Origin of the sequence: Chryseobacterium sp. C-71, assembly GCF_020911865.1 — a bacterium.
Taxonomy (GTDB): Bacteria; Bacteroidota; Bacteroidia; order Flavobacteriales; family Weeksellaceae; genus Chryseobacterium.
Genome location: NZ_CP087131.1, coordinates 2,191,514 through 2,652,886, shown reverse-complemented (window position 1 = coordinate 2,652,886; position 461,373 = coordinate 2,191,514). Strand labels below are relative to the sequence as shown.

The 461,373-nt window shown below is 34.7% G+C and carries 449 protein-coding genes, 7 tRNA genes and 1 pseudogene (2 of these 457 only partly in view); 254 read left to right on the top strand and 203 right to left on the bottom strand.

Annotation, left to right across the window (positions count from 1 at the left end):
• A protein-coding gene (locus LNP04_RS12230) for a nucleoside deaminase (RefSeq protein WP_229983242.1) crosses the window boundary here: on the top strand, positions 1-255 show its 3' portion. It extends 177 nt beyond the left edge of the window; the window shows 255 of its 432 coding nt (coding positions 178-432); its start codon lies beyond the left edge, outside the window; its stop codon occupies positions 253-255.
• Positions 256-380: 125 nt separating this feature from the next.
• On the opposite strand, the gene LNP04_RS12225 is transcribed toward LNP04_RS12230, so the two are convergent.
• The gene (locus tag LNP04_RS12225) at positions 381-1,142 is read right to left on the bottom strand and encodes a type III pantothenate kinase (RefSeq protein WP_229983241.1); all 762 of its coding nucleotides are present in this window, start codon (positions 1,140-1,142) and stop codon (positions 381-383) included.
• 108 nt (positions 1,143-1,250) lie between these two features.
• Between LNP04_RS12225 and LNP04_RS12220 the strand changes: the two genes are divergently transcribed.
• Positions 1,251-2,084, top strand: a complete 834-nt coding sequence (locus LNP04_RS12220; protein WP_229983240.1) for a M23 family metallopeptidase — start codon at positions 1,251-1,253, stop codon at positions 2,082-2,084.
• Here the strand turns inward: LNP04_RS12220 and LNP04_RS12215 are convergent.
• Positions 2,081-2,644: an alkaline shock response membrane anchor protein AmaP gene (locus LNP04_RS12215; protein WP_229983239.1), complete on the bottom strand. Its 564-nt coding sequence runs from the start codon at positions 2,642-2,644 to the stop codon at positions 2,081-2,083. The genes LNP04_RS12220 and LNP04_RS12215 overlap by 4 nt on opposite strands.
• A 185-nt stretch (positions 2,645-2,829) precedes the next feature.
• Here LNP04_RS12215 and LNP04_RS12210 point away from each other — a divergent pair, with 185 nt between their 5' ends.
• Positions 2,830-3,435, top strand: coding sequence for a hypothetical protein (locus LNP04_RS12210; protein ID WP_229983238.1), 606 nt, complete (start codon positions 2,830-2,832; stop codon positions 3,433-3,435).
• A gap of 8 nt (positions 3,436-3,443) precedes the next feature.
• Here the strand turns inward: LNP04_RS12210 and LNP04_RS12205 are convergent, their stop codons facing one another.
• The 6 genes from LNP04_RS12205 to LNP04_RS12180 all read right to left on the bottom strand — a co-directional run bounded on the left by LNP04_RS12205 (position 3,444) and on the right by LNP04_RS12180 (position 11,744).
• On the bottom strand, positions 3,444-3,965 hold the full coding sequence (locus LNP04_RS12205) for a hypothetical protein (RefSeq protein WP_229983237.1): 522 nt from the start codon (positions 3,963-3,965) through the stop codon (positions 3,444-3,446).
• The gene (locus LNP04_RS12200; protein ID WP_229983236.1) at positions 3,943-4,173 is read right to left on the bottom strand and encodes a hypothetical protein; all 231 of its coding nucleotides are present in this window, start codon (positions 4,171-4,173) and stop codon (positions 3,943-3,945) included. The genes LNP04_RS12205 and LNP04_RS12200 overlap by 23 nt, the downstream gene beginning before the upstream one ends.
• A 359-nt stretch (positions 4,174-4,532) precedes the next feature.
• Positions 4,533-6,374 carry a M1 family metallopeptidase gene (locus tag LNP04_RS12195; RefSeq protein ID WP_229983235.1) on the bottom strand — a complete coding sequence of 614 codons (1,842 nt, stop codon included), beginning with the start codon at positions 6,372-6,374 and terminating at the stop codon, positions 4,533-4,535.
• A 262-nt stretch (positions 6,375-6,636) separates the two neighbouring features.
• On the bottom strand, positions 6,637-7,119 hold the full coding sequence (locus LNP04_RS12190; RefSeq protein WP_229983234.1) for a DinB family protein: 483 nt from the start codon (positions 7,117-7,119) through the stop codon (positions 6,637-6,639).
• 250 nt (positions 7,120-7,369) lie between these two features.
• Complete coding sequence (locus LNP04_RS12185; protein ID WP_229983233.1) at positions 7,370-9,061, bottom strand: DUF6909 family protein; 1,692 nt, start codon at positions 9,059-9,061, stop codon at positions 7,370-7,372.
• A 178-nt stretch (positions 9,062-9,239) separates the two neighbouring features.
• Positions 9,240-11,744, bottom strand: a complete 2,505-nt coding sequence (locus LNP04_RS12180; RefSeq protein ID WP_229983232.1) for a toxin-antitoxin system YwqK family antitoxin — start codon at positions 11,742-11,744, stop codon at positions 9,240-9,242.
• 313 nt (positions 11,745-12,057) lie between these two features.
• Here LNP04_RS12180 and LNP04_RS12175 point away from each other — a divergent pair, with 313 nt between their 5' ends.
• The 3 genes from LNP04_RS12175 (at position 12,058) to LNP04_RS12165 (ending at position 15,816) form a co-directional block, all read left to right on the top strand.
• Positions 12,058-14,253: a glutamine synthetase III gene (locus tag LNP04_RS12175; RefSeq protein ID WP_229983231.1), complete on the top strand. Its 2,196-nt coding sequence runs from the start codon at positions 12,058-12,060 to the stop codon at positions 14,251-14,253.
• 340 nt (positions 14,254-14,593) lie between these two features.
• On the top strand, positions 14,594-15,283 hold the full coding sequence (locus LNP04_RS12170; protein ID WP_229983230.1) for a C40 family peptidase: 690 nt from the start codon (positions 14,594-14,596) through the stop codon (positions 15,281-15,283).
• A gap of 176 nt (positions 15,284-15,459) precedes the next feature.
• Entirely contained in the window at positions 15,460-15,816 is a 357-nt protein-coding gene (locus tag LNP04_RS12165) for a hypothetical protein (RefSeq protein ID WP_229983229.1), read from the top strand.
• Between the two features lie 23 nt (positions 15,817-15,839).
• On the opposite strand, the gene LNP04_RS12160 is transcribed toward LNP04_RS12165, so the two are convergent.
• The 6 genes from LNP04_RS12160 to LNP04_RS12135 all read right to left on the bottom strand — a co-directional run bounded on the left by LNP04_RS12160 (position 15,840) and on the right by LNP04_RS12135 (position 22,232).
• On the bottom strand, positions 15,840-16,421 hold the full coding sequence (locus tag LNP04_RS12160) for a pentapeptide repeat-containing protein (protein WP_229983228.1): 582 nt from the start codon (positions 16,419-16,421) through the stop codon (positions 15,840-15,842).
• A 138-nt stretch (positions 16,422-16,559) separates the two neighbouring features.
• Positions 16,560-17,807: a rod shape-determining protein RodA gene (rodA, locus tag LNP04_RS12155; RefSeq protein WP_229983227.1), complete on the bottom strand. Its 1,248-nt coding sequence runs from the start codon at positions 17,805-17,807 to the stop codon at positions 16,560-16,562.
• Entirely contained in the window at positions 17,804-19,828 is a 2,025-nt protein-coding gene (locus tag LNP04_RS12150; RefSeq protein ID WP_229983226.1) for a penicillin-binding protein 2, read from the bottom strand. The genes rodA and LNP04_RS12150 overlap by 4 nt, the downstream gene beginning before the upstream one ends.
• Positions 19,825-20,331: a rod shape-determining protein MreD gene (locus tag LNP04_RS12145; protein WP_229983225.1), complete on the bottom strand. Its 507-nt coding sequence runs from the start codon at positions 20,329-20,331 to the stop codon at positions 19,825-19,827. Before LNP04_RS12145 ends, LNP04_RS12150 begins: the two co-directional genes overlap by 4 nt.
• A complete protein-coding gene (mreC, locus tag LNP04_RS12140; RefSeq protein ID WP_229983224.1) occupies positions 20,324-21,178 on the bottom strand; it encodes a rod shape-determining protein MreC in 855 nt (284 codons plus the stop codon). The genes LNP04_RS12145 and mreC overlap by 8 nt, the downstream gene beginning before the upstream one ends.
• Positions 21,179-21,206: 28 nt before the next feature.
• Entirely contained in the window at positions 21,207-22,232 is a 1,026-nt protein-coding gene (locus LNP04_RS12135) for a rod shape-determining protein (RefSeq protein WP_129535330.1), read from the bottom strand.
• 226 nt (positions 22,233-22,458) lie between these two features.
• On the opposite strand from LNP04_RS12135, the gene hemA reads away from it, so the two are divergent.
• The 12 genes from hemA to LNP04_RS12075 all read left to right on the top strand — a co-directional run bounded on the left by hemA (position 22,459) and on the right by LNP04_RS12075 (position 34,043).
• Positions 22,459-23,733, top strand: a complete 1,275-nt coding sequence (gene hemA, locus LNP04_RS12130; protein WP_229983223.1) for a glutamyl-tRNA reductase — start codon at positions 22,459-22,461, stop codon at positions 23,731-23,733.
• Positions 23,720-24,628, top strand: a complete 909-nt coding sequence (gene hemC / locus LNP04_RS12125) for a hydroxymethylbilane synthase (protein WP_229983222.1) — start codon at positions 23,720-23,722, stop codon at positions 24,626-24,628. The genes hemA and hemC overlap by 14 nt, the downstream gene beginning before the upstream one ends.
• 209 nt (positions 24,629-24,837) lie before the next feature.
• Complete coding sequence (locus tag LNP04_RS12120; RefSeq protein WP_229983221.1) at positions 24,838-25,419, top strand: DUF1287 domain-containing protein; 582 nt, start codon at positions 24,838-24,840, stop codon at positions 25,417-25,419.
• 6 nt (positions 25,420-25,425) lie between these two features.
• Positions 25,426-26,088: a peptidoglycan recognition family protein gene (locus LNP04_RS12115; protein WP_229983220.1), complete on the top strand. Its 663-nt coding sequence runs from the start codon at positions 25,426-25,428 to the stop codon at positions 26,086-26,088.
• A 131-nt stretch (positions 26,089-26,219) separates the two neighbouring features.
• The gene (locus LNP04_RS12110) at positions 26,220-26,894 is read left to right on the top strand and encodes a uroporphyrinogen-III synthase (RefSeq protein ID WP_229983219.1); all 675 of its coding nucleotides are present in this window, start codon (positions 26,220-26,222) and stop codon (positions 26,892-26,894) included.
• 23 nt (positions 26,895-26,917) lie between these two features.
• Entirely contained in the window at positions 26,918-27,490 is a 573-nt protein-coding gene (locus LNP04_RS12105; protein WP_229983218.1) for a Crp/Fnr family transcriptional regulator, read from the top strand.
• Between the two features lie 99 nt (positions 27,491-27,589).
• Positions 27,590-28,804 carry a hypothetical protein gene (locus LNP04_RS12100; RefSeq protein ID WP_229983217.1) on the top strand — a complete coding sequence of 405 codons (1,215 nt, stop codon included), beginning with the start codon at positions 27,590-27,592 and terminating at the stop codon, positions 28,802-28,804.
• Positions 28,805-28,868: 64 nt separating this feature from the next.
• Entirely contained in the window at positions 28,869-29,441 is a 573-nt protein-coding gene (locus LNP04_RS12095) for a TMEM175 family protein (protein WP_229983216.1), read from the top strand.
• 18 nt (positions 29,442-29,459) lie between these two features.
• The gene (locus tag LNP04_RS12090; protein WP_229983215.1) at positions 29,460-30,254 is read left to right on the top strand and encodes a hypothetical protein; all 795 of its coding nucleotides are present in this window, start codon (positions 29,460-29,462) and stop codon (positions 30,252-30,254) included.
• Positions 30,251-31,633, top strand: coding sequence for an alginate export family protein (locus tag LNP04_RS12085; RefSeq protein WP_229983214.1), 1,383 nt, complete (start codon positions 30,251-30,253; stop codon positions 31,631-31,633). Before LNP04_RS12090 ends, LNP04_RS12085 begins: the two co-directional genes overlap by 4 nt.
• Positions 31,634-31,757: 124 nt before the next feature.
• Positions 31,758-32,789, top strand: a complete 1,032-nt coding sequence (gene hemE, locus LNP04_RS12080) for a uroporphyrinogen decarboxylase (RefSeq protein ID WP_229983213.1) — start codon at positions 31,758-31,760, stop codon at positions 32,787-32,789.
• Between the two features lie 252 nt (positions 32,790-33,041).
• Positions 33,042-34,043 carry an IS110 family transposase gene (locus LNP04_RS12075; protein ID WP_229983212.1) on the top strand — a complete coding sequence of 334 codons (1,002 nt, stop codon included), beginning with the start codon at positions 33,042-33,044 and terminating at the stop codon, positions 34,041-34,043.
• 97 nt (positions 34,044-34,140) lie between these two features.
• Here the strand turns inward: LNP04_RS12075 and LNP04_RS12070 are convergent, their stop codons facing one another.
• From LNP04_RS12070 to LNP04_RS12050, 5 genes are all read right to left on the bottom strand, one after another.
• The gene (locus tag LNP04_RS12070; RefSeq protein WP_229983211.1) at positions 34,141-35,361 is read right to left on the bottom strand and encodes an aminotransferase class V-fold PLP-dependent enzyme; all 1,221 of its coding nucleotides are present in this window, start codon (positions 35,359-35,361) and stop codon (positions 34,141-34,143) included.
• A 159-nt stretch (positions 35,362-35,520) separates the two neighbouring features.
• Positions 35,521-36,165 (bottom strand): 50S ribosomal protein L25/general stress protein Ctc, encoded by a 645-nt coding sequence (locus LNP04_RS12065; protein ID WP_229983210.1) that lies wholly within the window; start codon positions 36,163-36,165, stop codon positions 35,521-35,523.
• A gap of 54 nt (positions 36,166-36,219) precedes the next feature.
• Positions 36,220-37,158 (bottom strand): ribose-phosphate pyrophosphokinase, encoded by a 939-nt coding sequence (locus LNP04_RS12060; protein ID WP_129535336.1) that lies wholly within the window; start codon positions 37,156-37,158, stop codon positions 36,220-36,222.
• 84 nt (positions 37,159-37,242) lie between these two features.
• The gene (locus LNP04_RS12055) at positions 37,243-38,808 is read right to left on the bottom strand and encodes a G-D-S-L family lipolytic protein (protein ID WP_229983209.1); all 1,566 of its coding nucleotides are present in this window, start codon (positions 38,806-38,808) and stop codon (positions 37,243-37,245) included.
• 10 nt (positions 38,809-38,818) lie between these two features.
• On the bottom strand, positions 38,819-40,057 hold the full coding sequence (locus LNP04_RS12050; protein ID WP_229983208.1) for an OmpP1/FadL family transporter: 1,239 nt from the start codon (positions 40,055-40,057) through the stop codon (positions 38,819-38,821).
• Between the two features lie 279 nt (positions 40,058-40,336).
• Between LNP04_RS12050 and LNP04_RS12045 the strand changes: the two genes are divergently transcribed.
• The 6 genes from LNP04_RS12045 to LNP04_RS12020 all read left to right on the top strand — a co-directional run bounded on the left by LNP04_RS12045 (position 40,337) and on the right by LNP04_RS12020 (position 48,615).
• Positions 40,337-41,797: a regulatory iron-sulfur-containing complex subunit RicT gene (locus LNP04_RS12045; protein WP_229983207.1), complete on the top strand. Its 1,461-nt coding sequence runs from the start codon at positions 40,337-40,339 to the stop codon at positions 41,795-41,797.
• Entirely contained in the window at positions 41,790-42,251 is a 462-nt protein-coding gene (locus LNP04_RS12040; protein ID WP_229983206.1) for a gliding motility lipoprotein GldH, read from the top strand. The genes LNP04_RS12045 and LNP04_RS12040 overlap by 8 nt, the downstream gene beginning before the upstream one ends.
• A 6-nt stretch (positions 42,252-42,257) precedes the next feature.
• Positions 42,258-44,642 carry a penicillin-binding protein 1A gene (locus tag LNP04_RS12035; RefSeq protein ID WP_229983205.1) on the top strand — a complete coding sequence of 795 codons (2,385 nt, stop codon included), beginning with the start codon at positions 42,258-42,260 and terminating at the stop codon, positions 44,640-44,642.
• A 76-nt stretch (positions 44,643-44,718) separates the two neighbouring features.
• Positions 44,719-46,260 carry a YdiU family protein gene (locus LNP04_RS12030; protein ID WP_229983204.1) on the top strand — a complete coding sequence of 514 codons (1,542 nt, stop codon included), beginning with the start codon at positions 44,719-44,721 and terminating at the stop codon, positions 46,258-46,260.
• Positions 46,261-46,322: 62 nt separating this feature from the next.
• Positions 46,323-47,261, top strand: a complete 939-nt coding sequence (locus LNP04_RS12025) for a T9SS-dependent choice-of-anchor J family protein (RefSeq protein WP_229983203.1) — start codon at positions 46,323-46,325, stop codon at positions 47,259-47,261.
• A gap of 79 nt (positions 47,262-47,340) precedes the next feature.
• Entirely contained in the window at positions 47,341-48,615 is a 1,275-nt protein-coding gene (locus LNP04_RS12020) for a DUF6080 domain-containing protein (RefSeq protein WP_229983202.1), read from the top strand.
• Between the two features lie 53 nt (positions 48,616-48,668).
• On the opposite strand, the gene LNP04_RS12015 is transcribed toward LNP04_RS12020, so the two are convergent.
• A complete protein-coding gene (locus tag LNP04_RS12015) occupies positions 48,669-49,202 on the bottom strand; it encodes an SPOR domain-containing protein (RefSeq protein WP_229983201.1) in 534 nt (177 codons plus the stop codon).
• 183 nt (positions 49,203-49,385) lie between these two features.
• On the opposite strand from LNP04_RS12015, the gene LNP04_RS12010 reads away from it, so the two are divergent.
• The 11 genes from LNP04_RS12010 (at position 49,386) to ribH (ending at position 62,055) form a co-directional block, all read left to right on the top strand.
• Positions 49,386-50,738 (top strand): c-type cytochrome, encoded by a 1,353-nt coding sequence (locus LNP04_RS12010; RefSeq protein ID WP_229983200.1) that lies wholly within the window; start codon positions 49,386-49,388, stop codon positions 50,736-50,738.
• Between the two features lie 23 nt (positions 50,739-50,761).
• Positions 50,762-53,806 carry a TAT-variant-translocated molybdopterin oxidoreductase gene (locus LNP04_RS12005; protein ID WP_229983199.1) on the top strand — a complete coding sequence of 1,015 codons (3,045 nt, stop codon included), beginning with the start codon at positions 50,762-50,764 and terminating at the stop codon, positions 53,804-53,806.
• Positions 53,807-53,831: 25 nt separating this feature from the next.
• Entirely contained in the window at positions 53,832-55,229 is a 1,398-nt protein-coding gene (gene nrfD, locus LNP04_RS12000; protein ID WP_229983198.1) for an NrfD/PsrC family molybdoenzyme membrane anchor subunit, read from the top strand.
• Positions 55,216-55,737: a DUF3341 domain-containing protein gene (locus LNP04_RS11995; RefSeq protein ID WP_047443227.1), complete on the top strand. Its 522-nt coding sequence runs from the start codon at positions 55,216-55,218 to the stop codon at positions 55,735-55,737. The genes nrfD and LNP04_RS11995 overlap by 14 nt, the downstream gene beginning before the upstream one ends.
• Positions 55,730-56,416, top strand: a complete 687-nt coding sequence (locus LNP04_RS11990) for a cytochrome c (protein ID WP_229983197.1) — start codon at positions 55,730-55,732, stop codon at positions 56,414-56,416. Before LNP04_RS11995 ends, LNP04_RS11990 begins: the two co-directional genes overlap by 8 nt.
• Positions 56,417-56,424: 8 nt before the next feature.
• Positions 56,425-57,756, top strand: coding sequence for a quinol:cytochrome C oxidoreductase (locus LNP04_RS11985; protein WP_229983196.1), 1,332 nt, complete (start codon positions 56,425-56,427; stop codon positions 57,754-57,756).
• Between the two features lie 124 nt (positions 57,757-57,880).
• Positions 57,881-58,897, top strand: coding sequence for a hypothetical protein (locus LNP04_RS11980; RefSeq protein ID WP_229983195.1), 1,017 nt, complete (start codon positions 57,881-57,883; stop codon positions 58,895-58,897).
• A 52-nt stretch (positions 58,898-58,949) separates the two neighbouring features.
• Entirely contained in the window at positions 58,950-60,140 is a 1,191-nt protein-coding gene (locus LNP04_RS11975) for a hypothetical protein (protein ID WP_229983194.1), read from the top strand.
• 3 nt (positions 60,141-60,143) lie between these two features.
• Positions 60,144-60,680 carry an adenine phosphoribosyltransferase gene (locus LNP04_RS11970; protein WP_229983193.1) on the top strand — a complete coding sequence of 179 codons (537 nt, stop codon included), beginning with the start codon at positions 60,144-60,146 and terminating at the stop codon, positions 60,678-60,680.
• A 147-nt stretch (positions 60,681-60,827) separates the two neighbouring features.
• Positions 60,828-61,535 carry a tetratricopeptide repeat protein gene (locus tag LNP04_RS11965; RefSeq protein ID WP_129535354.1) on the top strand — a complete coding sequence of 236 codons (708 nt, stop codon included), beginning with the start codon at positions 60,828-60,830 and terminating at the stop codon, positions 61,533-61,535.
• 4 nt (positions 61,536-61,539) lie between these two features.
• Positions 61,540-62,055, top strand: coding sequence for a 6,7-dimethyl-8-ribityllumazine synthase (gene ribH, locus LNP04_RS11960; protein ID WP_229983192.1), 516 nt, complete (start codon positions 61,540-61,542; stop codon positions 62,053-62,055).
• A gap of 36 nt (positions 62,056-62,091) precedes the next feature.
• On the opposite strand, the gene LNP04_RS11955 is transcribed toward ribH, so the two are convergent.
• From LNP04_RS11955 to LNP04_RS11945, 3 genes are read right to left on the bottom strand one after another with little or no spacing between them, the layout of a single operon-like run.
• Entirely contained in the window at positions 62,092-63,252 is a 1,161-nt protein-coding gene (locus LNP04_RS11955) for a glutathionylspermidine synthase family protein (RefSeq protein ID WP_229983191.1), read from the bottom strand.
• A gap of 2 nt (positions 63,253-63,254) precedes the next feature.
• On the bottom strand, positions 63,255-63,587 hold the full coding sequence (locus tag LNP04_RS11950; RefSeq protein ID WP_229983190.1) for a hypothetical protein: 333 nt from the start codon (positions 63,585-63,587) through the stop codon (positions 63,255-63,257).
• Entirely contained in the window at positions 63,587-63,934 is a 348-nt protein-coding gene (locus LNP04_RS11945; protein WP_229983189.1) for a hypothetical protein, read from the bottom strand. The genes LNP04_RS11950 and LNP04_RS11945 overlap by 1 nt, the downstream gene beginning before the upstream one ends.
• A gap of 46 nt (positions 63,935-63,980) precedes the next feature.
• Between LNP04_RS11945 and LNP04_RS11940 the strand changes: the two genes are divergently transcribed.
• A complete protein-coding gene (locus LNP04_RS11940) occupies positions 63,981-64,835 on the top strand; it encodes a neutral zinc metallopeptidase (protein ID WP_229983188.1) in 855 nt (284 codons plus the stop codon).
• A gap of 38 nt (positions 64,836-64,873) precedes the next feature.
• On the opposite strand, the gene LNP04_RS11935 is transcribed toward LNP04_RS11940, so the two are convergent.
• Entirely contained in the window at positions 64,874-65,698 is an 825-nt protein-coding gene (locus LNP04_RS11935; protein WP_229983187.1) for a GLPGLI family protein, read from the bottom strand.
• A 145-nt stretch (positions 65,699-65,843) separates the two neighbouring features.
• Between LNP04_RS11935 and LNP04_RS11930 the strand changes: the two genes are divergently transcribed.
• The 5 genes from LNP04_RS11930 to sufD all read left to right on the top strand — a co-directional run bounded on the left by LNP04_RS11930 (position 65,844) and on the right by sufD (position 70,469).
• A complete protein-coding gene (locus LNP04_RS11930) occupies positions 65,844-66,173 on the top strand; it encodes an iron-sulfur cluster assembly accessory protein (RefSeq protein WP_162087737.1) in 330 nt (109 codons plus the stop codon).
• A gap of 66 nt (positions 66,174-66,239) precedes the next feature.
• A complete protein-coding gene (gene sufB / locus LNP04_RS11925) occupies positions 66,240-67,688 on the top strand; it encodes a Fe-S cluster assembly protein SufB (RefSeq protein ID WP_229983186.1) in 1,449 nt (482 codons plus the stop codon).
• 137 nt (positions 67,689-67,825) lie between these two features.
• Positions 67,826-68,206 (top strand): GxxExxY protein, encoded by a 381-nt coding sequence (locus LNP04_RS11920; RefSeq protein WP_229983185.1) that lies wholly within the window; start codon positions 67,826-67,828, stop codon positions 68,204-68,206.
• Positions 68,207-68,303: 97 nt separating this feature from the next.
• Positions 68,304-69,047 carry a Fe-S cluster assembly ATPase SufC gene (gene sufC / locus LNP04_RS11915; RefSeq protein WP_047443242.1) on the top strand — a complete coding sequence of 248 codons (744 nt, stop codon included), beginning with the start codon at positions 68,304-68,306 and terminating at the stop codon, positions 69,045-69,047.
• Between the two features lie 114 nt (positions 69,048-69,161).
• Complete coding sequence (sufD, locus tag LNP04_RS11910) at positions 69,162-70,469, top strand: Fe-S cluster assembly protein SufD (RefSeq protein WP_229986300.1); 1,308 nt, start codon at positions 69,162-69,164, stop codon at positions 70,467-70,469.
• A gap of 72 nt (positions 70,470-70,541) precedes the next feature.
• Here the strand turns inward: sufD and LNP04_RS11905 are convergent, their stop codons facing one another.
• The gene (locus LNP04_RS11905; protein ID WP_229983184.1) at positions 70,542-71,474 is read right to left on the bottom strand and encodes a DUF3078 domain-containing protein; all 933 of its coding nucleotides are present in this window, start codon (positions 71,472-71,474) and stop codon (positions 70,542-70,544) included.
• A gap of 217 nt (positions 71,475-71,691) precedes the next feature.
• Between LNP04_RS11905 and LNP04_RS11900 the strand changes: the two genes are divergently transcribed.
• From LNP04_RS11900 to LNP04_RS11885, 4 genes are all read left to right on the top strand, one after another.
• On the top strand, positions 71,692-72,459 hold the full coding sequence (locus tag LNP04_RS11900; RefSeq protein WP_229983183.1) for a rhomboid family intramembrane serine protease: 768 nt from the start codon (positions 71,692-71,694) through the stop codon (positions 72,457-72,459).
• A gap of 39 nt (positions 72,460-72,498) precedes the next feature.
• Positions 72,499-73,608 (top strand): DNA-processing protein DprA, encoded by a 1,110-nt coding sequence (gene dprA, locus LNP04_RS11895; protein WP_229983182.1) that lies wholly within the window; start codon positions 72,499-72,501, stop codon positions 73,606-73,608.
• A gap of 191 nt (positions 73,609-73,799) precedes the next feature.
• Entirely contained in the window at positions 73,800-75,158 is a 1,359-nt protein-coding gene (gene gdhA / locus LNP04_RS11890; protein ID WP_129535367.1) for an NADP-specific glutamate dehydrogenase, read from the top strand.
• Between the two features lie 131 nt (positions 75,159-75,289).
• Positions 75,290-75,658: an iron chaperone gene (locus LNP04_RS11885; protein WP_229983181.1), complete on the top strand. Its 369-nt coding sequence runs from the start codon at positions 75,290-75,292 to the stop codon at positions 75,656-75,658.
• Between the two features lie 244 nt (positions 75,659-75,902).
• Here LNP04_RS11885 and LNP04_RS11880 read toward each other — a convergent pair whose 3' ends face one another.
• The 3 genes from LNP04_RS11880 to LNP04_RS11870 form a co-directional block, all read right to left on the bottom strand.
• On the bottom strand, positions 75,903-76,478 hold the full coding sequence (locus LNP04_RS11880) for a hypothetical protein (protein WP_229983180.1): 576 nt from the start codon (positions 76,476-76,478) through the stop codon (positions 75,903-75,905).
• Positions 76,479-76,585: 107 nt separating this feature from the next.
• Positions 76,586-77,074, bottom strand: coding sequence for a YkgJ family cysteine cluster protein (locus LNP04_RS11875; protein ID WP_229983179.1), 489 nt, complete (start codon positions 77,072-77,074; stop codon positions 76,586-76,588).
• Complete coding sequence (locus LNP04_RS11870) at positions 77,074-78,045, bottom strand: ion channel (RefSeq protein ID WP_229983178.1); 972 nt, start codon at positions 78,043-78,045, stop codon at positions 77,074-77,076. The genes LNP04_RS11875 and LNP04_RS11870 overlap by 1 nt, the downstream gene beginning before the upstream one ends.
• Before the next feature lie 169 nt (positions 78,046-78,214).
• On the opposite strand from LNP04_RS11870, the gene LNP04_RS11865 reads away from it, so the two are divergent.
• A complete protein-coding gene (locus tag LNP04_RS11865; protein ID WP_229983177.1) occupies positions 78,215-78,595 on the top strand; it encodes a group III truncated hemoglobin in 381 nt (126 codons plus the stop codon).
• A 25-nt stretch (positions 78,596-78,620) separates the two neighbouring features.
• Here the strand turns inward: LNP04_RS11865 and LNP04_RS11860 are convergent, their stop codons facing one another.
• The 9 genes from LNP04_RS11860 to hflX form a co-directional block, all read right to left on the bottom strand.
• Positions 78,621-79,691, bottom strand: a complete 1,071-nt coding sequence (locus LNP04_RS11860) for a calcium:proton antiporter (protein WP_229983176.1) — start codon at positions 79,689-79,691, stop codon at positions 78,621-78,623.
• 65 nt (positions 79,692-79,756) lie between these two features.
• Positions 79,757-80,095, bottom strand: a complete 339-nt coding sequence (locus tag LNP04_RS11855; protein ID WP_229983175.1) for a DUF6122 family protein — start codon at positions 80,093-80,095, stop codon at positions 79,757-79,759.
• Positions 80,096-80,101: 6 nt separating this feature from the next.
• Complete coding sequence (locus LNP04_RS11850) at positions 80,102-81,328, bottom strand: hypothetical protein (RefSeq protein WP_229983174.1); 1,227 nt, start codon at positions 81,326-81,328, stop codon at positions 80,102-80,104.
• Between the two features lie 129 nt (positions 81,329-81,457).
• The gene (locus LNP04_RS11845; protein WP_229983173.1) at positions 81,458-83,512 is read right to left on the bottom strand and encodes a hypothetical protein; all 2,055 of its coding nucleotides are present in this window, start codon (positions 83,510-83,512) and stop codon (positions 81,458-81,460) included.
• Between the two features lie 15 nt (positions 83,513-83,527).
• Positions 83,528-84,196, bottom strand: a complete 669-nt coding sequence (locus tag LNP04_RS11840) for a hypothetical protein (protein ID WP_229983172.1) — start codon at positions 84,194-84,196, stop codon at positions 83,528-83,530.
• Between the two features lie 13 nt (positions 84,197-84,209).
• Positions 84,210-84,929, bottom strand: coding sequence for a DNA alkylation repair protein (locus tag LNP04_RS11835; protein ID WP_229983171.1), 720 nt, complete (start codon positions 84,927-84,929; stop codon positions 84,210-84,212).
• 14 nt (positions 84,930-84,943) lie between these two features.
• Positions 84,944-86,230, bottom strand: a complete 1,287-nt coding sequence (locus LNP04_RS11830) for a sodium:proton antiporter (RefSeq protein ID WP_229983170.1) — start codon at positions 86,228-86,230, stop codon at positions 84,944-84,946.
• A gap of 10 nt (positions 86,231-86,240) precedes the next feature.
• Positions 86,241-86,876 (bottom strand): DUF4919 domain-containing protein, encoded by a 636-nt coding sequence (locus LNP04_RS11825; RefSeq protein ID WP_229983169.1) that lies wholly within the window; start codon positions 86,874-86,876, stop codon positions 86,241-86,243.
• Positions 86,876-88,108 (bottom strand): GTPase HflX, encoded by a 1,233-nt coding sequence (gene hflX / locus LNP04_RS11820; protein WP_229983168.1) that lies wholly within the window; start codon positions 88,106-88,108, stop codon positions 86,876-86,878. The genes LNP04_RS11825 and hflX overlap by 1 nt, the downstream gene beginning before the upstream one ends.
• A gap of 210 nt (positions 88,109-88,318) precedes the next feature.
• Here hflX and LNP04_RS11815 point away from each other — a divergent pair, with 210 nt between their 5' ends.
• The 3 genes from LNP04_RS11815 to LNP04_RS11805 are packed head-to-tail and all read left to right on the top strand — an operon-like array spanning position 88,319 to position 91,768.
• Entirely contained in the window at positions 88,319-88,798 is a 480-nt protein-coding gene (locus tag LNP04_RS11815; RefSeq protein WP_229983167.1) for a T9SS type A sorting domain-containing protein, read from the top strand.
• Positions 88,799-88,803: 5 nt separating this feature from the next.
• Positions 88,804-91,350, top strand: a complete 2,547-nt coding sequence (locus LNP04_RS11810; RefSeq protein WP_229983166.1) for a collagen-like protein — start codon at positions 88,804-88,806, stop codon at positions 91,348-91,350.
• A 7-nt stretch (positions 91,351-91,357) separates the two neighbouring features.
• The gene (locus tag LNP04_RS11805) at positions 91,358-91,768 is read left to right on the top strand and encodes a hypothetical protein (RefSeq protein WP_229983165.1); all 411 of its coding nucleotides are present in this window, start codon (positions 91,358-91,360) and stop codon (positions 91,766-91,768) included.
• A gap of 65 nt (positions 91,769-91,833) precedes the next feature.
• Here the strand turns inward: LNP04_RS11805 and LNP04_RS11800 are convergent, their stop codons facing one another.
• Positions 91,834-92,268, bottom strand: a complete 435-nt coding sequence (locus tag LNP04_RS11800; RefSeq protein ID WP_229983164.1) for an META domain-containing protein — start codon at positions 92,266-92,268, stop codon at positions 91,834-91,836.
• A gap of 86 nt (positions 92,269-92,354) precedes the next feature.
• On the opposite strand from LNP04_RS11800, the gene LNP04_RS11795 reads away from it, so the two are divergent.
• Positions 92,355-94,553 carry a S46 family peptidase gene (locus LNP04_RS11795; RefSeq protein WP_229983163.1) on the top strand — a complete coding sequence of 733 codons (2,199 nt, stop codon included), beginning with the start codon at positions 92,355-92,357 and terminating at the stop codon, positions 94,551-94,553.
• Between the two features lie 128 nt (positions 94,554-94,681).
• Here the strand turns inward: LNP04_RS11795 and LNP04_RS11790 are convergent.
• The 8 genes and pseudogenes from LNP04_RS11790 to LNP04_RS11755 form a co-directional block, all read right to left on the bottom strand.
• Positions 94,682-94,873: pseudogene (locus LNP04_RS11790) on the bottom strand (T9SS type A sorting domain-containing protein); the annotation flags it as partial.
• Positions 94,874-95,082: 209 nt separating this feature from the next.
• Positions 95,083-100,113, bottom strand: a complete 5,031-nt coding sequence (locus tag LNP04_RS11785) for a PKD domain-containing protein (protein WP_229983162.1) — start codon at positions 100,111-100,113, stop codon at positions 95,083-95,085.
• Positions 100,114-100,273: 160 nt separating this feature from the next.
• A complete protein-coding gene (locus LNP04_RS11780) occupies positions 100,274-101,806 on the bottom strand; it encodes a helix-turn-helix domain-containing protein (RefSeq protein ID WP_229983161.1) in 1,533 nt (510 codons plus the stop codon).
• A 251-nt stretch (positions 101,807-102,057) separates the two neighbouring features.
• Complete coding sequence (locus LNP04_RS11775; protein ID WP_229983160.1) at positions 102,058-103,593, bottom strand: YifB family Mg chelatase-like AAA ATPase; 1,536 nt, start codon at positions 103,591-103,593, stop codon at positions 102,058-102,060.
• A 123-nt stretch (positions 103,594-103,716) separates the two neighbouring features.
• A complete protein-coding gene (locus LNP04_RS11770) occupies positions 103,717-104,682 on the bottom strand; it encodes a T9SS type A sorting domain-containing protein (protein ID WP_229983159.1) in 966 nt (321 codons plus the stop codon).
• 30 nt (positions 104,683-104,712) lie between these two features.
• Positions 104,713-106,044, bottom strand: a complete 1,332-nt coding sequence (locus tag LNP04_RS11765) for an outer membrane beta-barrel protein (RefSeq protein WP_229983158.1) — start codon at positions 106,042-106,044, stop codon at positions 104,713-104,715.
• Positions 106,037-106,603 (bottom strand): RNA polymerase sigma factor, encoded by a 567-nt coding sequence (locus LNP04_RS11760; protein ID WP_229983157.1) that lies wholly within the window; start codon positions 106,601-106,603, stop codon positions 106,037-106,039. The genes LNP04_RS11765 and LNP04_RS11760 overlap by 8 nt, the downstream gene beginning before the upstream one ends.
• Positions 106,604-106,880: 277 nt before the next feature.
• The gene (locus LNP04_RS11755) at positions 106,881-107,453 is read right to left on the bottom strand and encodes a DUF4840 domain-containing protein (RefSeq protein WP_229983156.1); all 573 of its coding nucleotides are present in this window, start codon (positions 107,451-107,453) and stop codon (positions 106,881-106,883) included.
• A gap of 256 nt (positions 107,454-107,709) precedes the next feature.
• Between LNP04_RS11755 and LNP04_RS11750 the strand changes: the two genes are divergently transcribed.
• From LNP04_RS11750 to LNP04_RS11740, 3 genes are read left to right on the top strand one after another with little or no spacing between them, the layout of a single operon-like run.
• Positions 107,710-108,057 carry a tRNA-binding protein gene (locus LNP04_RS11750; RefSeq protein WP_229983155.1) on the top strand — a complete coding sequence of 116 codons (348 nt, stop codon included), beginning with the start codon at positions 107,710-107,712 and terminating at the stop codon, positions 108,055-108,057.
• Positions 108,058-108,104: 47 nt separating this feature from the next.
• Positions 108,105-108,806, top strand: a complete 702-nt coding sequence (locus LNP04_RS11745; protein WP_229983154.1) for a 3'-5' exonuclease — start codon at positions 108,105-108,107, stop codon at positions 108,804-108,806.
• A 3-nt stretch (positions 108,807-108,809) separates the two neighbouring features.
• Positions 108,810-109,136: an iron-sulfur cluster assembly protein gene (locus tag LNP04_RS11740; RefSeq protein WP_129535402.1), complete on the top strand. Its 327-nt coding sequence runs from the start codon at positions 108,810-108,812 to the stop codon at positions 109,134-109,136.
• Between the two features lie 172 nt (positions 109,137-109,308).
• On the opposite strand, the gene LNP04_RS11735 is transcribed toward LNP04_RS11740, so the two are convergent.
• From LNP04_RS11735 to LNP04_RS11725, 3 genes are all read right to left on the bottom strand, one after another.
• A complete protein-coding gene (locus tag LNP04_RS11735) occupies positions 109,309-110,154 on the bottom strand; it encodes a sulfurtransferase (RefSeq protein ID WP_229983153.1) in 846 nt (281 codons plus the stop codon).
• Positions 110,155-110,205: 51 nt separating this feature from the next.
• Positions 110,206-110,607, bottom strand: a complete 402-nt coding sequence (locus LNP04_RS11730; protein WP_229983152.1) for an OsmC family protein — start codon at positions 110,605-110,607, stop codon at positions 110,206-110,208.
• A gap of 113 nt (positions 110,608-110,720) precedes the next feature.
• Positions 110,721-111,569 carry a hydroxymethylglutaryl-CoA lyase gene (locus LNP04_RS11725; RefSeq protein WP_229983151.1) on the bottom strand — a complete coding sequence of 283 codons (849 nt, stop codon included), beginning with the start codon at positions 111,567-111,569 and terminating at the stop codon, positions 110,721-110,723.
• A 187-nt stretch (positions 111,570-111,756) separates the two neighbouring features.
• Here LNP04_RS11725 and pepT point away from each other — a divergent pair, with 187 nt between their 5' ends.
• Together pepT and LNP04_RS11715 are read left to right on the top strand one after the other, a co-directional pair.
• Positions 111,757-113,004, top strand: coding sequence for a peptidase T (gene pepT / locus LNP04_RS11720; protein ID WP_229983150.1), 1,248 nt, complete (start codon positions 111,757-111,759; stop codon positions 113,002-113,004).
• 116 nt (positions 113,005-113,120) lie between these two features.
• A complete protein-coding gene (locus LNP04_RS11715) occupies positions 113,121-114,038 on the top strand; it encodes an IS982 family transposase (protein ID WP_407928597.1) in 918 nt (305 codons plus the stop codon).
• Positions 114,039-114,092: 54 nt separating this feature from the next.
• Here the strand turns inward: LNP04_RS11715 and LNP04_RS11710 are convergent, their stop codons facing one another.
• The 3 genes from LNP04_RS11710 to LNP04_RS11700 all read right to left on the bottom strand — a co-directional run bounded on the left by LNP04_RS11710 (position 114,093) and on the right by LNP04_RS11700 (position 116,353).
• Positions 114,093-114,608 carry a hypothetical protein gene (locus LNP04_RS11710; protein ID WP_229983149.1) on the bottom strand — a complete coding sequence of 172 codons (516 nt, stop codon included), beginning with the start codon at positions 114,606-114,608 and terminating at the stop codon, positions 114,093-114,095.
• 110 nt (positions 114,609-114,718) lie between these two features.
• The gene (gene thiL / locus LNP04_RS11705) at positions 114,719-115,783 is read right to left on the bottom strand and encodes a thiamine-phosphate kinase (RefSeq protein WP_229983148.1); all 1,065 of its coding nucleotides are present in this window, start codon (positions 115,781-115,783) and stop codon (positions 114,719-114,721) included.
• A gap of 75 nt (positions 115,784-115,858) precedes the next feature.
• A complete protein-coding gene (locus tag LNP04_RS11700; protein WP_229983147.1) occupies positions 115,859-116,353 on the bottom strand; it encodes a thioesterase family protein in 495 nt (164 codons plus the stop codon).
• Between the two features lie 360 nt (positions 116,354-116,713).
• On the opposite strand from LNP04_RS11700, the gene LNP04_RS11695 reads away from it, so the two are divergent.
• From LNP04_RS11695 to LNP04_RS11680, 4 genes are all read left to right on the top strand, one after another.
• Positions 116,714-117,916, top strand: a complete 1,203-nt coding sequence (locus tag LNP04_RS11695) for an NAD(P)/FAD-dependent oxidoreductase (RefSeq protein WP_229983146.1) — start codon at positions 116,714-116,716, stop codon at positions 117,914-117,916.
• 10 nt (positions 117,917-117,926) lie between these two features.
• Complete coding sequence (locus LNP04_RS11690) at positions 117,927-118,154, top strand: hypothetical protein (protein WP_229983145.1); 228 nt, start codon at positions 117,927-117,929, stop codon at positions 118,152-118,154.
• Positions 118,155-118,323: 169 nt separating this feature from the next.
• On the top strand, positions 118,324-118,959 hold the full coding sequence (locus tag LNP04_RS11685) for a DUF2306 domain-containing protein (RefSeq protein ID WP_229983144.1): 636 nt from the start codon (positions 118,324-118,326) through the stop codon (positions 118,957-118,959).
• A 5-nt stretch (positions 118,960-118,964) separates the two neighbouring features.
• The gene (locus tag LNP04_RS11680; RefSeq protein WP_229983143.1) at positions 118,965-119,885 is read left to right on the top strand and encodes a YARHG domain-containing protein; all 921 of its coding nucleotides are present in this window, start codon (positions 118,965-118,967) and stop codon (positions 119,883-119,885) included.
• A 12-nt stretch (positions 119,886-119,897) separates the two neighbouring features.
• On the opposite strand, the gene LNP04_RS11675 is transcribed toward LNP04_RS11680, so the two are convergent.
• The 3 genes from LNP04_RS11675 to LNP04_RS11665 all read right to left on the bottom strand — a co-directional run bounded on the left by LNP04_RS11675 (position 119,898) and on the right by LNP04_RS11665 (position 121,564).
• On the bottom strand, positions 119,898-120,296 hold the full coding sequence (locus LNP04_RS11675; protein ID WP_229983142.1) for a DUF2809 domain-containing protein: 399 nt from the start codon (positions 120,294-120,296) through the stop codon (positions 119,898-119,900).
• Positions 120,297-120,390: 94 nt separating this feature from the next.
• Complete coding sequence (locus tag LNP04_RS11670; protein WP_229983141.1) at positions 120,391-121,047, bottom strand: thioredoxin family protein; 657 nt, start codon at positions 121,045-121,047, stop codon at positions 120,391-120,393.
• 16 nt (positions 121,048-121,063) lie between these two features.
• Positions 121,064-121,564, bottom strand: a complete 501-nt coding sequence (locus LNP04_RS11665) for a TlpA disulfide reductase family protein (protein WP_229983140.1) — start codon at positions 121,562-121,564, stop codon at positions 121,064-121,066.
• A gap of 246 nt (positions 121,565-121,810) precedes the next feature.
• Here LNP04_RS11665 and LNP04_RS11660 point away from each other — a divergent pair, with 246 nt between their 5' ends.
• The 4 genes from LNP04_RS11660 (at position 121,811) to LNP04_RS11645 (ending at position 124,117) form a co-directional block, all read left to right on the top strand.
• On the top strand, positions 121,811-122,689 hold the full coding sequence (locus tag LNP04_RS11660) for an energy transducer TonB (RefSeq protein ID WP_229983139.1): 879 nt from the start codon (positions 121,811-121,813) through the stop codon (positions 122,687-122,689).
• 33 nt (positions 122,690-122,722) lie between these two features.
• Positions 122,723-123,148, top strand: coding sequence for an energy transducer TonB (locus tag LNP04_RS11655; protein ID WP_229983138.1), 426 nt, complete (start codon positions 122,723-122,725; stop codon positions 123,146-123,148).
• Positions 123,149-123,216: 68 nt separating this feature from the next.
• Positions 123,217-123,669 (top strand): energy transducer TonB, encoded by a 453-nt coding sequence (locus LNP04_RS11650; protein WP_229983137.1) that lies wholly within the window; start codon positions 123,217-123,219, stop codon positions 123,667-123,669.
• Between the two features lie 7 nt (positions 123,670-123,676).
• A complete protein-coding gene (locus LNP04_RS11645; RefSeq protein ID WP_229983136.1) occupies positions 123,677-124,117 on the top strand; it encodes an energy transducer TonB in 441 nt (146 codons plus the stop codon).
• A gap of 31 nt (positions 124,118-124,148) precedes the next feature.
• Here LNP04_RS11645 and mutS read toward each other — a convergent pair whose 3' ends face one another.
• Positions 124,149-126,737 (bottom strand): DNA mismatch repair protein MutS, encoded by a 2,589-nt coding sequence (gene mutS, locus LNP04_RS11640; protein ID WP_229983135.1) that lies wholly within the window; start codon positions 126,735-126,737, stop codon positions 124,149-124,151.
• Positions 126,738-127,164: 427 nt separating this feature from the next.
• Between mutS and LNP04_RS11635 the strand changes: the two genes are divergently transcribed.
• The 10 genes from LNP04_RS11635 (at position 127,165) to LNP04_RS11590 (ending at position 135,740) form a co-directional block, all read left to right on the top strand.
• Positions 127,165-127,983 (top strand): bestrophin family protein, encoded by an 819-nt coding sequence (locus LNP04_RS11635; RefSeq protein WP_229983134.1) that lies wholly within the window; start codon positions 127,165-127,167, stop codon positions 127,981-127,983.
• A 69-nt stretch (positions 127,984-128,052) separates the two neighbouring features.
• Complete coding sequence (locus tag LNP04_RS11630; protein WP_229983133.1) at positions 128,053-128,589, top strand: RNA methyltransferase; 537 nt, start codon at positions 128,053-128,055, stop codon at positions 128,587-128,589.
• Between the two features lie 344 nt (positions 128,590-128,933).
• A complete protein-coding gene (locus LNP04_RS11625; protein ID WP_056083255.1) occupies positions 128,934-129,584 on the top strand; it encodes a CBS domain-containing protein in 651 nt (216 codons plus the stop codon).
• Position 129,585: 1 nt separating this feature from the next.
• On the top strand, positions 129,586-130,452 hold the full coding sequence (locus LNP04_RS11620; protein WP_056028055.1) for an NAD kinase: 867 nt from the start codon (positions 129,586-129,588) through the stop codon (positions 130,450-130,452).
• A 71-nt stretch (positions 130,453-130,523) separates the two neighbouring features.
• Entirely contained in the window at positions 130,524-131,594 is a 1,071-nt protein-coding gene (gene fbaA / locus LNP04_RS11615) for a class II fructose-bisphosphate aldolase (RefSeq protein ID WP_229983132.1), read from the top strand.
• Between the two features lie 87 nt (positions 131,595-131,681).
• Entirely contained in the window at positions 131,682-132,536 is an 855-nt protein-coding gene (gene accD, locus LNP04_RS11610) for an acetyl-CoA carboxylase, carboxyltransferase subunit beta (RefSeq protein ID WP_229983131.1), read from the top strand.
• Between the two features lie 142 nt (positions 132,537-132,678).
• Complete coding sequence (locus LNP04_RS11605) at positions 132,679-133,191, top strand: DUF6973 domain-containing protein (RefSeq protein WP_229983130.1); 513 nt, start codon at positions 132,679-132,681, stop codon at positions 133,189-133,191.
• Between the two features lie 195 nt (positions 133,192-133,386).
• On the top strand, positions 133,387-134,790 hold the full coding sequence (locus tag LNP04_RS11600; RefSeq protein ID WP_229983129.1) for a nucleoside recognition domain-containing protein: 1,404 nt from the start codon (positions 133,387-133,389) through the stop codon (positions 134,788-134,790).
• Complete coding sequence (locus LNP04_RS11595) at positions 134,791-135,339, top strand: hypothetical protein (RefSeq protein ID WP_229983128.1); 549 nt, start codon at positions 134,791-134,793, stop codon at positions 135,337-135,339.
• 14 nt (positions 135,340-135,353) lie between these two features.
• On the top strand, positions 135,354-135,740 hold the full coding sequence (locus LNP04_RS11590; RefSeq protein ID WP_229983127.1) for a hypothetical protein: 387 nt from the start codon (positions 135,354-135,356) through the stop codon (positions 135,738-135,740).
• Between the two features lie 108 nt (positions 135,741-135,848).
• Here LNP04_RS11590 and LNP04_RS11585 read toward each other — a convergent pair whose 3' ends face one another.
• The 4 genes from LNP04_RS11585 to LNP04_RS11570 form a co-directional block, all read right to left on the bottom strand.
• Complete coding sequence (locus tag LNP04_RS11585) at positions 135,849-136,730, bottom strand: ferric siderophore ABC transporter substrate-binding protein (RefSeq protein WP_229983126.1); 882 nt, start codon at positions 136,728-136,730, stop codon at positions 135,849-135,851.
• 6 nt (positions 136,731-136,736) lie between these two features.
• Positions 136,737-137,132: a biopolymer transporter ExbD gene (locus tag LNP04_RS11580; protein WP_229983125.1), complete on the bottom strand. Its 396-nt coding sequence runs from the start codon at positions 137,130-137,132 to the stop codon at positions 136,737-136,739.
• Between the two features lie 9 nt (positions 137,133-137,141).
• A complete protein-coding gene (locus tag LNP04_RS11575; RefSeq protein WP_229983124.1) occupies positions 137,142-137,846 on the bottom strand; it encodes a MotA/TolQ/ExbB proton channel family protein in 705 nt (234 codons plus the stop codon).
• A gap of 170 nt (positions 137,847-138,016) precedes the next feature.
• On the bottom strand, positions 138,017-138,478 hold the full coding sequence (locus LNP04_RS11570) for a hypothetical protein (RefSeq protein WP_229983123.1): 462 nt from the start codon (positions 138,476-138,478) through the stop codon (positions 138,017-138,019).
• A gap of 168 nt (positions 138,479-138,646) precedes the next feature.
• Between LNP04_RS11570 and LNP04_RS11565 the strand changes: the two genes are divergently transcribed.
• The 3 genes from LNP04_RS11565 to LNP04_RS11555 are packed head-to-tail and all read left to right on the top strand — an operon-like array spanning position 138,647 to position 141,451.
• Positions 138,647-140,443, top strand: coding sequence for a DUF885 family protein (locus LNP04_RS11565; RefSeq protein WP_229983122.1), 1,797 nt, complete (start codon positions 138,647-138,649; stop codon positions 140,441-140,443).
• A gap of 4 nt (positions 140,444-140,447) precedes the next feature.
• The gene (locus LNP04_RS11560) at positions 140,448-141,005 is read left to right on the top strand and encodes a hypothetical protein (protein ID WP_229983121.1); all 558 of its coding nucleotides are present in this window, start codon (positions 140,448-140,450) and stop codon (positions 141,003-141,005) included.
• Positions 141,002-141,451 (top strand): DinB family protein, encoded by a 450-nt coding sequence (locus LNP04_RS11555; protein WP_229983120.1) that lies wholly within the window; start codon positions 141,002-141,004, stop codon positions 141,449-141,451. Before LNP04_RS11560 ends, LNP04_RS11555 begins: the two co-directional genes overlap by 4 nt.
• A 94-nt stretch (positions 141,452-141,545) precedes the next feature.
• Here the strand turns inward: LNP04_RS11555 and LNP04_RS11550 are convergent, their stop codons facing one another.
• Complete coding sequence (locus LNP04_RS11550; protein ID WP_229983119.1) at positions 141,546-142,283, bottom strand: SDR family NAD(P)-dependent oxidoreductase; 738 nt, start codon at positions 142,281-142,283, stop codon at positions 141,546-141,548.
• Between the two features lie 20 nt (positions 142,284-142,303).
• Entirely contained in the window at positions 142,304-143,284 is a 981-nt protein-coding gene (locus LNP04_RS11545; protein WP_229983118.1) for a quinone oxidoreductase, read from the bottom strand.
• Positions 143,285-143,440: 156 nt separating this feature from the next.
• On the opposite strand from LNP04_RS11545, the gene LNP04_RS11540 reads away from it, so the two are divergent.
• Together LNP04_RS11540 and LNP04_RS11535 are read left to right on the top strand one after the other, a co-directional pair.
• Entirely contained in the window at positions 143,441-144,037 is a 597-nt protein-coding gene (locus tag LNP04_RS11540; RefSeq protein ID WP_229983117.1) for a Crp/Fnr family transcriptional regulator, read from the top strand.
• Positions 144,038-144,152: 115 nt separating this feature from the next.
• Positions 144,153-144,515: a hypothetical protein gene (locus LNP04_RS11535; RefSeq protein ID WP_229983116.1), complete on the top strand. Its 363-nt coding sequence runs from the start codon at positions 144,153-144,155 to the stop codon at positions 144,513-144,515.
• 110 nt (positions 144,516-144,625) lie between these two features.
• Here LNP04_RS11535 and nth read toward each other — a convergent pair whose 3' ends face one another.
• Positions 144,626-145,246, bottom strand: a complete 621-nt coding sequence (gene nth, locus LNP04_RS11530) for an endonuclease III (RefSeq protein WP_229983115.1) — start codon at positions 145,244-145,246, stop codon at positions 144,626-144,628.
• Between the two features lie 33 nt (positions 145,247-145,279).
• Here nth and bcp point away from each other — a divergent pair, with 33 nt between their 5' ends.
• Positions 145,280-145,729 carry a thioredoxin-dependent thiol peroxidase gene (gene bcp / locus LNP04_RS11525; RefSeq protein WP_229983114.1) on the top strand — a complete coding sequence of 150 codons (450 nt, stop codon included), beginning with the start codon at positions 145,280-145,282 and terminating at the stop codon, positions 145,727-145,729.
• 89 nt (positions 145,730-145,818) lie between these two features.
• On the opposite strand, the gene LNP04_RS11520 is transcribed toward bcp, so the two are convergent.
• From LNP04_RS11520 to LNP04_RS11500, 5 genes are read right to left on the bottom strand one after another with little or no spacing between them, the layout of a single operon-like run.
• Positions 145,819-146,358 (bottom strand): GNAT family N-acetyltransferase, encoded by a 540-nt coding sequence (locus tag LNP04_RS11520; protein ID WP_229983113.1) that lies wholly within the window; start codon positions 146,356-146,358, stop codon positions 145,819-145,821.
• Positions 146,321-146,989: a hypothetical protein gene (locus tag LNP04_RS11515; protein ID WP_229983112.1), complete on the bottom strand. Its 669-nt coding sequence runs from the start codon at positions 146,987-146,989 to the stop codon at positions 146,321-146,323. Before LNP04_RS11515 ends, LNP04_RS11520 begins: the two co-directional genes overlap by 38 nt.
• A gap of 33 nt (positions 146,990-147,022) precedes the next feature.
• On the bottom strand, positions 147,023-148,102 hold the full coding sequence (locus LNP04_RS11510) for a mannose-1-phosphate guanylyltransferase (protein WP_229983111.1): 1,080 nt from the start codon (positions 148,100-148,102) through the stop codon (positions 147,023-147,025).
• Positions 148,103-148,104: 2 nt separating this feature from the next.
• Positions 148,105-148,695: a SprT-like domain-containing protein gene (locus LNP04_RS11505; protein ID WP_229983110.1), complete on the bottom strand. Its 591-nt coding sequence runs from the start codon at positions 148,693-148,695 to the stop codon at positions 148,105-148,107.
• Between the two features lies 1 nt (position 148,696).
• Positions 148,697-150,037, bottom strand: coding sequence for a TolC family protein (locus LNP04_RS11500; RefSeq protein ID WP_229983109.1), 1,341 nt, complete (start codon positions 150,035-150,037; stop codon positions 148,697-148,699).
• Between the two features lie 108 nt (positions 150,038-150,145).
• On the opposite strand from LNP04_RS11500, the gene LNP04_RS11495 reads away from it, so the two are divergent.
• The 3 genes from LNP04_RS11495 to LNP04_RS11485 all read left to right on the top strand — a co-directional run bounded on the left by LNP04_RS11495 (position 150,146) and on the right by LNP04_RS11485 (position 151,612).
• The gene (locus LNP04_RS11495; RefSeq protein WP_229983108.1) at positions 150,146-151,390 is read left to right on the top strand and encodes a folylpolyglutamate synthase/dihydrofolate synthase family protein; all 1,245 of its coding nucleotides are present in this window, start codon (positions 150,146-150,148) and stop codon (positions 151,388-151,390) included.
• 39 nt (positions 151,391-151,429) lie between these two features.
• A tRNA-Val gene (locus tag LNP04_RS11490) sits at positions 151,430-151,504 on the top strand.
• 33 nt (positions 151,505-151,537) lie between these two features.
• Positions 151,538-151,612: transfer RNA gene (locus tag LNP04_RS11485), tRNA-Val, on the top strand.
• Between the two features lie 87 nt (positions 151,613-151,699).
• On the opposite strand, the gene LNP04_RS11480 is transcribed toward LNP04_RS11485, so the two are convergent.
• The 5 genes from LNP04_RS11480 to LNP04_RS11460 all read right to left on the bottom strand — a co-directional run bounded on the left by LNP04_RS11480 (position 151,700) and on the right by LNP04_RS11460 (position 155,556).
• On the bottom strand, positions 151,700-152,584 hold the full coding sequence (locus LNP04_RS11480; RefSeq protein ID WP_229983107.1) for a glycosyltransferase: 885 nt from the start codon (positions 152,582-152,584) through the stop codon (positions 151,700-151,702).
• Between the two features lie 5 nt (positions 152,585-152,589).
• A complete protein-coding gene (locus LNP04_RS11475; protein ID WP_229986297.1) occupies positions 152,590-153,552 on the bottom strand; it encodes a glycosyltransferase family 9 protein in 963 nt (320 codons plus the stop codon).
• Between the two features lie 5 nt (positions 153,553-153,557).
• Entirely contained in the window at positions 153,558-153,977 is a 420-nt protein-coding gene (locus LNP04_RS11470; protein WP_229986296.1) for a SufE family protein, read from the bottom strand.
• 257 nt (positions 153,978-154,234) lie between these two features.
• Positions 154,235-155,332: a glycosyltransferase gene (locus LNP04_RS11465; protein ID WP_229983106.1), complete on the bottom strand. Its 1,098-nt coding sequence runs from the start codon at positions 155,330-155,332 to the stop codon at positions 154,235-154,237.
• Positions 155,332-155,556: a uroporphyrinogen decarboxylase gene (locus tag LNP04_RS11460; RefSeq protein ID WP_229983105.1), complete on the bottom strand. Its 225-nt coding sequence runs from the start codon at positions 155,554-155,556 to the stop codon at positions 155,332-155,334. Before LNP04_RS11460 ends, LNP04_RS11465 begins: the two co-directional genes overlap by 1 nt.
• A 157-nt stretch (positions 155,557-155,713) precedes the next feature.
• On the opposite strand from LNP04_RS11460, the gene LNP04_RS11455 reads away from it, so the two are divergent.
• A complete protein-coding gene (locus LNP04_RS11455) occupies positions 155,714-158,242 on the top strand; it encodes an ATP-dependent Clp protease ATP-binding subunit (protein WP_229983104.1) in 2,529 nt (842 codons plus the stop codon).
• Between the two features lie 192 nt (positions 158,243-158,434).
• On the opposite strand, the gene LNP04_RS11450 is transcribed toward LNP04_RS11455, so the two are convergent.
• The gene (locus LNP04_RS11450; RefSeq protein ID WP_229983103.1) at positions 158,435-158,962 is read right to left on the bottom strand and encodes a hypothetical protein; all 528 of its coding nucleotides are present in this window, start codon (positions 158,960-158,962) and stop codon (positions 158,435-158,437) included.
• Between the two features lie 153 nt (positions 158,963-159,115).
• Here LNP04_RS11450 and mnmA point away from each other — a divergent pair, with 153 nt between their 5' ends.
• Positions 159,116-160,303, top strand: coding sequence for a tRNA 2-thiouridine(34) synthase MnmA (mnmA, locus tag LNP04_RS11445; protein ID WP_229983102.1), 1,188 nt, complete (start codon positions 159,116-159,118; stop codon positions 160,301-160,303).
• Positions 160,304-160,511: 208 nt separating this feature from the next.
• Here mnmA and LNP04_RS11440 read toward each other — a convergent pair whose 3' ends face one another.
• Positions 160,512-160,922: a helix-turn-helix domain-containing protein gene (locus tag LNP04_RS11440; protein WP_229983101.1), complete on the bottom strand. Its 411-nt coding sequence runs from the start codon at positions 160,920-160,922 to the stop codon at positions 160,512-160,514.
• 117 nt (positions 160,923-161,039) lie between these two features.
• Between LNP04_RS11440 and LNP04_RS11435 the strand changes: the two genes are divergently transcribed.
• The 3 genes from LNP04_RS11435 to LNP04_RS11425 all read left to right on the top strand — a co-directional run bounded on the left by LNP04_RS11435 (position 161,040) and on the right by LNP04_RS11425 (position 162,946).
• Entirely contained in the window at positions 161,040-161,795 is a 756-nt protein-coding gene (locus LNP04_RS11435) for an SDR family NAD(P)-dependent oxidoreductase (RefSeq protein ID WP_229983100.1), read from the top strand.
• A gap of 18 nt (positions 161,796-161,813) precedes the next feature.
• The gene (locus LNP04_RS11430) at positions 161,814-162,584 is read left to right on the top strand and encodes a glucose 1-dehydrogenase (RefSeq protein WP_229983099.1); all 771 of its coding nucleotides are present in this window, start codon (positions 161,814-161,816) and stop codon (positions 162,582-162,584) included.
• Between the two features lie 134 nt (positions 162,585-162,718).
• The gene (locus tag LNP04_RS11425; protein WP_229983098.1) at positions 162,719-162,946 is read left to right on the top strand and encodes a hypothetical protein; all 228 of its coding nucleotides are present in this window, start codon (positions 162,719-162,721) and stop codon (positions 162,944-162,946) included.
• A gap of 414 nt (positions 162,947-163,360) precedes the next feature.
• On the opposite strand, the gene LNP04_RS11420 is transcribed toward LNP04_RS11425, so the two are convergent.
• Complete coding sequence (locus tag LNP04_RS11420) at positions 163,361-164,098, bottom strand: hypothetical protein (RefSeq protein WP_229983097.1); 738 nt, start codon at positions 164,096-164,098, stop codon at positions 163,361-163,363.
• A gap of 116 nt (positions 164,099-164,214) precedes the next feature.
• On the opposite strand from LNP04_RS11420, the gene LNP04_RS11415 reads away from it, so the two are divergent.
• The gene (locus tag LNP04_RS11415; protein ID WP_229983096.1) at positions 164,215-165,111 is read left to right on the top strand and encodes a hypothetical protein; all 897 of its coding nucleotides are present in this window, start codon (positions 164,215-164,217) and stop codon (positions 165,109-165,111) included.
• Between the two features lie 40 nt (positions 165,112-165,151).
• On the opposite strand, the gene LNP04_RS11410 is transcribed toward LNP04_RS11415, so the two are convergent.
• The 4 genes from LNP04_RS11410 to LNP04_RS11395 form a co-directional block, all read right to left on the bottom strand.
• Positions 165,152-165,895 carry a LytTR family DNA-binding domain-containing protein gene (locus LNP04_RS11410; protein ID WP_229983095.1) on the bottom strand — a complete coding sequence of 248 codons (744 nt, stop codon included), beginning with the start codon at positions 165,893-165,895 and terminating at the stop codon, positions 165,152-165,154.
• A gap of 213 nt (positions 165,896-166,108) precedes the next feature.
• Positions 166,109-166,384 (bottom strand): 2TM domain-containing protein, encoded by a 276-nt coding sequence (locus LNP04_RS11405; RefSeq protein WP_229983094.1) that lies wholly within the window; start codon positions 166,382-166,384, stop codon positions 166,109-166,111.
• A 26-nt stretch (positions 166,385-166,410) separates the two neighbouring features.
• Positions 166,411-166,695, bottom strand: a complete 285-nt coding sequence (locus tag LNP04_RS11400) for a 2TM domain-containing protein (protein WP_229983093.1) — start codon at positions 166,693-166,695, stop codon at positions 166,411-166,413.
• 6 nt (positions 166,696-166,701) lie between these two features.
• Positions 166,702-166,995 (bottom strand): 2TM domain-containing protein, encoded by a 294-nt coding sequence (locus LNP04_RS11395; RefSeq protein WP_229983092.1) that lies wholly within the window; start codon positions 166,993-166,995, stop codon positions 166,702-166,704.
• Positions 166,996-167,233: 238 nt separating this feature from the next.
• Between LNP04_RS11395 and LNP04_RS11390 the strand changes: the two genes are divergently transcribed.
• Entirely contained in the window at positions 167,234-169,051 is a 1,818-nt protein-coding gene (locus LNP04_RS11390; protein ID WP_229983091.1) for a T9SS type A sorting domain-containing protein, read from the top strand.
• 215 nt (positions 169,052-169,266) lie between these two features.
• Here the strand turns inward: LNP04_RS11390 and LNP04_RS11385 are convergent, their stop codons facing one another.
• From LNP04_RS11385 to LNP04_RS11370, 4 genes are all read right to left on the bottom strand, one after another.
• The gene (locus LNP04_RS11385) at positions 169,267-169,566 is read right to left on the bottom strand and encodes a 2TM domain-containing protein (protein ID WP_229983090.1); all 300 of its coding nucleotides are present in this window, start codon (positions 169,564-169,566) and stop codon (positions 169,267-169,269) included.
• Positions 169,553-170,878 carry a 2TM domain-containing protein gene (locus LNP04_RS11380; protein WP_229983089.1) on the bottom strand — a complete coding sequence of 442 codons (1,326 nt, stop codon included), beginning with the start codon at positions 170,876-170,878 and terminating at the stop codon, positions 169,553-169,555. Before LNP04_RS11380 ends, LNP04_RS11385 begins: the two co-directional genes overlap by 14 nt.
• 132 nt (positions 170,879-171,010) lie before the next feature.
• On the bottom strand, positions 171,011-171,667 hold the full coding sequence (locus tag LNP04_RS11375; protein ID WP_229983088.1) for a hypothetical protein: 657 nt from the start codon (positions 171,665-171,667) through the stop codon (positions 171,011-171,013).
• 46 nt (positions 171,668-171,713) lie between these two features.
• Positions 171,714-173,936 (bottom strand): TonB-dependent receptor, encoded by a 2,223-nt coding sequence (locus LNP04_RS11370; protein WP_229983087.1) that lies wholly within the window; start codon positions 173,934-173,936, stop codon positions 171,714-171,716.
• Between the two features lie 289 nt (positions 173,937-174,225).
• Here LNP04_RS11370 and LNP04_RS11365 point away from each other — a divergent pair, with 289 nt between their 5' ends.
• The gene (locus LNP04_RS11365; protein ID WP_229983086.1) at positions 174,226-174,729 is read left to right on the top strand and encodes a superoxide dismutase family protein; all 504 of its coding nucleotides are present in this window, start codon (positions 174,226-174,228) and stop codon (positions 174,727-174,729) included.
• Between the two features lie 69 nt (positions 174,730-174,798).
• Here LNP04_RS11365 and LNP04_RS11360 read toward each other — a convergent pair whose 3' ends face one another.
• On the bottom strand, positions 174,799-176,928 hold the full coding sequence (locus LNP04_RS11360; protein ID WP_229983085.1) for a carboxy terminal-processing peptidase: 2,130 nt from the start codon (positions 176,926-176,928) through the stop codon (positions 174,799-174,801).
• A 144-nt stretch (positions 176,929-177,072) separates the two neighbouring features.
• Here LNP04_RS11360 and surE point away from each other — a divergent pair, with 144 nt between their 5' ends.
• Positions 177,073-177,843: a 5'/3'-nucleotidase SurE gene (surE, locus tag LNP04_RS11355; protein ID WP_229983084.1), complete on the top strand. Its 771-nt coding sequence runs from the start codon at positions 177,073-177,075 to the stop codon at positions 177,841-177,843.
• Positions 177,844-178,019: 176 nt separating this feature from the next.
• On the opposite strand, the gene LNP04_RS11350 is transcribed toward surE, so the two are convergent.
• Genes LNP04_RS11350 through LNP04_RS11340 form a run of 3 tightly spaced genes read right to left on the bottom strand, consistent with a single transcriptional unit; the run spans position 178,020 to position 180,429 of the window.
• On the bottom strand, positions 178,020-179,423 hold the full coding sequence (locus LNP04_RS11350; RefSeq protein ID WP_229983083.1) for a radical SAM protein: 1,404 nt from the start codon (positions 179,421-179,423) through the stop codon (positions 178,020-178,022).
• 11 nt (positions 179,424-179,434) lie between these two features.
• Positions 179,435-179,668 carry a hypothetical protein gene (locus LNP04_RS11345; protein ID WP_229983082.1) on the bottom strand — a complete coding sequence of 78 codons (234 nt, stop codon included), beginning with the start codon at positions 179,666-179,668 and terminating at the stop codon, positions 179,435-179,437.
• Positions 179,665-180,429: a prolipoprotein diacylglyceryl transferase gene (locus LNP04_RS11340; RefSeq protein ID WP_229983081.1), complete on the bottom strand. Its 765-nt coding sequence runs from the start codon at positions 180,427-180,429 to the stop codon at positions 179,665-179,667. Before LNP04_RS11340 ends, LNP04_RS11345 begins: the two co-directional genes overlap by 4 nt.
• 70 nt (positions 180,430-180,499) lie before the next feature.
• Between LNP04_RS11340 and LNP04_RS11335 the strand changes: the two genes are divergently transcribed.
• The 3 genes from LNP04_RS11335 (at position 180,500) to LNP04_RS11325 (ending at position 185,245) form a co-directional block, all read left to right on the top strand.
• Positions 180,500-181,540 (top strand): GMP reductase, encoded by a 1,041-nt coding sequence (locus LNP04_RS11335; RefSeq protein ID WP_229983080.1) that lies wholly within the window; start codon positions 180,500-180,502, stop codon positions 181,538-181,540.
• Positions 181,541-182,148: 608 nt separating this feature from the next.
• Positions 182,149-183,657, top strand: coding sequence for a hypothetical protein (locus LNP04_RS11330; RefSeq protein ID WP_229983079.1), 1,509 nt, complete (start codon positions 182,149-182,151; stop codon positions 183,655-183,657).
• An 85-nt stretch (positions 183,658-183,742) separates the two neighbouring features.
• Positions 183,743-185,245, top strand: coding sequence for a tetratricopeptide repeat protein (locus LNP04_RS11325; RefSeq protein WP_229983078.1), 1,503 nt, complete (start codon positions 183,743-183,745; stop codon positions 185,243-185,245).
• A 57-nt stretch (positions 185,246-185,302) separates the two neighbouring features.
• Here LNP04_RS11325 and fabG read toward each other — a convergent pair whose 3' ends face one another.
• Genes fabG through LNP04_RS11310 form a run of 3 tightly spaced genes read right to left on the bottom strand, consistent with a single transcriptional unit; the run spans position 185,303 to position 188,311 of the window.
• Positions 185,303-186,046: a 3-oxoacyl-[acyl-carrier-protein] reductase gene (fabG, locus tag LNP04_RS11320; protein WP_229983077.1), complete on the bottom strand. Its 744-nt coding sequence runs from the start codon at positions 186,044-186,046 to the stop codon at positions 185,303-185,305.
• Positions 186,047-186,056: 10 nt separating this feature from the next.
• Positions 186,057-186,791: a 16S rRNA (cytidine(1402)-2'-O)-methyltransferase gene (gene rsmI / locus LNP04_RS11315; protein WP_229983076.1), complete on the bottom strand. Its 735-nt coding sequence runs from the start codon at positions 186,789-186,791 to the stop codon at positions 186,057-186,059.
• A 2-nt stretch (positions 186,792-186,793) separates the two neighbouring features.
• The gene (locus tag LNP04_RS11310; RefSeq protein WP_229983075.1) at positions 186,794-188,311 is read right to left on the bottom strand and encodes a hypothetical protein; all 1,518 of its coding nucleotides are present in this window, start codon (positions 188,309-188,311) and stop codon (positions 186,794-186,796) included.
• A 60-nt stretch (positions 188,312-188,371) separates the two neighbouring features.
• Between LNP04_RS11310 and LNP04_RS11305 the strand changes: the two genes are divergently transcribed.
• The 7 genes from LNP04_RS11305 to LNP04_RS11275 all read left to right on the top strand — a co-directional run bounded on the left by LNP04_RS11305 (position 188,372) and on the right by LNP04_RS11275 (position 199,184).
• Entirely contained in the window at positions 188,372-188,959 is a 588-nt protein-coding gene (locus LNP04_RS11305; protein WP_229983074.1) for a thymidine kinase, read from the top strand.
• A gap of 213 nt (positions 188,960-189,172) precedes the next feature.
• Positions 189,173-191,620: a bifunctional UDP-N-acetylmuramoyl-tripeptide:D-alanyl-D-alanine ligase/alanine racemase gene (locus LNP04_RS11300; protein ID WP_229983073.1), complete on the top strand. Its 2,448-nt coding sequence runs from the start codon at positions 189,173-189,175 to the stop codon at positions 191,618-191,620.
• Positions 191,621-191,622: 2 nt separating this feature from the next.
• Positions 191,623-193,779, top strand: coding sequence for a patatin-like phospholipase family protein (locus LNP04_RS11295; RefSeq protein ID WP_229983072.1), 2,157 nt, complete (start codon positions 191,623-191,625; stop codon positions 193,777-193,779).
• A 4-nt stretch (positions 193,780-193,783) separates the two neighbouring features.
• Positions 193,784-194,191: an rRNA maturation RNase YbeY gene (gene ybeY, locus LNP04_RS11290; RefSeq protein WP_229983071.1), complete on the top strand. Its 408-nt coding sequence runs from the start codon at positions 193,784-193,786 to the stop codon at positions 194,189-194,191.
• Positions 194,192-194,376: 185 nt separating this feature from the next.
• Positions 194,377-196,239: a tRNA uridine-5-carboxymethylaminomethyl(34) synthesis enzyme MnmG gene (gene mnmG, locus LNP04_RS11285; protein ID WP_229983070.1), complete on the top strand. Its 1,863-nt coding sequence runs from the start codon at positions 194,377-194,379 to the stop codon at positions 196,237-196,239.
• 99 nt (positions 196,240-196,338) lie between these two features.
• Positions 196,339-197,160, top strand: a complete 822-nt coding sequence (locus tag LNP04_RS11280) for a class I SAM-dependent methyltransferase (RefSeq protein WP_229983069.1) — start codon at positions 196,339-196,341, stop codon at positions 197,158-197,160.
• Positions 197,161-197,432: 272 nt separating this feature from the next.
• A complete protein-coding gene (locus LNP04_RS11275) occupies positions 197,433-199,184 on the top strand; it encodes a hypothetical protein (protein WP_229983068.1) in 1,752 nt (583 codons plus the stop codon).
• A 50-nt stretch (positions 199,185-199,234) separates the two neighbouring features.
• Here LNP04_RS11275 and LNP04_RS11270 read toward each other — a convergent pair whose 3' ends face one another.
• The gene (locus LNP04_RS11270) at positions 199,235-200,425 is read right to left on the bottom strand and encodes a phosphoglycerate kinase (protein ID WP_229983067.1); all 1,191 of its coding nucleotides are present in this window, start codon (positions 200,423-200,425) and stop codon (positions 199,235-199,237) included.
• A gap of 619 nt (positions 200,426-201,044) precedes the next feature.
• Between LNP04_RS11270 and LNP04_RS11265 the strand changes: the two genes are divergently transcribed.
• The 12 genes from LNP04_RS11265 to tsaB all read left to right on the top strand — a co-directional run bounded on the left by LNP04_RS11265 (position 201,045) and on the right by tsaB (position 211,682).
• Positions 201,045-202,610: a DUF4139 domain-containing protein gene (locus LNP04_RS11265; RefSeq protein WP_229983066.1), complete on the top strand. Its 1,566-nt coding sequence runs from the start codon at positions 201,045-201,047 to the stop codon at positions 202,608-202,610.
• A 2-nt stretch (positions 202,611-202,612) separates the two neighbouring features.
• Positions 202,613-203,047, top strand: a complete 435-nt coding sequence (gene rpiB / locus LNP04_RS11260; protein WP_229983065.1) for a ribose 5-phosphate isomerase B — start codon at positions 202,613-202,615, stop codon at positions 203,045-203,047.
• A gap of 321 nt (positions 203,048-203,368) precedes the next feature.
• Positions 203,369-205,519 (top strand): ribonuclease R, encoded by a 2,151-nt coding sequence (rnr, locus tag LNP04_RS11255; protein WP_229983064.1) that lies wholly within the window; start codon positions 203,369-203,371, stop codon positions 205,517-205,519.
• A 146-nt stretch (positions 205,520-205,665) separates the two neighbouring features.
• Positions 205,666-206,352: a LysE family translocator gene (locus LNP04_RS11250; protein ID WP_229983063.1), complete on the top strand. Its 687-nt coding sequence runs from the start codon at positions 205,666-205,668 to the stop codon at positions 206,350-206,352.
• Positions 206,353-206,387: 35 nt separating this feature from the next.
• A complete protein-coding gene (locus LNP04_RS11245; RefSeq protein WP_229983062.1) occupies positions 206,388-207,317 on the top strand; it encodes an LD-carboxypeptidase in 930 nt (309 codons plus the stop codon).
• 4 nt (positions 207,318-207,321) lie between these two features.
• Positions 207,322-207,672 (top strand): DoxX family protein, encoded by a 351-nt coding sequence (locus LNP04_RS11240; RefSeq protein ID WP_229983061.1) that lies wholly within the window; start codon positions 207,322-207,324, stop codon positions 207,670-207,672.
• Between the two features lie 11 nt (positions 207,673-207,683).
• A complete protein-coding gene (locus tag LNP04_RS11235) occupies positions 207,684-208,178 on the top strand; it encodes a hypothetical protein (RefSeq protein WP_229983060.1) in 495 nt (164 codons plus the stop codon).
• Positions 208,179-208,550 carry a YraN family protein gene (locus LNP04_RS11230; protein WP_229983059.1) on the top strand — a complete coding sequence of 124 codons (372 nt, stop codon included), beginning with the start codon at positions 208,179-208,181 and terminating at the stop codon, positions 208,548-208,550.
• A gap of 59 nt (positions 208,551-208,609) precedes the next feature.
• Complete coding sequence (locus LNP04_RS11225; protein ID WP_229983058.1) at positions 208,610-209,362, top strand: SDR family NAD(P)-dependent oxidoreductase; 753 nt, start codon at positions 208,610-208,612, stop codon at positions 209,360-209,362.
• A 22-nt stretch (positions 209,363-209,384) separates the two neighbouring features.
• Positions 209,385-209,816 carry a nuclear transport factor 2 family protein gene (locus LNP04_RS11220; RefSeq protein WP_229983057.1) on the top strand — a complete coding sequence of 144 codons (432 nt, stop codon included), beginning with the start codon at positions 209,385-209,387 and terminating at the stop codon, positions 209,814-209,816.
• Between the two features lie 23 nt (positions 209,817-209,839).
• On the top strand, positions 209,840-210,844 hold the full coding sequence (locus tag LNP04_RS11215; RefSeq protein WP_229983056.1) for a virulence RhuM family protein: 1,005 nt from the start codon (positions 209,840-209,842) through the stop codon (positions 210,842-210,844).
• Positions 210,845-211,001: 157 nt separating this feature from the next.
• Complete coding sequence (gene tsaB / locus LNP04_RS11210) at positions 211,002-211,682, top strand: tRNA (adenosine(37)-N6)-threonylcarbamoyltransferase complex dimerization subunit type 1 TsaB (protein WP_229983055.1); 681 nt, start codon at positions 211,002-211,004, stop codon at positions 211,680-211,682.
• Between the two features lie 15 nt (positions 211,683-211,697).
• Here tsaB and LNP04_RS11205 read toward each other — a convergent pair whose 3' ends face one another.
• The 5 genes from LNP04_RS11205 to LNP04_RS11185 all read right to left on the bottom strand — a co-directional run bounded on the left by LNP04_RS11205 (position 211,698) and on the right by LNP04_RS11185 (position 217,040).
• Positions 211,698-214,307 carry a lipopolysaccharide assembly protein LapB gene (locus LNP04_RS11205; RefSeq protein ID WP_229983054.1) on the bottom strand — a complete coding sequence of 870 codons (2,610 nt, stop codon included), beginning with the start codon at positions 214,305-214,307 and terminating at the stop codon, positions 211,698-211,700.
• 87 nt (positions 214,308-214,394) lie between these two features.
• Positions 214,395-214,949 carry a nucleoside triphosphate pyrophosphatase gene (locus LNP04_RS11200; RefSeq protein ID WP_229983053.1) on the bottom strand — a complete coding sequence of 185 codons (555 nt, stop codon included), beginning with the start codon at positions 214,947-214,949 and terminating at the stop codon, positions 214,395-214,397.
• Positions 214,950-214,956: 7 nt separating this feature from the next.
• Positions 214,957-215,475: an HAD family hydrolase gene (locus tag LNP04_RS11195; RefSeq protein ID WP_229983052.1), complete on the bottom strand. Its 519-nt coding sequence runs from the start codon at positions 215,473-215,475 to the stop codon at positions 214,957-214,959.
• Between the two features lie 14 nt (positions 215,476-215,489).
• A complete protein-coding gene (locus LNP04_RS11190) occupies positions 215,490-216,245 on the bottom strand; it encodes an SIMPL domain-containing protein (protein ID WP_229983051.1) in 756 nt (251 codons plus the stop codon).
• A 42-nt stretch (positions 216,246-216,287) separates the two neighbouring features.
• A complete protein-coding gene (locus LNP04_RS11185) occupies positions 216,288-217,040 on the bottom strand; it encodes a Rossmann-like and DUF2520 domain-containing protein (protein WP_229983050.1) in 753 nt (250 codons plus the stop codon).
• A 352-nt stretch (positions 217,041-217,392) separates the two neighbouring features.
• On the opposite strand from LNP04_RS11185, the gene LNP04_RS11180 reads away from it, so the two are divergent.
• From LNP04_RS11180 to LNP04_RS11160, 5 genes are all read left to right on the top strand, one after another.
• A complete protein-coding gene (locus tag LNP04_RS11180; protein ID WP_229983049.1) occupies positions 217,393-217,944 on the top strand; it encodes an RNA polymerase sigma factor in 552 nt (183 codons plus the stop codon).
• A gap of 17 nt (positions 217,945-217,961) precedes the next feature.
• Complete coding sequence (locus LNP04_RS11175; RefSeq protein ID WP_229983048.1) at positions 217,962-218,687, top strand: hypothetical protein; 726 nt, start codon at positions 217,962-217,964, stop codon at positions 218,685-218,687.
• A gap of 7 nt (positions 218,688-218,694) precedes the next feature.
• Positions 218,695-219,207, top strand: coding sequence for a hypothetical protein (locus LNP04_RS11170; RefSeq protein WP_229983047.1), 513 nt, complete (start codon positions 218,695-218,697; stop codon positions 219,205-219,207).
• 123 nt (positions 219,208-219,330) lie between these two features.
• Positions 219,331-220,350 carry a hypothetical protein gene (locus LNP04_RS11165; protein ID WP_229983046.1) on the top strand — a complete coding sequence of 340 codons (1,020 nt, stop codon included), beginning with the start codon at positions 219,331-219,333 and terminating at the stop codon, positions 220,348-220,350.
• 28 nt (positions 220,351-220,378) lie between these two features.
• On the top strand, positions 220,379-221,410 hold the full coding sequence (locus LNP04_RS11160) for a glycine zipper family protein (protein ID WP_229983045.1): 1,032 nt from the start codon (positions 220,379-220,381) through the stop codon (positions 221,408-221,410).
• Between the two features lie 38 nt (positions 221,411-221,448).
• On the opposite strand, the gene LNP04_RS11155 is transcribed toward LNP04_RS11160, so the two are convergent.
• Positions 221,449-223,737 (bottom strand): GH92 family glycosyl hydrolase, encoded by a 2,289-nt coding sequence (locus LNP04_RS11155; RefSeq protein WP_229983044.1) that lies wholly within the window; start codon positions 223,735-223,737, stop codon positions 221,449-221,451.
• A gap of 631 nt (positions 223,738-224,368) precedes the next feature.
• Between LNP04_RS11155 and lepA the strand changes: the two genes are divergently transcribed.
• The gene (gene lepA / locus LNP04_RS11150) at positions 224,369-226,165 is read left to right on the top strand and encodes a translation elongation factor 4 (protein ID WP_229983043.1); all 1,797 of its coding nucleotides are present in this window, start codon (positions 224,369-224,371) and stop codon (positions 226,163-226,165) included.
• 101 nt (positions 226,166-226,266) lie between these two features.
• Here lepA and LNP04_RS11145 read toward each other — a convergent pair whose 3' ends face one another.
• Positions 226,267-226,905: a DUF1579 domain-containing protein gene (locus LNP04_RS11145; protein WP_229983042.1), complete on the bottom strand. Its 639-nt coding sequence runs from the start codon at positions 226,903-226,905 to the stop codon at positions 226,267-226,269.
• Between the two features lie 123 nt (positions 226,906-227,028).
• Here LNP04_RS11145 and LNP04_RS11140 point away from each other — a divergent pair, with 123 nt between their 5' ends.
• The 16 genes from LNP04_RS11140 to LNP04_RS11065 all read left to right on the top strand — a co-directional run bounded on the left by LNP04_RS11140 (position 227,029) and on the right by LNP04_RS11065 (position 238,240).
• A complete protein-coding gene (locus LNP04_RS11140) occupies positions 227,029-227,724 on the top strand; it encodes an NrtR DNA-binding winged helix domain-containing protein (protein ID WP_229983041.1) in 696 nt (231 codons plus the stop codon).
• A 338-nt stretch (positions 227,725-228,062) separates the two neighbouring features.
• Complete coding sequence (locus tag LNP04_RS11135) at positions 228,063-228,605, top strand: NADAR family protein (protein ID WP_229983040.1); 543 nt, start codon at positions 228,063-228,065, stop codon at positions 228,603-228,605.
• 78 nt (positions 228,606-228,683) lie between these two features.
• Positions 228,684-229,019 carry a hypothetical protein gene (locus tag LNP04_RS11130; RefSeq protein ID WP_229983039.1) on the top strand — a complete coding sequence of 112 codons (336 nt, stop codon included), beginning with the start codon at positions 228,684-228,686 and terminating at the stop codon, positions 229,017-229,019.
• 2 nt (positions 229,020-229,021) lie between these two features.
• On the top strand, positions 229,022-229,876 hold the full coding sequence (locus tag LNP04_RS11125) for a hypothetical protein (RefSeq protein WP_229983038.1): 855 nt from the start codon (positions 229,022-229,024) through the stop codon (positions 229,874-229,876).
• Between the two features lie 4 nt (positions 229,877-229,880).
• Entirely contained in the window at positions 229,881-230,951 is a 1,071-nt protein-coding gene (locus LNP04_RS11120; protein ID WP_229983037.1) for an adenylosuccinate synthetase, read from the top strand.
• A gap of 118 nt (positions 230,952-231,069) precedes the next feature.
• Positions 231,070-231,495, top strand: a complete 426-nt coding sequence (locus LNP04_RS11115; RefSeq protein WP_229983036.1) for an ADP-ribosylation/crystallin J1 — start codon at positions 231,070-231,072, stop codon at positions 231,493-231,495.
• Positions 231,485-232,300: a TIGR02452 family protein gene (locus tag LNP04_RS11110; RefSeq protein ID WP_229983035.1), complete on the top strand. Its 816-nt coding sequence runs from the start codon at positions 231,485-231,487 to the stop codon at positions 232,298-232,300. The genes LNP04_RS11115 and LNP04_RS11110 overlap by 11 nt, the downstream gene beginning before the upstream one ends.
• The gene (locus LNP04_RS11105; protein ID WP_229983034.1) at positions 232,297-232,923 is read left to right on the top strand and encodes a hypothetical protein; all 627 of its coding nucleotides are present in this window, start codon (positions 232,297-232,299) and stop codon (positions 232,921-232,923) included. Before LNP04_RS11110 ends, LNP04_RS11105 begins: the two co-directional genes overlap by 4 nt.
• Complete coding sequence (locus LNP04_RS11100) at positions 232,910-233,551, top strand: DUF4291 domain-containing protein (RefSeq protein ID WP_229983033.1); 642 nt, start codon at positions 232,910-232,912, stop codon at positions 233,549-233,551. The genes LNP04_RS11105 and LNP04_RS11100 overlap by 14 nt, the downstream gene beginning before the upstream one ends.
• Positions 233,545-234,456 (top strand): ADP-ribosylglycohydrolase family protein, encoded by a 912-nt coding sequence (locus LNP04_RS11095; protein ID WP_229983032.1) that lies wholly within the window; start codon positions 233,545-233,547, stop codon positions 234,454-234,456. Before LNP04_RS11100 ends, LNP04_RS11095 begins: the two co-directional genes overlap by 7 nt.
• Positions 234,446-234,952, top strand: a complete 507-nt coding sequence (locus LNP04_RS11090) for an O-acetyl-ADP-ribose deacetylase (protein ID WP_229983031.1) — start codon at positions 234,446-234,448, stop codon at positions 234,950-234,952. The genes LNP04_RS11095 and LNP04_RS11090 overlap by 11 nt, the downstream gene beginning before the upstream one ends.
• A gap of 112 nt (positions 234,953-235,064) precedes the next feature.
• Positions 235,065-235,751 carry an NAD-dependent deacylase gene (locus LNP04_RS11085; RefSeq protein ID WP_229983030.1) on the top strand — a complete coding sequence of 229 codons (687 nt, stop codon included), beginning with the start codon at positions 235,065-235,067 and terminating at the stop codon, positions 235,749-235,751.
• On the top strand, positions 235,751-236,716 hold the full coding sequence (locus LNP04_RS11080; protein ID WP_229983029.1) for an ADP-ribosylglycohydrolase family protein: 966 nt from the start codon (positions 235,751-235,753) through the stop codon (positions 236,714-236,716). Before LNP04_RS11085 ends, LNP04_RS11080 begins: the two co-directional genes overlap by 1 nt.
• A 23-nt stretch (positions 236,717-236,739) precedes the next feature.
• A complete protein-coding gene (locus LNP04_RS11075; protein ID WP_229986295.1) occupies positions 236,740-237,273 on the top strand; it encodes an RNA 2'-phosphotransferase in 534 nt (177 codons plus the stop codon).
• Positions 237,270-237,491 carry a hypothetical protein gene (locus LNP04_RS11070; RefSeq protein WP_229983028.1) on the top strand — a complete coding sequence of 74 codons (222 nt, stop codon included), beginning with the start codon at positions 237,270-237,272 and terminating at the stop codon, positions 237,489-237,491. Before LNP04_RS11075 ends, LNP04_RS11070 begins: the two co-directional genes overlap by 4 nt.
• Positions 237,488-238,240, top strand: a complete 753-nt coding sequence (locus LNP04_RS11065; RefSeq protein ID WP_229983027.1) for a metallophosphoesterase — start codon at positions 237,488-237,490, stop codon at positions 238,238-238,240. The genes LNP04_RS11070 and LNP04_RS11065 overlap by 4 nt, the downstream gene beginning before the upstream one ends.
• A 26-nt stretch (positions 238,241-238,266) precedes the next feature.
• Here the strand turns inward: LNP04_RS11065 and LNP04_RS11060 are convergent, their stop codons facing one another.
• Positions 238,267-239,151 carry a cupin-like domain-containing protein gene (locus tag LNP04_RS11060; protein ID WP_229983026.1) on the bottom strand — a complete coding sequence of 295 codons (885 nt, stop codon included), beginning with the start codon at positions 239,149-239,151 and terminating at the stop codon, positions 238,267-238,269.
• Between the two features lie 458 nt (positions 239,152-239,609).
• On the opposite strand from LNP04_RS11060, the gene LNP04_RS11055 reads away from it, so the two are divergent.
• Positions 239,610-239,828 carry a hypothetical protein gene (locus tag LNP04_RS11055; protein WP_229983025.1) on the top strand — a complete coding sequence of 73 codons (219 nt, stop codon included), beginning with the start codon at positions 239,610-239,612 and terminating at the stop codon, positions 239,826-239,828.
• A 49-nt stretch (positions 239,829-239,877) separates the two neighbouring features.
• Entirely contained in the window at positions 239,878-240,645 is a 768-nt protein-coding gene (locus tag LNP04_RS11050) for a GLPGLI family protein (protein WP_229983024.1), read from the top strand.
• A gap of 282 nt (positions 240,646-240,927) precedes the next feature.
• On the opposite strand, the gene LNP04_RS11045 is transcribed toward LNP04_RS11050, so the two are convergent.
• Entirely contained in the window at positions 240,928-241,245 is a 318-nt protein-coding gene (locus LNP04_RS11045) for a GIY-YIG nuclease family protein (protein WP_229983023.1), read from the bottom strand.
• A 230-nt stretch (positions 241,246-241,475) separates the two neighbouring features.
• Complete coding sequence (locus tag LNP04_RS11040; protein WP_229983022.1) at positions 241,476-241,811, bottom strand: helix-turn-helix transcriptional regulator; 336 nt, start codon at positions 241,809-241,811, stop codon at positions 241,476-241,478.
• 218 nt (positions 241,812-242,029) lie between these two features.
• Here LNP04_RS11040 and LNP04_RS11035 point away from each other — a divergent pair, with 218 nt between their 5' ends.
• A complete protein-coding gene (locus LNP04_RS11035) occupies positions 242,030-244,792 on the top strand; it encodes a TonB-dependent receptor (protein WP_229983021.1) in 2,763 nt (920 codons plus the stop codon).
• A gap of 44 nt (positions 244,793-244,836) precedes the next feature.
• Here the strand turns inward: LNP04_RS11035 and LNP04_RS11030 are convergent, their stop codons facing one another.
• Positions 244,837-245,334 carry a DinB family protein gene (locus LNP04_RS11030; protein WP_229983020.1) on the bottom strand — a complete coding sequence of 166 codons (498 nt, stop codon included), beginning with the start codon at positions 245,332-245,334 and terminating at the stop codon, positions 244,837-244,839.
• Positions 245,335-245,461: 127 nt separating this feature from the next.
• On the opposite strand from LNP04_RS11030, the gene LNP04_RS11025 reads away from it, so the two are divergent.
• From LNP04_RS11025 to LNP04_RS10990, 8 genes are all read left to right on the top strand, one after another.
• A complete protein-coding gene (locus LNP04_RS11025; RefSeq protein ID WP_229983019.1) occupies positions 245,462-246,355 on the top strand; it encodes a GLPGLI family protein in 894 nt (297 codons plus the stop codon).
• 155 nt (positions 246,356-246,510) lie between these two features.
• Positions 246,511-246,765 (top strand): FeoA family protein, encoded by a 255-nt coding sequence (locus tag LNP04_RS11020; RefSeq protein WP_229983018.1) that lies wholly within the window; start codon positions 246,511-246,513, stop codon positions 246,763-246,765.
• Complete coding sequence (feoB, locus tag LNP04_RS11015; protein WP_229983017.1) at positions 246,765-248,798, top strand: ferrous iron transport protein B; 2,034 nt, start codon at positions 246,765-246,767, stop codon at positions 248,796-248,798. The genes LNP04_RS11020 and feoB overlap by 1 nt, the downstream gene beginning before the upstream one ends.
• Positions 248,799-249,146: 348 nt before the next feature.
• On the top strand, positions 249,147-250,529 hold the full coding sequence (gene glmM, locus LNP04_RS11010) for a phosphoglucosamine mutase (RefSeq protein WP_229983016.1): 1,383 nt from the start codon (positions 249,147-249,149) through the stop codon (positions 250,527-250,529).
• 39 nt (positions 250,530-250,568) lie between these two features.
• The gene (locus LNP04_RS11005; protein ID WP_229983015.1) at positions 250,569-250,787 is read left to right on the top strand and encodes a DUF2683 family protein; all 219 of its coding nucleotides are present in this window, start codon (positions 250,569-250,571) and stop codon (positions 250,785-250,787) included.
• Positions 250,784-251,077 (top strand): type II toxin-antitoxin system RelE/ParE family toxin, encoded by a 294-nt coding sequence (locus LNP04_RS11000; protein WP_229983014.1) that lies wholly within the window; start codon positions 250,784-250,786, stop codon positions 251,075-251,077. Before LNP04_RS11005 ends, LNP04_RS11000 begins: the two co-directional genes overlap by 4 nt.
• A gap of 67 nt (positions 251,078-251,144) precedes the next feature.
• Positions 251,145-252,527, top strand: coding sequence for a lipopolysaccharide assembly protein LapB (locus tag LNP04_RS10995; RefSeq protein ID WP_229983013.1), 1,383 nt, complete (start codon positions 251,145-251,147; stop codon positions 252,525-252,527).
• Positions 252,528-253,068: 541 nt separating this feature from the next.
• Positions 253,069-254,103: an IS110 family transposase gene (locus LNP04_RS10990; RefSeq protein ID WP_229983012.1), complete on the top strand. Its 1,035-nt coding sequence runs from the start codon at positions 253,069-253,071 to the stop codon at positions 254,101-254,103.
• A gap of 56 nt (positions 254,104-254,159) precedes the next feature.
• On the opposite strand, the gene LNP04_RS10985 is transcribed toward LNP04_RS10990, so the two are convergent.
• The 3 genes from LNP04_RS10985 to LNP04_RS10975 are packed head-to-tail and all read right to left on the bottom strand — an operon-like array spanning position 254,160 to position 256,122.
• Positions 254,160-255,044 (bottom strand): DMT family transporter, encoded by an 885-nt coding sequence (locus LNP04_RS10985; protein WP_229983011.1) that lies wholly within the window; start codon positions 255,042-255,044, stop codon positions 254,160-254,162.
• Positions 255,031-255,684 (bottom strand): leucyl/phenylalanyl-tRNA--protein transferase, encoded by a 654-nt coding sequence (aat, locus tag LNP04_RS10980; protein WP_229983010.1) that lies wholly within the window; start codon positions 255,682-255,684, stop codon positions 255,031-255,033. The genes LNP04_RS10985 and aat overlap by 14 nt, the downstream gene beginning before the upstream one ends.
• Positions 255,685-255,738: 54 nt before the next feature.
• Positions 255,739-256,122 carry a DUF3127 domain-containing protein gene (locus LNP04_RS10975; protein ID WP_229983009.1) on the bottom strand — a complete coding sequence of 128 codons (384 nt, stop codon included), beginning with the start codon at positions 256,120-256,122 and terminating at the stop codon, positions 255,739-255,741.
• Between the two features lie 174 nt (positions 256,123-256,296).
• Between LNP04_RS10975 and LNP04_RS10970 the strand changes: the two genes are divergently transcribed.
• From LNP04_RS10970 to LNP04_RS10935, 8 genes are all read left to right on the top strand, one after another.
• A tRNA-Leu gene (locus LNP04_RS10970) sits at positions 256,297-256,378 on the top strand.
• A gap of 9 nt (positions 256,379-256,387) precedes the next feature.
• Positions 256,388-256,460, top strand: a tRNA-Gly gene (locus tag LNP04_RS10965).
• Between the two features lie 8 nt (positions 256,461-256,468).
• Positions 256,469-256,552: transfer RNA gene (locus tag LNP04_RS10960), tRNA-Leu, on the top strand.
• Positions 256,553-256,806: 254 nt separating this feature from the next.
• Positions 256,807-257,370, top strand: coding sequence for a hypothetical protein (locus LNP04_RS10955; protein WP_229983008.1), 564 nt, complete (start codon positions 256,807-256,809; stop codon positions 257,368-257,370).
• Positions 257,371-258,031: 661 nt separating this feature from the next.
• The gene (locus LNP04_RS10950) at positions 258,032-258,808 is read left to right on the top strand and encodes a sensor histidine kinase (protein ID WP_229983007.1); all 777 of its coding nucleotides are present in this window, start codon (positions 258,032-258,034) and stop codon (positions 258,806-258,808) included.
• A complete protein-coding gene (locus tag LNP04_RS10945; protein ID WP_229983006.1) occupies positions 258,805-259,449 on the top strand; it encodes a response regulator transcription factor in 645 nt (214 codons plus the stop codon). The genes LNP04_RS10950 and LNP04_RS10945 overlap by 4 nt, the downstream gene beginning before the upstream one ends.
• A gap of 339 nt (positions 259,450-259,788) precedes the next feature.
• Positions 259,789-260,634: a caspase family protein gene (locus LNP04_RS10940; protein WP_229983005.1), complete on the top strand. Its 846-nt coding sequence runs from the start codon at positions 259,789-259,791 to the stop codon at positions 260,632-260,634.
• A 69-nt stretch (positions 260,635-260,703) separates the two neighbouring features.
• A complete protein-coding gene (locus tag LNP04_RS10935) occupies positions 260,704-261,711 on the top strand; it encodes a serine protease (RefSeq protein WP_229983004.1) in 1,008 nt (335 codons plus the stop codon).
• Positions 261,712-262,068: 357 nt separating this feature from the next.
• Here the strand turns inward: LNP04_RS10935 and LNP04_RS10930 are convergent, their stop codons facing one another.
• The 3 genes from LNP04_RS10930 to LNP04_RS10920 all read right to left on the bottom strand — a co-directional run bounded on the left by LNP04_RS10930 (position 262,069) and on the right by LNP04_RS10920 (position 263,958).
• Positions 262,069-262,518 carry a GNAT family N-acetyltransferase gene (locus LNP04_RS10930; RefSeq protein WP_229983003.1) on the bottom strand — a complete coding sequence of 150 codons (450 nt, stop codon included), beginning with the start codon at positions 262,516-262,518 and terminating at the stop codon, positions 262,069-262,071.
• On the bottom strand, positions 262,511-263,134 hold the full coding sequence (yihA, locus tag LNP04_RS10925; protein WP_129535558.1) for a ribosome biogenesis GTP-binding protein YihA/YsxC: 624 nt from the start codon (positions 263,132-263,134) through the stop codon (positions 262,511-262,513). The genes LNP04_RS10930 and yihA overlap by 8 nt, the downstream gene beginning before the upstream one ends.
• Positions 263,135-263,196: 62 nt before the next feature.
• Positions 263,197-263,958: an alpha/beta fold hydrolase gene (locus tag LNP04_RS10920; RefSeq protein ID WP_129535559.1), complete on the bottom strand. Its 762-nt coding sequence runs from the start codon at positions 263,956-263,958 to the stop codon at positions 263,197-263,199.
• Between the two features lie 273 nt (positions 263,959-264,231).
• Between LNP04_RS10920 and mraZ the strand changes: the two genes are divergently transcribed.
• From mraZ to LNP04_RS10820, 20 genes are all read left to right on the top strand, one after another.
• A complete protein-coding gene (mraZ, locus tag LNP04_RS10915) occupies positions 264,232-264,690 on the top strand; it encodes a division/cell wall cluster transcriptional repressor MraZ (RefSeq protein WP_229983002.1) in 459 nt (152 codons plus the stop codon).
• A gap of 21 nt (positions 264,691-264,711) precedes the next feature.
• Positions 264,712-265,605, top strand: coding sequence for a 16S rRNA (cytosine(1402)-N(4))-methyltransferase RsmH (rsmH, locus tag LNP04_RS10910; RefSeq protein WP_229986294.1), 894 nt, complete (start codon positions 264,712-264,714; stop codon positions 265,603-265,605).
• 115 nt (positions 265,606-265,720) lie between these two features.
• Positions 265,721-266,086, top strand: a complete 366-nt coding sequence (locus LNP04_RS10905) for an FtsL-like putative cell division protein (protein WP_229983001.1) — start codon at positions 265,721-265,723, stop codon at positions 266,084-266,086.
• Positions 266,070-268,061, top strand: a complete 1,992-nt coding sequence (locus LNP04_RS10900; protein WP_229983000.1) for a penicillin-binding transpeptidase domain-containing protein — start codon at positions 266,070-266,072, stop codon at positions 268,059-268,061. The genes LNP04_RS10905 and LNP04_RS10900 overlap by 17 nt, the downstream gene beginning before the upstream one ends.
• Before the next feature lie 92 nt (positions 268,062-268,153).
• Positions 268,154-269,614, top strand: a complete 1,461-nt coding sequence (locus LNP04_RS10895; protein WP_229982999.1) for a UDP-N-acetylmuramoyl-L-alanyl-D-glutamate--2,6-diaminopimelate ligase — start codon at positions 268,154-268,156, stop codon at positions 269,612-269,614.
• Between the two features lie 40 nt (positions 269,615-269,654).
• Positions 269,655-270,896: a phospho-N-acetylmuramoyl-pentapeptide-transferase gene (mraY, locus tag LNP04_RS10890; RefSeq protein WP_229982998.1), complete on the top strand. Its 1,242-nt coding sequence runs from the start codon at positions 269,655-269,657 to the stop codon at positions 270,894-270,896.
• Positions 270,897-270,959: 63 nt separating this feature from the next.
• Positions 270,960-272,306 carry a UDP-N-acetylmuramoyl-L-alanine--D-glutamate ligase gene (gene murD / locus LNP04_RS10885; RefSeq protein WP_229982997.1) on the top strand — a complete coding sequence of 449 codons (1,347 nt, stop codon included), beginning with the start codon at positions 270,960-270,962 and terminating at the stop codon, positions 272,304-272,306.
• A gap of 11 nt (positions 272,307-272,317) precedes the next feature.
• The gene (locus LNP04_RS10880; RefSeq protein ID WP_229982996.1) at positions 272,318-273,559 is read left to right on the top strand and encodes an FtsW/RodA/SpoVE family cell cycle protein; all 1,242 of its coding nucleotides are present in this window, start codon (positions 272,318-272,320) and stop codon (positions 273,557-273,559) included.
• 11 nt (positions 273,560-273,570) lie between these two features.
• Positions 273,571-273,813, top strand: a complete 243-nt coding sequence (locus tag LNP04_RS10875; protein WP_229982995.1) for a hypothetical protein — start codon at positions 273,571-273,573, stop codon at positions 273,811-273,813.
• Positions 273,814-273,823: 10 nt separating this feature from the next.
• Positions 273,824-274,957, top strand: coding sequence for an undecaprenyldiphospho-muramoylpentapeptide beta-N-acetylglucosaminyltransferase (gene murG, locus LNP04_RS10870; RefSeq protein ID WP_229982994.1), 1,134 nt, complete (start codon positions 273,824-273,826; stop codon positions 274,955-274,957).
• A complete protein-coding gene (locus tag LNP04_RS10865) occupies positions 274,957-275,607 on the top strand; it encodes a hypothetical protein (RefSeq protein ID WP_229982993.1) in 651 nt (216 codons plus the stop codon). The genes murG and LNP04_RS10865 overlap by 1 nt, the downstream gene beginning before the upstream one ends.
• Before the next feature lie 12 nt (positions 275,608-275,619).
• Positions 275,620-276,984, top strand: a complete 1,365-nt coding sequence (gene murC, locus LNP04_RS10860) for a UDP-N-acetylmuramate--L-alanine ligase (RefSeq protein ID WP_229982992.1) — start codon at positions 275,620-275,622, stop codon at positions 276,982-276,984.
• A gap of 197 nt (positions 276,985-277,181) precedes the next feature.
• Positions 277,182-277,328 (top strand): hypothetical protein, encoded by a 147-nt coding sequence (locus LNP04_RS10855; RefSeq protein ID WP_229982991.1) that lies wholly within the window; start codon positions 277,182-277,184, stop codon positions 277,326-277,328.
• A gap of 198 nt (positions 277,329-277,526) precedes the next feature.
• Complete coding sequence (locus tag LNP04_RS10850) at positions 277,527-277,904, top strand: GxxExxY protein (protein ID WP_229982990.1); 378 nt, start codon at positions 277,527-277,529, stop codon at positions 277,902-277,904.
• Between the two features lie 109 nt (positions 277,905-278,013).
• On the top strand, positions 278,014-278,970 hold the full coding sequence (locus tag LNP04_RS10845; RefSeq protein WP_229982989.1) for a cell division protein FtsQ/DivIB: 957 nt from the start codon (positions 278,014-278,016) through the stop codon (positions 278,968-278,970).
• An 86-nt stretch (positions 278,971-279,056) separates the two neighbouring features.
• Positions 279,057-280,442: a cell division protein FtsA gene (gene ftsA / locus LNP04_RS10840; protein WP_229982988.1), complete on the top strand. Its 1,386-nt coding sequence runs from the start codon at positions 279,057-279,059 to the stop codon at positions 280,440-280,442.
• A gap of 85 nt (positions 280,443-280,527) precedes the next feature.
• Entirely contained in the window at positions 280,528-282,435 is a 1,908-nt protein-coding gene (gene ftsZ / locus LNP04_RS10835) for a cell division protein FtsZ (RefSeq protein WP_229982987.1), read from the top strand.
• 289 nt (positions 282,436-282,724) lie between these two features.
• Positions 282,725-283,171, top strand: a complete 447-nt coding sequence (locus LNP04_RS10830; protein WP_229982986.1) for a GatB/YqeY domain-containing protein — start codon at positions 282,725-282,727, stop codon at positions 283,169-283,171.
• A gap of 486 nt (positions 283,172-283,657) precedes the next feature.
• Positions 283,658-284,068 (top strand): BrxA/BrxB family bacilliredoxin, encoded by a 411-nt coding sequence (locus LNP04_RS10825; RefSeq protein ID WP_129535570.1) that lies wholly within the window; start codon positions 283,658-283,660, stop codon positions 284,066-284,068.
• A gap of 103 nt (positions 284,069-284,171) precedes the next feature.
• Positions 284,172-285,689, top strand: coding sequence for a GH3 auxin-responsive promoter family protein (locus LNP04_RS10820; protein ID WP_229986293.1), 1,518 nt, complete (start codon positions 284,172-284,174; stop codon positions 285,687-285,689).
• Positions 285,690-285,719: 30 nt separating this feature from the next.
• On the opposite strand, the gene LNP04_RS10815 is transcribed toward LNP04_RS10820, so the two are convergent.
• From LNP04_RS10815 to LNP04_RS10715, 21 genes are all read right to left on the bottom strand, one after another.
• On the bottom strand, positions 285,720-286,127 hold the full coding sequence (locus LNP04_RS10815) for a hypothetical protein (RefSeq protein WP_229982985.1): 408 nt from the start codon (positions 286,125-286,127) through the stop codon (positions 285,720-285,722).
• A 24-nt stretch (positions 286,128-286,151) separates the two neighbouring features.
• Positions 286,152-286,493: a hypothetical protein gene (locus tag LNP04_RS10810; RefSeq protein WP_229982984.1), complete on the bottom strand. Its 342-nt coding sequence runs from the start codon at positions 286,491-286,493 to the stop codon at positions 286,152-286,154.
• 4 nt (positions 286,494-286,497) lie between these two features.
• Positions 286,498-287,481, bottom strand: coding sequence for an endonuclease/exonuclease/phosphatase family protein (locus tag LNP04_RS10805; RefSeq protein ID WP_229982983.1), 984 nt, complete (start codon positions 287,479-287,481; stop codon positions 286,498-286,500).
• Positions 287,482-287,555: 74 nt separating this feature from the next.
• Complete coding sequence (locus tag LNP04_RS10800; protein ID WP_229982982.1) at positions 287,556-288,548, bottom strand: endonuclease/exonuclease/phosphatase family protein; 993 nt, start codon at positions 288,546-288,548, stop codon at positions 287,556-287,558.
• Between the two features lie 4 nt (positions 288,549-288,552).
• The gene (locus LNP04_RS10795; protein ID WP_229982981.1) at positions 288,553-289,317 is read right to left on the bottom strand and encodes a rhomboid family intramembrane serine protease; all 765 of its coding nucleotides are present in this window, start codon (positions 289,315-289,317) and stop codon (positions 288,553-288,555) included.
• A gap of 3 nt (positions 289,318-289,320) precedes the next feature.
• The gene (gene mutL, locus LNP04_RS10790) at positions 289,321-291,102 is read right to left on the bottom strand and encodes a DNA mismatch repair endonuclease MutL (RefSeq protein ID WP_229982980.1); all 1,782 of its coding nucleotides are present in this window, start codon (positions 291,100-291,102) and stop codon (positions 289,321-289,323) included.
• Positions 291,103-291,426: 324 nt separating this feature from the next.
• Positions 291,427-292,275, bottom strand: a complete 849-nt coding sequence (locus LNP04_RS10785) for a YoaK family protein (protein ID WP_229982979.1) — start codon at positions 292,273-292,275, stop codon at positions 291,427-291,429.
• Positions 292,276-292,305: 30 nt separating this feature from the next.
• The gene (locus LNP04_RS10780; protein WP_229982978.1) at positions 292,306-292,803 is read right to left on the bottom strand and encodes a hypothetical protein; all 498 of its coding nucleotides are present in this window, start codon (positions 292,801-292,803) and stop codon (positions 292,306-292,308) included.
• A gap of 143 nt (positions 292,804-292,946) precedes the next feature.
• Complete coding sequence (locus LNP04_RS10775; RefSeq protein ID WP_229982977.1) at positions 292,947-294,344, bottom strand: HAMP domain-containing sensor histidine kinase; 1,398 nt, start codon at positions 294,342-294,344, stop codon at positions 292,947-292,949.
• 15 nt (positions 294,345-294,359) lie between these two features.
• Positions 294,360-295,067: a response regulator transcription factor gene (locus tag LNP04_RS10770; RefSeq protein ID WP_129535581.1), complete on the bottom strand. Its 708-nt coding sequence runs from the start codon at positions 295,065-295,067 to the stop codon at positions 294,360-294,362.
• Between the two features lie 185 nt (positions 295,068-295,252).
• Entirely contained in the window at positions 295,253-296,137 is an 885-nt protein-coding gene (locus LNP04_RS10765) for a hypothetical protein (RefSeq protein ID WP_229982976.1), read from the bottom strand.
• A 9-nt stretch (positions 296,138-296,146) separates the two neighbouring features.
• A complete protein-coding gene (locus LNP04_RS10760; protein WP_229982975.1) occupies positions 296,147-297,490 on the bottom strand; it encodes a beta-carotene 15,15'-monooxygenase in 1,344 nt (447 codons plus the stop codon).
• A 5-nt stretch (positions 297,491-297,495) separates the two neighbouring features.
• Positions 297,496-297,903 (bottom strand): hypothetical protein, encoded by a 408-nt coding sequence (locus tag LNP04_RS10755; protein WP_229982974.1) that lies wholly within the window; start codon positions 297,901-297,903, stop codon positions 297,496-297,498.
• A gap of 4 nt (positions 297,904-297,907) precedes the next feature.
• Entirely contained in the window at positions 297,908-298,261 is a 354-nt protein-coding gene (locus tag LNP04_RS10750; RefSeq protein WP_229982973.1) for a DUF6804 family protein, read from the bottom strand.
• A 39-nt stretch (positions 298,262-298,300) separates the two neighbouring features.
• Positions 298,301-298,576, bottom strand: a complete 276-nt coding sequence (locus LNP04_RS10745; RefSeq protein WP_229982972.1) for a hypothetical protein — start codon at positions 298,574-298,576, stop codon at positions 298,301-298,303.
• Between the two features lie 17 nt (positions 298,577-298,593).
• Positions 298,594-299,664, bottom strand: a complete 1,071-nt coding sequence (locus tag LNP04_RS10740; protein WP_229982971.1) for a type I restriction endonuclease — start codon at positions 299,662-299,664, stop codon at positions 298,594-298,596.
• 11 nt (positions 299,665-299,675) lie between these two features.
• Positions 299,676-300,008, bottom strand: coding sequence for a YegP family protein (locus LNP04_RS10735; RefSeq protein ID WP_229982970.1), 333 nt, complete (start codon positions 300,006-300,008; stop codon positions 299,676-299,678).
• A gap of 4 nt (positions 300,009-300,012) precedes the next feature.
• On the bottom strand, positions 300,013-300,162 hold the full coding sequence (locus LNP04_RS10730; protein ID WP_164998560.1) for a hypothetical protein: 150 nt from the start codon (positions 300,160-300,162) through the stop codon (positions 300,013-300,015).
• 131 nt (positions 300,163-300,293) lie between these two features.
• Positions 300,294-300,959: a response regulator gene (locus LNP04_RS10725; protein ID WP_229982969.1), complete on the bottom strand. Its 666-nt coding sequence runs from the start codon at positions 300,957-300,959 to the stop codon at positions 300,294-300,296.
• A 4-nt stretch (positions 300,960-300,963) separates the two neighbouring features.
• A complete protein-coding gene (locus tag LNP04_RS10720) occupies positions 300,964-302,604 on the bottom strand; it encodes a hypothetical protein (protein ID WP_229982968.1) in 1,641 nt (546 codons plus the stop codon).
• Between the two features lie 73 nt (positions 302,605-302,677).
• Entirely contained in the window at positions 302,678-302,878 is a 201-nt protein-coding gene (locus tag LNP04_RS10715; RefSeq protein ID WP_229982967.1) for a hypothetical protein, read from the bottom strand.
• A gap of 382 nt (positions 302,879-303,260) precedes the next feature.
• Here LNP04_RS10715 and LNP04_RS10710 point away from each other — a divergent pair, with 382 nt between their 5' ends.
• The gene (locus LNP04_RS10710) at positions 303,261-304,094 is read left to right on the top strand and encodes a hypothetical protein (RefSeq protein ID WP_229982966.1); all 834 of its coding nucleotides are present in this window, start codon (positions 303,261-303,263) and stop codon (positions 304,092-304,094) included.
• Positions 304,095-304,126: 32 nt separating this feature from the next.
• Here LNP04_RS10710 and msrA read toward each other — a convergent pair whose 3' ends face one another.
• The 9 genes from msrA to LNP04_RS10665 form a co-directional block, all read right to left on the bottom strand.
• The gene (msrA, locus tag LNP04_RS10705; RefSeq protein ID WP_229982965.1) at positions 304,127-304,684 is read right to left on the bottom strand and encodes a peptide-methionine (S)-S-oxide reductase MsrA; all 558 of its coding nucleotides are present in this window, start codon (positions 304,682-304,684) and stop codon (positions 304,127-304,129) included.
• A 226-nt stretch (positions 304,685-304,910) separates the two neighbouring features.
• Positions 304,911-305,879, bottom strand: coding sequence for an ROK family protein (locus tag LNP04_RS10700; RefSeq protein ID WP_229982964.1), 969 nt, complete (start codon positions 305,877-305,879; stop codon positions 304,911-304,913).
• 82 nt (positions 305,880-305,961) lie between these two features.
• The gene (locus LNP04_RS10695) at positions 305,962-307,173 is read right to left on the bottom strand and encodes a PepSY domain-containing protein (protein ID WP_229982963.1); all 1,212 of its coding nucleotides are present in this window, start codon (positions 307,171-307,173) and stop codon (positions 305,962-305,964) included.
• Between the two features lie 51 nt (positions 307,174-307,224).
• Positions 307,225-309,342 carry a TonB-dependent receptor gene (locus tag LNP04_RS10690; RefSeq protein ID WP_229982962.1) on the bottom strand — a complete coding sequence of 706 codons (2,118 nt, stop codon included), beginning with the start codon at positions 309,340-309,342 and terminating at the stop codon, positions 307,225-307,227.
• Between the two features lie 2 nt (positions 309,343-309,344).
• Positions 309,345-310,565 (bottom strand): PepSY domain-containing protein, encoded by a 1,221-nt coding sequence (locus LNP04_RS10685; protein WP_229982961.1) that lies wholly within the window; start codon positions 310,563-310,565, stop codon positions 309,345-309,347.
• 18 nt (positions 310,566-310,583) lie between these two features.
• Positions 310,584-312,713 (bottom strand): TonB-dependent siderophore receptor, encoded by a 2,130-nt coding sequence (locus tag LNP04_RS10680; protein WP_229982960.1) that lies wholly within the window; start codon positions 312,711-312,713, stop codon positions 310,584-310,586.
• Positions 312,714-312,860: 147 nt separating this feature from the next.
• A complete protein-coding gene (gene secA / locus LNP04_RS10675; RefSeq protein ID WP_229982959.1) occupies positions 312,861-315,932 on the bottom strand; it encodes a preprotein translocase subunit SecA in 3,072 nt (1,023 codons plus the stop codon).
• A 114-nt stretch (positions 315,933-316,046) separates the two neighbouring features.
• Positions 316,047-316,268 (bottom strand): DUF2795 domain-containing protein, encoded by a 222-nt coding sequence (locus tag LNP04_RS10670; RefSeq protein WP_129535597.1) that lies wholly within the window; start codon positions 316,266-316,268, stop codon positions 316,047-316,049.
• 137 nt (positions 316,269-316,405) lie between these two features.
• Positions 316,406-317,428 carry a GDP-mannose 4,6-dehydratase gene (locus LNP04_RS10665; protein WP_229982958.1) on the bottom strand — a complete coding sequence of 341 codons (1,023 nt, stop codon included), beginning with the start codon at positions 317,426-317,428 and terminating at the stop codon, positions 316,406-316,408.
• A gap of 77 nt (positions 317,429-317,505) precedes the next feature.
• On the opposite strand from LNP04_RS10665, the gene LNP04_RS10660 reads away from it, so the two are divergent.
• The 3 genes from LNP04_RS10660 to LNP04_RS10650 are packed head-to-tail and all read left to right on the top strand — an operon-like array spanning position 317,506 to position 322,098.
• Positions 317,506-318,564 (top strand): DUF389 domain-containing protein, encoded by a 1,059-nt coding sequence (locus LNP04_RS10660; protein WP_229982957.1) that lies wholly within the window; start codon positions 317,506-317,508, stop codon positions 318,562-318,564.
• A gap of 36 nt (positions 318,565-318,600) precedes the next feature.
• Complete coding sequence (locus LNP04_RS10655) at positions 318,601-319,398, top strand: DUF2797 domain-containing protein (protein WP_229982956.1); 798 nt, start codon at positions 318,601-318,603, stop codon at positions 319,396-319,398.
• Positions 319,399-319,413: 15 nt separating this feature from the next.
• Positions 319,414-322,098 carry a hypothetical protein gene (locus tag LNP04_RS10650; RefSeq protein WP_229982955.1) on the top strand — a complete coding sequence of 895 codons (2,685 nt, stop codon included), beginning with the start codon at positions 319,414-319,416 and terminating at the stop codon, positions 322,096-322,098.
• Positions 322,099-322,131: 33 nt separating this feature from the next.
• Here the strand turns inward: LNP04_RS10650 and LNP04_RS10645 are convergent, their stop codons facing one another.
• Positions 322,132-322,482 carry a hypothetical protein gene (locus tag LNP04_RS10645; RefSeq protein ID WP_229982954.1) on the bottom strand — a complete coding sequence of 117 codons (351 nt, stop codon included), beginning with the start codon at positions 322,480-322,482 and terminating at the stop codon, positions 322,132-322,134.
• Between the two features lie 180 nt (positions 322,483-322,662).
• Here LNP04_RS10645 and LNP04_RS10640 point away from each other — a divergent pair, with 180 nt between their 5' ends.
• Together LNP04_RS10640 and LNP04_RS10635 are read left to right on the top strand one after the other, a co-directional pair.
• Positions 322,663-322,854 (top strand): hypothetical protein, encoded by a 192-nt coding sequence (locus LNP04_RS10640; protein WP_129535604.1) that lies wholly within the window; start codon positions 322,663-322,665, stop codon positions 322,852-322,854.
• A gap of 138 nt (positions 322,855-322,992) precedes the next feature.
• Positions 322,993-324,036, top strand: coding sequence for a PA0069 family radical SAM protein (locus tag LNP04_RS10635; protein ID WP_229982953.1), 1,044 nt, complete (start codon positions 322,993-322,995; stop codon positions 324,034-324,036).
• Between the two features lie 53 nt (positions 324,037-324,089).
• Here the strand turns inward: LNP04_RS10635 and LNP04_RS10630 are convergent, their stop codons facing one another.
• The gene (locus LNP04_RS10630) at positions 324,090-324,254 is read right to left on the bottom strand and encodes a bacteriocin-like protein (RefSeq protein ID WP_229982952.1); all 165 of its coding nucleotides are present in this window, start codon (positions 324,252-324,254) and stop codon (positions 324,090-324,092) included.
• A 128-nt stretch (positions 324,255-324,382) separates the two neighbouring features.
• Here LNP04_RS10630 and LNP04_RS10625 point away from each other — a divergent pair, with 128 nt between their 5' ends.
• Positions 324,383-326,050, top strand: a complete 1,668-nt coding sequence (locus tag LNP04_RS10625) for a helix-turn-helix domain-containing protein (protein WP_229982951.1) — start codon at positions 324,383-324,385, stop codon at positions 326,048-326,050.
• On the opposite strand, the gene LNP04_RS10620 is transcribed toward LNP04_RS10625, so the two are convergent.
• A complete protein-coding gene (locus LNP04_RS10620; protein WP_229982950.1) occupies positions 326,031-326,273 on the bottom strand; it encodes a hypothetical protein in 243 nt (80 codons plus the stop codon). The genes LNP04_RS10625 and LNP04_RS10620 overlap by 20 nt on opposite strands.
• Positions 326,274-326,487: 214 nt before the next feature.
• On the opposite strand from LNP04_RS10620, the gene LNP04_RS10615 reads away from it, so the two are divergent.
• The 9 genes from LNP04_RS10615 to LNP04_RS10580 all read left to right on the top strand — a co-directional run bounded on the left by LNP04_RS10615 (position 326,488) and on the right by LNP04_RS10580 (position 334,752).
• Positions 326,488-326,802 carry a bacteriocin-like protein gene (locus tag LNP04_RS10615; RefSeq protein WP_229982949.1) on the top strand — a complete coding sequence of 105 codons (315 nt, stop codon included), beginning with the start codon at positions 326,488-326,490 and terminating at the stop codon, positions 326,800-326,802.
• A gap of 308 nt (positions 326,803-327,110) precedes the next feature.
• Entirely contained in the window at positions 327,111-328,619 is a 1,509-nt protein-coding gene (locus tag LNP04_RS10610) for a vitamin K epoxide reductase family protein (protein ID WP_229982948.1), read from the top strand.
• Between the two features lie 95 nt (positions 328,620-328,714).
• The gene (locus LNP04_RS10605; RefSeq protein WP_229982947.1) at positions 328,715-328,858 is read left to right on the top strand and encodes a bacteriocin-like protein; all 144 of its coding nucleotides are present in this window, start codon (positions 328,715-328,717) and stop codon (positions 328,856-328,858) included.
• A 33-nt stretch (positions 328,859-328,891) separates the two neighbouring features.
• Positions 328,892-329,038 carry a bacteriocin-like protein gene (locus tag LNP04_RS19590; RefSeq protein WP_407928592.1) on the top strand — a complete coding sequence of 49 codons (147 nt, stop codon included), beginning with the start codon at positions 328,892-328,894 and terminating at the stop codon, positions 329,036-329,038.
• Positions 329,039-329,050: 12 nt separating this feature from the next.
• Positions 329,051-329,209 carry a bacteriocin-like protein gene (locus LNP04_RS10600; protein ID WP_229982946.1) on the top strand — a complete coding sequence of 53 codons (159 nt, stop codon included), beginning with the start codon at positions 329,051-329,053 and terminating at the stop codon, positions 329,207-329,209.
• Between the two features lie 109 nt (positions 329,210-329,318).
• Positions 329,319-329,594, top strand: a complete 276-nt coding sequence (locus tag LNP04_RS10595; RefSeq protein WP_229982945.1) for a bacteriocin-like protein — start codon at positions 329,319-329,321, stop codon at positions 329,592-329,594.
• Positions 329,595-329,735: 141 nt separating this feature from the next.
• Positions 329,736-331,931 carry a peptidase domain-containing ABC transporter gene (locus LNP04_RS10590; protein WP_229982944.1) on the top strand — a complete coding sequence of 732 codons (2,196 nt, stop codon included), beginning with the start codon at positions 329,736-329,738 and terminating at the stop codon, positions 331,929-331,931.
• On the top strand, positions 331,921-333,225 hold the full coding sequence (locus tag LNP04_RS10585; RefSeq protein WP_229982943.1) for an HlyD family secretion protein: 1,305 nt from the start codon (positions 331,921-331,923) through the stop codon (positions 333,223-333,225). Before LNP04_RS10590 ends, LNP04_RS10585 begins: the two co-directional genes overlap by 11 nt.
• Before the next feature lie 225 nt (positions 333,226-333,450).
• A complete protein-coding gene (locus LNP04_RS10580) occupies positions 333,451-334,752 on the top strand; it encodes an amidohydrolase family protein (RefSeq protein ID WP_229982942.1) in 1,302 nt (433 codons plus the stop codon).
• A gap of 141 nt (positions 334,753-334,893) precedes the next feature.
• Here the strand turns inward: LNP04_RS10580 and LNP04_RS10575 are convergent, their stop codons facing one another.
• Positions 334,894-335,844, bottom strand: a complete 951-nt coding sequence (locus LNP04_RS10575; protein WP_229982941.1) for an isopenicillin N synthase family oxygenase — start codon at positions 335,842-335,844, stop codon at positions 334,894-334,896.
• Positions 335,845-335,931: 87 nt separating this feature from the next.
• Here LNP04_RS10575 and menD point away from each other — a divergent pair, with 87 nt between their 5' ends.
• Positions 335,932-337,608, top strand: a complete 1,677-nt coding sequence (gene menD / locus LNP04_RS10570; protein WP_229982940.1) for a 2-succinyl-5-enolpyruvyl-6-hydroxy-3-cyclohexene-1-carboxylic-acid synthase — start codon at positions 335,932-335,934, stop codon at positions 337,606-337,608.
• A gap of 268 nt (positions 337,609-337,876) precedes the next feature.
• Here the strand turns inward: menD and LNP04_RS10565 are convergent, their stop codons facing one another.
• Together LNP04_RS10565 and LNP04_RS10560 are read right to left on the bottom strand one after the other, a co-directional pair.
• Entirely contained in the window at positions 337,877-338,503 is a 627-nt protein-coding gene (locus LNP04_RS10565; RefSeq protein WP_229982939.1) for an aminotransferase class IV, read from the bottom strand.
• Entirely contained in the window at positions 338,487-339,464 is a 978-nt protein-coding gene (locus LNP04_RS10560; RefSeq protein WP_229986292.1) for an aminodeoxychorismate synthase component I, read from the bottom strand. Before LNP04_RS10560 ends, LNP04_RS10565 begins: the two co-directional genes overlap by 17 nt.
• A 47-nt stretch (positions 339,465-339,511) precedes the next feature.
• Here LNP04_RS10560 and LNP04_RS10555 point away from each other — a divergent pair, with 47 nt between their 5' ends.
• From LNP04_RS10555 to LNP04_RS10540, 4 genes are all read left to right on the top strand, one after another.
• Positions 339,512-340,246, top strand: a complete 735-nt coding sequence (locus LNP04_RS10555; RefSeq protein ID WP_229982938.1) for a hypothetical protein — start codon at positions 339,512-339,514, stop codon at positions 340,244-340,246.
• Between the two features lie 68 nt (positions 340,247-340,314).
• On the top strand, positions 340,315-341,049 hold the full coding sequence (locus LNP04_RS10550; protein WP_229982937.1) for a beta-carotene 15,15'-monooxygenase: 735 nt from the start codon (positions 340,315-340,317) through the stop codon (positions 341,047-341,049).
• Positions 341,049-342,143, top strand: a complete 1,095-nt coding sequence (locus LNP04_RS10545) for an AI-2E family transporter (RefSeq protein ID WP_229982936.1) — start codon at positions 341,049-341,051, stop codon at positions 342,141-342,143. Before LNP04_RS10550 ends, LNP04_RS10545 begins: the two co-directional genes overlap by 1 nt.
• A 15-nt stretch (positions 342,144-342,158) precedes the next feature.
• Positions 342,159-342,413, top strand: coding sequence for a DUF3820 family protein (locus tag LNP04_RS10540; RefSeq protein WP_229986291.1), 255 nt, complete (start codon positions 342,159-342,161; stop codon positions 342,411-342,413).
• Between the two features lie 73 nt (positions 342,414-342,486).
• On the opposite strand, the gene uvrB is transcribed toward LNP04_RS10540, so the two are convergent.
• From uvrB to LNP04_RS10520, 4 genes are all read right to left on the bottom strand, one after another.
• Positions 342,487-344,478 carry an excinuclease ABC subunit UvrB gene (uvrB, locus tag LNP04_RS10535; RefSeq protein ID WP_229982935.1) on the bottom strand — a complete coding sequence of 664 codons (1,992 nt, stop codon included), beginning with the start codon at positions 344,476-344,478 and terminating at the stop codon, positions 342,487-342,489.
• 104 nt (positions 344,479-344,582) lie between these two features.
• Entirely contained in the window at positions 344,583-344,990 is a 408-nt protein-coding gene (locus LNP04_RS10530; RefSeq protein WP_229982934.1) for a hypothetical protein, read from the bottom strand.
• Positions 344,991-345,155: 165 nt separating this feature from the next.
• Positions 345,156-346,973, bottom strand: a complete 1,818-nt coding sequence (locus LNP04_RS10525) for a M56 family metallopeptidase (protein WP_229982933.1) — start codon at positions 346,971-346,973, stop codon at positions 345,156-345,158.
• Positions 346,974-346,975: 2 nt separating this feature from the next.
• Positions 346,976-347,347: a BlaI/MecI/CopY family transcriptional regulator gene (locus tag LNP04_RS10520; protein ID WP_047443457.1), complete on the bottom strand. Its 372-nt coding sequence runs from the start codon at positions 347,345-347,347 to the stop codon at positions 346,976-346,978.
• Between the two features lie 189 nt (positions 347,348-347,536).
• Here LNP04_RS10520 and LNP04_RS10515 point away from each other — a divergent pair, with 189 nt between their 5' ends.
• Positions 347,537-348,736 (top strand): PQQ-dependent sugar dehydrogenase, encoded by a 1,200-nt coding sequence (locus LNP04_RS10515; RefSeq protein ID WP_229982932.1) that lies wholly within the window; start codon positions 347,537-347,539, stop codon positions 348,734-348,736.
• 125 nt (positions 348,737-348,861) lie between these two features.
• Here the strand turns inward: LNP04_RS10515 and LNP04_RS10510 are convergent, their stop codons facing one another.
• Positions 348,862-350,019, bottom strand: a complete 1,158-nt coding sequence (locus tag LNP04_RS10510; protein WP_229982931.1) for a pyridoxal phosphate-dependent aminotransferase — start codon at positions 350,017-350,019, stop codon at positions 348,862-348,864.
• A gap of 1 nt (position 350,020) precedes the next feature.
• Complete coding sequence (locus tag LNP04_RS10505) at positions 350,021-351,106, bottom strand: NAD(P)/FAD-dependent oxidoreductase (protein WP_229982930.1); 1,086 nt, start codon at positions 351,104-351,106, stop codon at positions 350,021-350,023.
• 379 nt (positions 351,107-351,485) lie between these two features.
• Between LNP04_RS10505 and LNP04_RS10500 the strand changes: the two genes are divergently transcribed.
• Positions 351,486-352,727, top strand: a complete 1,242-nt coding sequence (locus LNP04_RS10500; RefSeq protein WP_229982929.1) for a pyridoxal-dependent decarboxylase — start codon at positions 351,486-351,488, stop codon at positions 352,725-352,727.
• Between the two features lie 206 nt (positions 352,728-352,933).
• Here LNP04_RS10500 and LNP04_RS10495 read toward each other — a convergent pair whose 3' ends face one another.
• The 3 genes from LNP04_RS10495 to LNP04_RS10485 form a co-directional block, all read right to left on the bottom strand.
• Entirely contained in the window at positions 352,934-353,863 is a 930-nt protein-coding gene (locus tag LNP04_RS10495; protein ID WP_229982928.1) for a DsbA family protein, read from the bottom strand.
• 144 nt (positions 353,864-354,007) lie between these two features.
• A complete protein-coding gene (locus LNP04_RS10490) occupies positions 354,008-354,625 on the bottom strand; it encodes a DUF502 domain-containing protein (RefSeq protein ID WP_229982927.1) in 618 nt (205 codons plus the stop codon).
• Positions 354,626-354,634: 9 nt separating this feature from the next.
• Positions 354,635-355,216, bottom strand: a complete 582-nt coding sequence (locus tag LNP04_RS10485) for a tRNA-(ms[2]io[6]A)-hydroxylase (protein ID WP_229982926.1) — start codon at positions 355,214-355,216, stop codon at positions 354,635-354,637.
• 138 nt (positions 355,217-355,354) lie between these two features.
• On the opposite strand from LNP04_RS10485, the gene LNP04_RS10480 reads away from it, so the two are divergent.
• Complete coding sequence (locus LNP04_RS10480) at positions 355,355-355,597, top strand: hypothetical protein (RefSeq protein ID WP_229982925.1); 243 nt, start codon at positions 355,355-355,357, stop codon at positions 355,595-355,597.
• A gap of 38 nt (positions 355,598-355,635) precedes the next feature.
• On the opposite strand, the gene LNP04_RS10475 is transcribed toward LNP04_RS10480, so the two are convergent.
• Positions 355,636-356,724 (bottom strand): acyltransferase family protein, encoded by a 1,089-nt coding sequence (locus LNP04_RS10475; RefSeq protein ID WP_229982924.1) that lies wholly within the window; start codon positions 356,722-356,724, stop codon positions 355,636-355,638.
• Between the two features lie 81 nt (positions 356,725-356,805).
• On the opposite strand from LNP04_RS10475, the gene LNP04_RS10470 reads away from it, so the two are divergent.
• From LNP04_RS10470 to rpmA, 3 genes are all read left to right on the top strand, one after another.
• The gene (locus LNP04_RS10470; protein ID WP_229982923.1) at positions 356,806-357,699 is read left to right on the top strand and encodes a GLPGLI family protein; all 894 of its coding nucleotides are present in this window, start codon (positions 356,806-356,808) and stop codon (positions 357,697-357,699) included.
• 79 nt (positions 357,700-357,778) lie between these two features.
• Positions 357,779-358,156 carry a 50S ribosomal protein L21 gene (gene rplU / locus LNP04_RS10465; RefSeq protein ID WP_229982922.1) on the top strand — a complete coding sequence of 126 codons (378 nt, stop codon included), beginning with the start codon at positions 357,779-357,781 and terminating at the stop codon, positions 358,154-358,156.
• Positions 358,157-358,184: 28 nt separating this feature from the next.
• Complete coding sequence (rpmA, locus tag LNP04_RS10460) at positions 358,185-358,442, top strand: 50S ribosomal protein L27 (RefSeq protein ID WP_129535640.1); 258 nt, start codon at positions 358,185-358,187, stop codon at positions 358,440-358,442.
• A gap of 420 nt (positions 358,443-358,862) precedes the next feature.
• Here rpmA and LNP04_RS10455 read toward each other — a convergent pair whose 3' ends face one another.
• The 11 genes from LNP04_RS10455 to LNP04_RS19505 form a co-directional block, all read right to left on the bottom strand.
• Positions 358,863-361,391: a DUF5686 family protein gene (locus LNP04_RS10455; protein WP_229982921.1), complete on the bottom strand. Its 2,529-nt coding sequence runs from the start codon at positions 361,389-361,391 to the stop codon at positions 358,863-358,865.
• A 408-nt stretch (positions 361,392-361,799) separates the two neighbouring features.
• Entirely contained in the window at positions 361,800-362,213 is a 414-nt protein-coding gene (locus tag LNP04_RS10450; protein ID WP_229982920.1) for a hypothetical protein, read from the bottom strand.
• 51 nt (positions 362,214-362,264) lie between these two features.
• Entirely contained in the window at positions 362,265-363,353 is a 1,089-nt protein-coding gene (locus tag LNP04_RS10445) for a hypothetical protein (protein ID WP_229982918.1), read from the bottom strand.
• On the bottom strand, positions 363,319-365,736 hold the full coding sequence (locus tag LNP04_RS10440) for a hypothetical protein (RefSeq protein ID WP_229982917.1): 2,418 nt from the start codon (positions 365,734-365,736) through the stop codon (positions 363,319-363,321). The genes LNP04_RS10445 and LNP04_RS10440 overlap by 35 nt, the downstream gene beginning before the upstream one ends.
• Before the next feature lie 21 nt (positions 365,737-365,757).
• Positions 365,758-366,849 carry a hypothetical protein gene (locus tag LNP04_RS10435; RefSeq protein ID WP_229982916.1) on the bottom strand — a complete coding sequence of 364 codons (1,092 nt, stop codon included), beginning with the start codon at positions 366,847-366,849 and terminating at the stop codon, positions 365,758-365,760.
• The gene (locus LNP04_RS10430; RefSeq protein ID WP_229982915.1) at positions 366,846-367,256 is read right to left on the bottom strand and encodes a hypothetical protein; all 411 of its coding nucleotides are present in this window, start codon (positions 367,254-367,256) and stop codon (positions 366,846-366,848) included. Before LNP04_RS10430 ends, LNP04_RS10435 begins: the two co-directional genes overlap by 4 nt.
• A 40-nt stretch (positions 367,257-367,296) precedes the next feature.
• The gene (locus LNP04_RS10425; RefSeq protein ID WP_229982914.1) at positions 367,297-367,644 is read right to left on the bottom strand and encodes a hypothetical protein; all 348 of its coding nucleotides are present in this window, start codon (positions 367,642-367,644) and stop codon (positions 367,297-367,299) included.
• 868 nt (positions 367,645-368,512) lie between these two features.
• A complete protein-coding gene (locus tag LNP04_RS19585) occupies positions 368,513-368,635 on the bottom strand; it encodes a DNA adenine methylase (protein ID WP_407928659.1) in 123 nt (40 codons plus the stop codon).
• 84 nt (positions 368,636-368,719) lie between these two features.
• Positions 368,720-368,923: a hypothetical protein gene (locus LNP04_RS10420; RefSeq protein WP_229982912.1), complete on the bottom strand. Its 204-nt coding sequence runs from the start codon at positions 368,921-368,923 to the stop codon at positions 368,720-368,722.
• A 2-nt stretch (positions 368,924-368,925) separates the two neighbouring features.
• Entirely contained in the window at positions 368,926-369,048 is a 123-nt protein-coding gene (locus LNP04_RS19580) for a DNA adenine methylase (protein ID WP_407928589.1), read from the bottom strand.
• Positions 369,049-369,060: 12 nt separating this feature from the next.
• The gene (locus LNP04_RS19505; protein WP_262907404.1) at positions 369,061-369,189 is read right to left on the bottom strand and encodes a hypothetical protein; all 129 of its coding nucleotides are present in this window, start codon (positions 369,187-369,189) and stop codon (positions 369,061-369,063) included.
• Positions 369,190-369,287: 98 nt separating this feature from the next.
• On the opposite strand from LNP04_RS19505, the gene LNP04_RS10415 reads away from it, so the two are divergent.
• Both LNP04_RS10415 and LNP04_RS10410 read left to right on the top strand, forming a co-directional pair.
• Positions 369,288-369,557 (top strand): transposase, encoded by a 270-nt coding sequence (locus LNP04_RS10415; protein ID WP_229982911.1) that lies wholly within the window; start codon positions 369,288-369,290, stop codon positions 369,555-369,557.
• Positions 369,551-370,444, top strand: a complete 894-nt coding sequence (locus tag LNP04_RS10410) for an IS3 family transposase (RefSeq protein ID WP_229982910.1) — start codon at positions 369,551-369,553, stop codon at positions 370,442-370,444. The genes LNP04_RS10415 and LNP04_RS10410 overlap by 7 nt, the downstream gene beginning before the upstream one ends.
• 97 nt (positions 370,445-370,541) lie before the next feature.
• Here the strand turns inward: LNP04_RS10410 and LNP04_RS10405 are convergent, their stop codons facing one another.
• The 7 genes from LNP04_RS10405 to LNP04_RS10375 all read right to left on the bottom strand — a co-directional run bounded on the left by LNP04_RS10405 (position 370,542) and on the right by LNP04_RS10375 (position 376,985).
• Positions 370,542-371,657, bottom strand: coding sequence for a hypothetical protein (locus LNP04_RS10405; RefSeq protein ID WP_229982909.1), 1,116 nt, complete (start codon positions 371,655-371,657; stop codon positions 370,542-370,544).
• A 10-nt stretch (positions 371,658-371,667) separates the two neighbouring features.
• On the bottom strand, positions 371,668-373,305 hold the full coding sequence (locus LNP04_RS10400; RefSeq protein ID WP_229982908.1) for a hypothetical protein: 1,638 nt from the start codon (positions 373,303-373,305) through the stop codon (positions 371,668-371,670).
• A gap of 1,033 nt (positions 373,306-374,338) precedes the next feature.
• Entirely contained in the window at positions 374,339-374,647 is a 309-nt protein-coding gene (locus tag LNP04_RS10395) for a GIY-YIG nuclease family protein (RefSeq protein ID WP_229982907.1), read from the bottom strand.
• A gap of 35 nt (positions 374,648-374,682) precedes the next feature.
• Positions 374,683-374,756, bottom strand: a tRNA-Asn gene (locus LNP04_RS10390).
• Positions 374,757-374,938: 182 nt separating this feature from the next.
• Positions 374,939-375,012 (bottom strand) — tRNA-Asn (locus LNP04_RS10385).
• 80 nt (positions 375,013-375,092) lie between these two features.
• Complete coding sequence (rseP, locus tag LNP04_RS10380) at positions 375,093-376,439, bottom strand: RIP metalloprotease RseP (protein WP_229982906.1); 1,347 nt, start codon at positions 376,437-376,439, stop codon at positions 375,093-375,095.
• A gap of 105 nt (positions 376,440-376,544) precedes the next feature.
• Positions 376,545-376,985 carry a DUF6646 family protein gene (locus tag LNP04_RS10375; protein WP_229982905.1) on the bottom strand — a complete coding sequence of 147 codons (441 nt, stop codon included), beginning with the start codon at positions 376,983-376,985 and terminating at the stop codon, positions 376,545-376,547.
• A 185-nt stretch (positions 376,986-377,170) separates the two neighbouring features.
• Here LNP04_RS10375 and LNP04_RS10370 point away from each other — a divergent pair, with 185 nt between their 5' ends.
• A complete protein-coding gene (locus LNP04_RS10370) occupies positions 377,171-377,923 on the top strand; it encodes a nitrilase-related carbon-nitrogen hydrolase (protein ID WP_229982904.1) in 753 nt (250 codons plus the stop codon).
• A gap of 204 nt (positions 377,924-378,127) precedes the next feature.
• Here the strand turns inward: LNP04_RS10370 and LNP04_RS10365 are convergent, their stop codons facing one another.
• The 4 genes from LNP04_RS10365 to LNP04_RS10350 all read right to left on the bottom strand — a co-directional run bounded on the left by LNP04_RS10365 (position 378,128) and on the right by LNP04_RS10350 (position 381,386).
• The gene (locus LNP04_RS10365; protein WP_056027470.1) at positions 378,128-378,427 is read right to left on the bottom strand and encodes a co-chaperone YbbN; all 300 of its coding nucleotides are present in this window, start codon (positions 378,425-378,427) and stop codon (positions 378,128-378,130) included.
• Between the two features lie 18 nt (positions 378,428-378,445).
• The gene (locus tag LNP04_RS10360; RefSeq protein ID WP_229982903.1) at positions 378,446-378,811 is read right to left on the bottom strand and encodes a rhodanese-like domain-containing protein; all 366 of its coding nucleotides are present in this window, start codon (positions 378,809-378,811) and stop codon (positions 378,446-378,448) included.
• Complete coding sequence (locus LNP04_RS10355) at positions 378,812-380,221, bottom strand: rhodanese-like domain-containing protein (RefSeq protein ID WP_229982902.1); 1,410 nt, start codon at positions 380,219-380,221, stop codon at positions 378,812-378,814.
• A 112-nt stretch (positions 380,222-380,333) separates the two neighbouring features.
• Positions 380,334-381,386 carry a hypothetical protein gene (locus tag LNP04_RS10350; RefSeq protein WP_229982901.1) on the bottom strand — a complete coding sequence of 351 codons (1,053 nt, stop codon included), beginning with the start codon at positions 381,384-381,386 and terminating at the stop codon, positions 380,334-380,336.
• 164 nt (positions 381,387-381,550) lie between these two features.
• Between LNP04_RS10350 and LNP04_RS10345 the strand changes: the two genes are divergently transcribed.
• The 14 genes from LNP04_RS10345 to LNP04_RS10280 all read left to right on the top strand — a co-directional run bounded on the left by LNP04_RS10345 (position 381,551) and on the right by LNP04_RS10280 (position 397,891).
• The gene (locus tag LNP04_RS10345; protein ID WP_229982900.1) at positions 381,551-383,077 is read left to right on the top strand and encodes a helicase HerA-like domain-containing protein; all 1,527 of its coding nucleotides are present in this window, start codon (positions 381,551-381,553) and stop codon (positions 383,075-383,077) included.
• A 114-nt stretch (positions 383,078-383,191) separates the two neighbouring features.
• Entirely contained in the window at positions 383,192-384,415 is a 1,224-nt protein-coding gene (locus LNP04_RS10340; RefSeq protein WP_229982899.1) for a PolC-type DNA polymerase III, read from the top strand.
• 255 nt (positions 384,416-384,670) lie between these two features.
• Complete coding sequence (gene lysA / locus LNP04_RS10335) at positions 384,671-385,870, top strand: diaminopimelate decarboxylase (protein WP_229982898.1); 1,200 nt, start codon at positions 384,671-384,673, stop codon at positions 385,868-385,870.
• A gap of 285 nt (positions 385,871-386,155) precedes the next feature.
• Complete coding sequence (locus LNP04_RS10330) at positions 386,156-387,400, top strand: MFS transporter (protein WP_229982897.1); 1,245 nt, start codon at positions 386,156-386,158, stop codon at positions 387,398-387,400.
• 101 nt (positions 387,401-387,501) lie between these two features.
• Positions 387,502-387,996, top strand: a complete 495-nt coding sequence (locus LNP04_RS10325; RefSeq protein ID WP_229982896.1) for a hypothetical protein — start codon at positions 387,502-387,504, stop codon at positions 387,994-387,996.
• Positions 387,997-388,186: 190 nt separating this feature from the next.
• On the top strand, positions 388,187-388,912 hold the full coding sequence (locus LNP04_RS10320; protein ID WP_229982895.1) for a hypothetical protein: 726 nt from the start codon (positions 388,187-388,189) through the stop codon (positions 388,910-388,912).
• 164 nt (positions 388,913-389,076) lie between these two features.
• Positions 389,077-390,513 (top strand): tRNA (N6-isopentenyl adenosine(37)-C2)-methylthiotransferase MiaB, encoded by a 1,437-nt coding sequence (gene miaB / locus LNP04_RS10315; RefSeq protein ID WP_229982894.1) that lies wholly within the window; start codon positions 389,077-389,079, stop codon positions 390,511-390,513.
• 45 nt (positions 390,514-390,558) lie between these two features.
• On the top strand, positions 390,559-391,653 hold the full coding sequence (locus LNP04_RS10310) for a YhcG family protein (RefSeq protein ID WP_229982893.1): 1,095 nt from the start codon (positions 390,559-390,561) through the stop codon (positions 391,651-391,653).
• A gap of 72 nt (positions 391,654-391,725) precedes the next feature.
• Positions 391,726-392,193 (top strand): hypothetical protein, encoded by a 468-nt coding sequence (locus LNP04_RS10305; RefSeq protein WP_229982892.1) that lies wholly within the window; start codon positions 391,726-391,728, stop codon positions 392,191-392,193.
• The gene (locus LNP04_RS10300) at positions 392,165-392,965 is read left to right on the top strand and encodes a tetratricopeptide repeat protein (RefSeq protein WP_229982891.1); all 801 of its coding nucleotides are present in this window, start codon (positions 392,165-392,167) and stop codon (positions 392,963-392,965) included. The genes LNP04_RS10305 and LNP04_RS10300 overlap by 29 nt, the downstream gene beginning before the upstream one ends.
• A 41-nt stretch (positions 392,966-393,006) precedes the next feature.
• Complete coding sequence (locus LNP04_RS10295; RefSeq protein ID WP_229982890.1) at positions 393,007-394,290, top strand: sigma-54-dependent Fis family transcriptional regulator; 1,284 nt, start codon at positions 393,007-393,009, stop codon at positions 394,288-394,290.
• A gap of 25 nt (positions 394,291-394,315) precedes the next feature.
• Positions 394,316-395,017, top strand: a complete 702-nt coding sequence (locus LNP04_RS10290) for a hypothetical protein (RefSeq protein WP_229982889.1) — start codon at positions 394,316-394,318, stop codon at positions 395,015-395,017.
• Positions 395,018-395,034: 17 nt separating this feature from the next.
• Positions 395,035-395,556: an LPS assembly lipoprotein LptE gene (lptE, locus tag LNP04_RS10285; RefSeq protein WP_229982888.1), complete on the top strand. Its 522-nt coding sequence runs from the start codon at positions 395,035-395,037 to the stop codon at positions 395,554-395,556.
• A 1-nt stretch (position 395,557) separates the two neighbouring features.
• Entirely contained in the window at positions 395,558-397,891 is a 2,334-nt protein-coding gene (locus LNP04_RS10280) for a hypothetical protein (protein WP_229982887.1), read from the top strand.
• Positions 397,892-397,934: 43 nt separating this feature from the next.
• On the opposite strand, the gene LNP04_RS10275 is transcribed toward LNP04_RS10280, so the two are convergent.
• The 4 genes from LNP04_RS10275 to LNP04_RS10260 all read right to left on the bottom strand — a co-directional run bounded on the left by LNP04_RS10275 (position 397,935) and on the right by LNP04_RS10260 (position 400,448).
• Positions 397,935-398,546, bottom strand: coding sequence for a DUF4126 domain-containing protein (locus LNP04_RS10275; RefSeq protein WP_229982886.1), 612 nt, complete (start codon positions 398,544-398,546; stop codon positions 397,935-397,937).
• Between the two features lie 184 nt (positions 398,547-398,730).
• Positions 398,731-399,105, bottom strand: a complete 375-nt coding sequence (rnpA, locus tag LNP04_RS10270) for a ribonuclease P protein component (RefSeq protein ID WP_229982885.1) — start codon at positions 399,103-399,105, stop codon at positions 398,731-398,733.
• On the bottom strand, positions 399,092-399,829 hold the full coding sequence (locus tag LNP04_RS10265; RefSeq protein WP_229982884.1) for a ThiF family adenylyltransferase: 738 nt from the start codon (positions 399,827-399,829) through the stop codon (positions 399,092-399,094). The genes rnpA and LNP04_RS10265 overlap by 14 nt, the downstream gene beginning before the upstream one ends.
• The gene (locus LNP04_RS10260) at positions 399,822-400,448 is read right to left on the bottom strand and encodes a TatD family hydrolase (protein WP_229982883.1); all 627 of its coding nucleotides are present in this window, start codon (positions 400,446-400,448) and stop codon (positions 399,822-399,824) included. Before LNP04_RS10260 ends, LNP04_RS10265 begins: the two co-directional genes overlap by 8 nt.
• 94 nt (positions 400,449-400,542) lie before the next feature.
• Here LNP04_RS10260 and LNP04_RS10255 point away from each other — a divergent pair, with 94 nt between their 5' ends.
• The 11 genes from LNP04_RS10255 (at position 400,543) to LNP04_RS10205 (ending at position 411,486) form a co-directional block, all read left to right on the top strand.
• Positions 400,543-401,172, top strand: a complete 630-nt coding sequence (locus LNP04_RS10255; protein ID WP_229982882.1) for a TetR/AcrR family transcriptional regulator — start codon at positions 400,543-400,545, stop codon at positions 401,170-401,172.
• A 97-nt stretch (positions 401,173-401,269) separates the two neighbouring features.
• Positions 401,270-402,265 (top strand): outer membrane protein assembly factor BamD, encoded by a 996-nt coding sequence (locus LNP04_RS10250; RefSeq protein ID WP_229982881.1) that lies wholly within the window; start codon positions 401,270-401,272, stop codon positions 402,263-402,265.
• Positions 402,266-402,306: 41 nt separating this feature from the next.
• Positions 402,307-402,630, top strand: coding sequence for a DNA-directed RNA polymerase subunit omega (locus LNP04_RS10245; RefSeq protein ID WP_129535667.1), 324 nt, complete (start codon positions 402,307-402,309; stop codon positions 402,628-402,630).
• A gap of 124 nt (positions 402,631-402,754) precedes the next feature.
• The gene (gene coaBC, locus LNP04_RS10240; protein ID WP_229982880.1) at positions 402,755-403,957 is read left to right on the top strand and encodes a bifunctional phosphopantothenoylcysteine decarboxylase/phosphopantothenate--cysteine ligase CoaBC; all 1,203 of its coding nucleotides are present in this window, start codon (positions 402,755-402,757) and stop codon (positions 403,955-403,957) included.
• Between the two features lie 36 nt (positions 403,958-403,993).
• A complete protein-coding gene (locus LNP04_RS10235) occupies positions 403,994-404,896 on the top strand; it encodes a DUF4835 family protein (RefSeq protein WP_229982879.1) in 903 nt (300 codons plus the stop codon).
• Positions 404,897-404,965: 69 nt separating this feature from the next.
• Entirely contained in the window at positions 404,966-406,615 is a 1,650-nt protein-coding gene (locus LNP04_RS10230) for a DNA repair protein RecN (RefSeq protein WP_229982878.1), read from the top strand.
• A gap of 288 nt (positions 406,616-406,903) precedes the next feature.
• Positions 406,904-408,370, top strand: a complete 1,467-nt coding sequence (locus LNP04_RS10225) for a DUF5687 family protein (RefSeq protein ID WP_229982877.1) — start codon at positions 406,904-406,906, stop codon at positions 408,368-408,370.
• 4 nt (positions 408,371-408,374) lie between these two features.
• A complete protein-coding gene (locus tag LNP04_RS10220; RefSeq protein WP_229982876.1) occupies positions 408,375-409,088 on the top strand; it encodes an ABC transporter ATP-binding protein in 714 nt (237 codons plus the stop codon).
• Positions 409,089-409,259: 171 nt separating this feature from the next.
• The gene (locus LNP04_RS10215) at positions 409,260-409,820 is read left to right on the top strand and encodes an RNA polymerase sigma factor (RefSeq protein ID WP_229982875.1); all 561 of its coding nucleotides are present in this window, start codon (positions 409,260-409,262) and stop codon (positions 409,818-409,820) included.
• Positions 409,807-410,418, top strand: a complete 612-nt coding sequence (locus LNP04_RS10210; protein ID WP_229982874.1) for a hypothetical protein — start codon at positions 409,807-409,809, stop codon at positions 410,416-410,418. Before LNP04_RS10215 ends, LNP04_RS10210 begins: the two co-directional genes overlap by 14 nt.
• Positions 410,419-410,448: 30 nt before the next feature.
• Positions 410,449-411,486, top strand: coding sequence for an outer membrane beta-barrel protein (locus tag LNP04_RS10205; RefSeq protein WP_229982873.1), 1,038 nt, complete (start codon positions 410,449-410,451; stop codon positions 411,484-411,486).
• Between the two features lie 78 nt (positions 411,487-411,564).
• On the opposite strand, the gene fumC is transcribed toward LNP04_RS10205, so the two are convergent.
• A complete protein-coding gene (fumC, locus tag LNP04_RS10200; RefSeq protein WP_229982872.1) occupies positions 411,565-412,959 on the bottom strand; it encodes a class II fumarate hydratase in 1,395 nt (464 codons plus the stop codon).
• A 288-nt stretch (positions 412,960-413,247) separates the two neighbouring features.
• Between fumC and LNP04_RS10195 the strand changes: the two genes are divergently transcribed.
• Entirely contained in the window at positions 413,248-414,855 is a 1,608-nt protein-coding gene (locus LNP04_RS10195) for a fumarate hydratase (protein WP_229982871.1), read from the top strand.
• A gap of 182 nt (positions 414,856-415,037) precedes the next feature.
• Positions 415,038-415,328, top strand: a complete 291-nt coding sequence (locus LNP04_RS10190) for a hypothetical protein (RefSeq protein WP_229982870.1) — start codon at positions 415,038-415,040, stop codon at positions 415,326-415,328.
• A 93-nt stretch (positions 415,329-415,421) separates the two neighbouring features.
• On the opposite strand, the gene LNP04_RS10185 is transcribed toward LNP04_RS10190, so the two are convergent.
• Positions 415,422-416,294, bottom strand: a complete 873-nt coding sequence (locus tag LNP04_RS10185) for a helix-turn-helix transcriptional regulator (RefSeq protein ID WP_229982869.1) — start codon at positions 416,292-416,294, stop codon at positions 415,422-415,424.
• 142 nt (positions 416,295-416,436) lie between these two features.
• Here LNP04_RS10185 and LNP04_RS10180 point away from each other — a divergent pair, with 142 nt between their 5' ends.
• From LNP04_RS10180 to LNP04_RS10160, 5 genes are all read left to right on the top strand, one after another.
• A complete protein-coding gene (locus LNP04_RS10180) occupies positions 416,437-418,506 on the top strand; it encodes a T9SS type A sorting domain-containing protein (protein ID WP_229982868.1) in 2,070 nt (689 codons plus the stop codon).
• A gap of 181 nt (positions 418,507-418,687) precedes the next feature.
• Positions 418,688-419,773, top strand: a complete 1,086-nt coding sequence (prfA, locus tag LNP04_RS10175) for a peptide chain release factor 1 (RefSeq protein ID WP_229982867.1) — start codon at positions 418,688-418,690, stop codon at positions 419,771-419,773.
• 159 nt (positions 419,774-419,932) lie between these two features.
• Complete coding sequence (locus LNP04_RS10170) at positions 419,933-421,978, top strand: prolyl oligopeptidase family protein (RefSeq protein ID WP_229986290.1); 2,046 nt, start codon at positions 419,933-419,935, stop codon at positions 421,976-421,978.
• 122 nt (positions 421,979-422,100) lie between these two features.
• Positions 422,101-424,227, top strand: coding sequence for a methylmalonyl-CoA mutase (scpA, locus tag LNP04_RS10165; RefSeq protein ID WP_229982866.1), 2,127 nt, complete (start codon positions 422,101-422,103; stop codon positions 424,225-424,227).
• Between the two features lie 119 nt (positions 424,228-424,346).
• Positions 424,347-424,850, top strand: a complete 504-nt coding sequence (locus LNP04_RS10160) for a hypothetical protein (RefSeq protein WP_229982865.1) — start codon at positions 424,347-424,349, stop codon at positions 424,848-424,850.
• Between the two features lie 55 nt (positions 424,851-424,905).
• Here LNP04_RS10160 and LNP04_RS10155 read toward each other — a convergent pair whose 3' ends face one another.
• From LNP04_RS10155 to LNP04_RS10145, 3 genes are read right to left on the bottom strand one after another with little or no spacing between them, the layout of a single operon-like run.
• Positions 424,906-426,066 carry an FtsX-like permease family protein gene (locus LNP04_RS10155; RefSeq protein ID WP_229982864.1) on the bottom strand — a complete coding sequence of 387 codons (1,161 nt, stop codon included), beginning with the start codon at positions 426,064-426,066 and terminating at the stop codon, positions 424,906-424,908.
• Positions 426,067-426,071: 5 nt separating this feature from the next.
• Entirely contained in the window at positions 426,072-426,719 is a 648-nt protein-coding gene (locus LNP04_RS10150) for an ATP-binding cassette domain-containing protein (protein WP_229982863.1), read from the bottom strand.
• Positions 426,712-428,154, bottom strand: a complete 1,443-nt coding sequence (locus tag LNP04_RS10145) for a DUF4836 family protein (protein ID WP_229982862.1) — start codon at positions 428,152-428,154, stop codon at positions 426,712-426,714. The genes LNP04_RS10150 and LNP04_RS10145 overlap by 8 nt, the downstream gene beginning before the upstream one ends.
• A gap of 125 nt (positions 428,155-428,279) precedes the next feature.
• Between LNP04_RS10145 and LNP04_RS19500 the strand changes: the two genes are divergently transcribed.
• From LNP04_RS19500 to LNP04_RS10125, 5 genes are all read left to right on the top strand, one after another.
• Positions 428,280-428,411 carry a hypothetical protein gene (locus LNP04_RS19500; protein ID WP_262907398.1) on the top strand — a complete coding sequence of 44 codons (132 nt, stop codon included), beginning with the start codon at positions 428,280-428,282 and terminating at the stop codon, positions 428,409-428,411.
• A gap of 419 nt (positions 428,412-428,830) precedes the next feature.
• Entirely contained in the window at positions 428,831-430,222 is a 1,392-nt protein-coding gene (locus LNP04_RS10140) for an RtcB family protein (RefSeq protein ID WP_229982861.1), read from the top strand.
• A 90-nt stretch (positions 430,223-430,312) separates the two neighbouring features.
• Positions 430,313-431,011, top strand: a complete 699-nt coding sequence (gene prfH, locus LNP04_RS10135; RefSeq protein WP_229982860.1) for a peptide chain release factor H — start codon at positions 430,313-430,315, stop codon at positions 431,009-431,011.
• Positions 430,998-431,507, top strand: coding sequence for a hypothetical protein (locus tag LNP04_RS10130; protein ID WP_229982859.1), 510 nt, complete (start codon positions 430,998-431,000; stop codon positions 431,505-431,507). The genes prfH and LNP04_RS10130 overlap by 14 nt, the downstream gene beginning before the upstream one ends.
• A 22-nt stretch (positions 431,508-431,529) precedes the next feature.
• On the top strand, positions 431,530-432,531 hold the full coding sequence (locus LNP04_RS10125; protein WP_229982858.1) for an enolase C-terminal domain-like protein: 1,002 nt from the start codon (positions 431,530-431,532) through the stop codon (positions 432,529-432,531).
• Positions 432,532-432,557: 26 nt separating this feature from the next.
• On the opposite strand, the gene LNP04_RS10120 is transcribed toward LNP04_RS10125, so the two are convergent.
• Positions 432,558-432,845, bottom strand: coding sequence for a cytochrome C (locus LNP04_RS10120; protein ID WP_229982857.1), 288 nt, complete (start codon positions 432,843-432,845; stop codon positions 432,558-432,560).
• 28 nt (positions 432,846-432,873) lie between these two features.
• On the bottom strand, positions 432,874-433,167 hold the full coding sequence (locus LNP04_RS10115) for a cytochrome C (RefSeq protein WP_229982856.1): 294 nt from the start codon (positions 433,165-433,167) through the stop codon (positions 432,874-432,876).
• 180 nt (positions 433,168-433,347) lie between these two features.
• On the opposite strand from LNP04_RS10115, the gene meaB reads away from it, so the two are divergent.
• Entirely contained in the window at positions 433,348-434,331 is a 984-nt protein-coding gene (gene meaB / locus LNP04_RS10110) for a methylmalonyl Co-A mutase-associated GTPase MeaB (protein WP_229982855.1), read from the top strand.
• On the opposite strand, the gene LNP04_RS10105 is transcribed toward meaB, so the two are convergent.
• On the bottom strand, positions 434,328-434,873 hold the full coding sequence (locus LNP04_RS10105; protein WP_229982853.1) for a DUF4251 domain-containing protein: 546 nt from the start codon (positions 434,871-434,873) through the stop codon (positions 434,328-434,330). The genes meaB and LNP04_RS10105 overlap by 4 nt on opposite strands.
• Positions 434,874-434,980: 107 nt before the next feature.
• Between LNP04_RS10105 and LNP04_RS10100 the strand changes: the two genes are divergently transcribed.
• Together LNP04_RS10100 and LNP04_RS10095 are read left to right on the top strand one after the other, a co-directional pair.
• Positions 434,981-435,784 carry a M48 family metallopeptidase gene (locus LNP04_RS10100; RefSeq protein ID WP_229982851.1) on the top strand — a complete coding sequence of 268 codons (804 nt, stop codon included), beginning with the start codon at positions 434,981-434,983 and terminating at the stop codon, positions 435,782-435,784.
• 50 nt (positions 435,785-435,834) lie between these two features.
• Positions 435,835-436,146, top strand: a complete 312-nt coding sequence (locus LNP04_RS10095; RefSeq protein ID WP_229982850.1) for a hypothetical protein — start codon at positions 435,835-435,837, stop codon at positions 436,144-436,146.
• Between the two features lie 38 nt (positions 436,147-436,184).
• Here the strand turns inward: LNP04_RS10095 and LNP04_RS10090 are convergent, their stop codons facing one another.
• The 10 genes from LNP04_RS10090 to LNP04_RS10045 all read right to left on the bottom strand — a co-directional run bounded on the left by LNP04_RS10090 (position 436,185) and on the right by LNP04_RS10045 (position 444,667).
• The gene (locus LNP04_RS10090) at positions 436,185-436,823 is read right to left on the bottom strand and encodes an outer membrane beta-barrel protein (RefSeq protein ID WP_129535702.1); all 639 of its coding nucleotides are present in this window, start codon (positions 436,821-436,823) and stop codon (positions 436,185-436,187) included.
• Positions 436,807-437,622 carry an ABC transporter ATP-binding protein gene (locus LNP04_RS10085; protein WP_229982849.1) on the bottom strand — a complete coding sequence of 272 codons (816 nt, stop codon included), beginning with the start codon at positions 437,620-437,622 and terminating at the stop codon, positions 436,807-436,809. Before LNP04_RS10085 ends, LNP04_RS10090 begins: the two co-directional genes overlap by 17 nt.
• The gene (locus tag LNP04_RS10080) at positions 437,622-438,374 is read right to left on the bottom strand and encodes an ABC transporter permease (protein ID WP_229982848.1); all 753 of its coding nucleotides are present in this window, start codon (positions 438,372-438,374) and stop codon (positions 437,622-437,624) included. Before LNP04_RS10080 ends, LNP04_RS10085 begins: the two co-directional genes overlap by 1 nt.
• 27 nt (positions 438,375-438,401) lie before the next feature.
• The gene (locus LNP04_RS10075) at positions 438,402-439,772 is read right to left on the bottom strand and encodes an exopolysaccharide biosynthesis polyprenyl glycosylphosphotransferase (RefSeq protein WP_229982847.1); all 1,371 of its coding nucleotides are present in this window, start codon (positions 439,770-439,772) and stop codon (positions 438,402-438,404) included.
• Between the two features lie 40 nt (positions 439,773-439,812).
• Positions 439,813-440,442 (bottom strand): 7-carboxy-7-deazaguanine synthase QueE, encoded by a 630-nt coding sequence (locus LNP04_RS10070; protein ID WP_229982846.1) that lies wholly within the window; start codon positions 440,440-440,442, stop codon positions 439,813-439,815.
• A gap of 6 nt (positions 440,443-440,448) precedes the next feature.
• Complete coding sequence (locus LNP04_RS10065) at positions 440,449-441,333, bottom strand: bifunctional 5,10-methylenetetrahydrofolate dehydrogenase/5,10-methenyltetrahydrofolate cyclohydrolase (protein ID WP_229982845.1); 885 nt, start codon at positions 441,331-441,333, stop codon at positions 440,449-440,451.
• A gap of 32 nt (positions 441,334-441,365) precedes the next feature.
• A complete protein-coding gene (locus LNP04_RS10060; protein ID WP_229982843.1) occupies positions 441,366-441,656 on the bottom strand; it encodes a type II toxin-antitoxin system RelE/ParE family toxin in 291 nt (96 codons plus the stop codon).
• On the bottom strand, positions 441,646-441,864 hold the full coding sequence (locus LNP04_RS10055; RefSeq protein WP_229982842.1) for a hypothetical protein: 219 nt from the start codon (positions 441,862-441,864) through the stop codon (positions 441,646-441,648). The genes LNP04_RS10060 and LNP04_RS10055 overlap by 11 nt, the downstream gene beginning before the upstream one ends.
• A gap of 41 nt (positions 441,865-441,905) precedes the next feature.
• On the bottom strand, positions 441,906-443,546 hold the full coding sequence (gene pgi, locus LNP04_RS10050; RefSeq protein ID WP_229982841.1) for a glucose-6-phosphate isomerase: 1,641 nt from the start codon (positions 443,544-443,546) through the stop codon (positions 441,906-441,908).
• 179 nt (positions 443,547-443,725) lie between these two features.
• Positions 443,726-444,667 (bottom strand): hypothetical protein, encoded by a 942-nt coding sequence (locus LNP04_RS10045; RefSeq protein ID WP_229982840.1) that lies wholly within the window; start codon positions 444,665-444,667, stop codon positions 443,726-443,728.
• Positions 444,668-444,774: 107 nt separating this feature from the next.
• On the opposite strand from LNP04_RS10045, the gene LNP04_RS10040 reads away from it, so the two are divergent.
• Positions 444,775-446,205 carry a glycoside hydrolase family 125 protein gene (locus LNP04_RS10040; RefSeq protein ID WP_229982839.1) on the top strand — a complete coding sequence of 477 codons (1,431 nt, stop codon included), beginning with the start codon at positions 444,775-444,777 and terminating at the stop codon, positions 446,203-446,205.
• 60 nt (positions 446,206-446,265) lie between these two features.
• Here LNP04_RS10040 and LNP04_RS10035 read toward each other — a convergent pair whose 3' ends face one another.
• On the bottom strand, positions 446,266-447,189 hold the full coding sequence (locus tag LNP04_RS10035) for a DUF4349 domain-containing protein (protein WP_229982838.1): 924 nt from the start codon (positions 447,187-447,189) through the stop codon (positions 446,266-446,268).
• A 202-nt stretch (positions 447,190-447,391) separates the two neighbouring features.
• Here LNP04_RS10035 and LNP04_RS10030 point away from each other — a divergent pair, with 202 nt between their 5' ends.
• On the top strand, positions 447,392-448,750 hold the full coding sequence (locus LNP04_RS10030; protein WP_229982837.1) for an acyl-CoA dehydrogenase family protein: 1,359 nt from the start codon (positions 447,392-447,394) through the stop codon (positions 448,748-448,750).
• A gap of 89 nt (positions 448,751-448,839) precedes the next feature.
• Here the strand turns inward: LNP04_RS10030 and LNP04_RS10025 are convergent, their stop codons facing one another.
• The 3 genes from LNP04_RS10025 to lon form a co-directional block, all read right to left on the bottom strand.
• Positions 448,840-449,217 (bottom strand): MauE/DoxX family redox-associated membrane protein, encoded by a 378-nt coding sequence (locus LNP04_RS10025; protein WP_229982836.1) that lies wholly within the window; start codon positions 449,215-449,217, stop codon positions 448,840-448,842.
• Between the two features lie 90 nt (positions 449,218-449,307).
• The gene (locus LNP04_RS10020; protein WP_229982834.1) at positions 449,308-450,420 is read right to left on the bottom strand and encodes an AI-2E family transporter; all 1,113 of its coding nucleotides are present in this window, start codon (positions 450,418-450,420) and stop codon (positions 449,308-449,310) included.
• A 71-nt stretch (positions 450,421-450,491) separates the two neighbouring features.
• Complete coding sequence (gene lon, locus LNP04_RS10015) at positions 450,492-452,897, bottom strand: endopeptidase La (RefSeq protein WP_229982833.1); 2,406 nt, start codon at positions 452,895-452,897, stop codon at positions 450,492-450,494.
• A 258-nt stretch (positions 452,898-453,155) separates the two neighbouring features.
• On the opposite strand from lon, the gene LNP04_RS10010 reads away from it, so the two are divergent.
• The 8 genes from LNP04_RS10010 to LNP04_RS09975 form a co-directional block, all read left to right on the top strand.
• On the top strand, positions 453,156-455,297 hold the full coding sequence (locus tag LNP04_RS10010) for a peptidylprolyl isomerase (protein WP_229982832.1): 2,142 nt from the start codon (positions 453,156-453,158) through the stop codon (positions 455,295-455,297).
• Between the two features lie 127 nt (positions 455,298-455,424).
• On the top strand, positions 455,425-456,375 hold the full coding sequence (locus tag LNP04_RS10005; protein ID WP_229982830.1) for an MlaD family protein: 951 nt from the start codon (positions 455,425-455,427) through the stop codon (positions 456,373-456,375).
• Between the two features lie 10 nt (positions 456,376-456,385).
• Complete coding sequence (locus LNP04_RS10000) at positions 456,386-457,720, top strand: (Fe-S)-binding protein (protein WP_229982829.1); 1,335 nt, start codon at positions 456,386-456,388, stop codon at positions 457,718-457,720.
• A 77-nt stretch (positions 457,721-457,797) separates the two neighbouring features.
• Positions 457,798-458,583, top strand: coding sequence for a (Fe-S)-binding protein (locus tag LNP04_RS09995; protein WP_229982827.1), 786 nt, complete (start codon positions 457,798-457,800; stop codon positions 458,581-458,583).
• A 108-nt stretch (positions 458,584-458,691) separates the two neighbouring features.
• Complete coding sequence (locus tag LNP04_RS09990) at positions 458,692-459,180, top strand: hypothetical protein (protein ID WP_229982826.1); 489 nt, start codon at positions 458,692-458,694, stop codon at positions 459,178-459,180.
• A gap of 58 nt (positions 459,181-459,238) precedes the next feature.
• Positions 459,239-459,961, top strand: coding sequence for a bifunctional 2-polyprenyl-6-hydroxyphenol methylase/3-demethylubiquinol 3-O-methyltransferase UbiG (locus tag LNP04_RS09985; RefSeq protein WP_229982825.1), 723 nt, complete (start codon positions 459,239-459,241; stop codon positions 459,959-459,961).
• Positions 459,962-460,019: 58 nt separating this feature from the next.
• Positions 460,020-461,141 (top strand): glycosyltransferase family 4 protein, encoded by a 1,122-nt coding sequence (locus LNP04_RS09980; protein WP_229982823.1) that lies wholly within the window; start codon positions 460,020-460,022, stop codon positions 461,139-461,141.
• A protein-coding gene (locus tag LNP04_RS09975) for a hypothetical protein (RefSeq protein ID WP_229982822.1) crosses the window boundary here: on the top strand, positions 461,138-461,373 show its 5' end (the start). The gene runs 1,414 nt beyond the window's last position; only the first 236 of its 1,650 coding nucleotides appear in the window; the start codon lies at positions 461,138-461,140; the stop codon falls past the right edge of the window. Before LNP04_RS09980 ends, LNP04_RS09975 begins: the two co-directional genes overlap by 4 nt.

Sequence of the window (461,373 nt, the reverse complement as noted above, 5' to 3'; positions counted from 1 at the left end):
ACCTCTGCTGCTAATTTTTTAGGTGGAAAATATTTGATCAACTGTACTTTGTATGTGACTTTAGAACCTTGCGTGATGTGTTCGGGAGCTTTGTCTTGGTCTCAGATTTCAAAAGTGGTCATCGGCGCAAGAGACGAGCAGCGAGGTTTTATCAATAAAAATTTAGCCCTTCATCCCAAAACAGAAATCATCACCGGAATTATGGAAAATGAATGCTCTTCTATTGTGAAAGAGTTTTTTAAATCTAAGAGATAAATTAATACAAAATCATATTCAAGTTTGTCATTCCGTAGGAATCTCAACTGTTTTTACTCACTTTATTGAGATTCCTACGGAATGACAAAAATGCCGTTAAATTATTATTGTTTTTGTAATTAAAATTAATCTAAATCTTTGCCTAAGAAATACAAACCTTTCAAAGTATGTAGTCGGTCTGCAATATGTATTTTATCGGTCAACGGTTTGTAAACGTGAGAAACTCCACCTGTAGCTATCACAAAACACTCGTCGTTCACCTCATCATTGATACGGTCGATAAAACCTTCCACCATTCCGAGGAAACCGTAAACCATCCCGCTTTGCATGCAACTGATGGTATCTAAACCTAAAACAGATTTTGGTTTTATGAGTTCAATTTCCGGAAGCTGAGCAGTTTGGCTAATCAAAGAATTTAATGATGTCACGATGCCCGGAGCAATGATCACGCCTAAAGTTTCGCCATTTTCTGCGACACAGCTTGCAGTAAGCGCAGTGCCGAAATCAAGCACAATTTTTTTTCTGTCGGGATACATATTATGCGCAGCTACGAGATTGGCATAAATATCCGTTCCCATCTGCTTAGATTTTGCGATAACCTCCGACGGTGTATTGCGGTCTACCATAATTGGAACAATTCCGTGAATTTTTCTTATCGCAGACGTAATTTCCCTTGTTAATTGCGGAACTACAGAGCCAATAATAATTTTCTCGATTTTTTTAGGATCAACTTTATAGGTTTGATATAAGATCAACATCTGACCATGCAACTCATCTGCAGTTCTGTACGGTTTTGTATTGATGACCCAAGAGATGTCACAATTGTCATCATCAAAAAGACCAAATCTGATATTGCTGTTTCCAACATTGATTATGATAGAATTCATTGAATAGCTTTTCGGTGGTAAATTTAACAATTTTCATAAAAAGAGCCTTTTAATATCTATAAAAATGATTTATAATTGTAAAAACAATTGATTAAGCTCGAAACACCAATGAAAAAACTTACAATCCTCATATTCATCAGTCAATTTGCAATTCTTTTCTCTCAGAAAAACGTCAAAATGTACAACGAGAGAAAAGGCGACACTATCACATTCTATGTTGACAATCAGGAGATTTATCCTGTGTCGTTGGTTTTCAATGGTCAGCCGGAGATCAACAATTTAAAGAAACCTGAATTATTTAGAACCGCGCAGGTCATTCCTGCAAAAACAATGAGGCAAAAAGTGACTTTCTTTGTCGTGAACGATAAAAAGAAAGGCTGGGGAATCAAAAAAATGCCCGGATACAAAAGCTACATCGGTGACATCACGATAAAAAATTACGATACTCAATATGTCTACGATTTACCTTTCGGAAAAGGAAAAGCATTCTGGATTCATCAGGGATATAACGGAAATTTTTCTCACCAAAATGAAAATTCTTTAGACTTCATTATGCCTGAAGGCACAGAAGTTTTAGCATCAAGAGAAGGCTTGGTCATAGAGATTGTACAGAGTAATAACAAAAGCTGCCCTACCCAAAGTTGTGCACCTTTCGGGAATTATGTATCTATCTTGCATCCCGATGGTACGATTGCTCAATATTATCATTTACAGCAAAACGGTGTTCAGGTAAAACTCGGAGACAGCGTGACAAAAGGACAATTCATTGCTTACAGTGGAAATACCGGCTGGAGCAGCGGACCGCATCTTCATTTTAACGTATATCTCTCAAGTGCGACGGCAGAGAAAAACAGAGTTACGGTGAAAACGCTTTTCAGAACCGGAGATAGAAAAAAAGTAGAGTTTTTAGAGGAAAAGAAATCGTATTCGAGGGCGTATTAATTATTCTTAAATTGATTCACATTATCAACCAGCAATGTATAAAGTTCATCAAATTTTATCTGTAATGAATTAGCCGAAATACAGATTGGCGTTTCATAATACCTGAAATTTAACTTGAGCCCTCTAAGTTTCAACCATCGAGTTGTCTTATTAAGATAATCTATTGGATTCCGCACTATGATAAGGATAAATTTGTTTTGATTGACAGTCACCATTTTAACTTCTTTAATGTCTTTCCAAGGTATAAAACCTAATGCAAGAGCACTGGAATTATCATTAATCCCTTTTTCGTTAATAATTAGTCCCGGTTTTTTATTAAACAATCTAAACAACATTGTTATTGCTGCAAGACCAAAAAAAACAACACAGACAAAACCCGCCAGAAAACGAGGAAAAGGTTTCATTATCCAAGCATATCTGTTTGAATGATTGATAGATTCCGGTTCATGTATTATTAAAATTAACCCAAGAACAACAAATAGTACTGCCCCAATAAAAAGCAACATCATTTTCATTTTACTTAAAGGAATTACTACCGGAACAATCTTTTTACTCATCATTATTAATTCTTTTTTTAGGTTGTCAAAAATAAATCAAAGAATCGAAAGAAAAACTAACTTTTAATTATTTTCAATCTATAAGAATTCTAACATTAAATTAAATAGTTTTAATTTGCGACATATAATTTTTAAGGCTAATTAAGTCTCGAAATATATCTTTGAAGGTCTAAATTATTTAATATACTATGAAATATTCTTTCACCGTACTTCTCCTTCTTCTCATTAACCTAAGTTGCATCAGTAGAAAAAAAGCAACAACTTCAAACTGTACTGACTACTCATTTTACTATAATTATACAGGTAGTGAAGCCTTAAAACAGATAAAAGACATCCCAAATCTTAAAGAGATTGACGAACATTCACTCAATTCTTATCTTGAAATGGGTAATAATTTTGAAGAAATTAACAAGAATCAAATAGTATTTGTCCCAAGAAGTGAGTTTTTTCAAATTCCTGATCGAAAAGGAGATATTCCACTGTATGTTTTAGGATATATTCAGAATAATCATATCAAACAGTACTTAGCATTTGAGCTTCATGTTGGTCAGAACTCTTCATTATATATCATCAATCAGATAAATGATAAAGTCACTTCAATGTTTTTAGCTCATTCTAATTATAACTCCGGTTATGGTGGTGAAAATGTGGGAACAAAAAAAATATCTGATTCTATTTTTAATGTTAAAGTTTTTCATTCTTATGATACAATTGACCGCAATGGCAACTCTTCAGAAACGTGCAATTATCAGCTTACATTATCTGATGAAGGATATCTAAATTTGGTTCAATAAGGCACACTCTAAATATTTAAAGAATAAGAGAAACAATCAATTCGATATACTTGTATCTGAAAACTAAATTTTCCGCTTAGATGAGATGTATTGATTAGCTTATAAACTCTTCCGTTTTCCGAGTCAAGAAAGTATTTCTCATACCGCCATGTTTTTTGTGAATCTTTTTTTATCTCTTCAAAAATTCTTTTAGTTCTTGCAATACATACTTCAGACTCTTCAATTTTATATTTGTCCACCCTTTCTGTACTGTAAACAAAATTTTCTAAAATTTTCGGCTTAAAATGCAAGTTTGTCTCTGTATGTAGAATACTCAGCATTAATTCATCAAAAAGTAATCTGAATTCATCAGGTTTTAATTTTAATTCTCTAATGACATCTTTAAATTGCTGCTCAAACGTTGTATTGGTTTTTGCATATAACTGCAATTGTGTTTCATTTCGAAATCCCCAATAATCAAAATACATGTTTGAAAGAAATGGAATAGCGTAAAAGTGCTTGTTTTTTTCAAAAACAAGCACTTTCATCATAATCATTTTTTTGAGGATTTCTAAATAAAGTAATTGAGAGAGAATCTAAGTTTACCTGTCGAACTTGCATTAGATCTCTATCAATCATGGGGAACTTTTTCAAAACGTATTCAATGCTTTTCTCTTCAGTTTTAAAACCATTATTTTTTTCCTCTTCACAAGCAACAATCACGAAAATAATTAGAAATACCAAAATAAAATTTTTCATTTGTCTAAACTAATATTTAAATATACAAAAGTTCTATTCTCTTAAGTCTGGTATCTAATACAATTGCTTTAATAAAATCTAATTTACTTCAATCTGCAACATAGCCGTTTTAAACAAAATACAACTTACAAACATTACAAACAGACCTGTTTGTAACAACATGCAAAATACATAGATTTAAAACAGATCTGTTTTAAAGAAAATGCAACTGCATTTAGTCTCCCGCAAGTTGTGGGAAACAAAATGCAACTTACAGAAGACCAAACACTCTTGTTTGTAACCAAATGCAGTTTTCATTGATACAAAACAAAATCCCCAAAGAAAAACTCTTCGGGGATTATTTATGTATTTAAATTCAACTATTTCACTTCAACAAAATTGTTTTCAGGATTTACATCCGCCATTCTCTGGCTGAAATCTATGCCTAAAAGCGACAATTGAGATTTTGTGTAAGGAATCGTAAGGGTATATTCTTTCTGCGTCCACGGCCAGTATTTTTCTGTGGTAAAATCACCGTAGCCGTCTGTCTGTTTCCAGGTATGGGTCATGTTCATCGGAATGTAGTAGGTAATGATTTTCTTATCTGTCGTCATTACAGAAAAATCAATAGGCATAGGAACCTGACCGTTGTTCAGCAACGTTATCGTAGTCGATTTTGTGTCGTATTGTATGTCTTTAATTCCGTAATCGATGGTTTTTGTGGTGTTGATCCAGTAATGATGAAACCACTTCAGATCCATCCCCGAAACTTTCTGTGCAATATGCAGGAAATCTCTGTCGGTAGGATGTTTCATGCTCCACTCTTTGAAATATTCGGTCATGATTTTTTCTAAATTCTGCTCACCAACGATGTAGCCTAACTGCACCAGATACAATTCACCTTTCACATAACTTGCAAAACTGTACGCAGTGCCATTGTCGTGGTGGTCACCGAGCCAAACTGCAGGCTCTTCAATTCCTTTTTGTACAATTCCTCTGTATGCATTTATTTTATCAACAAAAGGATTCGGTCTTTCATCTTTTGGTGGGAAAAGCTGATGCATCACAATGCTTTCTGCATAGCTTGTAAAGCCTTCATCCATCCATGGTCTCAGAGGTTCATTGGTTGCCAGCATCTGCTGATACCAAGAGTGCGAACCTTCGTGAACCATTAGCCCCATTAAATCTTCAAGATTTTTTGCTTCACCTAAAATCATCGTACACATTCCGTATTCCATACCGCCGTCACCACCTTGAATGAAAGCATAAGAAGGATAAGCATATTTCCCAAAACGGGAATTCATAATCTGGAAATACTTCGTCACGTAAGGCTGCGCTTCACCCCATGCTTTGGTTTTGTCATTTTTCTGATATACAAAAAACACTTTCGGACCTTGCGGAACATCAAAACTTTCTACCGAATAATCTTTGTCTGCCGCCCAAGCAAAGTCGAGCATATTTTTGGCAGTCCATTTCCAGCTCGCTTTATTTTTATCGGCTTTAATTTTTGCTGAGGTATCGTAGCCTTTTACTTCGGTAGGATTCAAAAGCGTTCCGCCCGCTCCTATTACATAATCTTTGTTGATTTTAATGGTTACATCAAAATCTGCAAACGGAGCATGAAATTCTCTTCCTACATAATCGAAAGTTGCCCATCCGTCATAATCGTATTCTGCAATTTTCGGATACCATTGAGACATCGTCATATCAACGCCTTCACGGTTGTTTCTTCCGCTTCTTCTAATTTGTTGAGGAATTACGGCATCCCACTCCATTGTGAAAGTGGTTTTTGAATTGGGTTTTAAAGATTCATTTAAATAAACCTTCATCACTGTTTCCTGAATTTCAAACTTCAGATTCTTTCCGTTTTGTTTGATCCAGTGGATATTTTGAGCGCCTTCCTGATCTTTCGGAATCGATGCCAATCTTGAAACGCCGTCTTTCTGCAATCTTGAATCTCCATTTTTTCCCTGTCCGGCAACTCTCTGATCCATCATTGAATTGGGTTTAAAAGCGTTCCAGTACAAATGGAAATACACGACATTAAGTTCGTCGGGAGAGTTATTGGAATAATTAAGAGTCTGATTTCCTTCGTAGGTAAATTTTTCTGCATTGACATCAATATCCATCTTATATTGGGCAGCCTGCTGATAATAGGCATTCTGCTGCGCCTGAAATTGTGAAAGGATCAAAGCAAAGAGTATTGCAAACGATTTTTTCATTGAAGATTTATTTTTTTTTAAAGGTAAGTAAATTTTGAAAGAGGCTCAAATGTGATATTCAAGCTTGGTTGTATCTTTTGATTGTTTAATAGGGATGAGGTTAAATTTTCTATTAAAGATTTGGTGAATTTTTTTTTCCGCAGATCACACGGATTAGCACAGATGATTACGCATAAAAATCTGTGAACATCTGCGAGATCTGTGGGAGATTTCTTAACCACGGACAACACCAATAGTTAGTGATCCGTGAAAAACCTTAGTTTTATTCGTGTTTAAATTTAAACAAAATCATTTTTTTAATCAAAGCAATCTGCCCCAAATGATAATAAGCGTGTTCAATCATTCCGTCAATATTCCTTAGATACGTTCCGTATTTTTCATCTACGAAAACTTCATTCATTTTAGAATCGGGCATCTCTTCTAATAATGTTGCAAACTTTTCAGAATCGTTCAACAATTTATTTAAAAGCACTTCCCATTGCTCCTGAGATCCAATCGGAGGAAGATCGAAGCTGAATTGATCTTTAATTTCCAGATCACCACCTTCAAAAACATTGAGAATTCCTGCGATGTAATAATCAATGTGAAATGTGAGCATTGCGATAGTGTTTACATCAGCAATTTTCGTTGTTGCTTGCTCCCAAGTGACATCTGAAAGCTGATCTTTAAAATTGGTATTGGCAATCCATCTTCCATCCAATAAAACTTCACGGAATCTTTTGGCTAACTGTGAGGGTGTGCTCATTTCTTTAGTTTTAATAAGTTTAAAGATAATATTTTTTGAGTTTCCCACAGACCACGCAGATTTTCGCAGATTTTTTTTTAAATAACCAAAAATGTAATGCCACGAATTCACGAATGAAACGATATCATCTATTCTAAGTAACCTTGTCAAGGTTTAAAACCTTGACAAGGTTGATACGACTAAAATCTAAAAAAAATCCTCCAAGGTTTCCAAAACCTTGAAGAATTAAATGTATTCTGAGTAATCAGAATTATTTCTTAGAAGAAATTTCTTTCTTTCCGCTTTGTAAGATTTTTTCAAGAATTCTTAAAGTAATCAGATAGGTCGGTTTCACACCTGTCAATCCTAAACCGCCAGAAGATAGTGTAGCTCCCGTTTCCAAAGGATTATCTGAAGCATAATAGGCATAACTTACAAAAAGATCGGGCGCAATATGATGCCTGATTTTTGATGCGACCTGAATTGCTTTTTGGTAATGCGCACCTTCCATTTCAAGTCCAATAGCCTTCCATGAAGTATTCATAAAATATTGAAGAATGTCTCTGTTCTGAAGTGAAGTTCCTAAAACTGTAATCATCGGTCCTTCGAAAGCTTTCAATTCATCATCTTTAAAATCATCAAGCTTTAAAGCGTTTTCAAAAGGATAATTATCTGCCGTTCCTTCAAAGATGTGGGAAGTTGGGATCATAATGTCACCTTTCCCACCGGCAAGAATTCCTGCTTTACCCATAATGGAAACAGATTTTACCTTCATCATATAAACTTCACCTTTCTGCTCAAAAGGTCTTAGTAATTCGTCCATTACCTCAAAAGCCTGTTCGCCAAATGCATAATCGAAAACCATAATGACATCGTCTCCGTCATATTTTAAGTGACCGAAAGGAGTGTTTTTAAGATTTGTCTTGCTTAAATCGATAATCTGAACGTCTATATTACTTCCGCTTTTGTCATTGATGTAAACTAAACCTTCTTCCAAAGCGTATTTTGAAACTTTGTCACGAAGATCTTTTTTATCTGAAATCTCGCCATAGAGCTTGTAATCAACGTCTTTGGTGTCTTTTTTCTTTAAAGCATCATTTCCGTACAGCATATTTTTCACAGAATGCATATTTGCCGAAATAATGTGTAACGGACGCATGTGAAGATCATTTTCAAATAAAACTTCTTTCACTTTGTGAGCCCATTTTTCACCGAAGTAATGATGACCAACTCTTTCCTTTAAAATTGCACTGAAATAAATTTCGCGCTCACGGCTTTGTTTAGCGTCTTCGAGACTCACTTTTCCTAAATGGTAAATGATCTTGAATAATCTGTCCGGATTTTCATCGTCACCGAAAGTATTGTATGCATTTAAAGTTTCATCGAAAGTTCTTCCTATTAAAGAAGAAAGGTGAATCAATGCGACTTCTTTTTCTCTTCTGCTGAATTTTTTTTCGCCTTTCACCACTTCTTCGATGATTTTGAAAGCTCTTGTCGGCTTCCAGTTTTCATCCTGAATAAATGCGAGATTACGGATTTTATCGGCTTCTATAAATAAGAACGTTAAATGCGTAAGAATATCATAGATTTCTGAACGTCCCAAAAGAACCTCGATATTCATCTGATGTTCGTCTATTCGGTAACAGTTTCTTCTTCTCTTTTTCGGAACGATCGGCTCAAAACTCCCTTTATCAAAACCTTCGTCTGATGTAAGATGAATGAAAGCGCATTCTTCTATTCCTTCCGGAAGTCTGTCTAAAACATACATCAAACCATCAAGCTCCAACTTGCTTGGAACGCTCATGGTACCGTAAATTTCGGGATTGATCGTTTTTAACAAACTTCTAATGCTCTCTCCGGAAACTCCGCTTGGCTTGAAAAAACCTCTATAAAACAGATGTCTCATAGAAATGTATAGTCTTTCAATTGCCTCGGTGGTTTCTCTTGCTCTAGAATTTGTCATATATTAAATTTTTATAAAAAGTCTGCTAAGTTACGAAAAATATATTTAATATTTTAAATCGCTTTAAACCAAACGATTATCTTTTAAATTGAATTTTTAAACTTTTTAAAATTAATATTTACGACCATAATTAAAAAGAAAACTGGAATAAGTTTTATTCATATTTAAAAATCACATCTCAATCCAACTTTTCCAGCTTTTTTATTTCATCTTCTATTTTGCTGAAACTAACTTTCTCTATCGTTTTAATCAACTTTCGACTTACATATAATTGCAAAGTATAAGTATTGTTTTGAGCAGGAGTAATGAGAATTCCATCTTTTGGTTTTCCTTCAGAATCAATTTGAATTCCAGTAACAATGCGGTTTTCGTCGGTTTCTTCAATCAATTTGTCGCCCGAAATTTTTTCTGCCAGCATACTGAAATTTTCTTGAAGACCTGAAGTCTCTTTGACCATCATATAAACTTTATAAAACAATTCAGTTCCTTCAGTTGGCTTCATCGATTCATCCATTGGGTTTACAGTAGTTGAAATAATTTTGCCTTCTTTCTCGTGATAAATAATGATACCTTCTTTATATTTTGACTCTAAATGATCTTTTCTCGTACCGTCAACTATTTTCCCATCGATAGAAAGCTGTTTATTAAACGTATTTTTAGATTGGTCAATTTTAATTTCAGCCCTTCTGTTTGCCTGCATATCGCTGATTTCAATCGTATTATTTTTCAGTTCAAAATGAATTCTGTTGAAATAATGCATCGCAAACAAATCCCAGTCGAAACTTTTCAAGACTCCATTTTTCCAATATCTTGAGATGAATTGTTTTTCTTTTAAAACATACTCAACGCCATCGTATATTTTTCCGTCTTTGTAGGTGGATTTGATATTGTAATTCTGATGTCTGAAATTGTCCATGTTTTTCAGATAATCATTTGAATATTGAAATTTTAGAATTCCGTTTTCAAAATAATTAACATGCTTAAATTCACGATCATCTTCAGTTTCAAAATATCCGGAAAAAGGTTTTCCGTTCTTTAAAATGCCTTCGTAAAAATTTTGGGGTTTTTCTGAAATCGCAAAAGAATAATCTTTGATTTTTGCTAAAATTCCGTTTTCGTAGATTTTTTGTTTTTGAATTCTATCCTTATTATATTGTTCTTCAAAAAAAGTTTCTTCAGTGATTTTTCCATTTTTGTAAACTGTTATTTTTTCTTCATCAACCAAAGTCCCGTTATAAGGTTCGTCGCTTTTATATTCTAAAGTTCCTGCCACTTTACCATCATCATAGAAAGTTGTTAATCCATCCAACTTTCCATCTTTAGAAGTATAAGTTTTTTCTAAATTTTCCAATTTATAACCGAAAACTTTCTGCAAACCGTTTTTCATGAAGTTTTCAACATTGATCAATTCGTAATCATCAGAATTGTCTTGTATTTTTTCAATAAAAGTTCCGTTAAAAGGTTTTCCGTTTTTGTAAACACCTTTAGCAACAATTTGTTTTCCTTCATCTACAGCAATCGCTTCACCTTCTTTTACACCATTTACATAATTTAAATTCACCACAAACGCAGCTACATTTTCATCAAAATTCCCTTGGAAAGGCTCATCTTTTTTATAAATTCTTTTGCTTTTTATTTTTCCATCTTCGGTGTAAGCAATTTCTTCTCCATCTTTCCAGCCTTCTTTATACAAAGTTTCTGTTGCTATTTTTCCGTTTGGAAAATATAACAAATTCTTCCCTGATCTTAATTTACCAACATATTTTATAATGGTTTTAACTTCCGTTGCAAAATTATTTTGGAGATAATACTCATAATCCAATCCATATGTAATATCACTTCCGTAATCATAAAAGTTGGCTTCATTCAAAAATTGAATTAATTTTCCTGACTTGTCGTAATTTTTCCGTTCGATAGATTTAAAATAACCTCTATCAATGGCAAAAACTGTTTCCTGAGCGAGTTGTTTAGAGTTTACCCAAAATATTTTTTCAGTAACTGTTTTTCTGTTTTTTATTTTTTTTGAAACATTTTCTTCATCCATAGGCTCCAAAAGCTCAACGGTTTGCGGAGCTGCTTCAGCTGTTTTTAATGGAACCGGAGGCGGTGGTGGAACTTCAACACCCTCTTCATGATGGTGATTTCCGGTTTCAGACATAGAAATTTCTTCAACCTTTTCATTATAATCATAGTCTTCATTGTTTTTCACTTTTTCAAAACTTCCGTTTTCAGGTTTTCCTTTTGCGTAAATTCCTTTCATTAAAACAGCTCCGTCTGTACTATAGATTATAGCTTCACCATCTTTTACCCCATTTTTATACTGAACCTTTTTTCTGACTTTCCCATTCGGATGATAATATAATAAGGTAAGGTTTTTTGTATCGTTTCGATATTGTTTAAAATTTTCATCATTTCCATTTTCGTCGTACCAAATAATATCGCCAACGTATGCATTTTCATTAGTCTTCAAAGTGTAGCCTTCAAACTGTTGAGTTCCGTTGATATAAAAATCCTGAAGCAAAACCAATTCACCAATTTGTTTCAAAGGCATTAGTCGATAAAAAGAAGCATTTGCTTTTGTTGTGACTTCCCAATCTTTATCATAATATATAGGATCTGATTTTTGAGAAAAAAGCATCTGCAAGAACAGGCAAGAAATAATTAGGGTGATTTTTTTTATCATCGGGTTTTGATTTATTCAAAAATAAGAATTCTTTAGCATCATAAGCTTGTTTTTAGAGGAGTTCAGGAAAATTGTTACTCTCAAAATGTTTAAACTTAATATTAAATCCTATTTCAAGAGAAAAAATATCTATCTGCACTCATATTAATTCTATTTAAACTAAAAATTAATTTCATTTAAAACACCCCCATATTAAAACAGGGGTCAATTGAGATTTAAATCAAAACAAACAATAAAATAGTCTAAAAAAATTAGGGTAATTTATTTTCAATTCATTTTTTTTGTAAATTTGCCACATAAAATTCAACACTATATGTCAACTTTAAGATTTAAAGCTTTAGAAACTTTACCATTCAAGGACTTTAGAAAAGATAATTCGGTAGAAATTCCTGCTAAATTATCAGAATTATTTTGTGAAAATGTATTCTCTGAAAACACCATGAGAGAATATTTAACAAAAGAAGCATTCCAATCTATTATGGATGCTATTAAGAAAGGAAGTAAAATCCAGAGATTAATTGCAGATCAGGTAGCAGTAGCTATGAAAGATTGGGCAATGAGCAAAGGTGTTACCCACTACACGCACTGGTTTCAGCCATTAACTGGAAGTACTGCAGAAAAGCACGATTCATTCTTCACACCTATCGAAGGTGGTAGAGCAATTGAAAGATTCAGCGGAAACTTATTGATTCAGCAAGAACCAGATGCATCTTCTTTCCCTAACGGCGGTATCAGAAACACGTTTGAAGCAAGAGGTTACACGGCTTGGGATCCTACATCTCCTGCATTCATTATGGGAACTACTTTATGTATCCCTTCAATTTTTATCTCTTACACAGGAGAAACTTTAGATTACAAAGCACCTTTATTGAGAGCTTTGCACGCCGTAGACGAAGCTGCAACCAACGTAATGCAGTATTTCGACAAAAATGTAACAAAAGTAACTCCTACTTTAGGGTGGGAGCAAGAATATTTTCTGGTTGATTCAGCATTATATCAATCTCGTCCGGATTTGGTTTTAACAGGTAAAACTTTATTGGGACATTCTCCTGCAAAAGGGCAACAATTAGACGACCATTATTTCGGTTCAATTCCTACAAGAGTAATGAATTTCATGAAAGAATTGGAAGTTGAATGTATGAAATTGGGTATCCCAGTAACAACAAGACACAACGAGGTGGCTCCAAACCAATTTGAGCTTGCACCAATGTTTGAAGAAGTAAACGTTGCGGTTGATCACAACTCATTGTTGATGGACGTAATGGCAAGAATTGCTCACAGACACCATTTCCATATTTTATTCCACGAAAAACCATTCGCAGGAGTAAACGGAAGCGGAAAGCATAACAACTGGTCTTTAGCAACTGATACAGGTGAAAACCTTTTAAGCCCAGGAAAAAACCCTAAGAAAAACTTACAGTTCTTAACATTCTTCGTGAATACCATTAAAGCAGTTCACGAATATGCAGATCTTTTAAGAGCAAGTATCGCGTCTGCAAGCAACGATCACAGATTGGGGGCAAACGAAGCTCCACCGGCAATTATTTCTGTATTTATCGGAAGCCAGTTGTTCAGAGTTTTGGAAGAACTTGAAAAAGTAACCGAAGGAAAACTTTCACCAGACGAAAAAACTGATTTAAAACTAAATGTTGTTGGAAAAATTCCTGAAATCTTGTTGGATAATACTGACAGAAACAGAACTTCTCCTTTTGCATTTACAGGAAATAAATTTGAGATCAGAGCGGTAGGTTCTTCTGCAAACTGCGCAGAATCTATGACGGTAATGAACACTATTGCAGCAAAGCAATTAAGCGATTTTAAAAAAGAAGTTGATGCTTTAATTGAAACAGGTCTTAAGAAAGACGAAGCGATCTTCAACGTTTTGAGAGAATACATCAAGCAGTGTAAAAACATTATGTTTGAAGGAGATGGATATTCTGATGACTGGGCTGTAGAAGCTGAAAAAAGAGGATTAAACAACTGGAAAACCACTCCTGAAGCATTGAAGCAGGAAATGAACCAAAAGTTTCTTGATCTATATGAAGAAATCGGAATTTTCAACCATAGAGAAGTTGAAGCTAGAAACGAAATCAAATTAGAAAAATATTCAACAGTTATTGATATCGAAGCAAGAGTTTTGAGTGACATTGCAAGAAACCACATCATTCCTTCCGCTTTAAATTATCAGAACAGATTAATTGAAAACGTAAGAGGTCTTAAAGATATTTTCGGAGAAAAAGAATTCAAAACATTGGCAAAAGAGCAAATAAGTTTGATTACCAATATTTCAGAAAATATCTCAACAATCAAATTGGGTGTTGAACAGCTTCTTGAAGCAAGAGCGAACGCAAAAGCAGTATCTGAAAGCCAAACTCAGGCAGAACATTACTGTAATAAAGTAAAGCCATTATTTGACGCAATCAGAGATGCATCAGACGATCTTGAAATGATGGTTGATGATGAACTTTGGCCAATGACGAAATATAGAGAAATGTTATTTACAAGATAACATCTGTAAAGTTCCATATTAGTGAAGGTTCTCCGATTATTCGGGGAACTTTTTTTATGCCTTTTTAACAGCAGATTTCTTAATGTTTGATTTTAAAGAACTCCGATCAACAAAGAACTGTGTATTTATTATGTTAAAAAATCTTAATGAAAAATTTGGCGAATTCACCAAAACAAGCGATTAACAGCAGTTTTTTCTTTAACAAATTTCTCCGATATGTTAAATAGTGTTAAAACAAGAACATGACAATAATCATATCGAGGCTGTCTTAGATGGAATCTCTACTTTTGTAGGGCTTTAGAGAAATAAATATTTCTTTTTCAACCGGAAATTAAAAAATATGAAGAAAAGAGTTTTGTTTTATTTAGTTGCTTTCGTTTCAACAATATCACTACAATCATGCGTTACGAATTACGTAGTTTCAAAACCGGCAACCTACACTAAAGAGTACAAAACAGATGCCAAACTAGTTGCTTTAGACACTAAGATAGAGAATGATAAGAAGTTGTTAATCAACTCTTTTATATCTGAAAAAGCAGTAGCCATCTCAAACGCAAAAAATTCTTTAAAAAATTCTGAAATCGCAAAAGCGATTAAACACAATAAGACTATTGATAATATCCTAACGGAAGCTTCAACATACTTAGGAACTCCTTACAGATACGGAGGAACTACAAGAAACGGAATCGACTGTTCAGCATTTGTGTTATCAGTATTCGGAGCAGCAGCAGGACTTACTTTACCAAGAGTTGCAGCATCTCAGTCTCAGGAAGGAGAAGCTATCGATAAAGAAAACCTTCAGAAAGGTGATCTAATCTTCTTTTCTCACGGTAGAAGAATTTCTCACGTAGGAATTGTGGAAGATGTAACAGAAGAAGGTGAAGTGAAATTTATTCATGCAGCGACTTCAAAAGGAGTAATGATCTCTTCATTGAACGATTCTTATTGGGGACCAAAATTCAGGTTTGCCAAAAGAGTAATCAATGAGAACGGAGAAAGCTACAACAACTTAGCCTCTACTAGTTTTTAGTTTTAAATAATTGATTTATATAAACGAAGCCATCAAAATTTGATGGCTTTAATTTTTTTATAAGTAAAAGGTATAAAGCCTAAATTAACAGTAATTTCATCAATACAATCAGTATTCAGATAGATGTAGTATTTTTAGCGGGAACTTCATCATCCTTCATTTTAAATAGAAATATCATGAACGTTGCTTTGTTAAATAAATATAATTTAAAGTTTTTAAAAAATTTTGATGCACATAATAGGATTACGCTCGGTGCTTCAGGTGGAGGTATTTCAGAAATGCTGGATGATTGTTTTGATACCAACACAATAGATGAGTTTTTACAAAAAATAGACTTATATGCAAATGGCGGACTTGATCCTGAAGGAGACAACATGCTACATACTGAAATATATACAGCATATATAGATCATCAAAGTGCAGATATATATTTGAATATTGGTGATTCAAAGCTTTTACAGATAATTCCACTAGTTGATTTAAAAAATATTTTAATAATGTGGAAAGATTTCCTGATTCAAAATGGGCATTAATTAAGGATGATATACTTTTTTAATCAGTTGTTTTTATCGATTTCTATATCGAGTTGACGTAAGAGCCCGTGAATTTCAGAAAGTGAAAATTTGGTCTTCTTTAGCTTGTTTGAATCAGGATTGATGGTGTAATTGAAAGATGTTCTAAAATCTGTTTTTTCTAAATTAGTTCTTTCGAATGTGGCGCCGTTGAAATCACAGTTTGAAAATACTGAATTTGACAGATCAGCTTCAGCAAAATCAACTTCAATCAGCTTACAATTTTTAAATAATGTTCTTTTTATGGAAGTTTTATAGAAAACAGAATTATTCAACGCGCATCCTTCAAATTTAAAAGACATTCCAAACTCGTTACAGTCGTCAAAATGCATCCCGAACATTTTGCAGTCTTTGAAAAACACATCACGAAAGGCTGCTCCACTAAGTTTGGTCATGCTTAAATTACAGTCTGTGAATTCGCAGTTGGTAAATTTAAATTGGGAAAGATCAACGTATTCAAAATTGCAATTCTGAAACGTGCAGTTTTCGTATTCGCCAATCTGCAATGGTGATTCAGCAAAATTTAACTGAGTATAATTTTGATCTAAAACGTAAGCTTCGTTCATTGACTTTAAGATTTATTTAAAAAAAGGAAGGTGATAGAAATTTCATCTCACTGACTGAGAGCAAACTGTACAGATTTATTTTCGAAAAATTCGCAACATGAATGTAAACTTCAATCATCCCGCTTCTAACTCCCAGCCTTACACCAAACTGTTTTTATCAGCATAATTCAATTTAAAGAAAATAAAAGTCATCATCGAAAAGGCTAGTAATGAACTTCCACCATAACTGAAGTATGGCAACGGAATACCAACGGTCGGAAACAAACCCATAACCATGCCTAAATTGATCGAAAAGTGCATCAACAGGATTGAGGCAAATGAATACCCAAAAACCCTGTTAAAGGTCGATTTCTGCTTTTCTGCGAGATAATAGATTCGTCCGATATATACCATATACGCAAGAACCAAAATGGTACTTCCAAGAAAACCCCATTCTTCACCAACTGTACAAAATATATAATCGGTTTCCTGCTCCGGAACAAATTTTCCTTGCGTTACAGAACCTTCGCGGAAGCCTTTTCCAAAAAATCCACCAGAACCGATTGCTGTTTTTGAATACAATAAGTTATACCCTGAAGTATCACGGAATTCACGCTCTCCTTTATACAAAACCTCTACCCTTTCTTGTTGGTGTTTAGGCAATTTTTCAAAAATGACAGGCGAAATAAATGATAATGCTGCCAAAAGAAGAACAATTCCGACACCCGGTAAAAGTGTGTATATATTTTTACGGAGAAAAGCTGCGTTAAACGCAAACCATAATCCGCCAATGAAAATAATAAATCCGGTAAAATACCATAAACTCCATTGCAGAGGATCGTTGAGATAATTAGCTAAAAGAAAAACAACTCCGAAAAGCCCTCCAATCAGAAAAAGTTTTCCGCTAAGACCTTCACGATACAAAGCAATAAAAAATGCCGTAAAAACCAACAAGGAACCAACATCAGGAATTGAAAGTACTACAATCGCAGGAATACCTATGATTGCTAAAACTGCTATTAATGAGGTTCTATTTTTTAAATTAAATTCTGATCCTGAAACATAATTAGCAAGCATCAAAGCCACCCCAATCTTGGAAAATTCAACTGGTTGCATGGTAAAACTCCCGAATTTATACCAATTCTTCTGACCCAGAATTTCTGTTCCGAAAATATGAAGACCAACAAGCATCAGAACTCCTCCTACATAAATAATCCCGGACATATTTTCAAAAAACTTGCTTCTGCTGAAGAAAATAATCAATCCAACAAACAGAGAAATACCGAAAAACAAAAGTTGTTTTTTACCTAAACCTTCATCTACGCTGTAAATGTTGGCAATAGCAAAAATACAAAGCAAGAGATACAAGCCAATCCCCAATTTATCTATTCCTTCTGTCCACTTCATGGTTTGGCGGTTTTTTTAGGTTCAACTTTCTTAGCGTTCAGTTTTTCTTTTGCTTTTTTGACAAGATTTAAGCTGTCTTGTATTCTCTTAAGTTTAAGAGAATCGGGCTTAGGCTCTTTGTAAAGGCCTTTTCTTTTGAGATCAGCAATCCACTGTCTTTTATATTCGGGCATGAAGCTCGAAGTAATCATTTTTTTGTAGAGATGTTCACGTTTAAGATCTCCGGTAATATATTTTTCGGCAATTACCGTACAAGCTGGCCCCGCCCAAGTAGCACCAAATCCTGCATGTTCCATTACAGCAACTACTACAATTTTTGGTTTATCTGCAGGAGCAATCAAAACAAAAATCGAATTATCTTTTCCCTGAGGAACCTGCGCTGTTCCGGTTTTGGCCAATTGAGTAAAATCTTTAGACATTAAGCCTCTCGCCGTTCCTCGCAAAACTACTGCTTCCATACCTTTAAGGACAGGTTCAAAATGTTTTGGATCAACTAAAGTCTGGTGTCTTTTTTTAAATCGAGGATCAGGATTTGGTTTCCCATCGATTGATTTTACGATATGAGGCGTGTAATACCAGCCGCGATTGGCAATTGCAGAAACATAGTTTGCCAACTGAAGAGGCGTTACCATTACATCACCTTGCCCCATTCCGTTATAGATGGCTCCGGTAGACATTTCGTCCCAATTTTTATAATCGTCTTTCTTAGAACCGTTTGCTTTAATAATGGCTTTAAATCTTCTTTCATAAAAATCCCCTGAAGGAATTCTGCCTTTTGCACCTACCGCAAAATCATTATTTAAAAACTCTCCAACGCCAAAGCTGCTCATGATTTTTTTCCACTCGTCAACACCTTTTGAAGGATTTCCAGGATATTTTTTAATAATTGCAATAAATGCATAGGTAAAGAAACAGTTACTTGAAACCTGAATTGAAGGAATCAACGGATCTGCTCCGCCGTGACCTTTTATTCTTTTTCCTTTATAATAAAACCCACCACCACAAGGGAAAATAGTTTTCTCATCCATCACGCCCATTTGCATTGCCGCTAAAGCTGTCAGCAATTTAAAAGTTGAACCTGGTGGATAACCCGCCTGCAACGACCTATCGAATGTAGGCTTGTTTTCGTAAATGGTATCTTTTGAAAGTGCGTAAAGATTTTTAGACTTATTCGGACCAGTGAAGAGATTAGGATCAATATCAGGACCAGTTGCAGCAACCAAAACTTCCCCGTTATTAGGATCAATTGCAACTACAGCACCATGTTTATCTACCAGCATTTCCTCTGCCATTCTTTGCAAATCGTAATCGATTGTCAGCGTAATATCTTTTCCCGTTATAACGTCCCGATCTAAAGAACCATTTTTGTAAGGACCAACGTTTCTAAGCTTGATATCTTTCTGAATATATTTAATCCCTTTTACTCCTCGAAGTTCTTTTTCATAAGATTTTTCGATTCCTGTTTTTCCGATGAGGTCGCCTGGAAGATAATAAGTAGAATCTTTTTTGATTTCTCTGTCGTTGACTTCACTGGTATATCCCAAAAGGTTTCCAGAAGTAGAAACTTCATACTGTCTTTGCGGACGCTGAACGATACTGAAAGCGGGATATTTAAATATAATCTCCTGAACTCTCGCAATTTCCTCTCTGCTGAGGTCTTTGATGAAAGTCATCGGAGTCAGTTTAGAATAATATTTTTCTTTTTTGATGACATTAATTCTTTTAATAAAATCTCTTTTATCAATTTTCATTAAACTGCAGAAAGACAGGGTATCAAAATCTGGCTTCATCAATGCCTGAGTGAAAGAAATCTCGTAAGCAGGCTGATTCCCCACCATGATCTTACCGTTTCGGTCAAAAATAACTCCACGTTGAGGAATAATATATTCGGTTTTGATGGAAGTGTTGGCAGCATTTAATGCATACCGATCTGTAAACAACTGTAAATAAGAAAGTCTTGCCACAAAAATGAGAGCAAGAACAATGAGAACAGTTAAGATTTTTATATGGCGTGTGTTCAAACTTTCTGTTTGATTTTAAAGATTAATGCGTAAATAATGATAAATATAAAAGAAATTACACTAGTTACCAACACATTAAGTAAGATTTCAAAAATTCTGGTGAATTTAAAAAACTCAATATACTGTACCAAAAGCTGATGTAAAAATATACTTGAAAAAAGGAACAGCAAAAACTGAGTCCATTGCAAAGACTGAAATGAGAAGAAATCGGTAGAAGTATCTGTAGAAGTTCTGAAGATTAAAGTTCTGAAATAAGCTACAACAGTCATCGCCAAAGCATTGATTCCCCAAGAATAGAGGAAAGCATCAATCGCCAACCCAATTAAAAAACTTAAAGCTAAAAACTGAAATTTATTTCTAAAAAAAGGATAAAACATCACAAAAACCGGATACAAAACCGGCGTGTACTTTCCGAACAGCGTAATCCTGTTCAAAACAAATATCTGTAATGCAACCAGAAAAATCATGATCAAAAGATCTGTAAATAACGTTCTGCTAATCATTTTCTTTTTTTATTACGGCCTGCATCGTGTCGCTGATTTTCTGAACCTCAGCTTTCTTAAGGTTTTTAACAACGAAAACTTTATTCAAAGCACCCATTTTTTCGCTCAACTCCACAGAAATATCCCAAAATCCTGTTTGATTATCTACTGTATATCCTGCGACAGTACCAATCATAATTCCTTTAGGGAAAATTGCTGATTTACCGTCTGTTACAATGGTATCGCCAATTTTCAGGGAAACGTATTTAGGAACATCAGATAAGTGCATCACTCTTGAATTGTCTCCTCTCCAGGTCAAGGTACCGAAATACCCGGATTTTTTAAGAGCCGCATTGATTCTGATTTTATTGACACTTAATACAGACTGCACCAAAGCATAACTGTCTGTAGAATTGATGACAATTCCGGCAATTCCTTTTGGCGCCATGACGCCCATCTGAGGAAGAACTCCATCACGTCTACCACGGTTGATGGTAAAGTAGTTGTTTCGTCGGTTGATACTGTTGAAAACAATTTCACCGTCAACGAAAGTATAGATTTGTCCGCCACCCAAAGTATCATGTACTTTTCTGAATAGAGGATTTTTCGCTCCTTGTTTTCCGTAAAGCTCAAGCATCAAGGCTTTGTTTTGAGCAACAAGATCTTCGTTGGTTTGTTTTAGTTTTAAATAAGAAACTCCTTCATCGATATATCCCGAAACCCATGAATTGAACGCAGCCGTCTGACCCGCAAGCCAGGATTGTTGCATCGCGTTTTTAGAGAATATCAGAACAAGAGCAATGATTTGCAGGAAAATAAAGAAGACAAGAAGAGCATTCTTTGAAAATAATCTCAGCAAAAATCCCATTCAGATAAAGAGTCGTAAAAAGTTAAAATTATTTAATTAAGAAATTGAATTTATCCATATTCTTAAGTGCGATACCTGTACCACGTACAACGGCTCTCAAAGGATCTTCAGCTACAAAAACCGGAAGACCTGTTTTCTTGTGAAGTCTGTCTGCCAAGCCTCTCAACAAAGCACCACCACCAGCAAGATAAATACCTGTTTTGTAAATATCAGCTGACAATTCCGGAGGTGTAAGAGAAAGTGTTTCCATTACTGCATCTTCAATTCTGATGATCGATTTATCCAAAGCACGAGCGATTTCTTTGTAGCCAACCATAATTTCTTTTGGTTTACCAGTAATCAAGTCTCTACCTTGTACTGGAATATCTTCAATATCCACATCAAGATCTTCAACAGCAGAACCTACTTCAATTTTAACTCTTTCAGCAGTTCTCTCACCAATGTAAAGGTTATGGTGTGTTCTCAGGAAATAAGCAATATCATTTGTAAATACATCACCTGCAATTTTAACAGATTTATCACAAACAATACCTCCCAAAGCAACGACAGCAATTTCTGTAGTACCACCACCTATGTCGATGATCATATTTCCTTCAGGTTTCTGAACATCAATACCAACTCCTATTGCAGCTGCCATTGGCTCATAGATTAACCTTACATCTTTAGCGTTTACTTTTTGAGCAGAATCTCTTACCGCTCTCTTTTCAACTTCTGTAATTCCTGATGGAATACAGATTACAATTCTTAAAGCAGGCTGAATAAATCTTCCTTTAATCCCAGGAATTTTCTTGATAAACTCCTTGATCATGTGCTCAGAAGCATGGAAATCTGCAATGACACCATCTTTCAACGGACGAATTGTTTTGATATCCTCATGAGTTTTACCCTGCATATGTTTCGCCTGCTCACCTACTGCGATTGGCTTACCTGTAGAACGCTCAATTGCAACAATTGATGGCTGATCTATAACAATCTTGTTATTGTGGATGATAAGCGTGTTGGCAGTTCCAAGGTCTATCGCAATGTCTTGCGTAAACATATCGAATATACTCATAATTTTGTCCTGATTTAAGTTTACAAAGATATAAATTAATGACTACTTATGAATAATATCATGAATATAATTTGGTTAAAATTTTATTAAATTTTAAATTTTTCATTAATCTTTCGTTTATCTAATTTTTACAGATTTTTCAACATAATTTATAGCTTTTTACGATATTTATCATACATAATATCAGCAGACGTTTAATTTAAAAATCCTTAAATTTGCAATGCTTATGATACAGTATTCTAACATACATCAGACGACAAATTTCGCTGTACTTTCAGTGAGTTATGAGAAGGCAGATGTAGAAACAAGGGGCAAATTTGCATTCTTCGACGAAAATATAAAAAACTTTGTCACCCGTATTCACGACGAAAATCTCGGCGACGCTTTTGTGGTATCCACCTGCAACAGAACCGAGATCTATACTACGACATCCAACTATCTTTTTGTAGCTGAAGAGTATTGCAAAACGATTGGCGTCAACCTTTCAGACTTCCTGCCTTTTGCCAATATTTTAACAAAAGAAGAAGCGCTGAAACATTTGTTCAGAGTGGCAGCCGGTTTGGAGAGTCAAATCATTGGTGATTTTGAAATTATCGGACAAATCAAGAAGGCATACGCCCGTTTTAAGAAAGAAAGACAGAACTCGAATCCTTATTTGGAACGATCGATCAACTCTGCGATTCAGATTTCTAAAAGAATTAAAAACGAGACGGCAATTTCCAACGGTGCGGCTTCGGTTTCATACGCCGCAGTACATTATATTTTAAACAATCAAAAAAAACTGAACGAAAAAAACATCTTGCTTCTCGGAGTGGGTGAAATCGGACAGAACACGGTTGAAAATTTGGTAAAACATATTTATCAGCCTAAAATTAAAATAGCCAACAGAACTCAGGAAACTGCGGCAAAAATTTCCGAGAAATACAATATTCCTAATATTGATTACACTGATTTTGATAAAGAAATTGAGAATACCGATATTTTGATTGTAGCCACTGGTGCAAAAACCCCCATCATCAACAAATCTCATTTTCAAAACGGAAGAGAAACTTTGGTGATTGATCTTTCGATCCCGCATAATGTTGATAAAAGCGTTTCAGAACTCAGTCATGTTACTTTGATTGACGTTGATGAGCTCTCGAAACAAATTCAGGAAACTATACAGCAGAGAGAAAAAGAAATCCCAAAAGCTGAAAAAATCATCAAGGAAATGACTAAAGACTTCCTGGAATGGGAGAAAAAGAGAAAACTGGCACCAAACATTCATCATTTCAAAGCGGTCTTGAAAAACATGGAGCGCAACGAAATGCACAATTTCTACAGAAAAAATAAGTACATCAATATCAACGACATGGAGCTTTCTGAGAAAATGATTCAGAAAATTACCAACCGTTTTGCAAAATATATCATCGATAACCCTCTTAAAGCCGAAGAAATTAGTAAATTAATGCACGAAATATTAGTTGAACAACCCAATAACGAATTCAATGAAAAGCATTAGGATAGGAACCAGAAATTCGGCACTTGCTCTTTGGCAGGCAAGAGAAGTAGCCAGGCATTTACAAAACAATAATTACCTTACGGAGATCACTCCCATCGTTTCTTCGGGAGATAAAAACCTGAATCAACCCCTATATTCTTTAGGAATAACAGGCGTTTTTACAAGAGATTTGGATGTTGCTTTGTTAAATGACGAAATTGACATTGCCGTACACTCCCTGAAAGATGTACCCACGCAACTTCCACACAACATTGAACTGATTGCCCATCTTGAAAGAGATTACCCACAGGACGTTTTAATCAGAAGAAAATCTTCGCAAGACAAAGAATTTCACGAGCTGAAACTGGCGACAAGTAGCTTGAGAAGACGTGCTTTTTGGTCAAAACATTATCCCGACACTCAGTTTTTTGATATCAGAGGAAATATCCAGACGAGATTACAAAAACTGGAAGAACAGGATTTCGACGCCACCATTTTATCTCTAGCCGGAATCAAAAGAATGAAAATGGACATCAATTACGAGATGCTTCCAGTAATGATTCCTGCCGCTTCGCAAGGTGTGATTACAATTGCCGGACATTCTGAAAAACCGGAAATCAACGAGATTTTAAAATCAATCAATCACAAGCAAACCCAAATCTGTGTAGAAATGGAAAGAAATTTCCTGAGTACACTTGAAGGCGGTTGTACCGCTCCAATTGGTGCTTTTGCGGAAAAAATTGGAAATCAAATTCGTTTTAAAGGAGCGCTTTGTTCGCTTGACGGAAAAAACTATATCGCCATTGACGAAAGTTTTGAATATAATGAAGAAGAAAATTTCGGTGAAAAATTTGCTAACATCGTATTAGAAAACGGCGGAAGAGAATTGATGGCAGAGATTAAAAGTCAGCTGTAATGATTCGAACCTTAACATTAATTTTTTTGAACCATTAAGATTTATTAAGGGGTCAAGTTTGGTTAAGGGAATTTCTAAAGAAATTTTTAGCAAACTTCTTAGTTCGGGTTTATCTAAATCTTAACATTTCTTTATATCTAAAACATCTTAATGTTTGAATTAAATTTTTGAACTTTACAGAACTGTTTTTAATTTAAAGTTTCAAATCGATGAAAAAGTACTTTTCCATAATCTTATTCCTGTTTTTTGTTTTTACAGCGAATGCTCAGAATCAGTTTGCTCAAAAATTATCTGATGCAGCCTTGAGTTTAACAAAAAACCGAGTTACTTACGATCCCGCTTATTACTCAATCAAATATCCAAATGGTGATGTCGCTGCTGATAAAGGAGTGTGTACGGATGTTATCATCAGAGCGTACAGAAAACTCGGAATTGATCTACAGAAAGAAGTGCATGAAGATATGAAGATGAATTTTTCTAAATATCCTAAAAAGTTCGGCTTGAAAAAGCCTGACACCAATATTGACCACAGAAGAGTTCCAAACCTGATGGTTTTCTTTGCCAAATTCGGGAAGTCAAAATCTATCGAAACCAATCCTGTACTGTATGTTCCCGGCGATATTGTAACATGGCTTCTACCCGGAAATTTGACACACATCGGAATTGTAGTCAATAAAAAATCGGCGGATGGAAAAAGGTATCTAATTGTTCACAACATCGGTGGCGGACAGGTTATTGAGGATTGTTTGTTTAAATTTACTATTACAGGACATTATCAATATCAGAAATAAATATTCATGAAAAACCTGATTTGCTTTCTATTTTTATTGATATTAAATTTCTCTCCTGCACAACAAAGTGAGTTTAAAATAGTCAATAAACCTATCAATTATTCTGAGGAGAGAATTCGGCTCAGTTTAGAATATTTGAAAGATCATCACGGCTTGACTCAAAAAACACCAACGATTATTCCTAAAATGATTGTTTTGCACTACACGGCTGGCGGAACAGTGGAAAGTAATTTTAAATACTTCAACAATACCCATCTCGAAAGCGCTAGAAACACTTTAAAAAAACAAAGTACATTAAATGTTTCTTCACAATACATTGTTGACCGAGACGGAGTAATTTATCAGCTGATGGAACCGAATATATTTGCCAGACACACCATTGGTTTAAATTATTGCGCCATCGGAGTTGAAAATATAGGAAGTAAAAAACAGCCGCTCACAGAAAAGCAAGTTTCTGCAAATGCTCAGCTAGTAAGATATTTAACTAAAAAATATAAGATCGAATATTTAATCGGTCATTCGGAGTACGGAGTTTTCAGAAACTCTAAGCTCTGGAAAGAATCTGATCCTAAATATTTCACCGGAAAAGAAGATCCTGGAAAAGATTTCATGAGCAAAGTAAGACTTCAGGTTGCAGATTTAAAACTAAAAGACAAACCAAGTAATTAATAAGACAAAAACTTTGCGTGCTTGGCTAAGTGAAACGCCTCAGCGAACTTAAAAACAGTTAGTAGTAAAAAAAAATCTTAGCATCCTTTGCGTTAAAAATTATATTCTTATTTAAATGTAAGATTTAGAAAATGAACATTTTATTTACCAAAAACATCGATTCCGAATTGCTTTCGAAAGAATTAGGAAACGACATTTCGGCTGAATGTGTTGAGGTCATTCGGATAGAAAATTTAAATGTTGAAGTATTTGATTTAAAAAATTACTCGCTGATTTTCACAAGTTCAAATGGTGTGAAATCTTTTTTTGAGAATCAATTTAAACCAAACGAAGATTTTGCCGCAAAAAACTACAATAAAATCTACTGCGTCGGCGAGAAAACAAAAAGAGAAATCAGAAAAAACGGCTTCGGGACTTTTAAAGTTTTAAAAAATGCTGAAACGCTTTCCAAATTTATTATTGACAACTGCGTTCACGAAAAATTTATTCATTTTTGTGGAAACCTGGCCATTGATGTGCTCGACAAAAAGCTTCCGCTGCAAAATATTAACTACAAAAAAGTCACTGTTTATAAGACAGAAGAACTCCATCCCAAAATTTCGGAAAAGTATGATGCAATTGTGTTTTTCAGTCCGAGTGGAGTCCGTAGTTTTTTGAAAAATAATCCTTTAAATCATTCAAAAATTTTCTCAATTGGAAATACAACTTCCAAAGAATTGAAAAAAAACACTCAACAAAAAATTTTCACAAGCAATAAAAATAATCTTGCAGATTTGCTTTCTGTTATAAAAGAAAATTTACATTAAAAACACAAATTCTCGCCTTTAAAATGAATACAGATATCATTCTTAAAAATATCGCCAGACACATTTCGCTTACCAAAAAAGAAGAGGCCTATTTTATATCGTTATTGACAGAGAAAAAACTTAAACCTAAACAATATCTGGTAAAAGAAGGGGAAACCTCAAGATATTTAACTTTCATAAATTCTGGCTGTTGCAGAGCTTTCACCATTGACCAAAATGGATTTGAGCATATTTTATATTTTGCATCACAAGACTATTGGTTAGCAGATACTTACAGCTTTCTTTCACAAAAAACCGGATTACTAGACATTCAAACAATGGAAGAAACAGATTGTCTTCAGATAAGTAAAAAAAATCTGGATCTTTTATATCTTAAAGTTCCGAAGTTTGAAAGACTTTTTCGCATTCTTACAGAAAACGCTTATATAGAAGGACAAAACAGAGTCCTTGAAGGTTTAAGTTTATCGGCTGACAAGCGATATGATATTTTCAAAAGAAAATACTCAAAAATAAAACACTTGCTTCCTCAGAAGCAGATTGCCCTTTATCTCGGTGTAACTCCGGAATTTTTCAGCAAAATGAAGAAAAAAAAATAAATAAAAACTCTTAATCTAGGTTATTAATTTTAATTTAGAATTATCCAATTTTTGCATTCTAAAATAGAATCATTGGATATGAAATTAAATTTAAAATCAATGGCATCAATAGTTTTGATGTCAATCTCTGTACAAACTTTCGCAAGTACACCACAATCTGTAAATGTTATTAAATTCGGAGATGCAAATACCTTATTTTTAGGAGATAGCAAATCTGCAACGCTTTACGCTTACACCATCGAAGCAGGCAAAAATCCTGAAGCCCAAAAGGCTTACAACATTCACGATTTGAGCAGTAAAATTGCAACTTTTGCAAAAGTAAATGCAACGGATATTATTGTTCGTGATATGGCGATAAATCCTTTATCAAAAGAGGCTTACATTGCTTTCGACACCAAATCTAAAACGGGTTATACTTCCCAAATAATTATTGTAAACCAATCGGGAACAATCCGAAAATTTGATTTGGCTGGCACAAAACATACGGAAGTAAAACTAAATGACGCTCCTACAAATGATGTGAAATTTTGGGACAAAACACCGATGCGTTCAATGACTTTTACCGATATTGATTTTTATAAAGGCAAAGTTTACATCAGCGGAATGTCTAATGCAGAATTTTCTTCAGCATTGAGAATTGTTGATTTTCCTTTTAATAATACCAAAGTAGCAACCTCATCTGTCGAAATTTTTCACGGTGTTCACGGACAAAACGAAACCAGAGCACCTATCCAAACCTTGCAGTTTGTAACCTTAAATAATGAAGATTATATTCTGGCAGCTTATACTTGTACGCCTTTGGTTTTAATCCCGGTAAAGGAAATCAAAGACGGAGCTCACATTAAAGGCAAAACGATTGCCGAAATGGGTTATGGAAATACGCCTATCGACATCATCAAATTCAAATCGGAAGGATTCGATAAAAAACCTTACGAAGGCATCATCTTAGCCAACAGAAACAGAACAGCGCAATTTGTCAAAATTAACGATATTGCCGCTAGTTCTAAATTGGAAGACATCGGTTATGCTGGAATGGTAGAACATTCGGGAACGCCAGTAAATAATCTTCCAATGACGGGATTACTTCAAATGGACGACCAAGACGGTTACCACATTGCAACGATGAGAAGAAATGACGAAACCGGAAGCTTAGAACTTATTTCTTTCCTGAAAAATCTGTACTTGAGATTAGATGAATTTGTATCGGAGTATGACCAGCCATCTTATAAATATGAAGGTCAACAATTGCAAATGAAAGGGTATCAGAATATGATGATTCAGGATTTGGGAAAAGATAAGTTTTTGAAAAATTAAATTAAGATTTTTTGATTGCAGTTACACACTATAATTGTGTAACTGCATTAATCATTTATTTATCATGAAAACATCAAGATTAGAAGCATTCAGTGATGGAGTTATCGCCATCATTATTACCATCATGGTATTGGAATTAAAAGCTCCCGAAGAAACTAATTTGAAAGGTTTAATTTCAATTGCACCCATTTTTATAAGTTATTTGAGCTTTATATATGTCGGGATTTATTGGAACAGCCATCATCATCTCTTCCAAATTACCGAAAAGGTAAACGGAAAAATACTTTGGGCCAATCTGCATCTTCTATTTTGGCTTTCGTTAATCCCTTTTACCACTTCGTGGATAGGTGAAAATCATATAGAAGCGATGTCTGTTTCACTTTATGGATTTGTATTTCTGATGAGTGCCATCGCATTTTTAATACTAAAAATTCAAATTCTTAAAAGCAGTGAAAAAACGGCAACCATCCACCAAATGATTGGCTCCCATAAAAAAGAATACCTCTCTTTTGCCATTTATATCGTGGGGATTTGCTTGGCATTTATCAATACTTACATCGCAATTATCGGTTTCATGTTTGTTGGTGTGGTTTGGTTTTTACCAGACGCTAAAATTGAAAGAGAAATAAGTAATTAATAACCAATTCAATTATTGATGTTAAGAGTTTTCTTTATCCTTTTATTTACTTTTTCAGCAGCTCTCGCTCTTGGTCAAAACAATAGTCCAAAAGTAGTTGCAATCTATCCAACAACAGATTTTATTCCCGTGAATATTCTTCGGTTTTATATTCAATTTTCTAAGCCGGTGCAGGAAATGGATATCCTGAAACACATAAAACTAACCAATGAAGAAGGCAAAAATATTACAGGTGTATTTTTTGAAAATCAGTATGAACTCTGGAATGAAAACCGAACTAAAGTTACATTAATTGTTGACCCGGGAAGAGTAAAATTGGGACTTTTTGCAAACAATACGATGGGACGTGCCTTTGATGTTGGTAAAAAATACACTTTGACTGTTGATAAGGATTTGATGGATTTTGATGACCAAAAATTAGCACAAAATTTTACAAAAACATTTGTTGCCATAGATGAAGATATGCTGCCTCCAAAAACAAGTGAATGGAAAATTACAGTGCCAAAAGCGAGAAGCAACGATGTTCTTTCTATCGATTTTAATGATAAAATAGACCATATTTCTGCACAGACGTTGATTAAATTTTTCTTTAATAATGGAGAAATCAAAGGGAAAACAGAACTCGAAAATCAGGAGCGAAAATTAGTTTTCAAACCTACAAAAAAATGGAAAAAAGGAAATTATCAAATCATTGTGAACCAGCGGCTAGAAGACATTGCCACAAATTCTGTAAATCAAATATTTGACCACAAACCTTCTGATTTCAATCAAAATAATAATGAAAATTTCGTTATAAACTTTACAATTCAATGAAAAAATATATAGTTCCCTTTTTTGTGATTTTGGTAAGTTCGCTTTTTGTAAAAGCACAAACATTACCTCCGATAAAAGCATTACGAGCCGACGAAAATTACGATATACTGCTGCAAAACGACAGTCTTCGTAATGCTTCTTTTCTCAATCAACTCAAAGCAATTCCGCTTAACAATAGTAAATCTGTTTACCTAAATATCGGTGGCGAATACCGTCCAAGATGGGAACATACCGACAATAAAAACTGGAGCAGTAAAGAAACCGCAGATGAAGATTTTTATTCTCAAAGATTGATGTTTCATACTGATTTGCATTTGGGAAAATATGTTCGTGTTTTTGGACAGCTTACGCACGGTTTAATTTCTTTGGAAGAGCCGGTTTATACACAGTCTGACAAATTAGATTTGCATCAGGCATTTGCGGAATTTACCGTTCCTATAAAAAACTCAACATTAAAATTACGGGCAGGAAGACAGGAATTATTGTTAGGTTCTGGACGTTTGATGGCGTTTCGTGATGGGCTCAACAGTCGCAGAAGTTTTGATATGGCCCGATTTATTTTTGATAATAAAATGCTTAATGCCAATTTATTTCTTGGAAGAGAAGTAAAAGTTCCCAATGGTTTTTTTGATAATAATTCCGGCAACGCTCCTTACACTTGGGGAGGCGGAATAAATGCCAAAACAGAGAAAATTCTGGGAAATTCTTCATTATATTACATCGGGTTTGATACCAAATTGATAAAATATAATGACGGTGCCAATCCCGAAACAAGACATACCATTGGTTTAAGAAGATGGGGGAATGTTGGAAAACGGTTTAAATACAATACTGAAATCAATTATCAGTTCGGGAAATTTGGAGACAAAACAATCAGTGCCTATTCTATCGAAGGAGATTGGCATTTTACATTAATCAACACAAAATTCAAACCTGATTTCGGGATAAAATTAGATTACATCTCGGGAGACAAGAATATAGGAGATAATAAAATGGGAACTTTCAACCCTTATTTTAATAATCCTGCCTATTTCGGTTTAATCACACAAGTTGCCGCTATGAATATGTTTGACATTCATCCATCAATAAAATTGCAATTGAACAAAAAACTCACTGCAACAGCAGAAACCAACTTTTATTGGCGTGCACAATTGAATGACGGCTTATACAGCGGATCTAAAGCTTTATTAAGAGCATCAAACAACAACAAAAGCCGATGGATTGGTTGGCAAGGCGGATTAAAATTTGAATATGAAATCAGCAGATATATTAAATTATCTAACGAAACTTACTATTTTGCAGCAGGCGATTTCATCAAAAACACAGGAGAAAGCAAAAACACTTTTTATAATGGATTGACAATGTGGATTGGGTTTTAGTTCTGTTTTGAAGAATGGCATAAAAGCAGTAAATTTGTGCAGTTGTAATTTATTCGGATTTAACGTTTAAACCTTAAAAATTCCTGAAAATTACATCAGCTAAATTTCTATTCATATAAAAATAATGATTAAAAACGACCTATATTTAAAAGCACTTCGTGGCGAAACCGTAGAAAGACCACCGGTTTGGATGATGAGACAGGCAGGAAGATATTTACCTGAATTCATCGCATTACGTGATAAATACGACTTTTTCACAAGATGTCAAACTCCGGAACTAGCTTCTGAAATTACCGTTCAGCCGATCAGAAGATATCCTTTGGATGCTGCGATTTTATTTTCTGACATTTTAGTCGTTCCTCAGGCAATGGGAATTGATTTTAAAATGAAAGAAAATGTAGGCCCATGGTTGGATAATCCTATCAGAACGATGGAAGATGTGCAGAATGTGATCGTTCCGGACGTGAATGATACTTTAGGCTACGTTTTTGATGCGATTGAACTGACTTTAATTAAACTAGACAACGAAATTCCGTTGATTGGCTTTGCAGGTTCGCCTTGGACGCTTCTTTGCTACTGCGTGGAAGGAAAAGGAAGTAAAGCTTTTGATATTGCGAAATCTTTCTGCTTCCAGCAGCCTGAAGCTGCACACTTACTACTTCAGAAAATCACAGATACTACGATTGCTTATTTGAAAAGAAAAGTGGAAAAAGGAGTATCTGCAGTTCAGGTTTTTGATTCTTGGGGCGGAATGCTTTCTCCACAAGATTATCAGGAATTTTCTTGGCAGTACATCAGTCAGATTGTTGAAGCTTTGGCTCCTTTAACGCACGTTGTGGTGTTCGGAAAAGGATGCTGGTTTGCTTTGGAAGATATGACAATGTCGCCAGTTTCTGCATTGGGTGTTGACTGGACGATTAAACCTGAACTGGCGAGAACACTGACGAATCACACAATGACACTTCAGGGAAATTTTGACCCTGCGAGATTACACTCAACTCCGGAAACCATCAAGAAAATGGTGAACGAAATGATCAATCGTTTCGGAAAAGACCGATATATTGCCAACTTGGGTCATGGAATTTTACCTAATATTCCTTTGGAAAATGCGGAAGCGTTTATCAGAGCGGTGGTAGATTGGAAGCCGAATAATTAATTGCTCTCTCCCACAGATTTCCTTTAGATTTGCCAAAGGATTTAGCATTAACTTAGATAATAATTATAATTCTGAAGAACCAGAGAAAATAAAGTGAACTAAACAGATTGCCAGAACAGAACTATTCTGTGTATCAGACTTTATTTTCTCTTTTGAATTACTGCCATTTAGAATGTTAAGCATTGAGGCTTATTAAAGGTTTTAGCATCATTCAAGGTTGGTTCATTCAGGCTTATTCCTAAATCCAAAATTATGAAAAATTATTTTGTCGGAATAGACATTTCTAAAGATACATTGGATGTCTGTGTAATGAGTGAGAATGACGAAAAAGAGATTTTCTTTAAGGTAGAAAACTCGGTTGAAGGAGTTGAAAAGATGATTTCAACTAACGTAAGAAAGGATTCCCAGTTACGGTATTGCTTTGAAAACACCGGTAACTACGGGCTTCTTCTTGCTAAAATATTAGAAAACCATAATCTGCCTTATTATCAGATTCCTGCCTTGGAAATAAAGTTGAGTCAGGGAATTCAGAGAGGGAAAAATGATAAAGTAGATTCGTGGAGAATAGCAAGGTATGCAAAAGTTCACTGTAATGAACTCAAACTCCATGCTCTTCCGGAGAAAGAAATTCTTATGATAAAAAACCTTCTGACCTACAGAAACCATTTGATAAAGATAAGAACGCAGTTTAAAAATGAGAAACAATCTTTTCATCAAATAAATAAAATTGCCGATGTTAGCTATCAAATAGATGAGATTGCAGAACACATCAAACGATTGGACAACAATATTGATTTGGTAGAAAAAAGAATACAGCAGGAAATTGATAAACAACAGCAAATAAGCACGAATTATAAGAAAATAACCAAAGTAAAAGGAGTAGGTATGCTGACCGCTGCTTATATGATTGTTTTGACTAATAATTTTACAGCGTTTCAGAATCCCAGAAAATTCAATTGCTATGCAGGTTTAGCTCCCTTTGAGCATTCCTCGGGAACGAGTATTAAAGGAAAGACCAAAACCAGCAAGCTTAGAAATAAGAGGATTAAAACGGTACTCTTTAATGGTGCAAATTCGGCAGTTATTTACGATGAGGAGCTAAAATCTTATTACAAGAGAAAAAAAGAAGAGGGAAAAGCCCATAATTCCATTATTAATGCTGTTTGCTGTAAACTTGTTTACAGAATGTTTGCCGTTATAAAAAGAGAAGAACCTTTCGTAAATTTAGTGAGATATAATTTGCATATGTCTTAGAATACACAGATTTTATTTAGCAAAAACTATAAAAGCAAACTCCCTTTCAACAAAAGCTGAAAGGGAGTTTTTATGTTTAAATTAAATTTCTGAAAAATTACGCCAGCATTCTCTGTGCTTTTTTCACACCTTCAACTAAAAGATCAATCTCTTCAAATGTATTGTACACTGCAAAACTTGCTCTCACCGTTCCTGCAATATTAAAGAAATCCATGATCGGCTGTGTACAATGATGTCCGGTTCTTACGGCAACGCCCATTTTATCGAGAATCATTCCGACATCTGAGGAAATTCCCATTCCAATTAAGTTAAAAGAAACAACTCCAGTTCTGTTGGCATTTTCACCATAAACTTTTAAACCTTCAATTTCTAAAAGATGTTTTTGAGCGTATTCAAGTAGCGCATTTTCATGATTTTGTATATTTTCATGACCGACTTTATTGATAAAGTCAACCGCTGCACCTAAAGCTATATTACCACCTACGTTTGGAGTTCCGGCTTCATATTTAAAAGGTAATCCTGCGTAAGTAGTCTGATCAAACGAACAAACCGCAATCATCTCTCCTCCACCGTGGAATGGCGGCAGATCTTCAAGAACAGCCTGTTTTCCGTACAGAATACCGGTTCCCATCGGAGCGTACATTTTATGACCCGAAAACACAAAGAAATCACAATCTAAAGACTGAACATCAATTTTGAAATGCGGAGCAGATTGTGCACCGTCTATAACAATATATGCATCTGAATTCGCTCTTGTTTTCGCAATAATTTCTTCAATCGGATTAACAATTCCTAAAGCATTAGAAACCTGATTCACAGAAACGACTTTTGTTTTTTCATTTAAAAATTCATCTAAATAATCCAACTGCAGAATTCCGTTTTCATCGATTGGTATGACACGAAGTTTTGCGCCGGTTCTTTCACACAACAATTGCCAAGGAACGATATTCGAATGATGTTCTAGGTATGAAATGATAATCTCATCGTCTTTTTTTAATTTCCCTGTGAGAATATAAGCGATGAGGTTGATTCCTTCTGTGGTTCCTTTCGTGAAAATAACTTCAAAATCATGTTGAGCATTAATGAATTTCTGGATTTTTCTTCTCGAAAGCTCCATTTCTTCTGTTGCCAACTGACTCAACGTATGAATTCCTCTGTGTACGTTAGCATTGATTTCTGTATAATATTGATTCCAAATTTCAAGTACTGAATTTGGCTTCTGTGATGTTGCTGCATTATCTAAGTAAACCAACGGTTTACCATTCACTTGCTGGTTTAATATAGAAAACTGACTTCTTATTTCCTGAATGTCAAACATTTATTACAATTTTTATGATTAAACGTTCTTATTTAGAACACCTCAAATTTACGACATTTTATTCAAAAGTCTGCCAGATCAATAGAGTGATAGATTTCATCTAAAACAAAAAAACCTGCCAATAAATTGACAGGTCTTGTATTTTGATTAAGAAATTTCTTATTCAGCTGCTGCTTCTTCAGTTGCTGGAGCTTCTCCTTCAACTTCAGTTGCAACTTCTTCTTCATCGTCATCATCTGCCATAGCACCACCTTTCGCTGCATTTCTAGACATTTTAACAGCTACAACAACTGCATTGTCTGGGTGTACGAAAGAGAATCCTTCAGTTTTAATGCTACCTACATAAAGTTTGTTTCCAATCTTCAATGAAGTAATGTCTACAACTACCTCGTCTGGCAAGTTTGCAGGAATAGCTTTTACTTTCAACTTTCTGAAAGACTGACGTAAAACACCACCAGCTACAACACCTTTAGAACGACCTGTTAATCTTACAGGAACTTCCATTACTACTGGCTTATCGTCAGATAATCTGTAGAAGTCTGCATGAATAATTTTGTCTGTAATTGGGTGGAACTGAATATCCTGAAGAACAGCAGGAATTACCTGTCCGTCAACTTCAATAGATACCGTGTGTGCTTCAGGAGTATACACTAAACCTTTGAACGCTTTCTCTAATGCAGAGAAGTTCAATGGCTCGCCACCTCCGTAAACAACACAAGGAACTAATTCAGCATCACGTAAAGCTTTTGTCGACTTTTTGCCCACGCTTTCTCTTTTTGTACCTTGAATTGTAATAGATTTCATTTATAAAAATTTAAAAATTGTTTTGATTTTAATTTGCAACCTGCTAATTATCAATTAAATAACAAACTTACTGCTAATTGATTGATGCTCGTGCACCATCTTCATAACGTCAGCAAATAATGGGGCGCAAGATAGCACTTTTATTTTAGATGACAAATTAGTTTTCACAGGAATTGAGTCAGTTACAATAACTTCCAGCAATTGTGAGTTCTCAATATTCTCATAAGCCTTTCCTGAAAGCACACCGTGAGTCGCCATTGCTCTTACAGATTTTGCACCTTTTTCCATTAAAATACCTGCAGCTTTACAAAGTGTTCCTGCGGTATCAATCATATCATCGATAAGGATCACGTTTTTACCCTCCACATCCCCGATAAGGAACATTTCTTCGATTACGTTTGCTTTTTTTCTTTCTTTGTAAGCAATTACAACGTCTGCACCTAGGTGACCTGCATAGTTTTTCGCTCTTTTTGCACCACCCATATCCGGAGAAGCGATAGTCAAATTATCAAGATTCATATCTCTGATGTAATCTACAAAAATTGTAGAAGCATACAAATGATCAACAGGGATTTCAAAGAATCCTTGAATTTGGTCTGCGTGCAGATCCATAGTCATGATTCTGGTTGCTCCGGCAGCAGTTAAAAGGTTTGCTACCAATTTTGCTCCGATAGGTGCTCTTGGCTTGTCTTTTCTGTCTTGTCTTGCCAGCCCGAAATATGGAAGCACAACGGTAATGCTTTTAGCAGAAGCTCTTTTTGATGCGTCAATCATTAGAAGAAGCTCTAAAAGATTATCTGCCGGTGGAAATGTAGAAGCAATTAGGAAAACCCTTCCTCCTCTTACAGATTCGTCTAGCACAGGTTCAAATTCACCATCACTGAACTCCTGGATGATGATTTTCCCTAATTCTTTCCCATAGTGATGGGCAATTTTTTCTGCTAGCTCCTTACTAGTTCTTGTCGAAAATAGATAACTTTGTTGCTCGGCCATTTTTACTTTTTAAAAGATTTTGCAAATTTAAAAAAAAACCACAAGAATCAATCCTGTGGTTTCGTTTTTATTTTTTATTAAATTTTACGGAAATGTGACTCCCGAATATTTATTTGGATCTACCTGTGGCAATGTAGACTTATACTTTGCGTTGATAGATTTTATAAATTCGTTAGCAACGATGGCATAACCTCTACCTGTAAGATGTACTCCATCTAGAGAGAATGCTCCTCCGGTAACAAATGTTGCAGTATATTTCACGCCATTCCAAGAAATTCCTGATTTTGAATTTAATTCTGACATTTTCGCATTCATATCAACAAATGCAAGACCATAAGAATCTGCCATTGCCTTAATTGAAGTATTGTAAGCTTTAACGGCTGTTCCAATATTATTTACTTCATCTATTGTTAAAGAATACTGATCTCCGATTGGGAAACTCCCACCATAAATAAACACTGAACTAGGTGTTGCAGGTTGATTAGTCGTCGCGTCTAAACCTAATAAACTACTAGATGTAAGAAGCATTAATTCTCCCGGTTTAGCTTGACGTGCTCTTCCGAAAGCATTTCCTATAAATGCAGCCTGAGCAGCAGGAACACCTCCTGCAGTTAATGCACCCGTAAGCTGAGCTGAAAGGTTTGTCAATTTATTATCAATAATGAGAACAGGATTATTTCCTGCTACAACAGGGTTAATTCTGTCTCCTTGTCCAAATGCTGTAAGAGCAGCCTTCAACGGTCCATAAAGCTGTGTATTTAAAGCCTGAGCCTTTGCAGCGTCTAAAGGAATAGCATTATAAGGAACTCTTGTGAAAAACGGAATATTGGTCACATCAGGAATATTCCCAATAATTCCTTTTGTAGATCCTACACTTTTTAAACCATCGAGAACAGCCTTTATAGAACCCGCCACAACATTAGCGTCTGAAATATCATTTGATTTATAAGTTGCAGGATTAGTATTTCCAGTTTGAACTGTTGCAGCTGTATAAGTAGTTACACCTCCTGTTGTTTGTGAATTGGTTCCTCCGTTTGTCGCATAAGATAGTACGTCGTTATTTCCTATCCAAAGAGAGAAGAATGTTGGCTTTTGTACCATCGCATCTGCCAAAACACTTGTTGTTGCAGAAGAAGCAAATCGTACAAAATATGGATTTGCCGTACCTGTGCCTAAACCTGCGAGACTACCATAATTTGGAGCAACTAAATGAAAAGATTTTGCACCAGGAACACCCAAATTATTATAAGGTCTTCCAGCCGACACATTATCCAGAGCTGCAGCTGCAGGAGAAGCACTTGGAGCCAACGCTCCGTTAGTCATTTTCAAAACAAGCTTTCCGGGAAAACCAGGTAAATTTGTAAAACCTCCAACATTATTTGGCATCATAGGTTGCTTAAACCCACCACCGCCTGCAAGTTTCATCTGCATAGCAATCATGCTCGGATAAGATTCATTTTGGCCGTCACTGTAAAGTGTTCCGTCTCTATATCCTGAAGTTAATGAGTTTCCTAACGAAACATAGTTTGAGAAATCTGCTTCACCTCTGGTAACTGCGATATCTTGTACATCTGTATCAAAATCTGTTTCGCAACTTGTTGTAAAGAAAAGTGCAGAAACAGCAAGTGTAGATATTATTATTTTTTTCATATTAATTCAATTAAAAAGGGTTGTAAGATAAACCTAGACCAAAATAGAATGCTTTTGCCTTAGCCTGACCGTAGAAACCAAGATAATCATTTTTCACGTCTCTGCTTTGTGGCATTACATATCCACCGGCAACATCAACTCCGAATTGTTTAAATTTAAATCCTAAACCACCTGTCAATACAAAAGAATCGAAAGAAGGTGTTTCAGGGATAAAGTTTTCGTCATCATAAGGAGACTCGTCATAGTAAGCACCTAAACGCCCGAAGACCATATTGCTGAACATATATTGTGTTCCCAATCTAACGGTTTTAGAATTCTTAAAGTTTTTAGGAGCCACAAGAACTGTTGGGTCTGCCTGATTTCCGATTGGCGCATTTGCAAAGTCTAATGTCAACTTGCTATATCTAGACCATCCGTGATAATTGAAATCTGCCGAAACCAACCATTTAGGAGTTACTTTATAGGTCATACCAATCGTATATTCATCCACTAAAGGTAATGTAGCGGTAAAACCATCTTGTCCGGCACCGTTTAATCCTAATAACGTATTCACAGTATTCTGTGCAGGAACGGTAAATGTTGCAGTTCCTTTTTTAGCTTTCATATCAACTGGTGAGCGATAAGCAATACTCATGTCAAATTTTGGGTCGGGTCTGAAATAAAAACCAAAACCATAACCATGCCCGCTTGCTTTCTCATCATTAATATTGACTGTACCGCCAAACTGTGTAACAGCTTTATCCCAATTTACCTGCCCTCTAGCATAAATATAACTTGCACCAAAAGACAACCAATCTGCCATTTTCACAGAAACCATTGGCTGAAAATAGAAACTTTTCAACTCAAGTTTTTGTACCATTTCTCTACCTTCCCAATCATAAGGATACTGAATGGTACTACCGAAAGGTGTCGAAAAACTGAAACCAATAGATAATTTGTCGATCGGCTTGTACGCAATCGCAGCATAAATTGGTGTCCCCAATGGGTTATCTGTTTCTGTACTCTGTAAAGTATTTAAATTTTGAAAAGTAACTTTATTACTCGCTCCAAAACCTCCTGCAACAATACTTAGTTTCGAAGGGATGAATGACATACCTGCAGGGTTAAAGAATGCAACACTCGCATCTTCAGCATGAGCACTGGTGTGTGCCATTGCCAATTGCTTTACCCCTTGCAGAGAAACTCTGAAGCCCCCCGCATAAGACAGAACCCCAGCCAACAAAGCAGTTGATACTAATATTTTTTTCATAGACATTATTATATATTCCAAATATAAAATTATTTTGACTACGCTTGTTAAATAATCTTAATATTTTAAACAAAGTCACAAAAGAAAACTATGTTTAAAATAACACTTTATATAAATCACCCACTAAGTGACTATTTTTAAACACATTACAAAAAAAAACAAGCATATATTATTCACAATGTTTAAGCTTAAACATTTTACAAAATAAAGATTTACTATTTTTGGAATTTTGTAAAGATAAAAATCAATAAATTTGCAAGATTAAATAAATTATAATATATGAGTTGTGGATGCAAAACATCCGGCGATTCTGCACATTCTTGCGGAACGAAATCCGCGAATGGCTGTGAAAGTGTAAATACCTGTGGTAATAGTTATAAATTAAATGTTTTCGATTGGTTATCTAACGTACAAAATCCGGCATCTAACCGATTTGATTTTGTGGAAGTTAGGTTTAAAAATGACAGAAAATCGTTTTATAAAAATGTAAATAATATCCCTTTACATATAGGTAGCGTAGTAACAGTAGAATCTAGCCCCGGACACGATGTAGGAGTGGTAAGTCTCTCAGGAGAATTGGTAAAAATTCAGATGAAAAAGAAAAGATTTTCAACTGAAGACCCTCTTAAAATATACAGACTGGCTAACCAAAAAGACATCGAAGTCTGGCAGGAGGCGAGAAAAAAAGAAGAAACCGTAAAGGTCGACGCAAGAAAAATATCTCACAGATTAGGTCTTGAAATGAAGATCACTGACGTGGAATATCAGGGTGATGCCTCAAAAGTCACATTTTATTACACAGCAGATAACCGTGTAGATTTTAGAATGTTGATTAAAGAGTTTGCAGGTACTTTCAGAACCAAAATCGATATGAAACAGATAGGTTTCAGACAGGAAGCCGCAAAAATCGGTGGAATTGGTTCATGTGGAAGAGAATTATGTTGTTCTACTTGGTTAACAGATTTCAGATCGGTAAATACCAATGTAGCAAGATATCAGCAATTAAGCATCAATCCTCAGAAATTAGCAGGACAATGCGGAAAACTGAAATGTTGCTTGAATTATGAATTAGATAGTTATCTGGATGCATTAAGTCATTTCCCATCTTCATCTACAATGTTGGATACGGAAAAAGGAAGAGCTTTTTGTATAAAAATTGACGTTTTCAAAAAGAAAATGTGGTTTGCTTACGTTGATAGCTCAATGGCTTGGTACGATTTCGATATCGATTTAGTGAAAAAACTGATTGCTCAAAATAAAAAAGGCGAAAGAATTCTTCCGCTTGAAGAATTGAAAGTTCCGGATATTGCTTTACCAAGTGTAGATCTTATTCAGGAGAATAGTGTTGACAGATTTGAAAAGAAAAACAGAGGAGGTTTCAATAAAAACAGAAATCCTAATCAGAATCAAAACCCAAATCAGAGCAGACCGAATAACAATCAGGGACCAAGAAAAGACCGCCCGGAAAGGACTGACAGAAATGACAGACCCCAAAAAACGGATCGTCCTTCCAATGAGAGACCAGCAAATTCTGACAGACCAAAGAATACAAACCCGAATGCGAAATCTAACCCGAACCAAAATACTAACCAAAGACCGTCAAAGCAACAACAACCGCAGCAGCCAAAGGTTCAGTTAGTAAAAGCAGATGCGAGTGTAAATACTGAGCAGAAACCACAACAACCTCCAAAAAAGAAATTTAAAAAGAAATTTCCGCCCAAAAAAGATAACAATGCATAGAGTTTTAGGGGTTATAATGCTTATTTTTTTAGTAGGATGCAGCACTTCGGGTGAAGATGTCATCATGAATCCTATTGATAATAAATGGAGTAAAAAAGCCGAACAGAAATTTAAACTTGAAATTACGGATCCGCAAAATCCTAAAAATATTATATTTGTTGTAAGGAATAATAATGATTATCCTTACAGCAATATTAGATTTATTGTTAATTTTAAAAACCCAAAAAGCAAAATCGCAGAGGTTGACACGCTGAATTATATTTTGGCAAAACCAAACGGCGAGTGGCTGGGAACGGGATTTGGAGAAACAAAGGAAACTTTATTTCAGTACAAAACAAATTATAAATTCCCTGAAAAAGGAACATACGAAATTGGCGTTGCGCAGGCAATGCGAAACGATGCACTTCCGGGAATTGAAGACTTAGGTATAAAAGTAGAAACGGCTAAACCGTAATTATACATGGAAGAAAACAAACAAAATACAGGAAACAGAGGAAAAACATTCCCGCTTCCTCCTAAAAAGAATGCTAAAAGTACTGCTTGGAAAAGGTGGGTCAAATTCATTTGGGTTGGCTTTATCGCAGTAGTTTTAGGAATTTCAGGACTTTTCTTTGCGGTATCCCAAGGTTTTCTTGGTGAAATGCCTGATGTAAAAGAACTTGAAAATCCAGACATCTATGTTGCGTCACAGATTTTTTCTGCAGACGGAGTGCTTTTAGGCAAATTTGAGAAAGAAAAAACTCAGCCCGTTACTTATCAGGATTTACCACCACATCTTATTTATGCGCTGCAAGCTAAAGAAGATGAGCGTTTTAAAGAACATTCAGGTATTGACTTGAAATCTATTTTAAGAGCTGTAAGATTTGGAGGTGAAAGAGGTGGAGGTTCTACAATTACCCAGCAGTTAGCAAAACTTCTTTTTACAAAAGAACCGTCTAAAAACCCCGTAAAAAGAGCCATCCAAAAGCTTAAAGAATGGGTTGTTGCAGTAAGTCTGGAGAAAAGATACACCAAAGAAGAAATAATCACTCTTTACTTTAATAAATTTGACTTCACTTACAATGCCAATGGTATTGAAATGGCTTCAAAAATTTACTTCAACAAATCTGCAAAACAGCTAACATTACCCGAAGCTGCAGTTTTCGTATCAATGTTGGAGGCACCGATTGCAAATAATCCTTTGAGAAATCCGGATAGAGCAAAAAGAAGAAGAGACGTTGTACTTTCTCAAATGCTTGAAACAGGTTATGTTGACCAAGCAACCTATGACAAAGCAATCGCAACTCCAATCAATACAGATTATACTCCTATTAAAAACATCAACGATAATCATTCTGCTTACTTTAAGTTTTATTTAAAGAAAGAAATTGATAAATATCTTGAAGATTACGAGAAAGCAAAAGGTAAAAAACTGAATCTTTATAAAGACGGTTTGAAAATTTACGTGACGCTTGATTCTAAAATGCAGAAATACGCTGAAGAATCAATTAAAGAACACTTAACTGACCTTCAGAAAAGATTCGATGCTGAGCAGAGAGGAAGAAAAAACAGACCATTCTATTACTTAAATGACAAACAGGCGAATGCAGTAATGATGCAGGCCGTAAAAAGAACCGGACGTTATAAGCAACTTGCAAGAGCTGGTATATCGGAAGATTCTATTATGTTGGAATTTCAAAAACCGATAAAAACTTCAAGATTCACTTGGGCTGGAGAGGAAGAAGTTGAAATGTCACCTTGGGACTCTATCAGATATCATAAGCAAATTGCACAGGCAGGTTTGATGTCAATGGTTCCGGGAACGGGCGAAATCAAAGCATGGGTAGGTGGTATCGATTGGGAACATTTTCAATATGATCACATCAAACAAGGAAAAAGACAGGTAGGATCTACATTTAAGCCTTTCGTTTACGCTACGGCAATTATGAAATTAGGCTTAACACCTTGTTCTACAATTTCAAATGCTCCATACAGTCACAATGGCTGGAACGTTGGTGGAGGTCGAGGTGGAATGATTACTTTAAAAGATGCATTAGCCCACTCTCAAAACCCCGTGGCAGCACGTTTGATTGAAATGACGGGTGCCGATGCCGTAATTCAAACCGCAAGAGATTTAGGTGTTACAGAAGAAATCCCAAGAAACAATACAATTGCGTTAGGTTCTTCCGATATTACCATTTACGAAATGTTAGGAGCTTATAGTACTTTCGCCAATTACGGAAACTACAATAAGCCAGAGATGATCTGGAGAATTGAAGATGCCAACAATAGAGTGATAAAAGAAATTAATTCTGAGCCAAAAGAAGTAATGAATCCTAACTACGCATACACCATGATTGAATTGATGAAAGGTGTTGCTCAATATGGAACTGCCTCTGGGGAGCTTAGCAGACGAGGAATTTCTAAAGATGTGGAAATAGCAGGTAAAACTGGTACTACACAAAACAACTCTGATGGTTGGTTTATGGGAATTACTCCAAAACTGGCAACAGGAGCTTGGGTAGGCTGGGAAGACAGAGCAACCCATTTCTGGGGGACCGGTGAAGGTCAGGGTGCAAAAATGGCATTACCAATCTGGGCGATTTTCATGAAAAAGGTCTGGGCAGACAAATCGCTTAAGATTTCTCAGGAAGATAAATTTGTAAAGCCTGGTGAATGGAAAGATGGATGTAGCAATCTTCAGGGACTGAGCGGTGGTTATGGTGATGATGGCGGATTGCAAACCATTGATCAAATTAAAAATCCAAAACAGGCAGATCCTACACCGAAAAACAATTCGGGTAAAAAAGAGGACAATGTCAATGAAAATCTCAATACCGGAGAAGATATCGATTTTAATAAATAAAATTTTTAATAATTATTATAAGACCTTTCAATCACTGGAAGGTCTTTTTTTGGCCTTGTTTTCATAAATTTGAGCCATGAATCTTCAAAATATCAAACAACCATTTCTTAAACATTTCCCGGGTGATTTTTCTAAAAATCCAATCCAGAGAAATACGCCTAAAGTTTTATTTTCCACCATAGATCCTGTGGGATTTGACAAGCCTAAACTGATTGCTTTTAACGAAAAACTTTCAGAAGAAATCGGTTTAGGAAAATTGAATGATAACGACCTTGATTTTCTTGTCGGAAACAATTTACCTGAAAATATAAAAACCTACGCCACCGCCTACGCCGGACATCAATTTGGAAACTGGGCAGGACAATTGGGTGACGGAAGAGCAATTCTTGCCGGAGAAATAGAAAACAATGAAGGTCTGAAAACTGAAATCCAATGGAAAGGTGCGGGAGCAACGCCCTACTCCAGACACGCTGACGGAAGAGCTGTTTTAAGATCATCTGTTAGAGAATACTTAATGAGCGAAGCGATGCATCATTTAGGAATTCCTACTACAAGAGGATTAAGTTTGTGCTTCACCGGAGAAAATGTAGTACGTGACATGATGTACAGTGGAAATCCGCAGGAGGAGAAAGGTGCAGTGGTGGTAAGAACAGCAGAAAGCTTCCTTCGTTTTGGTCATTTTGAATTGATGTCTGCTCAAAAAGAAATCGATACTTTACAGAAATTGGCAGATTTCACAATCAAAAATTACTTCCCCGAAATCACTTCCGAAGGCGAACAAAAATATAAAGACTTTTTCCAATCCGTTTGTACTAAAACTGCAGACTTAATGGTTGAATGGTTCAGAGTTGGTTTCGTACATGGTGTGATGAATACCGACAACATGTCGATTCTAGGTTTAACCATTGACTTCGGACCGTTTTCTATGATGGATGAATATGATTTAAATTTCACTCCAAACACAACCGATCTTCCCGGAAGAAGATACGCTTTCGGGAAACAAGGTCAAATTTCTCAATGGAATCTATGGCAATTGGCCAATGCCCTTTTTGCTTTAATTAAGGATGAAAAATTCCTTGAAGAAACGTTGAATTCTTACGGAAGCTATTTTTGGGAAACTCACGATAAAATGCTTTGCAGGAAATTTGGTTTTGATGAATTAAAAGAAACCGACGAAGAATTTTTCACCAATTGGCAAGGCTTGATGCAGGAACTTCAACTCGACTATACATTATTTTTCAATTTATGGGGAAAAATTGATTTTATTACTGATTTTAAAACAGATTTTCAGAAAATTTCTTACACTATTTTGGATGAGGTTAAAATCAGAAAGATTGAAAATTTCATTGAACAATATCAGTCACGATTAGAAAGTAACTCAATTTCAAAAGAAGATTCATTAAATTTAATGAAGAGAGCAAACCCGAAATTTCTTTTGAGAAACTATCTTTTATTTGAATGCATCCAAGAAATCAACGAAGGAAAAATAGAAATGCTTGAAAAATTAACAAAGGCTTTAGAAAATCCTTATGAAGAAATTTTTCCGGAGTTCTCTGTGAAAAGACCACCAAATTATGATGATATATCTGGGTGTTCAATGCTTTCTTGTAGCTCTTAGACAAAAAAAATCAATTATTTGTGATAATTATATAATTTTTTGTAGTTTTATAAAAAAATTATATGAAAAAACTTATACTTTCTTTAGCAATGCTTTTCGCCGCCACATTTGCTTATTCGCAAACCCTTTTAGATGAGAGTTTCGAATCCTATGCTGATTTTTCAATTAGTGGTTTTGGAAGTTGGCAAACTCTAGATCTTGATGGTTTAGGCACATATACTGGAGGAGGCCCTGTTGTTAATGGAGCAACAACATGGGCAGCATCATGGGCAAACGCAAGTAGCCCAATGGCTTTTCAGATATTTAATCTTTCTACTAGTAATGCTACCAATAATGCTACTGCTACTCCCGGTGTTGATGAAGAGGTGAGAAATTTCTCAGCACACACAGGACAAAAAGTAGCTGTATCTTGGGCTGGTGTACCTGGAGCTACATCTGCAAATAATGACTGGCTTATTTCACCCGCTATTACTTTAGGAGCAAGCAATAACATTTTAACTTTGTGGGTAAAAGCATTATCACCAGCATATGTAGAAAGTTACAAAATAGGTGTATATGTTGGTACCGGAACTCCAACAAGTGCTGCAAATTTCACAATTATTTCTGGAGCATCAGCTTCTACAGCTCCTTTTACTTGGCAACAAGTTACCCAATCTTTAAATGCATATTCCGGACAGACTATAAGAATCGGAATTCAGTATATGTCTTCTGATAAATATATGTTTATGGTTGATGATGTTAAAATTACAACAGGAGTTCTATCAACAGACGAAGTTTCAAAATCTAAAACAACCATTTATCCTAACCCTACAAAAGGAGAAATAACAATCAAGACAGACAAAAAGATAAAATCTTCTACAGTAGTTGATCTTTCAGGAAAAGTATTATTACAAACAAGTTCAGAAAAAGTGGATATGAGTTCTTTCACAAAAGGAACTTACTTATTAAAAGTTGAATTTGCAGATGGAAGTACAAAAACAGAAAAAGTAATTAAAAATTAATTTAATTTATTCTTTTAATATATCAAACTCACCCCAATCGGTGAGTTTTTTTATTTTATTTTTGCAGAAATTTAAATACGTGTCTATTACATCAAAATTTTTAAACTTTTTTAAAATTGTTTTTCCTTCCACATTCGCAGAGTTGGGAATTTTCATCTTCTTTTTAACTGCCTACGGAATTTTGGGTTCTTACATTGCGCTGAACTACCGAATTATTTTTGACAGCAGAATTCCTTGGGATGCCTATTTCAGTTTCGACAATAAAGCTATCATCATGACTGGCGGAAGCTTTGAAAGACACCCTCTTTCCTATTACTTTTTTAATTGGATGCGAGATTCTGTTTTGTTTTTTACAAATGGAAAAATGGATGTAAATTTTAGATTAATTTTGGCTTGGCTAAGCAATTTCATCATCAGTTTAAGCTTGGTTCAGGTGTATAAATATCTTAAAAACATAATCAGACTTCCAATACTGATCAATTTACTGATTGTTTTCTTTTTCAGTTTATTTTCTACAAACATTCTTCTTTCTTTCACTCCGGAAACCTATACTTACACGCTGTTTCTATTGGTTTTATTTAATTATTACACCGCTATAAAATTTAAAAAAGACGGAAAAATTGCAGGTTCAGCATTGGTACTTGCCGGAGTAACAATCGGTGGACTGACCGTAACAAATATTGTTAAAATATTCATCCCAATCATTTTTGAAAAAGGCTTATTTAAGAGCTGGAAAAAATTTGGGAATGCAGCTTTCCGAGTGATTCTTTCTTGTGGAGTTTTTATTCTTTTATATCTGAATCGGATTGATTTTAAGTATCAAAACATTCTTTCGAAATCTGGGGAACAGTACGAGAAGTTTTCGAATGTAAAGTCGACACCAATTTGGGATATGATTTATTCTTATTTTTTTGGAGGAAATATCCTTTTCCCGAGTTTTTTCATCAGAGAAAAGCACAATATGAAAGGTTTTTACTTTAAAGCTATTTTCATGGAGACTTACTCTACCGCATTTGCCTACATTTTCATCGGATTGATTTTAGGCTTTGTTTTATGGAGTTATTTTAAAAATTTTAGAAATAAATTGGTTCAGATTCTTATGATTTCATTTTTGGTAGACATCATAATTCACTGCATATTCAGATTTGGACTTCACACTTCATACATCTACGGCGGACATTTTGTTTTTGTCTATCCACTACTGATAGGATGGCTATTTTTCGCATACGGCAATTCACCAAAAACACTTTCCCTTTTAACAGTAATCATTGGTATTTCTACCATTTATTTACTACTCAATAATTACCACCGAATGATTGATTTCTTTGAATTTTTGAACAAATACTACCAATAAAAAAGGGCGGAGAAAATTAATTTTTCTCCGCCCTTTTTATAATATTTTTAAATCTATTTTGCTTCAGCACAAAAAATTCTGTATTGTACAGCAACCGCAGATTTGAAGTATTCTCTTACTCTTGAAAGATCCGCTGCAGCACTTTGTTTTGTAAAATAACTTCCTGCTAAAATCTTGTAATTGGGTCTTAAGGAAGCATCCGTTTCAACTTTCAGATTTGGAAATCTCTTTCTGAAATATGCCTTCACCTCATTGGCTTCCTCATTGCTTTTCACTGTCGTAATCTGAATTTTGAATCCTAAAATTCTTGGGTTTTTTCTACAAACTTCAGCGTTTGTCAATTCTCTGTTAGGAACAAAAATCTTTGGCGGTTTTGCAGGAGCGTCATAATCTGTAGACGTAGAAGTATTCACCGCAACTTTTGCACATTTCTCTTCAAGACCGCTCATCGCATCATTAACTCGCGAATCCATCGTCATTACTAATTCAGTTCCGGACAATGTATCTCTCTTTACAACCTGTTGGGCATCAAAGGTATAAAAACTAAAGAATGAAAGTACCGAAAATATTTTTATGAAATTTCTCATTTAAACTTGTTTCTGCAAATTTAGAATAATTTGAAAATACAGCAACCATAGTTATTTAGAATAGTTACAAATTAAACCATAATGACATTTTCCCCTTTGTATATGCCGTTAAATTCATGTTAAAAATATTATTTTTGCGGGATTGATTACACATTCAATATTTACTAACATAAGACAATTTAAATGATTAGTTGGAGAAAGCATTATAAAAAAGGGCTGATTGCGATAGGTTTATTGCTATCAACAAGTGCTTCAATTTACGGGCAAGGCGATCCTGCAAACGGTGAGAAACTTTTTAAGGCAAACTGTACGGCATGTCACGCTTTAGACAAACAAGTTGTAGGACCAGCATTGAAAGGTGTGGTAGAAAGACTTAAGTCTGAGCAGGGACTAGACACAGAATGGCTTCACAAGTGGATTAAAGACAACAAAGCACTCAGAGCTTCTGGCGACAAGTATGCCAACGAAGTTTTTGAAAAGTACAACAAGACTGAAATGCAGGTCTTTCCTAATCTTACAGATAAGGATATTGACGACATTTTAGAGTACACAACTAATCCTCCTGCACCTGTAGCTGCTGTGGCAGAAACTCCTGCACAGGGAGCACCTGCAGCAGGAACACCGGCAAATAACACGACTTCAAGTATTGTCATTATTTCACTTTTAGCAATTGCTGCTTTATTGGTTTGGATCTTAGTCAAACTGAGACAGTTAGTAAAATTAGGTCAGTCTGATGATTTAGCCGGACTTAATGAAACAAGAGTTAAATCTTTCAGTGAAATCTACGAAAAATACCACTACATCGGTAAAGGTCTTTTAGCTGTTTTGGCTATACTAGCAACTTATGGTGTATGGAACTGGATCATGTGGATCGGTGTTTACAAAGGTTATAAGCCTGAACAACCTATCTACTTCTCTCACAAAATTCACGCTGGAGAAAATAAAATCGACTGTCAATTGTGTCACTCAAGTGCTAAATACGGTAAGGTTTCTGAAATTCCTTCTATGAACGTTTGTATGAACTGTCACAGAACAATTTCCGAGTATAACGGTAAGTATCTTGAGCCAGGAAAAGATAAAGCTTTCTATGACGGCGAAATCAAGAAGATCTATGAAGCAACAGGCTGGGATTCTGAAAAACAACAGTACACGGGTAAAACAACTCCTGTAGAATGGACAAGAATTCACAACATGCCAGATTTCGTTTACTTCAACCACTCTCAGCACGTAGTAGCAGGTGAGCAAGCGATTATCAACTCATTCAACAAGAAAAATCCTGACAACAAGATTGATGTTGTATGTAAAGCATGTCACGGAAAAATTGATACAATGAATGTGGTACAAATGGCAAACGACTTCACTATGGGATGGTGTATCGAATGTCACAGAACAACAGAAGTTGATATGAACAACGGTTATAATAAAGAATACTTCAAAAATCTACACGAAAAGCTTAAAAAACAATACCCTCAAGATGGTGGTAAGATTACTGTAGATGCGATTGGAGGTCTTGAGTGTGGTAAATGTCATTATTAATAACTAAAAAATCAGAAGTATAAATGGCTTCAAACAAAATACAATTTAGAAGTATTCACGAACTTAAAGACCCTTCCCTAAACGGAAAGCTGGCTCTTAAAGAGTTCCAAGAAGAAATTCCGGTAGAAGATTTCTTAGGAGATGCTGAGAAAAGTGATGCTAGTACAACAAGAAGAGATTTCTTGAAGTTATTAGGTTTCTCTACTGCAGCAGTTACTTTAGCAGCTTGTGAGGCACCGGTAATCAAGACAATTCCTTATGTGGTAAAACCGCATGATATTATTCCGGGAGTTCCTAATTATTACGCTTCAACATATTTTGACGGTTTCGATTTCGCAAGTGTTTTAGTAAAAACCAGAGAAGGAAGACCTATCAAAATTGATCCGAACCCGGCAGCAGGTGATTTAGGTAAAACTAACGCAAGAGCTCAGGCAAGTGTACTTTCTCTTTATGATAACGATAAAGTAAAGCAGCCTAAGTTTGAAGGGAAAGACGAAACTTTTGATAAAGTAGATGACTTTGTAATCAAAGGTTTGGAAGAAGCGAAAGCTTCAGGTAAAAGAATTGTTTTATTATCTCACTCTTTTGCTTCACCTACATTCAAAAAACTATTTGCTGAATTTAAAGCTAAATATCCTACCGCTGAACTGGTAACTTATGATGCAATTCCTTACGCTGCTTCTTTGGATGCTGCACAGGAAGTATTCGGACAGAGAGCTTTGCCTGTTTATGACCTTAAAGGTTCTGAATTGGTGGTTGCTTTCCAGGCAGATTTTTTAGGAGAATACAACGCAGCAAGTTTAGAAACTTCTTACGCTGCAGCAAGAAAGCCAGGAGCAAACATGTTGAGACACATTCAAGTGGAATCAAACATGTCTTTAACTGGAGCTAATGCAGATTCAAGATACAGATTAAAGCCAAGTGCTGTAAACAAAACTTTGGTTGAAGTTTACAACGCAATCGTTGGAGGTGGCTCTTCAGATAAATTAGCGAATGAGCTTGCTAAAGAATTATCAGCAAAAGGCAGCAAAGCTGTAGTTTTCGCTGACGGTTCTAAAGGTGCTCAGGTTTTAGCTCACTTAATCAACCAAAAACTAGGTTCAGTAGCTTTCACTGGTAAAGCAAACTTCCTAAAAGAGTTTGATAAAGCAAGATTCAACGAATTTTTAGGATGGATAAATGGTGGACAAGTTGGTGTTTTAATCACGAACAACGTTGACCCAATCTATTCTCACCACAAAGGACAGGACTTCAAAAAATCATTGGCTAAAGTTCCTTACGTTATTGCTGTTGCAGACAAGAAAAATGAAATGTATAAAGCAGCGAAAGCTGTAATTCCTGTAGCTAACTGGCTAGAATCTTGGGGTGATATTGAGCCTCAGTCTGGAGTTTATTCATTAATGCAGCCAACAATCCAGAAAATTTACAAATCAAGACAGATTGAAGAATCTCTATTGGTTTGGAAAAACGGAAAGAATAACGCAGCAAACAACTATTACGATTATTTAAAAGCGAATTCTGCTTCTGTTTTAGGGGGAACTTCTTTCAACAAAGCTCTATATAACGGTATCGTTGCTTCTAATAATGCAACTACTTTATCTTATGCTGGCGGAAACGCTGCACAGGCTGTTGCTGAATTAGGAAACTTTAAAGCATCAGATTTAGAATTAGTTTTATATACGAAGACTTCAATAGGTGACGGAACTCAGGCAAACAACCCTTGGTTACAGGAATTACCGGATCCATTGACAAGAATGTCTTGGGATAACTACTTGACAATTTCTCCGAAAGATGCGAAAGATTTAGGTATAGAAAATGATCTAAATGCAAGAATGCAGTTAGATGGTTCTATTGTAAATCTAACGGTAAACGGAGTAACAATAAAAGACGTTCCTGTATTTATTCAGCCGGGACAAGCAGACGGATCAGTAGGTCTTGCGCTTGGTTATGGTAAAAAAGATTCAGGAGCAACTGCAGATACTGGGGTAAATGCTTATCCTTTATTTGATGGTTCTAACCTTGTTATTTCTAATGTTAAAATAGAAAAAACAGGTGAAAGCCATGAATTTGCAGGTATTCAGCTTCAAAACACTCTAATGGGGCGTTATGATATTGCTAAAGAAGTTCCGTTAAAGGAATATTTAAATGTAGCATTTGATGACGAACACCACGGATGGAACAAGCCATTGGAATATCATACGATCAGCGGTGCGTTACCAGCAGGTAAAATTGACCTTTGGGATGCATTTGATGATACAGATGGTCCTCACTTCAACCTATCAGTTGACTTGAACTCTTGTACTGGTTGTGGAGCATGTATCATTGCTTGTCAGGCAGAAAACAACGTTCCTGTTGTAGGAAAAGAAGAAATCAGAATGTCTAGAGATATGTATTGGTTAAGAATTGACCGTTACTATTCTGCAAAAGAAAAAATCGAGACTAAAGAAGGTGTTGAAAGAGGCTTAAATGTTCCTCAATTGTACGACATCTTGATTGAACCAAATGAAAGTCCAGATGTGATCTTCCAGCCGGTGATGTGTCAGCACTGTAACCACGCTCCTTGTGAAACTGTATGTCCGGTAGCGGCTACTTCACACGGTAAGCAAGGTCAAAACCACATGGCTTACAACAGATGTATCGGTACTAGATATTGTGCAAACAACTGTCCGTACAAAGTAAGACGTTTCAACTGGTTTACATATAACCTGAATGACCGTTTTGATTTTAATCAAAATAACGATTTAGGAAGAATGGTACTTAACCCGGATGTTGTTGTAAGAACAAGAGGGGTAATGGAAAAATGTTCAATGTGTATCCAACAGACTCAGGCAACCATCTTAAATGCTAAGAAGGAAAACAGAAAAGTAACAGATAATGAATTTAAAAATTCAGTAGCTTGTGCTTCGGCTTGTTCAACAGGATCACTGATGTTTGGAGACATGAATGACAAAGAATCTGAAGTGAGAGAGTTATATTCTAGCAACAGAAGATATCATTTACTTGAAGAGATAGGAACAAAACCAAACGTGTTCTATCACACTAAAGTAAGAAACAGAGCAGAAAATTAAAGTTTAAATAATAAATAGGTAAAAAATGTCAGGACATTACGAAGCTCCGATAAGGGAACCTCTGATTATTGGTCACAAAACTTATCACGATATCACAGAAGATATTGCACGACCTATCGAAGAAAGAGCAGGAAAATTATGGTGGGTATCACTATATGCAGCCTTAGTTCTATTCATCTACGGATTCGGCTGTATCGCCTACACTATCGGGACAGGTATTGGAGCATGGGGGCTTAACAGAACTATTAACTGGGGTTGGGATATTACCAACTTCGTATGGTGGGTAGGTATCGGTCACGCCGGAACACTTATCTCCGCAGTATTATTATTATTTAGACAGCGTTGGAGAATGTCTGTAAACCGTTCTGCAGAAGCGATGACGATCTTCGCAGTTGTACAGGCGGCAATCTTTCCTGTAATCCACATGGGTAGAGTTTGGGTAGGATACTGGGTATTCCCTCTTCCTAACCAGTTTGGTTCTCTTTGGGGGAACTTCAACTCTCCTCTACTTTGGGACGTATTTGCAATCTCAACGTATTTCTCAGTATCAACAGTATTCTGGTTTATGGGATTGATTCCTGACTTTGCAATGATCAGAGACAGAGCAAAAACTCCTTGGACAAGAAAAATTTATACATTCCTTGCATTCGGATGGGGTGGTAAAGCAAAACACTGGCAGAGATTCGAAGAATTATCTTTGGTATTGGCAGGTTTGGCTACTCCATTAGTATTCTCGGTACACACTACGGTATCTTTTGACTTTGCTACGTCAGTAATTAAAGGATGGCACTCTACGATCTATCCTCCTTACTTCGTTGCAGGAGCTATCTTCTCAGGATTTGCAATGGTACAAACACTATTGTTAATCGCTAGAAAAGTTTGTCACCTTGAAGATTACATCACAATGTATCATATTGAAATTATGAACATCGTCATCATCTTAACAGGTGGTATGGTAACAGTAGCTTATGCAACTGAATATTTCATCGGATGGTACTCTGGTTCTAGATACGAAGACTTTACTTATCTTTCTCCGGGTGCTGCTACAGGACCTTACTGGTGGGCATTCTGGGCATTGATATCTTGTAACTTAATTATTCCGGCTGCATTCTGGTTTAAAAGAGTAAGAACAAATATTCTTGCAACATTTATTATTGCATTGATTATCAACATCGGGATGTGGTTTGAGCGTTTTGACATCATCGTTATCAACCTTTCAAGAGATTACTTGCCAGGATCTTGGACGATGTTTAAACCAACCATCATCGACGTAGGTGTATACTTAGGAACTATCGGATTCTTCTCTGTATTATTCTTATTGTACGCAAGAACATTCCCTGTAATCGCACAGGCAGAATTAAAATCGATTTTGAAAATCTCAGGTGAAACTTATAAAGCAAAAGAAGGAGATGAGCACCACTAAAATTGTATACGGACTTTATGCTGATGACGACGATCTAATGAACGGAGTTAAGGCATTCAACGATAAAGGAATCGCAATCAACGAAGTTTATACTCCATTCCCGGTTCACGGGCTAGATAAAGCTTTAGGTTTAAAGAAAACAAGAATTTCTGATGCTGCATTTATCTACGCTTTATATGGTGTGAGTATTGGCGCAACAGTTACTTGGTACGTAATGAATCATGACTGGCCTCAGAATATCGGTGGTAAACCAGCTTTTGACTGGGCACACAACATGCCGGCATTCGTAGTTCCAATGTTTGAATTAATGGTATTCTGTGCAGCACACATGATGTCTTTGACTTTCTTGGTTAGAAACAAAATGTATCCTGGTGCTCCGGCTCAGAACCCAGATCCAAGAACTACAGATGATAAATTCATGATGGAATTTATTACTGAAGATGTAGAATCTATTAAGCAGCTGCTTGTTGATACGGGAGTTGAAGAAATAACTGTTAAAGATGCTTAAAATGAAAAAGAATGTACTAAAAATTACAGCAGTTTTAGGTTTAACAGCAGTTTTACTTAATTCTTGCGGACCGAAAGAAAATACACCATTGGTATATTTCCCAGACATGTACTTTCCGGTAGCTTACGATCCATTAATGAAAGCTGAGCTTGCCTATTCAGACCATGAAAATGAGATCCCTGCATTTGTTAAAAATAATGGTGCTACAGGTCTTGGTCCAGTGGAAGGTTCTGTTGCTCAAAATAAAGATGGTGTTTTTGAAGAAGGCAAACTTCCAAAAAATCCGGATGAGTATAACGCAGGTTATGATGCTTCAAAATCATTAACTTCTTCTCCTTTGAATCCGGCTAATGCTGCGAAAGATATCGAAAGAGGTAAAATGTTATTTGATCGTACTTGTTCAGCTTGCCACGGAACTGGTGGTGACGGACAAGGGCCAATCGTTCAAAGCGGAGCATACTCAGGTGTACCAAATTATGCAGACAGAGAAATCACTGTAGGTTCTGTTCATTATGTATTAACTAACGGTAGAAATGCAATGGGTTCTTACGCTGGTCAGCTAAACCCTGGCGACAGATGGAGAGTAGCAATGTACGTGATGAATGCTTTCAAAAAAGGCGCACCGGCAGCAGCTTCAGCTACAGCAGCAAAAACAGATTCTACCGCAACTAAAAAATAAGAAAAGAAATGTATAGTTTTTCACCAAAATTAAAATCAACTTCTATCATACTTCTTGTTGTAGGTTTAGTTCTATTTGGAATTGGCTTTTTCCTAAATAACGGAATCACCGAAGAAAGAATTAAAGACATGATGCATGCGGTACATTCTGCTGGTCATGATGCTCCTACACACTCAAGCGAGATGGTGGGTCCTCAAGATGAGGCTTCTCATTTAGAGCATGCAGCAATGCAAATTCACAATCAGCCTTTGGCTTCATTACATTTTGTTGCAGTATTTTTCTTCGGAGTAAGTTGTGCGGTATTGTTCTTCTACTGTATTCAGCACGCAGCTCATGCAGGATGGCCAATTATTATCACAAGAGTAATGGAAGCGATTGCTTCTTACATCCCTTGGGGTGGTGCTATTTTAGTTATCTTGATGATTCTGAATATCACTCACAACGGTCACCTTTTTCATTGGATGGATCCGGATTTGACAGATCCAACCTCTGCACACTTTGATGTGATCTTATTTGAAAAGAAAGTATTTTTAAATATTCCTTTCTATGCTGTCAGAACTTTGATCTACGTAATCGGAGCTTCATTCTTCGCATGGAAACTGAAAGCACAATCTAAAAAAGTAGATGATACAAAATCTTTGATTGAGTATCAGTTCCTTTACAGATGGGCAGTAGGATATATCGCATTCTTCGGGTTTGCTTCTGCAGCTTGGGCTTGGGATTGGTTGATGTCTATTGACCCTCACTGGTATTCTACAATGTATATCTGGTATTCTATGGTTAGCTGTCTTTCTAGTGGTATCGCAGTAATTATTTTACTAAGTGTTTACCTTAAGAAAAACGGATTCTTGCCACAGTTCAATGACAATCACTTGCACGATTTAGGAGTTTTCCTTTTTGCTACAAGTATGCTTTGGACGTACACATGGTTTGCTCAGTTTATGCTATATTGGTATGCAAACGTACCGGAAGAGGTAAATTACTTCTTTGGAAGATTCCAACACTACGGAGTTACTTTCTTGCCAATGCTGATCATCAACTTCTTATTACCACTATTGGTATTGGTAAGTTCAAGCATTAAGAGAAACTACAAAGTGGTAACTATCATGGCAGTAGTTGTAATCTTAGGTCACCTTTTAGATTACTTTAATATGGTAATGCCGGGAACAGTTGGTCCTTACTGGAAAACTCCTGAAGTACTTCTATTAGTTTTAGGTGCAGTATTATTTATTGTAGGATTATTTATCTTCACAGTAATGTCTGCATTAGCTAAATTAAAATTAATTCCGACGGGTAACCCTTACCTTCACGAATCTGAAATTTACGAGTATCCTTTCTAAGAACTTGTAACAAAATAATAATTTTAAAGACTGATTTATCTTAAATCAGTCTTTTTTTTGTAATATAAGGCAACCATTTATAAAAATGAATGTCTTATTAATAAATAAACTTAAATAATAAACCATGAAAAAAACTCATCTACTCTCTTTACTACTAATATTGTTTATCAATATTTTCAATGCACAAACAACAACTTTCATTTCTGAAAAAACAAACCAGCCACTACCAAAAGTTTCTGTCTTTGGAAAAGACGGAAGCATTGTTGCTTATTCTGACATTGACGGAAAAATAGAGCGAGAGAAATTGACGCCATCTCAGGAAAAATTTCAACTGGTGTATGATAATTTGTTATTAGGAACATTTTCTTTTACTGAATTAGATCAAGATGTGGTTAAATTAAACGACAGAGTAAAAGATATTGAGGCTGTTGTTATCAAAAACAATAAACCCGCAAAATATGTTTTAATTAAAGGAAATTTCAATGCTTACGTTACCCTAAACAATAAGTTAAATTGCTACGTTGATGGAATTGTTACTTATGTTTTTGATAACAAAACCAAAAAAGTGAAAAGCACAAATATTGAGCAATACAGAATTTTCAGACTAGAAAATGCAAAAAATGAGAAAAAAGAAATGGGATCTTGGGACTATAACGCATTTCTTGATCTTCCGGCTCTGAAAAATGTTGGTAACATAGCTGAATATAAAAATAAAAAAGCAACGATAAAAGAATTGAAAGGAAATACCAAAGATGAGATAGAAATCACAGGAAGTGCACTTCAAGAAAAAGAGCTGGCACTTTTTGGTTACAGACTTTACGATATTAAAGGAATTATGAATCATTCTTATGATAAAGGTTCACAAAAAACACTGAGAGATTTTCTTGAGTCAAATGAGATTTCTTTCATTAAACTTAAACACAAAAGTGAACCAAATTACAATCAGGTGATCGTCTATAAAAACTTCCATCCTACAGAATTAGATTTCAGTGATAATAATGATGTTGAAAAATTAAAATTCAATAAAAACATCAGTCAGTATAAAACAAACTATTGGGAAGATGCCTCTTTTCCAAATATGCAAACCATCTTCAGTTCTTTTTTCAAAGAAGATTTAAAGGAAAAAGAAAACAAAAAATAAAAAATCAGTATTCATAAAGGTTTTACTAAATTTGCCATAAACCATAATTAAAATGAAAAAGTTTTCTTTGTTACTCATGTTCAGCCTGTTACTTTTTACCTCATGTAAAAAAGACAGCGTAGATGCAACTACAACCCAGACTTTACAGTCGAGTATCAACGATATGGCATCGAGTCTTACCACAATTAAGCAGATAAAGTTCAACGAAGCGCTTTATATTCTAAAAACTTTCGGTGTAGAAGCTGAAGGCGATGTGAATGAACTGAAAGCTTTAGGTCAATTGATTAACGGAAAAAAAGTTCCTGAAATTTTGTCAATGGCAGATGATGTTGCTCAAAAAAATGGTATTGAGTGGGCAAGCACTGCCCCACCTTCATTAGGAGAAATGAATATCTTCGGTGACGAAACCGCAAAAGAAAGCGATCCGAATGATGTAAAAGCAAACTCTTTAAATCTCGCAACTACGTTGACCGGAGATGCAGGAAACGGACCGACAGCAATGCAAATTGTTCCTAGGTTGGTAGACAACGCAGGAAGACCCATCGTTTTCACCGGAGCAGCTTTAGAAACGATTTTGGAGGTTTTCAGCAATGGTGTGAAACTTTCGACTGCAAAAAACCTGATGCTTGATAATAATTTCAGAGGATTTAATCTTAAATTTTCATCTTTATTGGCATCTAAAATAGTCGACAATAAAATCGACATCACTGTTTCTGTAAAAACAACAGCAAAGACTTTCAAAATGTCAAAAATCGGATTAGATGTAAATCCTAATGCATTGAAAGTTCCTGAAGTTCCGAAAACAGATTCAACAATGGTGGTACAAGACCCGAATGCAGTAATTGATCCGGCGAATCCAACAAGAACAACTGGTACTGTCACAGATCCAAACGCTACTACACCGACTCAACCGAAACAGCCAACAGCTGATCCGAAAAGTACAGTAAGCAAATTTTTAAATAATGTAAGCTCACAAAATCTAAAAGCGGCATTCGATTCATCAAGCAACCCAAGCTGGGGAAGCTATGAGTCTTTCTCAAACCCTACTTCAGGTTTTGGAGCTGTGAAAAATGTGAGTGTGAAAAATATTACAACAAATGCTTCAAATCCTAACGCTGCAAGTGTAAACGCAACGTATGATGTGACTGATAAAAATGGAAGAACAACTTCTCTAAAAGCGACTTTTGGACTGAAAAGCGTGAACGGAGAATGGAAAATTTCAAGTTATAAAATCAATCCATAAAAAATGGCATCACAAGAACTGATACAAAAATTGGAAAACACGATTGAAAATATTGCAGACTTTCCAATTCCCGGAATTCAGTTCAAAGATATTTCGCCTATTTTTTTGGATCCAAAACTTTACCAAGAAGTTATTGAAGATTTGGTAAAATTCAGCAAAGGAAAAGTAGATGCAGTTTGCGGAATTGAAAGCCGAGGCTATCTTTTTGGGATTGCGATTGCAGTAGCTTTGGATGTTCCTTTTATTTTAATCAGAAAAAGGGGCAAGCTTCCACCACCGATCATTTCAGAAAAATATGATCTGGAATATGGAAGTGCAGAAATTGAAACCCGTGAAGGTCAAATCAAAAAAGGTCAGAGAATTTTAATTCATGATGATCTTTTAGCAACCGGAGGAACAACAGAAGCTGCAGCAAAACTGGTTGAAAAGCAAGGAGCAAAAGTAGTTCAGTTCAGTTTTTTGATTGGCTTAAAAGATTTGAAAGGTGATGAAAAGCTCAGGAAATTTGATGCAGAAATTTATCACACTTTAGAATATTAAAGATTTAAAATCATTAATTCTTTTATTTAAATCATAGAAAAATTAATGGAAAAATAAAGAAATTACAATTCATTTAATAATACCTGCAAAGTATTTTGTAAATCACTCAGAAACAATTAAATTTGCAGTTCAATTTTTTAAGAATTTATGGCAAAATTGGGAAAAAATGCTCCAAATGAGCAAGAAGGTAAAGAAACAGTAGAATTTTTTAAAGACCTTGACAGAGAGGCTTTAAACACAGAAAGATTCTTAGAAAAATATCAAAAACCATTAAGTGCTGCTTTTATTGGTTTAGTTGTAGGAGTTTTAGCTTATTTTGGGTACCAGCAATTTGTGGTAGCTCCAAAGAATGCTGAAGCGGTAAAAACGTATTTAGCTGCACAGAAAAATCTTACAGAAGGTAAAGATAAAGAAGCTTTAGGTGGAAAATCTGCTGCTAACCCTGGTTATTTAGGAACGTACAACGAATATTCTTCAACTAAAATCGGTAAACTTTCTGCTTACAATGCAGGTTTATTAAAATTTAAAGAAGGTAAGTTCCAAGAGGCTTTTGATCTTTTAGATAAATTTTCTTCTGACAACAAAACATTGATGGCGATGAAGTATGGCGCAATGGCAGATGCAAAATCTGGTCTTAACAAAAATGACGAAGCGTTATCTTTATTAGACAAAGCTGCTTCAGCTTCAGATGATCCTTATACTTCTTACTTCTTTACAAGAAAAGCAGGTATCGTTGCTTTAGGAATGAAGAAAAATGCAGAAGCTAAAAAATATTTCGCAGCAATTGACGAAAAATATCAAGACTACGACAACGGAATGTCTGATTCTTATATTGAAATGACTAAATATTACTAAACACATGGCAACAGTTAATCTTTCAGATTACAAGCCACTACATATAAATAATGCCGAGGATTTTTCTATCGGCATTGTTTTTTCTGAGTGGAATGACTTTGTAACTTATAATCTACGTGATGCGGCTTTAGAAATTCTTGAGAAAGAAGGTGTAAAGTCTGAAAACATCAAATTATTTTCCGTTCCGGGAGCTTTTGAATTGAACTATGCAAGCATGCAGCTTTGCAAAGAGCGAAAATTTGATGCGGTAATCGCCATCGGATGTGTGATCAGAGGTGAAACTCCACATTTTGATTTTGTGTGTGACGCAGTCGCTCAGGGAATTAAGGACTGTAATATCCTGACAGATACTCCAACTATTTTCTGCGTTCTGACAGATGACACCAAAGAACAATCGATCGCAAGAAGTGGCGGTGATTTGGGAAACAAAGGTGTAGAAGCGGCAGTAACAGCTTTAAGCATGATCCAATTTAAAAGAAATCTTTCTGATAAAAAAGGAAACATCGGTTTTGGAAAATAAACCTAAAATCTATTGAAATAAAAAAGGAGCTGATTTTTACAGCTCCTTTTCTTTTATGTGAATTTTGTTTGAATCGATCAAATGAGGAATAAATCTACTCTGATTATTGGTAATCAAATGTACGCTTTCTCTGATCCCGATTCCTGCAGATTCCTGACCAATCACCCAACTTCCGATGACAGGATAATTTCCGTCGAAATTTGGGAGCTCAAATAGCTGCTGATAAATAAAACCTTCTTTTCCGTAGTCGCCATCATTCTCTTCAATCGCAACGTTATCTTTAAATAAACTCACGTTGGCTCCTTCTCTTGAATAGATTGGTTTTTTAACGAAATCTTTCAAATGTTTTGGTTCAAAATAACATTCCAATAAATATGGATGATTCGGGAACATTTCCCAAAGAATCGGCAAAATAGATTTTGAGGAAAGAAGAATTTTCCACGCCGGCTCCATCCATTGAGATCTGAAATTATTACTGATTAACTTTTCGCCAAAACCATCTTGCAGAATCCATTCGTAAGGATATAATTTAAAAATATATTCCATAATCGTTCTGTCTCCTGCAATGAATTCTTCAATATCTTCTGCCCAGCCAATATCTTGGATGGGAATAAATTCGGTTTCGAAACCTGCCTGTGTAGCACAATCCCGCAAATATTCCACATTGGTTACATCTTCAATATTGGTTAATGAAGCAAAATAAATATAATGCGGATTCATGTATTTTTTAAGATACTTCCAATAATCAACTAGTTTTTCATGAATTGAATTGAACTGATCTTTATAAGGAAACATCTCCTGTAGCCAATACCACTGAATGACCGAAGCTTCATATAAAGAGGTCGGCGTGTCTGCATTAAATTCAAGCAGTTTTAAATTTTCACCGTCAAAACCAAAATCAAATCTCCCGTAAATCGATGGATGATCTTCTTCCCAGCTTGTAATAATATAATTTCTAAACCATTCAGGAATATTGAATTTGTCCCAAAGATTTTTTTCAATAATATAATCAACAGCCTGAAGACACATCTGCCACAATTCTGTAGTTGCGTTTTCAATTTTGTTGACTTCATCCATCGAAAACTCATAATAATGACTTTCATCCCAGTAAAGTCCTTCCAGCGAATGATAGCCAAAGCCTAAGTTTTCAAGCTTATGTTCCCAGTTTTTCCGAAATTGTGATTGTATTCTTTTCATAATTACGACGATGCTCTGAAACCACTTCTACCCAATCCTCCTCTTACAACATTTCCTTTGTAAGAACTTCTGCCGATATTCGATTTGGTGCTGATGGCATCACTATAATATCCCGCTCTCTGATAAGCACCGTTGCTGTAAGCACCATAAGGACGGAATGCATGATATAACAGTAAACCAGCCATAAAACCATGTGATCTTGAATATGATGCTGTAGAATCTGATCTCATGTAAACCTTTTTTTCTTTTCCCCACTCTTCTTTCGGTTTTTCCTGAGAACAAGCTGCAAGAATTCCTGTGACAAAAAGCAATTTTATAGAACTTGATTTTTTCATTACTGCACGGTTATATAAAATTCGTAATCTTTTTTCACCTTAGCATTGTGCTCATCACCACTTTCGTCTTCTACAATCTGCAAAGTATCTCCCAAACTCGGAATGGTATCTCTTTTTATAATTTCTTTAAAGAGTTTATTATTTTTCCAGATTTTGTGCTTTGTAACCAAAACATCTGCCGTATCAATATGCTGCACAGAAAGTTCGGTTTCGATGGCTGATTTTTTATCAACGTTTTCCACTGTATCCTCTTTAGATTCACTGTCGTTACAAGCCGTAACAGTGATTAAGCTTAAAAACAAAAGAGCAATTTGAATTTTTCTCACTTTAATTGTAATTTTTGACAAAAATATTATTTAATATTTTAAATTTACACATAAAAATAACAAACAAATGAAATGGACAGACGACAGAAGTGGTAACGTAGATGACAGACGAGGATCCGGCGGTGGTGGAGGCGCTATTGTAGGTGGAGGTTTAGGCACAATCATCATTGCTGCAATCGTATTTTTTCTTGGCGGAGATCCCTCAGCAATTCTTTCTTCAGGCGGAAGTTCATCTCCTCAAACTGAACAGCGGGAACTGAGTCAGGGTGACCTGCAAGTGGGAGAATTCGTTAAAATGATTACTGCTGAAAACGAAGAAACCTGGACTAAAATTTTTGCCGAAAACGGTATGCAATACAAACCGGCCAGAGTGGTCTTGTTTAGAGAAGGTACAAATTCCGGTTGTGGACAAGCACAGTCCGCAATGGGACCATTTTATTGCCCAACCGATCAATCTGTTTATATGGATATGAGTTTCTTCCAAGAACTTCAGGAAAAATTCGGAGCAAAAGTCACAGAGTTTACAATTGCCTACGTAATGGCTCACGAAATGGGACATCATGTGCAGAATCTTTTAGGTACTTTATCGAAAACCGACCAACTGAGAAGAAGCGGTAGATATTCTGAAACCCAGCTTAATCAGGTTTCTGTAGCAACAGAGCTTCAGGCAGATTTCTATGCCGGGCTTTGGGCAAGATATTCTAACGAGAGAGAAAAATTTCTTGAACCAGGTGATTTAGAATCTGCGGTTGAGGCAGCAGAAGCTGTAGGTGATGATAATATTCAGAAAAGATCACAAGGCTATGTGAATCAGGAAAGCTTTACTCACGGTTCATCAGCACAACGTAAAGAATGGTTTATGAAGGGTTACAACTCCGGAGATATCAAACAAGGAGATACCTTTAATCAACTTTTAAGATAACAAAAATGTCTGAAGAAAATTTCTTCAGACATTTTGTTTTATTTCAGCTCAATCGGATTGCTGTTTCTTTTTGCTTCTTCTTTAGCTCTTTCTTCCATTCGCTTTCTCATATCTGCAGGATTTTGGTTTCCTCCTCCACGATTTCCCATTCTTATTCCACCGCCACCTTGGCCCATAAATGACATCGGATCGGTTTTATATTTCTCCTGCTGCTTTATGTAATCGGTTCTCTTAACCTTTATAACATTTCCGAATGCAGTCATTTCAGGAAAATCAGCAATTTTATAGTTTTTCATTAAATCAAATGAATAATCTCCGTCAGCATCTTCTGCTTTTACAACCAAACCTGGAAGTCCGCTGAATTTATATGGTCCATCTTGGTAAGGCAAATCTGTTGTAAACCAAGCCGTCCATTTTCTTCCGCCAAACTCAGTTTCTGCTTTCTGTACTTTATATTCACCAATTTTAGTGGTTTCAGATAAAATTTTCCAATTCACAGGTCGATCTTCTTCGTATGAATATTGATCTCTTCCCAAACGATCTTTATATAAGGTTTTCTGATTTTTTTTATCTTTTTCAATAGAATAATTCATATTCGTTCTCAAACCTTCCATTTGTTCTCTGTTAAAACCTCTCGCACCACCACTTTGAAAATTGGCTTTCATCACAGAATCTCTTTTAATTCTGTTTTCAGAATAAAACATCGACTTTTCTGCGGATATATCTAAATATGCATTTTCTGTTTTAATATCAGCTTTATTATTGATATCCGGCTTTGAAGTTACCTGATAAACAAATCTGTTGGTCTGTGCGAAAGTAGCCTGTGCAAGCAAGACTACAGCAAGAATGCCTAATTTTTTCATTATTTTCCTGATTTATAGTTTTGATTTTAAATATGCATCAAAGTTAAACCATCGATGATAAAAATCGATAAAATAAAAACGACGATTTTTATTTACTAATTAAAGTTCGTATTTTTGCAAGATTAAATCATTCTAAATAAATACAATGATAAAAGTTTCAGATCATGCTAAGGAAAAAGCCATTCAACTGATGACAGAAGATGGTTTTAATCCGGCAGAAGATTATATAAGAGTTGGAGTAAAGAGTGGAGGTTGTTCTGGTTTGGAATATGTTTTGGGGTTTGACAACAAAAAAACAGATACCGATCAGATTTTCGAAGACAATAACATCAAAATTGTGGTAGAAAAAAAATCTATTCTTTACTTAGCAGGTACTATCCTCGAATACTCAGGTGGATTGAATGGAAAAGGATTTGTTTTTAACAATCCTAATGCAGCCAGAACGTGTGGTTGTGGTGAGAGTTTTAGCTTATAATTAGACATTGGAAGTACTGATTTAGAATACTCTAAATCTTAAATCTAATTTCTAAAATCTATTAAAATGAGTAAATATACTGAAGACGACTTAAGAGTCGATTTAGAAAACAAAAAATACGAATTCGGCTGGGAAACGATACTCGATTACGAAGATTTCCCAACTGGTTTAAACGAAGACATCGTCCGTGCTATTTCTGCTAAAAAAGAAGAACCGGAATGGATGACAGAATGGCGTTTGGAATCTTTCAAAATCTGGCTGAAAATGACGGAGCCTGAATGGGCAAACATCAAGTATGAAAAACCGGATTTTCAGGCGATAAAATATTACGCTGCACCGAAAGCTAAACCAGAATTGGCAAGCTTAGATGAAGTGGATCCTGAATTATTGGCAACTTTTGCTAAATTAGGAATCAACATCGAAGAACAGAAAAGACTTTCAAATGTTGCTGTAGATATCGTGATAGATTCTGTATCAGTAAAAACAACTTTTCAAGACACTTTAGCAGAAAAAGGAATTATTTTCTGTTCAATTTCCGAAGCGATTAAAAATCATCCGGATTTGGTGAGAAAATACCTTGGAAAAGTAGTTCCTAGAGGAGATAACTTCTATGCAGCATTAAATTCCGCAGTATTTTCTGACGGCAGTTTCTGCTATATTCCAAAAGGGGTAAGATGTCCGATGGAATTATCCACTTATTTCCGTATTAATCAGTCAGGTACAGGTCAGTTTGAAAGAACACTTGTGATTGCTGATGAAGGAAGTTATGTTTCTTACCTTGAAGGTTGCACAGCTCCATCAAGAGATGAAAATCAGCTTCACGCAGCAGTTGTTGAATTGATTGCCTTAGACAATGCTGAAATTAAATATTCAACTGTTCAGAATTGGTATCCAGGAAATGAAGAAGGTAAAGGTGGTGTTTTCAATTTTGTAACCAAAAGAGGGCTTTGCGAAACCAAAGCCAAAATCTCATGGACTCAGGTTGAAACAGGTTCTGCCGTAACATGGAAATATCCTTCTTGTATCTTAAAAGGTGACGGTTCTATCGGTGAGTTCTACTCTATCGCTGTAACCAACAATCATCAGTATGCCGATACAGGTACAAAGATGATTCACATCGGAAAGAATACAAAATCAACGATTATCTCTAAAGGAATTTCTGCAGGAAAATCTCAAAACTCATACAGAGGTTTGGTAAAAGTAATGCCTTCTGCGAAAGGAGCGAGAAACTTCTCACAATGTGACTCACTTTTAATGGGTAACGAATGTGGAGCGCATACTTTCCCATATATTGAAATTAAAGATCCTACTGCACAGCTAGAACACGAAGCTACCACTTCAAAAATCGGTGAAGATCAGATTTTCTACTGTAATCAGAGAGGTATTGATACCGAAAGAGCAATTGCTTTGATCGTGAATGGTTTCAGTAAAGAAGTTTTAAATAAATTACCAATGGAATTTGCTATTGAAGCTCAGAAATTACTAGAGATTTCATTAGAAGGTTCTGTGGGGTAATTTGATTTTATCGCAAAGTAAAACAAAGATTTTTTAAAGCGATTCGCTTATTTTAAGATAAACTAAGCCGCTAACGCTTAGGAAAGAAATACAATCAAAATTAATTTTCAACTTGTATCTTTGCGAAAAACAAACAAATGACAGAAAATGAGATTTCAAAGATTGTATTTGAAAGCGGATTAAAAATTCACAGACAAATTGGAGTTGGATTATTTGAGAGCGTTTATGAAGAATGCTTACATTATGAAATTCAAAAATCTGGTTTGAAAGTAGAAAGACAAAAGTTTTTAGATATTAATTATGATAAATTACTAATACCAAAAGCTTTTAAAATGGACTTACTTATTGAAAATAAAGTAGTCTTGGAAATAAAATCCGTAGAAAGCCTAAATAGCTTTCACGCTTCTCAATTGAAAAATTATTTGAGATTGGGAAATTATAGACTGGGAATGTTATTGAATTTCAATTCTCAGTTATTTAAAGATGGTGTGAAAAGAATTGCAAATGGTCTTAGCTAATTGTATTTCGAAAATAAGTGAAACGCCTTTGTATAACTTAAAAAATATTCGCAATTAAATTAACTTGTTTAACCTTGCGATAAATTATAACAACAGAATGTTAAATATTAAAAACTTACATGCCAGAATTGAAGATGGCGCACAAATATTAAAAGGTATCAATCTTGAAATCAAGCCTGGCGAAGTTCATGCGATCATGGGACCCAACGGAGCGGGAAAATCTACTCTTTCATCTGTTATTGCAGGAAAAGAAGATTACGAAGTGACTGAAGGAGAAATCCTTTTTCAAGGTGAAAACATTATTGAAGATGCTCCTGAAGAGAGAGCGCACAAAGGAATTTTCCTTTCGTTTCAGTATCCGGTAGAAATTCCGGGAGTTTCTGTGACCAATTTCATTAAAGCTGCTTTAAACGAAAACAGAAAAGCAAACGGATTTGAAGATATGCCTGCGAAAGAAATGCTGGCAATGATTCGTGAGAAATCTGAAAAATTAGGAATTAAAAAAGATTTCCTTTCAAGATCATTGAACGAAGGTTTTTCGGGAGGTGAAAAGAAAAGAAATGAAATTTTCCAGATGATGATGTTGAATCCTAAATTGGCAATTCTTGACGAAACCGATTCTGGATTGGATATTGACGCTTTGCGAATCGTTGCAGATGGTGTAAACCAGTTTAAAAACGAAGGAAATGCAGTTCTTTTGATTACGCATTATCAGAGATTGCTGAATTATATTGAGCCTGATTATGTTCACGTTTTAGCGAACGGAAAAATCATTAAAACAGGTGATAAATCTTTAGCTTTAGAATTGGAAAGCAAAGGTTACGATTGGTTGCTTAACTAATAAAATATTTTTGGTTAAGTTTTTTATCAATCCTTAGTCGAAAAGGCAGTGAAAAACTGCGATATTGATACAAATTAAATTTATAATAAAGGTGTGATGGCCGAAATATCAGTAATGGCTTTATACGATCAAACAATAGAAAATCACAGTGAATTTTTGGAGAGTCTACGTCATAGATTTTTAGATGACGACAGAAAAACGGCGCTTCAGAAATTTGCAATCAAAGGTTTTCCTACCAAGAAAGACGAAGAATACAAGTATACCAACATCAAAGAAATCACGGAAAAAGATTATAATTTTTTCCCGAAAGAAAGTCACAACATCACCAAAGAACAGCTTGATGAGTTGCATTTGGGAGAAGAAAATTTTGACTGGATTGTTTTTGTAAACGGTCAGCTTCGAAAAGAGCTTTCAAACATTTCTATCGAAAATGCAGAATTTTTATCTTTCAATTATGCTTTGAATGATGAGAATCATAAAGAGGTTTTCGATAAATATTTTAATACGATTGCCGCAAAAGATTTAGCTTTTACGAACTTAAATCAAGCATATTGCAAATACGGATTTTTTCTGAAAGTTCCGAAAAATGTGATTATCGAAAAACCGATTCACATTTTTTATCTTTCTCAAAATCAGGAAGAAAACACTTTTTACAATACGAGAAATTTACTGATTGTAGAAGAAGGAGCAAAAGTTGAAATCATCGAAAGTCACCATAATTTTGACGAAAGTTTTGTGTTTACCAATTCAGTAACTGAAATTTTCACGTATCAGAACGCAAAAGCAGACTGGCACAAAATTCAGAATGACAGCGATACTTCTTATTTGGTGGATCATACTTTCGCAAAACAGGAAAGAGACAGCTTAACAACGGTTAATACGTTTACATTCGGAGGAAAGATCATCAGAAACAATCTTGATTTTATTCATAACGGAGAAAATATCAACTCTTTCATGAACGGAATCACGATTATCGGGAAAGATCAGTTGGTAGATCACCACACGGCGGTTCATCACAATACTCCAAACTGTCAGAGTTATCAGAATTACAAAGGTATTTACAAAGATAAATCTCATGGAGTTTTCAACGGGAAGGTTTTTGTAAATAAGATTGCTCAGAAAACCAATGCTTATCAACAAAACAACAACGTTTTATTAAGCGAAGGAGCTACGATTGACACCAAGCCTCAGTTGGAGATTTTCGCAGACGATGTGAAGTGTTCTCACGGTTGTACAGTTGGTCAGTTGAACAAAGATGCTTTATTCTATTTGAGAGCAAGAGGAATTTCTAAAAAAGAAGCTCAGGCTTTATTGCTTTACGCTTTCGCCAATGACGCAATGCAGAATATCGACATTGAGCCATTAAAAGTAAAAATCGAGCAACTTTTAGCCGAAAAACTTGAAGTTACTATGGAATTTTAAATTTCCTTTTAAGACATATACAAAAAGCACTTCGATTGAAGTGCTTTTGTTTTTATAATGTCTAATTAAAATCTATTTTTTCATCCACCACTGACTGTCTTTTCTGTCAGAACGCTTCACGCCATTATCAATATTATAGGCAAAACCAATTCCTAAAGTCTGCTTCAACTGAGTTTTCTGAATCTGATTGTGATCGTACATCAAGTCTAATGTAACAATTGAAGAAACAAACCTGTTGATTTTCATATTTAGAAGCATATTATACGACAATACCATGTGATCAGGATTTTCAAGATAATTTGAGAATACAGATCCAGTATTTGTCATTTCAATATTCTCCATCAATTTCACTTTGTAAATCGCTGAAGCCAGGGAACCCATCTGCATCAGGAAAAAATCACCATCAGATTTTAAACCATAACTTCCTGCAAACTGTAATTCTTTATCTAAAACAAACGTAAATCTTCCGTTGGCAGGTCTGAAAGTTACCGTTAAATTGTCATTGGGTCTATAAGTAACCCCAATACCGGCATTCACGTATCCGGGAGCCATAAAGTTGGAAATTTTCTTTGCTTCAGGATTATTTCCATCCTCAAAACCACCTGAGAATTGCGAAAGCAAACTTGCACCTGTAGAAACATACCAGCTCTTTGAAAACTGTCGTCCATAGTTAGTAGAAATGTTCAGAACATCCTGCGTTTTTCTTGTACCTACACCCTTAGTTGTGTTTTGTCCATAATTAAGGATAATAATATTTTCCCAGAGATGACGCCCATTTTCATAAACAAGGTTATAATTTGCGCTCGCAAGCCATCCAACGTTATTAGCTCCACCGCCAACCCAATTAGAGAATGCTGCCTGGTTAAACATGACGCTGTTTTTTGCAAGCACAGACCAGTGTCTCGGTTTTTTTATCGTATCAACCGCCGCAGAATCGCTGATGACCACCTGCGCAAAAGAATGTACGCTCAGATACATAAAAAGTAAAACGAAAATCTTTTTCATAAATCTCAATTTTTCCAAATGCAAAAATAGGAATATAATGTGAAACACCAAGTTTACACGTTTTCAGAGGTTTATAAACAAAACATCTTTACGTCATCATTTTGAAACATTATAATCCTAAATCCTTACTTTTTGTCTCATATATTTTTAAAAAATTAAAATCATCGACAAATTTTCCGAAATTTATACTTGGCTTTTGATTTGACACCTAATCAACATGATTAAAAATATAATTCACAAAAAAGCAATCTTTGCACCCTTACTTATGCTGTCTGCAATGTGGCTGGGATACTTTTTACAGGCACAGGGCTTTTTTGCAAGTTGCTTTGGAGCGATTATTCCTTTGTTGCCAGAAGGTTTGCTTGGGATTATCACCTCGCCTTTACTCCACGGCAGTATTGATCATATAGTCAGCAACTCTATTCCTATCGCAGTTTTAATGTGCCTTCTATATCAGTTTTATCCTTTGGTCGCCAATAAAGTTTTTATCATTGGCTGGCTTGCGACAGGACTTTTACTTTGGGCGCTTCCACCAATTGATATTATAACTGGTCAATACACTTACACCTGTACCATCGGAGCGAGCGGAGTTGTTTATGTACTTGCATTTTTTCTTTTTTTCAGTGGTGTTTTTAAATGGAATATGACATTACTAACGATTTCTCTCCTTGTTGTTTTATACTATGGAAGTTTGATTTGGGGGATGTTTCCGGAAGAGCTTTTTTACAATATGCAGGAGCCAAGTAAAATATCCTGGCAGGCTCACTTATCAGGCGCCTTGGTCGGGAGTATTTTAGCTTTTGTATTTAAAAATATCGGCGATAAAAAGAAAAGATTTATCTGGGAATTTCCTAATTATTACAGCGAAAAAGATGACAAACTTTGGCAGGAATACAAAGAAAACCATCCCGATGACTTTTTAGAATTACCTTACAAAAAAAATGAAGATCTTTGGGATCATTTAGAAGAAATAAGAAAAAAATAATTCTCAAATTTTATTACATTTGAATAAAATAACACACAAATGTATTCTGAAGAACATCTCTACTCTATTGCTCTCCGTGAGTGTAATTTTATAGGTGACATCAATTTTTTCAAACTTGTTCGAAGTTTCGGAAGCGCAAAAAAAGTTTGGGAATCAACTAAAAAAGAACTCAGCAAAACCGACGGAATCGGTACAAAAACAGTTTCTGACATTGGAAATCCTGAGCATTTAAAATTTGCAGAAAAAGAGCTTTTGTTTTGCGAAAAAAATTCCATAAAAATCAATTTAAGACATCAAGATGAGCTTCCTTTTTTGCTCAAAGAATGCGATGATGCACCTGCAATTCTCTACCAGAAAGGAAATTTTGATATCAATTTAAAACCCATAAGCTTAGTCGGGACAAGAAATATTTCAGCTTACGGTAAAAAATTCATTGAAGATTTTTTTGAAGAGGTTAAATCACATCAATTTATCTCCATTAGCGGCTTGGCTTTAGGTGTAGACAAAGAAGTACATGAGCAATCTTTAAAACATCAAATTCCTACGATTGGAGTTTTGGCGCATGGTTTTCACACTTTATATCCTTCAAAAAATAAAAAACTTTCAGAAAAAATCATTGAAGAAAACGGTGGATTGCTTTCAGAATTTAATTCATCAAGAAAGCCGGATCGGGAAAATTTTATTCAAAGAAACAGAATTGTTGCCGGAATTTCTCCATCTACGATTGTGGTAGAAACAGCTTTCGGAGGTGGCTCCATCAGCACTGCAACATTTGCCAACACCTACAATAGGGATGTTTTTGCTTTACCCGGAAAGATTACTGACAAATACAGCCAAGGCTGTAACCATCTTATTTTTCAGAATAAAGCGACAGCCATTTCTACGATCAAAGACTTACTCGATTTGATTGGTTTTAATGACCCGAAAGAGAAAATTGAAGAACTTTTTCCACGCAGTGAGATTTCAGTTCAATTATCTGAAAGTCAAGAATTAATATATCAAAATATTGCAGCAAATCCACACGTTTCTCTGGATGATTTAGCAGAAAAAATTTCAGTGGCTTCACACAAAATACTGCCAGTGATATTAGAATTGGAGCTTTTGGGAAAAGTAAAATCATTTTCCGGGAGACAATTTTTAGCAATATAAGAATTAACGATTTCTTAATATTTCATTATTTCACATATAACATTTAATTTTTAACAAACTTTAGTTTAAAATTATCAATTTAATAATATTCCATCTCATTATTATTGAATTATCAGCAAATATTAAATAAGCTATTGTGAATCTTGAAAAAAAAATTAAATTTGTTGACATAATATTCAACCCTATCTAATATGGAACAATATAATATTGACCAGAAAATCCAGGAATTTATCTCCAAAATTGAGGCGAAAAATCCCAACGAACCGGAATTCTTACAGGCAGTTAAAGAAGTTGCTGTAACTGTAATTCCGTTTATCCTAACCAGAAAAGAATATACCGGCATGAAGCTTCTTGAGAGAATGGCTGAAGCTGAAAGAATTATTATTTTCAGAGTTCCATGGGTTGATGATAAAGGTGAAATTCAGGTAAACAGAGGTTTCAGAATTCAGATGAACTCTGCCATCGGGCCTTACAAAGGAGGAATTCGTTTCCATCCTACAGTAAACCTTTCTGTACTTAAATTCTTAGCTTTTGAGCAGGTATTTAAAAACTCATTGACTACGCTTCCAATGGGAGGTGGAAAAGGAGGTTCAGATTTTGACCCACAAGGAAAAACTGACATGGAAGTGATGCGTTTCTGCCAGGCTTTCATGACAGAATTATGTAAGCACATTGGTCCTGAAACTGACGTTCCTGCGGGAGACATCGGTGTTGGAGCAAGAGAAATCGGATATTTATTCGGTCAGTACAAAAAGATCAGAAACGAATTTACAGGAGTTCTTACAGGAAAAGGTCTTGCTTACGGAGGTTCATTAATCCGTCCTGAAGCTACAGGTTACGGTGTTGTTTACTTCGCTGAGCAGATGCTGAAGACTATCGGACAAACCTTTAAAGATAAAACAGTAACGGTTTCAGGTTTCGGAAACGTAGCTTGGGGTGTTATCAAAAAAATATCAGAACTTGGTGGTAAAGTAGTTACCCTTTCTGGTCCGGACGGTTATGTTTATGATAAAGACGGTATCGACGGAGAAAAAATTGATTATTTATTAGAATTGAGATCTTCAGGAAACAACAGAGCTGAAGATTATGCTAAAAAATATCCTTCTGCAGTATTCCACGCCGGAAAACGTCCTTGGGAAGTGAAGTGTGATGTAGCCATCCCTTCTGCAACTCAAAACGAATTGCACTTAGAAGATGCAAGAATGTTGGTAGAAAACGGCTGCCTTTGTGTAACCGAAGCTGCGAATATGCCTTCTACATTAGACGCAATCAATTATTTCCTTGAAAACAAAGTATTGTTCTCTCCTGGGAAAGCTTCTAACGCAGGTGGTGTTGCCACTTCAGGTCTTGAAATGACTCAAAACTCAATCAGATTGAACTGGACGTCAGAAGAAGTTGATGCAAGACTGAAAGAGATCATGATCGGAATCCACAAAGCTTGTAGAGACTACGGTAAAGAGGAAGATGGCTATGTGAACTACGTAAAAGGTGCCAACATCGCCGGATTCGTAAAAGTAGCAGAAGCAATGCTTGCTCAAGGAGTAGTATAAAATATAAAGGTCGGGAGGTTTTCCCGACCTTTTTTCTTACAACCTGTCCCGGGACTATAAATGGGAAAAAAGTAATAGTGAAAGTGAAAGCATTGAATGTCCAGTTCAATGCTTTTTTTTATTTTTATCTGATGAAAAACACATTTAAAAATTTTGAAGAATATTTTCTTCTTTTTCCTGAAGAAACCCAGCAAAAACTTGAACAATTGCGGGAGTTCATTCACTCTTTAATTCCTGATTTGGAGGAATATATTGGTTATCAGATGCCGGCTTTTAAGCATAATGAGAAGCCCTTAATCTATTTTGCTGCTTATAAAAATCACATCGGATTTTATCCGCTTCCCGATGCCATTAAACATTTTGAAAATGATTTTGAGAAAAGAAAATATAAATTTTCAAAAGGTGCGGTTCAGTTTCCGATGAAAGAAGACTTGCCTTTAGATCTGATTGAAAAAATGGTGCAATTCAGAGTGATGGAGATTGATCAGAAAAAATCCTGAAACATTACATTTCAGGATTCCATTTTTACTTATATAAAAAACTACTTCTAATAGCAAATCAATTGGGGATTGACTTAATTATGAAACGAAGTTGTTTAGATAAAATTATTATTCTCACTTGTTTTAACTAAAATTTATAAGACTTTAGAAATTTTTAAGATTGTGTTCAATCCTCTATTTGAGATCACCTTGGAATCAGTAATGTATATTGGAATGCAGATTGACGGAAATTAAACTCTGGTCATTAATCCTTACGGCAAGTTCTAAACACAAATGCGTCTCGTTTATTCAATTTATCAATCTCTGAATTTAGTAAACGATCAATTTTATAAAATAGTAAATTTTTATTGTAGGGATAGTTAACATTCTTTTCTCCAAAGCCTTCTTTTTGAAAATCTTCTTCGTAAAAGTTAATCGTAATGGGCTTATCTTGCTCAACTATCAATATATATTGTTTGAAGGTTCTATGAAATGCAAATATATTATCTCGTTGCATTGTTCTAAATTTTTTAACCCTTTCATTTTTTAGATTAGAAAATGAATCTACATATAAATCTATAATATCATTTGATTTTAGTTTTTTGGGATAATATACAGCCTTTCCTGCAATTTTTTGTATGTAGGATGTATTATTAACTTTAAATAAAATATATTTTTCTTCTAATTCTGTACAGTCACAAACCTTATTCATTTTTCGGCTTCCAGAATTCCTTTGAATATAGATAATGTAATCTTTCCCTATTTTTGCAACATCTTCTTCTTTTTCCAACACAAATGAATTTTCAGAGATTTCACTAGCTTGAATCTTAAAATTAGGCATCTGCGTCTTTATTTTACAGCTTAGGAGTGGGATACAAATTGTGCACAGAATCAGTAATGATTTCATTAGAAATTTATATGATAACTATTGAAATATTATTTTATTATTCACTTATTCAAATTATTCATCATCCTTTCAACAAACTCAAACGCAGCCGGGCAAATGACCGTATTTTTTATCATTAAATCATTAATCTGATAGATTTTTTTTCGGTCTGTATGAGGATATTCTCTGCACGCTTTCGGACGAACTTCGTAGATTGAGCAGGTATTATCTTCATTTAAAAAATAGCAAGGTAGGTTTTGTAAAACTTTGTCATTATCTTCATCAACACGCAAAAATTTTGATTCAAAATCTGCTTGTTTCATGCGAAGATGCTTTGAAATCCGCTCGATATCTTTCTCCGTATAAAGTGGTCCGGTCGTTTTACAGCAATTGGCACATTGAAGACAATCTATTTTTTCAAAAACTTCTTCATGTGTTTCCTGAACAATGTAATCAAGATTTTTAGGAGGCTTTTTTTTCAAACCTTCTAAGAATTTTTTATGCTCTTTCTGCTTTTCTAAAGCCTGTTTTTTGTATAATTCTAAATTCATTATGATTTTTCCGCCTCAAAAGCCGGAAGTTCTACTTTTTGATATTCATTTATTTTATCGAGATCCAGAACCGTTGAATCTTTTTCTTCGTCAGGATAATACATTGGCGAAAATTTAGCTCCATAAATGATTTCCCTCGACACATAGGATGATCTCTGAACAACTGTATTTGAAAACACTTCATCAAATGCTCGTACATGTACGATGATCTCAATATTTGTATTTTTAAAATCTTCAGCAGTAAATCCGGCAAATGGAGAATTTTCGTCTATTTTATGTACTATCGTCCAGTTCAGAGACAAAGTATTGATCTTACTCAATTGAGTTTCGAGTCGGTAGAAATTACTTTTCGTCGTTCCATTTTCATTAATCTCAATGGCTGTCGAAAGGGTAACATCAGCATCTGTCAAAGCATTATTTTTGTAAGGTGCCAACCTGAACATCAACGCTGTAACATCCTGAAACGGAGCAATCACTGCAATATCTGAAAATCTGAGATAAGCTCTCGGTCTTGAAAATCTTCCGTAAAACAAACCCGTTGCAATGGCAAAGGTAAGCAATCCTAAAAATGCCTCAAAAGTTGCAACCAAGCTTGCCAAAAATCCAATCGGAGCAATTCTGCCGTAACCAACCGTAGTAAAAGTTTGTGAACTGAAGAAAAACACATCAATAAATTCATCCAAAGGATTACTCTTATCTATCCCTGTAAGATGCTCTACACCAATCAAATAATAAATACATGCAAAAACCAGATTGATCAGAATATACATCATCACCAAATAAGTAATGAACCGAAATGACGATAAATTCAGCATCGTATGATACCAACTCAGCCTGTTGAAGACGTTGACTCCTCTTCTTCTTACATTCGGAAGCCCGTCTTTATTGATAAATCTTCCCGAAGCCCGACTTCCAAAGCCACTGTTTTCAGCGTTTTCCTGTTTGATTCTTTTTCTGAAACCTTTTGCCATATTTAGTAAATCATTTGTGTGGTTTAATTTTTAACTTTAAAAAAGATAAAATAATTTACAAAGATAAAATATTGTTTTCATGAATCTTATCAAGCGTACGATCTTCTTTTTGATTTAGAATTAAACTAAATTTGATGTAAATTTTTAGTTCCAATTAAATACATCTGAAATGAAAAATTTAGAATCGAGAGAAGATATAGAGTTGCTTGTGAATTCATTTTATGATAAAGTGGTAAAGGATGAAACGATCGGTTTCTTCTTTAAAGACATTATAAAAGTTGATTTTCAAAAACATTTACCGAAAATGTATTCTTTTTGGGAGACGATTTTATTCGGACAAATGAGCTACAAAGGAAATCCGATGGCGGTACATTTCCCGATCAATCAATTGGAGGCGATGGAAAAGCATCATTTTGCACAATGGTTAAAACTTTGGAAACAAACTATTGAAGAAAATTTCACAGGTATGAATGCTGATATGGCGATTACAAAGTCAGAAAACATTGCCAATCTGATGGCTTACAAAATGGAAATGGCGAGAAAACTTTAAGCAATTCGGAATTTTGGGTTAAAAATTAAGGTACGATTACCGTAAAGATATAGGCTGCTAAATTCACTAAAAGAACTGTCCCGTACAAGACATTCGTTTTTCCTCGACTTAAAGATAACATCACGATAAATACAGATAAGGTAAGAAGAATAATATCTTTCTTATCAAGCCCCAAAACCAAAGGGATATCATACATAATACTCACCGCAGAGATAGCCGGAATACTTAATCCGATACTTGCTAAAGCTGATCCTAAAGCTAAATTTAAACTCGACTGTATCTGATTATTTCTCGCTGCGCGGATGGCCGCAAGACCTTCCGGAAGCAATACAACTCCCGCAATAATAACTCCTACCAAAGACTTAGGCGCTCCCATACTCTGTACCACATCTTCGATTGTTTTTGAAAGACCTTTTGCCAATAAGACGACAATCACAAGGCAAATTACCAAAAATACAAAGCTGATAATAGTCTGCATTCTATTCGGAATAAAATACTCTTCTGCATTACCATCAGCGGGCACAAAATAACTTCTGTGTCTTACCGTCTGAACCATCAGAAAAACTCCGTAAATCACAAGACAGGCAATCGATACAAAAACCAATTGTGCATTATTATAATAAGGTCCGTTGACGCTTGAAGTAAAATTCGGGAGAACTAAGGTAATTACAAGAATTGAAACAATACTCACAAGATAAGTCGTCGCTGAAGTACGGGCAAAATACTGCTCAAAATACTTAACACCACCTACCAAAATACAAATACCGATAATACCATTCAGAATAATCATTACTGCCGCAAAAACCGTATCCCGAGCTAAAGTAATTGCTTGATCACCACCCGCAACCATCAGCGATACAATCAACGCAACTTCTATAATCGTGATACAAAGTGCCAGAATAATTGTACCATAAGGTTCTCCTACTTTATGTGCTACAACTTCAGCATGATGTACAGCAGAAAGCACACTTCCGGTTAACAAAATACCCGCAACAATGTCTGAAATTGTGCCAGTTCCCATCAATCCGGTAAAGTAATAGATTACCGCTAAGACAGGAAAAATATACGTGTAGTGTAAGAATTCTTTTAGCTTCATAAGTGTCTCTAAAATACAAAAAATCTATGAAAACTCAATTATTAAAAGAAAATATTAATAATATTTTAATGACACCAAAGCGCAAAATCCTGAAAATCGGTCAACATATGAAACAGCAATCCGATGCCAATTATTCTTAAATTTCCTTTAAAAAACAACAGCAAAAAATACACCGCAATAGCATAATAAGAATGTAAAAAATGAAACCCAACGCTCATTCTGTTCGGATCAAAAATAGGATCTGCAAATAAATGATCGAGATCAACCAGCATTGTCGCCAAAAGAATGAAATACGTTTTTTTCCATTGATTACGATAAAAAACAAGCGCAATAACTGCAGGAAAAGCCAAATGCAGAAAATAATGCGTACATGTTTTTAATAAAGCAATTTCTGGAGGACACATTTTGTTTTATCTTAGAATTAATGGATATTTTTCTTTTTTAAATTTAATTTTCACTGTGTAATCAAGATTTTTATTTCCGTAAAAAAGATATTCAACGTCTTTAAAAATTGGATTACTTAAATTTTTAAATGAAGAAAAAAGCAAGGGACTGTTTTTGATGAAAATGTAGTTTTGATTTTTGGTTTCACTTAATTTCCCAGCTTTTTGCGTAGATTTTATAGAAAGCTGATTTTTGCTTTTGCTAATCAAATTGGGCTGAAATGGAATTGCTATAAACTGATTTTGTGCATTAATCCACTTTTTTTGTTGGAAATAATTCCAGGTTTTATCAGGATTTGAAGTTTGAAGCAAAATTTCATAATTGGGCTGAACGATTTTCTGATAACTGATTTTTTCAATTTCATTAAAGTTATCATCGTAACCATAACTGATTATTTTATCGTTAACTTCCGAAAGATTCGCACTCATTTTCAAATGACTAACCGATGCAGAATCTGTAATATTTTCTTTAAAGATCGAACTTATTTTTTTAATATTTTCTGAGTTTAATTCTACATTCAAAAACTGTGTTTCCTTATTTAAATCTGAAATCAATGATTCGAAATCGGCAGAATTCTGTTCATTTTTTATTTCAATTTCATCGTCTTTTAAATAAATTGAAAAGTTCTGGGTTCGCAATTCTGAAATAAAAGAAACACTTCCCAGACCATCATTCATAAAAGAATCTGCATTCAAAACTTTATTTCTGAAATTTTGAGAAAATGGTTTTCCTATGTTTTTAAAATTTAAATCAGATGTTCCGACGATACATTTTCCACCTTCAATTTTTATAAAAAGCTGGTTATTTTTAAATAAATCTTTTCCATCAGAGATGAATTTTCGTTCCTTTAAAAATGTCGAAAACTTTGCTTTATTGTTGATTTCAAAAATAGTATACCACTCAGAAATTTTAGTGTTTTTTAAATGAAAAATCTGAAGAAAGTCCGGAATTTTCAAACCCGAATCTGAAATGGAAATTTTCATATCATTTTTTTCACCCTCTTCAAACCATTTTGAAGGATGCATCAAAAAGCTGGAAATATATTGTCTTGTCGCTTTTTTAACATCGACCATAACCACAACATCTGCATTTTTGGGAATATATTTTAAGCTTTTATCTTTATGGAAAAACATAAAATAAACTCCAACTGAAAGCAGAATTGTGATTATAAGAGCAATATATTTTTTCTTCATAAATTCTAAGTTTTGGCTAAAGCCTAATATGCTTACAAATTTTGAAAACGGGCTAAAGCCCGTTCCTATTGATACTTTAGAAATCGAGACAGCTCGAGCAATTAGCTAGAATCAAAATGCCAATAGCCTTTAAAGTGTCTGTGGCTTTTTATCCGCTTCCATATTTTTGAAAATTGCGTCAAACATATCGAAGAAATACATTAAGCTGTTTTCCGAAGAATTCTTAATGTTATAATCCATCTCTGTCTGAATGCTTTCCCCTTTCACTTCAGTTTTAAAATACACTTCACCCACATTTTTTCTTATCAAATTCAACGTTTTTTTCTCAGAAACGGTTTTAAATTCCTGCTCCAGACCAACCAATAGTTTCTGAATATCCAATCTTCCTGACAAAGGATATTTCGCGGAATCTTTCATCCATTTTGTTGAATTCGATGACTGATTTTTTGAAGTCAGATTCTCTGTAGAACTTGTCAGATAAACAATCCCGTCTTTTACTGTAAAATATAATTGATCAAGATATCCGTTGCTTTTACCTTCTTTGAAAGTGTAGACATCTCCGTTTTTTGTAAACTTTTTAGCAAAATCTTTATTGGTCGTCAAAACGTCAAAAACACGTTTCCAATAGCCCTCATTTTCTGTTGCAAAAGCAAATGTAAAGTCAGGAACCATCACGTCTTTGGTCTTTTTCACCTCCTTTTCGTTATAATCATCATCGTAATCGTAGTCGGTGTAATCTACTTTTTTAGATTTCAGTTCATTCAAAACAAAAATACCGTTTCCTGGTGCAATTTTAGCAATAGCTTCTTCATCCAGAACGATTTTCATGGTTTCCATCATCAACTGTAGTTCTTTCTGATATTCCTTCTCTCCGGCGTCTTGGAAAAAGCTGTACATCATATCAAAAGTTTTGTATCCATTGACGTTTATTGCATAATATCCTACACTTTTATCGCTAATTAAAGCGGTCAGTTTTTTGTTTTTCTTGCCTCTGTAAACATCAGAAATACTTTTCTGAATGTCTGAATTTCTATGCTGAAGATTGTTGACCAACCTTACTTTATCTTTGTCGAAATAAAGATTGTATGCAGAATTTGAATTGTACATTTTCTCAAGAAACTTTGTATACCCAACACCTCTGAACATCTTTCCGTATATCCCTTCGTTCATGATTTTTCCGTAATCTGTGTACACAAAAACATCAGAATTAGCATCTCTGAAGTTCAACATTTCCTTCGGAACATCAAGCTCGTAATTTGAACTGAAATATCTATCAAAATTATTTTCTGCAAATTTCTTAACGATTTTAAATTTTTCCGACTGCAGTGAATCCAATTCTTTTTGATAATCTGTATCTAAAGGATAAGCTTCTGCTTCTGCATAATCATCCTGAGAGGCAGGTGGCGCAATTTCATCATAATCTTTCTGATCATCTACCTTAGTTTCTACCTTTTCCGCAGGATATTTGTGATGTTTTTCTAGATATTTAATGTCTTTTTGATATTTCAGAATATCGGCATTGTTTGATTTGATGTTTTCTTTTAAATATTTGATCTCATCTTTCAAATACTGAATTTCTTCTTTATAATCGAAAGGCTTTTCTTCTTCTTCATAAACTGCCGCAGCACTGTCAACAACCGCAACGGCGCTATCAATAACAACAGTAGTGCTGTCTACTGCATTATAATCTGCCCAGGTATCTTTTGACGGTTTGTTATAATTGATCATCGTAAGATAGGCGCGATTTCCGTTCCAGGCTACGAATGTATTGTCGTCAATATCGATGTATGAATAGTTGCTTTTCTTAGAAACCTCCAGCCCTTTTTTCTTGGTTGAATTAATGAATTCCTGAAACTTTTCCTGATTATCGATAATAAAATGCGCATTATAGCTTTGAACAGAATCATTAAAGGTTCCGTAATGATATTGGGTTGCGTCATATTTTATTCCTGTTTTAGAGTAGTCGTTCCATGACGGTTTTTTGTCTTTCCCTTTATCTTTGGTGATTTCCTGCAAAAATGGGTTGAATCTTTCCCAATCGATTTTTTTATTGAGCTGTTTGCCGTTGATTTCCATGTAAAATGCAGTATTCTGCGGAATTTTCATGCTGTTTTGTGCAAAAACAGCAACGAAACCTAAAAGCAAATAAGCTAAAGTCTGTGTTTTTAAAAATAGAGATTTCATATATAATTTGTGGAATTATTGGAATAAAATAGTGTTTTGAATCTGCTTTTTCTGAAGGATAAAATCTAAAATATTGCCCTCAAGCTTCATCGCTTTTTTGTTGGGTGAAAGTTGGTAGGCGTTATTAGACTGAGATTTCACCGTATTTTCAAACTGCAGAACAGAAGTGTATTTAGCATTATTAAAAACTTCTTTGTCGGCAGCGCTCAGTTTATCGTAATCACTTTTGAAGGTGTTGATTTTGTTTCTGGTAAAAGATTTTTTTTGTGGATTGTGATTATAAATATTGGTCGGAATCATTTTGCCTAAAATATTCTTGGCTTTAAGTTGTTCTAAACCTGCGTTGACATTTTCAATTTTCTTGAAATTACAGCTCAGTTTAATGATGTAATTATCAAAATCCATCGAAGTTTTCACGTTGGAAATTCCCGGAACGGTTTTAAAAATTCTCGCCGCTTCATTGATTTTAGCTTCAATTTCAGATTTTTTCGGAACTTTTTTGCCATTGATCGTTTCCATTTTTGAGATGGATGCCAATCGGGTTTTGCTTTTACTGGCATTAAGGATAAGAGAGTACTCACCGCTTCCGTCAGCTTTCACATTGACTTTATCTAAAATATCAAAACAGCTTGTCAGCAATAAAATTGGAAGCAAAAACAGCAACCGTTTGAGGAAAATTTTCATGATTTAGTTTATTTTAAATTCTGCCTTTCAAATAATCTTGCCTTACCTCTTCATCCAATTTTTCAATTGCATATCTGAGGCAGGTTCTTGGCATTTCTTTGTAATATTTGTTTAGATAATCGATTAGCACAGCTTCATTTTTATTTCCCATTTCTCTCAAAAGCCATCCGTTTGCTTTGTGCATCAAGTCGTGTGGATGATGTAAATTTTGGGTTACAAATTCTTTAGTTAATTCAAAAGAACCCTTTTTCACATAATACATCGTTCCTACAACCGCAATTCTTTTATGCCACATTTGATCAGATTTTGAAAGCTCTCTTAATAAGTTTTCTTTCTGATTTTCAAAAGCATACCGACCTAAAATCTTATAACAACTCGTATCCACCAGATCCCAATTGTTGATATGCTGAAGATGATTTAAATAAAATTTAATAACCTCGTCTTTTACAGCTTGGTCTTTTGTTTTTTCAAATTTAGAAATCAGCATCAGCAGAGCCGTCAATCTGTGTTCGTGATAAGGTGAAGAAAGCAATTCGCTTAATTCTTTTAAATTAATTTTTGAATAAAATTCTTTGGCGACAGACCTTTGATCAGGAACTGTTACACCTAAAAATAAATCTCCTTCACCATATTCTCCTTTTCCTGTCTTAAAAAACTTAGGAAAAAAAGCCGCTTTCTCCGGAATGGATAAAACAGCTAGTGATTCTTTGATTTCTTTAAGTATTTTACTCATTGATTAACAGCTAATTAACGACCTTCTTCTAAAGCAATACTTTCCAACTCTTTTTCTTCATCAGCAATCCTTTTTGGATTGGCAACTTTTGCAATCGTAAGTCCTTGAACAATAATAGAAAATACAACCACACAATAAGTAATACTTAAAATAGCATTACTGTATTCGTTTTTCGGGATAGACATAGCCAAAGCAATGGAAACACCACCACGGATTCCTCCCCAAAAAAGAACTTTTATGGTTTGAGGACTAAACCTCGTTCTGAATGACATGAATTTTGTAGGTCCCCAAATCGAAATAAATCTTGCAATCAAAACCACAGCAATCGCCAGTAATCCCGGAATGACGTAATGGTTTAAATCTTTAATCATCAATAATTCGAAACCGATAAAAAGAAATAAGACAGCATTGAGAATTTCATCAATAAGTTCCCAAAATTTAATCAGATAATCCTGAGTGACCGATTTCATTTTAAATTTAACATTGAAATTACCCATGAATAATCCTGCCGCAACCATCGTCAACGGACCAGAAACGTGCATCTGTCTTGCTACGAGATAACCGCCCATTACAACAGCCAATGTCACCAAAACTGAAATTATATAATCATCCACTTCACGCATCAATCTTGAAGTTATCCAACCCAAAAGAACACCCAAAAGCAATCCTCCGCCGGCTTCTTTCATCAATAATATCATAATATTTTCTACGCCCAAATCAACTTCTCTCCCAATTGCAAGCTGTAATACCACTGTGAAAACCACAACCGCCATACCGTCGTTGAACAATGATTCTCCTGCAATTTTTGTTTCTAATGATTTAGAAATATTAGCCTGTTTTAAAACACTTAAAACCGCAACCGGATCTGTAGGAGAAATCAATGCTCCAAAAACCAAACAGTAAATAAAAGGAATCTTTAAACCAACTAAAGGCAACAAATAGAACATTCCAAAACCTACGATAAAGGTGGAAATGATGACACCTGCCGTAGAAAATATGAGGACGGGACGGAACTGTTCCTTTAAATCATTAATATTAATATGAATTCCTCCTGCGAAAAGAAGGAAATTCAGCATTGCTCCCATTAGAACTTCGGTGAAGTCTATACTGTTCATCAAACTACTCAAATGTCCGAATGTTTTTGGAAAAGAATTTTCACCAAATAAAACCAGAATGATAGATATCACGATGGCAATGACCATAATCCCGATGGTGCTAGGAAGTTTTAAAAATCTGTAGTTGATATATGCAAAAATAGATGCTAATACGATGAGCGCTGAAAATGAATAATATAATTCCAATGAATTTTTTTTAAAAAATTAAGTCTAAATAAAGTACCTTGATATAAATTTTGATGTCTCCTTTTTCCCAAACGTCAACCACGCCATCTTGCAAAGTTTTAGAACCTCTTGTGTAATCCTGACCAATATTCATCACATTGAGGAAGATATATTCGTCCCCCACACTGTTCACTTTAAATGCGGTTTTCTCAGATTTTCCGTCTCCGGAACTTTTGATAGCATCGGTAAGAAGCCTTAACTGGGAAATATGATGCGAAAAATTGCTTACATCTTTCTTCTGGTCATAAGAACGAAGCAGAATGAGAATGATATCGAGATTGGTAGGATCTTTTGCATAAAGAATTTTCCCAAGCCTGATGCATTCTTCAAAATTACCGCTTTTAAAAGCTTCCGCTAAACCTTTGAACTCGTCTCCCATCTGGGAAACTTTATCTTTTCTGAAATTTCTGCCGTAATATAAATGCTGTGCTTCTATACTGTCGAGAGATTTCGGAAGACCTTTAAATTTAAAAATAAGCCTTTCGTAATTATAAGGCGACTTTGAATTATTGAGATTCTTCTCAATAATTTTCATATCGAGTTTTGTCTTTTGGCTAAACCCAAAAAACGGAAGAACAAGGAGAAAGAATATGATTCTGTAATTCATTAATCTTCTTTTTCTGATGCTTCGTCTTCGTCGTTATCAAAATATTCGAAAAGGAAATCGTTGTATGGGAATCTTGAAATATGAATTTTCATCACCTCATCATAGATTAGTCTTTTCATTTCCGGGAAATTTTCTTTCGTCAAAGCGGAAATAAAAACTGCAGGATGCTTAGATTTATTCATCCACGTTCTTTTCCATTCTTCCAAAGAAACATTTTTGTTTGAACCCGGTGTAAGATCGTCCTCGTCTTTTTTCTCATAACTGAAATCATCAATTTTGTTGAAAACCATGATCATTGGTTTCTGATGTGCATTGATTTCCATTAAAATCTGATTCACAGATTCTATATGATCTTCAAAACTTTCGTGAGAAATATCAACCACATGAATCAACAAGTCAGCTTCTCTTACCTCATCCAAAGTAGATTTAAACGATTCTACCAATTGAGTCGGTAATTTTCTGATGAAACCTACGGTATCTGTCAAAAGGAAAGGTAAATTTCCGATAACCACTTTTCTTACCGTAGTATCAAGCGTTGCAAAAAGTTTATTTTCAGCAAAAACATCAGATTTAGAAATCGCATTCATCAAAGTAGATTTTCCGACGTTGGTATAACCCACTAAAGCTGCACGAACCACTTTCCCTCTGTTGTTACGCTGAGTTGCCATTTGTTTGTCAATGACTTTCAGTTTATCTTTTAATAATGATATTCTGTCACGAATGATCCTTCTATCGGTTTCAATCTCTGTTTCACCGGGACCACGCATCCCGATCCCCCCTTTTTGTTTATCTAAGTGAGACCACATTTTGCTTAATCTAGGTAGCAAATATTGGTATTGCGCCAATTCAACCTGAGTTCTTGCATAAGAAGTCTGGGCTCTCTGTGCAAAAATATCAAGGATAAGATTGGTTCTGTCGAGGATTTTTACTTCAATTTCTTTTTCAAGATTTTTAAGCTGAGAAGGTGACAATTCATCATCAAAAATGATGGTTCCTATCTCGTTTTCTTTTACATATTCTTTTATTTCCTGAGCTTTTCCGCTTCCTACAAAAGTTTTGGGATCTGGCTGAGTTAAATTCTGAGTAAAGCGTCTGTCTATCGTAGCGCCTGCCGTTAGAGCCAAAAACTCCAGCTCATCCATATATTCCTGTAACTTATCAGCATCTTGATTCTGTGTGACAACGCCCACCAAAACTGCCTTTTCGTAATTATGTTGTTTCTTTTCTAACATTAAATTCTGTATAATTTATAAGATTTACAAGATAACATTTTTAATTAATAAATGCAAACTAAGTATTTAAACACGGTGTTTTTCCCTTTTAAATTTTAGTTCTTTTCCTCTGGTTTACAGATATCACCTGCACCTACCTTTACACCGTAAAAAATTCAAATACAGACAATAACCTCAAACAAATTATTAATCTGAAAATTTTATATTAACATGAAAAGAACTTCTATTTATGGCTTCTTTTTGATTCTCTGTACAACATTACCATTCAATGCGCAAAAGGCAATTCTCGCAACAGGATCAAATGCAACCGGGAGCAACGGCTCAGCTTCTTACAGTGTCGGACAGATTGATTATTCCAATAAGGGAACTAATAATCAAATCATGGAAGGCGTACAGCAAGCGTACGAAATTACAACTCTTTCTACTACAGAAACTGTCGGCACAGACCAGAAAGAAATTCTATTATACCCAAATCCTTTTAAAGATTTTATTTTCCTGGATTTCGCTACAAATGACTACCGAAATTCTGATTATGAATTATTCGATTCTTCAGGAAAACTTGTGAAAAAAGACAAAATAAAAGAATCAAAATCAGAATTTAATTTTTCAGACATTCCTTCTGCGATGTACATTATCAGAATCAATCAGAATGGGAAAAACATTAAAACATTCAAAATCATTAAAAAATAACCACCATGAAAAGAATTTTACTAACAGTCGGAATTTTACTAGGCTGTCATTTAGTTTCAGCCCAAGCTCCGGAAAAAATGAGTTATCAGGCCGTAATGAGAAACACAACAGGACAATTATTGACCAATCAAAACATCGGAGTAAAAGTTAGCGTTTTGCAAGGCTCCCCAGCAGGAACAGTTGTCTACTCTGAAAGATTAACTGGAACAACAAACGTTAATGGACTTATAAGTCTGGAAATCGGAACAGGAACTGTACTTTCGGGAACTTTTGCCGGAATCAACTGGCCGTCTGGTAATTATTATTTAAAAACAGAAACAGACCCTACAGGCGGAACATCTTATACAATTACAGGAACAAGTCAGTTATTAAGCGTGCCTTACGCAATGTATGCAAAAACGTCAGGAAGCTCAGGAGGAAGTTTTGCGATACCTTTCGCAGCAACAGCCAATAATGCGGCCAACTTATTTGCAATTACCAACGACGGTGACGGAACTTCAATTGATGGAACCAGCAACAGCGTGACATCAAGTATAGCCGCCGTGAGAGGAACTATAAATAATGTAGCACCAGGAGGATTTTCATCTGCCGTTCGAGGAATCAATAATGGAACAGGAGGTTTAGGAATTGGTGTTTGGGGCTCACAGGCAGGAAGCGGATGGGGAGTTTACGGCAATACTCCTGGTGGAATAGGAGTTTATGGAAATGCTTCAGGCTCTGGATATGGTGTCTATGCTAACAGCAACACAGGAACAGGTCTTAACGCAACCAGTACTACAGGACCAGCTGCCAATCTTTCAATTACAAACAATGCCAACAACAGTACAGTGCTTACTGCAAACACTTCAGGAAGCGGAACAGTAATTGACGTTACAACATCAGGATCCGGAGTTGGTGTAAAAAGTACTACAGGAAACGGTTTTGCCATTCATGGGATTACAAGCCAACAAAGTTCTGCAGGAGTAATTGCAGACAATAACGGAAGCGGAGAAGCCGTAGTCGGGAGAAACACCAGTGATATTGCAGGAGCTGTAGTAGGAAGAAATGACGGCGGAGCCTATGGCGTTCATGGTTTTATTGCCAACAACACTACAGGAACAGGAATTGGTGTTTATGGAAGAGTTGGTGTAAGCGGAAGTACAGGGAGAGCTGGAAGATTCCAAAATTTTAATACAGCAAACGACAAAAATACTCTTGAAGTTGAATCTAACAGCACAGGAAACATTCCTGATAATACTTTAGGAAATGTTTCATCTTTTCTTGCCAGTAACACAAACAGTGTAAGTGCAGCAGTACGTGGCGAAGTAAAAACCATCTTCGGAAACTTTGGAGCAGCAGGTATTTTTGGAGTATCATCTGGAACAGGAGGTTTTGGCGGATTATTTTATTCTTCAAACATCAACGGAAATGGTCGTGCTTTAGTTGCCTTAAATGATGGAAATGGCGACGCAATCGTTGCAAACGTGGGTAAAGACGGCGACGCAATCGAAGCAAATGTTGACGGAACCGGACGTGCAATTTACGGTTGGGTTCCTACGTTCAGTACGGGTAAAGCGGCAGAATTTAAAAATTTTAATACTGCGAATACTTCAACAGCACTTAGTGCTACAACAGTGGGAAATGGTATCGCAGGAGATTTCTTCGTAGATAATACAAACGGAACTTCTCCGGCAGTGAAAGGAAAAGTAAATTCTCAGTTCGCCAACTTCGGAACAGCAGGGGTTTATGGTGAATCTGCAGGAACAGGTGGTTTCGCAGGTTTATTTTATGCAAGTAACGCTTCTGGAAACGGACCCGCACTAATTGCTCTTGCCAACGGAAACGGAAACGGTATCACAGCGAATGCCAAAAATTCCGGTGACGGTGTAGAAGCAACAGTAGACGGTACCGGTTCGGCTATTTATGGATGGGTTCCGAATTTTGGAACAGGTAGAGCCGGATATTTCAGAAACTTCAATACAGCAAACTCTCAGGCAGTTTTATCTGTTACCAATGCAGGAACAGGAACAGGAGTTTTTGTGAATCACACCGGAGCATCCGGAAACATTGCCGTTCTCCAAAGCGCAGGTGCAAATGTTGCCAGAATAAACAAAACTGGCACAGCTTTCTTTAATGGAGGAACTCAAAACAGTGGTGCAGATTTAGCAGAAGCATTCGATGTAGAAGGAAATACTTCAGATTATGAGCCAGGAGATATTCTTGTAATTTCAACAGACACAGACAGAACTGTAGAAAAATCTTCAAAACCATATTCCACTTTGGTTGCTGGAGTATATGCTACAAAACCTGGTGTTCTTTTAACAGAAGAAAATATTGATTCTGAACTGATCGGCAAAGTTCCGATGGGGGTTGTAGGGGTAATTCCTACTAAAGTTTGCCTTGAAGGAGGAAAAATAAAAAGAGGTGATCTTTTGGTAACCTCATCAAAATCCGGAGTTGCCATGAAAGCCAATCCTAAAAAAGTAAGAATAGGACAGGTCATCGGAAAAGCACTTCAGGACTATGCCCAAAACTCAATCGGAAAAATAAAAGTATTAGTTAACATCAAATAAAACGACCATGAAATCATTATATATCATTCCATTTTTACTGCTGAGCGTAACTTTTTATGCACAAGAAAATAAATCCTTAGAACCTCAGGATCAGGAAAAAGTTCTAAAAGATGCAAAAGCATTTGAGCAGAAAATGCAAAAAGAAAGCGAGCTTACTTCTCCTAAAAAAGACAAGCAAACGACTTTAGCTTCAGAACAAGGTCTTGAAGTAAAAGAACAAAGCGAAAAAGTTCAAAGCCAAAACAATAATCAAGGGAAATTATTACCCAATACTGCAAGTTTTGAAGAGATTTTAGCATCAATCCCGGGTAGACAAGATACCCACAAGGCAAAAGTTTCTACAAATAATTCTAAAGTTCAGGGGTTACAAAACACCTCAACTTTAGAAGAAATCAAAAAAACGATTCCAAAAAACTAAACTAATAACTATTGATACCAAAAGAAGTCCGCATTCATGTGGGCTTCTTTATTTTTATCTAAAATTTAATCCCAATCTGCTGCGATAAATTTCATCTCATTGCCGTTTTTATCAGAAAGCGTTAATCGATGTCCTTCAATTTTATAATGGGCCATTTTTCCGAATTTCTTCAGAAAAGCATTTTCAAGATTCATATTTTGACAAGCCATTTCGGTACTGCCAAGATTTGAGATTTTCAGCTTTCCATTATTTTTAAATTCAGTTGTGAAAAATATTTTATTGCAACCCATTGTGGCACTTCCCTTCACTTCAGTATTTATTTTTTCACCTGTTAAATTAATTCCAGCCTTATTTTCAATCAACTCCTGTTTGGGAAACTGATCGAATGCAACCAACATCCATTCTCTTTGGTAATGGGAATTATTTGACTTCGCAGCTGAGCAATTTAAGACTAAACTGAAAAGAAAAAGGGCAAAAAGAACTAACAAAATGTTTTTCATACCACCCTCGAACCCATTTTCGTACCAATTACGGATAGGTTATCGTAAAAATTAGTAAATTAGCCCCAAATAAATTATTTTATAAAATGAAAAGAATATTTTTACTATTCACTTTCTTACTTGGTTTTGTTCAAATGAGAGCAGACGAAGGGATGTGGCTGTTGATGCTCATCAAAAGACTAAACGGTGTTGATATGCAGAAAGAAGGTCTGCACCTTACTCCTGAAGAGATTTATTCTGTGAACAATTCGAGCCTTAAAGATGCTATCGTAAGCTTTGGTGGGTTTTGTACAGGAGAAATTGTTTCAGACAAAGGTCTAATTTTTACTAATCACCACTGTGGTTACGGGGCAGTTGCAGCAGCTTCTACTCCATCAAAAGATTATCTGAAGAATGGTTTCTGGGCAATGAACCAGAAAGACGAGTTCAACTCTAAAGATCTTTATGTAAGATTTTTGGTAAGAATGGATGATGCTACACAGAGAATCAATTCTAAATTGAATAACGGCATGACTGCAGCTGAAAGAAAGGCTGTAATTGATGCTGAAACAAAAGCAATTCAGACAGAAAATTCTGAAAACGGAAAATACACTGTTGTCGTAAGAGATTTCTTCAACGGAAACGAATTTTATTTCTTCGTTTATCAGGATTATAAAGATATCAGATTAGTAGGTGCACCGCCATCTGCAATCGGAAAATATGGTGGAGATACAGACAACTGGGAATGGCCAAGACACACAGGAGATTTTACAGTTTTCAGAGTGTATGCTGATGCTGCAGGAAATCCTTCAGAATTTAAACCAACCAACGTTCCTTTGAAGCCTAAGCATTTTTTACCGGTTTCTCTTAAAGGAATTAAGCCTGGAGATTTCTCAATGATCCTAGGTTACCCGGGAAGAACAAACCGTTATTTGACTTCTTACGGAATCAATCAAATGGTATCTAAAGACTATCCAGCTTGGGTAGAAACTTCAAAATTGGCAATGGATGTCATGAAGAAGTACATGGATAAAGATAAAACAACTCAGTTGGGTTATGCTTCTCAGTATGCTTCTGTAGCCAACTATTGGAAAAACAGACAAGGAACCATCGATGCCGTTATCAAAAACGGAACTATTTCTGACAAACAGAACATCGAAAAAACCTTCAGAGAATGGTCTGTACAGCCAGGTAATGAAATGTACGATGGCGTTTTAGACCAAATTGCTACTTACTATAAGCAAGTTACTGACAGAAACGTAGAAAGAAATTACGCTTCTCTTTTAACAAGAAATGCTAAATATATTGCTCTTGCTTACCAAATGGCACCTACTTTAGATGCTTACGCAAAACAAGATATGGCTGGAAGACTGGCTATGAAACCTAAGGTTGAAGCAGCTATTAAAGATGCTTATGACAACATCAATACTGAGTTGGAAGGCGAAATGCTAAACTCATTGGTCAACCTTTACAAAACAAAAGTAAAAGCTGATGTTGCATCGCCGACGATTATGGCTTTAGATGCTAACACATTGTCGAATGTTGCATTCTCTTCAATATTTGCCAACAAAACGTCTGTAACGAATTTTGTTTTGAACCCGGATCGTTTGAAATTAGATGCAGATCCTCTTTTGAAAATTGCAAAAGGTATCGCTGATGACCAAAGGATTTCTGGTGAAAGATTTGTAAAAGTTGATGACAATTTTGCTAAAAACAACCGTCTATTCTTAGCTGGTTTGATGAAAGCAATGCCTGAGAAAAAATTCTATCCGGATGCTAACTCTACCATGAGATTAACCTACGGAACGATTGATACATTACCAATCAGAGACGACAGAAACTATTTCGGAGTTACTGATAACTACTATACAACAATGGAAGGTTTAGTAGGTAAATACAAAGCTGGTGACGAAGAATTTGATCTTCCACAGAGAGTGATTGCACTTCAAAATGCTAAAGATTACGGTCAATATGCTGATAAAGCAGGTTACCTTCCGGTAAACTTCTTGTCAAACAATGATATTACAGGGGGTAACTCTGGTTCTCCGGTAATTGATGGTGACGGAAACCTTATCGGTATCGCATTCGACGGAAACAGCGAAGCACTAAGTGGTGACATTGTTTTTGAAGACAAATGGCAGAAAACAATCAGTGTAGACATCCGTTTTGTTCTTTGGACAATCGACAAATATGCTGGTGCAAGAAGAATTGTAGATGAGTTGAAATTGGTAAGAGATGAAAATACTCCAGCTGATACTGGTGCATCTAAAATCAAGAATGTTCCTGCAAAAAAGAAAAAGAAATAGTTTTTTCTAAATGATATTTAAAAGCCGTGGAATTTATTTCACGGCTTTTTTTATTATAAAATGCCCCTGAATTATAATTCAGGGGCATAATTACAATGATTTTTTTTGTCCTAGTATAGCTTTATATGTTATTGTTTAATAATTTTAACAACAGCTTCAGAATCATTAACTCTGACTAAATAAGCTCCAGAAACTAAAGAAGAAACATTAGTCTGCTTATTTTCAAACTTACCTGTTTTCACAAGCTGTCCTGACATATTATAAATTTGATAGTAATAGTCTTTATCGCTATTTGCACCGATAAATAATGTATTATTTACAGGATTTGGGGAAAAAAAGTTTTATCATTCTTCACTTTTTGTTCAATTCTATTTTGGCAAAAACATTGATTGCTTGTTTGCCAGAAGCATCGGGAATCAATCAATTTTTAATCTGTACGATACGTATTTTGATTAACAATTGTTTTGGAATAGCAAAAAATAATCCGCCTCAATAATCAATTGAGACGGATTAAAATCATTGTAAAAAATTAGTTTTTAATAATTTTTTTGGTAGTGGTTTTTTTTTCAGATATATCTATCAATTTAATAATATACACACCTTGCAGAAGATGGGAAAGATTCACTTTTTTATTGATAAACTTACCCGAGCCAATTAAAGCCCCCCTCATATCATAAAGTAAATAGCTAATTTCTTTATTGGCTGTAATATGTAATTCATCTTTAAAAGGGATTGGGAAAAGTTTTTCTTCTGATTCTACAGTTGGTCCTGCAACTTCTCTTAATAGCTCTGTATTTGGTGAATGTTGTTTTGCAATAACCGTACTTGCTGTAGGATCTATTTTTACGCAACGCACGTTCATGGCAATATATGGATCGTTTGCTACTTTTGTCTGTAATTGCAAGGTTCTATTCATAAACAAAGCATTAGCCCCACCTAGGTATGTTTCATTTAAACTAGAAGTCCAAAGCCCAGCATAACCATATGCTAATGCAAAGTTGCCCAAATCTGTTTCAAAAGCACCTCTAATACCAGTATAAGGTATATTTCCAATTTTAAAATCTTCTGACGGAACACCAAAGGAAATTCCATACCTTATATAATTTCCATTAATAGGAATGGCATCTTTTATAGCAACTCCTGGATAAGGTCCACCATTTTGTTTTATACTTTGTTTATTAGATTCAAAAATGCCATAGCTATAATACTTATAGATACTCTCAGAGCCTGTATTATAACCACCAAAATACCATGGAGAGTCTCCTTTGATTCCATTTCCATCATATCGTGCATTAGGAACTCCGCTATCAGGCACTCTCCATCCGCAAGGGCACGGATCGAAAGGAGATTTAGAATCGGCATGTCCCCATCTGTTTGGCATCGCATTGGGTTCATCTAAAAGCCAATCCTGAAATACCCCAGCGTTTTTTATATTTTGATGAAAAAAAGTAAAGGGCTTTTCTATTGATTTTCTAAGATGGTTTCGAATCTTTGTTTGTTTAGTATCAGAAGGGGAATCATATGTTGTGATACCAGCACTTGCATCATTATACAACTTTGCATACGTACTTTTATAAGAGTTTCCAGTAACGGGTGTTGTATTAAAAGACGAAGCAGATAAATTACCTTGAGCATCTGGCCCCAAAGATGATATATAAACATTCTGAGCAACGCCAGGAGATACATTTATATTTCCAATATTATAGCCTGGCGATACAAAGGTAGGAATCGGGTCTTTTCGCCCCCATTGGTATTGTAACCCTCCAGAATTTTTCACAAGTTCTAATTCTGAAGATGATGGAAAATAATTACCATTACTATCTGGTGTAGGAGTTGGCAAAGCATCAATAGCTCCTAGATTTCTATCCATAAAGATATTGGTTTGTGCTCTTCCCCCAGAATTGGTAAAGCCAACATAATTTATTACATCCCCTTGTAGTATGCCATCTGTTTCTAATATATCATCTTTTTCGGTTTTGTAAGTGATTGCATTAGCAGTAGGATCACTGTTAGAAACCCAAACATGCCAACTCCACAAAACAGGATTATTGATGCTACCATTATGTAAAGAGATAATGGCATTTCCAGATTTTCCTCCACCTACTGTCACATTAATCATAGTATTATCAAGATCTGCAACACTCAATGGTTGGTTGCTTAATTTAACATTGGTGATTAAGCCTGGATCTGTTGTCCAGTACACATTCACTTTTAAATTATCAAATGCTGGTAATTGATGATCCGACAAGTAATTATTATATACAGCAAAGGCTTTATTAATAGGAATACCATCAACAAAATTATTCGGAGATATTTCTGTTTTTACAATTTGCTCTGATGTAGATTTCACTAATACATAAGAGTTGGGATTTGATAATCCGTTAGAATAAATACCTGGTGTGCTGGGAGAGATAGGGAGATATTCTGTAGGGAAATCAAAAGACGAAGAAGTTGAAGGATTAATTGTATTATCCGCATAGGGATCCTGCATGCATCTACAAGCATTCATAGCTTGTGATTCGTTAACTTCACTTGTAGTAAAATTAATACTATAATTACCTATCATATTAGAATAGTTGGCAGCATCTGGACGTGCTGGGTTTCCAGGATCTGGGGTAAACACCATTTGATTTGGCATGAAATTCATATTACCTGTGCTGCCACTATCATTGCCTATTGTGGCTGTCCATAGAAAAGTTTGATGTGTATCTGAAAAATAAGGTATAAATCCAACAGTACCTCTTACTCCGTATCTCCCGGTTCCCACCATAAAACCCATATTAGAAGAACCTCCATCGTTAGGATTACCAATATTTGATAAATCAAAGCCAATATGCGGATATGCTTTAATACCATTATATATTTTATCATTACCTCCATTCAGAGTCGAAAGTCCTTTTGGTTTAAAATTAATAGCTTTAATGGCGCCAGCAGTCAGTATTGTACTACCAGTGGCCGTAATATTCTGCCCAAAAGGATAAAAGTTGATAGGTAAAACTGTTCTACTGGAAAGTACAGACGGGATTCTCCATTTATTAGGACATGGATCAAAGGAAGACTTTGGAAGATAGCCTTTAACACGAGAATATAAATCACCATTTGGATCATATTCTCCTTTTGAGTTATCAGACCATAGATTATCGTACGAATTGCCTGCAAACCAAGTTTTTATACTACTACTTCCATTATAGATAGGCTTCAATGGATTGTTAACAGATTGGCTGATATTATTTTTAACTCCAGCAACCGTAGGGATAAAATATCCTGCTCCATTAGCATACTCGAAAATTTTTAAACTGGTAGGAGAAGTCTTATTTTGTTTGTAACTAGCATCTTTTGATCTTACTACGCCCACCTCTCCTATTACGTCATAAAAGGTTCCATCTTTATAAACCAGCGGTGGCATCGGATCTTTTCTGCCCCATTGGTACATTAAACCTCCTGATTTATTACCTTTAAGACTTGGGGTATAAACTCCGTTTTTTAAAACAAAACCAGTATCGGTTGCACCCATATTTCTATCCATATATTTAGGGGTAAATATTTTACTAGTCGTAGCATTATAATAATTATTTACGCTGTCCCCATTAATGAACTCTAATCCTCTACCAGCAGAATGACCAAAAGAAGGGCCATTACTTGGGTCGTCTGTTACCCAGACATGCCCACTCCAAACAATAGGATCGGTGGTGTTACCATTTGACCCCATGTGCAAAGCCACTACAGCATTACCATAGCCTTTAGATTTATCAATTGGGACTTGTATTTTTGTTTCCTCGTTATTGTTGGCATCCGATAAAACCAAAGAATAATTTGCACCAGTACTTTTTATCAATCCTGGTACATCTTGCCAATACACAGTGGCTGACATTATCCCGCTAAGCGTTTGGTTATTAAGCTTGGAATTATTTTTCCACATGACAAAAGCCTTTTTTACGGGAATATAAAGACCGTCTACCTCAGTATTATTTTGGTCTTTCCCTGTAAAAATATAAGAGTTAGGTGCTAAAGTCCAATCTCTGCAGTCTACGGAATTAATAACTGCTGATGCAGAAGATGTACAACCATTTGTATTCTTTACCATAATGGTATAAGTCCCAGTTGCAAGACCCGCTTTAACATTAGAAGCCTGGTAAGTCACTCCTCCATCAAAACTGTACTCTACTTCTGAAGCAGGAGAAGTTATGGTAATGCTGCCTGTATTGACAGGGCATGCGGGTTGTGCAATGGTAAATACAGGTGTATTTAGAACAGCAGGAGCTTGATTTATAGTAACACTTGTTGCATCTGAAACAGCACCCTGTATACTTTTCACTCTCACCAAATAAGTTCCCGAAATAAGACCTGAAACAGAATTAGTTGATTGGAAAGTTACTCCATTATCAAAACTGTAAGTTACTCCTGTAATTGGAGAAGTAACGGTGATAGAACCAGTAGAAAGATTACAAGTGGGCTGTGTGACAGCAGCTATTGGAGCATTAAGCTGAGTTGTCTGGATATAACTATTTATCTTTAGTGAAGATAATAATTCGCTACCGTAATCTGCTAAAAGCTCTGTGTAATGATTTCCTGCGGTAGAAAAGGTAACACTTGGGTTGTTTTGTGTAGACGTCAAAATATTTGAACCATCCTCAAAACCCCATAAAACAGAAGAAGGTGTTCCTTGCGAAAGATTAGTAAATTGAACCGCACTTCCCACATTAGTGGTAGTAGGAGTTGCATAGAACTCTGCAATAGGAGATATAATAATTGTATTCCCAAAATTAACATTTGCGTTTACATCTGTAGCCTCTGTTACCGAGCTATTATTATCATAAACCTTTACCTTCAAACGATAACTCCCCGGCTCAAGATGCAAGTCGCTCACTAAAGCATTTCCAGAATTGTACCAGCCTGTCCCAGTTGTTTGAGTAATTAGGGTTTCATTTTCTGTACCATCTGTATTTTCTTTCAATAAATATGTCCATCCTTTAACAAAGGATAAACTTCTTAAATTAAGTTTAGCGTCTAAAACATTTGCTGGAACAACAAATGTTTTACTTGTATAAGTGTAATATCCCGTTCCAATGTCGTTACCTGTAATCCAAACACTATTTTTAACACCAGTAATTATTTGGGCATAGCTCCATTGTCCATACGTACTTCTTGTGAAAGGTATAACAATAGTTCCATTAGGAAGTTCACATTTCCAGTCATAATCTGTAGTCCCAATTGCCATAAGAGTTCCGTCATCATTCCTTCCTGTACTAAGGTCAATAATATTGCCTTGGGTTACTTTAATTGTTCTAGTAGAAACTGAGCTTCCAGAAGCATTGCTTACCGTTAATTTTACAGTAAAAACTCCAGTTCCGGTGTATGAAACACTAGGATTAGGACTAGTAGACGTAGCAGGACTCCCACCAACAAATTCCCAATTAAAAGAAGTCGGATTTCCCGTACTTTCGCTTGAGAAATTTACCGTATTTGATCCAGAAACGGCAGCGGCAAATTTCGATAACGGACTTTGCGCATTGACAAGCATTGCACAAAATAAAATAAAAAGTAAAGTGATTTTTTTCATCTGTAAAAAGATATAAGTAATCTCCTACTCTATTGAAGGCTTTTCGGATAACGCCTTTTTATTGTTTTCAAGAAACAAAAATAAGACGGCCATCATTTTTTAAGAAGGTATAGATGCGCTTTTTTATAAAAAAGAGTAGGTTACAAGAAGTGTAAGATCATCATTTTAAACTACTTATATTAAAATTCTCTAAATAGTTTGAAAAATTCATACCCATGTGTTTTTTGAAAACTTTTGTGAAAGATGATGCACTTTTATATCCTATATGTTCTGAAATTGCCTGTACGGTATATTTATGATATATTTTCTCGTTATCTAAAAGTTTCAGCAAATACTCTATTCTTTTTTCTTGTAGATATGTACTAAATCCCTTCTCTAGATAATCATTAAAAAAAGCTGAAAGGTATGCTGTGTTTGTTCCTAATTTTTTTGCCAGATAGGAAAGCTTAAAATTAGGGTTGAGAAATTCTTTATTTCTTTCTATTTTTAACAGTTTTTCTTGTATCTCCTCAAAACCCTCAATATCTGTCAAATATTTTGATTTTTGTTGGGGTTCTTCTACTATTTTCAAATTGAATTCAATCTTTCTGATCTCAATCTGTTCTTCAAGAGATTTTATAATTTTTTTATTAGAAACTAATTTTTTTATTAGATCTAAATTATAAATTCGGATAATAGCATATATGATAAAAATTAAAACGAGACCTGCTATGAAAAGAAAAACCATCCAATTCTTCCTCGAATTGATGATCTGTTGAGCTTTTTCATTTGATTCCTCAATATTAAAAAGACTCATCACTTCATGAGCTTTTTCTTTGTTGGATTCTAATTTTTGTATTTCATTCAAATATAGCCTTGCATAATACAATGCTTTTTTATCTTCGCCTTTCTGTTGATAGGCATCCATATAAGCACTCAAACCTGCTATGTAAAACTGTTCGGTTCCTGATTTTACAGTATATGCAGAATCTAATTTGATCAAATATTTTAATGACAGATTGGTTTTTTTAAGCTTCAGATAATTTTCTGCCAATCCAATACAATATGATTGATAAGTAAATGAATTCTCTCGCACGATAGGATGATCAAAATATGCTCTATAATATGATACAGCCTTAGAATAGTTTTTTTTGTAATATTCAGTTTTAGCCAATCTCGAATTGTATAATGCAGAATTATATGAATTATTTTTATTAAACTTATTCCCATTAACAAACGCCATTCTATAATGCTTATTGGCAGAATCTAACAAGTTTTTGTTTTGTATCTTCTTGTACTTCTGTACAAAAGCATCTCCAATAAAGGTGTAAATATTTGCAGTTCTACTTAAATAATCCGGATGATCTGGTCGAGTTTTTCGTAAACTCAGTTCAAAATTCTCTATTGCACTGCTATAGTGTTGCATGTCATATTGATTAATAGCAAAAAACGAAAGAAATTCAGAATATTCAATTTCTTTTTTATGAGTTAATACAATTTTAAGGGCTTTATCGTATTCTGCTTTTCTTCTGTAAATATAAAATAACCTCGTTGCAGACATTTTCACAATACTTCTATAGCAGTCAGGATCCATTTTAGATTTATTGGTTTCTGCTTTTTCTATACATTCTAAGGATTTATTTTCAGCTTTATTGAGATCATTTTTTAATAAATAATAGATTGATGCATCATAATGTACTGCTAATGTTTGCATACATATATTATTCGATTGTTTTAGAATCGTATTAAGAGAATCTATTTTTATCATTTGTTTCTAAATGCAGTGTTTTCAGAATTTGATTCACAGTTTTATTATATTCTGAATGATATTTTTGAGAATATAAAGTTGTGATGAAAAGAAAGAAAAACAGGCAAGAAAATTTAAACACCCAATTTTGAGGAATATTCATGCTATTAGGTTTTGAGTTTTGAGGATTATGTTATTTAAAACCATTGAGTTTAATTTCATACATTCCAAAACTCCCGATCCAGACTTCTGTACTGTATCGCTTCAGAAATATGATGCGACAAAATATTTTCAGATTCTTCCAAATCGGCGATTGTTCTTGCTACTTTTAAAATTCTGTCGTAGGCTCTTGCGGAAAGATTCAGTTTTTCCATCGCCATTTTGATGAGGTTAAAAGACGCATCATCCAATTCACAAAATTTCTCCAATTCACGAGAGCCAATTTGAGCGTTATAACTGATTGACAAATCTTTATACCTTTCATTCTGAATCTCACGGGCAATCAAAACACGTTTTCTGATGTCTTCACTTTTCTCGCCTTTTCTTTTTGCTGCCAATTGTTCAAATTCAACTTTCTGAACCTCAACATGGATATCAATACGGTCTAAAAGCGGCCCCGAAAGCTTATTCATATACCTTTGCATTTCAAAAACCGAAGACGTATTATTTGGGTCATCGGGAAAATATCCGCTCGGACTTGGATTCATCGATGCCACCAACATAAAACTTGAAGGATAATTGATCGTAAATTTTGCTCTGGAGATAGTTACTTCCCTATCTTCCAAAGGCTGGCGCATGACTTCCAAAACAGTTCGTTTGAATTCAGGCATTTCATCCAAAAATAAAACACCATTGTGAGCGAGTGAAATTTCTCCAGGTTGAGGATAACTTCCACCCCCAACGAGCGCAACATCCGAGATTGTGTGGTGTGGACTGCGGAATGGCCGAACTGTCATCAAAGACGTTTCCGTTCCCATTTTTCCGGCTACAGAATGAATTTTTGTAGTTTCTAAAGCTTCCTTTAAAGTAAGTGGCGGCAAAATGCTCGGAACTCTTTTCGCCAACATCGTTTTTCCGCTTCCCGGCGGCCCAATGAGAATAATATTATGACCACCGGCAGCGGCTACTTCCATTGCTCTTTTGGCAGTTTCATGACCTTTCACTTCAGAAAAATCAAATGGGAAACTGTTTATTTTATCCTGAAATTCTTTTCGGGTATCTAAAAGTACTTTTTCCAAAGGCTTTCCTTCATTAAAAAAATCAATGACTTCTTTGATATTTTCAACGCCATACACATCCAAATTATTGACGATGGCTGCTTCTCTGGTATTCTGTTTTGGTAAAATAATCCCTTTAAAACCTTCTTCCCGCGCCTGAATGGCGATCGGCAGAACACCTTTTATGGGTTGCAGACTTCCATCGAGTGAAAGCTCACCCATGATGACGTAATCCTGAACATTTTCACCCAAAATCTGATCAGAGGCAATTAAAATTCCGATGGCAATACTTAAATCATAAGCAGCACCTTCTTTCCGCAAATCTGCGGGTGCCATATTAATCGTAATTTTCTTTCCTGGAATTTTATATCCTACGTTTTTCAGTGCAGCAGAAATCCTGTAACTGCTTTCTTTTATAGCATTATCGGGTAAACCAACAAGGTGATAACCCACTCCACCCGTATCAATGTTTACTTCTATTGTGATGGTCTGTGCAGAGACTCCGAAGATGGAACTTCCATAAATTTTAATCAGCATTGCAATGTGTTTTGAGTAAAATTAATATTTTTTTCTGATCAAACAATAAAAAATCGGCACAAAATAATTTGCGCCGACTCCACATTAAAAGCATAAAAAAACTAACTATGATTATCTAATCTTCTATTTCTTAATCATCTTATTTTTATAAATTCTACCATCGGCAGTTTTTGAAACAATCATGTACGTTGCAGGAACCAATGCACTTACATCGATGGCTTTACCTGCCTGATGATCTCGTTTTTGAAGAATCAATTTTCCGGACATATCAATTATTGAAATTTCGCTGTATTTTTTATCCGATTCTTTTCCGATATATAAAAGCTGCGCTGTAGGATTTGGGTAAATACTTAAACTATTTTCTTTCGTTTTAGTTTCTCCGGTAGCCAAGTTACAGAAGCTGTACTCTCCAAAATTTAATTTAATGAAAGCAAAAGAAGCAAGCATTTCACATTGATCAGGGCAATATTCTGTACAGGCATAAAAACCGTACTCCCCAGTTGTTGTTGCAATGTAAGTATCACCCGTTGCTCCTGGTATCGTGCAAGGTTCATTGGGTGACGGAGGATTACTTCCGGGAAGACATCTAAACCACGTATGCGTTCCATATACACCTGGAAATCCGTTATCTAGCTGCACCGATGCACCTGCGCAGACATTGTATTCCCCCGGATTGGTTTCTTCATAAGTTCCCGGCGTGAAATTGGCCATTAAATACGGAAGACCGTAAGCATATCCGTCTGCAAGAATTGGTGTGCTTTCAGCAGTACAGTCATTCTCTGAAACGGCAACTTTAAAGTAATGAAGCATATCCGCAGTTCCATTAATCGTTAATGTCTGAGATGTCGCCCCGGGTATAGCCACCCAAGGATTGGTATTGGGAGTCTGCCAATCCCACTCCTGCCTGTACCATTGGTAACTTTGGAAGGATTGCGTTACAGATAACGTTTCCGACTCTGAGTTACAGAATACGATACTGCCCTGGAACATTGCGTCTAATCTCGGGCTGGTAACGGTAGGGTTGCATTGTGCTTTAAGATTAAAAAAACTTAAAAGTAAAAATGCTAAAAAAGTGATTTTTGTTTTCATAAAAAATTGATTTGGTTGATAATTTTGTATTTAGTCGAGTGCCAACCTTAATCCGAATTTCAGATTAAAATTGAGCGGTTTTTCTTTATAAATGGTGTTTAATGTACTGTTGTCTTTAAAGTGATAACCTAACCCTGGTTCTGCGTAGATTCCCAGCCTATTGGTAACGTTAAGCTGTACTCCGGCGGCGGCATTGACGGAAATTTGTGTAGGCTTGGAGCTTAATTTCTCTTCGGTTTCATCTTTAAATGCATTTTCTACGACGTACTTGGTTTTTAAACTTCCCGAAACTGATTTTTCTATTAAAGTTCCTGCCGTAAGATATCCCGTGAAAGCAGGTTTTTTAATGACATTGTAATTTACCTGCACCGGCACTCCTACATAATGGATGGTCTGATCGCTTTGTATATAATTCGCATCGCTTCCGGAATGCAAATCAGAGGAAAGTTTGGTGTACGTAATTCCGGTACCAATTCCCCATCGTTTTCCAATGTTGTAATACACAGAAACACCGAAAGTCACGGGCATTTTATGTTTTATTTTGGCATCAACTTGTTGATCTTGATTAGCTAAAAGTACCTGAGTGAGCGGATCCAGCTCTGTGCTTGAACTGTGAAAAACATCACTAATGCTCATGTTGCTTCCGTTGAAAGTAGCATATCCCGGAACTTGGCCTGCAGAACCCGAAGAGGCATTTCCTGTAAGAACACTTACCATCCAGGATTTATTTGTTTTAATTTTAGGTAAATCTGGTTTTTTGTCTAACTCGTTTATTGCTAAAAGATGTTCATTTTCTCTAAATTCGTCACTGTTACTTTTTGTGTTATTTTCTTGAGATAAAATTTGATTTTGATTATTGAAATCTAAACTCTTTTTCTGCTCGTCAGCATTAAAAACATGAGCAATATCTCCTTTTAACAAGTCTTTGATGGTTTCTGAAGACCTATTCCCAACCAATTTATCCTTGAAAATTTTGCTAATATGATCATTTTTAAAAATATAATCCTGATTATAAGTATTGCTATTATTAGTTTCTTCAGAAGAAGATTGAGCAATCACCGATTCAGTTTTGGAATCGCCTGAACGCACAATTTTCTTTTCATTCGAATTTTCAAAAAAATGATTGATTCCAAAAAACACAAATGCAAGTACGGCAGCCACACTTACTGCTCTGTAAACAATAGTATTAAGTTTAGGAGCATTATTTTTAATTTGACCTTTAACGTCAGTAGGAACTGCACCAAGAATATGCTCATCTTCATCGAACAATTCAGATCGAATATCATCCCACAACCCTTCCGGAACATTTTCTGTGTGATCTTCCATTTTTCTGCGCAGATCATTTAGCCAATCTTTACTCATAATGCGCTTTTTTTATCATTTTATGTTCATTCACTTTCTGCACAAGCATTGCCTTCGCTCTATGAAATTGGGAAGCCGAAGAATTTTCTGCTATTCCTAACATTTTGGCAATTTCCTTATGGCTTTTTTCTTCAAACACATAAAGATTAAATACAGTTCTGTAACCATCCGGAAGCGATCTGATCATTTCCATCAGGCTTTCTTTTGAAATACATTCAAGATCAGGCTCATCATCATTAGAAAAATCCGGAATGGTATCGAGATCTGTATCCGTTTTCAGACTAAGATTCTGCTTGAGATACCTTAAAGATTCATTAATGACGATGCGTGTTATCCATGCTTTAAGAGATCCATTTCCACGATACTGAAAAGAATCTATGGAACGGAACATCTTAATAAAGCTGTTTTGCAGCACATCATGCACATCATCTTTCTCAATAATGTAACGTGAGCAGACATAGGAAAGATTTCCGGAATGAGCTCCGAAAAGCTCTTTCCAGGCAGCTTCTTCTTTTGCAAGAAGGCGTTTTGCCAAAATCTGTTCCTTATTTTCTTCCATGTACTGCCTCAGTTACACTTATTTTTTTATTAATATTTTTGAATGTCCGCTTTTAATAATAACACCTTTTTTAGCGCAAAGTCCGCAAAGATTTTTATCACTGACTGCTTTTAAAGTTCGCAAGGGCGTTTGACTTCGTCGAATCTTCGATTTCACTCAGCAAAGAGCACAAAGCTTTTTAAATTCTGATAGATTACGGACAATCAGAAAACATTCAAATTCGAATGCAAAAATAGATTGCCCTTTACTAAAGCGCAATCTATTTCAGATAATATTCTTAGTTCTTCACACAATACGGAAAATCATATTTTATGATTTCATAAGGAGTTAAATCAACACCATCAACAGTTATTTTTTCTGCAACAATACCAAATCTTAATGACCAGTCTTGCCCTACATAAAATCCTTTTTGTGGTGCCGCCATTTTCACAATCGCATTTTTTGTAACTCCGTCCACCGGAATCTGCAGTACTAAAGTTTTTGGAGCAAAGTTCAATTCAACTACATTGTTGGTGGTATTTAATGATGAGGTATAATTAAGTTTATACTTCACCTTTCCGATAGCCGTCAATGCTGCTTCTGCTTTCACAGGGTCAGTAACTATCGTTTTTACAATTTCTTTCACAGGAAAATCATTGAATATCACCGTGTCTTTTTTTACACTTAGATCAACTGTTTTTTCATTTTTAATATTTCCTTGTGTTGTAAAAAGTCTGGCTTTATAATTCCCATTCACATCTTCTAATTTTACAGGAATCGGCTCATAATCATCCACACATGAGATCAAAGAAAAACCAACAAGTGCACAAAAACCAACTACAAAAGCCTTAAAGGCATTTAAATTCTTCATTTTTTTTAAAATTTATCGTTAAACATCTATTTTTTGAGCACTCAATAACATAAACCCATCATTTTAAAAATCTTGCATCCTTTTTTATTAAAAAGATATAACTGACTGATTATTAAATCAAAAAAAATATAGATTTAAATCACATTTTAGATTTCTTATTATTTTAATACATTTGTTATAAAGGTGGATTCAATACAACTTCATTTTACTACAATACTTGATGACTATTGGAAACACCATTTAATAATAATTGATAATGAACATAAAACCTGAAATATCCTGGGCAGATTTTGAAAAATTAGACATCAGATGCGGAACGATTATTTCTGTTAATGATTTTGAAAAAGCAAGAAATCCTTCGTATCAGCTTGAAATCGATTTTGGAGATTTAGGAATCAGAAAATCAGCCGCACAAATCACTACACTTTACAGCAAAGAAGACTTAGTTGGAAAACAGATTTTGGCAGTGGTTAATTTTCCTAAAAAACAAATTGCCAATTTCTTCAGCGAATGTCTGGTTTTAGGCGTTTACGGTGAAGATGCGAAAGATGTTACGCTTTTATCACCTTCTCTTCCAACAAAAAATGGGTTGCAGGTTGGGTAGATTCCAAATAAAATTTAGTTTTTAAAATCAATTAATCAAACACAAATATGATACAGAACATTCCTCTAGAAAAAGTTTTATTCCTTGATATTGAAACAGTTCCGCTCTACGGAGACTGGAACGAAATTCCGGAAACTGAGCAAAAACTTTGGGATAAAAAAACAAGATATCAGCGCAAAGATGAAATTTCACCAGAAGACTTTTACGAAAGAGCAGGAATTATGGCAGAATTCGGAAAAATCATCTGCATCAGTATTGGTATGCTCGAGAAAAACGAAACTTTAAGAATAAAAAGTTTTGCCAATGATGATGAAAGAAAGCTATTACAGGAATTTGGTGAACTCTTCAACAGTCCAAGGCTTCGGGATGTCATTCTCTGTGCTCACAACGGAAAAGAATTTGACTTTCCTTGGATTGCGAGACGCTTTTTAATTAATGGAATGCAGCCTCCTACTCCATTTCAGATGTTTGGGAAAAAACCGTGGGAAATCCCGCATCTTGACACGATGGAACTTTGGAAATTCGGAGACTACAAAAGCTATATTTCTCTGGAACTTTTAGCCCATGTTTTCGGAATTCCGACCCCGAAAGACGACATCGACGGCTCAATGGTTTCATCAATCTACTACATAGAAAAAGACTTGCAGCGAATAGTCGACTATTGTGAAAAAGATGTCTTAACTTTGGCAAATATTTTCCGGCGTATGCGTCAGGAAGATTTATTGCAGAGAAATATCAATTTAGATTAACAAATGAACTTTACAGACGATCAGATTGCCGACATCGGTGAAGAAATTATAAGAGTACTAAAAACCGTTTATGACCCCGAAATTCCGGTGGATATTTACGAATTGGGATTGATTTATGACGTTCAGATTTCGGAAGAAGCCGATGTGAAAATCATCATGACCTTAACGAGCCCTAACTGTCCCGTTGCAGAAAGTCTGCCGCAAGAAGTAAAAGACAAAACTGCCGAAGTAGAAAATGTAAAAAGCGTAGATTTGGAACTTACTTTCGAGCCCACCTGGAACAAAGATATGATGAGTGAAGAGGCGAAATTTGAGCTGGGAATGCTTTAAATTTTGATTAAAAATAAATGGGCTGTCAATTTTTTGGCAGCTTTTTTTGCTTCTGACAAATCCTGATTTTTTTATTCTTTAAATATATGTTTGTCATTCCGTAGGAATCTCGGCAATGTTTTAATTATAATAGCTTAGATTCCTAATCGGAATGACAAAAGTATAGTTTAATCTAAATCTCCTTTGCAACTTCTTTTCCTTCTCTTCTGCTCCATTCGCTCCACGAACCCACGTACAGATTCGGAATTTCAAAACCAGTATAATCAAGAGCCAGAATTGTATGACAAGCAGTAACTCCGGAACCACAGTGAATGATTAATCTTTTAGGTTTGTTTTGTAGTAATTTTAAATATTTCTCTCTTAAAATTTCAGGTTTCAGGAAAAATCCGTTCTCATCTAAATTTTCAGAAAAAGGAATATTGATCGCTCCAGGAATATGCCCGGCAACTAAATCAATTGGTTCTGATTCTCCTTTGTATCGGTAAGAATCTCTTACATCAATAACGGTTGCAGAATCGCTTGTCAATTCATTTTCAACATCTTCCAAGGTTGAAATTGGCAGAAGCCAATCTTGTCTTTTGATGATTTCTGCTTTCTCAAAAGTTTCTTCTTTTGAAGAAAATTCTAGACCTTCTCTTTCAGCTTCCTGAATTCCACCATCTAAAACCTGTACATTTTGAAATCCAAAAGATCTAAGCATCCACCATGTTCTTGCTGCTGCATTTGCACCATTTTTATCATCATAAATTATAATGTGAGAATCTTCAGCAATTCCAAGATTTGAACATGTTTCTCTAAACTTTTCAATACTTGGAAGCGGATGTCTTCCTCCGAAAGCAACATCTTCTCCAATTTCAGCCAAATCTTTATCTAAATCTACAAACCTTGCTCCTTGGATGTGTTTATTTAAATAGCTTTGACAAGCATCTTTTCCGACTCGTGCGTCAAGAATAATTAAATTTTCGTTAGGAATATTTTTTAACTCAGAAGCTGAAATTATTGGTGATATTTTGTTCATATAAGTTTTATAGTCGTAAAAAACAAAACCGCAGAAATTTCTGCGGCTATATTATTGATAAATGAAAATCATAGTTTGTACCAATTCCGGATGAAGGCTTCTCGCTACCGGACAATTGTGAGCGGTTTCTTCGATGAACGCTTTTTCCTTATCTGAATAGGAATCTGGAAAAACAAAATTACAAACGATTTCACCAATTCTTCTTGGCTCGGTTTTCATAATTTTCTGAAGTGTACAGTACGCTCCGTCAATATTGATTTTTTTGTCTTTGCCCAAAATTGCAATAGTCGTTAATGCGCATTCTGCTAATGAAGTTGCGCAAAGATCGGTTGGTGAAAACTTTTCTCCTTTCCCGTGGTTGTCGGTTGGCGCATCACTTTCGATGATAGTTCCTGACTGTAAATGTTCAGCTGAACATCTTAGTCCACCGAGGTATGTTATTTTTGATGTCATAAATATGCATTTAATAATTTTGAACACTAAGTTCACAGTGTTTTTTGTTTGGCTCTTTAAAGTTTCACAAAGTCGTTTCACTTTTAAAAGCCCACAAAGACTTAATTAAAGTATCAAAAATGAAAAATATCCTTTGCTCTATTATAAGAACTTTCGAAATTCAATAAGTTCAACTTGTGTTCCGCTTTTTCTAAACTCATGAAGTTGATCACTTGCTCGGTCGGCATATTTCCCACCAAATCATCTTTTGCCATTGGGCAACCACCAATTCCTTTGATGGCAGAATCAAATCTTCGGCAACCTTTATCATAAGCAGATTTTAATTTAGAATAAGAATCTTCATATCGGTTATGAAAATGTGCTCCAAAATCAATATCTGGATATTTTGAAGGGATTTTTTCAAATAAAACAGAGATCGTTTCCGTTGTTGCAACTCCTGTAGTATCAGACAATAAGATGTTTTTAATTCCAATTTCCGAAAATCTTTTTGCCCAAAAATCTACATCTTCCCATTTCCACATTTCACCGTAAGGATTTCCGAATGCCATTGAAAAATAAAGATTCAGTTCTTTGCCGGTGCTATTGGTAAGTTCCAGCATTTTTACCACTTCATCAAAAGCTTCCTCCTGGCTTTTATTTGTATTTCTGTGCTGAAAAGTCTCAGAAATAGAAAAAGGAAACCCTAAAATATCCACAGACTGATGCGCCAGTGCTTTTTCTGCACCTCTATAATTTCCAATAATCGCAGAAACTTTAGTATCGGATAAAGATTTATCTATGTTTTCTGCAACTTCAGCAGAATCAGCCATTTGTGGAATTGCTTTTGGAGACACAAAACTCAGGCAATCCAGAACATCAAAACCCACTTCCATTAATGAGTTGATATAATCGATTTTTTTGGCAGTCGGGATAAATTCTCCCCAACCTTGCATGGCATCTCTAGGACATTCTGTAAGAAACATTTTCACTTTTGATTTTCTCAAATATAATAAAACTAAAACAATTCGTTCTTTGCACAAAACAAAGCTAAGATTCTTTTGATAACCAATAATTTATATCTGATTTATAATTTCAATATCTCATATTCAAATACAAAAAACGTGTTCTCAGCATCAAATTTGTTAACTTTGTTAAAATTTTAGACATCTAATGAGTACTATCGAATTCAACGAAATGTGGAGAGAAAAATTACTAAACCGTTTTCTCAGTTATGTAAAAATATATTCAACCAGTGACGCAGAAAGCGAAACAACACCTTCTACAGAAAGACAGTGGGACATCGCCAATTACATCGTTGAAGAACTGAAAACAATCGGGCTGGAAGATATTTCTATTGATGATCATGGGTATATTATGGCATATGTTCCTTCTAATTTGGAGAATGATAATCAGCCAACCATCGGATTTATTTCTCATTATGATACTTCACCGGATTTCAGTGGTGAAAACGTAAAACCTCAGGTTTGGGAAAATTATCAGGGAGAAGATTTAATTTTAAATAAAGAAAGCAATTTTACCCTATCTCCTTCAAAATTTGAAAGTTTAAAAAAACATATCGGTCAAACTTTAATTACAACTGACGGAAATACACTTCTCGGAGCTGATGACAAAGCAGGTTGTGCAGAAATTGTAACGGCAGCAGAATATCTGATTGCACATCCTGAAATCAAACATGGAAGAATGGCAATTGGTTTCACTCCGGATGAAGAAATCGGAAGAGGTGCACATAAATTTGATGTTACAAAATTCGGGGCAGAATTCGCTTATACAATGGACGGAAGTGAAGTTGGAGAACTGGAATATGAAAACTTCAACGCAGCCGGAGCAGTGGTAAAAATCCACGGATTAAGTGTACATCCTGGTTATGCTTTCGGAAAAATGGTGAATGCAAGTCTTTTGGCGGCTGAATTTATCCAATCTTTACCTTCGAACGAAACTCCTTCTACCACAAAAGGTTTTGACGGTTTTTATCATTTGATGGATGTGACTTCTGATGTTTCGGAGTGTAAACTTCAATACATCATTCGTGATCATGACGATGAAAAATTTGAGGCTAGAAAAAAATTCATGGAAGAAAAAGTTGCAGAATTTAATCAAAAACACGGAGAAAAAACCGCTGAAGTGGAGATTAAAGAACAATACCGCAACATGAAACAGCAGTTTGAAGGCAAAATGTACATCATTGATCTTGCTGCAAAAGCGATGAAAGAAGCGGGAATTGAACCTAAAATTAAGGCAATCAGAGGCGGAACAGACGGAGCACAGCTATCTTACATGGGATTGCCTTGTCCAAATATCTTCGCTGGTGGAATGAATTTCCATGGACCTTATGAATATGTAGCATTGGAAAGTATGGAGAAAGCTGTTGAGGTGATTGTGAATATTGTGAAGGCGTAAGAATTTACATAAATAACCTGAGTTCGGGATAAGAATACAAAATAAATTTGCAATAAAAAGCAATAATTCGTATATTTAAGTATCTAACATTCAAATATTTAAACGAACTATTGCTTATGATTTTGAAAGACCAAATTACAAATATTTTTGTACAAGTTGATGATTTCTGTAAAGAATTTGATTTCCAAATCAAACACATGAAATTTCAGGCGCTCGGCGACCAAAAGAAGAGAAGAAACAGAAGATCTATGATGTCGGATTCTGAAATTATTACGATTATGATTGGTTTTCATCTGGGTGCACACAAAACATTTAAGCATTATTATCAGGAAATAGTTTGTGGTTATTGGAATAATTTTTTTCCCAAAGCCCTTTCCTACAATAGATTTATAGAACTTCAGCAAAGAAGCTTTGTGGTTTTTGCCTTATTTTTGAAAGAAAAATGTCTGGGTAAATGTACTGGAATCAGCTTTATGGACAGCACAACTTTAAAAGTTTGCAGAAACCAAAGGATTCACAATCACAAAGTTTTCAAAGGTTTGGCAGAGCGAGGAAAATCTTCGATGGGTTGGTTTTATGGGTTTAAACTGCATTTGGTTTGTAATGAAAAGGGAGAACTTTTATCCTTTTATATAACGAAAGGAAATATTGATGACAGAAACCCAAAGCATATCAAAAAAATGACGCAGCAGCTTTTTGGAAAACTATTTGCCGATAAAGGATATCTTTCCAAGGCTCTTTGGGAAATGCTTTTTGCTGATGGAATCCAGCTTTTTACTAAACTTCGTAAGAATATGAAGAATCATATTATGAAAATGGAAGACAAAATTTTGCTCCGAAAAAGAGCCATCATTGAAACGATCAATGATGAATTAAAGAACCATTGTCAAGTGGAACATACTCGCCACAGAAGTGTTAGTAATTTTATGATGAATATTTTGGGGAGCTTAACTGCTTATTGTTTCTTCCCCAAAAAACCATCATTAAACTTAAAAAAAGTAAATGATGGTCAATTGTTTTTAAATTTTGCTTAAACCGAACTCAGGTTAAATATAGAGAAACCCACTACGATTATAGTGGGTTTTGTATTATTGAGTAGCTCCTAATGAATCCAAGTAAAAACCTAGGTTTTCATCATTGCTACTCATGCTTTTTGCCAATCTGTATTTTTCATCAGTTGATAATTTAATAATATTGGCTTCACCAATTTTTATAAGATTATTTAAAAATATCTCAGCAGATTCACAGCAAAATAAAATCTGCTCAAAGTAACCATCCAATAAGTAAATTTTATCTGTGCTTTTTTGAATTGAAATAAATTCTCCAGCTCCATCGCTGCCTACAATTATGTAATCTTCATATGACTGAAGTTTTTTATCATCATAAAAATGAATCATTCCAATATCAAATGTTTCAGTATGATAATTTTTTATGAGATCTAAAATAGGATTTTCATTATATAAATACTCCGATTCTTTAGGTTTTATAATTAAAGCTTCTTTTAAAACTTCCTCAGCAATTTCATCATTAGGATTCAATTCAATTCCTAAGTTATAAAGTTGCTTAGTTTGCATTACAAAATTTTCAGCAATACTATTTTTCATCATTTTTATTTTATCTAATTTAAAAAATTAATTTTATAAATTAGATAATTGATAGTAACAAAAAACCACCTCAAAAAATGCAGTGGCTTCACAATATTTAAAATTAAATTTTAATCATTCTGTTGATTTCCTAAGAAAGCATCCCAACCTTGCGCCGTCAACGCAACCAATTGATTAGATCCTCTTGCTACCATGAAATTCCCTTCTTCCTTTTCAACGGCATGACCGATAATAGTAAAATCCGGGTGATTTCTCATCTTTTCAAAATCATTTGGTGAAATCGTGAACAATAATTCATAATCTTCTCCCCCACTTAAAGCCGTCATCACGGGATTTAAATTTAAATCGTCTGCTGTAGTAATCGTCAGATTATCCATCGGGATTTTCTCCTCATACAATCTGAAACCAACTTTTGATTGGTCTGAAAGATGCAGAATTTCTGAAGCCAAACCGTCAGAAATATCAATCATAGAGGTTGGTTTGATATCTAACTGTTCTAACATTCCTCTTACATCCGTTCTTGCTTCAGGTTTTAATTGTCTTTCCAAAATATAATCGAAACCTTCCATTTCAGGCTGCATATTGGGATCTGCTAAGAAAATAGCATGTTCTCTTTCCAAAATCTGAAGTCCCATATAAGCTCCACCCAAATCTCCTGAAACTACAAGCAAATCATTTGGTTTTGCGCCACTTCTTTTGACAATATTTTCTTTGTCTTCAATTCCGATAGCAGTAATACTCATGACCAAACCGGCGTTTGAACTCGTTGTATCTCCGCCAATTAAATCAACTTTATATCTTCCGCAAGCCGCCTGAATCCCGGAATACAATTCTTCCAGAGCTTCTACCGGAAAACGGTTCGAAACTGCAAGAGAAACCAAAATCTGCGTTGGTGTTGCATTCATTGCCGCAATATCACTAAGATTCACAACAACCGCTTTGTAGCCTAAATGCTTCAATGGAACATATCCCAAATTGAAATGAACGCCCTCCGCCAAAACATCTGTCGTTAACACAACTCTTTTGTTTCCTGGATTGATTACTGCAGCATCATCTCCTACTCCAACTTCCGAAGACTCGTTGGATAAAGGAAAAAATTGAGTTAGGTGTTTTATAAGTCCGAATTCTCCTAATTTAGAGATGGGCGTTAATTCTGGTTCTTTATCTTCAAACATAAATTCTTATATAATTGATGGTTGATAATTGATAAATGATGACAAAAAATCAATCAACATTTAATCGATTATCATTTATTTAGTAAAAATTGCCGGATCTATATTTTCCGGACGGAAAGGAAGCTTTTTAAAATCTTCTCTCGTCATTAAAATCGTTTCAGCAGTTTTATATTTATTCATTGCTTCAACAACATCATCTGGTGGAGAAGTCATTTTTCTGAGCATCGTATCGATCCAAACGCCTGTTGCTTCAGAAGTAGCACAATGTGAGCCGTCTGGAAGATAAAACTTGTGCAAAAAACGGTAGATCGCTGCATCTTCGGCACATCCGTCGATTTCAAGGCTCACAATAACTTTCTGGTCAGCAAAGATTTCTTTAAAGAAAGAAAATCTTTCATGCATAATTACAGGGCCAATTCCCCATCGGCTCATTTGGGTAACTCCCATTTTTTCTTTTTTCATAAAAGCCATTCTAGTCTGCGCACAATATTGTACATAAGACGAGTTGGCAAGATGTTTATTGGCGTCTAGGTCGCTCCAGCGAACTTCAAATGTATGGTAAAAAATCATTTTTAATAATAGTTTTAAAATTGAACTTATTACTTAATCACAGAAACGTATCTCAGTTTTAAGACACCTTAGAACACTTAAGAAAGTTTACAACTTTGAAAATATTAAGTTCACATAAGCAAAAATCAAAGATTTTTTTTAAAAACTAATGTGTTCTTCTATAAATTGTTGAAAGGCAACTTAAATAAACTAATGTGTTTCAAAAGCTTTTGTGACTTTTGACTACGTCTAATCTTCGATTTGTGATTATAATTTTAGGTTGAAAGTTCAAAAATTACAATCCTCAAAATTACTCAAATAAGATGGTTTATAAAAATTGTAGTTTTGCAAAAATAATCTTCAGCATAAGATTACATAGTTATGAAGCAAATTATCATTATCGGAGGTGGTGCCGCAGGATTTTTCTGTGCAGCAAATCTTGACGAAAAGAAATATAAAATTACTATTCTCGAACAAAACTCAGATGTACTTCAAAAAGTGAAAATTTCGGGAGGCGGAAGATGCAATGTTACTCATGCCTGTTTTGATCCAAAAGAATTGGTTCAGTTCTATCCCCGTGGGAACAAAGAATTGTTGAGTGTTTTCACAAAATTCCAGCCAGGAGATACAATGGACTGGTTTGAAAAACGAAACATTTCGTTGAAGATTGAAAATGATAACAGAGTTTTCCCGGAAAGCAATTCTTCACAAACGATTATCAATACTTTTCAGAATGAAATTCAGCAGAAAAACGTTGAAGTAAAAACAAAATGTTCTGTAAAAGAAATTGAGCAACAAGACGAAAAATATCTTGTAAAAACAAGTTTAGGTAATTTTGAAGCTGATTTTGTGATTTACACGACTGGAAGTTCTCCAAAGTCTTTAAAAATGATTGAAAATTTAGGACATAAAATCATTGATTTGGTTCCTTCTTTATTTACATTTAATATAAAAGATGATTTGCTAAAAGATCTTTTGGGAACAAGCTTCGAAATGGCAGAAACGTCTATTCCAAAGTTAAAAACTGAAGAAAGCGGCCCTTTGTTGATTACGCATTGGGGACTTTCTGGACCAGCGATTTTGAAAATTTCTGCCTGGGAAGCGATTAATCTGGCGAAAGTAAAATATAACTTTGAAGTTCAGGTAAATTTTATTTCTAAAGATATTGATGAAGCTGAAGAATTATTTCAGAATTTTAAAATTTCCAACCCTAAAAAGCTAATTGGATCGTCGAAGATTTTTGATGTGACCAATCGTTTCTGGCAGAGAATTTTAGAAGTTTCGAAAGTTGATCCGAACAAACAAATTGCCAACATTTCCGGAAAAGAAATGCAGACGATTTTGGAAAATTTATGCAGAAAGAAATTTCAGGTTACAGGAAAATCGACTTTTAAAGATGAATTTGTCACCGCAGGAGGAGTAGATTTAAAGGAAATTAATTTTAAAAATATGTCTTCGAAAATTTTGCCTAACTTTTACGTTGCCGGAGAAGTATTGAATATTGATGCCGTAACCGGTGGATTTAATTTTCAGGCATGCTGGAGTGAAGCGTGGCTGATTGCTCAGGATTTGAATAATTTATAAAAAATTTCAAATGAAAAAATTACTTCTTTTTATTGTACTTATGAGTTGTGGAAAAATTTTCTCGCAAGAAGAAAGCCTTTCAAAAAGCGAGAAAGTTCATAAAATTTATGACACTCCTCATCTTAAAGAAATGTATAGTTTCAGACAAAGGTTTTCTGAAGTTTTTGACATGGATAAAGTCAACGGAAAAGGAACAGTAAAGTCCGAAGTCACATTCATTGTCACGTCAGAAGGCTAAATCACTAATATAAAAACAACAGGAACGAATGTTTCCATGAATAGAGAGATGGAAAGAGCAATCAACGAAATGAACAAATTCGAATTGATTCCGAAGAAGCTAAACGGTAAACCGATTGATTCTACATATAGCTTACCTGTTGAAATTACTTTTGCTAAAGATTAAATAAATGCTTTCAGTCAAAAAAATTTTGTCCGTTTTAAAAATTCTTCTTATCATAGGATTCGGGTATTTCTTTTGGCTGATGTTGAAAATCACTTTAGAATACATTCCATTAGATACGAATGTCAGTTTTTTAATGATTAAGCAGACAGAAGTAGAACAAAGACCAGAATATCTTTACTTTTTCTACACTCACGTTTATATCAGTATTTTTGTTTTATTGGCAGGATTTTTAGCTATTTTAAGAAAAAATTTCGCCATTAAAAACTTTCACAAAAACGCAGGGAAAATTTATATTTTTCTAATTCTTCTTATCGCAGCACCATCAGGAATTTACATGGGAATTTTTGCCAACGGCGGATTCTTATCCAAAATTTCTTTTGTGATTTTGGGCTGTCTGTGGTGGTTTACAACTTTTAAAGCTTATCAACTTGCCCGACAGAAGAAATTTAAAGAACACAAACAATGGATGTGGCGAAGTTTTGCTCTCACAATTTCTGCCATCACTTTGAGAATGTGGAAAGTAATTATTGTATATTTATTCCATCCAAATCCGATGGATGTTTACCAAATCATTGCTTGGCTCGGTTGGATTCCGAATATTATTTTAATTGAATATTTAATCAGAAAAAAACACATTTAATCTATATGAAAATTTTAAAATTTACCTTAATCACTATGTTTACAATCGGTTTTATAAGCTGCAAAAAAGACGCTAAAACTGAAGAAAAATCTAAAGACAGCTTGACTGCAAAAAAAGATTCTGTAGTAATCCCCGAAGTTCATAAAGAATATTACGGAATTTACACCGGAGAATTTGCTGGCAAAGGCGAGCTTTATGACAACGAAACAAAAGAATATTATGAAGGAACCGATTATAAAAGGCTTTCATTAAAGATCAATAGAATTACTCAGGATTCTGTGTACGGACAGAGCATTGTGAACGGAACTCAAAGACCTTTCAGAGGGGTTTTCAATGAAGGTTCTCAGTCTTTTATTCTTGATGAACCAGGGAATGATAAAACAGACGGAAGATTTGAAGTTAAATTAAAAAACGACAGTATCACCGGAAAATGGACCGCATTTAATAAATCTGCGGTAAAAGCTCCTCTGAAAAATTTAAAGCTGATCAAAAAAGAGTTCGTCTACAATCCGAATTTTATGCTGGATCAAAATTCTGAATTGATTGACTGGGAAAACCCAAGAGATTTTAAAGAAAAATATACTGACGAAGAAACAGGTAAAACCGAAACTTATACCCAATCTAAAAACAGAGTTGCTTCTGATGCCGTTTTTAAAATCAATGCTTCCAAACAAAAATTGAGCGAAAAAGACATCAAAAACCTGAGAAAACTTGATATGGAAATCATTAAAAATGCAGTTTTCGCTAGACATGGTTATTCTTTCAAAAAACAGACGTACAGAAACTTTTTTGAGCAGACTGATTGGTATATTCCGGTTTCTAACAATGTTGACAGCGAACTTTCTCCGATGGAAAAAGATAATGTTGCGTTGCTGAACCGTTTTATAAAATATGCGGAAGATAAATATAATTCTTTTGGAAGATAATTTTCCCGAAGATTAAACGGATTTTGAAGATTCCTTTTGATTAAATTTAATTATAACCAAAAGATAAAGGATCAAACATCCCACTCCATAACATATAATATCAATCCACGAGAAAGAATTTCCGACTACGATATACATCAGGCTTCCTTCAGGGAAGCCTAATTTGTCTGCAATATTGAAAAATTGGGCAAACTCTATCATGCAAGAAAAAGCAAAAATTCCGAGAATTAATTTTGTATCGTTGGTTATGAAAAAGCTTTTCACAAGAGTATATAAAAGCATGACAACGATGACATCTCCCAAGTATGCTCGGATAAAGAATTGATCTTTTAAAACGGTGGCAATTAAAACCTCAACAAGGAAAATAAGGAGGGTTAAAAAGAAATATTTCAGGTTAAATTTAAATTTCATCATGATTAATTTTGGCTAAAGCCTTTGGTTTTGTGTTAAAAAAAGAGCGGACTAAAGTCCGCCCAATATCTGCATTTTATTTAAATATCCGAAATTATTTTTGCACTTTTATGGTACATCCGATGGCAACGGTTTTATTCATTTTTATCGGTTGATTTTTAACCAATGCATCAACAGCATCTTCTACATAACGTTCTGAAACATCATTCGGATCTTCATAATTATTATCAACTGCGCCAATATATTTTACAACATTTTTACCGTTTTCTTTCTGAAGAACAAAAACATGTGGTGTTTTTGTCGCACCATATTGAGGATAGATTTTCTGACCTTCATCCACCAAATACGGGAATGTAAAACCTTTTTCTTTCGCTCTTTCAATCATTTTTTGATAATTGTCTTCAGGTTGCACATTCGGATCATTCGGATTGATGGCAATCACGGGATATCCCTGAGATTTATATTTTTTATCGAGCGCTACGATTCTTTCTTCATATTTTTTTGCGTACGGACAGTGATTACAGGTAAAAATTACAATGAAACCTTTTGCTTTTTTAAAATCACTCAACGAAACCATTTTTCCGTCGATATTTTTTAGTTTAAAATCGGCTGCTTCATCACCGACTTCATATCCTTTTGCATAAGAAACTTCGTGTATTTGATTTTCATTTTTATCGCTGTTGATTTTTGTAAAACTCAGTAATCCAAGTCCGACAACAAGAGCTGTCATTAAAATTTTAAAGTTTTTCATAGTATTTTGATTTTGTTTAATTTAAATTTTTCACGATGGTGTTTTCAAGATCTTCTTTACTCATTTCGCCGTCATTGAAATGTACTTTTTCACCGTTTTTATAGAAAATAGTCACCGGAATATTTCCGTCCCAGTTTTTCTCGAAACGAGGAATCCAGGTATTCATTCTTTTAATATCATCCAATAAAACCACTTCCGCAGTCAGGTTTTTCTTTTTGATGAATTCAATCACACGTTCTTTATCTTTTGTCCGGTCTAAAGAAACCAAGAGCATTTTATATTTAGGATTACCCTTGAATTTTTTATTGACTTCCATAAAATCCGGAAGCTCTTTCACGCAGGGAGCACAGGTTGTCGACCAAAAATTTAAAACCAATACTACATCTTTTTCTTCCTTTATTTTATTTTCCAGCTGCTCATATTTAATCATCGGAATATCATTTACGATAATTTGCTCTTGTGAATAACAGAATGAAACACTGAAAATCAATACAATTAAGCTAAAAAATTTCTTCATACTCAAAATTACAGAAAGCATTTTCAAACCAATAAGAAGCAGCTTGTTAAATTTTGTTAATTAATTAAAATACACCCGCTTAAAATTTAAAATCAGAATCTCATTTTTTCCAAACTAATTTCTGATTAAGATAGCACACGAAAACCAATGTTCATTTAGTGAATTATTGGTATTAAGTTTGATTACTCTTCATTAACTATACATCTGATAATTATCTCAGAATCAGTATTACTAAAATTAAATTTAATGAAAAAGGCGATTCTTTTCTTCGGTCTGTTTTTCGGAATAATTGCGTCTGCTCAAAACCATTATGGAGACAGCATAAATCAGGGTACGGCTAGTGAAATAAACCAAATTCCCGATTATGAAATCGTAAAAAGTAAAATAGATTTAAATGATGTTGTTACGAAAGCAGATCAACTCCCGGAATTTCCTGGTGGAATAGAAAAATTTAAGAAACGCTTTTTTGAAAGTTTAAAATCGTCAGATTCCAAAAAGAAAAAAGCAAACGACACCCGCTTATATTTTATTATTGAAAAAACGGGATATATAAAGAGTTTCACCGCTGTTGGATCAAACAAAAGCGAGATTAAAGAAGCAGAAACAGCCATAAAAGGTGTTTTTGAAAGATGGAAACCAGCATTAATTAATAATCAGGCAGTGCGATACCTTATTTATTTTCCTTTAGAAGAATCTAATTCTCATATGGAAAACAAAAATGTTTCTGAAAAAACTAATAATGAGGGTACGAATAAAGGTTTAGCTTCTTCTGGAATTCCTGATTTTGAATATGTAAAATCAAAAATAGATATCAAAGATGCTGTAACAAATGCTGATGAGAAACCTGAATTTCCCGGTGGAATGGAGGCTTTTAAGAGAAAATATTTTGAAAGTATAGAAACATTAGATTTAAAAAACAACGAAAAAATAGATACCCGTCTTTATTTCGTTGTTGAAAAAACAGGATATGTAAGAAATGTTGTTGCTGTCGGAAGCAATAAAAAGCACGTTGAAGCTGCAGAATTAGGGGTAAGAGGAATATTTGCACGCTGGAAACCTGCAAAATCAGGCGGAAAACCTGTTCGTTATTTATTCTATTTTCCTTTAACAAGTAAAAAATATTAGTTCTAAAGTTTATCTTAGCTAAAACTTTTATCTGTGACAAAATTTTTAACGCTATTTTCTTTGATATTTTTCCGTTTCATTTTCGGGCAAGAAGCCATTGATGGAACAACAGAACTTAATGAATTAGCATTAATTCAAAAGAATGGTAAGATAAAAATAGATGCCGAGAAACCAGCTGTTTTTTCTCTCGGAAATATTGAATTTCAGAATCTCATCAGTAAGAATTTTAAAGTTCGAAAAGTTGTTACGAATTTAGAAACAGAAACCTGCCAAATAATTTTTATTGTAGACAAAGATGGTTCTATGGTAGAAATTAAATCCTTTGGTACCAACGAAAGCTTTAACAACGAAGCTATAAGAGCCATTTCAAAAATTAAACAGAAATGGATTCCTGCAGAACTCAATGGAGAGAAAATTCGTTATAAATTCAAAGTACCTTTAACAATAAGTTTTAAATAAACTATTTATTACAATTTATCAGAATCATAAACCTTGCAAATATTTTCTATTTTTGGAAAAATTTAATCATGAAAAAATTTATTTTATTCATTTCTTTAATTTTTAGCGAAATAGCTTTTGGGCAATATACCAATTCTCCTTCTCCACCACCGCCTACAACTAATAAATATCCTTATCCGACCGAATCTGTAGATGTTGTTACTGTTTATGAAAATCCCGATCAGGAAGCAGAATTTTCTGAAGGAAATAAAGAATTCAGGAATAAACTTCTAAAAGAGGTTGTCTTAGAAGCTGTGAAAACTTCAGAAAATGAAGATAAATTGAAAGGAATGCTCAGTTTTGTGATTGAAAGAGACGGAAGTATGACGGATGTGAAAGTTACTGGATTAAATGAAAGTTTCAATGCAGAAGTTAAAAGAGCAGTCAGAAGCATTAAAAACAAATGGAATCCAGCCATATATAAAGGTAAAATTGTAAGAAGCAGATTAAATATTCCTGTTTTCATGGCTAATAAACTTTAAATTAATTTTGAAAAGACATTTAACCTTATTTTCAGCTATTATTTTAAATGGTTTTGTTTTCGGGCAAATCAGTGCTCCTCGTACAACTCCGTCAAAACCAAAAGAAATTGAGAATATCTCTACAGCTACAATATGTCACGATTTTCCCGATCATAAAGCTTACTTTCCCGATGGTAAAGAAGGTTTCACCAAAAAGATTGAGAATGTTATTACATTGGAATCTGTTAAATTAAAAAAAGGAGAAAAGATTTTTAAAGCGATTCTCAATTTCATTGTGGAAAGAGATGGAACTATCTCAGGAATTCAGGTAAGTGGTACAAATGAAAAGTTTAATAATGCTATTAAACTTGCCACAAAACAAATCAAAGGAAAATGGGTTCCGGCAAAGGAAAACGGGAATGTAGTAAGGAGTACAATGCAGATTCCTATTGTAATAAATTCCCATTAAAACTCACAAACACTCCAACGCTCCAACTCAATTACTTTCCAATCATCTTCTTAATCGAATTCAGTTTCATCAAAGCTTCAATCGGAGTCAACGTATTGATATCGATTTTTGTCAGTTCTTCTCTGATATTTTCCAAAACCGGATCATCCAACTGAAAGAAAGAAAGCTGCATATTTTCTTCCGTTACTCTTTTTATCGTGTCTGAGCTTCCGCTTTGTGAACGGCTGGCTTCCAAAGTTTTCAAAATATCATTGGCTCTGTTCACTACTTTTGACGGCATTCCTGCTAATTTTGCCACATGAATACCGAAACTATGTTCACTTCCGCCAGGAATTAATTTTCTTAAGAAAATGATATTTCCTTTGTTTTCCTGAATAGAAACATGGAAATTTTTCACACGTTCAAAATTCACAGTCATCTCATTCAACTCGTGGTAATGCGTTGCAAATAAAGTCTTTGCCTGAGTCGGATGCTGATGCAGATATTCTGCAATCGCCCACGCAATGGAAACCCCGTCATACGTTGATGTTCCACGACCGATTTCGTCTAACAAAATCAAACTTCGATCTGAAATATTATTTAAAATATAAGCTGCTTCATTCATTTCGACCATAAAAGTAGATTCCCCCGCAGAAATATTATCGCTCGCTCCAACTCTTGTAAAGATTTTATCTAAAACTCCGATTTCAGCGTGTTTCGCAGGAACAAAACTTCCGATTTGCGCCATCAGACAAACAATTGCGGTCTGACGAAGGATTGCAGATTTACCCGCCATGTTGGGGCCGGTAACCATGATGATCTGCTGAGAATCTTTATCTAAAAAGATGTCGTTCGGGATATATTTTTCGCCTAAAGGAAGTGCATTTTCAATGATAGGATGTCTGGCTTCCTTTAAATCAATTTTAAAACAGTCATTCAAAACAGGTTTTGTATAACTTTCAGAAACCGCCAGTTCAGACAGACCCACTGCGACATCAAGCTGTGCAATGATATTTGAATTTTCCTGAATTCTATCCATATAAATAATGGTATCCAAACACACTTTTCGATACAATTGATTCTCCAGAACACTGATCTTTTCTTCAGCACCCAGAATCTGACTTTCGTATTCTTTCAGTTCTTCGGTAATATATCTTTCCGCATTGACCAACGTTTGCTTTCTTATCCAATCACTCGGAACTTTATCTTTATGCGTATTTCTTACTTCAATAAAATATCCGAAAACATTATTAAAATCAATTTTCAGGCTTGTGATTCCGGTGCGTTCCACTTCACGTTGACACATTTCGTCAAGAAAACCTCTTCCTTTGTTCTGCAAGCCCCTCAAATGATCAAGTTCTTCGGAGATATTTTGTTTGATGACATTTCCTTTAGCAAGATTGACCGGAAGCTCTTCATTTAAATGATTTTTAAGCAATTGAATTAGTTCATCTAAAGAATTCAAAGGTTCCAGCCAAGCTAAAACATCAGCATGAGGATGAAGCAATCCTTTAATTTTCTGAATATTAATCAAGCTCTGACGTAGATAACCTAATTCTTTCGGTGAAATTTTTTCTGCCGCCAGTTTTCCCATCAATCGGTCTAAATCTGAAATAGCTCTCAATAATTCAGAAATTTCATATTTAAGCTGATCATTTTCGTTTAAAAAGTCAATCAATGAAAGTCTGCGTCCAATTTCTTCGACAGATTTTAGAGGCAGAATAATTCTTCTTCTCAATAATCTTCCGCCCATTGGTGTAGAAGTTTTATCAATAATATCCAGCAAAGATTTTCCTTTCGGATGACTCGGATAAACGATTTCGAGGTTTCTCAGCGTAAAATGATCCATCATCAGATAATCTTCCTGCGGAATAATCTGAATTTTGGTGATGTGCGCCAGTAATTTGTGATGCGTATCTTCAACCAGATAAGCGAAAATCGCTCCTGCTGCGGTAATTGCCAACGGTAAGCCTTCAACTCCAAAACCTTTTAATGAATTGGTTCTGAATTGATTCGTCAGCTTTTCGTAAGCAAAATTATATTGATATGCCCAATCTTCTAGTTTGAAAACATTTCTGTTTTTCAGCTGATCCGGAATTTGTACGCTTCGCTGATAAATAATTTCACTCGGATCAAATGTATTGATGATGTGTAAAATTTTATCTAAATTTCCTTCGCTTACCAAAAATTCTCCAGTGGAAACATCAACTAAAGCAATTCCGTATTTTTCTTTTTCTTTGTGAAGAGAAAGCAGAAAGTTGTTCTTTTTGGAAGTCAAAACCTGATCATTGAACGTCACTCCGGGCGTTACCAATTCTGTTACACCACGTTTTACAATTCCTTTTACTGTTTTCGGGTCTTCCAATTGGTCGCAAATCGCCACACGAATTCCTGCTCTGACCAACTTTGGCAGATAGGAATCCACAGAATGATGCGGAAATCCCGCCAGTTCGATGTGACCATCACCATTGGCTCTTTTCGTCAAGACAATTCCTAAAATTTGGGAAGTCCTCACGGCATCCTGCCCAAAGGTTTCGTAAAAATCTCCCACTCTAAAAAGCAAAAGCGCATCAGGATATTTCGCCTTGATGGTATTGTACTGCGTCATTAACGGGGTTTCTTTCTTCGTCGCCTTTGCCATTGAAAATGTGGGTTGAAATTGGGTTGGTAAAAATAGGAAATTTAAATTTGGAGGCAAATGATTGATTTTAAAATCTCCCACAGATTCCGCAGATTTTCACGGATGATTGAGAATAAATTTTTTTTAAAACAAATTTGCTGCGAATTCACAAATTAATATTATCGTTGCTAAATTAAATTTCATTTTAAAAAATTCGTGCATTCGTGGCAAAAAATCTTTTGAAATAAGTAAATAGCTAGAATTTTCATAAATTAAAAAAATCTGCGACTTCAGTTTAATCTACGGGATACATTTCAGCCAAAATTAAAAGTTCTACGAAAAACAATAATCCGAATATTTTATCTTTGCACAACACACGCAAACCATGAGAGTTTACAATACAAAACATTTCCTAAAAATACTGGTCAGCTTACACAAAAGCGACACTATGAAAATCCTTTTTCCAACGATGGTTTTGATGGGAATTTATTCTTTCGGGATACAATATTTGGAAATAGAATATCTTCATTTAACATCGAAATCTAAAGTCAGCAATGTTGGAATGATTCATTCTCTACTTGGTTTTGTTTTGTCTTTGTTATTGGTTTTCAGAACAAATACTGCCTATGACAGGTGGTGGGAAGGAAGAAAACTGTGGGGTAAATTAGTCAACGACACAAGAAATTTCGCCATAAAAATCAATATTATTCTTGCTGACGACAGACAATCCGCTGATCAAATTGCAAGATATTTAAAATATTTCCCGCATTTTTTAGCAAAACATCTTTCACAAGAGTCGACAAGACTCGCTTTGGATGAAGATTATTCTGAAATTGAAAAATCTTTGAGAAGTCACGGACCGACCGATATGATTATTCATCTGACTTATAAATTACATCAGCTTAAAAAAGAAGGAAAGATTTCAGATGTTGAAATGTTGTATTTAGACACCCAGATTTCAGGTTTTCTAGATGTTTGTGGTGGTTGTGAAAGAATTAAAAACACACCAATCCCCTATTCTTACTCTTCATTCATTAAAAAGTTTATCATTTTATATGTTTTAGCTTTGCCTATTGCGTATGTCATCAACCTCGGATTATTTATGATTCCGCTGACGGTTTTTGTATATTACGTTTTGATGAGTCTGGAATTGATTGCTGAAGAAATTGAAGATCCCTTTAATAATGATGAAAACGATATTCCAATGGAAACAATTGCTCAGAATATCGAGAAAAATGTTCACCAGATTATGGGAACAAAAAAGTAAAATTTGTAAATCTGAAAAGACATCGGATTTCGTAAATAATAAATATAAATTAATCTCAACAAATATATAGTGGTACACAAATTAAAACTCGAAGAGCTTAACAGAATCGATGTAGAAACATTTAAAAAAGTTGAGAAAATTCCTTTGATTGTTGTTCTGGATAACATCAGAAGCATGCATAATGTGGGAGCAACATTCAGAACGGCAGACGCATTTTTGATTCAAAAAATTATTCTTTGCGGAATTACACCTCAACCTCCGCATCGTGAAATTCACAAAGCGGCTTTGGGTGCAACAGAAAGTGTAGATTGGTCGCATGAAGCAGATATTAATGTCACGATTAATGATTTAAAAACTCAGGGTTTTGAGGTTGTAGGAATCGAACAGACCACAAACAGTCAAATGATTACCGATTTTAAAATTGACAAAACAAAAAAATATGCAGTGATTTTGGGCAACGAGGTAGAAGGAATCAGTGATGAAGCTTTGCAGAATATTGATTCATTTATTGAAATTCCACAACTCGGTACCAAGCATTCTTTAAATGTAAGCGTATGCGGAGGAATCGTGATGTGGGAATTCGCAAAAGTTTTAGGTTTAAAATAAAAAAACTATTGCTAGTAAACTTCAATTAAAAAACTTTGAGGCCTTTGCTAAGTAGAACGCCTTTGCGAACAAAAAATACGCAAAACAATATTAAAAAAAATCTTAGCGAGCTTTGCGTTAAAAATAGTTTTAAAAAATTCGCAAAAGCCCTAAAATAAAAAAACTGCGGCTGTCTAAAAAGACAGTGCAGTTTGAAATAAATCTAATAAAAAGTAAAAATGAAAGGCGACAAAGATAATTTAATATCTTAAACCAACAAAATTTATTTTTGCTTTTTTAAATTTTTCTGAAAATAACGTACTTTTATAACAAACGTTTCGTTTAAAATTTTATAAATTAGCACAATGTTTATCAAGGACTATATCTCAAAAGATTTTCCGTGTTTTCATCTGACTGACTCTATCGAATCAGCTAGGGAAACCCTAGAAGCATTTGGATATACGCATATTTTCATCAAAAAATCACACCATTTTTACGGAGCCATCGCCAAAGACTTTCTTTATGAGGAAGAAGGAACTTTAAAGAACCTCGAACATCAGATCGAGCGCTTCGCCATTTTGGAGGATAATAATATCATGGACAGCATACGATTGTTTTATACATTCAATGCCAACGTGATTCCTGTGATCAATAAAAACGAAAAATATCTGGGGTACATCTGTTGTGATGATGTTTTCCAAACTTTTTCAAAATACCCTCTGTTTTCGGAAACCGGTGCTACACTAACCATAGAAACTCCGGCAAGAAAATATTCTATGACCGAAATTGCCAACATCGTCGAGAGCAACAATTCTAAGTTCTACGGCGGGTTTATCAGTTTCATGTCAGACGAATTTATTCACATCACCATCAAGATCAGCAACGAAAATTTAGCTTCTATTGACGCTACTTTTGACCGTTATGATTACAGAATTGTTGAAAAATATTATTCTGATGAGAAAACAGATCTTTTCAAAGACCGTTTAGGTTTTTTACAAAAATTTATCGAAATATAATATGAAGGCAGCCATATATTCTCAGAAAAAAGATCTTGATACTTTTTTATATTTAAGCAAATTTATTTCTGAACTGGAAAGCAGAGGCGTAAAATCTGTTTTGTTTGACGAAATGGCTGAAGCGCTTCAATTTTCGAAAATATTTGAGACTTTTGGCAACAAACAGGATCTTATCGACAGAGAAATTGATCTTTTCTTCACCTTTGGTGGCGACGGAACGATTGTTAATTCACTGACTTTCATAGAAGATCTTGAAATTCCTGTCGTGGGTGTCAACACCGGAAGACTTGGGTTTTTGGCAAGCTTTACCAAAGAAGAAGCCTTCAAAGAATTAGACTCTATTTTGAAAGGTGATGTAAAAACCAGCCGACGATCAGTGATCGAAGTCGTTTCACCAAAATCTGACGAATTTTTTCCGTATGCTTTAAATGATGTGACGATTTCCAGAAAAGAAACCACATCTATGGTAACGGTAGATTCTTATATCAACAATGAATTTCTGAATGTTTTCTGGGGCGACGGTGTGATTGTTTCTACACCAACAGGTTCTACAGCTTACTCTTTGAGCTGTGGAGGACCCATCATTTCTCCAAATAACGAAAACTTTGTCATTACTCCGATTGCGCCACATAATTTAAATGTGCGTCCTTTGGTTGTGAATGATAAGGTTGAAATTAAATTTAAAGTAGAAAGCCGAGTTCCGCAATATTCTCTTTCATTGGATTCAAGATTAATTCATATCGAAACTGATAAGGAAATTGTGATCAGAAAGGCGAGTTTCCAGCTACTACTGGTACAGCCGAATAATTTAAGTTTCTATGAAACCATCCGCCAAAAGCTACTTTGGGGGAGAGATAAAAGAAATTAGTAATTTCTCAAAAATCATTACCTTTACAAGAATTTTTAAAATATACCCTAATTTTATATAAAAGCTAAAATATGAGCAGAATTTTCCCGGCAGGAGTTGCCACAGGTCAGTTAGTTACAGATATTTTTCAGCATGCAAAAGAAAACAAATTTGCATTGCCTGCAGTGAACGTAATCGGTTCTAGCAACGTAAACGCAGTAATGGAAACTGCAGCAAAATTAAACTCACCTGTCATCATTCAGTTTTCTAACGGCGGAGCATCTTTTAACGCTGGAAAAGGACTAAGCAATGACGCTCAGAAATCAGCTATTTTAGGTGGTATCGCAGGAGCAAGACATATTCATACCCTTGCTGAAGCTTACGGAGCAACAGTAATTTTACATACCGATCACGCTGCAAAAAAATTATTGCCTTGGATCGACGGTTTGATGGCGGCTAACGAAGAATTCTTCAAGCAAACCGGAAAATCTCTTTACTCTTCTCACATGCTTGATCTTTCTGAAGAATCTTTGGAAGAAAACCTTGAAATCTCTGCTGAATATTTCGAAAGAATGGCAAAAATGCAGATGACTTTAGAAGTTGAGATCGGCGTAACAGGAGGTGAAGAAGATGGTGTTGACAATTCTGATATCGACAATTCTAAATTATATACTCAACCTGAAGATGTAGCTTACACATACGAAAAACTGAAAGCGATTTCTGACAATTTCACTATTGCAGCAGCTTTCGGAAATGTACACGGAGTTTACAAATCAGGAAACGTAGTTTTAACTCCAAAAATCTTAGATAACTCTCAGAAATTTGTTCAGGAGAAATTTGGAACTGCTGATAAGCCAATTAATTTTGTATTCCACGGTGGTTCAGGCTCTACTTTAGAAGAAATCAGAGAAGCTATTGATTACGGGGTAATTAAGATGAATATTGATACCGATCTTCAGTTTGCTTACACAGAAGGAATCAGAGATTATATGGTAGACAATGTAGAATATCTGAGAACTCAAATCGGAAATCCTGACGGAGAAGAAAAGCCTAACAAAAAATTCTATGATCCTAGAGTTTGGGTAAGAAAAGGTGAAGAAACTTTCTCTAAGAGATTGGTAAGAGCATTTGAAGATTTAAATAACGTAAATACGCTTAAATAAATTATAATTGATAAAAGATGAGCGATAAGTGATTTCAAAACGCTTTTCCTCATCTTTTATCATTTTTCATACATCAATTATACAGATATGGCATTCGACTGGTTTAAAAGAAAAGCACAAAATATTACCACTTCTACCGACGAGAAAAAAGATGTACCGAAAGGATTGTGGCATCAGACTCCGTCAGGGAAAGTTGTGGAACACGACGAACTAAAGAAAAACAATTATGTTTCTCCTGAAGACGGATTTCATGTAAGAATCGGAAGTGCTGAGTTTTTCAGTATTCTTTTTGACGAAGGAAAATTCACTGAGCTCGATGCGAATGTTGAAAGTATTGACATGCTTCAATTTAAAGATACAAAATCGTACACCGACCGCCTGAAAGAGGTGAAAGCCAAAACCAAACTTACAGATTCTATCAGAAACGGAGTTGGAACTGTAAACGGAACTGAAATGGTGGTTTCATGTATGGATTTTGCTTTCATCGGAGGATCTTTAGGCTCTGTAATGGGAGAAAAAATCAGAAGAGCGATTGACTACTGTATAGAAAAAAGACTTCCGTATATGATTATTTGTCAGTCCGGAGGCGCAAGAATGCAGGAAGCAACGTATTCACTAATGCAGTTGGCAAAAGTTCAGGCGAAACTGGCTCAGCTTTCAGAAGCCGGACTTTTATACATCGCTTACCTATGTGACCCGACTTTCGGTGGAATTACAGCATCATTTGCAATGACTGCAGACATTATTATGGCCGAGCCAAAAGCATTGATCGGATTTGCCGGACCAAGAGTGATCCGTGAAACAATCGGTAGAGATTTACCGGAAGGTTTCCAAACTTCGGAATTTTTGCAGGAAAAAGGTTTCGTAGATTTCATTGTGAAAAGAACCGAAATCAAAGAAGTCGTTTCTAAAACAGTGAATTTATTAGCCGCAAAAGCTTAAAATTTAAACTAAAAATCATACAATCTCTCTCTATTTCGGGAGAGATTTTTGTTTGAATATTGGTGATAATTTATTTATTTTAAAATATAAACGGCTTGATTTTAAAGCCAAAAGCAATAAGCCAATTGCCAACAGCTAAACTATGAGGACTTTCAAAGTAATTTTCAATACAATTAGAAGCATGAGTTTTAAGAAAATTCTTAAGCTCTTATCTGCTGTTTTACCTCATCCCCTATTTTCAATTTTGAGTTTTTATGCAACGGTGAAAGCTTTTTCTATTGCACAAAAATTATATCCCAAAACGGCATCTAACAATGGCGAGGGAAATGCTTTCAGACATTCGCTTTGGTGTTGCTTAATTATGATGTATTGCAGCAAAATTTCTTCGCCCGAAAAAGCGTTGGATTTCTGCAAGAAAATTACAGATTTGCACGAAGAATTATTTCCAAATCAACCTTTAGAAACCAAAATGGATCTCCACAACAACAAAATCGGTATGGATTATTTCATGGAACTTTTACCGGGAATTCACCGTCAGTTTTTTGAGAAAAGTTTTTTCATTGATGAATTAAAGAAGAAAACCGTCAATGCAAAGGTTTTGAAAAATCTGGATGATGATTTTGCAGGAGAATTGGTTTATCTGGATGAGAAGTAAATTTTTTGTTCGTTAATTATCGTATAGTTTGTCATTCCGTAGGAATCTAAACTTTTATTTTAAAAGAAATTTTGCTGAGATTCCTACGGAATGACAAACATTCTGGGAATTTCTTCACGTCAACAGAAATTATATTTCATCACTTTTTGCAATCTGAAGTTTTTTTAACTAAGTTTAAACAATTAATTTAATCAAATGGTTCTCAGCAGAATTTGGTCGGCTTTCATTATCATCGCAATTGCAATTGCCAGTATAAAATACATTTCGTCTAACCACTACAAAACCATTTTCAATGATATGGTTGTAGGAAAAGGCGGTGACACGATACAAGTGGCAACTCAAAACATCAGTGCCCTTTCTCCAATCGTGAGAGACAGTTTGATGAAGAAAAATGATTTTGCAGACAGCAGAATTCATTATAAAACCGATTCTCTGAAACAAAACGTAAAAGTTTACCGAGTTCAGGAAGCAGACGGCGTGATCGGAACTTCAGAAACGGCAGTTAAAATATGTATCGGATTGATTGGAATTATGACGCTTTTCATGGGATTCATGAGTATTGCTGAAAAAGCGGGCGGAATTAATTTATTAAGTAGATTTATTCAGCCTTTTTTCTCAAGACTCTTCCCCGAAATTCCTAAAAACCATCCAGCGTTTGGTCATATGCTGATGAATTTCAGCGCCAATCTTTTAGGTTTAGACAATGCAGCAACACCATTCGGTTTGAAAGCAATGGAAAGTCTGCAGACTTTAAATCCAAATAAAGATACTGCGAGCAACTCACAGATTATGTTTCTCTGCCTTCATGCAGGGGGAATGACATTGATACCGGTTTCTATTATTGCAATCAGAGCTTCAATGGGATCAAAAACGCCAACGGATATTTTTCTTCCTTGCATGATTGCTACTTTTGCAGCGACAATGGCAGCAATGATTATCGTATCATTATATCAAAAGATCAACCTTTTAAAACCAATCGTTCTTGCTTATGTAGGTGGAATTTCAGCCCTTATTGCTCTTTTGGTCGTGTATTTAGTTCAGTTAAGTAAAAATGAACTCGATGATTTCAGCAAAGTTTTAAGTAATGGTTTAATACTTTTCATCTTCTTAGCCATCGTTCTTGGAGCTGTTTACAAAAAAATCAATGTTTTTGATGCCTTTATCGAAGGTGCAAAAGAAGGTTTTTATACCTGTGTGAAAATTATTCCTTATTTAGTCGGAATGTTGATTGCTATTTCTCTTCTGAGAACTTCAGGCGTTTTTGATGTTATTATTGACGGAATGAAATGGGTTGCTTATGCTACCAATCTCGACGCAAGATTTGTTGACGGACTTCCCACGGCTTTAATCAAACCATTATCAGGCTCCGGAGCTCGAGGAATGATGGTTGACACGATGGCAACTTTCGGAGCAGACAGTTTCCAAGGGAAATTGGCAGCAGTTCTGCAAGGAAGTTCAGACACGACGTTTTATGTGATTGCAGTTTACTTTGGCGCAGTAGCAGTAAAGAATACAAGATATACGGTAATTGCGATGCTTTTGGCTGATTTGGTGGGCGTTATTACTGCGATTGGATTGGCGTATTTGTTTTTTGCTTAAATGAAAAGAATATTTATAATCACACTCGTGTTTTTACTATTGATTGGTTGTAAAAAGGATCAATTAAACAATGAAGTGAATTCTAATGTCACTAAGAATAAAAATAGCACCGATTATATTGATTTTAAATATGATAAAGTGGTTGCTTTTGCAAGTGTAGATCCAATGGATTATTTTGACGGTAATTTTGATAAAGAATTGGATGTAAAAAAATTTAAAGATACCATCAGCAGAAAATTAGATTTAAATCAAATTAAAAAACTTAACGATATTTTAAGTGGAAAGGAAAATAGCAATCTTTCAGATTCAGCTATATCAGCAGATTGCTTTTATCCAAGACATAACATTATATTTTTAAAAGATCAAAAAGTAGTCAATTACATTTCAGTTTGTTTTGAATGCAGTCAGATCAAAAGTAGCAAACCAATATTGGCAAAAATGCAAAACTTTGTAGACTTTTTTAATTCTATCAATTTAAAGATGTTTTACAACCCATTAGACCATAAAGAATATTATGATTCTCTAAAATTTATCAACAACAAACATTAAACTTTAAACCAATTATGATTACAGATAAAGAATTCACATTACGATTAATACGTCAGTTATCTCAAGCTTTAGAAAAACTAATCTTAGACAAACCGGAAGAAAGTTTAATGCAGAAAGAACTCGATTTTGATTCTTTAATGAAAGATATTTTTAAATTTGATTTTAAGGAACTTTCATCAAAATCAAAAGAAGAAATCATTGAGATTGTTAACGAAAGGCAAGAAAGAGACCACAAAGATTATTATGAAATGCTCGGAAATCTTTTCTATTACAATGGTAAAGTAGTAAATAACAATGATTTTCTGGATAAAGCAAAAACCTTCTACGAATTTTATTTACAAACCAGTGGAATATTCTCCCTTCCCATTATCAACAGAATTAACGAAATCGCCAAAAATTGATTTTTCGGCAAAAACCAATAATGATCAGGCGATTATAGATGTCAAATAAAAACAATAAATATCTTCATATAAAATAAAAAAAGCACTTGAATAAAGTGCTTTTGTATTTTAGAATGTAATGCTGTAGCTTCCTGTGGAAGAAACGCTGGCTTTTTCAGCCTTCACATATTTTTTCACCCAACCCACGGAAGTGGAAACTACACAGGGATCTGAAACACCACCTGATCTTCTTGCTGATGAAACATTTCCTGCCTTATCTACGGTGTAGGAAATCGTAATTGAACCACTTGCAGAACAATTGTGATTTGGTTGTGCACCACCTCTTCCCATTGTTCCGGGAATGTAGCCTACCAATCTTCTGTCGATTCCTACTTTGCTGTCACCGTTTCCATCACCACCTAGAGGATCGCCATTGTTACCAATTCCATCACCTGTTCCCTGGCTTCCGGCTTTTGTTCCACGACCTTTGATAAGATTACCGATTGCTGCGGTTCCTTTTCCGTCACCATTTCCTGTTTTTGAATTGGCAGTTGTAGCTGAGCTTTTAGCCTTGGTTTTTGTAGTAGAAGTTGCTGTTGATTTTTTATTTGTCTTTGAATCTTCTTTTTTCGGAGCGGTAACTTTAGAGTTATTTCCGGTAATGATTTTATCTTTTACCTCGGTCTTTTTTGATTCAGGCTTAGGATCTGGAGTAATGACCGTTTTTGGTTCAGAAACCACATTTTCTACAGGTTCTGGCGCATTTTCTTCAGCTTTTGCTGCTAAACTTCCTTCTTGATTGGCTGGTTCGTCAATTCCTGCTCCGTTTCTGTTATCTCCAAAATTTACGAGCATCGTCGTCACAACTTCAGTTTCTTTCGGACGTTCTGAAGGTTTCATTTTATAGATGAATACGAACAACAGAATGGCAGACCAAATAAGCACAGATAGTCCCGCGCTCTTCAGTTTGTCTCTTTTTTCTTCTTCTCTATTGATGGTGTAACCTCTCATTTTGATTTATTCTTTTACCGTTGCAATGGCAATATTCAATTTATGCTTTTCTGCAATCTCCATTAAAAAAACCACGTCTTTATGCATAGTACTTTCGTCTGCTCTGATGGTAAATGACTTTGCAGATTTACTGTTAAGATCACTCACAATCGTTTGCTCTACCAATTCTCTCGCAACAGGTTTGTCATCCACATAATATGAACCGTCCCGTTTTACGCTTACCGTCATCGGATTCGGAATATTGTCTTCCACACTTCCCGTTTGAGGAAGTTTTACATCAATAGCACTTTGATTAGCTGCCGAAGAGGTGATCATAAAAAAGATCAACATCAACAAAATAACGTCGGTCATCGCCGCTAAGCTGAATTCCGGATGTGCTTTATTTCTTCTTTGAATTTTCATACTTGAATATTACAAAGGTTTATTAATTAAATCTAAAAATTCTCCCGAAACATTCTGCGTTCTCAAAACAAACTTATCGATTCTTGTCAGCAAAATATTATAGAAAAAGTTTGCCGGAATTGCCACTGCCAAACCAACTGCCGTTTGTCCCAATGCTGTATAAATACCTTCAGACAATGTTTTTGGAGAAAAGGCTCCTTCAGCATGCGACAAATCAAAGAAAGCAATGATCATCCCGATAACCGTCCCCAAAAGTCCTAACATCGGCGCAATACTTGGAACAACAGCCAAAAGATTCAGGTTTTTTTCCATATTGGCCACTTCAATTTGAGCCTGAGATTCCATTGCGCTTACAATATCTGAAACAGGTCTTCCCAATCTTGAAATTCCTTTTTCTAAAATTCTTGATTCCGGAGAGTTTTGTGTTTTGCAATAATCTGCTGCCGCATCAATTTTCCCGTCTCTGATGAAATCTTCGATGTTATTCATGAAGTTTGAATCTGTCTTTGTAGTCATTCTTCTGATATAGAAAAATCTTTCAAAGAAAAGATACACTGAGAAAACACCCAAAGCCAAAACGATTGCCATTACTATTTTAGCAAAAGCACCGCCATGAAACAGGATGTCCCAAAATGAAAATTCAAGTTTTTCAACAGGCACTGTAGGTACAGCGACCTGTGCAAATAAAATCTGAGTAAGTTCCGTTAACAGCATCAATTAGTTTATTTATAATGGTTTGAACGACAAAAATAAAGGAATATTATCAATACTTATCTTAAAATAAGCTTAAAATATGAGTTTAAAATAAATATTCCGCCTAAAAACAGCAAATTTCTTTCCAAAAAATATTTGAAAAGAAATTTACAGTGAATATTAGATGACGATTAGTCTTCGTCTACGATAATTTCATCTGGAGTAAACTCGCATTTAAGCCTGAAAGGAAGCGGAGTGTCAGATCCTGTATAGAAATCGTCGATGGTTCCTTTCCAAGTTACTTGTAGCTCGCCTTCTTCATTTTTATCAAACACAAGTTCGTTGTCATAAATGAAAGCTTCTTCATCATCAAACAAATCTACTTCGGTAAATATTTCATCTTCAGAATCATTGATTTCAAATGTTTTTCCTTCGATCTCTGAAGATTCTATAGGAAATTCAATAATCTCCAACGAAAGTTGAGGAAAATTGTACTGCAATGAATCATCATCCACATGATCTAAACTGTCATCCGTAATGACTTCTACTTCTAGAAAATGCTCTTGATTACTATAAACAGCCTTGCAGTAAGTGCTTTTTATATTGTACTTCAATGTTTCGTCCGGATGGTAAATTTTTAAAATCCCTTTCATTATTTCTTAAAAAAGAACAGTAATAGTATGATAGTTAAACGCTTTAGGCAAAGATAAAAAATTGTATGAATGTTTAAAATATTTTCAAAATTATTTTTTTATAAATAACGATTCTTCAAATCTGTTTTGAGCTAATATTCTTTATTTTTGTGTTTTAAAGATTTCATAATGAAAAACATCATATCAAAAGCTGTACTGGGATTAGGTTTAATAGTAAGTCTTGCTTCTTGCAGAAAAACCGACTCACCTCTAACCAAAATTACCCCAACCAATCTGGATTCTATTGCTGCAAACTATTACGAGCAGTATTTAAAATTATATCCTTTGGAAGCCACTTCGCAGGGAGATTTGAGATATAACGACCAATTGCCAATTAACATTGACAAAGATTTTATTTCGGGTGAAATTGCTTTTTACCATTCCGTACAAACTCAGCTTGAAAATGTTGATTACAAAGCTCTTTCAGATGAAGACAAAGTAGTTTATGATGTTTTGGATTTTACTTTAAAAGATAAAACTGAAAAATATAGCTATCATCCGGAATATATTCCTTTTTCTCAATTTGAAGGTTTACCGTTAAATTTCCCTCTGTACGGAAGCGGACAGGGAAGCCAACCTTTCAATACCGAAAAGGATTATGAAGACTGGTTAAGAAGAATGGAGAAATTTCCGGAATGGATGAACGCTGCTACAGAAAACTTCCGTGAAGGAATAACCAATAAAATCGTCCTTCCGAGAAAGCTTGTTATCAAAATGATTCCACAGATGAAAGCGGAAGAAATCATCACATCTGATTTTGATAAAAACATATTCTCCGGACCAATAAAAAATTTCCCGAAAAATTTTACTGCTGAACAGAAAGAAAAATTCACTAAACTTTATAAAGATGCCGTTGCTAAAAACATCATCCCGGCCTACACAAAAATGGGCGAATTTCTGGAGAAAGAATACTTGCCTAAATCCAGAGAAACAGACGGTTACAACAGTCTTCCAAAAGGAGAAGGCATTTACAAATATTATGTAAAAAGCTGGACAACTACCAACAAAACTCCGGACGAAATCAACAAAATCGGACAACATCAGGTTGCAATGCTTCGTGCCGAAATGGAAAAAGTAAAACAGCAGGTTGGTTTTACCGGAAGTCTGGAAGAATTTATCAATTCGGTAAAAACAGATCAAAAAGCTATGCCTTACAAAACCTCGAAAGAAGTTTTAGATGGTTTTAATGGAATTTTAGCGAAGATAACTCCGAAGCTGAAAACGATGTTCAGTGTAACGCCAAAAACTAAATTTGAAATCAGACAAACCGAAAAATTCAGAGAAGCAAGTGCGAGTGCAGAATACATACAAGGAACTCCAGACGGAAAAAGACCGGGGATTTTCTACATGCCACTTCCCGACCCTTCAAAATTCAACGTTACTTCAGGAATGGAATCTCTTTTTTTACATGAAGCCATTCCGGGACATCATTATCAGGTTTCTCTGCAGCAGGAAAACATAAAACTTCCTAAATTTATGCGATTCGGCTGGTTTGGAGCTTATGGTGAAGGCTGGGCACACTATTGTGAAACTTTAGGGCCTGAATTTGGATTATACACAGATCCCTACCAAAAAATGGGATATTTAAGCGATCAAATGTTGAGAGCAGTTCGTCTGGTAGTTGACACAGGAATTCACACCGGAAAAATGACGAGAGAAGAAGCAATTACTTATTTCCTAAGCAACATTGCTTACGACGAGGCAGGAGCAACTGCTGAAGTGGAAAGATATATGGCAATGCCTGGGCAGGCTTTGGGCTATAAAATCGGTTCTTTGAGAATCCGTGAACTGAGAGATCAATATCAAAAGCAGCTTGGAAATAAATTTAATCTTGCAAAATTCCATGATGAACTTTTAAGCCAAGGTTGTCTTCCGCTTGATGTTTTGAATAGGAAGATGGAGCTTTGGGCGAAGAAGCAGAAGTAATTTAATGAAAAACAGTTTAATCTTACTTGCTTTAACAATGATAATCAGCTGTAAAACTGATGAAAAGAACTCTTACGACAAATTTATTGTTGATAACAATATCATTAATAACGATACTATTAAACTTCTTGCAAAGTTTTCTGAATTAAAATTATTTAGAAGCGAAGTTGTCGAAAGCAAAACCAGAACTGCATATATCGTTCAGACTGTTAGTGGATATAATTTAGCAACGAAATTTGACAATTATAAAGCGAATGCTACCATTGAAAATGACACACTTAATATTTCGCTAAATAACAGCAATAAGTATTTTGGAAATGGCGTCCTAATCAAAATTTTTGACGGTCAGTTTTTCGTTAAAGACGTTGATCCAAAAACATTAAAAGGTGAGGATAAGTTTTTGTCTGCAAAACCTATTCTTCAAAAATTGGTGCTAAATAATGATCGGTTTAGCAAAAATGATAGTATTTACGGAGCTATTTATTATCACGCAACCGTCGAAAATCATATTGACAAAAAATTCAAGGGTTATTTCAGAACTAAAATTAAATCAGCAAAATGATAGCAGAATCTTTACAATCACTTTACACAAGAGATTTAAATAAATTAAAAACAGAAATTGAATCTTACCAAAACGAAAAAGCAATTTGGAAAATTGATAAAAACATTTTAAATTCCGGAGGAAATCTTTGCCTTCATTTGGTTGGAAATCTTAATCATTTTTTCGGAGCAATCTTAGGAAATTCAGGATATGTAAGAAATCGTGAAGAGGAATTTTCATTAAAAAATATATCGAGAACTGAACTGATAAAACAAGTTGAGGAAACTTTAAACGTAGTTATTTCAGCACTTGATCAACTTTCTAAAGAAGATTTGGCGAAAAATTATCCTATTGAACCATTAGGATATACAATGACAACAGAATATTTTCTGATTCACTTGTTTGGACATTTGAGTTATCATTTGGGGCAGATCAATTATCACAGAAGATTGTTGGATTTTCAATAGTCATCAATAATTTTCAAATCTGATTTTTACGGAAATTTAATCCAAAAAAATCCGAAGAAAGTTCCTCGGATTTATATTGTGATTACATTTCAATTTAGGTAGTCTGTCCACCATCCACATTCAACGTCACGCCGGTAATGTAACGAGCTTCATCACTTGCCAGAAACGCAACAGCCATTCCGATATCTTTTGGTTCTCCGTAATGCCCCAAAGCTACAGATTGTAACATTTGCGAGCTGAAAGCTCCGTCAGCCGGATTCATATCAGTATTAATGAGACCTGGCTGAATAATATTTACAGTAATATTTCTACTGCCCAGATCTCTTGCCCAGCTACGTGTGTAGGCTGCAAGAGCAGCTTTTGTTGCGGCATAATCTCCGATCCCCGGATAAGGGGAACGGCTTGCACCTGTCGAGCCGATGGAAATAATTCTTCCGCCATTTTTCATAAAAGGTAAAATGTTACGTACCGTATGAACAACTCCGTGAACGTTGACTTCCCATTGCTGCTGTAGCTTTTGAAGATCATTCTCTTTGTCAATTTCCCCGGTCACAAATAATCCAGCACTGTTGACCAGAATGTCAATTCCCCATTCAGAGGCTTCTTTGATGGCAAAATCTATTGAGTCCTTACCTCCGGTATCTGCCTTTACAGCTTTTGCTTTTACACCCAATAATTTTACTTCTTCTACAAGTGCCTGTGCTTTTTCTTCAGAATTCACATATGTGAAAATCACATTTGCACCTTCAGCGGCAAGCTGTCTTACGATTCCTGCGCCAATACCACGGCTCCCACCAGTTACGAAGGCTGTTTTGTTTTTTAATTTAGACATTATTTTAGATTTTTATAGATTTAAATATGAAAAATGACAGAACCTTTAGTGATTCCGGATTCCAAATCCTGATGTGCTTTTGAAGCGTCCCTCAGGTTATAAATTGTAGGATTGATGGTTCCAAAAATTCCTTTTTCAAATGCGTCGAACATATCTTCGGAAGCCAGTTTTATACTTTCGGCATCATTAAGATAATTACCAACTGAAGGACGGATGAGATTGATATTATTTTTGTCTAAAAACGATTTATCAATAGCAGGTTCTCCCGAAGATGAACCAAAAAGCACCATTGTTCCGCCGTTTTTGAGAAGCGTGAGAGACTGGCTGAAAGTCGCTTTTCCAACACCGTCGAATACAACATCCACCCCTTTGTTTTCTGTAAGATGATTTACTTCTTTTACCAGATCTTCAGAATCAAGAACCACAACGTGATCTATTCCGTGGCTTAAGGCGTAATTTTTCTTACCCGCACTTCCGACAGTTCCGATAACCGTTGCTCCCAGTGCTTTTGCCCATTTGCTTACGAGCGAGCCCACGCCGCCTGCCGCTGCGTGAACCAGAACAATATCTCCTTTTTTAACAGAATAAGCTTGCTTGATGAGCATTCTTGCCGTCAAACCTTTCGCCATCATCGATGCTGCTTCGTCGAATGACACATTATCCGGCAATCTGATCAAGTCGGATGCGTTGATCAATCTTCTTTCAGCATAAGCTCCTAAAGAAAAGAAATAACCAACCCGATCGCCGACTGCAAAGTCTGTAACATTTTTTCCTACTTGCTCAATCACGCCCGCTGCTTCTACGCCAATTGTAGCCGGAAAATTATTAAGTGGAAAAGTCCCATTGCGAAACATTATATCGACAAAATTCAATGCGATGGCTTCCTGACGAAGAACCACCTGATTGGCTGCTGGTTCCGCTATTATTGTACTTACAAATTCTAATACGGATGGCGAACCTTGTTTTTTGATCTGGATCACGCCGCTTTCTTGATGTATCATCTTTTCTAAAATTTTTAGTTATACTTTTTTAACAGGACAAAGTTGCGGAAGTGCGAAAACGTGTGCATTGACAAATGCAGTAAATTGATCTTGACATTTGTCAATCCCTTCGAGAGATTTTGTATTTTTACTTTCTAATTTTAATTGATATTTCTCTTGGCAACAATTTCCTTCGAAACGTTTTTTAAGTATGTAGAATCCAAATCTTCATTGATTTTGAATGCGGACGAAAAAGAACTTTTGCAATCTGCCTTCAAGACAAAACATCTGCGCAAAAAGCAATACTTGCTGCAGGAAGGCGAGGTTTGTAAATATATGTGCTTCCTGATAAAAGGATCCGGACGAATGTATTCGGTTAACGAAAAAGGCCACGAACACACTATTCGGTTTGCTATAGAAAACTGGTGGCTTGGAGATTATGAAAGTTATAATTATTTGACACCTTCACGTTACAACATCGAAGTACTGGAAGATTCTGAAGTCCTGATGATTGACCATAGCGGAATGCAAAAACTCATCGCCGAAATACCTGCGATAGATCTGATGGTGAAGAATATAGATCAAAAAGGAACCGTAGCCACTCAAAATCGAATTCATTCTTCGATAAGCCAAAGTGCAGATGAGCGTTACGATCAACTGATCAAATCCTACCCGGAATTTCTGAACCGTTTTCCTCAAAGTCTCATCGCTTCCTATCTCGGAATTTCTCCTGAAACGCTGAGCAGAATCCGAAAAAATAATCTGAAAAAGTAAATTGAAAACGACTACTCTTGATAAAGGTCAATTGATTTATTTGATAAATGTCAAGGGTTTGTCAAGGATGCAATTGATAATTTTGTTCTTATAAATTAATCAAAAAATAATTACAATGAACACATCATCAACACTTTTACAGGACAGCTTATTATTAATCTGGAACAACCGCAATTCAGCCGAAAGACTTGAGCTGATGGAAAAAATCTACACTCCCGATATTTCATTTTTCGAAAGCAATGAAAGTGAAGCTTTTGTAGGATTTGCAGCGATTGACAAACTTATTCAAAAAATACAGCAAGACTGGCCTTCAGATTTTGAATTTGTCTTAACCGAGGCTCCGAAATCGAATCACAACATTCAGCATATCGTTTGGCAATTGGGTGTTCCGGGTCAACAGACGATTGCTAAAGGCGGAGATATAGCAATCACAGATGGCGGAAAAATAAAATCTTTGTATTTGTTTTTAGGAAGCTAAAAATTTTATTACAACGTTTTAAAATTATTGCTTCTTAAACCACCCCGTCAAAAATTTTCTGAATTTTCGCCACCCCTCCAATGGAGGGGGATTTTGAGGATGGCAATTTTTTATTTGTCGAACATCATTTTTGTAATGAAATCTTTCTCACCCTTTCCTCTTGCCGGAGAATACTCTCTTCCGTAGAAAATAATCTGAAGATGGAGCGTATTCCAAACTTCTTCTTTCCAAAGATTTTTAGCATCTTTCTCGGTTTCTACAACGTTTTTTCCGGAAGTCAACTTCCATTGCGTCATTAATCTGTGAATGTGTGTATCGACGGGAAAAGCAGGAAACCCGAAACCTTGGCTCATGACTACAGAAGCAGTTTTGTGACCCACTCCGGGAAGAGCCTCTAATTCTTCGTAAGTTTGTGGCACTATTCCGTTGTGTCTTTCCAAAAGAAGTTCAGCCATTCTTTTCAGGTTTTTAGCTTTCGTATTGGAAAGTCCGATTTCTTTAATGAGTTCTTTAATTTGATACTCTTCCAATTTCGCCATTCTTTGCGGTGTTCCCGCAACAGCAAAAAGTTCGGGAGTAACCTGATTGACTTTTTTATCGGTTGTTTGAGCAGAAAGAGCAACTGCGACCATCAAAGTGTAAGGATCGGTGTGGTCTAAAGGAATAGGAACTTGCGGATATAATTTCTCTAATTCTGACTGAACGAGCGCCGCTCTCTGCTTTTTTGTCATTTAATCATTAAATTTGAACAAAAATAAATCATTATGCTGAAAGTAGGAGATAAATTACCCAATTTTGAAGGAATCAATCAAGATGGACAAGCCGTAAATTCGGAAAAATTAATGGGAAAGAAATTGGTTATTTTCTTTTATCCGCAAGCCAATACTCCGACGTGTACGGTAGAAGCGTGTAACCTCAGCGATAATTATTCTCAGTTGGAAAAAGCAGGATTTCAATTATTGGGAATCAGTGGAGATTCGGTTAAAAAGCAAAAGAATTTTCATAATAAATTTGCGTTTCCTTATGATCTGATTGCGGATGAAAACCGTGATATCATTGAGAAATTCGGGGTTTGGCAGGAAAAGAAGACGTTCGGAAAAACCTATATGGGAATTGTAAGAACCACTTTTATTTTTGATGAAAAAGGAATCTGCACACGAGTGATTGAGAAGGTGACTTCGAAGACTGCGGCTGAGCAGATTTTAGAGGAATAATTTCAAACACAAATTGCGCAAATATTTTCACAAATTACACAAGCATCATAGCGTTTATTCGTGAAAATATTTGTGTTGTTCGTGTTTAGTTATTCCGTTTCATAATACATTAACTCTTCATCTTCATTGGGAAGTGTGACGTACTTCTGAAATTTTAATCCTAGTCTTTCAATTAATTTTTGAGAAGAGAAATTGTCTTTTGCAGTAATCGCCGAAATTTTCGTTAAGCCAAAATCGTCCATTCCGATGGATTTTACTTTTTGAGCAGCCTCAAACATATAGCCTTTGCCTTCAAATTTTTCCAAAACAGAAAAGCCAATATCAACGATATCTAAACCTTCTCTTACAAAGATTCCTACTCCACCGATTTTGATATTTCCATCTTTTAATTCGATTAAATAATTCCCAAATCCCACTTTTTCAAACTGCGGAAGAAATTTAGCTTTTATATAATTTTCAGCATCAGCAAGAGAATTGATGTTTCGGTCACCGATAAACTTAATAAAATTCGGCATATTATAAAGCTCCAAAATAAGATCTGCATCTTCCAAAGACATCGGACGAATGATTAATCTTTCCGTTTCGTAAACTTTATTTTCGTTTTTTGACAGGCTTTTTCTTTGGCTCATCTTTCGGTTCTTCTTTCTTTTCGATTTTTAAAAGTCGAGGATTATTGGTGCAATTTTTTTTGTAAAGTTCAATATAGGTTCCGTTGTCTTTTACATTTGAAACTGTACCAGTCGATTTATTTACTGTCAATGTAAAATGGTTTTTCTGATAAGGACATTCTTTCGAGGTTACCTTTCCTAAATCCAAATAATAATTCTCTTTATCTTCATAATGATTGGCAGCAACATCTACAAATTGCTCGTCGATCATATAACCGTCCAAAACAGCGGCCAAAGCAGCCTCTTCAGCATTGTCAATCTTTCCTATGAAACCTTTTAAATCTTTAATATCTGTGATATAATTCACCTTTCCAGAGGTCGAGTAGACGATGTAATAAAAACTATCTTCTGCCGGGCTCAAATTGAAACCTGAAAACTGCGGCACATAATCTTTCTTTGTTCCAGAAGTTCTAACCTCTGTGTTTTTACCATAACTATTGTAAACCAATGCCCAAAAATCAAGCTTTTCGTTAGGAATAATTCTAGCTAAAACCCCTTCCACACTGGAAAACTTTTTCTTAGTCTGAGAAAATGCTGTGATTCCTAAAAATAGAAACAGAGAAATAAAAATGCGGTTGTGATATCTTACCATAATTGAGATTGCGGCAGAAACTGTGCCATTGCTTTACATATATTTTTCGCCTTTTTTAAGGCTTTTTAAATCTAAAACATAGTCTTTAATCTGCTGATCATGTTCTCTCGGGCAAATCAATAAAACTTTGTCTGTATCTACAACGATAAAATCCTTCAATCCGTCTATGACGACCGCTTTATTATTTTTAACATGTAGAATATTGCCTGTAGAATCGTAAGTAAGGGCCGTTTTGATGTTCACTGCATTATCGTTTTCGTCTCTTTCGCTGTTTTCAAAAACTGAAGTCCAGGTCCCGAGGTCGCTCCAGCCCAAATCTGCAGGAATTACATATACGTTTTTTGCTTTTTCTAAAATCCCGTTATCGATAGATATTTTCTGAATCTTCGGATAAATGAGCTCAATACAGCTTTCCTCAGCTTCAGCATTATATTCGCATGCAGTAAACTGTTGAGTCATTTCCGGAAGAAACATTTCAAATGCTTTATGGATTGAATTTACATTCCAAATAAAAATACCAGCATTCCAAAGGAAATCACCACTTTCCAGAAAGCTTTTAGCGAGTTCAAGCATTGGCTTTTCTGTGAAAGTTTTAACTTTATAGTAATCAGAATCTTTCTTCTCAACAAACTGAATATAGCCATACCCTGTATCTGGTCTTGTAGGCGTAATACCCAAAGTCACCAAATAATCGTGTGTGGAAGCAATGTTAAATGCCAACTCTACCTTTTCTAAAAACGTTTCTTCTTTTAAGATTAGATGATCTGCAGGAAGCACTATCATCGTCGCATCAGGATTAACCTCTGCGATTTTGTTGGCCATGTAAAGATTACAGGCGGCAGTATTTTTCATCAAAGGTTCACCAACAACATTTTCTGCAGGAATCTCAGGCAATTGCTGATGAGAAAGGTGTACATATTCTTTATTGGTAATGACAAATATATTATCATTAGGAATCACCTTACTGATTCTGTCATAAGTCTGCTGAATCATGGTACGACCCGTTCCTAAAATATCCTGAAATTGTTTTGGGAATTTCTGTGTGCTCAGAGGCCAGAATCTGCTACCGATTCCTCCCGCCATAATCACACAGTATTTATCTGATTTTGACATATTTAACTACATTTTTTCACTCTCGCCAAAGGTTTGAAAGAGTACTTCCTTCCTGTAGCCAGATTAAGACAAAGATAGTTTTTTTTAATCAGACCTTCCAATAAATACTTTTGATCCCGATAAATGAAGTTTTCACCTTTCATAAGTTGCTCTATATAAATTTCATCATCATCCAGATTTTCAATATGAAAATACTTCACCAAATCCGGGCTTGCCATGAAATTGGCTTTTGGCGATTTAGAAAATTTAAGTATAATCGGTTTTAAATCATCCTCATATACTTCCAGACTTTCCAAAAGCATGATTCTGAAAGTATGTTTCCATTCATTTCCGTGAGGAGAAATTCTTCTTCCAAATTTTTCGAAGGCAATTAAATGCGCCAACTCGTGAGTCAGCACAAAGAAAAAAAGCTGTGGTTGTAATGTCGAATTGATCGTTATCTCATGAGAAAGATCCCGAAGTTTCCTGTAATCTCCAAGCTTAGAATTTCGGTTTCTTGTAATTTTAATGTGAATAGAATGATCAGAAAACCAATTCCTTAAATGATTTAGAGTGTTTTGAGGTAAATATTTTTCTAAAGACTGAATAGACATTTTACAAACTTAATGGAATTCCTGCATAGAAATTCAATAATTTAAGACTGAAAAGATAATTATATTTTGCCTGCTCCACAGAACCCTGAGCGTTTGCGTAATTGTTTCTGGCAACATTTAAATCATAAATTGTTGTACGACCTGCCGCATAGCTTTTATCTGCAAATTCCATTGCCAGTTTGGTACTTTTTTCTGCTTCAACGGATGCTAAATACACTTCATAATTGGCATCAACATCAAATTGCGCCTTTTGCACGTTTTGTTTTACCGTTTGCTTTTGTTGGTCTAAAGAATTTTTAGCAATACTTTCATTGATTTTAGACTGCTCTACCTGAAGCTTGGTAATTCCTTTATTAAAAATCGGAATGTTTATCGAAACTCCACCCTGCTGACCAAAATTGTCTTTGTATTGCTGGAAAAATGTTCTTTCATTAATATAAAATAATTCACTACCAACATTATTGGTATTCAATAAATTATTATAAAAACTTCCAACTCCGATACTTGCAGTCACCGTTGGCCAAAAAGCAGTACGGGTAACTTCAGTCTGAGCCAAGGCAGATTTAATTCTGCTTTCAGCAGCTTTTATTTGGGGCTGGCTTTCGTAAGCTGTATTTAAAACATCATCAACAGAAATCAATTGCGGGCTCAATTGCTCACCAATTTCTACGTTTTCAACATCAAAATCTTTGTAATCCTGCAATTGTAAAAGCTGAGCCAACGCAAACAAACTTCTGCCAACATTGATTTCGGCAGTTTTCAGGTTTTGCTTTTCTCTTGCCCAAGCCGCTTCTGCTTCTGCAACAATTGTTTGAGCTGTTGTACCGACATCTGTGGTTATTTTTGCTCTGTCGAATTGCTTTTTGGCGTTTTCAGTCGCACTTTGAGAAATCTTCACGATTTCTTTATTCAATAAAGTGGTCAAATATTGTTGAGCAATCTGAAGAGAAATGTCATTTTTTATGGTTTCAATATCGTACTGACTTGCTTCTACATCAAACTGGGTTTTTCTGACTGTTTTTTCAAGTCTTCCGTTATTGTAAAGTAAAATATCTGCCGAAATGTTTGCATTGTTACTAAACCTGTCGTTTCTGATACTTCCCGTCCCTAAAGAAGCCTGGCCGAAACTTACATTGTTTCCTACATTGGCAGAAACCGACGGAAGATAATTATTCTGAGCAATTTTCAGATTGACATCCTGAATTTGTTTCGAATATTGATTTTGAATGACCTGAAGATTATGCTCTACTGCGTAATCTACACATTCTCTCAAAGACCACTTTTTCTGAGCGCTCAGACCCAGACCAGATAATCCTAAAATAATCATCAAAACTTTTTTCATACGTAGATATTTATTGCTTTTTACCGATTAGACGAAGAGAATTGAAAAAAGTTACAATTTTAAAAAATTCTTGTTTCATTTTAATGAAAGTTTTGGGAATTTTGCATCATGACAAACGAAGAATATCAGGAAGCCGTTGAGTGGCTTTTCGTTCAAGCTCCAAATTATCAGATAGATGGTGAAAAAGCTTACAAACCAGGACTTGATAATATTACAAAACTCTGCGATTTTTTTGGTAATCCGCAGGAGAAGATTGAATGCATTCACATTGGTGGTACCAACGGAAAGGGTTCTACCAGCAATATGCTGGCATCTGTTCTTCAGGAATCGGGTTATAAAATTGGTTTGTACAATTCGCCTCATCTGATTGATTTCACCGAAAGAATTAAAATAAATGGTGAAAACTGTGATAAAGAATTTGTTTTTCAATTTATTCAAAGGCTGAAAACCTTACCGGAAGATATTCTGCCCTCTTTTTTTGAATTTACAACGATTATGGCGTTCGAATATTTTCATCAAAAGAAAGTTGATTTTGCTATCATTGAAGTTGGTTTGGGAGGAAGATTAGATTCTACGAATATCATTAAACCATTAGTTTCTGCAATCACCAATGTTCAGCTTGATCATCAGAATATTTTAGGAAATACCATTGAAGAAATTGCTTTTGAAAAAGCAGGAATTATTAAGACAGATGTTCCGGTGATTTTTGGTGATGATAATGAAGTAGTTAAAAATATTATTAAAGTTAAAGCTGAAAAAGAAAACACGATTTTCATTGACGCTACTCTATTAAAAACAAATTTAAAATCAGATTTAAAGGGAAAATACCAGGAAAAGAACATTCGGGTTGTTTTAGCCTTAGTTGAAGAGCTTAGAAAATTAGATGTAAAAATTTATGACGAAAATCTAGAAAAGGGATTGCTAAATGTCCATCAGAACACTGGATTCATCGGCCGCTGGTTTGAATTTTCACAAAATCCTTTGACGATTTGTGACACGGGACACAACCAAGCGGGATTGGAATATGTTTTTTCACAATTAAATTCCATCCCGAAACACAAACATATCGTTTTAGGTTTCGTGAATGACAAGAAAATTGATGATGTCATGACGATACTTCCCGAAAATTCTGAGTTCTATTTTGCAAAACCGTCGATAAATAGAGGTCGCAACCCCAAAGAATATGAAGATTTATTACTTCAAGCAAAAATAATTTATAAAATTTTTGATTCTGTGCAAGAAGCCTATCTTTCTGCAAAACAACAAGCTACACCAGAAGATTTGATTTTTATTGGCGGAAGCAACTTTGTAGTCGGAGAATTTTTAGAAAAAAACTTGACTGATATAAAATAAGTATGTATATTTGCACCACTCAAAACGAGAAATCGTCTAGGGCTCTTAGCTCAGTTGGTTCAGAGCATCTGGTTTACACCCAGAGGGTCGGGGGTTCGAATCCCTCAGGGCCCACAAAGGTTTACTGAAACCTTTCAAAAAAATTCAGGGCTCTTAGCTCAGTTGGTTCAGAGCATCTGGTTTACACCCAGAGGGTCGGGGGTTCGAATCCCTCAGGGCCCACAAAAACTCTCAGATTATTCTGAGAGTTTTTTATTTTATGCCTATTCATGGGAGTTGCAGGATTTTTTTACAAATTATTGAAAAATACTACCTCATCTTTCGTAGAAGTAATCCTAGCTTAAAAAAATCAAGACTTCTTAAATTTGGTTTATTCGAAAGAAGATTTTTAATTAAATTCTTTTCCAAGATACTATAAAAGAATAGAAACAAGGTGCCTAAATTCTTTTTTTTCAGCTTTTGAGCTATGAAAAACACTTTAATATCTTTTATGTAGATGAGGTTTTCAGAATTTTGAGAAAGTTGATACAATGAATCTATTGCGGTTTTCGTTTTATCTAAAAAAACATCATTGGCGGTTTCATCAATATGAATGACCGGATTATTAATTGCAGAAAATTTCACATTCCCAAGTTCCATCTTTTTAGCAAAAACGTAATCTTCATATCCGTAATGAATCAACTCTTCATGAAATGGAAACTTTCTAAAAACCTCTTTCTTAATGACAAAATTGACCGTTTTGAAAACCGCAAAATCTGTCGAATTATTTCCTGGAAAAATTTCTCTTTCAACTGAATATTTATTTCGCAAACTTTGTGAGTACAGTGGGGAAATTTTGAAGTTGCCATAAATAACCTCTACTCGATTATCCTGATTAATTTCATTTAAATAATTAGATAGAAAATCCCTGTTTTCAATTTTAGCATCACAATCTAAAAAAAGCAAATAATCACCTTCAGCATATTGTAAAAAAAGATTACGTATTTTCGATCTTCCGATATTTTTTTCGAGTAAGATAAAGTTCTTTACTTCGTTTTGAAGTTCTCTATTAATTGTTTTGAAATTTTCATCAGAAGCATCATCAATTAAAATAATTTCTGCATCTATACGATTCTCTTCAATTTCTTTTTTCAGGTCGAAAACAAGTTCCCGAACATCAAAATTATAGACCGGAATACATACAGAAAGCTTCATTCAAATTAAATTTTATCAATGATTTGCTGTACGTGTATTTCCTCCAGGCAAGCCCAATCTCCACGATAGCATTCCTTATCACCAAAAACAGAACAGGGTCTGCAAGTGAGATCATTAATTTGGACAACATCATCCTCACTTTGGCCGAAACCTAAAAACCCCGCATAAGGATGCGTGGATCCCCAAATAGAAACGCAACGAGTTCCTACAATACTCGCTAAATGCATATTAGCTGAATCCATCGAAATCATTACTTCAAGTTGAGAAATTCTATTCAGTTCTTCAGAGAGATTAAGTTTTCCGGCTAAACTTTGAGTGTTTGGAATTTGTTTCACCCAGCTTTCAAGAGTTTCTATTTCTTTTTTTCCACCACCGAAAAAGTAAATGGTATGCTTTTCTGCTAAAATTTTTATGAGTTCGAAAGATTTTTCCAGCGGCAACATTTTACCTTTATGTTGGGCAAAAGGCGCAAAACCAATTCCAGATTTTTTATCAGAAATTGGCCTTAATTGATGCGAAAGTTCTACTGTAAATCCCATATCCCGAAAAACATCAGCGTACCGTTCTACTGTAGATTTGAGTTGTTTTTTGTTTAAATTCCAAACATCTGTAAGTTCTTCTTTCTCTTCTTTTCCTTTATTGATTTTGAAGACTTTCAACCCTTTTCGCGCATAAATTTTATCTAAAATCTTTGTGCGTATTACATCATGCAAATCTGTAATATAATCCGGACGAAACTCCTTCAATAATTCTTTAGACAATCTTCGAAGTCCTAAAAAACCTTTGTAATCATCAAGATCGATTCCTTTGAAGATAACATTCGGAATACCAGCATATAAAGCCTTAAAATTGCTTCGAGAAACCATTACAATTTCCACCTCCGGATTTTGCTCCAGAAATTCCCGAAAAACAGGAACTGTCATGGCTACATCTCCAAAAGCGGAAAAACGATATGCTAAAATTCTAATCACAACTAAGATTTCAGTTGATATGCAACTGCATAAAATTTGATCTGTTTGGTCATTGCCATTAGTCCGTTGGCTCTGGAAGGGGATAAAAATTCCTGCAATCCGATTTCAGAAATAAATTCAAAATCAGAATCCAGAATTTCCTGTGTAGAATGGCCGCTGTAAATGCTTACCAGCAAAGAAACGATTCCTTTTGGCAGAATTCCGTCAGAATCTGCATTGAAAAATAGTTTTCCATCTTTGTATTCAGCATCAATCCAGACTTTACTTTGGCAACCTTTAATCAGATTGTCATCAGTTTTCTTGTCCTCCGGAAGACCTTTAAGTTCTTTACCCAGATCAATGATATACTCATATTTCTGCTCCCAGTCTTCAAGAAAAGCAAATTCGTCGATTATTTCCTGCTGATTTTCTTTTATGGTCATTTCTATACTTTCTTTTGGCAAAGATAACCAATTTAAAAAAGATAATTTAAAACAGATTTAATATGAAAAGCGATTTGTAATAATCTTTAAAAGATTTTATTTTTTGTTTTAAATATTTAGAAAAACATAAGGTTTGTCATCCCGTATGGATCTGGACACGAATCTCTCCATTCTATTTTCTTATATTTCGCCTAGATCCCTCCGGGATGACAAACTTCGTTGAAATAATTTTTAAGAAAAAAAAGAAATAACAAAAATCAAAGGGAAGCTGTTTCAAAAACGTCCAACAATTTCACCTCTTCATTTTCCCAACACAGAATTTCGGAAGCGTTTTCCAACTCAGGTTGATAGTTTTTTCGCCCTTTATTTAAAATTAAACTTACAGCTCTAGCAATATTTTCTGGTTGATGATTTTCTATAATTTCGCCTACATCAAATTGATTTTTGATATTTACCATTTCAGGAAGCGGAGATAAAATTAGAGGAACTCTTGCCTGAATGCAGTCTAAAACTTTATTAGGAAGAGAAAATTCGTAACTCTCGCCTCCGTTTTCTTCAATGCTCATTCCTACGTCGACGTTTAAAGTAATTTTTCTTAAATCTTCCGGAAGCAATTTTCCTAAAAACTTAACTTTATTCTGAAGGTTTTCTTTGATAACTAAATCCTCATATTCTTTTTTCTTCGGACCATCGCCGGCAATTTTAAAAACAACATTTTCAAGATGATGCATTGCCAAGATTGCTTTATCAATTCCACGAAAAGGATTAATTGCGCCCTGATACAGAAGAATCTTCGGATTATTTTCTGGAATTTCTATTTTAAAATCAATTTTTCTAGGAGCATTTTGAACGACAACAGGTTTGATTCCGTATTTATGATGAAACCATTGTGCATAACTTCCGCTTGCGGTAATCATGAATTTTAGATTCGGAACAATTTTATTTTGCAGATAGCGCCATATTTTTTGAGACATTTTACCCTGAACAGCAGGCATTTCCGAGAAAATTTCGTGACTGTCAAAGATTAAGGGAATATTTAATTTTTTAGATAAGAGATAATTTGGCAGTAAAGCATCCAAATCATTTGCGTGAAGAATGGTATTTTCGTCAGCTTTTTTCTTCAATTCTTTATAAAGCTTCCAATTAAATTCAAAATAAGCAGTTTTTAAAGTTTTAGAAATAAGATTTATTCTTGAAAAAGGATATGGACGAGACATTTGTTCTTCTCCACCCCAATTGTTACCGATTAATTCAACATCATAGCCGTTTTGATGCAATGTTCTGCAGACTTTTTCGATTCTCTGGTCGGTGTAAAGGTTGCTGAATGCGGAAGTCAATACTTTTTTTCGAGCCATTATTTCTTCTTTGCTGTCAATAAATGATAAACCTGTACAAAACAGATAACTCCATTTGGAATAATAATCGGCCAAAGCAGACCGCTGAAAATTCCGTAGATAACAAAACAGATACATCCTACCAAATTGACAATTCTGATTTTGGTTAAATCTTTAAGTATAAAACTCAAAACGATGAAAACTGAAGCGGCATAGCCGATGTAATTTGTAATTTCGGAGCTCATGAGAAAAATTTGAGGAGGACAAACTTAGTCATTTTCAGTAAGATAAAAAACTTTTATCTGCCATAAAGTCATTAATTGTTTTTTGGTAAAATATTTGTAATTTAGATATAGAATAAACGATAAATGTTGTCGTTATTCCAATTTGAGATACAATATTATGGATTATAAGTTTTCACAAGGTTTGAGCCAAGTGTTCAAACAAAGCAAAAATGAAGCTAAGCGGCTGAAAAGTGAATTTCTTAATACAGAACATCTACTTTTAGGTATTATAAAAACAGAAAACTCTGCAAAAGAAATCCTTCAAGGGCTCAACGCCGATTTAACACAAATCAGAAGAAAAATTGAAACTTTAAATACAGCAAGTCTAAATCCTATTTCTGAAGAGGTTACCAATATTTCATTCACCAAAATGGCAGATCATTCCATTAAACGTGCAGAATTAGAATGCAGACAATATAAAAGCAACGAGATCAATACCGTTCACTTGCTTTTGGGCATTTTATACAAATATGAGGATCCTACTTCAAGTATTTTGGGAGCTTACGACATTGACTATGAAGGAGTTTCAAGAGAATATCAAACGATGCTGAAAAATTCTGGTCAGACACCTCAAAACTCAGCTTACGATGACGACGACGACAGAGAAGAATTTGAGCAAATGAGAAAGCCTACAGGAAATTTAGGCTCTGCAAAAAGTAAAACTCCAACATTGGATAACTTTGGAAGAGACTTGACTTCTTTGGCTAGAGACGGGAAATTAGATCCTGTAATCGGTCGTGAGAAAGAAATTGAAAGAGTTTCTCAGATTTTATCTAGAAGAAAGAAAAACAATCCGTTGTTGATTGGTGAGCCTGGTGTTGGTAAATCTGCCATCGCTGAAGGTTTGGCTTTAAGAATTCAACAGAAAAAAGTTTCCAGAGTTCTTTTTGGTAAAAGAGTTATCACGCTTGATTTGGCAAGTTTAGTTGCCGGAACAAAATACCGTGGTCAGTTTGAAGAAAGAATGAAAGCCATCATGACGGAACTTGAAAAGAACCGTGATGTAATCTTATTCATCGATGAGTTGCACACAATTGTTGGAGCAGGAAGTTCTACAGGAAGTTTAGATGCTTCCAATATGTTCAAACCAGCTTTGGCAAGAGGAGAAATTCAATGTATTGGTGCTACAACTCTTGACGAGTACCGTCAGTACATCGAAAAAGATGGTGCTTTAGAAAGAAGATTCCAGAAAGTAATGGTAGAGCCTACCAATATTGAGGAAACAATTCAGATCTTGAATCAGATTAAAGATAAATATGAAGAGCATCACAATGTCGTGTATACTGAAGAAGCAATTCTTGCTTGTGTCAATTTGACATCAAGATACATTACAGACCGATTTTTACCGGACAAAGCAATTGATGCGATGGATGAAGCGGGATCTCGTGTTTATATTAAAAACATGAAAGTTCCTACTGAAATCATTGATTTTGAAAAGAAAATCGAAGACATCAAAGAACTAAAGCAAAAAGCTGTAAAAGCTCAGGATTATCTGGAAGCAAGAAAGCTGAAGGATGAAGAAGAGCGTTTGCAAATGGAATTAAATTCTGCTCAGGATCAGTGGGATAAAGACGTCAAAGAGAAGAAAGAAACGGTTTCTGAAGAAAGTGTTGCTGAAGTAGTATCAATGATGAGTGGTGTTCCTGTGACGAAAGTTGGTAAGAACGAGCTGGATAAATTGGCCGGAATGGATAATAATCTGAACGGAAAAGTAATAGGACAGGAAGACGCTGTAAAAAAGGTTGTGAAAGCAATCCAAAGAAACAGGGCCGGATTGAAAGACCCGAACAGACCGATTGGAACATTCATTTTCTTAGGAACAACGGGTGTTGGTAAAACCGAGCTGGCAAAAGTAATGGCAAGAGAACTCTTCGATTCTGATGAAGCTTTGATCAGAATTGATATGAGTGAATATATGGAGAAATTTGCGGTTTCTAGATTAGTTGGTGCGCCTCCGGGATACGTTGGATACGAAGAAGGTGGACAATTAACTGAAGCAGTGAGAAGAAAACCTTATGCGGTAGTTCTGTTGGATGAGATTGAAAAAGCGCATCCAGATGTGTTCAACATCTTGTTGCAAATCTTAGATGAAGGTCATGTTACTGATAGTTTAGGTAGAAAAATTGACTTCAGAAATACGATTATCATCCTTACTTCAAACATCGGAACCAGAGATATTAAAGACTTCGGTGATGGTGTAGGATTTGGTACGAATGCTAAGAAAACCAACTCAGATTCTAGAACAAGAAGTACGATTGAAAACGCTCTTAAAAAAGCATTTGCTCCGGAATTCCTAAACAGAATTGATGACATCGTTATCTTCAACTCTCTTGAAAGAACCGATATTTCTAAAATTATTGATATTGAATTAGGCAAACTATATTCAAGACTTGAAAAATTAGGGTATAAAGTAGATTTAACTACAGAAGCCAAAGATTTCATCTCTGAAAAAGGTTGGGACAAAGATTTTGGTGCACGACCATTGAAGAGAGCTATTCAGAAGTATATTGAAGATTTATTGGCAGAAATGTTGGTGAATAAACAATTAACTGAAGGAGAGACAGTAACTTTAGATTTAAATGAAGCTAAAGACGGATTAGAAGGAAAAACTCAGAAGACTAAAAAGTCTGCAATTGAGAAATCTTAATAATAATTAATTTTAAATTAATAATGAAAGCATCGGGAAATTTCCGATGCTTTTTTGTTTTTATTTCTCCCACATATCTCACAGATTTTCACGGATGCTGTTGCAGAAATTTAGAATAATGACTTAAAAATCTGATTGATCAGTAAAATCTGCGAGAGTAAAATGTTTTCTCCCCAATTATCTGCGTAAATTTTAAAGTCCCACCACAAAACCTACACTCGGAATCAATCCGCCAGAAAAAACACTGCTGTTTTCTTTGTACAAAACATTATACATCAAACCGATTTGCATAAAAGAATTATTCCCGATTTGCTGCATATATCCACCACCTAAATAAAGAGCGGTCTCCTGCTGATTATCTTTAAAATCATAAAATTTATCTTCATAATTGATAAAGAAATGCTGCAAATTACCACTCACAAAAAAAGATCTCGCAAAATAATAATTCACAAACGGCCCAAAACCAAACATCGTCGATTTATAAAAATCTGAAGTCTGCCAGGAAACGCTTCCAATTAAACCAGCTTCCAAATCATTGGTTAGACGATACCCTACTCGTGGAGCAACTTGAAGATTAAAATAAGAATTGCTTCCAAATCCAACGCCTAAACCACCACCGAAAGTCCACTTATTGGTTTCAGTTGTTGGTGTTCCTACAGAAACCTGAGAAAATGATAATCCTGAAATCAGAATGAATGAAGAAATAAATAGTTTTTTCATATTTAAATATTTTTGTTTGGTGAAAATTAAAACAATTTATGATTCTATCGTTTTTATCAATGCATAAAATTATCATTTTTTTTGTGAATAGGATTATCGTAATTTTGCTGCTCAACTAAGAACTCCCGTTAAGAGTTTCGTAAAATTGAATACATGAAAGTAGTAGTAGGCCTCTCTGGAGGTGTAGATTCGAGTGTTACAGCGTATTTGCTGCAGCAACAAGGTCACGAAGTTGTGGCTTTATTTATGAGAAACTGGAACGATGCTTCCGTAACTTTGGAAGACGAATGCCCATGGATTGAGGACAGCAATGATGCCTTAATGGTTGCCCAGAAATTGGGAATTCCGTTTCAGGTGATTGACATGAGCGATTTGTATAAGGAAAGAATCGTTGATTACATGTTTGATGAATATCAGAAAGGAAGAACTCCGAATCCTGATGTTTTGTGTAACAGAGAGGTGAAATTTGATGTTTTTATGAAAACGGCAATGTCTTTGGGTGCTGATAAAGTGGCAACCGGACATTACGCAAGAGTAGATTCTACTTTTGATGAAAACGGAAAGGAAATCTTTCATCTTTTGGCAGGAAAAGACAACAATAAAGACCAGTCTTATTTTCTTTGCCAGCTGAATCAGGATCAATTGTCTAAAGCTTTATTTCCGATTGGTGAACTAACAAAGCCTGAAGTAAGAGAAATTGCAAAAGAAATCGGATTGGTAACGGCTGATAAAAAAGATTCTCAGGGATTGTGTTTTATCGGAAAAGTAAGTTTACCTCAGTTTTTACAACAACAGTTGGTTCCGAAAGAAGGCGAAATTGTAGAGATTTTTAAAGATTCACCATTGTTTTCTGAAGAAATTCCAACATTTTCATCTAAAGAAGAAGAGCTTGAATTTTTAAGTAAAAAAATTAATTATAAAAAAGCCGACGGAAAAGTTATCGGAAAGCACCAAGGTGCTCAGTTTTTCACAATCGGACAAAGCAAAGGCCTAGGAATTGGCGGACATAAAGAAAGTTGTTTTATCGTTTCCAGAGACATGGAAAACAATATCATTTTCGTTGGTGAAAGTCACAGTTTCCCCGGTTTACATAAAAAAGCTTTAAAAATCGATAATTCTGAACTTCATTGGGTTCGAGAAGATCTAAGATTAAAAAACGGAGAATCAATGGAGGTTCTCGGAAGATTCCGTTACAGACAGGAACTTCAGAAATCGACAATTTATCAGTTTGAAAATGCCTTTTATATGGAATTTGAAAACCCTCAATCGGCTATCGCTGAAGGACAGTTTGCTTCGTGGTATATTGATGATGAATTGATTGGAAGCGGAGTTATTTCGTAAAATATTAAAAGACCTTTTTTAAGGTCTTTTTTCTTTAGAGTATCATTAAATTAAAGGAATGTCCGTTTTTAATTATATCGCTAAAATCAGCAGTCATTTTGTCATTCCTTAGGAATCTAAACTACCTTGTTATTAGCACGTTGAGATTACTAAGGAATGACAAAAATCCTGTTAAAAACTTAGTTATTACTAATTACGGAAATTCATATTAAATTATATCTGCAGTTACTGTTTCTTGCGATTCGCTATTACCAGGAGCTTCAGAAGTATTTCCAATAATTTCTTTTCTGTGTGCAATTCCCCAATCTGTCAGATTATTGATAATCGTTTTCAGGGATTTTCCATGCTGGGTAAGTTCGTATTGTACAGTTATAGGCTGGGTTTCTAAAACGGTTCTTTTGATTAATTTATTGATTTCCAATTCTTTTAATTCTTTACTCAACATCTTGTTAGAAATACCAATGACATCGTTCAGAATATCCGAAAATCTTCTTTTGTTATAATAACAGACTGACGAGATAATGGCAATTTTCCATTTTCCACTCAGTACATCCATAGAGTCCTGAACAGCCATCATTTCCTTCTTATGTTCTTCTTTTTTAAGGGGTTTACAATTCATAATGGTTACTTTTTTGTTACCGTGTTACTCTGTGGTTACGGTTACTTTTTGTTACAAAGTTACCAAAATAAATTTCAATGTGATAATTTTGTTCAAGTTTTTAAAACAAATAAAACAATGAGTAAATTAAAAAATAAAGTAGCTGTTGTTACAGGTGCTTCAAAAGGAATAGGTGCATCAATCGCAAAATATTTTGCAGCAGAAGGTGCGAAAGTTGTGGTTAATTATGCTTCGAGTAAAGAAGATGCAGACAAAGTGGTCGACGAGATCACCAAAAATGGAGGAACAGCCATTGCTGTACAAGGAGATGTTTCTAAACAGGAAGACGTCATCAGACTGTTTGATGAAACCAAAAATGCTTTCGGCACATTGGATATTCTGGTTAACAATGCAGGAATTTACAACTACGAACCTATCGAACAGGTATCGGCAGAAACATTTCACCAGCAATTCAACATCAATGTTTTGGGATCAATTTTTGCGATTCAGTCGGCTTTGAAATTATTTGGAGAAAAAGGTGGAAACATCATCAACATCAGTTCCGGAGCAAGCAGATCACCCTTGCCGACAGGTTCGGTTTATTCTGCAACAAAAACAGCATTAGATGCTTTTACCGTTGCTCTGTCAAAAGAATTTGCAGGGAGAAATATCCGTATTAATTCAATTTTGCCTGGTGTGGTAGAAACAGAAGGTTCTCGCAGCGCAGGATTTATCGGTAGTGAATTTGAAGCCAAATTAGTCTCCACTACACCACTTGGACGTACCGGACAGCCAGAAGATATCGCAAAAGTTGCCGTATTTATTGCTTCTGATGATGCAGGATGGATTACGGGCGAGCAAATTGCCGTTTCCGGTGGAGTTTATGGTTTTTAATTATTAAAATTTAAAAAAATGAACCGATTAAAAAATAAAGTAGCCGTCGTTACTGGCGGAAACAGCGGTATTGGATTTGGAATAGCCGAAGCTTTTAAAAATGAAGGTGCAGTTGGTGTGATCACAGGAAGAAATAAGACAACTTTAGATAGTTCCGTAGACCTTTTAGGCAAAGAATTTATCGGCATTGCGGGAGATGTGACCAATCTTGAAGATTTAGAAAATACTTTTAAGCAAACTGCCGAAAAATTTGGTAGAATTGATGTATTGGTTGTGAATGCTGGAGGCGTCGTTGATGGTGTTGCGATGGGAACTATTGACGAAGTTACTGAAGAAAGCTATGATAAATACATGGAATTAAATTTAAAAAGCTCCTATTTTACTGTACAAAAAGCACTTCCCTACCTCAACGACGGTGCTTCAGTTATCCTGATTGGTTCAAGCGCGGCTCATCGTGCTGCGCCGGGAATGGCAATCTATGCGGCGGCAAAAGCAGCGGTCATTTCATTGGCAAAAGGTTTATCGCTAGATTTATTACCGCAAAAAATAAGAGTGAATGCCCTTTCCCCTGGTTCTATTGACACTCCGGTTTTCGGGAAAATGGTGCCAGAAAAACATTTGGAACAAGTAAAACAAATCTGGAGAGACATCACGCCAATCGGAAGACAAGGTTTGCCTTCTGAAATTGGAAATGCTGCGGTATTTTTAGCCTCAGATGAGTCATCTTTTATCGTTGGAACAGAAATTCTGGCTGATGGAGGTCTTACAAATATCAGTTTGATGAAGTAGTTTTTCGATACCAAAAAATTTAAGTATTCATTCATAAGAAAGTCTGGAAATAATTTTCCGGACTTTTATTTTTTTTCTGTAACATATTTGGAGTTGTGATACTTACTCAGTAAATACAATTAAAAAATATCATTATGAAAACTTCTTTAAAAAATCAGTACGCTTACACCAACAATATTTTAATTACGATTGTTTCCGCTGTGTTCGGATATAACCTTTATCAGGCGATCGTACATCCGGAAAAATCACATCTTATTTTGAGTTTTATTCTTTTGGCAATTACTTATTTCGTTGTAAAAAATATGGGTACACAACCAACAACGGAAAAGAAGAAAAGTAAAAATTTATTGAGAAATTTATAAGCCCGAAGCGTTCTGTTTCGGGTTTATTTTTTGAAATAATATTTGCTTTATTATTTCAATTTAAACTTTAGGTTATTCAAATTAACAAACAATATAACAACGAATTCTAATATTAAAATTAGTATTAAAAATCCGACAGGTTTTCCTAAAAACAGTCCTCGTATTAATTTTACAATCCCTAATATGAATATAGAAATCATAAAATAAAATGTAGTTTTGGAAATACTTTCTCTGAATAATTTTAAACCAAAAACCGAGCTGTAAAATCCAAATAAAAGAATTAAATAGAATTTTAAAAAATCAGGACCTTTCAAAGAAATAGGATTGAAGGTGTCTTTATTAATAACAAGCCAAACTAAGCTCATTATAACCGGAATTATGTGAATCATTATCTTTTTCATAGCTTTTTATTTTTTATCCGCCGCATCCACCACAACCGCCGCATCCACCGCCGCAACCGCTTCCGCCACTACAACCACTTCCGCCGCCGCCGCAACTTCCACCCGAGTCATCATTCTGTTTTTTATTTTTTAAATCAGTCACATTATTATCATCGAATATTGAACCCAGTATCCCAAAAATGAAGAATAACACGCCCCCGATTAATATCACTGTAAGCAAAGCAGAACCAACATTATCTGAGCAAGAATTTAATATCAATACAATGAAGATTAAAGAAAAAATCCTGATATTTTTTAACCAAAACCCTTTAGATTTTTGTTTAATATTTTTATTTTTCCAAATATCTTCCGGAGCTTCTTCCTGAAAAATTTGTCTGTAGCCGTTTAATGTATCCGAAAACCAGTTTGTGTGCTTATTTTTTTCTTCAAAACCGCCTTTTGATGGATGATGATGAAGTTTTCGTTTTAAAATATTCGGGCAAAATTCTTCCCAGTAATTTTGGGTGTAAATCAAATGCATGTGCCAGACTTTATCTACAACTTCGCTTGGTGAAGCGCCGTTTGGTAAAGTACAACAGAGATAAACGAATTTTTTGTACTCTTCTATTGCCTTTGCAGTGAAATCTAAAGTCCAGTTTTCTTCTTTTGCCAATTTTTTTGAAAAGGGAAAATCGACATTTGGGGTGTCTAATGAAAAACTTTGAAGTCTGTTCCAAAGAGAATCATTTTGTAATAAGATTTTTGTTTCCATTGTTTTAACTTTTATTTTCTATTCAAATATGGCACTGATAAAAAATATAAAAGTCTCGCAATAATCTTTTTTAGTTTTAAAATAATCTTAAATTAGTCTTATCAAACAAAACTTAAATGAAAAAAGAAGATATTCTGCACTTGGAGAAACTGATGAACTTTCTGAGCCTGCATTTTTTAAAGAAAAACCATTGGGAAGATGTTTCAAAAACCGAATGGTCATACATCGTTGCAGAACTTAACGATTTAATTATCCGTGAAAACACAGATAAAAACATCAAGAAAGAGGCAGACATCTTAGGCTCAAATTACCTGTATGAACATTTGATTATTAACAAACTAAAGAAATATTATCAAAACGAAAATTCGGTTATAAGCAAATCAAATCTGGCAAAATTAAGCTTGATTGTCAAAGTTTTAGGTTATTCAAATTATATTGATTTCATCAATTCAAATACAGAATCATTCAATTTTAATGATTTGAGAATTGATATGAATAATGTGAAACAGAACACAGAATTGCTTGACAGGCTTGTCGGATGTTGGTATTCTTACAACAGAAATCTTCCGGAAAACCCTTCTCAGGCAAAAGACGACCGAATCTGGCGCTCTGCAATGGAAATCTACAAATCTGAAACTTCGGGTGAATATTTTGTCGAAAGAAGCGGCGGCGACCGCCACAAGTATTTTGGGAAAATAACGGCGTATTCAGATTATGTTTTCATCATCATGAACAGCAATACGTTTATCCGCCAAAGACATTTTATCTCAAGAATAAAAGACATCAATGAGAAGATTAAAATCCCAGAATATAAGCTCTATGAACTGCATTTTATAAGTACTTGTATTAGTTTTAATCAAGAGCCGATTGCTCTTTTCGAGATCTTTCAGAAAGCTGACAGAAAAAACTTTATGCCCGACTCCATCAGTTTTCCTATTGACAGCGACGAAATTCCGCCGTCAATTATTAAACAATTAGAAGATACAGAGGCTAACCGAATAGATTATAAATAGTTGATGGTTTTTGGTTGATAGTTGTTAGTTTTAATAAAAATTAACATACCAGCCAATCTTTAAAATCTTTTACACGCTCCCTGCTTACTGTAATTTCCTCTTGTGGCTGAAAGTTTAATTCAACCTTATAATTAGGCGAAGTATGGATATTTTTGATGTAATCTGAATTGATAATAAACTGTCTGTTGACACGGAAAAATTTCTTATCATCAAGCACTTCAGCCAATTCATCTAAAGTAAAATCTGAAGGATAAACTCTGTCTGAAGTTTGCAGATATACAATCTTATTTTCACTAAAAAAACAGCTGACCTCGTGCGTCTGAACGATTTTTAAGTTGTATCCTATTTTCACTAAAATTCTTGAAAGCGTTGATTTTTCTTTTTTGATGAGCTGTTTGATATCATCCGAATTCACCGACTGATCTGAAGGAAGAAATGATTTAAACTTTTCAATTGCACCTGCCAAATCTTCATCCATGATGGGTTTCAGAAGATAATCGATGCTGTTTAATTTAAATGCTTTTAAAGTATACTGATCAAACGCAGTCGTATAAATGATGAAAGCTTTAGTGGAAATTTTCTCAAAAATATCAAACGAAAGTCCGTCACCCAAAACAATATCAGAAAAAATAAGCTGCGGATGCTCATTTTCTGAGAACCATTGCACGGCGTCTTCCACAGATTCCAGATTAGCAACCAACTGTAATTCAGGGAAAAGACTTAACATTCTTTCTAACTTTCTTGCAGCGGGTTTTTCGTCTTCTATGATGACCGTTTTAATCATTGAGTTGGTATTTTAGTTTAATTTGAATTGAATATTTCTTAGTAGTCATGATGTTTAATTTTAACGCAAAGTTCACAACGATTTTTTAACTACAAACTTTTTTTTAAGTTACACAAAGCCGTTTCACTTATAAAAGTTCACTAAGTTTTTCAGTTATCTTAGATTACAGACAATAATAAATTTTAAATAAAAATAATCAAATCTTTTCGGTTTCTAAAAATTAATTGGTTTTTTGGACTTTCTCATTTCTTCCTCAAGAATTTTATTTTCCCATTCTGCATTGAAAATAAATAGTTTCACTGCTTTTACTGCCAAAATAATTCCCCAAACCGTCAGGATGATTGATCCGCTAAATATTGATTGAGATAAATCGCCAGTTTTTATAAATCTTCTGAAAAATATGATCAAGGCTACTATCCCAAACCACATACAGTTTTTATAGAATGATTTCAGGTCTTTTACTCTTTGTTGTGCGTTATTAAAGTTCATTTTATTACTTTTTTAAAGTTTGTTAATTAAAGTGATTTTGAATTTCTTCTCTCCTCCTCCATCAGTTCTTTTATTTTTTTCTCTTCCCAGTCTTTTCCTGCAAAAAGATAAAGTGCATAACCTAAAATACTTATTCCGAACCCAAATAATGGAAACCAAAACCACTGCAATTCGGGATTTACTTTCATATTGATGAAAATTAAATAAGGCATGAGTAAAAAGCATCCGCCAAGCATCATATAAAATGCTTTTATTTCTTCCATTCTACTTTTAGCCCGCTTGTATTTAAGTTTTTCAAGGTTATTTTCCATGGCTAATTATTTAAAAGCATTTCTTTTCTCCTCTTCCATCAATTGTTTTATTTTCTTTTCTTCCCAATCTTTCCCGATTCCGAAAGTGCCTACTGCGTGAATGGTAAGACCTAGTCCCCAACCTAGCATCGGCCAGTAAAACCACAAATGCTCAGGCGAAGTCAAAAGATTAAGAATCAATAAAAATGGAATTACTAAACAATAAGAAGTCAGATTGCCATAAAATCCTTTCAGATCTTTTACTCTTTTTGCTGCCTTTTCGTATGCTAAATTTTCTTTGTTGAATGATAAATTTTCCATGATGTTTTGTTTTAAAAAATTAATATTTGTTTGTTTTCTTGAGTCAAATTTAGGTCAAGAAATCGTTTCACTTCAACTTTATATAACCGAACGGTAGATTTTTGAGGCTGAACTGTAAAAACTCTCACTCAACTGCTTGTAGTTTTTTCAATTTAACATAAATTTGAAAAATTAAAAATATAATTCATTATTTAGAGAATTTGATTATCTTTATACACCAACTCACAATCATATCATTATGAATAAAAATTTACTGAAAATCTGCTGCCTTTTTTTGATCAATTTATCTTTAACGCCTTTGCTCTCACAAGAATATGAAAGAGTTTGGGGAACCTATTTTGGGCCATCAGGCATTGAAGTTAACGGTGGCTTTTCTGCTAATGGAATTACATTTGATTCTCAAAAAAACATGCACATAAGAGGAACTGTATTTTATAATTCAAATCTCACAAACACTTATTACAATCAGTTTGTTCTCGGAAATGGCGGAAATTATACTTCTTCGGGCAGTACTCACAATTTTTATTCAACCCGTTTTAGTCCAGACGGAATTCCTGATTATTTTGGCTATCAGCTCAACGATGGCAATAACACTACTTCTGTAGAACATCTTACAGCAATTGATGGTCAGGATAATAAAATAATAAGATACACCGGACCCCTGACCTCTGTAATAAATGCAACACCAGGAACGTGGATGCAGACAAACCCGCTGAGTACATTTAAAAATATGCTCATCAAAAGATCTTCAACGGGAAGTATTATCTGGGCAACCTATCTTCCTGAAGACAATATGTATGCAATTTCTGTTACCGATGACGCTGGAAACATTTACATTACCGGCGTAACTACCATGCAGAATATCAGTACACCAGGTGTATTTCAGGAGAATTTTGACGTTATGTATGCACAAGGTCAGCTTATAGCGAATACTTATTTGGCAAAATTAAATTCAAACGGGCAGCTTTTATGGGCAACCTATCTTCCATCAGAAGTTCACAACATGGCGTATTATGATAATGCGTTGTATATGATTACTGCAAAGAATACCAATCCTGCTCTTACTACAATGGCGACTCCCGGAACTTTTCAAAATACCGTTTCTAGTTCTTCAATTACCAAAATTGATACATCAAACGGACAGAGAACCTGGGGAACATACTACGGTCCATCACCATTAGTTTCATTTTCCTTTTTATATGACCTAGCAGTCAACGAAACAGGTCTATACCTTGTAGGTACAGATTTTAATATTGATGGAACCAACATGTTTGCTACACCTGGAGCTTATAAAACTCAGGTTAGTGGTGGTTCAGATTTATTTCTATCCAAATTTTCACACAATGGAAATCGTCTCTGGAGCACTTATTTTGGAGGAAACGGAGATGATTTAAATACATTTGATAAAGTAATTGCACTCAACGGCGGAGAAATATTCATTACAGGAACAACAACCGGATCTACAAATAATATAGCAACCACAGGATCTTACCAGCCTACACCACAGAGTTCAACTGCTACATCAAGTAATTCTTTCTTTGCTAAATTTAATGCGTCCGGAAATCTTCAGTGGAGTTCATATTATGGAGGCAGCTCAACGACAACTGCAATTTTAAAATCAATCAATATCAAATACGATGACCATTCACTTTTCTTGTATGGTAACACCAATTCAAATACCGGTTTTGCTTCTGAAGGAGCATTTATGCCAAACAGAATTCCTGATAATAGCTATGCTACAAATGGTTTTTTTGCAAGATTTAATTCAAGACAGGAGCTTTCCGTAAACGAATTGAGTTTAGATAAAGATTTGGTTTTATACAATAATCCCAACAATGGAATTTTCAGTATTTCAGGAAATGTGTTGCAGAAAGAAGATTGCAGTCTATCCGTTTACGATACTTCCGGAAGATTTATCATTAAAAAACAAATGGAAAAATCTAAAAATCAGAAGTTTGACATGCAAAATCTATTAGACACAGGAAATTATTTGCTAAAAATAAATAATGAAAAAGGAAATGTTTTAAAAGTTTTTAAAATGACCGTGAAAAAATAGAAGCTGCTACTTTTGATTTCTGATAGTTCAAGTAGCCAGTTTAGAAATTCTCACCGCTAAAAAGACCGACGGAAGAATCAATACCCACAAAATATTGAGTGGAGATTGATCTTTCTTTTGGTCTTTTTTTTCTGATTTAAATTTTTGCTTGTAATAAATTCGCTTAGAAACCAAACCGCCATAGAACCATAAAAAAGTAAATACATTACATTCATTTACTTATCTTTATCCATCAGTTCTTTGATCTTCTTTTCTTCCCAGTCACTACCAAGAATCATTGTTGGCAAGAAAATGCTTAACCCATGTGCAGCCAAACCAATTCCCCACAACAGAGGAAGCTTCAATAAATCCCATTCCCAATACTTTTCTCCCGGATCCAGATCGAGTGCTTTTGCGCCAATGACAAAAATATTGACGAAAAAATACACCATTGCATGCGTATAAAATCCTTTGATTTTTTTTACTCTTCTTTCCGCTTCACGATAACGGATGTGGTTTTTGCTAGAATGTTCCATGTTTGTTTTGTTTGTCTAAAATTTCTCTTATTTTTCTTTCTTCCCAGTTTCTTCCAATTGCAAAAGCGCCCATTCCGTGTGCTGCCAAACCGATTCCCCAACCTAACATTGGCCAGAGAAACCAGATATTTTTTGGAGAGGTCATTAAATTCACAATCGCTAAAAACGGAATAATAATGCAATAAGCAATCAGGTTTCCGTAGAAACTTTTTATTTCTTTCATTCTCTTTTTTGCCCTGTCGTAGGCTTGCATATCTTCATCAACTAAATTATTGACAATATTAGGTTTATAATTAAGAACCGGAAGCTTTACTTTAAAATAATCTTCCGATTTTTCAACAAAAACATTTTTATCGGTAAGCAGAGAATACCGCTGTACAATATTCGCCAAACCAATCCCTGCACTTTCTTTCATCTGCTCACGAATCTGCAGATTATTTTCAATGCATAACGTATCTCTTTCTGTAAAAATCCTTATTAATAAAGGTTTTGAAGATGTTGCTAAATTATGTTTGATACAGTTTTCTAAAAGTAACTGCAAAGAAAGCGGCACGACAAATCTTCGTAAATCTTCATCTTTTACATCAAAAATAAAATTGACACTGTCCTCAAATCTTGTTTTCAGCAAGTCACAATAGGTTTTTGCAAATTCTATTTCGTCATCTATAGTCACCAGTTCTTTGTCTTTCTGCTCGAGAACATATCGATAAATTTTTGACATTGAAGCGGTAAATTTTTGAGCCTGAGTTGGGTTTTCATCAATTAATGAACTCAAAACATTCAATGAATTAAAAAGAAAATGCGGATCGAGCTGGTTTTTTAAGCTTTCAAACTGTGCATTGGCAGATTTTGCAATGAGCTTTTGCTCCACAACTTCTTTTCTGGACGTTTTGCTAAGCTCAGACATAAAACCTTTTGCATGCAGAAATGCAGAAATCAGCAAAGCAATATTGATCATAAACCAATTTCTGAAATTATAATCACCACCAAAGAACTGCTCGGTAGTTGCCGCTTTTTGAATAATCACGAAATTGATATAATTACACAGATAAACGAGCACAAAATTGGCAATCAGAATGGAAATAACACTTAAAATTGCTCTCTTGTTAGTGTTTTCAGACCAGGGAAACTTCTTATTAAGAAACTCATTAATAACGCCGTTTCCAACGCCAATAGTAAATGAATACATCGCCGAAATCAAAAAAGTAATCGCAAAATTCTCAAACGTCATTTCCTGATTAAAGAAAAAGAAGAAGAAAAGTGCTGTTGCCAGAGAGATCCAAAGTAGTATTATAAAATCTTTACGTTTCATGATGTAATATTCTCATTCAAAAGTAAATCAAATTATCTGCAGCAAAAATTATTTGTCACCGAACGGTTGATTTTATGTTCTGAACTGAAAAACCTTCCGCAATAGAAGGTTTTCAAGTTGTTCTTATTTGAATTATTTTGTGGTTGAAGTCCCCAATCCGATAAAATATTCAGCTTCCGGTTTTCCCCAATCAGGATCTAATGTGGTTTTTGGCTTGAAAGTATTAAACTTTCCCAAGGCTGTTTTGAACTGTTCAATGCCTTTAGTTTTGCTTCCTCCGTACTGTTCTGGTGTGAAGTAGGTGTCTTCCGCCTTGATTAAGCTTACTCTAGGGTTATCGGGATTTAATTTTTCAGCAATCGTTAATTCTTCCTGTGCTTTCATACCGAAAGTCATATATCTTTCCTGAGGATTGACCATCATTTTCAGTGAATAAACCATTTTCTGAAGCAAATGAATCTCGGAGTTATCTTTATCTGTACTTCCTGCAGCATCAATATATTTTTGAGCCTGATCTGCGACAACATCCAAATCCTGCATTTTTCCTTCTCTCATCATAATTCTTCCTTTTTGAATATAGGAAAAAGCAGTATAATAATTCGGCTGCCATTTTGTGGTTTCTTTTTCAGCAATTCTCTGAAAATCGTTGGCTAAAGCCTGAAAGTCTTCCGGTGTTTTGCAGGTTTCAATTTTAGCGATTTTCTCTTTCATTACTTTTTCGTAATTATTCTGAGCAAAAGACAGTAAGCTTATACAAGATAAAGCAAAACTTAAAATGTATTTTTTCATGATTTCTAAATTTTTTAAAGTTATTTTTTATGATTTAAAGATAATATTAAAGATTATTATTAATTGCATCCTGTGTTTTATCTACCCCAAAACTGATAAACATCCCAACAAATACAAACGTGTTAACTGGCGGAACGACCGCTGAACTTCTTGATCCGTTTTGTGAAAAGTTATAGCCGTAAATGTTTTTTGTCCCTAAAACATTTGAAATACTCACAACAAAAATGGTAAACGCTTTTGCATCTTTTTTACCAAGATTAGGCAGATAATTAAAGCTTAAATTGAGAGAATTATAATCCTTCAGCCTGCCTTCATTTCGAATAATATTTTTATCATTCTGAGTAACAATATCATAATAAGGTCTGCCTTTTGCATAGGTGTATGATAAATTAACGCCAGTTTTCCATTCGGGGATAAATCTTTTGGCAACAAGGGAAATGGTGTGCTCTGCAGCGAAATTCGGTTTTAAGCTCACAGGATAATTCAGAAAATCTCTTTTGGAATCAAGAAATGAATAGCTAACCCAATAATCTATGTTCTCAAATGTTTTTTTATCTCTCCAGAATAGTTCTAATCCTTTTGCAAAACCGTTTCCGTTATTGTTAAAGGCCGTTTGTACCTGCTGATTTTGATCTGCGTCCGGAATAATGTTTTGAGTTTTTATCAGTTCATCATATTTTTTATAAAATGCTTCAAATCTCAAGCTTCTTCCTTCCGTTGATCGCTGAACCTGAAAAATAAAGTGTTGTGATTGTTGAAAATCTAATTGAGCAGAAGAGTTAATGTATTTACTTTCAGGATTTTGAAAGAACAATCCGTAAGCGAAAGAGGTTGTCCAGTCTTTTGCTAAACGATAGGCCAAAGCAAAACGTGGCGCAATATTAGTTTTATTAAGATAAGAAGAGTTTTCTCCTCTCACACCAATTTTTGCAGAAAAGTGATTGCTGAAACCTAAATCTGTTTCCACAAAAGCAGAAGAAATCAAATCCCGATAATTTTTATTGACTTCGCCGAAATTTAGTTTTTCATTTGCATAATTTAATTCAAACCCGCCTCGCAAAGCACTTATTTTATTGATTTTTCTATCGATAACTGCTTTGAAATTGATATAATTTCCGTCATTCAACAATTGTGTTTTTTCTGATTCAATGTCATTGGTTTCTGTCGAGAAATTTAAATCTGATTGGTTATAAGAATATGAGGCACTTGTATTGAAAAGATATTTCCCGAATTTTTGCTTGAAAGACAAATTGTGATACGTGTTTTCTCCTTTTAATCTTACCAAGGTAAAATCGTATCCAGGTTCTAAACTTTCGGTTTTCACGCCCATTTTATTATTATCAAACATTCCGTAATATTTAAAAAAACCGCCGGACTTTGTTTTGATTCTAAAATTTGCATCACCGTTAAAACCTCGTGGAGCATCAATAAAGTCGGTATTAAAATTAAAAACGTCCTGCATCAAACCTAAGTTTGAATATCCTAAAGTCGCTCCATAAGAATGATCTTTATTTTCACTTAATTTCTGAAAACCTCCATTTAAAAATATCGGTGAAACCCCGAAATCATAAGAACTCTGATCGGGAAGATCTACACTTTCAAGCATCAAAGCTCCGGAAAGTGCCTGCCCATACAGAGCAGAATATCCGCCGCTCGAAAAAATATTTCCTTTGAAAAGAGAGGTATTGAAACGATCTCTTCCGGCAATTCCGGGAACGGAACTTGAAAAATAATTGTTGATTAAACTTCCGTCCATAAAAATTTTGGTTTCAGTTCCTGTTCCCCCACGAACGAATAATCCTTCCGTCTCGCCCACTTTTTGTACACCAGGAAGATAATTTAGAGCGGAAGAAATTTGTCCGTCTGCACCAGCTGTTGTATAAATATCAATTGGGGTAAGCAAAGCGGTTGCTCTTTTTTTATCGCTCGCTTCAATAGAACCTGCCGAAACTACGACAGCATCTATCTCGTTAATTTGCTCTTTCAGTTCTGCATTCATGTAGACATCCTGATCTGCGATGAGAATAGTCTTTTCAATTTCATTATATTTTGGATGTACGAAGGTGAGAATACGGTTGCCTTTTTCAGTCGTTTCAAAAGAAAAATTTCCTTCCAGATCTGTTGTTGCTCCGTCGTATGTATCTTTCAGGGTAACGTTGACTTCGCTGACACCTTTGTTTTTAAAAGTCACTTTTCCCGTAATTTTTATCTGAGAAAAACTCAGAATAAATGATAAAAAAGAAACGAGAAATAATAGTTTTGTTTTCATAGCTGTATTAATTCGAATCAAAAATAGGATGAATTTTTATTGTTTTGAATTTTTTGTTGCTGAGCTGTAGAATTTGAAATCTGAACCGTATTTAATGTTTCTCCACAGACATGAATGTAATGAAATGACGAGTATTCTGCTATCTTTAAACTAAGTTCGGTATCAAGATTGTTATTTATGATACAAGGTAATTTGTCTTTTATTGCTAATTACAAAAAACGATTTCAAATCATAAACTGTTCTGAAATTGTTTATTAAATTTAGAAATACAACATTTAAATATTAATTTATGAAACTACAGACTTTAACATTATTAACAGGTTGCGCTTTATTTGCAGCATCTTGCAGTACAAGTAAAACCTACAACATTTTACCAAAAAGCGGAACAAAAACTGACGGAACAGCAAAATTTACACAAAACGGAAATGACGTGGTGCTGAATTTAGAAGTCAATAATTTAACTCCCGGAATTCATGCCGTGCACATTCATGAGAAAGGCGACTGCTCATCCCCTACCGCAGAATCTGCCGGAGGACACTGGAATCCTTCAAAATCTGACCACGGAAAATGGGGAAATGCACACTTTCACATGGGCGATATCGGGAATTTGGTTGCTGACCATGAAGGAAAGGCAAAACTTACCTTTAAAACTGACAAATGGTGTCTGGACTGTCCTGAAGAAGCTAAAAATATTATGGGTAAAGGTTTAATCATTCATGCTGGGAAAGATGACTATCAAACTCAGCCAACTGGGAATGCCGGCGGAAGAGTGGGATGTATTGAGATTAAATAATTTCCTCTCTCATATCAAAGAAGCGGCGCTAATCTTCGATTAGCGCCGCTTCTTTTTAAATTTATAATGTTAAACTTTAGCTTTCATTTCTGCAATGATGTTCATCGCTTCTTGAAGGTAAGTATCTTTTTTAAGATTTTTGATCCACATTTCAGATTTTTTCTTGAATGCTTCATCTTTTTTCTCTCTTTCGATTTCTGCCGGATACATTGAGAATTTCAATCCGTTTTCAAATTTAGTTAAAGCCTTGAATTTCTCAATTTGAGCTTTTCTCTGCTTCATCAAATCATTGAATTTATTGATATTCAACGTGATGGTTTCTTCTTTATCTAATTGTTCTCTCCATTTTGCTGACTCCAACAATAACTGATAGTTTTTGTTATTTGCCATTCTGTCGTTGCTAGATTTTTCTAAAGCTTTCACATCAAAATAACTCAACTTCTGATAAGTTGAACTCGGAATTTTGTCCCAAGCCAAAGCAAAATCGTCATATCTCTCACCCACTTCAGCATACGTGAAGAAATCTTCCATTCTGATATCTGAAACGATCCCTTTTCTCTGGTTAGACTCTCCGCTGATTCTGTAGAATTTCTGAATCGTCAGTTTTAATGAACCGAAATCATCTTCGGTATTCAAAAATCTGTTTAGATCAACAAATGTCTGTACAGTACCTTTGCCGAAAGATTGTGGAGAACCAACAATGATTGCTCTTCCGTAATCCTGCATTGCACCTGCTAAAATCTCAGACGCTGAAGCAGACAATTCGTTTTGCATTATTACTAAAGGACCTGTCCAGATTGGAGTTTCCTGCTTATTTTTCAAAGTCTGGATTTTTCCGTTCCCATCTTTTACCTGAACGTAAGGACCAGCATTCATGAACAATCCCATGATGTCACCAACTTCCGTCAGTGAACCACCACCGTTATTTCTAAGGTCTAAAACGATTCCTTCAATTCCCTGAGCTTTCAGTTTTACGATTTCATTTTTGATGTCATCAGAAGCATTTCTTCCCTTCTCGTCCTCAAAATCTGCGTTGAAACTTGGTAGATTAATGAAGCCGTATTTTTTTCCGTTTGGAGAATTTACGATAATACTTCTTGCGAAAGTATCTTCAATTGCCACTTCCTCACGAATCATCGTCACCTCAACAATCGTTTTATCTTTTTTCTGCACCGTCAAAGTAACCGGAGTTCCTTTTTCACCTCTGATCAGTCTTACAGCTTCGTCAGAAAGCATTCCAACAACATTTACGGCATCTTCTTTCGGTTTAGATCTTACTTTAAGAATTTTATCACCTTCAGAAAGTTTTTTAGATTTCCAAGCAGGTGCGCCAATCGTCAATGCTCCCAAGAAAAGATTCCCTTTTTTCTCCTGAATGATTGCTCCGATTCCGATCACCTTTCCTTTGAACTGAGTATCAAAATCTTCTTTGTCTTTTGGAGAATAATAGTTCGTGTGCGGATCGAAAACTTCGGTGTAAGCATTCATATACACCGTAAACCAATCCATTTTTTTTCTTTTTTGGAATCTTGTGAACGTTTCTTTCACCAAATCTTTCACCTCATCAGTCGCTTTGATTTTCTTTTGTTCAGGCGTAAGGATTTGCAATTTAATGGTATCATTCAGCTTGTATTTCTGTACAGAATCTTTCTTTTCTTTCTGAGCTTCTTCTTTACTGTTCATCGACTCAATTTCCTGAAGAATATTGTATTTGATGAATTTTCTCCATTCATTATATTGCTCTTTCTTATCTGTCGGAACTTTTTTAAGTTTAGATTCCAAAGTCAAAGTTTCATCTTCTTCCAGGTTAATTGGTTTGCTGAAAATATCCTGAGTGATTTTATCGATTTCGTCAACTCTTTGGTACAATCTGTCAACCGTCAATTTATAGAAAGATAAATCGCCCATGTTCAGATAATCGTCAAGCTTGGTTTCGTGCTTGCTAAATTCTGCCATATCAGACTGCAGGAAATATCTTTTTCCCGGATCGATCATTTCAAAATAATGTTTGTAAACATCTTTCGAATAGGCATCGTTGATAGGTTTCGGGCTGTAATGTAAATAAGAAAGGGTGTTTTTAACGCTCACCATTATCGTCTGCATTTTCTCATCGTCATTTTTTGGCGAGTTGAAACAAAACATAAGACTTGTCAATGGAATAAGGAGTAGAAATTTATTTAGTTTAAAATTTTTCCACATAAATCTGTATTGTATATTTTATTAAGTTTAAAAAAATCATTCAATAAGTAGCATTTATTAAATGACTGTTACAAACTATCAAATTTAATACCTTATTTATAATTATCAATTAGTTTTAAGTAATTTTGTTAAAATTTAATTTTTATGGAAAAACCACTTATTCTGGTAACCAATGATGATGGAATTACGGCTCCCGGTATCAGAAATCTTGTAGAATTTATGAACGAAATCGGAGAAGTAATCGTGGTAGCTCCCAATTCTCCTCAGAGCGGAAAAGGTCATGCAATCACCATCAACTCGACTTTAAGCTACGAAGAAGTACAGCTCGAAGGCCCTCAACAAGATTATTCTTGCAGTGGAACTCCCGTAGACTGTGTCAAGATGGCTTTAGATAAAATACTTCCGAGAAGACCGGATATTGTGGTTTCCGGGATTAATCACGGTGCAAATTCATCAATCAATGTAATTTATTCAGGTACGATGTCTGCTGCGGTAGAAGGCGGTGTGGAAGGTCTTCCTTCGATTGGTTTTTCACTTCTTGACTTCAGTTGGGAAGCAGATTTTACGCAGGCGAAAGAATATATTCAGGGAATTGTAAGAAAAACATTGGAAAACCCTATGCCTAAAGGTGTTGTTTTAAACGTTAATATTCCTAAACTTTCAAAAGAAGAAATTAAAGGCGTGAAAATCTGCAAGCAGGCCAATGCAAAATGGGAAGAAAGTTTCGACGAAAGAATCAACCCGCACGGTAAAAAATATTACTGGTTGACAGGATATTTCAATAATATGGATGAGTCTGAAGATGCTGATGAAACGGCTTTGGCAAACGGATATATTTCTATTGTTCCTGTAAAGTTTGATATGACGGCTTATGAGTATATGAATACGCTGAATGAGGTGATGAAGTTTGATTAAAAATATCTCTCACAGATTATTTTGCCACGAATGCACGAATTTTATAACTAAATCTTTATAATTAATTCGTGCATTCGTGGCAATTTACTTTATCCCCGATTTTTATTCTCAATCATCTGTGCAAATCCGTGAAATCTGTGGTAACATTTTACTTTTAAATTATAGTTCTGCGGAATTTAAAACAAAATCCTATCCTCCTTCCTCAATTCCTCCAGATATTTAATTTTATCATCTCGGTAAAATAAATTCATGGTTTCAAACGGAATCATTTTTAAATCTTTATTCACAATATGAACACAGGATTTTTTGATAGCACGAACATCAAAATCATGAGCATCCATAAAATTCATAATAATGATTCTGAACAGATTATCGTAATCTAAATTCGGAGCTGAAACTTCTGGAAGACAACATAATAATTGGTTTACTTTAGGCTGAACTTTATCAACTGAAATTCCTGTGCTGAAAATGTCTAAAAGCTGCATCTGCAAACCTGCATCCTGCTCATAAACAATTGTGTTTTTCGTTTCATTATTCAACAGATCAGCAGGATTGATATATCGTGTTAAAGGAATTGTTTCACCTTCCAGCTTCAGAATATACCCCATCGCCAAAGAATCCGGATTACACGGAACAGGAATAATATCATCACCATTCAGGAGTGGAAACTGATTTAATATTTCCTGACGAACTTCGGTTAACGTAATTTTTTCGTGTGCAGAATCTTCACGGTTTCTTCCGGCGACCTCAACGGGCTGAAAGGTAATTCCGCGGACACATTTTTGTTTTAAAGCAAAATCAATCAGTTTTCCAATTTCATCAATATTTTTTCCTTTCTGAAGAACGATAACGAGCGTTGTAGAAAGATTTAATTCATTTAATTTTTCCAAAGCCTTCATACGAACATTCGTGAGGTCTTTTCCTCTGAAATCTTCCAGAACTTCAGGTTTAAAAGAATCAAACTGAAGATAAATTTCAAACTCCGGAGCATATGTTGCCAGTTTTTCTGCAAATCCGGGATCATTGGCAATACGAATTCCGTTGGTATTGAGCATCAAATGTTTGATGGGTTTCGTCTTGGCGATATCCATAATTTTAAAAAACTCAGGATGAATCGTTGGTTCGCCCCCGCTGATTTGCACAACGTCGGGTTCGCCTTCATTTTTAACGATCGTATCAAACATCGCTTCAATCTGTTCAAGACTTCTGTGGCTTCCGTAATGTGGTGAGGACATTGCATAGCACGTCGGACAAGTAAGGTTACAACGATCTGTGACTTCTACAATGGAAAGACAGCTGTGCTGCTCATGGTCTATGCACAAACCGCAATCATATGGACAGCCATATTCCACATCAGTTCCGAAATGAACAGGCATTTCTGAGGCTTTATTGTAATTTCTGATATTTTTGTAATACTCGACATCTGATGCTATCATGGTTTTTAAAAATCCATGATCAGGACATCTTTTGGTCATAAAAACCGCTTCATTTTCAATGATAATCTTTGCTCCTACCCTTTTCAGGCATTCCGGGCAAAGGCTGATGGTATAATCGTAATAGGTATAGTTTCTTACTGGCATGATTTCATTTTTTACATTCCTCCACAAACAGCTCCACTGATCAATCCGCAAATCAACATTGAAATAAGCACAGTCGTCCAAAACTGGCTTTTAGAGAATTTTCGTCCGTCTTTACTTTCATAAATCAATTTTACAAAAACGGTAACGACTAATGATACAACAAAAGCTACAGCAAGAATCATCAGAATGATCATGGCGACCAAACCTTCTAGCCCACCAACTTCCAAAAGTGTCAGCATTTTCATAATTTAATTGTGTTTTTAGGTTGAATTAAATTTCTTTCGGTTTTTAATACATAAATATAATAAATAATCATTGAAAGACAGACCAGCTGAATCGTTCCCAAATTTCCTACGATCTCAATTTTTGGTTTAATGAAATCTAAAAGAAATCTGAATGAAAAATAACTCAGCATGAAAAGCTTAAACAGAAATCCCGAAACATATTTATTTTTCCGGCCAATCATTTTTAACTCGAACCACATGAAGAGTAAAAATGCAATTTCGTACAGTGCTACCGGATGTCTGAGATATTCGTCACCGAGATACATCCCGAAGACTGATGTCGTTGGTAAACCATAAGTCTCTTCATGAACTCCCGTTAGAAAACAACCGATTCTGCCGATGATGATGGCTAAAATTAAAGGATAAACAATCAAATCTCCAGTACTTTCTTTATGACCGACGATCTTTTTTGCCAATTCCACTCCAATCAGTCCGAAGGCTAAACCACCAACAATCGTATTATTTGTCCAAAATCTTTTAAAGCTGAAATCTCCAAATAAAATATGCGGATTTTCTAAATTCCCAATCAGCTTTGAACCGATTAAAGCACCTGCAGTAGCGCCAATTAGAACCGCCGCAGAAATTCTGAATGATAGTTTCTCCGGTGATTTTCTTTTTAAAAAGAAATAATAGCGCATCCCAAGAAATATCCCTAATGTTTCAAAAACAGGATGTGCAAGAATCGTTTTACCAAAAATCTGAAAAGTAACAGGGAAATCCATCTGATCAAAAGTAGTATATTTAAGGTAAATTATTAAGTTTAATATTTAAATAAAAATAAATTTCACCAAAATGCGAATAGAAAATGATATAAAGCTGGGTTTTAAAGACGTCATGTTCAGACCGAAACGTTCAACATTAAAATCCCGATCAGAAGTTGATCTCGAAAGAGAATTTACCTTCCTCCACACTCATAAAAAATGGAAAGGCACGCCAATTATCGCTGCGAATATGGATACCGTGGGAACCTTCGAAATGGCTGTTGAATTAGCAAAAGATAAAATCATCACCGCTGTACACAAGCATTACACCGTGGAAGAATGGTCTGAATTCCTTGATAATCAAGAAACAAGCATTCATCAATACATTGCGTTAAGTACCGGAACGGGAAAGGCTGATGAAGAAAAAATTAAACTAATTCTCGATAAACATCCGCAAATTGAGTTTCTGTGTATTGATGTCGCAAACGGATATTCAGAACATTTTGTGCAGTTTGTAAAAAAAGCACGTGAAGATTTCCCTGATAAAATTATCATTGCCGGAAATGTTGTAACAGGTGAAATGGTAGAAGAATTACTTTTGGTAGGTGCAGACATTATCAAAGTGGGAATCGGTCCTGGTTCGGTTTGTACAACGAGAGTGAAAACCGGCGTTGGTTACCCGCAACTTTCGGCAATTATTGAATGCTCTGATGCTGCACACGGACTGAAAGGTCACATCATCGCAGACGGTGGCTGTAAAGTTCCGGGAGATGTTGCGAAAGCTTTTGGCGGAGGAGCGGACTTTGTGATGCTCGGCGGAATGTTTGCCGGACATGACGAAAGTGGCGGCGAAATGATTGAAGAAAACGGAAAGAAATTCAAACTTTTCTATGGCATGAGTTCTAAGACCGCAATGGATAAACACGCCGGAGGTGTCGCCGAATATCGTGCCTCTGAAGGTAAAACTGTGAAGATAAAATACAAAGGAAATGTATCTGAAACTGTGAAAGATATTTTGGGCGGTGTGCGCTCAACTTGCACCTATGTTGGCGCTTCAACCTTGAAAGAATTATCAAAAAGAACGACTTTCATCAGAGTTCAGGAGCAGGAAAATCAGGTTTTTAATGACTGATTTTGGTGATTTTTTATTTTGCTTCATTTTAAAGCAATAATTTAGCTTAACTAATTAAAACACCATGAATAAAGGGTTTTATAAACTAGAGGGCTTGTTGAGGGGCTGTTTTTTTGGTGTTTTTTAAGTTTTTGTGTCTATTTGCATCTTCAAAAAAACACAAAAAATACGAATGACGGAAGAAGTTCATCTCCGAACATTTTATCCTACTCTGGAAAAAGTGTTCGGAGTTTTTTTTTACTCTTTTGTAAACAAAATTTTTTGCTAGCTATAAGTCATTCTTTTAAGTTGAATTCCATCTTAAATTTTTAAATTAACTGATGTGTTTTTACATAAATTTCATTTTACTTTTTTAACTAAATTATATTGATTCTTTTTTAAACTTTGCATTAATGTGAAGTTTTTTTTTCTTTTGTAGCCATTTTATGATTTTTTAAGTTTGAAATAGAATATGGTGTATAATGAATTTAAACCTACATTTATTCTTTAATTAAAAACAACAACAAATTATAAATCAATCTTATCGATATAACGTATAAAGATTTTCATGAAAAATTTGTTTACTTTTAATCTGAAAAATTATTAATCAACATTAGTTTTAAAGAAAAATGGATTTTATAAAGTCCTCAAAAATATATTTTCTTATCGTTTTTTTTAACAGCATTTTGTTTTTTGCTCAAAAAATTGATTCAAAAAATCAAAAAATTTCTGAATTATTAGACTACACAGAAAGTCTCTACATTGATGGTAAGACTGAAAAGGTTTTGGCAGAATCTCAGAAACTTATCTCTCTTTCAGAAAAATCAGATGACGAAATGGGTCTCAGCTGCGGTTATTATTACTTCGCTGCCTGTCTTTATACTGTCGGTAAATACCGAGAGAGCATCAATTATATAAAAAAGGCACTCATGTATAAAGATTATCTTAAAAAAGACATCCTGCATCATTCAAGAGCTTACGGTTTGCTGGCAGATAATTATCTGAGTCTTGAACTTTATTCCTTGTCAGCGGACAATTATCATCAATCACTTAAAATTCTTCAGACGGTTCGCAATAAAAACACGCTATATTATCTTTCTGAAAGTACTTCTTACTCTTATTTAGCTATACTTTATGATAATATGAATCTTCAGGATTCTATGTACTATTATCTTAAAAAAGAAAAAAACAGTCTTGCAAAAATCAAAGAAAAGAAAGAATATCCCGAAAATGGGTGTGCTTCGAATGATTTTGGACATTATTATTTAAAAGTCAACAAATTAGACTCAGCTAAAATTTACTTTAATGAATCTCTCGCCTTTTTCAAAAATAAAGATAATGCCTGTAAGTTTGATGCAATTACAGGTCTGGCAGATCTTGAAATTAAAAATAAAAACTATCAAAAAGCTTATGAATTGTACAACGAGGCTTTAGCTGGTTTGACGAAAAATCATTATCCGCAACTTGTTAATAATCTGTACAAGAAAATCTCTGAAGCCTACATTGAGGAAGGGAATACAGTAAAAGGAAAATACTACCAGGATCTCTATCAGAAAGCAAATCTTGAGATGGATAAAGTACGGAAAAAGGAAAGAGACTTTGTCATCAATGAAGTGATGAAAGAGGAAGAGCGAAATAATGAAATCGAAAAAGAAAGGAATAAAATATATACCCTTTCAATGATTTCAATTTTATTAATTATTGCAGCAATTATCGTCTATTTCCTGAGAAAAAACAAAAAAAGAAATATAAATACGCAGAAAATTACAAATAAATTAAAAATTGAAAATGCCATTCAGGAGATTGAAAAAGATGTGCTTAAAAACCAAGTAAATGAAGGTTTTGACGAAGTGATGAATCTCGCAAAAGAAAACAGTCCGCAATTTTTTATCAGATTTCAGGAGGTTCATCCTCAGTTTACTCCGAAAATGCTAAAAATAAATCCGAATTTTAAAGTAACAGAGCTTACTTTTGCATCTTATATTTATTTAGGCTTTAGTACTAAAGAAATTGCTGATTATACTTTTAAAGCTGTAAAAACAATAGAAAATAACCGTTATAATTTCAGAAAAAAACTAGAAATCTCACCAGATCAGGATTTGTTGTTCTGGCTTAGAAATTATATTGATGGTGAATAATATTCTGCTCTTGGTTTAGTTTTAGCAGTATCTTTTCTACAATAGTTTTAAATAAATTTTTTACCTTTAAATTATCTGCATTAAAATGGATTTCAAAAGATCCTTAATCAAAATATTTTTATCTATTCTCCTTTTATGGAGTATTTCACTGTTTTCCCAAAACAATACCCAGAAAATTGATGAGTTAATAGACAATGCCAACCAATTGTATTTGGATGGTAGAACTGACGCTGTATTGAATATTTCAAAAAAAATAATCGCTGAATCTGAAAATTTAAAATACGATAAAGGTCTTTCCTACGGTTACTATTATTTAGCTTCATATTACTACGATAATGCAGAATTCAAGGAAAGCATACACCACGCTAAAAAAGCACAGAAATACGGCAAGTATTTAGCTAAAGATAAAACCCAGTCTGCCAGAATTTCTGCATTGTTGGGCGGAAATTATCTGCTGTTGGAGTTATATACTTTATCCTCTAAAAATTATAAAAAAACACTCAACATTCTCGATAGTAAAACAAAAAAAAACACCACTGATTCTCTTACACAGAGTGCCGTTTATTCAAACCTAAGTTATCTTTTTCAGAATATCAATATGCCGGATTCGATGTATTTTTATCTTAAAAAAGAGAAAACAATTCTAAAAAAAGTCAAATTTAAAAATGCTTATATAGAAAACGGTTGTTCGTGTTTAGGTTTCGGAAATTATCACTTAAATCAGAATAAAATAGATTCTGCACAATATTATTACAATAAATCTCTGGGATTTTTTAACGGAAAAAAGCATCCCTGCAAAATAGAATCGCTCATTGGCTTGGGGAATCTTCATACCCATGAAAAAGATTACGAAAAAGCTCACTACTACTACAGTAATGCTCTCAATAGCTTTGAGCAAAATAACTTTCCTGATATCCAGAGCGAATTGTTCAAAAAAATCTCGGAGCTTTACATTTCCCAAGGCAACGCGACAGAAGCAAAACATTATCAGGATTTATACTTACAAGCACATAACAAACTGGATGCTCAAAAGAAAAAAGAACGTGATTTTGTCCTGAATGAGGTGATGAAAGAAGAAAAAGCACAGCATCAGAATGAAGTGAAAAAAAATCAGAAAATGACCTGGTTGATCGTTTCATTATTGGTTTTAATTACTGTTTTTATTATTTATCTTCTTCAAAAATCAAAAACCAAAAACCAAAAGGCTTTAGAAATTACAAAACAATTGCAGTCTGAAAAAGCAATCAATGAAAAGGAAAAAGACACCCTGAAATTACAGTTGAGTGAAGCATTTGAAGAAGTAAGAAAATTAGCTAAAGAAAACAGTCCTGATTTTTTCATCAGATTTCAGGAAGTTTATCCACATTTTAGAGTCAAGATGCTGGAAATCAATTCTCAATTTAAAGTTTCTGAACTTACTTTTGCTGCATATATTTATTTAGGATTTAATACCAAAGAAATTGCAGATTATACTTTTAAAGCCGTAAAAACTATTGAAAACAACCGCTATAATTTCCGAAAGAAACTAAGAATTTCTCCCGAAAAAGATCTTCAGATTTGGTTGAGAAATTATATTGATTCTGAATAATAAAAATCCCTTTCATATTTTCATGAAAGGGATTGTATTTTAGATTAAATCTTTCTATTAAGTAAGCATTCCGCCGTCAACATTAAGAACTTGGCCAGAAATATAAGAAGACATCTCGCTACCGAAGAAAACGCATGCATTGGCAACATCTTCAGGCTGTCCTCCTCTTTTCAATGGAATTCCGTCTCTCCAGCTTTGAACTGTTTTCTCGTCTAAAGCAGCTGTCATTTCAGTTTCGATAAATCCTGGAGCAATAGCGTTGCAACGGATGTTTCTTGATCCTAATTCAAGTGCTATCGATTTTGTGAAACCAATCACTCCGGCTTTAGAAGCAGCGTAGTTTGCCTGTCCTGCATTCCCTTTCACTCCCACTACAGAAGTCATATTGATAATAGAGCCTGATTTCGCCTTCATCATCGGCTTTATAACTGCCTTAGTAAGGTTGAATACAGAATCTAAATTTACCTTAATAATAGTATCCCAATCGTCTTTAGACATTCTCATCAACAGATTATCTTTGGTAATACCTGCATTATTCACTAGAATATCAATTTTGCCGAACTCAGCCATTACCTCTTCTACTAATTTCTGAGCAGCATCGTAATCTGACGCATCAGACTGATATCCTTTAATTTGAGTTACAGAACTCAAAGCAGTTTCTAACTCTTTTGCTTTTTCTACAGAACCTGCATACGTAAATGCTACTTTTGCTCCTTGTTGAGCAAAAATCTCAGCAATACCCTTCCCGATTCCTCTTGTAGCTCCGGTAATCAGTGCTACTTTTCCTTCTAATAGTTTCATTATTGTAATATTATTTTTCTAAATTCTTGTATTTATTTGTGGAAGTCTTTTGTGGTGTTTCAACTTCCGTACTGACCGAGTTATTCACAATCAGCACAATCTCTCCTTTTAAAGTTTTACTTTTCGAGAATTCAATCAATTCATCAATTGTACCTCTTTTAGTTTCTTCGAATTTTTTTGAAATTTCGCGGCTCAAACTTGCTCTTGTTTCTTCACCAAAGAATTCTTTAATCTGTTCTAAAGTTGTATTGATCTTATGCGGACTTTCGTACAAAACAATGGTTTTTTTCTCCTCAGCCAGCTGTTTCAGTTTCGTTTGTCTTCCTTTTTTCGGGGGAAGGAAACCGGCAAATAAAAACTCGTTATTTGGCAATCCTGAAACTACCAAAGCCGGAATTAAAGCTGTCGCACCAGGCAGGCAGATCATTTCAATATTACTGTCAGAACCAGCTTTTGCCAAAAGATAACCCGGATCTGAAATTCCTGGAGTTCCTGCATCGGTTATAATTGCGATGTTCTGACCACTTTGAAGATCAGTAATTACCTTCTCAGTAGTGTGATGCTCGTTATGTAAATGATAAGATTTTAAAGGTTTTGAAATTTCGTAATGCTTCAAAAGCACTCCGGAAGTTCGAGTGTCTTCACACAAAATATAATCGACTTCTTTCAGCACTTTAATCGCCCTGAAAGTCATGTCTTCTAAGTTCCCAACAGGTGTGGGAACGAAATATAGGATTCCACTCAAAATTATAAAAATTTATTTTCTACCAATATCCAAAGTCTTTGCGCATATTCATCTACTTTATCCCATTTTCTGTCGTAGTAGAGGTCGCTTAGATATTCTTTTGCCTCTTCAAGATTTCTGCATCTGTTCAGCTCAGCAACGGCATGGTTTAGGTCAGTTTGGCTTCCTCCAAAAAGCAGTTTGGTAAAAGCCATCCTATCATTCAAATCTAGTCTGAACTCAGGTTTTTGCTTTTCCGCTTCCATATAATCGGTCGGAATATTTGTTTTTAAAATGCTTCCTGTTTCTTCTTTTATAACCGAAGCCGGTTTTTCCTGAGGAATTTCTCTTTCCAAATGATCATCATCAAACAATGTCTGAATCGATTTTAAACCTTTTATATTCGCAAGTCTTATTTTTTTCTCCTGCTGATAAGCTTCAAGATTTTCAAAGCTCTCATCAGAAGCAGGTTTATCAGACTCAGCTGTTGGTTTGTTTATTTCAACAATTTTTCTTCTGTCTCTATCTTCACTTATCAGAACATCTTCTTCACGTGTTTCAGTATCTTTTTTTATTTCTGTCAGAATACTTTCGACATTTGAATTTTCAGTCATGATTTCATCTTCATCATATTTAAAATCATCAGAAACAGATTCATTTTCAGATTCTTCAATCAAAATTTCATCTTCAATCTGCTCAGATTCAAACATATTAGGAAACTTTTCTGAAGAATTTTCATTTGCTTTTGCAGATTCATAATTGCTTAGAATTTGCTCTTCTTCCTCAAAATTATTTGAAACGCTCTCATCAGAAATTTCATTTTCAAATTCGTCAATTTCATTTAATTGATTATTAAAAATAGCTTCCTCTTCAGTTACTTTTTGGTCAAATATTTCTTCATCAATGTCATCTTCCTCTTCAGGAACAGAATTTTCAAGAATTCTTTCCTCATCTACAAAACTTAAAACCTTAGAAATTTCTTCAGAAGATTCTTCCTCATCTATTTCGTTCAGTTGATCGTTAAAAACAGCATTTTCTTCAACGATTTCAATATTTAAATTTTCCTGCTCAGTAATTTCTTCATCTAAATCTTCTTTCTTTTCTTCAATTCTCTCTTCCTCGGCAAGATTTATCATATTTTCATGGAATTCGTTTTCAACAATCTCATTCAGTTGATTATTAAAAATAGCTTCCTCTTCCATCACTTCATTTGGTAGGTTGCTTTCACTTCCTTCAATCTCGTTCAGTTCATTATTGAAAATAGCTTCTTCCTCTGTTACTTCGTGAGAAAAATTCTGAGATTCGGCTATTGTCTCAGCTAAAAAAGAGCCTGATAAAGGTTCTGAAAACCGTAAATTATCATTTTTATAGTATTCTACCTTATTTTTAAGCAGTTTTAAAAATGAAATTCTCTCTGCAAGATCATCGATAAGATTTTGCTTAGAAAGTAGCTCGTCAACGTCGTTTATTTTGTCTAGAATACCAATGATATTCTTAGATTCAAAAAAAATCTTTTCCTGTAAATCTTGGATGTTCTGCATAGAAGAATCTTATTAAAATTGCTTACTTTTGGTCTTAAAATATTACGGCTAAAATAACAAATGTTTTTAGAAAATACAATTAATCATTCCAAACAAAGCGGTTGGATGGAAGTTATTTGTGGCTCTATGTTTTCAGGAAAAACCGAAGAGTTGATCCGAAGACTGAGAAGAGCTGAAATGGCGGGGCAGAATGTGGAAATTTTCAAACCCAAAACCGATACAAGATATTCTGATGAAGATGTTGTTTCGCACAATAAAAATAAAATCCGAAGTACTGCAGTAGAAAATCCTAATGAAATTATTCTTCTGGGGTCAAACTGTGATGTGGTAGGAATTGATGAAGCGCAATTTTTTGATGAAAGCATCGTTGAAGTTGCTAATCAATTGGCAAACAGTGGAATTCGAGTAGTCATTGCAGGTCTGGATATGGATTTTCTGGGACGACCTTTCGGACCGATTCCTAATCTGATGGCAACTGCAGAATACGTGACAAAAGTGCACGCCATCTGCAAAAGGACAGGAAATCTCGCTAACTACTCCATGAGAACTTCTCAGGGAAATAATTTAGTTGAATTAGGAGAAACAGAAAGTTATGAAGCGGTAAGCCGTCGAGTTTTTATTGAAGAAGTACTTTCTAAGAAGAAATAATGATTAATTTAGACTGAGTTTAAGGTTTAGGTTAAATTTAAATTCGTTTAAACCTAAAAGTTTTTCTTTAATAAAATAATTGCTGAAAATCTTTTGCTGCGCTGAGCTTGTCGAAGTGTTCTTGCGCCTTAAAAACATAATTTAAATAAAGCTTCGCACCTTTGCGATCTACCAGAATACATCAGACACAAAATATAAGCAGATAGGGCACCAATGAATTATACAGTACAACAAATTGCAGAAATCACCAGTTCAGAAATTATTGGTGATAAAAATCTATTAATAAAAAACATAGCTTTTGACAGCAGGATTATTTATTCAACTAAAAATGCTGCTTTTATTGCAATTAATACTCAAAAAAATTCTGGTGAAAAATTTATAGAATCGGCTGTTGACAGAGGAATTAATGTCATTATTTCTCAACATCAATATCCACAATTTGAAAATGTAACTTGGATTATTGTGGAAAATTCTGTGGAATTTCTTCAGAAACTGGCAAAACATTATTTCGAAAAATCAAACTTAAAATCAATTGGAATTACAGGAAGCAATGGTAAAACGATTCTCAAAGAATGGCTCTATCAATGCTTATGGAATGAATTTCCGACCGTGAAAAGTCCGAAAAGTTTTAATTCTCAGATTGGTCTGCCACTTTCTTTGCTTCAGATTAATTCAAGTCACCAATTAGGGATATTTGAAGTGGGGATTTCGATGCCAAATGAAATGCAGATTTTGGAAAGTATTTTCCATCCGCAAATTGGTTTAATGACTCACATCGGAACCGCCCACGCAGCAAATTTCAAGTCTGAAGAAGATTTAATTAATGAAAAAATAAAGCTTTTCAAAAATTCTGAAGTTATCATCTTCAATGGCGATAATCTTTTGGTTGACAGAAAAATAAGAGAAATTTATTCAAGTAAAAAATTAATATCTTACGGATTCAAAGAAAATAATGATGTCTTTTTTAAAAACAATATCTCAAGAAATGAAGATGTTGTTGTTACTTATTTTGACGAAGAAATTACCTTCCCTGTTCATCAGCGCGATGAAGCCACTTTAACGAATGCTTTAGCGCTGATAACCGTTTTAAAAGAACTCAACATCAGCAATGATAAAATAGTCGATAAAATCAACGCTCTGAAAGCCGTAGAAATGCGACTGGAAGCTATCGAAGGAATTAAAAATAATATCGTTATCAATGATTCTTTCAATCTGGATCTCGATTCTTTAAAGACTGCGTTACAGTTCCTAAATGAATATAAAAAATCGAAAAAATCGCTGGTTTTAACAGATATCATCGGTGTAAATGCAAATTCTCAGGAATTGTATGAAGAAGTTTCAGAATTGGTCAACGAGCAGAATTTTGAAAATTTATTTCTAATTGGTGAAGAAATTACTCAGTTTAAAGATTTATTTAAATCTAAAACCTACACTTTTGTTAACACTCAGGAATTAATTGATAATAAATATCTTACAGAAATCGAAAATCAAATTATTCTTCTGAAAGGTGCAAGAAAATTTGAGATTGAAAAACTGAAAGATCTATTAGAACTCAGAAAACATGATACGGTTTTAGAAGTAAATTTAAATGCTATTCTTCATAATATCAATTACCATAAATCTCTGCTGAAACCTTCCACCAAAATGATGGCAATGGTAAAAGCAAATGCTTATGGTTTAGGAAGTTATGAGATTTCCGAGTTTCTTCAACATCATCACATTGATTATTTGGGAGTTGCGTATGCAGATGAAGGTGTTGAACTTCGCAAAAAAGGAATTACTACTCCAATAGTTGTGATGAATCCTGAGCAGCACAGTTATGATACAATCATTCAGTACAATCTTGAGCCGGAAATTTACAGTTTCAGGGTTTTGGAATTGTTCTACGAGGCAGTACAGAAATCAGGTTATGATAAAAAATATCCTATCCATATAAAACTGGAAACCGGAATGCATCGCCTTGGTTTTAAGGAATATGAATTAGACCAATTAAGCCAAAGTTTAGAATATAAAAATCTGAAAGTTCAGAGTATTTTCAGTCATTTATCGTCTGCTGATGTTCCGACCGAGAAAGAATTTACTTTAAAACAGTTAGAAATATTTGAAAAAAACTCAAGTTATTTAATTGAAAAACTACGTTATCAGACTCTCAGACATATTTTAAACTCGTCAGGAATCACCAATTACAGCAACCATCACTACGATATGGTAAGAATCGGAATTGGAATGCTTGGCGAATCTGCAAATATTGATATTCAGAAGCAGCTTCAGTCAACGGTCAGTTTTAAAACGGTAATTTCTCAAATTTCTTTAGTTGAAAATGGAGAATCTGTAGGTTACAGCCGAAAATACAAGACAGATCATTTAACAAAAATCGCAACCATTCCAGTAGGATATGCAGACGGAATTCCGAGATTAATCGGTAATCAAATCGGAAACGTAGGCATCAACAAAACCCTAGCACCCATTGTCGGAAACATTTGTATGGATATGATGATGATCAAAGTAGATAATATTCCCAATGTAAAGGAAGGTGATACTGTCACGGTTTTTAACGCTAAACCAAGTCTCAAAGAATTTGCAGAATACTGCAAAACGATTACTTATGAAGTTTTAACCTCAATTTCTCCTCGTGTGAAAAGGATTTATATAAAAGATTAATTATGCAGAAACTCCTTGTTCTTTTATTCGTATTTCAATTGCTATTCGTCCATTCGCAGGTGAAAAAGGGTTTGGTCATTCCAAAAAATCCAAAAATTGGATTATCACTTGCCGGAGGTGGAGCGAAAGGCTTCGCACACGTTGGTGTTTTGAAAGTTTTAGATTCCTTGGGAGTAAAAGTTGATTATATATCCGGAACCAGTATGGGAGCTATTGTCGGTGGATTATATGCTTCAGGATACACTGGAAAAGACATCGAAAAAATCGTGATGGATACTGATTTCTATTCTTTAATCAGAGATCCAAAATCCCGGACAGAAAGTACATTCTTTAACAAATCAGTAGATAAATATCTCTTATCAATTCCTTTAAAAAACGGGAAAATTAATCTCCCCTCTTCCATAAGTTCCGGGCAGAAGAACGTATATCTTCTGAAAGAACTTTTTAAAAATGTTTCAACGATTGAAGATTTTTCAAAATTACCAATTCCTTTCATGTGCGTTGCCACCAATCTGGAAAGTGGAAATATGCAGATTTTTGAAAAAGGAGATCTCGTACAGTCGATTATGGCGAGTTCTGCATTTCCATCTTTAATGGATCCTGTGAAAATTGGAGACAGTATTTACATTGACGGAGCCATGACGGTCAATTATCCTTCAAAACCTTTGAAAGATAAAGGCATTGACATTGTAATTGGTGTAGATTTAAATCAAGATCTTTCAAAAAGAGAAGATTTAAACAACATCATTTCAATTTTGAATCAGGTGATCGACTTCGGAATTCAAAAAGACACAAGACGTCAGTATAGATTCACCGATATTAATATCAAACCGAATTTGAAAGGAATGACTGCAACAAGCTACGATGAAAAGAAAAAAATTCTGGACAGTGGTTTTGTAGAAGGTTTAAAGTACACGAATATTTTAGATGATTTACCTAAACGTACATTTGACCGCCTTAGACAGCCCGTAAATCCTATCTATTCTAATGTCTATAAGATTGACAGCATTGATTTGATTGGGAGCAGAATTTACGGTAAAAACTATGTTTTAGGAAAGATGGGGCTTCGTCTTCCATCAATGCAAACTTATGGAAGTGTGAATAAAGGGATTGATAAATTGGTAGCAACAAATAACTATCGTTTCATCAACTACGACATCATAACTGAAAACAACATTAATTATCTGAAATTATATGTGACGGAAGATGATGCCAGACATTTTTTAAAGTTTGGTCTGCATTACGATGAAATCTTCAAAACGGGATTACTTCTTAATTATTCAGCAAAAAGATTATTGTTCAAAAATTCAAATTTATCCTTGGATGTTGTCGTGGGTGACAAACCTAGATATTACTTGAACTATTTTGTAGATAATGGATACATTCCGGGATTCGGGCTTTACTCTTCGGGGATGAGCTTTGATTTGAAAGGAAATAATAATATCAACGTCGATAAATGGCAATGGCTTAGAAACGAAGTTTACATTCAGTCTGTCTGGAAAGATAAATACGCTGTCGGAGCCGGACTAAGCCACGATTATTTCGATGCTGAAATGAACGGTGCCAACAAGAGATCGAATAGATTTTTGAATCCTTATGTCTTCTTGAAAAGCGATACGCAGAATGACAAGGACTTTCCAAGAAGAGGGTTTTACTTAAATGCTGAAGGAAAAGTAATCGATCTGCTAAAATCTGCTGTCGACAAAAGAGTGGTTCAGGTAAAAGCGGATATCAGAATCAATATTCCTTTATCTAAACAATTCAGCTATCACCTTAATTTATATGGCGGAGTAACCATCGGTGAAAATCTTCCGGAATATTATCAATACAGGTTAGGTGGAATTTTCGAGCAAAATGTGATCAATTTCAAAACATTTAATGGCTTCTATTTCGCACAATTAAATAGCAATAATGTCGCTCTAATTTCAAATGATCTTCAATTTAAATTTTATAAAAACTTTTTCCTGAGCGGAAACTTCTCTTTTGCCAATCTATCGGATGATATCAGTTTCGAAGACGCAGTAAAAGTAAATTACAGCTCTGTAGGAATCATGGCAGGTTATAAATCTCCTTTCGGACAGATTAAATTCAACTTCAGCCATTCACTTAAAAATAATCAAAAAGGTATATTCAGTGTTATTTTAGGGCACTGGTTTTAAAACAATGATACAATTCTTTTACGAAAACTTACCAGAATCTGTCAATACAGATTATACAAAATGGCTGGAAGAAATCATTCTTTCAGAAGAAAAAAAACTAGGTGATATTAATTACGTATTCTGCGACGATGAGTATTTACTCAAAATAAATCAGGATTATTTACAGCATGATTATTACACCGACATCATCACTTTCGATTCTGTGAAAGGCAAAACAATAAGCGGAGAGATTTTCGTATCTTTGCAGCGCATTTCAGACAACGCTTCTACCCTATCCAAAAACTACGAAGAAGAATTAAGAAGAGTCTTGGCTCACGGTATTTTGCATTTGTGCGGTTATAAAGATAAATCAGAAGAAGAAGAACATGAAATGCGAAGTAAAGAAGACTTTTATATTGCAAAATATAATTAGGAGCTAATTCCCGCTGTCCGCACTCGCTTTTTTTCTTTTTCAAAGAAAAAAGAGCTCAAACAAATGCTACCATCGGGGCTAGAAACCACGGAATACAGGCACTTTTAAGCCTTATTTCGATACAATGTTTCACGTGAAACATTTATACAGGATTTAAAAATTTAAGGCTTAAATAAGCAATTAAAATGATTTCAGAAATATATGATGTAATTGTAGTAGGTGCAGGTCACGCTGGTTGTGAAGCTGCTGCCGCTGCTGCCAATTTAGGTTCAAAAACTTTATTGGTTACCATGAATATGCAGACTATCGGACAGATGAGCTGCAACCCGGCAATGGGTGGAATTGCCAAAGGACAAATCGTAAGAGAAATAGATGCAATGGGAGGTTACTCCGGAATTATTGCTGATAAATCTGCGATACAGTTTAAAATGCTGAACCTTTCAAAAGGTCCTGCCATGTGGTCTCCCAGAACGCAGAACGACAGAATGCTTTTCGCAGAAGAGTGGCGTTATGCATTAGAAAACACTCCCAATCTTGATTTCTTTCAGGATATGGTAAAGAGCTTAATTATAGAAAATAATAAAGCAGTAGGTGTTGTAACTTCTCTAGGAATTGAGATCAGATCAAGTTCAGTAGTTCTTACCAACGGTACTTTCCTGAATGGTTTAATCCACGTTGGTGATAAACAATTAGGCGGTGGAAGAATGGGCGAACCAAGAGCTTTCGGAATTACCGAACAATTGGTTTCGTTAGGTTTTGAAGCTGGGAGAATGAAGACCGGTACTCCACCAAGAGTAGACGGAAGAAGCCTCGATTATTCTAAAATGGAAGAACAAAAAGGAGATGAAAATCCTCAAAAATTCAGCTATTTAGATACTCCAAAATTAACTAAACAATTAAGCTGTCATATTGTTTATACCAACGAAGCTGTACACGATATTTTACGTGAAGGTTTTGACAGAAGTCCAATGTTCAATGGTACAATTCAAAGTTTAGGGCCAAGATATTGTCCAAGTATTGAAGATAAAATCAACCGTTTCGCAGAGCGCACAAGACACCAGCTTTTCGTAGAACCGGAAGGTTGGAGAACTGTGGAAATCTATGTAAACGGATTCAGTTCTTCTCTACCTGAAGATGTTCAGATCAAAGCAATGAAACATATCCCAGGGTTTGAAAACGTAAAAGTATTCAGACCAGGCTATGCTATTGAATATGACTACTTCCCTCCTACCCAGTTAAAGCATACTTTAGAAACTAAACTGGTTGATAACTTATATTTTGCCGGCCAAATTAACGGAACTACAGGTTATGAAGAAGCTGCCGGACAAGGCTTAATGGCAGGTATTAATGCTCACAATAAGGTTCATGAAAAGGATGACTTCATTCTTAACAGAGATGAGGCTTATATCGGCGTTTTAATCGATGATTTGATTACCAAAGGTACTGAAGAACCCTACAGAATGTTTACTTCAAGAGCTGAATACAGATTGCTTTTAAGACAAGATAATGCAGACATTAGATTGACTGAAAAAGCATATAATTTAGGTTTAGCAAAAGAGGAAAGAGTAAAAAAGGTTGAAGAGAAAATTATTAAAAGTCAGGAACTTGAAGCTTATCTTAGAGAAACTTCTTTAAAGCCGGGAATTATCAATCCTATTTTAGAAAGTATAGAAAGTAATCCTGTAGATCAGGCTTACAGAGCTTCTCAATTTCTTACGCGACCTAATATTACCTTAGATAAACTTGATTTGATTGACACTATCAAAGAGTTTACATCTCAATTTAGCGATGAAGTAAGAGAACAAGCTGAAGTTAATATCAAATATAAAGGCTATATCGAAAAGGAAAAAGAGAATGTTGCTAAGCTGAACAGACTTGAAAATGTAAAAATTCCTGAGGATTTTGATTACATTAAAATCACAAGTCTTTCTTCGGAAGCAAAGCAAAAAATGAATAAAGTAAGACCTAAAACTTTGGCTCAAGCAGGAAGAATAAGTGGTGTTTCTCCGGCCGATATTAACGTTTTAATGGTCTATTTAGGACGATAAATCAATTATGTTTCACGTGAAACATTTATAATAAACTAAGGTATTTAGAGGCTTAAAAACTTTTCTGAATACCTTTATTTTTAAAATACAATAATCAAAATGAAAATAAAAGATCATTTTCTTTCTCAGGAAATATTTGAAATACAAGAAACGGAAACCAAAGGAGTTTTTAAAACCTCCCCTATTCCATCCAACATTTCTAAATACTATGAAAGTGAAGATTACATTTCTCATCACCAGGACTCAGGAAGTTTAAAAGAAAAACTGTATAAATTTCTGCAATCTTTCAATCTTCAATACAAGAAAACTATTCTGATTGATAGAATAAAAAAGAATTCTAAGGTATTAGATTATGGTTGCGGTGCAGGAGAATTTGTAAAATTTATTGAAAATGATTTTGAAACTTATGGATTTGAGCCAGATCCTGATGCTAAAAATGCAGCAACAAATAAGGTCTCAAAAGCAAAAATAATAGCAAATATTAATTTAATTGAAAATGAAAGCTTAGATGCAATTACGCTATGGCATGTTTTTGAACACATCGAAAACCAAAGTGAAATGCTTTCAATCTTTCATTCAAAATTAAAAGAAAAAGGTTTATTGATTATTGCAGTTCCCAACCCTACTTCTTACGATGCAAAACACTATAAAGAATTTTGGGCAGCTTATGACGTACCAAGACATATCTACCATTTCTCTAAAAATGGAATGGAAAATCTCATTTCAAAAAATCAAAATTGGAAAATGAGAAAAATTAAACCTTTGGTTTTAGATTCCTACTACATCTCGATGTTGAGCGAAAAATACAAAAAATCACCCCTATTTTGGCTAAAAGCAGTCGTGCACGGAACGATTTCTAACGTAAAAGCATTATTTTCTAACGAATTTTCAAGTTTGATATACATTATCGAAAAAAAGTAGAAAATCGATTTTTAAGCCATTTCTGAAAGCCAATTTTCTCCATATTCACATAAAAAACAAAAAACTCAGGAAATTATCCTGAGTTTTTTAATTAAAATTTTATAGAGTTTAGAACTTATAAATATTTAAAATAAGATTCTTCTTATTTTCATCATTACTCTATTACTAATTGATATCATCAATAACGAATTAATATTTTCAAATAATTTTAATACGTCATGTTTTGACGCTGAGACCAATTATTTTTGTTTCAAATAAAATAAACAATTTTTATGGAAACAATTTACACAACGACAACGACACCAAAAGTTTTGGTAACTCACAACTCATTATCAAAAGAAATTTTAAATTATGTAGAAGTAACCGAAAATTATGATGGAAGTCCAATTTCTTCAACTTTCAATGGGATTGGAAAAATTTATACACAAGATCCTACGAGTAATAAGTACTATAGAGCTGTATTTCATGATAACGTAATTAATTTAAACAACTTTATTGACCGCAGCGCCAATAATGGAATACCTAACATTACAGAATTACTAAAGTTTGTTATAAAAATAGCATACAAAGCATCATCTACTAATGAAGGATTTAGAGAACCTTTAAAAATAAAAATTCCCTCAGGAAGATTTAAAATAACAGATACAATTCTTGATTTAAATTCTGGTGTATTTAATGGGAAATTTATATTTGAAGGAGAGGGATTTCAAAATACTGTTATCCTTTTTGAACCTGATTCAGATAAATTTTTATTTGACAATGAAGATATAATTGGATTTACTACATTTAGTAATATAGGATTCATTTCAGATCATAAAGGTAAATTTATGAATGCGAAAGTAAATTTAAGTGGAACAGCTCAATCATTAATATTTTCAGATTGTTCTTTTGAAAGATTTAAAACAATTCTTGATGTATCAGGAGATACAATGATGTCAGAGATAACCTTTAGAAATTGTAAAATATTAGCCACAGATCAAGATTCGATTCTTTTTAAATTAAATAATCCACAAGCAGTAAATTGGAGATTTTACTCAACTGAAATTGAAAGTGTATCAGGAATAGTATTTGATTTCTATGCAGGGATGGCAATATCATATTTTCAAGGCTCAATTATAGGTAATGAATCTACTGATAATGTAATTTTTAAGGTCAACAGTAGTGCTGATCCAAATAAATTCGGTCATACAAACAACCCAAACTTACAAATGTACGGGGTAAGATTTGAAATTAGAGGTAACACAAAACTTATTAAAATTGATAATGATGATGTAGACTTTTCAGCAAAATTTGATAATTGTGGTCTAGGAGGTTTTGGAACCAATCCTTCAAATTATGCCATTGATATTAAATCAAAAGGTAGTTTTATTTTTGATAATTGTGGTAATTATCAAAACTTTAGATTTAAACATCATGTAAGAAACGCTGATGCTTACTTAAATCCAGCAAAAATTAAATTTATCAATTCATGCCCAGATTTGGACTTAATCAATAATGGATTTTGCAATGAAGTTGTTAATACAGGAGGATATCCAATTTATATTTTCGAAAATTGCGGGCTTAACTCATACTACAGACCTTTCGGAAGAGATACTTTCTTTTTAAACGATGATTCTTATAAAATCAGCAAGAAAATTATAAGCAAAGGGCACAGAAATAATGGCAGCGAAGTAATTGGTATTGTGCAGGATAGAGTATATGCAGATCTAGGACCTAATACACTTGGTTATAAAGAACTTGTATCTTTCAACATTCCAAATGTCCCAATCCATACTATCAAAATTATTTTTGATAAAGCTTGGCAAGGAGGTTATGGAGGCTTGACCTATAATGTTAGGGTATATAATACAGATAAATCTATTGAAATAGCATCAGGAGTATTAAATACCTATAATAAATTGGAACTTATTGATAATCGAGGTTATTTTGTAGCAAATAATGATCAAATTCATATTGAAGTAGAAAGTATAGGAAGTTGGAGCCAAACTTTAGGCGTAAAAGTATTTTTAGTAGTAGAATATTAAAACATTAACGGGACTCTATTTGGAGTCCCATTAATATTATACTTAATTTTTTATTTATTAATCGCAGCAATACCCGGAAGTTCCAAACCTTCTAAACTTTCCAACATCGCCCCTCCTCCGGTAGAAACATAACTTACTTTTTCAGCGTAACCGAATTGCTTAACAAACGCTACACTGTCGCCACCACCTACTAAAGAGAAAGCTCCCAATTTTGTAGCTTCAGCAATACTTTCACCTAAGGCAACCGTACCGGCAGAGAAATTTGACATTTCGAACACACCGATTGGTCCGTTCCAAAGAATTGTTCTTGAGTTTAGTAAAACATCATTGAACTGCTCACGAGACTTTGGCCCGGCATCCATTCCCATCCAACCCTCTGGAATTTCATAAATATCTGCCTCTTTTCTATCTGCATCATTACTGAAACTTTCAGCAATAATAGTATCGGAAGGAAGATAAACTTTCACATTATGTTCTTTTGCTTTACCCAAAATTTCTAATGCTAAAGGCAATTTATCTTCTTCAACCAATGAATTTCCTATTTTACCTCCAAGAGCTTTAATGAAAGTAAAAGCCATCCCTCCACCGATGATTAAATTATCAACCGCAGGTAAAATATTTTCTATAATGGTAATTTTAGTTGAAACTTTTGATCCTCCTAATATCGCTGTAACAGGTTTTTCACCGCTTTTTAAAACTTTATCAATCGCTTTTAACTCATTAGCCATCAATAAACCGAAAAATTTAGTTGAATTAAAATAATTGGCAATTACAGCAGTAGAAGCATGTGCTCTATGAGCTGTACCGAATGCATCATTCACATAAGCATCTCCTAATTTCGAAAGCTTTTCAGCAAAAGCCTCATCGCCTTTTTCTTCTTCATTATGAAAACGTAGATTCTCCAATAATAAAATCTCGCCAGCTTTAAGTTCTGCAGCAGCTTGCTCAGCCTTCTCACCTATCGATTCTTCTACAAATTTAATCTGATGACCAAGAACATTAGAGACTTCTTCTACAATATGCTTCAATGAAAACTCATCTTTAACTTCACCCTTTGGTCTACCTAGGTGTGTCATTAAAATTACAGAACCTCCGTCATTAAGAATTTTTTCAACGGTTGGTTTCACTGCTGAAATTCTTGTGTTATCTGTAACTCTCAGCTGGTCGTCCTGAGGTACATTAAAGTCAACTCGTACTAAAGCTTTTTTATCTTTAAAATTGAAATCACTGATTGTTTTCATATGCTGATTTAATATTTTTATTTTTTTTGAAATCGTTTTGATGAATTGGTTCTTGTCTCTTCTCAATTCATTTCGATTCACAGATATTTTCTAATTTTTGTTTCACAAATGTAAGATTTTAAACTTTTGCAAAAGATTCAAAAAGACAAAAGTTTTCAAAAAACTTCCCACAAACCCATCACTCACCAATCAACATTAATTTCTTTATAGATAAAAAAAAGAATGATAGTTGTTGTTGAGTGTTGTGAGTTTCGGGGATAACTTTTATGTTAAAACTTCATAACATACAGTCTGAATTCAATTCATATTTAATTAACAATGTAAATCATTGAGCATCTGATAAATTTAAGACTTACTCACAAATATTAGTAACTTTTGAACAATGTTAAATATTAGTTTCTTCAGTATGGAGAAATACCAGATTTCTGACAGGAAAGTTTTTTGAAGTTATGATCATTATTTTTGGAGGCAACTTTCAGTAATGTTTTATTTTGATTAGGAAATATTTAGTTCAGAAAAGTTTTCCACAGTTATTCACATTGCTTTTCACATTTTATGAGTGAGTAAATCACATTTTGTGAATAAAAGGCTATTTTTGTTTGATAAACTGTAGAATATAATGAAAATCAATGTACTAGCTTTCCTATTGGTTGCATTTAGCTGTTTCGGACAAGAAAATTTCGTGGTAGTGACCGCCAAAACGAAGGAAGCAAAAATATTTTTTAGCGGCGGAATGATCAAAAAAACATTTTCTGCAGATGTTCTCTCTGGAAAAAATTACATTATTATAAAAGAATTTGGTAGAAATTCAGGTGTAGAAACTTCGGCATTTATGCCAGATAAAAAAATTAATGTTTTAAGAGTTGAATCTTATAATGATAATAGTTATTTGTACGCAGATAAATTGGGGAAGAATTCTGAAACCGATCAGCTTATAGACAGTATTGATTATTATAAAAAGGTACATAAGAATTTTGAGCAGGAACTTGCTTTAGTGAGAAATTCCATTGGAATTATTCAGAAAAATCAGACGTTGGGCGATCCTAATTCTACCGAGATTTTAAAAATGATTGATTTTAACAAATCTCAGTTGAAGGAACTTTACAAGGAAGAAGGTGTTCTTAACTATAAAATCAGTACTTATCAAAATAAAGTTTCACTTTTGGAAAATAGAAGAAATATGTCTTCCCGATCACAGGGAAATGCAAATATTATAATACTCCACGTATCGAGTGAAAGGAAGCAAAAAGTGAATTTTGAGGTCAGCCAGTATTTGCATGATGCAAGCTGGAGACCGCATTATATTATCAAGTCAAATGGCATTCAGTCTCCTTTAAAAATTTCTTACAAAGCGAAAATTCGTCAGAATACCGGATTAGAATTCAGAGATTTTCCTGTTAAATTAGTTAATGGAAGTTTTAGTGCTGACGAAAAACCTTACGAGCTAGACCGTTGGTTTCTGAGGACTGAAAGAGATGTGCATGTTTCTAATCAAGCTTTCCGGAGCCCTTACGAGAAAAGTAATTCATCAGTTCAAATGATGATGGTTGCCGATAAAAGTTCAAGAGTTACTCAAAAAGCCATGAAAACTGAGATTAGTTTGGATAAAAGTGCAGTCATTCCGTCTGATGTAGAAGTCACAGAAGATGTTGATGAATTTGAAGTGACAACCAATTATAAGTATTTTACTACTCCAAAACTAGAAAACAAGACTTACCTTTTAGCGTATATTAAAGATTATTCGAAGTATAATTTACTTCCTGGAAGTGCTGATATTATTGTAGAAGATACGCAGATAGGCTCGGTGAGTATCGATACCAATCAACTTTCAAGTGAAATGTTGATAAGCCTTGGTAGTGATTCTAACATCCTCACAAAAAGAGAATTGGTGAAAAAAGAAAATAAGAGCTTAGGAGATAAGGTAAAACAGGAAGTTTATCAATATGAAATTACAATTAAGAATAATAAGAATATTGCAGTGAATCTTGAGTTGAAAGATCAGATTCCACTTTCTACCGATGAAAAGATTAAAATTGAAGCTTTAAATCCTGATAAAGCCAGTTATGAAGCATCAACAGGGTTTTTAATTTGGAATATTGATGTAAAACCTAATGAAACTAAGAAGATTAATTTCGGATTTAACGTAACTTTGCCTGAAGATTTAATAACAATAGATATAAAATAAAAATGAAAAGAAAAATAGCTATTGCCGCAGACCATGCCGGTTTTGAGTATAAAGAAATTTTAAAAAAACATCTTCAAGAGCAGTTTGAAGTACAGGATTTCGGAACATTTTCTACCGATAGCGTAGATTATCCGGATTTTGTGCATCCTGCAGCAACTTCTGTTGAGAATGGAGAAAACGAATTGGGAATTCTCATCTGCGGAAGCGGAAACGGAGTTCAGATTACTGCCAACAAACATCAGAAAATAAGATGTGCATTGTGTTGGATGCCGGAAATTGCAGAATTGGCAAGACAACACAATGATGCCAATATGATTTCTATCCCGGCTAGATTTATTTCTAAAGAAGTAGCGATAGAAATTGCTAATAAGTTTCTGTCTACCGATTTTGAAGGTGGAAGACATCAGACCAGAGTTGATAAAATAGCATTCTGCTAAGTCATAAAGGCTTGTGATTCAGTTTGCAAGCCTTATTTATTTTTTATTTCTTATATTTGCGTTATTAAACAGAAATTACCAATCTGTTTATTTCCATTTGAACCTATAAAATTCGAAAGATATTATTAAAAGGTTTTTCTCTCCTCTTCTCCTTTTTTGTATTAAATTTATACAAAACTAAAATTTCAATTATTATAAAATGATTGGAACAGAATTTAACTCATTATCAATAAAATATAAACCTCGTACCAATGGTACGATAAAATAATAAAAGAATTATCAGAGAAATTTGATAATTGTATTAAAATTTAAAAGAATAAAATGCCAAAAAAAAATAAATACATAAGTCAGAAAAATGACTCAAAACTCTTGGAAATTGGAAGACTGATTCTCCGTTTTATGAATCAGAACCAAACCAAAATATACAATTACAAACAGATTTCAGACGGAATTGACTATAAAAATCCGAGACAGCGTGAGTTGGTCATCCAATCTTTGCATAAGCTCTTAGCAAACCAAAGAATCAAGGAAACTGAAAAAGGAAAATTCAGCATTAATCTTAATATTGAAGGAACTTTAACAGGAATTATCGATTTCAACCAAAGTGGAAACGCTTATGTAACAGTCGAGAATTTAAAAGATGATGTTTTCGTTCATGCAAAAAATGTGAAAGATGCATTGCAGGGAGATAAAGTTCTTATCGTTACTTACAATTTTAAAGGAAAGAAAATGGAAGGCTCTGTGCTGGAAGTTTTAGAAAGAAGCCGGACAGAGTTTGTAGGAACTTTCCAGCTTGTTCCACACAAAGAATTTGGGTTTGTAGTTTGCGATAAAAAGACGATTAACACGGATATTTTTATACCAAAAGGAAAAATTAACGGTGCGGAAAACGGAGATAAAGTCGTTGTAAAAATGCTTGAATGGAAACCTGGCGACAAAAATCCTGATGGTGAAATTATAAAAGTTCTTGGAGCTCCGGGAGAACACGAAACAGAAATTCACTCTATTTTGGCTGAATACGGTTTGCCGTATAATTTCCCTGAGGAAGTCGAAGCAGATGCAGAAAAAATCGACAGAAGAATTACCGAAGAAGAGGTTGCGAAGCGTAGAGACATGCGAAAAATCTGCACGTTTACCATTGACCCGAAAGATGCAAAAGACTTCGATGATGCTTTATCTATCCAAAAATTAGATAACGGAAATTGGGAAATCGGAGTACACATTGCCGACGTTTCTCATTATGTAGTTCCGGGAACAATGCTGGATGATGAAGCCTATGAAAGAGCAACTTCAGTCTATCTGGTTGACCGAGTTGTACCGATGTTGCCAGAAATTTTGAGTAATGACGTTTGTTCGCTTCGTCCAAATGAGGATAAATTCACGTTCTCAGCGGTTTTTGAGATGAATGATAAAGCTGAAGTGGTGAATGAATGGTTCGGTAGAACTGCCATTCACTCAGACAGAAGATTCACCTATGAGGAAGCTCAGGAAAGAATTGAGACTCAGGAAGGCGATTTAACAGAAGAAATTCTGACACTAGACAGACTCGCAAAAATCATGCGTGACCAGAGAATTAAAAACGGTGCGATTACCTTCGACAGAAGCGAAGTTCGATTTAATTTGAATGAAAAGAGTGAACCGATTGGGGTTTACTTTAAAGTCAGCAAAGACTCAAATCATTTGATTGAAGAATTCATGCTTTTGGCGAACAGAAAAGTTTCTGAATTTGTTTCTCTTAAAAAAGGAAGACCAAACGGAAATACCTTTATTTACAGAGTTCACGACGATCCGGATCCGGCAAAATTAGAAGCTTTACGAGATTTCGTTTCGACTTTCGGATACAAAATGGATCTGGCAAACACTAAAAAAGTTGCCGAATCTCTGAATAATTTACTTTCTGAAGTAAAAGGAAAAGGTGAGGAAAATATGATTGAAACTCTGGCAATGCGAAGCATGAGCAAAGCGGTCTACTCTACCGAGCCAATCGGTCACTACGGTCTTGGGTTTGATTATTATTCACACTTCACCTCTCCTATCCGTCGTTATCCAGATTTATTGGCGCACAGATTACTTCAGCATTATTTAGACGGCGGAAAATCTCCCGATAAAAATGAATTAGAAGAAAAAGCTAAACATTGCAGCGCCAGAGAACGTTTGGCAGCCGATGCAGAAAGAGATTCCATCAAATTTATGCAGGTAAAATTCATGGAAAAACATTTGGGAGAAACTTTCACTGGTGTTATTTCGGGAGTTGCAGAATTTGGTTTCTGGGTGCAGATTCCTGAAAACGGTGCTGAAGGTTTGATTAAATTACGTGATTTGATGGATGATTCTTATACGTATGATAAGTCGACACACGCTGTTTACGGTTCAAGAACGGGTAGAAAGTTTCAGCTGGGCGAAGAAGTTCAGATCAAAGTGGTAAAAGCCAATTTAATTCAAAAGCAATTAGACTTTAAGATTGTTGATTAAATTTTAAAAATAAATGATGAAAGACTGTCCTATGTGGCAGTCTTTTTTGTTTAAAAAAGTTTTTATCATACGATTTAGATTTAAAAAATTCATTTTTGCAGACAAATAGAAATATAATTTTTAAATTTGGGATAGAAACAATTTAAATGTTTGAACTCGTATTATCGGCCGTTGGTCTGGGCTTTATGTTGAGCCTGGTTTTCATTGGTCCTATTTTTTTCCTTTTGATAGAAACCAGTTTTACAAGAGGTCCAAGACATGCTTTAGCACTTGATTTTGGCGTTATTACAGCAGATTTACTGTGCATTATAGCAGCCTATTATGCAAGTGCAGACATTGTAAGTCTTATTGATAAACATCCCGGTTTTTATAGAATAACATCTATTCTTATTCTTTCGTATGGAATTGTTATGCTGGTAACCAAAACCAAAATGCATTTACCCGGCGAAGAAAAAATCATCAGTCAGAACTACATAAAAACATTCCTTAATGGTTTTCTGCTAAATATTTTAAATGTAGGAGTCATACTTTTCTGGTTACTTACGGTTATTGGTGTGAGAAATCAATATCCGGATACCGGAACTTTGATTTTATACCTAGCCATCGTGATAATGACCTATCTTTTAATAGATTTGGCTAAAATTTTCTTATCAAAACAATTCCACGATAGATTGACTCAAAAATTGGCAAACAGTATCAGAAAAGGTGTTGGTATTGTGCTTATTATTTTCAGTTTCTTCATATTTCTGCAAAGTTTCAAAAAGTTTAATCAGTTTGACAAAAGATTAGAAGAAGCAGAAAAGAAAGAATTAAAATACAAAAAAGATCAATAGATCAGTCTGACATAAATAAAAACATCAATTGAAAAATGAAAAAAATATTTCCAAAATCTCTTAAAAAAGGCGATAAAATTGCCATCATCTCCCCTGCCGGAGCCGTAGAACCCGCTCAGCTTGAGAAGGGAATTAAATTAATTAAAAGCAAAGGTTTTCAACCAGTGTTAGGTGAAAATCTCTACACAAAATTTTCAAACGGTTACAATTATGCAGGAACTGAAGAGCAGAGAACCAAAGACATCAATTGGGCATTAAACGACTCGGAAATTTCTGCGATTTGGGCATCTCGTGGAGGTTATGGATGCCAGCATTTAATAGAAAATTTAAATTTAAAAGGTTTTACAAAGAATCCGAAATGGTATATTGGATATTCTGATAACACAGTGATACAAAGTTATTTGTTGAAAAAAGGTTTCGCTTCGATTCACGGACAAACCATTAAAACCTCAAGTTTCGGAGTGACTGATGAAAGTTATGACCTAACTTTTAATATTCTGAAAGGAAAACCTTTAAAATATACTTTAAAATCGAATCATTTTAATAAAGAAGGGAATGTGGAAGGCGAATTGGTTGGAGGAAATTTAGCTTTAATTTATGCACTTTTAGGAACGAAATACTCTTTTGATTTTAAAGATAAAATTTTATTCATCGAAGATATTGGCGAAAACTTTTATGCACTCGACAGAATGATCATGAGCTTAGAATTAGCCGGAATTTTCACAAAGATAAAAGGCTTAATTATTGGCGGAATGACCAATATGGGTGACGAAAAAGAAAACAAGCAATATGAAGAAAGCTTCGATGAGTTTGCATACAAATTAATTTCAGACAGAATTTCAAAATATAAATTTCCTACAGTTTTTGCATTTCCAAACGGGCATATTCATAACAATATTCCTTTGATTTTAGGTGCAGAAGTTTCTTTGAAAGCCGGAAAAAATGTATCGTTAACTTTTAAATAGAATAATGTTTTACTCAAAATTTGTACTCGCATTTTTCTTGATTTTAGCTGGAGTGATACATTTCGTAAAGCCTCTGATTTTCATGAAAATAATGCCGGATTATATTCCGATGCATCTGCAGATGGTTTACATCAGTGGCGCAGTAGAAATTTTGTGTGGTATTCTCCTCCTTTTTCCCGAAACTCAAAAGTTGGGAGCTTATCTTTGTATCGCTTTATTCATCGCAGTTTTTCCTGCAAATATTGAGATGGCAAAAAAGTTTTATCAGGTTCATCATAAATATTTTTGGCTCACGGTTTTGAGACTTCCTTTACAGATAGTTTTGATTTGGTGGGCGTACCAGTTTAGAAAGTAAATAGATTTATTATGGATAAAATAATTCTTTCTTATCATTATAGTCCGGGTTTTTATGGAGAATTTATACTTAAAGATTTGGAAATATTAGATTCATTTGACTACTCTATTAAGTATTTTTGGTACTTTGATTCAAAGCATTTTCCTGATAATGAATTTGAAAGAAGACAGCAAAGAAGATTTACAAAAATCAAAGACAGTTTACCAAAGGAACTTGAAGAAAAACTTCAGAAAATATTAGCTTCAAAATTCGAAATTATTAAACCAGAAGTAATTAAGTCTGATAAAATTGAGTATGCTACATCAGCACATCCTAAAAGTGAATATTATAAGATTAATATTCAAAATGTAGATGAAATTGTGCATATTCCGTATGATATTTCTCAAATTCTAATAGGTGACGGGAAACAATTTTTTTTGGATTTTCATACTGAATTACAATCCTGGCTTGAAAAGGAATTTGAAATTGCTTCTGAGGGAAAAGCTTATAGATTTAATAAAAAGTAAATGGCAGATCACAACGACCTTGGCAAGAAAGCAGAAGATCTAGCAGCCGAATATTTAGTAGAAAACGGCTATAGAATTTTGGTGCGAAATTTCAGGTTTAAAAAAACTGAAATTGATATTATTTCTGAAAAAGACAATTTGATTATTGTCACAGAAGTGAAAGCCAGATCAACCGATTTTTTTATTCTTCCACAAGAAGCTGTTACAAAAGGAAAAATCAAGTCAATTGTTACGGCAGCCAATCATTTTATGGAAGAATTCAATAAAAATCAGGAAGTGAGATTTGACATTATCTCTGTGCTCCCTGACCAAAAAGGAAATTTAATAGTAGAACAAATTCCGGATGCTTTTCAGGCATTCGATGCTAATTAATATCGCTGCATGCTTTTAGCTATTAGCCAATTGCCGCAGCCAAATGCTAACAAATATATATGAAGACAATACTCATCACCGGAGCCACATCCGGAATCGGAAAAGCCACTGCAGAGCTTTTTGCACAACAAGGAAACAGAATCATTATTTGCGGAAGACGACCTGAAGTTTTAGAATCTGTAAAAAAAGAATTGTCGGCTTTAACCGAAGTTTTTAGTTTAAAATTTGATGTTAGGAATCTTGAAGAAGTTGAAAATGCCATCGCATCACTTCCTGAAGAATGGAAAAGCGTTGATGTTCTCATCAATAATGCAGGAAATGCACATGGTTTAGAGCCGTTATCAGCCGGAAGTACCAACGACTGGGATTCTATGATCGACGGTAACGTAAAAGGCCTTTTATACGTCTCAAAAACGCTTATCCCGATGATGAAAGAAAGAAATTCTGGACAAATCATCAATATCAGTTCTGTAGCCGCAAGACAGACTTATGCGAATGGTGTAGTATATTGTGCGACCAAAAAGGCAGTCGACGTCATTTCTGAAGGAATGAGAATTGAGCTCACGGAATTCGGTATCAGAGTGACCAATATTCAGCCGGGAGCTGTGGAAACAGATTTTTCTTTGATTAGATTTAAAGGAGATCAGGAAAGAGCTGCGACTGTGTATGCGGGTTATGAAGCTTTAAAAGCTGAAGATATTGCCGATGCTATTGCTTACTGTGTAAATGCGCCTCAGCATGTGACGGTTTCAGATATGACGATTTATCCGAGCGCTCAGAGCGAACCAAGAACGATTTATAGAAAAGGATAATTTGAAATGGTTTAATTTGAAAATGAAAATTGTTTCTTTCTTTTTTATATTTTTCTTTGTTTTTGGATATTCTCAACAATATTCAAAGCAGGAGAAAGTGGTTTTAATTCAAGCCAAAAAGCTTGATTCTCTGATGAAGAATAATGACATTTCAATTGTAAATTTATTTACCAAAGACGTTTCTTTCGGACATTCAAACGGCTGGGTTCAGAATCTAGATGATTTTAAAAAAGATTTTATTTCAAAGAAAGTTAGCTACAAGGAAATCAGTCAAACTGAAGTTTCCGAAATTAAAAAGTTTAAAAATACCGTCAGTCTCAGAAGAACCATTAAAGTTGCGGGTCTTTACGAAAAATATGATTTTCAAATGAAACTCGCAGTGCTTGAAATCTGGATTAAAAAGAAATCTGAATGGAAATTGTGGAGCCGCCAAAGTGTGGAAATAAAACAATAAATTTGTTATAAAACGAACAAATAATGAACGAAGATTTTCAGAAATTTTTAATTTATCAAACGCCAAACAATGAAGTTAGGGTCGATGTTTTTCTGCAAAATGAAACGCTTTGGCTGACTCAAAAAGCAATGGCAGTTTTGTTTGATGTGACAAAGTCTACGATTAGTGAGCACTTGTCAAATATCTATGCTTCCAATGAACTTTTAAAGGAAGCAACTGTTCGGGAATTCCGAACAGTTCAAACTGAAGGTGAAAGAAATGTTACCAGAAATATCGAATATTATAATCTAGATGCCATTATTTCTGTAGGTTACAGAGTAAATTCAGCAAAAGCAACGCAATTCAGAATTTGGGCAACGCAAACTTTGAAGGAGTTTATCATCAAAGGTTTTGTGATGGATGATGAACGCTTGAAGCAGGGACAAACCGTTTTTGGTAAAGATTATTTTAAAGAATTATTGCAGAGAATCCGTTCGATTCGTTCGAGTGAAAGGCGAATTTATCAACAAGTCACAGACCTATTCGCCGAATGCAGTATTGATTATGATAAAAATTCTGATATTACGAAAAACTTTTATGCAACGGTTCAGAATAAATTTCATTTTGCCATTACCGGAAAAACTGCCGCCGAAATTATTTATAAAAACGCCAACAGCGAAAAAGAAAATATGGGCTTGACTACATGGAAACATTCTCCAGATGGAAGAATTTTGAAATCTGATGTTGTAGTTGCTAAAAATTATCTCGCAGAAAAAGAAATTCAGCAACTGGAAAGAACGGTGACAGGTTATTTTGATTATATCGAAGGTCTGATTGAAAGGGAAAACACCTTTACAATGGAAGCTTTGGCGGAAAGTGTTAATAAGTTTTTAAATTTCAACGAGTATAAAGTGCTTGAAGGAAGTGGTAAAGTTGCTAAAATTGTTGCGGATAAAAAAGCAGTCACAGAATACGAAACATTCAATAAAACCCAAAAAATAGTTTCTGATTTTGATAAAGAAATAAAAAAACTTGGAAAGAATCTTTAAGCTTCTAAAATTTCGTATTTTTTAAAATGCCAAAGAGCAAAGGATTAGACTTTTACATTTTGTAAACTTTTGAAATGCTTTCATTCAATCATTTCTTTTGGTACTTTTGCGGTAGAAAAGAGAGTTTTGTAATGATCTCTTGTTTAAATTTAATTCAATGAAAATATTATATCTCGAAACTTCCTCAAAAAACTGCTCAGTCGCCATTTCAGATGATGAAAAGCTGCTTTGCGTGGCAGAAGAAGTTTCAGAAAACTATAAACAATCGGAAAGTCTACACTCATTTGTAGAATGGGCTTTGGAAGGTGCCGAACTTTCGGTAAAAGATATTGATGCGGTTTGCCTTGGAAAAGGTCCTGGTTCTTATACAGGTTTGCGAATCGGAGCAGCTTCAGCAAAAGGTTTTTGTTATGGTTTAAAAATTCCTTTGGTAGCTGTCAATTCTTTAGAAAGCATGAAAGAGCCTTTTTTAGGCCAAAACTATGATTTGGTTATCCCTTTGGTCGATGCAAGACGGATGGAGGTTTATACCGCTGTTTATGATGGAATAACAGGAGAAGAACTTCTTCTCACAGAAGCCAAGGTTTTAGATGAGAATTCTTTTGAAGAATTTAAAGATAAAAAAGTGATATTTGTGGGTGACGGAGCAAAGAAAGCGAAAGAGATTTTGCAACTTCCCAATGCTGAATTTAATAAAGATATATACCCTTCTGCTCAATATTTAGTCAAGAAAACTTTAGAGAAAATTAAAAATAAAGACTTTGAAGACATTGCCTATTTTGAGCCCCTTTATTTAAAAGAATTTCACGGAGTTAAAAAGAAAAAAAGCGAAGAATAATCTTCGCTTTTTTGTTTATTTTTTCTGAGCCGGAACCGATGCAGGTTGAAGCTTTTGAATATTATTATTCATCATATCCGGCTTCTTAGGAACACCGCTTTGAATAGCGTTATTTACCGGTTGTGAACTGTTTGGTAACGGATTGTTTTGATTTCCGGGAGCTGTGATATTCTGAGATTGTGTAATATTATTTTGTGATGGCTGACCGAATGCACCTGAATTTTGCTGAATATTCTGAGTGTTTTGCTGTACAATATTTCCCTTATTATCGGTTGACTGAAATGCGATATCACTTTTCAGATAATTAAGCATTTCTTTTGCTTTTTCACCCTCAGGAGTTTTTCCATAGTTGAGAACAATTTGTTCCAACTGTAAAATCATCACCTCTTTCCCACTTGATTTTCCTGCGTTGAATGCATTCAAAAGATAAAGTTTAGGTACAAGTGCGTCTTTAGGATTTTTTTGAATGGCCTGATCTAGTATGGCTTGACTTTCTGTAAACTTTTCAGATTCAAATAAAGCGTATGCGGTTTTGTAATCATTTTCCATCTCTGGAGACGACTTTACAAACGTATTATTTTTAGGATTTCTGGCAAATTCTGCATACGAGCTGTAAGGATAATCTGTCAGTAAAATCTGTTTTGCTTTTGCTGAAGCCTGAGGATTTTTCTCATGATTCATTGCGAAAATTTCGTACAAAGCCTGCAGCATTACCTTTTCTTCCGGTTTTACGTCTACCAGGTCATACAAAGTTTTTGTAGCTAATGGAGTATTGGTAAAATAGTTCTGATACATGATTCCAAGACCTAATGAAGCGGTGTCTCTGTCTTTTTTCAGCTGAGATAATTTTCCGGCATCACTTGGTATTTGCTCAATATAATAGGCCGGCTCAAAACGTCTTGGGTTGGGTGCCGTGCTTACTCCCAAAGCTTCATTTTTCATATCTTCAATCGAAGCCATTTTTTTAGAATAACGCCAGTTATCTACCAAAGCTCTTTCACCCCAGATTTGCTTAAAGGTTGAAGTTCCTTTGCTTACAGTTCCTGTATTTCCGTAGTAAAAACCTTTGGTTGCAGTTCCAAAATCTTCAAAAGAATTTGAGCTGTTGGCAAATATTGAATTGGCATTATAGTCTCCGGTATCAAAGCCTTTGCTTCTTTCTGCACGAATTCTTTCCAATTCTTCTTTAGCTTCTTTCGCCTTTAATTTTTCGATATGTTTAGCAAAATAATCTGTTTTCTGAGGTTCAGACATTTTAGCAATCGCCAGAATACTGTCGTTTTTTCTTATTAAATAGTAGTTTTTTGAAATCTTTTTGATGTTTTCAGACTGATCTTTTAACAGAACTTTTGAAGGCTCATAAGTCATTGTAGCCAATGCAGAATCGTAGTATGCTCCTGCCCCTATGTAATCGTTCTTATCTAAATATCTTCTTCCGATTTCATAATAAGTAAGACCTCTTACCTGCGGATCTGAAACTTTTTCTAAAAGAGATTTTCTGAAAAACTCTTGTCCTTCATCGGGTTTTCCCGCTTTTGTAGCCATTAAGCCTAATGCGTAATAAAACTCGTTTTTTCTTGAAGCATAAGTTCCTTTTTTGCTTATATCTTCTAAGTATTTTCTTGCGCCCGCATAGTCTCCTTTTCCGTTGAATGTTTTAGCAATCTCGATTTGAGATTTTACCTCAAATTCAAAGTCATTCGCATATTTGTAGGCTGCTGCAAAGCTTTCACGGGCAGGCTCGTTTTTTCCTAACTCCGATAAAACCTGACCTCTTAAAAATGCAATTCTGCTTTTCAGTTTTCTGTTTCCGTTAAGTTCAAAAGCACGGTCTAATTCTTTTACTGCTTCTTCTTTTTTTCCTGCATCCAATAAGGATTCTGAATAATAGATGCTTAAAAGCTTGTCATGATCTTTACTGATTTTTTCACTTTTCAATTTAGCGAAAACCTGATCAGATTTATGATAATCTTTTAGCTGTGCGTATGCTAAACCTTCATAGACGTGTGCTAAAGGAAGTCTTTTGTCTTCTTTCATGTGGGTGAAAACGTAATTCAGTGCATCCAATGCCTGTCTCGATTTTCCCTGATAAATACGTGATTGAGCAAGAATAATATATGCATCAAAAATAGTTTTATTCTGCTCTTCTCCTTTTCTGATTACGGAATATTTCCCGATTGCTTTCAAGGCCTTTGCTTCTGCAATTTCAAGTGCAGTTGCACCTTTATTTTCTGGTTGATTATTTGGATCTTGAGGCATTCCCGGTCTTCCGCCTGGTCCGTTTGGAGGCATTCCCGGCGCAGTTCTTCCTCCTGGTGACGACGGCCTGTTGACTTCTGCCATTTTCATAGAATTTTCTGCGAAAGCAGAAGATTGTCCGAGGTCACTTCCTATCGGCTGCTCTTCATACGTGAGAATAGGAATGTGTGGCGCATAAAAATTATCTTTATGAGCTTTGTCTCTGTCTGTAAATTCACTGTTCAATGCGTCTTTAGCATTAAAGAGTGTATTGTAATATGTCGAAAATCCTTTTAAAAACTTTGATCTGGCTTCCGGTTTTTTCACTTTCGTTCCGCAGGAAACAACGATAATCGCCGTCAAAAGGAATATAATATTCTTTTTCATTATTCAATATAACTCGCTAATCTGCTTTTTATTATCAAAGCATTTTGATGATTCTGTAAAAATAATAAAATTTTATGGGGAAATTATTTATATTTCTTTTAAAATTTTGTAAACCAAATGGGTAGGCAGTCCCATGATGGTGTAATAGCTACCATTCATTTTTGTAATTTTTGCCATTCCGAGCCACTCCTGGATGCCATAGCTGCCTGCTTTATCGAAAGGTTTGTAGTTTTTTACATAAAAATCAATTTCTTCTTCTGAAATTTCTTCCAATTCTACATCTGCAACATCAGTTTCAGTAATAGTTTTATTTAAAGTTTTAATGGTAATTCCTGTATACACCTGATGCGTTTTTCCTGATAGTTTCTGCAGCATATTTTTGGCATCTGCTTCATCTCTGGGCTTGCCTAAAATCTGATTGTCGATGGCAACAACGGTATCTGCGGTAAGTAAAACTTCATCTTGCTCTAGTTTTCTGAATGCATTAGCTTTTAATTCAGATAAATAAGCAGCGGCATTTTCTATTTTTATATTTTCAGGTAAAATTTCTTCGCAGTCAATTTTTACAACGTCAAAATCAAATCCTAAACTGGTAAGCAATTCTTTTCTTCTGGGAGATTGCGATGCTAAAAGTATTTTCATATTCAATTTAAACAGATTGTGTATTGTCATCGTGCCATTTCCCCTGAACTTTCATCACCTGCTCTATAACATCGCGTACTGCTCCGCTTCCACCCTGCTTTTCTGAAATATAATCTGCAATATTTTTGATTTCCGGAACTGCATTTTCCGGACAGGTAGAAATCGCCGAATTCTGCATCATGTGAAGATCCGGAAGGTCATCTCCCATCGTTAGAATTTCCTCATTTTTAAGATTGTATTTAGCTTTAAAATCTTCATAATCAATAATTTTATCATGCGATTTTGCATAATAATCTTCAATGCCAAGATAGTTGATACGATGTCTCACCATTTCATCATTTCCACCTGTGATGACACCGATTAAATAATCATTTTTTAAAGCTTTAACGACGGCATAACCATCCAGAACATTCATCACTCTGCTCATGTTTCCACCCGGCATCAAATAAACGCTTCCGTCGGTGAAAACTCCGTCAACATCAAATACAAATGCTTTTATATCTTTTAATTTCTCTTTATAATTCATTTATTAAATATCATTTAATCTAAATTGTAAGTAAGTCTTACCGTAATTCTCGCTGATTTTGCTTTGCTTGAAGTGTCAAAATTTCCTCCGTAGCTGTCTTCATCAGTTGACCCTTTTGCGGTAATTTGAAATACACCCATCGAAGCATCTTTCAGTTTTCCGAGGCTTCCATCTGCGGTATTGACAATTTTTTCTGCTCTCTGCATGGCATCTTTGGCGCCGGCTTCTATTAAATTATGCTTTAGTGAAGCAAGATCAGAATACGTATACTGTGGCGTTCCCGGCTCAAACTGTACTCCACTGTTGATCAGTTCTGCAGTTTTGTCCATCACGGTTTCTATCTTTTTCATAAGATCCGGATTTTTCCTTGCAGTAAATGAAATGCTTTGTGTAGCTTTATAACCGTCAAAGATCTCTTCAGACTTTTCAACACCTTCAGTGTCTTTGCTGGTAACGGTGCGGTAAGATTTTGAAAAATTGACACCACCAAAAGAAAATTCACCGGCTTTGAAACCTTTGCTCTGAAAAAAGGCTTTTACTTTTTCTTTATCTTGTAAAATTATATTGTATGCATCTTTTGCATCCATTGCGGAAGCATCAAAACTTCCTCCCCAACGTATTTCATCAGAGGTAAAATCTTTCGATCCCAGACCCGTTACAGATATGGTGTCTTGTTTTACATTTCTGTTTTTGAAGCTTGAACCTAGTATCAATGCTGTGATAATTACTGCGATTCCGATGATCAGTGAAGGGACGAAATTTGTTTTCATTTTATTCTGTGATTTCCCCAAAGATAGCAAATTGCAATGTTTTTATTCTAAATCATACATTTTTTTAATAGAATGATTCATTGTTTTATAAATTTCCAGACTTTCATTTGTTAATAACTGCTCATGCAATTCCAAAACTCGTTTGTCGTTTCTCACGGCAGGTCCGGTTTGTGCTGATTTAGGTTCAATTTCGTGGATCTTTTTCACTGTTTCATCAATCAGCGGTAAAAAATAATCAAACGGAATTTCCTGAGCATCTGAAATTTCTTTCGCTCTCGAAAATAGATGATTGACAAAATTACAGGCAAAAACTGCGGTCAGATGAATGTATTTTCTCTTTTCATGACTGCTTTCCATCACATTTTCTGAAATTTGAGAAGCTAATTCAGCTAAAATTTTTTGATCTTCAGAATTTTCAGTTTCAATAAAAAAAGGAATTTTAGAATAATCCAATTCTTTAGATTTTGAAAACGTCTGTAAAGGATAAAAGCTTGATTTTCTGTACTCTCCTATCAAAATTTCTTTAGGCAATGAACCTGAAGTATGGGCAACTAGACAATCTGTTTTGGTAATTAATTTCGAAACATTTTCCACAGAACTGTCACTTACACAGATGATATACAAATCTGCATCTTCCAAATTATTTGTAGAATATGGAATGTTTAAATCCTGAGATATTTTGTTTAAATCTTCCTCATTTCTCCCAAATATCTGAGCCAAAGGAATATTTTTTTGAGTAAAAGCTTTAGCCAAATGATAAGCTACATTACCGGAACCGATGATTACAATTTGCATAAAACAAAGATAGGATTTTAGGTTGATTAGCGAAAGGAAGCCCGAAGAGAGAGGATGGAAGTTTTTATAATTTGTTTAAGTTTAAATAATTTTAACGCAAGGTTTGTAAAGTTTTTTTTATCAATCAATTAAATATTTTTCGTTCGCAATGGCGTTAACACTCAGAAGAGGAAAAACTTGTGATCGTAGCTGAATGAAATGCCTTTTCGAGCGAAAAAAAATGCTCATAAAAATAAATCATAGCGACCTTAGCATTAAAAAGATTTATAACTAACTAATATATTGGATCAAAAATTGAATAAGTAATTTAACTTTTAAATACTTTTGTAATCCAAAACAATGAAAGCATCTTATGAAGATTAAAGACGCGGAGATTATTGCACTTATGCAAAACCCCCGAACTCAAGAGAAGGGAGTTCGTGTGCTGATGGATGCTTATCAGAGTAGATTGTATTGGCATATCAGAAGAATCATTGTTGACGGAGACCTTGCTCAGGACACTTTGCAGGAGACTTTCATCAAGGCATACCAGAATTTTCACCAGTTCAAAAATGATAGTCAGCTATACACATGGCTGTACAGAATTGCGACTAATGAAGCTTTACAGCAAATCAACAAGCTGAAAAAAATGCAGAAAACTTATGAGGATCCTGAGTATTACATGCAAAATTTGGTGGCAGATAATGTGCACAGTGATGCTGACGAAATACAGGTCTTCCTCCAGAAAGCCATACAAAGCCTGCCTGAGAAGCAGAAACTGGTATTTATGATGCGGTATTATGATGATTTGCCCTATGAAGAAATATCCAAAATTGTGGATATGTCGGTGGGGACTTTGAAAACAAATTATCATTATGCCAAACAGAAAATAGAAGAATACATTAAAGAAAATTACGAAAGATAATTTTTAGAAAAAACGACATGAAAGATTTTGATCTAGATAAATTAGAACGCAAGAACATTTACAAAGTTCCTGAGAATATGTTTGAAAATATTCAGGATAGGGTATTGGGTAAAGCGAATGATTTTGATCTGGATAATTTAGAACGCAAAAACATTTACACAGTACCAGACAATATGTTTGAAGAAATTCAAATGAAAGTTTTGGGAACAATCAACGATTTTGATCTTGAAAACTTAGAGCATAAGGATATTTATAAAGTTCCTGCGAACATGTTTGAAAACATTCAGGAAAGAGTATTGAGCGAGATAAAGGCAGATAAAAAAGCACCAATTTTTAAATTAAATTGGGGATATGTAGCGGCAGCTTCATTGGCACTGATTTTTGGATCAACTTTTTTGTATAATTCTTTTTCTGATTCAAATAAAGATTTAGGTGTTTCAGAAAATTATGCAACCAACACTGCTCCTAAAAAAGAAAGTGAAATTGCTTATGAGACTTTAAAATCTGATTTAACTTCTATTGAAAATACCAATCAAACAATTGACAATCAGCAGACGAATCCACAGTTAAAAACGATTGCTGATATTCCTCAGAAAACGGAAGCAAAGCCACAAACTGTGAAGCCGGTTTCTAAGAAAACTGAAGCTCAAATGGCAGAATATTTGGATTCTTTTTCCAATTCTGAAATTGCAGAATTAGCCAATAATTCCACACAGGATGTTTATTTGGACTTATATAATTAAAAGAGAGATGAAAAAAATATTATTTGCACTTCTTATTATTTATGGCTTTGGCTTAAATGCCCAGAAGACGGATTACGACTGGAGAAAGATGGATCCTAAGCAAAGAAAAGAAGTTATCAATAATCTTTCGCCTGAAGAGAGGAAAGCGCTTCTTACACAGTTTAGAAATAATATGGTGCTTGATAATCTTAATGTAGATCCGAAAGATAAAAACGAATTTACAGCAATGTATAATGAATATCTGGATAACCAGAAGAAAATAAAGAGCCAATTTGATTCTAATTTTAATCCGGAAACATTATCAGAAGACGAAGCAAAAGTAAAACTGCAGCAGAGTTTTGATGTAGGACAAAAATTATTAGATAACAGAAAGAAATATGCGGAAAAGATGCAGACCGTCATTCCGTGCCAGAAAGTTTTGAAGTTGTTTCAATCGGAAGGTATGATGAGAGATAAAATGAATGAAAGAAAACCTCACAACGGGAACAATAAGGGCTCAAAACCCAGACAAAACCCATAATAGTTTATTTTTTTAATGTTGGACGACCCTTGCAATTTATTGTGAGGGTCGTTTAATTTTGAAATTAAAAGTAATATCAGGATTATTATAAAAACGAATCAATACTTTTGTAAAAATTTTCTCATGAAAAAAATCCTGTTCTTTCTTTTGGCCTCCATATCGATGAGTGCTCAGAAAACAGAAAAAATAGATCTGTCAAAGTCAATAAAAGACAGTAAAAAGACTTACAAAAATTTCACAGTGATAGACCAAAGAGCGTCTCCTGAAATTGGAGCTGTACAATTTCATAAAGACCAGGTGAAGATTGCTTTTGAAAAAAATGCAGCAAGTGATATCAAAGATTGGTTTACCAAGTACAATAAATTTGGCGGCGGCGAACAACTTGTCATGGTACTTGAAAAAATAAATATTACAGAAGAAAAAAAAGATAAATTCCAAATTGGTAAGCTTGATTTTCGTGCCAGCACATTTATCAAGAAAGAAGATAGATATCATTTTCTCTACAGAAAAGATACAGCAGCTACAGTATCATCACGCGATACGCCTTATATGGCACAGAGTTTAGCTAAAAAATTAGCACTTATCTGTGCAGATTTATTCAAAGATTCTTACCGAACAACTCCTTGGGAATTTAGTCTGTCCGAAACTGAGCTTTCCAACTATGAAGTACTGCTCACAGATAAACTCGATATTTTAAAAACAGACACGTTAAAGGATGGTGTATATAAAGATTCCTACAGCTTTTTTACGCACAAACCCGAACCAGGATTTACCTTACAGACTAACGATAAAGGAATTGTAACTAAAGCCATAAATGGAGAAGAGAAAAAACCACTGAGAAACTTTTATGCTTTCGTTTATAACGGAATTCCGTACAAGGTTATTCTTGTAGGCTATACTGAAATTTTTAAAAATGAAAATGGTCTTTTTATCGAAGCTAAAAAAGAAGAGTTGTTTGCTGAGGGTACGACTAGTGGAGTAGTCATTGGTGCAGCAGCTGGCGGTTTAGTTGGCGGACTTATAGGTGCTGCAATCGATCTGAGTGCTACAAAAAAAAGAAGAGGAATTCCAGGATCTGAAGTTGTTCTTGATCCATTAACGGGAAATTATATTTTACCGGCAGATTTTGGTAAGTCTAAATAATTTATTTTAAATCAAAACTTTAATACCAATGATGAAAAAAACATTCTTCTTACTATTTTTCACGGTACTTTTATCTGCGCAGGAAACGATTCATATTGATTTTAGACAAAGCTTAAAAGATAGGAATTCACGTACAAAGTCACTCACTGTAAAAGATATTCGTCAGGATAAAAATATTGGTTCGATCACTAATAAGAGAGGAACTGTTGATATAAAACTTGCTGAGCAAGATGTAAGCGATTTTTTTTCGAAGAAATTTTCTGAAGATAATAAAACCGTTGGAAGCAATGATATCACTGTACTTCTTGAAGATTTGAAAATCTATAATGAGCAGGCTCCCAATGATAATATGAACTATGCAAAAGCAAAAATAAAAATCTCAAGTTTCCTGAAAAGAAATGATAAATATTATTTTATAGATCGTTTTGATAATGTTTTTGTGGAATTTAACACAGATGCTAAAGTTGCAAAAAATCTGGCGCAAACGGTTTCAGATATCATTATGCAGTTTATAAAAAATTCCTGCACAAGCCCAGTTTCAGGCTATTATATTCCGGAAGAGGAATTAGAAAATTACAATGCATACTTATCAAAAAGTAATAAATCATTGAATGAAAATCCGTTAAAAGAGGGTATTTACCTAAATTATAAAAGTTTTTTTGAACAGACACCTAATCAGGATCACACTTTAGTAAAGAACAAAAAAGGTGAAGTAAAAAAGATTCATAACAAGCAGGATCTCAGTATTTCGATGTCCGAAGTTTTCTGTTATGTTGATAATGGGATTCAGTATATCTCTACAGCCGCAGGATTCAAAGAAGTAAAAAAGAATGATATTGGAAGTTATATACACGCCTCTAGAGCCCAGATGTTTCCGGAAAAAAGCGGAACTGGAGCAATGGTCGGGGCGATGGCAGGTGGAATCGTGGGTGCTGCTGTAGGAGCTGCAATCGATTCTGGATCTAACAGAAGTACAGCAAAAGGATATGGTTTTAAAAACGGGACGATAACGAAAGTATACATCGATTCGCTTACAGGAGATTTTGTTTTTACAGAATAATAAAAATTGCCTCAGAATCGAGGCAATTTTTATTTATATTATTTTTGATCAGTCGAATACGAATACGGATAATCTTTTTCATCTGTTCCGCGTTCCTTATTCGGTTGTCGGCTCATCTCAAATTTCAAAGTGGCACCTTTCATCAGTTCTTCATGGCTGAGCCAGTTTTTCGAATATTTTTTTCCATTAAATTTTAGAACATTGACGTAGCGGTTTTTCTCGCTATTTTTATCTGCTTTTATTTCAATGATTTTTCCGTTTTCTAAATGAATTTTTGCATTTTTAAAAAGGGGTGCCCCCAAAACATACTGATCCGTTGCCGGAGTTACCGGATAGAAACCCAAGGCCGAGAAGATATACCAGGCAGAAGTTTGTCCGTTATCCTCATCACCGCAATATCCGTCAGGAGTTGGCTGATATAGGCGGTTCATCGTTTCCCGAACCCAATACTGTGTTTTCCAGGGTTCACCAGAATAATTATAGAGATAAATAATGTGCTGTGCAGGCTGGTTTCCGTGGGCATACTGTCCCATATTCGCATTCACCATTTCCTGAATTTCGTGAATGGTGGAGCCATAATAAGAATCATCAAAAACCGGAGGAAGTTCAAATATTTTATCTAAATTTTTCGAGAATTCCTTCCTTCCACCCATCAGTTTTGCCAGTCCGTCAATATCCTGAAACACCGACCATGTGTAATGCCAAGAATTTCCTTCTGTAAATGCATCTCCCCATTTAAAAGGGTTAAAAGGTGTCTGAAAACTTCCGTCCTGATTTCTTCCACGAGCCAATTTTGTTTCGGGATCGATGACTTTCTGGAAATTCTGAGAGCGTCTGTAGTATTCTTTCCATTCAGATTCTGGCTTTCCTAAAGCTTTTCCGAGCTGGGCGATGGTAAAATCATCATAAGCATATTCTAAAGTACGGGCTGCATTTTCATTAATCTTTACATCATAAGGAACGTAGCCTAATTTCTTGTAATATTCAATTCCTAATCTTCCGGTTGCCTGCGGACCTTCGTTATTGGCACCGTGAAGCAAAGCCTGATACAACGTTTCAATATCATAACCTCGCAAACCTTTCAGATAAGCATCAGCGACCACAGAAGCAGAATTGTTTCCAATCATAATATCAGAATAGGAGGGACTCGACCATTCGGGCAGCCAGCCGCCTTCTTTGTAATCGCTGATTAATCCTTTCTGCATTTCAACATTGATGTCGGGATAAACGAGATTCAGAAAAGGGTAGAGTGCTCTGAACGTGTCCCAGAAACCTGTGCCTGCAAAGCGATACCCGGCTTCGGTTTTTCCGGAATAGGGACTGTAATGCACAATTTCGCCGGCTTTATTTACCTCATACATTTTGTGCGGAAAACAAAGCATTCTGTACAGACACGAATAAAAAGTCTGCATCTGATCGATCGTTCCGCCGGCAACTTCCACTCTTTTTAATTTCTGATTCCAGGCTGTTTTGGCTTTGTTTAAGGTTTGATCAAAAGAATCTTTGCTGAGTTCTCTTTCTAGATTCAATTCTGCCTGCTCTAAACTGATGAAAGATGATGCGATCCTCAGATTCACTTTCTCGCCTTTTTTTGTGGCAAAACCTACGACGGCACCACAGTGATCTCCGGTAATTTCAAGGGCATCTTTAACAAAATCTTTGTCTTTCCATGCTGAATATCTGGTGAAAGGTTTTTCGGCATAAATCACGAAATAGTTTTTAAAACCCACCAGTTTTCCCCGTGAATATTTTGTGGAATACCCAACAATTTTATTTTGAGATGGAATAATGCTGATACTTGAGCCCTTATCAAAAGCATCCACGACAAACCATGATTCTCCTGATTCGGGATAGGTGAGGCGCATCTGAGCAGCCCTTTCTGTTGCTGTGAGTTCAGCAGTGACGTTGTGATCTGCAAGATAAACACTGTAGTAATAAGGTTTTGAAACTTCAGATTTGTGCGAAAACCAACTCGCTCTTTCTTCTTCACTGAAACGCATTTTTCCCGTTACAGGCATTATCGAAAACATTCCGTAATCGTTCATCCATGGGGAAGGTTGGTGGGTCTGTTTGATTCCTCTGATTTTATCGGCATCGTAAGTGTATTGCCAACCGTTTCCGTTTTTTCCGGTTTGGGGCGTCCAGAGGTTCATGCCGTGGGGGACGGCTACGGCGGGGTATGTGTTTCCATTTGAAAGAGAAGGTTTGGAGAGCGTCCCGATCAAAGGATTGACAAATTCTTCAGGATTTTCCGGAGCTTTCTCAATCCATTGCGATTTGATTTGTGTAAAAGGTATAATTAAAAGAAGTAAGATCGCTTTTTTCATTTTAAAAATAAGTTTAGACTTCATGTGAAATTTTGGAATGAAAAGGTAAAGATTTTATGTTAAATGATTCAAAGAATATTTTGAAACTTTGCTTGATTAAAACTAATTTTTTTCGTTGAATAATACTATTATCTGCTCGAAATATTCTTGTTTGCAATACTATCCGCCTTGTTTGTCATCCAGTAGGGATCTCAACGTAGTATTAGAGATTTATGTGAAAGATTCAAGTTGAGATCCTTTGACTTCGTCGAACCTAAAGATTTCAGAATAACAAACTTTATGGTATTCACTGTTTTTTTTGTATTCATGTAAAAACAACAAACGCAATTCGCCTCCACTGGAGGGGTGGCTCGATTTTCAGGGAAAATCGGGACGGGGTGGTCTATATCACAATCATTTTCTTTTTAAAAACATAAGTGAAAACAAAAAACAATACCCTAGCCCCGATGGAAACGGCATCCTTTTTTGTAGCGGGCGCAACGAAGTGGAGATCGCCGCAAAAAAGATACAGTGGACAGCGGGATTCAGCTCCTGAAAATTATTCTGTTTCAAAATTAATTTCTGCTCTACATCATTAAGACTGAAGAATTATCCTGCATTTTGTTATCTTTGCAAATTACATAGTTCTTAAATGAAAAACATACGAAATTTTTGCATAATTGCCCATATTGACCACGGTAAATCTACTTTGGCAGACCGTCTTTTGGAGTACACCAACACGGTGACTCAGAGAGAATTACAATCTCAGACGCTGGATGATATGGATCTGGAAAAAGAACGTGGGATCACGATAAAATCTCACGCCATCCAGATGGATTATGAGCTTAATGGCGAAAAATATATTTTAAATCTTATTGATACTCCGGGACACGTAGATTTTTCCTATGAAGTTTCCCGTTCGATTGCCGCTTGTGAAGGCGCACTTCTGATTGTGGATGCTGCGCAAAGTATTCAGGCACAAACGATTAGTAATCTGTATCTTGCTTTGGAAAACGATTTGGAAATTATTCCGATCCTGAATAAAATTGACCTTCCATCAGCCAATCCTGAAGAAGTTACTGACGAAATTATGGGACTGATCGGCTGTAAATATGAAGATGTTCTTCGTGTTTCTGGTAAAACCGGTGAAGGGGTTCATGATCTGTTGGAACAGATTGTTGCAAGAATTCCTGCTCCTGTTGGAGATCCGAAAGCGCCGCTTCAGGCGTTGATTTTTGACTCAGTGTACAATCCGTTCAGAGGAATTGAAGCCTATTTCAAAGTGGTGAACGGAAGTATTTCCAAAAACGAAAAGATCAAATTTTTCGCTACAGGGAAGGAATATGGTGCCGATGAGGTGGGAACTTTGAAACTGAAACAAGTTCCTAAGAAAACGATTGAATGTGGTGATGTAGGTTACATTATTTCCGGAATCAAAGATGCGCGCGAGGTGAAAGTGGGTGATACGATTACTTCTTTTGTGAATCCTGCAGATGCACCGATTGACGGTTTTGAGGAAGTAAAGCCAATGGTTTTTGCCGGAATTTACCCGATTGAGTCTGAAGATTTTGAGGAATTGAGATTTTCACTTGAAAAATTAAGACTGAATGATGCTTCTCTGGTTTTCGAACCTGAAAGTTCTGCAGCACTTGGTTTTGGTTTCCGATGCGGATTCTTAGGAATGCTTCACATGGAAATCGTTCAGGAAAGGCTGGAGAGAGAATTTGATATGAACGTGATCACAACGGTTCCCAACGTATCGTACCACGGATATTCCAAGAAAGATCCTGAAACAACCATATTAATAAACAACCCGTCTGAAATGATTGATCCCAATCTTTTAGACAGAGTGGAAGAGCCATACATTAAAGCTTCAATCATTACAAAATCTGATTTCGTGGGTCCTGTAATGACACTTTGTATCGAGAAGAGAGGTGAGATCGTTAACCAAAGTTATCTGACAGCCGACAGAGTAGAATTGACTTTCAATATGCCTTTGGCCGAAGTGGTTTTCGATTTCTATGACCGTTTGAAATCTATTTCCAAAGGTTATGCATCATTCGATTATTCGCCGATCGGAATGCGTTCTTCTAAGCTGGTAAAAATGGATATCCTGATCAACGGAGATATGGTGGATGCTTTATCTTCATTGATTCACGATTCGAATGCTTATTATATAGGTAAAAAAATGTGTGAAAAGCTTCGTGAACTGATCCCAAGACAGCAGTTTGATATTGCAGTTCAGGCCGCTTTAGGAGCGAAAGTTATCGCAAGAGAAACGATTAAAGCTTTGAGAAAAGACGTTACCGCAAAATGTTATGGTGGTGATATTTCAAGAAAGAGAAAGCTTCTTGAAAAACAGAAAGAAGGAAAGAAGAAAATGAAGCAGATTGGTAGAGTAGAAGTACCGCAATCGGCGTTTATGGCTGTTTTGAAGCTGAATGATTAAGAGAAGAGTCAAGTAAAAAGGCAAAAGATAAATGTAAAATCCGCAGAAATTTTTCTGCGGATTTTTTGTTTAAAACAATCTTTGTAAAAGGATTATTACTTTTATTTTTTTGTAAATTTTATTTCCATTGTTTTAAACTCTTTTCCGGTCTTCGGATCAGGGCCAAACATTTCCATTTTTTGAGTGTTGTCATCAATAAAAGTGAAAATTTCTCTCACGTCGCAGTCTTTTCCTGGTCTTGATGGGTCGGTCATTTTTCCTTTAAATTCAATTGATTTTTTGGCTGCATTCCAGTCGCCATCCATATTCATAAATCCGGTTCCCATATTATCAATCCATGTGCTGACGAATTTCTTTTTAGAATTGTCGTAACCTGTGATGCTCATTCCTTCGAAAGGCATTCCCATAAAATCTCCTTTGTGTTCACTGGTTTGATAACGTCCGTCAAAGATCATTTTATTAGTCGTTGTTGAGGTATTGGTCATAGGTTTTCCTCCTTCTTCCATCCACATGGTGTTTTCTCCAGTCCAGACTCCGTCAGATTTTGCGAGCATTTTCTGCATATCGCCTGGCGTTGCATACTCCATCCAAGCTTTGTTGGCGGTTGCAGAATCTACTGGTTTCCATTCCTCTTTTTCTGTTGATGCGGTTGCGTCTGAACCTGTTTTTACATCCATTTTTACTTTATCGCAAGCGACAAACAATAATGCAGTACAGACTGCGAACATTAGTTTTTTCATAATTATTTAGTTTTAAGTTGATTATAAATGTAATGAAAAATAAGATTCAAAAAAATATTATTTTAATGTTGAATTTCATATTACTTATTGCTAATTTTGTGTATTCGTAACGCAAATTAAATTATGGATTCTCCAAAAAAATTACAGGATATCAAAGTAGCGGTCGATGCCGTTATTTTCGGATATTTTGATAAGAAAGATTTACAACTTCTTTTAATCAAGAGAAACATTGAACCATTCAAAGGTGGTTGGGCTTTGCCAGGAGGTTTGGTTTTGGATGAAGAAAATCTGGATGACGCTGTAAAAAGAGAATTACACGAAGAAGCGGGCATAAAGCCTGATTTTTTGGAGCAACTCTACACATTTGGCAATGTAGGTCGTGATCCAAGAAATAGAGTAGTTTCCATTGCTTATTTGGGCTTGGTCAATCCGTCTTATCATGAGTTGTTTGCAGATTCAGATGCGGAAGATGCGCAATGGTTCAGTGTCAATGAGCTTCCGAAATTAGCTTTTGATCATCAGACCATTATTGACATTGCTTTAAAAAGACTTCGTACAAAAATTCAATATCATCCGATTGGTTTTAATCTTTTGAATGATGAATTTGTATTTTCTGAATTGGAGAATCTCTACAAAACTATAATAGGAAAGGAAATCGACCGCCGGAATTTCAGAAAAAAAATCATGAGTTACGGATTGCTCAACGAAACGTCTCAATTTAAAAAAGAGGGCAGCGGCAGACCAGGAAAATTATTTACTTTCAATGAGGAAAAATACAAAGAGCTTGAAGAGGAAGGGTTTTATTTTGAAATTAAATGATTTTTGTAAACCACGAATGGCACTATTTTTTTTCCACTAATTTCACAAATCTTTTTATTAGAAATTAAATAATTCATTAAAAAATTACAACGAATATTTACATCAATAGAAACGGACTTTAGTCCGTTTTTTTAAATCTACATTTGCTTTAGCCAAAACTTATAGCAATCATTTAAAATTGTTTGATTTATGAAAATATTTGTATCATTAGTGTTTAGTGAAAGATAAATTTTTATTATTGATAATCAGGATTTTAAGTGTATTAGCGTAAAATAAACGCAAATAAATTTGGTGAATAAAATCAAACCTTCTTATATTTGTGTAACAATGACGCAATCATGAAGTACACATTACAGAATACAATAGAAAAATTTCAGAAAAAAGAAAATCCAGAGTTCTTGTTTTTCTGGGGACATACAGTAAAAGATGAGATTACAAAAGCTTGTTTTAGCCAATGGTTTCCTTTACAATTCGAAGAAAATGGAACAAATTATCAAACTGCCGAACATTATATGATGGCTGGGAAAGCTAGGCTTTTTAATGATGATGAAACTTTAAAAGAAATTTTAAACTCAGAAACTCCCAATCAGGCAAAAAGTTTGGGAAGAAATGTAAAAAACTTTGATCCGAAAGTTTGGGATGAGCAAAAATATGAAATTGTGAGAAGAGCAAACTTGTTAAAATTTTCTCAGAATGAAGCGTTTAAAGAGTTTTTACTTTCAACAGATGATAAGATATTGGTTGAAGCGAGTCCATACGATACAATTTGGGGAATCGGAATGCTGGAAACAGATCCAAAAGCACAAGATCCATCACAATGGAATGGAGAAAACTTGTTGGGATTTGCTTTAATGGAAGTAAGAGATCTGTTAAAAGAATAAAAGTAATTCGTAAAGAATTAGAGCAAAACTATGCAGTTTTTAATTAGTGTAAAGTAAACGCAAATAAAATTTAAAAACGTGAAAGAAGACTTAAAACCCAGATTTATCGAATCATTACAAAGAAATAATGACCAGATAAGAGAAGATCGAGCCCGAACAATCGGGGAAGATTCAGAGTTGATATACAGACGCCGAGTTGAAGACATTGAACTGAAAATAAAAAGACTGGAGCGTGAACAGGAAGGTCTTATCGACATCAGTCCGTTAGACAAAAACAGTTTGACATTTGCCGATTTTCAGCCGGAAGCATTCGTTCAGAAAGACATAGAATTATCATTAACAATCAGAAATTTAAATATTCAGCTTGAAGTTTCCACAAAAAGATTTGAGTATTTATTTGGTAAAAAATTTTAGTTATGGGAAGTACAAGATACGACATGGACGCTCGTTATGACAGAGCAAGAAAAGAAGGGTATGCATCAAAATCTGCAAGTGAAATTTTCACTCAGAATGCAAAAAGAATGGCACACGAATCAATGAATCCTAACGGCATTTCTTTCAGAGAATCAAGAGATTCTGCAGTTCACCCAAATTCAGTTCCGATTATTTTAGGATTGGATGTCACCGGAAGTATGGGACATATTCCTCACGAATTAATTAAAGAAGGCCTTCCAAAATTGATGGGCGGAATCATTCAGGGTGGAGTTCCCGATCCCGCACTTTTATTCTTAGGAATCGGAGATCATGAATGTGACGGTTATCCTTTGCAGGTTGGTCAGTTTGAATCTGGAGATGAAGAGTTGGATATGTGGTTGACGAGAACTTATATTGAATCTGGAGGAGGAGGAAATGCCGGAGAAAGTTATTTATTGGCTTGGTATTTTGCTGCTTTTCACACCAAAACCGACGCTTTTGAAAAAAGAAACCAAAAAGGATTACTGTTTACAGTTGGTGATGAACCTTGTCTGAAAACACTTCCTGCTTCAGCAATCAGAGAAATAATGGGAACCGGACAACAGAGTTTTAAGCACACAGAATTGTTGGAAGAAGCAAAAAAGAGATATGAAGTTTTCCACATCAGTGTTTTGCATTCCGGACAGGCGGTGAATGCTGATAAAGGCTGGAAAGATCTTTTAGGCCAAAACTGTTTATCCATCGAAGATTACAGAGATGTTCCGAAGGTGATTAAAGAGGTAGTCTGCAGCAGATTTAGTGAAGATAGTTTCAAAACTAAAGATTTAGGTGGATTTAATAATATTCAAATGTTTTAAGAAAATGAAAACGGCACAAATAATTATAGGCTTAGGTTTTGGTGATGAAGGAAAAGGAATCACTACAGATTTTCTGGCTCAGCAGAATCCTGAGTCTGTAGTTATTCGTTTTTCCGGCGGGCAACAAGCGGCGCATACTGTGATGATTGATGACAAAAAGCACATTCATTCAAGTTTTGCAAGTGGAGCATTGCGTGGTTTGCCTTCTTATTTTACTGAACATTGTACGATTCACCCTACTTTTTTATTCAATGAAAGGGAAGAATTACAACAGAAAAACGGAAATGTTGAACTGCATATTCATCCGCTGGCAAAGGTTACAACACCTTTTGATGTTTTTAGCAATAGAAAAAACATCAAAAACTTAGAACACGGAACCTGTGGAAAAGGAGTTGGAGCAACCATGAAAAGAAATGAAAGTCCGTTTAAATTATTCGCCATTGATTTGATTGCTCCACGAACCATTTTGATTGAAAAATTAAAAGGAATTGCCAATTATTACGGTTTTGAAGACGGAGAGGAAATTCAAAATGCATTACAGGATTTTTTAAATGCCATTGATAAAATTGACTGGAAAATTGAAGGTTACAATTATCTGAATTCATTTAACAACCTAATTTTTGAAGGCAGTCAGGGAATTTTATTGGATATGGATCATGGCGTTTTCCCGAATGTGACTTTTGCAAATACCACTTCAAAAAATGCCTATGAAGTTTGTACATTGTTGAAGATTGAAAATATTGAAATGTTTTATGTCACAAGGTCATATTCAACACGCCACGGAAGCGGTTGGATGAGCAATGAAAAGGATTTAGCATTAAAAAATAATGAGGAGGAAACCTGTATTTTTAATGAGTATCAAAAGGATCTCCGTTTTGGTGATTTGGATTATGATTTATTAAATTATGCTTTGAAGTTGGATGAAGCTTATGTTACTGCGACCAAGAAAAATCTGGTGGTGACTTGCCTGGATCAATTGGATGAGGAATTTAAAATGGATAATCTTGATGTGAAATTTGATGTGGTTTACGGATCTTATTCTCCATATTCAAAGGATTTTAAAAGAATTGATTAAACATTGTGAGCCTAGCTAAGTGAAACGCCTTTGCGAACTTAAAAATATACATCAAGTTAAAAAAAGAAAATCTTTGCGGACTTGCGTTAAAAAATAAAAATATTAAAAAAGCACAACCATGAAAACAAAAACACTATACAGACCCGTCGGAGAAAAAGAAATGCTTTTGATTATCGAAAGCAATTTCAAAAAATTTCCTCCAAGATTGGAATGGCAACCGATTTTCTATCCCGTTTTAGATGAAGATTATGCTTCCGAAATTGCAGAAAAATGGAATACGAGAGATGAAGCGGGAAATTATCTTGGATTTGTAACCGAATTTCAAGTATTGGAAGAAGAAGTCAATAAATATCCTGCTCAAAACGTAGGAGCCAAAAATCATAATGAATTATGGGTTCCTTCCGAAGAATTGGAAGCATTCAACCGGGCAATTGTGGGAAATATTAAAGTAACAAAAGTATTTATGGGGAAAGATTTTAAAGAACCTGCAAATGCTGATGTGGAAAATTTACTATTAAACATAAAAACTAACGATGACAAATAAAGGAATGGCAAAAGATACATTAGAAATCCTAGCCAAAAAATATTATATAAACGAACACAACGAAAAAATAAATATTGAAAACGAACTGGAAATCTCTAAAAAAGAAACCGTATTGTTTTCATCTGAAGAACTTTCGGAAATGACAACAAAAGAACTCCCTAAAACAAATTTCGAAACTCAATTTGAGGTTTGGAGATGCAGTTCTTTAAAAGCAATTTTACAATTAGCCGAAGAAGAAAATCAGGAAAAAATAATGTGCCTGAATTTTGCCTCTGCAAAAAATCCGGGAGGAGGTTTTATCAATGGGGCGGAAGCTCAGGAAGAAAGTTTGGCAAGAACTTCAGGATTGCATGAAAGTTTGCTTCAAGGCTGGGATTATTACAGAATTCATCGTGAAATGGAATCTTGTTTTTACACCGATATGATGATTTACAGCCCGAAAGTTCCGGTTTTCAGAAAAGATAAAGGCGAATTGTTGACGAAACCTGTTCTGTGCAATTTCATTACTTCTCCAGCTGTAAATGCAGGTGTTGTAAAGCAAAAGGAACCGGAAAGAGTTGGTGAGATTTTCGGTACGATGGATGTAAGAACAGATAAAATGCTGGCTTTAGCTTTACATCAAGGAAATGAAACATTGATTTTAGGAGCTTGGGGATGTGGCGTTTTTAAAAATGATCCGAAAGAAATTGCTGAATTATTTAAAAAGCATCTTCAAGGAAAGTATAAAAATAAATTTAAAAGAGTGGTTTTTGCAGTTCTGACCAAGAAAGAAGAAATGATAAAGCCTTTCGAAGAAATAAAATGAAAGTTACAAGAGAAGAGGTAACCTTAGAAATTTTAGAGTTACTATTAAAATTAAGATACCTTTTAGAGCATGAAGCAGCAGTATATTATATTGAGAATCCTCATAGAATATTACCTTCGGTACAGATCAGATATAAAAGAGTTTGTGCGTATTTTGCTTATTTGAACATTACAATTAAAGATATTAAACACTTCTATGATTTAGAGTTTATTGAGGCTTTTAAAGAGTATCAATTTTCAGATCAAATCATTGATACAGTATATTTAGGAATTGAAAATTTTTATAAAATAGAAGATATAAAGAGTGAAAGTCTTAAAGAAATTATAGATAGAATTATCCGATTTAGAAGTAGTTATATTCAAATAATAGAAAATTTTTTCGGGGGAATGAGAATTATGGGTATTCCGTCTGTCGAAGAAATGGTTTCTAAAGCTTTTGTGGCTGAGAGTATAAAAGATATAGATACAGTTATTGAAAGATTAAATAAAGTTATTGCTCATCTATTATTTCCTCAAACAAAAGAATTTGAGTTGGACATTCTTATTGATAAGTACAATTTTCCGACAGAAGATTATAAAACTCTTGATAAAAAAGAATGGGATGATTATTATGAAGGAATTTAAATTAAAAAAATATAAAGAACAACTAGAAGATTGGCCTCAAAAAGGGCATCACATCATGGCTCAATATGATGATGAGAAAATCATTGTTTATCAGTCATATCGAAAAGAAATTGGTGAATTTGCAGTTAAGAATCAATATTTTGGCGGAGCATTCAGCTTAGAAAGAATGACTTGGATAAAACCAAATTTTCTTTGGATGATGTACCGAAACGTTTGGGGAACGAAGGAGGGTCAGGAATATGTTTTAGCGATTCATTTAAAAATGGATGCTTTAAAAAGATATCTCGAAAATGCAGTTTATTCAACTTACAACGACAGATTGGGAATTTCTAGAGAAGAATGGCAAGATCAGGTAAAAGAATCTTCTGTAAGGTTGCAATGGGATCCAGATCACGATCCTTTTGGAAAAAAACTGGAAAGGAGAGCAATTCAGATTGGTTTGAGAAATGAATTTACTCGTTCTTTTTCCAAAGAAGATATTATTCTGATTCAAGATATTTCAGGTTTTGTGAAAGAGCAACATCAGTTTGTTTTGAATAATGATTTGGAAAACTTAATGATTCCAGAAGAGAAACCATTATTGTTTGATGATGAAAAATTAAATAAGAAATTAAGATTAAAATGTTAACAAATAAACTCTTACTTACTTCAAAATCCCTCACAGGACTTTCCATTGGTGATGCTTTTGGAGAAAGTTTTTTCGGAGAAGAAAGCTTAATGAAAACATATATTCATCAAAAAATTCTTCCTGAAACTTCTCTTGACTTTACAGACGACACAATTATGGCAATTGCTGTTTTCAAATCTTTGGGAAAATTTGGCGTGATTAATCAGGAGTTTCTTGCAGAAGAGTTTACAAAAAACTATTTTTTAGATATCAAAAGAGGGTATGGACCTTCAATGCATCAATATTTTAGAGCTGTAAAAAGCGGAGAAAACTGGAAAGAAGTTTCTTATTCAAAATTTGAAGGACAGGGCTCGATGGGAAATGGCGGTGCAATGAGAGCTTCTGTGATTGGGGCACACTTTTATGATGATTTGAATCAACTTAAAATCAATGCAGAACTATCCTGTGAAGTGACTCACGCAAATAAAGAAGCGATAGAAGGAACAAAAGCAATTGCTTTGGCTGCAGCTTTTGCGATTCAGGAAAAGTTAGGAATTAAAAAATATTCTCAGGAAGAATTTATTCAAAAAATCCAGGATGAATTAAATGATTCTGATATGAAAAGTAAGCTTAATAAAGTTATTCACTTAAATGGAAATCCAAGTATTGAACTGCTGGTAAAAACATTAGGAAATGGAATTAAAATGACCGCTCAAGATACAGTTCCACTTGTCATTTGGATGCTTTCGAGATATAGAAATAATTTTGAAGAATGTCTTTGGAATACAGTTTCTGCATTGGGAGACAGAGATACAACCTGTGCAATGGCGGCAGGAATAAGTATTTTATGCTGCGATGAAAATTCAATCCCAGATTGGAAGGAGAATATTGAAAATTGGAGAAAAAGCAGATTTTATGAAAATTGAATTAATAAAAGCCGACATCACCAAAATAAAAACAGACGCCATCGTCAATGCTGCCAATTCTTCATTACTTGGTGGAGGCGGAGTTGACGGTGCTATTCATCGTGCTGGAGGATCACAGATTTTGGACGAATGCAAAGAAATCAGAAACCGACAGGGAAAATGTAAAACGGGAGAAGCTGTAAAAACAACGGCCGGAAATCTTCCCGCAAAATATGTAATTCATACGGTCGGACCTATTTGGAATAACGATGAAGAAAAATGTTCACAACTTCTAGCAAATTGTTATAGAAACTCATTAAAATTGGCTGAAAGTTTAGATGTAAAAACTATTTCTTTTCCAAATATCAGTACAGGAGTTTACAGATTTCCAAAAGAATTAGCGGCGAAAATTGCTGTTGAGATAGTGAAGAATTTCAAATCAGATATTGTAGAGAAAGTTATTTTCGTCTGTTTTGATGGTGAAAATGAAGAGATTTATAAAAAATTATTGGAATGAATTAATGCTCATTTGCTGAGTGAAACGCCTTTGCGAACGAAAATATGCAGGATAATTTTAAAATAAAATCTTTGCGGACTTTGTGTTAAAAAAAAAATTAAAATAAAACAAAATGAAAAAACTAACCATATTAAGCGGTGCCGGAATCAGTGCCGAAAGCGGAATAAAAACATTCAGAGACGGAGATGGTCTTTGGGAAAATCATAGTATAACCGATGTGGCGAGTCCGGAAGGCTGGAGAAAAGACAGAGAAATGGTTCTTGAATTTTACAACCAGAGACGCCGCCAGCTTCACGAAGTAGAACCCAATGATGCACACAAACTGATTGCCGATTTAGAAAAATATTTCGAAGTTCAAATTATCACTCAAAACATCGATGATTTACACGAAAGAGCGGGTTCAAAAAATATCATTCACCTTCACGGCGAATTGTTTAAATCTTGTTCGTGCAATAATAAAAGTTTGATCTACGAACAAAAAGACGACATCAAAATCGGAGATAAAGCAGAAGACGGAGCGCAATTGCGTCCTTTCATTGTTTGGTTCGGGGAAGACGTTCCTTTGATGAAAGAAGCAACAAAAAAAGCAAAAGAAGCCGATATTTTCTTGGTAATCGGAACGTCTTTGCAAGTTTATCCTGCTGCAGGATTGCTTCACGACATCAAAGATGATTGTCTGTTGATTGTAATCAATCCCAACGAAACAGGCTTCGGATACGGACAAAGAGCGGTTGTCATGAAAGAAACCGCAACAAAAGGAATGAAACTGTTGTTTGATAAATTAGTAAATCTAGCCTGATGGAAAATAGTGTAAAAGCCGGAATTTTCGGAGTTTGCGTTGGCGATGCTTTGGGCGTTCCGGTGGAATTTCGAACCAGAGATGAATTAAAAAGTTCGCCAGTTATCGGCATGAGAGCTTTTGGGACACATCAGCAACCAAAAGGAACCTGGAGTGACGATGGTTCTTTAACTCTTTGTCTCGCCGAGCAATTAGTCAGAGATTATAATCTTGAAAAGATAGCACAGAGTTTTGTTAAATGGAAAAACTATGGACATTGGACTCCTCACGGAAGTGTTTTCGATATTGGAATTGCAACTTCACATGCCATTAATAGAATCAGCAAAGGAACCCCACCGACTCTGTGTGGCGGAACTTCGGAATCTGATAATGGAAATGGTTCGTTAATGAGAATATTGCCTCTGTTATTTTACATTAAAGATTTATCAATTGAAGAACGTTTTAATAAAGTGAAAGAAGTTTCGAGCATTACACACGGGCACATTCGTTCTGTTTTAGCTTGTTTTATTTATCTGGAATTTGCCTTGGAAATATTGAGAGAAAAAGATAAATGGGAAGCTTACAGAAGTATGCAGGAAAAGGTTGTGAACTTTTTGGATCATAATCCCATATGTTCTCAGGAAGAAATGGATAAGTTTCATAGAATTTTAGAATTGAAAGTTGGCGATTATGAGTTAGCACCTTTAAATAGATTACAAGAAGAGGACATTAGTTCTTCAGGCTACGTTCTTGCAAGTTTAGAAGCTTCTCTATGGTGTCTGCTCACCACTGATAGCTATTCTGAGGCAGTTTTAAAAGCTGTCAATTTAGGCTATGATACTGACACCATAGGAGCAATTACAGGTGGAGTTGCCGGAATTTATTATGGTTTTGAAAATATTCCTGAAGAATGGATTGCTGAATTAGTGAGGAAGGAGGATATTGAAAACTTATGTAATAAATTAGAGAAAAAAATAATGAAATAAAACACAAACCATGAACGAACAACATAAAAAAAAAAATTAAGCAATTCCTGAGCTACGTTCTCAGACATCATCCTGAACTCATTGATTTAACGTTAGATGAAAATGGATGGGCAAATGTTGATGAGTTAATCACAAAATCAAAAAGAGATTCTTATCAGGGTTTTACCTTTGAAGAACTCGATGAAATTGTGGAAACCAATGATAAAAAACGCTTTATTTTTAATGAAGATAAAACAAGAATCAGAGCCAGCCAGGGACATTCTATTGATATTAATCTGGATTTAATTCCACAGCAGCCGCCCGCATTTTTGTATCACGGAACGGCGCAGAACAATGTCGAATCAATTTTAGAAAAAGGAATTGAAAAAAGAAACCGGCAACACGTTCATTTAAGCATCGATAAAGAAACCGCAACCAACGTTGGAATGCGCCACGGAAAACCAATTATTCTCACGATAAGCACAGGAAAAATGTTTGAAGACGGAATAGAATTTTATCTTTCGGAAAATGAAGTTTGGCTGACAGATTTTGTGGAAGCAAAATATATTTCAAGATGACAAATATTGATAATTGTCCTGAATGTAAAGAAATATTTGAATTTTCCAGAAAAGATGTACATATTAAATTCACTGTAAGCCTTGAAGGAAAGACGTATAGAGTTTATCATTATAGAAAGATATGTCCACATTGCAGTAAAGCGCTTTTCATGGAAACGGGAATGCCAAGTGATAATAATGGAAAGTGGGCTGTTTCAAAACGACAAGAAAAAAAATGAAAAGAACATTAGCTATAGGCGACATTCACGGCGGATTCAAAGCTTTGAAACAAGTTTTGGAAAGAGCCCATGTTACCGAAAATGACACCTTAATTTTCCTCGGAGATTATGTCGATGGTTGGAGCGAATCTTCTCAAATCATCCAATTTTTAATAAAACTTTCCGAAAAACAGGAATGTATTTTCATTAAAGGAAATCATGATGCTTGGACGGAAGATTGGCTTTCATTCGGAACTGCTCCTGATGTCTGGCTTTTTAATGGTGGGCAAAGTACGGTTGACAGTTATTCCGATTATTCTTTAGAAGATTTGGAAATTCATTTGGAGTTTTTTCAGCGGATGAAAAATTATTATGTTGACGAAGAAAACCGTTTGTTTATTCACGCCGGTTATTCTTCTATGCACGGACCAGAAAGGGAAGTCTATACAAGTAATGATCGTTGGGACAGAACACTTTGGGAAACTGCAGTAGCAATGGATAAGAAATTAGAAAAAAATTCAGAATTATATCCGAAAAGACTGCTTTTATATAAAGAAATTTTCATCGGACATACACCGACTTTACATCTAGGAATTAAAGAACCTCTCAACAAAGCCAATATCTGGAATCTTGATACAGGAGCAGCTTTCACGGGTTCATTAACGATCATGGATGTTGAAACGAAAGAATTTTGGCAGAGTGATTCGCTTCCGAGTTTATATTTTGGTGAAAAAGGAAGAAATAATGATAATGTTAAGATAAAAAAATAATACGCTCCAAAATGAAGCGTATTATTCTATTTTTTAGGCAAACCTTTTTTCAAAGCATAATTAGCTCTTTCAACGGCTTTTTTCTCTTTCCAGTCCATGTAGCGTTTTTTGTAACGACCTTTCATGAAATTGTCAAAATTTCTCTGAACGGTCAGATTCCAAAGCGAGTTGGCTTTCACCGCCCAAGATTTGTCCCATGCACGAAGAGATAGCGAGAAACTTCCGTCAAGATATTTCATCCAGTGCCACCATCCTGTTGGCATAAATAGCGTATCACCGTGCTCTAGAAAACATTCAATACCTTCTACGCCATCCAATGCCGGAAATTTTTCAAAATCAGGATTGGAAATATCAAAATCCTCCAAAGCATATGTGGCATAAGGAAGCTTATACAGTCTGTCTTTCCATTTGTATTCAAAAAGCAAAACATGCTTTCTTCCGTTAAAGTGGGTGTGGAAAATATGTGCTAAATCGATATCGAAATGTAAAAATGTTACAGAACCTTGACCTCCAAAAAACATCGATGGATATTTATCCAGAAAACCACCCATCAATTCTTTCGGAGGGATGTACTCATCAAGTAATTTTGAGGCATGTTTGATTGGATCAAAAAAGAAAATTCGTAGATCGGTAGGTTCTCTTTGGATGAGATCTATATAATCTGCAAATTTCATTTCGGTAGTCGGCGTATTGATGGGAGCTGAAGGATCTGCCTTTGCGCTGTCGTAAAGAGGAACGGTAATGTCTCCTACCACTTCTTTCACATAATCCATCGTCCATTTTTGATAGGCTGGCCATTTTTTGGCCATATTTTTTATCACTACCGGTTTTCTTGGGATCAGATATTTCTCGCGGAACTCTTCCTGAGTAATATCGTCAACAATATCTATAGGTTTTAGAATAACCCCCATTTTTATAAATTTTATGTTACAAAATTATTAAATAAACCTATACGAAAATTGAAATATTGTTCTTTTTAATCTATGACGTTCATCATTTTTTTATTTGACGTTCTTTATTTGGTTAAAAAAAATTCTCTATAATTTCTTATAGAGAATTAAAAACACAAATATGAAAAAAAATATTTTTCGGAAACGAAAGTAAGATAAATATTTTAAACCTAAAAATGTTTTTTACCTAATAAACCCAGCAAAATTTGCTAAATAATTCACACAAGTATTTGTGAATTATTTTTTACGTTTGTAGCATGACACAAATGAGAAATTCGCGCAACATTTCTGGCGGTCTGCCGTAATGTATTTCTTATAAAAGTCATATATGATGCATCATCCGATCTGCGCAGTTTATTCTAGACAAAATTGTACAGGTAGGGAAACAATTATTTATTAATTTTAAAAATCCATTTATTATGAAAAAGAAATTTTTATTAGGTGCTATGTTTAGCATCATGACTTTATCACTCATGTCTTTTGCGGGCAAAGTTATGGCAGTTTGGACTTCAACATGCGGGGTAAAGCATTACACGACATTTGCGGAAGGTACCTCTCAATCGCTAATGGCATATTATATTGCAGAAATTAATGCAAATGAATGCGGTGGGGTAAAGCCGTCAGTGAGTTTTAATTAATTTTAATCAGAGGGGTAGGAAATTTCCTACCCCTTTAAAAACAGAAATTATGAAAAAATACTTTGTATTTTGTTTAATATTTTGGTTGTGTATAGATATCAAAAGTCAAGAAATAGAATTTGAACCACTAATTAAAGCTACATATAATAGCTCTTTAAAATATGGTTCAAACTTTCGTGTAAATCAAACATTTATTTTATTTGGGAATACGAAAGATTATTATTTTGCAGGTTATAAAAACTATATGAAGGATACAGGGCAGGAAGAGGCACCTAAAAAAGGTAGTGGAATCACTCTTACTGTAGCCGATTATTTTCAGGAAAGAATCATTAAAAAAAACGGAGTAACAAATATGTTCGGTATGTTTAGAGATGAAAAGTTGTTGTATGAAGAAAATGTTGCATTAAAATGGGTACTTTATGATGATACAAAAATTATCAATGGTATAAAATGCCAAATGGCAGCAATTAATAAATATGGGAGAAGATGGATTGCCTATTTTTCTATCGAGCACTCTATACCGATAGGTCCGTACAAATTTACAGGTTTACCCGGATTGATATTTGAAATCTATGATACAAGAGATGATTATCATTTTACATTAATTAAACTCGAAAAACATACTGATGATTTTGAGTTTAATCTTAAAGGATACAAGAAGTTTAATAAAAAAGATTTTTTAAAGGCGTCCTATAATTTAGAATTTACTACTTCAGGATTCCCAATGGACGCTGATATGAGAAAAGAATTTGAAGGTATATTAGAAGCTAAAAAGAAAAGATATAACAACCCTTTAGAACTAAAACCATTTGAATAAGCATAAAAACCATCTTTGTCATTCCGGAGGAATCTCAGCTGCTTTATTTTAAAATAATCTAATCTAGATTCCTCCGGAATGACAAACATACTGTAAAATAATTCTTTAAAACTTTTCGAAAGGTATAGAGGTTTCTTTGTCGTTCCGGAGGAATCTCAGCTGTCATATTTTAAAAATCTAATCTAGATTCCTCCGGAATGACAAACAACTGTAAAATAAATTCGATAAAACTTTTCGAACGGTATAGAGGTTTCTTTGTCGTTCCTGAAGAATCTCAACAATCTAATGAGATATAAATAGATGATTGAAAAACTCTAAATTTGGATTTTGAGATCTTATTATTTCTAGTTTTTTATCTCGAGATAAGTCTTTAATTTCTTTTTCTCTTTCAATTGCTTGATGAATCCACCCAAATTTTTCATAGTAAATCAAAAATTCTAGATTGTATTTTGCTGAAAAGCTGTTTGGGTTTGCTTTAGATTGATGCTGAGATAGCCTTTTATGAAGATTGTTTGTAACACCTGTGTACAGAACAGTTCGTTTTTTATTGGTAAGGATATAAACATAGAATGTATAAATACCTTCTGAATATTCAATCATTTTTTTGTGTTTTTATTGTTTTGTTTCTCATTTTTACTGAGAAAATAGTCTAGATTCCTGCGGAATCAAAAACTGAGAAAATAGGTATTTACAGTTTTAAAATTAGCTTTTTATTAAAATCAAGTTTGTCATTGACTTCGTCTAATCTTCGATTTCCGTAGGAATCTCAACTGCTCTTATTAGATGAGTAGTCTAAATTTCTGCGGAATGACAAAAGAGTGGAGAAAGTTTTATGGTTTTAGACCTTTAATCAATTCTTCAAGTTTAGAATTAAAATTATCTATTACAGCTTTATCAGAAATGTTAAAAATAATTAAACCAACAGAGTTGTCCTTGTTGTCAAAAGTGTTATTGGAAATTTCTACTTTTCTATCATCGTCAAAGAGATCCTGAATTTTCACGTTGAAAATATCGGCTAATTTTGGGATGTATTGAGATTTAATATCTGTAGTCTCACTTTCCCAATTTGCATAGGTATTTCTATCAATACCCAAAAGGTCTGCAATATCTTGATTAGAGTATTTTGTTTTATTTCTTAGTCTTTTAAGATTCGTTCCTATTCCCATTTGAGTCAGTTTTTTTACAAATTTATACTTTTCGGCAAGAAATAAATATAGATTTTTATAAATTTTATTACAAAACAAAAATAAAAAGAAGAGAGAATATGAATTTATCACTATGTTTGTAGTTATAAAGATCAATTTAACCTTTGTTTGAAAATTATATCTCTCATAATGTGTAACAAAAAACAAGAACAAATAACTAATTACTCAAATAATAAATTATGAACAGAAAAATTTCCTTATTTCTCATGGTATTTTTCTCAGTCATTGCTTTCGCGCAGAAAACAGTTTCCGGGAAAATCACAGATGAAGACGGTGTGGCAATCCCAAGTGCCAGTGTAACGGTAGAAGAGCCCGGCAAAGATGCCATCCTTGCATACGGAATTACCAATTCTAAAGGAGAATATAAGGTGACATTCACGTCTGCAGAATCTAATGTAGACCTGAAAGTTAAAGCTTTTAACCAAAAACCTTTAACAAAACAAATCTCAAACAGCGATCAGACTTTGACGTTCAAAATGCAGTCTGAGGCAACAGAAATCAAAGAAGTTCAGCTGAAAACCAAGATGATTACCTCAAGAGGTGATACTATTGCTTATGATCTGAAAGCCTTTGACAGCAAAAACGACCGTACTTTGGCAGACGTCATGAAGAAAATTCCGGGAATTGAAGTGAACGCAGACGGTTCTATTCTTTATCAGGGAAATGCCATCAACAAATTCTATGTCAACGGAAAAGATTTAATGGAAGGAGGTTACGGAACGATTAACAATTCGCTTCCAAAAGATGCGGTACAAAAAGTTGAGGTTCTTGAAAACCACCAGCCTGTAAAAATGCTTCAGGGGAAAATTCCTTCAGATGCAGCTGCAATTAATATTAAACTTAAAAATTCTGTAACGATGACAGGGCGAGGCGAAGTAGGAACCGGTTTCGGAGATCCTTGGCTTTGGAATGTGAAATTAACACCAATGTTTTTTGGTCAGAAAAGCCAATGGGTAGTTAACTATAAGACAAACAATGTTGGTGAACAGGTAGAAAATGAAGGAAATATCATCGGTTTCGGAAGCAGCTGGGAAGGCAGAAGAGGAAATGCTTCGCAGAATAATTGGTTGGACGTAGAAAATTCACAAACGCCAAATTTGCCAGTGAGAAGATATTTATTTAATAATGTTCATTATTTATCAGCAAATTATCTTACTAATATTGATAAGAAAAAAGAGTGGGAACTTAAGGCAAACGCAAATTATACAAACAATTCTGTCGAGAGAGAAGATAATGTAGAAACTGTTTACGCGGGAACAGAAGCTCAGGCAGGATCTACAATCACAACAACTACTAGAAATAACTTTTTTACAGACAAATTAAAAGGAGAATTAATTTTCACCAAAAATGCTAAAAAAGGTTTTTTCAAAAACGTAACTACTTTCTCACAATTCTGGAATGCTGACCGGGCATTGGCAACAAGAGTAGGTCGAGTAGGTGATCAGTCATTACAATCTCCAACATCTTCTTTTCAGAACTCTTTAAGTACAATTATACCTTGGAAAGAAAAGATGGTTAACTTAAAATCTTATATCAATTATCAAGATGATAGTCAGACTTTAACCATTTCTCCTGCGAATTATTTACAGTTTCCTTATTTGCTTCCAAAAGCTAATACAAGTGACCCAGACGAATTCGGAATCATAAATTTTGCACCGGGAACCAGAGCAGTACAGGATTTCAGAATTAAAACTTTAGATACTTCACACTCTGCTAACATCAGCTTTACAACAAAAGGATGGACATTTACACCTCAAGTAGGAATAGATTTTTCTACGGATAAATTATCTACAAATTTTGAAGGTTTGGCTATTCCTAACCCTCTTATACCTAATGATGTTCAGCCAGATTTCAGCAGTTCAGTTTATGAGAATAATTTGAAATTTACTGAACTTGTACCGTCGGCGTCTGTAGGTATTAATTATAAAAGCGATTCATGGAGTATTTTTGCGAATGTACCTGTGAATTTTAACAGTATAAAAGCTGAAGACGACTTGAGAGGTGTTTCAAAATCTCTTAATAAAACTACATTTACTCCAAATGCTTTTGTACAATACAGCTTTGCTTCTTTTTGGAAAGCCAGTTTAAATGGAAATATCAGTAATAATTTTGGAGATATTCAAACAGCTTATGCAGGTTATATGTTATCAAGTCCTGCTGGATTCAATGTAATGGATGCGAATAATCCTATCCCGGAAATTAATACCAAAAGTGTTGGATCTAGAATTGAATATAGAAATCCGTTAAACAACTTGTTTTTTAATGTAAATTATAGAATAAGTGATACCAGCAGAAACTTGTTGTCATCTCCTGTTTTAGATAGAACTACAGGATTTACTTTGATACAATATAGAAATCAAGAGAATTCATCACAAAGTAACAGCTTTAGTGGAGAAATTGGTAAATACTTTCCAAAATTTAAAACCAATTTATCTGTAAATTACAGAAATTCAGACACTGTTTCAGATGCTTTCTTAGATAATACACAATATGAAAGTCAAAATAACAGTCAGTCTTATGGGTTAAAATTTAATAATACGTATTTCAGCTGGATGAGTATTGATTATAATCTAAGTATGTCTCGTAACAAGCAGGAAAACGTAGGTCTTCCAAATGGCGGAAGGTTGGCCACAAATAAAGGTTTTAATCATAATTTAGCTGCGTTCCTGTATCCGTTGGAAAACCATACAATAGGATTTAATTGGGATCAGGTAAATTCTAGTGATGGCGAAAGAAAGTTTGATAATGCATTTTTTGATCTTTCATATCAGTATACATGGTCAAAGAAAAAAATTGATTTTGAATTGAAATGGATGAATATTGCTAACAGAAGAGTGTTTGAAACGTATGATATCTTAGCATCTCAGAATGCAGTACGATACACAAGAATACAGCTGAGACCTAGCCAGGTTATGCTGACGGTAAAATTCAACTTCAAATAAAAACAAAAAAACCAATCTCACTGAGGTTGGTTTTTTATTTACTTTTAAAAGCCTTGCAAATCCGCAGTCGGGCCATAACTTCCCGGCAGCTGAATATCATTTAATCGGTAATAAACTCCCAACTGCGCTCGGTGATGAGTAATTTGGCTTAAACCATGGCGTATAGCACCGTATTTCGTCCAGGAAGAAAGTGTTTGTCCGTCATTTTTTAAATACCAGCTTGGCTCAAGATCTTCTTCTTTTGCTTTTTCTAAAGCTTCTTTGCTAGATTTGTAATTGTCTCCCAAAACTTTAAGCAAATCTTCTTTTGTCGTTAATAGTTTCGGCTGCATTCCGCCTTGAGCTAAATCTACTTCAGAACTATTGAGCATAAAACCTGCCCAGCCAAAAATTTCCGCAATATGGGTGGCAAGATGTGCCATTTTCATGCTTTTAGGATGCGGGCTGTACTCATTTTTGTCTTCTGGATAAATTTCAAAAAACTTCTTTGTCGTCTGATACTCGGCTTCGAGTTCATCTCTTAATTGTTTTAAAGTGTCCATAAAATATTTGTTTTTAGGTACTTAAAGTTAAAAAATTTAGATAAAATAATAGCGAAAGAAATTTAAATTAAAAAAAATATGTAACAAAATTGTACAACTGCTAACTAATTATGTAAACGTTATTAAAATGAAAAATTTATTTTCAATAGTATTGATTGCAGCTTTTGCAATTGCTAATGCACAGGAAACGGCAAACAGATTCTTTTATGAACTGACCTATGCGCCAAATAAAGATTCTTTAGAAAAAAAGAACAAGGAAATGACAATTTTGGATATCACAAAAGATAAATCTATTTACAGAGATTATCTTGCGGTTTCTCAAGACTCAATTTTAAAAGTTGAGGTTGAGGCAATGCAAAAAGCCGGAACATTTAAGGACCTTTCAAAGTCTGTAAAACAGCCGAAATTCTCTCATATCATTACTAAAACTTATCCATCAATGGATGTTTCTTATGCAGACTATATTCTTCAGGATAAAGTAAGTTATAAAGATGACAAACCTCTTGATTGGAAGATTTCTAGTGACAAAGCTAAAATTGGAGAATATAATACACAAAAAGCTACAGCTTCATTTGGCGGTAGAAACTGGATTGCATGGTTTGCTACTGATGTTCCTTTTCAGGATGGACCATATAAATTTAAAGGTTTGCCTGGTTTAATAGTAAAAGTGGAGGATGATGCAAAAAATTATTCTTGGGAATTAAAGGGAAACAAAAAAATTGCAGATTACAATGCTGAAAGTTATTCAGAAAAACTGATGAAACAATTCGGGCAGGGAAGAAACAATCTTGAAGTAAACAGAGAAAAGTTTGAGCAAATGTATGCTGCATATAAAAAAGATCCTTTTGGAAGCATCAGATCACAATTGTCACAAATTCCAGCAGATGCAAAAATGCCCGATGGAACTTCAATGTCTCAAATGATGAGAGACGCAGAAGATAGAATAAAAAAACAGTTAAGTGAAAATAGCAATTCTATTGAAGTAACTGCGGCATCAGAAAAAGTGAAAAGTAAAAAATAGCATTCATATTTAACCAACTATATTGAAATAAACCCAAATGCAGAAATGTGTTTGGGTTTATTGGTTTTTTGGTTAAAAGTTTTCTAAATCATTCAAACGACGTTATTTAGATTAAATTTAAATAGAGTATATTTGCAATTACAAAAATATAGGTATTGAAAGATAACTATTTACAAACATTAAGCAGATTTCCTAAGAACAAACTTGGGAAAATTTTGGGCTATGACAATGATCATTTGAAGATGCCCAACAAAATCATAGAAATGGGGCTTTTGCCTGAAACTGTTTTCAGAATTCTGTATCAGGCTCCTTTTAATGGTCCTTTATATGTGGAATTTGGTGAAGAAAAAAGCCGCATTGCACTTCGCAAAGAAGAAGGTGAATTTATCATGGTAGAAGATTGGAATTGATGCAGCAACAAAACAAAAAACAGATACTTTTAGTAGGCAACCCAAACGTAGGAAAATCAACCGTTTTTAATGCGCTTTGCAACAAAAAGCAAAAGACGGGAAACTACGCAGGGGTTACGGTTTCCAGCCATTCCGGAAACTATACGTATAAAAATGAAGAGGTTGAGGTTGTAGATCTTCCGGGGTCTTACAGCATTTATCCAAGTTCTGAAGACGAAGCTATCTTTTCTAAATTTCTCTTAGAAGGTCAGAAAGATTTCGCTGGAGTGGTTTATATTCTAGAAGCTTTAAGCTTAAAAAGAGGATTGCTTTTGTTTCAGCAGATTCAGGATTTGGGCGTTCCGATGATTTTGGTCGTTAACCAAGTGGATCAGGCAGAAAGAAGAGGTATAAATATCGATATTGATAAGCTTTCAGAGGCATTGAATATTAAAATTATTCAGACAAATGCGAAGGAACAGTTAGGAATTGAAGCTATTAAAGAAGCTATTCTGGGAAATGATTTTGCTAAAACAGGAAAACCCTCGTTTGAAGTTCCTGCAGAACATAAAGATTTTTTAAATAAAGTTTCTGCTCATAATCAATTTGAGAACGATTATAAAGCATGGATGAGCCTTTCTGTGGGTGCAGACCTGAATAAATTGGATTCCGCAGCAGACTTGATTACTGATTCTGAAGCTAAAAGTTTGGTTCCGAAAAGATTGCAGGTACAGGAAGTGGTAAGAAGATACCAGAATATTGATAAAGTTTTATCAAATGTAATTTCTAAAAAACCGCAGTTCAAAGAACTTTTAACAGAGAAACTAGATAAAGTGCTCGTTCATCCTTTTTGGGGTTATGTGGTTTTCTTATTTATCTTGTTGATTATTTTTCAAAGTGTATTCTTTATCGCAGAATATCCAATGAACTGGATCGATGAGCTTTTTGCCTGGCTTTCAGCTTTCAGTGGAGAACATCTTCCAGAAGGGCCAATCAATTCATTGGTTTCACAAGGAATTATTCCCGGTTTAGGCGGAATCATCATCTTCGCACCACAAATCGGAATTTTATTATACTTCCTTTATCTTCTAGAGGATTCCGGCTATATGGCAAGAGTTATTTTTCTGATGGACAGGTTTTTACGCCCATTTGGATTAAATGGAAAAAGCATTGTTCCATTGGTTTCCGGTACGGCTTGTGCAATTCCTGCAGTCATTTCGACAAGAAATATAGAGAATTTCAGAGAAAGATTACTCACGATTTTGGTAACGCCATTTATGACCTGCTCGGCGAGACTTCCGGTGTACAGCATCATCATTGGGTTGATTATTTCAGATAAAACCATCTTCGGAATTCAATACAAAGCTTTGGTACTACTAGGAATGTATTTGTTAGGTTTTATCGTCGCATTACTTTCTGCAGCGATTTTAAAAGGTTTCATAAAAAACAAAGGAAAAACCTACTTGGTGATGGATTTGCCAACCTACAAAAAACCTCTTTTCGGATATGATCTGAAAATGGTTTTAGGTAAAGTTTGGGAATTCATTACAGGAGCAGGTAAAATCATATTTATTGTAAGTATTATCATTTGGTTTTTGAGTTATTTCGGACCAAAACAAACAGCAGATCAGTTTGTTGCTAAAGATGTAGAGCTCGATCATTCTTACTTGGCAAAAATGGGAAAAGCGATCGAACCAGCAATTGCACCTTTAGGTTACGACTGGAAAATGGGAGTCGGAATTCTCACAAGTTTTGTGGCAAGAGAGGTTTTCGTTGGTACGATGTCAACATTATACAGTCTGGATGACGACGCTCCCGAAGGTAAAGTAATCGATAAAATGCGAATGGATGTAAAACCGAATGGAGAAAAGGTATTTAGTTTTGCAACCGGAATTTCGGTTTTACTGTTTTACGCATTTGCAATGCAGTGCGTTTCTACCATTGCAGTGGTGTACAGAGAAACCAAAAGCTGGAAATGGACTGGTCTTCAGGTGGTAATGATGACAGGTTTGGCATATTTTGTGTCATTAATAGCTTATCAAATCTTAAAATAATGGATTCTTCCTTAATTTTTCAATATATAATCGTAGCACTTTTGGTGCTGTTTGCCTGCTATTCTTTATTTAGGTATCTCAGGAAAAATTTTACGCCAAAGAAATTTGATTCTAAAAGATCTGGCTGTGATAAGGATTGTGGATGTTCTTAGCACTTTAGCAGTTAAAAGAAGGCTTTAGTAGAGAAGAACAACTTACCAACGTTAAGCATATTTCATTATTCAATCTTTGTTTTATTCGTATTTTTGCAGAAGTTTATTTATCATTTCATAATATAAGTAAGATGATAGAACAACCATTTCGTTGACGTCGACAAAATGGTTTTATTAAATTTTAAATAGTATAAAAATGTCATTAATAAAAAGTATTTCCGGAATCAGAGGAACGATTGGTGGGAAAGTAAATGATAACCTGACACCGCTTGATGTTGTGAAATTTGCTTCGGCATTCGGAACCTGGCTTCAGAATAATAAAAATAAAAAAGATTTAACCCTAATCATCGGTCGCGATGCCAGAATTTCTGGTTCAATGGTAAATTCTCTAGTTTGCGCAACTTTGCAAGGTTTGGGAATCCACGTTGTAGATTTAGGACTTTCAACGACTCCAACGGTTGAGATTATGGTTCCTGAATTGGATGCTGATGGTGGAATTATTTTAACTGCTTCACACAATCCAAAACAATGGAATGCGCTGAAGTTATTAAATGAAAAAGGAGAATTTATCAACGGAGAAAACGGTGCTGAAGTTTTAGCATTGGCGGAAGCTGAAGATTTTAATTATGCTGAAGTTGATGATTTAGGAAAATACGAAACACGAGATGATGCTTTTGATATTCATATTCAGCAGATTCTTGATTTGCCGATGGTGGATGTTGAAGCTATTAAAGCTAAAAAATATAAAATCGTTTTAGACGCAGTAAATTCTACAGGCGGAATTGCAATTCCGATGCTTTTAGATAAATTAGGTTGCGAAACGGTAAAATTATACTGCGAACCCACTGGACAGTTCCCGCACAATCCTGAACCTTTGAAAGAACATTTGGGAGATATTTGTGAATTAGTGATCAAAGAAAAAGCAGATTTTGGCGTTGTAGTAGATCCGGATGTTGACAGGCTGGCATTGGTTGACGAAAACGGAGAAATGTTCGGTGAAGAATATACGTTGGTTGCTGTTGCGGATTACTTGTTGAAAAACAAAAACGGAGTCGCCATTTCAAACCTCTCTTCAAGTCGTGCTTTGAGAGATGTTGCAAAAACTCACAGCTCAGAATATTTTGCAAGTGCTGTAGGAGAAGTGAATGTGGTGAATTTAATGAAAGAAAAAAACGCCGTGATCGGCGGTGAAGGAAATGGTGGAATTATCTATCCTGAACTTCATTACGGAAGAGATTCTTTAGTAGGTGTTGCTTTGTTTTTGACGCATTTGGCAAAAGAAAACAAAACGGTTTCCGAATTGAGAGCGAGCTACCCGAGTTATTTCATGGGGAAAAAGAAAATAGAACTAACTCCTGAAATAAATGTTGATGAACTTTTAACTAAAATGGAAAAAGAGTATCAAAATGAAGAAGTCTCTACAGTTGATGGAGTGAAAATAGATTTTGAAAACAATTGGGTTCACTTGAGAAAATCGAATACAGAACCGATTATCAGAATTTATACAGAGGCTTTCTCACAAGAAGAAGCCGACAAATTAGGCGATGATATGATTGCAAAAATCAGAAGTTTGATTTAATTCAGAATTTTTGTATATTTAATATAGAAAAACAGCACAATGACAATTACCATTAATCCTAAAAATAAAAAAGAACTTGCCAAAATAAAAGCAATTTTGAAGGCAGTGGAAATTGATTTTGTAGAAGGAATTAATAATGATGATTGGTGGAATAAGATTTCTAAAGCTGAGAAAGAATTAATAGAAGAAGGAATAAAAGATTTTGAAAAGGGAAATGTTGTTTCACATGAAGATTTTTTAAAATCGTACGGAAGATGATAAAAATAATCTGGTCAATTCGTGCTAAGAAAGAATTTGACAAGGTTTATCAATATTGGGCAGATCACAATAAATCAAATATTTATCCGGAAAAAATTCTTGATGAAACTGTGCGAATGATTAATCTATTGAGAGATCAAAATAAAATTGGACTAAAAAGTAGTACAAAAGAATTACGAAGAGTTTTAATATTGGAAAATTTCTCATTAAGTTATCGGCTTACAAAAAAAGAAATTAAAATATTTTCATTTTTTGATAACAGACAAAATCCGAAGAAAAATAAATTTTAATTAAAAAAAGTTTTTTCGAAGTTTATAAAGCAATTTTGGACTTTGAAAATAACGCAGAGATACTATATTGGAAGAATATTTTGGAAATGAACTTGTAAAAAAGTTCGAGGAAATGATGGAAAATAATGATGAATTCTACTTCGATACAGAAGAATTAGATGATATCATTGTGTACTATCTGGAGTTGGGAGATTTTAATTACGCTGATATGGCAGTAACTTACGGTCTCAAAATTCATCCCAATTCTTTAGATATCAAGATCAAAAAACTTGAAGTGCTCTTAGAATGGGAAGATTATAATACGGCGAAAGAAATGATCGACGAGTTAAAAGGTTCTTCTATGGAGAATACAGACTTTTTGGTATGCTACGCAAAGTATTATTCGAATTTAGGAAATCCTAGAAAAGCAATTGACATTTGCAAACAAGCTTTAGAATTAAATGAAGAAGAAAACTTTTTGAATAATTTTATCGCTGACGAATATGTCAATTTGGGAGATCCTTTTAACGCTCTTAAGCATTATCAGCAGGCTTTGAAAGAAGATCCTACGGATGAATATTCTTTGGAGAACGCAATGATCTGTTTCAGTGATCTGAATAAGAGCGATGAAGCAATAGCTTTCCTGAATGACTATCTAGATAATTTTGCCTATTCAGAAGTAGCGTGGAGCGAGTACGGACAGTTTTATTTCAACAGAAAAAACTACGAAGAAGCCATCAAAGGTTTCGACTATATGCTCGCTATTAATTCCAGCGCTGTTGGAGTTTACGCAAGTAAAGCGGCATGTTATGAGGCTTTAAATCAACACAAAAAAGCAATCGAAGTTTATGAAGAAATGCTGGAGTTGGAATATACAAAAGCATTTACATTTTATAAAATCGGGTTGTGTTATAAAGCACTAAAACAACCAACGATCGCTTTAAATTACTTCCAGAAATCACTAAGGGAAGATCCTCAGTTTTATTTGGCAATGATGGAGCAGTCTTATCTTTACGAAGAAATGGGTGGAATGCCGGAAGCTTTGCACTTCGCAAGAGAAGCCACTTTACTGAATGACGGAAACCTTGAGTATCAGAAGAGACTCGCATTTTTATTCATCGACTCAGGGAAGTTTGAAGAAAGTCTTTCGTGTCTGAAGAAATTGGTAGATGCAGAACCGTCAAGATTTTACAATTGGTATGCATACACTGAAGTTTTGATGTTGGTGGGCGAATATGAAGAAGCTGTCACTGTTTTGATTGCTGCATTGGAACATCACAATCGTGCAGAATTGCATTATCAGCTGAGTAACTGTTATTTTAATTTAAAAAATACAACAAAAGGCGCTGAAAGTTTAGAGAAAGCATTAGAGCTTGATCCTTCATTGATTACAGATATGCAGAAAAAATATCCGTATATCAAAGATGAGGTGAAAAAGGCGAAGGCGAAAGTGAAGAAGAAAAGCGAATAGAAGGGACATTAGAGCCTACTATAAAAGTTTTATTTGGGCAGCTTTTCCGCCTTCCGTTCCCAATCTTTTTGTTTTTCTAGAAAAAACAAAAAGGATTTCCACTCAAGTCGGGCTGCGAAGACCGCAATCGATAAACGTTTTGAATCAATTTAAATAAAATAATCCTGCAGCAATGCGGGATTTGTTTTTGAACGAGAGTCATTAAACTTGGTTAATTGAGTGATGAAAACTTTGTTGTCTTTGCTGAGTGAAATCAAAGATTCGACGTAGTCAAACGCCTTTGCGAAGTTAAAAACAGTTAGTAGTCAAAAAACCTTTGCGCCCCTTTAGTTTGTAAGATAAAAAAACAGGATTATTTTTAACTTATCAACACATTCACAAGAAACAAGGGTGAACCGGTTTGCGACCAAGGAATTAAGACCTATGCAAAGATTATGAACCCTGTTTCTTTGAGAGCAAGATCATAATAGAAATTTAGGATTACGACCTATTATCAAGGGCTTAGACAAAACTCTCATTGTGAATGAAAAACTTAAAAGTTATGAAACAAAAATACGTTATTGGAATCGATATTTCCAAATCAAAACTAGATTGTGCCGTGATTGATTTTGAGTATAAGATTCATTATGAAATGATTATCGAAAATACACAGAAAAGTATTGAATCATTTTTTAAATCTATGTTGAAATTACTCAGTATAAAAGGAGACGAATTGCTTGTTTGCTGCAAAAATACGGGGATTTATAACAGACCTTTGGAAAAAGCAGCTTCCCGATCAGAAGTTTTACTCTGGGTGGAACACCCTGTAAAAATTAAGAAGGCAACGACAGATTTACGAGGAAAAGATGACAAAAGAGATGCTTTGAGAATAGCACAATATGCAGTTCGGTACCAAGATAAATTAATTGCTTACGAAGAACCTTCAGCAGTTATCAGACAAATGAATATATTAACAAAATCCAGAGACAGTTTGTTGCTTCAAAAAACGGCTTTAGAAAACCAGCTTCGGGAAGCGAAAAGCCATGATTGTCTTGAATTCAAGATATTGAATAAGGCCTATTTTAAAGTTATAAAAACATTAAAAACATCGATAAAGAAAATAGAAGATCAGCTTTCCACACTCATAGAAACCCAGGAAGAAGTTAAGAAAAACAAGGATTTGTTAACCTCGATTCCCGGAATAGGAACTCAATGTGCGATAAATTTCATCATCGTTAGCAATAATTTTAAATCCTTTGAAAATGCAAAACATTTAGCTTGTTATGCGGGTGTTGTGCCATTCAAAAATCAATCAGGAACGATTGTCAAAAAGGAAAGAATTTCAAAAATGGCAAATCAAAAGCTGAAAAAATTGCTTCACATGTCTGCAATGGCAAGTATCAGAAGTGATCAGGAAATTAAAGCTTATTTCAAGAGAAAAGTGGAGCAAGGGAAAAATAAGATGAGTGTTTTGAATTCGGTCAGAAATAAATTAGTACACAGAATAATGGTTGTAATCAAGCGAAAGCAACCATTTTTACCAATAGAAGAATTTTTATCATTAAAAAATTCAAATTCTTCTTGCATATTAACATAGAAATCTTTGCGTTAAAAAAAATGCATTTAATCAATTTAAAGCAACTAAATCTGCATTTATTTTTGAACAACAGCTTTAGCCCTTAAAAAGATCAAACCGGCAATTATAATACTTGCCCCCACAAATTGTAAAACCGTCAGTTTTTCGCCATCTAAAATTCCCCAAATGATCGCAACAATCGGCATCAATAAGGTAACAGTCGATGCAAAAAGCGGAGTGGAAACTTTTAGCAAACGATAATTCATCATCATTGCCAATCCGGTTCCGAAAACGGAAAGTAAACTCACAAATAGTAAGCCCATCATATTTTCTTTTGAAAATGTAAATGTTGACACAAAACCTGTTGATATCAATGCAATCAATGATGGCAAAAATAAAATGAATGAGAATACAAATGCAGATAAAACCGTAGAAGAAACTTCCATTAATTTAGATTTTACAGTAGTTGTGCTTATAGCGTAGCATAGTGTTGCCAAAAGCAAAAGGAGAATAGGGAATATTTTAAATGTAGAATCATCTCCACCACCAAATGCAAGCATACAAACTCCTGTGAAGCTGATGAAAATCCCTGTCATCTGCCTTTTTGTGGTTTCAAATTTCCAGAATAATGTTCCCACAATAATGACAAAAATGGGCATCATAGAATTGATAATTCCCGCAATACTGCTGCTGATTTCGGTTTCCGCAATAGGAAATAAGAACATCGGGATGAAATTGCCTGTAAAAGCTGCTAAAATGAGCCATTTCAAATGTTTCTTCGGAAAGAGTTTATATTTTGAAATGGCGATTGGCATCAGAATAATTCCGGCAATTAAAACTCTCAACGCACCGACCTGATAAGGAGTAAAATGGTCTAAAGATTTTTTAATTAAAATAAATGACGATCCCCAAATGATGCTAAGGACAATCAAAAGAATCCATTTTTCTTTATCTGCGTTCATTGTTTTCGTGTAATGTTTTTAGAAATTCCTTTTTAGAAATCATGGTTGCGCCTAAACTTTCAAGATGCTCCGTATGAGATTGACAGTCGATTAAAGCGAGATCATTTTTATGGGCTTCCACGAAATGAATAAATCCGGCTTTTGAAGCGTTGCTCACTTTGGCAAACATACTTTCTCCGCAAAAGACTTTTCCGACCTGTAAACCATAAAATCCGCCGACCAATTCGTCATTTTGCCAAACTTCAATGCTTCTTGCAAAACCATACTCATGAAGTTTGATAAAAGATTCCATGAGATCATCAGAAAGCCAAGTTCCGTCTTGTCCTTTTCGGCTGATTTGCTGGCAGTTTTTAATCACTTCTCTGAAATTCTGATTTTCGGTAAATGTGAATAAGTTATTCTTCAAAATTTTCCTCATTGATTTGGAAACCTTCAATTCATTCGGAAATAAAACAAATCTCGGATCGGGACACCACCATAGAATTTCTTCATCAGGATTGAACCACGGGAAAATACCATTCTGATACGCAAACCAAATTCTTTCCATAGACAAGTCGCCCCCGAAAGCTATAATGCCCTCGTGACCGTCATAATGCTGCGGATTGGGAAATGAAATTTCGTTTGGGTCTAATCGAATCATAGGTGAAAAAAATCCCACTTAAAAAGCGGGATTGTATTTGATAGTATGCTTTAATTAAAAAGGTAAATCGTCATCGTCGTCTCCGGCAAAAGGATTTTCGTTAGAAACCGGTGAAGCAGATTGCTGAGAAGATGCTTGGGTTGGCTCAGAACCTGTACCGCCATCCATCACTTTTTCTACTCTCCATCCGGTAATCGAGTTGAAATATTTAGTTTCTCCTTGTGGCGAAACCCATTCTCTACCTCTGATGTTGATTCCTACCTTCACATTTTCTCCTTCTTTCAAAGCATCCAATAAATTTATTTTATCTTGTAAAAACTCGATGTTTATTGGCTGTGGGTATTGTTCTTGTGTAAGAATAACCATTTCTCTCTTTTGGAAACCACTCGCAAATGTTTGAACATCAGTGATTTTCTTTACCGTTCCTTGTAATTCCATATCGTAAATATTAACTTTGTAAAAGTAGTAAATTGAAATGTAATAAAACAACACGGAAAGAAACTTTGTAAAAAAAATAAAATTTTTTGCGAAAACTCTTGCAAATAAAAATTATTGCCCTATATTTGCACTCACAAAAACGAAAGAAGATCTTTAAAATAACTCAATAATAATGCGGATGTGGTGTAATTGGTAGCCACGCCAGACTTAGGATCTGGTGCCGTGAGGCGTGGGGGTTCGAGTCCCTTCATCCGCACTACAAATTGCGAAAATAGCTCAGCTGGTAGAGCACAACCTTGCCAAGGTTGGGGTCGCGGGTTCGAGTCCCGTTTTTCGCTCTCATCACGCCCTGGTGGTGGAATTGGTAGACACGCAGGACTTAAAATCCTGTATCCGCAAGGATGTACGGGTTCAAGTCCCGTCTGGGGTACTTAAAAAGACTGATAATCATTGATTATCAGTCTTTTTTGTTTTGTATCTTAAAAGAGTTTATTTATGCAATTTTTTAGTTTTACTAATTTTTCATTTTTTTCAAAAGTGACGGTCTTCTTCAGTCATTTTTTCTTGTTATTTTAGTCATTATTCAGGACTATTTTCAGCGAAATTTCAAAAACAGTGATTTTCCCCTTTTTTATATTTGAAGAGTTAACTACTTTTGTTAGATAACCTTATAAAACAATATCCATGAAAACTCCTTTTTTATTTAAGAATCTAAGTTCGTTTATAGGAATGCTTGCGCTGTGTTTAGTTGTGTTCACTTATGTACGTTGTACTCCGCCTCCACCTGAAAACACTGTAGATGATAGTTATAAAAAGAAACTCATCACGCACGATGACGCACAGATTCTTTTTGATGAATATACAAGAACCAATAACAAAGTTCTTGCAGACTCCAGAAACGGAAATCCCGATTCAAGATGGTATTCTTTTACCATTGAAGAAATGGAAGGGTACATTCAATATGTAAAAGAGCAGGCAAAAGAACAGAACATTAAAAATGTAGGGATTAAAATTTATATGGGAAAATACCCTGCAAATCATCCTGCAAACAAGATGGCAAAACCTGAATTTGGCGGCTATCAAACAATATTTCTAATGCCGACAGCTAAAAAGCAAGTAACCTCTGATGCTACAATGAAAAGACGTGGAGCAACTGAGGAAGATGAAAAGATAGAATCTATTCAGCCGATGAATATGACAAATCTTTCGCCACCTCCTAATAGTTTGTCTGCAAACTCTTTGAACTAGAAATTATAGCCATGGCTTGGAATGTAGAATTAGGTAAACAGATATCAATGATCATTTTGGTCATCATGATGATTTTGATTATAGTTAAATATAAAAAGATCGAAAAAGTAAATCTGTTTTTTTTCGTAGGATATCTTTTATTATCTGCAAGCGATTTCTTTTTCTATTTTTACTACAAGCTTACTAAGTTGCCCACTGAGAAATATTACAGCATCTGTATTCCTATTGTTTTTTTAATGTATTTGATTTATTATTATAAATTGCTGTACATTCCTTTGCTAAAGAAAATACAACTCGTATTTCTGGCACTTTTTTTTGTCAATGTTTTTGGGATGTCTTTATTAGAAAAGAGTTTTTTTCAGTATCTGTCTTTTAATATATTTTATATCAACATCCTCTTGTTAATATTTTCAATTATTTTATTTTTTTATCAGACATTTAATTCAGATAAAATTTTTGAGATAAAAAACTATTTGCCATTTTGGATTTCTGTGGGATCACTTATTCTCTATATAGGAATTATTCCGCTTTTTTTCTTCAGAATCAATGTTGACACGGATATCTTTGCCATTATCATGTTCTTATTAAATATCTTAAACAATGGAGTGATCGTCTTTGGATTATTTTGGAACAAACCTGCTATAATTAAACCGGAGTGATTATGAATGAAGAGCAAAATAGTTTTATCATCATTTTTACAATTACACTTTTGATCATTGTATTGACGATGATTTTCGTTTACCTGATTTTCATTCGGAAGAAAACTAAATTATTGATTGAGCAAAAAGAAAAAGACTTGCATTTTGAAAAAGAGCTCGCCACCTCCCAGGTCGAAATGAAAGAGCAAACGCTTAATTATATAGGGCAGGAATTGCATGACGATTTAGGGCAAAAGCTTTCGGTTGTTCGATTGAGGCAAAATCAATTGATTCCAAAGCTGACAAATGCAGAAAAAGAAGAGTTAAGCGAACTGAATGAATTATTGGGCGAATGCATCCAGGATGTCAGAAATTTATCTAAAACTTTAATTACCGAACAAATTATTCATTTCGGATTAATAGAATCTATCGAAAGAGAAATTAAAAGAATAAAAAAGTTGCGATTATTGACCATCGAGTTCGTGTCGCAAAAGCATGATATTGATATTACACCAAAACACGGTTTGATTTTATTCCGAATCATTCAGGAAAGCATTAATAATATTTTAAAACATTCAAGAGCCAAAAATGTAGCTATAAAGCTGGAAGACGACCACGATACGTTACAGATTACAATTACAGATAATGGAAAGGGATTCAATACCGATATTATAAATGATGGTTCAGGATTAAAAAACATGGAGTTAAGAGCAAAATTGATACACGCAGAATTTTCTATTCAGTCAAAGCTTGAAGAGGGAACCAAAACGACAATCACATACCACAAAAACTTATCATGAAAACAATTCCGATTGCTATAGTTGATGATCATACTTTAATGTCTAAAGCATTAGAAAATATGATCGCAGAAAACGCTAAATATCGTGTGGTAATGAACCATCCGAATGGGGAAGATTTTATCTCGGGTTTAGAAAATATTTCCGAACTGCCCGCAGTTGTTTTGATGGATATCAATATGCCCTACAAAAACGGTATTGAAACGACAGAATGGCTTACTGAACACCATCCAGAGATCAAGGTTATTGCTTTGACGATGGAAGACGATGAGAAAGTACTGATCAGAATGTTAAAAGCCGGTGCAAAAGGATATTTGCTGAAAGATATGCAGCCAGCCATCCTTTTTCAGGCAATAGATACCGTTTTTGAAAAAGGAAGTTTCTATACCGATTTTGTGGCCCAAAAATTGTTGAAAGTACAAATTGAAGATGCAAAAAATGCCTCACTTCTTTCAGATTTAAAAGAACGCGAAAAAGAATTTATCAAATTAGCATGCAGTGAGCTAACCTACAAAGAAATTGCAGACAAAATGTGCCTCAGTCCAAAAACCATAGATGGTTACAGAGATTCTGTTTTTGTTAAATTAGAAATAAAAAACAGAGTAGGTCTTGTGCTTTTTGCTTTGAAGCATAATTTATGTTGAGTTTAATATTCGGATCTTATATTCATAATGATGTACAGTATATTCATTGCTCCGTAGGAGCAACATGTTTGTAGTAACAAATAGGTTATATCCGATAGTTCCGTAGGAACGACACTTTTTTTCAACGACTTAATCCTCATCAAAAAATGGTGGGGATTTTTTATGTCTAAATCTTTATAGGGTTAAGTTTTTTAACTCAGGTGCTTTTCCTGCAACAATTAAGGTTTTCTCCTCTGTTTTTATGCTTATGAAAATCAGAATTTTGTCATGTAAAATAAAAGTTACAGGCAGAACCTGAAAAGCCAAAACAGAGTAAGGAAAATTTAAAAAACTAATACAATGAAAAAAGCACTTATCGTAGGAATTAATGACTACGCGCCTATCGGATCAGGCGGTCCCGATTTAAACGGATGCATCAATGATGCACGTGATATGGCAAATACCTTGGTAATTTGTGGTTTTGCACCTTCACAAATCAGAATTTTGACCAATCAAAATGCTACAAGAGCCAATATTTTAAATTATCTGAAATCTTTAGTGAACACCAGCGTAAAAGGTGATTCGTTGGTATTTTATTACTCGGGACACGGAACGAGAGTTGCCAACATCGGAACAGATTTAGAGATTGACGGTTTAGATGAAGCGATTTGTCCGCACGATTATGCAACCGCAGGAGTTATTCGTGATGATGATTTTAAAGCTGTTCTCAGCAAACTGAAAGCCGGAGTAAATCTTGAAGTTGTCTTCGACTGCTGTCACTCCGGAACCGGAACAAGAAAAATGGATTTAGGACTGAGTGTAGATTTTTCTTACGAAACTGCACGATTCATTCCGCCCATGTTAGAAGACGAGTTTTATATGACCTATGCCAACGAAATCCCATTATCTAAAACTTCGAAAAAAGCAACATTTACCACTAAAGCACTAGTTCCGGTTGTCGGTATGAACCATACTTTGTGGGCTGCTTCTAAGGATAACCAGGTTTCTATGGAAGGAAGCATGAATGGGCAGATAAGAGGCTATTTTACTTATCATTTCTGCAAAATTTTGCGTGCGACCAATGGTAATATTGTCAGAAAAACCCTTGACAACCAAATTGCTATGGCATTAGCAGCAATGGGAGCAGCTCAAAGCAACCAGACTGAAAGCATCAAAACAGAATTTTCGCAAAAAATATTTTCATAAAAATCAAACTGGCGGAATCCGAAAAGCCATCCAAAGAGTAGGAAAAACTGATTAAAACACCAAATAATCATGTCTAATATTGAAAACAAAAACCCAATGTCTGCTGAAGAAGTTTTAAAGCTTAAAACTATTAAAGCAAAATCAGCTGAAAAATCAGCCAATTTAAAATTATCCGACAAAGAGCCGGAAATGGAAACCATCGACGGAAGAGTTTACCCGAAAGGGATGAAATCCGAAGGTATCACGATGAATGAAAAATCAGCTGCTAAAGAAAATCTTGAAACAGACTTTTTCTATCCGACTCATGCAGACTTAGAATATCAACCAAAATTGGAGCCTAAAAAAGATCGCAAACCAAAATTTATTGAAAGAGAAAATTTCTTAAGTGCTGAAGGGGCAAGAACAATCTTCGGAGTAGACCAAAGAAAAGTATTCAACTCAACGGCTTATCCGTGGCGTTGCGTAGGGAGAGTTGAAAGTCCGTTAGGAGTTGCAAGTGGCGTAATGATCGGCCCGAGACATCTCTTGACTTGTGCGCATATTATAGATTGGAAACCAAATAATCAGACGGGCTGGTTAAAATTCACACCAATGTATTACAATGGTAGTGCACCTTATGGTAGTGCTTGGGGAATTCAAACCTATTATAAACATAAAGTTGCAGGGCCTACAATTGATGGCACAGAAGTGCAGTTTGACTACGTGGTAGTCGTTCTCGACAGACCCATTGGAAACAGTACTGGCTGGTTAGGTTCTAAATCTTACTCAGATTCTTGGGACGGGCAGGCTTCTTTCACTCACGCTGGTTATCCTGCAGATTTGACGGGAACGCAAAGACCGACTTATCAGACAGGGATTGCCTTAGATGGTGATTTCTGGAGCGCGGATGATAATCAAAGTATTCAGCATAAAGCAGATATCTGGCCGGGACAAAGTGGTGGTCCGTTTTGGGGGTATTGGAACGGTTCGCCGTATGCAGTTGCCACTCAAAGCGCACACAATCCGAGCATTAATTTTGCGAGTGGGGGTTCAGATTTAGTTGGTCTCGTGACAAGAGCAAGAAACGAATATCCTTAAACATTATTTTGTTTTATAAATGGAGAGTCTGGTTTTTGAAATCAGGCTCTTTTTTGTTTTTATAAGCTGCGGTGTATTTTTATTTTTAGTATTTCAAAAATTAGTGAACGGCTTTGTTTAGCTTAATTTCAATAATGACTTTTTAATATTCTTTGTCTTACTTTGCGTTTTTTAATCGCAAAGTAAGACAAAGCTTTTTTTACAATAAAACTGTTTTACTTAAGATATATAAAGGCATTTCCATTTAACAAGGAAATACAATTAGTAAAGGTTTGGAGTATTTGAAAATGCAAACCTTTTTTCTAATTAAATACAGAACAGCACTTTTTGAAGGTGCTGTTCTGTATTTAAATAAAATTATTTTCTAAACATTTCCGTGTGCGGAATATTATCTTCCAGATATTTCTTTCCGGTATCTTCAAAACCAAATCCTGAGTAAAATCTGAGCAGATAATCCTGGGCAGAAATTCTCACTTCGCTTGTGTGAAAGCGATTTTCAATAGTTTCAACAGCGTACTGTATTAGTTGTTTGCCTAAGCTTTTTCCTCTGGCTTTTTCAGTTGTTAAAACTCTTCCGATAGAAGTTTCGGGATATTTAATTCCTTTGTTGAAAATTCTGCAGTAAGCTAAAACATTTTTATCTTCTTCAGCCCAAATATGTATTGCCTGCTGATCATATCCATCCAAATCATGATAAGGACAGTCTTGTTCTACCACGAAAACATCAACTCTCGCTCTGATAATTTCGTAAAGTTCAGAAGTGGTAATTTCTTCAAAACTTTTTATTTTCCAGATAATATTATTCATTGAAAGTCACTCCGTTGTTAACTAAAAATTCATTGGTTTTTTGAATGAAACTTAAAATTTCATCAGTTCCGGTTTTCTTTTCCGCAGATGTTACATAGATTTCAGGAAGATCTTCCCAGGTTTTGTGAAGTTCAGCTTTGTAATCTTCAACATTTTTTATGGCAATATTCGGTTTTAGTTTATCAACTTTCGTGAAAACTATTGAAAACGGAACACCGCTTTCTCCACACCACTGGATAAATTCCAGATCAATATTCTGAGGAGTATGACGAGAATCAATCAAAACAAAAAGATTCACCAGATTGTTTCTATTTAAAATATAGTTGTTAATTAATTTTTCAAAATCACGTCTCATTACTTTTGAAACCTTTGCATATCCATAACCCGGTAAATCGGTAAGATACCAGCTTTCATTAATAATGAAATGATTAATCAACTGAGTTTTTCCCGGAGTTCCTGAAGTTTTTGCTAAATCTTTCCTGTTGAGCATTCCGTTGATCAATGAAGATTTTCCTACGTTTGAGCGTCCGATAAAAGCATATTCAGGGATGGTTCCTTCGGGGCATTCCTGCCATTTTCCACTGCTTTTTACAAACTCTGCTGTCTTTATAACCATTTTGTCTTGATTTAATTTAGAAAAATAAACCATTAAGAAATTCTTAATGGCTTACTGTCAATTTATATTTTATCTTTTACCCAATTGTATAGAATCTCGTTGAATTCATCGGGTTTTTCCATCATCGCAGCATGTCCGCATTTATCAATCCAGAAAAGATCTGAATTTGGGATAAATTTGTGCATATCTATAGCAACTTCAGGAGGTGTTACGTTGTCCTGTTTCCCCCAAATCAGGCACGTCGGGCGCACAATTTTAGGAAGATCGTTCAACATGTTGTGCTTGATGGCACTTCTTGCCAGCATCACGGTTTTTATTCCTTTCATTCTGTCATTCACTACGCTGAAAACTTCGTCTACCAAAGCCTCTGTTGCCACTGCAGGATCATAGAAAACCTCTTCTGCCTTCTTTCTTATATATGAACGGTCATTTTTTCTCGGGAAACTGTCACCAAATGCTCTTTCGTATAAACCAGAGCTTCCGGTAAGAACTAAATTTTTCACCAAGTCTGGTCTTGCTAAAGTCAAAATAAGTCCCACATGACCACCCATAGAATTTCCTACAATGGTTACGGGTTTGCCAATTTCGCTTTCGATAAATTTAATGACGTATTTGGCGATTGTTGTAAGATTGGTATTGAGTACCGGCAAATCATAGATGGGGAGCTGAGGTACATAGACCTTAAACCCTTTCTCTGAAAAAAAATTCACCATCTTGTCAAAATTGCTCAACCCACCCATCAAACCGTGCAACAGCACCAATGGATGTCCTTCCCCAGCTTCAATGAAGGTATATTTCTTATCTTTTTTTGTACTAAATATCATAAAATCGCTTTAATAAAGCATTGCAAAAATACAAATTATACACCAAATTTTTTTTGATATCTCTAATTTAAAATAAAAATAATATAATAAGGCTTTTCTTACAGTCTTTTTTAAAAATCTTTTTATTATTCGACGAATAGCAGGGCTTGTAAGTCTTTTCGAATCAAATATTTAAACCGCTTTTGTTGACTCTGGTGTAAAACTTATTAACATTAAGTCAAAAAGTGGGAAAAAGTGGGAGCTTTTGGAAAAATTTGTATAATTTTGTCCCAAATGAGAAATTTCATTGGAACATATGAGTGCAAAATAGACGACAAAGGTCGCCTAAAGGTGCCTTCATCGCTAATCAAGCAGATGGAGAACTTTGAGGAGAAAACCTTTGTGGTAAAGCGTTCTGTGTTTCAACCGTGTCTCGAAGTTTATCCTATGAAAGCATGGGATAAGCTTATGGAAAAGATTAATAAACTAAACAGATTCATTAAAAAGAATGCTGATTTCATCAGGATGTTTACTGCAGGTGTAAAAACTGTAGAACTAGACAGTGCCGGAAGACTGCAGATTTCAAAAGATCTTACGCATTATGCAAATCTTACGAAAGAAATTGTAGTGACAAGTGCAGGTGAACTTTTCGAGATTTGGGATAAAGATGCCTATGAAAAGGTAATCGCAACCAATGAAGAAGATTTTGCAAGTCTGGCAGAAGATGTAATGGGCGCTTTTGATGAAGAATAAATAAAAGTATCACAAATGAGCATATATCACAACCCCGTTTTATTGAAGCAAAGTGTGGATGATTTGGTGACGAATCAGGACGGAATATATGTGGACTGCACATTTGGTGGTGGTGGTCATTCACAGGAAATTTTAGATAGGCTTTCTGAAAATGGAAAGCTCTACGCATTTGATCAGGATTTGGATGCGCTGAAAAATACAATTGATGACCCGAAGTTTACTTTAATCAATCAAAACTTTAGATTTCTTGAAAATTCTCTTTTGATGTATGGAGTTGCAAAGGTTGACGGTGTTTTAGCTGACCTTGGCGTTTCTTCTCATCAGTTTGATGAAGCGGTAAGAGGTTTTTCTACAAGAAACAATGCGCCACTCGATATGAGAATGAATGTGATGCAGAGTCTTGATGCTAAAAAAGTAATCAATGAATATGAAGAGGAAGCCTTAGCAGATATTTTTTATTATTACGGTGAGCTTAGAGAAGCAAGAAAACTGGCGAGAGACATTGTTCATCACAGAAAAATAAAAGCGATCAATACAACGGAAGATTTGAAAAAACTATTCAGCTTTCTTCCGCCGCATAAAGTGAATAAATTTTATGCACAGCTTTTTCAGGCAATAAGAATTGAAGTGAATCAGGAGCTGGAAGTTTTAAAAGAAATGCTGGTTCAGGCTTATAATGTTTTGAAACCTGGAGGAAGATTGGTCGTGATTTCTTATCATTCTTTAGAAGACCGGTTGGTAAAAAGATTCCTGAAAAACGGAATGTTTGAAGGTGAACCACAACGTGATATCTACGGAAATTATGCAAAAGCATTTGAACTCGTAAAAAGTAAAGCAATTATTCCTGATGACAAGGAAATTGAAGAAAACTCAAGAGCCAGAAGTGCGAAAATGAGAACAGGAATAAAATTGTAAACCACAGAGTGAGAATTCCCCTCCTCTGGAAGTATGGCAAAAATTCAAGCGAATTTTTGACGGGGTGGTTTAAAAAAGAATTAGTTAATAATAAAAATAAAATCAGACAAAGTCTGTGGCAAAAAAACCAATATATCGTCCTCAAAAAAGACTCACTTTTATAGACATTATAAAAGGGAATTTTCTGAACCGTGATGAGTTGACCACGCATTATAAGTTTTTCCTGTTGATTTTTGTTCTGATGATGGGAATGATTTACTCAAACCATTTGGTAAACAAAAAAATTAAAATTGTAAACGCTTTAAAAGAAGAAACAGAAGAATATAAATCGAGAAATGCTTACGCCCAAAGTAAGCTTATTAAAGTAAAAATGGAATCTGAATTGGGGAAACAGGTTGCTGCAGATTCATTAATGACCTTAGAAAGTCACCCTCACAAATTGTTAATCAAACTGGACAGTACAGATGCAAAAGCCAAGTGAATACGACAACAAGCGTAAAAAAACTTTACGATGGGGCTACCTCTTTGCAGTGGGAGCTTTGTGCGTTTTTGTGCTTTTCATCGGGAGAATCATTCTTTTGCAGAATACCAATGTTCAGGAAATTAAAGATGATTACATCAATAATAATTACCGAAATGCCACTTTAAAAGCTGCAAGAGGAAATCTTTATGCTTCAGACGGTTCCATTTTGGCGACGACGGTGATGCGTTACGATGTTTATCTTGATTTTAAAACGATTAAAGATACCGTTTACAGCAACAATATCGGTGCGCTTACAGATTCTTTAAGCAAAATGTTCGGAAAGCCGAGAGCTGATTTCAGAAAAAGATTTGACGAGCAGAGAAAAAAGAAAAACCAGTATTATTCTTTGGTAAAAGGTTTAGATTTCGATGAATACGACAGAATTAGAAAATTTCCAATCTTCAGAAGAGGAAAAAATAAAGGTGGTTTTATCATCGACAGAAATTACAAAAGAGAGTTAGCTACTTCAGAAATCGGCGCAGGAACAATAGGAATCGATAACGGAGTCGCAAAGGCAGGACTTGAAGGAGCTTTTTCAAAATATTTAACAGGAATCGACGGAAGCAGATACGAACAAAGAGTAAACTCTTCTCAGTGGAAACCCATCGACTTTTGGAAAGTAAACGAACCTACCGATGGTCAGGATGTTTATACGACTTTAGATCTTAGAATTCAGGATATTGCGCATTCAGCTTTAGAAAAGCAACTGATCAATTTTGAAGCAAAACACGGAACGGTGATCGTCATGGAAGTGGCAACAGGAAAAGTACGTGCCTTGGTTAATTTAAGGGAAACCGAGCCTGGAGTGTATGAAGATGCTTACAACTATGCTTTAAAAGACAATATTGAACCAGGGTCTACATTCAAAACCATTTCGCTTTTGGCGGCAATGGATGACGGATTTATCGATGAAAATACAACCGTAAATGTAGGAAACGGAGTGTGGGTGTACGCAAAACAGAGAATTTCTGACGGTCATGGTGGTGGAACTTACGACATCAGTGATGTTTTGGCAAAATCGAGCAACGTAGGAACAGCAAAATTGATCACTAAATTCTACGCAGAGAAACCGGAAATTTTTCTTGATCATTTAAGAAGATGGAAACTGTTTGACAAAATGGATATTGAACTTCCCGGAATTACAAAACCAAGAATTTTAACTCCAAAAAGCAAGTCATGGAACGCTGCCACATTAGCCTCAATTGGTTATGGATATGCAACAAACATCAACCTTCTACAATTAGCAACCTTTTACAACGGTGTAGCCAACAAAGGAAGAATGCTGAAACCGATTTTCATTGATAAAATAATGAAAGACGGGAAAACTGTTTTCGAAGCGAAAGAAGAAGTAATGGTTAAGAAAATGGCTTCTGATAAAGCCATTCAGATGATGACGAGCGCTTTGACGAAAGCTGTAGAAAAAGGAACGGGTCGAAGTATTTTTACACCCAATCTGAAAATGGCGGGAAAAACAGGAACGGCAAGGTTTGAATACTGGTTGCCTGGTCCAATGAAATACAGAGCTTCATTTGCCGGATTTTATCCGGCAGACAATCCGAAATATACTTGCTACGTAATGATCAGCGAGCCGAATGTTTCCAAAGGATTTTACGGAGGAACGGTTTCCGCACCGGTTTTTAAAGAAATTGCCGGAAAAACTTTCCTGAAAACGCCTCAAAATGTTGAAAAAGAAATGCTGGTAGACAGAAAGGTCAATCTGAATAAAATGGTTGAGCCCAATGTGAAAATAGCAGTTAATAATAAACAAATGCCAAATGTAGTGGGATTGATTGGTAAAAATGCTATTCCACAATTGGAAAATTTAGGATACCGTGTAGACTTCAAAGGGGTGGGAAGAATTAAAGAACAGTTCCCGCTTGAAGGCACAACGATCAGCAAAAACCAGAGGATTTATTTGTCTCTGCAAAATTAAAAATAGTCCCGAAGGGACGGCCTAATAAAGAATAGGATGAAATCCTATTAAAATAAACGGTCATAAAAAATAAAATAAAGAGCATCAAAGAAATGCAATTAGTTGAATTATTAAACAGAATTCCAATACTAGAAATTCACGGTGAAAATAACCGTGAGGTTTCCGAATTGGTTTTTGATAGCAGAAAGGTTTCCGAAAACTCTTTGTACATCGCATTGAGAGGAACGGTTGTAGACGGACATTCATTTATTGCATCTTCAATCGAAAAAGGAGCAAAAACTATTGTTTGCGAAGAACTTCCGGAAAATTTAGATGAAAACATTACTTGCATTAAAGTAAAAGATGCATCAAAAACTTTAGGACGTTTAGCTTCTAATTTCTACGGAAATCCTTCTGAAAAGCTAAAGTTAATCGGTGTTACCGGCACCAACGGAAAAACTTCTGTTTCGACTTTGCTTTTTGATGTATTTAAAAATTTAGGCTACGATTCAGCTTTATTGTCAACAGTAGAAATCAGAATTGGAGAAAAAATCATTCCGGCGACACACACGACTCCGGATGTAATTACGATTAATAAAATTTTGTCTCAAGCAGTTGAGGAAGGTTGCGAATTTGCCTTCATGGAAGTAAGTTCTCACGGTATTGCCCAAAACAGAATAGAAGGGCTGACTTTCAAAATCGCAGGCTTTACAAATCTTACCCACGACCACTTAGACTATCATAAAACGTTTGATGAATATTTAAAGATCAAGAAAAGATTTTTTGATGAGTTAAACGAAAATGCAATTGCCATCACGAACGTTGACGACAAAAACGGAAACGTGATGCTTCAGAACACGAAGGCTGTAAAAAGATCTTATGCTTTGAAAACGATGGCAGATTATCACGGTAGAACGTTGGAAGTAGATTTCAACGGAATGCTTTTGAATTTCAATGGAAAAGAATTCTGGACGACTTTAACAGGAAAATTCAATGTTTATAATTTGCTTTTGGTTTTTGGAATTGCATCTGAATTAGGTTTTGAGCAGGATGAAATTCTTCAGGCCATCAGCATTCTGAAAAGAGTTTCCGGAAGATTTGAAACTTTCAAATCCGATGGCGGAATTTTCTTCATCGTAGATTATGCACACACTCCTGATGCGTTGGAAAATGTTTTAGACAGCATCAACGACATCAGAACAAAAAATGAAAGACTGATCACTGTTTTCGGTTGTGGAGGTGATAGAGATCATTCCAAAAGACCTGAAATGGGAAATATTGCTTCAAAGAAATCAACTTTGGCAATCATCACTTCAGACAACCCGAGAACGGAAGACCCGAATCAGATAATAAAAGAAATTGAAGCAGGCGTTGAACCTCAAAACTTCAGCAAGTACACATCAATTCCGGATAGAAGAGAAGCTATCAAAATGGCAATCAAATTCTCTGAACCAAAAGATATTGTTCTTGTAGCCGGAAAAGGCCACGAAAACTATCAGGAGATCAATGGTGTAAAACATCATTTTGATGACAAAGAAGTAATAAATGAGCTTTGGAAGCTTATGAGTAAGTAATAATGTAAGCTTTAAACAACTAAACCAAAATTTGAACTAAATGTTATACTACTTATACGAATACTTAACGAGCCAAGGCATCCACATTCCGGGAATGGGAATGATGAGGTACATCTCTTTCCGTGCAGGGATGGCAGTTTTGTTGTCTTTGACGATTGCTCTTATTTACGGAAAAAGCATCATCAATTACCTGAGAGGGAAACAGATGGGCGAGTTGGTTCGTGACTTAGGATTAGACGGGCAAAAGCAAAAAGAAGGAACACCTACAATGGGAGGTTTCATCATTATTATTGCTACTCTGATTCCAGTTTTGTTATTTACAAGAATCACGAATATTTATATTGTTCTTTTGATTGTAACAGTAGTTTGGATGGGTGCAATCGGGTTTTTAGATGATTATTTAAAGAAAATCAAGAAAAATAAAGATGGTTTAAGCGGGAAATTTAAAATTGTCGGACAGGTCGGTTTAGGGTTAATTATCGGAGTGACAATGTATTTCCATCCCGATATTACGGTGAAAAGAAAATATGCAGATACAAAAGTGGTCAACAGAAACAATGTAGAGCAAAACTTTATGCCTGCTGAGAAAATCACTGTTTCCACAGTTCCTTTTGCTAAAAATAATGAGTTTGATTACAGCGGAGTTTTATTTTGGATGAATGACGAAGATGCTCACGAATGGGCTTGGATTGTTTTCATACCCATTGTAATTTTCATTGTAACTGCAGTCTCCAACGGAGCCAATATTACCGACGGAATTGATGGTCTTGCAGCCGGAACAAGTACGGTTATTTTACTGACGTTGGCATTTTTTACCTACGTTTCAGGGAATATCATTTTTGCAGATTATCTCAACATCATGTTCCTCCCCAATATGGGTGAAACCACGATTTTTGTCGTCGCCATGGTAGGTGCGGTTATCGGATTTTTTTGGTACAATACGTATCCGGCGCAGGTTTTCATGGGAGATACCGGAAGTTTGATGCTGGGTGGTGTAATAGCTGTTTTGGCGGTTATTTTAAGAAAAGAATTAATGATTCCTGTGCTTTGCGGAATTTTCTTAATAGAGAATGTTTCAGTGATGTTGCAGGTAGTTGTATTTAAATACAGAAAAAGAAAATTTGGGTTAGAATATGCCCAGAACAATAGATTGTTTAAAATGTCTCCATTGCATCATCATTATCAGAAGGATGGTTTTCATGAAAGTAAAATCGTCAATAGAATGATCATTATCGGTGTCATGTTAGCGATTGTATGTCTTATTACATTGAAAATGAGATAAATTAATTTAAAATTGAAATTATTTAATAATTAAATTTTTCAATCATTAAATCAAAACAGAATTATGAAAATAGTTGTTTTAGGAGGTGGAGAAAGCGGTTGTGGTGCTGCTTATTTGGCTAAAAAGAAAGGTTTGGAAGTATTTCTTTCAGACAAAGGAGCCATTAAGGATCATTACAAGCAGTTTCTGACTGAGAATAATATTGAATTCGAAGAAGGAAACCACGATGAAGCAAAAATCTTAAGCGCAGATTGGATTGTAAAAAGCCCTGGAATTCCCAAGAAGGCAGAGATGATTCAAAAAATTCATGAGAAAGGAATCAGAATTTCTTCTGAAATAGAATTTGCTTCAGAATTTACCAACGCCAAGATTATCGCCATCACCGGAAGTAACGGAAAAACAACTACAACGTCTTTGATTTACTACATTCTGAAAAGTGACGGAATGAATGTAGGTTTGGGCGGAAACATTGGTTACAGTTTTGCAAAGCAGGTTGCAGATGAAAACCATGAATATTATGTTTTGGAGGTAAGCTCATTCCAGCTGGATGATATTCAGAACTTCAGACCCTATATTTCTTTATTGTTGAATTTGTCTCAGGATCATTTAGATCAGTACAATTACAACTACGAAGAATATGCTCTGGCAAAATTCAGAATCGCTGAAAATCAGGAGAATGACAATTTTTTCATCTACAATAAAGATGATGAAATGAGCAAAAATATTCTAGAGAAATTTGAAATCAAAGCGAAGATGATTCCTTTCTCTACCAAAGAGAAACTGAATGAAGGTGGTTTTATAGATGAGCAAGAATTAATTGTAAAGCTTAAAGATAAATTCTCGATGAAAATCGATGAACTGTCTTTAATGGGAACTCACAATGTTGGCAACAGCTTAGCCGCTTCAATTGCCGGTAAAATATTGGAAATCAATAATGAAAGCATCAGAAATTCATTGATGACCTTTCAGGCAGTTGAGCACAGACTCGAATTGGTAACTGAAATTGATGGTGTAAAATTTATCAATGACAGCAAAGCGACCAATGTGAATGCAACGTATTACGCCTTAGAAAGTATGAAAACCCCGACCGTTTGGATTGTTGGCGGACAAGATAAAGGAAATGACTACTCAGAAATTGAGAATTTAGTTAAAAGAAAAGTAAAAGCAATTGTTTGCTTAGGAATTGACAATCAAAAAATTATAGACTTCTTTAAAGATAAAAAAGAGTTTATTTATGATACTTCCAGTATGGAAGAAGCGGTGAAAATATCGAAATCATTAGCGAAAAGCGGTGATACGGTTTTATTATCACCATGTTGCGCAAGCTTCGATTTATTTAAAAATTACGAAGACCGTGGCAATCAGTTTAAAGAACAGGTTTTAAAAGCAACAGCTAATAGCAACAGCTAAAAGCAAAGAATATGAACGAACAGTACACAGACGAAAACAAGTTTGAATATCTAAAGGGCGATAAAGTGCTTTGGATGGTCATTATTGTGATCTCTATTTTCTCGATTTTCCCCGTGTATTCTGCAAGTTCAAATTTGGAATACATTGTCAATAACGGAACTACAACGGGTCACGTTATGAAGCATATGTTTTTTGTTATCTTAGGATTGGTCATCATGAGATTCGTTGGTGTGGTCAAATACGAATACATCGGTAAGCTCAGCAGTATTTTGCTTGGTTTAATGATTCTCTTATTGGTGGTAACCATGTTTACCGGACAAACGATTGATGGAGCGAGCGCCTCAAGATGGTTGAAAATTCCTGGAACACCGATTTCATTTCAGCCTTCGTCATTTGCGTTTTTAATGTTGATTATTTACTTGTGCAGATATTTAACTAAAAAAATAACCAGAGAGCGTACGGTTGGTGAAAATGTAGGGTTTATTTTCGGGCCGATTTTATTGGTTTTTGTACTCGTGGCAAAAGATAACGGTTCTACAGCTTTGATGATTTTAATGGTTTCAGTAATCGTTTTGATCATCGGACAGCTTCACTGGAAGTACATTGCAGGATTTATTTCATCATCCTTTGTAGCGATTGTTCTGTTTTTATTGGTTGCCTTAAACACCAATCTGATCGGTGGAAACCGTGTGCATACTTGGATGAGCCGTATCGAAACATTTACCTCAAGCAAAGCAAAAACAGCTGATGTTGATGATGAAAGTGTAAAGGCAAAAAACTATCAGGTCATGCAGGCAAAAGCTGCAATCGTTCACGGTGGAATTACCGGAATGGGACCTGGAAAAAGTGCATTAAAACAAATGCTTCCACAGTCTGCATCAGATTTTATTTTTGCAGTAATTGTTGAAGAATATGGTGCAATAGGAGCGGTTTTCCTCATCAGTATGTATCTTATTATGATTATCAGAATAGTGATGATAGCGAGTAAGATGCCTGCGTTTTTTGGCTCACTGCTCGTACTCAGTCTCGGGGTGATGATTTTTGTACAGTTAGCAGTTAATATTGCCGTTGCTGTCAATCTGATTCCGGTTACCGGACAGCCGTTGCCATTAATAAGTTATGGGGGAACATCTATGTTGGTGACCTATTTACAGTTAGGAATTATTTTAAATATAAGCTCAAGAATCCAGATATATGATGAAGAAGGAATGGGCAAAAAACAAAGCATCGTCGAGATCAATGATATTGCTTAGAACAAAAAAATATGGAAATAAGAAAAATTACATTTACTGACAGCAAAAACACAGAGAATACTGTGGTGATTGACACCAACGAGAATATCAGCAGTTTTCTTGAAACTTTCAGATTGGAAGTCGACGAAGTTATTGAGCTTAACGATGCGATGTATACTGTGAAAGCTATTTCCGAGAAGGTTATTGATGCTAAAAATGAAATTTTGGTTGATGTAGAATTTATTGATTTGATTGAAAATCAACCTACAGCTTAAAATCGATATGATGAACAAAAAACTAAAAGTATTACTAAGCGGTGGCGGAACAGGAGGACACATCTTCCCGGCCATTGCTATTGCAGACGAAATCAAGAAAAGATTTCCTGATGCAGAATTTTTGTTCATCGGTGCCAACGGAAAAATGGAAATGGAAAAAGTTCCGCAGGCAGGTTATAAAATTGAAGGAATTGATATTGCAGGAATCGATAGAGGAAATATTTTATCCAATTTGGGTCTGCCTTTCAAGATTTTGAAAAGTTTATCTAAATCTAAAAGAATAATTAAAAATTTCGCTCCGGATTTTGCGGTGGGAACAGGCGGTTTTGCGAGCGGCCCCGCTTTATATGAAGCAAGCAAAATGGGGATTCCGATTTTTATTCAGGAACAAAATGCGCATGCAGGAGTGACGAATAAAATATTAAGTAAGAAAGCAAAAGCAGTTTTCACAGCTTATCCAAAAGTGGAGGGTTTTCCGGCTGAAAAAATAAAGTTTTTGGGAAATCCGATTCGTGAAAATATCATTTCAGGAATGCAGGAAACTTCCGAGGCAAAAGAGAAAATGGGTTTAGATCAAAATAAACTCACGATTCTTTCGGTTGGTGGTTCATTAGGCTCAAGAACACTAAACAACGGCTGGAAAGATAATTTAGATCATTTAAAAGAAAAAGGGTATCAGTTAATCTGGCAAACCGGAAAATTGGATTATAAAGAGATAGTTGATAGTTGTCAGTTGTCAGTTGATGGAAGTTCCGACAACCAACAACCAACAACCAGCAACCAGATCCAAATAAAAGAATTCATCAAAGACATGGAAACTGCCTATTCTGCAGCTGATGTCATAGTTTCAAGAGCGGGTGCAATTGCCATTTCAGAGTTAGCTGTTGCTCAGAAACCTGTTTTATTGGTGCCATTTCCGTTTGCAGCGGAAGATCATCAAACTAAAAATGCGATGACTTTAGTTGAAAAAAACGCGGCCAAAATGGTAAAAGACTCGGAAATGCAGGGAAAATTCTGGAATACATTATCAGAGATCTGCGAAAATGAAAGTGTAAGAAAAGAAATGTCAAAAAATCTGCTATATTTTGCTAAACCCAATGCGGCGAAGGAGATTGTGGATGAGATATTTAAAATAATTAAGTAATGATAAAAGGACTTTCAGTTTATCGAAAATTCATTTATGAAGATGATGCTTTAGAATTAATGAAAATTTTGGAGTTGAATCACATTACTTATGAATTGGCAAACAATTCTTCTCAATTAGATTCAAATTTTGGAGGAGATATAAATACAAAACAATTTGAACTAAAGATACATTGGGAAGACTTTAATTTGGTTGAAAAATTAGAAGAAGAGCTTGTAAAAAACGAAGTCGAAAATGTAGAGAAAGATTACCATTTATTTGATTATTCTGATGAAGAATTGATTGAAATAGTGATGAAAAAAGAGGAATGGAATAAGTTTGACTATTTACTCGCTCAAAAAATATTAAAAGAAAGAGGAAAAGAAATTAATCCCGAACTCTTAAATGTAATTAATAAGCAAAGAATAAAAGATCTTTCCACTAAAGAAGAAAGTCCTACATGGCTTATCATTATTGGTTATTCGACTGCTTGTTTAGGTGGGTTTTTAGGGATATTTATTGGTGGATATTTAATGTATTATAAGAAAGCTCTTCCAAACGGTGACAGAGTTTACGGTTTTGAAAGAAAAGACAGAAGTCATGGTCAAAATATTCTGATTATTTCAGGTATAGCATTTTTTATATGGATTGGATTAAGCCTTTTTAGATAATAATTTAAACAAATGAACAATTTAGAAACATATCAAAATTTTTACTTCGTCGGTATAGGAGGTATCGGGATGAGTGCTTTAGCGCGTTATTTCCATGCTTCGGGCAAAAAAGTTTTGGGCTACGATAAAACCAATACAAAATTGACGACGGCTTTGATGAGTGAAGGAATTGATATTGTTTTTGAAGATTTCATTGATGATAAAATCACGTCACTTCAAAAAGAAAATACATTGATAATTTATACTCCAGCAATTAAAAAGTTGGGAATTTTAGATTATTTTAATGAAAATAGCTTTGAAGTTTTAAAACGTGCAAAAGTTTTAGGTTTAATTACCGAAAACACTGATTGCATCGCTGTTGCTGGAACTCATGGAAAGACAACGACGTCTACTTTGGTTGCGCACTTGTGCAAAGAAGCAGATTTGCCTTTTTCATGTTTTTTAGGTGGAATTTCTGAGAATTTTAAATCAAATTTCCTTTATAATGGAACTCAGTATTCTGTGGTGGAAGCCGATGAATACGACAGAAGTTTCCTTAACCTTTCTCCGGATTGGGCAGTGATTACTTCGACAGATGCTGATCATTTGGATATTTACGGCGATAAAAATACGATTGAAGAAGGTTTCAGGCAGTTTGCAGCTTTAGTTCCTGCAGACCAACAGCTTTTTGTAAGAAAAGGAATAGAAATCGGCAGAGCGCATAAAACCTACGCCGTAAACGAAGTTGCCGACTATTACTCAGACAATCTTCGCATGGATTATGATAAAATCTATTTTGATTTTCATACACCAACGGAAACGGTAAAAGATTTTGTCTGGGACGTTCCGGGGATTCATAATGTAGAAAATGCAACGGTTGCATTGGCAATTTTAAGCAATCTTGGAGTTGATTTTGAAACGTTGAAGAAGGCAATTGCCAATTTTAAAGGCATAAAAAGAAGATATACAAAACATATTTATCCGAGCGGTAAAATTTATATTGACGATTATGCACATCATCCTACAGAGATTAATGCAGTTGTTGGTTCGATCAAAACATTTTATCCTGATAAAAAATTGTTGGTGGTTTTCCAGCCGCATTTGTTCAGCAGAACGAGAGATTTTGTGGATGGATTTGCTGAAAGTTTAAGCAATTCTGAAGAGTTGATTTTGTTGGATATTTATCCTGCAAGAGAACTTCAGGAGAATTTTGAAGGAATTACTTCAGATTGGTTGTTGGAAAAAGTGACTTTAGATAAAAAGGAAATTTCAGGTTTGTCTGAAGCTTTTAATAAGATAAAAGAAAAAGAATTTGACATTTTGTTAACAGTCGGAGCAGGAAATATTGATATACTGTATGACCCGATCTGTGAATGGTTGAGTGGAAATAATTTTTAACGCAACGAGCGCAAAGAAATTTAACAATATTATGAAAAATCGTTCGCAAGGGCGTTTCACTCAGCAAATTAAAGCTGGGAATATTAAAAAATAAAAATTAAGCCGTTGCTGAGTGTAACGCCTTAGCGACCGAAGAATAAGCTTAGTTAGTGTAAAAAAACTTTGCGACCATAGGTTAAAATAAAAACATTACGAGGATGACAGAAAATGAAATTTCAAGTTTGCCTGAAGCTTTTAGTAAGATAAAAGAAAAGGAGTTTGATATTTTGCTGACGGTCGGAGCAGGAAATATGGATACACTGTATGATCCGATTTGTGAATGGTTGAGTGGAAATAATTTTTAACGCAACGAGCGCAAAGAAATTTAACAATATTATGAAAAATCGTTCGCAAGGGCGTTTCACTCAGCAAATTAAAGCTGAGAATAATAAAAAATAAAAATTAAGCCGTAGCTGAGTGAAACGCCTTAGCGATCGAAGAGTAAGCTTAGTTAGTGTAAAAAAACTTTGCTACCATAGCGTTAAGATAAACACATTACGAGGATGACAGAAAATGAAATTTCAAGTTTAGTTTTTGATGCAGGAATAAAAATTCATCGCAAACTTGGAATCGGTCTTTATGAAAATGTGTACGAACAATGCTTAATTCACGAATTGAAAATAAAAGGATTAAATGTTGAGAGTCAAAAAGATATAGCTGTCGAGTATGAAGGTTTGATAATAGAAAAAGCTTTCAGAGTAGATTTATTTATTGAAAACAAAGTTATTGTTGAAATAAAAGCAGTTCCGGAAATTAATGATTATCATTTTTTCCAACTTTTAAATTATTTGAGAATATCAAACATAAAATTAGGAATGATTTTAAATTTTCATTCTACACTATTTAAAAACGGAGTAAAAAGAGTAGTAAACAAATTATAATATAAAAAATTAAGCCGTAGCTAAGTGAAACGCCTTTGCGAAAGAAAAATTAAGCGATATTAATGTTAAGAAAACCTTGCGACCATAGCGTTAAAAGAAAACAAGCAAAATGAAAAACAAATACAGAATTTTAAAAATTGCCATCACAGTAATCATTCTTGGGTTCCTGCTGAGTTTCTCTTTGAAGAAATTTAGTGACCAGAAGATTACAGATGAGAAAATTTCTGTAAAAATGAATGAGAAAACTCCGGTGTACTTTATTGACGAAAAAGATATCAAGCAAATCGTTATCAAAGAAAATCCGTCAGGAAAGGTTGGAGATTTAAATATTCCGGAATTGGAAAAGAAAATCAATGCACTTCCAGCTGTAGACAGTGCGAATGTGTATTTAAATTTAAATGGAAAACTGAATTTAGATATCAAACAGCGAGTTCCGGTTTTCAGGTTAAATTATAATGGAAAAGATTTTTACGTAGACGAGAAAGGAACAGAATTTCCGATTTCCAAAACCTATTCTCATCCTTGTATGCTGGTGACAGGTGATGTGAAGAAAGACGAATATGAAAAGCTTGCGGAATTGGTTGATAAAATTGACAAAGATGATTTTAGTAAAAAATATTTCATCGGAATTTCAAAATATAAAGACAGCTACAATCTTCTGACGAGCGAAGGAAATTATAAAGTGGAGATTGGAGATTTAGAAAATATTGAATTAAAAGTAAAAGGTTTTAAAACTTTTGTTGAGAAATATCTTGTTTTTCAGGATCCTCAGAAATACAGTATGGTTTCGGTAAAATATCAGAATCAGATTGTAACGACTCTGAATCCTTATTTTAAAGAAAATGACAGTATTTTAAAAGCAGGGCATAAAGATTTAGCGAAAACTCCGGTAGCAGTTGTTACAGTTAAAAAACCAGAAATCCATCTGAAACCAGCAGTAAAAAAGGCGAATTCAACTTCTTTAAAACCAAAAGAAAATACAAAGCCTAAAGCTGTCGTCAAACCCAAGGAGAAAAAGAAACCGGCCACGAAGCCTAAGACGAAAGCAAAAGTCAAAATAGAATAAAAAGAGTCTCGAAGGGACGACTTAACAAAGGATAGGATAAAATCCTATCAAATAAAAAAGCAATTAAATCAAATCGATATAAAACAATGGAAAATCAAGAGTATTCAGTAGGTCTTGACATCGGGACAACCAAGATTGTCGCCATTGTCGGAAGGAGGAATGCACACGGGAAAATAGAAATTCTCGGTGTTGGTAAGGCCAAAAGTCTTGGAGTTCATAAGGGAATTGTGAATAATATTTCACAAACCATCAACTCCATTAAAGCAGCTGTGGCAGAAGCACAGTCGAGTGCAGGTGTACCTATCCATAAGGTCACCGTGGGTATTGCGGGTAAACACATTCGTTCGCTGCAGCATTCAGATTACATTATGCGTGAGAATCCGGACAGATTTATCACAGATGATGACATCGAAGCGCTGAAAGACCAGGTGAAAAAACTGGTCATGCTACCGGGTGAAGAAATTATTCATGTCTTACCGCAGGAATATAAGGTTGATTCTGAAGGAGAAATTCAGGAGCCTGTCGGAATGCACGGAAAACGTCTTGAAGCCAATTTTCATGTTGTTGTAGGACAAATGGGAAGCATCAGAAACATCGCAAGATGTGTAAGAGAAGCAGGTTTGGAGATGGAAGCGCTAACTTTAGAGCCTTTAGCATCTTCTGAAGCCGTTCTTACCAAAGAAGAGAAAGAAGCAGGAGTAGCCATTGTAGATATCGGTGGTGGTACTACAGATATTGCTATTTTTAAAGATAATATCATCCGTCATACTTGCGTCATCCCTTACGGAGGCGGAATTATTACGGAAGACATCAAAGAAGGCTGTTCAATTATAGAAAAGCACGCTGAGCAATTAAAGGTTAAGTTCGGTTCTGCAGTTCCTGAATTGGAAAAAGACAGCACATTTGTAACGATTCCTGGGCTTCACGGTAGACCGGATAAAGAAATTTCATTAAAAACTTTAGCACAGATCATCAATGCGAGAGTGGAGGAGATTTTGGAAATGGTCAACACGGAGTTAAAGGCTTACGGAGCTTTCGAACAAAAGAAAAAACTGATTGCAGGAATTGTTCTTACAGGTGGTGGTTCAAACTTGAAGCATCTTCGTCAGCTGGCAAATTATACTACAGGATTCGATAGTAGAATTGGTTTCGCAAATGAATATATTGCCAACGATAAAAACCAGTATCTTAAAGGACCGGAATTTGCAACATCTATCGGTTTACTGATGGAAAGTTTGAAGATCAGAGATAAAAAAACGATTGCTGTAGAAGAAATTGTTGAAACTAAAGTTGAGGCTAAAATAGAGTCTACACAGACTACCGAATCTGCAAACACAGAAGTGCAGCAGACAATAGTTCAACAGCCGATTCATGAAGCACAGGTTCCTGTACAAACATCAAGACCTTCAAAACCAACATTCGGACAGTCTCTGATGGAAAAAGTGAAAAAATTCTTTGAAGAAGTAGAATAAATTAATAGAAGTGATGAATGATAAGCGATGAATGATTTTTCTCATCAACTATCATAGTCGTTTATCAAACATAAAAAATATAAGTATGGAAAATATAGGCACACAAGGATTTTCATTTGATCTGCCAAAAGGAAATTCTTCGATCATTAAAGTTATCGGTGTTGGTGGCGGCGGAAACAATGCCCTGAAACACATGTACGAAAAAGGGATTCACGGGGTAGATTTCGTGATTTGCAATACCGATGCGCAGACTTTAGATAACAATCCGGTTTCAAATAAAGTTCAGTTGGGAGTTACCATTACTGAAGGTCTTGGAGCAGGTGCTGATCCTGAAGTGGGTGAAAAAGCAGCAATCGAAAGTATCGAAGAAATCAAAGCTGCGATGGGACAAAACACCAAAATGGTTTTCATTACTGCAGGAATGGGTGGTGGTACTGGTACAGGTGCTGCCCCGGTTATTGCTAAAGTTGCCAAAGACATGGGAATTCTTACGGTAGGTATCGTTACCGTTCCTTTCAGCTTTGAAGGGAAAAGAAGATTGGATCAGGCAGAATTAGGTTTAGATAAATTAAGAAATAACGTTGATTCATTAATTGTCATCAACAATGATAAATTAAGACAGCAATTCGGAAATCTTGGTTTTAAACAAGGGTTCTCAAAAGCCGATGAAGTTTTAACCAATGCTGCAAAAGGTATGGCAGAGGTTATTACCGGTTATTTTGATGTCAACATTGACTTTAGAGATGCTAAATCTGTGCTTCAGAATTCTGGTACGGCATTGATGTCTACAGGAACGGCTTCAGGTGAAAATAAAGCTGAGGAAGCAGTTAGAAAGGCATTAGACTCTCCGTTACTGAACGACAACAAAATTACAGGTGCAAGAAATGTGTTATTGTTGATCAGAAGCGGTGTAGAAGAAGCTACGATGGATGAAATCGGTATCATCATGGATTATATCCAGAAAGAAGCTGGTCACACAGCAGACATCATTTTTGGAGTTGGTGCTGATGAAGAATTAGGTGATGCGGTAAGTGTATTGGTGATTGCTACTGGTTTTTCTAATGATAACCAAAAGTTTTCAGGTCCTACTGAGAAAATCAGAATTGGTTTAAATGATGCTTTGGAAACTCCTAAAGCTTCACCTTTTAAAACAAGAGACGAGAGAGAAGTTTCTCCTGAGCAAGGTTATGATTTTGGCGGAAAAAATCTTTTCAGACTAGATGATGAAGAGCAGGATACGCCACAATTTAAGATGTCGGCTTCTGAAAAAAAAATGATTATCGAGGATGAAGATGTAAAAACTGAAATAAAATTCTCTGATAGAGAGGAAGATACATTGGAAAGCCCTATTCAGAGCTGGAGAAACGAAGAATCAAGTGCTCAAGACGATGTTAATTTGTTTTCTTTTGATGACGATCCGAATGATTTAGAAATTCAGTCTTTCTCTTTCGATTTTGAAAATAAAAAAGAAGAGCCAAAAGACAATTCTTTCAAAAACAATTATTCTGATGAAAAAGCGGTTGAATTTAACTTTACGGTGAACGAACCAATCGTTGAACCTAAATATGATTTCGGACAGCCAAAAAATGAAGTTGAAACGTCTGCAGTAATCGAGAGAGTAGAGGAAACAACTCACAAGGTTGAAACTTTTTATCAGACTCAGGAGCAGCCAAAAGCTGAAGAAAAACCTGTTGTTGAAAAAAGAGTGGAAATAGAAACTACGAGACACACAGAATCTGAATTCACTTTCGTTAACAAACCTGCAGATCAGGAAAGAGCATCAGAAAGAAGAAACAAGCTGAAAGAATTCAACTCTCGTTATCAGAATTTTGATCATGTGAATGAATTTGAATCTGTACCGGCTTTCAAGAGAAAAAATATCTCTATTGACGGCTCCAATGCCTCAGACCAAAATATAAACACGTATTTGTCTGATAACAACGGAAACATGCAGATCAGAGAAAACAGATTTTTAAATAAAGATGTAGATTAAATTAATTTGAAAATGGGGCAATTTGAGAATTTGAAAATTTAACGGTTGGAAATAGTGTTTTAGATAAAAATTAAAAAGCTTATCCGCAACCTGTCATAATTAAAAATGCTTTGTATTTCTTTGTTAAGTTAACGGCTTTGTATAACTTAAAAAGGGCAATATTTAAAGATTCCTTGTTTGACCTTGCGTTAAATTGAGAGCTATGATAAATAACGGATATGCATAAAAAATTAACACAGCATCAATCATTTTCAAATTATCCCATTTTCAAATTTTCAAATTAATGAATATGAGTTTAGAACATACCATAAGCGAAGCAATAAAAACAGCGATGAGAGCAAAAGACAGAGTGGCTTTAGATTCTCTTCGTGCTGTAAAATCTCAGATATTATTGCTGAAAACCGAAGCTTTAGGAGCGGAAGTTTCACCTGAGCAGGAAATTGCAATTCTGCAAAGAATGATTAAGCAGCGTAAAGATTCTTATGAGCAGTTTACAGCTCAAGGGAGAAACGATTTGGCAGAAGTGGAAGATGCTCAGATGAAAGTCATTGAGAAATTTTTACCCGCACAATTATCTCCTGAAGAATTAGAAGCAGAAATCAAGCAGATAATTTCAGAAACTAGAGCTGAATCGGTTAAAGATTTAGGAAAAGTAATGGGATTAGCTTCAAAAAACTTAGCCGGAAAATCAGACGGAAAAAGTATTTCCGAGATGGCTAAAAAGTTACTTTCGTAATTGATTGTTGACCGTTATTGGTTGATAGCTTTTAATATAGTGTCAACTGACAACCAAAACAATCATCCAATTTTAAAAAGGATATTCAACCTTTGCATATCGATTTGATTAACGAAGCCCGGAACTTTATGTTTCGGGCTTTATTTTTTTAGTTAAACTTATTTGAAACTACCTTTAAAAGTATTCTAAAAACGGATTGATTAGGTAATTTTGATATCTAGGGAACTAAATTTCACATCGTCATTACTGATGGATATTACTTAAATAAAGTTTTTTTCATGGGTATTAGTTTTTAGAACCATTTCAAAATTAGTGAAAAATTATTAGATATTAACTAAATATTATTGTTAATAATTAAATTATAATGTGATTTAAATGTATAATACATGTTTTTTAATTTTGTTTTGCGAACGCATCAATAGTTTTTATTAATTGAGATAAATTTAGAAATGTTGTAAATTTGTATACAATTAAAAATTACAAGAAATGTATCCATCAGATTTAGTATTGCCAATGAAGGCTGAACTTACAGATAAAGGTTTTCAGGATTTAGAAACTCCTGCACAGGTAGAAGATGCTTTGAAGCAGTCTGGAACGACTCTTTTAGTAATCAACTCTGTTTGCGGATGTGCGGCAGGTGCAGCAAGACCTGGCGTAGTTTACTCTTTAACCGGAGAGAAAAAGCCAGATCATTTGACGACCGTATTTGCAGGTTTTGATAAAGACGCAGTTGACGCAGCTAGAAAACATTTAGCTCCATTCCCTCCAAGCTCACCGTGTGTGGCTCTTTTCAAAGACGGGGAATTGGTTCACATGCTGGAAAGACATCACATTGAAGGAAATCCTGCAGGAGCAATTGCAGCAAACCTTCAGGCTGCTTATGACGAATATTGCTAGTTGTAAGTAATTAATCACTTTATATAGAAACCGTTACAAATTTTGTGACGGTTTTTTATTTAAATCATTCCTTGGAAATTCAAATATGATTATATTTGTTGAAATGGCAACGAAAGCACTTTTCAATACGGTAGTCAATTGGTTTATCCGCCAAAGGATAGATCAGATACAGAATTTTATGGATCATCCTATCGAAACGCAGAACGGAATTCTGTTTTCTCAGTTGTTTCATGCAGAAGATACGGAATATGGTAAAAGATATGGTTTTAATACCATTTCAAGTTATCAAGATTTTAAAAATAAAGTTCCTGTAGTTACTTATGAAGATTTTGAACCTTACATTGAAAGAGCCAGACAAGGACACAAAGATGTAAGTTGGCCCGGTTACATTAAGCATTTTGCTAAATCTTCCGGGACGACCAATGCCAAGAGCAAATTCATTCCTATTTCCGCAGAGAGCCTCGAATACTGCCACATGAAGGCTGGGAAGGATATGGTATCCATTTATGCCAATAATCATCCCGAAAATCAGCTTTTCACCAATAAAAATTTACGTTTGGGCGGAAGTTCAGAATTATATGCCGATTTCAATACAAAATTTGGAGATCTTTCTGCAATCTTAATTGATAATCTTCCATTTTGGGTAGAAATTACCACCACTCCAAGCAAGAAAGTTTCTTTGATGGGAGAGTGGGAAAGTAAACTTAAAGCAATTACTTCTGAAGTGAAGAATGAGGATGTGGGAAGTATTCTAGGTGTTCCAAGTTGGATGATGGTGCTTTTGCAGAGAGTTTTGAAAGAAACAGACGTTAAAAGTATTTCAGAATTGTGGCCCAATCTGGAAGTGTTTTTTCACGGTGGAATCAGTTTTAAACCATACAAAGATCAGTTTAAACAAATTATTGGAAAGAATATCAACTATTACGAAATTTACAACGCTTCGGAAGGTTTCTTTGGAATTCAGGATAGACCGAATAGCGACGAAATGCTTCTGATGCTGGATTACGGTATTTTCTATGAATTTATTCCGATGGATCAGTTTCATTGCTCAAACCCGAAAGTAGTAAGTTTAGAAGATGTAGAAATCGGGAAAAATTATGCGATGGTGATTACTACCAACGGAGGACTGTGGAGATATTTAATTGGAGATACTGTGATTTTTACTTCAGTCACACCTTTCAGAATAAAAATAACGGGTAGAACGAAACATTATATCAATGCGTTTGGTGAAGAATTGATGATCACCAATGTAGAATCTGCGTTAACAAAAGCCTGCGAAGCAACAAAGTCAGCCGTTACTGATTTTACGGGAGCGCCTATTTTTATGAAAGAAAACGAAAGCGGTGCCCATGAATGGATTTTTGAGTTCAGCGAAAAACCGCATAGTTTAGAAGAGTTTACCGATGTTTTTGATCAGCATCTAAAAGCCATCAACTCTGATTATGAAGCCAAAAGATATAACAATATTACGTTGAAAAAACCTGTCATTCACATTGCAAGACCCAATTTGTTCTATTGCTGGCTGGAATCTAAAGGAAAGCTTGGCGGACAAAATAAAGTGCCACGTTTGAGTAATGACAGAGAGTATATTGATCCTTTATTGGAAATGAATAAAACATAAAAAACCGCAGAAATCTCTGCGGTTTTGTTTTTATTTTTTAAGGTCTTCTTTCAGTTTTTTTGCGGCATCTTCTACTTTTTGAGCGCCTTGTGCTGCGGTGTTTTTAACATCTTTACCAACTTCCTGAGCGCCGGATTTGATGTCTTTTCCTACTTTGTTGGCTTCATTTTTAATATCTTTTCCTGCTGCATTCAGATCTTCTTTTGCTTTCTGAGCAGTTTGCTCAATTTTGTCACCTGTTTTATCAACCGTGTTTTTGATGTCAGATTTTGTTTTGTCTATTTTTGCGCTATCTACCAAGCCTGTGCTGCTTTCGGTTGTCGTGGTAGTGGTGACAGATCCGTCCGGATTTTCTACTTTTTCAGTTTTTGAGGTAGATTGTGTGCAGCTTACGATAACCGCTGATACAGCGATTGCTGCTAAGATTTGTTTTTTCATTGTATGTATCTTTAAATTATGTTATTAATCTGTTTTGGGTGTAGAGGTGGTCGTATTTTCTTTAGCCTTCAACTTCTTTTCTTCTTCCAGTTTTTTCTTGTTTTCCTTTTCAAGTTCTGCAGTAATTCGTTTTTCTTCTTGTTCTAGCTTTATTGCTTCTTTTAGCGAATCCTGATATTTTTGAGAAGACATTCTTATCTGGCGTACAATATCTACTGTGGTTGCTCCTGCTGAAAAAGAGTCAATAGCCGTCGTGTCATAATGAGGCTGTACTGCCTGAATTTCATTTGTATTTGCCGCTTCACGTTTCGAACAGGCAATTATAAATATGGAAATGATGCATCCCGCAGCCAATACTTTTTTCATGGAACTAATTTAATAGAAATTCTGCAATTACCTGATAGTGATCTGATAATTTTACAGAATAATCGACTTTGTAATTTAATGGTGTAATGCTTTTTGAGGTGAAAATATAATCAATCCTCAAAGGAAATTTGTAATCATGAAAACTTGTAGAACTTCCGTTCCCTGCTTTTAGAAAAGCGTCATCAAGATTTCTTCCGAGATTATAATACTCCCAGGAATTAGGAACTGAATTGAAATCTCCTGCCAAAATTACAGGATAAGGTGATTGATCAACTGCTTTTCTGATTTTTTTCACCTGCTCCTCATGTGTTTTGAATGTAGGAATCAATCTTGAAAATAGTGTAGCCATTTTATTTTTCTCATCTTTTCCGCCGTTTTCATCTTGCATACCAAGCATATTTTTATTGAGCCTAAAAGGTTCCAGATAAACATTAATCACTCGGATAATTTTTCCGTCAATATCAATATCTGCGTAAAATGAATTTCCTTTTGAGTCATCATTGATTAGATCCCCTTGGCGCAAAATTTTATGCTTAGTTTTAAGGATTACCGAAGGGTATTTCACCAGATCTTTCCTTAATGCGGTGCTGGTATCTTTTTCCTGAACGAGAATGATATCAGCATTTTGATCCGTAATATATTTTTTAACGGTTGGCCAGCCTGAACTTCCGTATTTTACATTAAATGTTAAAACTTTAATATCTTTCTGATGAGACTGGGCGGTCTGTTGTGGTGTAAAGTTGACCCATCTTCGCACCGGATTATAAAAAATAAAAGTCGAAAGCAAAAAAACTATTGCAATTTTCTTTTGTTTAAAAAACCAGATGATTGTTAACAAAAGATGAAGAACAATCAGATAAGGAAAGGCTAAAGAGAGTAAATTGAGCTTGCTGAAATAGTTTGGAGCGATCCAGGCGTTGGCAAATGTGCCTAGTAATAATGCGATTAATAAAATATGAAAAACTAAGAATACATGTACACGCTTCATTGAAAACTCTGATATGTATCTTTCGCAACAAAAACACTGCCAACATTATGATAAATAACGGAATAGGCTTATAATCAATCAATTTTGAATGTAGCAACTACCGGAAAATGATCAGAAAGTTTTACTGAACGGTCAACCTGATAAGTGACAGGTTTCACTGACGCTGAAGTGAAAATAAAATCAATTCTGATAGGAAATTTATAATCATGGAAGCTTGTTCCACTTCCTTTTCCAACTTCAAAAAAAGCGTCTTTTAAGCCCTTTCCTAAATGGTAATACTCATAAGAATTGGGAACTGAGTTTAGATCTCCGGCTAAAATCACGGGATACGGCGACTCATCGATACTTTTTCGAATAATATCTACCTGCTCCTGATGCATTTTGAAAGTCGGAATTAATCGCTTCACGATGTCTTTTACTTTTTGCTCATCCTCTTCACTATTGCCATTGAGCTTGACCATGCTTTTTTCAAACTTAAAAGGCTGAAGATAGGTGTTGATGATTCGGTATTTTTTTCCTTTTATTTCGATATCAGAATATTCAGAATAAGCATTAAATTCTTCATTGTACATCCCTGCAAACAATTCCTTATGAGCTATAGTTTTGTATTTTGAATAGGTAGAAATAACAGGCGTCAGATGGTCTTTTTCAAGGTCTTTAAATTGATATTTGCGACCGGCATCTTCCTGTAGCAAAACGACATCTGCATTTTGTTGATTGATATATTCCTGAATGTTTTCAATTCCTAATTTTCCACCTTTTACATTAAAAGAAATAATCTTTAGGTTAGCAATTTCCTTACTGTCAGTTGAATAATTAACCCATCTTTTGACAGGATTTAATAAAAATAATCCCAAAAAAATAAATACAAACGCTCTTTTTTTCCAGGAAAAAATCCAGAAAAATGTGAGCAAAACATATCCGATCATTAAAACAGGAAATCCTAAAGACAGAAGATTAAACCAAGGAAAAACTTTCGGCGGAATATAGGCGTTCAGTAAAACACTAAGCAACAGAAATAATGTGGCTAAGTGAACAATTAGAAGAATAATACGGAAAATTTTCACGAAGTTAGTGTTGGTTAAATCTATACAAATGTTTCCTCCATATTCTGGCAAGAATGTAACCCACCAAAGCCCCGCCTACGTGAGCAAAGTGAGCAATGCCTCCCATATTTCCATTAATTCCGAAAAATATTGAACCTGCAACTGTAGCGATAAGTAAATATTTTGCTTTTATCGGGAATGGAATAAATAGAATAATCATTTTTTCATTAGGAAAAAGAGTTGCAAAAGCTGCTACAACACCAAAAATTGCGCCTGAAGCACCAACTAATGGTGTACTCATGGTTTGCATAATGTTTGCAACAAGGCTTTTTTGTGTTTCAATCGATTCTACAGAACCCTTAAAAACCTGATTTTCGCCAGAAAAATAAGCTGATAAATCAAACCCGAGAGCCTCAAGTTCCATTGCGTGTCTTTCAACCTGAATGAATTCCCACCCATTAAACAATAAGAAGCCACCGATTCCGCTTAAAAAATAAAGAATCAAAAATCGTTTTCCACCTAAAACATTTTCTAAAAATGAAAAACTGAAAAGCGTAAACATATTAAAGAAAATATGCATCAATCCAGAACCATTTCCTAATGGGGCGTGCATAAACATGTGGGTAATAATCTGCCAAGATTTGAATAAGGGCGATAAAGGAAAAAAAGCTGCTAAAGAGTAATAAAGTTGTTGATTGTGTAAGGCATACAAAAAGAAATTGGTCACAACATAAACAACAATATTCAGTATAATTATATTCTTCGTCAGCGGCGGTATATTATTAAACATCTTCTAAAATTTATTTTTCAAATCATTAAACGGAACTTCATAAAAGCATCTTTTTCCGGTAGGTAAAAATTCAGGGAAACCTAATGCGGTAAAGTCTTTGATCACTTGCTCAGCATCTGCTTTATAAATAAAATCAAATCTTGATTTCGACTGCATTTTTGCCCATTGATTGTGATAAAACTGCATAAATTCGTCCTCGGTTTTATATTCTAAAATGTCAAATAGATTTTCAAGAAACTTCATCACTTGAGTTTCTTTCAATCCTTCAGGAACAGTATCGATTCTGAGCACGTTCTCATGTGCAATTTTCATGTCAAATCCGAGCTCTGGGAGAAATTTTTTAATGGATTTGTATTTATTTTTCTCAATTTCGTTCATGTGATACTCCAAAGAGAACAGTAAGGCGTGACTTACGTTGCCTTTTTTTACATTTTTATTATTTTCGGCAACTAATAATCGGTGCATTCTACCCAAATCAAGCATCAGCGTTCTGTCGCCTTTGTTAAACAGCCAATATCCGTTCGGAAGGCGCATCAAATCTTCATCAAAATCTTCATCTTCAAAAAGATTAATTTTAGAAGGTTCTGCAGAAATATTCTGATGATACATTTCCGTAAGATTATGAATCTCGGTTTTGGTTACCTCTCGTTCTTCTAAAAATGGATTATAATCACGGTCTACAATGATTTCAGGCATTTTTAAGCTTCCACCAGAATTGTTGCTCTTGCTTGGAAAACTTTTCTGCATCATTTCGTCAAGCTGTGGATCTCTTTCAAAATCTAAGCTTGGTGCAATGTTATAAATTCCCAATGACCGTTTAATGGTAGAACGAATCAAAGCAAAAATTAAATGTTCATCCTCAAATTTTACTTCTGTCTTCTGCGGATGAATATTCACATCGATTTTCTCAGGATCTAATTCCAGAAAAAGAAAAAATGTTGGGATATATCCGGGTAAAAGAAGCCCTTCAAAAGCTTCCTGCACTGCTTTGTTGAAATACGGACTTTTAAAAAACCTTCCGTTGACGAAAAGAAACTGTTCGCCACGGGTCTTTTTTGCGCCTTCAGGTTTAGCAACAAATCCGTGAAGTTTACACCAAAGAATATCTTCTTTAATCGGAATCAGTTGCGGATGTAATTTTCTTCCGAAAACATCCACAATTCTTTGCATCTGTGTGCCTTTTCTCAGTCTGAAAACAGGGTCATCATCATGAAACATAGAAAATTCTAAATTTTCATGAGCCAATGCCACACGCTGAAATTCATCAATAACGTGTCTGAATTCTATATTATTATTTTTTAGAAATTTTCTTCTTGCCGGAACATTGTAGAAGAGATTTTTAACTAAAAAATTAGATCCTTCCGCAGTCTGTACAGGTTCCTGAAACTGAAAAATTCCACCTTCAATATAAATATTGGTTCCAAGCGGAGATTCTGCCTGTTTGGTTTTCAATTCTACCTGCGAAACTGCTGCAATGGAAGCCAAAGCCTCTCCACGAAATCCTTTTGTAGAAATTTTAAAAATATCGTCGGTTGCTCGTATTTTTGAAGTGGCGTGTCTTTCAAAAGCCATTCTGGCATCGGTTTCAGACATTCCTTTTCCATCATCAACCACCTGAATGAGATTTTTGCCGGCATCTCTTATGATCAGTTCTATTTTTGAAGCTCCGGCATCAATGGCGTTTTCCAAAAGTTCTTTTACAATCGATGCAGGTCGCTGCACCACTTCACCTGCTGCAATTTGGTTGGCTACATGATCCGGTAAAAGCTGAATAATATCTGACATAAAATGATGAATGAACTTACAAAAATAGTCAAAGGAAATAAGATTTAAAATAAATAGGTGATGAATTAAAAATTAAGTCTGATTAAATTAATCTGATTACACGTTTTTAAAGGCAAAAAAAATTTTTAACGCAAGGTTCGCAAAGATTTTTATATACTAACTGCTTTTAAGGTTCGCAAAGGCGTTCTACTTAACAAAGACCATAAAGGTTTTCATTACTAAAAAAACCGGATTTTAAGCCAAATAAAAAGCCCCCGTTTGCAAAACAAACAGAGGCTACAAAACTAAAGTATATACGATTTGTGCTGTCAATTGACTGATCATTTAAGTTTCTTCTAAGACAAGCTTAGATTTTTCTTTCCTGGTTTCTTTTATCATCACTTCACCATTACCGTGGATTTTATCATACATAAATGCCATAAAGTTCGGCTTGTTGTAAATTTTTGCGTATCGGTAATTGGTTCTGAAGTGTCTGATATTAATTTTATAGAAATCATACCCAATCACGACCAGTAAACATAAACTGATGATATAAAAAACGCTGAATTCTAATGAGTAATAAACCAATCCTGAGAAAATAGCTCCTAAAACATAAGCAGACATAATGCTCAATAAAAGCTTTGCTCTTGCGATTAATTCAGGGTTTTTTCTGTATTTTTTGTGGGTAAACATGGATGCAAGAATTCCTAAATCTGTTGTAGTACCTGTAAGGTGGGTTGTTTTCACCAAAAAGTTAGATATACTTGCCGTCAAACCATTCTGTAAACCTGTTGCAAAAAGCATTAAGGCTACCAAAACTTCTGCTTCTTCCAGAGTTTTTCGGTAATAAAACTGACCGTAAAAACCAACTCCGACGAGACATAGAATCTCCAGAATAAGCGGCATTGCATGGGCAAAATATTTACTTTTCTTATTAAAATTGATGACGAAAAAGTTTGCTGTGAAACTTCCGAAGAAGAAAAGGAAAATCCATGCGCCTACAACAGCAACCTGTGACCAGTTTCCTTTACTGATTTCTGCGGCAAATACGGCGTAATGTCCCGTTACGTTTGAGGTAAAGGATAAAAATATAAGTAGAGATGCAATATTTATAGTTCCTGCCGTAAAGGCAGTCAGCGTCCCCAGTCTTATATTGTCTCCCAATGTCCTGCTGTTACTATAATTTCTTAACATTTTTTTAGATTTTAAATGGTGACATTTAATTTAAACTTCAACAAAAACTTCTGCAAGTCTTCCTCTTTCGGGCATAAATTCCGGAACACCAAGCGTTATTTCTTTCACCTGGATGTCTTTAGCCTTTTTGATGTAAGGAGCTAAGTCAAATTTTCCTTTGGTATTCTTATCTTTCAGATTCGCTGCATAATATGCTTCTTCTATATTTTCTGCTGTCAGATAATTGTTGAATGCTCTCTGGAAACTTCCGGTGAAGACATCACAGACAATTTTATTTACCAAGTGCGGATATTTGTTTTTGATGATGCTGTAGGCATCGCAGAATTCTTTTGATCTGATTTTGTTGAAAACCGTTCCTTTGGTATTGAATAAAAGATCTCTGATAGAATCTCCCATGTCATAACCTGATACAAGCAAGATGTTGTACTGCGTGTTTTCTTCCGTAGCGTTTTTCTCTTTTAAAACTTTCTTTAATATATTTAAAGATTCAAGAGAATAGTCTGTTGCAATTAAAATGGTCTTGATCATATCTTTTAGATTTAGTTGTTACCTATTTTGATAATACAAAACTATATCTGTAAGATTAGAAGACCTTTGGAACGGAATTAAAATGTAATTAAAGAGATTAAAATGAGATTAGAATTTCATTTTAAAAATGCTTCATTTTGAAGCTAAGGTTGTTTTTCTTTCTGCTGTGCTGCATAAATAGTAGGAAAACGCATTTGCACAGTTGTTCCCTGATTTTCGTGTGAACTCACAATCAATTCACCATTATGCATTCTCACAATGTTTCGGGCAAGAGGAAGTCCAATGCCGTACCCTTCATAATTTTTAGTGTTTGAGGCTCGGAAGAAAGGATCATAGATTTTATCCATTTCAAATTCCGGAATACCGATTCCTGTGTCTTTGATGATGATGTAAACATCTGTATCTGTAGCTCCAAGTGAAACTTTTACCTGCTGGAAGTTGGAATATTTACAACCGTTATTCACAATATTGGCAACTGCAAGATGCAGAAGCTGCTCGTTCCCCTGAACTTTCAGTTTTTTTGGATTATCGGGCAACATGCTGATGTCGAGAAAAATATTATTTCGTGAATCTATTTTTCTGATGGTTTCTATCACATCCCAAAGTAATTGGTCGATTCTTACTTTATCGATTTTCTGAATTTTTCCGTCAAAACCGGTTTGAGCAATGATTAAAAGCGCTTTTATTTTTTTATCGAGTTTCTCGGCTTCGTCCAGGATGATTTCTAAAGTTTCTTTGTATTCATCGGCAGTTCGGTTGATAGAAAGTGCGACATCGGCTTCTCCCATAATGGATGTGAGTGGTGTTCTGAGCTCATGCGAAACGTTTCCGATCAAATGATTTTGAGTTTCAAATGATGTTTCAATTCTTGTCAACATCGTATTGAATGTCTCGACTAATTCGTTTAATTCTTTGTTGTCAGGCTGTGGTTCTAATCTTAAATGCAGGTTCTCTGAGCTGATTTCTTTTACTTTTCCGGTGATTTTAAGGATAGGTTTAAATAAAGTTTTAGATAAATAAAAAGAAAAAATCATGCTGAAGAAAATCGAGAGAATCATACAGGTAATCAATGTTCTCTTCAAAAATCCTAAATAATGAACGACGTAATGGTTTTTTGCCGATGCGATAGCAATGTAATCTTTGTTTTGAAATCTAAAAGACTGACCGATGTAGTAAAATTCTTTATCGTTGTAATTTGCCTCGCCTCGTCTGATGATATTTTTAAAAAAACTATCCGGAATGTGAACTTCTTTGGAAATATGTTTGAAATTTGAATCTGAAGGAACGGCAAAAACATAATCCCTTTCCATGGGAAGTTCTTCGTCGTTTAAACCGTTGAGGATATAATTTTCAGGTAAATCAAGATGTTCTTTTCCTTTTTCAATCTGTACAATGGTTGTCGTACGGATTTTCAGCAATTCATAGAAACGCTGATGCGAAAAATTAACAATAGAAAAATAAACCAAACCTCCAAAAATGGAAATAACGGTCGTAAAAACAACCATCAAAAGCACCATCGTTTTGGTTTGATTTGTTATCATTTTGTTAGGCATCTTTTATGGCTTTTTTAAGACATAACCCATTCCAATCACTGTATGGATGAGCTTTTTGTCGTCCTGATTATCTATTTTTTTTCTTAAATAATTAACGTAGACATCTACAACATTGGTTCCAAGTTCATAGTTTACTCCCCAAACTGCATCCAGAATTTCTGCTCTTGAAATTACTTTTTCTGGATTGTTGAGGAAATACATCAATAATTTATATTCGGTAGAGGTCAGAGAAATTTCTTCTCCGGCACGCACTACTTTTTTGGTATAGTCGTTCACCGTCAAATCTGAAAACTGAAAAAGATATTCATTAAAAGTTTCATCTTCTGTTACTTCGGGAGTTGCAATGGGAACGCTTCTTCTTAGTAAAGATTTAATTCTGGCAACCAACTCGATAAACTTAAAAGGCTTCACCAAATAATCATCACCGCCACTTTCGAGTCCGAGAACAATATTTTCTGAACTTCCCAATGCCGTTAAAAAAAGAATAGGAACGTGTTTGTTGGTTTTTCTGATTTCCTTGCAGACGTCCAGACCATTCATTCCGGGAAGCATAATGTCTAAAATGACCAATTCGAAATCATTCTCCTGCACCAGGCTTACACCTGTTAATCCGTCAAATGCCACCGAAACTTCATATCCTTTTTCCTGAAGTCCTTTTTTAATAAAAGAAACTACGCTGGTTTCATCTTCAATCAGAACAATTTTTTTCACGTCTAGATGTTTATTTTTTAAGGTAAACTGTTGTCTCCACCAATTTTTATTAAGCAAAACTGTGTTGAAGGTTTTAAGCAAAACCGAATTTCACAAAAATAGGAAAAAGATTACAAATCATAGTAATAAGAAAAAGACGAAGAAAACTTCGCCTTTGGAATGAATGATATGTAGAAGAGTGTTTTTTATTTACCTGAAATTGCTTTTAAAATAATAGGCTCCAGATTTGATGGCAAATCGGCAGATTTAATCTGATAATTTTTGATTTTCATTTCTTTGAACCAATTTTCCCAATATTCTTTGATGACATCGGCTTCGAAAGGATTTCCTTTTGCGGGATTGATTCCCAAAACAATAACTTCAAGATTATCTAGATCATCATTGGCTTTTACAAATCCCAAACCTTTATCCTGAATTTTATTTTTGAAATCCGAAGAATTTAGTTTTAAAGATTTTACGAGTTCCGGAGTGAGATAAGAGGTTTTTTGACCTTCAGAAAATTTAGAATCTTTGTGATAAATATATCCGTCAGTTAAAATGAAAAGTACATTTCTGTGATCGTCTTTGATGCAGTAATCTTTTGCTTTATTCTTGAAAAACTCCCAGATATCTGATCCGACATATTTTTTATCTTTTATCGCTGACTCGTAAATCTGCATTGGCAACGAAGAATATTTGTTTTGAACCAAATTAATATTTTCCTTTGTCGTGTTTTTATCGAAAGACACTTTCAGCTCTTTTGTCAGTTCGTTCATTTTAGGATCTGAAGGTTCAGGATTAAAGAAAACCTGCATCTGATCGTTGAGCTGAATAACTTTCTTGCTTTTAATGTGATCTAAAAATCCTTTTTCAATCGCTTTGATGTATTCCGTATCTCTCTGGAAATATTCCATCGTCGGATTTGGATTTTTTTCAGGATCAATTCTGTCTGAAAGATCAATTAAAACGCTTACGTTCAGGTTTTTTGCAGAATTATCTATTGGCGTTGTGTTTTCTGAAACTTTTTTCTCCGACTTTCCGCATTGAATAAAAAACGCAGAAGCGATAATGAGGTAAAATATTTTTTTCATAATTAAATTTTATAAAACTGACATGTAAACAGAGTTCTGACTATCGGAATTTGCTCCTACTTTGTTGAGATTGTAATTGTATTGCTTCTTACATTCTTCTATCATTTCCTGTTTTACAGATTGAGAAACGGCTAATTTTTCACTCATAAATGTGATCCAGCCCTGCATATATTCTGATGCGTAGAGTTTGTAATCTTTCGTAGGAATAATCACTCCGTCGATAATATTCTGAAGTTCTTCAATTCTGCCTTTTGCTTTGGCAATCAGTTCTTTGATGCTTCCGATGCTGTTTCTGACTTCTTCTTTTTGCTTTTCAAAATCAACGATTCTTTCCTGATGAACCAAAATGTCTTTTTGTCTTCTGATTTGTTCGTTTTTGATCTTGTCTTTTTCTTTATGTTCTTTCATCACAAAATCGAAAACCAATCCCCAAATGATATACACTATAAATCCGGCGAAAATAATTCCCCAAAACTGATTCTTGGTAAATGCTATTTTGAGATCGAATGGAAGAGACTCAAAAGTTTTGTTCAGTTCGTACAATTTAGATTCAATTTCGTAAGCCAGAATAGCATCGAAAACAAATGTGATAATGAATAATAATGCGATTTTAGCGTAATTGCCAAAGCTTTTGTTTTCTCCAAACATATGGATCAGATATCCCAAACCTAAAAACACAAACGGAATCAAAGTAACAAAAGCCCCTTCCAGCGGACCTTCAGACCAGGCTTTGTTGAAAGCCTGTGCGTCTAAAACACTTTGAATGATATTTCCGTTCGCATCAAAACTTTTGAAAAACGCAGAATACGAAGTCGAAATATAGAAAGTGAAAAGGTATAAACTGATCGGAATTAAGAGAATCAAACCAATCCAGAATTTTGTGGAAGCACCTTTTGTTGCGTTTACGCTGTACGCTTCGGGATTTCTCGGAAGATCATTGATTTCAAATTTCAGACCTTCAATTTTATCCTGAACATTTTTAATGTCTTCATCAATGTTGTTGAGCTTTTCTTCTTTGTTGTCTAAAGAAACGGTCAAACCTTTAATTTCGGTTTCCTTGTTTTTCTGTTCGTTCAGATAAGGTTCTTTTAATTTACTCTGCTTTTCAACGAGCTGTTTTTCTTCGTTTTGAAATTTCGAATAGATCGCATCAAGGCAAATGGACAAAGCAGTGTGATTTCCGCTGTTTCTTGTCCCGTCTCTGTAGCCAGATTCGTGATACGTTCGTTTGCGACTTTCTTCGGTTGATTCGTTGTCTACAGGTTCAGTTGTCGGAAGCTGATTTTGATTTTCTTCAGCCGGAACAGTTTTTAACCTGAAAAGATTTTTAATATTTGAGGTCATGGCATTCATGGTAATCAGTTTTTTAAGTCATTAAGAATATCAGTTTTGGTTTTTCCGTTTTTTACTGCTTCGATGAAATAATCGGCAATATCTTTTACGTTTTCTTCTACGAAACCGAACATTCCGACATATTTTTTTAAAGCAGAATATTCATTTTCAGAAACAATTCCATCTGCCCAGATCATTATCGTGAGATCGTAGAGATATTCTACTTTTTCTTCAATTGTTTCCGGAATCAGAGATTTTGAATTGATTGGATTCAGAAGAATTTCATCTAAATTTTTTGAAGATATTCCTCTTTCTTCGGCTGATTTGTAAAGCATTTTTAATTCGAGCGGACTAAAATCGTCGTCGCAAATTGCCATTTGATATAATCTTAAAAAATGAGCTTTAAGATTTTCGGGTATTTGTATTGTTTCCATAGTTTTATTTAATTATTCGGTCTCTTGTTCTTGGGATTTCTTGGTGCTGAATGTCGATTGTTTCCGGTTCTTTTATTTTTTTTCTTGGAATTAAACTGTAGAAATAGTAGAGTAATAAAAGTCCGACAATGCAATCAATGAAAATCCAAATAGGCTTTAAATAAAGGTAAATCGGGTTGAAAAGAATGAAGATCAAAACAAAAGTGATGAACCAAAATCTTCTGGTTTTAAACTCATTTACAATAATCACGAATGACATGAACGAAACGATGATCCGAAGAAAAGTGTAATAGCCAATCGGTAGATCGATAATGCCGATAAAACAGCATAATGAAGCTATAATGATGAGGTATTTCATATTATTAGTTTTATAATTTTGCCGGACTTTTATTGTGAATTAGTTACAGCCTGAACAGTATGATCTGTCTACATATTCTCTGCTTCTTCCCGCCATGTAATAGCAGCCACCTCTTTTTCCTACATACAGCGTATGTCCATTGTAAGTACAACCTCTATTCGCTGTTGATTTTGATTTTCTTGCTTTTCTTTTCTTCTTCTTTTGTTTTTGAGCTGAAATTTCAGTTTTTGAGGTTGAAGAATTTGTTGATGCTGAGAAAGTTGCAGGTAATAATAAGCCTAAACCTAAAAGGCTTGTGAGTAGTAGTTTTTTCATGGTGATTATTATTTAATTTAAGAATAATTTTCTAATGTCAAATGAAGCTGATTTCTGAAATTATAAATCTCATCTAAACTATTCAGCAAAATCTTTTCTCCGGCATCTTTTCCGTTATGAAACGTTTCGAGATATTTGTTTGCAGTATTGAAATGCAGTCTGCAAAGTGGTTTTCTGTTGTTGTCATCCAATAAAATCCCGAAATATGACAATGTGTCTCTGTAAGCAATTCTTTCAGAAGGAATTTTTTCTCTCAATATGGCTTTTACAATTTGGAATCCTTCGAGTTCTTCCTCTGTTGTGGCAATTTTCGAATCATTATTATCGTCAATCAATGTGGAGTTGATTACTTTTTCTTCCTGTTTTTCAATTTGTTCGTTGATGCTTAGAGCAGATTTTAATCTGAAACTTATGGATTCGTTGATTGATGTCGCTAATGCCTTTTTAGTATATTCCTTAAAAGCAATCATTCGGTTTGCGGTTAAAGGTTTTTCAAAAAAACGATTCACTAAAAGCTTTACAATTTCATCGGATGGATTTTCTATTTCTTTCTCAAATTCTTTTCTGATGGCTCTGATGTATTTCAAAGCTTCTGCAGAGTCTAAAATACTTTCAAGATTGTAATCTTTCTTGGTGAAACTCTCCAGTATTTTTATCGAACTGTCTTTAATATCTTCAATATTGATGGTGAAAAAAGGCTTTTCGTCCATAATATTTGGCTTTTCAAGATCAGTGTAGAAATTGTAGATAATTCCGTTGGTAAGAACTCCGAATCTTGATTTTGAAACATGAAAATAGCGATGAAGCTGAGAATTATGGGCATCTGCACTTTCTTTCCAGTGTTTGCATTCTATAATAAGAATGGGCTCATCATTTTTTCGAATGATATAATCTATTTTTTCACCTTTTTTGGTTCCGATGTCACAAATATGTTCCGGAATTACTTCTGTCGGATTGAAAATATCATATCCCAAAATCTGAATAAAAGGCATTACAAAAGCGTTTTTTGTAGCTTCTTCTGTTCCGATCTGGTCTTTTAAGCCAACAACCTTTTGATGTAATTGCTCAAGTTTAATTTTAAGATCCATAGTTTTAATTTTTAAATTGTCTCATCAACTGTTTCTGCTGAAGGAGCATTGGATTTAACTGAGGAAATGCCAACTTCCATTGAAGCTTTCGAACTGTAATATTGGCTCTTACCAATAATTTCTCCGTTTCCAGCTTTCAAAACAAAATAATCTTTGCTGTTAACTGTAACCCTTCTCTCATATCTCGCATCGTTTTGAGAATTGATTTTTACAGATTCTATTCCTTTCTGGCAAGATGATTTCTGTACGTAGCCTTCACTCATTAAAATAATTTCTCCGTTGTTGGCTTTTAAGTTGAATTGATATTCTTTGTTTACTCTTTGAGTGATTACAAATTTTCCCATGATTTTAGTTTTTACAGCCGTTTTTATCGCATGTTATTTTATCAGAGGTATTTGTCCAATGGTCAGAATGAACTGTTGTATCGGTTCCGCATCCTGTTGTTCCTCCTTTTTGTCCTTTGTGAACGATTGCTGTTGGTGTGTGTTTTACATTCATAATAAATATTTTTTACATTGTTTTTAATACTCCAAATGTATAACCCTTTTAAAACCAATCCTTACGGGAAACCATAAAATGAAAAAACCTTTCAAAAAAATGAAAGGTTTTTAATAAATATTTTTTTAATTCTAAATAATTCCCCAATCTTTACAAAGAGCAACGAGTTGCTCGTTACTACTTATTTCCAAAGATTCTTTCATATTATTGAGAGCTTTTTCCACACTGCTTAAACTTGATGGCTTAATATTGTTTTCCTTTAAATAATCGGGAATGTTTTTTTGCATCATACCTTCTGATAGCAGCTTTACCAGAGTGATCTCAAATCTTGTAAAATCATAAGAGTTTTTGGTTTTTATTGAATTTTTGACATTGGTTGAAATATATTTTTCATTATTATAAATGGCTTTTGTTGCCCGTTTCAATTCTTTAAGATCTTCACGCCCTTTTGATACGAAACCATTGATTTCATGTGTCTTGAAAAGATCGTCTACTATTTCAGCACGATCTTCTATTGAGAAAACAATGATTTTTATAGCGGATTGTTCACCTTTAATAGTATTGATGAGTTCTCGACCATCGTTGATATTCTGCTTTCGGTGGTCTTTGACAAACGAAAGGTCGGTAATAAGCAGATCATAAGGGTTTTTCTCACGGATGCTTTTTTTGATCTTCATAAATGCATCATCACAATACTGAACATTGTCTATGATCTCAATTTTTAATTCTTCAAGAGCTTTCTGAACGGATGAGTTGTAACTTTCGAAATCTTCTGCTATTAGTGCTTTTTTAAACATATTGTTAATTTTTTACTGGAAATGACAGGTTTATTTTTAAACCACTTTCTGTCTTCGTGTCAAAATTAATTGTTCCGCCAATAGAATTTATACGGGATTCCGTATTTTGCAAACCATTTTTAGGAGAATGTGTTGAAATTCCTACGCCATTATCAGAATATGAAATGTTGATCAGTCCATTTTCCCGTGAAAAATCAAGAAGAACTTTATCGGCTTTGCTGTGTTTTTTCATATTGGTCATGAGTTCCTGTAAAATATAAAAAATTTCAACTTTAGAATTGTCCGGAATGTCTTCCCATAAAGATTCTTCATTGCCTATAATCGGAACTTTAATTGTTTCTGAGGAGTAAGATTTTAGCATTTGAGATAAGTGCTGTGAGAAATTATGCTCAAGAGCAACATCATTTTTTTCATAGGATATATCGCGCGAAATCTGATAAATTCCATCAAGTTTATAAAGCAAAACTTCTTTATTCATATTCTCAGTATTTTCCACTTCCGACATTACATGATAAACCTTATTGGCTACTTTATCATGTACTTTTTTGGATGTTCTTATTTGTTGTTCTTGTAAGCGGTTTTCAGATTCCAATAACATTCTCTGTTTATGTTTTTTGTAATAAAAAGCACCAGCAATTAAGGTGAATAATAAAGCAATTATTCCAATATTTCTTTGTAAAACTTCAACCTCTTTCTCAGCTTTCTCAGTCTTTAGCTTTTCTACATCATAACGGATGATAGCAAATTGATTTTTAGCTTTGTTTCTAGTTGTTTGAAGTGTACTGATAATAGAATTGTATTTTTTAAAGTTTATAAGATAATTGTGGGAATCTAACTCTATTATTTTTCTTAAAGCTAATATTTGATTACTTGGGATTTTTATATTATTTGCTGTTTCAAGCATTTTTTTGGCAAAATATAACGAACTATCGCTGTCTTTTTTTATAAAGTATTCAGATAATGTTTCATAACTTGAATTTAGACCTTCTAAATCATTTTTTTTAATTCTGATTTTCAGTGCTTTATGTAGTTGAGGCAAGGGATTGTAATTTTCATTGTCAAGATATTTTGATTTTGCAAGATTGTTTAGTGCTTTTGAATAGTAAATACTGTCCTTACTGACAACTGCTTTTTCTAAATATTTTTCAGCTAATTTGTATTTCTGTTGAGTTATTAATACATCGCCAATATTGTTATAACATAGAAATTTCGCTTCCTCATTATCAATATATTTTAAAGTTTTAAAATAAAATTCTAAAGATTTTTCAAAATTTCTGAGAAAATTAAATGAGAGGGCAATATTATTATAGTTTGTGGCTAGTGTACTTCTGGTTGTACTATCTTTTTCTCTTTTAAGAAAATTGTTAGCCTCTAATGATGATTCAATTCCTCCAAAAAAGTCCCCATTTTTTGTCTGAATTATTGCCATGTTGACTAAAGATTTTCCAACATTTAAAGAGTCATTAGTTTTTATATAATTACTTTTAGCAATGTTATAGTAATAAAAAGCTGAATCAGTTACTCCAGAGTCCCTAAATTTTTTTGCTTTTTGATAATTAAAGTCACCGACGTTAGACTCTATTTTATTTCTATTACAAGAAAATATAATCATCAAGAGAATAAATGCTATTAAGGAATACTTCATGATATTTAGTTTTTAATGCAAAATAATAAAAAAGGACAGATGTACAATCTGCCCTTTAATTAAATATTATAAATTATGGTCTTGGAGGTGGAGGTAATTGTCCGGAGTTTCCTGTTACAGGCTCTCCATCATCACCAGTTCCCGTTCCCGGATCAAAACCTGTTCCTCCGGAATCCTGCGTTGTCACTGTTCCTCCGTTATTATTATTGCATGTTGCATTTCCGTTATTGTTTCCGAATGCTAAGCCAAGTAGCATTAAAAGTATTTGAATCATTTTGTCAAAAAATTTATTGTTAAAGCATTCGTGTTCTTCCCTGCGAAACAGATCGCAGACAGTGTTACACGTTTAAAAAAATTGAAGCGCTTCTAAATTTTTTGGGAAGTGAACCTTCAAAAACGGAAGAGAAACATCTGCTTCCCAACCCGGAGTTTTCTTCCGTTTTATCAGGTGATTTTGAAATCAGTTTTGTAAATTTGTTTTTTGTAATTGTTTGTTTATCACTGATTTCTTTAGCAAATTTGCAACAAAAGGTAACGCCAGTGTTAGACAAAACATAGACATCGATGGACAATAAATGGACAGGATTTGATTATGGAAAACCGTAATGAATTATGATTGAAAATCACCTATTTTGTAATGCTCTTAAAAACTAATTATGTCCAAAAGAAAACTACTAATTCATGAAGTATTTCAAAAGATTAAATCTAAATCTGAAAAGGATACAAAGAACGGATGGGCGACAGATCTTTCTGATGATATTGAAAGGAAGTTGGGTTTTATAATATCTGTGAAAACACTTTCGAGATACCATGATTCATTTATTACGGGAATAAAAGAAGAAACGGGTATAGAAACTTTAATCTTGAATAAACTGAGTGAGTATTTAGATTACAAAGACTTCACGGAATTTTCAAGAACTTTTACAAAGAAAGATGATGAAGCCAATAAAACAACAGTCAAAATAAGCGTTGATAAAGACGAGGAATCTTTAACGGAAAAGCTTTCCAATATCATTATCAATATTACGAATGAGCAAAATTTCAAAATGCCCGAATTCATAAAGAAAAACGGAATGGGAATTATGGAGATTGTGCTTTTGATATGTTTTACGACGGGAACCGTTGCCTTTTCCAAGAAGCCGAATAATCAAATTCAAGGAATTGCGGGAATTTTAGAACCTCAACCGCAATGTATGTATTGGGATAGAAGTGAATACAAACTGGTAGATTGCCAGAATAAAAATCCGATTTACAATCACAAGATTTCTTTTGATTATGAAAAGATGACCTATTTGAAAAGAATTGAAAGAAAAGATACTTTGACAGTGGAAAATGCTTACGGAAAAGTTTGGTATTCAAAGTATAATGGGGTAGTGGAGTTTTTTACAAATGATGGAGTAGATCCCAATAATGGTAGAGAATTAAGAAAAGCCACAGAATATATTATTGATAAATACGCTGGAGTTATAGAAGAGGAAGTTGAGCAATAAAAAAAGCGAAGATTTCTCTCCGCTTTAATTTTTTATTCTGAATCTGTCAACATTCCGAGTTCTCCGAAATGTTTTTTAAATTTTTGAATTTTTGGACCGACTACTGCACTGCAATAAGGTTGGTTTGGGTTGACATGATAATATCCTTGGTGATACTGTTCTGCCGGCCAGAATTTTTCAAATGGTGCCAACTCTGTCACATATTTTCCAGGCCATTTTCCTGAAGCTTCAGATTCTTTGATAGAATTTTCTGCTCTTTGTTTTTCAGCATCATCTTTATAGAAAATTACCGAACGGTATTGAGTTCCGATGTCATTTCCCTGTCTGTTAAGCTGTGTAGGATCGTGAAGGAAAAAAAATACATCCATCAACTGATCATAAGAAATAATTGCCGGATCATAAGTTATTTGTACCACTTCAGCGTGTCCCGTTTCTCCGGTGCAGATTTCTTCATAGGTTGGATTGTCTTTATGCCCCCCAGAATATCCTGAAATTGCAGATTCTACACCTTTTAACATATTAAAACAGCTTTCTACACACCAGAAACATCCACCTCCGAAAGTAATTTGCTGTAAATTATTTTTATCCATTTTAAATTGATTGTTTGTTTAAGTCATTCATTCTCATACCTATTTTAGGTTGATTAAAAACGTATCAAAAATAAGAAAAAATTGAGCCAAAATTGAACTTAAGAATGGTCTAAACACAAATCGCACTGATAGATTTCACAAATAATCACCAATGAAAATCATTTAAATATTGAAAACAAAAAAGCATCCTCAAAAGAGAATGCCTGATATATTTTATTTACTTGATTTATTTTTCCCAAACCAAAGCACTTGCTCCTAAAATTGCTGCGTCAGCTTCGTCCAATTCACTGAAAACCAATCTAACTTTATTTCTGAAAATTGGTAAAAGATTTCTTTCCATGTGAAGTTTTGCAGGTTTTAAAATAAAGTCTCCTGCTTTTATTACGCCACCGAAAAGTAAGATTGCTTCCGGTGAAGAGAACATGACAAAATTGGCCAAAGCTTCACCCAATTTCTGACCCGTATATCTGAAAACTTCTATGGCTACGGGATCGCCTTTTAAAGCACATTCATGAACGGTTTTAGAGTTGATGGTGTCTTCAGGATATTGATTCAGCATAGAATCCGGGAATTCTGCTCTCATTTTTTTTGCAGTAATGGCAATTCCTGTTGCAGATGCATACGCTTCAAGGCTTCCTTCAGATCCTGTGCTCCAATGTTTTCTTCCGCCTGGCTTTACAATGGTGTGACCCAATTCTCCTGCAAAACCGTCATGACCGTAGATTAAATGTCCACTTGAGACAATTCCGCTTCCAACGCCTGTTCCCAGGGTAATCATGATGAAGTCTTTCATGCCTCTTGCAGCGCCGTACATCATTTCACCTAAAGCTGCAGCATTGGCATCATTGGTCATTTTGCAAGGCTGCCCGAATTTTTCAGTCATTAAGTCTGCAAACTGAATCACGCCTTTCCATGGAAGATTGGGTGCCTGCTCGATGGTTCCTCTGTAATAGTTTGCGTTAGGAGCTCCTACACCTATTCCTTCCATCATTTTATCTACACCATGCTCATCGATCAACGGTTGAATTTTTTCGTGTAACGCATCGATAAATGCTTCCGGCGTATCATATTGATCGGTGGGAAGTGAACCTTTTGCTAAAATCTGGCCTCTGTGATTTACTAAACCAAATTTAGTATTGGTTCCACCGATATCGATACCTAATGCAACCTGTTTTGACAAATCTATTACTGACATTTTCTTATTGTATAATTTCGAGGCAATAAATTTATAAAAAAGATTGTATTAATAATGCTTAATGTAGAATATTATTAAAAAATTATGAGATCGCTTTTTTCACCTTTTTTCTTCTTCCCCACCACACTAAAAATCCGGTTACAGGAAGTGAAGCACAAATTAAGCTGACAATAAATGCAATGATTTTGGTTGGTAATCCTAAGATTGAACCTACGTGAATATCATAGTTGGCTCCTACGGCTTTTTCACCAAAGTTTTTGTCTTTCATATCGTGAGTATGTAGAAGCTCACCAGAGTTTTCGTCAAAAATCAAACTGCTGCTTTTATGATAAGAATAGGAGAGGTGTTTTACATAAACCTCAAAATTCGGATGTTCATGATCATCCATATGGGGATGTCCTAAATCGATTGCGAAGCCGAAAGATTCAGGATATTTTGCTTTTACCGTATTGCTGATTTTGTCTAAAGTGCCTTCGGTTCTCAACTCAATCGGAGCTTTTGTTTTAATGGATGTGAAGTCCGGGTAAGCTGTACTTCCACCGGAAAAGATAAAATAAAATGCCGCCTGAACAACAAAAAAGGCATAGAACAAGCCTGTTAATGAAAAGATTAATGCAAAAATAGATGCGTAAAAACCTAATACATTATGAAGGTCATAATTTTTTCTTTTCCAGCTTTTTACATTTTGCCATTTGAATGAAAAACGTTGTTTTCTGGCTGCTTTATTTTTAGGCCACCACAAAATAATCCCTGAAATAAGCATAATGACGAATATGATTACCGGAATTCCTACGACGTAAGTTCCCCATTCCTGTTTCAGTAAATAACTCCAGTGAATCATTTTTACAATCTGAAAAAAGCCGTTTTTTTCGTCGTAAGTCTGTAAAACTTTCCCGTTGTATGGATTGACGTAAGCCACCTTGAAAATAGGAAATTCTTCAAAATAATTCCATGCTTTCGGATTGTGCTCGTACCAATAAAACTGGTAAGACATCTTTTTATCAATCGGTATATTGACCCAATGCACGGGATATTTTTCTTTCACTTGCGCCACCACCGATTTTTCTAAAACTCTGATCGGAAGGATTTGTTTCTGATCAATATTTGGCTCATTATGATAGATAACCTCTTTTCTTGTAAAGTTTTCGACCTCGTCTTTGAATACATACAAAGCACCGGTAATGGAGATGATAAAAATCAAAAATCCGATTCCCAATCCGAACCATAAATGCAGTTTCCCTGTCCATTTTTTGAAAAGACTTGGTTTCTTTTTGTGGTGATGTTTTTTCTTCATGAATTCCTAAAGTTGTGCAAATATAAGATTTTCTGTTTTTATTTAGATTAATTAAAATCTGTATTCAACCATGAACGTTCCACGCATTCCTAATGAGTTGGTGAAGTCTGCGTCTCTTGCTGCCCACCATGCAATTGCAGGCTGGTACATTTTGTTGAGCACATTTTCTACTCCTAAAGATACTTTCCAGTTTTGGTTAACATCATAGCTCGATTTAAAGTTGAAAACCGTGTAGCCGGGCACTTCACCTTCACCATAAACATACAATCCTGTTTTTGCATTTGGGTCAAACCTGTCTTGTTTGAAGGCATTGAGCATATCTACTCCCACGGATAATTTTTCTGTAGGTTTTACCTGAACATATGCTAAAACTTTCGGTGCAGAAATTCTGCTGTTATTAATTTTTGTTGAATAATCTCCGTCATCTTTTACAGAAGTGATTCCTTCCATCCAGCTGTAACTTCCTCCGAAATTGATCCATTTTGCAGGAGTGAAGTGTAAAAATCCTTCTATACCATACACGACTTCGGGAGATCTCTGGATTGTTAACGCTCTGTCTGGACTTTGGATGAATGTGGCTCCTAATTTTGATGTGCTTACATAAGAAGTTACTTCGTAATTTAACCATTTGGTAATTTGTCCTGTTGCTCCCAATTCGTAGTTGTTGACGATGATTGGTTTGGTTTCAAGGTTGGCGATGGTATCAGAAGTCGAGGTTCTTAAAATTCTTCCCAACTCGTTAATTGAATATGCTTGTGAAAAACTTCCGAAAATATTGATCATCGGGTTGATGTTGTAACGAAGCCCAAGATTCGCAACCAATGCATTGTATTCCAGCTCTCCGCCTGTTACAAAAATACTTTTGGTGAAAGTTCCGTCGGCTTTTAGTGATGAAAGAGTGTTAAAATCACCCACCTTTACTTTCATGTTTTCATAGCGAAGTCCTCCTTTGATGGTTAATTTCTTTAATAAATCAATTTTCACCAATAGGAAAGGGGCAATGTTGGTCATTTCCATATCCGGAGTCCAGTAACGGCCGTCTTCGAGTTTCTGAACGGTTTGGTCATTCAGGATATCCACTCCATAGATTACTTCTCCCTGAGAATTTTTAGCATTCCACAATTGAGTATCCAAATTAAGCCTTGCTCCTTTTTTATTTGAAATAACATTAGACTGACCTCCGTTCAAGAAAGTGTCGCTATATCCGTAAACGGTTCTGAAATCCTGCAGATAAAGGTTGAGATTGAGTGAGGTGTTCCAAAATATATTCTTATTGTCGTAGCTGATTTTAAAATTATGATTTCTTGGTGTTCCTTGCGGTGTTGTGTCTAAGTTTTTGCTTTCACCTTCACCAATCGTTGGGATTGAACCATATTTTCCTGTTTTTAAACCTAAATTAAGATCAGATTTTGAAGCATAACCAATGTAAGACGCTTCAATTCTTTGATTTTCATTAAAGTTATAGCCTAATTTCAACATTCCGTTGTAGTTATCCATTTTTGCAGGACTGTACGTTGGACTTAAATTGATTCCATCTGCATCTTTCATGTACCCAGTTCTTTCGTAAGCGAAAAAAGCTACATAATCGAATTTATCTGTGATTTTTCCGGATAAAAACTGACTGGCTCGGACACCAAGAGTTCCTCCGTAAGGCTGTCCGGTAATGCCAACTTGAGAAATTCCGGAAATCTTTTTATCTGATTTGCTTTTTCTTGTAATGTAATTGATAATTCCTCCGTCTGCACCGTTTCCATAGATTGATGAAGCACCTTTGATCACTTCAATTCTTTCGATAACAGTAGGATCAATTACTCGTAAGTCTCTCGCTCCGTTTCGAAGCGGTGTAGATTGCGGAATTCCATCAATTAATACCAAAACCTGGCGTCCTCTCAACGTTTGTCCGGTATTTGAAGTCTGTCCTGAGCTTGTCGCCAAACTCGGAACCGTATACTGTAAAATACTTGTAATATCTGAGTTAACCGTTAATTGCGACTGCACCTGCTTTTCACCGACAATCGTAACTGAACTTGGTATTTCTTTGATGTTTTCGCTTTTTCTGGAAGCCGTCATGACCACTTCGTCTACGTCTTTAACCTGTAAAGAATCTTTTTGTTGAGCAAATGTTGTGACAGTAGCTAAAGATGCTACAGATAAAATGATTTTCTTCATGATTACGCTTTAATTCCTTTTTTCTTTTGTTTCCCCAGCCATATTAAAAATCCCGTTACAGGCAGTGATGTGCAGATCAGACCTGCGATAAACCAAATAATCTTTCCTATGAATCCGAAATAGGATCCTGTGTGAATATCATAATTGGCGTAAGCATATTTCTCTGCGGTGTTAAGTTCCTGATGAGGTTTATTAGATAATAGTTTTCCTGAGTATTTATCAAATGCTAACTGATTTCTGATGGCAAATTTTCCTTCTTCACCATAGACGGTCACCGGAATGTTTTTTAAATCTTTTCCTTTTTTATTTTTTCCGTTTAACGGAATTCTGAAACTTGACGAGCTTACATATAATTTCTTGGTCTCTCTAGCGGTAAGATCAAAAACCAAGTTGTTTTTTGCTAAAAGTGAATCAGGAGATTTAGCTTCTTTTTCTTTAGGCAAATCAACCGAACCGGATAATGTAAAATTGAATGCATTTTTCACCCAGGGATATGCGAAATAAATTCCTGAAAGGCTCATGATTAAAGCAATAAATGAAACATAAAATCCTAAAACATTATGAAGATCGTAGTTTTTACGTTTCCAAGTTTTTACGTTCTTCCAGTCAAACGAAAAACGTCCTTTTCTCATTTTTTTATTTTTTGGCCACCATAGAATGATTCCCGTGATGAGCATGATGATAAACAGAACAACCGGAATTCCTACTACATATTTTCCCAAGTCAGCCTTTAGTAACAAACTCCAGTGTATGGATTTTAAAATAGGGAAGAGGTCATATTTTTCATTATAAATCCCCAGAATTTCTCCAGTGTACTGGTTTACATAAACCAATTTGTTGATTTTCACTTCATCAAAATAATTCCAGGCTTTTTTGTCTTTTTCGTAGTAGAGAAATTCGTAAGATTTATTTTTATCTAAAGGAATCTCCACAGAGCTAATCGGATATTTTTCATTTACCTCTAATGAAACTTTCTCACGAAGCACTTCAATAGACATAGGCTTTGCAATGATGGATTCTTTCTTAACATAGATCGCATCTTTCCTAAGGTGACTCTGAATCTCATCTTTGAAGACATACATCGTACCCGTCAAAGAAACGATGAATACGATGATTCCAACAGATAAACCAAACCACAAATGCAGTTTGGCAGACCATTTTTTTATAAACGAAGATTTCTTTTTATGATGATGTTTCTTCTTCATATAAAAAAAGCTAGCCATTGGCTAGCTTTTAAATATTTAAAATTTGTAGTTTAAACTAAGGGATAAGGTTCTTAATCTCTGAGGAGTTACCGTTGACCATCCTGAATAGTATTTCTTATTGGCAATGTTATCCAGTTTTAAGATCACACTATATTTATCTTCATTAAAAGAAAGTGCCGTATTAAAAATTGCATAGCTTGGAATAGTAAATGTTCCGATTCCAGCTCTATTTAATGTGTAAAGGTTACTTGCAGAATTTGCTCCGAAACCTACACCAACGTTTCTTAATGCACCATCTTGAACTTTATAGTTTGCCCAGAAGTTGAAAATGTTTCTCGGACCTGCTTCTTCAGGGCGGTATCCTACGTAAGTTGGATCTCCTACAGTAACTTCACTGATGTTTTGGCTGAAACCTGCAATTACATTTAATCCTGCAACCGGACTTCCTACTACGCTAATTTCAAAACCTTTACTTTCAACCTCTCCTCCTTGAATACTTGCCAAAGGATTGGTAGGATCTGCCATTACTTTGTCTTTTACCAAAATGTTGTAATAACTTGCAGTAACTGACAATTTATCTTTAATCAAGCTGGCCTTTGTTCCTACTTCCCATTGATTGGCATGTTCAGGATCAAAATATACAAATGACTTATTTCCGCTTAGATCTGTATTTTCTACAGGCTCAACATTTTGGAAACCATTCATGTAATTTGCAAAAATGGAAAGCTTATCTTGAATTGGCTGATAAACCAAACCTAATTTTGGAGAAAAAGTTGTTGTGTTTTTAGATTTCTCTACAGCATAAGCTGTTGGATTTCCTGTAAAATAATCCATTCTAACGCTTAACATTGCAGATAAATTAGGAAGAATGTTGACAACATCTGAAACATATGCGCTGTAAATTTTAGTTTCCATACTTCCTATTGCTTGAGAAGTTGTTGCCAAAGCGTTATCTACAGCTCCTTTGTTTAACATTCCTGCACTAGTGTCTGATTGGTTAATCAATGAGATGGTTCCAAATCCTGCCCAACCTGTTCCGCCAAGCAAAAATTCTCTTTGGAAATAATCTAAACCAAATAGAAGTTTATTTTTCACATTTCCAATATTGAAGCTTCCTACAAAATTTTGTTGAATTGCTGTTGTGTTCGTTTCTCCACCTAGTTTTGAGATAAATCTTGTAAATTCATTTCCGTTTGAAGAATCCCACAAATAATGATTGTATCCATCAGTTTTTGTATTTCCTCTTGAAACGATGGTGCTTGAAGTCCAGTTATCTGAAATTTTATATTGAGCTTGAGCTTGGATGTTGAAGGAAGAATTCTTAATGCTTAAATCATTTGAAGTGTAAGAATTTTTGTAATTCTGCTCAAATAGATCAATAGAATTAAAAGAAAGCGGACTGTATCTGCTTAAGAAAATCATAGGTGCATTTGCTGCGTCAGACTTCTTAATTTCAGTATTTACGAAGAAAGTCAATCTGTTATTTACAACGTATTTAATTGATGGGTTTACATAGATAGATTCGCTGTAACCTGCATCCTGAAATGAGTTTTGCTTTTGGTATGCTGCATTTACTCTTGCGTACATATTTTTTCCTACTGGAGTATTTACATCCGCTGTTACCCTGTTTAGACCGTAGCTTCCCGTAACGTATCCTACTTCACCTCCGAAATGATTGTATGGTTTTTTAGTTACAACATTTAGCAATCCTCCGTAAGAAATTACGCTACCTCCGTAAAGTGTTCCAGAAGGACCTTTGATTGCTTCAATCACTTCAATTCCTGCAGGATCTAAAGTTCCGTTGTTGAATGCAGGCATTCCGTTGATAAGATTTGGCTGTAAAGAAAAACCTCTCATAGAGTAATATTCTCCTCCGTCATTTCCTCTACCTGTCGATTCCCAAAGTCTTGCAATACCAGTAATGTTTTTAAGAGCATCATTAAAGTTTGTAACAACCTGCTCTTTAATTACGTTTTTATTTACAGTATTATAAACCTGAGGATTTTCAATATCTTTTAGTGGCATTTTGTTTGCCGATTGACTGTCTTTTGTCAAGTATCCGGTAACAACAACTTCATCAATTTCATTAGATTTTATAGTATCTTTTTCCTGTGCAAACGATAACATAGAGCCTAAAACCGATGCGCAAACCAATAGCTTTTTCATGAAAGATTTATTTTTTTGCAAATATATTGTTTTTAATTATTCTAAATTAGCATAAATTGTGATTTTTATCAGATTATTAATATTTATTCCAAATAAAAAGTCCTGCTGAGATTTTCAACAGGACTTGATTTTATATAAAAATAAATTCTATGCGGGAATTTCTCCTCTGTATAAGAATGATATAATTTCTTTGTTCATTTTGTCAACCATTTCGCTGAACAAATGGAAAGATTCTTGTTTGTAAATTACCAACGGATCTTTCTGCTCGTAAACAGCTCCTTGAGAAGATTTTCTCAAATCATCCATTTCACGAAGGTGAAGTTTCCAGTTTTCATCGATGATAGATAAAGTAATATTCTTTTCAAAATCATTGATTAAGCTATCACAGTTAGTATCGTGAGCTTCTTTCAAATCGGTAACGATCGTCAAAGTTTTCACTCCGTCTGTGAAAGGAACCTGAATCATTTTAAACATTGAACCCTGATTCTGATACACATTCTCGATAATAGGAAATGATTTTTCTTTCAGAAGATTCAGCTTCATATCATAGTCAGCCTGAGCAGCTTTGAAAAGAAGGTCTGTCAATTCAGGAATTTGTTTAGATTTAAAATCATTTTCAGAAACCGGAGATTCCATGGTGAAGTTTTTAATCACTTCAAATTCAAAATCTTTAAAGTTTCCGGTTGCTTTACCTTTAGCCACGATAGAATTTGAAACATCAAAAATCATGTTGGTGATATCGTACTTCAGGTGATCTCCGAACAATGCGTTCTTTCTTCTCTTGTAGATTACATCACGCTGCTTATTCATTACATCATCGTACTCAAGAAGTCTCTTTCTTGTTCCGAAGTTGTTTTCTTCTACTTTTTTCTGAGCTCTCTCGATAGACTTAGAAATCATAGAATGCTGAATCACTTCGCCATCTTTATGACCCATTCTGTCCATCATTTTAGCAATTCTTTCAGAACCAAATAAACGCATCAGGTTGTCTTCCAAAGAAACATAGAACTGCGAACTTCCCGGATCTCCCTGACGTCCCGCTCTACCTCTCAACTGTCTGTCAACACGTCTAGAATCATGTCTTTCTGTTCCGATGATCGCTAAACCACCAGATTCTTTCACTTCTTTTGAAAGCTTAATATCGGTACCACGACCCGCCATGTTGGTTGCAATCGTTACAACTCCCGGCTGACCAGCTCCTGCAACGATTTCTGCTTCTTTCTTGTGAAGTTTCGCATTCAACACCTGGTGCTGAATTTTTCTTAACTGAAGTGCTTTTGAAAGCAACTGTGAAATCTCAACTGAAGTCGTACCCACCAATACTGGTCTTCCGGCAGATGTTAAGTTTTCAATTTCTTCAATTACAGCGTTGTATTTTTCTCTGTTGGTTTTGAAAACCAAATCCTGCTTATCATGTCTCTGAATAGGACGGTTGGTAGGAATTACCACCACATCTAATTTATAAATCTGCCAAAGTTCGCCAGCTTCAGTTTCTGCTGTACCCGTCATCCCCGCAAGTTTGTTGTACATACGGAAGTAATTTTGAAGAGTAACCGTTGCAAATGTCTGAGTTGCTGCTTCGATTTTCACACTTTCTTTAGCTTCAATCGCCTGGTGAAGTCCGTCAGAATAACGTCTTCCTTCCATGATACGACCTGTCTGTTCATCAACGATTTTCACTTCGCCATCGATCACTACATACTCATCATCTTTTTCAAACAATGTGTATGCTTTCAATAATTGGCTCATCGTGTGAACACGCTCAGACTTTTCAGCAAAATCAGAGAATAGTTTTTCTTTAGCTTCGAATTCTTCTTCTTTAGATAAATTTTTAGCTTCTACTTCAGCAATCTCAGTTCCGATATCCGGAAGAACGAAGAAGTTAGCATCAGAGTTACCCTGAGACATATATTCTACACCTTTATCCGTCAAATCAACCTGATTGTTTTTTTCTTCAATAACGAAATATAAATCCTGATCTACAATCGGCATATCACGGTTGTTGTCAGCCATGTACTGAGCTTCAGTTTTTTGAAGCAATGCACGGTTTCCGCTTTCTGATAAAAACTTAATTAACTGTCTGTTTTTTGGTAAGCCTCTGTAAGCCTGAAGCAATTTAAATCCTCCTTCTTTAGTTTTTCCAGCAGCAATTAATTTTTTAGCTTCATTGAAAATTGCAGAAACGGTTTTTTTCTGAACTTCAACAATTCTGTCGATAGAAGGTTTAAGAACATCAAATTCCTGTCTGTCTCCCTGAGGAACCGGACCAGAAATGATCAAAGGTGTTCTTGCGTCATCCACCAATACAGAGTCAACCTCATCCACAATCGCAAAGTTCAATTCTCTCTGTACCAATTCTGAAGGGGAAGCCACCATGTTGTCTCTTAGATAATCAAAACCAAATTCGTTGTTGGTTCCGTAAGTAATATCTGAATTGTATGCTTTTCTTCTTCCGTCTGAGTTGGGTTGGTGATTGTCGATACAGTCGATAGACATTCCGTGGAATTGGTACAAAGGTCCCATCCAAGCGGAGTCACGCTTTGCCAGATAATCATTCACCGTTACAACGTGTACGCCTCTTTCAGGAAGTGCGTTTAGGTAAATTGGAAGTGTTCCTACCAAAGTTTTACCTTCACCTGTTGCCATCTCAGCAATTTTACCGCTGTGAAGAATCACACCACCAATAAACTGAGTATCATAATGTACCATGTCCCAGTTTACAGGTGTTCCTGCAGCGTCCCATGAGTTTTTCCAAACTGCTTCATTTCCTTGAATTTCAACGAAATCTTTAGTTGCAGCAAGTTCTTTATCCCAATCTGTAGCCGTTACACGGATTTCTCCGTTTTGAGCCCATCTTCTAGATGTTTCTTTGATCAACGCAAAAGCTTCTGGAAGAACCTGTAAAAGAACTTTTTCTTCAATCTCATAAGAATCTTTTTTCAAAGCTTCTATTTTAGAGAAAAGAGCTTCTTTCTCATCAACATTTTTTGAGTTTTTGATCTGCTCTTTGATTTCTTCTATCTGAGTTGTAATCGTATTGGTCGCTTCTTTAATTTTAGATTTAAATTCAGCGGTCTTTTCTCTCAAACCATCATCAGATAATTCTCCAATGGCTGGCTCAACAGATTTGATTTTTGTTACAACTTTTTTTACTTCTTTTAGGTCCTGCGCTTTTTTGTCTCCCAAAAACCCTTTAAGAACTTTATTTAAAAAACTCATAGAATTTGTTTTAAGCTCAAAACCTCAGGCTTTAAGCATATTAAATTACACTCGATGGTGTATGTTATTATTGAAAAAGCTTTAAGCGTATTGCCTAAAGCCTAATGCTTTTTATTAATATTCGTCCTCGTTCCAAAGATAATCTTCGTCCGTAGGATAGTCGGCCCATATTTCATCAATAGCATCGTAAACTTCTCCTTCATCTTCAATCGCCTGAAGGTTTTCTACAACTTCCATGGGTGCACCAGTTCTGATTGCGTAGTCGATAAGTTCTGCCTTTGTCATCGGCCAAGGTGCGTCGCTTAGGTATGAAGCTAATTCTAATGTCCAGTACATAATTTTTATTTTTTGCAAAAGTATAAAAATAGGTTATATTATAAACTTTTTTTATGACTTGATTTTCAATTCTTTTATTAAATTTTGTCTATGTCTACTGCAAATGCTTTTGTGAGCGTGATTGCTGTAGATTGATGTCATTTTCTCAAAAACCATTCCATAAATTTTTTTGTGCCATTTTGGAAGTTTGTTGTGGGGGCGTAACCAAGCAGATTTCTAGCTTTTGTAATGTCAGCATTGGTTTTCTGCACATCGCCCTGTTGCATTGGCAGTATTTTTTTTATGGCAATTTTGTCAAGATTTTGCTCGATAGCAGACAACATTTCAGACAGCTTGATGACTTCGCTTTCCCCCAGATTAATAATTTCGTACACGTTAGAATTTTTTTCTAAATAATCGATTGATTTCATAATTCCATCAATGATATCGTCGATGTATGTGTAATCTCTTGCGGTGTTTCCGTCGCCGTAGAAAGGGATTTCTTTGTTTTCTGAAATAAGTTTTGTGAATTTATGTATCGCTAAATCAGGTCTTTGTCTCGGTCCGTAAACTGTAAAAAACCTTAGCTGAATCATATCGACATGATAAAGGCTGTGATAAACATGACCTAAAATTTCACCACATTTTTTGGTTGCAGCGTAAGGGGAAATGGGCTGGTCTACATTATCGGTTTCTGAAAAAGGAGTTTTCTCATTGTTTCCGTAAACACTTGAGGAAGAGGCGCAGATGAATTTTTTAATTCCAAATTGGTTGCATAATTCCCAGAGATTCATTGTTCCTCGAACGTTGACTTCCTCATATTCTAAAGGTCTTTCAATAGATGGTCGTACTCCGGCAAGTGCAGCTAGATGAATAATTAAATCAAACTGATGATTATTAAATATTTTTTCTAAACCTTTTTTATCTCTGATATCCTGATAATATAATGTGTAATGTTCTGATTTTGAAATAGAAATTAACTTTTCGATATCATTTTGCTTGTCGGAAAATTCAAAATCAATATTTTTTTCAAGAGAATCTAAAGTATTTTTAATTTTCACCTTATAATCATAGAAATCATCAAAATTGTCAATGTTTATGACAGAATGTCCGTGTTTCAATAATTCTTCGATCAAGTGAGAACCAATAAATCCGCTTCCTCCCGTAACGAGATACGTCATGTGTATTTTTTTAGAAGACAAATTTATTAATAATAGTTGAATGCTCTTTTCTTACTTTTGTTTTTTAAACTGAATTGATGATTAATTTTCAAAAACTTTTTGCTTTACCGAAAGAGGAAGAAGAAGATTTTACCTTTAATGAGATTGAGGAAGGCATTTTCTTTCGTGGTCACAATCTTTGGCTTTTAGTCATTTCAATGGGTATTGCCTGTATCGGTCTCAATATCAACAGTCCGGCAGCGGTAATTGGTGCGATGTTGATATCACCTTTAATGGGTCCCATCGTGGGCGCAGCATTCGGTTTTTCGATTGGTAACAGACATTTGATGCGTTTAGGCATTATCAATTGGGCACTAATGATTGTCGTGGCACTTTGCTCGTCTGCATTGTATTTTTTCATTACACCTTTTCATTCAGAAACCGCACAACTCGAAAGCTTTAAAACAGCTACTATTTTTGACTGTTTTTTAGCATTATTAGGAGGTCTCGCATGGTTTTTGGGCATTGTAAGAAAAGAAGCCATCAAAGTAATTGCGGGAGTTGCGGTTTCTACCGCATGCATTCCGCCACTTTGTACCGCCGGATACGGAATAGCCAATGGAAATTGGGAATATTTCTGGGGAGGATTCTACTTTTACTTAATCAACTGTTTTTTTATAGCGGTAGGCACTTGGATTCTCAGTATTATTTTAGGCTATCAAAAATACTATCTTCAAAGAAACAAGATTAAAAACCAAAAAATGTCTCTTTTTATCAGTTTAATTTCTGCTTTAATTCTTATTCCAAGCATTCTACTGACAAAGAAAAAATGGGAAAAAGAAAAGCTTAAAGAAAGATCTGAAAGCTATATTAAAACCATCAAAGAAAATCATCCTGAACTTGCCATTATCAGTCACGAAAATTTTGAAGAAAAGGGAGAGAAGTTTTTAAAAATCACATTATTAAACGACAGTGTAGCAATCAGCAAAAACAGATTAGACGAACACAATAATCTTGTAAAAGACATCCATCTTATTTGGCAGTATTCACCAAAACAGCAAAATCCAGAAACCGCAAAAATACACGAAATGCAGACGCAAATTTCTGAATTAAAGCTAGAAATGGAACGAATAAAATCAAAAAAGAATGATAACTGATTCTAAAATTTTATATTTACTTAAAAGTTAACAAACATGCAGTTTCAAGGGCAAATTTTAAAAATGACGAGTTTTAATGATCAACCTATTCAATATTATTTAAATCTTTCAGGAGATTTAATTCATATGAACGAATTGTTGGGTAAGGAATTGAGCATCAAACATACAGGTTATCAATGTGTAAATTGTGGCTTAGATAAAACAATTTACAGAATGGGCTTCTGCAAAAGCTGCTTTTTTGAAAGTCCTTATGCCAGTGATACCATTATTCGTCCGGAGCTTTCTACCGCACATTTAGGAATTGGTGAGCGTAATCTTGATGTAGAAAAAGAAATCCAATTGCAGCCACATACCGTATATCTTGCATATACCGGAGATGTGAAAGTGGGTGTGACGAGAAATACACAAATTCCTACACGATGGATCGATCAGGGTGCGACTTTTGCTTTACCGATAGCCAGAACCGAAAACCGTTATGAGGCCGGAATGATAGAAGTTGCCCTTAAAGAACATCTTGCCGATAAAACCAATTGGAGAAAAATGTTGCAGGATGATTTTGAAGATGAGGTAGATTTGGCAGATTTCCAGCAGAAAATAAAAGAATATTTTCCTGAAGATTTCCAAAAGTTTTATTCTGAAGGCGAAGATATGTGGAGGTTTGATTATCCTTTTTCAAAACCGGAAAAAGTGACTTCTTTTACCTTGGACAAAAAGCCTGAGTTTACAGGAAAACTTGTTGGAATTAAAGGTCAGTATTTAGCTTTTGAAGGTGGAAATTTTATGAATGTAAGAGGTCATGAAGGATATGTGATTGAGCTGGAAGTGAAGAATTAAAATAAAAAAATAATAATGAAAAAACCCTGGGTTAAGAAGCTAATAATAGGTCTTGGAATTGTATTCGGGCTTATTCTGATTGCCAACTTAGCAATCAACATTTGGCTAAAAACCCAGCTTCCTGATTATATCAAGAAAAACACAGACTATAAAGTTTCGTACAAATCTTTGAACGTAGATTTGGGAACCGGAAATGTTTTTGCAACAGGAATTACAGTTAATAATAAAAATCCTCAAAATGTAAATATTATAGGCTTTCAGGGGACGATTGATACCTTGAAGGTGAGCCGTTTAGGAATTTATGATGCGATTTTTAATAAAACAATCAGTACATCAGATATTTATCTGGCAAAACCTAATCTGAATATTATTTTAGCGAAACCTAAAGATAAGAAAAAAGAAAAAAATACCACTCCGCTTGATTTTGAAAACATAAGAATCAATAACGGAACGATTCAGGTATTTAGACACACTAAGCAAAAGTTTTTTTCGGTTAATGATTTAGATTTAATGGTTGAGAATCTTCAGATGACAGAAGAGTCTGTACAGGACAAGCTTCCTTTTGTTTTCGACCAATACAGCATCAAAGGGACGAATTTTTTCTTTCAGCCTGATAATATTTATACTTTAAAAATAAATAAAATAACGACAACGAACGGGCAGGTTTCTATTAACAATCTTCAGATCGATCCAATTATTGATTTTGAAAACTTCAAGAAAATTTACCCGAATAAAAAACAATTAATATCGGCAACTATCCAGAAAATTGATTTTAAAGATGTTGTTTTAAAGGATAACAAAGTTTCTCTGACTAATGCGACTTTTCAAAATCCTAATATTTTAATTTATACGACCAATGCGATTCCTGAGAAAGTAAAAAAGCCACTTAATTTTGAATTGAATTTAGGTGATTTTAAATTAAATAATGCTGTTATCCAAGTTAATAAGCCGGACGGAAACAAATTGCTTTTTGCTAAAGATGTTAATTTAAACGTCAAAAATATTGAATTCAACAAAGAGATTTCTGCAGAAATGATTCCATTGAGGTATAAGGATTTCAGTTTCTCAGGGAAGGATATTTACTTTTCCAATCATCAGGACATGAAGTTTGGAAGTGTAAGTTTAAGCCCGAAAAAAGGTGATATCCGAAACATTTCAGTGATTCCAAAAGAAATGGGTTCAGGGAAAACTACGATGAAACTTAAGGCAAATCAAATTGCTTTTAATATCAATAAATGGGAAATTGTAGATAAAAAGCTCAATCTTGATGTAAAAGATGTTTTGGTGAATCAGGTTGACGGAACAATCACGGCAGGAACAATTAAATCTAATAAAAAATCAGATTTCAACGGAATTCAGTTTCCGATTCTGGTCAAAAATGTTACGCTGAAAAATTCAAACTTAACTTATGATTCAAAAAATCAGCCGTTACAATTTCGTGATCTCAATGCAACGATAAAAGATATTGAACTAACTGAAAAACCAAAGAATGAAGGTTTAGCAGTTAAAGTGAAAGATTATAAATTGACAACAAAGAATTTTGCCTACAAAACAAAATTTTACAACATGACGGTTGCTGCTTTAGCGATTGATAAAAATAAAATAAAACTAGATCAGTTTGCGATGAAGCCTCTCGTTTCGAGAACGCAGTTTATCAGAATGATTCCTGTCGAGAGCGACTTGTATGACCTGAAAGCAAATCAGTTGACAGCAGTCGGGAATTGGGACTTATTTTCGGAGAGTAAATTTCTTCATGCTACTAATGTTACCATTTTGTCTGCGAATGCCAATATTTTCAGAAGTAAAATTCCGGCTGACGATCCCAAGGAAAAATTATTGTATTCAAGGCTTTTAAGGAATATAAAAATTCCGATGTTTATTGATCTGCTTCAACTAAAAAATTCAGTTTTAGAATACGAAGAAGATACACCGAAGAGCAGCGGACCAGGGAAACTGACGTTTACTGACTTTAATATGAATGTTAAGAACCTGAATTCTGCCAAAATGAAAGGCAAACCCACTCAGGTTGACATCAAAATCGATTGTACTTTTATGAAAACCTCACCACTTTCTGTCAATTGGGGCTTCAATACCGCAGATCAGAGTGATCGCTTTACCATTGCAGGAAAACTTAATAATATTCCGGCGGTGGCTCTGAATGCTTTTGTCGTACCTTATATGAGTGTTACCGCAACCGGAACGATTCAGGAAATGTTATTTAATTTTAAAGGAAATCCGAAAGGTATCGGCGGAACTTTTAACCTAAAACATAAAGATCTGAAAGTTTCCATATTAGATAAAGACAGCAAAAAGAAGAAGGGTGTTTTGAGCGCTGTGGTGAATATTTTCGTTAAATCAGATTCAGGAAAATTTCCGGAATCGGTCACGGTGGAAAACGTGGAAAGAGATCCCACAAAATCATTCTTTAATCTTTTCTGGAAAGGCATTGAAGAAGGGTTGAAGAAAACGTTGATTGGTATTGATATAGATAAAACTAAAAAAACCGTTGAAAAAACAAAGGAAACGGTGAAAGAGGTGAAAAATACCGTTAAAGATGTGAAGGCTTCAGTAAAAGAAGCTGAAAAAGATATTTCTAAAGCGGTGCAGACCAACCGGAAAACTGAAACAGAAAAACCAAAAGAAAAGAAAGGTATATTTAGAAAAATATTCAACAAAAAAGAAAATCCCGAAACCAAATAAGTTACGGGAGTATATCTTTAAAATTAAATTGACTTAAAAAGTAAATTCTTCACTTTCGTTTACAGGAATATCTCTTAAAAAAGTATCAAATTCTTGTCCGGGATAATTGCTGTCTGCCCCGTAAGAATCGATGATGATGCCTTTGTTTCCTGAATTATCTTCGAGCACGTACAAAACGGCACTGTCATCGGGATTGCTGTCACCTTCAAAGCGATAGGTTTTTAAAATGGTCAGTTCGTGAGGCTGATAATTTTTGTCTGAATCTTCATATTTCATTTCGCAAGATTCATTCATTCTGAATTCTCTGTGAATGCCTCTTTCTCGTAATCTTTCCATAACCTGGCTTAAGGTGGTCATTCTGTCGATGTTTTCCGGATTTTCCATAATAATTAATTTTTTTGTTGCGTGTCAGTTCAATACATAAGTGCAATTTTCAAACCATAACATGCTTTGTAAGCTAATTGTGCAATCTCATTACTTGGTTTAATGTTAACAAAAATTATAATGACAGTGGTTGAAAAAGGTACACTATTTGATAGACCATATTACAAAATTGTACTAAATATGAAAAAAGAAGTAGGAGTTTTACTTGCGGGAGGAGTTGGTCTCTTGGCGGTGCTTAGCTTTTTAAGCGTAAAAAAAATATTAAGTAAAAAGCATAAAAAATACAGTGAATATTATTCTGACCATCACAGACATTTTGACAAAAATTCTGAGGACGATGATCATGGAATTGAATTTTATGCTTTCAAATAAAGATATAAGCAAGTAGTAAAGAGATATAAATTTTTAAAATCCAGCATCCATTTCTTTGGTGCTGGATTTTTTTTGTGGAAAACTTTCGTCTTAAAACTCATTATTTTCCTGCGAAAGGTTTATAATTTTACATCAGAAATGCAGAACGAAAATATCATAAAAGGACAAGGTGCTCAGCGAAATGTAATCAACCGTTTCGACAGGTATACTTTTGAGCCTGGAGATGAGGATTTTGAAACTGTCAAAACTACTTTTACTGAGGTTTTTCCAAAAACGATTGTGAATCAGGTGAAAAGCGAAGATTTGCCGATGGAATATTCTATGAATCCCTATCAGGGTTGTGAACACGGATGTTCTTATTGCTTCGCCAGACCAACACATGAATACTGGGGTTACAGCGCCGGAATTGATTTTGAAAGAAAAATAATGGTCAAAAAAAACGCTCCGGAATTATTAGAGAAATTTTTCAAAAAAAGAGGCTACAAACCGGAACCGATTTTGCTTTCCGGAAACACCGACTGCTATCAACCCGCCGAAAGACAATTTGAAATTACGAGACAGTTGCTGCAAATGTGTCTTGATTACAGACATCCTGTCAATGTTCTGACAAAAAATGCTTTAGTTCTTAGGGATTTAGATATTCTGAAACCGATGGCTGAACAAAACTTAGTCTCAGTTTCATTAAGCATTCCGACCATCAACGAAGATCTTCGAAGAAAAATGGAGCCGAGAACCAGTTCGTCAAAAAATAAACTGAAAGCGGTAGAGATTCTTTCTCAAAGCGGAATTCCTACTCATGTTATGGTTGCTCCGATTATTCCAGGGTTGAATAGTGATGAGCCTTTGGCTATTTTAAAAGCCATTTCAGATGCAGGAGCGCAAAGTTTTGGCTATACTCTGGTGAGATTGAATGACACCGTGGAACCCGTTTTTGTAAAATGGATTGAAGATGCTTTTCCTGACAGAGCACAAAAAGTTTTAAATCTTATTCGCTCAATGCGTGGCGGAAAATTAGGAGATAAAAGGATTTTTGACAGACACAAAGGCGAAGGAAATATTGCTGAAATGATTCATAATACCTTTAAGATTGGAAGAAAAAAATATTTTGAAGGCAAAGAATTTCCGAAACTTTCAACGAATGGTTTTACGGGGACTAGGGAGCAGCAGTTGAGATTGTTTTAACATAAAAACCGCTCCCATAAAGGAACGGTTTTCTGTCGTTTTTGACAATTTCTTTAAATAGAATCATCCGGACACTTAAAGTCATCGCTGCAGGTGGCACAGATCACAATACCATTACAGTAGTACATGCAGAAATCAGGTTCAGGTAATCCTTTAATTCCGCCTGCTCCAGAAATTGATTTTAATTGGTCTTTGCTTAATTTTTTTAGATTTTTCATAAAGTTTTGTTTTAAAGTTTGATGGTTTAGTAAAGATAATTAAAATTTGGTTATGTTGATTTTTTGATTTAATAATAATGGAATTTTTAATTATCAATCAAAACATTACTTTTGCAAAAACTCATTAGATGCAAAAAAATATTTTGCTAATACTGTTATTAGCTTTTTCTTTATGTTTCTCACAGTCTTCGAAAGAGATTGAAATGTATAAGAGCAATTTCTTTCTATATCCAACTATCGGGACAGAAAAGGCATTGTCTTCTGTTGAAAAAATTTTTAAATCAAATCAAAGTGTTGATAAGGCTTTTGCATACACAGCTAAACGACATTTATTAACGATAAGTGGTAAATACAGCGACCATATTTATCTTCCGAAAGTCAATTACTATTTAAAACTTGTTGAAGAAACACCCGAAAACAGCAAAGATTTATCAAATATCTATAATATTCTTGGGAACACCGATAAAGCGAATAAAAATTTCGAAAGCGCATTAAATAACTTTTTTAAAGCAGAATTTTTCGCAAAAAAGAATAATGATGTAAAGCAAATAATAAAAGTAAAAGGAAATATTGCTACCGTAAAAGGAAATGTAGGATTGTGGGACGACGCTATTAAGGAAACGAAAAACACCATTCAATTTCTTAAAAATAATGAGAAGGATTATGATAAAGAGTATTATAGAATTCAACTTTACAATCAGCATATTAATTTAGGAAATTGGTATTTGCAAAAATATGATGACACAAAATCAAACAAAAAATATCTTGATTCAGCCAAATCAGTTTATAATAGTTTATTAAACCAAAACATAAATCCTTTACAAAAAGCGTTAATCTATGAAAACATTGGAAGTATTTACAGCTTAGAAAATAATTACACGGCTTCAATCATTAATTATAAGAAAGCATTATCAAATTTTAATTTGGCAGATTCTAATCAGAATTTAATTTCTACCAATTATAATATTGCTTACAATTATTATAAATTAGAGAAGTATGATGAAGCTAAAAAATACTTTAGAAATATTATTTCAAAAGAAAAAGAAAAATCAAGTTTTCAGTATTTATTTTCGCATCAATATTTAGCTAAAATTTATATTTACAAGGAAAATAGAGATTCTGCAAACTACTTTATAGATACATTTTTAAACTTGTACAACAAAAAAACAAAGATTGAGAAAAAAGAATTTGCAAATATTTATAAAGAAATTGAAAACAAAAGTCTTACTAATGAAATCGTTTCAATTAAAAACGAAAATAAATCTCTGAAGAATTTTTCAAATGCAGGTATTGCTATTGGTTTTATTTTGACAACTTTTTTCGGTATGTTTATTTTCTACCAGATAAAAGAAAAAAAGAAAGCGAAAGGTAAGTTAGATAGTTTACTGAAAGAAATTGAGGACAATAAAGTCGTAGCAACAAATAATTTTTCAAAGGTCAATATTAAAGATGACAAAGAAAAACTGATTATTGAAGGATTAAAAAAAATAGAAGAAAATAAATACTTTTTAAATAAAGAATTCAATTTACACAATGCAGCAAAAAAGATAGGAACCAATACTACTTATCTTACAATTGTAGTAAAAAGTTATAAAAACTGTTCATTTAATGATTATACCAATGAATTGAGAATGAGTTATCTAATTAATGAAATTGTTAACGATAAAAAAATCCGTAATTATACCATACAAGCTTTAGCAGAATTAGTAGGATATAAAAACGGAACTTCTTTTTCTAAAATTTTTAAAGAAAAAACGGGAGTTACCCCATTTCAATTCATCGAAAAGTTACAGTAGTCGTATTCTCAAAAGGACAAAAATCTGTACCTCCTCTTGGACTGTTAGATTTCATGCAGCTTTCCCAAAACGAATACTCTATTGAGTATTTATTTTCCGGTTCTTCCCCACAAGTTGTTGCGTTTCCATTGTTTAAATGTAATCTGTCTCCTGCTTGTAAATTGCTAAGGCTGTTTCTGGATAATTTTTTTGCTTGTAGAGTTTTAGAGATGCTTTTTTTCATGTTTAAATATTTAAAATTTTTCTTTTGCTAAATTATAAATTAACTGTGAGGATAAAAGACGATTTATAATCTTGAAAAGAGGGTTGTGTTTATTGCTTTGAAAATCAAATATTTATGGTTATGTATTGCAGCCATTATTTTAAAATAATGAGAAGATAAGTTTTTTTATAAAGGTTAAAAAGGCCAATATTTGCACCAGTTCTTGCAAGAAACGATGACAAAAATCTCAATTGTCTTTAAATGTTTGAGAAAACAAAAATTATTAAAAAATATATTTAAAATGAAAAATTTAAAAAAAATCAGTCGGGCTGATCTGAAAAAATTAGGCGGTGGTTGGCTAACTTTTGTTCCAGACTATGGCATTGTAAATACTTTAGATTGTGAAAATATGATGCAGAGTATTGCGTTATGTCCCCAACAACAAGCTGTAAAATGTATTCAGTTAGAACCAGGAAACGCAATTGGTTGTGATATGGGTCAAAATTGTATTAATGGTGCTTGTACTGGTGGACTGGTATTTGTAAAATAATTTTTTTGGCTTATTATGCTTTATAATAAGCCAAAAATATTTAATAAAAACACAAATTCTATAATAACTATTTTTAATATCTTCATAAAACTAATCATACACCAAATCACTTAATGAATATTAACACACACGTAATCCAAACAGATAATAATTTTCAGATCACAAATATTATAAGATTATTGTAAAATAACATAATCATGTTATTTTGTTTACCTTTTGCAATCAATAAATTTGGCTTTTAAAAGAAATAATATAGATTTTAAAAATAAATTAATTTTACACAAAATCATAATAACACCAATCAATTTATGAATTTCGACAAACTCATAGACCATTTCAAACTCGACAAACAAGAATTTTATTTCCAGTTCAATTCTCATCCTAATTACCCTTCGGCTTTGGCGTTTAGTGATACCCTTAATTTTTTGGGACTAAAAAATGATGCTTACGAATTGGATAAAGAATATTGGGACGAATTGCCTGAAGAATATATGGCTTTGGTTGATAATTCGTTTTCTTTGGTCAAAAAGAAAGGAAACGATTTTACGATCTATTCAGATAAAGTAAAAACGCTGAATAAGGAAGAGCTCTACAAAAATTCCGGAGATTTTGTTCTTCTTTTCGAGAAAACAGAGAATGTTAAAACAAAGTCTTTTTTCAACTTTAAACCTATAATTTATTTAGTTTTTGGGATTATAATTCTTTATTCGTTACTTCAGTTTAGTTGGTATGAAAGCATTTTCAACTTACTGTCTTTGGTTGGAGTTTATATTTCGTTAGAACTTTTCAACCAAAAATTTGGTCAGGAATCTGCTGTCGTCAGTAATATTTGCGGTGGGGCTGCGAATAGTTCTTCTCAAAGTTCATGTTCAAAGATTTTTTCTTCCGATAAAACAGATATTTTGGGATTAAAACTTTCAGATTTTAGTTTAATTTATTTTTTGGGAATTACATTTGTCGGTCTTCTTTTTCCACAATCGCAGGCTCTTTTGAGGATCTCAGCAATGATTTCTATTGTGGTGATTCTCTACTCTTTTTATGTTCAGGCTTTTGTTGAAAAATCGCTTTGCAGAGTATGTCTGGTGATTATTTTTGTTTTGCTGGCTCAGATTGCGATCAGTTCTTTCTATTTTAGTTGGGAAATAAATTTACCTGTTGTCTTTACGAGTGCCATATTATTTATTTCTCTGTTTTTTACGGTTGCTTTCTTAAATAATCTCATCAATCAGAAAGAAGAATTCAAAAAATCTAATGCAAAGAATCTTAGGTTTAAAAGAAATTATGACCTGTTCAAACGGGAACTTACCGATAAAGAAAAAATTGAATTTACAGATCAACAGACATTTTTCGTAGGAAACAAAGACGCAAAACTTCGCATTTCTGTTGTTTCTAATCCCTACTGTGGATTCTGTAAAGATGCTCATAAGATCGTAGAAGATTTGTTGTTACAATATCCTGATGAAATTTCTGCACAGATGAGGTTCAATTATTCTGGTGAAAAGGCTGATGAAAAATATACTCAGCTTATTTCAGATTTTTTGAATATTTATAAAAACAAATCACATAAAGAATTTTTAAAAACTGTTGATATTTGGTTCAAAAATAAAGATGAGGGTGAAATAAGGAGAAAATCCGGAACAGAAAATCCACAAGATCTTACAGAGATTATTCAGATGACGAAAGAAAACAGTTCCGCCGGAATAACTTTTACACCGGTCTTTATCATTAATGGTTATCAGTTTCCGGATAAATATGACCGTGAAGATATTCATTATTTTATCAGTGAATTGTTTGAAGATGAAGATTTTCTGTCTTGATTATTTTCATTTAAATAAAATTGTTTAATTTTAAATTGATTAAAAGCGAGATCCGAAAAGCTTAAAAAGACTAGGAAACACCAAAATCAATTTTTATGAAAAATTTAAAAAAAATCAACCGACAGGAAATGAAAACAATTCAGGGCGGTCTTACCTGCAAATGCGGACAACTTTGCCTGATCGACGGAAAATGGAAATGTATGCCTTACGACGGCTGCGGTGGCGGAAATCAGCCATAAATTAATCATCAAATCAAACTAAATTACAGTATTATGAAAAATTTTAAAAAAATCTCAAGAAATCAAATGAAAGACATTAACGGTGGAGCTTCAGGTTGTTCTCAGGCATGTTGCCCACCTCCGGGAATAAAAAGATGCCCAAATATTTATTGTTTCGCACCATGTCCAGTAGAATCTTAAAAAATTAATCTTATGAAAAATTTGAAAAAATTAGCAAGAAACGAAATGAAAGACATTTTTGGAGCCGGCCCAATTCTGATTGGCTGTTCTAAAAGTTGCTGTCCTACAGACGGAAGACCAAGATGTCCGAAAATCTACTGTCCGGCAGTTGTTTGCCCACAGTATATTTAAATTAAATAAAATTTTAAAAATTTCTTTAGTGTTAGAAAAAATCCCTTATATTTGATTTATAGCGGATTCCGAAAAGCTAATAGAGTAGGAAAATAATTAAATTACAATAATGAAAAAATTAAAAAAAATTTCGAGGGAAAGTATGAAATCAGTTTTTGCTGCTGGAAGAGGTGGTATTAGTGACGAAGGCACTGTTAATGCTTGTTCATCACCTAGTGGACATAATATGTATGGCGTTTATATGGGAGAACAGTGTACATGCTTGAGAACGGGAGGTAATTGGATCTGCGGAAAATGTTATCACGGAGGGAATTATGCAATAATAGCATCTATTTCAAATAACTGTGACCAATTTGGTGGTTTTACCGGAGAAGGCGGTCTTTAACTAATAAAAATAATTAAAGAAAGTCCGTATTAAATTAGTTTGAATACGGGCTTTTTTAATGTTTAAATATGATAATTTAATGTAATTGAAACTAAGAAATAGATATTATATTAAAATTATATAGAATTTTCCCTTATTATTTTGAAAAAAAAATTCCCTTTTTACCTTCAGCCCGATTCCAAAGACTGCGGCCCCACCTGTCTCAGAATCATCAGCAAACATTACGGAAAAAGTATTTCGCTACAGCAAATCCGTAACCTTTCAGAAACGACAAGAGAAGGAAGCAGTCTGCTTGGGTTGAGCGATGCTGCTGAAGATTTGGGCTTCCGTTCTTTGGGAGTACAGATTGATTTTAATACTTTAGCTGAAGAAGTTCCGTTTCCGTGTATTGTACATTGGAACAAGAATCATTTCGTAGTTGTTTATAAAATTGATAAAAGTAATTTGGTGTATGTTTCAGATCCGAGTTATGGTTTGATCACTTATACAAGAGAAGAGTTTATCAAACGATGGATCGGCGAAAATGCCAATGAAAACACAGAAGAAGGAATTGCTCTAATTCTCGAAACCACTCCTGCGTTTTTTCAAACTGAATTTGACGATCAGGAAAGTAAAGCCAGTTTTTCTTTTCTTTCTAAATATTTGCTTAAGTATAAATCATTGATCGTTCAGTTGGCGGTGGGTTTATTAGCGGGAAGTTTACTTTCTTTGATTCTACCTTTCCTTACTCAAAGTATTGTGGATGTGGGAATTCAGAATCAGGATCTGAATTTTATCTATTTGGTCTTACTGGCTCAGGTTATGCTTTTTCTGGGTAGAATGGGAATCGAGGTTATCCGAAGCTGGATTTTACTTCATCTTTCCACTAGGATCAATATTTCCATCATCTCGGATTTCTTTATAAAATTGATGAAACTTCCGATCAGTTTCTTTGATACAAGAATGACCGGAGATATCATGCAGAGAATCAACGATCATCACAGGATTGAGCAGCTTTTGACCAACTCTTCTTTGAATACATTATTCTCATTAGTCAATTTGATCATTTTCAGTATCGTTTTACTGTTTTATGATTACAGATTATTTGTAGTTTATTTAGTCGGAGCGATTTTATATATTGGGTGGATCACTTTTTTCCTCGGAAAACGAAAAGAACTCGATTATAAAAGATTTTCACAGGTTTCCCAAGAGCAAAGCAAAGTCATTGAGCTTATTAATGGAATGCAGGAAATCAAAATGTACAACGCCGAAAAACAAAAACGTTGGGATTGGGAGTTTCTGCAGGTGAAATTATTTAAACTCAGAATAAAATCTCTTTCACTTGAGCAATGGCAATCAGTCGGGGGGAACTTTATCAATCAGATGAAAGATATTTTGGTGAGTTTTCTTTCTGCTAAATTGGTTTTGGAAGGAAATCTTACTTTGGGGATGATGCTTTCTGTTCAGTACATTATCGGACAATTAAACAGTCCGCTTTTACAACTGATAGATTTCATCAAACAAACTCAGGATGCTAAAATTTCTTTGGAAAGATTAGGCGAAATTCACGATAAGGAAGATGAAGAAAACAAAGACGAACAATATGCAACTGAAGTTCCGGAAAAAGATATCGAAATCAACAATATGTCTTTCAGGTATATCGGTTCGGATGTTCCTGTATTTGAAAATTTAAGTTTAAATATTCCTTACCAAAAAACAACAGCCATTGTCGGAGCCAGCGGAAGCGGAAAAACGACGCTTTTAAAATTATTAATGAAATTTTATGAACCCAACGAGGGAGAAATTAAAATAGGAAATACCCAAATGAAAAATATTTCGCCAAGATTTTGGAGAGATCAGTGCGGGGTTGTGATGCAGGAAGGATATGTTTTTAATGATACTATTGCCAATAATATTGCTGTAGGTGAAGATTATGTAGATAAAACTAAACTGAGAAAAGCCGTCGAAATTGCCAATATCAAAGAGTTCATTGAAGGATTGCCTTTAAGCTACAATACAAAAATCGGAAACGAAGGATTGGGCGTGAGCGGCGGACAAAAACAAAGATTGTTCATTGCAAGAGCGGTTTACAAATCCCCGGAGTATATTTTCTTCGATGAAGCTACCAGTGCTTTAGATGCGAATAATGAGAAAGTAATCATGGAAAATCTGGAACAGTTTTTTGAAGGAAAAACTGCCATTGTGATTGCCCACAGATTGTCAACCGTAAAACACGCAGACAAAATTATCGTTTTAGATAAGGGTAAAGTTGTGGAAGAAGGAAATCATGCGGAATTGGTATCTTTAAAAGGTGAATATTACAGACTCGTAAAAAATCAGTTAGAACTTGGAAACTAAAAAAGATATATTAGACAATATAGAGCTCCGCTCAGAAAGCGTTCAGGATATTCTCACAGATCCGCCACATTGGATGTTCCGTTGGGGAAATACGATTATATTATTCATATTATTGCTTATTCTTGCGATGAGTTACATTATCAAATATCCGGAATTTGTTCCGGCGCCTATTATTGTGACCTCACAAAATCCACCGGAAAAAATTGAGGCAAGAAGCAGTTCGAAAATCGAAAAAATATTCATCAAAGATCATCAGAAGGTAAAAAAGGGGGATGTTTTGCTGGTTTTGCAGTCTACTGCACATTATCAGGATGTTTTAAAGTTGAAAAAAATAGTAGATTCTATTGCTTCAGATCAGTTACTTTCTTTTCCTGTGAATGAAGCCTCTCACTATAAACTGGGTGAACTGCAGAGTGATTACAACAGTTTTGCAAAAGCTTTTCAGGATGAGAATTTATTTACAAGATTGCAGCCTTATGCTCCGGAAAACCTTGCCGCCAATCAAAGTATTTCAGAATCGCAGGGTAGAATTATTAATTTAAGGCAGCAGAGAAACCTTGAAGCTGCAAAAACTGAACTCACACGAAAGAATTATCAAAGATCACAGGAATTATTCAATCAGGGTGTAATAGCTGCAGTAGAATTGGAAGGCGAAAAACTAAAATACCTTCAGGCTCAGCAGAATTTAGAAAACATCAGTATTTCTTTATCTCAAATGCAGGAAAGTATTTCCAATCTCAACAAAACAAAAAGCGGAGCTGCCATCAATACCGAAAAAGATAAAATCACGTATTCATCGCAGACTCTACAGTTATTTGAGCAATTAAGAAAATCTCTTAAACAATGGGAGCAAACCTATCTCATTGTTTCCTCTACCGATGGGATGGCAAGTTTTCAGCAGTTTTATGGTGAAAATCAATTCGTAAAAGCTGGAGATCCAATTGTTTCAATTTTGCCGGATCATACTGAGCAGCTGGTGGGAAGAATGTCTGTGCCGACAGCAAATTCCGGAAAGATTATTCCGGGAGAAAAGGTGTTAATTAAACTTGATAACTACCGTTTTCAGGAATATGGAATCATCGAAGGGAGAGTGCAGAACATCTCTTTGATTCCTGACGACAAAGGAAATTATTATGTAGATGTTGTATTGCCTAAAGGCTTAAAAACTTCTTACAACAAAACCTTGAAGTTTGATAAAGAACTGAGAGGAAATGCTGAAATTGTCACTCAGGATTTAAGGTTGATTGAAAGGTTTTTCTATCAGATCAGGAAGCTGCTGGGGTATCAGTCATAACTTAATTAAAAATTTACCGGATTCTCTTTTTTGTATTGTGTCTGGCTTATTTTAAGAAAAGGCGTTATACCTTACTTTTGTATTTTAAAATTTACAGGCTATAAGAAATGGTAATTTTTTAGATTAACTGTTTTTAATAGATTTGTAAATGACTAAACTACCTAATTCATAAGAAGATTTTTTAGAAAAAAAAATAACAATTCAATAATTTTAAACACAAACACGATGCAAAAATTACTTATTTTTTTCGCTTTTTTCGCAGTAAAAACATTATTTGCCCAAACCACAGAAGCAGATTACATTTTCAAAAACGTGAACATCATCACAATGTTAGATGACATGGTCTTAAAAAAGAAAACTATTGTCATCAAAGACGGAAAAATCATTGAAATCTCGGATAAGACCAAATATAAATCTAGCAACACAATTGATGCAAAAGGAAAATATTTGTTACCCTCGATGGCAGACGCTCATGTACATTTACCTGAAAGTGATGAAGAATTAGAAAAAGTAATGAAACTGAATCTTATAAACGGAGTTACCAAACTGCGTTCAATGAGGGGAGAATGGAAGGATGTGGAAAGGAGAAAGAAGTTTAACTCTCAAAGCAGTTATTATCCTCAGTTATATTTATCTCCCCCTCCTGTTCACCGAAATCAAGAGTTTTCGGTTGATGATTTAGAAAAATATGTAAAAGGCTCAAAAGATTACGGATTTGATTTCGTTAAAATATTAAGTATCAAAAGCCCGGATTTATTAAAAAAATTAGACAGTCTGTGTAAAAAATACGAAGTAAAAATAGGTGGACATTATCCTGATCATCCAAAAGGAGTTCGTTTTTCTGATGCGGTTGTTTTTGGCACAAATTATAATGCTTTCGAACATCTTGGAGGACTTGTAGGAGAGCCTGAAAGCTATGAGAACAGAATAAAAAACATCAAACAGAATAATATTTTTATTTGTCCTACAATGCAATGGTATGCAATCGGTTATGGCCAGTACGGAATTGATGAAATGCTCAAGCAAAGAGGAATGGAATATATTCCGACAGAAATAAAAAATGATTGGGCTGAAAAATCAAAAATTTACAGAGAAAAACTCGGAAAAGAGGGATTTGAGAAAGAGAAAAACGAATATGCAGTCGAGATGCAGGAGCGTTTTAAGGTAACTAAACGACTAAATGATGAAGGAGTAAAATTGCTTTTAAGTCCGGATAGCAGTTCTAAATTTATTGTTTCAGGTTTCGGAATGTTAGAAGAAATGAATTTGTATAAAAAAGCGAATCTTTCAAATTTTGAGATTTTAAAAAGCGCTACTACAAATTTTGCTCTTCTTTTCAATGAAAATTACGGAACTATCGAAACAGGGAAGAATGCAGATTTTATCTTGTTATCACAAAATCCTTTACAAGATTTAAAAGCACTAGGAAATATCGAGGCTGTATTTTATAACAAATTCTATTTAGACAAAAAACAATTAAACGAAATTGCAAAATCTGTTCTTCCAAAATCCACAGTAAAAAATTGAAGCGTATAGGTAATTCAACTTAAAAAAATCTGTTTCAATCTGTGAAATCCATGGAGAGTAATTTTTTTCCACAGATTTCACAGATTGAAACAGATGAAGCTGTTGAAAATAAAAAACCGAACTAAAAGTCCGGTTTCAAAATTATTTTTTAATCAATCCCAATTCAATTAATCGTTCATGTAAAAATTCTCCTGCAGTTGTATCTTCATACAGTTTAGGATGGTTTTCATCTACACAGTTTTCAAGCGCGTTCAGTGACATTTCGCTCACCGGGTGCATAAAAAAAGGGATAGAATATCTTGAAGTCCCCCACAATTCTCTTGGCGGATTAACCACTCTGTGAATCGTAGACTTTAATTTATTATTGGTATGTCTCGAAAGCATATCTCCAACATTAATCATTAGTTCGTCTGGTTCTGCGATTGCATCAATCCATTCGCCTTTATGATTTTGAACCTGAAGACCTTTTCCCTGAGAACCCATCAAAAGAGTAATTAAGTTAATGTCTCCATGAGCTGCTGCTCTTACCGCATCATCTGGTTCCTGGGTGATTGGCGGATAATGAATGGGTCTCAAAATAGAGTTGCCTTCTGCAATTTTATCATCAAAATAAAACTCATCAAGACCAAGATACAACGCTAAAGCTCTCAAAACATATTTCCCTGTTTTTTCAAGCATCTGATAAGTTTCCTTACCGACCTCGTTGAACTTTGGAAGTTCGTCTACGATCACATTGTCAGGATATTGGCTTTTATATTTTGAGTCATCCGAAACGTATTGTCCGAAATGCCAAAATTCTTTCAAATCACCTTTTTTAAATCCTTTTGCGGTTTCTTTTCCGAAACCTACATAGCCTCTTTGCCCACCAATTCCGGGGATCTCATACTTTTGTTTGGTTTCTGTGGGAAGTTCAAAGAAGTTTTTGACTTCTCCATAAAGATCATCTACGAGTTTGTCATTTAGGAAATGTCCTTTTAAGGCAACAAAACCAATTTCTTCGTAAGCTTTTCCGATTTCATTTACAAATTTCTGTTTGCGTTCCGGGTCACCCGAAAGGAAATCACGCAGGTCTACACTAGGTATTTTATCCATTTTATAGAAATTTTACGTGGGGCTAATTTACAGATTTTTTGGCTTAAATGATTTTACAATTAATTATTTATAAACTAAATTTGCTCTATGAAAAAATATTCCTCCAAGAGAAGTATTCAGGTACTTGCCAATCTTTTTCAGCAATACAATATTTTAGACGTTGTCATATCTCCGGGATCTCGAAATGCTCCTCTGGCGATTCATTTTTCGGAAGTGGATGATTTCAACTGTTATAGTATTGTTGACGAAAGAAGTGCAGCATTTGTAGCTCTTGGGATGGCAAAAAGCGAAAAAAAACCGGTTGTCATAACTTGTACCAGCGGTTCTGCGGCTGCAAATTATTACCCGGCAGTTACAGAAGCTTTTTATTCAAATATTCCGATGTTGATCTTAACTGCAGATCGTCCGACAGATTATGTTGATCTTTTTGACGGACAAACTATAAGACAAAAAAAACTTTTTCATCAACATTCTTACGGAGATTTTGAATTGGTAGAAGACAGCAAAGATGATGCGGAAAACATCAATTCAGATATTATAAAAAAAGCAATTGAAATTTGTTTTGAAAAGCAAGGTCCGGTTCACATCAATATTCCTCTTGAAGAACCTTTATATGAATTGGTTTCAGAGTTGCCGACTTTTCCTGAGGTAGAAAAAACAATTAAGAAAAAGGAATACGAAATTCCATCCAACTTAGTAGCCGACTGGAATACTTCTCAGAGAATAATGATTCTGGTAGGAACCAGAGATTATAGTCCGGAATTGGAAAATCAGTTGACGCAATTGGTGAAAAATCATTCAGTTGTAGTGTTGAGTGAAGCCAATTCAAATTTGTATCACGAGAAGTTTTTCAGACATATTGATCGCTATATTTTTGCGTTTACAGATGAAGATTTTAAAACCTATGCTCCGGATTTGCTGATTACAGTGGGACAAAACGTGGTTTCAAAAAAAGTAAAACAGTTTCTAAGAAATGCACACCCAAAACAACATTGGCATTTGGATGAAGTTTGGCAGCCCGATACTTATTTTTCTCTTACGCAGAAAATAGAAATCAAGCCAGAACTTTTCTTTTCTAAACTTTTGAATTTCATTAATTTAGAACCAAAACCATATTATAATCTTTGGGATGTTTTAAGGGATAAAAAAGATAAAAAACATTCTGAATTTTTGAATTTGATTGAGTTTTCTGATTTTTATTTCTTCAATAAAGCTTCACAGAGTATTCCTGAGAATTACAATATTCATTTCAGCAACTCTTCTGCGATTCGCTATGCTCAGCTTTTCGATTTTGGTAAAAGAAAAATGTATTGCAACAGAGGAACCAGTGGAATCGATGGCTCGACATCGACTGCAATGGGTTTTGCGATTAAAAATGCAAATCCGACTTTATTGATTACTGGAGATCTAAGCTTTTTTTACGACATCAATGGTCTTTGGAATCAGTATATTCCCCCGTTTACAAGAATTATTATTTTTAATAACGGGGAAGGAAATATTTTTAAAATAATTCCGGGACCGGGAAATGCAAACTCAAATACTGTTGATGAATTTATCTCAACAAAACATCATAAAAATGCTGAGTTTTTAGCAAAACATTTCGGATTTTCTTATGTGAAAGTGGATGATGACGGAACTTTAGATAGGGTTTTTGATAATTTCTTCAAACCAGATGCACAACCCAAAATTATGGAAGTCAATACACAAGGTAAAAACAATGCGGATACGCAGAAGGCTTATTTTAATTTCTTAAAAGAGAATTAAAATGAACGTCCATAACTAGTAATAGCTTAGTTTTTAATAGTTTGTTTGTCATTCCGTAGGAATCTCAACAGACTGAAAATAAAGTAGTTTAGATTCCTACAGAGTGATAAAATGACTAATGATTTTTGATTAAGAACGGACATTTATAGAAATTAATAAAGTTTTTAAGAAGCCCAACATAAAACCAAGACTTTTAAATAAAAAAAACAGATTTATCAAATTATAAATCTGCTTAATTCGTTTAATCTGTGTGAGAATATTTTAAATTTTACATATCTAAATAATCATCATTCCCCGGAAGATTGGTAATCTTCGAAATCGGATAAATGAACATATCGTCAAAATCATTCAAAGCATTAATCAATTGAAAATGTGAGAATTCTTTGATGTTTTGTAAAGTGATTTCTGCTTCTTTGATCTTCTTTTTCTTTAAAAGATATTGTCTCTGAACTCCGTTTAAAAGATAAGTTGAGGGCGTAAACCATTCTTTCCCTTTTTGGAATAAAAGATTTGAAAATGAAGTATCAGTAATGTGATTGTTTTTTACAATGATGATTTCTTCAGCTTTAGATTTCATCTTCATTTTCTCCAGCTCTTTTCGATCCTCAAATTTGAAGGAATAATCATAAATATTATTCTCCACCAATTGGAAATCTTGTATTTCCGGAATTGCGTAAGGAATCATCATGGTTCTGAATTTCTTATCCAAGTCATAAGTCAGTCTTAATTTATATAAACCATCTTCATCATGATTCAGGTTTTTAAAAATTTTTTCCAAATCGATAGAACCTTCCTTCCCGAAATGGGCAAAAGTATCATTGACACGTTTTTGGTGAAATTCTAGCAGGAACATTTCCTGGTCTTCTACTTTAATGCTTTCAATGAATTGGGACATAGATTTTATTTTTCATTTCTTCGTACTCGTCTTCTAATCTGCTCATGTGCGTGATTCCGCCGCCGCTTTTGAAATACAGTTGGTCGCCTTCTTTTTCGATAAAACGAATCATCACGCAACTGTCCAGATTTTCACCGTCAAACCAACCGCAAACTCCGGTATAAAAGCCTCTGTCGAAACCTTCCGCTTCCAAAATAATTTCTAAAGTTTTGGGTTTTGGCGCACCTAAAATTGATCCTGCCGGCAAAAGTTTCTGCATAATGCTTCCCACTTTTCCTTTAAACTCATCTTTTACATTTCCTGAAATTTCCGAACTCATCGCAAAAAGATCTTTTTGGTGGGTTTTCAGAAAATCAATGTATTGAAATTTATCCACCTTCACATCATTTGAGACCACGCTAAGATCATTTCTAAGCAAATCAACAACAGTGTAATGTTCGGCTTTTTCTTTTTTATCGTTCTTCAAAACTTCTGCGGCATTCTCCAAAGATGCATCAATCGTGCCTTTCATCGGATAAGTGAAGATTTTATCACTGATTATTTTGACGAAAGTTTCAGGAGAAAAAAATACGAAAAAATCTTTATATAAAACCTTGTATTTTGCCTGAGAATGATGAAAAATTTCTTCCAAACTTAAATTAGTTTCAATTCTCGTTTTTCGGGTGTAATTTGTTAAGTATGAATTTCCTAACCGAATATTATTCTGAACAATATCAAAACCTTTTTGGAAACTTTCCAGCGTTTCGGGATATGATCTCCAGTCTGTTTTTTTATCTAAAGCTTCCTGTTTTTTAGTGTTTGAAAATGACTGAAAATCAATTAATAAACCATTTTTTTCAATTTTATTTTTCTTGAAAATTTCTATCTGGTCAACGAGAAAGTCTATGATAAAGAAAAAGGGAACTTTCTGTTGTGAAAGTTCGTCCATTTCAATAAATTTTTGATGATTTGCCGAAAACATTCCGCAAAAGTAGTTATTGATGTTTACTTTTGCACAAAATATTTTTAATGCAGGAGAAATATCCACAAAAACCAGGACTCGATTTTATTTTAAAACAAGCGTTTTATTATTGGAACAGAACTTTAGTATATCAGATGATATTTTCCATTGTGTATTTTGCAGTTTTTCTTTTGGTCTATTTTTATGTAGCAGACCGATTCGGAATTTACGACCGACTTTCAGGTCTTCTTGTTGAATATCTGCAAGCTGGCCCAAAAGGTATTGGAAATTTAAACAAAGGTTTACAAGCTATATCGTCAAGTGAAAATTACGCTTATACCGCATTGGGCTTGTTTCTTGTTTCAGCATTTTTGTATCCTTTAAATCTTGGGTTTTTTCAGATTTACAAAAAAATTGATTTGAATGAGCAGGTAGAAATATCCGACTTGTTTGTAGGATATAATGGCTTGAATTTTTTCAGATACACTTCTTATTTTGTCTTTTATTTTTTCGTTGCTGAGATGTTAAAAGTAACAATCGTTCTGCCGTTTGTCTGGATTATGCTGACAATGTTGATTTCTCCGCTTATGTTTTTCCAGAATAAAACAATTTTTGAAGGAATTTCTTCCGGATGGAAAGCGTTAAAGACTTTTTTTGTAGAAATCTTTGTTTGTACAATTGTTGCGGTGCTCTTCAGGTATGTGGGATTTGTGATTTTTTTAGTAGGTGCTTTATTTACTTTCCCTTTTTGGAATGCGATGATTTATTCACTTTACAAAACCATTTTTACAGAAGAAAGTTAAATTTTAGAATGGTAACAGATTTGTTCTCGAAAAAATTTAAATTTGAGAAACATTAAAAAAATCTAACCATGTCTGACTTTAACGAATTTGACCAGCAAGGTTCTGCTCCCAATCGAAATACAGGATCTATTATTTCGCATGCTTTCGAGATGTATAAAGGAGTTTTTCTCTACGCTGCAGTTGTTACGATTATTTATTTTCTCGCTGATTTTCTTGTACAGTCTATTTCAGGTGTCAATTACTGGAGTGATTTCAGCAATTTCAGAGACTTTGATGCAGAAGATTATGATTACAGTAGATGGAACCGACCAGGAATGTCACTTTACTACTCTGGCTATGGTTTGTTAAGTATTTTTATTTCGCCACTTTTTGTGGGGCTGATTTATATTACCAATAAATTTAATAATAAAGTTCAGATTGAATTTTCAGATTTGTTTATTGGCTATCGTCAAAATTTGGGGAACATTTTACTGTATAGTCTGATCACCAATATCATCCTGACTATTGCAGCGATGATGTGTGTGATTCCTGTATTTTTTGTTTTTCCGTTATTTCTTTTGGGTTATCCCATTCTTTTATTTGAGAATGCAAATGCAATGGATGCAATTTCAAAAACTTACAACATTGCAAAGGAAAACTATGGCGTTTTTTTAGGAACCGGAATTTTAGCAGCTCTTATTTCTATTTCTGGAGTATTACTTTGTTGTTTTGGTCTGATTTTTACTTATCCATTTATTTATATTGCCATGTATTCTGTGTACTGTGCATATCTCGGTAAACCAAGACAAATAACTTACAAATAATGTCAAACTACGAAAAACAAATCAGCAGTGTTGTTATCAAGCAAATTGCTCTGCTCGCTATTATATTGATTTTAGCGGCTTTAATCTGCTTCAACTTAGCACTTTTTATACCTTCTGTATTAGGAGCAATTACGATTTATGTCGTTTGCAGAAAGTATAATTTCTATCTTCAGGAGGAGAGGAAATGGAAACCCTGGGCTTCGGCTTTAGTTTTAATGCTGGCGAGTTTGATTATTATCATTCTCCCGATTTACTTCATTGCCGATCTTTTGATAGAAAAACTTGGAAATGCACAGGCTTACATGAATAAATTCAATGTTTTTATCGATAAGATTCATGATTTTGTTTATTCTAAAACTAACATTGACCTTTTAAGTAAAGAAAATATGGCGAAGGTGAAAGAAACGGCTGGTCGTTTTTCCACAACGGCATTAAGTGGCACTTTCAATACGATGACTGTGGTCATGTCGATGTATTTTATTCTTTATTTTATGTTTGAAAGACCGAGATTGTTTGAAAGGATTTTGGCTTCTGCTGCACCTTTGAAAAGAGCAAACGTGTCTATGATTGGTGAGAAGATGCGTAAATTAATTATGGCCAATGCAATTGGAATTCCTGTTGTAGCTATTGGACAGGGGATTATCGCTTTAATCGGATATTTTATTTTTGGAGCGCCAAGTCCGATTCTTCTTTTTGCTTTGACGGCAGCAGCATCAATGATTCCTATTGTTGGAGCAGCCATTATTTATGTCCCTATTTGTATTTTTATGATTGCTGAAGGTCAAACCGGTCCGGGGATTGGTTTGGGAATCTACTGTTTGGTTGTTGTAGGTCTTACCGATAATATTCTGCGATTTACTTTACTAAAAAGACTGGAAGATATACATCCTTTAAATACTGTTTTCGGAATTATTATGGGAATGAATCTGTTTGGGTTCATGGGATTGGTATTCGGGCCGATTTTGGTTTCTTTTACCCTTCTCCTGATTCAGGTTTACAGAAACGAATTTTCAGATGATGACACGCCGGAACTTGAACTTACGAGTAAAGGAAATAATGAAGATTTAGAAAATAAAATTGATTTAATAGTTTAAAAAATGGAGCAGGGAATAAATCCTGAAATTTTACAGGAGATTTGTGTCGTAAAAATGCCTTTCGGAAAGTATCAAAACACTGTTTTGGCTGATTTACCGATAAGCTATCTCGAATGGTTTAACAGGCAAGGAATGCCAAAAGGAAAACTGGGAATGCAATTGGCGACAATTTATGAGATAAAATTAAATGGTTTAATGGATTTGCTGAAGCCTCTTCGTGGAGGAAAAGTTGAATATGAGAAGCCAAAAACGAAGGTTTATAAATTCTAAGCAATAGATTTATTATTATAAAAATTTCGGCGGCTCCCAAAGGGAGCCGCCGAAATTTTATATTTATTTAAAATCAACCCTTCAAAGCTGCAATCTCATCTCTCAACTGTGCTGCTTTTATAAAGTCTAAATTTTTAGCAGCGCCTTCCATTTCTTTTTGCTTTTGAGCCACTAATTTTTCTACATCTTCAGTTGCGTAAGTTGCTTTTACATCCGCGACTTTCTGTAAAATTTGTTTCTGAGTATATTTTTCGTCAGGGAAATCTTTGCTTCTTCCAACGAGGTTTTCAGAAATCTTTTTATTTAAAGCCATTGGGACTTTACCGTGTTCTGTATTATATGCGATTTGTTTTTCTCGACGGTATTCGGTTTCATCGAGAGTTGCCTGCATTGATTTGGTAATCTTATCTGCGTATAAAATGGCTCTTCCATTCAGATTTCTTGCCGCACGACCAACCGTCTGAATCATTGATCTTCTGCTTCTTAGCATTCCTTCTTTGTCGGCATCAAGAATTGCAACAAGTGAAACTTCTGGTAAATCTAGACCTTCTCTCAATAAGTTGACCCCAATCAAAACATCAAAGATCCCAAGACGCAAATCCTGCATGATTTGAATACGCTCCAAAGTTTCAACATCAGAGTGAATGTATCTCGTTCTGATCCCGAATTTTGTGAAATATTTGGTCAGTTCTTCCGCCATTTTCTTGGTTAAAGTGGTCACCAAAACTCTTTCGTCAATTTCAGCACGTTTTCTGATTTCCTCCATTAGATCATCAATCTGATTTAAAGAAGGACGAATTTCTATAATTGGATCTAAAAGCCCTGTCGGACGGATGATTTGTTCGATATATTCTCCGCCTGTTTTTTCCAGTTCATAATCTGCCGGAGTTGCAGAAACATAAATAACCTGATTTTGAATGGCCTCAAATTCCTCAAATTTCAAAGGTCGGTTATCCATTGCAGCAGGAAGTCGGAATCCGTATTCCACCAAAGCTTCTTTGCGGCTTCGGTCGCCACCATACATTGCGTGAACCTGTGGGACGGTAACGTGACTTTCGTCAATGACCATCAAATAATCTTTCGGGAAGTAATCTAAAAGGCAGAAAGGTCTTGAGCCGGGCAATCTTCCGTCAAGATAACGTGAATAATTCTCAATTCCTGAGCAGTAACCTAATTCTTTGATCATTTCAAGATCGAGTTCTGTTCTTTCCTGAAGTCTTTTTGATTCTAAAGGTTTCCCGATTTCAGAGAAAAAATCCACCTGTTTTACCATATCATCCTGAATATTTCTGATGGCTCCATTCAAAGTTTCTTTTGAAGTCACAAAGAGGTTGGCAGGGTAAATTTGAATCTGATCAAAATTGGCAGTTGTATTCCCTGAAACAGGATCAAAACTTTGGATTTTTTCAATTTCATCTCCAAAAAACTGAATTCTCACGCCATTATCTGCGTAAGCAGGGAAAATATCTACCACGTCACCTTTTACACGAAACGTACCTCTTGAGAAGTCTGCCAATGTTCTGGAATATAAAGCATTAACTAAAGAATGAAGTAGCGCGGTTCTTGTCGTTTTTTCACCAATTTCCAAGGAGATTAGTGACTTGTGAAATTCTGCGGGATTTCCGACACCGTAAATGCATGATACTGAGGCTACAATAAGTACATCTCTTCGTCCTGAAAGTAAGCTTGCAATCGCCGAAAGTCGAAGTTTTTCCACTTCTTCGTTGATGCTCAAATCTTTTTCAATATAAGTTCCTGAACTTGCGATATAGGCTTCAGGTTGATAATAATCGTAGTAACTCACAAAATATTCAACAGCATTTTCCGGGAAGAATTCTTTAAATTCCATGAAAAGCTGAGCTGCCAAAGTTTTATTATGCGCTAAAACTAAAGTCGGTTTCTGTGTATTATGAACCACATTGGCAACGGTAAAAGTCTTCCCGGAACCTGTCACCCCGAGTAAAGTCTGATATTTTTCACCGATTTCCAAACCTTCAGTCAGTTTTTCAATGGCTGTAGGCTGATCTCCGGTTGGTTTATATTCTGATTGAAGCGTAAATTTCATACATCAAATTTATGAAATAAAAAAGAGTCCTAAAGATGTGTGAACTCATAAATGTTTTTAAAGTTTTACTCAAAAAATAATATCATTTAAGAACAAACGAAGAGTTACTCTCTTGTAACATTTCTTAATTTCGGGCCTTCATTGTCATAAATGTGAGCCGACCACGAGACGTACGGATCATCAAAGGATATAGGGTGAATTTTAAAAATATTTTCTTTTGGATCATTAACTAAAATAGTCACACATTCTAAATCATATTTTATCTTAGATTCCCAACCAAGAGTGAATTTTATATAGTGGTCTATACCTAGGCTGGTTAGATTAATGATTTTGGCATGATGTTTTACAAAATATACTAACCTGTCTTTTATTTGTTGCCAGTCAAGGTTTTCATTATTATCAAAACTGAATTCATGTGTTATTTCATTTATTTGTAAAATGCCAAACCAATAATTACTACTTAGATCATTTCTAAATTCAATTTTATTTTCTTTACTTAAATCGACTATCATATTTCACTTTAGAATAGTTTGCTTACTTTAAATATACTCAAAACTCTAGTTAGCTTCGCAGAAAAATCCAAATTTTTGACTCTTTCTATGGTTTATTTAAATACAAAAACCGCAAAGCTGGAACTTTACGGTAGGATTTCACATAACAGGTGAAATTTTATAAATTTATTGTGTTTTTTTGAAAGTCTCAAATGTCATACTTAAAGGGATTTTATATTGATATGCTACAGGTTTACCATTTAAGGTTGCAGGTTTCCAAACTACATTCTGGTTTGCCAATTTAGTAGCTATATAAGCTTCATTATTAAATTTTTCATTGTCTCCAGAAGTTTTAATATCTCTTGCTTTTCCATTTTCATCGACAATAAAAGTAATTACAGATTTTAGCGAGCCTTCATTACCGCTCAGCACTGATCCATTAAAATTTCCAGAAACTAATTTTCTCAATAGGTTAGCTCCACCTGGAAATTCTGCGGGAACTAAATCGGCGGCTTGACCTTCAACAGCTGTGGAAATATCTAATACCGTATTTTGTGATTTATCTGAATCTTTTTTTATTTCAATAAGCTTTGCATCTACATTTTTTCTGGGAGTGATCGTATCTTTTCCTTTGATGAACGCTTTTGCTTTAAAACCCATGAAGGTTTTTTCCTTTTCATTTTGGTAATTTTGAAAATATTGGTGTGTCATTAAATTTACCTGATAAGGTTCAGGATTTTTTGCGCTTATCGCATTAGGGTATCTTTTGCTTACAGATTGATGTGAAAAATCTTCAGGCTTGTAGTTTTGTAGATCCTGATTTTTGGTTTTCTTACCGTCAATCCATAAACCGTATTTTTTCGAATTCTTAAAATCATTAAGTTGATTTTGGGTTACATTAATTTTTTCAGATTTTTTTATATTAAAAAAATAAAATGGAGTTGCGTCTCTCTGTTCTTTTGTAAGTTGAAAATAGAGATCTTTAAGTTTTTCTCTGTCAGATAAACTTACAGTTTTCTCAAACTCTGCATATTTTTTTAGTTCTATAAGATTACCATATTTTTTAATTATCTTATTAAACTCAATGTAAGGGTCTTCTTCAGCAAAAATACCTTCACTTTTACCTGAGACTTTTGATAAAGAGTCTTTCGCATAGACTTTCTCCACAAAAAAACCGGCAAGCACAATGAAAAGAGGAATCGCCAAATACTTTTTTGCTTCCGCAAATTTTGAATTTCTTTTGGTCATCATAATAAATCTTTTTTTGGTGTTATTGAAATTGAATTGGTGTGTAAGTTTAAAGTTTTGTTGTTTCAGAACCTCATTCAAAATCAGTTCCTGATAGTTTTTAATGTTTTCATTTTTGATGATAACTTCTTCATCGGCCAAAAATTCATGATTGGTAATCATCACATTTTTATAGAAGTAGATGAAAGGATTGAACCATGAAAAAGCCTTTATAATTTCGATAAGTAATACATCGAATGAATGCTTTTGTTTTACATGAATTTCCTCGTGTAGAAATATTCTTTCGTCAATTTTTTGATCCTTAAAATACTTTTCAGAAAGATAAATAGTGTTCAAAAAACTAAACGGCGAAATCTCTTTTTCAAGCAAAACAACATTACGGTTCTGATAAATGATCTTCCTACCTTTCAGTGTTTTAATTTTTAGTATTGAATACAGTATTTTTGCAATCAATATTCCTGAGATTACAAAGTAAATGATTAGCAATAATTGAGTGTAATCAAACGTTTCTGCCTGTACTGTATCTGGATCTTGTAAAATCTGTATTGGACTTTCCTGCTCAATCAACAGGACTGGTTTGTCCTTTACGATTTCTTTGGTTTTAATCGTCACAAAAGGAATTGTGTATGAGAAAATAAGCCCCAACAATAAATAGAAGCGGTTGAAGGTCAATGTTTTCTCTTTTGCCAGAAATAAATAGTAGAGTCCAAGCACAATTCCTGAACACAAAATTATTTTTAGAATGATAGTTTCCATGGCTATTCTTTTATTTCTTTGTCGATAATTTCACGAAGCTCTTTCAACTGTTTTTGACTCAACTTTGTATTTGAGGTAAAAAACGAAGCAAACTGTGTCACCGAGCTGTTAAAAAAACGGTCAATCATAGAAGTCATTTCTTCCTTGAAATATTCACTTTTCGCAACTTTTGGAAAGTATTCGCGTGAATTTCCATATAATGTGTAGCCTACTAAATCTTTGTTTTGCATTCTTTTCAACAAAGTTGCAACGGTTGTTGATGCGGGCTTCGGTTCAGGGTAGGATTCCAGGATTTCTTTCATAAAAAGTTTTTGTTTTTCCCAAAGCATTTCCATTATCACTTCCTCAGAATCTGTCAGTTTTATTTCTTTCATGTTCTACGTATTTATATTATGTTCTACAAATGTAGAATAAAAATTTAATTCTGCAATTTTTTATGGCATTATTTTTACACTCAACTTATTAAACAATTTTAATTTTATAAAAAAAATGTTATTCATCAATTAAAAAGTTGTTTGTAGTTAAATATTTTAAAATTTCTTTTAAACCAATACATATTATATATGAAAAAATTACTCTTACCCATTGTATTAGCTTCGGCAACAATGATTGTTTCGTGTCAGGGAAAAGGCAAACCAAGCGAACCAGCAGCGAAAGAAGAAAAAGCAAATACAAGCTATAAGCCTTCTTTTGAAGGACAAACAAGAATAAGTCCCGTAAAAACATCAACTCCTTACAATGTAGAAATTCTAACTAAAGATTTAGGTAGACCATGGGGAATTGTGAATTTACCAGACGGGAAGTTTTTAATTACCGAAAAATCTGGCTTTATCAATGTCGTTTCGGCAGATGGAAAACAAATTTCTAAAATAGAAGGATTCCCCAAAGTTGATGATAAAGGACAGGGCGGAATGCTCGACGTAACTCTGGATCCTGATTTTAAAACGAATCAAATGATTTATTTTGTTTTTTCTGAACCTTTTGGCGATGGAAATTTAACTTCAGTTGCGAAAGGAAAGCTTTCTGCTGATATGAAAAATATTTCTGACGTTAAAGTGATTTTCCGGGCAACGCCTTCGTATGATGGCGATAAACATTACGGAAGCCGTCTTCAATTTGATAAAGATGGTAGTTTGTTTGTGAGTACCGGTGAAAGATCTGATAAAGAAACAAGAGTTTACGCTCAGAAAACAGATAATTATTTAGGTAAAATCTTAAAAATTACCAAAGACGGAAAACCTGCACCGGGAAATCCTTTCATTGGTAAAGATGGTTATAAACCTGAAATTTATGCCTTCGGAATTCGTAGCCCGCAAGGTTTGGCTTTAGACGAAAAAGGTCAGCTTTGGGATATCGAAATGGGACCGAGAGGTGGAGATGAAATCAATTTAATCCAGCCAGGAAAAAATTACGGTTGGGGAGATGTAACCTACGGAATTGAATACTCGGGTGAAAAAATCAACAACGGAACGACTCAAAAAGAAGAAACGGAACAACCTGTTTATTATTGGGATCCGGTAGTTTCGCCAAGTGGAGTGACTTTCTACACAGGAAATATTGAAGAATGGAAAAATAATCTTTTTATTGCCTGTCTGAGCGGACAACACATTAACAGAATTGTGATGAAAGACAATAAAGTTGTGGGCGAAGAGCGCTTGCTTTTAGACCAAAAGGAAAGATTCAGAGATGTTCTGAATGGTTCTGATGGAAATCTTTATGGTATTACCGACAGCGGAAAATTGTATAAGATTTCGAAAAAGTAAATTCGCAGAGATATAGTCCCGAAGGGACGACCTAACAGAGAAGAGGATGCAATCCTATCAAATAATATCATAATAAAAAAAGAGGCTGCAAAATCTTAGATTTTGCAGCCTCTTTAAATTTAATTCTAAAAACTTTTAATAATCCTGTTCAATCCTTCTTCCAAAATTTCTCTGGAAGTAGAGAAGCAGATCCTGATGTGGCCTTCTGCTCCTTTTCCAAACCAACGTTCAGAACCGGGAACAACGGCAACTTTTCCTTGCTTTAAAACGTGTTGAGCAAACTGGTCGCTCGACATTCCGTTTTCAATTTTTGGAAAAATCACAAACGTGGCTTCGGGAAGATTAGGCGTTAAAATTCCTGAATTACTCAAGATGCTGTGCGCCAAATCTCTGTTGTGTTGCAAATGCGTTAGGAAATCATTAAACCAAGGTTTTGCTCGGTCAATTGCCACGCTTCCTGCAATTTGTGACAAAGTAGAAACACCTTCAATGGTAGAATTGAATTGAGATTTTTCTGTGAAATCGTCAAGAAGTTCCTGATCATTGCATAAAACTGCACCAATTCTTAAACCCGCAATTCCAAAAGACTTTGAAAACCCGAATACGGTAAAACTCTTCTTTTTAGCTTCTTCAGAAACTGATGAGTACGTATTGAATTCTCTTTTATCGTAAACAATATCGCTCCATATTTCATCACTCATCACCCAAAGATCATGAGCTGCTGCAATTTCAGATATTTTCTTTAAGATTTCTTTTGAATAAACCCTTCCAACCGGATTGTGAGGGTTGCAGATGCTGATCATTTTTGTTTTAGGACCAATTAATGAAACCAACATCTCAAAATCAATATTTCCGGTTTTAGAATCTACCGGACATAATTTCAGAACTCCGCCAACTGCGTCAACGGTCTTTTTAAATAAAAAATCAACCGGATCAAAAATGATGGCTTCATCACCAGTATTTAAAACATATTTGGCAACCATAAACATTCCCATCGCAGCACTGTTGACCGCCAATACATTTTCAGGAGTGAAGTTTCCGTTTTTTCCTGTGTTGAAATGTTCTGAAACGCTTTTTTTGAATTCAGGCAGACCGGAAAATGGCCCGTAGCTCAAATATCCGTCTTTAATATATTCAATAATGCCTTGCTCGATCTCGGTAGACATTCTGAAATCCGGATCAGCAGCAGTGAGAGGAATAATTCCGTCTTCTAAAGTTGCCCATCTTCCGTTGTAGGCCTTTTTTTTGAGAGCCTCAAAATTTATATCAGTATTATTAAACATATTATTTGTAAGAGATTGGTAAAGAGTCTTTTGGTTGTTCGCTGATAGGTAATAGAAACTGCTCAAGCAATATTCTGCCGTTTTTAATGTGTATTTCTATTTCAGGTTTTCTTTCCTGCTCGTATTTTTCAAAGGTTTCCTCCAGGTCTTTATTTTCCAATAAAAGCTGTGTCAGAATGTAAGAATCTTTTAGAGCTGAGGTTACACCCTGACTTGTAAAAGGAATCAGAGGATGTGCTGCGTCACCTAAAAATGCAATATTTTTATAATGAAAAGGATTGAGCTTTTCCAATTCATATACTCTCCAGATGTGAGCGTTTTCGTAGCTAGATTCTTTTACAATCGATGAAACCAAAGGATTCCAGTCTCCGAAATTATCCAACATAAATTGCTTGATGCAATCTGCCGTATAATCTTCATTAATGAAATAACGGGTGATATCAAACTGACAATACCATAAAATCTTGGTTGGAGACAGTTTTAAAACTCCGAAAGTCAATCCGCCGTCTTCATGGTGAAATTTATGAAAGTTGCCCTCAATTTGGCTGGCGATTTCTTCGTTTTCGATGATGTTGACGACTTCATTTTCTCTCACCGCCTTCATCACTTCATCCTGAAAGATTGCCCTTCTGATTCTGCTTCTTGAACCGTCAGATGCAATCACGACATCGGCCTGTAGTTTTGCGTGATCTTCAAATTCCAGTTCGGCTTTTCCTTCAGAGAAACCTGTAAGATTCAGAGTGTTTCTGTAAGAAATTTTGTCTGCCGGAATATTTTGGCTTAAAACTTCAATCAAAGTACTTCTTGAGATCACAAAAACGTTATCCAGATCTTTTTCTGAAAGAACGTTTCCGTTGTGACAGTAATGAATGTATTTTTTCAGGAAACTTCCTTTGGTGTAAAGATCATTGATGTCAATAATTTCCGAAAGGTATTCAATTCCTTCTTTTGGGAGGATAAAACCGTGACCTTTCAAATCGTCTTTTGTACGTCTCTCGTAAAGATGATAGTCGATATTATTTTTTTCTAAATAATTGGCCATGCTCAATCCTGAAACTCCGGCTCCGATAATCGCAACTTTACTCATCTTTTTTGTTTAATTATTTTTCTTAAATTTTTTCACGGTTAAATTTTCATATATATCATAAAAAAGTTCAGCCACCTACTTATGTTGAACTTCTTGATTTTTTGAAAAAAGTCAGTTATTGATGACAATGATAATTTGAAATATTATGAAAATCCTTTTTTGCAATGCAAATTTAAATAAAAAATTAAATTATTTATAAAGATAAATATTTATTACAGTAAAAATAATATTTATAATATTTTATGAATTACTAGTTGTTATCATATTTAAAAGTTGTTTGGATCCATTTTGAATTTTAAATCCCAGCCTCTTTAAATAGAATAAAAATGTAATTTTGATGAGATTCATTGGTAAGTAATGATTCGGAAAAACATAAACTATGTACTGGGAAAAAATTTCAAAGTCTGCCATCAAGCAAAGAGTATTTGATGCATTAAATAAAAATGTTAATTACCTGAATGGATCTGTTTTAGGATTACCCGGAACGTTTTTAGAGCAAGAACAATTTTATGATTTTTCCTTTCTAAAGGAAGCCCCCTTTCTTTCAGTATTAATGAAAAATCCCAATCATATAGGTTGCCATACTTATACTAAAGGTGAAATGTATTTTTCCGGAACTCAGCAGATCGAGATAGATCTTTTGAAAATTTGTGCGGAAGAGATTTTTAATGCTCCAGAATTTGGATATGATGGCTATGTAGCACCTGGTGGAACGGAAGCAAATATACAGGCGCAATGGATGTATCGTAATTGCTTTATGCAAAACGCAAATGCAAAATCGTCTGAAATTGGGGTTGTCTTTTCAGAAGATGCGCATTATTCTGTTTATAAAAGTGCTAATTTGCTGGGTATATGTCCAATCTCTATAAAAGTGAATAGTGATGACAGGAAAATTATGTTGGATGACCTGAAAAGTAAATTGCAGGACTCATTCGAAAAAGGGATTCGCTATCTAATTGTGCATTTATCAATGGGAACTACGATGTTTGGAAGTGTGGATGAGCCTCAGGCGTTTTTAGATGTAGTCAAACAAATTTTCAATAATTATTATGTGCATGTAGATGCTGCTTTTGGTGGCTTTATTTACCCATTCTCGTCTAATGATTTAGATTTGACGTTTAAAAATCCAGAAATCAGTTCTATTACGGTAGATGGACACAAAATGTTACAATCTCCTTATGGAACAGGAATTTTTTTATGTAGAAAAGGACTGATAGAATATGTTCAAACTCCTGAAGCAGCTTATGTCTACGGCTCTGATTTTACTTTATGCGGTAGTCGCTCAGGAGCCAATGCTGTCTCAATGTGGATGATCTTAATGACGCATGGCTCGGAAGGTTGGAAACAGCAAATATCTGGTTTTATTGATCTCACAAATTATGTATGTGAACAATTGGTTGAGATGAATATAAAATTTTATAGAAATTCCGTAATGAATATTGTCGCTATTAGCGCTTCTGATATTGACGTAGAAATTGCGAAACAATATTTTTTAGTTGCTGATAATTATAATAATCCAAAATGGTGGAAAATAGTAGTTATGGCACATGTTACGAAAGATATGATAGATAGTTTTTTAAAAGATCTAAAAAAAACAAGAAAATTTGTTAATCTTACTTAAAAGGATATTATTGTCGTGGTAAAACCTGCCGTACTGCGGTTAACTGCAAATTTCATTGATGTGGGAGCAACTGTTCCCATTACTTTTTGATGATGTTTTGCAGCTATTATCCGAAATAAGAGCGTGGAGAATAACTGCAAATTATCTTTTTAAAACATATTTCTATTCTAACAATGGTGAATGTGTTTTTTCAGACACTATGATTCTTAATTAGAATTTGAATTCAAAATCCAAAGATCACCATTTTTAACTTTCTTGCGCTCCAATTTATTTTCAGTGCTTAGATTTAATAAAAATTCCTGAGATTTTTCAAACGAAGTATTAGAAAGTACTGCAAATTCCTGAGTGGTAAGTGTAGGGTAAATCGCAAACAGATTCTGCCAATCTGCAGAATATTCTTTTTTCTTAGTATCAGGATCGATTTTTTTTACTCTTTTTTCAAATTCTGCATAAGGTTTAAAACCATACAGAACATCCAGCATTTCGTCATCCTTCACAAAGATCAAAGTAGGAAATCCTCTTACGCCCAATTGTTTCCCTAAATCCAAATCTTTTTTGAACTCGATTTGAGCTTTAGATTCATAATCTTCTTTCCATTGTGCAACATCTAATTTTGCCAACGCTGCTGCTTTTTCTAAGTGTTCATCTTTTGTGATGTTTAATTTATCCAAGAAAACCATTTCACGGAGAATTCTTAAAAACACGATAGCTTTCTTTTCATCCTGCATTTGTGCTGCTTTGAAAGCGATGGATGGAGGATATGATGAGTTTAAAGGATCTTCAAGCCAAACTCCGCCGTCGATCGGCATTTTGTAGTGCGGGCTTACTTCTTCCCAATGTCCTGCAACATCGCTTGGTTTGCTGATTCCGCCGGAATTGTAGATGTCCCAAGAAGGTAAAAGTCCGCCCATTCGATAATCAATTTCTACAGCATCGCCATATTCTAATTTAAATTTTCTTAGCTGAGCTTCAATACCCCAACATGACGAGCAGATAGGATCTGTATAGTAAATGATTTTGATTTTATCGGTTTTTACCGTTGTAAATTCAGCAGAAGAAGATTCGTCAGCGGGTGTTTCAAGAATTTCGCACACACCTTTTTCGTAGTCACAATTAAGAAGAGGATTATTATTCATAGTATTAAAATGATTAGCATTAAAAAAGTAAGAAGTATAGACAGAACTGTCATAAGAGCTGTATCCATTGTAAAGTAATTTGATTTAACATAATATTAAAGAAAGAAATGATAGAACATCAAATCTACTGATATTAAGTTAATTCTACTCTGGAGCTTTAAATACGTTGTCGTCTGAATGAAAACCTGCCACACCACCGCTTACCGCAAATTTCATTGCTGTGGCTGCAGTCATTCCCACTACGGGTTTGATGTTTTTTTCTGCGGTTATAATGACCCAACCGGAAATTGCATAAGAATGCGGAAGATATACCGCAACGAAATCATGTTTGTGGACGTCAGACATGTCTTTCTGTGTGAGAAAACCAATTCTCCAGATCTCGGGATTTTCATTGGTTTTTACCCAGACAGGATCGCTGAATTTTTTCTTATCACCCACGAATGAAGACATCACATCTTTTGTAGGCGAATAAATATGTTTAATACCGGGAGTTCGTTCTAAAATGCGGTCAATGGCATCCACAAAAAATCGGCCGACCACAAATTTGTTTCCCAGATATCCTAATAAAGCTGTTGCAAGAATTGTAGAAACAAAAACCAATCCCGGAATTTGTTTGGCAACAGAAGGAATAATATTATCAACAGATGAAATCACATACCAAATCACAAAAATCGTCAACCCGATAGGGCCGATGATTAATAATCCCTGAAAGAAGTTTTTCAGGAAAAAATTGGTAATATTTTCAAAAGTAAGTTTTTTCAATGGGATTTTTTAGCCGTGGATGGTTTCTTTGTTGCCGTAAGATTTAATGATTTTGGCTTCGTATTCCAGCCATTCTTCCCATCGTTTGTTCACTTGTTCTGGCTCGCCCAATTCTCTTGCAAAGCCTATAAATGTTGTGTAATGATTAGCTTCAGAAATCATCAGTTCTTTATAGAATTTTTTGAGTTCTTCGTCTTTTATGTTTTCTGTTAAAACTTTAAATCTCTCACAGCTTCTTGCTTCAATCATCGCTGCAAAAAGCATTTTATCAACAATCATTGTATCTCTGTGACCGCCTTTCTGGATGAAATTCACCAATTCGTTGACGTAATCGTCTTTTCTGGTACGGCCAAAAGTATAACCACGTTTCTTGATAATTTCAAGAACCTGACCGAAATGTTCAAGTTCTTCCTGTGCAATCGCCAAAAGTTCCGTCACGATGTCTGGACGTTCCGGAAGCATTGTGATTAACCCGATGGCGTTGGTAGCGGCTTTTTGCTCGCACCATGCATGATCGGTTAAAATTTCCTGAATGTTATCCTCTGCAATGTTTGCCCACCTTGGGTCGGTAGGAAGTTTCAACTTAAACATGATTTAAAAATTTTGGTAAATTTAATTAATAAAAATAACATTTAACAATGCTAAATTTCTATTTGTGAATTTTTTATCACAGTAATCATCTGTGGCATAGAGTTGGATTTAAAAGGATTAACATTAAAATCTTAAATCATGAATACTTTATCAATTGGAAAAAATTTGCAAAAGTTTGCATTCACAATGTTGGCTTTGTTTTTCAGTGTTATCTCATTTGCTCAGGATTCGGTTCCTGATAACAAAGTCAGTACATCTACAACGACCACCACAACGGAAGAATGGTACATGGATCCCACTTATCTTATCATCGGAGGAGTCGTTCTTATCGTCATTATCGCATTGCTTGTGAGAGGAGGAGGGCGAACAAGAAGAGATTAAGTTTTAGAAAATGACTTAAAATATTGCCGCTCAATAATTTACTGAGCGGTTTTTTTACGTAAAAATTCTAAAACATTCCATCCCAAAGCATCAAATTTCTTTAAACCTGTTGCAATAATGAAAGCTAAAATCACATTAATGATATAAATTATAACCATTAAAATCCACCAAGGCATCGATTCTTTTATCGGAACGACCAGAAAGTAAACCAACGACGAACTGATTCCCTGTCCGAAATAGAAGAAAATAGCATTTTTACCGATATGCGTGACGAAATTTTTTTTTGTAATTTTTAATCGGTTGTACAAAACAAATAAAGTCGTCAGTGAAAAGAAAGTCCAAATGATGTATGCAGTTTGCGGAGGGAATTTCTTTTTGTTGATTTTAAAAAACACTTCATCTCCAAAATACCAAAACAGCCAGACCAAAGATGCTGTCACCAAACCATAAAGCACAGGAATTATTTTTGCAGGAATTGTTTTGCCCCGCATTCTATTTCCGATAAGGAAAACTGTCATGTAAAAAGCGACATAGCCAACTTGTCCGCTTGGATATATTTCAGGGAAAATATTAAATAATAGAGTTAAAGCAACGCAAATTCCGATAAACCAATTGACGTGTTTCGGAAAAAATCTTAAAATTAAAACTCCGAAAACTGTTAATATAAAATAAACTTTTAAGTACCAGAAACTTCCCATTACCACCGGAAAAGTGTCGGCATTTGAATATTCATGGAGATACCAGTTTCCTAAATTCTGCCATTGCGGTGCTGTTGAAATACTCGTTGCCGAATACTTTGAACCAAAAGTAGAGTAGAAGCTCTGAAGCCATTCGAGAGAGAAAAAGGTGAGCCCGAAAATTTTAAAGAAATAATCTAAAAAGAACAGAAACGTTACAAAAATCATGTAGGTGATTTGTAGTTTTAGGAGTCTGTAAAGGGTTTTTTCGATGTTCGATCCTGAAGTTATTCCGCTTAAAGCATAGAAAAGGGCAACGTCAAAAACTAAGGAAAACACACGTACTTCCGGAAGGATGTAAAACTGTCCCGACCAAAATGCCGTGTGAATAAATATAATGGAAAGCGTGGCTAAACCTTTCGCAAAATCGATGTAGAGATCTCTGTTCATCTAAATGTGGAATATTTTCCAAAAGTACAAATAAAACAGAAGTAATTTAATTTCTATATTTGGAGAATTAATCATAAAATTATGAAGCATATTTTCAGTCTTGTTTTGACACTTTTAGTCACTTTTAATCTCTCAGCGCAGGGAAACCGTTTTACTTACGAATATCAGTTCAGAATTGATTCCACAAAAACCGACAGTTTAAAAAAGGAATTTATGAATCTCGATATTTTCCCGACGAAATCTTATTTTTATGGTCAGGCAAAATTTGCGAGTGATTCTATCACAAATAATTCAATCATTGAACAAAGGAAATCTACTCCTAATAGTTTAAGCTATTCTTCCACTACAGAAGAGTGGAATGTTTCATATTTGATAGAAAAGTCATATCCGAGTTTTAAAACGACATGGCTTACAAATATTGAACAGACCAATATGATTGTGGAAGAAACGCCAGTTTTAAAATGGAATATTCTTCCAGAAACTCAGAAAATTGAAAACTGTAATTGTCAGAAAGCGACTGCAAATTTTGGTGGAAGAATTTGGGAAGCTTGGTTTTCTAAAGATTTGCCTTTTCCGGATGGACCTTATAAATTTCACGGTTTACCTGGTTTGATTGTGAAATTGGAAGACAAAACAAAATCACATCAGTTTTTACTAAAAGGAAGCAAGAAACTGAAAGCTGAAGATCATTCGTGGGACTATATTTTGGCATTAGAAAAAGAGGCCAAACATGAATTTGAAGGAGTGAAAGTGAGTCCGGCTCAATATAAAAAATTATACATGACTTATAAAAATGATCCTGCAAAAGACATTAAACTTGATTTGGCTAATCCCAATAACTCTATGACGGTGACTACCGAAGGCGGCAAAAAATTAACCAATAATGCAGAAATTATAAAGTTCTTTGAAGAATCAATGGCTAAAAAATATAAATCAGTTAATAATCAGCTGGAATTAAATTTACACAGAAAGTAGAAAATTTCTCAAAATCATGTTGTTACTAAAGAAATAATCAGTACATTTGCACCTCGAATTAACTAAAAATTTATAGACAATGTTTGCAATTGTAGAAATAGCAGGGCTTCAATATAAAGTTGAGCAAGACCAGAAGTTGTTTGTGAACCGTTTGAAAGGAGACAAAGGAGGAAAAGTATCTTTCGATAAAATCTTACTTACTGTAAACGGAGCAATCACTGTAGGCGCCCCAGCTGTAAGCGGTATCACTGTAGAGGCAGAGATCCTTGACCACGTAAAAGCTGATAAAGTAATCATCTTCAAAAAGAAAAGAAGAAAAGGTTATGAAGTTAAAAATGGTCACAGACAATCTTTAACTCAGATCAAAATCACTGGTATTACAGGATTTGACAGTAAAAAAGCAGAGAAGCCTGCTAAAAAAACAACTAAAAAAGCTGACGCTGAAAGCGCAGAATAATTGTAAAACCAAAAAACCTTAAAATAAAATGGCACACAAGAAAGGAGTTGGTAGTTCCAAAAACGGTAGAGAATCTCATTCTAAAAGATTAGGTGTGAAGATTTTCGGTGGACAAGACGCTATTGCTGGTAACATTATTATCAGACAAAGAGGTACTCAGCACCACCCAGGTAACAATGTGGGTATGGGTAAAGATCACACTTTGCACGCACTTGTTGACGGTAAAGTAGTTTTCAGAAAGAAAGCAAACAACAGATCTTACGTATCTATTGAGCCAAACGCATAATTAATAAGCGTTTTATAAAAATAAATCCTCAGCATTTTTGTTGAGGTTTTTTTGTGTTTATTTATTTTAAGTTGAAGGATGATTATCTTTTCTGTAGTTTGGATAAGAATAGAATTTCTGCAGCTCCCAATACCCACCAAATTGGAAATTTAAAAAGTAGGTACAAAAGATTAAACCCATCTACAATTTTAAATTTTTCATGGACGTAGTGAAGTTCTATTTCATTTGAAATAAAAGGTATAAGAATGAAAAACAAAAAGAAAATAAAGATCTTTGAAACAATGTTTAGTTTTACCCTAATTTTTTTAGTGTAAACAAAATAGTTGATAAAGATTATTACGGACAAAAATAGAATGTCATAATAAGTAAAGCATGTAAATGGTTCTGCTGGCTCATTAAAGAAGTACATTATTAATTTGTTTAAAATCCAAACTGGAACCCAGCCTTAATTCCAAACTTAGAAGCATCCGGACGGTCAAGGTAATTTCCTCTCCAGTTGAAATCTACACGGAAAATTCGGATGTTTCCGAAACCAATGTTTTCAATCCCAAATCCGTACTCGTAGTAAATCTGCTGATCTGGTGCAGAATATTTTAAATTTTCAACATTGATATTTTTTGAAGCATCGCTCAAAGATCCGTAAGCACCTCTTATGAAAGCAACTTCTCTTAGCTTCAGTTTCTTGATTAAAGGAATGAATGAAAGGATTTTACCGTTAAAATGATGTTCGATATGAAGGGTAGAATAGGTGTCAGCTACAAATTCATAATAATTCAACTGAGCAAAAGTATTCGGAACAATTCCGTACGACTGGTTCCCGGGAATAATATTCTGTAACGCCAAAGGAACGGTGTCAAAGTTTTTACCGGCTTCAAAATTCAGAAACGTTTTCCCCCAACTTCCAAGAAGGACAGGTTTGTAAAACATAAACTGCAATTTATTATAATTGAAATCAGCATTAAATAATCCATCAATACCTCTTGTGTACTTTAAAACGATCGTCGGTGCCAAAGTTCCGTGTTCGTAACGGTCAACTCCGGTTTGGGAAAAAGTAGCGCCTGGTCTTGCAATTAAACTAACGGTAACGTGTGAATCAATCGTGGTTTTTCTTAATACACCATTTCTGTAATACATCAAACTAAATCCTGATGGATTGGCAGATTTAATGCTTTGCATCGTTCCGTCAACTCGTATTTGAAAGTTTTTCCAAGGTTCAATAGAGGTGAAAAAACTCGTTTGGTTAACTGAACTTAATGAAGCGTTTTCTCCCCTCGCAAAAACGGTTGAAGATGCGAAAGAACGTGATAAAATTCCGTCTTCTGTGGTCAATTGAACTCCAAGTTGTGTGATGTCTCTTTTTGTTCCTCCTCCAATCATAAAACGGTTGACTCTATTAAACATATATCGTCCTTCAACGCCATATTTGAATTGTTGGTCTTTAAAACCATAAGCGTTGTAAAATTCAACTCTCCAAGGGTCATTCTGCCCAAAGTAGGTTCTTGCTCCCAATCGTATCCTGTCACCTTCCACATCATTTTTCCCGTAAACAGAGGTGATGGGGCCTAAATCAATCCCTTTTGTAACATTGTAATATCTTGAAGCTAATGTTTCTGTCAGTTTTAAAATTCTGTTGAATTTAGGCGTTTGTTGCAGCTTGTCCAGCATTTCATAAACTCCTTTTTCCTGTTTTGAAAGCGAATCTGGTCTTGCTTTTACCCAAAAAGCATCATCTTTATCAACAAAACGGTCATCATACTCTTCTTTTCTTCTTGTGAAAATAGTGTCTGCTAAAGGTTTATTAAAATCATATTCAGAATAGTCTACAGAACGTTTGGCAATAATGCTTTTGGCACTTTTCTTTTTTGAGAAAGGCGTCATTTCAATTTCAGTGACGTATTTTTTAGGTAAAAATGTTTCATCATCAGGATTGTCATATTCCAGTTCTGTTGAAATGGAATTGATGAAATTGACATTGATTTTATTGGTCGACTTTAAGCTGGCTTCTAAAACCGCATAAGAATCTGTATCAATGAAAAGATATCCCTGAAAGGCTAAAACCTCAGTTCTTCTCGGTTGATAACGTATTTTATAGGCTTGTTCTCCACGAATGGAAACTGTGTCGGTCAAATTGTAATCATACGTGCTAAAACCATCCGTTCCCACCGGACTCGGAAATCCAATGTCGAAATAATTTAAAGTATTATCGTAAATATTGATATCACGATAAAGATTTTTAGCGGTAATCGCAATCACCTGATTATCCTGAAATCCGGAAGTTTTTTGAGCAACTAAAAGTTTTTTTGTTTTCTTGTTCGGTTTGTTTTCGCCAAAATGGTTGTAGATAGATTCGTTTAAGAAAATAGGTAACGCCATTTTTCCTCTTGCTGTAGAATCGGCGTAATCAAAGATAAAATCTAATTTGTTGAAGATTTTTCTATGCATGAAAGCACTGTCAAGATTGTTGGCATCAAACTGAATCTTCTCGTATTCTTTGTAAGTATACGTGTCGAATTTATCGAGACCGTTATTTCTTTTACGCTTCCAGACTTCCTGCATGATTCGGTATGCGGGATTTTCTTTCTTATTCTTAAATTTTGTTTTCTCGTTGTGGATAACAACTTCTTCGATGCTGCTTACTTTTTCAGAAGATAATTTAATGATCAGATTGCTGTTTTTGTCTGTAGTGATATCTACGCTTTCTAAAGCATAGTTTTTTTTCTGAAATTTAAGTTTATAAATAATGCTGTCAGACTGTACGCTGAAGCTTCCTGAAGTAGTAGTAAGAATGGGAGTATTGCTATCGTTGATAAAGATTTCAACGGCGCTGATTTCTTTGTTGTTTTTGTTATCTACAATCTTTCCGTTTGCTGTGTTTTGGGCATGAAAAAGACTGGTTATAAAAAGGGAAATATAAAGGAAACCGTATTTAAATTGATTGGTTGACATCATTCGTATCTTCAAGCATTTAGCTAAACAAAAATTGTGCTGTTTATGATTAAAATTTAAAAGTTTTTTTAAAGACTTTTGGGTTTATTTGCCAAAATGCAAATGTAACGAAAATAAACCTATGAATATTGCTTCTACACAACCCTGGAGGTTGATGTTTGATAAATAATGTAAAGTAAGATTGTAGAAAAGTATAAAATCAAAAAAGACCTACAATATTGTAAGTCTTTTTTGCTCCCCCTATTGACACTAACTCGAACCTATTAGTATTGATAATCATCGTGTTAGATTAAGTAACAGCTCCTTACATGGCTCGAAACACATTGGTTTTGAATTCGAATATTCGAAATAATGATTTTGAGAATTATAGTATTTTTGCCAAAACACAACGATGCAAAAATACAAAAAGTATCACACGGATAAGGAGTCTACAGGATTGTGCCTTGCTCTTCCATTTTTATCTCCTATGATTGCTCTGTAAACTTCTTCTTCATTATTGACTTTATGATGCTTTTGAGTGTCTTTCTTTTCAGTAACATCTGTTAAAGAACTATTAGAACCAATGAGTTTGGCTTTGGCATATAATTTTACTTCATCTGAGGTAATATTGGTCGTTCTATCTTTTATGCTATCACTCAGTTTTATCTTATGAAATGCGTATTTATCATTAATCTTTCCTGTAATCGTAAGATTATTTTCAGTATTAGAATAAGCAAAGTCATCTCCGCTAGCTCCATCGTTATCATAAACATGAAGTTCTATCTTTTCTCCTTCTATATTTTCACCTCTAATACAGTAATCTACAGTTTGCCCCCAAACTTGCAAGACTTATCTCACTACCTCCGAAATCGTTCCAAAAACCTTCAGTGATTCTTGCTAATTCTCACATTTTTTTAATTTTACAGGCTTTGCATTTTCTGAACTACTAAACTGAGTAACTATATGTGTTTTTTTTGATGTTTTGATATTGCTTAGTTCATACCACGTTAATTCGAACTCTTCATTGTTTTTAACAATTTTTCCTATACTTTCTTTTTTTGAAATATTTTCTTCATCAATTTCATTTTCGGAAGCCATTGGTGGAGACATATCTTGTGAAATATATTTTAAATAATATACATTATTTTTTGTACCCTTTTCCAAGGTAACATTTATAAAAATTGCAGGTGGAGCTAGTGCTAAAGTACCAGTAAGACGGTTTTTATTTTGAGAAATTTCAATTCCACTATTTTGTACGGAACAGTCACGTTGCCATAAACCAGTAATATTATCAGAGTTTTCACTTTTTAAGCCATTGAGAAGCCTTATATCATCTTTTGTATTTGCTTCAATAATGATATTTGGTTTATCATTTCTATCAACAAATTTATACTCAGTTTGATTTTTAATAATATAATTAACGATTATTTTCTCATTTCGCTGAACAGCTTGATAGTGACCATTTTTATATAGTTGACTACTTGCATTTAGTTCAATATCTTTTAAATATTGAATTTTATTTGAATCAAATTTATATAAAAAATAAGATGGAAATTCTTCAGTAAAACTGGGAATTAATAATACTCCTTCTGAAATTGTATAGTTATAAAGTAAATGAATATCTTTTTCAGCAAATTCATAAGAACTGTCATAATAAAAATTGATTTTAAAAGGCTGCCAATCTTGAATTATTTTGCTTCCAAAGGAATATTGTACATAAGCCCTGTCCTCAATATATCTAATTTTAAAATTATAATCCTGAAAATTTACATCCATACTTTTCACAGTATCTGCTGAATAATTATTATTTATTTGTAGATTTTTTACTTCCTTAAAAATCGATTGATTTGCTTCAACAAGACTTGAATTTAGATTATAATTATCATCATGCTTTTTACAAGAGCATAAAATATTTATAGAAAATAATATAAAAAATAAATTAAATAATATTTTATTCTTTACCACCGAATTCATTAATTTTTCCATTTTGTGCTGTTTTTATTTGAGTGTCTCTTTCTGTTTGACTTTGATCATCATAGGATTTATAATATACATAATAACCAGGATTGCATCTTTTTTTATTTGCATCTCTTATTTCAAAATGCACATGTGGTGCACAAGTCCCACCACTTTGAACTCCCGACACACCACTTAATGCTATTGGTTTAGATATATCATCTATTACATCTCCCTCTTTCACCAAAACTTTTCGTAAATGACCATAGAATAAATATATATCTCCATCCTCATTATATCCAGAGTCTTTCTTATCCTCTTTATCAGGATATTTTAATTGATACTCTCGTTTGTGTGCTAAGAATGTTTCTTTATCTATTATTTTTAATGTTATAGATTTTCCATACCCTGCTGTAGCAGGATCTACAATATTTGTAACTTCTGCTTTGACACAAGAATATACAGAAGAACCTGGTATTACAAATAAATCTAAGCCTTTGTGAGGTCTTGTTCCGTTTCTTGCATTTGTTCCAAATAAACCCCAATGTTTTCCTGCTAAATTTATAATTCCATTTGTTTGACTTTGAGTAAAAATAGTACACATAGGATTATCAACAGGATTGCGCCATTTTCCATTATTACTTTGAGGTTGTGAAATAGTACTTTCACCGCAACATCCATAATCAAAATCTTTTAAAAACCCTTTTTTAAGATGCAAATCACTTTTTCCTGCGAGCTCTTCTTTTAAAAATTTTTCATAGTTTGCTTTACATTCTGCTTTTGTTCCAGTGGGTTGCCCATAAGGTGCATCTGGTAAACTAGCCCAACATAGACTTGACGTTAAAATTGCTTTGTCAAAATCATCATCAATAATCATTTTTACAATGTCTCCAAAAGCATTGTTAAATTTTGCTCGTCCTGCTCTTGGTGTACCATCTTCTTTGTAAAAAAAACTATGTGCTCTTTTCCCTACATAATTATGCTTAAAAATAACTATACATAACTTATCTTGTGATTCTTGATCAAAACTATTAATTTTATATTGCTTTATATAATTTAATTTTTCCGAGTACTGCCAGTTTTTATTCTGATCTAAATAATATCCTTGAAAACCTTTAAAAGTGTCTTGCATAATTTGATAGGCTCCTGCTGCTGTGGAATCATGTGCGCTAATATATATTTTTGGATGGTCGCTAAAGTCTTTTCCATGACTAGCAAATGTGCTACCTCCAACAATTCTAGAATATCCTCCTTCATCTTGAGTTCCCTCACCTTTTCTCAACATCCTCATAAAAGCTCTTACTTTAGCTTCACACTCACAAATTCCGTTTTCATTAGAAGGATGTTGTATCACATCACTTCCCGCTTTCACAGCTCCTGTATAACCAACCTGTTTCGCAAGGGAACTTCCTTTTTGAAGTTTCGTAGCCGCCATGCCTAGATCGCCATCGGCATCGTACAACACTTTTCCGTCAGCATCTTTTTCTTTTACAATGCTGTAAACCGTAAGAAGATTTACTTTATTCTTAATATTATTCCAGACAATTTTTTCTCGGATAACTCCACTTTTATCAACTTTTACATTTTTAGAATATAATAGCACAGGATCGCTTCCAAAAACAACTTTTGGAATTTCTAAATATAAATTTTCAGTCGGTTTGATTCCTCTTGTATGTGCGTAGAAATAACTTACCTCATCATAATCTACCAAAGTATGTTTCTCCTTTCCGTCTGCACTTCCAATAATGGCGCTGTATATTTCTTTTACATCCTCCACATCAAGCTTATAAGATGTCGGAAAGTCTTTTCCTTCACCGATTGCTATTAATTCCGGAGCTGAAACTTTAATATAGATTTCTCCATGAGCCCCTGTTTTACCTTTCATGGAAGGATCTAAAGTTACAGGAATCAAAGTTCCGTTATAAGAATCGACTGCAATGATTTTTACGGGATCATCAGTTGGACCAAGATCATCATCCCACAAAATAATATTTAACTTTTCACCTTCCAGTCCAGATTGCTCCATCCATAAATTAATATCCTGCCCCCAACTTGCTTTTTCGATCTTATTTCCCTGACTATCGGTAAAAGTAATGTTATTAATTACCGCCTGTATAACCTGTATATTTTTGGTTACACCTTTGCCGTTTATTTTTGAGGTAATGCTTAAAATTCCCGGATTTCTTGGAGTGAACGTTACGGTTTTTCCTGTGATTGCATTTGAAAATCCATGCCAGTAAATAGTCTCGTTAGCAAGAAGATCAGGAAAAATCATTTTATTAACTGTAGCAATGATAGGTTTTCCTACTTTGGGAGTTCCGCTAAGAGAAAAACTTACAACATCATTATGTTTTACTTCAAAATGCCAGTCATCTTCCTCATGTTTCGCTTTTGAGCCAAATGCATTTGCCATTTTACAAAAAGCTTCTATCAATTATTTTTTACTGATTTTATACCCTTTCTGATCTGGTTTGGTAAGAATATCTGAGTCAATCCACTTCGACTGAATGAAATATTTTCCATTGTCGTTTATTAAAACAAATTCAGTATCCATATTTTCTCCAAGAGTGTATCCATCTATATTTTTTTTATGTTTCAGAATTAATTTGTTTCCGTCTTCTAAAGCATTTAACTCATCCGTAAAACCAATTTGATAACCATTTCCTGAAGCTATGATATTTTCTTTGTTTATTTTTATTTCTAACTCCCAACCAACATTCTGTCCTCCTATTTCACCATAACTAAACCATGCAGTATAATTACCAAACCATTTGTTTGAAATTAAATTTGCTTTCTCATTTTTTTTGAATGTAAGATCACTTTTATAATACTTAAAATTTCTTTCATTATCAGATGACGTCTTAACTAATAACAAATTATCTATAGACCAAGCAATTTGATGTATTCTAAAATTTTCAGAAGTAAAACTTGAAAATTCTTGAAAATTCTTATATGAGTCAATTTTTAATATCCCTAAAAAACTATTGTTATCACTATAAATTTGATTATAAAAATACGCTAAGTATTTTATGTTGGGGGATGAAATAGGAGTTTCGATTTTATCATCACCTGGTGAAACTATTTTATATATTTTCCCATTTGATTTATTTATTAATTCAAAATCACTAAATCCTAAACTTTCACTTACAGAATTACAGGAAAACGCATACATATTTAATGATGTATAAAACCCTAAGTAATTGTACCATATAGTTCCTTCCTTTTTTTTTAACTTTATAGTTTTAGACCCAACTTCCAAATAATAATTCCCCTTGTCTTCTATTAATGGTTTTTTAATAAGGTCATTTTTAAAATTTTTTAATTGATTAAATTCTTTTTCATCAATTTCTTTAAGATCCAATTTTGGAAGCAAATCATATTTATCTGAAAAACCAGCCGTTTCAAATTTTATTTTATCAACATTAATTATTTCCTTCGTATTAGAAGCTACCATATCTTTCTGACCTTGTTTTTGGCAACTTAAAAACCCAAATAATAAGAATGATAACAATTTTATTTTTTTCATTTTTCTTCTATTGTTTGAATAATGTTTGAATTAAATTCTCCAGAATGTAGATGATCTTCATGACCAGAAGAGTAGATAGTTCCAACTAATCTAGAATACCAACTTCCACTACCCCTGTATATTTTTTCAAAATGAAATTCCTTGAAGGCATTTACTTTCTTTTGCTCAAGCTCTAAAGTAGCATAATAAGCTGTATCCGCACAATCTCCATTCGGGTGTGTTACACTTGGATAGCTTGTTGCATCTGCAAAACACATACCCGTACACAAAACATCTTCTCTTCCTAATTTGGCTAATGCTCCTATAAAACCAGCATAGGCATCAGGATTACAATATCGCCTTTGCGAATTTTGAAATGTGTAAAATATTTTAATATAACCTTTTTCATAGCTTAAACTATCCTTCATTCTAACAAGAGGGACTTTTCCTTGCCCTTTAGAATATTTTCTATAGCCATACCTTGTACCCGAGACACAGATGTCTCCATTTGAATATAAGTATGCTTCCTCCTGAAGGATAGCTATATGTATTTATATAACCCGCAGGAATGGTTGAAATTCTCTGTCCATTATTCCTTCTATCTACGGTAAACCAATCCACAATACATATTTCATGTTCGTTTTTATCTTTATCATGATAAACATATTTATATCTTTGTTTGTATTCTTCTTTAATAGTTTTGGGGATATGCTTTTCTATTGTTCCATTCTCATAGATATGATAAGTTACAATATCTTTTGCATTTATTTGAATATCAGCTTGACCATTATTTCCACACTCAAAAGTAACCTCCATATTTACAAATCCTTCAGTTTTTGCAGAAATTGCCCTTGCAGCGATTTCTTTTTTGGTAATACCATTTTTACCATCCGTATCAACACTTGCATTTGCATTATAATAATCAGAACCTTCTCTATATAATGTAGTATCATCGCTAGATCCAAAGTAATTTGGGGCAAAACCCTTACATAAATAACAGCATTGAGTTTATTGGTTCAGAATCTTTCCTCATCCGTTTTGGGTTTTACAAAATATCCCGAAGTTGGAGAGGTATTTTTAATTTTTTTTCTTTTGTACATCTTTTGAAAAGCTAATTAAATAAATTGGTTTGGTAAAATTGTAATGATTTTTTCTATGATAATCAATACAAAAAAAGAGCAGATTATTCACGCTCTCTTTCATTCTCTTTTTCAAAATCCCTGACAATGATTTTTGCCATCATTTTAAAGGAATAAATGATCAGTTTTACGGTTTCGTCAGGAATAATGGTATCAAATTCTTTTCAGAGAATTTTTCTCACTTTCAGCATTTCTTGATCGATATCCATTTTGTTTTTATTTTAGAGAAGTAAATTTTTCTTGTCTTCATATAAATGTATTGCTGTATTTATTAAATTTTGAAAATTATCAATAGTATATGCGAATATGTATCAGTAGTACTCCCACTAAATCGGATAATTCGCTACCAACACTTCCGTTTTTCTCCTCACTTTTCACGTTTTTCTATTGTGGCTTGCTGATAAGGGTTTGTCAAAGGTTTTGACGTATCGGTTGTACCTTTTAATATAGCTGTCGAGAATTTCTCATGGATAATTGGATAAAAGGAACTTTCCCTTCACTTGTGCTAAAGTTTCCAAAAGAGTAATAAAATCTTCTTCAGAATATCATTTGTAAAAACCCATATTAGTGTTTATATATGGCGGGTCACAGTAAAAGAAGCTGTTTTCGGTGTCTCTGCTTTTGATGACCTTACAACCATCTGCTTGCTCTATTTGCGTATACCTCATCCTTTGTGCAAGATTGATTCCGAAAGCGTCCACTTTATTCTGAAAGTTAAGAGCCGATCTTTTTTCCTTATCGTATCATCGGCTTCAAATTTTATTCAGATAGCCTTGGCTAACGCTGATCCGAAATGCCCAAGCTCTTGTTACTTTATCGTCTGCAAATAATCGTGGGCAGTCATAAATAAGCATTGCTTTTTTATAGGTTTCCCTGCTGAGAAGCGTTTCTTTAATTTTTGCCTCCAGCTTTTTGCTTCTGCTTTTCAAAACCTGATAGAAATTAACAACATTCATATTTACATCATTTTAATGACTTCGCAGGGAGCAGGAGCTTTCGCCCGATACACAGAACCGCCTCCGAAGAAAGGTTCAACGTATATCCTGTGATCAGGTATTAATGGCAAAATGTTTTTCAGCATCATTTGCTTGCCTCAATAGTAACTCACAGGAGTTTTTATCAATACTTTAGGCTTCTGCCCTGAGTTGAGTTTCGCCTGAGATTGTCTCAGTGAAGGGTTGTTCGTTTCGTTTGTTTTTGTCATTTTGTTTTTAATAATCATATAAAATATTTTTGAAATGCTTACTTGTGTAAGTCTCCCTAAAAACTGGACATTTTATAACCCTGAAAATATTAACAAAAAACGATTAATTTTAGGTTATGAGAACGAGCAAATTTACAGACAGCCAAATTTTGGCTATTTTAAAGGAGTATGATTCGGGACAGACTGCAAAAGAATTGTCTCGGAAATATGGATTTCATTATCAGACTTTGCACGATTGGAAAAAGAAATTCAGCGGGATTAATTCTACCAAAGAACTGGCAAAAATTAAAGAACTGGAATCAGAGAATAATCGCTTGAAAAAGATGTTTGCCAACCTTAGTTTGGAACATGAAGCACTGAAAGACGTACTCTCAAAAAAGTGGTAAAGCCTGCCACAAAACGGGAAGTGGTTGCTTATCTGGTTTCAGAATATCCGATGAACATTCGGCAGGCGTGTAAATCTTTGAATTTGGAGCGAAGCAGCTATTACTATCATCCTAAAAGAAAAGATGATACGGACGTCATTGATTGCCTGAATCAACTTTCTGAAAAACATCCCAGCTATGGATTCAAGAAAATGTTTCACAGTCTTCGTAATGAGGGTTTTGGTTGGAATCATAAGAAAGTATATAGAATTTACAAGAAATTAGGACTGAATATTTTGAGAAAAAGAAGGAGAAGACTTGCTTCAAGAGAAAGACAAAACTTGGAAGTTCCTGAAAAATACAATGAAGTTTGGAGTATGGACTTTATGAGTGATTCTTTGTTTAACTCAAGACGATTCCGAACGTTGAACATTATTGATGATCATAACAGAGAATCGATTTGGATCGAAGCCGGGCTTTCCATCGGAGCGATGCATATGACCGATCTATTGGAATGGATTGTAAAGGAAAGAGGAAAACCAAAAGCAATACGAACAGATAATGATCCCGAGTTTACGAGTTCTGTTTTTACGAATTGGTGTCATAAACACAGAATTGAAATCCGGTACATTCAACCGGGGAAACCTGTTCAGAATGCTTTTATTGAAAGGTTCAACAGAAGCTATAGAACAGAGGTTCTGGATGCAAGAATCTTCAATAATTTGATAGAAGTACGGGAAATAACTTCTGATTGGATGGAGCATTACAACAATAACAGACCTCATGAAAGCTTGGGAAACCTATCTCCAATGCAGTATTTGTTAAAAAAGGAAAACTCGCCAGACGCTAATCCCAACACCGAGTTTTCTCCTTTTCAACAAATTTTGCCAGCATCAACAACAGAATGAAATATTTTATAGTTTTACAAAACAAAATGAGGGTATAATTCTGTCCAACGTTCGGGGAGACTTACAGTCCAATAATATATTTATCTACTTGCTGTAACTATCTTCTTTTATTAAACGCTTTTGCTTCGTTAAATGTAATAATGTCATTAATTTTTTCAAGGGTATTAATTTTCGGTTTTCGGGCAGTACAGGCATTTATAGGAGTGAATTCTGTTTTACCTATTCTTGTTGCTACACCAATTATTTTTATACTAATAAAATCGGCTATTTGAGATCCAAACTCTATTAATTTGCCATTTATACGAATATCTCCAACGTCATAATTTTTATATGTTGGAACTTCAAAAACAGCACGAACGTATCTGTTTTCTTCACCTCTAGTATAACTCCAAAAATCAGAAGCGTTTGTTCCATCAGGTGTTTCCCATCCATTTGTTACTAATTTATCAAAATACAAGCTAACAGGATCAGCGATAGATACTTGTGCTTTTTGTCTGGATAGACTATTTACAATTGCTCCTATATGTGGGTCGCTATTACGTTGACCATCGCCGTATGCACCGCAGTTTATTAATTCTTGTTCTCCGGTCAAAGTTTTTCCATTTATCACCCGAACGTTTGATGCTCCTGCCGCCAACTCAATTGCTGCATCAATTGTATTATTTATTTGTATCATGTGCATTGCTCCGGTCAATGTATTATTATTCCATTTGTTTTTAGGGTTATAACTTCCATCAGCATTTTCAAGGTCGGCTTGTACAATAGTATTATTGATATGCTTTTTGTATAAATCAGTTACTAATTGTGGTGATTGTGCCCACAAATGATACCAATAAAAAACATCTTCACAAGTAAATTCTACCCGTGTAATTTTATTATTGGCAGGGTTTCTTTCCACACTCCATTCGCAATATTCGTCCTGAACATCTCTGCTTGAATCTGCTTTTTTCCACCTTGCTTTATCTCCAATTGTAGAAATGAGGATGTTTCTTGGAAATGCTATCCAATTGATGTCTTTATAAACGGCATCAGTATCTAGGTCTGTTTTTGTTAAATTAATGTACATCTCTCTTGGGTCGTCATTAATTCTGTCATCTGGATAGCCATTAATTGATGTGTCTGTTTGATTTGAAATGTAATTGCTCCAGTATTGAGCAAACTCTTCGTTCAATTCGTTTAAGTTTCCTGGGGGATTAAATTTTTGAAGTGCCATGATACTATTTTTATTTGTTTATTATTGTTGCTGTTTCTGTTATTTGCAGTAATGGAGTTGTTTCAGGAATATTAGTAATTGGAGTTGTTAATCGGAACTCCGCTAAATCTGTCTTTCGGAATTCTCTTCTCCTTGATTCTGCCAGCTTAATAATTTCATAAAAGCCGTCTTTGCTGTCAAGAAGGTGTTTCAGGTTGTTAAAGTAATTTTCAATTCGTTTTTCAAATATTTCTTTCCATTTATCATCAGGTAATTCATAATTAGATAAAAAGAGTTCCTCACCACTCCCAGCTATCTGACTTTCTTCACTATTCTTAATATTATTTAAAAAAGCAGATTCTATAGCATTCTCAATTATTGGACTACTTTCGGGTAGGTAATTCAATAGTCGTTCTCGTTTTGCGGAATAAATCGGATTAGTAAAATCTACCATCAATAACGATGAAATAAATTTTTTACTTACAATGTTCTTTGAAAGTAAAATGGAGATTAAATGTACATCTTCAAAAGATACTTCAGGTACTAAGAATGCAAAATGAGTATCTCCTTTAAACTTAAATTCCTTATCCCCGATCTGAAAATCAAAATCAATAAGACTATCTAAATAATCGCTTCCTTTAAAATGAATGGGCGAAATCAATGGCTCTAATTCTATTTCATCAATAAGAACATCTTTGTTAAAGAAAAATGTTTCAGGAATTCTTACATTTGAGTCTGCACGTATTGACCCGCTTTCTTCTCTGGTAGTAGCTATATTTATTGTAGTTGTGGTTACGATTTGTCTAAAAAAATCCATACAATTATGCAATATTCCATTTGCATCAGTCAATTTTTCTAGCCGGGCATTATTCCATCTTGTAATTGCAGGTCTTGCAATCTGTATTTCAAAATCCTGCCCCCCACTTTTATGTACCCATAATTTCTCATTTCTTAAACTATCATTAGGATCTAGAACATCATCATTAATACTAGCCGTCATGCTATGCCAATGAATCCAAGGAAATTTTAATTCCTTCATTACAATTGCTCCATTTACATGACTGTCAAATGGACCCTGACCTCTTGAAGGTAAGGTTAGAGCATGATATGAATTTCCTGCCCAAAACCAAAATTCGCCTCTTCTTTCATAAAAATTATATGCTTTTGCTATATTATCCCATGATATTAATTGCAAAAATTGTGTTTTGGAATCAGTAAGTGTACTGGCGCTAATTAAAATTTGTAAATCATTGATAGTATCATTTCGTGAAATCACAAGGCGAAATTGTCTGTTTAAATCATTTGTTTCTGGGCTCCATGCAATTTGTCCTCCATCTGCTACAAGAAAAGAGTTTTGGTTTGGCAATTCATTTGTTCTATCAAGTGCTGTCAAAACTTCATTAAGTGTTAAAGGAATTATATCCTTTTTTAAGAGTAGATTGGCAAAAGCATCATTTAATTTTTCTATACCCTCTTTTTTTAGTGGATTGGGAAAAGAATCAATACCCAAAACAAATCGAAAAACTTTAGAAGATTCATAGGCTTCTGTGGGCGAAAACTCTTTAGCCACGTAAGAAAATTCTTTTATTTTATGTTCTTTAGGTAGAATTTCACCATCTTTTTTGTACGGATATTGCCTAGTTGGAAATGTATGTTTTTCTCTGTCCATTAGCTTATTTTTAATTTTTGATAGGTGTATTGCTTCAAACTTTAGAATTTACACATTGTTACGATATTGTATTTATCTACTGTTATTAACCATTATGATATATGAATTTTTGAAAAATCGTTTTATTCATGAATATTTATATTTTTGATAAAACAATTCAAAATATAGTAAAAGGAAAATTTATATGGTATTAGTTTTTATAAAGTTATAAAATTTCCTTTCAAGAAAATTATTTCTTTAGGAAAATTTCGTCAGCTTATATCAAATATCATGGAAATTCAAACAGGTGTGTATCAGGTCTTAAGGCTAACAATTGCAAAATTTGGTTTTAAAATCTTTTGTCAAAATTATTATGTAAATAATTATTTATCAATTACCCTTTTGTGTAGTTTTTATGATGTTATTTGCCAAAGAGGAATTTTAAAATTAAAACTCCGAAAATTATATTTTTTTTGACAAAAAATAAGTTGAAATTATTATAATATAAACATACAATATCAAATACTGAACGAGAGGTCACAACTTCTTGCAAAGAATAAAGAAATAAGAATTAAGTGTTTGGTACTTTTATCTTGTCTAAAAAAAAGCTGCTAGAAAGGGGTAATTCAAGAATTGTAGAGCCAATCCAAATTAAAGCTGTAAATGTTGCTTCTTTCAAAAAAAAGGTAAAGAGCTTAAAGCTAAAGTAAACAAATAATATTTTCTATTTCATAAATACAAACTCCTGATTAATTTGAGAGTTTTTTTGTTTTCAACTTAAAGAAGAGCAGTGCATTAGTATAGAAAAAAATCATGAGTATAATGTAGGAAATATTCAATTTCACTCATTGTTGTAACTGTTTGATTATTTGCTGCTTAGGATGCCGGTTCGAGAAATGCCTCAAAAATCCCATAATTTTATTTTGGACTTCTCGAACCCGTTTGTAAGCGGATATGACTTTGTTTTTCAAAAGGTTACAAATGAAAAAAGCCACCAAATTGGTGGCTTGTCAGAATGGCTCCTCCTCTTGGGCTCGAACCAGGTACCCTCTGATTAATCCCGAAAGTTCGGGACTCTCACCAACTGAGCTAAAATACCTGTGAGTTGTGAGTTTTCGTCACAAAGCATTTCTATAAATTTTCTGGATTTTTGTTTTTTGATAAACCGTTCAATTTTTATTGCAAGAGTTTTGTCATCGGAAACCTCAAAAAGTGCCACGATCTTCCAAGGGCGAAATTTTCTGGTAAATGTGTTGAAATCTCCCTGCTCGTTATGTTTCAAAAGCCGTTCCTTCGGAGATTGTGTATATTCGATGTAGAATTTATCAGCAGTTTCTGAGAACAAAATATAGATATAATACATAACAAAAAAGACTTACAATAATGTAAGTCTTTTTGCTCCTCCTCTTGGGCTCGAACCAAGGACCCTCTGATTAACAGTCAGATGCTCTAACCAACTGAGCTAAGGAGGAATGTTCCTCTTTTAAGGTGCTGCAAAGATAATATGAAAAATAATATCAAGCAAATATTTTTTTATCAAAATTACCCGAAAAGTGCTATCAGATTATATTTCAGGAATTTAAATTTTAAAATAATTTGTAATAAGGAAAGTATTAAAATCAAAAAAGACCTACATTGCTGTAAGTCTTTTTTGCTCCTCCTCTTGGGCTCGAACCAAGGACCCTCTGATTAACAGTCAGATGCTCTAACCAACTGAGCTAAGGAGGAATGTCCTTATTTTTAGGTGGTGCAAATATAGGACTGATATTTAAACCACGCAAGTTTTTTAATTAAATTTTTAAATAAAATTAAAATTTATTGGTAATGATTTTAAAGATGTCTGCTCCGAAAATCAGTAACATTAAGCCTAACAAGAAGATAACACCAACCATCTGCGCGTTTTCTAGTATCTTTTGCGGTACTGGTTTTCCAACAATCATCTCATATAATGTGAAAATAACGTGTCCGCCATCCAATCCAGGGATCGGAATTAAGTTTAAGAACGCCAACCAAACAGAGAACATTGCTGTGAAACTCCAGAAAGCCGTCCAGTCGATAGAAACACTTCCGTCTTGAGCTTTGTCAACGGGCATGTTTTTGATGATTGCTAACGGTCCGCCAACTTTTTTATAACCCTGAACTTTTTTGTTGAAGATTAATTTAAATTGTTTCACCTGATATGTTAAGCTTTCAATACTTCTTGTAAAGCCTCTTCCAATCGATTCTCCGAAAGTAAAGTGTTTGGTTTCATAGAATTTTTGCACCTGCTTGTAAGAAGCCAATCCTAAAGTTCCTTCTTTTGATACAGATAAAACAAGTGGCTGAATTGCTCCGGCTCTTAATACATCAACTTTTAAATTTTTTCCTGCACTATTTTGTACAGTTTCTTTAAATTCATCATAATAAGAAATCTTCTTTCCATCTACAGAAACTACTTGGTCACCAACTTTCAACCCTGCTTGTAAAGTCTTAGGATTGTAAATAGAGTCGATTACTGCAGGGAATCTTGGGGTAAGAAATGCTTTAGGATTTTCGTCTCTGAAAGCCATTGCTTTTCCATCGTCGTTGGTTGGGAAAGTAACTTCTTTTCCGTTTCTTAAAACAGTGATTTCGTCGCTCAATAAAACGTCTAAAGCTAATTTGTCAAGGTTATTCTGGGTTTTTCCGTCAACTTTTAAGATTTTATCTCCATCTTGAAAACCCATTCCTTTTGCTACGCTTGTGTAGTTCATTGGAGCGTCTACTTTTGCTGTGTCAAAAGAGGTTTCGCCATTGAAAAAAGAAAGACATCCGTAAATAATCCATGCCAAAAAGAAGTTTACCGTAACACCTCCAAGCATGATGATTAATCTCTGCCAAGCTGGTTTTGCTCTGAATTCCCAAGGCTGAGCAGGTTGTTTCAGTTGCTCGGTGTCCATACTTTCGTCTACCATTCCGGCGATTTTCACATAACCTCCGAAAGGAAGCCATCCGATACCGTACTCGGTTTCACCAATTTTTTTCTTTGCTAAAGAAAACCATGGATCGAAGAACAGGTAAAATTTTTCTACTTTGGTTTTGAAATATTTGGCGGGTAAGAAATGCCCAAGTTCGTGAAGAATTACTAAGATAGATATGCTTAATATAAATTGAAAGATCTTAATTGCTAATTCCATTAATTGTTTTTAGATTTTAATTTGCAAAGGTAACAATTATCAAAAGGATGCCAAATAAAAAAGCTCCTCGAAATGAGAAGCTTTGTCATATATTCTGCCACTATTTTAGAAATTGAAAGAAACACCAAGGCATCCGTTGTTTCCCACTTCTGCAAAAACTCCGAATTTATCTGTGAAGAAATATCTTGCTCCAATGTGCGCTCCGATTCCGAAGTCTCTGCCGAGAACTCCCAAATCAACTCCGGGATAAATATCTAATTGTTCAGGTAAATCCAAAGCTTCTTTCAGGTGGAAATTTACTCTCCCGAAAATAAAAACTCTGTTGTCTTCATTATTGTCTTTGTAACCGTCAAAGTAAGCATTGGCTCCGGCTCCAACGGATATCAATTGATTCAAACCATAATCATAAGTAGCGGCAATCCCTGTTCCGTACCCCCAGGCATTCAGTCCTAAATTTACTTTCTGATCTCCTTTTCCAGTGTAGGCTTGTGCGCTCACTGTTGCTCCCGTAAGAACCAGCATCAGCATAAAAACCAATTTCTTCATAGATTTTATTTTAAATTATTACTAATGACAATTTGCAGCAAATATAAAACCGAAACCAATTAAAAGCTGTAATTTTATACAAGTTTTGAAATTAGAAATATGAAACTGCCTTGTTTTTTTTAAATTATAGATGTAATTTTAAAAAGGCGTTTCCATATGGAAATTAAAAAAATAGAAATCTGCGTATGAAAATTATAGGATTAAATCAGGATATCGTCTGGAAAAATAAATCTGAAAACTTTAAATTAATTGAAAATCAGCTTCAAAATCAGGATGCTGATTTATTTCTTCTACCTGAAATGTTTTCTACAGGTTTTTGTATGGATGCAGCTGAGGTTTCAGATAAAAATGAAGAATCTCTGGAGTTTTTAAAGAAAATTTCAAAAGAAAAAAATGCAGCTTTTTGTGGGAGTGCTTCCGTGGGGGTTGATGGAAAGTTTTTTAACAGAATATATTTTGTAAAGCCCAATGATGATGTAACTTTTTACGATAAAAGACATCTGTTTTCATTCTCGGGAGAAGACAAAATTTATACTCCAGGAAAAGAAAGAGTCATTGTAGAATATCTTGGAATCCGTTTTCTGTTGCAGGTTTGTTATGATTTGAGGTTTCCTGTTTTTGCAAGAAACAATGATGATTATGATGCAATTTTATACGTTGCTAACTGGCCGGAGAAAAGAGTCGGAGCCTGGGAGCATTTATTAAAAGCGAGAGCAATTGAGAATTTATCGTATGTTTTTGGTTTAAACAGAATCGGGACAGATGGAAATGATCTTTTTTATCAGGAAAGTTCGCACTGCTTTTTTGCCGATGGAAAGGAAATTGCTGAGAAAAAAGGAAATTTGGTTTTAGCAAAATTAAATTTAGATGAATTGAAAGATTTTAGAAATCATTTTCAGTTTTTGAATGACAGGGATGATTTTGAAATCAAATTGTAGACTAGGGATGTCCCACGGATTTCACAGATTTTCACAGATTTTTTTTGCCATTAATTCACGAATGCTTAATCAATTTATCAAAACTATCTTTAATCAAATTCGTGCATTCGTGGCAACTTCTATCTAAAGATATTATCAGCGTTTATCTATGAAAATCAGTGTGATCTGTGGGAAATATTCACGTCCAAACTTAGCCTTAACCTATTAAATATACTGTTCCAAAAGCTGCGTCAAACGATTGACATCATGCACGCCACTTTCTTTATAAAGCAATTCTCCTTTTTTGAAAACTGCCAAAGTAGGAACACCACGCACTCCATACTGAGAAGCAATTGCAGGATATTGGTCTACATCAATTTTTACAATTCTTGCACCTTCACCTACCTTTTCTTTTACTGTTGTCAAAACAGAAGATTGTACTTTGCAGGGTTGACACCAAGTAGCAAAAAAATCAATCAAAACTGGTCTTTCCGATTCTATAAGTTCCTGAAATTTTTGTGACATACTGTTTAATTTTATCGATTACTTTAAATTCTGAATGGCTTTGATATTATCTAAAGTCTTACCATCATACACTTCGACACCGTTCTTTTTTAAGATTTCTACTGCATCGTCTGCCTGAATTCCTTTGTTGCAAAAAACCACAACCTTTTTACCTTTCAAAGATTCTGCTTTGTTCTGAATTTCCGCTAAGGGAATATTGATGGCGTCTCGTGCCGTTCCTTCTGCGTATTGCTCCGGAATTCTTACGTCAACCAAAACGGTTTCAGAATTTTTCACCAATTCTTTAATATCAGTTTTAGACACGTTTTGTTGTACAGATGCGGTTTTGCAGGCATTCAGTGAGAAAAATGCAGCAAGAATAATTCCAAATAGAAATATTTTCATTTAAAGCGTTTTAGACTGACAAACAAAATCCGAAGTCGGCAATTTTTCAGTTTTTTTGATTCCGTTGAAACCACCTTCTATTTCGGTGAAGTTTCTGATTCCGTGAGAGTTAAGGACGCTTGCGGCAATCATGCTGCGGTAACCTCCAGCGCAATGCAAGAAGAAATGTTCAGAATCATCGATTGTAGAAACCCAGTCACTGATGTTGTCTAAAGGTTTGCTGTAGGCATTATCAATATGTTCGGCAGAATATTCTCCGATTTTTCTTACATCAATGATTTTTGAATTTTCATTAAACTGCTCTACAAATTCAGTTGGAGAGATTCTTTTCACTTCATCAATTTCTTTTGTAGAATTTTTCCAAGAATTGAAACCATCTTTTAAATATCCTAAAACATTATCAAAACCAACTCTGCTTAATCTCGTAATCACTTCCTCTTCGCTTCCTTCGTCTGCAACCAAAAGCAAAGGATGTTTTACATCTACAATTAAACTACCGACCCATGGTGCAAAATCTCCTTTCAAACCAATATTGATAGAGTTTGGAATAAATCCTTTATGGAATTCACCGGCACCTCTTGTGTCTAAAATTAAAGCTCCTGTTTCTTCGGCAAAACTTTCAAAATCTTCTACAGAAATTGGGTTTAAGCCTTTTGTCATTACATCATCAAGGCTGTCGTAACCACCTTTGTTCATCGCAACATTCATCCCGAAATATTTCGGTGGAGCTGTCAGTCCGTCAAGAACTTCTTTGATGAATGATTCTTTATCTGGTTGATTCAGAGCGTAATTGGTTTTTCTCTGATTTCCCAGAATATCCACAGTTTCTTTCTGCATATTTTTTCCACAAGCCGAACCTGCACCATGTGCCGGATAGACGGTAATACTGTCATCCAAAGGCAAAATTTTACTGTGAAGACTTTCGTATAAGATTCCTGCAAGATCTTCCTGCGTCATGCTTCCTGCTTTTTGAGCAAGATCTGGACGGCCTACATCACCCAAAAATAAAGTGTCTCCTGTGAAAATAGCAGTTTCCACACCGTTTTCGTCAATCAGAAGGTAAGTGGTGCTTTCCATGGTGTGACCGGGAGTGTGAAGTGCTTTTATTTTGATATTTCCGATTTCGAAAATCTGATTGTCTTCAGCAATAATTGCGTCAAAATCTGGTTCTGCAGTTGGCCCGTAAACGATAGGAGCATCGGTTTTTTTACTTAAATCTAAATGTCCGGAAACAAAATCTGCGTGAAAATGGGTTTCAAATATATATTTTAATGTAACGTTGTCTTTTTCAAGGCGGTCAAGATAAGGTTTTACTTCTCTCAGCGGATCTATAATTACGGCTTCATTTTCTGATACGATATAGTATGCGCCTTGTGCTAAACAGCCTGTATATATTTGTTCGACTTTCATCTTCTGGATTGACAATTTCGTTGTTCTTAATTTGCAAAAATCGGATTTTATTTTTTAAAACTTGCTAAAATAAAATATCTGTTCTGATAGAATAAATCTATAAAGTTTTTATTTAGTCTAATTTGTGAAAAATTTTATAAAATGTCTCGTTTGTATTTTCAGAAATGTCATGATCAATTTTAAATTGTAAGTAACTGTCTTTGCGAGATTCTCCATCAGGATAAATAATTACATTGTTGAATTTTTCGTAAATATGGTCTTCTATTTTTTTGTTATCAACAATTTTTGTCATCTCATTAAAATACTTTTCTGTATCTGTCGTCATCTTCCAGTCGGTTTTATGAAGATGATAAAATTCCATCATTTTTTCTATGGCGTATATTTCAGATTCAATCTTCATATCATGAAATCCTGTAGATGCTTCCTTGACATCCAAATTTTTCTTCAACCAGTCAATTTTAGATTTTGCTGCAACAATGGTTGCATTGGTCATCATAGAATCTCTTTGTACAATGGGTGAAAGTAAAATGTTTGGCTCATCATTTAAAGGTATTGCTTTTACGGAAGAGATTGATAAAACCTCGAAATAATTCTCTGCTTTTTGCTTCAGTTCTTCCAGCTGAGCCTGGGTCATATCATCACTGGTGATTCTTATTTTAAACCGCCATCCTCCACATTCGTAAATTGCCAGTAAAGATTGTTTGTCGGTAAATTTTACCCCTTTAAAAAAATCGGGTTCTCCTAAAGTGTTGTTGAAGATTGAATAAATATAACTTACTTTAAATTTTTCATTAGCAAGCTCGCCAAAAGACGGCTTTAGCTCGATGTGAGTATTAGAATTCTGAGTGAGTGCATCTTCGTATGACAAAAACTCATCCCTTAAAAGGTGATTATCTAATTCTCTACTTGGATAAATATAAAGAGATAATACGGTTTTTTCTTTCTTAGATTTTTGCTGAATATAGCTCACGGCCACATTTCTGTTTTTTGAATCGTAAGAATGTACCTCTTTTCTTTGAAACCCTGACCATAATTCCGGAAAGATTGTTTTTGTAAACTGATGAGTGTAATCACCACTTACCTTTATGTCGCCGGTTTTTTTCGCCTGTTGGGAAAAAAGAAGTCCTGAGAAGAAACAAAAGATAAACAAAAGATTTTTTTTCAATGAGATCATATTTTCATGATTAAATTATTGGCTTGGATAAAAGCATGTTTAATGAGCTAATTTAAATTTATTTTAAGACAAAAACACAAAAATGAATAATTAAAATATGACATTTTATTAAACTTTTTCTAAAAAACTTTATCTTTAGGTGGTAAAAATATCAAATGGCAGACAAAACAAAATTTATTGACGAACTTTCAACAAGATATACTCCAAAAGGAGAACATATAATTCTGGGAAAAGGAATGCTGGACGGCGATGTAGTCACAGAAGTCAACGTTACGATTCCTTTAAAAACAATTAACCGTCACGGTCTGATTGCCGGAGCCACCGGAACCGGAAAAACAAAAACACTGCAGGTTTTCGCTGAGCAGCTTTCTCACGCAGGAATTCCGTCTTTGGTTTTAGACATCAAAGGTGATTTTTCAGGGATTGCTGAAGCCGGACAAATGAATTCTATCATTGAAGAACGTTACGCAAAAACACAGCTTCCTTATAATCCGCAGGCTTTTCCGGTGGAACTGATGAGCATTTCTGGTGGGAAAGGTGTGAAGTTAAGAGCTACTGTTACAGAATTCGGGCCTGTTTTATTAAGTAAGATTTTAGAACTCAATGATACGCAGCAAAGCATTATGTCTATTGTTTTCAAATATTGCGACGACAAAGGCCTGCCTTTAATTGATTTAAATGATTTAAAGAAAGTCCTGCAATATGTAACGGATAACCCTCAAGGTAAAGCTGAATTGTCAACTAATTACGGATCAATTGCCTCAGCTTCATTGGGTACTATTTTAAGATCAATTGTTGCTTTAGAACAGCAAGGAGCAGCAGATTTCTTTGGAGAGTTAAGTTTTGATGTTCACGATTTGTTGGAAACAAGAGATGGGAAAGGTGTTGTTAATATTTTGAGAGTTGCAGATATTCAGAATAAACCACAGCTATTTTCAACATTTATGCTTTCTCTTTTTGCTGAAATTTACATGACATTTCCTGAGGAAGGCGACAGCGGAAAACCTAAATTAGTTCTTTTCATCGACGAAGCGCATTTGATTTTTGATGAATCTTCCAAAGCTTTGGTTTCACAAATTGAAACTATGGTAAAATTGATTCGTTCGAAAGGAGTTGGGATTTATTTTATTACTCAAATTCCTGGTGACGTTCCAGAAAATGTGCTTTCGCAGTTAGGTTTAAAAATCCAGCACGCTTTGAGAGGTTTTACCGCAAAAGATAAAAAAGAAATTTCTAAAGCCGTAGAAAATTATCCTACAACCGAGTTTTACAACGCTTCTGAGTTAATTCAGAACTTAGGAATTGGTGAAGCCTTTATAACCGCTTTGGACGAAAAAGGAATTCCAACACCATTGGTTCATACCTATTTGATTTCTCCGGAATCCAGAATGGATGTTTTGAATGATGCAGAAGTTTCAGAATTAATTTCAAAGTCTGCATTGGTTTCAAAATACGAAAAACCGGTTGACAGTGAGTCAGCGTACGAGATTTTAGTTAATAGGATGGAACAAGCGGTAGAAAATTCAGCTCCTACCCAAAAAACTAAACCCGTAAAGGAAGAACCGGGAATGTTTGAGCAGGTTCTAAAAAGCAGAGCCGGTAGAACCTTTGCCAATACTTTGATGCGAGAAGGTGCAAAAGCGATTTTGGGAATGTTCGGTTTAGGCGGAAGAAAAAGATAGGCGTCTATCTTTTGCAGTTTTTAACGTATTTTGATTATTTTAGCAGAATTCCATAGGTGCTGAGATTTTTAAGGTTCAGTTTTTGATAGAAATTCTAAGTTAGATAAGAAATAAATGTATTCGATTATAGATATAGAAAGCAATGGTGCAGGGTTCAGAAAAGAATGCATTATCGATATCGCCATTTTTAGATATGATGGTCATAAAATTGTCGACCAATTTATTTCCCTTGTCAATCCTGAAAGTGACATCACGCCTTTTGTTCAGAAATTGACCAATATAAGCCCGAAAATGGTTAAAACCGCTCCGAAATTCCATGAATTGGCTAAAAGAGTGGTTGAAATTACTGAAGGCACAACCTTGGTAGGTCATAATATCGATTTCGATTACAGAATGCTTCGCCAATCATTTCAACGTCTTGGTTATGATTTTAAAATCAACACTTTAGATACAATTCCTTTAGCAAAAAAACTGATTCCTGATGAGGTAAGTTATTCATTGGGAAAATTGGTGAGGTCGTTAGGGATTCCTTTAGTCAATGCACATCGTGCAGAAGGTGATGCCAGAGCAACTTTAGAATTGTTTAAACTTTTGGTTTCAAAAGATACCGAAAACGAGATCATTCAGGAACAGCACGAAGAGACGAATGCTAAGACTTATATAAACAAAATCAAGCTGTTAACCCAAGATTTACCGAGCGAAAAAGGTTTTGTTTATTTCCAGAATGAATCTGGGAAGATTATTCTTTCAGAGTATGTTCAGGATATTAATAAGTTTTCAAAAAAGCTTTTCAATTCTAAATCGAAAAAATTTGAACAAATTCAGCGTGATGTTGAGCAAATCAATTTTGAATTAACGGGAACTGATATCATTGCGAAGTTGATTTTAAATTCAAAAAATATCAAAAAGAGAGAATCTTTGCCTTTTGGTTTGTATTTTAGAAACAATAAATATGTTGCTGAAAAAAATACATTGAATAAAACTGAAAAGCCGATTCTGAAATTTAAAGCTTTTACTCAAGGGACTAAAGCTGTTCAGTTTATCAGTAAAATTGATGAATATAAAGATGTTGAAGCTTTTAAGAAGAAGATTGATTTCAGAAAACGCAACGAACTATGGTTGGGAAGTGGTAGAAAATTAGGAGAAAAATTGTTTTTAATTATAGAAAACGGGAAAGCAGTTTCTTATGGTTTCTATGAATTATTTACCCAAATCCAGACTTTAAGTAAAATTTCAAAATTAAAAATCGATTTGCCTTTACCGGCGTCTGATCTTACCAATGATTTACAATTGGCTTTGCTGAAAGGCGATTTTGAGACGTTGCCCTTACCGAAATAGAATGACATTTTACAATCAGATGTATTTTTATTAAGAAGAAAACTCTTTTCAAATTCAATTTCTCAAAATAAATAGTATTTTTGCAAAAGAATAAAAATAAGCAATGCAAAATTTTAAACAAAAACAAACCGGAAAAAAGGGAGCTGTAAAGTTTTCAAAGGTTTGGAATACCTAAAAGAGTTGTGTTGCATAAAAAATAATATTGTGGCAGACTCTTCTCGAAGAATCTGCCTTTTTTTATGTTAAATTAAAATTATGAATTCAAAAGAATTATTAAAGATTGCCCAAGAATTTGGCACACCGGTGTATGTTTACGATGCTGAATCGATCAAAACTCAATACGAGAAACTTACATCTTCTTTTTTAAAACACACCAAGTTCTTTTATGCTGCAAAGGCTTTAACGAACATCAATATTTTAAAATACATAAAGAACCTCGGCGCTTCTTTGGATTGCGTTTCCATTAGTGAGGTGAAATTAGGCTTAAAAGCCGGTTTTCCTAAAGAAAAAATATTATTTACTCCCAATTGTGTTGACTTAGCTGAAATAGAAGAAGCAATGATGCACGGTGTTCATATCAACATCGATAATATCTCAATTCTTGAGCAATTTGGGAACAAATACGGAAATACGTATCCTATTTTTGTAAGAATCAATCCGCATATTTATGCTGGCGGAAACCATAAAATTTCCACAGGACATATCGATTCGAAATTTGGAATTTCTATTCACCAGATGCGTCACATCGAGCGTGTGATGAAAAGTACCAACCTGAATGTAGAAGGTCTTCACATGCATACAGGAAGCGAAATTAAAGATCCTGAAGTATTTTTGCAGGCTCTTGAAATTATGCTTGAATTATCTGAACATTTCCCGAATCTGAAATATCTGGATATGGGAAGCGGTTTCAAAATCCCGTATCAGGAAAGCGATATGGAAACAGATGTGAAAGCCTTAGGTAAAAAAGTTGAGAAAGCGATTTCAGATTTTTCTAAAGAGACCGGTAAGAAATTTGAACTTTGGTTCGAACCTGGGAAGTTTTTGGTTGGAAAATGTGGGTATTTATTGGTGAAAGCGAATGTCATTAAGCAAACAACAGCAACAGTTTTTGTTGGGGTTAATTCAGGATTCAATCATTTGATCCGTCCAATGTTTTACGATTCTTACCACACTATTGAAAATTTGTCAAACCCAAAAGGTGCAGAAAGAATTTATACTGTTGTAGGAAACATCTGTGAAACCGATACCTTTGCCTGGGACAGAAAGTTGAATGAAGTGAGAGAAGGCGATGTTTTGGCCTTCCACACTGCAGGTGCTTACGGTTTTGAGATGAGTACAAATTTCAATTCAAGATTAAAACCTGCTGAAGTTCTTTTCTTAGACGGAAAAGCGCATTTGATCAGAAAAAGAGACGAATTTGAAGATCTTTTGAGAAATCAGATTGAAGTTTTATAAAATTTTTGCTCGAAAAATTAATATAAAAAATGCTCCGTAAGAAATTGCGGAGTATTTTTTTTGGATGAAAGTTATATTAATCAAATCAAAAACACCTTAATGCTTCAATTTGAATCTTTAATAATTAAATGACTAAATTTGTCTTTCTGATATGAAAAAATCAATTCAGAAAGTGAATGAAGTTTTAAAACAACAATGAATGCGACAGATATCTTTTAATGCCAAAATTTTCTACCAGAAAAATACTTGTAAAGCTATCAATCTTAAAAATATAACATTATTGTAATGAGTAGTATTTTGAAAAAATTCTATGTCATTGCATGGGTATTCGGTCTTATATTTTATTTTTTAGATTACGTGATCAGAGCGGCTCCGGCTGTGATGATTCCTGAATTGGTCAATAATTTTAAAACGACCGAACTGAAACTGATCAGCATGGTGGGTACTTATTATTACACCTATTCTACCTGTAGTTTGATTGCCGGAATTGCTTTAGATAAATTTGGAGGTAAACGCTCTCTTTTTGCAGGCTGTTTGATTTTAGGAATAGGCTGTTTATTATTTTTAATTTCAAGCCAAACCGCCGGAATTACCGGAAGATTATTACAAGGAGCAGGCTGTGCTTTTGCTTTTCCGGGCTGCGTTTATCTTGCCAGTAAAGGCTTTTCATCAAAATCTTTGGCAACAGCCATCGGAGCAACACAATGCATCGGAATGTTGGGTGGAACTGCCGGACAATTTTTAGTAGGACCTTGGGTGGAAGAAGGAATTAATATCAACAGTTTTTGGCTTTGGTCTGGAATTATCACCATTATTACAGCTGTTTTGCTCTACTTTTTTACTCCTAAAGATGATCAACCAGTAGAAATGGAAGAAAAACCACATCAATCTGTTGGATATTTAGAAACGTATAAAGTCGTTTTTAAAAACCCACAGTCTTGGCTTTGCGGAATTATTTCAGGATTACTTTTCGCACCAACTACCATTTTTGCAATGACCTGGGCGGTTGCTTTTTTCGAAAAAGATAAGCAGTTTCTTTTCCGTGATGCAACGATTACCAGTGCGATGGTTGCTTTTGGTTGGGCTTTTGGTTGCCCGTTACTAGGCTTTATTACCGATAAAATAGGTCGCAGAAAACCTGTTTTGGTTGGTGGAGCATTATTGATGATTTTAAGTTTTCTTCAAATGATTTACCTTCCGGATTTGTATGCTGCAAAAATCAGTATGTTTATTTTTGGAGTAGGCTCGGGTGCGGCGATGATTCCGTATTCTGTGATTAAAGAAACGAATCCTGATTATGTAAAAGGAAGCGCTACGGGAGCAATCAACTTTATAACTTTTGGCGTCACAACTTTACTGAGTCCGGTTTTCAGCAGATGGTTTGGGAAAAGCTTAGATATTTCTGCCGGAAATTTACATTTTGAGCAATCCGTTTTATTTTGGGTTGCAGGAATTGTGTTGGCGATTTTAATTTCATTTTTACTGAAAGAAACCGGGAGCAAAGTCAAAAATCAAATGGTCGCTGTTTAAATAATTTGAATACGACTATTTTAACTAAACTTTGCGCTCAAGTGTGAAGTTTTTATTTTTTATAATTATCTAAGTTTTATCTTTGTTTTAAGAATTTAAAAATGAAAATTATAAGAACATTAGCTTTGTTTTTAAGTCTATTTGTGACAAGTTTTGCTTTTGCACAATATGATATAGAAGATCAGGAAGAGACGGTGCTTCTTGAAAACAATAAGACTATTTTAAAAATAAATATAAAAGAACCTTTTCTGCAGGTCGCTGTTAAAAACTGTAAGGATTTTAAGGCGGCTTCATATCCTGACGGCATCAGCGTTTACAAAGACACTTTGAGGAAGTATATGTACAATTATCTAAACTCTGAATTTTATGTCTTGAATGGTGATTTTACATTTACATTGACCATTGATCAAACAGGTAAGGTAATCGATGTTGAAGGTTCTCCCAAAGTAAACAACAGTCAGGTCTTCTTTGAAGATATGAAATATGTTGTTCGCAGAATCAACAAAAACTGGATTCCTGCAAGTTGCAATGGACAATCTGTTACATCAGAGGTTAAAATAAAAATGAACTTTTCATCAATAGCGACAGATTTATAATGAAAAAATATTTATCAGCACCCTTATTATTGTTTTAGGTTTTAAAGGCTTTTCACAAGAGACGTTTATGAATGATTCCCAATATGCATTAAAAAAAGTAAAGGTAAATGGAAGCGGACTACGAAAGATGGTATCCCAATAAGTTCAAAATATATTATAAAAGTTGATTTTAAATTAAATACATATAACCATGATTAGAAAATTATTATTTTTATTAAGTTTTATAACTTCTCTTTTTCAGATAAATGCACAAGTTTTATACAATTATCCGAAAGGTCAAGACTTTTATGAAGGTGGGCGAAAAGGCCTTTTCGAAGATATTCAGCAGATTGTTGTAAAAAATAATATAAAACCGTGCGAAAAAACAGAAGCATTATTTATGAGATTTATTGTGTATCCGGACAGTAAAGTAAAGTATGTTGCTGATGATGATACAAATGCCGTTGAAAATAATAAGTGTTTGAAAAGTAAAGTGTTGGAAGTAATAAAGCAGACTAATAACTGGAAGCCTGCCGAAATAGATGGAAAAAAAACACCGGCTATGTTTTGTACGCTTTTTTCGGATGATTTGTTATTGAATAATAAGTCGGATGAAGAAGATTTCTCAAAACCAGTCTACATCTATAAAGATAAAGAAAGCGACATTATGAAATTCAGAGAGAATTTTGTGAAGTGTTTTGACGTAAACGGTTACCGATCTAGTGCAGATTACTCTTTCGTAATAAATTTTGATGTCGATACAAATGGAGATGCTGGATTCTTTTACATTGAGAATCAATCAAATTTAGAAAAGTTCAACGAAATGGTTGTGAAATGCGCTTCTAATACTAAAAAATCACATTGGAAACCAGGCTACTACAAAGGAGTGGCGGTAAAACAGGTTTTTAGAATGCCAATTAGATTTAATGCGAATTAATTGAATTTTTCTAACTCGTCGATTTAAACTATAATTGTCTTTCTGACATTCTGTCACAATATTTTGTATCTTTGCAAATTCAACGATTTTAAGATTTAATTGTTTTTTTAGTTCAAATTTTATTGAGTAATTAGCTTTAAATTTTAAACCTAAAACAGACTATAGTGCAAGAAAAATATATAGACGAAACCAAGCAGGGAGAGGCTTTTGCTATTGCAGAAAAAACCGGAAATTCTAAAAAACTCTTTTTAGAAAGCTACGGCTGTCAGATGAATTTTTCAGATTCTGAGATTGTTGCTTCTATTTTGAATGATCAGGGTTACAACACGACACTGAAAGTTGAAGAAGCAGATTTGATTTTATTAAATACATGTTCTATCCGTGAAAAAGCTGAGCAGACCGTGAGAATGCGTCTTGCACAGTTCAAAAATCTAAAAAAAGAAAGACCCAACATGACCGTTGGTGTTTTAGGTTGTATGGCTGAAAGGCTCAAAACTAAGTTTTTAGAGGAAGAACAATTGGTCGACTTAGTTGTTGGTCCTGATGCTTATAGAGATTTACCCAACCTTTTAAAAGAAACCGAAGACGGAAGAGATGCCATCAATGTAATTCTATCTAAAGAAGAAACATATGCTGACATCAATCCTGTTCGTTTGGGCGGAAATGGTGTAACAGCTTTTGTGACGATCACAAGAGGTTGCGACAATATGTGTACATTCTGCGTGGTTCCTTTTACAAGAGGTAGAGAAAGAAGCCGTGATCCGCACTCTATTTTAGAAGAATGTAAAAGTCTTTGGGAAAGTGGTTATAAAGAAATCACGCTTCTCGGGCAAAATGTTGATTCGTATCTATGGTACGGTGGCGGTCCGAAAAAAGATTTCGCAAAAGCATCAGAAATGCAAAAAGCCACAGCGGTTGACTTCTCTAAACTTCTCGATTCGGTTGCCAAAGCTGTTCCTCAGATGAGAATCAGATTCTCAACTTCCAATCCTCAGGATATGAGTTTGGATGTATTCAGAACGATGGCAAAACATGATAATATCTGTAATTACTGCCATTTACCGGTTCAAAGTGGAAGCAACAGAATGCTTGAAGCCATGAACAGACAACATACCCGTGAAGAGTATTTAGAATTAATAAGAAAAGCGAAAGAAATCGTTCCTGATATTTCGTTTTCTCAAGACATGATCATTGGTTTTTGTGGTGAAACTGAAGAAGATCATCAAGATACCTTAAGCCTGATGAGAGAGGTAGAATATGACTATGGTTATATGTTCTCTTACTCCGAAAGACCGGGAACTCCGGCTCACAAAAAAATGGAAGATGATATTCCTGCTGATGTTAAGCAAAGACGTTTAGCAGAAGTAATTGCTTTGCAAGGGGAATTATCAAGAAAAAGAATGCAGGGTTACGTAGGAAGAGTTCACAGTGTTTTAATTGAAGGAATTTCTAAGAAAAACAAAAACCAATGGAAAGGCAGAAACTCTCAAAATGCAGTTTGCGTTTTTGATATGTTGGAAGGTCAGAAATTGGGTGACATTGTGGATGTTTTTGTTCACGGTAATACGCAAGGCACGCTTTTAGGGGAAACAGTGGAATAATTTTAAAGTTTTAAGTCTTAATTTTAAATTTATTTTAAATAGTTAATGAGCGATCTGCAATCAAAAGAGCTTCTTCAGAATATTTCTGCATTATTAGAAAATGCCAGAAAGAAAGTCGCCGTTGCTGTGAATCAGACAATGGTGCTGACTTATTTTGAGATTGGTAGAATGATTGTGGAAAACGAGCAGAATGGTGAAAATCGTGCAGAATACGGAAAAGCTCTACTCAAAGATTTGTCATCTCATTTAACTGAAAGGTTTGGAAAAGGGTTTTCGGTAGAGAATTTAGACAGGATGAGATTTTTTTATAAAACGTATTCTGAACAAATTTCGTCAACACTGTTGACGAATTCTCAAAACCAGATTTCGTCAGTACCTTCTATGAATTTAGAAAAAGAACGAAAACTGTCCGAATCCTTAAAAATCAGTAAGATAGCATCTATTGATTTCAATCTTTCATGGTCGCATTATCTGAAATTGATGAGAATAAAGGATGTCAATGAGAGAAAATTCTACGAAATAGAAAGCTTTAAAAATAACTGGAGCTTGAGAGAATTGCAAAGACAATACGATTCTGCATTATATACAAGATTATCTTTAAGCAAAAATAAAGAAGAGATCATTCAGCTTTCAGAAAAAGGACAAATTTTTGAAAAGCCAAAAGATCTTATCAAAGATCCTTACATTCTAGAGTTTCTTGGTTTAAAAGAACAATCAAACTATTCTGAAAATGATTTAGAAACTGGCTTGATTGATAAATTAGAACATTTTCTTTTGGAATTAGGTACAGGTTTTACATTTGTAGCGAGACAAAATAGGATTACTTTTGATGAAAAACACTTTAAAATTGATTTGGTTTTTTACAATAGAATCTTGAAATGTTTTGTTTTAATTGATTTAAAAATTGGTGAACTAAAACATCAGGACATCGGTCAAATGCAGATGTATGTCAACTTTTATGATAGAGAAATAAAGCTAAATGACGAAAACAAAACTATAGGAATTATTCTTTGTCAGGATAAAAGTGAAGCTTTGGTACGCTATACGTTGCCGGAAGATAATGAGCAGATTTTTGCAAGTAAATATCTTACCGTATTGCCAAGTAAAGAAGATTTTATCAAGATTTTAGAAGAAAATTAAAATAAGATTTACAATTATTATAAACACACAATGAAAAACTTATTCCTCTTCATATTACTAATACCTCTGCTGATGAATTGTCAGACAGAAAAAGCAGTTTCAAAATATCCAAGCCATGTAGGAAATATAGAGTTTGATGAAAAGCTAGATGATCCCAATTTTAAAAGGTGTGGAGAAAATGAATACGCTTATCAATACTATCATGCATCAGAATCAGGAATTCCATATGAAGGAGAAAAGTTGGACATCATCAGAAAACTTGAAAAAGAAAATATTGCATCTTCAAAATCGGTAAATGGCTACATCACGGTACGTTTTGTGGTCAATTGTGAAGGGAAAACAGGAATTTTCAGAATGCAGGAAATGGACGAAAATTATATTGAGAAAGAATTAGATAAAAAACTTTCGGATCAGCTTTTTACTTTTACAAAAAGTTTAAAAGGTTGGCTTCCAACAGAAATTCAAGGCAAGAAAATAGATTACTATCAACATTTAACCTATAAAATTGAGAATGGAAAAGTTTCAGAAATATTACCTTAGCCTTCTAATTCTCGTAGTTTATTCTAACTTACAGTCACAGGTAAATTGTAACGTCATGCAAAGTGACGATTGCAAAAAAGCTTGTGAATTATATAATTATTGGGGAGAGTATCAAGGTTTTAGAGAATCTCAGGAAGGCTTTGATAAAGCGATTGCGCTATGTTCAAATTTTTCAAATGCTTATATGGAAAAAGCTGTTCCATATTTGAAAAACGGTGATTTTGTTACCTGGAGAGTACTTATTGATAAAGCTGTTGAGCTTGATCCCAAAATGCACCTTGGTTACCGTGGATGGTGCAAATATCAGTTTTTGCGAGATTACAAAGGCGCAATTGCAGATATTGAGGCTTTAGAGAAAATTTATCCTACAGGATATTTAGGGTATTCTGCCAATGGCGATTACGAATTGCACGTTGCAAAAGCTATCTGTTATTCGGCTTTAGGACAAAAAGAAAAGGCGATTTCTATCATAGAAAATCAGTTGGCAAAAAAGGAACATAATGTTGGTTTGTTCGATTATTACCAATTGGGTGTAACTTATTTTGAACTCAGCAAATACGACAAAGCTTTAGAAAACTTCGAAAAACAAAGCAAACAATACGATTTTGCCGAAAATATTTATTTTAAAAGTAAAGTTGCTAAAATTCGAAACAAAGATTATTTAGATTTAAAAAAGATGGCTTTAAAAAGCTACGATGAAGGTAAAAGCATGAAAGATGGGTACACACATCATTTCAACAAAGTTTACAGAGCAGAAATAGAAGAACTGTAAATTTTAAAAATCTTTAATTTTTTAATCTTTAAATCAAGAAAATGGCAGACTTACAATCTATAAAAGCACGCTTTGGAATTATCGGAAATTTTCCGGCTCTGAATCGTGCCCTCGAAAAATCTATACAAGTGGCACCTACCGATATTTCCGTTTTGGTTATCGGGGAAAGTGGTGTGGGGAAAGAATTTATCCCGAAAATTATTCATTCAGAATCGAAAAGAAAACACCAACCGTATATCGTTGTCAACTGTGGAGCAATTCCTGAAGGAACGATTGATTCCGAACTTTTCGGGCATGAGAAAGGCGCTTTTACAGGAGCAACAGCGACCAGAAAAGGATATTTTGAAGTCGCAGACGGTGGTACAATCTTCCTTGATGAGGTGGGTGAATTGCCTTTACAGACGCAGGTTCGCCTGTTGAGGGTTTTAGAAAGTGGCGAATTTATGAAAGTGGGTTCTTCGCAGGTTCAGAAAACGAATGTGAGAATCGTTGCGGCTACTAACGTCAATATGATGAAGGCGATTCAGGATAACAGATTCCGTGAGGATTTGTTTTATCGTTTGAATACCGTTCAAATTGATATGCCCGCTTTGAGAGAAAGAAAAGGAGATATTCATCTGCTTTTCAGAAAATTTGCAATCGATTTTGCCGAAAAATACAGAATGCCGGAATTGCAGCTCGAAGCTAGTGCCGTTCATTATATCGAAAATTATACTTTTCCGGGAAATGTGCGACAACTGAGAAATTTGGTAGAGCAAATGACGGTTGTAGAAACCGATAGGAGTGTAACTGTAGCAAAATTGACAGAATATATTCCTATGGATTCTCATCTGCCAATGGTCGTTAATCATCCCAATACGCAAAAACAGTCCGATTTCGGAAACGAAAGAGAAATCATGTACAAAATTCTCTTCGATATGAGAAATGATATTAATGATTTAAAATCCTTAACTTCGGAATTGATAAAAAACAGAGGAACTTCAGACTTAAGCAATCAGGAAAAGAATTTGATCAATAGAATTTATACGCCTGAGCCACAGCAAAATGCAAGCCCTAGCTCTTTGTTGTTTTTTGAAAATAATAATAACCAAAACGTTCAAACTCCGACGATTATTTCAAATTCTGACGACCATTACGAAGATTTTGAAGACATCGAAGTTGAAGAAAACAGACCAGAATCCCTGTCGCTTCAAAACAATGAAAAAGATTTGATTATCAAGGCGTTAGAAAAACATAATGGAAGGAGAAACAGAGCTGCAGATGAGCTCGGTATTTCGCAAAGAACTTTATACAGAAAAATAAAACAATACAACTTAGAAGACTAAATCAATAAACATTAAATCAAAAATTATGAACGTAAACTTTACCGCAAAACCAATCAATTTTAAATTAGGAGAATACCTGAGCAAAGGTTTTGAACTTTTGAAAAAAGATTTCGGAAACATTTTTGTAGCTTTTTTATGCTGCCTTGTAATGGGAATTATTCCATTCTGCGGAATGTTGGGAGCTGGAAATTTCTATCAGTATCTGAGAAAGGTAAATAGAGGTCAGCAGGCAAGTCCGAGTGATATTTTTAATTTCGATAAATTCATGCCTTACTTCATCATACAGTTGATTTTGATCGGTGGATTTATGCTGATATACATTCCGTTTTTGATTATGATGCCTGCGATTGCATATACTCAGGGAGATGATCCTTCTCCGTGGATTGCTTTTGTGATGTTTCCTTTTATGGCAATCGTTTATATAGTGCTTCTGTATCTTATGTTGAAAGGGTTTTACATTCCCGCATTGATTTCTTTAAAAGATGTAAATGATGTTAAAACAGCCTGGAATGCTTCAAAAGTGATGACTAAAGGTAATTTGCTATCAATATTCTTGTTCTCACTTGTATTGGTTATAATAATGTACGCCGGTATTCTTGCCTGTGGTATTGGTTTGTTTGCTACAATGCCTTTTGTTTATGTGGCAAACTTTTTTGCTTATGAAGATGCAATGAGCCAGATTGAGCGTGATGAGATTTCAGAAATAGGAATCCAGGAAAAATATTAAGATTAAAAAAAGTTACAATGAGTCAGTTTAGAAACCTCTTTCTTTTAACAATTTGTGTCGGATTTTTAAATTCGTGCTACACATTTACCGGATCGTCATTGAAAGATGAAAAAACGGTGCAAATCAATGAATTTCCGAACAATGCACCCTTGACGAATCCTACTTTGTCACAGCAGTTTTCAACAGATATTCAGAACAGGTTTTTACAGAGAACGACTCTTAAAGGAACAAAAGAAAATCCGGATATTTTAATTGAAGGTGAAATCACAGATTACACGATTACACCTACTACAATCAGTTCTACTACCCAAAATACTGCTGCGGGAGTTATTCAGGAGTCACAGAATAAGTTGACGATCACGGTGAAAGTACATTACGAAAATAAATTGCATCCCGACTTGAGTTTTGACAGAACCTATTCTGATGAAGCAGTTTTCAACAGCAGCTTGTCTCTGAATGCCATAGAAACATCTCAGGTGAAAATTGCGACAGACAGAATTATCAATAAAATATTTAACGACATCGTAGCGAATTGGTAAGATGATAAATACTAGAGTTTTAGAATTATTAAAAAATCCGAAAAATATTCAGTCAGAAGATCTCCATCTTTTGAAAGAGGAAATTAATTCTTTCCCCTATATTCAAAACATCAGAGCGCTGCATCTGTACGGTGTTCATCTGTATGACAAAGAAAATTATCAGAAAGCACTTTCTGCAACGGCTGCGTACACTACAGATAAAAAAATACTGTATCAGCTGATTAATGGTAAAATCCAAAAGATTAAGCCTGAAATAATTACAGAAAAGCAGGAAGTAATTCCGGAAAAAACAATTGAAACTCACATTGTAGAAACCGAAGAGACTGTAGAAATTAAAATTCCGGAAGAAGAAATTTCGGTAAGAAAAGCTCCTAAAAGTTTTGCGGATCATGATTACGAAGCTGCTTCTGAAGGATTACTTACAGATCAACCGGAAATAAAACATTTGGTTGTAAACGGTGAACGCAACAGGATTTTATTCGATGGTGAAGAAAACTTTCTGGATGAAGATAATAATGAAACAATTGACCTTGAATCAACTTTAGAATCGGGAGTAATTGTAACTCATAAATATGTTTCTAGCCAAAATAATTTGGATGAATCTGCCAAAGAAGATGCAATTGTTGCTGAAGAATTAGCAGGAACTTCTTCTGAAACGATGATTGATGAAACTCCAGTTCCGGAAACTCAGGTTGAAGAAATCACCGATAATGCTGAATTAAATTTAGAAGAAATTGTACCTGAATCTGATTTAAACAAGACTGAAGATACTGTAGAGGTTCCGAAGTCAGAGGTTATTATCAATGAAAATAAAATCGATTCCGAAAAAGTTGCTGAAAAAGTCAATGACGAAAGCGATATAAGCTTCCAAAAAGTTGAATCTTTCCCAGCAGAAACAGAAATTTCAGCGGATGAAACTATTGAATCTGATTTAAACCAGACTGAAGATACTGTAGAAGTTCCGAAGTCAGAGGTTATTATCAATGAAGATAAAATCAATTCCGGAAAAGTTGCCGAAAAAGTCAATGACGAAAGTGAAATAAGTTTCCAAAAAGTTGAATCTTTCCCAGCAGAAACAGAAATTTCAGCGGATAAAACAATTGAGTCTGATTTAAATGAATCTGAAGAATTTACAGAAGTTTTAAATCCGGAATTAATTATTGAAGAAGACAAAATAGAATCTGAACAGGTTGCAGAGAAGATAAATGATGATGCTGAATTAAGTTTCCACGCAACAAATTCTTTCCTTCCGGAAGTTAAGATAGAGTCCAATAAAACCACAGAAACGCTACCATCTGAAACTCCAAAATCGAATATCAACAAGCATGAGGACGAAATGCGCCGTTTGATAGAAGAAGTGGAGAAAAGGATGAAAGCAAATAAAGAAAATGCTCCGGAAAAAGCGCAAGTTGAAGAAGAGGAAATCAGCCACGATATCAGTTTTGCAGAAACTCAGGCATTTCATGTAGGCGAAGAGCAAAAAGTTGCTGAAGAAGTGGTGGTGAAAGCTGCTGAGTCAATCGTCGAAGAGAAATTAGAAGAAACATCTGAGTACAATATTGAAACTACAGAAGAGGTTTCAGATACAGAAACGGAAAAAGAAGCCGTTTCCGCATGGAAACCGATGACTTTTGAGACCAGTCGCCCTGATTCTTTATTAAATAAGCCCGCAGAAGTTTCTCAGCCAAAAGAAGAAGTTCAAAAAGCTGAAGAAACTCCAAAACCTGAACCTATAGTAGAAATTCAAAAAGAAATTCCGGTGGAAGTTCAATCCAAACCTGTTGAATCTACTGAAGCCTCAAATGATTCAGAAGAAATTGAAAACGAAGAAATTCAGGTAGAGCAAAATAACGATGCTCCGGTAATGAATGTTTCGTTCTTCGGATCTGGGATTGCAAGTTTAGGGCAGTCTTATAAATCTGATCAAAAAGAAAAGGCAGACGCTAAAGAACTGGAAGATAAAATAGCTCAGCAAAAAATCGACGACAGCAATGTTCCCGGATTTATCAATACATGGCAAAGCTGGTTGAAAATCGATCGAGTTGAAGAAACGCCAGTAGACAAAACGGAGATCAAAAATAAAGTCATTGAGTCATTCATTGAAAATAATCCGAAAATCAGTCAGTTAAAAGATGAGGTCAACTTCGTTGTCAAAGAGAAAACAGACGACATTTCCCATCTGATGACCGAAACTTTAGCGAATTTGTATATCGAACAAAAACTATATTCAAAAGCGGTCAATGCCTTCTTAATTTTGTCTAGTAAGTTTCCGGACAGAAAAGAATACTTCGAAGAAAAAATTCAGGAAATAAAGGATAGCAGAAGTAAAAATTAAATTAAATTAAAACGGCAGAAGTGAATTTCTGCCGTTTTGCTTTTTATACGTTTGTTGAACTTAAATCTTTCTTACTCTTCAATTTTCGCCAGGCTTTTCGCCCAAAAAATATAACGAGAATCAAAGTAATGACAGCGAAAATTGCAGCTATAAAAGGTGCTGCCATTGCTAAAATCGCCATAATTCCTGCTCCGGCTGTTTCCGTAGTTCCAACGACCGAGTTTCCAAGTCCGCCTGTTGTTGCGGTAGATGCAGCCCGAATTCCTGCAAAACCAGTACTTATTGTTGCAGCTGTTCCGCCACCAGCAATCAACGCCAAAGCCCACTGCGGAAACGTCCCCAGCTCGGTAAACTGGCTTGCAAATAATATGGAACCCGCAACTGTTGCCATCGGTATCGAAATCGTGTCAAGTAAATGATCTACAAAAGGAATGTAGTATGCTAAAATCTCAGTAATCATTGCAATTCCGGTGGTGATTAAAGCGGGCAGGCTCGAAAGCCATTCAAAACTTTCACTCATAGGAATCCAATGGAAATAGGAAGCTAAACTTACCGCAAACATTGGTAAAAACACTCTGAAACCTGAAGCTGCCGCCAATCCGATACCAATAAAGGCACTCAGGACATAAGGTAAATAGTGAACTTGATCTAACATTTTATTCGTCAATTGTTTGCTTAAAGCTACAAAAAATTATAAAATCTCAACCGGAATTTATTTTGTAAAGATTTCAATGTAACAGAAATGAAAAACTGCTTGATTTGCTCAATATGCGAGAGAAAAATAGAAATTATCAGTTTCAGCACAAAAAGAAATCTGTGCGATCTGTGGGAAATCAAGCTTAAGCTTTCTTCTGCGACTGACACAATTTGATAAACTGCGCTTCAACCTCCTGAAATTTCTCAGGCATTTCAGGAGAAACCCAAAAAAGCATCGCCGTAGTTTTTTCGCCAAAATATTCTTTAAACAAATCTTTATTCAGACGATAGCATTCTCTCAAAAGTCTTTTGATACGGTTTCTGTGAACAGCTTTTTTAAAATATCTCTTAGAAACAGAAACTCCCAATTTTACGTTATCTGTCACCAGATCTGGATGATTTTTCAGAATAATAATTCTCAGATTTCCACTGTTTTTCCATTTGCCTTTTTCGAAAAGCAAAGTAATTTCATCCTTTTTTTTGAGTTTTTCCGCTTTCGAATATTTAAAGTTCTGCATCAGCCTTTTTCACTAAATTATTGATGACTTCCGCAGCCGCATACAATCCGAAGATTGCAGGAATAAAACTGATGGTTCCATAGAAAGATCTTTTATAATTGCTTCCGTCGGTCATTTTCAAGCTGTCTTCATCTTGAATTTCGCTTGAAAAAACACATCGGATACCTTTGTCTATCTTTTCTTTTTTCAGTCTTTTTCTTACCTGTTTAGCAAGATGGCATTCTGCAGTTTTGTGAATGTCTCTCACCAATACTTTCGAAGGATCAGATTTCCCGCCGGCTCCCATTGAGCTTACGATTTTGATTTTTCTTCGCTTGGCAGCAATGATTAAGCTTACTTTTGGAGTGATGCTGTCGATACAGTCTAAAATATAATCAAATTTTCCTCCATCTAAAACTTCAGCCATCCTTTCCGGATTCAGAAACTCGTTGATCTTCGTCAATTCAAGTTTCGGATTAATGTCCATCAATCTTTCTGCAACGACTTCTACTTTATGTTTTCCTACGGTTGAATGAAGTGCAGGAAGTTGTCGGTTAATATTGGTAATATCTACGGTGTCGCCGTCAACGATGGTCATTTTTCCGATTCCGGCTCTTGCCAGAAACTCGGCAGCGAAAGATCCTACGCCACCTAAACCTACTACGAGAACAGTCGCATTATTTAAAATATTAATGCCTTCTTCTTTGATCAGAAGCTCTGTTCTTTCCAGCCAAAACTTATCCATTTTTTATCGTATCTAAATTTTCTACAATCTGTTGTTGAAGTTGTTCTAAAGAGATTTTCTTTATTTCTGAGACTTTCTGATATAATTCTTTAATGTCAAAATCGTCATTATCAGTTTCTAAAAAGAGCTTGTCTAAAGGAACAGTTTTCAAAGTATCCTGCAAAGATAGATGATACAAAACAGCTTTCCCAAAACTCAGATAAAAATTATTCTTCAGAAGATCATCTGCAACAGGTTGTTTTTTATTAAAACCATGAATAATCATCGGCTGTTCAGATTTTTTTCTGAACGAAATAACTTCGTAAAACTTCCGTACACAATGAATAATCAGAGGTTTTTTCAACTCATTGGCCAACTGAATCTGTTTAAAAAAAATCTCCTCCTGAATTTTTATGTCCACGGAAACTAATCCGTCCAAACCACACTCGCCGATTGCAAAACAATTTTCTGTAATGATAGATTTTAACCAATTCAATTGATTTTCAATATTTTCAGGTTGAATGTCTTGCGGATGAATTCCTGCAGAATAATAAAAATCCGGTGGAGTTTTTTCAATGTCTAGATTGTAAATTCCGTAATTAATATTTTTCTTGTGATGATGAAAATCAAAAAAATCCATATTCAAAAATACAATAAATAAAAGTTGAGCAAAAATTATTAAACGTTCGTTTATTAATATGTTAAAAATTTCTTAACTTTACTAAAAACGACACATGGGAAAAAAATTCACAGACAAGCAAATTCATATTTTAAATATTGCTGAAGAGTTGATTGCGAGAAAAGGCTACGAAGGAACTTCGGTAAGAGATATTTCTTCCAAAGCCAAAATCAATGTAGCAATGATTTCATATTATTTTGGTTCAAAAGAAAAGATGATGTCTTATCTTTATCAATACCGTGTTTTGAAAACGCGAGAAAATTTTTCTGAATTTGCCGACACCATCAAAGACGGAAAACCGGAAATGCAGATGAAAGAAATGATTAAATATATTGTTGCTCAGCTTTTTAAATACAATTATTTCCACGGTTTTGTGACTCAGGAATTGCGTCATACTGAAAACCTGAAAGACGAACTTCTCGATTTTTATCAGTTATTTGTCAAAAAATTGGATGATGTTATCAAAAAAGGCGTGACTTCAGGAGTTTTTACTTTTACTCCAAAACCTGAAGATATCTTGACGACTATTATTGGGTCTACCCTGTTTGTGATTCGAAATAAAAACTTCTACGAACTCTATGTTCCTCATAAAGATGATGAAACCTACACCAAAGAAGCCGAAAAAAAGGTAAGGATGAATCTTTTGATGAATGTTTTTGCAGTTTTGGGATACGCAGCTGACTAATTTTGCGTTAAATAATCATAAAAAAAAATCTTTTAGCAAAAAAGTTATATTTTTGCAAATTAATAGGTCGGTAAAACCGAAAACTGTTGAATTTTATATGAAGAAATATATTTTAGGTGTTTTTGCCATAGCTGTCATTTCGGCGTGCACAAGTCAGCAAGATAAAGCGATGAAAAGTGCGGATAAAACTTTTATCCTAAAAGCTGCTAATGAAAATTTCGCTAAAAAGAAGTGGAAAAATGCTTTAGCACTTTACGACAGACTTCCTAATCTTGTTGCAGGTACAGATGATGCTCCGAATGTGGTTTTCAATTCTGCGTATGCAAATTATTACGATAAAAACTACAAATTGGCAGGTCACCAGTTTAAAAACTTTGCAGTAAGTTTCCCTCAGGATAACAGAAAAGAAGAAGCATCTTATATGTCTGCTTTATGTTACTATAACGGGTCTATGGATTATAACTTAGATCAGACAAGTACAGAATTGGCAATCAATGAGCTTCAGGATTTCCTGACCAATTATCCAAACTCAGAAAGATCAAAAAACATCAATACTTTAATTGATGAGCTATCTTACAAATTAGAGTTTAAAGCCTATGAAAATGCTAAGCAGTATTTTAAAATGGCAGATTACAAATCTACAACAGCCGCTTTTGAAAATGTTTTAGAAGATTTTCCAAGTACAAAACTTCGCCCGAAAATTTATGATTATATGATGAAATCTCGTTATTTCTTAGCGATGGGATCAACTTATGATTTGAAAGATGAGCGTATAGAAAGTGCTTTGGCATTCACAAAACAAGTAGAAAAAGAGCTTCCGGATACAGAATATTCTAAAACGGCAATAGATTTTAGACAAAAACTGGAAAAAGAGAAAAAAGACTTTGTGGTTGTAAAGAAACTGAATGACGAGAGAATTGCAGTATTCACAGCAAAGCAAAAAAAGATAGCTGATAAATTGGCTCAGGACACAAAAACTGAACAACAAATCAAGGATCAGGTATCCAATGAGAAAAAAGCAATGCAGATTCAGAGAGACAGCGCAGCGTTACAAACACCTCCGCCGGCAGCTACTTTCAGAATCCAAAGATAATTCGTAAATTTGCCATCTTATAATTAAATAATTTTCTGAAAATGAGCGTAAAAGATACAAAAGCAGAAGTAAATACTATTACTTACGATAAAGATAAGATTGAAGAAAAGGTAGGTTCAATCTATGAAGCTATTGTTATCATGGGGAAGAGAGCTGAGCAGATCAATGCAGAAATCCGTACTGAATTACACAATAAATTAGACGAGTTTGCGGTTCACAATTCTACATTGGAAGAAGTTTTCGAAAACAGAGAGCAGATTGAGATCTCTAAACATTACGAGAAACTTCCAAAACCAACTTCTATCGCTATCCAGGAATGGCTAGACGGTGAAGTGTACTTTAGAAAGACTGAAGAGAGAAACTAATCACTTTGGTGATTTTTTATAAATGAAGGTCATAAAGAAATTATTTTCTTTATGACCTTTGCTGTTGCTACAAGTTTCCATTCTTAGAAAAAAGAAGTATTTTAGTGCTTTAAAAATAATCTACATGAATATTTCCGGGAAAAAGATTCTCATTGCCGTTTCTGGTGGAATTGCTGCCTACAAAATTCATTTTCTTATCAGAGATTTTGTGAAAAAAGGAGCAGAAGTTCAAATCATAATGTCTCCTGATGCAGAGCATTTTGTAACGAAGCTGAGCCTTTCTACTTTATCTAAAAATCCTGTTTATACAGATTTTTACGGCGACAATGGAACGTGGAATAGTCATGTAGAGCTAGCACTTTGGGTAGACGTAATTATCATGGCTCCTTGCACGGCAAATACTTTAGCCAAAATGGTTCATGGGATTTGTGATAACTTAATGATTGCAACGTATATGTCTGCAAAATGTCCTGTCTTTATTGCTCCTGCGATGGATTTGGATATGTACCAACATCCTTCAACCAGACAAAATTTAAAACTCGCTGAAGATTATGGTCATATTGTAATTCCTGCTGAAAGTGGAGAACTAGCAAGCGGATTAATCGGGCAGGGAAGAATGGCAGAACCGCAAACCATTTCAAAGGCGGTAGAAGATTTTTTTAATTTAAATGAAAAGAAATCATTGCAGGGCAAAACGGTTTTAATTACGGCGGGACCAACTTACGAAGCAATCGATCCTGTAAGATTCATAGGAAATCATTCTTCAGGAAAAATGGGTTTTTCAATTGCTGAAGAAGCTGCAAAACGCGGTGCAAAAGTAATATTGATTTCCGGACCGAGTTCTCTCAATTCAAAACATGAAAATATTCAGCTTCACAGAGTGACTTCTGGAAAACAGATGCTCGACAAGGTATTTGAATTTTATGATGGAATTGATATTGGAATTGCCAGCGCTGCCGTTGCCGATTACGCTCCAAAGGATGTTGCTTCAGAAAAAATTAAAAAAAATGAAGATACTTTCACAATTGAACTTGTGAAAAATCCTGACATTCTGAAAACAATGGGCGAGAAAAAGTCTCATCAGTTTTTAGTAGGATTTGCCCTTGAAACTCAGAACGAAGAAGAAAATGCAAAAGGAAAATTGGCGAAGAAAAATCTGGATATGATCGTTCTTAATTCGCTTCGTGATGAAGGTGCAGGCTTTAAAAATGACACTAACAAAATAAAGATATTCACCAAAACAGAGAAAATAGAATTTGATCTCAAATCAAAAGAAAATGTAGCAAAAGACATTCTTGATACCATTGAAGCTCAGATTCTAAAATAATTTTTATAAATTTCCGTTCTCAACATTTAGATTATAATGAAAAAATATATAACACTTTTATTTTTACTTCTGTTTTTCAATTTTAGTTTCTCACAGGAACTTTTGGCTACAGTTCAGGTAAATTCACAACAGATTCAGGGTAGTAATCAGCAGGCTTTTAAGGCTTTGGAAAAAAGCCTTAGAGATTTTGTCAACAATACAAGCTGGACAGGTAAAAAACTTCAGAATTTCGAAAAAATAAAGTCAAATTTTGCAATTGTCCTCAGCGAAAGAGATGGCAACAAATACAAAGGGAGTATTGTTATTCAGGCAGTACGTCCGGTTTTCAGTTCATCCTATGAATCTCCGCTGATCAACCTGCAGGATACAAAATTTGCTTTTGACTATGTGGAAAACGAAAACTTAATTTTTAATGAGAGACAGTTCTCGGGAAAAAACTTGATTGATGTGATCAGTTTCTATGTGTATCTGATTTTAGGTTACGATGCCGACAGCTTTCAGGCTTCAGGCGGAACACAATGGTTCAATAAAGCACAGCAGATTGCCCAAAATTCTCAAAACCGTGGATATGACGGTTGGGGACAAATCAATGATCCCAGAAGCCGCTCTATTTTGATCGGAGAGATTTTAAATCCGAATATGAGTCAGCTTCGTCAGTCGATGTATACGTATCACAGAGCGGGTTTAGACGGGATGTTTAATCAGGACCAGACACAGTCTAAAAAGATTATTTTTGATGCATTAATGCAGTTGAAAACGTACGAAAACTCTTTTCAGCAGAATTATTTCTTCAATATATTTATCAATACCAAAAATGATGAAATTTTCAATATTTTCAACTCTGGAAACAACGGTGGAATTGTATTGAATGACTTAAAACAGGTGATGATCATCTTTGCACCAAAATTTGCCGACACCAAGTGGAATAAGTGGAGGTAAAGCATCTCATTCTTGAATTCTGAATTCTAAAATTTTATATTTGCAGTATAAAGAAATCTGCCACTCATCATGCTTTCGAGAATATACATTAAAAATTTTGCCCTTATTGATGCACTAGATGTGTCTTTAAAAAATGGTTTACAGGTCATTACCGGTGAAACCGGAGCCGGAAAATCAATTATTTTGGGTGCGCTTCGATTAATCTTAGGGGAAAGAGCTGATGTGAAATCCATCTCAAAAGCTGAAGAGAAGAGTATTGTAGAAACTGAATTTGATCTGAATAATCAGTTTAAAAAATTCTTTATAGAAAACGATCTTGATTACGAGCATCAAACGATTATCAGGAGAGAGATTTTGCCTTCAGGAAAGTCGAGAGCGTTTATCAATGACGTTCCGGTGACTCTAGATGTGCTTAAAGAACTAACTTCACAGTTGATCGATATTCACTCACAGTTTGAAACGTCTAATCTTTTTACGGCAGATTATCAGTTTAAAATTATCGATGGACTTTCGGAGAATAAAAAGATCATTGAAGAGTATCAGCAGGATTTTTTAGAATTTCAAAGTCTAAAAACACAGCTTAAAAAATTCCAGACACAGCTTTCAGAAAATACAAAAGAAAGCGATTACAAACAATTTCTTCTGAATGAATTGGAAGATTTAAAACTCGATGATGTGGATTATGATGGGTTGCAAAATCAGCTTTCTGTACAGGAAAACGCAGGAATGATTTCTGAAAATATTGCTCAGATTCTCTCAAGATTTCATCAGGAAGAAATTGGGATTCTTTCTTTCTTTAATGAAGCTAAAAATAAACTCTCGAAAATTGCGGATGTTTCTCACTCGTTTTCTGAATTGGATGACAGGCTGGAAGGTTCTTTTGTTGAACTAAAAGATATTCTCCAAGAATTGGAAGACGAAGCAGAAAAAATTGAAATCAATCCTGAAAATTTAGCCATACTTTCTGAACTGAATAATAAAATCAACGCTTTATTTCTGAAGCATAATGTTTCTGGTGTTGATGAATTGAAAGAAATCAGAGATCAGTTATCCGGCGAACAAAAAGGAACAGCAGAAATCGAAGCTTACATAGCAGAAATTGAAATCAATATTGCTAAAAAAGAAAAATCACTTCAGTCTTCAGCCGAAAAACTATCAAAAAACAGAAAGAAAAGCGTTCCTGTTTTCATTAAAAAAGCAGAAGATTTATTGAAGAAATTAGGTCTTGAAAAAGCAAAAGTAGACATCGAATTAACCGATGTTCCTGAGTTTAATCAATTTGGAAAAGAAAATATTCAGCTTTTATTTCAGGCGAATTCTGGTTTTCCACTAAAACCTATTCAGACTGCTATTTCCGGCGGTGAAAGATCGAGAGTTATGTTGGCGGTAAAGAAAATTATTGCCGAAAGTGATATGCTTCCAACGCTTATTTTAGATGAAATCGACACAGGAGTTTCAGGAAAAGTTGCCGAAGAAATCGGAAATCTGATGCGTGAAATGTCTCAGGATATGCAGTTAATTGTGATTTCTCACTTAGCGCAAGTTGCTGCAAAAGGAAATGATAATTACAAAGTGGTCAAAGAAGATATCAACGGCAAAACGCAGTCGACAATTATTACTTTAAGCGAAGAAGAAAAATTAAATGAGATTGCACAATTGCTTTCCGGAAGTAAGATTACGGAAGCGGCAATGGCACAGGCGAGGGAATTGATTGGGTAGATATCTGCCTGTCTGGATGTTCAAAAAATCATCATAACAAATCTTTTCGAGTACTTAAACAAAACCTCTCAACCTTTTACACAAATCGTCGAGAGGTTTTCAAAAAAACAGGCGTGCATTTTTAAATTGCACGCCTGCTTTTTATTTTTCTTACTTAGCTTTTCAAATCTCAATAGATGTATCTAATAATTGAAAGATTTTCTTTCTTAAAATCTCATTAAAACTCAGTTTTTGCAGAAATTCTGTAACAAAAGCTACATTATATTTACTAATGTAAAAAAGTAAACTATGTTTGTTAAGTTCCTGAGGTTAGAAATCAAAAGTTTTTTTCGTGGCACTTCGGTCGGAATCAATCTGGCAATGAAGATCTTCCGTTTTCTCGGAATTCTTTCTATTATAGCCTATTGTATCGGAGCGGGTTTTCTTGCTTTTTTCTATGTAAGCAAAGAGATGGAACAAGATCCTGTAAAGGTCGTTTCAAAATTCATGATTATTTTGTGGGTAGCAGATTTGATTTTCAAATATATGCTCCAACAAATGTCTACGCAGAACATCAAGCCATTTCTTACGCTTAATATTTCTAAGAAAACTTTGGTCAATTATATGTTGATTAAGACTTTTCTCTCGCCGTTTAGCTGGATGAATTCTTTCTTTTTTGTCACATTTTCAGTGATCTGTATGTTCAATGGTTTTAGTATTGTAGGGAGTTTAAGCTGGCTGATTGCACTTTCGCTTTTATTTTATCTTAATAATTTTATCAATATTCTGTTTAATAATAAAGAAAATATTGCTATTGCTGTAGGGATTTTGTTTGCTGCCATCGGTGGTTTGGCGTATTATGAGGTTGTCCCGCTTTTAGATTATTCTGAAAAGCTTTTTTATTCATTTTATGATCAGCCCTATTTTACCTTATTAGCGATTGCTTTATTTGCGGGATTATGGTACATCTGCTTTAAACACGTAAAAAAAGAATTCTATCTCGATCAGGGATTAGAAGACAAAAAAACGTTCGGTAAAACTGAGAACATCGCTTTCCTCAATAAATATGGCGCGATCGGAAGTTTTATCAACAATGATATCAAAATGTTGAGACGAAATAAAGTGACAAAAGGCGTACTGATTGGGAGTTTTATGTTCATTTTCTATGGTCTTCTCATGTTTTCTTCACCTATTTACAAAACACCTTATATGATGATGTTTATGGGATTGTTTGTGACGGGTGGTTTTCAGTTTTTGTTTGGTCAGCGAGTGCCTTCGTTTGATAGTTCATATTATCCATTGATGATGACGCTGAACGTTCCATACAAAGAATATCTTAAAGCAAAATGGTGGTTGATGAATATTGTCACGGCTGCTTCAATTGTCATCGCCCTGTTTTATGCAATTATAAGCTGGGAAGTTTACTTCAGTTTCTTCGCTGCCGGATTGTATAATATCGGAGTCAATTCTCAATTTACTTTATGGTCAGGAGCCTACACAAAGACACAGATCGATCTCAATTCTAAAGAAAAAGTAATGGGACAGAAGAATAGCTTCAACATGAAAAGCCTATTGCTGCTCATTCCCAAAATGCTTTTGCCAATGGCTGTTTTTGGTATATCTAAATATTTCTTCGGAATGACTACGGCTGTCGTAAGCATCGCCATTCTAGGGATGATAGGATTTTTATTCAGAGAAAAAATATTCGACATTATTGTAAAACAGTACAAAAGCGAAAAATACAGTACACTAGAAGCATTCAAATCTAAAAATTAATACAATGATTATTATAAATAATTTATCTAAAACGTACGGAAAAGCAACCGTTCTCAATATTGAAAATCTTGAAATTCCTAAAGGTGAAACATTCGGTCTGGTAGGAAACAACGGAGCCGGGAAAACGACACTTTTCAGTTTAATGCTTGATTTGATTCAGCCTACAACAGGTTTTGTAAGCATCGACGGAATTAAAGTCAATGAATCGGAAGCCTGGAAATCTAAAGTTGCTGCATTTGTAGACGATACTTTTCTGATTGGATATTTAACTCCGGAAGAATATTTTTACTTCATAGGAGAACTAAGAGGTCAGAATAAAGCGTCTGTTGACGAATTTTTGAAGCAATTTCATGATCTTTTTAATGGCGAAATCGTTAATTCCGGAAAATACGTAAGGGATTTATCCAAAGGAAATCAGAAAAAAGTTGGAATCGTAGGAGCAATCATCGGAAATCCTGAAATTGTAATTCTCGATGAACCATTTGCCAATCTGGATCCTTCTACACAGATCAAGCTTAAAAATTTAATAAAAGAATTGGCGAAACAAAGTGGTGTTACATTCTTGATTTCAAGTCACGATTTGGCACATACCACTGAAGTCTGCAACAGAATTGTTGTGGTAAATAAGGGAGTTCAGGTGAAAGATATTCAGACCAATCCTGAAACATTGAGAGATCTGGAGCAGTATTTTGCCGATCAGGTGAATATTCCGGTTTAAATGAAATCAAAAAAATCCATTTTCTTTATCAGAAAGTGGATTTTTTTCAATTATATTTTAAATTTTTGATGTTCATTTTCAGTTAGTTATCAATTTGTTTATAGAAAAGTAAAATTTTTTGTCACCTTTTCGAGTTTTTCGTGTCTTTATAGTAGAAACAGAATAACAACCATGAAGCTTTTGTTTAATAATAAAAAAGAAGATTTGCTGAGCCGCCTTAAAAGGCAGGATCCGGCAGCACAGAAAATCTTTTACGATCAGAGTGTAAAGAAATTTCTGAGTGTGGCAAAAAGTTACATCAGTGATATCTATCAGGCAGAAGATTGCGTGATCAAAGCATTTTGTAAAATTTTTAAACACATTGAAAGCTTTCGTGGTGAAGGAAACTTTGAAGGTTGGGCGAGAAAAATTGTGGTGAATGAATGTCTCAATTTTATTAAAAGCCACAAAACGGTTTTTTATCTCGACGATGTTCATGCATCTGCACTTGAAGAAATTTATGACGAGCCAATCGTTTTTGATTTTAATGCGCAGGAGCTTTTAGATCAGCTTCCGGATGCTTACAGGATGGTTTTTAACCTTTATGTGATTGAAGAATATTCGCATCAGGAAATCGCAGATACTTTGAATATTTCTACTGCGGTAAGCAAAACTCAACTCTTCAGAGCTAAAGAAAAATTGAGAAAGATCTACTTTCAACAACAAAAAAAACTGAAAAATGAAAACGTCTAAAAATAATTTGGAATATCAGATCAAAAAACAAATCGATGAAAGAGAAATTGCTCCTTCAAGAGATTTGTGGTCTGAAATTGAAACGCAGACACAAGTAGCTGGTGACACTCAAACAAAGAAAATCAATTGGTTTCTGGTAGCAGCTTGTTTGATTTTAATGATCAGTTTGGGCGCTGTTTTGATTTTTAATGAAAACAAATCATCAGACATTCAGGTTGCACAGAAAGAAACGATTATAAAAGATCCGATTATAAAATCTGAAATTGAAAATTCTCCCGAAATTATCCAGCAAAATCAGGAAAAGCAAAATAAAGTTGAGAATTTAGCTTCTGCAAAATCTGAAGTGACGAGTCCTGAAATTAATGAAGAAAAGCAGATGCTTCCTATCATTAAAGAAAATTCTAAAGAGATTGCGGTACAGATTTCTCAAATTCCGGCAGAGAAAATTATAGCGAAAGCAGATTCGGCAAAAGTTCAGGTCAAAAAGAAAAGATATGTTGATCCTTCAACTTTACTTTTCTCGGTAGAACATAAGAGCGTCATCGAAAAATCGAAAGATGGAAGCAACGTCGCAAAGGTAGATCTCAATTCAAATTAAATCAATTTAAACTTAAAAAATAATAATACTATGATTAAGAAATTTATCATCACAGGAATGTTGTGCCTTGTTGCCACCTCAATGAATGCACAAAAATCGCTTAAAATAGACCTTTCTTCTAAAAGCGAAACAAAGGTAAGCCCCATTGTAAAAGAGAAAATTGAAGAATATTCTATGAAGATCAATGAGATTATTCAGGAGGAGAAAAACCTGATGGAAGCAGAATTACTTGCTCTTCAAACTAAAAATCTAGATAAAGCAGAATTCGACAAGCAAAAATCTCAGATTGCAGATAATTATTCTGAGAAAATTGATCAGAGAATTGAAGCTTTAGGTTTTGATCTTGATAATGTAATCCAAAAGCAGGTGAGATTTTCATTGCTGAATTCTGATGTGACATCTAATGAAGAATTGAAAGCAAAATTGCTGAAGAAGTTCCGTCCTGCAAAAGATTTTACCGGATATTTTACCTACGGGATTATGAATCTTACCAATGATCTTCCGGATAATGACTTAGATAGAAATATGGGATATGCGAGCAATCTTGAATTTGGTTTGAAATTTAATTATCAGTTCAGCAGAACAAGCCCATGGGGATTAACTTCAGGAATCGGATTTTCATGGAGAACGCTTCGTCCGGATAATAATATGATTTTTGCTAAAGATGCCAATGCAGGAGTTTATTTAGCAAACTATGGCGGAGATGTTGATAAAACGAAATTGAGAACAGGGTACATTATGGTTCCCCTAGGTATTCAGTATAATTTTTCAAAGTTGAAAAATGCAGGAATGGATGTTCAGTACAGACCTTATTCAGATGGTTTCAGAGTGGCAGCGAATATATATGGAGGTGTAAAAATGTCAACCAACAACATTGTAAGAGGCAACGGTCCGGATTTCAGAGACAGAGGGAATTATCAGGTCAATCCTTTTGTTTATGGAGCACAGTTTACGGTATCTTACGACAACATTAGTCTGTTCGTGAAAAAAGATTTCAGCAACTTTTTCAAAGGAAATCACTTTGAAAATGATAAAGCGATCATTTTTGGTATAGGATTTGGATTATAATTTTCACACATTCATATTAACAAACAAAACACTCCGCAGATTTTTCTACGGAGTGTTTTGTTTTTGTGAAGTGGTATATTATTTTAAACTTCCCACCATATCTTCAGGTTTCACCCATTCATCAAACTGTTCAGATGTTACAAAGCCAAGATTAATGGCTTCTTCTTTTAAAGTTGTTCCGTTTTTATGAGCGGTCTTTGCAATTTTTGCGGCATTTTCATAACCGATATGCGTATTCAAAGCGGTTACCAACATCAAAGATTTGTCTACCAATTCTTTGATTCTCTCGTGGTTGGGTTCTATTCCAACTGCACAATGATCGTTAAATGAAATACATGCGTCAGCAATCAATTGGGCAGATTGTAAGAAATTGTAAGCCATCACTGGTTTGAAAACATTCAGCTCATAATTCCCCTGAGTTCCCGCAAAAGAAATCGTGGTATCGTTTCCTAAAACCTGAGCACAAACCATCGTTAACGCCTCATTTTGAGTAGGATTTACTTTTCCTGGCATGATTGATGAACCTGGCTCGTTTTCCGGGATATGGATTTCGCCAATTCCTGAACGTGGTCCTGAAGCAAGCAATCTTACATCCTGAGCGATTTTATATAATGAAACCGCCAATTGTTTCAGCGCTCCGTGAGATTCTACAATCGCATCGTGAGCTGCCAACGCTTCAAATTTATTTTCTGCCGTTATAAAAGGAAGATTGGTGAATTTTGCAATATATTCCGCTACTTTTACATCATAACCTTTTGGTGTATTCAATCCTGTTCCCACTGCAGTTCCTCCTAAAGCCAATTCAGAAAGATGTGGTAAAGTATTTTTTAAAGCTTTAATACCGTAATTCAATTGAGCAACGTATCCTGAAAATTCCTGACCTAAAGTCAATGGCGTCGCATCCATCAAATGTGTTCTCCCGATTTTGACGATATTTTTAAATTCTTCTGTTTTTTGTGCTAAAGTATCTCTCAGTTTTTCCACAGCAGGGATTGTAGTTTCAACCACTTTTTTATAAGCTGCGATGTGCATTGCGGTTGGGTAAGTGTCATTTGAAGACTGGGATTTGTTGACATCATCATTCGGGTGAACTTCAGTTTTATCCCCAAGATTTCCTCCTGCATTTACATGCGAACGATTGGCGATTACCTCATTCACATTCATATTTGACTGTGTTCCTGAACCGGTTTGCCAGATCACCAACGGAAATTGATCGTTCAGTTTTCCTTCAAGAATCTCGTCGCAAACTTTGCCAATCATATCTCTTTTTTCTGCGGGAAGAACTCCCAGATCTGTGTTGGTAAAAGCTGCTGCTTTCTTTAAATAAGCAAAAGCTTCGATGATTTCTGTAGGCATAGATCCTTCAGGACCGATCTTGAAATTGTTTCTAGAACGTTCTGTTTGTGCGCCCCAAAACTTATCAACAGGAACCTGCACTTCACCCATGGTGTCTTTTTCTATTCTGTAATTCATTGTGATTGAAGATTATTTAGATTTAAATTAGATCACAAAAATTATCCAATCAGTTTGCTATTCCGTAGGAATCTAAATGAAGTATGTTAGACCATTTGCTGAGATTCCTACGGAATGACAAACGAGACGATTATTTTTTGTGACTTTTGTAGTTTAAAAGTTTCTCTAAAGTTAAACATTGCGTAAAAACCTCGCAATTTATAATCATTATAAATACAATGCAAAATTGTTGATTTTGATCATGTTTTTTTTCGTAAGCTGTATTTTTGCACCGAAAATAGAAAGTAAATGGATTTTAAATATCAGGATCCGTATCCAATTTTGAAAGATGATACGGTTTATAAAAAATTGACTTCAGATTATGTTAAAGTTGAACAACATGGTGAAAGAGAAATTTTAACCATCGACCCGAAAGGCTTGGAGTTATTGGCTGAAGAAGCCATGGCAGACGTTTCTTTCATGCTTCGTTCTTCGCATTTAGAAAGTTTAAGAAGAATAATTGATGATCCTGAAGCGACTGATAACGATAGATTCGTTGCTTACAATTTGCTTCAAAATGCTGCTGTAGCGGTTGAGGGAGCTTTGCCTTCTTGCCAGGATACCGGCACAGCAATCGTAATGGGTAAGAAAGGCGAAAATGTTTATACCGGAGTTGAAGATGGTGAATATTTAAGCAAAGGAATCTACAATACTTATCAAAAGAGAAATTTAAGATATTCTCAGGTAGTTCCGCTGACGATGTTTGATGAAAAGAATTCAGGTTCAAATCTTCCGGCACAAATTGATATTTATGCTAAAAAAGGTGATTATTACGAGTTTTTATTCTTAACGAAAGGCGGAGGTTCTGCCAACAAAACTTTCCTGTATCAAAAAACAAAATCTTTATTAAACGAAAAGTCGCTTGAAGCATTTGTAAAAGAGAGAATTTCAGACTTGGGAACAGCGGCTTGTCCGCCTTATCACTTGGCCTTGGTTATCGGTGGAACTTCGGCAGAAGCGAATTTGGCTGCGGTAAAAAAAGCATCTGCAAAATATTATGACAATCTTCCGACAGAAGGAAACGAAGCAGGACAGGCTTTCAGAGATTTGGAATGGGAAGCAAAAGTTCAGAAAATCTGTCAGGAAAGTGCGATTGGTGCTCAGTTTGGTGGAAAATATTTAACTCATGATGTTCGCGTAATCAGGTTGCCTCGTCATGCGGCTTCCTGTCCTGTCGGAATGGGAGTTTCTTGTTCAGCTGACAGAAATATTAAAGGAAAAATTACCAAAGAAGGAATTTTCTTAGAACAATTAGAACAGGATCCGAAAAGATTTTTACCAGCAACACCTCCACATTTAGAAGCGGCGGTTGATATTGATTTGAATAAACCAATGCCTGAGATTTTGGCTGAATTGTCGAAGTATCCAATCAAAACAAGATTAAAATTGAACGGAACTCTGATCGTTGCAAGAGATATTGCTCACGCAAAAATTAAAGAATTATTGGATGCAGGGAAACCAATGCCTGAATATTTTAAAAATCACCCGATTTATTACGCAGGACCTGCAAAAACTCCGGAAGGAATGGCGTCAGGAAGTTTCGGACCTACAACGGCAGGAAGAATGGATGTATATGTTGAAGAATTCCAAAGTCACGGTGGAAGTATGGTGATGCTTGCAAAAGGAAACAGAACTGCAGACGTTACGAACGCTTGTTATAAATACGGAGGTTTTTACATCGGTTCAATTGGTGGACCTGCTGCAATTTTAGCAAAAGAGAATATTTTGTCTGTTGAAGTTGTTGATTTCCCTGAATTAGGAATGGAAGCAGTAAGAAAGATTGAGGTGAAAGATTTCCCTGCATTCATCATTACCGATGATAAAGGAAATGATTTCTTTGCCAATCTTGCGCATTAAAATTTTAGGTTTGAGAGTTATATGCAACAATTTTAGAGTTACAATTGTAGTCTAATGTCTAACATCTAACTTCTAATATCTGGATTAATAGTTTAAAATAAAAACAAATTGCAAAATTTAGGTTCTATATCTTTTGATGAAAAAGAAAAAAGTCCTATTTTTGCCTAAAATCTATAAGAAAGATGATGTTATCAGCATTTTGGCCGTTTTATCAGTTCCTTTGGACAATCTATTTTGTTACAATGTTCCTAGTAGGATTCTGGTGTATTTTTATGTTTTTCGGTTTCGTTATCCCTTTGTGGCTAACAGAAGGTTTGAAAGAATATTTCGGTAAGGTAAAACCTTTCGATCCTGAAGACATCAGAAGAAAATTGATTACAGAGCAAGAAGGTGTTGAAGTAATCTTCAACCAACCAAAAGGTCACGGACCTTTCATACACGACAGCCACGGGCACAACCACGGACATCATTAGTGAATGTCATCGCTTTTTCACCTTAATTCTGGAAAAGTGATATCATAGCAAAACAACATATATAAAACCACTGATTGATCGGTGGTTTTTCGTTTATATAGAGTCTGTTCGCAATTTTTCCGGAGAAATACCAAACTTCTTTTTAAAGGCACGAGTGAAGTTTTGTACATATTCGTAACCGCAATCTATCGCAATCTCTTTAATCATCAACTCATTATTGACGATCAATTTCTTGGCTTTCAGCATTCTTAGTTCAGATATGTAATCCACAATCGTCATGTGATAATGAATTTTAAACTCTTTTCTGATTTTGCTTTCATTGATTCCTAAAATTTTACTGATCTCTTCGATTTTTATATTTCTATGAAAGTTGTCATCAACAAATTTCTTTATAAGTAAAGGCGTTTCAGGCAAATCTTGCGCCGTATCTTTTTCATTAAACTGTTCGAAAATTAGAATTAACAGCTTAATAATTTTAGCCTCCACAAAAAGTTTCTGCATCACACCTTTTCGATAATAACTGAGAATTTCCTTTAGAATGATGTGCATTTCTACAGTCATGTTGGGTGGAGTTTCTTTGTGTAGAAAAATAAAATTATTATGAATCATCTGCTCCAAAATTTCAGCATTTTCCTTATGAGATTCGGGATCAATGAGATTGGAAATGTATTGATATTTAATTTGAATCTGGAGATATTTCATTGTTTCATTATTTGTCCAAAGCTCAGCTTGGCTTTCTTCTGGGGTATAATGTAAAATATACTGGTTTTTCTTAAATATAAATTGCGTTTTGCAATCGTCTGCATTCAGATGAATATCTGGACTCAAAAAAAACAATAGGTTGAAGCTTGATTTTCCTTCAACATACTTGGCTTTTACAAAACTATTCATGTCCGAATCATCATGGAATATTATTTTGATGTTATCAGACATAAATATTAATCCTTTTTGAGTTTGCTTCTGCATGCCATTTTTCTTTTAAATAATAGATTCATTGGTTTAAGACAAGATAACAAGTAATTTGAAAATGATAAGTCTGCCCCAAGTGTGAAATGTAATTTTGCGCAAAATTAAATTAAATTTAGAATAAATAAAAATAAGATTGATCATGTTTAAAAATTTATATTGTAAAATATCAAAAGTGGGTTTAGGATTGCTTTTTATTACAGGAGGTCTGGCGTATGCACAACAGTGGGAAGATGTAGGTTCTGCCACAATTTCTGCAGGTGCGAGCAGTTATAATAATCTGGCAATTGATGCACAGGGAAATTATTATGTTTCCTATTATGATGTTTCTGTTACTAAAGGATCGGTACAGAAATTTAATGGAACTTCGTGGTCTTATCTTGGAGGCACAGCAGGTATCACAACAGGATCGGCAACATTTAACTCTTTATCATTAGATAACTTAGGAAATGTATTTTATACCAATCAGGACGGATATCCCAATTCAGGCATGGAAGTGAGAAAATTTGATGGAAGTGCATGGGCTTCTTATGCAAAACCTTTTACCGCTACCATTAATCATCAGGCTTCTGCTGTATCTCAAAACAATACTCTTTTTGTGTACTCCAATGCAGAATCAGGATCTGTAAAACGTTACGTTAATAATGCTTGGGAACAGGTTGGTGCCAACGGTTTCGGGACACCATCGTTCTCAGAAATGCTCGTAGGAACTAATGGCAAAGTATATGTCTGCGGAATTTCTTCAGGTGTTAAAGTGTTTGAAAACTCTGCAACAGCAAATGCATCAGATCTATGGTCGTTGGTTGGAGGAGCAAGTGTAGGAAGTACGTTTACGGAAGGGGTCAATTCAACTGCAGATTTTACATTGGGAACAGATAACACGATTTATGTTATTTATTCTTCAGCACCATCCAATAACAGACGTCTGAATGTGAAAAAGTTTGATGGAACAAATTGGGTTAACGTTGGAAATGCCGATTTTGGAATTTCTGATAATCTTTATAATGTATCAATCGCAGTAACTCCAGCCGGAAAACTTTACGCTGTTGCAAGCGGATGGGCTGTGAACAATGGAAAAAATACGGTTTATACTCTTGATACAGCAACAAATACATGGGTAACTTTCGGCGGTGATTTTGTATCTGATGGTACTGCTGTATATAATGATTTGCAATATGATGCAGTCAATAATTCATTAGTTCTTACTTATTCACAAAATGGTGTGAAAGTTAAGAGAATTGCATTGCCGTCAACTTCAATAACATGTAATAATGCAGATCCCGGAAACAATCCCGGAGACACAGGATGTGTAACTTTTAATTACAGAGGGCAATCAGTTGTTTACACTACAGTACGTGGAGCGGACGGTAAAATCTGGTTACAACAGAATTTAGGAAGCGCTCAGGTGGCAACATCACAGGCAGATGAAAATTCTTACGGAGATCTTTTCCAATGGGGGAGATGGGACGATGGTCATCAGTTGAGAAACTCTGCTACGGCTACAATTCCGTCAACCAATTCTCCGGATGGACTGAACGGATCAGGATCTTTTATTATAGGCTCATCCGCTTCTGAAAGATGGTGGAGTACCAATGCATTAAGTGATCAATGGACTGCAGCAAATGCTTCAGCGGTATCATCTTCGAACGGTGCTGACCCTTGTAAAGCAATTGGCCAGGGATGGAAAATGCCATCTCAGGCAGAATGGACTATGGCTGTAAATGCAGAAGGGATATCTAATCCTGCAATGGCGTATAGTAGCAAATTAAAATTACCGGCAGGAGGAAACCGTTCTTTTACAAATGGAACGTTCGATTTTGTAGGGCAAAGAGGATATTTCTGGAGTTCTGATACTTCTAATTCCGGAGGGAGGTTTCTTTACGTAGGAACTTCGTCGGCAAATCCGTCGTCTGGAGCTTCCAGAGGTCAGGGAGCTTCAGTAAGATGTATAAAAGATACATCAGGACTTAGTACTTCAGATATAAGAAAAATTACTATAGGTGTTTACCCTAACCCAACCAACGGAATTCTTAATGTAAAAGTTGATTCAGAAATTCAAAACGTAAACGTAACAAATGTCGTTGGCCAACGAATGAATGTACAGTTTAACAATTACCAAATCAATATGAACGGTCTTCCAAGCGGAGTTTATATTGTAGAATTAGCTTTGAAAAACGGACAGAAAATTTCAAAAAAAATTATTAAAAACTAAAAAATCAACATACACCAAATCCAAAACCTTTAAATTTTTTAATTTTATTTTACAGAGAAAGCTTATGTATTTTGCATAGGCTTTTGTTTTTAATTTAAAAATATAGAACATCATAAGACTCAAGTAAATCGGCTTTTTTCTTAGCTCCCAATTCCGTATCTTTGCAAACTAAATTTTTAATATGTCTAAGTCATTAATTCCAAAATTAGAAGCGATAAAACAAAGATATAATGAGGTAGCAGACCTTATTATACAGCCAGACGTAATTTCGGATCAGAAAAAATATTCTTCATTAAACAAAGAATACAGCGATTTAGGAAAAATTGTACATGTTTACAACCAATATAAAAGTGCTTTAGATAATATTGCAGAATCTGAAGAAATCATCGCAGATGGTTCAGACAGAGACTTGGTCGATATGGCTAAAGAAGAAAAAGTAGAAGCTCAGGGGAAACTTCCCGGTTTGGAAGAAGAATTAAAAGTGCTTTTGATTCCTAAAGATCCAACCGACGATAAAAACGTAATTGTAGAACTTCGTGCCGGAACAGGTGGCGATGAAGCAGCAATTTTTGTGGAGGATGTCTACAGAGCTTATGCCATGTTTTTTAAAACTAAAGGCTGGAAGCACGAAATAACAGATTCTAGTGAGGCTGCAAAAGGATATAAAGAACTGATTTTAAAAATAGAAGGTGATGGCGTTTACGGAATCATGAAATTTGAATCCGGCGTTCACCGTGTGCAGCGTGTTCCTGAAACAGAATCTCAAGGTAGAGTACATACTTCTGCAATTACCGTTGCTGTTTTACCGGAAGCTGAAGAAATCGATTTTGAATTAAATCCGGCTGATATCGAAATGCAGACTTCACGTTCAGGTGGAGCGGGTGGACAAAACGTAAACAAGGTTGAAACCAAAGTACAGTTGACGCACAAACCTTCAGGAATGGTGGTTGTTTGTCAGCAGGCTCGTTCTCAGTTGGCCAACAGAGAATTGGCAATGGAAATGCTTCGTACCAAATTATATGATATTGAAGTTCAGAAATCTGTCGGAGATATCGCAGCACAGCGTAAATCGATGGTTTCTACCGGTGATCGTTCAGCGAAAATCAAAACCTATAACTATCCGCAGGGTAGAGTTACAGACCACAGAATCAACAAATCGATGTACAACCTTGATGCTTATATGAATGGTGACATAGGAGAAATGATCGATGCCGTAATAATGGCAGAAAATGCTGAGAAAATGAAAGGTGAAGAGGAAAATTATTAATTTTTTCTTTTTAAAATATTTAAAAAGCTTCTGAAAAATCGGAAGCTTTTTTTATTCCCACAACTTTCCTTAAATTTGAGAAAATCATTCACAATGAATCTTAAACCTATCTTATTAACGGCTGGAGTTTTGTTTTCAGCAACTTTTTATTCTCAGAAAATGAATTATCCTAAAGCAATAAAAGGAAATCAAACAGATACTTATTTTGGAACTGCTGTGGCAGATCCGTACAGAGATTTAGAAAATGACTCTGAACCTACTAAGAAATGGGTAGATGAAGAAGTTGCTTACAGTCAGAATTATTTATCAAAAATTCCTTTCAGAGAGCAAATTAAAAAGCAATTAACAGACATTTGGAATTACGAAAAAATTGGTGCACCGTTCAAGGAAGGAGATTACACGTATTATTACAAAAATAACGGACTTCAGGCGCAATCTGTATTGTACAGAACCGATAACAAAACTAAGACAACAGAAGTATTTTTAGACCCAAATAAATTTTCAGAAAAAGGAACAACTTCGCTCTCAAGTTTGTCTTTCAATAAAAAAGGAAATTTAGCGGCATACGCAATTTCAGAAGGCGGAAGTGATTGGAATAAAATCATCATCATCGATGCCATTACCAAAAAGCAAATCGATGAAACCATCGTTGATGTAAAATTCAGCGGAATTTCCTGGCAAGGCGATGAAGGTTTCTACTATTCAAGTTACGACAAACCAAAAGAAGGAACTGTACTTTCCGGGATGACTGATAAACATAAAGTGTTTTTTCACAAATTAGGCACAAAACAATCTGCAGATCAATTAATTTTCGGTGGAGATAAAACTCCGAGGAGATATTTGGGAGCAGGAGTTTCTGAGGATCAGAGATATTTAATTATTTCTGCAGCGAACGCAACCAACGGAAATGAATTATACATTAAAGATTTAAAGAGAGGCGGTGACTTTGTTCAAATCAACAAAGGTTTCGATATCAATGTAAATTTGGTTGATACAGAAGGCGATAATCTTTTCATTTTTACAGATAAAGATGCTCCGAATATGCGTTTGGTAAAAACAACCATCCAAAATCCGTCTCCTGAAACGTGGAAAGATGTTATTCCTGAAACGGAAAATGTACTAGGAATCTCTTCTGGTGGCGGTTATTTCTTTGCAACCTACATGGTTGATGCGATTGATAAAGTAAAACAGTTTGACAAAACCGGAAAACTGATCAGAGAAATATCTTTGCCTGGAAAAGGCAATGTCGGCGGATTTGGCGGTAAAGAAAAAGAGAAAGAAATGTATTATTCTTTCAGCAATTATATTACGCCGGGAACTACTTATAAATTCAATGCTGACACAGGAAAATCAGAAGTTTATCAAAAGCCAAAAGTGAAATTCAATCCTGAAGATTATGTTTCTGAACAGGTATTTTACACATCAAAAGACGGCACAAAAGTTCCAATGATGATTAACTATAAAAAAGGAACAAAGCTCGACGGTAAAAACCCAACGATGCTGTATTCTTATGGTGGTTTCAACATCAGTTTACAACCATCTTTTTCTGTCGTAAATGCAATCTGGATGGAGAATGGCGGAATTTATGCAGTTCCAAACATTCGTGGTGGTGGTGAATACGGTAAAAAATGGCACGATGCAGGTACTAAAATGCAAAAGAAAAATGTATTCGATGACTTTATCGCAGCAGGAGAATACCTACAAAGCAAAGGCTACACTTCAAAAGAATATATGGCACTTTCTGGTAGATCAAACGGTGGACTTTTGGTTGGTGCAACCATGACCATGCGTCCGGATTTGGCTAAAGTTGCTTTCCCGGGAGTTGGAGTTTTAGATATGTTGAGATACAACAAGTTTACAGCAGGAGCAGGTTGGTCTTATGATTACGGAACTGCCGAAGACAACAAAGAAATGTTTGATTATCTGAAATCATATTCTCCGGTTCATAATGTAAAAGCAGGAGTTTGCTATCCTTCAACGATGATTATCACAAGCGATCATGACGACAGAGTAGTTCCGGCGCATTCATTCAAATTCGGTGCAGAATTGCAGGAAAAACAGAAATGTGCAAACCCAATTTTGGTAAGAATAGAGAAAAACGCTGGTCATGGAGCAGGAAGAGCAACAGATCAGGTAATCAGTGAAAATGCAGATTTAATTTCGTTTGCTTTGTTTGAAATGGGGATTAAAAAGCTTGGAAAATAATTAAAAAAATATAGAATTAGAGGGCGACTTTGCAGCAGTGCAACGTCGCTTTTTTTATATGAAAATTAGGACAGATTTGTTATCGCAAAAATGCTTATTTTTAAAATCTTAAATCAGAACTCATGAGAAGGGAAATTCAAAATAAAAATCCCCAATTTACAATATCAGAAAAGCAAACTGAAATCTACCCATTTGAAAAAGATGGATTAGAACTAAAATCATCATACACAAGAAAAGACGTAAAAGATGATGCTCTTACTAAGACTTCTCCAGGAATTACACCCTTTTTACGAGGTCCATACTCAACGATGTATGTTCAAAAACCTTGGACCGTTCGCCAATACGCAGGATTTTCAACAGCAGAAGAATCCAACGCCTTTTACAGAAGAAACTTGGCGGCAGGGCAAAAAGGACTTTCCGTTGCATTCGATTTAGCGACTCACAGAGGGTATGATTCCGACCATGCAAGAGTTGTGGGTGATGTAGGAAAAGCTGGTGTTGCGATTGATTCTGTTGAGGATATGAAAATTTTGTTTAATGAAATTCCGTTAGATGAAATCTCGGTTTCCATGACGATGAATGGAGCAGTTTTGCCGATTCTTTCCTTTTATATTGTCGCTGCAGAAGAACAGGGCGTTTCTCAGGATAAGCTTTCAGGAACCATTCAGAATGATATTTTGAAAGAATTCATGGTGCGTAATACCTATATCTATCCACCGACACCTTCCATGAAAATTATTGCGGATATTTTTGAATATACTTCGAGAAATATTCCGAAATTTAACTCAATTTCAATTTCAGGGTATCACATGCAGGAAGCAGGAGCAACTCCGGTTTTGGAGATGGCTTATACTTTAGCAGACGGTTTAGAATATGTAAGAACAGGAATTAAAGCAGGAATGAATGTTGATGATTTTGCTCCGAGACTCTCATTTTTCTGGGCAATCGGGATGAATCATTTCATGGAAATTTCAAAAATGCGTGCTGCAAGATATATTTGGGCAACGTTGTTGAAACAATTTAATCCTCAAAATCCAAAATCTTTAGCGTTAAGGACACATTCTCAGACTTCTGGTTGGTCTTTAACCGAGCAGGAACCTTTTAATAATATCACAAGAACTGCCATAGAAGCTTTATCTTCAGCTTTAGGTGGAACTCAATCTTTACATACCAATGCTTTGGATGAAGCGATTGCACTTCCGACAGATTATTCGGCGAAAATTGCTAGAAATACGCAAATTATTCTTCAGCAGGAAAGCGGAATTTGTGACGTCGTAGATCCAATGGGCGGAAGCAATTTAGTAGAAGCTTTAACTCAGCAGATGATTGAAGAAGCCATGAAGTTCATCGATGAGGTTGAAAAAGAAGGCGGAATGACCAAAGCCATTGAAGCCGGCATTCCTAAAATGAGAATTGAAGAGGCTTCCGCAATAAAACAAGCGAAAATTGATAGTGGCGAAGAATTTATCATCGGTGTCAACTCTTTTAAATCAAATTTAAAACAGATGCAATTGGAGATTTTAGATATCGACAACACGGAAGTTCGTAGAAAACAAATCGAAAGACTTGAAACCATCAAATTAAGCAGAAACACCGTGGCGGTGAGCCAAATTTTAGATGACATTCGTATGTGCGCAAAGTCTGGAAGTGGAAATCTTCTTGAATTGTGCATCGAAGCTGCTCGCAGAAGAGTTACTTTGGGTGAAATGAGCGATGCCATGGAAGAAACTTTCGGACGTTATAAAGCCAACATCAGAACCATACAAGGAGTTTACGCTATGAATGCAGGTAAAAACGAATATTTTGGTCAGGCACTTCAGCTTACCCAAAAATTTGAAGAAGAAGAAGGTCGCCGCCCAAGAATTATGGTGGCAAAAATGGGACAGGATGGTCATGACCGTGGTGCAAAAGTAGTAGCAACTGCCTTTGCTGATATGGGATTTGACGTTGATGTTGCACCGTTATTCCAGACTCCGGAAGAAGTGGCAAAGCAAGCAGTAGAAAATGATATTCATATTTTGGGAGTATCTTCTTTGGCTGCTGGTCACAAAACTTTGGTTCCGCAAGTCGTTGAAGAACTGAAAAAACTCGGTGCAGAAGATATTACGATTGTCGTTGGTGGAGTAATTCCGCAACAGGATTATGAATTTTTATATGCGAACGGAGCAGATTTTATTTTCGGTCCTGGTACAAACCTTCCAAAATGTGCAGTAGATATTTTGAATAGATTTTTAAATGAAACAGTTTAAAGGGAGAATATTTCTTTTAAAATCACCTTAGATTATTTTAAATTTAAGTTAATAAAGCTTCATTGATTTCTTTTTGCACAGCTTTTGTAGTGTAGACCATAACCAAAAAATAAAATATTATGGCTTATACAGTAATTTCAGTATTTCCGGCAGATGTAAACACAGAGGAAATCAAAGCAGAATTAAAAAATCAGGGATTTAACGAAGCAGATATTATTGTTTCAACATCTAAATTAGATGCAGATTCATCTGTTGATAATTATCAGGATGACGAAAGAACAAAAAGTTTCTGGGATCATGTTTTTGTAAATGATAACGAGATTTTATCCGCCTATAGTAAAGAAAGTATAGGTAAAGTCAATGTTGTAGTTTACACTTTGAATCTTACCGAGGCGCAAAACGCAAAAAAAGTATTAGATCAGTTTGGAGCGTTAAAGATTTATAATAAACCTTCTGTTAATCAGAGTGATTCTGAAGAAACTGCAGGGCTACCGGAAGATGTTTACAACGGTATCATTGCAAAGGCAAAACATGATGTTTACTTTTTAGACAATGAACGAGCTTCTACAACGACCAGCAAAGGTATGGGAGATACTATGGATGGTTTGGGTTCGAAAGATTAAAACATATTCACAACCAATAAAGAAAATGACCGCCAATTTTGACGGTCATTTTTATTTAAATTTTCCAGGACTTAATCAGCCAGTGGTAAATCAATTCTTTTACGAAAAAATAAACCAATACAGGAATGATTATGATCACAGACCAAAGGAATGGATTGATGTATGGAGATAATAATCCGTTTGAAACTGCTGAGGTAGACGCAAAATACTGTCCTGCAGCAATAAGAATCAAACTTAAAATCAACACAATCACCAAATGAATGCTAAAACGTCTGCTGATGTCATTCACCATTTTCCTTGGTGAATATCCCAAACTGTTTTTGATGGAAACCTCTTCTTGTTTTTCTAAAAACTGAATTTTAATGAAACTCACAATAATGTAAAGGCACAATGCAAAAATGAAAATTCCTAGCACGGCAATAGCTTTTAAAACTAAAAATAATTTAGACTTTATCTTCGCAGAACGCAGACTTTCCTGATTAGATTCATAGCCGTTTTTATTCATTTTAGAAATCAGCTTTTCATCTCCGGAATCTGCCACCTGTACCAAAACACGGTTAAAAATCTTTGGTTGTGTGGCAAGTTCTGGTTTTGTAGCTAAATTTAAAGAATCCAAAAACTTTTTAGGAATCAAAACCGAATGGATTCTGTCTGAAAGTCCGATGAGTTTTCCTTTATATGTTTTGTTTTCTTTGTTTACGGTAATGTTCAGATTGATCTCTATTTTCTTTGCAAAATCTTCAGAAATCTGCGGCAGACCTTGGTTAAGCGCAAATCCGTAATTATAAAGATTCAAATATTCCCTTGAAATAATGATAGGAATTTCGTCACCTTTCACTTTAAACTCCTCCTCAGTTACAGGAACATCGATAGCTTTCAAATCGACACTTTCGAAATACAAATCGGTGTAGAACGGAATAAAATCACCGCCGTTAGCCGAAGCTTTAAATTCGTTGGCAGAAAACGGGTAGACGTTTTTTATTTCAGTCCATTTTTTAAGTTGGACAATATCATTTTCGTTAAAACCAAGCAACTCTTTTCTTCCGATATTGTCGGGAGTCATTTTTTTGCTCAATGTCAGCCAGTAATTTCCTTCACTGCTTTTGCTTCCGAAAAGTTTGTTGGCATTTTCATAAAGCTGCAGACAAGACAACACCAAAATAAAGGCAATGAAAAGTCCGGCGTAAAGGATGATTGAATTAAAAAATTTCTTCATAATATTTAGAGATGAAGAAGTTGATATTGATGCTCAAAAGGAAATTTATTCAGCTCAAAAAAGATGACGGAACTTCCGCTTTGCTTTGAAACTTCGTCAATTAAATTGAACGCAATCTGCTTATTGTTGACATCCAAATGACTGAAACATTCATCATAAATCAAAAAATTCGTAGGATTGATGAGACTTCTCACGATGGCACTTCTTTGACGCTCACCGTACGAGCAGTTTTCGGCTTTTTTATTCAATAGATTTTCAATTCCCAGCCTTTGCGCATATTCTTTCATGGTAGGAATGTATTTTTTTCGGTCTTCATTAAAAACACGAAGCAGAATATTCTCAGAAATGTTCAGGTCTTTAATCAAACGAACATCCTGAAAGAGAAGACTTACTCCATTTTTTCTATTGCTGACAATCTTCTCTAGATGCAAATCTTTTACAACTTGCTGGTCATATTTGATGTTTCCCTCATACTGAAAATGAGTTCCCAAAATAGCCGTCGCCAAAGTAGATTTTCCACTCCCGGAAGGCGCTACAATCAGGTGTTTGTCACCTTTGCTGAAACGGATGTTTTTCTTCCAGATTTCAGATTGTTCGACGTTTCGGGGAGTGAAATATTTTGGAGAAATATTTTCTAAAATAATATTATCCATTCATGATTAAATAATAAAGTGCATTCTCATCTTTCTTATCCAAAGTGAACACCGTTTTAGAAACCATATCTCCGTTATCTTCTTTAGATTCGTTCACTACATCAATGATTTTCACAGAGCTGTTTTCTTTATTGCTGTTGTAATCTTTTCCGTCTGACCAAGAATATGCAGTGATTCCGGACTTTTTATTAAGCTTAGAATTTTTGCTTTCTTTTTTACCTTTAAACTGATAAATTGCTTTATTATCTTCGGAGAAAATTACCTGATTGTCACCAATCACATACTTCTTACCTTCTCCTAAAGGACCTTGTAGAAATGTCGTAAGCTGAGCTTTATTTTTCGGATTAAAGCCTAGTACAAAAGCATTGTTTGAACGGTAATAATCCATAGAATCTGTAGGTTGTTTAAATTCCACAAAAGCATAATCACCTGTAAATGTTGAAGTAATATCTTCTAATGTCTTGTTTGTTGATGCTAAATAATGATTGATCGTTGCCTCAAAACCAGCTTCTTTAATCAGATATTTCATAAAGTCTAGACTGAAAAAGCCTAAAGAGAAAGACTTAGCCTGATCAAGATCAACGTTTTTCACCAAATCATAGTTGATGCTGTTTTTATCGTAATATTTTTCAACAATTTTTTTCATGTCGTTGTTGAAAAACGTTTTGGTATCCATTTCAGATGTTCCTTTGTCAAAATTAAAATCAAAACCAATTCCTGAATCTTTGATTAGCTTATTTACAGCAAGAGTTTCTATATAACCTTTCGATGCAAAACTCGCAACAGATGCAATATTCATCCATCCGCTGATGTCTTTATCGCTTACCAAAGATTTGTTTACCTGATCTTTTATTGCCGAATTAGCTGTTCCTTTTCTTCCCCAGAAGTCAGTAAAATACTTTTCGTTCAGTTTAGAAACATTTTCCGATCCTGATGAATATGAGTTGTAAGGATTGCTGTATGAATAATCGCTAGACACAACAGCTATTTTACCTTTTATGCTTCCCGTTAATTTGCTGTCAACGTAGATGTAGTCTTTTTTGTCGATTGTTACTTTACTTTTTGTAAGATCAGACATACTTTTCTGGAATTTTGCTTTATCATCAATCCAGAAAAAAGCTTTGATGTCTGGATCGTAAGTCGATTTTCCAGGATCTGCAATAAAATAAAGAGGTTGGTCGATGTCAATCCCAGATTCTTTCGGTTTGTTGACCAATTGCAGGAAAAATTTCTCATCGTTATTCAGATCTTTCTTTTCTTTTAGAATCTTTTCCACTGGAATTTTATCCGAAATCTTGTTGAGGTTTACACGTGAAAGTCCGAGAGTAGCGTCAGTTGTATACGTCAGTATATCATTGTTGTTGCCAGAACTGCAAGAGAATAATACTGCAAACGCAAATACATAGAATAAGTTTCTTATTAAATTTTTTCTCATAATTTTTTTGTTTAAAAAGCAAATATACTAATTTGGAATTCACGACAATGAAATTTCATTTAAATGAGAGTTATTAAAGTCAAAAACTTCAGAAAAAGAAAAAAATAATTTTGAGTTTCAGAAAAATGTATATCTTTGCATCTGAAAATCAAGTTCAACCAAAAAAAAACAACGAAGCAATGTTCAAATACAATCTATATACGTCAGTAGGATTGCCTTTTGCAAAGGCGAGGCTTCGTGGTTTGGTACATTCTTAGAACAACAGTATAATGAAATATCAAAACCCGAAGTCGAAAGATTTCGGGTTTTTTATTGCGCAATATTTCAAACTCAAAACGTTTCCCCGAAATCATTTTTTAGGAGCTTATTGACTACGTCGAATTGTTACTTATTATTTTTTTAAGGAGCAATTTCCCGCTGTCCACTGTATCTTTTTTGCCAACGCTTTTTTCAAGCCAATGCAAAAAAAGGATGCCGTTTCCATCAGGGCTAAGGACGATGCTCTGTCATTCTGAAAGTAGCGAAGCGAATTGAAGAATCTCAACATATGAAAAAGAGATTCTTCCTTCGTCAGAATGACAAAAAACAAACAACTAAGAGTTTAGTTGGCAAAAATATTCGATGCGAAAAAGTCTAACATCTCGTGTCTTATATCTAACATTTTATTAAAAAAACAATGGGAAATTTAAAACTAAAAGGAAAAGATATATTAAAATTAGGGTATCCAAATAATCAGAGCGTCAATATCGCTTTGGAAGTGATGAAAAGAAATTTTGCAACCAAAAATATACATTATGTGAAATCTCTTTTAAAGGAAATCCAGCAAAATCCGGAGAACTTCGAGAAAGATTTAACCTTCGGACAAATCGCGGAAGCTTTGCTTTCATCCAAAAAAACTGAGAAAAGAATGCTCAATACGCACCGAGCATCGTTCCAGATTTTCGGAAACAATATTTCAGATGAAGCAAAAAACCAATTATACACCGCATTGAAACTTCCAATTGCAATGCAGGGAGCATTAATGCCAGATGCACACAGCGGTTACGGACTTCCAATCGGCGGAGTTTTGGCGGTAGAAAATGCCGTGATTCCGTACGGAGTAGGTATGGATATTGGTTGCAGAATGAGTCTCAGTATTTTGGATACACCAATTTCATATTTGGATGGAGCAAGAGACAAATATGAAAAAGCGCTTGCAGAACACACCAAATTCGGAATGTACGAAACGCACAAATCTCACGTCGACCACGAAATTTTCGACAGAGATACGTTCGATATGATTCCGATTTTAAGAAGATTAAAAGGAAAAGCCATCAAACAAATGGGAAGTTCCGGCGGAGGAAATCATTTTGTGGAGTTTGGGGAAGTTGAAATTACGGAAGAAGACGAACAAATCAATCTTCCAAAAGGAAAATACCTCGGAATTCTTTCACACAGCGGTTCTCGTGGATTGGGAGCAGAAATTGCGCAATATTATTCGAGAGCTGCGACAGAACAATGTCCGTTGCCAAAAGAAGCACAAAATTTTGCTTGGCTGGATCTGAACACGCATCTCGGTTTAGAATACTGGACGGCGATGAATCTCGCAGGAGATTATGCTTCGGCCTGTCACGACGATATCCACAGAAGACTGGTAAAAGCTGTTGGAGGAAGAGTAAAAGCCAGAATCGAAAACCATCACAACTTTGCGTGGAAAGAAATCCACAACGGAAAAGAAGTGATTGTTCACAGAAAAGGCGCAACTCCAGCTAATGAAAATGAGTTGGGAATGATTCCCGGTTCGATGACGGCAAAAGGTTTCATCGTTCGTGGAAAAGGAAATCCGGATTCGCTGAACTCGGCTTCACACGGAGCTGGGCGAGCTTTTTCGAGAGGAGAATGCAGAAACCTTTTCACCCAAAATGACATTAAGAAAGAATTAAAACTTAAAAATGTCACTTTGATGGGCGGAAATGCCGAAGAAGCACCGATGGCGTACAAAGACATCAACGAAGTGATGAATGCTCAAAGCGAATTGGTCGATATTCTGGGAACTTTTCAACCTCGAATTGTGAGGATGGATAAGTAAATACACTCTGTCATTCTGAACGTAGTGAAGAATCTCAACATTTGAAAAGAGATTCCTCCTTCGTCGGAATGACAAAAAAAATTAAAAACAATGGACAAAATAATACAAATCACCTCGGGAAGAGGACCTTTGGAATGTCAATGGGTAGTTGCCAAAGTTCTGAAGGTTTTCCTAGAGGAAGCAAAACAAAATAAAATCGAGTACGAAATCATCCACCGTGAAAATGGCGATGAAAACCTGACTTTGAAATCTGCGACCTTGCTTTTAAAAGGAAAAGAAGTCAATGAATTTTTAAAATCTTGGCTTGGAAGTATTCTCTGGATCGGCAAAAGCACATTCAGAAAATTTCATAAAAGAAGCAATTGGTATATCGGAATTTTTGAACTAGAAGGTTTGGAGAAAATTGAATTTAATGAGAAAGAAATTCAGTTTCAAACGGCGAGAAGTCAGGGAAGCGGCGGACAAAACGTAAATAAAGTAGAAACTGCAGTTCGCGCAACTTATCTGAAGATCGGACAAAGTGTTTTCGTGCAGGATTCCCGTTCGCAGTTGGAGAATAAGAAAATTTCCATCATCAGATTAAAAGAAAAAGTGATGGAATTTCACATTCAGCAACTGGAAAAACAAATGCAGGAAACGTGGAATAATCATTTGAATGTTCAGAGAGGAAATCCCATTCGGACATTTTCCGGAACCGATTTTAAAAAGAATCATCAGGAGAAATCTTTCAAAAAAGAAAGAAGTCAACTGAAAAATGAATTAAAAAACTACAGAAATGACCTTAACTAAAAGTAAATATTATTTTGAAGCGTTGGATAATTATCCCTACAGCTTACCAGATTGTCTGGAAGCGTTGAATTATGCGCTTTCCTACGATCCTGAAGATGCAGACTCGCTTTGTCTGATGGGAAGAATCTATAGCGAAATGCTCAACGATTACGAAAAAGCAAAACTTTATTTCGAGGAAGCGATGCAATGTGATGTGACGAATTTGAATACACCAAAATATTATATCAAATGTCTTTTGGATAACGAAGATTTGCAGGAAGCTGAAAAATTGATTAACTATTCTTTAAAAATAAAAGGAATTGATAAATCGATTTTATGGTTTTACAGAGCTCTACTTTCTGAGATGAGAGGAAGTTTTCCGAATGCATTAAAGTTTTTGACTGAAGCAGAAAAATATTGTTTCACAGCGCAAAGTCTTGATTTCATGAAGAGCCGAAAGAAATTTATCAAATCTAAGATGCCCAAGAAATCTAAAAACAAGAAGGAGACGAAATAAGTCTCCTTTTTTTGTAAATTTAATGATGGAATTACGCTGCGAACTCAAAAAACTTCATTTAAAAGAAACATTCTCCATTGCTTACGGTAACTACAATCATCGCGATGCATTGCTGATTGAATTATCTCATCAAAATAACAAAGGTTACGGCGAGTGTGTGGCGATTGATTATTACCAGATTGATCTCAAAAGTTTTGTTTCAAAATTAAAAGAAATTCAACATAAGATTGAGGCTCAGAAAATCATTCATCCAAAAGAGTTTTTTAGATTTTTATTCAGTCTAAATCTTCATCCGTTTTTGCTCTCAGCTTTGGATTGCGCTTATTGGGATCTTTTTGGAAAACTGGAGAACAAAAGTTTTATTGAACTCAATCAACTTCCATCAGACAATTTAGTAGAAAGTTCAATTACCATTTCGGTGGCAGATATTGAGCAACAGATTCAGAAAATTGAAAAAAGTAATTGGAATCAATTCAAAGTAAAATGCAAGGGTTTAGATAAAAACCATGTTGAAAAACTTTTAGAAGTAGACAGAAATATCGCTTTAGATTCCAACGCTAGTTTTTCTGATGAAGATTGCATTTGGCTTCAGGAAAATGTTGATATTCAAAAGTTTTCTTATCTTGAACAACCTCGACCGATTGGTCATTATCAGGTATTAAAAAAAGAAAGTTTTGCCAATTGGATGGCAGATGAAGACTGCCAAAACATAGATTCGCTGCGTAAACTCATTCCGTATTACAAAAGCATCAATATTAAACTGATGAAGTGCGGTGGTTTGACTCCGGCTTTAGAAATGATTAAAAAAGCGAAAGAACTAAACTACAAAGTTATGATTGGCTGCATGACAGAATCTACAGTTGGAATTTCTGCTGGATGTCTTCTGGCCGGGCTTGTGGATTTTGCAGATTTAGACGGAGCGACTCTCATTTCCACCGATTACGCAACGGGAAACTTTGTAGAAAATGGCAAAATTATTCTTTCTGGAAAACCAGGTTTGGGAGTGGAACTTATAAAAATTTAAAACAAAAAAGATTTTCCGAAGAAAGTCTACTTTTTATTTACTGAAATCAGATAGTCATAAACCATTTGGTGTTGCTCATCGTTTAGTTTGGCTTTTGGCGCCATTCTGCTAAGTGTCTTTATCCATCCCTGATTATCATGTTTCGCAGGATCCGGTAACTTATGACATTTATTGCAAGAGTTTTCGAAGACGGTCTGTCCTTGTGCTAGCTGTTCAGATGAGGTATATTTAGGTCCGGTTACAGCAACGCTTTTGGGTCCACATGACGCTAAAAAAGCTGAACCTAGAATGATACTTAAAACTACTTTTTTCATACTATTTATTTTTTTGTGAAATCTTAACTTAATTTTTTACAGAAACTACATAATCATAAACCCATTGATGCTGTTCGTCTGTCAGCTTTGCTTTTGGTGCCATAGAATTCATAATACCAACCCATTGCACGGAAGTATATGCTGTAGGATCTGGTAAGCCATGGCATTTTTTACATGAGTTTTCGAAAATCGTTTTTCCCTGAGCGATTTGTTCAGCAGTACTTGTTGCAGACTTTGGAGCTTCAGCAACTGGCGTTGATTTTGGAGTACAAGATGCCAATAATACAGAAGCAAAAGCTGCGGTTAGAAATATATTTTTCATGAAGTTTATTTTTGATTAAAACAAAAGTAAGCAATTCTTGAAAGGCTTCTACGAATGGTGTTTAATTTAGAAGCATTAAAATTAATATGCTAATTGCTCTAATTTTGGGCGTTATTTTTATATTTTTGAATCGATTAAACCGAAAGTTATCATTGACCATTAAAAAGCGAAAATAATTTAATGAAATTTTCTACTCAAGACTTAATAGAAGGTATACAGTCGGGCAACAAACGCCTGATTGCGAAAGCTATTACCTTAGTCGAAAGTAAAAAGGCGGAACATCGTACTCAGGCGGAAGATTTATTGAAAAAAATTATGCCTCTTACGGGAAAATCAATCCGTGTGGGAATTACAGGCGTTCCTGGAGCCGGAAAGTCTACATTTATTGAAAATTTCGGAAGACTGGCGATTTCAAATGGTAAAAAAGTCGCCGTTTTAGCGATTGATCCAAGTTCGGCCATTAACAAAGGAAGTATTCTGGGTGATAAAACCAGAATGGAAGAGCTGGCGAAAGAAGACAACGCGTTCATCAGACCTTCCCCAAGTTCCGGTTTTCTGGGAGGAGTTGCGAATACTACTTTTGAAACAATGATGATTTGCGAAGCTGCAGGGTACGATTATATTTTAATAGAAACCGTTGGAGTAGGGCAATCTGAAGTTTTGGTTGCAGATATTACCGATGTTTTTTTATTTTTAAAAATTATCGGTGGCGGCGATGAGCTTCAGGGCATCAAACGTGGAATTATGGAAATGGTTGACGTTATTTTCATTAACAAAGTGGAAGAAAGCAATCTTCAAAAAGCTAAGAATACAAGGTTAGAATTGAAACGTGCTTTAGATTTTCTTCCATCGAAGGAAAAAGATTGGAAAGTTCCTGTTTTGCTTGGTTCTGCTTTGTACAACGAAGGTTTACAGGATGTTTTTGAAAAAATCAATGAGTTTATCGATTTAAAAAAGAAAACTGAACGGTTTGATTTGGTGCGAAAAGAACAGTCTGAAAAACGTTTTGAATATTGGGTTCAGGAATATATTTTGAATATGATGAAACGAGATGAATCGCTCGAAGAAGCTTATATTCAGCATAAAAAAAATGCTTCGGCGTTGATTTTTAATCCAAGTACCGAAGCAAAATTATTTGTTGAGAAGTTTCTTAATAAAGATTAAAGTTTTTCATTCTCTTTAGGCACTTCATTTTCAGAAATATACCCATCATAAGAAATTGGCTGTCTGTCGTTGCTTCTGATGGAAGTTAATGCTCTCCCGTTTTTATAAATTTCAATGTTAATATCAGAAACATTTCTCACATCATTTGGTTTGATTTTGTAAACCCAGTTTCCTTTTTTAGTCTGGCTTTTGGTTACGACATAATCTTTTGATGTAAACCTGTAACTGTTATCAGATGAGCCATATGATGATGTAAACGCTCTACCGAAATAAGGAAGCGTAACTTCCATCACTCCTTTTTTTATTTCTATTCCATAGCTGTTACCAGATATCTGGAATGTACGAAGCTGAGGTGCGTTCGGAATTGAATTGACAACATTGATTACGTCGTAATTCATGGGATTTGCTTTTTCAGCATGAAAAGTAAACTCGTCTGAGCCTACTAAATTATTTACAATCTGGGGATCAACCTTTTGAGCAGAACAATTTTGAAAAGCAAATGCTAAAAGAAAAATTGATATTATTTTGAGATATTTTTTCATGATACTATATTAATTAGTTAATTTAAATAGCAAAATCTATGCAAATCTATTTGTGAATTTTACTTTGGAATAGAAATTGTAAGGTTGAACTTATAATATGCACATCAATGAAAACTAAACATTTTTTATCAATAGGAGCCACAGTTTTATCTGTCGTAGCTTGTACGACAAATCCAATTACAGGTAGATCATCTCTTCAGTTTGCCAATAATTCTGAGATTGAAGCCATGGCATTACAACAGTATAAGCAAACTTTAACGGAATCTAAAGTTGTCACAGGTTCTCAGTCTACAAGTGTGAAGAATGTAGGAAACAGGATAAAAAATGCCGCTGAAAAATACTATGCAAGTATAGGACGTGGTGCTGATCTTGCAAACTACAAATGGGAATTTAATCTTCTTCAGGATAATCAAATCAACGCTTGGTGTATGCCGGGAGGTAAAGTTGCAGTTTATACAGGTATTCTTCCAATTACTAAAGATGATACTGGTTTGGCTGTTGTAATGGGACACGAAGTTTCTCATGCATTAGCTGGTCACGGAAATGAAAGAATTTCTCAATCAATGATTGCTCAGGGATTAGGAACCGCATCTGGTTTAGCAATAAAAAACGAAAAAACAGCAGCAATCTTTCAAACTGTTTATCCGATAGGATCACAAGTAGTTTTGTTAAAATATGGTAGAAATCAGGAATTGGAAGCTGATCAAATGGGATTATATCTGATGTCTATGGCGGGCTACGATCCAAGACAGGCAATTCCTTTCTGGAACAGAATGGAGGCATCATCTTCGGGAGCAAGACAACCCGAATTCTTATCTACTCACCCAAGTCCGGGATCTAGAGTAGGAGATATTCAGAAAAATCTTCCTAAAGCATTAGAATATTATAAGGCTGCAGGAGGAAAGATTTAATTTAAAATTAAGTTTTTCTTTTTCAATTTCACTAACAAAAATATCATATCATGAAAGGCATCTCAATAACAGGACTTATACTTTTAGCAGTATCAGCATTGCTATTTTACCTGACGACAGATTTTACTGTTGAAAAGATTACTATTTCCCATGTAATGGGTGTAATGGCGGGAATTGGAATTGGGCTTATCATTGGTGGAATGATTGGCTATGTGAGCAAAGGTTCTGCAATAAAGGCGGAGCAGCAAAGAAAAGAATTTAAACAGCTTCAGAAAGATAAAGAAGAATTAGAAAAACAAGCAGCGGTAATTGCTCAACGCGAAGCCGAGCTAGAATATCAAAATAAAAATCCTCAAATTTAATTTGAGGATTTTTTTATGACTTTTTGTTTTATTTAAATTTAGAATTTATATCCTACACCTAATAAAAACAAGCTTGATCTGTTATCATAATCAATTTCCTGATTTGATCCTGCAACATTGTTGATGAATTTTCTCTGATCTTTTGAAAAAGCACCTTCATATCTTGCTGAAAGAATGATCTTTTTGATTTCGCTTTGTACACCCAGTTGGTAACCTACTGTAAATTCTTTAGCATCCACTTTCTGTACGAAGTTATCAAAATCATCGCTTTTCGCTAAATTAAAACTTCCAACAGGTCCTGCGTAAGCACTCAGGAGATTTCCTAATACATTTACCCCAACCAAAACAGGAATATCTACTCTGCTGTTTTTAGCTTTAATGGTAGTCTGAGCTGAATTGACATCATTTTGTACAGTAACCTCATTGCTGAAATTGGTGTAATAAATTTCCGGCATTAAGTATAACGCAGTTGGTAAATCGATTTTTAAAGATAAACCAACATTGAAGCCGGTGATGTTTTTCCCTTTTTGTTCTACAGTATTGGAAGCTGCAGTTTTGAAATTTTTCCAAGAAGCAGAGCTTGTTGGGATTGCTACATTAGCTTTGGCTGCCAATGAAATTTGTGCCGAAGCAAAAACCGAAAAGCCTATCAATGCGGCACTAATTAATTTTTTCATTGTCGTCTATTTTTGTAATAGTATTTTCAATTGTTTTATTATTCTCCAAAAGATATTCTCTCAATTCCTTGAATAACTCTGAGGAATAAACGAAGTCGATCAGATTTTTATTGCCTGCAGTAATCAGTATGTCTTTATTACCTTCCCATTCTTTGATACCCAATCTCAAATACACAATTTTTTCACCAATCGTCATCACCGAGTTCATATCGTGTGTATTGATGATCGTAGTAGTATTATATTCTTTGGTGATTTCAAGTAACAAATCGTCAATTACATTAGATGTGTAAGGATCTAGCCCAGAATTGGGTTCATCACAGAAAAGATATTTAGGATGGTTTACAATCGCTCTGGCAATCGCCACACGTTTCTGCATTCCTCCGGATATTTCTGAAGGGAACTTTCGGTTGGCCTTATCTAAATGTACTCTTCCGATTACCTCAAAAACCCTTCTTTTCTTTTCTCTGAAAGTAAGATTGGTAAACATATCTAAAGGAAACATAATGTTTTCTTCAACAGTTAATGAATCAAACAACGCACTTCCCTGAAACAGTGTTCCAATTTCAGATCGTAAGTGTTGTTTTTCTTCGCGGTTCATGACATTGATATCTCTACCGTCAAATAAAATTTCTCCTGATGAAGGCTGATAAACATTCAATAAACTTTTAAGAAAAACTGTTTTACCAGATCCACTCTGTCCGATAATCAGGTTTGTTTTTCCTTTTTCGAAGTTGGTTGAAATTCCTTTAAGCACTTCAACATCACCAAAACTCTTTTTAAGATTTTTTACCTCAATCATCAGCTTAATATTAATTGTGTTAAAATTAATTCGGAAATAATGATGAAAACCATTGTCCAAACCACAGCTTGCGTACTTGCTCTACCTACTTCTAATGATCCGCCATTAACAAAATATCCAAAATAAGAAGGAACAGTGGCAATTACAAATGCAAAAACAATGGTCTTTGCAAATGCATAATAGATGAAAAGATTAGGCATATACATCTGAATGCCTGTGATATAATCTGAAGTTGTCCAGTTTCCGGTCAATATTCCTGCAATATAACCGCCACCAATACCGAAGACGATACTGAGCGCAATCAGAATAGGATTGAAAATCAGACAAGCGATGATTTTTGGTAAGATTAAGAAATTGGGAGAATTTACCCCCATAATATCTAAGGCATCAATCTGTTCAGAAACACGCATAGTACCAATTGTAGATGCGATATATGAACCCACTTTTCCTGCAAGGATCAAACTGATAATGGTAGGTGCAAATTCAAGAACTAAAACTGCTTTTGTTGCGTATCCTACAAATGACGTTGGAATCGGAAATGAAGAGGCATCAAAATTATTAAACATCTGGATTGCAACAACAGCACCTACAAATATGGATGTGAAAATAACCAACCCGAACGAGTTAACACCCAAATCATTGATCTCTCTCATAAACAACTTCCAAAAAACTCTCATTTTCTGAGGCTTTTGAAGAGATTTACCGATAAGAATCATGTATTCTCCTATGGCTGTAAAAAACTTTTTTAACATTCTGCTAAATTAGACTATTTTATTTATTTACTTGGCGTTTTTATCGCCTCCTACTACCAATACAATGGTTTTTAAAATGATAACCAGATCAAGTACAAAACTCCAGTTTCTTACGTAGAAAGCATCGGCAAGTATTCTTTTATTCATCTCTACTTCTACATTTCCGGAATCTCCGCGGAAACCGCTTACTTGTGCTAAGCCTGTAATTCCAGGGCTTGCTAAACTCCTCAATGTGTATCTCCCTATTTTCGGCTTATAATAATTGTCAACTGCTAACATATGAGGTCTTGGGCCAACAATAGACATTTCGCCTTTTAAAACATTAATAAACTGAGGCATTTCGTCTAAACTTGTCTTTCTCAAAAACTTTCCGATTTTTGTAATTCTCGAGTCATTATCAAGGGTAGTTTTTGTAGTAGATTCATCGTTCACAATCATTGTTCTGAATTTAATACAATTAAAAACCTCTTCATGAAAACCGTATCTTTTTTGAACAAAAAAAACAGGGCCTTTTGAGTTTCTTTTAATTAAAATTGCAATTATTGGAAACAACCATGAACAAATCAAAACTAAGACCAATGTAGAAAATACAATGTCAAATGTTCTTTTCAGAAAGAAATTTGAATAATAATCTAAAGGATATTTTGCCTGATTTAAAACCGGTTGTGTCTCAATATATCCCAAATCATAATAGAAAAAATTGCTTTTTGAGATATTAGGAACCAGCGACACGTGCACTTTGTGCTCTTCGGCTAATTTAAACAATCTCTTCTCTAATTCTTTGTCAAGAGCACTATCTGTCGGGATAAAAAGTGTATGAATTCCGTTGGTTTTCCAGAATTCGATTAATTCATTGAAAGAAAGATTAGAAGAATTATAACTGAAAATTTTGTATCCATAGTCCTTTCTGCCTTTCAAAATATCTTTTAAAACATCAGTCGAGCTATTCTCTCCCAAAAACATAATGTTTCTGTGGTTAATCCCAACTGAACGTAAATACTTTATAATGAAAAATATTATTGATCTTAAAAAGAAAATAAAGAAAAATAAATATAAAGTAAGCCAGTAAATGTCAGAATTAAAAAACAGATTGTTGCTAACCTTGCCAATCAATAAAATCCCGATAGTAAAGATCACAAAATGACTGAACAATCGCTCAAGAAACAAAGTGTAAGTCAGGTTTCTGGGGATGTTATAAATTCTTGTTCTGCCACTCAAAAGCATCCAGAATAAGAATAATAATGCCAGAGAAAAACTATTTTGATACCATGTTTCTTCATGATGTCTCAAACCCTCATTTCGGCTTATAAAAAAGAATATAAACACAGATGCAATAACCGAAAGGTCAAGCAAAACAATAATCGATTTTAGATATCTAGAGTATCGAATTCTTTGCATCTAATGATATTTAGGAAACAAAAGCTAATTTATGGATTTTTTATGGAATATTCAGATATTTATGCGTCTGAACCGATGCCTGCCAACGTGGATTGGCAAGAATAAAGTCGGTGATTTTAGGATAAATTTCCTCACGTTTGCTCCATTCGCTTTGCAGATACAATTTACAGTTTTCTGAAACTTTTGCGGCCTGCTCTTCAGCAAATTTTAAATCATTATTATTAAAAACAATTACTTTCAATTCGTGAGCCTTTTGATAAATTTCTTCTTTCGGCAATCCTGTTTTCTTTGGTGAAAGGGTAATCCAGTCCAATTTTCCGCTCATAGGATATGCTCCGGAGGTTTCAATGTGAACAGTACAACCTAATTCCTTTAATTTTCCTGTCAAAATATCTAAATTCCACATCAAAGGTTCACCACCTGTTAAAACTACAATTTTACAATGTTTTGCCGCCGTTTCTGCAATATCCTCTGCATTCATTAAAGGGTGAAGGTTGGGATCCCAGCTTTCTTTCACATCACACCAATGGCAGCCGACATCGCAACCGCCCAATCTGATGAAATATGCTGCTTTTCCGGTGTGAGCACCTTCTCCCTGAATAGTGTAAAAATGCTCCATCACCGGGAGCATTTTACCTTCTTTTAATAATATATCTTCTACTAAATCCATTTCAAATTAGTCATTATAGACTGAAGTTTTGTAGGCAATGATGGTGTTTTTCATCAACATTGCTCTTGTCATAGGACCCACTCCTCCCGGAACAGGTGTAATCCAGCTTGCTTTTGCTGCACAACTGTCGAAGTCAACGTCACCAGCCAAATAATATCCTTTTGGAGAGTCGTCATCTACTCTTGTAATACCTACATCAACGATTACTGCTCCGTCTTTAATCATTTCACCTTTCAAAAAGTGAGGATCTCCCAAAGCGGTAATCACAATGTCTGCTTTTTTAGTGTATTCTTCGATGTCTTTTGTGTAAGAGTGTGTAAGAGTAACCGTAGAATTTCCAGGGAAATCTTTTCTTCCCATCAAAATACTCATTGGTCTTCCTACGATTTTACTTCTACCAATGATGACACAGTCTTTACCTTTTGTTTCAATATTGTATCTTTCCAATAAAGTTAAAATTCCGAACGGAGTTGCAGGTAAAAATGTATCCATTTCCAAAGCCATTTTCCCGAAGTTGGTAGGGTGGAAACCATCAACATCTTTTCTTGGATCAATCGCATTGATAATTTTCTCCTGATCAACTTGGTCTGGTAAAGGTAACTGAACGATAAAACCATCTACAGATTTATCTTTATTAAGTTCCTCAATTTTTTCCAATAATTCAGATTCAGAAACCGTGCTTGGAAATTTAACTAAGCTAGATTGAAATCCTACTTCTTCACAGTCTTTCACTTTAGCATTTACATACGCCTTGCTTGCTCCGTTGTTCCCAACAAGAATTGCCACCAAATGTGGTGCTCTTCTTTTGTTTTGTAGGATTTTATCAACTTCAACCTTGATTTCTGCTTTTATTTCTTTGGAAACTTTTAATCCGTCAAGAATTTCTGCCATTTTTACTTTTATTACTTTTTATTATTAGATTTCTAAGGATATTTTTCCGGATTCTGATGAGTGCAGAAAACGGAGAGGATAAAAGCCTTTTTTGCTATTTCATCAATCCGAAATAAAACAATGTAGGGATACTTTGAAAAAGGTAAGAATCTCACATTATTGTATTTTTTTTCAAAAAAAGGATTTAGCCGAATTTTTTTATAAGAATTCGAAAGTTGTTTCTTAAATGATTTTGCCGCTGACTTTGAAAATTGATTATAATATTGAATAGCATTGTCAATTTCTATTTCTGCTTTTGGGGATAAAACAATTTTATATGCCATATTTTTCAGAAATCTTTTTTAAAGACTCTTCAGCATCTACATAAGTGCTTTCATCTTCTGCTAATCTTTCATCAATTAATCTTTTCATTTCATCTGTCAATTCAAAATCATCCTCATTTTTTTCAAAATTGATTTTCATTTTTTTTAAAAAAGTTTCCACAAAAGTTTCTTCTTCCTTGTTGTTTAGGTTAATGATAATCTGTGTCATGTGTTTTATTTTTAATCAAAATTAATGAAAATCTCTAAGACTTATTTGTTTGATTTATAATAATTAATCAACCCATTCGTAGAGCTGTCATGAGAGCTAATTGTCTCATTATTTTCGAGTTCTGGCAAAATTTTGTTTGCTAAAACTTTTCCTAATTCAACTCCGAACTGATCAAAACTAAAGATATTCCAAATAACTCCCTGAACAAATATTTTGTGCTCATACATTGCAATCAGCTGTCCTAAAGAAAAAGAGGTTAATTCTTTGAAAATGATTGAGTTAGTAGGTGTGTTTCCTTGGAAGACTTTGTAATTTAACAAGAAATCGATGTCTTCTTCAGATTTTCCTGATGCCTTTAATTCTGCTTCAACTTCTTCTTCCGTTTTTCCGAAAGCAAGTGCTTCAGTTTGTGCAAAAAAGTTAGCCAACAATTTATCCTGATGATCAGAAACTTTGTTTGGACTTTTCGCATAGGCGATAAAATCAGCAGGAATCAATTCTGTTCCTTGGTGAATCAATTGATAGAAAGCATGTTGTCCGTTTGTTCCCGGCTCGCCCCAAATAATTGGTCCTGTTTCATATTCTACGAACTCACCGTTTCTGTCAACACATTTTCCGTTACTTTCCATATCTCCCTGTTGAAGATAGGCTGCAAATCTATCTAAGTATTGAGAGTAAGGAAGGATTGCATACGTCGTTGCCGCATAGAAATTACGGTACCAAATTCCTAAAAGTCCCATCAAAACAGGAACGTTTTCAGAAAAATCTGCTGTCTGGAAATGTTGATCTGTGTTTTCAGCACCTTTTAATAATTGCTCGAAATTTTCATATCCAACTGAAAGAACAATGCTTAAACCAATCGCACTCCATAATGAATATCTTCCTCCAACCCAGTCCCAGAACTCGAAGATGTTTTCTTCTGCGATTCCGAAGTCTTTAACTGCTTGTACATTAGTAGATAAAGCAACAAAGTGTTTTGCTACATCTTCCTGTTTTCCAGCTTTTAAGAACCAGTTTTTTGCCGAATTTGCATTCGTCATTGTTTCCTGAGTCGTAAATGTTTTTGAAGCAATGATAAATAAAGTGGTTTCAGGATTTAAATTCTTCACCACTTCAGCGATATGATTTCCGTCTACATTTGAAACGAAATGAACATCCAATCTTGTTTTGAAATGCTTCATCGCCGAAACTACCATCACCGGTCCCAAATCTGAGCCTCCGATTCCGATGTTCACCACGTCAGTAATTTCTTTTCCGCTAAAACCTTTGTGATTTCCTGAAATAACGTTTTCAGAAAAAGATTTCATGTGATCCAAAACTCTTTTAATTTGAGGCTTGATATTTTCACCGTCAACCAATATTTCTTTATCAGAAAAATCCCTTAAAGCTGTATGCAGAACCGCTCTTCCTTCTGTTTCATTGATTTTATCTCCCGAAAACATTTTAGAAATCGCATCTTTTAACTGACATTCTTCTGCAAGATTTAATAACAATTCTTTTGTTCTTGTATCAATCAAGTTTTTAGAATAATCGAATAGAAAATTATCTTTTTTAATAGAATACTCTCCAAAACGATTCGGATTGTATTGAAAAAGGCTTCTCAACTCAAAATCATTGTTTCCGAAATGTTCGTCAAGTGCTTTCCAGCTATTGGTTTGGGTAGGGTTTATTTTAGATAGCATATTTAAAGTTTGCATTAGAACTAAAGGCTAGATTTAAAAAAATCACCTCAAATTCTTATTGATAAATTTTGATTTGCAAATTTACGGAATTTCGGGCAATGATGTTAATTGTGAATTAAAAATCAGTTGGCAACTTTTTGTTGAATTGCAGGATCGAATTTAATGAATACTTGAAAATGCTATTTCCTGTCAAAAAATGTTTCATACGATACAGGAGATTGGTTCAGGTAAAAGTGAGCGTAAATATCTTTGGGTCTGTCTTCTTTAAATTTTTGGTAATCATTAAAAGGTGCAAGACAATGAGGGCAGCAAAACGGATTATAATATTTAAATTCTCCATCTTGCGTTTTCGGAAGTCTCTTTTCCAGTTCCTCAAGCTTATTTTCATCAATGTCTTGTTGATAGTGATTAGGCATTTCCCGAAAAGTATCAAAACTTATCATTGTGGTTTCTTTGCTGTGAGTAGAATAAAAATACTGTGCATCTGAGAAACCTGCGTGATAAAAATCAACTGAAAAACTTTCATGGCAGTGATCGCAAACGCAGATCAGACGAATGTTTCCACCATCAAGATGACCGAAATAATGAAGTCCTCTCGCAATCATTCCGCGACCAAGCAGTTTTTCGTCATTTTCTTTTCGGTGTGAAAGATGAAACGGCTGAAATCTCACATATTCTTTATTTACATCTTTTTTGTATAGCAAATGTTCCATATCTACGTAGATTGCTCCTTCAATCTGAACCGAGAAATTTCCATGTACAGGGATTTCGCATTCAAATATTTGTCCATTCAGATTGGGGTTATCATTTTTTGGTTCTATTCTGAAAGTTTTAATCAGCTGGTCGTTTTCAAAAATTTTGATTTCGGGAATCGTGCCTTCCAACGTTATAATTTTAGTTTCTCTATCTGATATCCCAGAATATAAATGGTAATTTTGAATGTAAATTTCATTCCTTACAACTTCAATGCGTTTTTTACGTTTTTCTAAAAAGTCTTTTTGAATATCAGAAAGTCTATCCGTATTTTTTGTGGAAATATTCAGGTTATTACTTGTTAAAAGGTAGAAAACCAAAAGCAGCGCAAGAAAAAATAAGATTCCAATGATTAAAAAAGTTCCCATGCATTAAGTTTTAGCAAAAATAATTATTTGAATTCACGATATCATAAAATTAATTCTGAATTGTAAAAAAATCTTAGATTTGAAATGATAATTTAATCAATCTCAAAATGCAAAACAGAAGAACATTCATCAAAAAATCATCACTCGGATTGGGTTTATTTGCAATGCCAACTTCCGCTGCATTATTTTTTGATCAGGATTTCATCTCGAAAAGGCCAAAGTTAGCTGACCGAAAATTCACTTCGGTGGCCGTTGAAAATTCCATTAAAAATATTAAAAAATCAATCGCAGATCCAGAATTGGCGTGGATATTTGAAAACTGTTTTCCGAACACTTTAGATACGACAGTGAAATTTTATCAGAAAAACAATAAGCCTTTTACGTACGTGATCACGGGAGATATCGATGCGATGTGGCTTCGGGATTCTTCGGCGCAGGTTTATCCGTATTTGAGTCTGGCTAATGAAGATGAAAAACTGAAGAATCTATTGAAAGGCGTTATTAATAAACAGGTTGAATGTGTTCTACTTGATCCTTACGCAAATGCATTTTTTGATGATGCCAGTAAAATCAGCGAGTGGAAGGATGATTTAACCGAAATGAAACCCGGACTTCACGAGCGAAAATGGGAAATAGATTCTTTGTGCTACGTGATGCGTCTTTCGTACAATTACTGGAAAACAACGGGAGACGCTTCTGTTTTCGATGCTGAATGGAAAAAAGCAATGCTTTTAATTCTGAAAACTTTTAAAGAGCAACAGAGAAAAGATTCAAAAGGATCATATAAATTCCAGCGGGCAAATGGAAATCCTTTAGACACACAGTTTGCAGGTGGTTTTGGAAATCCTACAAAGAAAATTGGGTTGATTCATTCGATGTTCAGACCTTCAGATGATGCTACTTTTTATCCGTTTTTGGTTTCTTCGAATATGTTCGCTGTCGTTTCTTTGAGGGAAACTGCAGATGTTTTTTCTAAGATTTTAAAAGATGAAAATTCTTCAATTCAATTTATAAATTTAGCAAAAGAAGTAGATGAGACCATTCAGAAATATGCTATTTTAAATCATCCTACTGCCGGAAAAATCTATGCTTTAGAAATTGATGGTTTCGGAAATGCTTTGTTTATGGATGATGCCAATGTTCCGAATTTGCTCTCAATTCCTTATCTGGGTTATGCTTCAAAAGATGACGAGGTTTACAGAAATACGAGGAAATTTTCTTTAAGTAAAGCCAATCCATGGTTTAGTGAAGGAAAATTTGCCAAAGGAATTGGCGGACCGCACATTGGCGGACACAAAATCTGGCCCTTGGGTTTGATTATGCAGGCTTTGACAACTGATGATGACGAAGAAATCATTTCTGTTTTAAAAATGCTAAAAGCCACTCACGCAGGAACCGGATTTATCCACGAATCTTTCGATGTAGACAATCCGAAAGATTTTACGAGATCGTGGTTTGCATGGGCCAACACGCTCTTTGGTGAATTGATTCTTCACCTCCACAAAACAAAACCCGAAATCCTGAAACGAAAGTTTTAATCATAAAAAAACCTCCGCAAAAGCGAAGGCTCAGAAAAATCTATGTTGATAACCTAAAGGTTAGGATGCCGAATTCTGTTCTTTTGCCTGCTGAATTCTATTGTTAGATTTGTTTTTTCGGTAAAAGTAAAATGCGATGGCTGAAATTAATACAATTGGCCAAATCATAATTAATCCGACAATCAACTTCTGAATTAAATAATATCCTTCCACAAAAGTATTTTTAGCGCTGTAGAAGAAATTGAATTTATATTTGTTGTCAATGTTTTTCGAGTTGGTTACTGCAATTTCTGCAATGCGAAGTTTTGGTTCTTTAATGTAAATATCAATAGTACTGTATTTTAAATTGTCAGCCACATCAAGATTTGCGAGCTGTTGCTGATTTTCTTCAGACATGTTCTCATCGCTCATTTTCACTTTGTCTTTTGTGGTTTTAAGCTCAGAAATATTTTCACCAGTTTTCTTGATTCTTTTTCCTTCCAATTCTGCATATTTAATACTTGAAGTCACATCTTCGGCATTGATAATTCTTGAATTCAGGAACAATTTTTTATCATTAATTAGGGTTAAAAGTTCGCCCAATTTTGAAGTAGGAACTCTTACCTGCATAGAATTTTCAGTCTGATATTTTTTCACAAGCATTGCGTCTTCATCGGAAGTATTATAAGTTTCCTCTGAAATTACTCTGCTTTGTAAATCGCTGTGCGTAACAAATCCTCCAAGTTCCTGCACCGATTTCTCAATGGAAATGGTTGCGTCATAAACATCTTTTACTTCCATGTTTACATTGGCTGTCTTGATGAATTGCTTGTCTTTTACGGACATCGTAGCAACTGACGAAACGCTATCAGAAATATTTATCGAAGCTGAATCTGCTGCTACAGATATTTCATAATCACTCGTGGTTGCTTCACCTTTTTTACATGAATAAATTCCTGATAAAATTGCAGTTGCAATGGTTAATCTGATGTAAGTCGTTTTCATAGTATTGATTTTTTAATGTTTTGCTTACTTCAAAGTTGAGAACGAAACCTTTGTAATGTTTGAAAATGGAAAGTAAAAAATTTGTAAATAAATATTCAGTTTAAAATATTGTAAGTCAGTGTTTTGTAAAATGTCAAAGTCTGTATCTGTGGTATTTCGGATTGATTTTTGCTTAAATTTTACAAATCAAACCAAAATCAATATGTCTAATACTTTTTCCAAAATCAGAAACGCCATAGAATTATTTAAATCAATCGATTTTGATCAGCTAAGTCAAATTTCGCAAAAAGTAAATCTCCCCAAACTCATGGAAAACTTTTCCAAACTGGATGATAAACAACTCAGCGGGATGATGAAAATGTTTGATCCAAATAAGAAAAAGAAGGAGCTGCCACCAATTGACGGAGATTTCTACGATATTTACCACACTTTGACTCATGAACAAAGAGAAGTTCAGCTAAAAGTAAGAGCGTTCATGGAAAAAGAAGTGAAACCTTTAGTCAATCATTACTGGCTAAGAGATGAATTTCCACATGAATTAATTCCAAAATTTCAAAAGTTAGATATTTGTGGAGTAACATATGAAGGTTACGGTTGCAAAGGAATGCCCTTTCTGATGGAAGGTGTAATTGCAATGGAGATGGCAAGAATTGATGCATCAATCGCAACATTTTTCGGAGTGCAATCTGGTTTGGCAATGGGTTCCATTTATATTTGCGGTTCGGAAGAACAAAAACAAAAATGGCTTCCTCAAATGCAGAAGTTTGAAAAAATAGGAGCATTCGGTTTAACAGAACCTGAAGTGGGTTCCGGAGCGGCGGGAGGTTTGACGGTAACCTGCAAAAAAACTCCTGATGGATGGATCTTAAATGGTCAAAAAAAATGGATTGGTAATGCAACGTTTGCTGATTTAATTATAATTTGGGCAAGAGATTTAGATGATGGTGAAGTGAAAGGTTTTATTGTAGAAAAAGATAATCCCGGATATTCTGTTGAGAAAATTAAAGGGAAAATGGCCTTGAGAATTGTTCAGAATGGTTTGATTACCTTAAAAGACTGTATCGTAACGGAAGAAAACAGACTGCAAAATGCCAACTCATTCAAAGACACCGCAAAAGTTTTAAGAATGACAAGAGCTGGCGTTGCCTGGATGGCAACTGGTTGCGCAAGAGGAGCATATGAAAGTGCATTAGATTATACAAGAAAAAGAGAACAGTTCGGAAAACCGATTGCTTCATTCCAAATGATTCAAGGTCACTTGGTAGAAATGCTATCCAATTTAACTGCAATGCAGACGATGGTTTTTAGGCTTTCGGAAATGCAGGACGAAGGAATTTTAAAAGATGAACACGCTTCTTTGGCTAAAGTTTTCTGTACCATGAGAACCAGAGATATTGTTTCAAGAGCTCGCGAAGTTCTAGGCGGAAACGGAATTTTGCTTGAATATGATGTTGCAAGATTTGTTGCCGATGCAGAAGCTATTTATTCTTACGAAGGAACGAAAGAGATCAATTCACTGATTGTTGGTAGATCGATCACCGGTTTCAGTGCATTTGTGTAAAAAAGTGAATGGTCAATGGTCAATTCGCTTTGCTCGTCAATTTTTAAAATTCACTTGCGGAGCAGAATTCACCATTGACCATTAATCTTTTAGCTAATCAATGCTTTATATTTATCTTTATTATCGATAATCATCCAAAGATTAATGAGAAACAGAACTCCGGCAATAGCCATTCCTGTTGTGGATTTGTCGATTGTAAAAACATGAAGAATAATTCCTACCATTACCGGTAAAATTACGATTGCTCCTAAAGCTCTTGTTTTTGGGAAAATAAATAATAATCCTCCGATGATTTCGACAGCTCCCACTAATGGCATTAACCAATGTAAATTATTGAAAGCTTCGAAAACTTTCATCTGCTCCGGCGTAGGTTTTGGCATTGGCATATAATTGAGAAACTTGTTTAATCCGGCATTGATGAACATTAATCCGAAAAGTAGACTGATAATAAATTTAATAATTTTCATAAGATGATTTTTTTATTAAAATTAAATAAAATTCTAATTCATTGTCAAAAAATCAATTAAATTTCAAATTGTGTAAGAATTAATTATGTCTTAATCCATTTCTTTCAAAGTGATATTCTTGGATATTTTGTAAGTTTTTTTCTTTTTATGAGGTTTTTCGTCTTCGCCCAAAAGTTTTCCCCAAGGCTGTAGACCTTCCACTCTTTCAAAAATAATTTTAATAATGGCAATGGCAGGAATACACAGAAACATCCCTGAAATTCCCCAGAGGTGTTCTCCTAAAAGAATTCCTATAAAAGAAAATAGCGCATTGATTTTTACTTTTGAACCTACAACAAACGGAAGAATGATGTTTCCGTCAATCACATGTACAATGACATATCCGATAGCTACATAAACACAGCTAGAAACTGTACCGGTTGCAAATGCGATAAAACATGATATAATAAGCGAAATACAAATGCCTATGTAGGGTATTACGTTTAATAAACCAGTCAAAACACCCAGTAAGATGGCATATTTTACTCCTAAAATAGTCAAAACTGTTGTCGTTAAAACAGAGACAATCAATACCTGCAGACAAAGTCCGATAATGTATCTTTTGGTCATGATTCTTACCTCTGAAACAACTTCCTGAACGCTTGCTTTATGTTTTTCATTAAAAACATTGACGATGAAATTATTTAAAATTCTTCTGTAATTTAAGATGAAAATAAAGAATAAAATAAAGAATGCTAAAAATCCCAAACTTGAAGAGAAAATTCCAAACGTAAAGCCTAAAATAACGCCGGATGAAGATAAAAGCTTACTCAAACCCTGATCTAAATAGTTGAGCTGCTCATCTATTTTCACATTAAAAGTGTGAGAAACCCACTTCTGTAAATTATGAAAAACCGTATTAAACTGTTTTGTTAATTGAGGGACATCTCTGCTGAAACTTGAAATCTGTGAGCCGAAGAAAAATATCAATCCTGTAAGAATGACCAACAACATCGCAACAGATATAATTGTGGAAATAGACCTTGGTAATTTTAGTTTTCTTTCTAAAAAATTCGCAATTGGCAAAAAAAGCATCGCCATCAGAAATGCCAGAAAAAAGGGAGCTAAAATGCTTTGTCCTAAGTTGATGAGGTATCCGATTCCGATAATCGAGATAACTGCGAGTGCGAGTTTTAGAAGAAAGGGTAGTTTAAAAAGGTTCATGAGGAAGTTTTTCTACACATAACAAAAACCTCACCGTTTACGATGAGGTTATAAATTTATAAATAAAAATTTTATTTTTCGATTGCCAGTTCAAGAACTTCAGTCATCCAGTTCACGTAGTTTACTTTTAAATTTTTCAGATAATCCTGTTTGATTTCTTCCACATCTTTTCTGTTTGCCTCGCAAAGAATAACTTCTTTAATTCCTGCTCTTGTTGCGGCAAGAAGCTTTTCTTTAATTCCGCCTACAGGAAGCACTTTTCCTCTCAAAGTAATTTCACCGGTCATTGCCAGATGAGGTCTTACTTTTTTATTTCTGAAAGTAGAAACCATAGAAGTCAGCATTGCAATTCCGGCAGAAGGCCCGTCTTTTGGTGTTGCGCCTTCAGGAACGTGAACGTGAATGTTTTTCTTTTCTAAATCATCTTCTGTAATTCCTAAATCTTCATGTTTAGCTTTAATATATTCCAAAGCAATCGTCGCAGATTCTTTCATTACCGTTCCCAGATTTCCGGTCATCGTAAGATTTCCTTTTCCGTTGCTGGTAATGCTTTCTATAAATAAAATATCACCTCCAACGCTCGTCCACGCCAATCCTGTTACTACACCTGGAACGTCTGTTAGTTCAGACAAACTTTTCGGTCTTGGAACACCTAAAATTTCATCTACTTTTTCAACGGAAATTTTAGCGTCATACTCTTTCATCATAGCGGTTTGCAGGGCAACCCAACGAGCAATTCCGGCAATTCTTTTTTCTAAAGATCTCACACCGCTTTCTGAAGTATGCGCTTCAATAATATGTTTTAACTCAGGATTTCCTAATTTGAAAGATTTTGCCGTCAAACCGTTTTCTTCCTGCTGTTTTTTAATTAAATGTCTCTTAGCAATTTCAATTTTTTCCTCCAAAGTATAACCCGCAATCTGAATTATTTCCATTCTGTCTAAAAGCGGAGTTTGTATGGTTGAAAGTGAATTTGCCGTCGCCAAAAACATTACTTTAGACAAATCATAACCCATCTCAAGGAAATTATCATAGAAAGCATTGTTCTGTTCAGGGTCAAGAACTTCAAGTAACGCCGAACTAGGATCGCCGTGCATTCCTTTTCCTACTTTATCAATTTCATCTAAAACGATCACAGGATTTGATGTTCCCGATTTTTTAATGGATTGAAGAATTCTTCCCGCCATCGCACCAATATAGGTTTTTCTGTGGCCACGAATTTCGCTTTCGTCATGAAGCCCGCCCAAAGAAACACGTACGTATTTTCTTCCCAAAGCATCGGCAACCGACTTCCCAAGAGAGGTTTTACCCACTCCCGGAGGCCCTACCAATAATAAAATTGGGGATTTCATGTTATTTTTTAATTTTAAAACAGCCATGTGTTCCAAAATTCTTTTCTTAATATCTTCTAAACCAAAATGAGCTTTATCTAAAACTTTTTCAGCCTTTTCAATATCAAAAGTATCTTTGGTAAAGGTTTCCCAAGGAAGATCTGTGAAGAAATCCAAGTAATTTCTTTGAACATTGTAGTCGGGAGAATTCGGATTTTGTCGCTGCAATCTTCCTATTTCTTTTTGGAAATGTTCTTCAACTTCAGGTTTCCAGGTTTTTGTACTTGCTTTTTTTATTAAATCTTCCACATCACTTTCTGGTCCGCCACCCAACTCATCCTGAATGGTTCTGATCTGCTGATTCAGAAAATATTCTCTTTGCTGTTTATCAAGATCTTTCGAAGTTTTCTGGTGGATCTGATTTCTCAATTCCAGTTTTCTGAAATCCTCATGCATCATTTCGTAGCACTTGTTGGCTCTTTCCATGAGGCTTTTTTCCTCCAGCAATTTTTGTTTTTCTGCATAAGGGAAACTTGCATTGGTACAGATAAAGTTTAATAAATCATCATTGCTATTGATGTTTTTTATAGCAAAATTAGCCGCATTAGGAATGTTTGGATCCAACTCTATGATTTTTAATGCTAAATCTTTTACGTTTTCAAGTAACGCTTCGTATTCCTCTTTATTTTTAGCTTTTGAATCTTTTAATCTTGTGATTTCAGCTTTAAAATAAGGTTTGCTGCCTGTGATTTTTTTTATTTTAAATCGATGGAAACCTTTAGTAATCGCCGTAACATTTCCTTCAGGAAGTTTAATGATTTTAATGATTTTTGCTAAAGTACCAATCTGATAAAAATCTTTTTCCGTAGGTTGCTCAATATCGGAGTTTTTCTGACTTACGATTCCGATAAAATCGCCGTTTTGTTGAGCTTCTTCAAGAAGTTGTATAGACGTTTTTCTTCCTGCTGTAATCGGGATGACCACATTCGGGAACATCACCATATTTCTAACAGGAAGTATCGGGAAAATAATCTGCTCAGAGTTTTTTGCGCTTTCGTCAATATCAGAAAGATTAATCTCTTCGGTTACAATATCAAATCCGTCGCCCAAGATTTCATCAAAATTTATATCTTCAAATTCTGTCATAATAAGTTAAATGACAAATTGTCATTTATAGTTTTAATCGTTAAAGGATAAAATCAAAATATGTTGAACAATAGCTTTACATATAATGTGTACGTAATTTTTCACAATACTTATGCCATTTGTTTTTTAATAAAAAATACGGTCAAAATTTCCATATTATGCGATATTAAATTTTAAAAATTAAAAAACCATCTTATATTTCTGTAATTTCTTAAAAATGTGTATTTTCGCACACTGATATAAAACTATATTTATAAAATGGCAATTTTAGGACAGATTAGGAGTAGACCTTGGCTTTTGATGGGAATGATCGCATTGGCGCTATTGGCGTTTTTGGTAAACCCAGAAAGTCTCGATAAAGTTTTTGGAAAAAATCCTGATATTTTAGGAAAAGTAAATGGTGAGAAAATTACCCGTGAGGAGTATAATGACCAGCTTTTCGTATTACAACAGCAGGCTGAGCAACAGCAACAGCCAAAAACCGGACTCGAAGAGCAGGCTTGGCAATTGCTTGTGCAATCAAAATTGGTAAAGCAGCAATTTGAAAAAATGGGATTTGAAATGACAGACGATTTGTTCTGGAACCAAATTCAGTTTGACCAAATGTTTGCTCAAAATCAACAGCTTTTTGACGAAAAAGGTAATTTCAAACTTCAGGAATTGAAGAAAGAAATTGAAACTCTACAAAATACAAGCCCTGAAGGATACGCTCAATGGTTGAAAACCAGAAAAACAATTGAGTACAGAATTATGGCAAGACAGGTTTTTGCTAATATTTCTACAGGTATCACGACTGGTAAAAAGGAGGCTGAGGAATTAATGAAAGAAAGAGATCAGTTAGCTGATATTGATTTTGTAAAAGTTGACTACGCTTCTTATCTTCAAAAAAATAAAATAAAAGTTACTACTGAAGATTTAAAGAAATACATCGACCAACATCCTGTAATGTTCAAAACTGAGCCTAGCAGAAACTTGGGAATTGTATTTTTCCCTTCACAGCCAAGCCCAGCAGATGATGCAGCGGTATTGAAAGATATTACCAAAGTATTCTCAATAGGTACAGACGAAAGCGGTGGAAAAGAGAACTTCATGAATACTACAAACGATTCTATGTTTGTAATGGCAAATTCTGATATTCCTTTTAATAATCAATATGTTCCGGTTAACCAAATGCCTCAAGGTTTAAAAGGTAAATTGGAAACGGCTGCGATTGGTCAGACTTTCGGTCCTTACAAAGAGCAAAACTTATATGTTGTTTCTAAATTAGTAGACAAAAAAGCTTCAGATTCTACTTTGTCTAAGCACATCTTGATTGCTTACAAAGGAGCTGAAAGATCTACTGCTACAAGAACAAAAGAGCAAGCGAAGAAAATTGCTGATAGTTTAATGGCGACAATCAAAGGAAATCCTGCGAAATTTGCAGAAGGTCTTAAATTGTCTGATGAACCAAACGCTGTTGAAAGAAATGGTAGCGTGGGTTGGACGACTCCTCAAAGTCAGTTTGCACCTCAGTATTTGTCTTTCTTAGCAAATAACGCTAAAGGTTCTACAGGTCTTGCTGAAACAAGTTTTGGTTACCATATCATCAACGTAGAAGATAAAAAAGCAGGAGCCATGGGTTACAAAGTAGCTCACCTGGTAAAAACTATCAAGCCTTCTGATGCTACAGAAGCTACAGTTGATAAAAATGCAAGAAGATTCATTCAGCAAATTCAAGGGAAGTCATTCAATGATTTTGTGAACATTGCTAAAAAATCTAACTATCAATACTCGAATGCAAAATCTGCGAAGAGATTTGACGGTCAGTTACAAGGTTTAGGAACTGATAAAGATGCTGAAATCATCACTTGGGCATTTGATAAGAAAAGAGAAAAAGGAGATACAGAATTCTTTACAGTAGAAGGAACAGGAGATAAAGTAGTTGTCTACTTAAACGGAAAACAAGAAAAAGGTCTTGCTGATCCTGAATCTGTAAGAGATCAGATCGAAACTGTTGTTATGAATAAATTGGCAGCAAAACAAATCTCAGATAAGATTGGTAAAGCGACAAGTTTAGATCAGGTTGCTAAAACTTTTGCTACTACTAAACAAACTGCGCAGGTTAATTTACTAAACCCATCAGTTGCAGGAGCTATGGAGCCTAAAGTTGCAGGTGCTGCATTCGGAGTTAAAAAGGGAGCGATTTCTAACGCTATCGAAGGTGGAACTGGAGTTTATGTTTTAGTGAAAAAGAACGAAACAATCAACAAACAAGCAGGAGATGCTAAACAATTTACAGAATCTGTTACACAGAGAAATGCAGGAATGTTTGGTCAGGCTTGGTTGAAGAGTTTACAAGATAATGCAGACATTGATGATTATAGAATCGAAATCTGGAGCAAGCTTGGAAATCAACAATAAGATATCTAAAATCAACAATATTAAAAGTGGCAGAGTTTTTGCCACTTTTTTTGTGTTTAACCCATAGCGATAGAGAAAAACATTAATTTAAATGTACTATATTTGCTTATTAGAAAAAATATAAAAAGTGAAGTTCAGTAAAGAAATAAAAGCTGGTCTAATAGCGATTTTAGCTGTTGTCGGCTTTGTCGTTTTGTTCCAATTCATGAAAGGCAGAAGCCTTTTTACTACCGACAATATATTTTATGCTAAATACGATAACGTTGAGGGGCTTACGCAATCTTCACCGGTTTCTATCAATGGTTTAAAAGTAGGGCAGGTGGACAAGATTATACCACAAACATCAAAGGATGGTAAAATTCATTTTATCGTTAAGATTACTGTTGATGATAACTTTCAATTTTCCAAAAATTCAAATTTGGAGATTTTTGAACCGAGTTTGATGGGTGGTAAAGAAATGAGAGTAAACTTGTTTTACGGAGGTCCTACTGCAAAAGATGGTGACACTTTAAAAGGTGCTTTCAAATTAGGAATGATGAACAGTCTTTCTTCTCAGGTGGGTCCGGTAAAAGATCAGTTACAAACTGTTTTGCACAGAGTAGATTCTTTGATGGTGAATGCCAACCAAGTGATGAACGAGCAGAACAGAGAGGAGATTAAAATTTTACTTCACAATCTTAATAAAACAGTTGGTGCTTTAGAAACTACAGCAGGAAGTGTTAACAAATTAGTTGGAAATAATGATCCTAAGCTTCAAAAAGTTCTTGATGAGGCTAGTCTTACAATGAAAAGTGGTAAAGTTACTTTAGATAAATATGGTAATTTAGCTGAGAGTATTGATACTCAAAAATTGAATGCTACAATTGCTAATTTAGATAATACTGTTGGGCAATTAAACAAAGTTGTTTCCGGGATTGACAGAGGTGAGGGAAGTTTAGGGAAAATCATGAAAGATGATCAGTTATACAATAATCTGAATGCTGCTTCTACAAACCTAAATGCTCTTATTGAAGATTTAAAAGCTAATCCTAAGAAATACGTTAATTTCTCAGTATTTGGTAAGAACAGTAAAGACTAATTTCATCATTATGCAATATCTTGACAATATTATTTTTCTGATTCTATTAGTTGCAGGTTTTGGGTTATTCGGGAAAAGCCTTTTTAAGATTTATAGAAATATCAGATTAGGAAGAGAAATCAACCGCAGCGACAGAAAACCTGAACGTTGGGAAACTATGGCTCGTGTTGCAATGGGTCAAAGCAGAATGGTGAAAAGACCTGTAGCAGGTATTCTTCACCTTTTTGTGTATGTAGGTTTTGTGATTATTAATATCGAATTACTCGAAATTATTGTTGATGGAATCTTTGGAACACATCGTTTCCTTGCAACGATTTTCGGACATACTTTCTATAATATTTTTACAGCAACTTTAGAAGTTTTAGCAATACTTGTAATCATTGGTGTTGTATTGTTTTTCATTCGAAGAAATTTCTACGGAGTTAAGCGATTAACAATGAAAGAACTTTTCGGGTGGCCAAAAAATGACGCCAACTGGATCTTGATCATTGAGTTTGCCTTGATGGTTGCTTTCTTTAGTATGAATTCTTCAGACTTAATCTTACAAAAGAGAGGAGTTTTAGCAGAACATGGTAGTTTTCCTATCAGTCAAATTACTTTAGTTCCATTTTTAGAAATTTTCAACTTCGACAGCGGGTTTTTGGTTTTTGTTGAAAGATTTGCATGGTGGTTTCACTTTGTGGGAATTTTGTTCTTCATGAACTATCTTTATTACTCTAAACATTTACACATCATTTTAGCGTTCCCAAGTACTTGGTACGCCAATTTAGATTTGTATGGAAAATTTAATAATTTAGATTCTGTTACTGCAGAAATCAAATTAATGATGGATCCAAATGCAGATCCTTACGCCGCTCCGGCAGAAGGTGCTGTTGCAGAAGCTCCTTCAAAATTTGGTGCTGAGGATGTTTTTGATTTAAATCAGGTTCAATTATTAAATGCCTATTCTTGTACAGAATGTGGTCGTTGTACTTCTGTTTGTCCGGCAAATATTACAGGTAAAAAACTTTCTCCAAGATTGATTTTAATGAAAACCAGAGATCGTCTGGAAGAAGTTGGAAGAAATATTGATAAAAACGGAAAGTTTGAAGATGACGGCAAGAAATTGCTGAACGATTATATCACAAAAGAAGAACTTTGGGCTTGTACTACTTGTAATGCTTGTACTGAGGCTTGTCCGGTATTGCTAGATCCGCTTTCTATCATTTTCGAAATGAGAAGATTCTTGGTAATGGAACAGTCTGCGGCCCCACAAGAGTTGAATCTGATGATGACCAACGTAGAAAACAATGCTGCACCATGGCAGTATAATCAGGCAGACCGTCTGAATTGGGCAAATGATTAATTATTTGTAAAAAGATTTAGTTAATTTATTTCCCGAAAATTTAATTAAAATTAATACAAAATACATTTTATAACAAAATGGATTTCACTATAAAAACAATGGCAGATTATGCTGCCGAAGGAAAATCGCCTGAAGTTTTGTTTTGGGTTGGCTGTGCCGGAAGTTTTGACGACAGAGCAAAAAAAATTACCAAAGCATTCTGTAAAATTCTGAATAAAATCGGGGTTGAATTTGCCGTTCTCGGACAGGAAGAAAGCTGTACAGGTGACCCCGCAAAAAGAGCAGGGAACGAATTTGTTTTCCAAATGATGGCAATGACGAATATTGAAGTTCTGAATGCCTATGATGTTAAAAAAATTGTAACGGCCTGCCCGCACTGCTTCAATACCCTGAAAAATGAATATCCAAATTTAGGAGGGAATTATGAAGTGATTCATCATACTCAATTTTTAAAACAATTGATGAATGAAGGAAGACTGAAAATTGAAGGTGGAGCTTTTAAAGGAAAAAAAATTACGTTCCACGATCCTTGTTATTTGGGAAGAGCAAATGGCGAATATGAAGCACCGAGAATGCTTTTAGAAAAGCTGGATGCCGAGTTGGTGGAGATGAAACGTTGTAAAACAAACGGTCTATGTTGTGGAGCAGGAGGTGCACAGATGTTCAAAGAACCTGAAAAAGGGAATAAAGACATCAATGTTGAAAGAACTGAAGAGGCGCTTTCGTTTGAACCTAAAATCATCGCAACGGGTTGTCCGTTTTGTAACACGATGTTGACGGATGGTGTAAAGCATTTCAATAAAAATACTGAAGTAGAAGTAAAAGATATTGTAGAACTTTTGGCTGAGGCTGAGGATTTGTAAAACTGGCCTTTTAATAAAATATAAAACTCAGGATTATTCTTGAGTTTTTTGTTTAAAAATATTGAATCAATAAAATTGCGTAATTTTACTCTTTAAAATGTATTGGAAATGAAAATTGAAGAATCAAATATAGTAGAAGCTGAAGACTACAGAGTCATTATATATCCTGCTTCAAGAGCTTTTACCACAAAAGAAGCAAAAGTTATTACAGAAAAGCTGTATGACTTTCTTGCAGGATGGGCAGCTCACGGAAAACCTCTTTCATCGTCTTTTAAAATTGAAAAAAATCAGTTCATCGTTATCTGTGTTGATGAGGAAAAGGAGATGGCATCCGGTTGCAGTATTGATGCTTTAGGCAAGATTATGAGAGAAATTGATGAGGAATATCAATTGGGATTATTTGACCGTATGAAAGCAAGCTTCATAGAAAAAGGTGAAGTAAAAACATTAAAATTAATAGACTTTAAAAATAAAATAAGAAGCGGAGAATTGTCAAAAGAAATTGAAGTTTTTGATTTTTCGAAAAATACTTATCTTGAGTTTTTAGGAAATTTTCTACTTCCTTTTAATAGAAGCTGGGCAGCCGGAATTAAATAATTATTTAATTTTTGTACAAAAGTTCATCATTTGAATTAAAATATTCAGCTGTAATACTATGAATAACGATAATGTTAAAGATTTCTACAATGATTTCGTAAACTACCAGACAAATTCAGGAATCAACGAAAGAATCTACACTTTATATAAAAAAATGCGATCTCTGAACCTTGTGTCTTCTTCAAATGTTTTGGAGCTGGGGTGTGGAATCGGCGTAATGACTAAATTATTATCCAATACGGTAAAAGAGGGATATATAGAAGCTGTGGATTTAAGTGATAAGTCAATAGAATTAGCAAAATCAAAACTTGAGAAAAAAAACATTTCTTTTTTTGTAGGTGATGTTGTACATTATATTCCCCAAAAAAAGAACTATGACTTTATAACTCTATTTGATGTTATTGAGCATATTCCGATAGAAAAGCATTTTGATCTTTTTAAAAATTTGGCAAAATTATCAGATGATAATACCAAGATAGTTATCAATATTCCTAATCCTGAGTTTATTGAGTACTTAACGAAAAATGATCCGTCATCTTTGCAAATCATTGATCAGCCCATACCTTTGAGAACTATTTTAACGAACGCCGAAACGAACGGACTTCAAATACTTAATTTCGATACCTATAGTATTTGGGTTGAAAATGATTATCAGTTTATAGTTATTCAGAAAAAAACAGATTATGATAAAATTTTTGTTAATGACAAACGAACGGTACTTCAAAAAATAAATCATAGACTAAATAGTCTTTATATACAATTTAAATATGGTGGTCAGTAAAATGCGCAGATTATGATTGTTTAGCCATATTAAAAATACATTTTTTAACTGATCATTAATGAAGCATAAAGTTTTATTTATTTCATCTTGGTTTCCGAATAAACTAGAGCCTACCAATGGAAACTTTGTGCAACGCCATGCAGAAGCGGCATCTTTAATATGCGATGTTGAGATTTTACATGCAATAGGAAACTTTCAGCAATCAGAAAAGTTTATATTTGATGACCAAGTCATTAATAATATCAGAACATTAATTGTTTACTATAAAAATTCAAAAAATCCTCTTCAGAATTTTTATAGAAGAATGATTGCTTATAAAAAAGGCTTCCATCAACTTCAATATCCAGATCTTATTCATGCAAATGTTTTGCATAACTCTATGTTTTTTGCTGTGTATCTTAAAAAAAAGTTTAAAATACCTTTTATTATAAGTGAACATTGGAGTGCCTTAAAAATAGAAAATCAATATAAAACATCTTTTATTATTAAATTAGTTGCTAGGTTGATTGGTAATCAGGCTTATAAGATTCTTCCTGTTACTAAGAACCTACAAAAAAGTTTAGAAAAATTAGGAATTAGAACCTCAATGGAAGTAATTCCGAATGTGGTAAATACAAATCTTTTTTTTCCTGCAAAAAAAAGTACAGAAAAATTTACCTTTATACATGTTTCAAATCTCACAGATAATAAAAGTGCAGATAAAATTTTAAATGTTGCTATTAAACTTTTAAAAAAAGGCTATTCTTTTAAACTGCAGATTGGTGGTGACGGCGACACTTCTGAATTAAAAAAAATAGTTAAAAATAACAACCTCGAATCTGTAATTGAAATTTTTGGAATTCAGACTCTTCCTCAAATTGCAGAAAGAATGCAGCGGTCTGATTGCTTTATTCTTTTTAGTGATTATGAAAACCAGCCATGTGTAATTGCAGAATCTTTTGCGAGCGGAATTAGAGTGATTTCTACCAATGTTGGCGGCATATCTGAGTTTTTTCCAGATGATTTTGGAATTTTGCTCGAAAATAAAGAAGAAGACTTACTTAAAAATGCTATGCTAAAAATGTTGATGAGTGAGAAAAAGCATGACCCTTTAACATTGAAAATCTACGCAGAAAAGACTTTCTCACAAGAGACAATCTCTGAAAATTTTTTAAAAATATATAATGAAACATTGAAATGAATCAGGGATTTTCAATTTTAATTAATAATAGCCAACCTCAGATTAAAAGTTTTTTTCAAAAAGAAACTTATGATTCTTTCTACGTTGAAACGCCAGAATATTATGTTATTCTTGAAGGTGTGGTTCTCAATAAAAAAGTATTGTTGAAAGATTCATTTACAAATGATTTCCCTCAGCTTTTTATCAGTACATATCATAAAGTCGGTTGGCGCGTATTGCAGGATCTTGAAGG

What these genes read in the sequence shown, in the direction of transcription:
- LNP04_RS12225 (WP_229983241.1), bottom strand. Translation starts at nt 1,142, where the DNA reads ATGAATTCTATCATAATCAATGTTGGAAACAGCAATATCAGATTTGGT.
- LNP04_RS12220 (WP_229983240.1), top strand. Translation starts at nt 1,251, where the DNA reads ATGAAAAAACTTACAATCCTCATATTCATCAGTCAATTTGCAATTCTT.
- LNP04_RS12215 (WP_229983239.1), bottom strand. Translation starts at nt 2,644, where the DNA reads ATGATGAGTAAAAAGATTGTTCCGGTAGTAATTCCTTTAAGTAAAATG.
- LNP04_RS12210 (WP_229983238.1), top strand. Translation starts at nt 2,830, where the DNA reads ATGAAATATTCTTTCACCGTACTTCTCCTTCTTCTCATTAACCTAAGT.
- LNP04_RS12205 (WP_229983237.1), bottom strand. Translation starts at nt 3,965, where the DNA reads ATGATGAAAGTGCTTGTTTTTGAAAAAAACAAGCACTTTTACGCTATT.
- LNP04_RS12200 (WP_229983236.1), bottom strand. Translation starts at nt 4,173, where the DNA reads ATGAAAAATTTTATTTTGGTATTTCTAATTATTTTCGTGATTGTTGCT.
- LNP04_RS12195 (WP_229983235.1), bottom strand. Translation starts at nt 6,374, where the DNA reads ATGAAAAAATCGTTTGCAATACTCTTTGCTTTGATCCTTTCACAATTT.
- LNP04_RS12190 (WP_229983234.1), bottom strand. Translation starts at nt 7,119, where the DNA reads ATGAGCACACCCTCACAGTTAGCCAAAAGATTCCGTGAAGTTTTATTG.
- LNP04_RS12185 (WP_229983233.1), bottom strand. Translation starts at nt 9,061, where the DNA reads ATGACAAATTCTAGAGCAAGAGAAACCACCGAGGCAATTGAAAGACTA.
- LNP04_RS12180 (WP_229983232.1), bottom strand. Translation starts at nt 11,744, where the DNA reads ATGATAAAAAAAATCACCCTAATTATTTCTTGCCTGTTCTTGCAGATG.
- LNP04_RS12175 (WP_229983231.1), top strand. Translation starts at nt 12,058, where the DNA reads ATGTCAACTTTAAGATTTAAAGCTTTAGAAACTTTACCATTCAAGGAC.
- LNP04_RS12170 (WP_229983230.1), top strand. Translation starts at nt 14,594, where the DNA reads ATGAAGAAAAGAGTTTTGTTTTATTTAGTTGCTTTCGTTTCAACAATA.
- LNP04_RS12165 (WP_229983229.1), top strand. Translation starts at nt 15,460, where the DNA reads ATGAACGTTGCTTTGTTAAATAAATATAATTTAAAGTTTTTAAAAAAT.
- LNP04_RS12160 (WP_229983228.1), bottom strand. Translation starts at nt 16,421, where the DNA reads ATGAACGAAGCTTACGTTTTAGATCAAAATTATACTCAGTTAAATTTT.
- rodA (WP_229983227.1), bottom strand. Translation starts at nt 17,807, where the DNA reads ATGAAGTGGACAGAAGGAATAGATAAATTGGGGATTGGCTTGTATCTC.
- LNP04_RS12145 (WP_229983225.1), bottom strand. Translation starts at nt 20,331, where the DNA reads ATGATTAGCAGAACGTTATTTACAGATCTTTTGATCATGATTTTTCTG.
- mreC (WP_229983224.1), bottom strand. Translation starts at nt 21,178, where the DNA reads ATGGGATTTTTGCTGAGATTATTTTCAAAGAATGCTCTTCTTGTCTTC.
- LNP04_RS12135 (WP_129535330.1), bottom strand. Translation starts at nt 22,232, where the DNA reads ATGAGTATATTCGATATGTTTACGCAAGACATTGCGATAGACCTTGGA.
- hemA (WP_229983223.1), top strand. Translation starts at nt 22,459, where the DNA reads ATGATACAGTATTCTAACATACATCAGACGACAAATTTCGCTGTACTT.
- hemC (WP_229983222.1), top strand. Translation starts at nt 23,720, where the DNA reads ATGAAAAGCATTAGGATAGGAACCAGAAATTCGGCACTTGCTCTTTGG.
- LNP04_RS12120 (WP_229983221.1), top strand. Translation starts at nt 24,838, where the DNA reads ATGAAAAAGTACTTTTCCATAATCTTATTCCTGTTTTTTGTTTTTACA.
- LNP04_RS12115 (WP_229983220.1), top strand. Translation starts at nt 25,426, where the DNA reads ATGAAAAACCTGATTTGCTTTCTATTTTTATTGATATTAAATTTCTCT.
- LNP04_RS12110 (WP_229983219.1), top strand. Translation starts at nt 26,220, where the DNA reads ATGAACATTTTATTTACCAAAAACATCGATTCCGAATTGCTTTCGAAA.
- LNP04_RS12105 (WP_229983218.1), top strand. Translation starts at nt 26,918, where the DNA reads ATGAATACAGATATCATTCTTAAAAATATCGCCAGACACATTTCGCTT.
- LNP04_RS12100 (WP_229983217.1), top strand. Translation starts at nt 27,590, where the DNA reads ATGGCATCAATAGTTTTGATGTCAATCTCTGTACAAACTTTCGCAAGT.
- LNP04_RS12095 (WP_229983216.1), top strand. Translation starts at nt 28,869, where the DNA reads ATGAAAACATCAAGATTAGAAGCATTCAGTGATGGAGTTATCGCCATC.
- LNP04_RS12090 (WP_229983215.1), top strand. Translation starts at nt 29,460, where the DNA reads ATGTTAAGAGTTTTCTTTATCCTTTTATTTACTTTTTCAGCAGCTCTC.
- LNP04_RS12085 (WP_229983214.1), top strand. Translation starts at nt 30,251, where the DNA reads ATGAAAAAATATATAGTTCCCTTTTTTGTGATTTTGGTAAGTTCGCTT.
- hemE (WP_229983213.1), top strand. Translation starts at nt 31,758, where the DNA reads ATGATTAAAAACGACCTATATTTAAAAGCACTTCGTGGCGAAACCGTA.
- LNP04_RS12075 (WP_229983212.1), top strand. Translation starts at nt 33,042, where the DNA reads ATGAAAAATTATTTTGTCGGAATAGACATTTCTAAAGATACATTGGAT.
- LNP04_RS12070 (WP_229983211.1), bottom strand. Translation starts at nt 35,361, where the DNA reads ATGTTTGACATTCAGGAAATAAGAAGTCAGTTTTCTATATTAAACCAG.
- LNP04_RS12065 (WP_229983210.1), bottom strand. Translation starts at nt 36,165, where the DNA reads ATGAAATCTATTACAATTCAAGGTACAAAAAGAGAAAGCGTGGGCAAA.
- LNP04_RS12060 (WP_129535336.1), bottom strand. Translation starts at nt 37,158, where the DNA reads ATGGCCGAGCAACAAAGTTATCTATTTTCGACAAGAACTAGTAAGGAG.
- LNP04_RS12055 (WP_229983209.1), bottom strand. Translation starts at nt 38,808, where the DNA reads ATGAAAAAAATAATAATATCTACACTTGCTGTTTCTGCACTTTTCTTT.
- LNP04_RS12050 (WP_229983208.1), bottom strand. Translation starts at nt 40,057, where the DNA reads ATGAAAAAAATATTAGTATCAACTGCTTTGTTGGCTGGGGTTCTGTCT.
- LNP04_RS12045 (WP_229983207.1), top strand. Translation starts at nt 40,337, where the DNA reads ATGAGTTGTGGATGCAAAACATCCGGCGATTCTGCACATTCTTGCGGA.
- LNP04_RS12040 (WP_229983206.1), top strand. Translation starts at nt 41,790, where the DNA reads ATGCATAGAGTTTTAGGGGTTATAATGCTTATTTTTTTAGTAGGATGC.
- LNP04_RS12035 (WP_229983205.1), top strand. Translation starts at nt 42,258, where the DNA reads ATGGAAGAAAACAAACAAAATACAGGAAACAGAGGAAAAACATTCCCG.
- LNP04_RS12030 (WP_229983204.1), top strand. Translation starts at nt 44,719, where the DNA reads ATGAATCTTCAAAATATCAAACAACCATTTCTTAAACATTTCCCGGGT.
- LNP04_RS12025 (WP_229983203.1), top strand. Translation starts at nt 46,323, where the DNA reads ATGAAAAAACTTATACTTTCTTTAGCAATGCTTTTCGCCGCCACATTT.
- LNP04_RS12015 (WP_229983201.1), bottom strand. Translation starts at nt 49,202, where the DNA reads ATGAGAAATTTCATAAAAATATTTTCGGTACTTTCATTCTTTAGTTTT.
- LNP04_RS12010 (WP_229983200.1), top strand. Translation starts at nt 49,386, where the DNA reads ATGATTAGTTGGAGAAAGCATTATAAAAAAGGGCTGATTGCGATAGGT.
- LNP04_RS12005 (WP_229983199.1), top strand. Translation starts at nt 50,762, where the DNA reads ATGGCTTCAAACAAAATACAATTTAGAAGTATTCACGAACTTAAAGAC.
- nrfD (WP_229983198.1), top strand. Translation starts at nt 53,832, where the DNA reads ATGTCAGGACATTACGAAGCTCCGATAAGGGAACCTCTGATTATTGGT.
- LNP04_RS11995 (WP_047443227.1), top strand. Translation starts at nt 55,216, where the DNA reads ATGAGCACCACTAAAATTGTATACGGACTTTATGCTGATGACGACGAT.
- LNP04_RS11990 (WP_229983197.1), top strand. Translation starts at nt 55,730, where the DNA reads ATGCTTAAAATGAAAAAGAATGTACTAAAAATTACAGCAGTTTTAGGT.
- LNP04_RS11985 (WP_229983196.1), top strand. Translation starts at nt 56,425, where the DNA reads ATGTATAGTTTTTCACCAAAATTAAAATCAACTTCTATCATACTTCTT.
- LNP04_RS11980 (WP_229983195.1), top strand. Translation starts at nt 57,881, where the DNA reads ATGAAAAAAACTCATCTACTCTCTTTACTACTAATATTGTTTATCAAT.
- LNP04_RS11975 (WP_229983194.1), top strand. Translation starts at nt 58,950, where the DNA reads ATGAAAAAGTTTTCTTTGTTACTCATGTTCAGCCTGTTACTTTTTACC.
- LNP04_RS11970 (WP_229983193.1), top strand. Translation starts at nt 60,144, where the DNA reads ATGGCATCACAAGAACTGATACAAAAATTGGAAAACACGATTGAAAAT.
- LNP04_RS11965 (WP_129535354.1), top strand. Translation starts at nt 60,828, where the DNA reads ATGGCAAAATTGGGAAAAAATGCTCCAAATGAGCAAGAAGGTAAAGAA.
- ribH (WP_229983192.1), top strand. Translation starts at nt 61,540, where the DNA reads ATGGCAACAGTTAATCTTTCAGATTACAAGCCACTACATATAAATAAT.
- LNP04_RS11955 (WP_229983191.1), bottom strand. Translation starts at nt 63,252, where the DNA reads ATGAAAAGAATACAATCACAATTTCGGAAAAACTGGGAACATAAGCTT.
- LNP04_RS11950 (WP_229983190.1), bottom strand. Translation starts at nt 63,587, where the DNA reads ATGAAAAAATCAAGTTCTATAAAATTGCTTTTTGTCACAGGAATTCTT.
- LNP04_RS11940 (WP_229983188.1), top strand. Translation starts at nt 63,981, where the DNA reads ATGAAATGGACAGACGACAGAAGTGGTAACGTAGATGACAGACGAGGA.
- LNP04_RS11935 (WP_229983187.1), bottom strand. Translation starts at nt 65,698, where the DNA reads ATGAAAAAATTAGGCATTCTTGCTGTAGTCTTGCTTGCACAGGCTACT.
- LNP04_RS11930 (WP_162087737.1), top strand. Translation starts at nt 65,844, where the DNA reads ATGATAAAAGTTTCAGATCATGCTAAGGAAAAAGCCATTCAACTGATG.
- sufB (WP_229983186.1), top strand. Translation starts at nt 66,240, where the DNA reads ATGAGTAAATATACTGAAGACGACTTAAGAGTCGATTTAGAAAACAAA.
- LNP04_RS11920 (WP_229983185.1), top strand. Translation starts at nt 67,826, where the DNA reads ATGACAGAAAATGAGATTTCAAAGATTGTATTTGAAAGCGGATTAAAA.
- sufC (WP_047443242.1), top strand. Translation starts at nt 68,304, where the DNA reads ATGTTAAATATTAAAAACTTACATGCCAGAATTGAAGATGGCGCACAA.
- sufD (WP_229986300.1), top strand. Translation starts at nt 69,162, where the DNA reads ATGGCTTTATACGATCAAACAATAGAAAATCACAGTGAATTTTTGGAG.
- LNP04_RS11905 (WP_229983184.1), bottom strand. Translation starts at nt 71,474, where the DNA reads ATGAAAAAGATTTTCGTTTTACTTTTTATGTATCTGAGCGTACATTCT.
- LNP04_RS11900 (WP_229983183.1), top strand. Translation starts at nt 71,692, where the DNA reads ATGATTAAAAATATAATTCACAAAAAAGCAATCTTTGCACCCTTACTT.
- dprA (WP_229983182.1), top strand. Translation starts at nt 72,499, where the DNA reads ATGTATTCTGAAGAACATCTCTACTCTATTGCTCTCCGTGAGTGTAAT.
- gdhA (WP_129535367.1), top strand. Translation starts at nt 73,800, where the DNA reads ATGGAACAATATAATATTGACCAGAAAATCCAGGAATTTATCTCCAAA.
- LNP04_RS11885 (WP_229983181.1), top strand. Translation starts at nt 75,290, where the DNA reads ATGAAAAACACATTTAAAAATTTTGAAGAATATTTTCTTCTTTTTCCT.
- LNP04_RS11880 (WP_229983180.1), bottom strand. Translation starts at nt 76,478, where the DNA reads ATGCCTAATTTTAAGATTCAAGCTAGTGAAATCTCTGAAAATTCATTT.
- LNP04_RS11875 (WP_229983179.1), bottom strand. Translation starts at nt 77,074, where the DNA reads ATGAATTTAGAATTATACAAAAAACAGGCTTTAGAAAAGCAGAAAGAG.
- LNP04_RS11870 (WP_229983178.1), bottom strand. Translation starts at nt 78,045, where the DNA reads ATGGCAAAAGGTTTCAGAAAAAGAATCAAACAGGAAAACGCTGAAAAC.
- LNP04_RS11865 (WP_229983177.1), top strand. Translation starts at nt 78,215, where the DNA reads ATGAAAAATTTAGAATCGAGAGAAGATATAGAGTTGCTTGTGAATTCA.
- LNP04_RS11860 (WP_229983176.1), bottom strand. Translation starts at nt 79,691, where the DNA reads ATGAAGCTAAAAGAATTCTTACACTACACGTATATTTTTCCTGTCTTA.
- LNP04_RS11855 (WP_229983175.1), bottom strand. Translation starts at nt 80,095, where the DNA reads ATGTGTCCTCCAGAAATTGCTTTATTAAAAACATGTACGCATTATTTT.
- LNP04_RS11850 (WP_229983174.1), bottom strand. Translation starts at nt 81,328, where the DNA reads ATGAAGAAAAAATATATTGCTCTTATAATCACAATTCTGCTTTCAGTT.
- LNP04_RS11845 (WP_229983173.1), bottom strand. Translation starts at nt 83,512, where the DNA reads ATGAAATCTCTATTTTTAAAAACACAGACTTTAGCTTATTTGCTTTTA.
- LNP04_RS11840 (WP_229983172.1), bottom strand. Translation starts at nt 84,196, where the DNA reads ATGAAAATTTTCCTCAAACGGTTGCTGTTTTTGCTTCCAATTTTATTG.
- LNP04_RS11835 (WP_229983171.1), bottom strand. Translation starts at nt 84,929, where the DNA reads ATGAGTAAAATACTTAAAGAAATCAAAGAATCACTAGCTGTTTTATCC.
- LNP04_RS11825 (WP_229983169.1), bottom strand. Translation starts at nt 86,876, where the DNA reads ATGAATTACAGAATCATATTCTTTCTCCTTGTTCTTCCGTTTTTTGGG.
- hflX (WP_229983168.1), bottom strand. Translation starts at nt 88,108, where the DNA reads ATGTTAGAAAAGAAACAACATAATTACGAAAAGGCAGTTTTGGTGGGC.
- LNP04_RS11815 (WP_229983167.1), top strand. Translation starts at nt 88,319, where the DNA reads ATGAAAAGAACTTCTATTTATGGCTTCTTTTTGATTCTCTGTACAACA.
- LNP04_RS11810 (WP_229983166.1), top strand. Translation starts at nt 88,804, where the DNA reads ATGAAAAGAATTTTACTAACAGTCGGAATTTTACTAGGCTGTCATTTA.
- LNP04_RS11805 (WP_229983165.1), top strand. Translation starts at nt 91,358, where the DNA reads ATGAAATCATTATATATCATTCCATTTTTACTGCTGAGCGTAACTTTT.
- LNP04_RS11800 (WP_229983164.1), bottom strand. Translation starts at nt 92,268, where the DNA reads ATGAAAAACATTTTGTTAGTTCTTTTTGCCCTTTTTCTTTTCAGTTTA.
- LNP04_RS11795 (WP_229983163.1), top strand. Translation starts at nt 92,355, where the DNA reads ATGAAAAGAATATTTTTACTATTCACTTTCTTACTTGGTTTTGTTCAA.
- LNP04_RS11785 (WP_229983162.1), bottom strand. Translation starts at nt 100,113, where the DNA reads ATGAAAAAAATCACTTTACTTTTTATTTTATTTTGTGCAATGCTTGTC.
- LNP04_RS11780 (WP_229983161.1), bottom strand. Translation starts at nt 101,806, where the DNA reads ATGCAAACATTAGCAGTACATTATGATGCATCAATCTATTATTTATTA.
- LNP04_RS11775 (WP_229983160.1), bottom strand. Translation starts at nt 103,593, where the DNA reads ATGCTGATTAAAATTTATGGAAGTTCCATCTTCGGAGTCTCTGCACAG.
- LNP04_RS11770 (WP_229983159.1), bottom strand. Translation starts at nt 104,682, where the DNA reads ATGAAAACAAAAATCACTTTTTTAGCATTTTTACTTTTAAGTTTTTTT.
- LNP04_RS11765 (WP_229983158.1), bottom strand. Translation starts at nt 106,044, where the DNA reads ATGAGTAAAGATTGGCTAAATGATCTGCGCAGAAAAATGGAAGATCAC.
- LNP04_RS11760 (WP_229983157.1), bottom strand. Translation starts at nt 106,603, where the DNA reads ATGGAAGAAAATAAGGAACAGATTTTGGCAAAACGCCTTCTTGCAAAA.
- LNP04_RS11755 (WP_229983156.1), bottom strand. Translation starts at nt 107,453, where the DNA reads ATGAAGAATTTAAATGCCTTTAAGGCTTTTGTAGTTGGTTTTTGTGCA.
- LNP04_RS11750 (WP_229983155.1), top strand. Translation starts at nt 107,710, where the DNA reads ATGAACATAAAACCTGAAATATCCTGGGCAGATTTTGAAAAATTAGAC.
- LNP04_RS11745 (WP_229983154.1), top strand. Translation starts at nt 108,105, where the DNA reads ATGATACAGAACATTCCTCTAGAAAAAGTTTTATTCCTTGATATTGAA.
- LNP04_RS11740 (WP_129535402.1), top strand. Translation starts at nt 108,810, where the DNA reads ATGAACTTTACAGACGATCAGATTGCCGACATCGGTGAAGAAATTATA.
- LNP04_RS11735 (WP_229983153.1), bottom strand. Translation starts at nt 110,154, where the DNA reads ATGAACAAAATATCACCAATAATTTCAGCTTCTGAGTTAAAAAATATT.
- LNP04_RS11730 (WP_229983152.1), bottom strand. Translation starts at nt 110,607, where the DNA reads ATGACATCAAAAATAACATACCTCGGTGGACTAAGATGTTCAGCTGAA.
- LNP04_RS11725 (WP_229983151.1), bottom strand. Translation starts at nt 111,569, where the DNA reads ATGTTTCTTACAGAATGTCCTAGAGATGCCATGCAAGGTTGGGGAGAA.
- pepT (WP_229983150.1), top strand. Translation starts at nt 111,757, where the DNA reads ATGAGTACTATCGAATTCAACGAAATGTGGAGAGAAAAATTACTAAAC.
- LNP04_RS11715 (WP_407928597.1), top strand. Translation starts at nt 113,121, where the DNA reads ATGATTTTGAAAGACCAAATTACAAATATTTTTGTACAAGTTGATGAT.
- LNP04_RS11710 (WP_229983149.1), bottom strand. Translation starts at nt 114,608, where the DNA reads ATGAAAAATAGTATTGCTGAAAATTTTGTAATGCAAACTAAGCAACTT.
- thiL (WP_229983148.1), bottom strand. Translation starts at nt 115,783, where the DNA reads ATGTTTGAAGATAAAGAACCAGAATTAACGCCCATCTCTAAATTAGGA.
- LNP04_RS11700 (WP_229983147.1), bottom strand. Translation starts at nt 116,353, where the DNA reads ATGATTTTTTACCATACATTTGAAGTTCGCTGGAGCGACCTAGACGCC.
- LNP04_RS11695 (WP_229983146.1), top strand. Translation starts at nt 116,714, where the DNA reads ATGAAGCAAATTATCATTATCGGAGGTGGTGCCGCAGGATTTTTCTGT.
- LNP04_RS11690 (WP_229983145.1), top strand. Translation starts at nt 117,927, where the DNA reads ATGAAAAAATTACTTCTTTTTATTGTACTTATGAGTTGTGGAAAAATT.
- LNP04_RS11685 (WP_229983144.1), top strand. Translation starts at nt 118,324, where the DNA reads ATGCTTTCAGTCAAAAAAATTTTGTCCGTTTTAAAAATTCTTCTTATC.
- LNP04_RS11680 (WP_229983143.1), top strand. Translation starts at nt 118,965, where the DNA reads ATGAAAATTTTAAAATTTACCTTAATCACTATGTTTACAATCGGTTTT.
- LNP04_RS11675 (WP_229983142.1), bottom strand. Translation starts at nt 120,296, where the DNA reads ATGAAATTTAAATTTAACCTGAAATATTTCTTTTTAACCCTCCTTATT.
- LNP04_RS11670 (WP_229983141.1), bottom strand. Translation starts at nt 121,047, where the DNA reads ATGAAAAACTTTAAAATTTTAATGACAGCTCTTGTTGTCGGACTTGGA.
- LNP04_RS11665 (WP_229983140.1), bottom strand. Translation starts at nt 121,564, where the DNA reads ATGAAGAAATTTTTTAGCTTAATTGTATTGATTTTCAGTGTTTCATTC.
- LNP04_RS11660 (WP_229983139.1), top strand. Translation starts at nt 121,811, where the DNA reads ATGAAAAAGGCGATTCTTTTCTTCGGTCTGTTTTTCGGAATAATTGCG.
- LNP04_RS11650 (WP_229983137.1), top strand. Translation starts at nt 123,217, where the DNA reads ATGAAAAAATTTATTTTATTCATTTCTTTAATTTTTAGCGAAATAGCT.
- mutS (WP_229983135.1), bottom strand. Translation starts at nt 126,737, where the DNA reads ATGGCAAAGGCGACGAAGAAAGAAACCCCGTTAATGACGCAGTACAAT.
- LNP04_RS11635 (WP_229983134.1), top strand. Translation starts at nt 127,165, where the DNA reads ATGAAAATCCTTTTTCCAACGATGGTTTTGATGGGAATTTATTCTTTC.
- LNP04_RS11625 (WP_056083255.1), top strand. Translation starts at nt 128,934, where the DNA reads ATGTTTATCAAGGACTATATCTCAAAAGATTTTCCGTGTTTTCATCTG.
- LNP04_RS11620 (WP_056028055.1), top strand. Translation starts at nt 129,586, where the DNA reads ATGAAGGCAGCCATATATTCTCAGAAAAAAGATCTTGATACTTTTTTA.
- fbaA (WP_229983132.1), top strand. Translation starts at nt 130,524, where the DNA reads ATGAGCAGAATTTTCCCGGCAGGAGTTGCCACAGGTCAGTTAGTTACA.
- accD (WP_229983131.1), top strand. Translation starts at nt 131,682, where the DNA reads ATGGCATTCGACTGGTTTAAAAGAAAAGCACAAAATATTACCACTTCT.
- LNP04_RS11605 (WP_229983130.1), top strand. Translation starts at nt 132,679, where the DNA reads ATGAGGACTTTCAAAGTAATTTTCAATACAATTAGAAGCATGAGTTTT.
- LNP04_RS11600 (WP_229983129.1), top strand. Translation starts at nt 133,387, where the DNA reads ATGGTTCTCAGCAGAATTTGGTCGGCTTTCATTATCATCGCAATTGCA.
- LNP04_RS11595 (WP_229983128.1), top strand. Translation starts at nt 134,791, where the DNA reads ATGAAAAGAATATTTATAATCACACTCGTGTTTTTACTATTGATTGGT.
- LNP04_RS11590 (WP_229983127.1), top strand. Translation starts at nt 135,354, where the DNA reads ATGATTACAGATAAAGAATTCACATTACGATTAATACGTCAGTTATCT.
- LNP04_RS11585 (WP_229983126.1), bottom strand. Translation starts at nt 136,730, where the DNA reads ATGAGAGGTTACACCATCAATAGAGAAGAAGAAAAAAGAGACAAACTG.
- LNP04_RS11580 (WP_229983125.1), bottom strand. Translation starts at nt 137,132, where the DNA reads ATGAAAATTCAAAGAAGAAATAAAGCACATCCGGAATTCAGCTTAGCG.
- LNP04_RS11575 (WP_229983124.1), bottom strand. Translation starts at nt 137,846, where the DNA reads ATGCTGTTAACGGAACTTACTCAGATTTTATTTGCACAGGTCGCTGTA.
- LNP04_RS11570 (WP_229983123.1), bottom strand. Translation starts at nt 138,478, where the DNA reads ATGAAAGGGATTTTAAAAATTTACCATCCGGACGAAACATTGAAGTAC.
- LNP04_RS11565 (WP_229983122.1), top strand. Translation starts at nt 138,647, where the DNA reads ATGAAAAACATCATATCAAAAGCTGTACTGGGATTAGGTTTAATAGTA.
- LNP04_RS11560 (WP_229983121.1), top strand. Translation starts at nt 140,448, where the DNA reads ATGAAAAACAGTTTAATCTTACTTGCTTTAACAATGATAATCAGCTGT.
- LNP04_RS11555 (WP_229983120.1), top strand. Translation starts at nt 141,002, where the DNA reads ATGATAGCAGAATCTTTACAATCACTTTACACAAGAGATTTAAATAAA.
- LNP04_RS11550 (WP_229983119.1), bottom strand. Translation starts at nt 142,283, where the DNA reads ATGTCTAAATTAAAAAACAAAACAGCCTTCGTAACTGGTGGGAGCCGT.
- LNP04_RS11545 (WP_229983118.1), bottom strand. Translation starts at nt 143,284, where the DNA reads ATGATACATCAAGAAAGCGGCGTGATCCAGATCAAAAAACAAGGTTCG.
- LNP04_RS11535 (WP_229983116.1), top strand. Translation starts at nt 144,153, where the DNA reads ATGAACACATCATCAACACTTTTACAGGACAGCTTATTATTAATCTGG.
- nth (WP_229983115.1), bottom strand. Translation starts at nt 145,246, where the DNA reads ATGACAAAAAAGCAGAGAGCGGCGCTCGTTCAGTCAGAATTAGAGAAA.
- bcp (WP_229983114.1), top strand. Translation starts at nt 145,280, where the DNA reads ATGCTGAAAGTAGGAGATAAATTACCCAATTTTGAAGGAATCAATCAA.
- LNP04_RS11520 (WP_229983113.1), bottom strand. Translation starts at nt 146,358, where the DNA reads ATGAGCCAAAGAAAAAGCCTGTCAAAAAACGAAAATAAAGTTTACGAA.
- LNP04_RS11515 (WP_229983112.1), bottom strand. Translation starts at nt 146,989, where the DNA reads ATGGTAAGATATCACAACCGCATTTTTATTTCTCTGTTTCTATTTTTA.
- LNP04_RS11510 (WP_229983111.1), bottom strand. Translation starts at nt 148,102, where the DNA reads ATGTCAAAATCAGATAAATACTGTGTGATTATGGCGGGAGGAATCGGT.
- LNP04_RS11505 (WP_229983110.1), bottom strand. Translation starts at nt 148,695, where the DNA reads ATGTCTATTCAGTCTTTAGAAAAATATTTACCTCAAAACACTCTAAAT.
- LNP04_RS11500 (WP_229983109.1), bottom strand. Translation starts at nt 150,037, where the DNA reads ATGAAAAAAGTTTTGATGATTATTTTAGGATTATCTGGTCTGGGTCTG.
- LNP04_RS11495 (WP_229983108.1), top strand. Translation starts at nt 150,146, where the DNA reads ATGACAAACGAAGAATATCAGGAAGCCGTTGAGTGGCTTTTCGTTCAA.
- LNP04_RS11480 (WP_229983107.1), bottom strand. Translation starts at nt 152,584, where the DNA reads ATGAAGCTTTCTGTATGTATTCCGGTCTATAATTTTGATGTTCGGGAA.
- LNP04_RS11470 (WP_229986296.1), bottom strand. Translation starts at nt 153,977, where the DNA reads ATGACCATAAAAGAAAATCAGCAGGAAATAATCGACGAATTTGCTTTT.
- LNP04_RS11465 (WP_229983106.1), bottom strand. Translation starts at nt 155,332, where the DNA reads ATGGCTCGAAAAAAAGTATTGACTTCCGCATTCAGCAACCTTTACACC.
- LNP04_RS11460 (WP_229983105.1), bottom strand. Translation starts at nt 155,556, where the DNA reads ATGAGCTCCGAAATTACAAATTACATCGGCTATGCCGCTTCAGTTTTC.
- LNP04_RS11455 (WP_229983104.1), top strand. Translation starts at nt 155,714, where the DNA reads ATGGATTATAAGTTTTCACAAGGTTTGAGCCAAGTGTTCAAACAAAGC.
- LNP04_RS11450 (WP_229983103.1), bottom strand. Translation starts at nt 158,962, where the DNA reads ATGAAAAAACTATTTATTTCTTCATTCATTCTGATTTCAGGATTATCA.
- mnmA (WP_229983102.1), top strand. Translation starts at nt 159,116, where the DNA reads ATGAAAGTAGTAGTAGGCCTCTCTGGAGGTGTAGATTCGAGTGTTACA.
- LNP04_RS11440 (WP_229983101.1), bottom strand. Translation starts at nt 160,922, where the DNA reads ATGAATTGTAAACCCCTTAAAAAAGAAGAACATAAGAAGGAAATGATG.
- LNP04_RS11435 (WP_229983100.1), top strand. Translation starts at nt 161,040, where the DNA reads ATGAGTAAATTAAAAAATAAAGTAGCTGTTGTTACAGGTGCTTCAAAA.
- LNP04_RS11430 (WP_229983099.1), top strand. Translation starts at nt 161,814, where the DNA reads ATGAACCGATTAAAAAATAAAGTAGCCGTCGTTACTGGCGGAAACAGC.
- LNP04_RS11425 (WP_229983098.1), top strand. Translation starts at nt 162,719, where the DNA reads ATGAAAACTTCTTTAAAAAATCAGTACGCTTACACCAACAATATTTTA.
- LNP04_RS11420 (WP_229983097.1), bottom strand. Translation starts at nt 164,098, where the DNA reads ATGGAAACAAAAATCTTATTACAAAATGATTCTCTTTGGAACAGACTT.
- LNP04_RS11415 (WP_229983096.1), top strand. Translation starts at nt 164,215, where the DNA reads ATGAAAAAAGAAGATATTCTGCACTTGGAGAAACTGATGAACTTTCTG.
- LNP04_RS11410 (WP_229983095.1), bottom strand. Translation starts at nt 165,895, where the DNA reads ATGATTAAAACGGTCATCATAGAAGACGAAAAACCCGCTGCAAGAAAG.
- LNP04_RS11405 (WP_229983094.1), bottom strand. Translation starts at nt 166,384, where the DNA reads ATGAACTTTAATAACGCACAACAAAGAGTAAAAGACCTGAAATCATTC.
- LNP04_RS11400 (WP_229983093.1), bottom strand. Translation starts at nt 166,695, where the DNA reads ATGGAAAATAACCTTGAAAAACTTAAATACAAGCGGGCTAAAAGTAGA.
- LNP04_RS11395 (WP_229983092.1), bottom strand. Translation starts at nt 166,995, where the DNA reads ATGGAAAATTTATCATTCAACAAAGAAAATTTAGCATACGAAAAGGCA.
- LNP04_RS11390 (WP_229983091.1), top strand. Translation starts at nt 167,234, where the DNA reads ATGAATAAAAATTTACTGAAAATCTGCTGCCTTTTTTTGATCAATTTA.
- LNP04_RS11385 (WP_229983090.1), bottom strand. Translation starts at nt 169,566, where the DNA reads ATGGAACATTCTAGCAAAAACCACATCCGTTATCGTGAAGCGGAAAGA.
- LNP04_RS11380 (WP_229983089.1), bottom strand. Translation starts at nt 170,878, where the DNA reads ATGAAACGTAAAGATTTTATAATACTACTTTGGATCTCTCTGGCAACA.
- LNP04_RS11375 (WP_229983088.1), bottom strand. Translation starts at nt 171,667, where the DNA reads ATGAAAAAATACATTTTAAGTTTTGCTTTATCTTGTATAAGCTTACTG.
- LNP04_RS11370 (WP_229983087.1), bottom strand. Translation starts at nt 173,936, where the DNA reads ATGAAAACAAAACTATTATTTCTCGTTTCTTTTTTATCATTTATTCTG.
- LNP04_RS11365 (WP_229983086.1), top strand. Translation starts at nt 174,226, where the DNA reads ATGAAACTACAGACTTTAACATTATTAACAGGTTGCGCTTTATTTGCA.
- LNP04_RS11360 (WP_229983085.1), bottom strand. Translation starts at nt 176,928, where the DNA reads ATGTGGAAAAATTTTAAACTAAATAAATTTCTACTCCTTATTCCATTG.
- surE (WP_229983084.1), top strand. Translation starts at nt 177,073, where the DNA reads ATGGAAAAACCACTTATTCTGGTAACCAATGATGATGGAATTACGGCT.
- LNP04_RS11350 (WP_229983083.1), bottom strand. Translation starts at nt 179,423, where the DNA reads ATGCCAGTAAGAAACTATACCTATTACGATTATACCATCAGCCTTTGC.
- LNP04_RS11345 (WP_229983082.1), bottom strand. Translation starts at nt 179,668, where the DNA reads ATGAAAATGCTGACACTTTTGGAAGTTGGTGGGCTAGAAGGTTTGGTC.
- LNP04_RS11340 (WP_229983081.1), bottom strand. Translation starts at nt 180,429, where the DNA reads ATGGATTTCCCTGTTACTTTTCAGATTTTTGGTAAAACGATTCTTGCA.
- LNP04_RS11335 (WP_229983080.1), top strand. Translation starts at nt 180,500, where the DNA reads ATGCGAATAGAAAATGATATAAAGCTGGGTTTTAAAGACGTCATGTTC.
- LNP04_RS11330 (WP_229983079.1), top strand. Translation starts at nt 182,149, where the DNA reads ATGGATTTTATAAAGTCCTCAAAAATATATTTTCTTATCGTTTTTTTT.
- LNP04_RS11325 (WP_229983078.1), top strand. Translation starts at nt 183,743, where the DNA reads ATGGATTTCAAAAGATCCTTAATCAAAATATTTTTATCTATTCTCCTT.
- fabG (WP_229983077.1), bottom strand. Translation starts at nt 186,046, where the DNA reads ATGAAACTATTAGAAGGAAAAGTAGCACTGATTACCGGAGCTACAAGA.
- LNP04_RS11310 (WP_229983075.1), bottom strand. Translation starts at nt 188,311, where the DNA reads ATGCAGAACATCCAAGATTTACAGGAAAAGATTTTTTTTGAATCTAAG.
- LNP04_RS11305 (WP_229983074.1), top strand. Translation starts at nt 188,372, where the DNA reads ATGTTTTTAGAAAATACAATTAATCATTCCAAACAAAGCGGTTGGATG.
- LNP04_RS11300 (WP_229983073.1), top strand. Translation starts at nt 189,173, where the DNA reads ATGAATTATACAGTACAACAAATTGCAGAAATCACCAGTTCAGAAATT.
- LNP04_RS11295 (WP_229983072.1), top strand. Translation starts at nt 191,623, where the DNA reads ATGCAGAAACTCCTTGTTCTTTTATTCGTATTTCAATTGCTATTCGTC.
- ybeY (WP_229983071.1), top strand. Translation starts at nt 193,784, where the DNA reads ATGATACAATTCTTTTACGAAAACTTACCAGAATCTGTCAATACAGAT.
- mnmG (WP_229983070.1), top strand. Translation starts at nt 194,377, where the DNA reads ATGATTTCAGAAATATATGATGTAATTGTAGTAGGTGCAGGTCACGCT.
- LNP04_RS11280 (WP_229983069.1), top strand. Translation starts at nt 196,339, where the DNA reads ATGAAAATAAAAGATCATTTTCTTTCTCAGGAAATATTTGAAATACAA.
- LNP04_RS11275 (WP_229983068.1), top strand. Translation starts at nt 197,433, where the DNA reads ATGGAAACAATTTACACAACGACAACGACACCAAAAGTTTTGGTAACT.
- LNP04_RS11270 (WP_229983067.1), bottom strand. Translation starts at nt 200,425, where the DNA reads ATGAAAACAATCAGTGATTTCAATTTTAAAGATAAAAAAGCTTTAGTA.
- LNP04_RS11265 (WP_229983066.1), top strand. Translation starts at nt 201,045, where the DNA reads ATGAAAATCAATGTACTAGCTTTCCTATTGGTTGCATTTAGCTGTTTC.
- rpiB (WP_229983065.1), top strand. Translation starts at nt 202,613, where the DNA reads ATGAAAAGAAAAATAGCTATTGCCGCAGACCATGCCGGTTTTGAGTAT.
- rnr (WP_229983064.1), top strand. Translation starts at nt 203,369, where the DNA reads ATGCCAAAAAAAAATAAATACATAAGTCAGAAAAATGACTCAAAACTC.
- LNP04_RS11250 (WP_229983063.1), top strand. Translation starts at nt 205,666, where the DNA reads ATGTTTGAACTCGTATTATCGGCCGTTGGTCTGGGCTTTATGTTGAGC.
- LNP04_RS11245 (WP_229983062.1), top strand. Translation starts at nt 206,388, where the DNA reads ATGAAAAAAATATTTCCAAAATCTCTTAAAAAAGGCGATAAAATTGCC.
- LNP04_RS11240 (WP_229983061.1), top strand. Translation starts at nt 207,322, where the DNA reads ATGTTTTACTCAAAATTTGTACTCGCATTTTTCTTGATTTTAGCTGGA.
- LNP04_RS11235 (WP_229983060.1), top strand. Translation starts at nt 207,684, where the DNA reads ATGGATAAAATAATTCTTTCTTATCATTATAGTCCGGGTTTTTATGGA.
- LNP04_RS11230 (WP_229983059.1), top strand. Translation starts at nt 208,179, where the DNA reads ATGGCAGATCACAACGACCTTGGCAAGAAAGCAGAAGATCTAGCAGCC.
- LNP04_RS11225 (WP_229983058.1), top strand. Translation starts at nt 208,610, where the DNA reads ATGAAGACAATACTCATCACCGGAGCCACATCCGGAATCGGAAAAGCC.
- LNP04_RS11220 (WP_229983057.1), top strand. Translation starts at nt 209,385, where the DNA reads ATGAAAATTGTTTCTTTCTTTTTTATATTTTTCTTTGTTTTTGGATAT.
- LNP04_RS11215 (WP_229983056.1), top strand. Translation starts at nt 209,840, where the DNA reads ATGAACGAAGATTTTCAGAAATTTTTAATTTATCAAACGCCAAACAAT.
- tsaB (WP_229983055.1), top strand. Translation starts at nt 211,002, where the DNA reads ATGAAAATATTATATCTCGAAACTTCCTCAAAAAACTGCTCAGTCGCC.
- LNP04_RS11205 (WP_229983054.1), bottom strand. Translation starts at nt 214,307, where the DNA reads ATGAAAAAGAATATTATATTCCTTTTGACGGCGATTATCGTTGTTTCC.
- LNP04_RS11200 (WP_229983053.1), bottom strand. Translation starts at nt 214,949, where the DNA reads ATGAAAATACTTTTAGCATCGCAATCTCCCAGAAGAAAAGAATTGCTT.
- LNP04_RS11195 (WP_229983052.1), bottom strand. Translation starts at nt 215,475, where the DNA reads ATGAATTATAAAGAGAAATTAAAAGATATAAAAGCATTTGTATTTGAT.
- LNP04_RS11190 (WP_229983051.1), bottom strand. Translation starts at nt 216,245, where the DNA reads ATGAAAACAAATTTCGTCCCTTCACTGATCATCGGAATCGCAGTAATT.
- LNP04_RS11185 (WP_229983050.1), bottom strand. Translation starts at nt 217,040, where the DNA reads ATGCAAATTGTAATCATCGGTTCCGGTAATGTAGCTTATCATTTGGCT.
- LNP04_RS11180 (WP_229983049.1), top strand. Translation starts at nt 217,393, where the DNA reads ATGAAGATTAAAGACGCGGAGATTATTGCACTTATGCAAAACCCCCGA.
- LNP04_RS11175 (WP_229983048.1), top strand. Translation starts at nt 217,962, where the DNA reads ATGAAAGATTTTGATCTAGATAAATTAGAACGCAAGAACATTTACAAA.
- LNP04_RS11170 (WP_229983047.1), top strand. Translation starts at nt 218,695, where the DNA reads ATGAAAAAAATATTATTTGCACTTCTTATTATTTATGGCTTTGGCTTA.
- LNP04_RS11165 (WP_229983046.1), top strand. Translation starts at nt 219,331, where the DNA reads ATGAAAAAAATCCTGTTCTTTCTTTTGGCCTCCATATCGATGAGTGCT.
- LNP04_RS11160 (WP_229983045.1), top strand. Translation starts at nt 220,379, where the DNA reads ATGATGAAAAAAACATTCTTCTTACTATTTTTCACGGTACTTTTATCT.
- LNP04_RS11155 (WP_229983044.1), bottom strand. Translation starts at nt 223,737, where the DNA reads ATGAAAAAAGCGATCTTACTTCTTTTAATTATACCTTTTACACAAATC.
- lepA (WP_229983043.1), top strand. Translation starts at nt 224,369, where the DNA reads ATGAAAAACATACGAAATTTTTGCATAATTGCCCATATTGACCACGGT.
- LNP04_RS11145 (WP_229983042.1), bottom strand. Translation starts at nt 226,905, where the DNA reads ATGAAAAAACTAATGTTCGCAGTCTGTACTGCATTATTGTTTGTCGCT.
- LNP04_RS11140 (WP_229983041.1), top strand. Translation starts at nt 227,029, where the DNA reads ATGGATTCTCCAAAAAAATTACAGGATATCAAAGTAGCGGTCGATGCC.
- LNP04_RS11135 (WP_229983040.1), top strand. Translation starts at nt 228,063, where the DNA reads ATGAAGTACACATTACAGAATACAATAGAAAAATTTCAGAAAAAAGAA.
- LNP04_RS11125 (WP_229983038.1), top strand. Translation starts at nt 229,022, where the DNA reads ATGGGAAGTACAAGATACGACATGGACGCTCGTTATGACAGAGCAAGA.
- LNP04_RS11120 (WP_229983037.1), top strand. Translation starts at nt 229,881, where the DNA reads ATGAAAACGGCACAAATAATTATAGGCTTAGGTTTTGGTGATGAAGGA.
- LNP04_RS11115 (WP_229983036.1), top strand. Translation starts at nt 231,070, where the DNA reads ATGAAAACAAAAACACTATACAGACCCGTCGGAGAAAAAGAAATGCTT.
- LNP04_RS11110 (WP_229983035.1), top strand. Translation starts at nt 231,485, where the DNA reads ATGACAAATAAAGGAATGGCAAAAGATACATTAGAAATCCTAGCCAAA.
- LNP04_RS11105 (WP_229983034.1), top strand. Translation starts at nt 232,297, where the DNA reads ATGAAAGTTACAAGAGAAGAGGTAACCTTAGAAATTTTAGAGTTACTA.
- LNP04_RS11100 (WP_229983033.1), top strand. Translation starts at nt 232,910, where the DNA reads ATGAAGGAATTTAAATTAAAAAAATATAAAGAACAACTAGAAGATTGG.
- LNP04_RS11095 (WP_229983032.1), top strand. Translation starts at nt 233,545, where the DNA reads ATGTTAACAAATAAACTCTTACTTACTTCAAAATCCCTCACAGGACTT.
- LNP04_RS11090 (WP_229983031.1), top strand. Translation starts at nt 234,446, where the DNA reads ATGAAAATTGAATTAATAAAAGCCGACATCACCAAAATAAAAACAGAC.
- LNP04_RS11085 (WP_229983030.1), top strand. Translation starts at nt 235,065, where the DNA reads ATGAAAAAACTAACCATATTAAGCGGTGCCGGAATCAGTGCCGAAAGC.
- LNP04_RS11080 (WP_229983029.1), top strand. Translation starts at nt 235,751, where the DNA reads ATGGAAAATAGTGTAAAAGCCGGAATTTTCGGAGTTTGCGTTGGCGAT.
- LNP04_RS11070 (WP_229983028.1), top strand. Translation starts at nt 237,270, where the DNA reads ATGACAAATATTGATAATTGTCCTGAATGTAAAGAAATATTTGAATTT.
- LNP04_RS11065 (WP_229983027.1), top strand. Translation starts at nt 237,488, where the DNA reads ATGAAAAGAACATTAGCTATAGGCGACATTCACGGCGGATTCAAAGCT.
- LNP04_RS11060 (WP_229983026.1), bottom strand. Translation starts at nt 239,151, where the DNA reads ATGGGGGTTATTCTAAAACCTATAGATATTGTTGACGATATTACTCAG.
- LNP04_RS11055 (WP_229983025.1), top strand. Translation starts at nt 239,610, where the DNA reads ATGAAAAAGAAATTTTTATTAGGTGCTATGTTTAGCATCATGACTTTA.
- LNP04_RS11050 (WP_229983024.1), top strand. Translation starts at nt 239,878, where the DNA reads ATGAAAAAATACTTTGTATTTTGTTTAATATTTTGGTTGTGTATAGAT.
- LNP04_RS11045 (WP_229983023.1), bottom strand. Translation starts at nt 241,245, where the DNA reads ATGATTGAATATTCAGAAGGTATTTATACATTCTATGTTTATATCCTT.
- LNP04_RS11040 (WP_229983022.1), bottom strand. Translation starts at nt 241,811, where the DNA reads ATGGGAATAGGAACGAATCTTAAAAGACTAAGAAATAAAACAAAATAC.
- LNP04_RS11035 (WP_229983021.1), top strand. Translation starts at nt 242,030, where the DNA reads ATGAACAGAAAAATTTCCTTATTTCTCATGGTATTTTTCTCAGTCATT.
- LNP04_RS11030 (WP_229983020.1), bottom strand. Translation starts at nt 245,334, where the DNA reads ATGGACACTTTAAAACAATTAAGAGATGAACTCGAAGCCGAGTATCAG.
- LNP04_RS11025 (WP_229983019.1), top strand. Translation starts at nt 245,462, where the DNA reads ATGAAAAATTTATTTTCAATAGTATTGATTGCAGCTTTTGCAATTGCT.
- feoB (WP_229983017.1), top strand. Translation starts at nt 246,765, where the DNA reads ATGCAGCAACAAAACAAAAAACAGATACTTTTAGTAGGCAACCCAAAC.
- glmM (WP_229983016.1), top strand. Translation starts at nt 249,147, where the DNA reads ATGTCATTAATAAAAAGTATTTCCGGAATCAGAGGAACGATTGGTGGG.
- LNP04_RS11005 (WP_229983015.1), top strand. Translation starts at nt 250,569, where the DNA reads ATGACAATTACCATTAATCCTAAAAATAAAAAAGAACTTGCCAAAATA.
- LNP04_RS11000 (WP_229983014.1), top strand. Translation starts at nt 250,784, where the DNA reads ATGATAAAAATAATCTGGTCAATTCGTGCTAAGAAAGAATTTGACAAG.
- LNP04_RS10990 (WP_229983012.1), top strand. Translation starts at nt 253,069, where the DNA reads ATGAAACAAAAATACGTTATTGGAATCGATATTTCCAAATCAAAACTA.
- LNP04_RS10985 (WP_229983011.1), bottom strand. Translation starts at nt 255,044, where the DNA reads ATGAACGCAGATAAAGAAAAATGGATTCTTTTGATTGTCCTTAGCATC.
- aat (WP_229983010.1), bottom strand. Translation starts at nt 255,684, where the DNA reads ATGATTCGATTAGACCCAAACGAAATTTCATTTCCCAATCCGCAGCAT.
- LNP04_RS10975 (WP_229983009.1), bottom strand. Translation starts at nt 256,122, where the DNA reads ATGGAATTACAAGGAACGGTAAAGAAAATCACTGATGTTCAAACATTT.
- LNP04_RS10955 (WP_229983008.1), top strand. Translation starts at nt 256,807, where the DNA reads ATGAAAACTCCTTTTTTATTTAAGAATCTAAGTTCGTTTATAGGAATG.
- LNP04_RS10950 (WP_229983007.1), top strand. Translation starts at nt 258,032, where the DNA reads ATGAATGAAGAGCAAAATAGTTTTATCATCATTTTTACAATTACACTT.
- LNP04_RS10945 (WP_229983006.1), top strand. Translation starts at nt 258,805, where the DNA reads ATGAAAACAATTCCGATTGCTATAGTTGATGATCATACTTTAATGTCT.
- LNP04_RS10940 (WP_229983005.1), top strand. Translation starts at nt 259,789, where the DNA reads ATGAAAAAAGCACTTATCGTAGGAATTAATGACTACGCGCCTATCGGA.
- LNP04_RS10935 (WP_229983004.1), top strand. Translation starts at nt 260,704, where the DNA reads ATGTCTAATATTGAAAACAAAAACCCAATGTCTGCTGAAGAAGTTTTA.
- LNP04_RS10930 (WP_229983003.1), bottom strand. Translation starts at nt 262,518, where the DNA reads ATGAATAATATTATCTGGAAAATAAAAAGTTTTGAAGAAATTACCACT.
- yihA (WP_129535558.1), bottom strand. Translation starts at nt 263,134, where the DNA reads ATGGTTATAAAGACAGCAGAGTTTGTAAAAAGCAGTGGAAAATGGCAG.
- LNP04_RS10920 (WP_129535559.1), bottom strand. Translation starts at nt 263,958, where the DNA reads ATGATATTTAGTACAAAAAAAGATAAGAAATATACCTTCATTGAAGCT.
- mraZ (WP_229983002.1), top strand. Translation starts at nt 264,232, where the DNA reads ATGAGAAATTTCATTGGAACATATGAGTGCAAAATAGACGACAAAGGT.
- LNP04_RS10900 (WP_229983000.1), top strand. Translation starts at nt 266,070, where the DNA reads ATGCAAAAGCCAAGTGAATACGACAACAAGCGTAAAAAAACTTTACGA.
- LNP04_RS10895 (WP_229982999.1), top strand. Translation starts at nt 268,154, where the DNA reads ATGCAATTAGTTGAATTATTAAACAGAATTCCAATACTAGAAATTCAC.
- mraY (WP_229982998.1), top strand. Translation starts at nt 269,655, where the DNA reads ATGTTATACTACTTATACGAATACTTAACGAGCCAAGGCATCCACATT.
- murD (WP_229982997.1), top strand. Translation starts at nt 270,960, where the DNA reads ATGAAAATAGTTGTTTTAGGAGGTGGAGAAAGCGGTTGTGGTGCTGCT.
- LNP04_RS10880 (WP_229982996.1), top strand. Translation starts at nt 272,318, where the DNA reads ATGAACGAACAGTACACAGACGAAAACAAGTTTGAATATCTAAAGGGC.
- LNP04_RS10875 (WP_229982995.1), top strand. Translation starts at nt 273,571, where the DNA reads ATGGAAATAAGAAAAATTACATTTACTGACAGCAAAAACACAGAGAAT.
- murG (WP_229982994.1), top strand. Translation starts at nt 273,824, where the DNA reads ATGAACAAAAAACTAAAAGTATTACTAAGCGGTGGCGGAACAGGAGGA.
- LNP04_RS10865 (WP_229982993.1), top strand. Translation starts at nt 274,957, where the DNA reads ATGATAAAAGGACTTTCAGTTTATCGAAAATTCATTTATGAAGATGAT.
- murC (WP_229982992.1), top strand. Translation starts at nt 275,620, where the DNA reads ATGAACAATTTAGAAACATATCAAAATTTTTACTTCGTCGGTATAGGA.
- LNP04_RS10855 (WP_229982991.1), top strand. Translation starts at nt 277,182, where the DNA reads ATGACAGAAAATGAAATTTCAAGTTTGCCTGAAGCTTTTAGTAAGATA.
- LNP04_RS10850 (WP_229982990.1), top strand. Translation starts at nt 277,527, where the DNA reads ATGACAGAAAATGAAATTTCAAGTTTAGTTTTTGATGCAGGAATAAAA.
- LNP04_RS10845 (WP_229982989.1), top strand. Translation starts at nt 278,014, where the DNA reads ATGAAAAACAAATACAGAATTTTAAAAATTGCCATCACAGTAATCATT.
- ftsA (WP_229982988.1), top strand. Translation starts at nt 279,057, where the DNA reads ATGGAAAATCAAGAGTATTCAGTAGGTCTTGACATCGGGACAACCAAG.
- ftsZ (WP_229982987.1), top strand. Translation starts at nt 280,528, where the DNA reads ATGGAAAATATAGGCACACAAGGATTTTCATTTGATCTGCCAAAAGGA.
- LNP04_RS10830 (WP_229982986.1), top strand. Translation starts at nt 282,725, where the DNA reads ATGAGTTTAGAACATACCATAAGCGAAGCAATAAAAACAGCGATGAGA.
- LNP04_RS10825 (WP_129535570.1), top strand. Translation starts at nt 283,658, where the DNA reads ATGTATCCATCAGATTTAGTATTGCCAATGAAGGCTGAACTTACAGAT.
- LNP04_RS10820 (WP_229986293.1), top strand. Translation starts at nt 284,172, where the DNA reads ATGGCAACGAAAGCACTTTTCAATACGGTAGTCAATTGGTTTATCCGC.
- LNP04_RS10815 (WP_229982985.1), bottom strand. Translation starts at nt 286,127, where the DNA reads ATGAAAAAACAAATCTTAGCAGCAATCGCTGTATCAGCGGTTATCGTA.
- LNP04_RS10810 (WP_229982984.1), bottom strand. Translation starts at nt 286,493, where the DNA reads ATGAAAAAAGTATTGGCTGCGGGATGCATCATTTCCATATTTATAATT.
- LNP04_RS10805 (WP_229982983.1), bottom strand. Translation starts at nt 287,481, where the DNA reads ATGAAGCGTGTACATGTATTCTTAGTTTTTCATATTTTATTAATCGCA.
- LNP04_RS10795 (WP_229982981.1), bottom strand. Translation starts at nt 289,317, where the DNA reads ATGTTTAATAATATACCGCCGCTGACGAAGAATATAATTATACTGAAT.
- mutL (WP_229982980.1), bottom strand. Translation starts at nt 291,102, where the DNA reads ATGTCAGATATTATTCAGCTTTTACCGGATCATGTAGCCAACCAAATT.
- LNP04_RS10785 (WP_229982979.1), bottom strand. Translation starts at nt 292,275, where the DNA reads ATGTTAAGAAATTATAGTAACAGCAGGACATTGGGAGACAATATAAGA.
- LNP04_RS10780 (WP_229982978.1), bottom strand. Translation starts at nt 292,803, where the DNA reads ATGATCAAGACCATTTTAATTGCAACAGACTATTCTCTTGAATCTTTA.
- LNP04_RS10775 (WP_229982977.1), bottom strand. Translation starts at nt 294,344, where the DNA reads ATGATAACAAATCAAACCAAAACGATGGTGCTTTTGATGGTTGTTTTT.
- LNP04_RS10765 (WP_229982976.1), bottom strand. Translation starts at nt 296,137, where the DNA reads ATGAAAAAAATATTTTACCTCATTATCGCTTCTGCGTTTTTTATTCAA.
- LNP04_RS10760 (WP_229982975.1), bottom strand. Translation starts at nt 297,490, where the DNA reads ATGAATGCCATGACCTCAAATATTAAAAATCTTTTCAGGTTAAAAACT.
- LNP04_RS10755 (WP_229982974.1), bottom strand. Translation starts at nt 297,903, where the DNA reads ATGGAAACAATACAAATACCCGAAAATCTTAAAGCTCATTTTTTAAGA.
- LNP04_RS10750 (WP_229982973.1), bottom strand. Translation starts at nt 298,261, where the DNA reads ATGAAATACCTCATCATTATAGCTTCATTATGCTGTTTTATCGGCATT.
- LNP04_RS10745 (WP_229982972.1), bottom strand. Translation starts at nt 298,576, where the DNA reads ATGAAAAAACTACTACTCACAAGCCTTTTAGGTTTAGGCTTATTATTA.
- LNP04_RS10740 (WP_229982971.1), bottom strand. Translation starts at nt 299,664, where the DNA reads ATGGATCTTAAAATTAAACTTGAGCAATTACATCAAAAGGTTGTTGGC.
- LNP04_RS10735 (WP_229982970.1), bottom strand. Translation starts at nt 300,008, where the DNA reads ATGGGAAAATTTGTAATCACTCAAAGAGTAAACAAAGAATATCAATTC.
- LNP04_RS10730 (WP_164998560.1), bottom strand. Translation starts at nt 300,162, where the DNA reads ATGAATGTAAAACACACACCAACAGCAATCGTTCACAAAGGACAAAAA.
- LNP04_RS10725 (WP_229982969.1), bottom strand. Translation starts at nt 300,959, where the DNA reads ATGTTTAAAAAAGCACTAATAGCAGAAGATTTCGAAAGTTACAACTCA.
- LNP04_RS10720 (WP_229982968.1), bottom strand. Translation starts at nt 302,604, where the DNA reads ATGAAGTATTCCTTAATAGCATTTATTCTCTTGATGATTATATTTTCT.
- LNP04_RS10715 (WP_229982967.1), bottom strand. Translation starts at nt 302,878, where the DNA reads ATGATTCAAATACTTTTAATGCTACTTGGCTTAGCATTCGGAAACAAT.
- LNP04_RS10710 (WP_229982966.1), top strand. Translation starts at nt 303,261, where the DNA reads ATGTCCAAAAGAAAACTACTAATTCATGAAGTATTTCAAAAGATTAAA.
- msrA (WP_229982965.1), bottom strand. Translation starts at nt 304,684, where the DNA reads ATGGATAAAAATAATTTACAGCAAATTACTTTCGGAGGTGGATGTTTC.
- LNP04_RS10700 (WP_229982964.1), bottom strand. Translation starts at nt 305,879, where the DNA reads ATGTCAGTAATAGATTTGTCAAAACAGGTTGCATTAGGTATCGATATC.
- LNP04_RS10695 (WP_229982963.1), bottom strand. Translation starts at nt 307,173, where the DNA reads ATGAAGAAAAAACATCACCACAAAAAGAAACCAAGTCTTTTCAAAAAA.
- LNP04_RS10690 (WP_229982962.1), bottom strand. Translation starts at nt 309,342, where the DNA reads ATGAAGAAAATCATTTTATCTGTAGCATCTTTAGCTACTGTCACAACA.
- LNP04_RS10685 (WP_229982961.1), bottom strand. Translation starts at nt 310,565, where the DNA reads ATGGCTAGCTTTTTTTATATGAAGAAGAAACATCATCATAAAAAGAAA.
- LNP04_RS10680 (WP_229982960.1), bottom strand. Translation starts at nt 312,713, where the DNA reads ATGAAAAAGCTATTGGTTTGCGCATCGGTTTTAGGCTCTATGTTATCG.
- secA (WP_229982959.1), bottom strand. Translation starts at nt 315,932, where the DNA reads ATGAGTTTTTTAAATAAAGTTCTTAAAGGGTTTTTGGGAGACAAAAAA.
- LNP04_RS10670 (WP_129535597.1), bottom strand. Translation starts at nt 316,268, where the DNA reads ATGTACTGGACATTAGAATTAGCTTCATACCTAAGCGACGCACCTTGG.
- LNP04_RS10665 (WP_229982958.1), bottom strand. Translation starts at nt 317,428, where the DNA reads ATGACGTATCTCGTTACGGGAGGAAGCGGATTTATTGGTTCTCACTTG.
- LNP04_RS10660 (WP_229982957.1), top strand. Translation starts at nt 317,506, where the DNA reads ATGATTAATTTTCAAAAACTTTTTGCTTTACCGAAAGAGGAAGAAGAA.
- LNP04_RS10655 (WP_229982956.1), top strand. Translation starts at nt 318,601, where the DNA reads ATGCAGTTTCAAGGGCAAATTTTAAAAATGACGAGTTTTAATGATCAA.
- LNP04_RS10650 (WP_229982955.1), top strand. Translation starts at nt 319,414, where the DNA reads ATGAAAAAACCCTGGGTTAAGAAGCTAATAATAGGTCTTGGAATTGTA.
- LNP04_RS10645 (WP_229982954.1), bottom strand. Translation starts at nt 322,482, where the DNA reads ATGGAAAATCCGGAAAACATCGACAGAATGACCACCTTAAGCCAGGTT.
- LNP04_RS10640 (WP_129535604.1), top strand. Translation starts at nt 322,663, where the DNA reads ATGAAAAAAGAAGTAGGAGTTTTACTTGCGGGAGGAGTTGGTCTCTTG.
- LNP04_RS10635 (WP_229982953.1), top strand. Translation starts at nt 322,993, where the DNA reads ATGCAGAACGAAAATATCATAAAAGGACAAGGTGCTCAGCGAAATGTA.
- LNP04_RS10630 (WP_229982952.1), bottom strand. Translation starts at nt 324,254, where the DNA reads ATGAAAAATCTAAAAAAATTAAGCAAAGACCAATTAAAATCAATTTCT.
- LNP04_RS10625 (WP_229982951.1), top strand. Translation starts at nt 324,383, where the DNA reads ATGCAAAAAAATATTTTGCTAATACTGTTATTAGCTTTTTCTTTATGT.
- LNP04_RS10620 (WP_229982950.1), bottom strand. Translation starts at nt 326,273, where the DNA reads ATGAAAAAAAGCATCTCTAAAACTCTACAAGCAAAAAAATTATCCAGA.
- LNP04_RS10615 (WP_229982949.1), top strand. Translation starts at nt 326,488, where the DNA reads ATGACAAAAATCTCAATTGTCTTTAAATGTTTGAGAAAACAAAAATTA.
- LNP04_RS10610 (WP_229982948.1), top strand. Translation starts at nt 327,111, where the DNA reads ATGAATTTCGACAAACTCATAGACCATTTCAAACTCGACAAACAAGAA.
- LNP04_RS10605 (WP_229982947.1), top strand. Translation starts at nt 328,715, where the DNA reads ATGAAAAATTTAAAAAAAATCAACCGACAGGAAATGAAAACAATTCAG.
- LNP04_RS19590 (WP_407928592.1), top strand. Translation starts at nt 328,892, where the DNA reads ATGAAAAATTTTAAAAAAATCTCAAGAAATCAAATGAAAGACATTAAC.
- LNP04_RS10600 (WP_229982946.1), top strand. Translation starts at nt 329,051, where the DNA reads ATGAAAAATTTGAAAAAATTAGCAAGAAACGAAATGAAAGACATTTTT.
- LNP04_RS10595 (WP_229982945.1), top strand. Translation starts at nt 329,319, where the DNA reads ATGAAAAAATTAAAAAAAATTTCGAGGGAAAGTATGAAATCAGTTTTT.
- LNP04_RS10580 (WP_229982942.1), top strand. Translation starts at nt 333,451, where the DNA reads ATGCAAAAATTACTTATTTTTTTCGCTTTTTTCGCAGTAAAAACATTA.
- LNP04_RS10575 (WP_229982941.1), bottom strand. Translation starts at nt 335,844, where the DNA reads ATGGATAAAATACCTAGTGTAGACCTGCGTGATTTCCTTTCGGGTGAC.
- menD (WP_229982940.1), top strand. Translation starts at nt 335,932, where the DNA reads ATGAAAAAATATTCCTCCAAGAGAAGTATTCAGGTACTTGCCAATCTT.
- LNP04_RS10565 (WP_229982939.1), bottom strand. Translation starts at nt 338,503, where the DNA reads ATGTCCCAATTCATTGAAAGCATTAAAGTAGAAGACCAGGAAATGTTC.
- LNP04_RS10560 (WP_229986292.1), bottom strand. Translation starts at nt 339,464, where the DNA reads ATGTTTTCGGCAAATCATCAAAAATTTATTGAAATGGACGAACTTTCA.
- LNP04_RS10555 (WP_229982938.1), top strand. Translation starts at nt 339,512, where the DNA reads ATGCAGGAGAAATATCCACAAAAACCAGGACTCGATTTTATTTTAAAA.
- LNP04_RS10550 (WP_229982937.1), top strand. Translation starts at nt 340,315, where the DNA reads ATGTCTGACTTTAACGAATTTGACCAGCAAGGTTCTGCTCCCAATCGA.
- LNP04_RS10545 (WP_229982936.1), top strand. Translation starts at nt 341,049, where the DNA reads ATGTCAAACTACGAAAAACAAATCAGCAGTGTTGTTATCAAGCAAATT.
- uvrB (WP_229982935.1), bottom strand. Translation starts at nt 344,478, where the DNA reads ATGAAATTTACGCTTCAATCAGAATATAAACCAACCGGAGATCAGCCT.
- LNP04_RS10530 (WP_229982934.1), bottom strand. Translation starts at nt 344,990, where the DNA reads ATGATAGTCGATTTAAGTAAAGAAAATAAAATTGAATTTAGAAATGAT.
- LNP04_RS10525 (WP_229982933.1), bottom strand. Translation starts at nt 346,973, where the DNA reads ATGGAAACTATCATTCTAAAAATAATTTTGTGTTCAGGAATTGTGCTT.
- LNP04_RS10520 (WP_047443457.1), bottom strand. Translation starts at nt 347,347, where the DNA reads ATGAAAGAAATAAAACTGACAGATTCTGAGGAAGTGATAATGGAAATG.
- LNP04_RS10515 (WP_229982932.1), top strand. Translation starts at nt 347,537, where the DNA reads ATGAAAAAATTACTCTTACCCATTGTATTAGCTTCGGCAACAATGATT.
- LNP04_RS10510 (WP_229982931.1), bottom strand. Translation starts at nt 350,019, where the DNA reads ATGTTTAATAATACTGATATAAATTTTGAGGCTCTCAAAAAAAAGGCC.
- LNP04_RS10505 (WP_229982930.1), bottom strand. Translation starts at nt 351,106, where the DNA reads ATGAGTAAAGTTGCGATTATCGGAGCCGGAGTTTCAGGATTGAGCATG.
- LNP04_RS10500 (WP_229982929.1), top strand. Translation starts at nt 351,486, where the DNA reads ATGTACTGGGAAAAAATTTCAAAGTCTGCCATCAAGCAAAGAGTATTT.
- LNP04_RS10495 (WP_229982928.1), bottom strand. Translation starts at nt 353,863, where the DNA reads ATGAATAATAATCCTCTTCTTAATTGTGACTACGAAAAAGGTGTGTGC.
- LNP04_RS10485 (WP_229982926.1), bottom strand. Translation starts at nt 355,216, where the DNA reads ATGTTTAAGTTGAAACTTCCTACCGACCCAAGGTGGGCAAACATTGCA.
- LNP04_RS10480 (WP_229982925.1), top strand. Translation starts at nt 355,355, where the DNA reads ATGAATACTTTATCAATTGGAAAAAATTTGCAAAAGTTTGCATTCACA.
- LNP04_RS10475 (WP_229982924.1), bottom strand. Translation starts at nt 356,724, where the DNA reads ATGAACAGAGATCTCTACATCGATTTTGCGAAAGGTTTAGCCACGCTT.
- LNP04_RS10470 (WP_229982923.1), top strand. Translation starts at nt 356,806, where the DNA reads ATGAAGCATATTTTCAGTCTTGTTTTGACACTTTTAGTCACTTTTAAT.
- rplU (WP_229982922.1), top strand. Translation starts at nt 357,779, where the DNA reads ATGTTTGCAATTGTAGAAATAGCAGGGCTTCAATATAAAGTTGAGCAA.
- rpmA (WP_129535640.1), top strand. Translation starts at nt 358,185, where the DNA reads ATGGCACACAAGAAAGGAGTTGGTAGTTCCAAAAACGGTAGAGAATCT.
- LNP04_RS10455 (WP_229982921.1), bottom strand. Translation starts at nt 361,391, where the DNA reads ATGATGTCAACCAATCAATTTAAATACGGTTTCCTTTATATTTCCCTT.
- LNP04_RS10445 (WP_229982918.1), bottom strand. Translation starts at nt 363,353, where the DNA reads ATGGAAAAATTAATGAATTCGGTGGTAAAGAATAAAATATTATTTAAT.
- LNP04_RS10440 (WP_229982917.1), bottom strand. Translation starts at nt 365,736, where the DNA reads ATGGCAAATGCATTTGGCTCAAAAGCGAAACATGAGGAAGATGACTGG.
- LNP04_RS10435 (WP_229982916.1), bottom strand. Translation starts at nt 366,849, where the DNA reads ATGAAAAAAATAAAATTGTTATCATTCTTATTATTTGGGTTTTTAAGT.
- LNP04_RS10430 (WP_229982915.1), bottom strand. Translation starts at nt 367,256, where the DNA reads ATGAAGGATAGTTTAAGCTATGAAAAAGGTTATATTAAAATATTTTAC.
- LNP04_RS10425 (WP_229982914.1), bottom strand. Translation starts at nt 367,644, where the DNA reads ATGGAGGTTACTTTTGAGTGTGGAAATAATGGTCAAGCTGATATTCAA.
- LNP04_RS19585 (WP_407928659.1), bottom strand. Translation starts at nt 368,635, where the DNA reads ATGAGGTATACGCAAATAGAGCAAGCAGATGGTTGTAAGGTCATCAAA.
- LNP04_RS10420 (WP_229982912.1), bottom strand. Translation starts at nt 368,923, where the DNA reads ATGAATGTTGTTAATTTCTATCAGGTTTTGAAAAGCAGAAGCAAAAAG.
- LNP04_RS19580 (WP_407928589.1), bottom strand. Translation starts at nt 369,048, where the DNA reads ATGCTGAAAAACATTTTGCCATTAATACCTGATCACAGGATATACGTT.
- LNP04_RS19505 (WP_262907404.1), bottom strand. Translation starts at nt 369,189, where the DNA reads ATGATTATTAAAAACAAAATGACAAAAACAAACGAAACGAACAACCCT.
- LNP04_RS10415 (WP_229982911.1), top strand. Translation starts at nt 369,288, where the DNA reads ATGAGAACGAGCAAATTTACAGACAGCCAAATTTTGGCTATTTTAAAG.
- LNP04_RS10405 (WP_229982909.1), bottom strand. Translation starts at nt 371,657, where the DNA reads ATGGCACTTCAAAAATTTAATCCCCCAGGAAACTTAAACGAATTGAAC.
- LNP04_RS10400 (WP_229982908.1), bottom strand. Translation starts at nt 373,305, where the DNA reads ATGGACAGAGAAAAACATACATTTCCAACTAGGCAATATCCGTACAAA.
- LNP04_RS10395 (WP_229982907.1), bottom strand. Translation starts at nt 374,647, where the DNA reads ATGTATTATATCTATATTTTGTTCTCAGAAACTGCTGATAAATTCTAC.
- rseP (WP_229982906.1), bottom strand. Translation starts at nt 376,439, where the DNA reads ATGGAATTAGCAATTAAGATCTTTCAATTTATATTAAGCATATCTATC.
- LNP04_RS10375 (WP_229982905.1), bottom strand. Translation starts at nt 376,985, where the DNA reads ATGAAGAAATTGGTTTTTATGCTGATGCTGGTTCTTACGGGAGCAACA.
- LNP04_RS10370 (WP_229982904.1), top strand. Translation starts at nt 377,171, where the DNA reads ATGAAAATTATAGGATTAAATCAGGATATCGTCTGGAAAAATAAATCT.
- LNP04_RS10365 (WP_056027470.1), bottom strand. Translation starts at nt 378,427, where the DNA reads ATGTCACAAAAATTTCAGGAACTTATAGAATCGGAAAGACCAGTTTTG.
- LNP04_RS10360 (WP_229982903.1), bottom strand. Translation starts at nt 378,811, where the DNA reads ATGAAAATATTTCTATTTGGAATTATTCTTGCTGCATTTTTCTCACTG.
- LNP04_RS10355 (WP_229982902.1), bottom strand. Translation starts at nt 380,221, where the DNA reads ATGAAAGTCGAACAAATATATACAGGCTGTTTAGCACAAGGCGCATAC.
- LNP04_RS10345 (WP_229982900.1), top strand. Translation starts at nt 381,551, where the DNA reads ATGGCAGACAAAACAAAATTTATTGACGAACTTTCAACAAGATATACT.
- LNP04_RS10340 (WP_229982899.1), top strand. Translation starts at nt 383,192, where the DNA reads ATGTATTCGATTATAGATATAGAAAGCAATGGTGCAGGGTTCAGAAAA.
- lysA (WP_229982898.1), top strand. Translation starts at nt 384,671, where the DNA reads ATGAATTCAAAAGAATTATTAAAGATTGCCCAAGAATTTGGCACACCG.
- LNP04_RS10330 (WP_229982897.1), top strand. Translation starts at nt 386,156, where the DNA reads ATGAGTAGTATTTTGAAAAAATTCTATGTCATTGCATGGGTATTCGGT.
- LNP04_RS10325 (WP_229982896.1), top strand. Translation starts at nt 387,502, where the DNA reads ATGAAAATTATAAGAACATTAGCTTTGTTTTTAAGTCTATTTGTGACA.
- LNP04_RS10320 (WP_229982895.1), top strand. Translation starts at nt 388,187, where the DNA reads ATGATTAGAAAATTATTATTTTTATTAAGTTTTATAACTTCTCTTTTT.
- LNP04_RS10310 (WP_229982893.1), top strand. Translation starts at nt 390,559, where the DNA reads ATGAGCGATCTGCAATCAAAAGAGCTTCTTCAGAATATTTCTGCATTA.
- LNP04_RS10305 (WP_229982892.1), top strand. Translation starts at nt 391,726, where the DNA reads ATGAATTGTCAGACAGAAAAAGCAGTTTCAAAATATCCAAGCCATGTA.
- LNP04_RS10300 (WP_229982891.1), top strand. Translation starts at nt 392,165, where the DNA reads ATGGAAAAGTTTCAGAAATATTACCTTAGCCTTCTAATTCTCGTAGTT.
- LNP04_RS10295 (WP_229982890.1), top strand. Translation starts at nt 393,007, where the DNA reads ATGGCAGACTTACAATCTATAAAAGCACGCTTTGGAATTATCGGAAAT.
- LNP04_RS10290 (WP_229982889.1), top strand. Translation starts at nt 394,316, where the DNA reads ATGAACGTAAACTTTACCGCAAAACCAATCAATTTTAAATTAGGAGAA.
- lptE (WP_229982888.1), top strand. Translation starts at nt 395,035, where the DNA reads ATGAGTCAGTTTAGAAACCTCTTTCTTTTAACAATTTGTGTCGGATTT.
- LNP04_RS10280 (WP_229982887.1), top strand. Translation starts at nt 395,558, where the DNA reads ATGATAAATACTAGAGTTTTAGAATTATTAAAAAATCCGAAAAATATT.
- LNP04_RS10275 (WP_229982886.1), bottom strand. Translation starts at nt 398,546, where the DNA reads ATGTTAGATCAAGTTCACTATTTACCTTATGTCCTGAGTGCCTTTATT.
- rnpA (WP_229982885.1), bottom strand. Translation starts at nt 399,105, where the DNA reads ATGCAGAACTTTAAATATTCGAAAGCGGAAAAACTCAAAAAAAAGGAT.
- LNP04_RS10265 (WP_229982884.1), bottom strand. Translation starts at nt 399,829, where the DNA reads ATGGATAAGTTTTGGCTGGAAAGAACAGAGCTTCTGATCAAAGAAGAA.
- LNP04_RS10260 (WP_229982883.1), bottom strand. Translation starts at nt 400,448, where the DNA reads ATGGATTTTTTTGATTTTCATCATCACAAGAAAAATATTAATTACGGA.
- LNP04_RS10255 (WP_229982882.1), top strand. Translation starts at nt 400,543, where the DNA reads ATGGGAAAAAAATTCACAGACAAGCAAATTCATATTTTAAATATTGCT.
- LNP04_RS10250 (WP_229982881.1), top strand. Translation starts at nt 401,270, where the DNA reads ATGAAGAAATATATTTTAGGTGTTTTTGCCATAGCTGTCATTTCGGCG.
- LNP04_RS10245 (WP_129535667.1), top strand. Translation starts at nt 402,307, where the DNA reads ATGAGCGTAAAAGATACAAAAGCAGAAGTAAATACTATTACTTACGAT.
- coaBC (WP_229982880.1), top strand. Translation starts at nt 402,755, where the DNA reads ATGAATATTTCCGGGAAAAAGATTCTCATTGCCGTTTCTGGTGGAATT.
- LNP04_RS10235 (WP_229982879.1), top strand. Translation starts at nt 403,994, where the DNA reads ATGAAAAAATATATAACACTTTTATTTTTACTTCTGTTTTTCAATTTT.
- LNP04_RS10230 (WP_229982878.1), top strand. Translation starts at nt 404,966, where the DNA reads ATGCTTTCGAGAATATACATTAAAAATTTTGCCCTTATTGATGCACTA.
- LNP04_RS10225 (WP_229982877.1), top strand. Translation starts at nt 406,904, where the DNA reads ATGTTTGTTAAGTTCCTGAGGTTAGAAATCAAAAGTTTTTTTCGTGGC.
- LNP04_RS10220 (WP_229982876.1), top strand. Translation starts at nt 408,375, where the DNA reads ATGATTATTATAAATAATTTATCTAAAACGTACGGAAAAGCAACCGTT.
- LNP04_RS10215 (WP_229982875.1), top strand. Translation starts at nt 409,260, where the DNA reads ATGAAGCTTTTGTTTAATAATAAAAAAGAAGATTTGCTGAGCCGCCTT.
- LNP04_RS10210 (WP_229982874.1), top strand. Translation starts at nt 409,807, where the DNA reads ATGAAAACGTCTAAAAATAATTTGGAATATCAGATCAAAAAACAAATC.
- LNP04_RS10205 (WP_229982873.1), top strand. Translation starts at nt 410,449, where the DNA reads ATGATTAAGAAATTTATCATCACAGGAATGTTGTGCCTTGTTGCCACC.
- fumC (WP_229982872.1), bottom strand. Translation starts at nt 412,959, where the DNA reads ATGAATTACAGAATAGAAAAAGACACCATGGGTGAAGTGCAGGTTCCT.
- LNP04_RS10195 (WP_229982871.1), top strand. Translation starts at nt 413,248, where the DNA reads ATGGATTTTAAATATCAGGATCCGTATCCAATTTTGAAAGATGATACG.
- LNP04_RS10190 (WP_229982870.1), top strand. Translation starts at nt 415,038, where the DNA reads ATGATGTTATCAGCATTTTGGCCGTTTTATCAGTTCCTTTGGACAATC.
- LNP04_RS10185 (WP_229982869.1), bottom strand. Translation starts at nt 416,294, where the DNA reads ATGCAGAAGCAAACTCAAAAAGGATTAATATTTATGTCTGATAACATC.
- LNP04_RS10180 (WP_229982868.1), top strand. Translation starts at nt 416,437, where the DNA reads ATGTTTAAAAATTTATATTGTAAAATATCAAAAGTGGGTTTAGGATTG.
- prfA (WP_229982867.1), top strand. Translation starts at nt 418,688, where the DNA reads ATGTCTAAGTCATTAATTCCAAAATTAGAAGCGATAAAACAAAGATAT.
- LNP04_RS10170 (WP_229986290.1), top strand. Translation starts at nt 419,933, where the DNA reads ATGAATTATCCTAAAGCAATAAAAGGAAATCAAACAGATACTTATTTT.
- scpA (WP_229982866.1), top strand. Translation starts at nt 422,101, where the DNA reads ATGAGAAGGGAAATTCAAAATAAAAATCCCCAATTTACAATATCAGAA.
- LNP04_RS10160 (WP_229982865.1), top strand. Translation starts at nt 424,347, where the DNA reads ATGGCTTATACAGTAATTTCAGTATTTCCGGCAGATGTAAACACAGAG.
- LNP04_RS10155 (WP_229982864.1), bottom strand. Translation starts at nt 426,066, where the DNA reads ATGAAGAAATTTTTTAATTCAATCATCCTTTACGCCGGACTTTTCATT.
- LNP04_RS10150 (WP_229982863.1), bottom strand. Translation starts at nt 426,719, where the DNA reads ATGGATAATATTATTTTAGAAAATATTTCTCCAAAATATTTCACTCCC.
- LNP04_RS10145 (WP_229982862.1), bottom strand. Translation starts at nt 428,154, where the DNA reads ATGAGAAAAAATTTAATAAGAAACTTATTCTATGTATTTGCGTTTGCA.
- LNP04_RS19500 (WP_262907398.1), top strand. Translation starts at nt 428,280, where the DNA reads ATGTATATCTTTGCATCTGAAAATCAAGTTCAACCAAAAAAAAACAAC.
- LNP04_RS10140 (WP_229982861.1), top strand. Translation starts at nt 428,831, where the DNA reads ATGGGAAATTTAAAACTAAAAGGAAAAGATATATTAAAATTAGGGTAT.
- prfH (WP_229982860.1), top strand. Translation starts at nt 430,313, where the DNA reads ATGGACAAAATAATACAAATCACCTCGGGAAGAGGACCTTTGGAATGT.
- LNP04_RS10130 (WP_229982859.1), top strand. Translation starts at nt 430,998, where the DNA reads ATGACCTTAACTAAAAGTAAATATTATTTTGAAGCGTTGGATAATTAT.
- LNP04_RS10125 (WP_229982858.1), top strand. Translation starts at nt 431,530, where the DNA reads ATGATGGAATTACGCTGCGAACTCAAAAAACTTCATTTAAAAGAAACA.
- LNP04_RS10120 (WP_229982857.1), bottom strand. Translation starts at nt 432,845, where the DNA reads ATGAAAAAAGTAGTTTTAAGTATCATTCTAGGTTCAGCTTTTTTAGCG.
- LNP04_RS10115 (WP_229982856.1), bottom strand. Translation starts at nt 433,167, where the DNA reads ATGAAAAATATATTTCTAACCGCAGCTTTTGCTTCTGTATTATTGGCA.
- meaB (WP_229982855.1), top strand. Translation starts at nt 433,348, where the DNA reads ATGAAATTTTCTACTCAAGACTTAATAGAAGGTATACAGTCGGGCAAC.
- LNP04_RS10105 (WP_229982853.1), bottom strand. Translation starts at nt 434,873, where the DNA reads ATGAAAAAATATCTCAAAATAATATCAATTTTTCTTTTAGCATTTGCT.
- LNP04_RS10100 (WP_229982851.1), top strand. Translation starts at nt 434,981, where the DNA reads ATGAAAACTAAACATTTTTTATCAATAGGAGCCACAGTTTTATCTGTC.
- LNP04_RS10095 (WP_229982850.1), top strand. Translation starts at nt 435,835, where the DNA reads ATGAAAGGCATCTCAATAACAGGACTTATACTTTTAGCAGTATCAGCA.
- LNP04_RS10090 (WP_129535702.1), bottom strand. Translation starts at nt 436,823, where the DNA reads ATGAAAAAATTAATTAGTGCCGCATTGATAGGCTTTTCGGTTTTTGCT.
- LNP04_RS10085 (WP_229982849.1), bottom strand. Translation starts at nt 437,622, where the DNA reads ATGATTGAGGTAAAAAATCTTAAAAAGAGTTTTGGTGATGTTGAAGTG.
- LNP04_RS10080 (WP_229982848.1), bottom strand. Translation starts at nt 438,374, where the DNA reads ATGTTAAAAAAGTTTTTTACAGCCATAGGAGAATACATGATTCTTATC.
- LNP04_RS10075 (WP_229982847.1), bottom strand. Translation starts at nt 439,772, where the DNA reads ATGCAAAGAATTCGATACTCTAGATATCTAAAATCGATTATTGTTTTG.
- LNP04_RS10070 (WP_229982846.1), bottom strand. Translation starts at nt 440,442, where the DNA reads ATGGATTTAGTAGAAGATATATTATTAAAAGAAGGTAAAATGCTCCCG.
- LNP04_RS10065 (WP_229982845.1), bottom strand. Translation starts at nt 441,333, where the DNA reads ATGGCAGAAATTCTTGACGGATTAAAAGTTTCCAAAGAAATAAAAGCA.
- LNP04_RS10060 (WP_229982843.1), bottom strand. Translation starts at nt 441,656, where the DNA reads ATGGCATATAAAATTGTTTTATCCCCAAAAGCAGAAATAGAAATTGAC.
- LNP04_RS10055 (WP_229982842.1), bottom strand. Translation starts at nt 441,864, where the DNA reads ATGACACAGATTATCATTAACCTAAACAACAAGGAAGAAGAAACTTTT.
- pgi (WP_229982841.1), bottom strand. Translation starts at nt 443,546, where the DNA reads ATGCTATCTAAAATAAACCCTACCCAAACCAATAGCTGGAAAGCACTT.
- LNP04_RS10045 (WP_229982840.1), bottom strand. Translation starts at nt 444,667, where the DNA reads ATGGGAACTTTTTTAATCATTGGAATCTTATTTTTTCTTGCGCTGCTT.
- LNP04_RS10040 (WP_229982839.1), top strand. Translation starts at nt 444,775, where the DNA reads ATGCAAAACAGAAGAACATTCATCAAAAAATCATCACTCGGATTGGGT.
- LNP04_RS10035 (WP_229982838.1), bottom strand. Translation starts at nt 447,189, where the DNA reads ATGAAAACGACTTACATCAGATTAACCATTGCAACTGCAATTTTATCA.
- LNP04_RS10030 (WP_229982837.1), top strand. Translation starts at nt 447,392, where the DNA reads ATGTCTAATACTTTTTCCAAAATCAGAAACGCCATAGAATTATTTAAA.
- LNP04_RS10025 (WP_229982836.1), bottom strand. Translation starts at nt 449,217, where the DNA reads ATGAAAATTATTAAATTTATTATCAGTCTACTTTTCGGATTAATGTTC.
- LNP04_RS10020 (WP_229982834.1), bottom strand. Translation starts at nt 450,420, where the DNA reads ATGAACCTTTTTAAACTACCCTTTCTTCTAAAACTCGCACTCGCAGTT.
- lon (WP_229982833.1), bottom strand. Translation starts at nt 452,897, where the DNA reads ATGACAGAATTTGAAGATATAAATTTTGATGAAATCTTGGGCGACGGA.
- LNP04_RS10010 (WP_229982832.1), top strand. Translation starts at nt 453,156, where the DNA reads ATGGCAATTTTAGGACAGATTAGGAGTAGACCTTGGCTTTTGATGGGA.
- LNP04_RS10000 (WP_229982829.1), top strand. Translation starts at nt 456,386, where the DNA reads ATGCAATATCTTGACAATATTATTTTTCTGATTCTATTAGTTGCAGGT.
- LNP04_RS09995 (WP_229982827.1), top strand. Translation starts at nt 457,798, where the DNA reads ATGGATTTCACTATAAAAACAATGGCAGATTATGCTGCCGAAGGAAAA.
- LNP04_RS09990 (WP_229982826.1), top strand. Translation starts at nt 458,692, where the DNA reads ATGAAAATTGAAGAATCAAATATAGTAGAAGCTGAAGACTACAGAGTC.
- LNP04_RS09985 (WP_229982825.1), top strand. Translation starts at nt 459,239, where the DNA reads ATGAATAACGATAATGTTAAAGATTTCTACAATGATTTCGTAAACTAC.
- LNP04_RS09980 (WP_229982823.1), top strand. Translation starts at nt 460,020, where the DNA reads ATGAAGCATAAAGTTTTATTTATTTCATCTTGGTTTCCGAATAAACTA.